Source organism: Cronobacter condimenti 1330 (assembly GCF_001277255.1).
In the GTDB taxonomy this organism is placed as follows: Bacteria; Pseudomonadota; Gammaproteobacteria; order Enterobacterales; family Enterobacteriaceae; genus Cronobacter; species Cronobacter condimenti.
Genome location: NZ_CP012264.1, coordinates 1,034,389 through 1,495,761, shown reverse-complemented (window position 1 = coordinate 1,495,761; position 461,373 = coordinate 1,034,389). Strand labels below are relative to the sequence as shown.

At 56.5% G+C, this 461,373-nt stretch carries 420 protein-coding genes, 13 tRNA genes, 1 other RNA gene, 6 pseudogenes, 1 riboswitch and 1 other annotated feature (2 of these 442 cut by a window edge); of the genes and pseudogenes, 214 read left to right on the top strand and 226 right to left on the bottom strand.

Features of this window, described 5'->3' with window-relative positions:
* From poxB to AFK62_RS06845, 3 genes are all read left to right on the top strand, one after another.
* A protein-coding gene (gene poxB / locus AFK62_RS06855; RefSeq protein ID WP_007664594.1) for a ubiquinone-dependent pyruvate dehydrogenase crosses the window boundary here: on the top strand, positions 1-1,615 show its 3' portion. The gene continues 104 nt to the left of window position 1, outside the view; the window shows 1,615 of its 1,719 coding nt (coding positions 105-1,719); its start codon lies beyond the left edge, outside the window; its stop codon occupies positions 1,613-1,615.
* A 34-nt stretch (positions 1,616-1,649) separates the two neighbouring features.
* Positions 1,650-2,657, top strand: coding sequence for a low-specificity L-threonine aldolase (gene ltaE, locus AFK62_RS06850; protein ID WP_007664593.1), 1,008 nt, complete (start codon positions 1,650-1,652; stop codon positions 2,655-2,657).
* Positions 2,658-2,786: 129 nt separating this feature from the next.
* Positions 2,787-3,803, top strand: a complete 1,017-nt coding sequence (locus tag AFK62_RS06845; RefSeq protein ID WP_007664592.1) for an NAD-dependent epimerase/dehydratase family protein — start codon at positions 2,787-2,789, stop codon at positions 3,801-3,803.
* 38 nt (positions 3,804-3,841) lie between these two features.
* Here the strand turns inward: AFK62_RS06845 and AFK62_RS06840 are convergent, their stop codons facing one another.
* From AFK62_RS06840 to AFK62_RS06830, 3 genes are read right to left on the bottom strand one after another with little or no spacing between them, the layout of a single operon-like run.
* The gene (locus AFK62_RS06840) at positions 3,842-4,174 is read right to left on the bottom strand and encodes a gamma-glutamylcyclotransferase family protein (RefSeq protein ID WP_032983910.1); all 333 of its coding nucleotides are present in this window, start codon (positions 4,172-4,174) and stop codon (positions 3,842-3,844) included.
* Positions 4,175-4,203: 29 nt separating this feature from the next.
* Complete coding sequence (locus tag AFK62_RS06835) at positions 4,204-5,034, bottom strand: N-acetylmuramoyl-L-alanine amidase (RefSeq protein ID WP_053531800.1); 831 nt, start codon at positions 5,032-5,034, stop codon at positions 4,204-4,206.
* Complete coding sequence (locus AFK62_RS06830; protein WP_007664589.1) at positions 5,031-5,354, bottom strand: heavy metal-binding domain-containing protein; 324 nt, start codon at positions 5,352-5,354, stop codon at positions 5,031-5,033. The genes AFK62_RS06835 and AFK62_RS06830 overlap by 4 nt, the downstream gene beginning before the upstream one ends.
* A 127-nt stretch (positions 5,355-5,481) precedes the next feature.
* Between AFK62_RS06830 and AFK62_RS06825 the strand changes: the two genes are divergently transcribed.
* The 6 genes from AFK62_RS06825 to artJ all read left to right on the top strand — a co-directional run bounded on the left by AFK62_RS06825 (position 5,482) and on the right by artJ (position 10,025).
* Positions 5,482-6,009: a lipoprotein gene (locus AFK62_RS06825; protein WP_007664588.1), complete on the top strand. Its 528-nt coding sequence runs from the start codon at positions 5,482-5,484 to the stop codon at positions 6,007-6,009.
* Positions 6,010-6,212: 203 nt separating this feature from the next.
* Entirely contained in the window at positions 6,213-6,941 is a 729-nt protein-coding gene (gene artP, locus AFK62_RS06820; protein WP_007664586.1) for an arginine ABC transporter ATP-binding protein ArtP, read from the top strand.
* A gap of 20 nt (positions 6,942-6,961) precedes the next feature.
* Positions 6,962-7,693 (top strand): arginine ABC transporter substrate-binding protein ArtI, encoded by a 732-nt coding sequence (gene artI, locus AFK62_RS06815; protein ID WP_007664584.1) that lies wholly within the window; start codon positions 6,962-6,964, stop codon positions 7,691-7,693.
* An 8-nt stretch (positions 7,694-7,701) separates the two neighbouring features.
* On the top strand, positions 7,702-8,418 hold the full coding sequence (gene artQ, locus AFK62_RS06810; protein WP_032983909.1) for an arginine ABC transporter permease ArtQ: 717 nt from the start codon (positions 7,702-7,704) through the stop codon (positions 8,416-8,418).
* Positions 8,418-9,086 (top strand): arginine ABC transporter permease ArtM, encoded by a 669-nt coding sequence (gene artM / locus AFK62_RS06805; RefSeq protein ID WP_007664582.1) that lies wholly within the window; start codon positions 8,418-8,420, stop codon positions 9,084-9,086. Before artQ ends, artM begins: the two co-directional genes overlap by 1 nt.
* Before the next feature lie 207 nt (positions 9,087-9,293).
* Positions 9,294-10,025, top strand: a complete 732-nt coding sequence (gene artJ, locus AFK62_RS06800) for an arginine ABC transporter substrate-binding protein ArtJ (protein ID WP_007664580.1) — start codon at positions 9,294-9,296, stop codon at positions 10,023-10,025.
* Positions 10,026-10,062: 37 nt separating this feature from the next.
* On the opposite strand, the gene AFK62_RS06795 is transcribed toward artJ, so the two are convergent.
* Complete coding sequence (locus AFK62_RS06795; protein WP_007664578.1) at positions 10,063-10,914, bottom strand: helix-turn-helix transcriptional regulator; 852 nt, start codon at positions 10,912-10,914, stop codon at positions 10,063-10,065.
* Between the two features lie 191 nt (positions 10,915-11,105).
* On the opposite strand from AFK62_RS06795, the gene AFK62_RS06790 reads away from it, so the two are divergent.
* The 3 genes from AFK62_RS06790 to AFK62_RS06780 are packed head-to-tail and all read left to right on the top strand — an operon-like array spanning position 11,106 to position 15,444.
* Positions 11,106-12,950 (top strand): DUF2264 domain-containing protein, encoded by a 1,845-nt coding sequence (locus AFK62_RS06790; RefSeq protein WP_053531799.1) that lies wholly within the window; start codon positions 11,106-11,108, stop codon positions 12,948-12,950.
* An 18-nt stretch (positions 12,951-12,968) separates the two neighbouring features.
* The gene (locus AFK62_RS06785) at positions 12,969-14,228 is read left to right on the top strand and encodes an oligosaccharide MFS transporter (RefSeq protein WP_007664575.1); all 1,260 of its coding nucleotides are present in this window, start codon (positions 12,969-12,971) and stop codon (positions 14,226-14,228) included.
* Positions 14,229-14,256: 28 nt separating this feature from the next.
* Entirely contained in the window at positions 14,257-15,444 is a 1,188-nt protein-coding gene (locus AFK62_RS06780) for a glycoside hydrolase family protein (RefSeq protein ID WP_007664574.1), read from the top strand.
* A 60-nt stretch (positions 15,445-15,504) separates the two neighbouring features.
* On the opposite strand, the gene rlmC is transcribed toward AFK62_RS06780, so the two are convergent.
* The 10 genes from rlmC to ybjM all read right to left on the bottom strand — a co-directional run bounded on the left by rlmC (position 15,505) and on the right by ybjM (position 24,551).
* A complete protein-coding gene (gene rlmC, locus AFK62_RS06775; protein ID WP_007664573.1) occupies positions 15,505-16,632 on the bottom strand; it encodes a 23S rRNA (uracil(747)-C(5))-methyltransferase RlmC in 1,128 nt (375 codons plus the stop codon).
* Between the two features lie 52 nt (positions 16,633-16,684).
* Positions 16,685-17,158: a YbjO family protein gene (locus tag AFK62_RS06770; RefSeq protein ID WP_007664572.1), complete on the bottom strand. Its 474-nt coding sequence runs from the start codon at positions 17,156-17,158 to the stop codon at positions 16,685-16,687.
* Between the two features lie 74 nt (positions 17,159-17,232).
* On the bottom strand, positions 17,233-18,078 hold the full coding sequence (potI, locus tag AFK62_RS06765) for a putrescine ABC transporter permease PotI (RefSeq protein WP_053531798.1): 846 nt from the start codon (positions 18,076-18,078) through the stop codon (positions 17,233-17,235).
* The gene (gene potH / locus AFK62_RS06760; protein WP_007664569.1) at positions 18,075-19,031 is read right to left on the bottom strand and encodes a putrescine ABC transporter permease PotH; all 957 of its coding nucleotides are present in this window, start codon (positions 19,029-19,031) and stop codon (positions 18,075-18,077) included. The genes potI and potH overlap by 4 nt, the downstream gene beginning before the upstream one ends.
* An 11-nt stretch (positions 19,032-19,042) precedes the next feature.
* Positions 19,043-20,176, bottom strand: coding sequence for a putrescine ABC transporter ATP-binding subunit PotG (gene potG / locus AFK62_RS06755; protein WP_007664567.1), 1,134 nt, complete (start codon positions 20,174-20,176; stop codon positions 19,043-19,045).
* Positions 20,177-20,315: 139 nt separating this feature from the next.
* Complete coding sequence (potF, locus tag AFK62_RS06750) at positions 20,316-21,428, bottom strand: spermidine/putrescine ABC transporter substrate-binding protein PotF (protein WP_007664566.1); 1,113 nt, start codon at positions 21,426-21,428, stop codon at positions 20,316-20,318.
* 358 nt (positions 21,429-21,786) lie between these two features.
* Positions 21,787-22,266 (bottom strand): type III secretion system chaperone family protein, encoded by a 480-nt coding sequence (locus AFK62_RS06745; RefSeq protein ID WP_007664564.1) that lies wholly within the window; start codon positions 22,264-22,266, stop codon positions 21,787-21,789.
* Between the two features lie 81 nt (positions 22,267-22,347).
* Complete coding sequence (gene rimK / locus AFK62_RS06740; RefSeq protein ID WP_053531797.1) at positions 22,348-23,250, bottom strand: 30S ribosomal protein S6--L-glutamate ligase; 903 nt, start codon at positions 23,248-23,250, stop codon at positions 22,348-22,350.
* A 79-nt stretch (positions 23,251-23,329) separates the two neighbouring features.
* Positions 23,330-24,052 (bottom strand): oxygen-insensitive NADPH nitroreductase, encoded by a 723-nt coding sequence (gene nfsA, locus AFK62_RS06735; protein ID WP_053531796.1) that lies wholly within the window; start codon positions 24,050-24,052, stop codon positions 23,330-23,332.
* Between the two features lie 133 nt (positions 24,053-24,185).
* Positions 24,186-24,551, bottom strand: coding sequence for an inner membrane protein YbjM (gene ybjM, locus AFK62_RS06730; protein WP_007664559.1), 366 nt, complete (start codon positions 24,549-24,551; stop codon positions 24,186-24,188).
* Between the two features lie 291 nt (positions 24,552-24,842).
* Here ybjM and AFK62_RS06725 point away from each other — a divergent pair, with 291 nt between their 5' ends.
* Positions 24,843-26,525, top strand: coding sequence for an aspartate:alanine antiporter (locus tag AFK62_RS06725; RefSeq protein ID WP_053531795.1), 1,683 nt, complete (start codon positions 24,843-24,845; stop codon positions 26,523-26,525).
* 252 nt (positions 26,526-26,777) lie between these two features.
* Here AFK62_RS06725 and AFK62_RS06720 read toward each other — a convergent pair whose 3' ends face one another.
* Together AFK62_RS06720 and AFK62_RS06715 are read right to left on the bottom strand one after the other, a co-directional pair.
* Positions 26,778-27,194: a hypothetical protein gene (locus tag AFK62_RS06720; RefSeq protein ID WP_032983907.1), complete on the bottom strand. Its 417-nt coding sequence runs from the start codon at positions 27,192-27,194 to the stop codon at positions 26,778-26,780.
* Positions 27,195-27,238: 44 nt separating this feature from the next.
* A complete protein-coding gene (locus AFK62_RS06715) occupies positions 27,239-27,826 on the bottom strand; it encodes a TetR/AcrR family transcriptional regulator (protein WP_007664551.1) in 588 nt (195 codons plus the stop codon).
* A 105-nt stretch (positions 27,827-27,931) separates the two neighbouring features.
* On the opposite strand from AFK62_RS06715, the gene AFK62_RS06710 reads away from it, so the two are divergent.
* Positions 27,932-29,158 carry an MFS transporter gene (locus AFK62_RS06710; RefSeq protein ID WP_007664549.1) on the top strand — a complete coding sequence of 409 codons (1,227 nt, stop codon included), beginning with the start codon at positions 27,932-27,934 and terminating at the stop codon, positions 29,156-29,158.
* Here AFK62_RS06710 and AFK62_RS06705 read toward each other — a convergent pair.
* Positions 29,151-30,602, bottom strand: coding sequence for a flagellin N-terminal helical domain-containing protein (locus AFK62_RS06705; RefSeq protein WP_007664547.1), 1,452 nt, complete (start codon positions 30,600-30,602; stop codon positions 29,151-29,153). The genes AFK62_RS06710 and AFK62_RS06705 overlap by 8 nt on opposite strands.
* 180 nt (positions 30,603-30,782) lie before the next feature.
* Here AFK62_RS06705 and AFK62_RS06700 point away from each other — a divergent pair, with 180 nt between their 5' ends.
* On the top strand, positions 30,783-31,595 hold the full coding sequence (locus AFK62_RS06700; RefSeq protein WP_007664546.1) for a Cof-type HAD-IIB family hydrolase: 813 nt from the start codon (positions 30,783-30,785) through the stop codon (positions 31,593-31,595).
* 33 nt (positions 31,596-31,628) lie between these two features.
* On the opposite strand, the gene AFK62_RS06695 is transcribed toward AFK62_RS06700, so the two are convergent.
* Positions 31,629-32,861, bottom strand: coding sequence for an MFS transporter (locus AFK62_RS06695; RefSeq protein WP_053531794.1), 1,233 nt, complete (start codon positions 32,859-32,861; stop codon positions 31,629-31,631).
* Positions 32,862-33,028: 167 nt separating this feature from the next.
* On the opposite strand from AFK62_RS06695, the gene AFK62_RS06690 reads away from it, so the two are divergent.
* The 3 genes from AFK62_RS06690 to deoR all read left to right on the top strand — a co-directional run bounded on the left by AFK62_RS06690 (position 33,029) and on the right by deoR (position 35,203).
* On the top strand, positions 33,029-33,769 hold the full coding sequence (locus AFK62_RS06690) for a phosphatase PAP2 family protein (RefSeq protein ID WP_007664542.1): 741 nt from the start codon (positions 33,029-33,031) through the stop codon (positions 33,767-33,769).
* Entirely contained in the window at positions 33,766-34,359 is a 594-nt protein-coding gene (gene ybjG / locus AFK62_RS06685; RefSeq protein ID WP_007664540.1) for an undecaprenyl-diphosphate phosphatase, read from the top strand. The genes AFK62_RS06690 and ybjG overlap by 4 nt, the downstream gene beginning before the upstream one ends.
* Positions 34,360-34,438: 79 nt before the next feature.
* Positions 34,439-35,203 carry a DNA-binding transcriptional repressor DeoR gene (deoR, locus tag AFK62_RS06680; protein WP_007664538.1) on the top strand — a complete coding sequence of 255 codons (765 nt, stop codon included), beginning with the start codon at positions 34,439-34,441 and terminating at the stop codon, positions 35,201-35,203.
* 27 nt (positions 35,204-35,230) lie between these two features.
* Here deoR and dacC read toward each other — a convergent pair whose 3' ends face one another.
* Complete coding sequence (dacC, locus tag AFK62_RS06675) at positions 35,231-36,442, bottom strand: serine-type D-Ala-D-Ala carboxypeptidase (protein ID WP_032983904.1); 1,212 nt, start codon at positions 36,440-36,442, stop codon at positions 35,231-35,233.
* A gap of 59 nt (positions 36,443-36,501) precedes the next feature.
* Here dacC and AFK62_RS22785 point away from each other — a divergent pair, with 59 nt between their 5' ends.
* The gene (locus tag AFK62_RS22785) at positions 36,502-36,705 is read left to right on the top strand and encodes a hypothetical protein (RefSeq protein ID WP_129232754.1); all 204 of its coding nucleotides are present in this window, start codon (positions 36,502-36,504) and stop codon (positions 36,703-36,705) included.
* The gene (locus tag AFK62_RS06670; RefSeq protein ID WP_007664532.1) at positions 36,702-37,328 is read left to right on the top strand and encodes a glutathione S-transferase family protein; all 627 of its coding nucleotides are present in this window, start codon (positions 36,702-36,704) and stop codon (positions 37,326-37,328) included. The genes AFK62_RS22785 and AFK62_RS06670 overlap by 4 nt, the downstream gene beginning before the upstream one ends.
* Here the strand turns inward: AFK62_RS06670 and AFK62_RS06665 are convergent, their stop codons facing one another.
* Entirely contained in the window at positions 37,329-38,441 is a 1,113-nt protein-coding gene (locus tag AFK62_RS06665) for a PQQ-dependent sugar dehydrogenase (RefSeq protein ID WP_007664530.1), read from the bottom strand.
* 171 nt (positions 38,442-38,612) lie between these two features.
* Here AFK62_RS06665 and rimO point away from each other — a divergent pair, with 171 nt between their 5' ends.
* Positions 38,613-39,938 carry a 30S ribosomal protein S12 methylthiotransferase RimO gene (rimO, locus tag AFK62_RS06660; protein WP_007664529.1) on the top strand — a complete coding sequence of 442 codons (1,326 nt, stop codon included), beginning with the start codon at positions 38,613-38,615 and terminating at the stop codon, positions 39,936-39,938.
* A gap of 90 nt (positions 39,939-40,028) precedes the next feature.
* Here the strand turns inward: rimO and gsiD are convergent, their stop codons facing one another.
* From gsiD to gsiA, 4 genes are all read right to left on the bottom strand, one after another.
* Positions 40,029-40,940: a glutathione ABC transporter permease GsiD gene (gene gsiD / locus AFK62_RS06655; protein ID WP_007664526.1), complete on the bottom strand. Its 912-nt coding sequence runs from the start codon at positions 40,938-40,940 to the stop codon at positions 40,029-40,031.
* A 2-nt stretch (positions 40,941-40,942) separates the two neighbouring features.
* A complete protein-coding gene (gsiC, locus tag AFK62_RS06650; protein WP_007664524.1) occupies positions 40,943-41,863 on the bottom strand; it encodes a glutathione ABC transporter permease GsiC in 921 nt (306 codons plus the stop codon).
* A 94-nt stretch (positions 41,864-41,957) separates the two neighbouring features.
* Positions 41,958-43,496, bottom strand: a complete 1,539-nt coding sequence (gene gsiB / locus AFK62_RS06645; protein WP_007664522.1) for a glutathione ABC transporter substrate-binding protein GsiB — start codon at positions 43,494-43,496, stop codon at positions 41,958-41,960.
* A gap of 29 nt (positions 43,497-43,525) precedes the next feature.
* Positions 43,526-45,367 carry a glutathione ABC transporter ATP-binding protein GsiA gene (gsiA, locus tag AFK62_RS06640; protein WP_369834745.1) on the bottom strand — a complete coding sequence of 614 codons (1,842 nt, stop codon included), beginning with the start codon at positions 45,365-45,367 and terminating at the stop codon, positions 43,526-43,528.
* 270 nt (positions 45,368-45,637) lie between these two features.
* Here gsiA and moeA point away from each other — a divergent pair, with 270 nt between their 5' ends.
* Together moeA and moeB are read left to right on the top strand one after the other, a co-directional pair.
* A complete protein-coding gene (moeA, locus tag AFK62_RS06635; RefSeq protein ID WP_053531793.1) occupies positions 45,638-46,867 on the top strand; it encodes a molybdopterin molybdotransferase MoeA in 1,230 nt (409 codons plus the stop codon).
* Position 46,868: 1 nt separating this feature from the next.
* Positions 46,869-47,627: a molybdopterin-synthase adenylyltransferase MoeB gene (gene moeB, locus AFK62_RS06630; protein WP_032983903.1), complete on the top strand. Its 759-nt coding sequence runs from the start codon at positions 46,869-46,871 to the stop codon at positions 47,625-47,627.
* Here moeB and AFK62_RS06625 read toward each other — a convergent pair.
* Positions 47,624-48,694 carry a LacI family DNA-binding transcriptional regulator gene (locus AFK62_RS06625; protein ID WP_007664515.1) on the bottom strand — a complete coding sequence of 357 codons (1,071 nt, stop codon included), beginning with the start codon at positions 48,692-48,694 and terminating at the stop codon, positions 47,624-47,626. The genes moeB and AFK62_RS06625 overlap by 4 nt on opposite strands.
* Before the next feature lie 317 nt (positions 48,695-49,011).
* Between AFK62_RS06625 and AFK62_RS06620 the strand changes: the two genes are divergently transcribed.
* The 3 genes from AFK62_RS06620 (at position 49,012) to AFK62_RS06610 (ending at position 55,577) form a co-directional block, all read left to right on the top strand.
* Positions 49,012-50,322: an MFS transporter gene (locus AFK62_RS06620; protein ID WP_007664513.1), complete on the top strand. Its 1,311-nt coding sequence runs from the start codon at positions 49,012-49,014 to the stop codon at positions 50,320-50,322.
* Between the two features lie 11 nt (positions 50,323-50,333).
* Positions 50,334-52,697 carry a glycoside hydrolase family 31 protein gene (locus tag AFK62_RS06615; protein ID WP_007664511.1) on the top strand — a complete coding sequence of 788 codons (2,364 nt, stop codon included), beginning with the start codon at positions 50,334-50,336 and terminating at the stop codon, positions 52,695-52,697.
* A gap of 735 nt (positions 52,698-53,432) precedes the next feature.
* On the top strand, positions 53,433-55,577 hold the full coding sequence (locus AFK62_RS06610) for a filamentous hemagglutinin N-terminal domain-containing protein (protein WP_053531792.1): 2,145 nt from the start codon (positions 53,433-53,435) through the stop codon (positions 55,575-55,577).
* Positions 55,578-55,659: 82 nt separating this feature from the next.
* On the opposite strand, the gene AFK62_RS06605 is transcribed toward AFK62_RS06610, so the two are convergent.
* Complete coding sequence (locus tag AFK62_RS06605; protein WP_007666857.1) at positions 55,660-57,252, bottom strand: ABC-F family ATPase; 1,593 nt, start codon at positions 57,250-57,252, stop codon at positions 55,660-55,662.
* A 220-nt stretch (positions 57,253-57,472) separates the two neighbouring features.
* Here AFK62_RS06605 and ldtB point away from each other — a divergent pair, with 220 nt between their 5' ends.
* A complete protein-coding gene (gene ldtB / locus AFK62_RS06600; RefSeq protein WP_007666855.1) occupies positions 57,473-58,393 on the top strand; it encodes a L,D-transpeptidase in 921 nt (306 codons plus the stop codon).
* Between the two features lie 134 nt (positions 58,394-58,527).
* Here the strand turns inward: ldtB and AFK62_RS06595 are convergent, their stop codons facing one another.
* The 6 genes from AFK62_RS06595 to mntR all read right to left on the bottom strand — a co-directional run bounded on the left by AFK62_RS06595 (position 58,528) and on the right by mntR (position 65,099).
* Positions 58,528-59,028, bottom strand: a complete 501-nt coding sequence (locus AFK62_RS06595; protein ID WP_007666853.1) for a hypothetical protein — start codon at positions 59,026-59,028, stop codon at positions 58,528-58,530.
* 119 nt (positions 59,029-59,147) lie between these two features.
* A complete protein-coding gene (locus tag AFK62_RS06590; RefSeq protein ID WP_053531791.1) occupies positions 59,148-60,689 on the bottom strand; it encodes an efflux transporter outer membrane subunit in 1,542 nt (513 codons plus the stop codon).
* A 1-nt stretch (position 60,690) separates the two neighbouring features.
* Entirely contained in the window at positions 60,691-62,262 is a 1,572-nt protein-coding gene (locus tag AFK62_RS06585; RefSeq protein ID WP_007666849.1) for a DHA2 family efflux MFS transporter permease subunit, read from the bottom strand.
* Entirely contained in the window at positions 62,259-63,410 is a 1,152-nt protein-coding gene (locus AFK62_RS06580) for an HlyD family secretion protein (protein ID WP_007666847.1), read from the bottom strand. Before AFK62_RS06580 ends, AFK62_RS06585 begins: the two co-directional genes overlap by 4 nt.
* Positions 63,411-63,510: 100 nt before the next feature.
* On the bottom strand, positions 63,511-64,629 hold the full coding sequence (locus AFK62_RS06575; RefSeq protein ID WP_007666843.1) for an anion transporter: 1,119 nt from the start codon (positions 64,627-64,629) through the stop codon (positions 63,511-63,513).
* A gap of 2 nt (positions 64,630-64,631) precedes the next feature.
* The gene (mntR, locus tag AFK62_RS06570) at positions 64,632-65,099 is read right to left on the bottom strand and encodes a manganese-binding transcriptional regulator MntR (protein WP_007666838.1); all 468 of its coding nucleotides are present in this window, start codon (positions 65,097-65,099) and stop codon (positions 64,632-64,634) included.
* A gap of 183 nt (positions 65,100-65,282) precedes the next feature.
* Here mntR and mntS point away from each other — a divergent pair, with 183 nt between their 5' ends.
* Both mntS and AFK62_RS06565 read left to right on the top strand, forming a co-directional pair.
* Positions 65,283-65,417: a manganase accumulation protein MntS gene (mntS, locus tag AFK62_RS22115; RefSeq protein ID WP_007666836.1), complete on the top strand. Its 135-nt coding sequence runs from the start codon at positions 65,283-65,285 to the stop codon at positions 65,415-65,417.
* A 294-nt stretch (positions 65,418-65,711) separates the two neighbouring features.
* The gene (locus AFK62_RS06565) at positions 65,712-67,295 is read left to right on the top strand and encodes a phosphoethanolamine transferase (protein WP_007666834.1); all 1,584 of its coding nucleotides are present in this window, start codon (positions 65,712-65,714) and stop codon (positions 67,293-67,295) included.
* Between the two features lie 57 nt (positions 67,296-67,352).
* On the opposite strand, the gene ompX is transcribed toward AFK62_RS06565, so the two are convergent.
* Positions 67,353-67,865 carry an outer membrane protein OmpX gene (gene ompX, locus AFK62_RS06560; protein ID WP_007666831.1) on the bottom strand — a complete coding sequence of 171 codons (513 nt, stop codon included), beginning with the start codon at positions 67,863-67,865 and terminating at the stop codon, positions 67,353-67,355.
* Between the two features lie 350 nt (positions 67,866-68,215).
* Between ompX and rhtA the strand changes: the two genes are divergently transcribed.
* Positions 68,216-69,103 (top strand): threonine/homoserine exporter RhtA, encoded by an 888-nt coding sequence (rhtA, locus tag AFK62_RS06555; protein ID WP_032984088.1) that lies wholly within the window; start codon positions 68,216-68,218, stop codon positions 69,101-69,103.
* A 315-nt stretch (positions 69,104-69,418) separates the two neighbouring features.
* Positions 69,419-69,922 carry a DNA starvation/stationary phase protection protein Dps gene (dps, locus tag AFK62_RS06550; protein WP_007666827.1) on the top strand — a complete coding sequence of 168 codons (504 nt, stop codon included), beginning with the start codon at positions 69,419-69,421 and terminating at the stop codon, positions 69,920-69,922.
* 134 nt (positions 69,923-70,056) lie between these two features.
* Here the strand turns inward: dps and AFK62_RS22435 are convergent, their stop codons facing one another.
* A complete protein-coding gene (locus tag AFK62_RS22435; RefSeq protein ID WP_158408825.1) occupies positions 70,057-70,233 on the bottom strand; it encodes a hypothetical protein in 177 nt (58 codons plus the stop codon).
* 64 nt (positions 70,234-70,297) lie between these two features.
* On the opposite strand from AFK62_RS22435, the gene glnH reads away from it, so the two are divergent.
* From glnH to ybiO, 4 genes are all read left to right on the top strand, one after another.
* Positions 70,298-71,041, top strand: a complete 744-nt coding sequence (glnH, locus tag AFK62_RS06545) for a glutamine ABC transporter substrate-binding protein GlnH (RefSeq protein WP_007681183.1) — start codon at positions 70,298-70,300, stop codon at positions 71,039-71,041.
* Between the two features lie 82 nt (positions 71,042-71,123).
* The gene (gene glnP, locus AFK62_RS06540) at positions 71,124-71,783 is read left to right on the top strand and encodes a glutamine ABC transporter permease GlnP (protein ID WP_007681180.1); all 660 of its coding nucleotides are present in this window, start codon (positions 71,124-71,126) and stop codon (positions 71,781-71,783) included.
* Positions 71,780-72,502: a glutamine ABC transporter ATP-binding protein GlnQ gene (gene glnQ, locus AFK62_RS06535; RefSeq protein ID WP_007681177.1), complete on the top strand. Its 723-nt coding sequence runs from the start codon at positions 71,780-71,782 to the stop codon at positions 72,500-72,502. The genes glnP and glnQ overlap by 4 nt, the downstream gene beginning before the upstream one ends.
* A 392-nt stretch (positions 72,503-72,894) precedes the next feature.
* Complete coding sequence (gene ybiO / locus AFK62_RS06530; protein WP_007681175.1) at positions 72,895-75,153, top strand: mechanosensitive channel protein; 2,259 nt, start codon at positions 72,895-72,897, stop codon at positions 75,151-75,153.
* Here the strand turns inward: ybiO and rlmF are convergent, their stop codons facing one another.
* A complete protein-coding gene (rlmF, locus tag AFK62_RS06525) occupies positions 75,154-76,083 on the bottom strand; it encodes a 23S rRNA (adenine(1618)-N(6))-methyltransferase RlmF (protein ID WP_007681174.1) in 930 nt (309 codons plus the stop codon).
* Between the two features lie 112 nt (positions 76,084-76,195).
* On the opposite strand from rlmF, the gene AFK62_RS06520 reads away from it, so the two are divergent.
* The 3 genes from AFK62_RS06520 (at position 76,196) to ybiJ (ending at position 77,694) form a co-directional block, all read left to right on the top strand.
* Positions 76,196-76,813: a flavin reductase family protein gene (locus AFK62_RS06520; protein ID WP_007681173.1), complete on the top strand. Its 618-nt coding sequence runs from the start codon at positions 76,196-76,198 to the stop codon at positions 76,811-76,813.
* Between the two features lie 93 nt (positions 76,814-76,906).
* Positions 76,907-77,173 carry a DksA/TraR family C4-type zinc finger protein gene (locus AFK62_RS06515; protein WP_007681172.1) on the top strand — a complete coding sequence of 89 codons (267 nt, stop codon included), beginning with the start codon at positions 76,907-76,909 and terminating at the stop codon, positions 77,171-77,173.
* Positions 77,174-77,433: 260 nt separating this feature from the next.
* Positions 77,434-77,694, top strand: coding sequence for a DUF1471 family protein YbiJ (ybiJ, locus tag AFK62_RS06510; protein ID WP_007681171.1), 261 nt, complete (start codon positions 77,434-77,436; stop codon positions 77,692-77,694).
* A 90-nt stretch (positions 77,695-77,784) separates the two neighbouring features.
* Here ybiJ and ybiB read toward each other — a convergent pair whose 3' ends face one another.
* Positions 77,785-78,753, bottom strand: coding sequence for a DNA-binding protein YbiB (gene ybiB, locus AFK62_RS06505; protein WP_007681170.1), 969 nt, complete (start codon positions 78,751-78,753; stop codon positions 77,785-77,787).
* Positions 78,754-79,067: 314 nt separating this feature from the next.
* Here ybiB and AFK62_RS06500 point away from each other — a divergent pair, with 314 nt between their 5' ends.
* From AFK62_RS06500 to AFK62_RS06480, 5 genes are all read left to right on the top strand, one after another.
* Entirely contained in the window at positions 79,068-79,604 is a 537-nt protein-coding gene (locus AFK62_RS06500) for a fimbrial protein (RefSeq protein ID WP_007681168.1), read from the top strand.
* A gap of 77 nt (positions 79,605-79,681) precedes the next feature.
* Complete coding sequence (locus tag AFK62_RS06495; RefSeq protein WP_007681166.1) at positions 79,682-80,347, top strand: fimbrial biogenesis chaperone; 666 nt, start codon at positions 79,682-79,684, stop codon at positions 80,345-80,347.
* Between the two features lie 48 nt (positions 80,348-80,395).
* On the top strand, positions 80,396-82,945 hold the full coding sequence (locus tag AFK62_RS06490) for a fimbria/pilus outer membrane usher protein (protein WP_053531790.1): 2,550 nt from the start codon (positions 80,396-80,398) through the stop codon (positions 82,943-82,945).
* A gap of 21 nt (positions 82,946-82,966) precedes the next feature.
* Entirely contained in the window at positions 82,967-83,956 is a 990-nt protein-coding gene (locus AFK62_RS06485) for a fimbrial protein (RefSeq protein ID WP_007681158.1), read from the top strand.
* A 10-nt stretch (positions 83,957-83,966) separates the two neighbouring features.
* Positions 83,967-84,476: a fimbrial protein gene (locus tag AFK62_RS06480; RefSeq protein WP_007681156.1), complete on the top strand. Its 510-nt coding sequence runs from the start codon at positions 83,967-83,969 to the stop codon at positions 84,474-84,476.
* Here AFK62_RS06480 and dinG read toward each other — a convergent pair.
* Positions 84,463-86,640 carry an ATP-dependent DNA helicase DinG gene (gene dinG / locus AFK62_RS06475; protein ID WP_053531789.1) on the bottom strand — a complete coding sequence of 726 codons (2,178 nt, stop codon included), beginning with the start codon at positions 86,638-86,640 and terminating at the stop codon, positions 84,463-84,465. The genes AFK62_RS06480 and dinG overlap by 14 nt on opposite strands.
* A gap of 291 nt (positions 86,641-86,931) precedes the next feature.
* Between dinG and licT the strand changes: the two genes are divergently transcribed.
* The 4 genes from licT to AFK62_RS06455 all read left to right on the top strand — a co-directional run bounded on the left by licT (position 86,932) and on the right by AFK62_RS06455 (position 92,636).
* On the top strand, positions 86,932-87,777 hold the full coding sequence (licT, locus tag AFK62_RS06470) for a BglG family transcription antiterminator LicT (protein ID WP_053531788.1): 846 nt from the start codon (positions 86,932-86,934) through the stop codon (positions 87,775-87,777).
* 108 nt (positions 87,778-87,885) lie between these two features.
* Positions 87,886-89,754 carry a beta-glucoside-specific PTS transporter subunit IIABC gene (locus AFK62_RS06465; protein WP_007681145.1) on the top strand — a complete coding sequence of 623 codons (1,869 nt, stop codon included), beginning with the start codon at positions 87,886-87,888 and terminating at the stop codon, positions 89,752-89,754.
* An 11-nt stretch (positions 89,755-89,765) separates the two neighbouring features.
* On the top strand, positions 89,766-91,235 hold the full coding sequence (locus AFK62_RS06460) for a glycoside hydrolase family 1 protein (protein WP_007681143.1): 1,470 nt from the start codon (positions 89,766-89,768) through the stop codon (positions 91,233-91,235).
* Positions 91,236-91,244: 9 nt separating this feature from the next.
* Positions 91,245-92,636, top strand: coding sequence for a glycoside hydrolase family 1 protein (locus tag AFK62_RS06455; RefSeq protein ID WP_007681141.1), 1,392 nt, complete (start codon positions 91,245-91,247; stop codon positions 92,634-92,636).
* A gap of 182 nt (positions 92,637-92,818) precedes the next feature.
* Here the strand turns inward: AFK62_RS06455 and rhlE are convergent, their stop codons facing one another.
* Positions 92,819-94,243: an ATP-dependent RNA helicase RhlE gene (gene rhlE / locus AFK62_RS06450; RefSeq protein WP_007681130.1), complete on the bottom strand. Its 1,425-nt coding sequence runs from the start codon at positions 94,241-94,243 to the stop codon at positions 92,819-92,821.
* 241 nt (positions 94,244-94,484) lie between these two features.
* Between rhlE and cecR the strand changes: the two genes are divergently transcribed.
* From cecR to AFK62_RS06425, 5 genes are read left to right on the top strand one after another with little or no spacing between them, the layout of a single operon-like run.
* A complete protein-coding gene (gene cecR / locus AFK62_RS06445) occupies positions 94,485-95,168 on the top strand; it encodes a transcriptional regulator CecR (protein ID WP_032984913.1) in 684 nt (227 codons plus the stop codon).
* Positions 95,161-96,159 carry a secretion protein HlyD gene (hlyD, locus tag AFK62_RS06440; RefSeq protein ID WP_007681125.1) on the top strand — a complete coding sequence of 333 codons (999 nt, stop codon included), beginning with the start codon at positions 95,161-95,163 and terminating at the stop codon, positions 96,157-96,159. The genes cecR and hlyD overlap by 8 nt, the downstream gene beginning before the upstream one ends.
* Positions 96,149-97,876: an ATP-binding cassette domain-containing protein gene (locus tag AFK62_RS06435; RefSeq protein ID WP_007681122.1), complete on the top strand. Its 1,728-nt coding sequence runs from the start codon at positions 96,149-96,151 to the stop codon at positions 97,874-97,876. Before hlyD ends, AFK62_RS06435 begins: the two co-directional genes overlap by 11 nt.
* Positions 97,873-98,994 carry an ABC transporter permease gene (locus AFK62_RS06430; protein WP_053531787.1) on the top strand — a complete coding sequence of 374 codons (1,122 nt, stop codon included), beginning with the start codon at positions 97,873-97,875 and terminating at the stop codon, positions 98,992-98,994. Before AFK62_RS06435 ends, AFK62_RS06430 begins: the two co-directional genes overlap by 4 nt.
* A gap of 9 nt (positions 98,995-99,003) precedes the next feature.
* Positions 99,004-100,110: an ABC transporter permease gene (locus AFK62_RS06425; RefSeq protein WP_007681118.1), complete on the top strand. Its 1,107-nt coding sequence runs from the start codon at positions 99,004-99,006 to the stop codon at positions 100,108-100,110.
* Here AFK62_RS06425 and AFK62_RS06420 read toward each other — a convergent pair.
* A complete protein-coding gene (locus AFK62_RS06420) occupies positions 100,072-100,488 on the bottom strand; it encodes a YbhQ family protein (RefSeq protein ID WP_007681116.1) in 417 nt (138 codons plus the stop codon). The two genes, AFK62_RS06425 and AFK62_RS06420, sit on opposite strands and share 39 nt — an antisense overlap.
* A 135-nt stretch (positions 100,489-100,623) precedes the next feature.
* Between AFK62_RS06420 and AFK62_RS06415 the strand changes: the two genes are divergently transcribed.
* From AFK62_RS06415 to AFK62_RS06405, 3 genes are read left to right on the top strand one after another with little or no spacing between them, the layout of a single operon-like run.
* Positions 100,624-101,385 (top strand): endonuclease/exonuclease/phosphatase family protein, encoded by a 762-nt coding sequence (locus AFK62_RS06415; RefSeq protein WP_007681113.1) that lies wholly within the window; start codon positions 100,624-100,626, stop codon positions 101,383-101,385.
* The gene (gene clsB / locus AFK62_RS06410) at positions 101,382-102,623 is read left to right on the top strand and encodes a cardiolipin synthase ClsB (protein WP_007681110.1); all 1,242 of its coding nucleotides are present in this window, start codon (positions 101,382-101,384) and stop codon (positions 102,621-102,623) included. The genes AFK62_RS06415 and clsB overlap by 4 nt, the downstream gene beginning before the upstream one ends.
* Positions 102,623-103,654: a lysylphosphatidylglycerol synthase transmembrane domain-containing protein gene (locus tag AFK62_RS06405; RefSeq protein WP_007681107.1), complete on the top strand. Its 1,032-nt coding sequence runs from the start codon at positions 102,623-102,625 to the stop codon at positions 103,652-103,654. The genes clsB and AFK62_RS06405 overlap by 1 nt, the downstream gene beginning before the upstream one ends.
* Before the next feature lie 177 nt (positions 103,655-103,831).
* Here the strand turns inward: AFK62_RS06405 and AFK62_RS06400 are convergent, their stop codons facing one another.
* From AFK62_RS06400 to moaA, 6 genes are all read right to left on the bottom strand, one after another.
* Positions 103,832-104,539: a Bax inhibitor-1/YccA family protein gene (locus AFK62_RS06400; protein ID WP_032984910.1), complete on the bottom strand. Its 708-nt coding sequence runs from the start codon at positions 104,537-104,539 to the stop codon at positions 103,832-103,834.
* Positions 104,540-104,631: 92 nt separating this feature from the next.
* Positions 104,632-105,084, bottom strand: a complete 453-nt coding sequence (gene moaE / locus AFK62_RS06395; RefSeq protein WP_007681099.1) for a molybdopterin synthase catalytic subunit MoaE — start codon at positions 105,082-105,084, stop codon at positions 104,632-104,634.
* A 1-nt stretch (position 105,085) separates the two neighbouring features.
* Positions 105,086-105,331, bottom strand: coding sequence for a molybdopterin synthase sulfur carrier subunit (gene moaD, locus AFK62_RS06390; protein WP_007681096.1), 246 nt, complete (start codon positions 105,329-105,331; stop codon positions 105,086-105,088).
* Positions 105,324-105,809: a cyclic pyranopterin monophosphate synthase MoaC gene (gene moaC, locus AFK62_RS06385; protein WP_007681095.1), complete on the bottom strand. Its 486-nt coding sequence runs from the start codon at positions 105,807-105,809 to the stop codon at positions 105,324-105,326. The genes moaD and moaC overlap by 8 nt, the downstream gene beginning before the upstream one ends.
* 3 nt (positions 105,810-105,812) lie before the next feature.
* Positions 105,813-106,325, bottom strand: coding sequence for a molybdenum cofactor biosynthesis protein B (gene moaB / locus AFK62_RS06380; RefSeq protein WP_007681091.1), 513 nt, complete (start codon positions 106,323-106,325; stop codon positions 105,813-105,815).
* A gap of 21 nt (positions 106,326-106,346) precedes the next feature.
* The gene (gene moaA / locus AFK62_RS06375; protein ID WP_007681089.1) at positions 106,347-107,336 is read right to left on the bottom strand and encodes a GTP 3',8-cyclase MoaA; all 990 of its coding nucleotides are present in this window, start codon (positions 107,334-107,336) and stop codon (positions 106,347-106,349) included.
* A riboswitch (molybdenum cofactor riboswitch) is annotated at positions 107,324-107,461 on the bottom strand. Its footprint overlaps the gene before it by 13 nt.
* Positions 107,462-107,682: 221 nt before the next feature.
* Here moaA and yvcK point away from each other — a divergent pair.
* Positions 107,683-108,591 (top strand): uridine diphosphate-N-acetylglucosamine-binding protein YvcK, encoded by a 909-nt coding sequence (gene yvcK, locus AFK62_RS06370; protein ID WP_007681082.1) that lies wholly within the window; start codon positions 107,683-107,685, stop codon positions 108,589-108,591.
* A 219-nt stretch (positions 108,592-108,810) separates the two neighbouring features.
* Here the strand turns inward: yvcK and uvrB are convergent, their stop codons facing one another.
* Positions 108,811-110,832 carry an excinuclease ABC subunit UvrB gene (uvrB, locus tag AFK62_RS06365; protein WP_007681079.1) on the bottom strand — a complete coding sequence of 674 codons (2,022 nt, stop codon included), beginning with the start codon at positions 110,830-110,832 and terminating at the stop codon, positions 108,811-108,813.
* 888 nt (positions 110,833-111,720) lie between these two features.
* Between uvrB and AFK62_RS06360 the strand changes: the two genes are divergently transcribed.
* Positions 111,721-112,431 carry an ABC transporter ATP-binding protein gene (locus AFK62_RS06360; RefSeq protein WP_007681077.1) on the top strand — a complete coding sequence of 237 codons (711 nt, stop codon included), beginning with the start codon at positions 111,721-111,723 and terminating at the stop codon, positions 112,429-112,431.
* Here AFK62_RS06360 and bioD read toward each other — a convergent pair.
* Genes bioD through bioB form a run of 4 tightly spaced genes read right to left on the bottom strand, consistent with a single transcriptional unit; the run spans position 112,428 to position 116,034 of the window.
* Positions 112,428-113,111: a dethiobiotin synthase gene (gene bioD / locus AFK62_RS06355; RefSeq protein ID WP_007681074.1), complete on the bottom strand. Its 684-nt coding sequence runs from the start codon at positions 113,109-113,111 to the stop codon at positions 112,428-112,430. The two genes, AFK62_RS06360 and bioD, sit on opposite strands and share 4 nt — an antisense overlap.
* Positions 113,104-113,862 carry a malonyl-ACP O-methyltransferase BioC gene (bioC, locus tag AFK62_RS06350; RefSeq protein ID WP_007681072.1) on the bottom strand — a complete coding sequence of 253 codons (759 nt, stop codon included), beginning with the start codon at positions 113,860-113,862 and terminating at the stop codon, positions 113,104-113,106. Before bioC ends, bioD begins: the two co-directional genes overlap by 8 nt.
* Positions 113,846-114,997, bottom strand: a complete 1,152-nt coding sequence (gene bioF / locus AFK62_RS06345) for an 8-amino-7-oxononanoate synthase (RefSeq protein WP_053531786.1) — start codon at positions 114,995-114,997, stop codon at positions 113,846-113,848. The genes bioC and bioF overlap by 17 nt, the downstream gene beginning before the upstream one ends.
* A complete protein-coding gene (bioB, locus tag AFK62_RS06340) occupies positions 114,994-116,034 on the bottom strand; it encodes a biotin synthase BioB (protein ID WP_007681062.1) in 1,041 nt (346 codons plus the stop codon). Before bioB ends, bioF begins: the two co-directional genes overlap by 4 nt.
* 81 nt (positions 116,035-116,115) lie before the next feature.
* On the opposite strand from bioB, the gene bioA reads away from it, so the two are divergent.
* From bioA to AFK62_RS06320, 4 genes are all read left to right on the top strand, one after another.
* Complete coding sequence (gene bioA, locus AFK62_RS06335; RefSeq protein WP_007681058.1) at positions 116,116-117,408, top strand: adenosylmethionine--8-amino-7-oxononanoate transaminase; 1,293 nt, start codon at positions 116,116-116,118, stop codon at positions 117,406-117,408.
* A gap of 67 nt (positions 117,409-117,475) precedes the next feature.
* Complete coding sequence (locus AFK62_RS06330; RefSeq protein WP_007681056.1) at positions 117,476-118,156, top strand: type 1 glutamine amidotransferase domain-containing protein; 681 nt, start codon at positions 117,476-117,478, stop codon at positions 118,154-118,156.
* 10 nt (positions 118,157-118,166) lie between these two features.
* Positions 118,167-118,643, top strand: coding sequence for a kinase inhibitor (locus AFK62_RS06325; RefSeq protein WP_007681053.1), 477 nt, complete (start codon positions 118,167-118,169; stop codon positions 118,641-118,643).
* Between the two features lie 110 nt (positions 118,644-118,753).
* A complete protein-coding gene (locus tag AFK62_RS06320; RefSeq protein WP_007681050.1) occupies positions 118,754-120,064 on the top strand; it encodes a putative acyl-CoA thioester hydrolase in 1,311 nt (436 codons plus the stop codon).
* Between the two features lie 126 nt (positions 120,065-120,190).
* Here AFK62_RS06320 and pgl read toward each other — a convergent pair whose 3' ends face one another.
* Positions 120,191-121,192: a 6-phosphogluconolactonase gene (pgl, locus tag AFK62_RS06315; RefSeq protein ID WP_053531785.1), complete on the bottom strand. Its 1,002-nt coding sequence runs from the start codon at positions 121,190-121,192 to the stop codon at positions 120,191-120,193.
* 151 nt (positions 121,193-121,343) lie between these two features.
* Between pgl and AFK62_RS06310 the strand changes: the two genes are divergently transcribed.
* Positions 121,344-122,162 carry a pyridoxal phosphatase gene (locus AFK62_RS06310; RefSeq protein ID WP_032984912.1) on the top strand — a complete coding sequence of 273 codons (819 nt, stop codon included), beginning with the start codon at positions 121,344-121,346 and terminating at the stop codon, positions 122,160-122,162.
* Here the strand turns inward: AFK62_RS06310 and modC are convergent.
* From modC to AFK62_RS20935, 4 genes are all read right to left on the bottom strand, one after another.
* Positions 122,159-123,217, bottom strand: coding sequence for a molybdenum ABC transporter ATP-binding protein ModC (gene modC / locus AFK62_RS06305; protein ID WP_007681042.1), 1,059 nt, complete (start codon positions 123,215-123,217; stop codon positions 122,159-122,161). The two genes, AFK62_RS06310 and modC, sit on opposite strands and share 4 nt — an antisense overlap.
* Entirely contained in the window at positions 123,217-123,909 is a 693-nt protein-coding gene (modB, locus tag AFK62_RS06300; RefSeq protein WP_007681038.1) for a molybdate ABC transporter permease subunit, read from the bottom strand. The genes modC and modB overlap by 1 nt, the downstream gene beginning before the upstream one ends.
* Complete coding sequence (gene modA / locus AFK62_RS06295) at positions 123,906-124,682, bottom strand: molybdate ABC transporter substrate-binding protein (protein WP_007681035.1); 777 nt, start codon at positions 124,680-124,682, stop codon at positions 123,906-123,908. Before modA ends, modB begins: the two co-directional genes overlap by 4 nt.
* Positions 124,683-124,823: 141 nt before the next feature.
* On the bottom strand, positions 124,824-124,973 hold the full coding sequence (locus AFK62_RS20935) for an AcrZ family multidrug efflux pump-associated protein (RefSeq protein ID WP_004386739.1): 150 nt from the start codon (positions 124,971-124,973) through the stop codon (positions 124,824-124,826).
* A gap of 129 nt (positions 124,974-125,102) precedes the next feature.
* Between AFK62_RS20935 and modE the strand changes: the two genes are divergently transcribed.
* The 7 genes from modE to gpmA all read left to right on the top strand — a co-directional run bounded on the left by modE (position 125,103) and on the right by gpmA (position 132,890).
* Positions 125,103-125,894 carry a molybdenum-dependent transcriptional regulator gene (gene modE, locus AFK62_RS06290; protein WP_007681029.1) on the top strand — a complete coding sequence of 264 codons (792 nt, stop codon included), beginning with the start codon at positions 125,103-125,105 and terminating at the stop codon, positions 125,892-125,894.
* Between the two features lie 71 nt (positions 125,895-125,965).
* Complete coding sequence (gene modF / locus AFK62_RS06285) at positions 125,966-127,438, top strand: molybdate ABC transporter ATP-binding protein ModF (protein ID WP_032984909.1); 1,473 nt, start codon at positions 125,966-125,968, stop codon at positions 127,436-127,438.
* A 229-nt stretch (positions 127,439-127,667) separates the two neighbouring features.
* Positions 127,668-128,684, top strand: a complete 1,017-nt coding sequence (gene galE / locus AFK62_RS06280; RefSeq protein ID WP_032984907.1) for a UDP-glucose 4-epimerase GalE — start codon at positions 127,668-127,670, stop codon at positions 128,682-128,684.
* A 10-nt stretch (positions 128,685-128,694) separates the two neighbouring features.
* Positions 128,695-129,741, top strand: coding sequence for a galactose-1-phosphate uridylyltransferase (galT, locus tag AFK62_RS06275; RefSeq protein ID WP_007681016.1), 1,047 nt, complete (start codon positions 128,695-128,697; stop codon positions 129,739-129,741).
* Positions 129,742-129,743: 2 nt separating this feature from the next.
* Positions 129,744-130,892: a galactokinase gene (galK, locus tag AFK62_RS06270; RefSeq protein WP_007681015.1), complete on the top strand. Its 1,149-nt coding sequence runs from the start codon at positions 129,744-129,746 to the stop codon at positions 130,890-130,892.
* A complete protein-coding gene (galM, locus tag AFK62_RS06265; RefSeq protein ID WP_007681014.1) occupies positions 130,886-131,926 on the top strand; it encodes a galactose-1-epimerase in 1,041 nt (346 codons plus the stop codon). Before galK ends, galM begins: the two co-directional genes overlap by 7 nt.
* A 211-nt stretch (positions 131,927-132,137) precedes the next feature.
* Positions 132,138-132,890, top strand: a complete 753-nt coding sequence (gpmA, locus tag AFK62_RS06260; RefSeq protein ID WP_007670913.1) for a 2,3-diphosphoglycerate-dependent phosphoglycerate mutase — start codon at positions 132,138-132,140, stop codon at positions 132,888-132,890.
* 170 nt (positions 132,891-133,060) lie between these two features.
* Here gpmA and aroG read toward each other — a convergent pair whose 3' ends face one another.
* Positions 133,061-134,113 carry a 3-deoxy-7-phosphoheptulonate synthase AroG gene (gene aroG / locus AFK62_RS06255; protein ID WP_007670917.1) on the bottom strand — a complete coding sequence of 351 codons (1,053 nt, stop codon included), beginning with the start codon at positions 134,111-134,113 and terminating at the stop codon, positions 133,061-133,063.
* 324 nt (positions 134,114-134,437) lie between these two features.
* Between aroG and AFK62_RS06250 the strand changes: the two genes are divergently transcribed.
* Entirely contained in the window at positions 134,438-134,830 is a 393-nt protein-coding gene (locus AFK62_RS06250; protein ID WP_007670921.1) for a protein YbgS, read from the top strand.
* 129 nt (positions 134,831-134,959) lie between these two features.
* A complete protein-coding gene (gene zitB, locus AFK62_RS06245; protein ID WP_032984334.1) occupies positions 134,960-135,913 on the top strand; it encodes a CDF family zinc transporter ZitB in 954 nt (317 codons plus the stop codon).
* Here zitB and pnuC read toward each other — a convergent pair.
* The 26 genes and pseudogenes from pnuC to sdhC form a co-directional block, all read right to left on the bottom strand.
* Entirely contained in the window at positions 135,910-136,629 is a 720-nt protein-coding gene (gene pnuC / locus AFK62_RS06240; RefSeq protein ID WP_007670924.1) for a nicotinamide riboside transporter PnuC, read from the bottom strand. The genes zitB and pnuC overlap by 4 nt on opposite strands.
* A 23-nt stretch (positions 136,630-136,652) precedes the next feature.
* A complete protein-coding gene (nadA, locus tag AFK62_RS06235; RefSeq protein WP_032984335.1) occupies positions 136,653-137,714 on the bottom strand; it encodes a quinolinate synthase NadA in 1,062 nt (353 codons plus the stop codon).
* A gap of 271 nt (positions 137,715-137,985) precedes the next feature.
* Positions 137,986-138,061: transfer RNA gene (locus AFK62_RS06230), tRNA-Lys, on the bottom strand.
* 85 nt (positions 138,062-138,146) lie between these two features.
* Positions 138,147-138,222, bottom strand: a tRNA-Lys gene (locus AFK62_RS06225).
* Positions 138,223-138,267: 45 nt separating this feature from the next.
* Positions 138,268-138,343: transfer RNA gene (locus AFK62_RS06220), tRNA-Lys, on the bottom strand.
* Between the two features lie 3 nt (positions 138,344-138,346).
* Positions 138,347-138,422, bottom strand: a tRNA-Val gene (locus tag AFK62_RS06215).
* Positions 138,423-138,455: 33 nt separating this feature from the next.
* Positions 138,456-138,531 (bottom strand) — tRNA-Lys (locus tag AFK62_RS06210).
* Between the two features lie 164 nt (positions 138,532-138,695).
* Positions 138,696-139,493 carry a cell division protein CpoB gene (gene cpoB / locus AFK62_RS06205; RefSeq protein ID WP_007669795.1) on the bottom strand — a complete coding sequence of 266 codons (798 nt, stop codon included), beginning with the start codon at positions 139,491-139,493 and terminating at the stop codon, positions 138,696-138,698.
* 9 nt (positions 139,494-139,502) lie between these two features.
* Positions 139,503-140,021, bottom strand: coding sequence for a peptidoglycan-associated lipoprotein Pal (pal, locus tag AFK62_RS06200; RefSeq protein WP_004386751.1), 519 nt, complete (start codon positions 140,019-140,021; stop codon positions 139,503-139,505).
* Between the two features lie 34 nt (positions 140,022-140,055).
* A complete protein-coding gene (tolB, locus tag AFK62_RS06195) occupies positions 140,056-141,348 on the bottom strand; it encodes a Tol-Pal system beta propeller repeat protein TolB (RefSeq protein ID WP_007669785.1) in 1,293 nt (430 codons plus the stop codon).
* A 123-nt stretch (positions 141,349-141,471) separates the two neighbouring features.
* Positions 141,472-142,740: a cell envelope integrity protein TolA gene (gene tolA, locus AFK62_RS06190; protein ID WP_007669781.1), complete on the bottom strand. Its 1,269-nt coding sequence runs from the start codon at positions 142,738-142,740 to the stop codon at positions 141,472-141,474.
* Between the two features lie 40 nt (positions 142,741-142,780).
* Positions 142,781-143,209 (bottom strand): colicin uptake protein TolR, encoded by a 429-nt coding sequence (gene tolR / locus AFK62_RS06185; protein ID WP_007669772.1) that lies wholly within the window; start codon positions 143,207-143,209, stop codon positions 142,781-142,783.
* Positions 143,210-143,212: 3 nt separating this feature from the next.
* Positions 143,213-143,911 carry a Tol-Pal system protein TolQ gene (gene tolQ / locus AFK62_RS06180; protein ID WP_007669768.1) on the bottom strand — a complete coding sequence of 233 codons (699 nt, stop codon included), beginning with the start codon at positions 143,909-143,911 and terminating at the stop codon, positions 143,213-143,215.
* Complete coding sequence (gene ybgC / locus AFK62_RS06175) at positions 143,908-144,312, bottom strand: tol-pal system-associated acyl-CoA thioesterase (RefSeq protein WP_007669766.1); 405 nt, start codon at positions 144,310-144,312, stop codon at positions 143,908-143,910. Before ybgC ends, tolQ begins: the two co-directional genes overlap by 4 nt.
* A 133-nt stretch (positions 144,313-144,445) precedes the next feature.
* Positions 144,446-144,739 (bottom strand): cyd operon protein YbgE, encoded by a 294-nt coding sequence (ybgE, locus tag AFK62_RS06170; protein ID WP_007669764.1) that lies wholly within the window; start codon positions 144,737-144,739, stop codon positions 144,446-144,448.
* Positions 144,739-144,852: a cytochrome bd-I oxidase subunit CydX gene (gene cydX, locus AFK62_RS20930; RefSeq protein ID WP_004387905.1), complete on the bottom strand. Its 114-nt coding sequence runs from the start codon at positions 144,850-144,852 to the stop codon at positions 144,739-144,741. Before cydX ends, ybgE begins: the two co-directional genes overlap by 1 nt.
* 13 nt (positions 144,853-144,865) lie before the next feature.
* On the bottom strand, positions 144,866-146,005 hold the full coding sequence (gene cydB, locus AFK62_RS06165; RefSeq protein WP_007669759.1) for a cytochrome d ubiquinol oxidase subunit II: 1,140 nt from the start codon (positions 146,003-146,005) through the stop codon (positions 144,866-144,868).
* A 15-nt stretch (positions 146,006-146,020) separates the two neighbouring features.
* Positions 146,021-147,589: a cytochrome ubiquinol oxidase subunit I gene (gene cydA / locus AFK62_RS06160; RefSeq protein WP_007669757.1), complete on the bottom strand. Its 1,569-nt coding sequence runs from the start codon at positions 147,587-147,589 to the stop codon at positions 146,021-146,023.
* 919 nt (positions 147,590-148,508) lie between these two features.
* On the bottom strand, positions 148,509-149,378 hold the full coding sequence (gene sucD / locus AFK62_RS06155) for a succinate--CoA ligase subunit alpha (protein WP_004385340.1): 870 nt from the start codon (positions 149,376-149,378) through the stop codon (positions 148,509-148,511).
* Positions 149,378-150,544 carry an ADP-forming succinate--CoA ligase subunit beta gene (gene sucC / locus AFK62_RS06150; protein ID WP_007669747.1) on the bottom strand — a complete coding sequence of 389 codons (1,167 nt, stop codon included), beginning with the start codon at positions 150,542-150,544 and terminating at the stop codon, positions 149,378-149,380. Before sucC ends, sucD begins: the two co-directional genes overlap by 1 nt.
* A gap of 110 nt (positions 150,545-150,654) precedes the next feature.
* Positions 150,655-151,878, bottom strand: a complete 1,224-nt coding sequence (odhB, locus tag AFK62_RS06145; protein ID WP_007669745.1) for a 2-oxoglutarate dehydrogenase complex dihydrolipoyllysine-residue succinyltransferase — start codon at positions 151,876-151,878, stop codon at positions 150,655-150,657.
* Positions 151,879-151,892: 14 nt separating this feature from the next.
* A complete protein-coding gene (gene sucA / locus AFK62_RS06140) occupies positions 151,893-154,700 on the bottom strand; it encodes a 2-oxoglutarate dehydrogenase E1 component (RefSeq protein ID WP_007669743.1) in 2,808 nt (935 codons plus the stop codon).
* 366 nt (positions 154,701-155,066) lie between these two features.
* Positions 155,067-155,783 carry a succinate dehydrogenase iron-sulfur subunit gene (locus tag AFK62_RS06135; RefSeq protein WP_007669742.1) on the bottom strand — a complete coding sequence of 239 codons (717 nt, stop codon included), beginning with the start codon at positions 155,781-155,783 and terminating at the stop codon, positions 155,067-155,069.
* 15 nt (positions 155,784-155,798) lie between these two features.
* Positions 155,799-157,565, bottom strand: coding sequence for a succinate dehydrogenase flavoprotein subunit (gene sdhA / locus AFK62_RS06130; protein ID WP_053531784.1), 1,767 nt, complete (start codon positions 157,563-157,565; stop codon positions 155,799-155,801).
* The gene (gene sdhD / locus AFK62_RS06125) at positions 157,566-157,913 is read right to left on the bottom strand and encodes a succinate dehydrogenase membrane anchor subunit (RefSeq protein ID WP_007669740.1); all 348 of its coding nucleotides are present in this window, start codon (positions 157,911-157,913) and stop codon (positions 157,566-157,568) included.
* Positions 157,907-158,310, bottom strand: a pseudogene (gene sdhC / locus AFK62_RS06120) (succinate dehydrogenase cytochrome b556 subunit). The gene sdhD and the pseudogene sdhC overlap by 7 nt, the downstream one beginning before the upstream one ends.
* A gap of 317 nt (positions 158,311-158,627) precedes the next feature.
* Between sdhC and AFK62_RS23130 the strand changes: the two are divergent.
* Positions 158,628-158,717 (top strand): hypothetical protein, encoded by a 90-nt coding sequence (locus AFK62_RS23130; RefSeq protein WP_420864733.1) that lies wholly within the window; start codon positions 158,628-158,630, stop codon positions 158,715-158,717.
* A 232-nt stretch (positions 158,718-158,949) separates the two neighbouring features.
* On the top strand, positions 158,950-160,236 hold the full coding sequence (locus AFK62_RS06115; RefSeq protein ID WP_007669736.1) for a citrate synthase: 1,287 nt from the start codon (positions 158,950-158,952) through the stop codon (positions 160,234-160,236).
* A 138-nt stretch (positions 160,237-160,374) separates the two neighbouring features.
* Here the strand turns inward: AFK62_RS06115 and nei are convergent, their stop codons facing one another.
* From nei to AFK62_RS06095, 4 genes are all read right to left on the bottom strand, one after another.
* The gene (gene nei, locus AFK62_RS06110; protein ID WP_007669735.1) at positions 160,375-161,166 is read right to left on the bottom strand and encodes an endonuclease VIII; all 792 of its coding nucleotides are present in this window, start codon (positions 161,164-161,166) and stop codon (positions 160,375-160,377) included.
* Positions 161,167-161,271: 105 nt separating this feature from the next.
* Positions 161,272-162,267 carry a DUF2891 domain-containing protein gene (locus AFK62_RS06105; protein WP_053531783.1) on the bottom strand — a complete coding sequence of 332 codons (996 nt, stop codon included), beginning with the start codon at positions 162,265-162,267 and terminating at the stop codon, positions 161,272-161,274.
* A 33-nt stretch (positions 162,268-162,300) separates the two neighbouring features.
* A complete protein-coding gene (locus AFK62_RS06100; RefSeq protein WP_053531782.1) occupies positions 162,301-163,287 on the bottom strand; it encodes a DUF979 domain-containing protein in 987 nt (328 codons plus the stop codon).
* Positions 163,284-164,006: a DUF969 domain-containing protein gene (locus tag AFK62_RS06095; protein ID WP_053531781.1), complete on the bottom strand. Its 723-nt coding sequence runs from the start codon at positions 164,004-164,006 to the stop codon at positions 163,284-163,286. Before AFK62_RS06095 ends, AFK62_RS06100 begins: the two co-directional genes overlap by 4 nt.
* 247 nt (positions 164,007-164,253) lie before the next feature.
* On the opposite strand from AFK62_RS06095, the gene AFK62_RS06090 reads away from it, so the two are divergent.
* On the top strand, positions 164,254-164,802 hold the full coding sequence (locus tag AFK62_RS06090; protein WP_007676824.1) for a winged helix DNA-binding protein: 549 nt from the start codon (positions 164,254-164,256) through the stop codon (positions 164,800-164,802).
* 1 nt (position 164,803) lies between these two features.
* On the opposite strand, the gene pxpA is transcribed toward AFK62_RS06090, so the two are convergent.
* From pxpA to AFK62_RS06055, 7 genes are all read right to left on the bottom strand, one after another.
* Positions 164,804-165,538 (bottom strand): 5-oxoprolinase subunit PxpA, encoded by a 735-nt coding sequence (gene pxpA / locus AFK62_RS06085; RefSeq protein WP_053531780.1) that lies wholly within the window; start codon positions 165,536-165,538, stop codon positions 164,804-164,806.
* Entirely contained in the window at positions 165,528-166,460 is a 933-nt protein-coding gene (gene pxpC / locus AFK62_RS06080) for a 5-oxoprolinase subunit PxpC (RefSeq protein ID WP_053531779.1), read from the bottom strand. The genes pxpA and pxpC overlap by 11 nt, the downstream gene beginning before the upstream one ends.
* On the bottom strand, positions 166,454-167,110 hold the full coding sequence (gene pxpB / locus AFK62_RS06075) for a 5-oxoprolinase subunit PxpB (protein ID WP_053531778.1): 657 nt from the start codon (positions 167,108-167,110) through the stop codon (positions 166,454-166,456). The genes pxpC and pxpB overlap by 7 nt, the downstream gene beginning before the upstream one ends.
* 20 nt (positions 167,111-167,130) lie before the next feature.
* Complete coding sequence (locus tag AFK62_RS06070) at positions 167,131-167,874, bottom strand: type 2 GTP cyclohydrolase I (RefSeq protein ID WP_007676809.1); 744 nt, start codon at positions 167,872-167,874, stop codon at positions 167,131-167,133.
* Positions 167,875-167,886: 12 nt separating this feature from the next.
* Positions 167,887-169,308, bottom strand: a complete 1,422-nt coding sequence (phrB, locus tag AFK62_RS06065) for a deoxyribodipyrimidine photo-lyase (protein WP_007676806.1) — start codon at positions 169,306-169,308, stop codon at positions 167,887-167,889.
* Positions 169,309-169,320: 12 nt separating this feature from the next.
* Entirely contained in the window at positions 169,321-170,277 is a 957-nt protein-coding gene (locus AFK62_RS06060) for a YbgA family protein (RefSeq protein WP_007676804.1), read from the bottom strand.
* Between the two features lie 149 nt (positions 170,278-170,426).
* Positions 170,427-170,633, bottom strand: a complete 207-nt coding sequence (locus AFK62_RS06055; protein ID WP_007676802.1) for a YbfA family protein — start codon at positions 170,631-170,633, stop codon at positions 170,427-170,429.
* A 312-nt stretch (positions 170,634-170,945) separates the two neighbouring features.
* Between AFK62_RS06055 and kdpF the strand changes: the two genes are divergently transcribed.
* From kdpF to potE, 9 genes are all read left to right on the top strand, one after another.
* Complete coding sequence (gene kdpF, locus AFK62_RS20925) at positions 170,946-171,035, top strand: K(+)-transporting ATPase subunit F (protein ID WP_071884291.1); 90 nt, start codon at positions 170,946-170,948, stop codon at positions 171,033-171,035.
* Positions 171,035-172,717 (top strand): potassium-transporting ATPase subunit KdpA, encoded by a 1,683-nt coding sequence (gene kdpA / locus AFK62_RS06050; protein WP_007676794.1) that lies wholly within the window; start codon positions 171,035-171,037, stop codon positions 172,715-172,717. The genes kdpF and kdpA overlap by 1 nt, the downstream gene beginning before the upstream one ends.
* Before the next feature lie 20 nt (positions 172,718-172,737).
* Positions 172,738-174,786, top strand: coding sequence for a potassium-transporting ATPase subunit KdpB (gene kdpB, locus AFK62_RS06045; protein ID WP_053531777.1), 2,049 nt, complete (start codon positions 172,738-172,740; stop codon positions 174,784-174,786).
* A gap of 11 nt (positions 174,787-174,797) precedes the next feature.
* On the top strand, positions 174,798-175,370 hold the full coding sequence (kdpC, locus tag AFK62_RS06040) for a potassium-transporting ATPase subunit KdpC (protein WP_007676790.1): 573 nt from the start codon (positions 174,798-174,800) through the stop codon (positions 175,368-175,370).
* 9 nt (positions 175,371-175,379) lie between these two features.
* Positions 175,380-178,064 carry a two-component system sensor histidine kinase KdpD gene (kdpD, locus tag AFK62_RS06035; protein WP_007676788.1) on the top strand — a complete coding sequence of 895 codons (2,685 nt, stop codon included), beginning with the start codon at positions 175,380-175,382 and terminating at the stop codon, positions 178,062-178,064.
* Complete coding sequence (gene kdpE, locus AFK62_RS06030; RefSeq protein ID WP_007676787.1) at positions 178,061-178,738, top strand: two-component system response regulator KdpE; 678 nt, start codon at positions 178,061-178,063, stop codon at positions 178,736-178,738. Before kdpD ends, kdpE begins: the two co-directional genes overlap by 4 nt.
* Before the next feature lie 331 nt (positions 178,739-179,069).
* Positions 179,070-179,174, top strand: a complete 105-nt coding sequence (gene speFL / locus AFK62_RS22110) for a leader peptide SpeFL (protein ID WP_129232750.1) — start codon at positions 179,070-179,072, stop codon at positions 179,172-179,174.
* A 262-nt stretch (positions 179,175-179,436) separates the two neighbouring features.
* Positions 179,437-181,638 (top strand): ornithine decarboxylase SpeF, encoded by a 2,202-nt coding sequence (gene speF, locus AFK62_RS06025; RefSeq protein ID WP_007676785.1) that lies wholly within the window; start codon positions 179,437-179,439, stop codon positions 181,636-181,638.
* Positions 181,632-182,951 (top strand): putrescine-ornithine antiporter, encoded by a 1,320-nt coding sequence (gene potE / locus AFK62_RS06020; protein ID WP_085960978.1) that lies wholly within the window; start codon positions 181,632-181,634, stop codon positions 182,949-182,951. Before speF ends, potE begins: the two co-directional genes overlap by 7 nt.
* 135 nt (positions 182,952-183,086) lie before the next feature.
* Here potE and pgm read toward each other — a convergent pair whose 3' ends face one another.
* Together pgm and seqA are read right to left on the bottom strand one after the other, a co-directional pair.
* Positions 183,087-184,727 carry a phosphoglucomutase (alpha-D-glucose-1,6-bisphosphate-dependent) gene (pgm, locus tag AFK62_RS06015; protein ID WP_053531776.1) on the bottom strand — a complete coding sequence of 547 codons (1,641 nt, stop codon included), beginning with the start codon at positions 184,725-184,727 and terminating at the stop codon, positions 183,087-183,089.
* Between the two features lie 24 nt (positions 184,728-184,751).
* Positions 184,752-185,297, bottom strand: a complete 546-nt coding sequence (gene seqA / locus AFK62_RS06010) for a replication initiation negative regulator SeqA (protein WP_032984650.1) — start codon at positions 185,295-185,297, stop codon at positions 184,752-184,754.
* 183 nt (positions 185,298-185,480) lie between these two features.
* Between seqA and ybfF the strand changes: the two genes are divergently transcribed.
* The 5 genes from ybfF (at position 185,481) to AFK62_RS05985 (ending at position 189,014) form a co-directional block, all read left to right on the top strand.
* Positions 185,481-186,248: an esterase gene (ybfF, locus tag AFK62_RS06005; RefSeq protein WP_007676780.1), complete on the top strand. Its 768-nt coding sequence runs from the start codon at positions 185,481-185,483 to the stop codon at positions 186,246-186,248.
* A gap of 128 nt (positions 186,249-186,376) precedes the next feature.
* Complete coding sequence (gene ybfE / locus AFK62_RS06000; RefSeq protein ID WP_004387174.1) at positions 186,377-186,658, top strand: LexA regulated protein; 282 nt, start codon at positions 186,377-186,379, stop codon at positions 186,656-186,658.
* Between the two features lie 161 nt (positions 186,659-186,819).
* The gene (gene fldA / locus AFK62_RS05995) at positions 186,820-187,350 is read left to right on the top strand and encodes a flavodoxin FldA (RefSeq protein ID WP_032984649.1); all 531 of its coding nucleotides are present in this window, start codon (positions 186,820-186,822) and stop codon (positions 187,348-187,350) included.
* A gap of 290 nt (positions 187,351-187,640) precedes the next feature.
* Positions 187,641-188,093: a ferric iron uptake transcriptional regulator gene (gene fur / locus AFK62_RS05990; RefSeq protein WP_032984647.1), complete on the top strand. Its 453-nt coding sequence runs from the start codon at positions 187,641-187,643 to the stop codon at positions 188,091-188,093.
* A gap of 309 nt (positions 188,094-188,402) precedes the next feature.
* Positions 188,403-189,014 (top strand): helix-turn-helix domain-containing protein, encoded by a 612-nt coding sequence (locus tag AFK62_RS05985; protein ID WP_007676776.1) that lies wholly within the window; start codon positions 188,403-188,405, stop codon positions 189,012-189,014.
* Positions 189,015-189,075: 61 nt separating this feature from the next.
* Here the strand turns inward: AFK62_RS05985 and AFK62_RS05980 are convergent, their stop codons facing one another.
* From AFK62_RS05980 to nagE, 5 genes are all read right to left on the bottom strand, one after another.
* A complete protein-coding gene (locus AFK62_RS05980; RefSeq protein WP_053531775.1) occupies positions 189,076-191,733 on the bottom strand; it encodes a beta-N-acetylhexosaminidase in 2,658 nt (885 codons plus the stop codon).
* A 58-nt stretch (positions 191,734-191,791) separates the two neighbouring features.
* Positions 191,792-193,189, bottom strand: a complete 1,398-nt coding sequence (chiP, locus tag AFK62_RS05975) for a chitoporin ChiP (protein WP_007676764.1) — start codon at positions 193,187-193,189, stop codon at positions 191,792-191,794.
* Positions 193,190-193,640: 451 nt separating this feature from the next.
* A complete protein-coding gene (gene glnS / locus AFK62_RS05970) occupies positions 193,641-195,308 on the bottom strand; it encodes a glutamine--tRNA ligase (RefSeq protein WP_053531774.1) in 1,668 nt (555 codons plus the stop codon).
* A 138-nt stretch (positions 195,309-195,446) separates the two neighbouring features.
* Positions 195,447-195,833: a hypothetical protein gene (locus AFK62_RS05965; protein WP_007670393.1), complete on the bottom strand. Its 387-nt coding sequence runs from the start codon at positions 195,831-195,833 to the stop codon at positions 195,447-195,449.
* A 129-nt stretch (positions 195,834-195,962) separates the two neighbouring features.
* The gene (gene nagE / locus AFK62_RS05960; RefSeq protein ID WP_007670388.1) at positions 195,963-197,915 is read right to left on the bottom strand and encodes a PTS N-acetyl glucosamine transporter subunit IIABC; all 1,953 of its coding nucleotides are present in this window, start codon (positions 197,913-197,915) and stop codon (positions 195,963-195,965) included.
* A gap of 339 nt (positions 197,916-198,254) precedes the next feature.
* Between nagE and nagB the strand changes: the two genes are divergently transcribed.
* From nagB to AFK62_RS05900, 12 genes are all read left to right on the top strand, one after another.
* Positions 198,255-199,055 (top strand): glucosamine-6-phosphate deaminase, encoded by an 801-nt coding sequence (nagB, locus tag AFK62_RS05955; protein ID WP_007670385.1) that lies wholly within the window; start codon positions 198,255-198,257, stop codon positions 199,053-199,055.
* Positions 199,056-199,076: 21 nt separating this feature from the next.
* Positions 199,077-200,225 (top strand): N-acetylglucosamine-6-phosphate deacetylase, encoded by a 1,149-nt coding sequence (gene nagA / locus AFK62_RS05950; RefSeq protein ID WP_007670383.1) that lies wholly within the window; start codon positions 199,077-199,079, stop codon positions 200,223-200,225.
* Between the two features lie 8 nt (positions 200,226-200,233).
* On the top strand, positions 200,234-201,454 hold the full coding sequence (nagC, locus tag AFK62_RS05945) for a DNA-binding transcriptional regulator NagC (protein ID WP_007670380.1): 1,221 nt from the start codon (positions 200,234-200,236) through the stop codon (positions 201,452-201,454).
* A gap of 61 nt (positions 201,455-201,515) precedes the next feature.
* Positions 201,516-202,268, top strand: coding sequence for an HAD-IIA family hydrolase (locus AFK62_RS05940; protein ID WP_004387185.1), 753 nt, complete (start codon positions 201,516-201,518; stop codon positions 202,266-202,268).
* 297 nt (positions 202,269-202,565) lie between these two features.
* A complete protein-coding gene (asnB, locus tag AFK62_RS05935; RefSeq protein ID WP_007670377.1) occupies positions 202,566-204,230 on the top strand; it encodes an asparagine synthase B in 1,665 nt (554 codons plus the stop codon).
* A gap of 249 nt (positions 204,231-204,479) precedes the next feature.
* Positions 204,480-204,556, top strand: a tRNA-Met gene (locus AFK62_RS05930).
* A gap of 8 nt (positions 204,557-204,564) precedes the next feature.
* Positions 204,565-204,649: transfer RNA gene (locus AFK62_RS05925), tRNA-Leu, on the top strand.
* A 22-nt stretch (positions 204,650-204,671) separates the two neighbouring features.
* Positions 204,672-204,746, top strand: a tRNA-Gln gene (locus AFK62_RS05920).
* A 36-nt stretch (positions 204,747-204,782) separates the two neighbouring features.
* Positions 204,783-204,857: transfer RNA gene (locus AFK62_RS05915), tRNA-Gln, on the top strand.
* Positions 204,858-204,887: 30 nt separating this feature from the next.
* Positions 204,888-204,964: transfer RNA gene (locus AFK62_RS05910), tRNA-Met, on the top strand.
* Between the two features lie 62 nt (positions 204,965-205,026).
* A tRNA-Gln gene (locus tag AFK62_RS05905) sits at positions 205,027-205,101 on the top strand.
* 91 nt (positions 205,102-205,192) lie between these two features.
* A tRNA-Gln gene (locus tag AFK62_RS05900) sits at positions 205,193-205,267 on the top strand.
* Between the two features lie 254 nt (positions 205,268-205,521).
* On the opposite strand, the gene ubiF is transcribed toward AFK62_RS05900, so the two are convergent.
* The gene (ubiF, locus tag AFK62_RS05895) at positions 205,522-206,697 is read right to left on the bottom strand and encodes a 3-demethoxyubiquinol 3-hydroxylase (RefSeq protein WP_007670376.1); all 1,176 of its coding nucleotides are present in this window, start codon (positions 206,695-206,697) and stop codon (positions 205,522-205,524) included.
* Between the two features lie 145 nt (positions 206,698-206,842).
* Between ubiF and miaB the strand changes: the two genes are divergently transcribed.
* The 9 genes from miaB to AFK62_RS05850 all read left to right on the top strand — a co-directional run bounded on the left by miaB (position 206,843) and on the right by AFK62_RS05850 (position 216,079).
* Positions 206,843-208,267, top strand: coding sequence for a tRNA (N6-isopentenyl adenosine(37)-C2)-methylthiotransferase MiaB (miaB, locus tag AFK62_RS05890; RefSeq protein ID WP_007670369.1), 1,425 nt, complete (start codon positions 206,843-206,845; stop codon positions 208,265-208,267).
* 202 nt (positions 208,268-208,469) lie between these two features.
* Entirely contained in the window at positions 208,470-209,531 is a 1,062-nt protein-coding gene (locus tag AFK62_RS05885) for a PhoH family protein (protein ID WP_007670368.1), read from the top strand.
* Positions 209,528-209,995, top strand: a complete 468-nt coding sequence (gene ybeY, locus AFK62_RS05880) for an rRNA maturation RNase YbeY (RefSeq protein WP_007670367.1) — start codon at positions 209,528-209,530, stop codon at positions 209,993-209,995. The genes AFK62_RS05885 and ybeY overlap by 4 nt, the downstream gene beginning before the upstream one ends.
* Before the next feature lie 102 nt (positions 209,996-210,097).
* Positions 210,098-210,973, top strand: a complete 876-nt coding sequence (gene corC / locus AFK62_RS05875; RefSeq protein ID WP_007670364.1) for a CNNM family magnesium/cobalt transport protein CorC — start codon at positions 210,098-210,100, stop codon at positions 210,971-210,973.
* Between the two features lie 4 nt (positions 210,974-210,977).
* A complete protein-coding gene (lnt, locus tag AFK62_RS05870) occupies positions 210,978-212,519 on the top strand; it encodes an apolipoprotein N-acyltransferase (RefSeq protein ID WP_053531773.1) in 1,542 nt (513 codons plus the stop codon).
* Between the two features lie 351 nt (positions 212,520-212,870).
* Entirely contained in the window at positions 212,871-213,776 is a 906-nt protein-coding gene (locus tag AFK62_RS05865; protein ID WP_007670359.1) for an amino acid ABC transporter substrate-binding protein, read from the top strand.
* A 163-nt stretch (positions 213,777-213,939) separates the two neighbouring features.
* On the top strand, positions 213,940-214,680 hold the full coding sequence (locus AFK62_RS05860) for an amino acid ABC transporter permease (RefSeq protein WP_007665468.1): 741 nt from the start codon (positions 213,940-213,942) through the stop codon (positions 214,678-214,680).
* Positions 214,680-215,354 (top strand): glutamate/aspartate ABC transporter permease GltK, encoded by a 675-nt coding sequence (gene gltK, locus AFK62_RS05855; protein ID WP_007665470.1) that lies wholly within the window; start codon positions 214,680-214,682, stop codon positions 215,352-215,354. Before AFK62_RS05860 ends, gltK begins: the two co-directional genes overlap by 1 nt.
* Positions 215,354-216,079 (top strand): amino acid ABC transporter ATP-binding protein, encoded by a 726-nt coding sequence (locus AFK62_RS05850; protein WP_007665471.1) that lies wholly within the window; start codon positions 215,354-215,356, stop codon positions 216,077-216,079. Before gltK ends, AFK62_RS05850 begins: the two co-directional genes overlap by 1 nt.
* 48 nt (positions 216,080-216,127) lie before the next feature.
* Here AFK62_RS05850 and AFK62_RS05845 read toward each other — a convergent pair whose 3' ends face one another.
* Together AFK62_RS05845 and AFK62_RS05840 are read right to left on the bottom strand one after the other, a co-directional pair.
* Positions 216,128-217,582 carry a hypothetical protein gene (locus AFK62_RS05845; RefSeq protein WP_032983977.1) on the bottom strand — a complete coding sequence of 485 codons (1,455 nt, stop codon included), beginning with the start codon at positions 217,580-217,582 and terminating at the stop codon, positions 216,128-216,130.
* 252 nt (positions 217,583-217,834) lie between these two features.
* Positions 217,835-218,317: a zinc ribbon-containing protein gene (locus AFK62_RS05840; RefSeq protein ID WP_007665473.1), complete on the bottom strand. Its 483-nt coding sequence runs from the start codon at positions 218,315-218,317 to the stop codon at positions 217,835-217,837.
* Between the two features lie 227 nt (positions 218,318-218,544).
* Between AFK62_RS05840 and leuS the strand changes: the two genes are divergently transcribed.
* The 15 genes from leuS to lipA all read left to right on the top strand — a co-directional run bounded on the left by leuS (position 218,545) and on the right by lipA (position 234,238).
* Positions 218,545-221,127 carry a leucine--tRNA ligase gene (leuS, locus tag AFK62_RS05835; protein ID WP_007665475.1) on the top strand — a complete coding sequence of 861 codons (2,583 nt, stop codon included), beginning with the start codon at positions 218,545-218,547 and terminating at the stop codon, positions 221,125-221,127.
* 14 nt (positions 221,128-221,141) lie between these two features.
* On the top strand, positions 221,142-221,738 hold the full coding sequence (lptE, locus tag AFK62_RS05830; RefSeq protein ID WP_007665477.1) for an LPS assembly lipoprotein LptE: 597 nt from the start codon (positions 221,142-221,144) through the stop codon (positions 221,736-221,738).
* Entirely contained in the window at positions 221,738-222,769 is a 1,032-nt protein-coding gene (gene holA / locus AFK62_RS05825; protein WP_007665479.1) for a DNA polymerase III subunit delta, read from the top strand. Before lptE ends, holA begins: the two co-directional genes overlap by 1 nt.
* Complete coding sequence (gene nadD / locus AFK62_RS05820) at positions 222,762-223,415, top strand: nicotinate-nucleotide adenylyltransferase (protein WP_007665481.1); 654 nt, start codon at positions 222,762-222,764, stop codon at positions 223,413-223,415. Before holA ends, nadD begins: the two co-directional genes overlap by 8 nt.
* Positions 223,416-223,442: 27 nt before the next feature.
* On the top strand, positions 223,443-224,063 hold the full coding sequence (locus AFK62_RS05815) for an adenosylcobalamin/alpha-ribazole phosphatase (RefSeq protein WP_007665483.1): 621 nt from the start codon (positions 223,443-223,445) through the stop codon (positions 224,061-224,063).
* A gap of 238 nt (positions 224,064-224,301) precedes the next feature.
* Positions 224,302-224,619, top strand: coding sequence for a ribosome silencing factor (gene rsfS / locus AFK62_RS05810; protein ID WP_007665485.1), 318 nt, complete (start codon positions 224,302-224,304; stop codon positions 224,617-224,619).
* 3 nt (positions 224,620-224,622) lie between these two features.
* Complete coding sequence (gene rlmH, locus AFK62_RS05805) at positions 224,623-225,090, top strand: 23S rRNA (pseudouridine(1915)-N(3))-methyltransferase RlmH (protein WP_053531772.1); 468 nt, start codon at positions 224,623-224,625, stop codon at positions 225,088-225,090.
* Between the two features lie 26 nt (positions 225,091-225,116).
* Positions 225,117-227,018: a peptidoglycan DD-transpeptidase MrdA gene (mrdA, locus tag AFK62_RS05800; RefSeq protein WP_053531771.1), complete on the top strand. Its 1,902-nt coding sequence runs from the start codon at positions 225,117-225,119 to the stop codon at positions 227,016-227,018.
* A gap of 1 nt (position 227,019) precedes the next feature.
* A complete protein-coding gene (mrdB, locus tag AFK62_RS05795) occupies positions 227,020-228,132 on the top strand; it encodes a peptidoglycan glycosyltransferase MrdB (protein WP_007665492.1) in 1,113 nt (370 codons plus the stop codon).
* A gap of 10 nt (positions 228,133-228,142) precedes the next feature.
* Positions 228,143-229,321 carry an endolytic peptidoglycan transglycosylase RlpA gene (gene rlpA, locus AFK62_RS05790; protein WP_007665494.1) on the top strand — a complete coding sequence of 393 codons (1,179 nt, stop codon included), beginning with the start codon at positions 228,143-228,145 and terminating at the stop codon, positions 229,319-229,321.
* Between the two features lie 143 nt (positions 229,322-229,464).
* On the top strand, positions 229,465-230,679 hold the full coding sequence (gene dacA / locus AFK62_RS05785) for a D-alanyl-D-alanine carboxypeptidase DacA (protein WP_053531770.1): 1,215 nt from the start codon (positions 229,465-229,467) through the stop codon (positions 230,677-230,679).
* A 104-nt stretch (positions 230,680-230,783) separates the two neighbouring features.
* Positions 230,784-231,047: a DUF493 family protein YbeD gene (gene ybeD, locus AFK62_RS05780; RefSeq protein WP_053531769.1), complete on the top strand. Its 264-nt coding sequence runs from the start codon at positions 230,784-230,786 to the stop codon at positions 231,045-231,047.
* Positions 231,048-231,125: 78 nt separating this feature from the next.
* Positions 231,126-231,767, top strand: a complete 642-nt coding sequence (gene lipB / locus AFK62_RS05775; RefSeq protein ID WP_053531768.1) for a lipoyl(octanoyl) transferase LipB — start codon at positions 231,126-231,128, stop codon at positions 231,765-231,767.
* Positions 231,768-232,087: 320 nt separating this feature from the next.
* The gene (locus tag AFK62_RS05770) at positions 232,088-233,083 is read left to right on the top strand and encodes a YbeF family transcriptional regulator (protein ID WP_007665501.1); all 996 of its coding nucleotides are present in this window, start codon (positions 232,088-232,090) and stop codon (positions 233,081-233,083) included.
* 189 nt (positions 233,084-233,272) lie between these two features.
* Positions 233,273-234,238, top strand: coding sequence for a lipoyl synthase (gene lipA / locus AFK62_RS05765; protein WP_007665503.1), 966 nt, complete (start codon positions 233,273-233,275; stop codon positions 234,236-234,238).
* Positions 234,239-234,325: 87 nt separating this feature from the next.
* Here lipA and tatE read toward each other — a convergent pair whose 3' ends face one another.
* Both tatE and AFK62_RS05755 read right to left on the bottom strand, forming a co-directional pair.
* On the bottom strand, positions 234,326-234,529 hold the full coding sequence (gene tatE, locus AFK62_RS05760; RefSeq protein ID WP_007665505.1) for a twin-arginine translocase subunit TatE: 204 nt from the start codon (positions 234,527-234,529) through the stop codon (positions 234,326-234,328).
* A gap of 126 nt (positions 234,530-234,655) precedes the next feature.
* Positions 234,656-235,444 (bottom strand): deaminated glutathione amidase, encoded by a 789-nt coding sequence (locus AFK62_RS05755; RefSeq protein WP_032983979.1) that lies wholly within the window; start codon positions 235,442-235,444, stop codon positions 234,656-234,658.
* An 87-nt stretch (positions 235,445-235,531) separates the two neighbouring features.
* On the opposite strand from AFK62_RS05755, the gene crcB reads away from it, so the two are divergent.
* Positions 235,532-235,915 (top strand): fluoride efflux transporter CrcB, encoded by a 384-nt coding sequence (gene crcB / locus AFK62_RS05750; RefSeq protein ID WP_007665508.1) that lies wholly within the window; start codon positions 235,532-235,534, stop codon positions 235,913-235,915.
* Positions 235,916-236,144: 229 nt separating this feature from the next.
* Here the strand turns inward: crcB and cspE are convergent, their stop codons facing one another.
* Positions 236,145-236,354, bottom strand: coding sequence for a transcription antiterminator/RNA stability regulator CspE (cspE, locus tag AFK62_RS05745; RefSeq protein WP_002439184.1), 210 nt, complete (start codon positions 236,352-236,354; stop codon positions 236,145-236,147).
* A gap of 190 nt (positions 236,355-236,544) precedes the next feature.
* A complete protein-coding gene (pagP, locus tag AFK62_RS05740) occupies positions 236,545-237,123 on the bottom strand; it encodes a lipid IV(A) palmitoyltransferase PagP (protein WP_007665527.1) in 579 nt (192 codons plus the stop codon).
* A gap of 472 nt (positions 237,124-237,595) precedes the next feature.
* On the opposite strand from pagP, the gene dcuC reads away from it, so the two are divergent.
* A complete protein-coding gene (gene dcuC / locus AFK62_RS05735) occupies positions 237,596-238,957 on the top strand; it encodes an anaerobic C4-dicarboxylate transporter DcuC (RefSeq protein ID WP_007665531.1) in 1,362 nt (453 codons plus the stop codon).
* 107 nt (positions 238,958-239,064) lie between these two features.
* Positions 239,065-239,877: a ribonuclease I gene (rna, locus tag AFK62_RS05730; protein ID WP_007665532.1), complete on the top strand. Its 813-nt coding sequence runs from the start codon at positions 239,065-239,067 to the stop codon at positions 239,875-239,877.
* Between the two features lie 18 nt (positions 239,878-239,895).
* Here rna and AFK62_RS05725 read toward each other — a convergent pair whose 3' ends face one another.
* From AFK62_RS05725 to AFK62_RS05695, 7 genes are all read right to left on the bottom strand, one after another.
* A complete protein-coding gene (locus AFK62_RS05725) occupies positions 239,896-240,180 on the bottom strand; it encodes a hypothetical protein (protein WP_007665533.1) in 285 nt (94 codons plus the stop codon).
* 86 nt (positions 240,181-240,266) lie between these two features.
* A complete protein-coding gene (locus AFK62_RS05720) occupies positions 240,267-241,943 on the bottom strand; it encodes a glycoside hydrolase family 13 protein (protein WP_007665535.1) in 1,677 nt (558 codons plus the stop codon).
* Complete coding sequence (locus AFK62_RS05715; RefSeq protein WP_007665537.1) at positions 241,943-243,598, bottom strand: glycoside hydrolase family 13 protein; 1,656 nt, start codon at positions 243,596-243,598, stop codon at positions 241,943-241,945. The genes AFK62_RS05720 and AFK62_RS05715 overlap by 1 nt, the downstream gene beginning before the upstream one ends.
* A 9-nt stretch (positions 243,599-243,607) precedes the next feature.
* Positions 243,608-244,723, bottom strand: a complete 1,116-nt coding sequence (locus AFK62_RS05710) for an ABC transporter ATP-binding protein (protein WP_007665539.1) — start codon at positions 244,721-244,723, stop codon at positions 243,608-243,610.
* 3 nt (positions 244,724-244,726) lie between these two features.
* Positions 244,727-245,572, bottom strand: coding sequence for a carbohydrate ABC transporter permease (locus AFK62_RS05705; protein ID WP_007665545.1), 846 nt, complete (start codon positions 245,570-245,572; stop codon positions 244,727-244,729).
* Positions 245,572-246,525 carry a carbohydrate ABC transporter permease gene (locus tag AFK62_RS05700; protein ID WP_007665548.1) on the bottom strand — a complete coding sequence of 318 codons (954 nt, stop codon included), beginning with the start codon at positions 246,523-246,525 and terminating at the stop codon, positions 245,572-245,574. Before AFK62_RS05700 ends, AFK62_RS05705 begins: the two co-directional genes overlap by 1 nt.
* Positions 246,526-246,660: 135 nt before the next feature.
* A complete protein-coding gene (locus tag AFK62_RS05695; RefSeq protein ID WP_053531767.1) occupies positions 246,661-247,926 on the bottom strand; it encodes an ABC transporter substrate-binding protein in 1,266 nt (421 codons plus the stop codon).
* A 399-nt stretch (positions 247,927-248,325) separates the two neighbouring features.
* Here AFK62_RS05695 and AFK62_RS05690 point away from each other — a divergent pair, with 399 nt between their 5' ends.
* Both AFK62_RS05690 and rnk read left to right on the top strand, forming a co-directional pair.
* Positions 248,326-249,702, top strand: a complete 1,377-nt coding sequence (locus AFK62_RS05690; protein WP_007682194.1) for a GntP family permease — start codon at positions 248,326-248,328, stop codon at positions 249,700-249,702.
* Between the two features lie 151 nt (positions 249,703-249,853).
* Positions 249,854-250,264 carry a nucleoside diphosphate kinase regulator gene (gene rnk, locus AFK62_RS05685; protein ID WP_007682196.1) on the top strand — a complete coding sequence of 137 codons (411 nt, stop codon included), beginning with the start codon at positions 249,854-249,856 and terminating at the stop codon, positions 250,262-250,264.
* Positions 250,265-250,326: 62 nt separating this feature from the next.
* Here rnk and AFK62_RS05680 read toward each other — a convergent pair whose 3' ends face one another.
* Positions 250,327-251,559: a zinc-dependent alcohol dehydrogenase gene (locus AFK62_RS05680; protein WP_007682198.1), complete on the bottom strand. Its 1,233-nt coding sequence runs from the start codon at positions 251,557-251,559 to the stop codon at positions 250,327-250,329.
* Positions 251,560-251,801: 242 nt separating this feature from the next.
* Between AFK62_RS05680 and uspG the strand changes: the two genes are divergently transcribed.
* On the top strand, positions 251,802-252,230 hold the full coding sequence (uspG, locus tag AFK62_RS05675; protein ID WP_007682200.1) for a universal stress protein UspG: 429 nt from the start codon (positions 251,802-251,804) through the stop codon (positions 252,228-252,230).
* A gap of 107 nt (positions 252,231-252,337) precedes the next feature.
* Here uspG and ahpF read toward each other — a convergent pair whose 3' ends face one another.
* Positions 252,338-253,903, bottom strand: a complete 1,566-nt coding sequence (gene ahpF, locus AFK62_RS05670) for an alkyl hydroperoxide reductase subunit F (RefSeq protein ID WP_007682202.1) — start codon at positions 253,901-253,903, stop codon at positions 252,338-252,340.
* 256 nt (positions 253,904-254,159) lie between these two features.
* Entirely contained in the window at positions 254,160-254,723 is a 564-nt protein-coding gene (gene ahpC, locus AFK62_RS05665; protein ID WP_007682206.1) for an alkyl hydroperoxide reductase subunit C, read from the bottom strand.
* A gap of 575 nt (positions 254,724-255,298) precedes the next feature.
* Here ahpC and citR point away from each other — a divergent pair.
* Positions 255,299-256,261 carry a DNA-binding transcriptional repressor CitR gene (gene citR / locus AFK62_RS05660; RefSeq protein WP_032984978.1) on the top strand — a complete coding sequence of 321 codons (963 nt, stop codon included), beginning with the start codon at positions 255,299-255,301 and terminating at the stop codon, positions 256,259-256,261.
* Here the strand turns inward: citR and AFK62_RS05655 are convergent.
* Complete coding sequence (locus AFK62_RS05655; protein WP_007682218.1) at positions 256,256-257,416, bottom strand: pyridoxal phosphate-dependent aminotransferase; 1,161 nt, start codon at positions 257,414-257,416, stop codon at positions 256,256-256,258. The two genes, citR and AFK62_RS05655, sit on opposite strands and share 6 nt — an antisense overlap.
* Before the next feature lie 136 nt (positions 257,417-257,552).
* Between AFK62_RS05655 and AFK62_RS05650 the strand changes: the two genes are divergently transcribed.
* The 3 genes from AFK62_RS05650 to AFK62_RS05640 are packed head-to-tail and all read left to right on the top strand — an operon-like array spanning position 257,553 to position 259,392.
* Positions 257,553-258,167: a methylthioribulose 1-phosphate dehydratase gene (locus tag AFK62_RS05650; RefSeq protein WP_007682220.1), complete on the top strand. Its 615-nt coding sequence runs from the start codon at positions 257,553-257,555 to the stop codon at positions 258,165-258,167.
* The gene (gene mtnC, locus AFK62_RS05645) at positions 258,164-258,853 is read left to right on the top strand and encodes an acireductone synthase (protein WP_007682222.1); all 690 of its coding nucleotides are present in this window, start codon (positions 258,164-258,166) and stop codon (positions 258,851-258,853) included. Before AFK62_RS05650 ends, mtnC begins: the two co-directional genes overlap by 4 nt.
* The gene (locus tag AFK62_RS05640) at positions 258,850-259,392 is read left to right on the top strand and encodes a 1,2-dihydroxy-3-keto-5-methylthiopentene dioxygenase (protein WP_053531766.1); all 543 of its coding nucleotides are present in this window, start codon (positions 258,850-258,852) and stop codon (positions 259,390-259,392) included. The genes mtnC and AFK62_RS05640 overlap by 4 nt, the downstream gene beginning before the upstream one ends.
* 61 nt (positions 259,393-259,453) lie before the next feature.
* Here the strand turns inward: AFK62_RS05640 and AFK62_RS05635 are convergent, their stop codons facing one another.
* From AFK62_RS05635 to fes, 3 genes are read right to left on the bottom strand one after another with little or no spacing between them, the layout of a single operon-like run.
* Positions 259,454-263,362, bottom strand: a complete 3,909-nt coding sequence (locus AFK62_RS05635; protein WP_032984971.1) for an enterobactin synthase subunit F — start codon at positions 263,360-263,362, stop codon at positions 259,454-259,456.
* A gap of 10 nt (positions 263,363-263,372) precedes the next feature.
* Positions 263,373-263,594 carry an MbtH family protein gene (locus tag AFK62_RS05630; RefSeq protein WP_007682226.1) on the bottom strand — a complete coding sequence of 74 codons (222 nt, stop codon included), beginning with the start codon at positions 263,592-263,594 and terminating at the stop codon, positions 263,373-263,375.
* A 15-nt stretch (positions 263,595-263,609) separates the two neighbouring features.
* On the bottom strand, positions 263,610-264,842 hold the full coding sequence (gene fes, locus AFK62_RS05625; RefSeq protein WP_053531765.1) for an enterochelin esterase: 1,233 nt from the start codon (positions 264,840-264,842) through the stop codon (positions 263,610-263,612).
* Between the two features lie 279 nt (positions 264,843-265,121).
* On the opposite strand from fes, the gene AFK62_RS05620 reads away from it, so the two are divergent.
* Together AFK62_RS05620 and entD are read left to right on the top strand one after the other, a co-directional pair.
* Positions 265,122-267,395 (top strand): TonB-dependent siderophore receptor, encoded by a 2,274-nt coding sequence (locus AFK62_RS05620; RefSeq protein ID WP_053531764.1) that lies wholly within the window; start codon positions 265,122-265,124, stop codon positions 267,393-267,395.
* Between the two features lie 35 nt (positions 267,396-267,430).
* On the top strand, positions 267,431-268,108 hold the full coding sequence (entD, locus tag AFK62_RS05615; RefSeq protein ID WP_007682237.1) for an enterobactin synthase subunit EntD: 678 nt from the start codon (positions 267,431-267,433) through the stop codon (positions 268,106-268,108).
* On the opposite strand, the gene AFK62_RS05610 is transcribed toward entD, so the two are convergent.
* Positions 268,086-268,790: a GNAT family N-acetyltransferase gene (locus AFK62_RS05610; protein WP_007682239.1), complete on the bottom strand. Its 705-nt coding sequence runs from the start codon at positions 268,788-268,790 to the stop codon at positions 268,086-268,088. The genes entD and AFK62_RS05610 overlap by 23 nt on opposite strands.
* Positions 268,791-268,995: 205 nt before the next feature.
* On the opposite strand from AFK62_RS05610, the gene AFK62_RS05605 reads away from it, so the two are divergent.
* Together AFK62_RS05605 and AFK62_RS05600 are read left to right on the top strand one after the other, a co-directional pair.
* Positions 268,996-270,111 (top strand): YbdK family carboxylate-amine ligase, encoded by a 1,116-nt coding sequence (locus AFK62_RS05605; protein ID WP_007682241.1) that lies wholly within the window; start codon positions 268,996-268,998, stop codon positions 270,109-270,111.
* A 263-nt stretch (positions 270,112-270,374) separates the two neighbouring features.
* A complete protein-coding gene (locus AFK62_RS05600) occupies positions 270,375-272,282 on the top strand; it encodes a methyl-accepting chemotaxis protein (protein WP_007682243.1) in 1,908 nt (635 codons plus the stop codon).
* A gap of 497 nt (positions 272,283-272,779) precedes the next feature.
* Here AFK62_RS05600 and AFK62_RS05595 read toward each other — a convergent pair whose 3' ends face one another.
* A complete protein-coding gene (locus AFK62_RS05595; protein ID WP_007682246.1) occupies positions 272,780-273,091 on the bottom strand; it encodes a type VI secretion system baseplate subunit TssE in 312 nt (103 codons plus the stop codon).
* Positions 273,092-273,614: 523 nt separating this feature from the next.
* On the opposite strand from AFK62_RS05595, the gene AFK62_RS05590 reads away from it, so the two are divergent.
* Positions 273,615-274,298, top strand: a complete 684-nt coding sequence (locus tag AFK62_RS05590) for a hypothetical protein (RefSeq protein ID WP_032984975.1) — start codon at positions 273,615-273,617, stop codon at positions 274,296-274,298.
* A gap of 309 nt (positions 274,299-274,607) precedes the next feature.
* Here AFK62_RS05590 and AFK62_RS05585 read toward each other — a convergent pair whose 3' ends face one another.
* The gene (locus AFK62_RS05585; protein WP_007682255.1) at positions 274,608-275,525 is read right to left on the bottom strand and encodes an AraC family transcriptional regulator; all 918 of its coding nucleotides are present in this window, start codon (positions 275,523-275,525) and stop codon (positions 274,608-274,610) included.
* A gap of 111 nt (positions 275,526-275,636) precedes the next feature.
* On the opposite strand from AFK62_RS05585, the gene AFK62_RS05580 reads away from it, so the two are divergent.
* A complete protein-coding gene (locus AFK62_RS05580) occupies positions 275,637-275,972 on the top strand; it encodes an EthD domain-containing protein (protein ID WP_032984976.1) in 336 nt (111 codons plus the stop codon).
* A 208-nt stretch (positions 275,973-276,180) separates the two neighbouring features.
* Here the strand turns inward: AFK62_RS05580 and AFK62_RS05575 are convergent, their stop codons facing one another.
* Positions 276,181-276,906, bottom strand: coding sequence for an SDR family oxidoreductase (locus AFK62_RS05575; RefSeq protein WP_032984977.1), 726 nt, complete (start codon positions 276,904-276,906; stop codon positions 276,181-276,183).
* A 102-nt stretch (positions 276,907-277,008) separates the two neighbouring features.
* Here AFK62_RS05575 and AFK62_RS05570 point away from each other — a divergent pair, with 102 nt between their 5' ends.
* A complete protein-coding gene (locus AFK62_RS05570; protein WP_226991964.1) occupies positions 277,009-277,938 on the top strand; it encodes a LysR family transcriptional regulator in 930 nt (309 codons plus the stop codon).
* Between the two features lie 40 nt (positions 277,939-277,978).
* Here the strand turns inward: AFK62_RS05570 and AFK62_RS20915 are convergent.
* From AFK62_RS20915 to AFK62_RS23060, 3 genes and pseudogenes are all read right to left on the bottom strand, one after another.
* Positions 277,979-278,286, bottom strand: a pseudogene (locus AFK62_RS20915) (hypothetical protein); the annotation flags it as partial.
* A gap of 38 nt (positions 278,287-278,324) precedes the next feature.
* On the bottom strand, positions 278,325-278,567 hold the full coding sequence (locus tag AFK62_RS05560) for a hypothetical protein (RefSeq protein ID WP_007673436.1): 243 nt from the start codon (positions 278,565-278,567) through the stop codon (positions 278,325-278,327).
* Positions 278,564-278,833: a T6SS effector amidase Tae4 family protein gene (locus tag AFK62_RS23060; protein WP_200908867.1), complete on the bottom strand. Its 270-nt coding sequence runs from the start codon at positions 278,831-278,833 to the stop codon at positions 278,564-278,566. Before AFK62_RS23060 ends, AFK62_RS05560 begins: the two co-directional genes overlap by 4 nt.
* A gap of 913 nt (positions 278,834-279,746) precedes the next feature.
* Between AFK62_RS23060 and AFK62_RS05550 the strand changes: the two genes are divergently transcribed.
* Positions 279,747-280,061 (top strand): hypothetical protein, encoded by a 315-nt coding sequence (locus AFK62_RS05550; RefSeq protein ID WP_032984047.1) that lies wholly within the window; start codon positions 279,747-279,749, stop codon positions 280,059-280,061.
* A 113-nt stretch (positions 280,062-280,174) separates the two neighbouring features.
* Here AFK62_RS05550 and AFK62_RS23055 read toward each other — a convergent pair whose 3' ends face one another.
* Positions 280,175-280,462 (bottom strand): DUF6404 family protein, encoded by a 288-nt coding sequence (locus tag AFK62_RS23055; protein WP_369834734.1) that lies wholly within the window; start codon positions 280,460-280,462, stop codon positions 280,175-280,177.
* A gap of 199 nt (positions 280,463-280,661) precedes the next feature.
* Here AFK62_RS23055 and AFK62_RS20895 point away from each other — a divergent pair.
* Positions 280,662-280,903, top strand: a pseudogene (locus AFK62_RS20895) (tyrosine-type recombinase/integrase); the annotation flags it as partial.
* Here the strand turns inward: AFK62_RS20895 and AFK62_RS22510 are convergent.
* Entirely contained in the window at positions 280,835-281,041 is a 207-nt protein-coding gene (locus tag AFK62_RS22510) for a hypothetical protein (RefSeq protein WP_162490460.1), read from the bottom strand. The pseudogene AFK62_RS20895 and the gene AFK62_RS22510 sit on opposite strands and share 69 nt — an antisense overlap.
* Positions 281,042-281,641: 600 nt before the next feature.
* Between AFK62_RS22510 and AFK62_RS05545 the strand changes: the two are divergent.
* Both AFK62_RS05545 and AFK62_RS05540 read left to right on the top strand, forming a co-directional pair.
* Positions 281,642-283,899: pseudogene (locus AFK62_RS05545) on the top strand (type VI secretion system Vgr family protein).
* 8 nt (positions 283,900-283,907) lie between these two features.
* On the top strand, positions 283,908-284,270 hold the full coding sequence (locus AFK62_RS05540) for a hypothetical protein (protein WP_032984920.1): 363 nt from the start codon (positions 283,908-283,910) through the stop codon (positions 284,268-284,270).
* 443 nt (positions 284,271-284,713) lie between these two features.
* Here the strand turns inward: AFK62_RS05540 and AFK62_RS20890 are convergent.
* Positions 284,714-285,004 (bottom strand): annotated as a pseudogene (locus AFK62_RS20890) (DUF4113 domain-containing protein); the annotation flags it as partial.
* A 202-nt stretch (positions 285,005-285,206) separates the two neighbouring features.
* Between AFK62_RS20890 and AFK62_RS05535 the strand changes: the two are divergent.
* Positions 285,207-285,521 carry a hypothetical protein gene (locus tag AFK62_RS05535; protein ID WP_032984047.1) on the top strand — a complete coding sequence of 105 codons (315 nt, stop codon included), beginning with the start codon at positions 285,207-285,209 and terminating at the stop codon, positions 285,519-285,521.
* Positions 285,522-285,634: 113 nt separating this feature from the next.
* Here the strand turns inward: AFK62_RS05535 and AFK62_RS23050 are convergent, their stop codons facing one another.
* Complete coding sequence (locus AFK62_RS23050) at positions 285,635-285,922, bottom strand: DUF6404 family protein (protein WP_407641369.1); 288 nt, start codon at positions 285,920-285,922, stop codon at positions 285,635-285,637.
* 199 nt (positions 285,923-286,121) lie between these two features.
* Between AFK62_RS23050 and AFK62_RS20880 the strand changes: the two are divergent.
* A pseudogene (locus AFK62_RS20880) lies at positions 286,122-286,364 on the top strand (tyrosine-type recombinase/integrase); the annotation flags it as partial.
* 15 nt (positions 286,365-286,379) lie between these two features.
* Here AFK62_RS20880 and AFK62_RS05530 read toward each other — a convergent pair.
* Positions 286,380-286,456: transfer RNA gene (locus AFK62_RS05530), tRNA-Arg, on the bottom strand.
* Between the two features lie 208 nt (positions 286,457-286,664).
* On the opposite strand from AFK62_RS05530, the gene folD reads away from it, so the two are divergent.
* The 4 genes from folD (at position 286,665) to malI (ending at position 290,611) form a co-directional block, all read left to right on the top strand.
* A complete protein-coding gene (gene folD / locus AFK62_RS05525; RefSeq protein ID WP_007678458.1) occupies positions 286,665-287,531 on the top strand; it encodes a bifunctional methylenetetrahydrofolate dehydrogenase/methenyltetrahydrofolate cyclohydrolase FolD in 867 nt (288 codons plus the stop codon).
* 1 nt (position 287,532) lies between these two features.
* Positions 287,533-287,745, top strand: coding sequence for a ribosome-associated protein YbcJ (ybcJ, locus tag AFK62_RS05520; protein ID WP_007678455.1), 213 nt, complete (start codon positions 287,533-287,535; stop codon positions 287,743-287,745).
* Between the two features lie 288 nt (positions 287,746-288,033).
* The gene (locus tag AFK62_RS05515; protein ID WP_053531763.1) at positions 288,034-289,533 is read left to right on the top strand and encodes a PTS transporter subunit EIIC; all 1,500 of its coding nucleotides are present in this window, start codon (positions 288,034-288,036) and stop codon (positions 289,531-289,533) included.
* Between the two features lie 61 nt (positions 289,534-289,594).
* Complete coding sequence (gene malI, locus AFK62_RS05510; RefSeq protein ID WP_007673557.1) at positions 289,595-290,611, top strand: Mal regulon transcriptional regulator MalI; 1,017 nt, start codon at positions 289,595-289,597, stop codon at positions 290,609-290,611.
* A 146-nt stretch (positions 290,612-290,757) separates the two neighbouring features.
* Here malI and cysS read toward each other — a convergent pair whose 3' ends face one another.
* A complete protein-coding gene (gene cysS, locus AFK62_RS05505; RefSeq protein ID WP_007673559.1) occupies positions 290,758-292,143 on the bottom strand; it encodes a cysteine--tRNA ligase in 1,386 nt (461 codons plus the stop codon).
* Positions 292,144-292,319: 176 nt separating this feature from the next.
* On the opposite strand from cysS, the gene ppiB reads away from it, so the two are divergent.
* From ppiB to purK, 4 genes are all read left to right on the top strand, one after another.
* The gene (gene ppiB / locus AFK62_RS05500) at positions 292,320-292,814 is read left to right on the top strand and encodes a peptidylprolyl isomerase B (protein WP_007673560.1); all 495 of its coding nucleotides are present in this window, start codon (positions 292,320-292,322) and stop codon (positions 292,812-292,814) included.
* A gap of 3 nt (positions 292,815-292,817) precedes the next feature.
* Positions 292,818-293,540 (top strand): UDP-2,3-diacylglucosamine diphosphatase, encoded by a 723-nt coding sequence (lpxH, locus tag AFK62_RS05495; RefSeq protein WP_053531762.1) that lies wholly within the window; start codon positions 292,818-292,820, stop codon positions 293,538-293,540.
* A 133-nt stretch (positions 293,541-293,673) separates the two neighbouring features.
* Positions 293,674-294,183: a 5-(carboxyamino)imidazole ribonucleotide mutase gene (gene purE, locus AFK62_RS05490; protein WP_053531761.1), complete on the top strand. Its 510-nt coding sequence runs from the start codon at positions 293,674-293,676 to the stop codon at positions 294,181-294,183.
* The gene (gene purK / locus AFK62_RS05485) at positions 294,180-295,247 is read left to right on the top strand and encodes a 5-(carboxyamino)imidazole ribonucleotide synthase (protein ID WP_007673563.1); all 1,068 of its coding nucleotides are present in this window, start codon (positions 294,180-294,182) and stop codon (positions 295,245-295,247) included. The genes purE and purK overlap by 4 nt, the downstream gene beginning before the upstream one ends.
* A 166-nt stretch (positions 295,248-295,413) precedes the next feature.
* On the opposite strand, the gene AFK62_RS05480 is transcribed toward purK, so the two are convergent.
* The 4 genes from AFK62_RS05480 to ybbA all read right to left on the bottom strand — a co-directional run bounded on the left by AFK62_RS05480 (position 295,414) and on the right by ybbA (position 301,347).
* A complete protein-coding gene (locus AFK62_RS05480; protein ID WP_053531760.1) occupies positions 295,414-296,559 on the bottom strand; it encodes a trans-sulfuration enzyme family protein in 1,146 nt (381 codons plus the stop codon).
* An 11-nt stretch (positions 296,560-296,570) separates the two neighbouring features.
* On the bottom strand, positions 296,571-297,941 hold the full coding sequence (locus tag AFK62_RS05475) for a pyridoxal-phosphate dependent enzyme (protein WP_007673565.1): 1,371 nt from the start codon (positions 297,939-297,941) through the stop codon (positions 296,571-296,573).
* A gap of 308 nt (positions 297,942-298,249) precedes the next feature.
* Positions 298,250-300,664: a putative ABC transporter permease subunit YbbP gene (gene ybbP / locus AFK62_RS05470; RefSeq protein WP_007673566.1), complete on the bottom strand. Its 2,415-nt coding sequence runs from the start codon at positions 300,662-300,664 to the stop codon at positions 298,250-298,252.
* Positions 300,661-301,347: a putative ABC transporter ATP-binding protein YbbA gene (gene ybbA, locus AFK62_RS05465; RefSeq protein ID WP_007673568.1), complete on the bottom strand. Its 687-nt coding sequence runs from the start codon at positions 301,345-301,347 to the stop codon at positions 300,661-300,663. Before ybbA ends, ybbP begins: the two co-directional genes overlap by 4 nt.
* On the opposite strand from ybbA, the gene tesA reads away from it, so the two are divergent.
* The 7 genes from tesA (at position 301,315) to AFK62_RS05430 (ending at position 308,058) form a co-directional block, all read left to right on the top strand.
* Positions 301,315-301,944, top strand: a complete 630-nt coding sequence (gene tesA, locus AFK62_RS05460; protein ID WP_007673569.1) for a multifunctional acyl-CoA thioesterase I/protease I/lysophospholipase L1 — start codon at positions 301,315-301,317, stop codon at positions 301,942-301,944. The two genes, ybbA and tesA, sit on opposite strands and share 33 nt — an antisense overlap.
* Positions 301,945-301,972: 28 nt before the next feature.
* A complete protein-coding gene (locus AFK62_RS05455; RefSeq protein WP_007673571.1) occupies positions 301,973-302,743 on the top strand; it encodes an SDR family oxidoreductase in 771 nt (256 codons plus the stop codon).
* A 58-nt stretch (positions 302,744-302,801) separates the two neighbouring features.
* Positions 302,802-303,656 carry a co-chaperone YbbN gene (locus AFK62_RS05450; protein WP_053531759.1) on the top strand — a complete coding sequence of 285 codons (855 nt, stop codon included), beginning with the start codon at positions 302,802-302,804 and terminating at the stop codon, positions 303,654-303,656.
* 108 nt (positions 303,657-303,764) lie between these two features.
* Positions 303,765-304,682 (top strand): SPFH domain-containing protein, encoded by a 918-nt coding sequence (locus AFK62_RS05445; RefSeq protein WP_007673578.1) that lies wholly within the window; start codon positions 303,765-303,767, stop codon positions 304,680-304,682.
* The gene (locus AFK62_RS05440) at positions 304,679-305,134 is read left to right on the top strand and encodes an NfeD family protein (protein WP_007673580.1); all 456 of its coding nucleotides are present in this window, start codon (positions 304,679-304,681) and stop codon (positions 305,132-305,134) included. The genes AFK62_RS05445 and AFK62_RS05440 overlap by 4 nt, the downstream gene beginning before the upstream one ends.
* 93 nt (positions 305,135-305,227) lie before the next feature.
* The gene (locus tag AFK62_RS05435; protein ID WP_007673584.1) at positions 305,228-307,369 is read left to right on the top strand and encodes a hypothetical protein; all 2,142 of its coding nucleotides are present in this window, start codon (positions 305,228-305,230) and stop codon (positions 307,367-307,369) included.
* Complete coding sequence (locus tag AFK62_RS05430; RefSeq protein ID WP_053531758.1) at positions 307,339-308,058, top strand: DUF3142 domain-containing protein; 720 nt, start codon at positions 307,339-307,341, stop codon at positions 308,056-308,058. The genes AFK62_RS05435 and AFK62_RS05430 overlap by 31 nt, the downstream gene beginning before the upstream one ends.
* Positions 308,059-308,061: 3 nt before the next feature.
* Here AFK62_RS05430 and cueR read toward each other — a convergent pair whose 3' ends face one another.
* Both cueR and AFK62_RS05420 read right to left on the bottom strand, forming a co-directional pair.
* Positions 308,062-308,472, bottom strand: coding sequence for a Cu(I)-responsive transcriptional regulator (cueR, locus tag AFK62_RS05425; protein ID WP_007673590.1), 411 nt, complete (start codon positions 308,470-308,472; stop codon positions 308,062-308,064).
* Positions 308,473-308,645: 173 nt separating this feature from the next.
* Positions 308,646-308,873, bottom strand: a complete 228-nt coding sequence (locus tag AFK62_RS05420) for a hypothetical protein (protein ID WP_007673592.1) — start codon at positions 308,871-308,873, stop codon at positions 308,646-308,648.
* 279 nt (positions 308,874-309,152) lie between these two features.
* On the opposite strand from AFK62_RS05420, the gene copA reads away from it, so the two are divergent.
* The 3 genes from copA (at position 309,153) to ybaK (ending at position 313,390) form a co-directional block, all read left to right on the top strand.
* Positions 309,153-311,660, top strand: a complete 2,508-nt coding sequence (gene copA / locus AFK62_RS05415) for a copper-exporting P-type ATPase CopA (protein ID WP_007673594.1) — start codon at positions 309,153-309,155, stop codon at positions 311,658-311,660.
* 248 nt (positions 311,661-311,908) lie between these two features.
* The gene (locus tag AFK62_RS05410; protein ID WP_007673596.1) at positions 311,909-312,709 is read left to right on the top strand and encodes a TraB/GumN family protein; all 801 of its coding nucleotides are present in this window, start codon (positions 311,909-311,911) and stop codon (positions 312,707-312,709) included.
* 201 nt (positions 312,710-312,910) lie between these two features.
* The gene (gene ybaK, locus AFK62_RS05405) at positions 312,911-313,390 is read left to right on the top strand and encodes a Cys-tRNA(Pro)/Cys-tRNA(Cys) deacylase YbaK (protein WP_007673598.1); all 480 of its coding nucleotides are present in this window, start codon (positions 312,911-312,913) and stop codon (positions 313,388-313,390) included.
* Position 313,391: 1 nt separating this feature from the next.
* On the opposite strand, the gene ushA is transcribed toward ybaK, so the two are convergent.
* Complete coding sequence (ushA, locus tag AFK62_RS05400) at positions 313,392-315,044, bottom strand: bifunctional UDP-sugar hydrolase/5'-nucleotidase UshA (RefSeq protein ID WP_007673606.1); 1,653 nt, start codon at positions 315,042-315,044, stop codon at positions 313,392-313,394.
* A 520-nt stretch (positions 315,045-315,564) separates the two neighbouring features.
* Between ushA and ybaL the strand changes: the two genes are divergently transcribed.
* On the top strand, positions 315,565-317,247 hold the full coding sequence (ybaL, locus tag AFK62_RS05395; protein ID WP_007673608.1) for a YbaL family putative K(+) efflux transporter: 1,683 nt from the start codon (positions 315,565-315,567) through the stop codon (positions 317,245-317,247).
* Positions 317,248-317,419: 172 nt separating this feature from the next.
* Here ybaL and AFK62_RS05390 read toward each other — a convergent pair whose 3' ends face one another.
* The 12 genes from AFK62_RS05390 to AFK62_RS05335 all read right to left on the bottom strand — a co-directional run bounded on the left by AFK62_RS05390 (position 317,420) and on the right by AFK62_RS05335 (position 331,036).
* A complete protein-coding gene (locus tag AFK62_RS05390) occupies positions 317,420-318,724 on the bottom strand; it encodes an inosine/guanosine kinase (protein WP_007673610.1) in 1,305 nt (434 codons plus the stop codon).
* Positions 318,725-318,787: 63 nt separating this feature from the next.
* On the bottom strand, positions 318,788-319,750 hold the full coding sequence (hemH, locus tag AFK62_RS05385) for a ferrochelatase (protein WP_007673612.1): 963 nt from the start codon (positions 319,748-319,750) through the stop codon (positions 318,788-318,790).
* A gap of 120 nt (positions 319,751-319,870) precedes the next feature.
* Complete coding sequence (locus tag AFK62_RS05380; RefSeq protein WP_007673614.1) at positions 319,871-321,025, bottom strand: glycerate kinase; 1,155 nt, start codon at positions 321,023-321,025, stop codon at positions 319,871-319,873.
* A gap of 10 nt (positions 321,026-321,035) precedes the next feature.
* Positions 321,036-322,301, bottom strand: a complete 1,266-nt coding sequence (locus AFK62_RS05375; protein ID WP_007673622.1) for a GntP family permease — start codon at positions 322,299-322,301, stop codon at positions 321,036-321,038.
* A gap of 120 nt (positions 322,302-322,421) precedes the next feature.
* Complete coding sequence (locus tag AFK62_RS05370) at positions 322,422-323,555, bottom strand: sugar diacid recognition domain-containing protein (protein ID WP_007673626.1); 1,134 nt, start codon at positions 323,553-323,555, stop codon at positions 322,422-322,424.
* A gap of 142 nt (positions 323,556-323,697) precedes the next feature.
* A complete protein-coding gene (gene adk / locus AFK62_RS05365; RefSeq protein ID WP_007673629.1) occupies positions 323,698-324,342 on the bottom strand; it encodes an adenylate kinase in 645 nt (214 codons plus the stop codon).
* Positions 324,343-324,655: 313 nt separating this feature from the next.
* A complete protein-coding gene (htpG, locus tag AFK62_RS05360) occupies positions 324,656-326,530 on the bottom strand; it encodes a molecular chaperone HtpG (RefSeq protein ID WP_007673632.1) in 1,875 nt (624 codons plus the stop codon).
* Positions 326,531-326,689: 159 nt separating this feature from the next.
* The gene (gene recR, locus AFK62_RS05355; RefSeq protein ID WP_007673635.1) at positions 326,690-327,295 is read right to left on the bottom strand and encodes a recombination mediator RecR; all 606 of its coding nucleotides are present in this window, start codon (positions 327,293-327,295) and stop codon (positions 326,690-326,692) included.
* 177 nt (positions 327,296-327,472) lie between these two features.
* On the bottom strand, positions 327,473-327,805 hold the full coding sequence (locus AFK62_RS05350; RefSeq protein ID WP_004386900.1) for a YbaB/EbfC family nucleoid-associated protein: 333 nt from the start codon (positions 327,803-327,805) through the stop codon (positions 327,473-327,475).
* Positions 327,806-327,886: 81 nt separating this feature from the next.
* Positions 327,887-329,866: a DNA polymerase III subunit gamma/tau gene (gene dnaX / locus AFK62_RS05345; protein WP_032984451.1), complete on the bottom strand. Its 1,980-nt coding sequence runs from the start codon at positions 329,864-329,866 to the stop codon at positions 327,887-327,889.
* Positions 328,490-328,554: a sequence feature (DnaX frameshifting element), on the bottom strand. (Overlaps the previous gene by 65 nt.)
* Positions 329,867-329,955: 89 nt before the next feature.
* Positions 329,956-330,507: an adenine phosphoribosyltransferase gene (gene apt, locus AFK62_RS05340; protein ID WP_007673642.1), complete on the bottom strand. Its 552-nt coding sequence runs from the start codon at positions 330,505-330,507 to the stop codon at positions 329,956-329,958.
* A 151-nt stretch (positions 330,508-330,658) separates the two neighbouring features.
* Positions 330,659-331,036, bottom strand: coding sequence for a DUF454 family protein (locus AFK62_RS05335; protein ID WP_032984462.1), 378 nt, complete (start codon positions 331,034-331,036; stop codon positions 330,659-330,661).
* A 66-nt stretch (positions 331,037-331,102) separates the two neighbouring features.
* Between AFK62_RS05335 and priC the strand changes: the two genes are divergently transcribed.
* Both priC and rsmS read left to right on the top strand, forming a co-directional pair.
* Entirely contained in the window at positions 331,103-331,618 is a 516-nt protein-coding gene (gene priC / locus AFK62_RS05330) for a primosomal replication protein PriC (RefSeq protein ID WP_032984452.1), read from the top strand.
* A gap of 27 nt (positions 331,619-331,645) precedes the next feature.
* Positions 331,646-331,798: a pleiotropic regulatory protein RsmS gene (rsmS, locus tag AFK62_RS20875; RefSeq protein WP_007673651.1), complete on the top strand. Its 153-nt coding sequence runs from the start codon at positions 331,646-331,648 to the stop codon at positions 331,796-331,798.
* 41 nt (positions 331,799-331,839) lie between these two features.
* Here rsmS and mscK read toward each other — a convergent pair whose 3' ends face one another.
* The gene (gene mscK, locus AFK62_RS05325; protein WP_007673663.1) at positions 331,840-335,208 is read right to left on the bottom strand and encodes a mechanosensitive channel MscK; all 3,369 of its coding nucleotides are present in this window, start codon (positions 335,206-335,208) and stop codon (positions 331,840-331,842) included.
* Positions 335,209-335,324: 116 nt separating this feature from the next.
* Entirely contained in the window at positions 335,325-335,990 is a 666-nt protein-coding gene (gene acrR, locus AFK62_RS05320) for a multidrug efflux transporter transcriptional repressor AcrR (protein ID WP_007673666.1), read from the bottom strand.
* A 144-nt stretch (positions 335,991-336,134) separates the two neighbouring features.
* On the opposite strand from acrR, the gene acrA reads away from it, so the two are divergent.
* The 6 genes from acrA to AFK62_RS05290 all read left to right on the top strand — a co-directional run bounded on the left by acrA (position 336,135) and on the right by AFK62_RS05290 (position 342,995).
* Positions 336,135-337,340 carry a multidrug efflux RND transporter periplasmic adaptor subunit AcrA gene (acrA, locus tag AFK62_RS05315; protein WP_032984453.1) on the top strand — a complete coding sequence of 402 codons (1,206 nt, stop codon included), beginning with the start codon at positions 336,135-336,137 and terminating at the stop codon, positions 337,338-337,340.
* A gap of 21 nt (positions 337,341-337,361) precedes the next feature.
* Positions 337,362-340,511 carry a multidrug efflux RND transporter permease subunit AcrB gene (gene acrB / locus AFK62_RS05310; RefSeq protein WP_007673672.1) on the top strand — a complete coding sequence of 1,050 codons (3,150 nt, stop codon included), beginning with the start codon at positions 337,362-337,364 and terminating at the stop codon, positions 340,509-340,511.
* Positions 340,512-340,975: 464 nt separating this feature from the next.
* On the top strand, positions 340,976-341,350 hold the full coding sequence (gene tomB, locus AFK62_RS05305; protein WP_007673676.1) for an Hha toxicity modulator TomB: 375 nt from the start codon (positions 340,976-340,978) through the stop codon (positions 341,348-341,350).
* A gap of 26 nt (positions 341,351-341,376) precedes the next feature.
* Positions 341,377-341,595, top strand: coding sequence for an HHA domain-containing protein (locus AFK62_RS05300; protein ID WP_007673679.1), 219 nt, complete (start codon positions 341,377-341,379; stop codon positions 341,593-341,595).
* 219 nt (positions 341,596-341,814) lie between these two features.
* Positions 341,815-342,366 (top strand): maltose O-acetyltransferase, encoded by a 552-nt coding sequence (gene maa, locus AFK62_RS05295; RefSeq protein ID WP_007673683.1) that lies wholly within the window; start codon positions 341,815-341,817, stop codon positions 342,364-342,366.
* Positions 342,367-342,485: 119 nt separating this feature from the next.
* Positions 342,486-342,995 carry a YlaC family protein gene (locus AFK62_RS05290; RefSeq protein ID WP_007673685.1) on the top strand — a complete coding sequence of 170 codons (510 nt, stop codon included), beginning with the start codon at positions 342,486-342,488 and terminating at the stop codon, positions 342,993-342,995.
* 32 nt (positions 342,996-343,027) lie between these two features.
* Here the strand turns inward: AFK62_RS05290 and ykgO are convergent, their stop codons facing one another.
* The 3 genes from ykgO to AFK62_RS05275 all read right to left on the bottom strand — a co-directional run bounded on the left by ykgO (position 343,028) and on the right by AFK62_RS05275 (position 345,476).
* A complete protein-coding gene (gene ykgO, locus AFK62_RS05285) occupies positions 343,028-343,168 on the bottom strand; it encodes a type B 50S ribosomal protein L36 (RefSeq protein ID WP_007673688.1) in 141 nt (46 codons plus the stop codon).
* Positions 343,169-343,171: 3 nt separating this feature from the next.
* The gene (locus AFK62_RS05280) at positions 343,172-343,432 is read right to left on the bottom strand and encodes a type B 50S ribosomal protein L31 (protein WP_007673691.1); all 261 of its coding nucleotides are present in this window, start codon (positions 343,430-343,432) and stop codon (positions 343,172-343,174) included.
* A gap of 142 nt (positions 343,433-343,574) precedes the next feature.
* Positions 343,575-345,476 carry a methyl-accepting chemotaxis protein gene (locus AFK62_RS05275; protein WP_007673694.1) on the bottom strand — a complete coding sequence of 634 codons (1,902 nt, stop codon included), beginning with the start codon at positions 345,474-345,476 and terminating at the stop codon, positions 343,575-343,577.
* 357 nt (positions 345,477-345,833) lie between these two features.
* Here AFK62_RS05275 and AFK62_RS05270 point away from each other — a divergent pair, with 357 nt between their 5' ends.
* From AFK62_RS05270 to AFK62_RS05250, 5 genes are all read left to right on the top strand, one after another.
* Positions 345,834-346,871, top strand: coding sequence for an isopenicillin N synthase family dioxygenase (locus AFK62_RS05270; RefSeq protein WP_053531757.1), 1,038 nt, complete (start codon positions 345,834-345,836; stop codon positions 346,869-346,871).
* Positions 346,872-346,894: 23 nt separating this feature from the next.
* Positions 346,895-347,707: a MetQ/NlpA family ABC transporter substrate-binding protein gene (locus AFK62_RS05265; RefSeq protein ID WP_007673703.1), complete on the top strand. Its 813-nt coding sequence runs from the start codon at positions 346,895-346,897 to the stop codon at positions 347,705-347,707.
* Complete coding sequence (locus tag AFK62_RS05260) at positions 347,704-348,495, top strand: methionine ABC transporter ATP-binding protein (protein WP_007673708.1); 792 nt, start codon at positions 347,704-347,706, stop codon at positions 348,493-348,495. Before AFK62_RS05265 ends, AFK62_RS05260 begins: the two co-directional genes overlap by 4 nt.
* Positions 348,492-349,151 carry a methionine ABC transporter permease gene (locus tag AFK62_RS05255; protein WP_032984465.1) on the top strand — a complete coding sequence of 220 codons (660 nt, stop codon included), beginning with the start codon at positions 348,492-348,494 and terminating at the stop codon, positions 349,149-349,151. Before AFK62_RS05260 ends, AFK62_RS05255 begins: the two co-directional genes overlap by 4 nt.
* Positions 349,152-349,312: 161 nt before the next feature.
* The gene (locus AFK62_RS05250) at positions 349,313-350,869 is read left to right on the top strand and encodes an EAL domain-containing protein (RefSeq protein WP_032984454.1); all 1,557 of its coding nucleotides are present in this window, start codon (positions 349,313-349,315) and stop codon (positions 350,867-350,869) included.
* A gap of 5 nt (positions 350,870-350,874) precedes the next feature.
* Here the strand turns inward: AFK62_RS05250 and AFK62_RS05245 are convergent, their stop codons facing one another.
* Positions 350,875-351,702 (bottom strand): GNAT family N-acetyltransferase, encoded by an 828-nt coding sequence (locus tag AFK62_RS05245; RefSeq protein WP_053531756.1) that lies wholly within the window; start codon positions 351,700-351,702, stop codon positions 350,875-350,877.
* Between the two features lie 57 nt (positions 351,703-351,759).
* The gene (yczE, locus tag AFK62_RS05240) at positions 351,760-352,377 is read right to left on the bottom strand and encodes a membrane protein YczE (protein ID WP_007673720.1); all 618 of its coding nucleotides are present in this window, start codon (positions 352,375-352,377) and stop codon (positions 351,760-351,762) included.
* Positions 352,378-352,463: 86 nt separating this feature from the next.
* On the opposite strand from yczE, the gene yczR reads away from it, so the two are divergent.
* Positions 352,464-353,888 (top strand): MocR-like transcription factor YczR, encoded by a 1,425-nt coding sequence (gene yczR / locus AFK62_RS05235; protein WP_007673722.1) that lies wholly within the window; start codon positions 352,464-352,466, stop codon positions 353,886-353,888.
* A 208-nt stretch (positions 353,889-354,096) separates the two neighbouring features.
* Here the strand turns inward: yczR and AFK62_RS05230 are convergent, their stop codons facing one another.
* The 3 genes from AFK62_RS05230 to ffs form a co-directional block, all read right to left on the bottom strand.
* The gene (locus AFK62_RS05230) at positions 354,097-354,318 is read right to left on the bottom strand and encodes a hypothetical protein (RefSeq protein ID WP_032984455.1); all 222 of its coding nucleotides are present in this window, start codon (positions 354,316-354,318) and stop codon (positions 354,097-354,099) included.
* Complete coding sequence (locus AFK62_RS05225; protein WP_007673724.1) at positions 354,315-354,566, bottom strand: hypothetical protein; 252 nt, start codon at positions 354,564-354,566, stop codon at positions 354,315-354,317. The genes AFK62_RS05230 and AFK62_RS05225 overlap by 4 nt, the downstream gene beginning before the upstream one ends.
* A gap of 302 nt (positions 354,567-354,868) precedes the next feature.
* An RNA gene (gene ffs / locus AFK62_RS20870) (signal recognition particle sRNA small type) lies at positions 354,869-354,965 on the bottom strand.
* A 285-nt stretch (positions 354,966-355,250) separates the two neighbouring features.
* Between ffs and AFK62_RS05220 the strand changes: the two genes are divergently transcribed.
* Positions 355,251-355,562, top strand: coding sequence for an MGMT family protein (locus AFK62_RS05220; RefSeq protein ID WP_007673725.1), 312 nt, complete (start codon positions 355,251-355,253; stop codon positions 355,560-355,562).
* Between the two features lie 31 nt (positions 355,563-355,593).
* On the opposite strand, the gene AFK62_RS05215 is transcribed toward AFK62_RS05220, so the two are convergent.
* The gene (locus AFK62_RS05215; RefSeq protein WP_007673726.1) at positions 355,594-356,166 is read right to left on the bottom strand and encodes a YbaY family lipoprotein; all 573 of its coding nucleotides are present in this window, start codon (positions 356,164-356,166) and stop codon (positions 355,594-355,596) included.
* 223 nt (positions 356,167-356,389) lie between these two features.
* Here AFK62_RS05215 and tesB point away from each other — a divergent pair, with 223 nt between their 5' ends.
* Positions 356,390-357,250, top strand: a complete 861-nt coding sequence (gene tesB, locus AFK62_RS05210) for an acyl-CoA thioesterase II (protein WP_007673728.1) — start codon at positions 356,390-356,392, stop codon at positions 357,248-357,250.
* Positions 357,251-357,316: 66 nt separating this feature from the next.
* Here the strand turns inward: tesB and amtB are convergent, their stop codons facing one another.
* From amtB to AFK62_RS05185, 5 genes are all read right to left on the bottom strand, one after another.
* Positions 357,317-358,603: an ammonium transporter AmtB gene (amtB, locus tag AFK62_RS05205; protein WP_007673731.1), complete on the bottom strand. Its 1,287-nt coding sequence runs from the start codon at positions 358,601-358,603 to the stop codon at positions 357,317-357,319.
* Between the two features lie 31 nt (positions 358,604-358,634).
* Positions 358,635-358,973: a P-II family nitrogen regulator gene (glnK, locus tag AFK62_RS05200; RefSeq protein WP_007673733.1), complete on the bottom strand. Its 339-nt coding sequence runs from the start codon at positions 358,971-358,973 to the stop codon at positions 358,635-358,637.
* A 231-nt stretch (positions 358,974-359,204) separates the two neighbouring features.
* Entirely contained in the window at positions 359,205-360,983 is a 1,779-nt protein-coding gene (locus tag AFK62_RS05195) for a SmdB family multidrug efflux ABC transporter permease/ATP-binding protein (RefSeq protein WP_053531755.1), read from the bottom strand.
* Positions 360,976-362,751, bottom strand: coding sequence for a SmdA family multidrug ABC transporter permease/ATP-binding protein (locus AFK62_RS05190; protein WP_053531754.1), 1,776 nt, complete (start codon positions 362,749-362,751; stop codon positions 360,976-360,978). The genes AFK62_RS05195 and AFK62_RS05190 overlap by 8 nt, the downstream gene beginning before the upstream one ends.
* Positions 362,752-362,809: 58 nt before the next feature.
* A complete protein-coding gene (locus tag AFK62_RS05185; protein ID WP_007673748.1) occupies positions 362,810-363,271 on the bottom strand; it encodes an Lrp/AsnC family transcriptional regulator in 462 nt (153 codons plus the stop codon).
* A gap of 115 nt (positions 363,272-363,386) precedes the next feature.
* Here AFK62_RS05185 and AFK62_RS05180 point away from each other — a divergent pair, with 115 nt between their 5' ends.
* The 4 genes from AFK62_RS05180 (at position 363,387) to queC (ending at position 368,776) form a co-directional block, all read left to right on the top strand.
* Positions 363,387-364,433, top strand: a complete 1,047-nt coding sequence (locus tag AFK62_RS05180) for a PLP-dependent cysteine synthase family protein (protein WP_007673761.1) — start codon at positions 363,387-363,389, stop codon at positions 364,431-364,433.
* A 382-nt stretch (positions 364,434-364,815) separates the two neighbouring features.
* A complete protein-coding gene (locus AFK62_RS05175; RefSeq protein WP_053531753.1) occupies positions 364,816-365,262 on the top strand; it encodes a hypothetical protein in 447 nt (148 codons plus the stop codon).
* Between the two features lie 11 nt (positions 365,263-365,273).
* Positions 365,274-367,661, top strand: coding sequence for a coiled-coil domain-containing protein (locus AFK62_RS22775; RefSeq protein ID WP_007673766.1), 2,388 nt, complete (start codon positions 365,274-365,276; stop codon positions 367,659-367,661).
* A 419-nt stretch (positions 367,662-368,080) separates the two neighbouring features.
* On the top strand, positions 368,081-368,776 hold the full coding sequence (gene queC / locus AFK62_RS05165) for a 7-cyano-7-deazaguanine synthase QueC (RefSeq protein WP_007673768.1): 696 nt from the start codon (positions 368,081-368,083) through the stop codon (positions 368,774-368,776).
* On the opposite strand, the gene AFK62_RS05160 is transcribed toward queC, so the two are convergent.
* From AFK62_RS05160 to bolA, 10 genes are all read right to left on the bottom strand, one after another.
* Positions 368,769-369,605, bottom strand: a complete 837-nt coding sequence (locus tag AFK62_RS05160; protein WP_032984456.1) for an MBL fold metallo-hydrolase — start codon at positions 369,603-369,605, stop codon at positions 368,769-368,771. The two genes, queC and AFK62_RS05160, sit on opposite strands and share 8 nt — an antisense overlap.
* A 412-nt stretch (positions 369,606-370,017) precedes the next feature.
* A complete protein-coding gene (locus AFK62_RS05155) occupies positions 370,018-370,416 on the bottom strand; it encodes a YbgC/FadM family acyl-CoA thioesterase (protein ID WP_007673794.1) in 399 nt (132 codons plus the stop codon).
* 123 nt (positions 370,417-370,539) lie between these two features.
* On the bottom strand, positions 370,540-370,905 hold the full coding sequence (locus tag AFK62_RS05150) for a helix-hairpin-helix domain-containing protein (RefSeq protein WP_007673797.1): 366 nt from the start codon (positions 370,903-370,905) through the stop codon (positions 370,540-370,542).
* A 146-nt stretch (positions 370,906-371,051) separates the two neighbouring features.
* Positions 371,052-372,929 carry a peptidylprolyl isomerase gene (gene ppiD, locus AFK62_RS05145; RefSeq protein ID WP_053531752.1) on the bottom strand — a complete coding sequence of 626 codons (1,878 nt, stop codon included), beginning with the start codon at positions 372,927-372,929 and terminating at the stop codon, positions 371,052-371,054.
* Between the two features lie 214 nt (positions 372,930-373,143).
* Entirely contained in the window at positions 373,144-373,416 is a 273-nt protein-coding gene (gene hupB / locus AFK62_RS05140) for a nucleoid-associated protein HU-beta (protein ID WP_007673808.1), read from the bottom strand.
* Positions 373,417-373,625: 209 nt separating this feature from the next.
* Positions 373,626-375,980 carry an endopeptidase La gene (gene lon, locus AFK62_RS05135; protein ID WP_007673810.1) on the bottom strand — a complete coding sequence of 785 codons (2,355 nt, stop codon included), beginning with the start codon at positions 375,978-375,980 and terminating at the stop codon, positions 373,626-373,628.
* A 185-nt stretch (positions 375,981-376,165) separates the two neighbouring features.
* On the bottom strand, positions 376,166-377,440 hold the full coding sequence (gene clpX, locus AFK62_RS05130; RefSeq protein ID WP_053531750.1) for an ATP-dependent protease ATP-binding subunit ClpX: 1,275 nt from the start codon (positions 377,438-377,440) through the stop codon (positions 376,166-376,168).
* A 120-nt stretch (positions 377,441-377,560) separates the two neighbouring features.
* On the bottom strand, positions 377,561-378,184 hold the full coding sequence (gene clpP, locus AFK62_RS05125) for an ATP-dependent Clp endopeptidase proteolytic subunit ClpP (protein WP_032984457.1): 624 nt from the start codon (positions 378,182-378,184) through the stop codon (positions 377,561-377,563).
* Positions 378,185-378,484: 300 nt separating this feature from the next.
* Positions 378,485-379,783, bottom strand: coding sequence for a trigger factor (gene tig / locus AFK62_RS05120; RefSeq protein WP_007673826.1), 1,299 nt, complete (start codon positions 379,781-379,783; stop codon positions 378,485-378,487).
* Positions 379,784-380,133: 350 nt separating this feature from the next.
* Entirely contained in the window at positions 380,134-380,451 is a 318-nt protein-coding gene (bolA, locus tag AFK62_RS05115) for a transcriptional regulator BolA (protein ID WP_007673840.1), read from the bottom strand.
* Positions 380,452-380,751: 300 nt separating this feature from the next.
* Between bolA and AFK62_RS05110 the strand changes: the two genes are divergently transcribed.
* Both AFK62_RS05110 and ampG read left to right on the top strand, forming a co-directional pair.
* Entirely contained in the window at positions 380,752-381,330 is a 579-nt protein-coding gene (locus AFK62_RS05110; RefSeq protein ID WP_007673843.1) for a lipoprotein, read from the top strand.
* A 53-nt stretch (positions 381,331-381,383) separates the two neighbouring features.
* Positions 381,384-382,856 (top strand): muropeptide MFS transporter AmpG, encoded by a 1,473-nt coding sequence (gene ampG, locus AFK62_RS05105; RefSeq protein WP_053531749.1) that lies wholly within the window; start codon positions 381,384-381,386, stop codon positions 382,854-382,856.
* On the opposite strand, the gene AFK62_RS05100 is transcribed toward ampG, so the two are convergent.
* Positions 382,853-384,193, bottom strand: coding sequence for a J domain-containing protein (locus tag AFK62_RS05100; protein WP_007673846.1), 1,341 nt, complete (start codon positions 384,191-384,193; stop codon positions 382,853-382,855). The genes ampG and AFK62_RS05100 overlap by 4 nt on opposite strands.
* The gene (locus tag AFK62_RS05095; protein ID WP_053531748.1) at positions 384,193-385,896 is read right to left on the bottom strand and encodes a molecular chaperone HscC; all 1,704 of its coding nucleotides are present in this window, start codon (positions 385,894-385,896) and stop codon (positions 384,193-384,195) included. Before AFK62_RS05095 ends, AFK62_RS05100 begins: the two co-directional genes overlap by 1 nt.
* Positions 385,897-386,417: 521 nt before the next feature.
* Between AFK62_RS05095 and cyoA the strand changes: the two genes are divergently transcribed.
* From cyoA to AFK62_RS05065, 6 genes are all read left to right on the top strand, one after another.
* Positions 386,418-387,365, top strand: a complete 948-nt coding sequence (gene cyoA / locus AFK62_RS05090; protein WP_032984458.1) for a cytochrome o ubiquinol oxidase subunit II — start codon at positions 386,418-386,420, stop codon at positions 387,363-387,365.
* 19 nt (positions 387,366-387,384) lie between these two features.
* On the top strand, positions 387,385-389,376 hold the full coding sequence (gene cyoB / locus AFK62_RS05085) for a cytochrome o ubiquinol oxidase subunit I (protein WP_007673855.1): 1,992 nt from the start codon (positions 387,385-387,387) through the stop codon (positions 389,374-389,376).
* On the top strand, positions 389,366-389,983 hold the full coding sequence (locus tag AFK62_RS05080; RefSeq protein WP_007673856.1) for a cytochrome o ubiquinol oxidase subunit III: 618 nt from the start codon (positions 389,366-389,368) through the stop codon (positions 389,981-389,983). The genes cyoB and AFK62_RS05080 overlap by 11 nt, the downstream gene beginning before the upstream one ends.
* Positions 389,983-390,312: a cytochrome o ubiquinol oxidase subunit IV gene (locus AFK62_RS05075; RefSeq protein ID WP_007673857.1), complete on the top strand. Its 330-nt coding sequence runs from the start codon at positions 389,983-389,985 to the stop codon at positions 390,310-390,312. Before AFK62_RS05080 ends, AFK62_RS05075 begins: the two co-directional genes overlap by 1 nt.
* A gap of 11 nt (positions 390,313-390,323) precedes the next feature.
* On the top strand, positions 390,324-391,211 hold the full coding sequence (gene cyoE / locus AFK62_RS05070) for a heme o synthase (RefSeq protein ID WP_007705361.1): 888 nt from the start codon (positions 390,324-390,326) through the stop codon (positions 391,209-391,211).
* Between the two features lie 171 nt (positions 391,212-391,382).
* Complete coding sequence (locus AFK62_RS05065) at positions 391,383-392,747, top strand: MFS transporter (RefSeq protein WP_007673859.1); 1,365 nt, start codon at positions 391,383-391,385, stop codon at positions 392,745-392,747.
* Positions 392,748-392,824: 77 nt separating this feature from the next.
* Here the strand turns inward: AFK62_RS05065 and AFK62_RS05060 are convergent, their stop codons facing one another.
* Positions 392,825-393,316: a YajQ family cyclic di-GMP-binding protein gene (locus AFK62_RS05060; RefSeq protein ID WP_053531747.1), complete on the bottom strand. Its 492-nt coding sequence runs from the start codon at positions 393,314-393,316 to the stop codon at positions 392,825-392,827.
* A gap of 152 nt (positions 393,317-393,468) precedes the next feature.
* Between AFK62_RS05060 and panE the strand changes: the two genes are divergently transcribed.
* The gene (panE, locus tag AFK62_RS05055) at positions 393,469-394,383 is read left to right on the top strand and encodes a 2-dehydropantoate 2-reductase (RefSeq protein ID WP_007673866.1); all 915 of its coding nucleotides are present in this window, start codon (positions 393,469-393,471) and stop codon (positions 394,381-394,383) included.
* Positions 394,343-394,936 carry a protein deglycase YajL gene (gene yajL, locus AFK62_RS05050; protein ID WP_007673869.1) on the top strand — a complete coding sequence of 198 codons (594 nt, stop codon included), beginning with the start codon at positions 394,343-394,345 and terminating at the stop codon, positions 394,934-394,936. The genes panE and yajL overlap by 41 nt, the downstream gene beginning before the upstream one ends.
* Positions 394,937-395,013: 77 nt before the next feature.
* On the opposite strand, the gene thiI is transcribed toward yajL, so the two are convergent.
* Positions 395,014-396,462, bottom strand: a complete 1,449-nt coding sequence (gene thiI / locus AFK62_RS05045; RefSeq protein ID WP_007673879.1) for a tRNA uracil 4-sulfurtransferase ThiI — start codon at positions 396,460-396,462, stop codon at positions 395,014-395,016.
* 213 nt (positions 396,463-396,675) lie between these two features.
* Between thiI and xseB the strand changes: the two genes are divergently transcribed.
* The 4 genes from xseB (at position 396,676) to AFK62_RS05025 (ending at position 400,753) form a co-directional block, all read left to right on the top strand.
* Positions 396,676-396,918, top strand: coding sequence for an exodeoxyribonuclease VII small subunit (xseB, locus tag AFK62_RS05040; RefSeq protein ID WP_007673882.1), 243 nt, complete (start codon positions 396,676-396,678; stop codon positions 396,916-396,918).
* A gap of 2 nt (positions 396,919-396,920) precedes the next feature.
* Positions 396,921-397,820, top strand: coding sequence for a (2E,6E)-farnesyl diphosphate synthase (gene ispA / locus AFK62_RS05035; protein WP_007673884.1), 900 nt, complete (start codon positions 396,921-396,923; stop codon positions 397,818-397,820).
* Between the two features lie 26 nt (positions 397,821-397,846).
* Complete coding sequence (gene dxs, locus AFK62_RS05030) at positions 397,847-399,709, top strand: 1-deoxy-D-xylulose-5-phosphate synthase (RefSeq protein ID WP_053531746.1); 1,863 nt, start codon at positions 397,847-397,849, stop codon at positions 399,707-399,709.
* 69 nt (positions 399,710-399,778) lie between these two features.
* A complete protein-coding gene (locus AFK62_RS05025; RefSeq protein ID WP_007673888.1) occupies positions 399,779-400,753 on the top strand; it encodes an aldo/keto reductase in 975 nt (324 codons plus the stop codon).
* A gap of 38 nt (positions 400,754-400,791) precedes the next feature.
* On the opposite strand, the gene pgpA is transcribed toward AFK62_RS05025, so the two are convergent.
* From pgpA to nrdR, 6 genes are all read right to left on the bottom strand, one after another.
* Positions 400,792-401,313 (bottom strand): phosphatidylglycerophosphatase A, encoded by a 522-nt coding sequence (pgpA, locus tag AFK62_RS05020; RefSeq protein WP_007673890.1) that lies wholly within the window; start codon positions 401,311-401,313, stop codon positions 400,792-400,794.
* Complete coding sequence (gene thiL, locus AFK62_RS05015) at positions 401,288-402,268, bottom strand: thiamine-phosphate kinase (RefSeq protein WP_032984461.1); 981 nt, start codon at positions 402,266-402,268, stop codon at positions 401,288-401,290. The genes pgpA and thiL overlap by 26 nt, the downstream gene beginning before the upstream one ends.
* A 189-nt stretch (positions 402,269-402,457) precedes the next feature.
* On the bottom strand, positions 402,458-402,877 hold the full coding sequence (gene nusB, locus AFK62_RS05010; RefSeq protein ID WP_007673894.1) for a transcription antitermination factor NusB: 420 nt from the start codon (positions 402,875-402,877) through the stop codon (positions 402,458-402,460).
* Positions 402,878-402,898: 21 nt separating this feature from the next.
* Positions 402,899-403,369: a 6,7-dimethyl-8-ribityllumazine synthase gene (gene ribH / locus AFK62_RS05005; protein WP_007673897.1), complete on the bottom strand. Its 471-nt coding sequence runs from the start codon at positions 403,367-403,369 to the stop codon at positions 402,899-402,901.
* Positions 403,370-403,456: 87 nt separating this feature from the next.
* Complete coding sequence (gene ribD, locus AFK62_RS05000; RefSeq protein ID WP_007673900.1) at positions 403,457-404,560, bottom strand: bifunctional diaminohydroxyphosphoribosylaminopyrimidine deaminase/5-amino-6-(5-phosphoribosylamino)uracil reductase RibD; 1,104 nt, start codon at positions 404,558-404,560, stop codon at positions 403,457-403,459.
* 3 nt (positions 404,561-404,563) lie between these two features.
* Entirely contained in the window at positions 404,564-405,013 is a 450-nt protein-coding gene (nrdR, locus tag AFK62_RS04995) for a transcriptional regulator NrdR (protein ID WP_007673903.1), read from the bottom strand.
* Between the two features lie 154 nt (positions 405,014-405,167).
* On the opposite strand from nrdR, the gene AFK62_RS04990 reads away from it, so the two are divergent.
* Together AFK62_RS04990 and AFK62_RS04985 are read left to right on the top strand one after the other, a co-directional pair.
* On the top strand, positions 405,168-405,728 hold the full coding sequence (locus AFK62_RS04990; RefSeq protein ID WP_007673905.1) for a SadB/YajI family lipoprotein: 561 nt from the start codon (positions 405,168-405,170) through the stop codon (positions 405,726-405,728).
* A 336-nt stretch (positions 405,729-406,064) separates the two neighbouring features.
* Positions 406,065-406,943 carry a nucleoside-specific channel-forming protein Tsx gene (locus tag AFK62_RS04985; RefSeq protein ID WP_007673906.1) on the top strand — a complete coding sequence of 293 codons (879 nt, stop codon included), beginning with the start codon at positions 406,065-406,067 and terminating at the stop codon, positions 406,941-406,943.
* A 193-nt stretch (positions 406,944-407,136) separates the two neighbouring features.
* On the opposite strand, the gene secF is transcribed toward AFK62_RS04985, so the two are convergent.
* From secF to queA, 5 genes are all read right to left on the bottom strand, one after another.
* On the bottom strand, positions 407,137-408,108 hold the full coding sequence (secF, locus tag AFK62_RS04980; RefSeq protein WP_007673912.1) for a protein translocase subunit SecF: 972 nt from the start codon (positions 408,106-408,108) through the stop codon (positions 407,137-407,139).
* A 10-nt stretch (positions 408,109-408,118) separates the two neighbouring features.
* Complete coding sequence (secD, locus tag AFK62_RS04975) at positions 408,119-409,966, bottom strand: protein translocase subunit SecD (RefSeq protein WP_071884285.1); 1,848 nt, start codon at positions 409,964-409,966, stop codon at positions 408,119-408,121.
* A 26-nt stretch (positions 409,967-409,992) separates the two neighbouring features.
* Positions 409,993-410,325 carry a preprotein translocase subunit YajC gene (yajC, locus tag AFK62_RS04970; protein WP_007673917.1) on the bottom strand — a complete coding sequence of 111 codons (333 nt, stop codon included), beginning with the start codon at positions 410,323-410,325 and terminating at the stop codon, positions 409,993-409,995.
* 21 nt (positions 410,326-410,346) lie between these two features.
* Positions 410,347-411,474 carry a tRNA guanosine(34) transglycosylase Tgt gene (tgt, locus tag AFK62_RS04965; RefSeq protein ID WP_053531745.1) on the bottom strand — a complete coding sequence of 376 codons (1,128 nt, stop codon included), beginning with the start codon at positions 411,472-411,474 and terminating at the stop codon, positions 410,347-410,349.
* Positions 411,475-411,601: 127 nt separating this feature from the next.
* Positions 411,602-412,672: a tRNA preQ1(34) S-adenosylmethionine ribosyltransferase-isomerase QueA gene (gene queA / locus AFK62_RS04960; protein WP_007679951.1), complete on the bottom strand. Its 1,071-nt coding sequence runs from the start codon at positions 412,670-412,672 to the stop codon at positions 411,602-411,604.
* 101 nt (positions 412,673-412,773) lie between these two features.
* Here queA and acpH point away from each other — a divergent pair, with 101 nt between their 5' ends.
* Positions 412,774-413,355: an ACP phosphodiesterase gene (gene acpH / locus AFK62_RS04955; protein WP_053531744.1), complete on the top strand. Its 582-nt coding sequence runs from the start codon at positions 412,774-412,776 to the stop codon at positions 413,353-413,355.
* Here acpH and AFK62_RS04950 read toward each other — a convergent pair whose 3' ends face one another.
* From AFK62_RS04950 to phoB, 7 genes are all read right to left on the bottom strand, one after another.
* Positions 413,356-414,729, bottom strand: coding sequence for a DUF3999 family protein (locus AFK62_RS04950; RefSeq protein ID WP_007679957.1), 1,374 nt, complete (start codon positions 414,727-414,729; stop codon positions 413,356-413,358).
* Complete coding sequence (locus tag AFK62_RS04945; RefSeq protein WP_007679960.1) at positions 414,726-417,434, bottom strand: DUF2339 domain-containing protein; 2,709 nt, start codon at positions 417,432-417,434, stop codon at positions 414,726-414,728. The genes AFK62_RS04950 and AFK62_RS04945 overlap by 4 nt, the downstream gene beginning before the upstream one ends.
* 84 nt (positions 417,435-417,518) lie before the next feature.
* Positions 417,519-419,336, bottom strand: a complete 1,818-nt coding sequence (gene malZ / locus AFK62_RS04940) for a maltodextrin glucosidase (RefSeq protein ID WP_007679963.1) — start codon at positions 419,334-419,336, stop codon at positions 417,519-417,521.
* A 168-nt stretch (positions 419,337-419,504) separates the two neighbouring features.
* Positions 419,505-420,872 (bottom strand): proline-specific permease ProY, encoded by a 1,368-nt coding sequence (gene proY, locus AFK62_RS04935; RefSeq protein WP_032984860.1) that lies wholly within the window; start codon positions 420,870-420,872, stop codon positions 419,505-419,507.
* A gap of 70 nt (positions 420,873-420,942) precedes the next feature.
* Positions 420,943-422,262, bottom strand: a complete 1,320-nt coding sequence (gene brnQ / locus AFK62_RS04930) for a branched-chain amino acid transporter carrier protein BrnQ (RefSeq protein WP_007679971.1) — start codon at positions 422,260-422,262, stop codon at positions 420,943-420,945.
* A 397-nt stretch (positions 422,263-422,659) separates the two neighbouring features.
* A complete protein-coding gene (gene phoR, locus AFK62_RS04925; RefSeq protein WP_007679972.1) occupies positions 422,660-423,973 on the bottom strand; it encodes a phosphate regulon sensor histidine kinase PhoR in 1,314 nt (437 codons plus the stop codon).
* A gap of 22 nt (positions 423,974-423,995) precedes the next feature.
* Entirely contained in the window at positions 423,996-424,685 is a 690-nt protein-coding gene (gene phoB, locus AFK62_RS04920; protein WP_007679973.1) for a phosphate response regulator transcription factor PhoB, read from the bottom strand.
* Between the two features lie 198 nt (positions 424,686-424,883).
* On the opposite strand from phoB, the gene sbcD reads away from it, so the two are divergent.
* Both sbcD and sbcC read left to right on the top strand, forming a co-directional pair.
* The gene (gene sbcD / locus AFK62_RS04915; RefSeq protein WP_007679974.1) at positions 424,884-426,098 is read left to right on the top strand and encodes an exonuclease subunit SbcD; all 1,215 of its coding nucleotides are present in this window, start codon (positions 424,884-424,886) and stop codon (positions 426,096-426,098) included.
* Positions 426,095-429,244, top strand: a complete 3,150-nt coding sequence (gene sbcC / locus AFK62_RS04910; protein ID WP_007679975.1) for an exonuclease subunit SbcC — start codon at positions 426,095-426,097, stop codon at positions 429,242-429,244. Before sbcD ends, sbcC begins: the two co-directional genes overlap by 4 nt.
* Before the next feature lie 27 nt (positions 429,245-429,271).
* Here sbcC and mak read toward each other — a convergent pair whose 3' ends face one another.
* Positions 429,272-430,183: a fructokinase gene (gene mak, locus AFK62_RS04905; protein WP_007679976.1), complete on the bottom strand. Its 912-nt coding sequence runs from the start codon at positions 430,181-430,183 to the stop codon at positions 429,272-429,274.
* A 126-nt stretch (positions 430,184-430,309) separates the two neighbouring features.
* Here mak and rdgC point away from each other — a divergent pair, with 126 nt between their 5' ends.
* Positions 430,310-431,221 carry a recombination-associated protein RdgC gene (gene rdgC, locus AFK62_RS04900; protein WP_032984869.1) on the top strand — a complete coding sequence of 304 codons (912 nt, stop codon included), beginning with the start codon at positions 430,310-430,312 and terminating at the stop codon, positions 431,219-431,221.
* A gap of 33 nt (positions 431,222-431,254) precedes the next feature.
* On the opposite strand, the gene ppnP is transcribed toward rdgC, so the two are convergent.
* The 4 genes from ppnP to aroL all read right to left on the bottom strand — a co-directional run bounded on the left by ppnP (position 431,255) and on the right by aroL (position 433,331).
* Positions 431,255-431,539, bottom strand: coding sequence for a pyrimidine/purine nucleoside phosphorylase (gene ppnP, locus AFK62_RS04895; RefSeq protein WP_007679978.1), 285 nt, complete (start codon positions 431,537-431,539; stop codon positions 431,255-431,257).
* An 83-nt stretch (positions 431,540-431,622) separates the two neighbouring features.
* Positions 431,623-432,300: an AroM family protein gene (locus tag AFK62_RS04890; RefSeq protein ID WP_007679979.1), complete on the bottom strand. Its 678-nt coding sequence runs from the start codon at positions 432,298-432,300 to the stop codon at positions 431,623-431,625.
* A gap of 262 nt (positions 432,301-432,562) precedes the next feature.
* The gene (gene yaiA, locus AFK62_RS04885) at positions 432,563-432,754 is read right to left on the bottom strand and encodes a protein YaiA (protein WP_007679980.1); all 192 of its coding nucleotides are present in this window, start codon (positions 432,752-432,754) and stop codon (positions 432,563-432,565) included.
* Between the two features lie 52 nt (positions 432,755-432,806).
* Positions 432,807-433,331, bottom strand: a complete 525-nt coding sequence (gene aroL / locus AFK62_RS04880) for a shikimate kinase AroL (RefSeq protein WP_007679981.1) — start codon at positions 433,329-433,331, stop codon at positions 432,807-432,809.
* Between the two features lie 367 nt (positions 433,332-433,698).
* Between aroL and AFK62_RS04875 the strand changes: the two genes are divergently transcribed.
* Positions 433,699-434,475 (top strand): DUF2076 domain-containing protein, encoded by a 777-nt coding sequence (locus AFK62_RS04875; protein WP_007679982.1) that lies wholly within the window; start codon positions 433,699-433,701, stop codon positions 434,473-434,475.
* On the opposite strand, the gene AFK62_RS04870 is transcribed toward AFK62_RS04875, so the two are convergent.
* Genes AFK62_RS04870 through AFK62_RS04860 form a run of 3 tightly spaced genes read right to left on the bottom strand, consistent with a single transcriptional unit; the run spans position 434,472 to position 435,907 of the window.
* Complete coding sequence (locus tag AFK62_RS04870; protein ID WP_007679986.1) at positions 434,472-434,927, bottom strand: YaiI/YqxD family protein; 456 nt, start codon at positions 434,925-434,927, stop codon at positions 434,472-434,474. The genes AFK62_RS04875 and AFK62_RS04870 overlap by 4 nt on opposite strands.
* Positions 434,927-435,382: a DUF421 domain-containing protein gene (locus AFK62_RS04865; protein ID WP_007679988.1), complete on the bottom strand. Its 456-nt coding sequence runs from the start codon at positions 435,380-435,382 to the stop codon at positions 434,927-434,929. The genes AFK62_RS04870 and AFK62_RS04865 overlap by 1 nt, the downstream gene beginning before the upstream one ends.
* Positions 435,383-435,391: 9 nt before the next feature.
* A complete protein-coding gene (locus tag AFK62_RS04860; RefSeq protein WP_007679992.1) occupies positions 435,392-435,907 on the bottom strand; it encodes a hypothetical protein in 516 nt (171 codons plus the stop codon).
* A gap of 111 nt (positions 435,908-436,018) precedes the next feature.
* Here AFK62_RS04860 and proC point away from each other — a divergent pair, with 111 nt between their 5' ends.
* Positions 436,019-436,828 (top strand): pyrroline-5-carboxylate reductase, encoded by an 810-nt coding sequence (gene proC, locus AFK62_RS04855; protein WP_032984861.1) that lies wholly within the window; start codon positions 436,019-436,021, stop codon positions 436,826-436,828.
* 46 nt (positions 436,829-436,874) lie between these two features.
* Here proC and AFK62_RS04850 read toward each other — a convergent pair whose 3' ends face one another.
* The 4 genes from AFK62_RS04850 to AFK62_RS04835 all read right to left on the bottom strand — a co-directional run bounded on the left by AFK62_RS04850 (position 436,875) and on the right by AFK62_RS04835 (position 441,538).
* The gene (locus AFK62_RS04850) at positions 436,875-438,293 is read right to left on the bottom strand and encodes a sugar porter family MFS transporter (RefSeq protein ID WP_053531743.1); all 1,419 of its coding nucleotides are present in this window, start codon (positions 438,291-438,293) and stop codon (positions 436,875-436,877) included.
* A gap of 700 nt (positions 438,294-438,993) precedes the next feature.
* Positions 438,994-439,254 carry an anti-adapter protein IraP gene (gene iraP, locus AFK62_RS04845; RefSeq protein WP_007680000.1) on the bottom strand — a complete coding sequence of 87 codons (261 nt, stop codon included), beginning with the start codon at positions 439,252-439,254 and terminating at the stop codon, positions 438,994-438,996.
* A gap of 218 nt (positions 439,255-439,472) precedes the next feature.
* Positions 439,473-440,675 (bottom strand): multidrug efflux MFS transporter, encoded by a 1,203-nt coding sequence (locus AFK62_RS04840; protein ID WP_007680002.1) that lies wholly within the window; start codon positions 440,673-440,675, stop codon positions 439,473-439,475.
* Between the two features lie 161 nt (positions 440,676-440,836).
* Positions 440,837-441,538: an extensin-like domain-containing protein gene (locus AFK62_RS04835; protein ID WP_007680004.1), complete on the bottom strand. Its 702-nt coding sequence runs from the start codon at positions 441,536-441,538 to the stop codon at positions 440,837-440,839.
* Positions 441,539-441,682: 144 nt separating this feature from the next.
* Here AFK62_RS04835 and ddlA point away from each other — a divergent pair, with 144 nt between their 5' ends.
* Entirely contained in the window at positions 441,683-442,783 is a 1,101-nt protein-coding gene (gene ddlA, locus AFK62_RS04830; protein WP_007680006.1) for a D-alanine--D-alanine ligase, read from the top strand.
* A gap of 5 nt (positions 442,784-442,788) precedes the next feature.
* Here the strand turns inward: ddlA and AFK62_RS04825 are convergent, their stop codons facing one another.
* Entirely contained in the window at positions 442,789-443,004 is a 216-nt protein-coding gene (locus tag AFK62_RS04825) for a DUF2754 family protein (protein ID WP_007680007.1), read from the bottom strand.
* A 358-nt stretch (positions 443,005-443,362) separates the two neighbouring features.
* On the opposite strand from AFK62_RS04825, the gene AFK62_RS04820 reads away from it, so the two are divergent.
* Positions 443,363-443,677, top strand: a complete 315-nt coding sequence (locus tag AFK62_RS04820; RefSeq protein WP_032984863.1) for a DUF2755 family protein — start codon at positions 443,363-443,365, stop codon at positions 443,675-443,677.
* Here the strand turns inward: AFK62_RS04820 and AFK62_RS04815 are convergent.
* The 3 genes from AFK62_RS04815 to AFK62_RS04805 form a co-directional block, all read right to left on the bottom strand.
* Positions 443,674-444,780 (bottom strand): DUF1615 domain-containing protein, encoded by a 1,107-nt coding sequence (locus AFK62_RS04815; protein WP_007680012.1) that lies wholly within the window; start codon positions 444,778-444,780, stop codon positions 443,674-443,676. The two genes, AFK62_RS04820 and AFK62_RS04815, sit on opposite strands and share 4 nt — an antisense overlap.
* Before the next feature lie 96 nt (positions 444,781-444,876).
* Positions 444,877-446,097, bottom strand: a complete 1,221-nt coding sequence (gene sbmA / locus AFK62_RS04810; RefSeq protein ID WP_007680014.1) for a peptide antibiotic transporter SbmA — start codon at positions 446,095-446,097, stop codon at positions 444,877-444,879.
* A gap of 175 nt (positions 446,098-446,272) precedes the next feature.
* Positions 446,273-446,806 (bottom strand): isochorismatase family protein, encoded by a 534-nt coding sequence (locus AFK62_RS04805; protein ID WP_007680016.1) that lies wholly within the window; start codon positions 446,804-446,806, stop codon positions 446,273-446,275.
* Positions 446,807-447,005: 199 nt separating this feature from the next.
* Here AFK62_RS04805 and ampH point away from each other — a divergent pair, with 199 nt between their 5' ends.
* The gene (gene ampH / locus AFK62_RS04800; protein ID WP_007680018.1) at positions 447,006-448,160 is read left to right on the top strand and encodes a D-alanyl-D-alanine-carboxypeptidase/endopeptidase AmpH; all 1,155 of its coding nucleotides are present in this window, start codon (positions 447,006-447,008) and stop codon (positions 448,158-448,160) included.
* Between the two features lie 35 nt (positions 448,161-448,195).
* On the opposite strand, the gene AFK62_RS04795 is transcribed toward ampH, so the two are convergent.
* Together AFK62_RS04795 and AFK62_RS04790 are read right to left on the bottom strand one after the other, a co-directional pair.
* The gene (locus AFK62_RS04795) at positions 448,196-448,822 is read right to left on the bottom strand and encodes a helix-turn-helix domain-containing protein (protein WP_007680020.1); all 627 of its coding nucleotides are present in this window, start codon (positions 448,820-448,822) and stop codon (positions 448,196-448,198) included.
* Positions 448,823-448,901: 79 nt separating this feature from the next.
* On the bottom strand, positions 448,902-451,679 hold the full coding sequence (locus AFK62_RS04790; RefSeq protein WP_053531742.1) for an autotransporter outer membrane beta-barrel domain-containing protein: 2,778 nt from the start codon (positions 451,677-451,679) through the stop codon (positions 448,902-448,904).
* A 403-nt stretch (positions 451,680-452,082) separates the two neighbouring features.
* Here AFK62_RS04790 and AFK62_RS04785 point away from each other — a divergent pair, with 403 nt between their 5' ends.
* The 3 genes from AFK62_RS04785 (at position 452,083) to AFK62_RS04775 (ending at position 455,569) form a co-directional block, all read left to right on the top strand.
* Positions 452,083-452,577 carry a CinA family protein gene (locus AFK62_RS04785; protein ID WP_007680025.1) on the top strand — a complete coding sequence of 165 codons (495 nt, stop codon included), beginning with the start codon at positions 452,083-452,085 and terminating at the stop codon, positions 452,575-452,577.
* Positions 452,578-452,728: 151 nt separating this feature from the next.
* Positions 452,729-453,706 carry a porphobilinogen synthase gene (hemB, locus tag AFK62_RS04780; protein ID WP_007680026.1) on the top strand — a complete coding sequence of 326 codons (978 nt, stop codon included), beginning with the start codon at positions 452,729-452,731 and terminating at the stop codon, positions 453,704-453,706.
* A gap of 132 nt (positions 453,707-453,838) precedes the next feature.
* A complete protein-coding gene (locus AFK62_RS04775) occupies positions 453,839-455,569 on the top strand; it encodes a lysophospholipid acyltransferase family protein (RefSeq protein WP_053531741.1) in 1,731 nt (576 codons plus the stop codon).
* A gap of 249 nt (positions 455,570-455,818) precedes the next feature.
* Here AFK62_RS04775 and asr read toward each other — a convergent pair whose 3' ends face one another.
* The 7 genes from asr to mmuP form a co-directional block, all read right to left on the bottom strand.
* Positions 455,819-456,199, bottom strand: coding sequence for an acid resistance repetitive basic protein Asr (gene asr, locus AFK62_RS04770; protein ID WP_007680030.1), 381 nt, complete (start codon positions 456,197-456,199; stop codon positions 455,819-455,821).
* Between the two features lie 155 nt (positions 456,200-456,354).
* Complete coding sequence (tauD, locus tag AFK62_RS04765; protein ID WP_007680033.1) at positions 456,355-457,206, bottom strand: taurine dioxygenase; 852 nt, start codon at positions 457,204-457,206, stop codon at positions 456,355-456,357.
* Positions 457,203-458,030 (bottom strand): taurine ABC transporter permease TauC, encoded by an 828-nt coding sequence (gene tauC, locus AFK62_RS04760; protein ID WP_007680035.1) that lies wholly within the window; start codon positions 458,028-458,030, stop codon positions 457,203-457,205. The genes tauD and tauC overlap by 4 nt, the downstream gene beginning before the upstream one ends.
* Positions 458,014-458,793 (bottom strand): taurine ABC transporter ATP-binding subunit, encoded by a 780-nt coding sequence (gene tauB / locus AFK62_RS04755; RefSeq protein WP_007680038.1) that lies wholly within the window; start codon positions 458,791-458,793, stop codon positions 458,014-458,016. Before tauB ends, tauC begins: the two co-directional genes overlap by 17 nt.
* 9 nt (positions 458,794-458,802) lie before the next feature.
* Complete coding sequence (gene tauA, locus AFK62_RS04750; protein WP_007680040.1) at positions 458,803-459,780, bottom strand: taurine ABC transporter substrate-binding protein; 978 nt, start codon at positions 459,778-459,780, stop codon at positions 458,803-458,805.
* Between the two features lie 242 nt (positions 459,781-460,022).
* A complete protein-coding gene (gene mmuM, locus AFK62_RS04745) occupies positions 460,023-460,955 on the bottom strand; it encodes a homocysteine S-methyltransferase (protein ID WP_007680050.1) in 933 nt (310 codons plus the stop codon).
* Positions 460,942-461,373: the 3' portion of an S-methylmethionine permease gene (gene mmuP, locus AFK62_RS04740; RefSeq protein WP_053531740.1), read on the bottom strand. It continues 969 nt past the right edge of the window; only the last 432 of its 1,401 coding nucleotides appear in the window; its start codon lies beyond the right edge, outside the window; the stop codon is at positions 460,942-460,944. Before mmuP ends, mmuM begins: the two co-directional genes overlap by 14 nt.

The window sequence follows — 461,373 nt, the reverse complement described above, 5'->3', positions numbered from 1 at the left end:
CTTAAACCGCATGGGCACGATTGACTGGATGTCGACACGCCATGAAGAGGTGGCAGCCTTCGCAGCGGGCGCAGAAGCGCAGCTCACTGGCGAACTGGCCGTGTGCGCGGGTTCCTGCGGGCCGGGCAACCTGCATCTCATCAATGGCCTGTTTGACTGCCATCGCAACAATGTGCCGGTGCTCGCGATCGCGGCTCATATTCCCTCAAGCGAAATCGGCAGCGGCTACTTTCAGGAGACGCACCCGCAGGAACTGTTCCGCGAATGCAGCCACTACTGTGAGCTTGTTTCAACGCCGGAGCAGATCCCGCAGGTGCTGGCCATTGCGCTACGCAAAGCCGTGCTGGAGCGTGGCGTCTCGGTGATTGTGCTGCCAGGCGATGTGGCGCTTAAGCCTGCCCCGGAAGACGTCAGCCCCGCCTGGTATCATGCGCCACAACCCGTTATCGTGCCGCCGCATGACGAGCTAAAAAAGCTCGCCCAACTGCTGCGCTATTCCGATAACATCGCGCTGATGTGCGGCAGCGGCTGCGCGGGCGCGCATCAGGAACTCACTGAATTCGCACGGACGCTCAAAGCACCGATTGTTCATGCGCTTCGCGGTAAAGAGCATGTCGAGTATGACAACCCATATGATGTGGGCATGACCGGGCTTATCGGCTTCTCGTCCGGCTACCACACCATGATGAACGCCGATACGCTGATCCTGCTCGGCACCCGCTTCCCCTATCGCGCGTTCTACCCAACCCACGCCAAAATCATTCAGATAGATATCAACCCGGGCAGCATCGGCGCGCACAGCAAAGTGGACATGGCGCTGGTCGGCGATGTGAAAGCCACACTCGCAGCCCTCCTGCCGCTGCTTGAGGAAAAAACCGACCGTAGCTTTCTTGATAAAGCGCTGGAAGATTACCGCGACGCGCGCAAAGGTCTTGATGATCTGGCGCAGCCCAGTGACAAAGCGCTGCATCCGCAATATCTGGCTCGTCAGATAAGCCACTTTGCCGCCCCGGACGCCATTTTTACCTGCGATGTCGGAACGCCAACCGTGTGGGCGGCGCGTTATCTGGAGATGAACGGCAAACGCCGCCTGATTGGCTCGTTTAACCACGGCTCTATGGCAAACGCCATGCCGCAGGCGATAGGCGCACAGGCGAGCGCGCCGGCGCGTCAGGTGGTAGCGATGTGCGGCGATGGCGGCTTTAGCATGTTAATGGGTGACCTGCTCTCCCTGGTGCAACTCAACCTGCCGGTAAAAGTCATCGTATTTAACAACAGCGTGCTGGGCTTTGTGGCGATGGAGATGAAAGCAGGCGGTTATCTGACCGATGGTACCGATCTGCACGCCACCAATTACGCCCGTATCGCCGAGGCCTGCGGTATTCCAGGGATCCGCGTAGAAAAAGCGAGCGAGCTGGACGATGCGCTTTCGCGCGCCTTCAGCACCGACGGCCCGGTGGTGGTGGATGTCACTGTCGCTAAAGAAGAGCTTGCGATGCCGCCGCAAATTAAAATGGAACAGGCCAAAGGATTTAGCCTGTATATGCTGCGCGCCATTATCAATGGCCGTGGCGATGAAGTGATCGATCTGGCGAAAACCAACTGGTTCCGGTAAAAGGGACGTTTGTGTTCACTGAAAAGGATAAACCGTGATCGATTTACGCAGTGATACCGTCACACGCCCCGGCAAGGCAATGCTGGAGCGTATGATGGCGGCCCCGACCGGGGATGATGTCTATGGCGATGACCCAACCGTCAACGCGCTTCAGGATTATGCCGCGCAGCTAAGCGGCAAAGAGGCGGCGCTGTTTCTGCCCACTGGCACGCAGGCGAATCTGGTGGCGCTGTTAAGCCATTGTGAGCGCGGCGAGGAGTATATCGTCGGCCAGCTCGCCCATAATTACCTGTATGAAGCGGGCGGCGCGGCGGTGCTCGGAAGCATTCAGCCACAACCTATCGACGCTGAAGGCGACGGCACCCTGGCGCTTGAGCAGGTGGCCGCGAAGATCAAAGCCGATGATGTGCACTTCGCTCGCACCCGTTTACTGAGCCTTGAAAACACCCACAATGGCAAAGTGTTGCCGCGCGACTATTTAGCGCAGGCGTGGGATTTTACGCGCGAGCGCGGCCTGGCGCTGCATGTCGACGGCGCGCGTATTTTTAACGCTGTGGTCGAGTATGGCTGTTCGCTTAAGGATATCGCGCAGTATTGCGATACCTTCACCATTTGCCTCTCCAAAGGGCTGGGTGCGCCGGTGGGTTCGCTCCTGCTCGGCAGTCGCGAGTATATTCAGCGCGCGACTCGCTGGCGGAAAATGACCGGCGGCGGAATGCGTCAGGCGGGGATCCTGGCGGCTGCGGGGCTGTACGCGCTTGAGCACAACGTCGCACGTCTCAAGGAAGATCACGACAACGCCGCCTGGCTTGCAACCGCGCTTCGCGATGCAGGCGTACAGGTGCGTCGCCATGACACCAATATGCTCTTTGTCAGCGTTCCGCAGGCGCAGGTCGCGGCGCTTGGCGCCTTTATGAAAGCGCACGACGTGCTGATTAACGCCGCTCCGGTAACGCGCCTGGTGATGCATCTTGACGTCAACCGCGCGCAGCTTGAACGCGTCGTGGCCCTCTGGCGCGACTTCACACAACAGGCGGCATAACCCGTTATCAGCGCTGCGGCAACAGGACGATTCAGCTGCGCTAACGCGCATTGTTACGTTGTTCCCATTGCATCAGCGCTGATTTCACGGAAGAATGCGCGGCTACACGTTACAGCACAGTGGATCGATATGAAGGTACTGGTCACGGGCGCCACCAGCGGTTTAGGCCGAAACGCGGTCGAATATTTACGTCATCAGGGCGTTGCGGTCAGAGCCACCGGGCGCAACGAAGCGATGGGCAAACTGCTGGAGAAAATGGGCGCGGAATTTATCCAGGCCGATTTGACCGAGCTGGTGTCTTCACAGGCAAAAGCGATGCTGGCCGGTATCGATACGCTCTGGCACTGTTCCAGCTTTACATCCCCCTGGGGCCCGCAGGAGGCCTTCGATCTCGCGAATGTCCGCGCTACCCGTCGCCTCGGTGAATGGGCCGTTGCGTGGGGCGTGCGCAATTTCGTGCATATTTCATCGCCCGCACTCTATTTCGATTATCACCACCACCGCGATATCCGCGAAGATTTCCGCCCGCACCGGCTGGCGAATGCTTTTGCGCGCAGCAAAGCCGCCAGCGAAGAGGTGATCCAGCTGCTGGCGCAGGCGAATCCGCAAACGCGTTTTACGATCCTGCGTCCGCAAAGCCTGTTCGGACCGCACGACAAAGTCTTCTTCCCGCGACTGGTACAGATGATGCGCCATTACGGCAGCGTGCTGCTGCCGCGCGGCGGCGACGCGCTGGTCGATATGACCTATCACGAAAACGCGGTACATGCGATGTGGCTTGCAAGCAGCAGCGCCTGCGACGCGCTGCCCTCAGGGCGCGCCTATAACATCACTAACGGCGAGGCACGTCCGCTGAAAAGCATTGTGCAAAAGCTCATTGATGAACTGGGGATTTCCTGTCGCATCCGCTCGGTGCCATATCCGATGCTTGATATGATGGCGAGAAGCCTTGAGCGGCTCAGCAAACACTCCCATAAGGAGCCGGCGTTAACCCATTACGGCGTTTCCAAGCTTAATTTTGATTTCACGCTGGATATCAGCCGCGCCGAAAGCGAGCTCGGCTATAAACCTGTGGTGTCGCTGGATGAAGGGATTGAGCGCACGGCCTGGTGGCTGCGCGACCACGGCACGCTGCACCGCGGTTAAAGGTCTTGCGGGCAGCGGTATTCTGCCCGCCTCTGGCGTTACGCTTCGTCTTTAAGTTGATACACCGACGCGCTAACGCACTTACCGTTTTTTGTCACGACGTTAACCGGTACGCGCTCATAGCCTTCGCCCTCAAACTCATCCAGTGCCGCCCAGTGTTCAGCAAGGTGTTCGGAAGCAAACACAAACCCCTCGACGCGGTTATCGCTGCCATCAAGCACAATGCCCGGAAAGCCCATCTGTGCGCCCCAGCCTTTATTCATCAGCGTGCCGTTGACAAAGCCAGCTTCCCAGTCGCCACCGATACGCTCAAGCACATGCGCGTTCGGACGACCAGGCCCTAAGGTGCCATAGACAAATAAACGTTCCACACCCTCTCCTTTTACTCTCATCACGCAGGTCAGCCCTGCCCATATTTTTCCAGCAGCGCCTCGGCTATCGCCTGGCTCTGTGCATCCGGCAGACCGTCATAACGGGCGGGCCGGAAATGCATCTGGAAAGCCTGAATCACGCGTTTGCGCTGCGCGTCGCTCATCTGCGGCGTAACCTCATACCCGTAGCGTGACAGCAGCAAGAGCAAATCGCGCTCGGCGACCGGCGCGTATGGATTGCGCCCGGCGAGATAAAACGCCACGCGGTGCTCGTCCGGCCAGGCGCCTATCCCCTGCGCCGCCAGCGCCTGCCACGGAAACAGCGGCCCCGGATCGTCTTTGCGCTGCGGGGCAATATCCGCATGCGCCACGACGTTCTGTGGCGCTATCTGGTAGCGATGAATGATGTCGCGCGCAAGCTTGCTCAGCACGTCGATTTGCGGCGGGTTGAACGGAAAGTAACGCTTCTGCCCGTTGATTTTCCGGTAGCCGTAGTTTTCAAGCTCAATGCCGACCGACGTGTCGTTTAAACGGGTAGCGCCACGCCAGAAACTGACGCCCGCATGCCATGCCAGTTCACGCTCCGGCACCAGCTGCCAGATAACGGGCTTGCCGCCTTTCTCCGGCGGGTTCGCCGGGATCAGGTAGTGCGAGCTGACGTGCCGGTCAGTCAGCGTGGCAAGCGAGGTGTCGAAATCGTCTGCTGTGTAGTGAATGACAAGCACTTTAATACGTGGATATGCCGCCTGCGCCGCGCGGCGCGTATCGACCTTATAGTCGCCGCGATCGACGATCCCTTTTTCGCCCGCGCACCCCGCGAGCAGCGCCGCCAGCAGCAGCAGCCAGAAACGCACCTTCATCGACGGGTTTTCACCGCCGTGCCGGAGACGCTTACCATCAACATGCTGCCGTCTTTGCCAACGGTTTCATAGTCGATGTCGATGCCCACAACCGCATCAGCGCCAAGCGCCGCCGCCTGGTCGCCCAGCTCGCGAAACGCAATTTCACGTGCTTTGCGCAGCTCTTTTTCATACGCGCCGGAGCGGCCGCCGACGATATCGCGGATACCTGCAAAAAAGTCGCGAAAGATATTCGCGCCGAGAATTGCCTCACCGGTGACGACGCCGCAATACTCAACGATAACTTGCCCTTCCAGGGTTGGCGTAGTGGAAAACTGCATGGTTCTCTCCTTTTGGCTATCAATGCGTTAGCAGACGATACCAGACGCAATTCGGTCGCGATACGCTATGCTAAAAAAGTCCTGTGACAAGAAACGTAGTCCTGCTTACCGGAATAAGGAAATAAAAATGCGCTATTCAGTTCTGACTCTGGTTCTTCCGTGCGCCCTGCTGCTGAGCGCCTGTACGACCGTCACGCCCGCCTTTAAGGATATCGGCTCGCGTAGCGGCCCGTGCGTGGAAGGCGGCCCTGATACCGTGGCGGAACAGTTTTATCAGCATCGCATCGAACAACGCAGCCAGGGGCTGAAGCGCCTTGCGGATTTGCGTCCATATTTAAGCGATTCGCTCTACCAGTTGCTGGATAAATCGAACCGTGAAAACCATGCTGAAAACGGCTTTTTACGCACAGACCCGTTCTCCAGCCGCACCGAGGCGCCTGAGAGCGTACGCGTCGCCAGCGCCTCACGCATTCCAAACACCGATGCGCGTAATATTCCGCTGCGCGTCGAGCAGCGCCGCGGCGACGTAAAATGGCTGGATGAAGTGCTGATGGTGCGCGAAGGCCAGTGCTGGACGGTGGATGATGTGCGCTACCTGGGCGGCACCGTTCATGCGCCAGCGGGTACGCTGCGCCAGTCGCTGGAGCGTCATTAAGCGCAACGGGTGGGCGCGTGCGATAAACCGTCTGGCTTAGCGCCATCTTGCCGACATTTATTCTTGCCCCACCCTCTCCCCGCTATATCGTGCTGGTTTTGCGCCGTTAATGTGGAGAATATTAAGTTTTAACGCACTAATATTGCATAACTATTCTGCCAACGGTACTATTCGCGGTCTCAATTGCTATTCAACTGCTACGCATGAGTATTCAACTAAACGGCATAAACTGCTTCTACGGCGCGCATCAGGCGCTGTTTGACATCACGCTCAGCTGTCCTGAGGGCGAAACGCTGGTGTTGCTTGGCCCAAGCGGCGCGGGGAAAAGCTCGCTTCTGCGGGTACTCAATTTGCTGGAGATGCCGCGTTCCGGGCAACTGAGCATTGCGGGCAACCAGTTCGACTTCTCGAAAGCGCCGGGCGACAAAGCCATCCGCGAACTGCGCCGCAACGTCGGCATGGTATTTCAGCAGTACAATCTGTGGCCGCACCTGACGGTGCTGGATAATCTTATCGAAGCGCCGTGCCGCGTGCTTGGGCTCAGCAAAGAGGCCGCGCGCAAGCGTGCCGATAAGTTGCTGGAGCGCCTGCGCCTGACGCCGTACGTCGATCGCTATCCGCTCCATCTTTCCGGCGGTCAGCAACAGCGCGTGGCGATTGCGCGCGCGCTGATGATGGAGCCGCAGGTCTTGCTGTTTGATGAACCGACCGCCGCGCTCGACCCGGAAATCACCGCCCAGATCGTGAGCATCATCCGCGAGCTATCCCAGACCGGGATCACGCAGGTTATCGTGACACACGAAGTGGAAGTGGCGCGTAAAACCGCCAGCCGGGTGGTCTATATGGAAAATGGACATATTATCGAACAGGGTGACGCGAGCTGCTTTAGCGCCCCTGCGACCGACGCGTTCAAAAACTACCTTTCCCACTGAAGATGACCGGAATAATGACAATGAAAAACGTATTGATTGCCGCGCTTCTCGCAAGCGTTAGCCTTTCCGCCGCCGCAGCACAAACTATCCGTTTCGCAACCGAAGCCTCTTACCCTCCGTTTGAGTCCATGGATGCGAGCAACAAAATCGTCGGTTTCGACGTCGATCTGGCGAATGCTCTGTGTAAAGAGATTGACGCGACCTGCACCTTTACGAACCAGGCGTTCGACAGCCTGATCCCGGCGCTGAAATTCAAACGCGTGGATGCTGTCATGGCCGGTATGGACATTACGCCTGAGCGTGAAAAACAGGTGCTATTCACCGCACCGTATTACGACAATTCCGCGCTGTTCGTCGGCCTGCAGGGTAAAAACAGCAGCATCGACCAGCTGAAAGGCAAACGCGTAGGCGTGCAGAACGGCACCACGCACCAGAAATTCATTACCGACAAACACCCGGAAATCACCACCGTGCCTTATGACAGCTACCAGACCGCGCGCCTGGATCTGCAAAACGGCCGCATCGACGCCGTGTTTGGTGATACCGCCGTTGTGACCGAATGGCTGAAGACCAACCCGAAACTGGCGGCCGTCGGCGATAAAGTGACTGATAAAGACTATTTCGGCACCGGCCTTGGTATTGCGGTCCGTCAGGGCAACACCGATCTCCAGCAGAAATTCAACACCGCGCTGGAGAAAGTGAAGAAAGACGGCACCTACAAGGCCATCTACGACAAATGGTTCCAGAAGTAATCGCCTGAATGAACGAAATGTTTCCTCTTGCAAGCGCCGCCGGGATGACCGTCGGCCTTGCCGTTTGCGCGCTTTGCCTGGGGCTGGTGCTGGCGATGCTGTTCGCCGTCCTGGAATCGGCGAAGTGGCGACCTGTCGCGTGGCTCGCCACGGCGCTGGTGACGCTGCTGCGCGGCCTGCCGGAAATTCTGGTGGTGCTGTTTATCTATTTCGGCTCGTCGCAGTTGCTGCTGACGCTCTCGGATGGATTTACGATCCCGCTCGGTTTCGCCACGATCCCCGTACAGATTCCTATCGAGAACTTCGATGTAAGTCCGTTCCTGTGCGGCGTTATCGCGCTCGCCCTGCTCTATTCCGCCTACGCCTCCCAGACGCTGCGCGGCGCGCTGAAAGCGGTGCCGCAGGGACAGTGGGAATCCGGCCAGGCACTGGGCTTGTCAACATCCGCGATTTTCTTTCGCCTCGTGATGCCGCAGATGTGGCGCCACGCGCTGCCAGGCCTTGGCAACCAGTGGCTGGTATTGCTGAAAGATACTGCGCTGGTCTCGTTGATTAGCGTGAACGATTTGATGCTGCAAACCAAAAGTATCGCCACCCGTACCCAGGAGCCGTTTACCTGGTACATTGTCGCGGCGGCGATTTATCTGGTCATCACGCTTGTGAGCCAGTACATCCTCAAGCGCATCGACCTGCGCGCCACCCGTTTTGAGCGGAGGCCGGGCTGATGTTGGATTATTTGCCGGAGCTTCTTAAAGGGCTTAATACCAGCCTGACGCTCACCGTAGCGTCAATTGCCGTGGCGCTGGTGCTGTCGCTGATCCTGACGATTATTCTGACGCTGAAAACGCCGGTGCTGGTCTGGCTGGTGCGGGGCTACATTACGCTCTTCACCGGCACGCCGTTACTGGTGCAGATCTTCCTGATTTACTACGGGCCCGGGCAGTTCCCGTCGTTGCAGAATTATCCGTGGTTGTGGCATGTGCTTTCTGAACCGTGGCTGTGCGCGCTGGTAGCGCTGTCGCTGAACTCAGCGGCATACACCACGCAGCTGTTTTACGGTGCTATCCGGGCTATCCCGGAGGGCCAGTGGCAGTCCTGCGGCGCGCTCGGCATGAGCCGGAAAGATACGCTCGCTATTCTGCTGCCGTATGCGTTTAAACGCGCGCTGTCGTCTTACTCTAATGAAGTGGTGCTGGTGTTTAAGAGCACATCACTCGCCTATACCATTACGCTGATGGAAGTGATGGGCCATGGGCAACTGCTGTATGGTCGCACTTATGATGTGATGGTGTTTGGCGCCGCCGGGGTGATTTACCTCATCGTAAATGGCCTGTTGACGCTGCTGATGCGCCTGATTGAGCGGCGTGCACTGGCGTTTGAGCGCCGCAGTTAGTTCTCTTCACCCTGCCCTCTTCCCGGTGGGAAGAGGGTTTTATGTTTGTTGGCGGGTAAACGCATCGCACCCGCCGCCCTCCATATCTGTCCCGCCAAATAAAATACTTATACGTTTTTATTGAATATAAATTCACACAATGGCATGGTGTTATCACGCCGGGTAAACGGTGACATAAAACAAGATTGACAGACGGGAGCTTCACGCATGAAAAAAATCATTCTGGCCGCTATGCTTGCCGGCGTCGCATTCCACGCCGCCGCTGCAGAGAAAATCAGCTTCGGATCGTCGGCCACTTACCCGCCGTTTGAATCGCTCGACGCGAACAATCAGATCGTCGGTTTCGATATCGATCTTGCGAAAGCGTTATGCAAACAAATGCAGGCGGAATGCACCTTCACCAACCATGCCTTTGACAGCCTCATCCCGGCGCTGAAGTTTAAAAAATATGACGCGGTCATCTCCGGCATGGACATCACACCTGAGCGCCAGAAACAGGTCGCTTTCACCACGCCTTACTACGCCAACTCTGCCGTCGTGATTGCCAAAAAAGGCGCGTTTAAATCCTTCGATGATCTGAAAGGCAAACGCATCGGCATGGAAAATGGCACCACACATCAGAAATACCTTCAGGATAAACACCCGGAAGTGAAAACCGTGGCGTATGACAGCTACCAGAACGCGATAATCGACCTGAAAAATGGCCGGCTTGACGGCGTGTTCGGTGACACCGCCGTGGTCAACGAGTGGCTGAAGAATAACCCGCAGCTGGGCACAGCGACCGAAAAAGTCACCGACCCGCAATACTTCGGTACCGGTCTTGGCATCGCGGTGCGCCCGGACAACGTTGCGCTGCTGAAAAAGCTTAACGACGCGCTCGCGGCCATCAAAGCTGACGGTACATACCAGAAAATCAGCGATCAGTGGTTCCCGCAGTAACCGTCACGTCTTCCTGTTAAGGCCCGCCATGCGGGCCTTAATTTTTTCGCGATTTCCGATACTGCAACGGCGTTTCGCCAAGCCGCTTGCGAAAGCTGCTGATGAAATACGTCGTGTCGGAAAACCCCGTCATCCGTGCTATCTCCGCGACGCTGTGCGCCTGGTGGCGTAACAGTTCGCAGGCTTTGCGCAGGCGAAACGTCGTCAGGTAGTCGTGAATATGCTCCCCCGTCTCCTGCTGGAAACGGCGCGAAAGATAACTGCGCGAGCGATTAAGCTGCCCGGCAAGCGCCTCCAGGCTGAATTTCTGCGCGTAGTTTTCCTCTACCCAGAACATCACCTGCGTCGAGAGTGCATTGCTGGCGCGCGGGGGCGGCGCAGGCGTTTGCGGCAGCAGGCTTAACAGGTGAATAAGAAAGCTCGCCACCTCTTCATGCTCACTGCGGCCCTTCGCAAGCCGCGGCGCGTAAAGCGTAAAAAGATGGTCGAGATGCGCGTGGATCTCGGCAAAATCCATCACCGTTGCGCGCGCGCCGCGCTGGCAGAGCGCCTCCAGCCGTGCCTGACGCTGCGCGAACGGCGCAAGCAGCCGCAGCGCCGCGTGATTATCGAGATGAATAACCGTGCGCCGGTAGCGCTCGCGCGCGCTCTCTTCCACCATCACCTTATGCAACGTCATCGGCGGGAAAATAAAGAGCCGTCCCGGCCGCATGGTGTACTGCTGGTTATCCACCATCACCACGCCATAACCTTCTTCCACATACAGCAGCTCCAGGCATTGATGCCAGTGATGATAGCGAATCGAATTGGCGTACAGGCGGCTGAACGACACGATGTCGTCATCAAGGGAGATAAGCTCCAGCAGCGATTTTTCGCAGGCGGTATCCACAGGGCAACGGATTTCAATTTTTGATGAGGTGACTGGAGTTATAAACCATAGTTTTAAATTTTCTCAAACAGTGTCTTAGCCAATGCGCCACCCTGTGACGCAGCTAACATTTAGCCTTCGCCCGGCTTACCTATGCTTGCACCCATCACGCAGGAGCGTAGTGCGATGCAAGCACATTAATGAGGTGAATAATGCCAGGCGAGAACAACACAAATAACCCGCTCTCTTCCCGAAGCGAAGTCGTGGCGCTGCTGATGCGGCTGTTGCGTGGGCTGGATAAGCCTTTTGTCGCAGGCGATACCGGCATTACGCTCGGCGCGACCTGCGCGCATTACGGGCCAGATATTGCTCGTATGGAAGGATTATCACGCGCGCTGTGGGGCCTGTTTCCACTGATGGCAGGCGGCGATGAGCCGCCGGAGCTTGAGAAGTACCTCACGGCAATTCGTCACGGCACTGACCCGCATCACCCGGGCTACTGGGGCGAAACCGGCCCTTACGATCAGCGGCTGGTCGAGATGGCGGCCTATGGCCTCGGGCTTGCGCTACTGCAGGATAAACTCACCGCCCGGTTTAGCGAGCAGGAACGCGACAACCTCTACCGCTGGCTGCTGCAAATCGGCGATGCCGAGATGCCAGACAGCAACTGGAACTACTTTGCGATTCTGGTGGAGCTGGGCTTTAAGCGCGCCGGTCTGCCGTGGCGTCGCGAGGTGCTGGAGGCGCGCTTCGCCCGTATGGAGGCGTATTACCTGGGCGACGGCTGGTACTCCGACGGCCCTGGCCGCCCGAAGGATTACTACATTTCGATGGCGTTTCACTTCTACGGGCTGGTCTACGCCACGCTAATGGCACAGGACGATCCTGAACGCGCTCACACGCTTCGCGAACGCGCGCGCCAGTTCGCCGCCGATTTTATCTGGTTTTCCGCCGCCGACGGCGCGTCGGTTCCCTTTGGCCGCAGTCTGACTTACCGCTTCGCGATGGTGGCGTTCTGGAGCGCCGTCGCGTTTTCCGGGCTTGAGGTCGCTTCGCCGGGCGTGGTGAAAGGCATTGTGCTGCGCCACCTGCGCTGGTGGATGGAACAGCCGATCCTCGATCGTGACGATATTCTTACACTTGGCTACGCCTGCCCGAATCTCGCGCTGTGCGAAGATTACAACTCGCCCGGCTCACCGTACTGGGCACTAAAAGTGTTTCTGGTACTGGCGTTGCCGCAGGAGCACCCTTTCTGGCAGGCCGAGGAGGCGCCGTTGCCGGTAAAAGAGGGCCACCATGCCGTACCTCACGCCTCGCAACTCCTCGCGCATTCGGAAGGCTCGCGCCACGCCTGGCTGCTCACCGCAGGCCAGCTGGAGTTGAATAACTATGTCAATACCGAGGCCAAATACACCAAATTCGCCTACTCCAGCCACTTCGGGTTCACCATTGAGCGGGGCCGCTATGGCATTAAACATGCCGCCTGCGATTCGATGCTGCTGCTTTGCGAGCACGACGGCTACTACCGCGGCCGCCGCGAGTGCGAGGACGTCGTAACGGCCGACGACCATATTTTTTCACGCTGGTCCCCGTGGCCCGACGTACACATTGCCACCTGGCTTATTCCTCATGGCGCCTGGCACATCCGCGTGCATCAGATCCGCAGTGCCCGCGAACTGCACAGCGTGGAAGGCGGGTTCGCCACGCGCTGGCAGCCGCAGACCACGCGAATAGCCGCCGCCGGTCCCGGCTGTGACATAGAGGCCTTATACGGCACAAGCATGATTGTCGATCTCATGCCCGACACTGCACGCGCGCCAGACCACGTCATTACGCCGCCCAACAGCAGCGTGATGTTTGCCGAATGCGCCGCCATCCCCTGCCTCACGGGCGCCATCGCCCCGGGCGACACCTGGCTGTGCTGCGCGGCTGCGGGCGTTATCGGCGCACCAGACGCGCTGCCGCCCGCGCCAACGCTTTCGATTGACGCCGATGGCCTGCGACTGCACGCGCCAGACGGCGAGGTTTACCTCTACCCGCTCTACAACAATAAATAACGCCCCTGAGAGGACTGTATGAAAAACATCACTGCTGCGAATAAAGCGGAATACGTGAAGATCAGTAGTTTTATCTTTCTCTATTTCTTTACCTGGTCTGCCAGCATCGGTCTGCTGGCTATCTGGCTCGGTCAGAAGACGCATCTGAGCGGTTCGGTCATCGGCACGGTCTTTGCCGTTAACGGGATCTTCTCGGTCGTGCTGAAACCCGTCTACGGCTACATCCTTGATAAAATCGGCATGAGCAAGCACCTGCTCTATTTTGTCGTCGGCATGTCCGCGCTGATGGCACCGTTTTTTATCTATGTTTATCAGCCGCTGCTGGTCTCCAGTACGCTGGTCGGCATTATCGTCGGTGCGATTTATTTAAGCTTCGCCTGGTATGCAGGGGTTGCCGCCTGCGAATCCTATACCGACCGCTACAGCCGCCTGAACGGCATGGAGTTTGGCCAAATCCGCATGTGGGGCTCGCTCGGCTGGGCCGTCGCGTCGTCATTTTCCGGCCTGCTGTTTAATCTGTCGCCCGCCTATAACTTCATTCTTGGCAGCGTCGCGTCGCTCATCATGCTGGGCGTGTTGCTGAGCCTGAAAGTGAACACCGCCACCGCGCACGCAAGCGAGGTGATAGCTAAACAAAAAATCGCCATGAGCGATGTCTATGAGCTGCTGCGCAGCCGTAAGTTCTGGGCATTCTGCCTGTATGTCGCAGGTGTCGCGTGGATGATGTTTATCGCTGAGCAGCAGTTTTCGCGCTATTTCGTTACGTTCTTTGATGATGTCCAGGAGGGCAACGCCGTCTTTGGCTATCTCGGCACCGTGCAGTCGGGCATGGAGTTCGTGATGTATATGGTGATCCCGGTGTTCGTCAATTACGTGGGAGCCAAAAAAGGCCTGCTGATTGTGGGCCTGGTGGTGGGCGCGCGGCTGATTATCTCCGGGATGTGTGATTCGCACTTGCTTATCTCGGTACTGAAACCGCTCTACGGTCTGGAGATCTGCCTGCTGCTGGTGTCCGTGTTTAAATATATCGCCGAGCATTTCGACAAACGCGTGAACGCCACGATGTATCTGCTGGGTTATCAGGCGATGCTCTACGTTGGCAACGTCGTCATTTCTTCGCCGGCAGGCTATCTCTATGACCGCATCGGTTTTGAACAGACCTACATCCTGATGGGCGCGACCGCCCTCACCTTTACGCTGATTTCCGCCTTTACCCTTTCCGCCTGTCAGAGCAAGCGCGCAGGCACTGCTCACGCCGCGGCGGCGGTGAAACACTAACTTTCAGGCGACTGTTTAAGGAGTTGTTATGTTGCAATCTATCGCCAGCGAACCGTTTAACTTACCGCCTGCGACGCCCGATCTGGCCGCGCTTCGCGAGATGCTGGGACAAACCCGTGAGGCCGTCCTGGCGCGCCTGCGCCAGAATCTGGCCACCTTTGGCGACCAATTCCCGGCGGAAACCTGCATGAAGGGATATTACCCGTTAACGGAGAATGTCGAGTGGACAACAAGTTTCTGGACCGGGCAGCTGTGGCTTGCCTGGGAGCTTTCCGGCGATGAGGCGTTTCGCGAGGCGGCGCAGCGTCAGGTTCGTTCGTTTGGCCTGCGCATCGCCGGGCGCCATGACACCAATACGCACGATCTCGGTTTTCTCTATACGCTTTCGTGCGTGGCCGACTGGCGGCTGAACGCCAGCCGCGAGGCGCGCGGTTTCGCGCTGCTTGCCGCCGAGGCGTTGCTTGAGCGCTACCACCCGAAGGCACAGATCATTCAGGCCTGGGGCAATCTGGATGACCCGGAGCAGGCCGGACGGATGATTATCGACTGTAATATGAACCTGCCGCTGCTGTGGTGGGCGAGCGAGCAGACCGGCGACGGGCGTTTCGCCGCGGCGGCGCAGGCGCATGTCAATCAGGCGGCGCGGTATCTGGTGCGCCCGGACGCCTCGTCGTGGCACACCTATTATATGAACCCGGTGACGGGCGAACCGCGCTACGGCAATACGCAACAGGGTTACGCCGATGATTCATGCTGGTCACGCGGGCAGGCCTGGGGAATTTACGGCTTTCTGCTTAGCTATCGCTATACGGGCGACACGCAAATGGTGGGACTGTCGAAGAAGCTCGCGAGTTATTTCTTAAACCGCCTGCCGGAAGACGGCGTGTGTCACTGGGATCTGGCGCTACAGGGTACCGACGCGCTGCGTGATTCCTCTGCCGCCGCGATAACCGTGTGTGGGCTGCTGGAACTGATTAAGCACCTGCCTGCGACCGACCCGGATCGCGCCGCGTGCGAGCAGTGGGCATTAACGATATTCGCCTCGCTGACACGCGATTATCTGGCAAAACCGACCGATGACACTAACGGCCTGCTGAAGCATTCGGTTTACCATCTGGCGAGCAACAAGGGCGTGGACGAATGTTGCAGCTGGGGCGACTATTTCTATATGGAAGCGCTGACGCGGTTGTCCCGGAGCTGGAAGCTGTACTGGTAAGGAACGGTGCGCGTGGCGCTGGCGTGGCGAGTGAACGTCGTTTACCCGCCACGCCGGGATTTACCGCCGCACCAGCAGCGTTAAGACTTCATAATGCGCGGTATGCGGGAACATATCGAACAACTGCACTCGGGCGATACAGTAACCCGGCAGACGCGCAATATCTTTTGCCATCGTCTGCGCGTTACAGCTGGAATAAATGATGTAGCCTGGCGCCATATGGCTCAGATAATCGCACAGCGCCTCCCCAATGCCGCGACGCGGTGGGTTGACGAGCACCAGATCCGGCACGGCCTGCTGACCGGTGGCAAAATCGGTCGAATCCAGCGCCTGAAAATGCACGTCGCGCAGGCCCAGTTGTGCTGCCGAGGCGCTGGCGCTGGCTATCGCTTCCGGCGCAATTTCTATACCGGTCAGCGTCATGTCGGGCGTCGCGCAGTGCAGCCCGAATCCTCCGACGCCGCAAAACAGATCCCACATATGGTTTACCGGCAATGCGCGCACCCAGTCACGGGCAGCAGCATAGAGCGCGCTCGCCACCGTCGGGTTAGTCTGGAAAAAACTCTGCGGGCGGATCCACAGCGGCACGCCGTTGAAGTTTTCGGCGAGCGCCCGTTGCTGTGTCAGCCAGATCTCTTCTTCACCTTCCATAATCGCCATATGCACCGGCTGAATATTGGCCGTGACGACGCTAAGCTGCGGCAGTTGCGCGAGCAGCGCTGGTAGTGCGGCACGTAACTGCTCAAGCTTCGTCGTCGAACGCAACACAAACCGCAGCATCAGTCCGCCGTCGAGCGTGCTTTCGGTCAGCAGCAGATATTTCAGCTCGCCGCGCTTGCGGGCGACGTTATACGGCGTCAGGCCCGCGCGGGCGATAAACGGCTTCAGCGCGGCGAAGACCGCGTAAAACGACGCCGGATAGAGCGGGCATCCCGTCAAATCCACCGGCGTGCCGTCGCGATGCAGCATGCCGAGTAGCGGTTTTTCTACACTCCCGCTCACGACCATTTTGGCTTTATTGCGAAACCCCTGCTCCGGCCCGCTGACCGGCTCGTCCCACTCGCCCACGGGGAACGCCTCTAACAGCTGGCGCAGTTCGGACATTTTGGCGGCAAGTTGAGTGTCGAGGGGCTGTTCAATCCACTGACAGGAGCGGCAACGCCCGGCGTCAAAGAGTGCGCAGTGCATAGCTAAAAACCTTAAGAAAAACGCGGACCGGCGATTCTATCACGCCGAAGGATTACTGTAGCTGGAAAAAACGTCGGCTACGGGCGGGAATAAACAGCAACCCGAGCACCAGCAGATCGGGCAGTTTTTGCATCACGAGCGAATGGAAAATCTCGCGGCGCGAGCCGCCAGCGATGCTAAAGAGCTCCGGGTAGCCCCAGCCGAGCGACGCCGCCCAGAGATAGCTCGTTGCAATAATTTGGGTGAGCAGAAAAACCCAGCGCCCCCAGGCGCGGCCTTTCAGGATGACGAATGCGCAGCGAAACTCGACACACAGCAGCACCAGGCTTGCGAAGAAAATCAGCGTCAGGCTCCAGGTCTGCACGCTGCGGTGGATAAAATCCATCACGCCGCGCACGCCCAGCAGGTTGAACAGCATCAGCAAATCCAGACAGCGCGTGGAAATAATGGCTATCGCCGCCACCTGTACCAGCGTAGGAGCGTTCATTCGGGCGTGTGATTGTCGCGCTTTGCTGAAAATGTCCAAATCTCGCCTTCCCTGTGAAGCAGCGCCGCGTCATACGCGGCGCTGGGAGCACATGATTGCAGATTTTAGGCGCTTCAGCTATGCCTTGCACGCTGGATATCGCGCAGTCGCTGCTTTTCTGCCCTGGCCATAAAAAACCAGGCGATAAGGCCGATGACGCCGACCACCGCAAGGATAATCGACGCCAGCGCGTTGATCTCAGGATTGACCCCCATACGCACGCTGGAGAAGACCAGCATCGGCAGCGTCGTCGCACCCGGCCCCGAGACAAAGCTTGCGATAACCAGGTCGTCAAGTGAGAGCGTAAAGGCGAGCAGCCAGCCCGAGACAACCGCAGGCATGATCATCGGCAGTGTAATGACGAAGAACACTTTCAGCGGCGCGGCACCGAGATCCATCGCGGCTTCTTCAATGGACCGGTCCAGTTCGCGCAGGCGTGAGCTGATGACCACCGACACATAGGCAGTACAGAAGGTCACGTGCGCAAGCCAGATGGTCAACATCCCGCGATCCGATGGCCAGCCTATCGCATGACCCAGCGCCACGAACAGCAGCAGCAGAGACAGCCCGGTGATGACATCCGGCATCACCAGCGGTGCCGTCAGCATAAACGCAAAGCCGTTCGAGCCGCGAAAACGCCCGAACCGCACCATCACGACTGCCGCAATCGTACCCAGCACGACCGCCATCGTCGCCGCGCAGGCGGCAATCGTCAGGCTCAGCACGACCGCATTTATCATTGCCGAATCGCGAAACAGCTCGCCGTACCAGCGCGTCGACCAGCCTGCCCACACCGTGACCAGTTTCGAGCTGTTAAACGAATACACCACCAGCATCAGCATTGGCGCATACAGAAACGCAAAGCCGATGACCAGAATCAGAATGCGCCACGGGGAGCGCACCACGGGCAGATTGTTCATGCATGGTCTCCCATCGTTTTGTTCTGGTATTTGTGGAACCACATAATCGGCACGATAAGCACCACCAGCATGGTGATTGCGACCGCAGAGGCCACCGGCCAGTCGCGGTTATTAAAGAATTCCTGCCAGAGCACGCGGCCAATCATGATGCTGTCCGGCCCGCCGAGCAGTTCCGGGATAACAAACTCCCCCACCGCCGGGATAAACACCAGCATCGAGCCCGCGATAATCCCGCCTTTGGTAAGCGGCACAATAATGCTGAAAAAGGTCTTCAGCGGACGTGCGCCGAGATCCAGCGACGCTTCCACCAGCGAATAGTCGATGCGGGTCAGCGCGGTATAAATGGGCAGCACCATAAACGGCAGGTAGGCGTACACAATCCCGATATAGACCGCGAGATTGGTGTGCAGAATGGCCAGCGGCTGATCGATAACGCCGAGCCACAGCAGCACGTTATTCAGCACGCCGTTCTCTTTGAGGATCCCCATCCAGGCGTAAACACGGATAAGAAACGATGTCCACGACGGCAGGATAACCAGCAACAGCAGGATATTGCGCGTCGATGATTTGCTGTGCGCCACCGCCCAGGCAAGCGGGTAGCCGAGCAGCAGGCAGAGCAGCGTTGAGATCGCAGCCACCTGCAACGACTGCAAATACGCTTCGAAATAGAGCGGATCGTCGGTTAGTTGCAGGAAGTTGGCGATGTTCAGCGTCACCGACAGCTGATCGTCTGCCCAGCTCACCAGATCGGTATACGGCGGAATGGCGCGCGCCATCTCAGCCAGACTGATTTTGAAGACGATCAGGAACGGCAGCATAAACAGCAGCATCAGCCACAGATACGGCAGTGCTATCACAAGCTTACGGCCATGCGCCATTTGCAGACGCGCAAGCCACAGCCGGAACCCGCCAGGGGCGGACGGCGGCTCGCTTTGACGTTCTATAGAACTCATCTGTCGCCTCCTTACACCGTCAGCACAACGCAGCTATCCGCGTCCCAGCACAGGCGCACTTCATCGCCCCAGGTCGGCGCGCCTTTACGGTAGCGATGCGCGTTCTGCAACTGGGCGCTTATCATCTGCCCGCTGTGCAGCCGCACGTGATAAATAGAGAGATCGCCGAGATAGGCAATATGCACCACTTCGCCTACGCCGAAATTAAAGCCATCCGCGGGCGGTTCGTCGCAGAGCATGACTTTTTCCGGGCGCAGCGCTACGTGAACCGGTACCCCGTCCACGACCGACGCGTCCGGGTCGACTTTCAGCGGATGCACCAGCCCCGGCGCGTCGATGATAAGCCCATCTTCGCGACGCTCGCGCAACAGGCCGTCAAACACGTTCACCGAGCCGATAAACTCAGCGCTGTAGCGCGTGGTCGGATGCTCGTAAATCTCTTCCGGCTCGCCAATCTGAACAAATTTGCCGCGGTTCATGATGGCGATACGGCCCGCCATTGTCATCGCCTCTTCCTGATCGTGCGTGACCATTACGCAGGTGGCGCCAACGCGCTCGAGAATATCCACCACTTCAAGCTGCATACGGTCGCGCAGCTTTTTATCAAGCGCCCCCATAGGCTCATCAAGCAACAGCAGTTTCGGGCGCTTGGCGAGGCTGCGTGCCAGCGCCACGCGCTGACGCTGGCCGCCGGAAAGCTGGTGCGGCTTACGTTTGGCGAACTCCTGCATATGCACAAGCCCCAGCATCTCTTCGACGCGGCTTGCGATTTCCGCTTTCGGCAATTTGTCCTGTTTCAGGCCAAAGGCGATATTCTGCTCGACCGTCATATGCGGGAAGAGCGCGTAGGACTGGAACATCATATTGATTGGGCGCTGATAAGGCGGCACGTGGGAGAGATCCACACCATCCAGGACAATTTGCCCGGTGGTCGGCTGTTCAAAGCCCGCCAGCATGCGCAGCAGCGTCGATTTTCCGCACCCGGAGGCACCGAGCAGCGCGAAAATTTCGCCTTTGTAGATAGTCAGACTGACATCGTCCACGGCGTGCTGGCCGTCGAAGGATTTAGTCAGGTTACGGATTTCCAGCAGCGGGGTCAGCGCCTTGCGGGGTTTCGCCTGTGGGCGGGGAATAGCGTCATTCACTACATTGCTCTCCGGCAAAAAGCAAAAGTACCTGTGCGGCCCGGTTGCCGCACAAAGGGCAGGACAGAGGCGCTTGACCTCTGTCCTGTTCTGGGGCAACTGCACCGCCCCGATGCAGACCGTTTACGGTGAAGCGGCCTTATTTACCGCTTTTCACTTTGGTCCAGGCGCGGGTACGGATGCGATCCAGCTTCGGCTCCTGCACCTTCAGGGTGAAGAGCTTGGCCATGACGTCTGCTGGCGGATAAATGCCTGGGTTATCGCGCACTTCCTGGCTCACCAGCGGCGTGGAGGCTTTGTTACCGCTCGCGTAATAGACGTGATCGCTGATATGCGCCATGACGTCCGGACGCATCAGGTAGTTGAGGAACTGATACGCTTCGTCTTTGTTTTTGGCGTCTGCCGGCATGGCGAAGACATCAAAGAATGCGAGCGCGCCCTCTTTGGGAATGGTGTAAGAGATGTTGACGCCATTTTTCGCTTCTTTCGCGCGATTCGCCGCCTGCCACACGTCGCCCGCCCAGCCAATCGCAACACAGATGTCGCCGTTCGCCAGATCGTTAATGTATTGCGAAGAGTGGAAGTAGCGAATGTTCGGGCGCAGCTTCAGCAGCAGATCGGTCGCCGCCACGCTGTAGTCGTCCGCTTTACTGCTGTTGGGATCTTTGCCGAGGTAGTTCAGCACCGTCGCGAAGATCTCTTCTGGCGCATCCAGGAACGAAACGCCGCAGCTTTTAAGTTTTTCGAGGTTTTCCGGCTTCAGCACCAGATCCCAGCTGTTGAGCGGGGCGTCTTTGCCGAGCGCGGCTTTAACTTTGTCCACGTTATAGCCGATGCCTGTCGTTGCCCACAGGTAAGGCATGGCGTATTGGTTATCCGGGTCGTGTTTTGCGACAAGCTTAAGGATTTCCGGATCGAGGTTTTTCCAGTTCGGTAGTTTGCTCTTGTCGAGCGGCTGGAAAACGCCTGCGGTGAGCTGACGCTCAAGGAAGCTTGCAGACGGCACGACAAGGTCAAACCCGGTGCTGCCCGCCATCAGTTTGCCTTCCAGCACCTCATTGGAATCAAACACGTCATAGACGACTTTAATGCCGGTCTCTTTGGTGAAATTCTCAATCGTGTCGGGGGCAATATAATCTGACCAGTTATACACATGCAGCGTTTTCTGTTCAGCCGCTAAGGTCGTCGCGGAAACGGCCATCAACGCACCGGCAACCACACCCGATAACCATTTTTTACTTTGGGTGGACATATCTGTTTTCCTTCTGAATAAAGGGTAAAAGTTCGCGTCGGCGCGAACTAAATTTACGCAATTAAACATATGCAAGATTCATGCATAGATGGTCATTCTGCACAGAAAAAAGAGAGCGCGTCTCCGGCAGATGTTGCACGCTGTATGCAGCCACGCAAGGATAACTGTAGCCTGACCCCGAGGCTATAGCCCGGAATAAAAAACGGCTTTTAACAATTTTTTAGTCAGTTTTGGTCTATGGGATAAGCCAAAACGGCACGGTGAGCGGTGATTTATGCTATCGCAACAGTTTCAATGCAGAATAAAAAAGCGAAATACGCAGTCGCCCTGGTAGCGACTGCGCTAAAAGCAGGCGGGATCAGTGAAGAAAATGGTTATTCACTTCGGGTTCCCCTTTTTCTTCCTCTTCCGGGGTGTAAAGCAACTGGTGCGCGCGAGCTTCCATAATCACCATGGAGGTTTGCTGTTCGCTCTGGCGGAAGAACGCCTCGAACTGCTCTACCGTCACGCCCACTTCCACCAGCAGCGTCTGGCAGACCACCAGCTTTGGCAGGTTATCATCCTGAATGTCGAGAAATGCTTTTAAGGTCAACGAGCCGGCGTTAATAGCGGAAAGATCGGAGGCGACCGTAAGCAACGCCGAGGGCTTGATTTCCGCCATCGCGGAAAAGAGCACCACGTTATCCACCAGATCAATCTTGGCGTCGAATACGCCTTCGAAATTCTGCATATGCGGAAGGTGGAGCGCCTGGCAGGTATCACACTCGAAAAAGCTCACGCCGAGGTTATCGAGCCAGCGGCGCAGGGTGTCCAGCGTCGGGACGACGAGTGAATCCATATAACCTGTAGCCTCTTTAGTAAACAAACATGACAATCGGATAGCTTACGCAAAAAACGCACGTTATACCATGACGCCGAATTAGCCGCCGGTTTTGAGGCAGTAGCCGGGGCGCGCGTGGCGCTCAATCCAGCCAATCATCTGCCCGGCAATGTCCAGCCCCGTGGTTTTTTCGATGCCTTCAAGGCCCGGCGACGCGTTAACTTCCATCACCAGCGGGCCACGGTCGGCGCGCAAAATATCAACGCCTGCAACATCCAGCCCCAGCGTCGCTGCGGCTTTAATCGCAATATCGCGCTCACGCTCCGTGATCTCCGCAATACGCGCCACGCCGCCGCGATGCAGGTTCGAGCGAAAATCGCCCTCCTTCGCCTGGCGTTCAATGGCCGCGACGACGCGATCGCCCACCACCAGGCAGCGAATGTCGCGTCCTTTGGCTTCTTTTATATATTCCTGCACCAGAATATGCGCGTTGAGCCCGCGAAAGGCATCAATCACGCTTTCGGCCGCCTGGCGGGTTTCCGCCAGCACGACACCGATGCCCTGGGTGCCTTCCACAAGCTTTACCACCAGCGGCGCGCCGCCCACCATGTCGATAAGATCGCTGGTGTCGTCCGGCGAATGCGCAATGCCAGTCACCGGCAGATCGATCCCCTGACGCGCCAGCAGTTGCAGCGAACGCAGTTTGTCACGCGCACGCGTGATGGCGACCGATTCATTAAGCGGGTAACTGCCAAGCATTTCAAACTGGCGCAGCGCGGCGGTGCCGTAGAAGGTAATCGCCGAGCCGATGCGGGGGATCACGGCGTCGAAATGGGGAAGCTGACGACCTTTGTAATGCACCGACGAGGCCGCCGGGTTAATGGTCATATAGCAGGAAAGCGGATCGAGAATTTCCACCTGATGGCCGCGCCGCGTGGCGGCTTCGCGCAGGCGTTTACAAGAATAGAGCGTACCGTCCCGGGACAAAATGGCGATTTTCACCCTGCACCTCTCTGAACACGTCTTGTGAAAACCGGCCTATCATACACTCCCCCGCGCGGCCGGGGGAGCGTTAAAAGGCTTAGCGCGTCGCCCAGCCTTGCTTATGCAGATACTCGAGAATAAACGGACGGTTCTCTTTAATGATGGTACGGCGAATCTGATCGCTCCAGGTATCGCGGCGGGCGTTGCTGTCGCGATGCACATAGTAATCAGCGATCTGTTCGTCATACTCTGCCAGCAGCTCGTGGTCGACCGGCTGGTAGCGGTTTTCATGTACCATCAGCCCCGCAGGCATACGCGGCTTCACCTGCGGGTCGTCTGCCGGCCAGCCAAGGCACAGGCCAAACAGCGGCAGCGTATGCTGCGGCAAACCGAGCAGTTCCGTCACCGCTTCAATGCTGTTACGAATACCGCCAATGTAAACCCCGCCAAGGCCGAGCGACTCGGCGGCCACCAGCGCATTTTGCCCAAGCATAGCGGTATCTACCACGCCGAGCAGCAGCTGTTCGGCAAGGCCCAGCTGGGCGTCCGGGCAGATTTGCAAGTGGCGATTGAAATCCGCGCAGAATACCCAGAACTCTGCCGCCTGTGCGACGTGCTGCTGCCCGCCGGTCAGCGTCACCAGTTGTTCGCGCATCGCGCGGTCGGTTACACGGATAATGGAACTGCACTGCAGGAAGCTGGAACTGGAGGCGGACTGCGCCGCGTGGATAATCGCTTCACGCTGCGCGTCGCTGATGGGTGCATCGGTATAGTGGCGAATGGAACGGTGCGAGCAAAGCAGCTCTATCGTTGGCGTCATCACGTTTTCCTTATTCCTGGTGTGGTTCAAAAGCCAGCGCGCGGGCTGGCTGCTAAAACACATCAGTATAATCGTAATGCGCCGGAGGGCGGTTACCGGAACGTTGCGTTTAGGAAGAAGATGAAACCGGCGGTTACAGCCGGCGTCGGCGCAGAAAGGTCATCAGGAACAGCCAGCAGAGCGAACCGATGGAGCACCAGAACAGCGCGCTGAAAACCCACGCCAGCTCCTGCCAGAACGATCGCTCCGTCCCGCCCCACACATGCAGAATAATCAAACAGAGCGGCGCGGCCAGTATCGCACCGAGTAGCGGCTTCAGCTCACGGCCACGGCGTGCGAAAACGCCTGCCAGTGCGCCCGGCAGAATAAAACATAAGATGCCAAAATCTCGCGCACCGGTGACAGGCGTAAAGGTGTGAAGCACCATTTTCTGCGCAATGAAAACCGCCAGAAACAGAATAAAACAGCAGACGGTCGCGGCCCGGCTATGACGTCGCATCAACAAATATCCCCCTGATAGTGCCTGTATCAAACCTGATCTCCTCTCCGCCGTTGCGGATGTTTAGTCAGATAAAGCATGGCGGCAATCCCTGCCTCATAATTAACTACGGGTATTAGAATATTCTTGCTGGCCGATACTATACATAACGATTAAACTACCGGCGGCGAAAAGCTTATGCAGACGAAATAACTGCGCCGGAAAGCGCACTTCCGGCAAAACATAAGCAAAATCCTAGCCCAGAAGCCTCTCCTTTTCAACAACTTACTGGTAAACAAGAAGTTAGCCTCCGTGAATATAAACGTCGCAGATTTGTTAAACGGGAATTACATCCTGTTATTATTTGTGGTGCTGGCGCTCGGCCTGTGTCTTGGTAAATTACGCCTGGGTTCTGTGCAACTGGGTAATTCCATTGGTGTTTTAGTCGTCTCATTATTATTAGGCCAGCAGCATTTTACGATTAACACCGACGCGCTTAACCTCGGCTTTATGCTGTTTATTTTTTGCGTCGGTGTCGAAGCTGGCCCCAACTTTTTTTCAATTTTCTTTCGCGACGGCAAAAATTACCTGATGCTCGCGCTGGTGATGGTGGCCAGCGCCCTGCTTATCGCGCTTGGTCTTGGCAAAGCGTTTGGCTGGGATATCGGCCTGACTGCCGGGATGCTCGCGGGTTCGATGACCTCAACGCCGGTGCTGGTGGGCGCAGGCGATACGCTACGCCACGCGGGCATGGAAGGCGCGCAGCTCGCCCAGGCGCTGGATCACCTGAGCCTCGGCTATGCGCTGACGTATCTCATCGGGCTGGTGAGCCTGATTTTCGGCGCGCGCTATCTGCCAAAACTTCAGCATCAGGACCTGCAAACCAGCGCCCAGCAGATTGCGCGCGAGCGCGGTCTCGACACCGACGCGAACCGCAAAGTGTATCTGCCGGTCATCCGCGCCTATCGCGTGGGGCCGGAGCTGGTCGCCTGGGCGGATGGTAAGAACCTGCGTGAGCTGGGCATCTATCGTCAGACCGGCTGTTACATCGAGCGCATCCGCCGTAACGGCATTCTCGCGAACCCGGATGGCGATGCGGTGTTACAGATGGGCGATGAAATTGCACTGGTGGGTTACCCGGACGCGCACGCCCGTCTCGACCCGAGCTTTCGCAACGGGAAAGAGGTGTTTGACCGCGACTTGCTGGACATGCGCATCGTCACCGAAGAGATCGTAGTGAAAAACCACAACGTGGTGGGCCGCCGTCTCGGCCAGCTTAAGCTTACCGATCATGGGTGCTTCTTAAACCGCGTGATCCGCAGCCAGATTGAGATGCCTATTGATGACAACATCGTGCTGAACAAAGGTGATGTGTTGCAGGTGAGCGGCGACGCAAGGCGCGTTAAAACCATCGCCGATCGCATCGGGTTTATCTCCATTCACAGCCAGGTGACGGATCTTCTCGCCTTCTGCGCCTTCTTTATTGTCGGCCTGATGATCGGGATGATCACGTTCCAGTTCAGCTCGTTTAGTTTCGGCATCGGTAACGCCGCCGGGCTGCTGTTCGCGGGCATCATGCTCGGCTTCCTGCGCGCCAACCACCCGACATTTGGTTACATCCCTCAGGGCGCGCTAATGATGGTGAAAGAGTTCGGCCTGATGGTGTTTATGGCAGGCGTGGGTCTGAGCGCAGGCAGCGGCATCGGTCACGGGCTCGGCGCTGTGGGTGGCCAGATGCTGTTCGCGGGACTCATCGTAAGCCTTATGCCGGTGGTGATCTGCTTCCTGTTCGGGGCATATGTGCTGCGCATGAACCGCGCGCTGCTGTTCGGCGCAATGATGGGCGCGCGTACCTGCGCGCCTGCAATGGAGATTATCAGCGATACCGCGCGCAGCAATATTCCGGCGCTCGGCTATGCAGGCACGTACGCGATTGCCAACGTTCTGCTGACCCTTGCCGGTACGCTTATCGTCATCATCTGGCCCGGCACATAAAAAAACGAGAAATTTTGCCTAAGGCGCGAACTTTTCGAAAAAGCGCCAGTCTCAATTAGTGCCACTGCTTTTCTTTGATGTCCCCATTTTTGTGGAGCCCATCAACCCCGCCATCTTGGTTCAAGGTTGATGGGTTTTTTGTTGTCTGGGGAGTGGTATTACCGCTCAGGTTAACCCTTATTCAAAACCGTATCTGTAACCAAAACCGGAACTTTGCGGGTTTTGTTCAGGCATAGAAAGCGGGTTTATTGCCTATGTAAAATCGGTAACTACTTGAACCATGACTATGTCTTCATCCTTGAAAGTTCCGACATAGAGCGTTTCTTGTGGATCACTACCACGCCAGCAAGCCGCCTCGATATCGCAGGTCACCTGTTTTTTATATCCTTTTGATATGAGGTACTCGCTCACCCGCCTGGTATCAGCTGTGCCATAGAATTTAATCACATGTACATGTGAGGCAGGCCCGCTAACATTAATGAAACTAAATTCGTATTTTTCAGAAATACGTGGCATTTCCTGTAAAATTTTGGGCGTGAAGAAGCGATACTCCCGCTCATCTTTCTCGGTATAGTAAGCGTTTCCTGCAAACTCCATTTTGATATACGGAATAGCACAGGCGAAAGCGCCTGCTAAAATGCCAACCACGCCAATAAGTACTTTCAGCATTTCTGAGCCCCGCCTCCTAAAGCGTATCGGGATGCCATTCTGAGTTATTCTGATATTTTATTTACCTTCCCGGATAGACTGAGGTTAAGCCCCTCCCCCACAATCCTCCCCACCATCGTTCGGATTGTCTCACGCCCAAGCGGCTCGCGGTCGATGACATAATGCAGCGTCATTCCTTCGACAAACGCGTCGAGCGCGCGGGCGGTCGCCGGGTCAAACCAGGTTTCGAGCGTCTGCTGGCTGCGGCGCATCCAGTCCTGCATGATGCTTTTGAGCGCGGGCTGGCGGCCCGCGTAGGCGTAAAGCTGATACATCAGTTCCATATTCTCAGGCGTTGTCACCTGTGCGCCGCAAATGAGCGCCGTCACCGCCTCGCAGGCCTCCTCGCGCGTCTGCGCCTGCGCCATCAGCGTCTGATATTGCCCCGACATACTCTCGGCGAAACGCGTAAACGCCTCCTCAAGCAGCGCCTCCAGCGTTTTAAAATAGTAGGTGACAGAGCCCAGCGGCACGTCCGCCTGCAGGGCGATTTTGCGGTGCGTAATATGATGAAAGCCATGGGTGGCGATGCAGGTAAGCGTGGCCTGCAGAATACGCTCGCGGCGTTGCGGGTCGTTTTGTCGTGTCGCCATAAGGGTCTCATTCCCAGCCGGTAAAAAGCATTTTTGGTATGTGTACAAATGTACACAACCTTGCTACGTTTTAAAGGTTTCTTTTTCACTCCAGGCGAATTGGCTATGTCATCCGACGCGAATCACTCTCCCGCGCTGCGTCACCGGACGTGGGCGCTGTTTCTGTTTTTCTTTCTGCCGGGCCTGTTGATGGCCTCCTGGGCGACACGTACGCCCTCCATTCGTGATGTGTTGGCGGTTTCCACTGCCGGAATGGGGATTGTGCTGTTCGGGCTCTCGGTCGGCTCCATGAGCGGCATTCTCTGCTCCGGCTGGCTGGTGAAGCGCCTGGGTACGCATGTGGTGATCCGTAACGGCATGGCGCTTGGGGTTATTGGCATGTTGCTGATGGCGCTTGCGCTATGGCTCGCCTCGCCGCTGCTGTTCGCCGGCGGGCTGGCGGTACTGGGTGCCGGCATGGGCTCCGCCGAAGTGGCGCTCAATGTGGAAGGTGCGACTGTCGAACAGCTACAGAACAAAACGATCCTGCCGATGATGCACGGCTTTTTCAGCCTCGGCACACTGATTGGCGCAGGCATAGGCCTGAGCCTGACGGCGCTCCATTTTCGGGCGGATTTACACCTCACTATCGCCACGCTTATCACCGTTATCCCGATTATTATCGGGCTGCGCGCCATTCCGCGCGGCGTTGGCAAAGAGGCGAAAGAAGCGCGCAAGACACGTCCCGCCGGGCATATTCCGTTCTGGAAGGACAGTCAGTTGCTGCTGATTGGGCTGATTGTCCTGGCGATGGCGTTTGCCGAAGGCTCCGCCAACGACTGGCTGCCGCTCCTCATGGTAGATGGTCACGGCTTCAGCCCCACTTCCGGCTCGCTGATTTACGCGGGCTTTACGCTCGGCATGACGCTTGGGCGCTTCTGCGGCGGCTGGTTTATCGACCGTTACAGCCGCGTAAACGTTGTGCGCGCCAGCGCCATTATGGGCGCGCTCGGTATCGGGTTGATTATCTTCGTTGATAACCCGCTTATCGCGAGCGTATCGGTGCTGTTGTGGGGGCTTGGCGCCTCGCTCGGCTTCCCGCTGACGATTTCAGCGGCGAGCGATACCGGGCCAGATGCGCCAGTGCGCGTAAGCGTCGTCGCCACGGCGGGCTATGTCGCCTTCCTGGTAGGCCCGCCGTTACTCGGCTTCCTGGGGGAACATTATGGTTTACGCAGCGCGATGCTGGTGGTGTTGTCGCTGGTGGTGGTTGCGGCACTGGTAGCGCGCGCGGTGGCAAAACCCGCCACGCCTGTTGACGCGGCGTCCGGGCAGACCCGTGACGTTACTTAAGCAGCGACAGTACGCTTTCCGCCTGCTGGTTGGCCTGGGCCAGCACCGCGTTCCCGGCCTGTTGCAGGATCTGCGTACGGCTGAGATTGCTGGCCTCCTGGGCATAATCCGCATCTTCAATGCGGCTGCGCGCGGCGGTCGTCGCCACGGTTTTCTGCGCAAGCCCCGCTTTCGCCGAATCAAAAGTATTAACGAGGCTTCCGTAGGTGCCGCGATAGGCGCTTACGGTATCCAGCGCGTGATCGATAGCCGTTATCGCCTGCGAGGCGCCTTGCTGGCTATCAAGGTGCGCGGTGTCAAGACCGAGCGTTTCCGTATCCGCAGGGGTAGCCGGGATCGTTTTGTACTGCACCGCCTCGCCGTAGTCGGCGCTCATGACAATATCCGTATCGGTGCTGACCGGGCCTTCATCCGGTTTATCCGTCGGCAATGGCAGCTTCGACCAGGTCATCTGGCCGAAAAAGGAGCCGTTGCCGACTACCATGATAATGACATCCTCGGTCACTTTATCGATGGAGAGCCGCTCCAGATAGTTGCCCGGCGAGACGGTGCCGTTGTTAGCCCAGCCGGTTGCGGGCGTCTCGTAACGGTCGCCATCGCCGCTGTAGGTGATGGTCATGCCGTTATACTGTTTTACCGCCCCGCTGCCCACGTTATAGGTTGCAGGCCCTTGCGTCAGGTTCGCGTCGCTGTAGCTCGCGCCCGGCAGAAAGCCGTTACCGGTGGAGATAACTTTGCTGTTAGCCGTCGCCGTACTGTTAACGCCGTTATTCGTCCAGGTGAAATCACGCGTCGGGCCATTGAGCGGCGTACCCACCAGATGACTGCCGTCGCGGCTGAACAGCTGGATATCGTCATCCATCCAGCCGGAGTTAATGGTCAGCGTAATGTCAGTCGCGCCCGCCGGAATATAGGCGAGCGGCACCAGCCCGGAACTGAACGTGTACTGTTGTCCGGGGACCGGAAAGCGCTGGTTAATCGACGGAATGTTGCCAAGCTGTGGCGCGGGCGGTGCCGGTGCAGCAGCGGGCGCCAGCGGATATTTGCCGAAGATCGTCGTCCCTTTGGCGATCGCGTCAATCTGCGCTTTGATCTGGCTAAACTCTGTCGAAATCGCCGCGCGGTCGCTCGAATCGAGCGTACCGGTCGCGGATTGTACGGCCAGCTCTTTAGCCCGTATCAGCAGGTCGCTCACTTCAGCGAGCGCGCCTTCAGCGGTCTGCGAGAGGCTAATGCCATCGTTCATGCTGCGCGACGCTACGTCATTGGCGGTGAGCGTCGCGGACATACGGTTGGCAATAGCCTGCCCGGCAGCGTCATCCTTCGCGCCGTTAATGCGCATGCCGGATGAGAGCCGCTCAACGGACTGGCTTAAGCTAGCGGCCGTTTTTTTCTGCTGTGTCAGGACATTACCTGCCATCAGATTATTAAAGATAGTCGCCATAGGGTTGCCGTTTCGCACGTCGGAGAGTCGTTAACAAGGCTACTATCGGCCCCGGGGCAATTTAGCTTTAGGTTTAAATTTGAATTAAGTGAAAAAACCTTTAATAACCATAGCTTATGTTAACCGGCCGGTATGCGCACTTTTTGGGTGTCTGGCCTGGAAAATCCTTAAGGAGCGTTTATGGCAGTGAAGTTAATCGCCGTGGATATGGACGGCACATTTTTAAGCGACGACAAGACCTACCCGCGCGAGCGCTTTCTCGCCCAATACGCAGAGCTTAAGGCACGCGGCATTCGCTTTGTGGTGGCAAGCGGCAACCAGTATTACCAGCTGGTGTCGTTCTTTCCGGAGATTGCCGACGAGATAGCCTTTGTGGCCGAAAACGGCGCATGGGTCGTGTGCGAGGGCGAGGATGTGTTTAATGGCGAGCTGACTGAGGAGCAGTACCGTCATGTCATCTCCCACCTGCTGACGATGGAGGATCTGGAGATTATCGCCTGCGGCAAAAACAGCGGTTATACGCTTAACCGTTACGATGAGCGCTTTAAGAAAATGGCGGCGCGCTACTACCATCGCCTGCAATATGTTGATGACCTGCGTTGTGTAAAAGACATTTTCTTTAAGTTCGCGCTGAACCTGCCGGACATGCATTTACTGAAAACCATGGATGCGCTGACCGAGGCGCTTGAGGGCATTATGGTGCCGGTTTCCAGCGGCCATGGCTCTATCGATCTCATTATTCCGGGGCTGCATAAAGCGAACGGCATCCGCCTGCTGCAACAGCGCTGGGGCATTGGGGATAATGACGTCGTGGCATTTGGCGATGGCGGCAATGATGTTGAAATGTTGCGCCACGCCGGATTTGGATTTGCGATGGAAAACGCGCCGGAGGCTATTCACAAGGTGGCGCAGTATCGCGCGCCTGCCAACAATCAGGCGGGAGTGCTGGCTATCATCGATAAAATCCTGAAAGGTGAAGCGCCTTTCGCCTGATACGGCGGCCCGTCTGGGCCGCCGCCTGACGCCTTACCCTCCCCGGCTGGCGCCAACGGTTTTATCTTTCAGGAAGATAACCATCAGACCCAGCCACAGCAGGCCACTGGCGAAGCTGAAAAGATTAAACAGCGCGTTGCCACCGATAATCCAGGCGTGTTTGCTCACCTCAATGCCCACGGTGAAAATGGTCATCTGCAACATGCCCATGGCAGCGGACACGGTGCCTTTGCTGATATCGCTCGCAAACAGCGTCAGGCGCACCAGCCCGGCGTTGGCGATGCCGATGCCGAAGGCGTAGATACTCAGCCCTGCGGTCATCCAGAGATAGGCATGGGATGAGAGCACCGTCGCGAGCGCTGCCAGCGCCAGCCCAATCATCATCGGCCAGCCGCCCATGATAATCAGCGAGCGCACGCTACGCCGCGCAGTCAGCTTCGCCAGCAGCAGATTGCCGACAATCAGCGCGCCGAAAATCGGCACCTGCAACAGACCATACTCATACGTGCTCATCTGCTCGCCGCTGATGATAATCACCGGCGACTGGGCAATCCAGGCCAGCAGCGGCAGGCTGATAAAACCAATCGCCAGCGCGCCGGAGACGAAACGCAGGTTTTTCAGCACGGCTTTATAGTCGCGACCCAGCTCACGCAGCGACAGTTTTTCGCCAAGCCGGGTGGCGGTTTCCGGCATCGCGCGCCACAGGCCGAAAAACGAGATGGCGGCAAGCGCAGCGAAGAGTACAAACATCATCTCCCAGGGCGCGGCATGCACCCAGGCGGCGCCCACCAGCGGCCCAAGTAGCGGCGCAATCAGCGCCACGTTCGCCATCAGTGCGGTTATCTTGATGCACACCGCCTCTTCAAACGACTCCTGAATAGCCGCATACCCCACCGCGCCGATAAAGCACAGGCTGATGCCCTGCAAGAAGCGCAGCACCGTAAATTGCTCAATAGTCTGGGCCAGCAGGGTCGCAAGGCAGGTCACGATAAACCACACCACGCCCGCCAGCATGACAGGCCGTCTGCCGATGCGGTCAGAGAGCGGGCCGAGCAGCCATTGTAAAAACATGCCGCCTGCGAGATACGCGGTCATGGAGGTTGGCACCCACTCCACGCCCGCCTGGTATTGTTCGACGACCGCGAGCATGCCCGGCTGGATCATGTCGTTGCCGATATAAGTTGAGAATTCGTACAGGACCAGGCAGAGCGGGAACAGCAGCGCCTGGCGTCCGAGACGTCCGGTTCGGTTTGCGTGAGTTTGCATGAGTCATCCATCCATAAAATCGCGCTGAGTGTAATGAATTGCTGCGCCACGCGATAGTGAATTATGTGCGACAAACGAGCGGCGGCGCGCCTGCCCTCCGCTTGTTTAAGGTTTTCTTAAGTTAGCCGCTTTATGCTGGCCGTTTTCAGCTCGCCGAGGGCGTCGCGATGCGCACCTTTATTCCGCTTTTCTGGCCCGCCAGACCCCGGATAAATAAGACAATCTCCCTTTACCGTCTGCCCGTACGCTTTTATGTTGGTCAGCTTGCGCTATTAACGGCGCTTGGTGTGCTCTTTACCTGGCTTTCTCGCAACGAAGCCCTGGACCGCTGGCTGACGGCAATGTGGTTTGACGCCACGGCGCAGCAGTTCCCCTGGCAGGACACCCCCTGGCTTGATCTGCTCAACCACCGGCTCGCCAAATATTGCGCTATCGCGATGGCGGTGGGGAGCCTGCTGTATGGCCTGATCCGCCGTCATCCGCGCTGGATAATGGTCGCGCTGCTGATGGGGCTTGGGACCGCCGTCGTCGGCGTACTTAAAGCCACCAGCCATCACAGCTGTCCGTGGGATCTGGTTGAGTATGGCGGAAAGGCGCTCTCTTATCCGCTCTTTAGCGCGGTGCCCGACGGCAGCGGCCCGGGACGTTGTTTCCCCGGCGGCCATGCCTCCAGCGGGTTTATGGTGATGGCGCTCTGGTTTGGCCTGCAGCGTGAACATCCCGGGCTCGCGCGGCTCGCGCTTGCGGCAGGCGTTATGCTGGGGCTCGCGATGGGCTTCGGCCAGGTGATGCGCGGCGCACATTTCTTCACCCATAACCTGTGGGCAGGCTGGTGGGTGTGGCTCACTCAGGTGGTGACGTGGGGCGTGACCACCACTTTGTTGAATAAGGAACCCGCAACCCTATGATGGAAGCGCTGAATCATTTTCTGTTTTTGCAAATCAACGCCACGCCAGCCTCGCCAGGCTGGCTTATTGCTTTCGCGATCTTTATCGCCCGCGATCTCATCTCCATCGTGCCGCTGCTGCCCGTCGTGCTTTGGTTGTGGCGCCCCACCGAGCGCAGGCTGGTGGTGAAATTCGCGCTGGCGTTGCTCATTAGTCTCGCCGTTTCCTGGATTGCCGGGCACCTGTTTCCGCACCCGCGCCCGTTTGTGGTCGGCCTTGGTCATCAGTTCCTGCCGCACGCGCCGGACGACTCCTACCCAAGTGACCACGGCACCGTCATTTTCACCTTCGCGCTGGCGTTTCTCTTCTGGCATCGCGTCTGGTCAGGGCTGGTACTTATGGCCGTCGCTTGCGCTATCGCGTGGTCTCGCGTGTATCTGGGCGTCCACTGGCCGCTTGATATGGCCGGCGGTCTGCTGGTGGCGATACTCGCCTGCCTGAGCGCGCAGATCCTCTGGACGCCGTTTGGCGAACCGCTCTATCGCGGGCTGCGCCAGCTCTATCGCCTGTGCTTCGCGCTGCCTATCCGCAAAGGCTGGGTGCGTGACTAACCGCAGGGCCGCAGGTAAGATTGCATGACTTTTCAGGCGCCGCGCGACGGGCGTGGCGCCTGGTTTTGCATGAGGCAATATGGAAACGCGGCGTGACGAGCGAATAGCGCAACTGCTACAGGCGCTAAAGCGACAGGATAAAATGCATCTGAAAGAGGCGGCCACGCTGCTTGGGGTCTCTGAGATGACGATTCGCCGCGATCTCCAGGGGCACGATGCGCCGGTTACGCTGCTTGGCGGCTACATTGTGCTGGAGCCGCGCGGGGTGACGGTGAGCCGCTACTTGCTAAGCGACGAACAGACCCGTCTGGTCGAGGAGAAGCGCCACGCCGCAAGGCTCGCGGCTTCGCTGGCGCGCCCGCACCAGACGCTCTTTTTTGACTGCGGCACCACCACACCGTGGATTATCGACGCGCTGGACGACGCTCTGCCCTTTACCGGCATCTGTTATTCACTCAATACGTTCCTCGCCCTGCAGGAGAAACCGCACTGCCGCGTTATCCTCTGCGGCGGCGAGTTCCACGCCAGCAACGCGATTTTCAAGCCGCTGAATTTCCAGGAAACGCTGCGTAATCTCTGCCCCGATATCGCTTTCTTTTCAGCCGCTGGTCTGCATCCGCAATATGGCGCGACCTGCTTTAACCTTGATGAATTGCCGGTGAAACACTGGGCACTGGAGATGGCACAGCGTCATGTGATTGTGGCCGATCACAGTAAATTCGGGCAGGTGCGGCCCGCCTGTATGGGGCCGCTTGAAGCCTTCGATACGCTGGTAACTGACCGGATGCCTGATGACGTGTTTATCGCCTGGGCGCAGTCAGTAAACGTTGAGGTGCTGTGGTAGACGCTCCCGGCTCGCGGGAGCGTGCGGTTATGAGAACCAGCCGCCGAACCACTCATGGAATTTCATCAGGACAAAATCCCACATCCGGCTGAAGAAGCCGCCTTCATTGACGGCTTCCATTACCACCAGCGGACGCTGTTCAATGTTCTTACCGTTGAGTTGAAAATCGATTGTGCCAACCACCTGGCCTGCTTTCAGCGGCGCCGTCAGCTGCGGCGAATTCAGCGTATAAGTGGCCTTGAGGTTTTTTAACTGGCCTTTGGGGATAGTCACCGATCCAGCTTCACCCGCCCCAAGCTTCACCTCACTGGTATCGCCAAACCAGACGCGCTGGCTTACAAAAGCGGTATCGGGCTTAATCGGGGTCACGGTTTCGAAGAAACGAAAACCCCAGGTCAGCAGTTTTTCGGATTCGCGAAAGCGGATGCCGTCGGTTTTCGCGCCCAGCACCACGGAAATCAGGCGCATATCGCCCTGTGTCGCCGAGGCCACCAGATTATAGCCAGCGCCCGCCGTGGTGCCGGTTTTCATGCCGTCCACATTCATGCTGGTGCTCCACAGAAGACGGTTGCGGTTCGGCTGACGAATATTGTTGAACGTGAACGCTTTCTCTTTATGTACCGCGTATTCGTCTGGCACATCGTGTATAAGCGCTTTGCCAAGCAGCGCCATATCGCGCGCGGTACTGAACTGCCCCGGCGCATCAAGGCCGTGCACCGTTTTGAAAGTCGTATTGGTAAGCCCAAGGCGTTTGGCATAACCGTTCATCAGGCCGACAAACGCATCCTGACTGCCCGCCACGTAATCGGCGATAGCGATGCTGGCGTCGTTGCCGGACTGAATGATCACCCCTTTATTGAGATCCTCAACCGATACCTGATCGCCCGGTTTTAAGAACATCAGCGAGGAGCCGCGCAGCGCCGGGTTGCCGGTCGCCCAGGCATCTTTGCCGACCGTCACTTTATCCGTGAGATGAATTTTCCCTGCTTTAATGGCCTGGCCTACGACATAGCTGGTCATCAGTTTGGTGAGGCTCGCCGGGTCAAGCTTTTCATCGGCATTGCCTTCCGCCAGTACTTTACCGCTGTGGTAGTCCATCAGGATCCATGCGCGGGCGTCGACCGGGGGCGCCGCAGGTGCGATAGGATCGGCCGCGTGCGCGGCGGGGAGAGCAACGAAGAGAAACGCGCCTGCGAGAGCAAACACGCGACAAGCGCCGGAGCGTGTGAGTGAGGTCATAAAAGCCACCTGAATATCCATTCCAGAAACTACTACAAATCAACCGTATCGGTGAAAAGGTGAGTAATAACGCACAAATGCTTTCAATGAAACAGCGTGCGGGTAAAGTTTTTAAAGTTTCATCTTTTCGGTCACAAACCGGCACAACGAGACGGCTTTTTCAGGCGGTTGCTAAAGCAACGGGATTATTCCACCATGAGAAGAACGGCGTGGCGCGTCATCGCGGTCACGGCATCAGCCATCTGCAAAGGAGCAAGTCATGATAACCGTCTGGGGTCGAGAAAATTCCACGAATGTGAAGAAGGTGCTGTGGTGTCTGGAGGAGTTAGAGTTGCCGTACAACCGCATCCCGGCGGGGGGAAAATATGGCATAAATCACGATCCGGATTATCTGGCGATGAACCCGAACGGGCTGGTGCCGTGCCTGCGCGACGACGAAACCGGGCTGGTACTGTGGGAATCTAACACCATTGTGCGCTATCTGGCGGCGCAGTATGGCCAGGGCCGCCTGTGGCAGGAATCGCCTGTTGCCCGCGCCCGTGGCGAAAAATGGATGGACTGGGCTATCAGCACGTTGCCAGGCCCCCACCGCGGCGTGGTATTTAGCCTGGTGCGGACGCCGCCCGAGCAGCGCGACCAGAAGCTGATTGATGAAAGCAAAAAGCAGTGCGACGCGCTGTTCGGTATTCTAGACGCCGAGCTTGCGAAAACGCCGTGGCTCTCCGGCGATGCGTTCGGTCTGGCTGATATGGCCCCCGCGCCGCACATCTATAATCTCTTTAATGTTGGCCTTGAGTGGACGCCACGCCCGCATCTTGAGCGCTGGTATCAGCAACTCACCGAGCGCCCGGCGTTTCGCCACATCGTTATGATCCCGGTGAGCTAATCACGAGGCCGGGCTGACTTTCAGCAGCTGACCGTCGGATTCGTCGGTCAGCACATAGAGATAACCGTCCGGCCCCACACGCACATCGCGAATGCGCTGATTCTCACGTGCCAGCAATCGCCCGTCTTCCGTTACCTTATTGCCGTTTACCGACAACTGAATAAGGTTCTGCTCTTTGAGCGCGCCAATAAACAATTTGTTTTTCCACTGCGGAAATTTATCGGCGTTGTAAAACGCCATCCCGCTCACTGCGGGCGACACTTTCCAGTAAAACAGCGGTTGCTCGGTGCCCGGCGCTTCACCGCCTTTGGCTTCCGGAATAGGCTCGCCGCTGTAGTTAATTCCCCAGGTCGCGAGCGGCCAGCCGTAGTTTTTTCCGGCCTGCGGAATATTGATTTCATCGCCGCCCTTCGGGCCGTGTTCGTTAAGCCATATCGTCTGGCTCCACGGGTTTAGCGCCAGTCCTTGCGGGTTACGGATGCCGTAGGACCAGATCTCCGGGCGCACGCCTGCCTTGCCAACGAACGGGTTATCTTTCGGTACTTCGCCGTCCTGCGTCAGGCGCACCACTTTGCCCTGTAGCTTGTCGAGATCCTGCGCCGTTGGGCGCTGGTTATTTTCACCCAGCGCGATGAAGAGATGCCCTTTGCCGTCAAACGCCATACGCCCGCCAAAGTGATTGCCGGTAGAGAGCTTCGGGGCCTGGCGGAACACCACTGTGAAATTCTCCAGCCGCTGCAGGTCATCGCTCAGACGGCCGTAGCCGACGGCAGTGCCCGCTTTACCATCGCTGCCCGCTTCGGCATAGCTCAGCCAGACGCGACGGCTTTCGTTAAAATCAGGGGCCAGCACAACATCAAACAACCCACCCTGCCCCTGATGCCAGACCGTCGGCACGCCCGCTATCGCGGCAGATAACCCTTTATCCGGCTGCCAGCGTTTCAGCTCGCCTTTTTTAAGCGTAATAAGTGCCCCCTGATCGCCGGGTAAAAACGAGAGAGACCATGGATGGTCGAGTTTATCAGCAAGCACGTCCACCTTTGCAGGTAGCGCAGAGGCAGCGCTACTCACCACGAGCAGTAGCGCGAGCAAACAGGGCGAGCGTAGCGGCATGGCGTTCTCCTTTTGGTCGTCCCGATTAAGGGTAGCCAGCGGCCCGTACGGCGGGCGGACTTTTACAAAAACTTTAACTCAGCGGCAGGCAGAAGATACCAGTACAAATTTCCCACCAACCTCTGTAAAATCCCCGCCCTGATAACTCCATAAATGATGAATTTTTGACCTATGAGCAATGTAATGCAGCAGCCGAAGATTGGCTTCGTTTCTCTTGGCTGTCCGAAAAACCTGGTGGACTCTGAGCGCATCCTGACCGAGCTTCGCACCGAGGGCTATGACGTGGTGCCACGCTATGACGACGCCGATATGGTTATCGTCAATACCTGCGGCTTTATCGACAGCGCGGTGCAGGAGTCGCTGGAGGCGATCGGCGAGGCGCTGAACGAAAACGGTAAGGTAATTGTGACCGGCTGTCTTGGCGCTAAAGAAGATCAGATCCGCGAAGTGCACCCGAAGGTGCTGGAGATCACCGGGCCGCACAGCTACGAGCAGGTGCTGCAACATGTTCATCATTATGTGCCGAAACCGAAGCATAACCCGTTCCTGAGTCTGGTGCCGGAACAGGGCGTGAAGCTGACGCCACGCCACTATGCGTACTTAAAAATTTCCGAAGGCTGCAACCATCGCTGCACCTTCTGCATTATTCCTTCGATGCGCGGCGATCTCGACAGCCGTCCGATTGGCGACGTGCTGGCCGAAGCGAAACGCCTTGTGGAAGCGGGCGTGAAAGAGCTGCTGGTGATTTCGCAGGATACGTCCGCCTATGGCGTTGACGTCAAACACCGCACCGGTTTCTGGAACGGTTCGCCGGTGAAAACCAGCATGGTGAGCCTGTGCGAACAGCTCGCGAAGCTCGGCGTCTGGGTGCGTCTGCACTATGTGTACCCATACCCGCACGTTGACGATGTGATCCCGCTGATGGCGGAAGGCAAAATCCTGCCGTATCTCGATATTCCGCTGCAACACGCCAGCCCGCGTATCCTCAAACTGATGAAGCGTCCGGGCTCGGTTGACCGCCAGCTGGCGCGCATCAAGCAGTGGCGCGAAATCTGCCCGGAACTGACCCTGCGTTCGACCTTTATTGTCGGCTTCCCTGGCGAAACTGAAGACGATTTCCAGATGCTGCTGGATTTCCTGAAAGAGGCGCGTCTGGATCGCGTGGGCTGCTTTAAGTACAGCCCGGTCGAAGGCGCAACCGCCAACGAGCTGGCGGATCAGGTACCGGAAGAAGTAAAAGAGGAGCGCTGGAACCGCTTTATGGCTTTGCAGCAGCAGATCTCCGCCGAGCGTTTGCAGGAAAAAGTCGGCCGCGAGATCCTGGTCATCATTGATGAAGTGGATGACGAGGGCGCGATTGGCCGCAGCATGGCCGATGCCCCGGAAATCGACGGCGCGGTGTACCTGAATGGTGAAACCACACTGAAGCCGGGCGACGTGGTGCGCGTGAAGGTGGAAAACGCCGACGAATACGATTTGTGGGGCAGCCTGGTTTAAGGTGCTCTGCATCAAAAAAGGCTGCCAATGGCAGCCTTTTTTATTGGGGCCTAAGCGCCAGTGGCGGGTAAGCGCAGCGCCGCCCCGCCGTTATCCTTTAATCTTCGGATCCAGCGCGTCGCGCAACCCGTCGCCCAGCAGGTTAAACGCCAGTACCGTCAGGAAAATCGCAAGGCTCGGGAAAATCGCCACATGCGGCGCCATCACCATATCTGCGCGGGCTTCATTTAACATTGCCCCCCACTCCGGCGTTGGCGGCTGTGCGCCGAGACCGAGAAATGACAGGCTCGCGGCGGAAATAATCGAGGTGCCGATACGCATCGTGAAATAGACCACAATCGACGACACCGTTCCTGGGAGGATATGACGAAACAGGATAGTGATATCCGATGCCCCGATGCTGCGCGCCGATTCGATAAATGTCTGATGCTTAAGCACCAGCGTATTGCCGCGCACCAGACGGGCAAACGCCGGAATACTGAAAATCGCCACCGCGATAATCACATTCGCCATCCCGCTGCCCATCACCGCGACCACCGCAATGGCGAGCAATATCCCCGGAAAGGCGAACAGTACGTCGCAGATACGCATGATCACCCGGTCCCACCAGCCTTCGTAAAACCCGGCGAGCAGCCCGAGCACGGTGCCAGTCAGCGCGCCGGTCAGAACCGCGAACACCCCGGCGGCGAGCGAAATCCGCGCGCCTACGATGACGCGGCTGAAGATATCACGTCCCAGCGAGTCGACGCCAAACCAGTGCACCATCGACGGCCCTTCGTTCAGACGGTCGTAATCGAAATAGTTTTCCGCGTCGAACGGCGCTATCCACGGGGCAAACAGCGCCAGAGCTATCAACAAGATTACGAAGCCGCCTGCGACCAGCGCCACCGGCTGGCGTTTCAGACGATGCCAGAATTCATGCCACGGCGTGCGCGTCTGCTGAGGGCGCACGGTCGGCATGCCGTTTAAAAGCGCCTGTCGGCGCCAGTTGAAAAGTCGCATCCTTACTTGTACCTGATAGCCGGGTTAATGGCGGCGTAGAGCACATCCACCACTAAGTTGATAAGAATAAACTCCAGCGAGAACAGCAATACTTCGGCCTGAATGACCGGGTAGTCGCGCATCTCCACCGAATCCACCAGCAGACGCCCCAGCCCCGGCCAGTTAAACACCTTCTCCACGACGATAGAACCGCCGAGCAGGAAGCCGAATTGCAGCCCCATCATGGTGACGACGGGGATCATGGCGTTGCGCAGGCCATGTTTCAGGATAACCCATTTTTCGCTCACGCCTTTGGCGCGCGCGGTCCGCATATAGTCTTCGCCCAGCACATCCACAAAGGACGCCCGGGTGAAGCGCGCCATTACAGCGGCCACGGCGGCGCCAAGCGTCAGCGACGGCAGAATGTAGTGCCGCCAGCTGTCGGCCCCTACGGTCGGCAGCCAGCCCAGTTGCACCGAAAAGATATGCATGAGAAGCATACCGAGCGCGAAGGCCGGAAAGGAGATGCCGGAAACCGCAAGCGTCATGCTCAGCCGGTCCGGCCAGCGGTTACGCCATACCGCCGCGATAATCCCGGCGGCGAGTCCAAACAGCATGGCCCAGCTCATGCTGGCGAGTGTTAACCAGAAGGTGGGCATAAAGCGGCTGGCTATCTCTTCCGAAACAGGGCGACGTGATACCAGCGACATGCCAAAATCGCCCCGCACCACGTTGCTGATGTAGTGCCAGAACTGCTGCCACAGCGGCTGGTCGAGCCCCAACTGGTGACGCACCAGGTCGATGACCTCTGCATCTGCCTCTGGCCCGGCCACCAGCCGTGCCGGGTCACCCGGCAGGAGATGGACAAACAAAAACACCAGCACCGCCACGATAAGCAGCGTCGGGATAAGCCCCAGCAGGCGTTTTATGATGTAGCTAAACATGCGAAACCCTATTTTCCTTCATGATTTTTTTCTTCTGTGGTTATGGGGCAAGCCCCTCACCCCTCCGGGGTGAGGGTTAGGGCGAGAGGCATACTTATTTCAGATCCGCATCCTCAAAACTAAACCCTGTGTCCGGCATCATGTAAAACCCGGTCAGCGATTTACTGTGCGCCGACACCAGCTTCTCCACCACCAGCGGGACCCAGGGCGACTCGGCCCATAGCGTGTCCTGCGCCGCTTTATACAGCGTAGCTTTACGGGCTTTGTCGGTCGTTTTCAGCGCATCGGCGAGCGCGCTGTCCACGGCCGGGTTGCTGTAGAATGCCGTGTTAAAGAGCGTAGGCGGCCAGTTTTGCGACGCGAACAGCGGTGACAGCGCCCAGTCGGCCTCACCGGTCGAGGCTGACCAGCCGGTATAGAACATCCGCACACCACTCTCTTTCTGCCCTTTGCCTTCGACTTCCGAGGCCCGCTGCCCGGCGTCCATGGCCGTGACTTTCGCTTTAATTCCGACCTGCGCCAGCTGCTGCTGCGTAAACTGCAACACCTTCTGGGCGGTACTGTGATTATGGGACGACCAGAGCGTTGTGCTAAAGCCATTCGGGTAACCCGCTTCCTTCAGCAGCTCTCGCGCCTTCGCAGGGTTGTACGCCCACGGCTGGTATTGCTCGGCGAATTCAATCGTCGGCGGCACGACACCGGTGGCAGGCGTCGCGTAACCGGCAAACGCCACTTTCACCAGCGCCTGGCGGTTAATGGCGTAATTAATCGCCTCGCGCACTTTAGGGTTGTCGAACGGCTTCTGGGTCACATTCATGCTGATGTAACGCTGCATAATCGACGGTGACGCGACCAGATCCAGCTTGCTGTTTTTCTCAAGCAGCGCGGCCTGTTCGTAAGGGATTGGGAAGGCGAACTGCGCCTCGCCGGTTTGCAGCATCGAGGCGCGGGTATTGTTATCCACGACCGGGCGCCAGGTGATACCGTCAAGTTTCGGCAACCCCGGCTGCCAGTAGCCGGTAAACTTTTTCACCTTCACAAAGTCGGTCGGGTTCCAGGTCACCAGCTCATACGGCCCGGTGCCGACCGGATGAAAGCCTATCTCAGTGCCATATTTTTTCAACGCCGCAGGCGAAATCATCGCCGTGGCCGGGTGTGCGAGAATATTAATAAACGCAGAAAAAGGCTGCTTGAGGGTGATTTTCACGGTCGTCGGGTCTACCACCTCAGTACTGGCGATGTTTTTATACAGGTTGTAGCGCTTAAGGTGGTTTTCAGGGTTGCTCGCGCGATCGAGGTTGACCTTTACCGCCTCTGCGTTGAAATCGGTGCCGTCCTGGAACTTCACCCCGCTGCGAAGCTTAACGGTATAGGTCAGCCCGTCATCCGACACGCTATAGCGCTCTGCCAGTACGTTCTGCACTTTCATTGACTTATCAAGGCCAAACAGCCCCTGATAAAACGATTTGGCGACCTGCTGCGAGAGCGTATCGTTCGCGTCATAAGGGTCCAGCGTGGTAAAGCTTGAGCCCACGGCCACGACAATGTCTTTATCCGCCCAGGCGGGTGCGACGGCAAGCGCAGAAGCCAGCCCTGCCGCGGTGAACCACCGACGTGCGATGCGTTGTGTCATAGTCTTCTCCTGAAAGCCTTGCCTGAAAATTAAAAATGGTGATCCGTCGCCCCGACGGGATGACGCGCCACGTAATGGCCCTGCCCCACCTGCACCAGCGGCGCGATAAACGGCTCATCGCCTAGCGGCCGCGTGGCGCTTGGGATCTCATCAAGCAGCAATACCGGCTGGCGTCGCGGATGGCCGGGGTCGGCCACAGGCACCGCCGCCATCAGCTTGCGGGTGTACGGATGCTGGGGGTTTTCAAATACCGCGCGCCGCGGGCCTATCTCGACAATCTGTCCGAGATACATCACCGCCACGCGATGGCTGATGCGCTCCACCACCGCCATATCGTGCGAAATAAACAGAAACGAAATGCCAAAATCACGCTGCAGATCGAGCAGCAAATTAATAATTTGCGCGCGGATGGAGACATCCAGCGCGGAGACCGACTCATCGGCAATGACGACTTTCGGGTTCAGGGCCAGCGCGCGCGCAATACAGATGCGCTGACGCTGACCGCCGGAAAACTCGTGCGGGTAGCGCCAGGCGTGCTCGGGCTTGAGCCCCACGCGCTCCAGCAGCCACGCCACACGCTTGCGCGCCGCATCCCCGTCGAGAAGGCGATGCACCAATAGCGGTTCCATAATCGAGTAGCCAACCGTCAGTCGCGGATCGAGCGAGGCGTACGGATCCTGGAAGATAAACTGCATATCGCGGCGCACGGCCTGCATCGCGCTGTCAGAGAGCGTGTCGATGCGTTTGCCGCAAAAGGTAATCGAGCCGCCCTGCGTCTCGACCAGGCGTAACAGTGACCGCCCGGTGGTCGATTTCCCGCAGCCCGATTCCCCCACCAGCGACAGCGTTTCGCCAGGCCAGAGATCAAAGCTCACTTTTTCCACCGCATGCACTTCCCGCTTCACGCGATTGAAGATACCGCTGCGCACCGGAAAGCGCGTCACGAGGTCACGCACCTGAAGAATAGGCTCGCTCTCTGGCACCACGGTGTCTTGTTCGGCTTCGGGCGGGTCCATCTCATGGCGTGGGGCCTGGTTGAGCGGGAATTTACGCGGCAGATCGGTGCCATTCATCGCGCCAAGACGCGGCACGGCAGCCAGCAGCGAGCGCGTGTAAGGGTGTTCCGGGCGGCGGAAAATCGCCTCGACGGTGCCGGTTTCCACCGCTTCGCCCTGATACATCACCAGCACCCGGTCAGCCATATTGGCGACCACGCCCATGTCATGCGTGATAAAAATCACGCCCATCGACATCTCCTGCTGCAAGACGCGGATAAGCTGGAGGATTTGCGCCTGAATGGTGACATCCAGCGCGGTCGTCGGTTCGTCGGCAATCAGCACCGCCGGGCGGCAGGAGAGCGCCATGGCTATCATTACGCGCTGGCGCATGCCGCCGGAAAGCTGGTGCGGAAAGCGCTCCAGCATCGCTTCCGATTCCGGAATACGTACCAGGTCGAGCATACGTTTGGCTTCGCGCATCGCTTTTTCACGGCTAAAACCCTGATGCAGGCGGATGGATTCGGCTATCTGCTCGCCCACCGGGAACACCGGATTGAGCGAGGTCATCGGCTCCTGAAAAATCATCGCCATGTCGGCGCCGCGCACGTCGCGCATCTGCTTCTGGCTGAGCGTGCGCAGGTCGATGACTTGCTGGTTGCGCCGGCGCAACAGCAGCGGGCCGCTCTCCATCTCGCCCCCCGCCTGTTCAATAAGACGCATGAGCGAGAGCGCTGTGACCGATTTCCCCGAGCCGGACTCGCCGACAATCGCCAGCGTTTCGCCACGCTTAAGGCTAAAGGAGAGCTGGCGCACGGCCTGGGTCGGCTCTCCTTCATCTTTAAAGCGCACGCTCAGGCCGGAAACCGACAACACCTGCTCTTCAGGCAATACGTCTTCTTTAGGCACTACGGTTCCTCACGGGTTTGGGGGTGATGCTCAGAATGCAAAGCAGCAATTGTGCTGGGGCGGCTGCGTTTTTTCTATAAATATCATTATCGTTGCCGCTGGTTCAGACGAATTTTGAATATAGAAAGAGGTAAATGTGATGTAAAGGCCGCCGGACGAGACGGGCGGCGAAACCTGCAACCCCTGCGCGCTTTCTGTCATAATAGGCGCTTTGTGACTGTCGCGCTGGAGTGAAAGATGGAACCGACCGCTGGACTGATGTCCCTGGAAACCGCCCTTGAGGAGATGCTCTCCCGCATCGTTCCCCTGACGGAGACGCAAACGCTGCCGCTATTAAAGAGCATGGGCCGTGTGACGGCGCGTGCGATAACCTCGCCGCTGGACGTCCCGGGCTTTGATAACGCCGCGATGGACGGTTACGCCGTACGCCTGGCCGATCTCGCAAGCGGCCAGTGGCTGCCGGTGGCGGGTAAAGCATTCGCGGGGCAGCCGTTCCACGGCGAGTGGCCAGAAGGCAGCGTGATTCGCATCATGACCGGCGCGCCAGTGCCGCCGGATTGCGAGGCCGTCATTATGCAGGAAGAGGCCGAAACCAGCGACGCGGATGTGCGCTTTAGCGCGCCGGTGCGCGCAGGGCAGCACATTCGTCGTCGCGGTGAAGATATTCGCGAGCACGCCGTCGTGATGCGCGCAGGCCAGAAGCTAAGCGCCGCTGAGCTGCCGCTGCTTGCCTCGCTTGGTATTGCCGAAGTGGACGTGGTGCGCAAACCGCGCGTCGCGATTTTCTCGACCGGCGATGAACTTCAGCTTCCCGGCCAGCCGCTCGCGGAAGGTCAAATCTATGACACTAACCGTCTCGCGGTGCATCTGATGCTTGAAGCGCTCGGCTGCGACGTTATCAATCTTGGTATTATTCGTGACGATCCGAACGCCCTGCGCGCCGCGTTTCTTGAAGCCGACCGCGAGGCCGATCTGGTCCTTAGCTCCGGCGGCGTCTCGGTCGGCGAAGCTGACTACACCAAAACCTTGCTGGAAGAACTGGGCGAAATCGGTTTCTGGAAGCTTGCCATCAAGCCGGGGAAACCGTTCGCTTTTGGCCGTCTCGCCAGTAGCTGGTTCTGCGGCCTGCCGGGCAACCCGGTTTCCGCTGCCGTGACGTTCTATCAGCTGGTGCAGCCGCTGCTCGCAAAACTGAGCGGCCGTGACATCGTGCAGGCGCCGCGTCTGCGTGTACGCGCCGCAGAACGGCTGAAAAAATCGCCCGGACGGCTCGACTTCCAGCGCGGCATCCTGCGCACCGGCGCGGACGGCCAGCCGGAGGTCGTCAGCACCGGCCATCAGGGCTCGCACATTTTCAGCTCGTTCACCCAGGGCAACTGCTTTATCGTGCTGGAGCGCGAACGCGGCCACGTTGAGCCTGGCGAATGGGTGGATGTCGAGTTGTTTAATCACCTGTTCGGAGGCTGACATGACCGAGGCGTTAAGCGATGCGGAAATGCTGCGCTATAACCGGCAAATCATCCTGCGCGATTTCGATTTCGACGGCCAGGAGCGGCTCAAAGCCGCCCGTGTGCTCATCGTCGGGCTCGGCGGGCTGGGTTGCGCCGCCGCGCCCTATCTCGCCGCGGCAGGCATTGGTGCGCTGACGCTGCTCGACTTTGACACAGTCACCCTCTCAAACCTGCAGCGTCAGGTGTTGCATCGCGATGCGGCTATCGGTCAGCCGAAAGTCGACTCCGCGCGCGCGACGCTAAGCGCCATCAACCCGCACTGTGTTATCGAAACGGTCAACGCGCAACTTGATGAGGCGGCGCTTGAGGCCCTTATCGCGCGTCACGATCTGGTGCTGGACTGCACCGATAACGTGGCGACGCGCAATCAGCTTAACGCGGGCTGTTTTCGCCATAAGGTGCCGCTGGTGTCCGGCGCGGCTATTCGCATGGAAGGCCAGATCAGCGTCTTTACCTGGAAGCCTGGCGAGCCGTGCTACCGTTGCCTGAGCCGTCTGTTTGGCGACAATGCGCTGACCTGTGTCGAAGCGGGCGTGATGGCGCCGCTCGTCGGCGTAATCGGTACACTCCAGGCGATGGAAGCCATCAAGGTGCTGGCGAACTACGGCGAGCCGTGTGCCGGGAAACTGGTGATGTATGACGCGCTGCGCACGCAGTTTCGTGAAATGAAACTGGCGCGCAACCCGCACTGTGAGGTCTGCGGCGACCCAGGTTAATCGTAAAGGCCGTCGCGCTGCACGCTGGTTCTGCCCCGCCCAGGCCGCACGCGGCGCACCGATTCGCGCGCATCCAGTGCCCCATTAAGCAACAGCGTGCCTACCGCCGCCTGCGGGCGAATAAGCCGCTGTTGCAGCATCAACACCGCCTCTTCACCCAGCGCGTCGCGCGGGACATGTACGGCGGTCAGCGGAACATCTTCTATTGCCGCCAGGTTAAAAGCGTCAATACTCATCACTGACATATCCTGCGGCACCCGCAACCCGGCATTTTGCAGCGCCTTCACCGCGCCCGCCGCCATGAAATCGCCGCCGGCGAGCAGCGCGCTCGGCAACGAAGCAGGCGGCGTTTCGGCAAGAAAGCGCGTCACCAGTGCCTCACTGCCGCGGGCGCTGAAATCTGCCGCCGCCAGCAGGTGACGCTTTTCATCAAACGCGAGATTTTCTGCCTCCCAGGCGTCATGGATCCCCGCAAGGCGCAACTCCATCGTGTAGCGCCGCAGGCACAGGAGATTCACAACCTCGCGGTGCCCCATTTCAAAAAGATAACGCGCCGCGTTCTCGCCAATTGCGCGGTGATCCGGCGCGACGGCGGGCAGGCGCATTTTGCGGTCGCGGCAATTGATAAGCACACACGGTTTACCGACATCGAACGCCAGATCGTGGATGTGCGGATCGTCAATGCCAAGCAGCAGCACCGCTTCGGTCTGCGGTTCATTCATCCGCGCGAGAAACAGGTTGGCGTCAGCGTCGTTCTCTTCCAGCGCGCAGTAGCGCAACCGCACTTCATGAGGCTCCAGCGCTTTGTTGATGCTCTGGATAACGCGGTAATAAAAGATGTCCGAGCGCTCATCAAAGGCGCGCCTTGGCGCAAACACCACGAGGCTGTTCAGTAGTAGTCGCCCTGCCGCCATATCCTCCAGCACACCCAGCGCGCGGGCACACGCTTTAACCTTGCGCCGCGCTTTTTCACTGGTATTGGCTTTGCCCGCCAGCACCCGGGAAACGGTGCTCAGCGACAGGCCAGTTTGTTCGGCAATACGGGCCACCTGGAGCTTTTTACTCATTTTGTGATCCATCTCCGGTTGTGAAATGAAAAAATTTTCACAGAGGATTTATACGATATATCCGTAGTACCACGCCCTCGTCTGACGCGAAAGACCGTTCTGGTGAAAATTATTGCATAAAAGAGACTACTACCATTCCAGACGCTGCTCTACCCTCAGGTTGTCGCACAGCTTTAACGACTTACTGAGCGACAATACCCTACAAATATTGTGTTAATTCAAATAAATAACGGTCTCTGCTGTGGTTTTCGGCGCTGCCGGAATGCAAGTTGTTATACCAGTCCGATGAATGTCAGGCGAACCGTGGAGAAGAATAAATGAGTGAGAGCATTAACCAGGACGCTGGCGCGGTAAAAACCCGTTCCCGCCGTGCTATCCGTCACCTGCGCTGGTGGGTGCTGGTGCTGTTTTTGATGGGCGTGACCGTCAACTATATCACCCGTAACTCGCTTGGGATCCTCGCCCCCGAGCTTAAAGAAAGCCTGGGCATCACCACCGAACAGTATTCTTACATCGTAGGCGCGTTCCAGCTCGCCTATACCCTGTTTCAACCGCTCTGCGGCTGGCTGATTGACGTGATTGGCCTCAAGCTCGGCTTTATGATTTGCGCCTCGCTCTGGGCGCTGATGTGTATTTTCCACGCTGGCGCAGGCAGCTGGCTGCATCTCGCTATCCTGCGCTTCTTTATGGGCGCGGCAGAGGCAGCGGCAACGCCTGCCAACGCCAAAACGCTGGGCGAATGGTTCCCGAAAAAAGAGCGTCCGGTTGCCGCAGGCTGGGCGGGCGTTGGTTTCTCCATTGGCGCGATGCTGGCCCCGCCTATTATCTACTTTGCGCATATCTCCTTCGGCTGGCAGGGCGCGTTTCTCTTTACCGGCGTGCTGGCGCTGTGCTGGGTCGTACTGTGGTGGCTCTTTTATCACAATCCCGAGCGTCATCCGCGCCTGAGCCAGGAAGAGCTGTCGTTTATCCGTCAGGATAATGAACCGGAGCCAGTGCGCCTGCCCTTCCTGACCGCGCTGAAAAACGTATCGAAAAACAAGCGCTTTTACGGCATTGCCATTCCGGCATTTATGGCCGAGCCCGCCTGGGCGGTGATGAGCTTCTGGGTGCCACTGTACCTTGCCAAAGAGCACAACATGGATCTGAAGCAGATAGCCATGTTCGCGTGGCTGCCGTTTCTTGCCGCCGATTTAGGCTCGGTCGCGAGCGGTTACCTCACCAAACTGTACGTGCGCCTCTTCGGCTGTACGCGGGTTAACTCCGTGGTGGCAAGCTCCGTCACCGGCGCGTTTCTGATGGTGTCGCTCGCGATTGTCACGCTGACGCGCGACCCGTACATCACCATCATCCTTATCTCCATCGGCGGCTTCGGGCATCAGATTATCTCCTGCATGTTGAGCGCACTGGTGGTGGAATCCTTCGATCGCGGCCAGATGGCCACCGTGAACGGTATGCGCGGCTCGTGCGCGTGGATCGCAAGCTTCCTGTTCTCACTGATTATCGGGGTCACCGCCGACAAAATCGGCTTTAACCCGCTGTTTGTGGCCATGGGCTTTTTCGACCTGATTGGTGCGATGTTCCTGGTTGCCTTTATTGCCGAGCGCCGTAACAAGCGCGTTTCATAGGGAAGATGCGAATGAAAACCCTCAAACACTGGAGATTTACCCACTCAGATGACCACCATGTTGAACTGACGGTGGATGACAGCCATACCCTGTGCCTGTGGGTGCTGGAGCAAGGCTTGTTCCGCGTGGCGGTGAAGCGTCGCGGCGCGTTCTCGCTAAACCGCACCTGGAGCATTGCCCCCGAGCGCGATACGCCCTGGGAAGGCCGTCCGCGCGACAGTCTCGCAGGCTTTAGCCTGCCGGGCTTTACGCTTGACGAGACGCCGGAGCGACTGACCATCACCAGCGAGCGGTTGCGGGTTACGGTGCACCAACCGTTGTGGCTGGAGTGGCACTACCGTGACGATGCGGGTGAATGGCAGTTCCTGACCTGTGACCGTCCCACCAGCGCCTATCTGCTCAACGCACACGGCGACGGCGTGGCGCACTATCAGCGCCGCCAGAAAGACGATCGCTATTATGGGCTTGGCGAAAAAGCCGGTGACCTGGAACGCACCGGGCGCCGCTTCGAGATGCGCAACCTCGATGCGATGGGCTATAACGCCGCCAGCACCGATCCGCTTTATAAGCATATTCCGTTCACCATCACCCGCCGCGACGCGGTGAGTTTTGGGCTCTTTTACGACAACCTCAGCAGCTGCTGGCTGGATCTGGGCAACGAGATAGATAACTATCACCAGCCTTACCGTCGCTGGCAGGCGCAGGCGGGCGACATCGACTACTACCTGTTTGTCGGCCCGCGTGTGCTGGATGTCACGAAAGCGTTTGTCCGGCTGACCGGCAAAACCCTCTTCGGCCCGAAATGGAGCCTCGGCTACAGCGGCTCAACGATGCATTACACCGACGCGCCGGATGCGCAGAACCAGTTGATGAACTTTATCCGCCTGTGCGAGGAGCACGCCATTCCGTGCGACTCCTTCCAGCTCTCGTCGGGCTATACGTCCATCAACAACAAGCGTTACGTCTTTAACTGGAACTACGACAAGGTGCCGCAGCCCACCGCGATGAGTCAGGCGTTCCACGAGGCGGGGCTGAAACTTGCCGCGAACATTAAACCCTGTCTGCTTCAGGATCACCCGCGCTATCAGGAAGTGGCGCAGCAGGGACTGTTCATCCGCGATTCTGAAAGCGATGCGCCGGAGCGCTCAAGCTTCTGGGATGACGAAGGCTCACACCTTGATTTCACCAACCCGGCGACCGTCGCCTGGTGGCAGAACGGCGTCACCACGCAGTTGCTGGAGATGGGCATCGATTCTACCTGGAATGACAACAACGAATATGAAGTCTGGGACGACGAGGCGCGCTGTCACGGCTTCGGCGAGCCGGTGGCGATTAAGCACATCCGCCCGGTGATGCCGCTCTTAATGATGCGCGCATCGATGGAGGCGCAGCAGGCCTTCGCACCGGAAAAACGCCCGTACCTGATTTCGCGTTCCGGCTGCGCCGGGATGCAGCGCTATGTGCAAACCTGGAGCGGCGATAACCGCACCAGCTGGCAGACGCTGCGCTACAACATTCGCATGGGACTCGGCATGAGTCTCTCGGGGCTTTATAACGTCGGTCATGATGTCGGCGGTTTCTCCGGCGATAAACCGGACGCTGAGCTGTTTGTCCGCTGGGTACAAAACGGCGTGATGCACCCGCGCTTTACCATTCACTCCTGGAATGACGATCACACCGTCAACGAGCCGTGGATGTATCCGGCGGTGACGCCTGCTGTCCGCCACGCCATTGAACTGCGCTACCGCCTGCTGCCGTATCTGTATACCCTGCTCTGGCAGGCGCATACCGACGATGAGCCGATGTTGCGCCCGACTTTCCTTGACCACGAGCACGACGCCCGGACCTTTAACGAGTGCGATGAATTTATGCTGGGCCGCGACCTGTTGGTAGCAAGCGTGGTGGAGCCCGGCGCGCGTACCCGCACGCTCTGGCTGCCGGCCAACGATCATGGCTGGTACGATTTCCACACCGGCCACTGGTTCGCAGGCGGTCAGACGGTCACGCTTGATGCGCCGCTTGAACGGCTGCCGCTGCTGGTGCGTGCAGGCGCGGGCCTGCCGCTAAGCGAGCGCCTGCGCCACGTCAGCCCGCAGGCAGATAATCGCCGCACGCTGATGCTCTTCCCCTTACAAGGCAACGGCGAGACCACGGGGCACCTCTTTGAGGATGACGGCGAATCCTGGGGGTATCAGCAGGGCAACGCGCTGTGGGTTAACTGGAAAATGACCTGCACCGCCGGGGCGGTACACCTCACTATCGACGCCAAAGGGGATTATCACCCGGCATGGGAGGCGCTTGAGGTGACGATGCCGCCAGGCGAGCACCGCACGCTCTGGGTCAACGGCGAGCAATGCGCACGCTGGATACGCTGAGTACTTACATCCTTACGCCGCGCCCTGGCGCGGCGTTTTTATGGTCTGCCCACGCCCGGGAATATTTCGATTCGTTATTCTAAGGCGTGCCATAAATCGATGACTCCTGCAAAACCATCCATAAAAACAATCCTTTCGAGTAAGTGTTTCGTTACGTCACATTTTATTTTTATTATTCATTCGAGTGATTATCCCTCGCCAGACATTATCCGCAGACGTGCTTCTATGGCGGCCTCTTCGCACTCCACTGTCTTATGATTTTTATAGATAAAACAACCAGATAATGCCTGGCGGCTTGTTTTAAACAATTGCTTATATAAATACTTTAGTCGTTCATATTGATTGATAAGTAAAAGCTCGCCGTTATAGCAAAACCCATCGATATTAACCATCTGACTTGATAAATCGCGTTTGTTAACGTCTGCCCCATTCACCACCCGCGTTATTCCCGGGCTTTATTTGCACCTTTATTTCAGCAGCAATTCCGTAATGCCGAAATAAACGCCTGCGCTTCCGGCCCCGGTATTATTTTACAAAACCAAAATGCGTAAAACGTTAAAGCTATTTTCTGGCAGTCAATATTCCTGTGACCAAAAGCCTTATTTAGCGGACGCAAGCAGCGCTTCACCGCTGCGATTTTCTGACAATTGAAGATTTCTCGGTATGAGAAAACCCGGCCTGCCCGCTGTCACCACGGCAGCGCTTTTTTATTTTCAGTCAAATGAGGGATTATTAATGACACTATTAGCTTCGTTGCCACCGTTTCGCCTGAGCGCGATTTGCCTGAGCACCTGGATTTCGCTTGGCGTTATTTCACCCGTTTATGCGGCGGTGGTAGTTGATCAACAAAAGTCGCCCAGCACCACCGTCAGCATTGCTGACAATGGGGCGACCGTCGTGGATGTCAGCGCGCCTTCTGCCGGTGGCGTGTCGCACAACTATTACACGCAGTTTGACGTTAACCGCGCGGGTGTGGTGCTGAATAACGCGGCAGGCAGCAGCAGTACGACGCTTGCAGGCAAGATTGACGGCAATAGCAATATGACGGGCGGCGGTGCCAGCGTGATTTTAAACGAGGTCGCGTCGGCAAGCCCGAGCCAGCTAAACGGTATGGTGGAAGTCGCCGGGCAAAAAGCCGCAGTGATTATTGCCAACCCGTCGGGCATTACCTGTGACGGCTGTGGCTTTATTAATACCAGCCGCTCCACGCTCGTTACCGGCAGCGTAGCGATGTCTGATGGCAAAATCAGCGGCTTTGACATCACCGATGGCAAAATCGTCATTACCGGCAAAGGGATGGACGATCATTCGACCGACTATACCGATATTCTTTCCCGTTCGGCAGTCGTTAATGCGCAACTAACCGCCCGCGATCTGCGGATTGTCACCGGCACGAACCATGTCGATTACAACACGCTGAATGCCACGGCGATTGGTGCCAAAAAATTCAGTGCCACACCGTCGCTGGCGCTGGACGTGTCGAGCCTTGGTGGCATGTACGCCAATAAAATCCAACTGGTGGGTACTGAACACGGTGTGGGCGTGCGTAATGACGGCGTGATTTCTACCGCCGCTGAACGTCTTTCACTGACCGTTGACGGGCAGCTTGAAAACGCGGGCATTATCTCGTCAAACACCGATTTGCTGATAGACACTCAACAGCATGCCGTCGATAACGATCACGGGCGGCTGCAGGCGGAAAAAACGCTATCCATTGCCAGCAGCAAACTCGATAACAACATCAATGGGCTCATCACCGCATCGGCTATCACTATCAACACTCACGGCAACACGCTGGATAATGACGGCAAAGGCATTATTGCTCGCGATGATCTGTCCATTGCGGCGGGCGATATCGACAACGGCAGTCGCCTCGCAAGCGGCGGTCAACTGACACTTGCGGCGGATACGCTCAATAACCGGGGCGATATAAGCGCGCGCGCCTTAACCCTGACGGCGGACCGAGTCATTAATCAGAACGTGATTCAGGCCAAAGAGGCGGTGACGATTGACAGCCATTCGCTGGATAACCAGAAAGAGGGGCTGATAACCAGCGCTGACACTCTGCAACTGAAAACGGCGGATATGACTAATCGCGGGCAGATTTACGCGCAGGATGCGCTTGATGTGTACGCCTCGCACAGCCTCGATAATCAACAAGGCACGCTGGCTGCGCTCCAGCGCGTCACGGTGGACACGAAAACGCTCAGCAACACACAGGGCACATTATTTAGCGCCGGGGAACTCGATATCGTCGCCGATAAGATTGATAACAGCGCGGGTAAATTTAGCGGCGGCGGTACGATTGCTGCTGCGGATATGAATATGGTCGTCGGTTATTTCAATAACGATCGCGGAATGCTGGCCGGCAATACGGTCAATATCCAGGGCTCAACCATTGATAACGGCAACGGCGATATTGCGGCGCTTGGCGATATCTCTGTTCATGCCGATAACGATTTTTACGTTAACAACCGCGGCGCGGTACAGTCACGCAATGGTGATATCACCATTAACGCGGCGGATAATCTCTCTAACGATGGCATAATAAAGGGCACACGTGCTATTAGGCTAAACAGCGCGACATTTTCTAATGAAGGCAGTATTTCAACCGATAACGCGATTACGATTTACGCGGCCAAATCGTTTGTTAATGAACAAGGCGGTTATATTAACGGACACAACGGGCTTTCGGTTGAGGCGGTGCGTGAGCTGGATAATTACGGCTCGCTCTATTCCTACGATACGATAAGCCTGAGATCGCACAACGTAACGAATCACAAATGTGCCAAAATCTCCAGCGACGATAATGAAATTTTCACCGACCATTTTGTGAATCATGGGCGTATCGAAGGATATTACAACCTGCATGACTATTAATTGCCATATACCGCGTTAACGCGACGCCATAAAAAAACGGGGAGTCTTTCGACTCCCCGTTTTATTTTTACTTCGCAAACGCTTATTCGATGCCTTTGCTGCGCAGATAATCTTCGTAGCCGCCGGAGAAATCCACCACGCGCTCTGGCGTGATCTCAATGACACGCGTCGCAAGTGAGCTTACGAATTCGCGGTCATGAGAGACGAAAATCAGCGTGCCCTGGTACATTTCCAGCGCCGCGTTCAGCGATTCGATCGATTCCATATCCAGGTGGTTGGTCGGTTCGTCCATGATAAGGATGTTGGGTTTTTCCATCATCAGCTTACCGAAAAGCATACGGCCCTTTTCACCACCGGAAAGCACTTTCGCAGGCTTTTTGATGTCATCCTGGCTGAACAACAGTCGACCCAGAATGCTGCGCACCGCCTGCTCGTCGTCGCCTTCCTGCTTCCACTGGCTCATCCAGTCAAAGACGGTGAGGTCGTTTTCGAACTCGTATTCGTGATCCTGCGCATAGTAACCAATCTGCGCGTTTTCGGACCACTTAACCGTGCCGTTATCTGGCTGCATTTCGCCGACGAGCGTTTTCAGCATGGTGGATTTACCCACGCCGTTCGCACCAATAATGGCGAGCTTCTCACCCACTTCCAGCAACAGACCAACGTTTTTAAACAGCGGGCCGTTATCGAAGCCTTTGGTCATGGCTTCCACTTCCAGCGCGTTACGGAACAGCTTTTTATCCTGCTCAAAGCGGATGAACGGGTTCTGACGGCTGGAGGCTTTGACTTCTTCCAGCTTAATTTTATCAATCTGGCGGGCGCGTGAAGTCGCCTGACGAGACTTGGAGGCGTTCGCGCTAAAGCGGCTCACGAACGATTGCAGGTCGGCAATCTGAGCTTTCTTCTTGGCGTTATCCGCCAGCAGACGCTCGCGTGCCTGAGTCGCGGCCGTCATATATTCATCGTAGTTGCCCGGATAGACGCGCAGCTCGCCGTAGTCGAGATCCGCCATGTGCGTGCAGACCATGTTCAGGAAGTGACGGTCATGCGAGATGATAATCATGGTGCTGTCGCGCTCGTTAAGTGTCTGCTCCAGCCAGCGGATGGTGTCGATATCCAGGTTGTTCGTCGGTTCGTCGAGCAGCAGGATGTCCGGGTTAGAGAACAGCGCCTGCGCCAGCAGAACACGCAGCTTCCAGCCGGGTGCCACTTCGCTCATCGGGCCGTAATGCTGCTCAAGCGGAATGCCAACGCCCAGCAGCAGCTCACCCGCGCGGGCTTCGGCGCTGTAGCCGTCCATCTCGCCGTACTGCGTTTCCAGATCGGCCACTTTATAGCCGTCTTCTTCGCTCATCTCCGCCAGCGCGTAAATGCGATCGCGCTCCTGCTTCACTTCCCACAGCTCGCCGTGACCCATGATCACAGTATCCAGCACGGTGTATTGTTCGAAAGCGAACTGATCCTGACGCAGCTTACCGATACGCTCGTTAGGATCGAGCGATACGTTGCCTGCGCTCGGCTGTAAATCGCCGCCGAGGATCTTCATGAAAGTGGATTTTCCGCTCCCGTTGGCGCCAATCAGACCGTAACGGTTGCCGCCGCCAAACTTGACGGAAATGTTTTCAAACAGCGGCTTACTGCCGAACTGCATGGTGACGTTGCTGGTTACTAACACGCGTAATTCCTGGGTAAGATGTGTGATAAACAACGCATTATGCCATAACTCCGAATTTATTTCCCCCGTCAATGGGCTGACTACACTCTCTGCTTAATGGGAAAAAAACGTGAATTAGTACACATCTCAATTCCCTGCCACGGAGAATGCACATATAATGCGCTCCCTGTATTGTTTCGTTTCACTCTAACGGCCGGTCCGGCAACGATATTTGCATAACATGAAGATGAAATTACGCACGCTTTTAGTGGCAGCCTTCGCAGTCGTCGGGTTTTGTAACACCGCCTCTGCTGTGACTTATCCTCTGCCGACCGACGGTAGCCGTCTGGTGGGTGAAAACCAGGTGGTGACTATCCCTGACGGCAATAACCTGCCGCTGGAAGATTTCGCCGCACAGTATCAGATGGGGCTATCCAACATGCTGGAAGCCAACCCGGGCGTTGACCCGTACCTGCCGAAAGGCGGCACCATTCTGAACATTCCTCATCAGCTGATCCTGCCGGATACGCCGCACGAAGGCATTGTGATTAACAGCGCCGAAATGCGTCTGTATTACTACCCGAAAGGTACCAACACGGTTATCGTGCTGCCTATCGGTATCGGCCAGCTGGGTAAAGACACCCCGATCAACTGGGTAACCAAAGTGGAACGCAAGAAAGCGGGCCCGACCTGGACGCCGACGGCTAAGATGCATGCCGAATACGCGGCCGCAGGCGAACCGCTGCCGCCAGTAGTACCGGCAGGCCCGGATAACCCGATGGGCCTGTACGCGCTCTATATTGGTCGTCTCTACGCGATTCACGGCACCAACGCCAACTTCGGTATCGGCCTGCGCGTAAGCCACGGCTGCGTACGTCTGCGTAACGAGGACATTAAGTTCCTGTTCCAGAACGTACCGGTAGGCACCCGCGTCCAGTTCGTCAGCGAGCCGGTGAAAGCGACCACCGAGCCGGATGGCAGCCGCTACATTGAGGTGCATAACCCGCTCTCCACCAGTGAAGATCAGATCAACAACAACGAAATCGTGCCGATCACGCTCAACAAAGCAGTGACCACCGTCACCAGCCAGAGCGATGTCGACCAGAACGTTGTTGAGCAGGCGGTGCAAAACCGCTCCGGTATGCCGGTGCGTCTGAACTAATCTCCTCCTGCGAGAAAACGAGCGCAATTGCCGTCTGGAAATATGATAAAGACAGACGGTCTTTCACTCTGAAAAGCCGGCAATCACACTATGATGCCGGCTTTTTTGTTTTTGTCCCTTACACGCCAGCTATCTCAGTTATCTTCATCACGCAGATTGACGATCAAGGCGGTAAGCATATAGCGGATATATTTGAGGTCGGAATCGCATTTACCGCTGCTGGCAAGAATGCGGGCGATATGAATGCGATAATAGGCGCGGTCGAGGAGGTCAATAGGGGTTTTGATGCTGCTGAGATACTTCAAATAACGGTCTTTTTCATCTTTAGTCGCGGCGGCAGGCCAGTGTTCCACATCGCCACTTATCAAAAGCGATACCGGAATAGCGCCGTCATTCAGATCATCGAATGCGCGGGTCCGCAGCGCCATGATGAGCGCATTTTTCTCTGCTACTGCGCCTTCTTTGTCGTAATAGTTTTTGATGATTTCATCAAGCACGGCGGCGTTAAGCTTAATTTCCCGAGTTATCCGCTGCCTGACCGCAATTTTCAGGTTAGCCAGCTCTTTTGATTTTTTAAAGCTGTCCATGCCAGCATTAATAAATAATTTTGCTGGCTCCAGTAATAACTCAAACATGCCCTTCTCCTCATGAATTGTCGTTATCCGCCGTTACTCAGGCAAAAGCCGGTCTTGATAACAATGCCCTTGCCCCCCTCTTGCAGGCATCGGAAGGCATAGTGGCGCCATAAAAAGGTTCAGCCGCGCGGCGCGGGCCCGAAGACCTCGTATTCCGGCAGCCGGACGTTCTGGTACGGCTCCCAGCCGCCGCCAAGCGCTTTGTAGAGCGCGACAAGATCAAGACTGCTTTGCACTCGCGCCTGCGCACGCTGCTGTTCGGCCTGTGCCAGTTGACGCTGGGCGTCCAGGACATCAATAAACGTGGCGATGCCTTTACGGTAGCTGTCGCTTGCCAGATCAAACGAGGTTTGCAGCGCCGTCAGGGTTTTCTCAAGCCCCGCCTCGCGCTGCTGATCAGTGCGATAGCTCACCAGCGCATTTTCAACATCATTTAACGCCGTCAGCACTGTCTGGCGGTACTGCAACGCCGCTGCGCCCTGCTCTGCCCTCGAAAGCCTGACGCTCGACACCAGCCGTCCCCCCTGGAAAATGGGGATCGACACCTGCGGGCCGAAGCTATAAAAGTGGCTGCTCCAGTCGGTGAGGTAGTCGGTTTCACTGTTACGCATCCCAAACTGGCCGGAGAGCGACAAGCTCGGGAAGAGCTGCGCGACCGCCACGCCTATCTGCGCCGTGGCGGCATGCAGCCGGGCTTCGGCCTCACGCACGTCCGGACGGCGGCGCGCAAGTGTCGAAGGAATGCCTACCGGTACGATTTCCGGCAGCGCAGGCAGCGGCTGCACGGCCTGTAGCTCGGCATCAAGCGCGCCCGGCGGCTTGCCAAGCAATACCGCCAGGCCGTTCATCGCCTGCCGCTCCTGCGCCTGATACTGCGGCAACTGGGCCTGTAAATTACCCAGTTGGGCGCGCGCATTTTCCACATCCAGTTGAGGCGACAGCCCGCTGCGCTGGCGGCTTTCGGTCAGCTCCAGCGTCTGTTGCGCCGAGGCTATCTGTTCATTCATGGTCGCGAGAATGCTTTGCGCGCCGCGCAGTTGCAGCCAGGCGCGCGCCACTTCGGCCTCCAGCGACACCAGCGCATCGTTGCGCTGCTCAATCGCCGCCTTCTGCTGCGCGTCCGCCGCCTCAACCTGACGACGGACTTTGCCCCACAGGTCAATTTCCCACTGCGCATCAAAACTGCCCTGGTAAAGGTTAATCGGCTGCCTCAACGGGCCGAGCGCGGAGCTGATTTGCGGGTCAACGGCGTCAAGCTGGCCGTAAACGTCATGCGATTTCAGCTCGCCTTCCAGCCCAAGCTGCTGGCGCGTGGCGCGCACATTGCCGTTCACCGCCGGGAAAAAAGCACCGCCCGCCTGGTTTATCTGCTCGCGGGCGCCTGCGATGCGCAGCACCGTTTGCTGAAGCGATAAGTTCCCGGCAATGGCGCGCTCAATCAGGCTGTCGAGCTGAGGCGAATGAAACGTGCGCCACCAGCGTGGGTCTGGCGCGGTGCTGCGCGCTTTTGAGGCGATATCCGGTGCGTTCTGGCGGGCGGTTTCGCCAAACGCGCCGGGCGTAACCGGCTCAGGCGATGTGTAATCCGGGCCGACCGCGCAGCCCGCCAGCAGAACCGCCAGCGCCGTCAGCGTCAATGGGAAGGTCACTCTCCCGTACATATCAGTGTGCTCCTGCGGAGCCTTCGCTCTTAACAGGCGAAAGCAATAAACAAAACGGAATCAGTAAAATCGCGATCACGCTCAGCATCGTAAAGACATCGACGTAGGCGAGAATACGCGACTGGGCAATCATCGTTTTATAAAGCTGCCCGGTGGCGATGCCGGTCGGGTCGCCAAGCTGGGTCGTAAAGTTGCGCACCGCCTCTGCGCCGCTGCGTATCGCCTGCTGGAACTGTTCGTCAAACGGCGTCATGTGCGTACTCAGATGGGCGCTCTGCACCTGCGCGCGCTCGGTAATGGCGGCCGTGGAGAGCGAAATACCAATCGAGCCCGCGACGTTTCGGAACATCGTAAAGAGCGCCGCCGCGTCGGCATTCAACCGCTGCGGGATCGTGATAAACGCAATGGTCGTCAGCGGTACAAACAGGAAGCCAAGCCCGATAGACTGCGCGCTGCGCATTAGCATCAGCGTTTCGAAATCGACATTCGGCACCAGATTACGCGACCAGAAGAACGAGACGCCGAGGCATAAAAACCCGAAGGCGATGATCCAGCGCGTCTGCACCAGCGGCATCAGTTTGAGTACTATCGGAATGGTAAAGACGATAAGTACCGCGCCGGGCGAGAGAATAAGCCCCGACCAGGTAGCGGTGTAGCCAAGATCTTGTTGTGCAAGCTGCGGAATAACCACGGAGCTGCCGTAGAGAATAAGCGCCATCCCTGCCATCAGCACGCTCGACACGGCGAAGTTTTTATCGCGCACGCAGTGCAAATCCACCACCGGGCGGCGTGTATAAAGCAGCCAGTAGATAGCCCCGATAATGCCGATAAACGTCAGCACTGCGAAGGTACGGATAAAATCGGAGGCGAACCAGTCGTCGTCTTCACCGCGATCGAGCATGACTTGCAGGCAGCCCAGCCCCAGCGCGATAAGCCCGATGCCCGTCCAGTCCACCGGGATTTTTTCTTCGGATTTTTTCTCCCATGGCGGATCTTCCAGCAATTGATAGACCGCCAGCACGCAAACAATGCCAACCGGAATATTGATGAAAAATACCCAGCGCCAGGAGTAGTTATCGGTTATCCAGCCGCCGAGCGTCGGGCCCAGCACCGGCGCCACGATAATCGCAATCGAAGAGAGGCCGAACGCCTTACCGCGATCCTCCGGTTTGAAATAATCCAGCAGTACCGACTGTTGTGTCGGTTGCAGGCCGCCGCCGAAGAACCCCTGCAAAATACGAAACAGAATGATTTGCCAGAGCTCGGTGGCGATGCCGCAGAGAAACGAGCAGACGGTAAACATCACGATGCAAATCAGGAAGAATTGCTTGCGCCCGAACAGTCGGCTAAAAAACGCCGACAGCGGCAACACAATGCCGTTCGCCACCAGATAAGAGGTTAAGACCCATGTGGATTCGGAGTAACTCGATGACAGCGACCCGGCGATGTGCGGCAGCGCCACGTTAACTATCGTGGTGTCGAGAATTTCCATAAACACCGCGATTGTCACGACTATCGCGACGGACCAGGGATTACTGGCAGGACGCCAGCCGCTGTGGGCCTGCTCGCTCATTCCACCGTCACCTCAGGCTCGACGGATAAGCCCAGCGGCAGCGGCTGGTTCCAGTTCTCAAGTCCTTTGTCGATAACGATTTTCACCGGCACGCGCTGCACGATTTTCACGAAGTTACCGGTGGCGTTTTCGGCCGGGAACGCAGAGAAGCGTGAGCCGCTGCCCTGCTGAATGCTCTCGACATGGCCTTCAAGCTCCAGATCAGGGAATGCGTCGACTGAGATAGCTACGTTATCCCCCGGACGCATGCGCTCAAGCTGCGACTCTTTAAAGTTGGCGACTACCCAAATATTGGGCGACACCAGTGAGAAAAGCGCGCTCCCGGCCTGTACCAGCGTACCGTCCTGAACATTACGCTTAGTGACATAGCCGTCAAACGGCGCGCGGACTTCGGTATAGGAGAGATTCAGCTCCGCCGTCTGCAACTGGGCGCGCGCCTGCGCGACCTGGCTTTCCCGGGCTTCGACATTCGTTTCCTGCTGGCGAATTTGTAGCTGCACCTGCTCTGCGACCTCAAGCTGGGCGCGCGCGTTTGCGAGGCCTGCTTCGGCGCTGCGCAACTGCGCGTTGGCAGCGTCGATATTTTGGCGGGAGGTGGCGCGAGGATCTACACCGCGCTGACGCTGATATTCCGCGCGCGCATTGGCAAGCTCCGCCTCAGCACGCAAGACCTGCGCTTTCGCCTGGTCGCGCTGCGCCGGATACTGCACTTTCGCGAGCGCCAGTTGCGCCTGCGCCTGATGGAGCTGCGATTCAGCCAGTGAGAGTTGCGCTTTCGCCTGATCGCGCTGGGCGGTGGCATCGCGTGGGTCGATAACCACCAGAAGATCGCCTTTTTTAACGCGCTGGTTATCTTTCACCCGTAAGTCGGTGACGTAACCCGCAACTTTGGGGGCGATGGTCACGGCATCGCCTTCAATGAAGGCGTCATCGGTGGTTTCAAGGTTGCGGGTCATAAACCACCAGATGATGGCCGCCACCACCATGATAATGACAACGATGCCGAGGATAATCAGCGGCTTCTTGCCGGGGCGCTTGCGGGTTTCTCCCTCGCCTTTGCCCTTACTCTCATCCTCGTTTTTGCTGTTATCGTCGCGCGGGTCCTGACGTTTCTCTTCGTCAGCGTTGTTATTGTGGTTTTCTGCCATAGTTCAGCAACAGTCCTGTAAGTTAACAACATCACAAATTACCGTTTACTAAACTTAGGAGCAGTCTATACATTTGCCAGGAAAAACTGACAAATTAGCATTATCTGAGAAAAAGCCCCCACAGCAGCACATAACCCACCAGCGCAGACCACAGTAAGAGCGGTAGCGAATAGAGGTGAAAGCGCCACCAGATGCGGCGGTCGGCCGCCATGCGCAGCGCTATCAGGTTGGCAAGAGAGCCCGGTAGCAGACCAAAACCACCGATGTTTACCGCCCATGCCAGCAGTGTCGTCGGCGGGACATAATTTAGCAGCAAAATGGTGGCGGGCACGTTACTGATGAACTGCGACAAGCCAATGCCGAGCGCGTACAGCCCCGCCGGCGGCAGCTGCGCCACATGATGCAAGCTGTCGGTCAGCGCGGGCAACCGGGTGAGTAAATGCACGTCGATGAACATCGCGACGAAGACCAGCAGCAGGCTCCAGTCGATGCTTACCAGCACCCGGCGCGCCGTCAGCAAAAAACCGGCAGCCACCAGCGCCAGCCCCCACAGAGCAAATTCCAGCTCCAGCGCCGTTAAAAACACCACATAAAGTGCCAGACAACACCAGACCAGGCGTGGCTGCCAGTCATGCTTTTTATCATGCGACTGGTAACGCAGCGCGCTTGCCGGAAAACAAAACCAGCAAACGACTAACAGGCTTGCCATTAGCGCCAGCGCGAGCGGCGCCATATGGAGAATGAACTCGCCAAACGCGAGCCCCGAGCGGCCCCACAACAGGATATTTTGCGGGTTGCCGATGGGCGTCAGCAGCGACCCGGCGTTCACGGCCAGCGCTTCAAAAATAATGAGCCGGTTGACCGGAATGGCACAGAGCTTTTTGAGCGTCAGGGTGAGGGGCACTACGATAAACAGCGCCACGTCATTGGTTAAAAAAGTAGAAAGCAGCGCGGCGGCGCAAACCAGAAAGAGCGCCAGGCCGCGCTCAGTGGTGAAACGCCGCACCAGACGACGGCCGAGTACGTCAAAGTAGCCGCTCAGCTCCACGCCTTTGGTGAGCATCATCAGCCCGGCGAGCGTAATAATGGTGCGCCAGTCTACGGCCTGCGGCCACTCGCGCGGCGCGAAAGGCACAAAAAAACTCAATACGACGCCGACGATAAGTAAAAGCTGGAAAAAACGATCGTGAAGAAAAGGACGCGCGAGGCGACGAAACATGATTATTCGAACCCGTTCTGCTGGCTGAAACGGCGAAAGATCTCCAGCGTCTCTTCGCTGACGTGATGCTCCATGCCTTCGGCGTCACGACGTGCGGTATCCGGCTTCACGCCGAGCGCCAGCAGGAAGTTTTCAACAATCTGATGACGCTCGCGGCTCGCTTGCGCCAGTTTTTCACCTTCAGCGGTTAAAAAGACGCCGCGCCACGGGATCTGCTCTATTAGCCCTACTGTGGCAAGCCGTTTAAGCATTTTGGCGACGGTCGGCTGCGACACGCCAAGACGCGCGGCCATGTCCACCTGGCGCGCCTCGCCCACTTCGCGGATGAGATCGGAAATCAACTCAACGTAATCGTCGATAAGCTCGCGCCGGTGGGCTTCACGCACTTGTCGAAAGCCTTCAACATGCTCCTCGACATTGACCAGTTGCGTCACTCTCATGCTGCTTTGCTTTCCTGCCCGACGGCTCATTGTGCTTCCTCATGACAAAAGCGCTATGCGGTTAACGCTGTTTTGCGGGCCATTGTAAACCACAGCTCACCGAGTACAAAAAATTAACGTGTTAGCCATAGCTATACAACATAGCCTGTGCTATATCTGTATGTAATGCGAACAGCTTTGATGTTTTCAGGCTGTAAGACGCGGAGGTGTGGTATGAACGAATTGATGAGGTGCTTAGACGTGTTTACTCACTCCCCCTTTCAGGTGCGGCTGCGGCTGCTGAATATGCTGTGCGATATGTTTAACCCGAAACCCCAGCCGGAGCAGGACGATAACGGGCAGAAATAACCCGCGCACGCCACGTTGTAGTTTGTCATTTTTTCTTCACTTTCCTGCGTTATTCTGAGCCCTGGCGCTCCTCACGTTGGTCTTTATTTCTTCTTTTGATGATTTTTGCAGCCTTTCTCGCAAACTAGTTGATTTCCCCCCGTTGCTATTCTTGCCGCGCGGCTCTATCTTCTTGCAGCCCTGCCCTCACGACGACACCGGATGTGGACTTCCCTTCCCTTCTTGTCCGGCGCTCTGGCGGGCGAATACCCTTGACGCCAGGGTTTACGCATGGCGTTTCGTTGAACCCGTACTATGAATCTAACGCTAAAAAATACTCTTGCTGCGCGCGGCATCGCTCTCGATCCGTGGATTGGCTTCTATTTTCTGCAATCGTTATTAATTAATTTCGCTCTGGGTTATGAATTCAGTCTGCTGTACGCCGTGGCTTTTTGCTGCGTATTGCTGCTGCTCTGGAAAAGCGCGCCGCGCGTTCAGAAAGGGCTACTCGGCGTGTGTTCGCTTATCGCTGGTCTCTACTTTCCTTTCGGGCAGACTTACGGCGCGCCGAACTTCAATACGCTGCTGGCGCTGCACGCCACCAATATGGAAGAGTCCACGGAACTGCTGACGATTTTTCCGTGGTACAGCTACCTGGTGTCGCTGTTTATTTTTACGCTCGGCATCATCGCGCTGCGCCGTGCGCCGTCGGCCTCGCGCCGCTGGCAGCCGTTCGATAGCCTGTGCCTTGCGGTAAGCGTCGTGAGTTTTTTTGTCACGCCGGTACAAAACCAGCTTTATGGCGGCGTGTTTGCGCTCAAAGACAGCGGCTATCCGGTTTTTCGCTTCGTTAAAGATGTGATTGTGAATAACAACGAGGTGCTGGACGAGCAGCAACGGATGGAGGCGCTTTCGAAAATGAAAGACTCCTGGAACGTGCTGGCGGTGGCGCCGAAATATCACACCTATGTGGTGGTGATAGGCGAAAGTGTGCGACGCGACGCCGTCGGCGCGTTTGGCGGTCAGTGGGATAACAGCCCGTTTGCAAGCCATGTAAATGGTTATCTGTTTACCGATTACATCTCTGCCAGCGGCTCGACGCAAAAATCCCTTGGGCTTACGCTTAACCGTGTGCTGGATAACAAGCCGCAGTATCAGGACAATTTCGTCACGCTTGCCAACCGCGCGGGTTTCCAGACCTGGTGGTTCTCAAACCAGGGGCAAATTGGGGAGTATGACACGGCCATTGCCAGCATCGCCCGTCGCGCGGATGAAGTGCAGTTTCTGAAAAGCGGCGATTTCGAAGCGGACAAAAATACCCGCGACGAGGCGCTGCTGAAAATGACCGCCCAGGTATTGTCGACTCAACGCCCGCAGCCGCAGCTTATTGTGTTGCATCTGATGGGTTCGCATCCGCAGGCCTGCGACCGTACTCAGGGCAAATATGAGGTGTTCGTGCAGTCAAAGGAAACCTCCTGTTATCTCTACAGCATCCGCCAGACTGACGATCTCTTAAGTCAGCTTTATCAGCAGTTACAGAACAGCGGGCAGAGTTTCTCGATGGTCTATTTTTCCGACCACGGACTGGCGTTTAAAGAACGTGGCAAAGCGGTGCAGTATCTGGCGCACGACGACAAGTTTCAGCAGAATTTTCAGGTGCCATTTATGGTGCTCTCAAGTGACGACAAAGCGCACCGCATCATTAAAGCGCGTCGTTCTGCTAATGATTTCCTGAGCTTTTTCGCGCAGTGGACGGGGATCAAAGTGAAAGAAATCGCGCCGAAATATAAATTTATTTCCGGGCAAAAAGCAGGGCCGGTATACGTCACGAACTTTAAACTCAACAAGGTGAGCTATGATCATCTGGGCAGCGATCTTTTTGACCCGCGAAGCCGTTGAGGCGAGATGCAGATAAAAAAAATCCGCCCGAGGGCGGATTTTTTATCACCGGAGTGATTAGAAGCGGTAACCTACGCCTGCGATCCAGGTGCCAACGTCGGTGTTACGGATGCGGCTCTGCTCGTAGGAGAAGTCCAGAGCAACGTCCTGAACCGGGTTGAACTGCAGGCCTGCGCCGTAGGAGAAGCCGTAATCGCTGGAGTCAGCTTTGTCGCCGTCAGCGGTAGCCTGAGCTTTACCGTAGCCAACACCTACTACGCCGTAGATGCTCGCCCAGTCGTTCAGACGGTAAGCCGGACCTGCAGTGATACCGTAGTACTGGCCTTTGTTATATACGCCATCTTCGGTGCGATCTTTTTCGGTGTACGTGAAGGAGCTGATCACGCCCAGCGGGTTGGTGTCGTCGAACTCATAACGGTATTTCAGGTTGAAACCGTTCATTTTGTTCATCACGCCCTGCGCGTCGCTCTGAGCGTAGCCACCGGTAACGGTAGCGGTGCCAGCAACAGCAGAACCTGCGGAAACGGCCAGAACACAAGCCAGTGCTGAAAGACATGCAATTTTTTTCATAACCACCTCAAATGTGCTTCAAGTAAGTCCTAAGATTTAAATATATCAAAACCCAGCAGGAAACTCTTTGTTGTTCGTGTTGTCTAATGCGCTCTTTCCTGTAACAGAACGTTTCCGCCCTTGTCTATCCTGCTAAAAATACAGGCATTTAACAGGCGGCAAAGAGTATGAACCTTGCCGACGCGCACCAGCATCCGGATAATTCCTAAATGCAACTGCGCGTTTTTTGCGCTGACAGCAGTATGATAACGGTTAACACCGGGGTAATTTTCAATGATTCCTCAACCAACCGCGGAATAAATACAGTAAGCTATCGCGTTTACTTATCTTTAACTTTTCAGGTGCGCAGGATGCCGACTCTCTCCCGTAAAACGCCGCTCTGGTTACCCGTCATCGTGCTTATTATCGCCATGGCGTCCATTCAAAGCGGCGCATCGCTTGCTAAGTCGCTCTTCCCGCTGGTGGGCGCGCCCGGTGTGACTGCACTGCGTCTGGCGCTCGGCACGCTCATTCTTGCGGCAGTGTTTAAGCCCTGGCGCCTGCGATTTAGCCGCAGCCAGCGTATGCCCCTGCTTATTTATGGCTTGTCGCTGGGCGCGATGAATTATCTCTTCTATCTGTCGATTCGTACTGTCCCACTCGGTATCGCCGTCGCGCTGGAGTTTACCGGCCCGCTCGCGGTTGCGCTGTTTGGCTCGCGCCGCCCGGTGGATTTTCTCTGGGTCGTCCTGGCGGTGCTCGGCTTATGGTTTCTGCTGCCGCTGGGCCAGGACGTAACGCATGTCGATCCGCTCGGTGCCGCCTGCGCCCTGGGCGCAGGGGCCTGCTGGGCGGTTTATATCCTCGCCGGGCAGAAAGCGGGGGCTGAACACGGCCCGGCCACCGTCGCGCTCGGCTCGCTGATTGCAGCGATTGTCTTTGTGCCCATCGGCGCTATCGCGGCGGGCGATGCGCTCTGGCACTGGTCTGTATTGCCGCTCGGCCTTGGTATTGCGGTGCTCTCAACCGCCCTTCCCTATTCGCTGGAGATGACCGCGCTCACGCGCCTGCCCACGCGAACATTTGGGACATTAATGAGTATGGAGCCCGCGCTTGCGGCGTTTTCCGGCATGCTGTTTCTCGGCGAGACCTTAAGCGCGGTGCAATGGCTGGCGCTGCTGTCAATCATCATTGCTTCTGTCGGCTCGACGCTCACACTCAAGCGCGAAACACAGTTAAAAAGCCTCGACATTGATTAAATAAAATAATTATTTTCTGGCACGGTTTATGCCATGTCAGAATAATCTCTGTTTGCGGGTTTCAGATATTTCTGCGTTGCGACTCATTCTCTTTTAAAATAATCGCGCGCACGCTTCCTTCTTCATGAATCGGTTATAGCGCGGTTATAAAAAAACTTACAAATTAAACAACCCTCTGTTCATAAAGGGATTTATTTCGCAACCACCCCTTCGCTATTTATCTGATAGGCACAGCCACGCCAGCAAACTTGAGACACGGTGCTATACTTAATTCCGTAATTTCCTGGGACACAATCATCAAGAGGATATGAAATTATGGGTACCGCTAAACTGGTTAAAACAAAGGCTTCCGACCTGCTCTACACCCGCAACGATGTAGCAGACAGCGACAAAAAGGCCACCATCGAGCTGCTGAACCGCCAGGTGGTTAATTTCATTGACTTGTCGCTGATTACTAAACAGGCGCACTGGAACATGCGCGGCGCGAACTTCATCGGCGTTCACGAGATGCTGGATGGTTTCCGTACGGCGCTGACTGATCACCTGGATACCATGGCCGAACGTGCCGTGCAGTTAGGCGGTGTGGCGCTGGGCACCACACAGGTAGTAAACAGCAAGACGCCGCTGCAAAGCTACCCGCTGGACATCCATAGCGTACAGGAACACTTAAAAGCGCTGGCCGATCGTTACGCGATTGTGGCAAACGATGTGCGTAAAGCCATCACTGAAGCGCAGGATGAAGATACCGCAGATATCTTTACTGCTGCGTCCCGCGATCTGGATAAATTCCTGTGGTTTATCGAGTCGAATATCGAATAACCCGATAGCGTTTTCAGACGCTTTGCTTATCCTGCCCTCTCCGTCCGGAGGGGGCACTGCACCAAAATAGCGCATCTCGCGCGGCAATTTCCCCTCAAACGTTATCTCTATGTAATATTCCCCTCACACAATCGTTAATGAAAGATTGTTTTTTCACCGGTTTTCAGGCTAAAAAGGCCATTCACCCGGCTGTTAACCTCTGCGCACCGTTTTGGTGCACCCAATTGGTGCAATTGTGCCAGAAAAGCGCGCTGATTGTGCACAGGGACTTTTATCTTGCCTTTCAAAACAGCGGGTTGTAAAACTGGCATGATTTTTTCATGCAGCGCTACGTTCTTATCGGGGATCGCCCCGCGGATAAATAAAGGAAATGCTATGAAGTCTGTTTTTAAAGTTTCCCTGGCAGCCCTGACACTGGCCTTTGCGGTCTCTTCTCAGGCGGCGGATAAGCTGGTTGTAGCAACCGACACCGCGTTTGTTCCCTTCGAATTTAAACAAGGCGATAAATATGTCGGTTTCGACGTCGACCTGTGGGCCGCTATCGCGAAAGAGCTGAAACTCGATTACACCTTAAAACCGATGGATTTCAGCGGCATCATCCCGGCGCTGCAAACCAAAAACGTTGATGTGGCTCTGGCAGGTATCACCATTACCGAGGAGCGTAAAAAAGCCATTGATTTCTCTGACGGCTATTACAACAGCGGCCTGCTGGTGATGGTAAAAGCCAACAACAACGATGTGAAAAGCGTGAAAGATCTCGACGGCAAAGTCGTTGCCGTGAAGAGCGGCACCGGTTCAGTGGATTACGCGAAAGCAAACATCAAAACCAAAGATCTGCGCCAGTTCCCGAACATCGACAACGCCTACATGGAGCTTGGCACCAACCGTGCTGACGCGGTGCTGCACGACACGCCGAACATCCTTTACTTCATTAAAACCGCAGGCAACGGCCAGTTCAAAGCGGTCGGTGACTCTCTGGCGGGCCAGCAGTATGGCATCGCGTTCCCGAAAGGCAGCGATGACCTGCGCACCAAAGTAAACGGCGCGCTGAAAACGCTCAAAGAGAACGGCACCTATAACGAAATCTACAAAAAATGGTTCGGCACTGAGCCAAAATAATTATTCTTATTAAGCAGTTAACTCAGTCAGGGGCGGCCTTCGCCCCTGCTATTTTTGAACCACGGTAACACAGGAAATCATCATGCAGTTTGACTGGAGCGCCATCTGGCCTGCCATTCCCCTCTTGCTTGAAGGCGCCAAAATGACCTTGTGGATTTCGGTCCTCGGTCTGGTGGGCGGCTTGATAATCGGTCTGGTGGCCGGTTTCGCCCGCTCATTCGGCGGCTGGATTGCCAATCACATCGCACTGGTCTTTATCGAAATCATCCGCGGCACCCCGATTGTAGTGCAGGTGATGTTTATCTATTTCGCCCTGCCAATGGCGTTTAACGATCTACGCATCGACCCGTTTACCGCAGCGGTAGTCACTATCATGATCAACTCCGGTGCCTACATCGCAGAAATCACCCGCGGCGCGGTGCTGTCTATTCATAAAGGCTTTCGTGAGGCGGGCCTCGCGCTGGGGCTGTCGACGCGCGAAACGATTCGCCATGTAATCCTGCCGCTGGCGCTGCGTCGTATGCTGCCGCCGCTCGGCAACCAGTGGATCATCAGTATTAAAGATACCTCGCTGTTTATCGTTATCGGCGTCGCCGAGCTGACCCGTCAGGGCCAGGAGATCATCGCGGGTAACTTCCGCGCGCTTGAGATCTGGAGCGCCGTTGCGGTGATTTATCTGATCATTACTCTCGTGCTGAGCTTTGTTCTGCGTCGTCTGGAAAAAAGGATGAAAATCCTGTGATTGAATTTAAAAACGTCTCCAAGCACTTCGGCCAAACCCAGGTGCTGCATAATATCGATTTAAACATTAACCAAGGCGAAGTCGTCGTGATCATCGGGCCGTCCGGCTCCGGCAAATCCACGCTGTTGCGCTGCATTAACAAACTGGAAGAGATAACCAGCGGCGATCTGATTGTCGATGGTCTGAAAGTCAATGATCCGAAAGTGGATGAGCGACTGATCCGCCAGGAAGCGGGCATGGTGTTCCAGCAATTTTACCTGTTCCCGCACCTGACGGCGCTGGAAAACGTGATGTTCGGCCCCATCCGCGTGCGCGGTGCAAGCAAAGCAGAAGCGGAAAAGCTGGCGAAGGAACTGCTGGCGAAAGTGGGTCTGGCCGAGCGTGGTCACCACTATCCCTCCGAGCTTTCCGGCGGCCAGCAGCAGCGTGTGGCGATTGCCCGCGCGCTCGCGGTAAAACCGAAAATGATGTTATTCGATGAGCCGACCTCCGCGCTCGACCCGGAACTGCGTCACGAAGTTTTGAAAGTGATGCAGGATTTGGCGGAAGAAGGCATGACGATGGTGATTGTGACCCACGAGATTGGCTTTGCCGAGAAAGTAGCGTCGCGTCTTATTTTTATCGATAAAGGCCGCATCGCCGAAGACGGCAATCCGCAGGCGCTTATCGAGAACCCACCAAGCCCGCGCTTGCAGGAGTTCCTCCAGCACGTGTCGTAAGGCCGCCAACCCTCTCCCCGGAGAGGGTTTTTTATTTGTGCCGTGGTGTGATGCCCCTCAACGGCGGGTGGCGCTCCGCTTGCCTGCTCTTCGACAACCCCCCTGTCTTTAGTGAAGAGGGTAAGCAAAGGGCATGCCTCACAGCGCACGTGCCGCATCGCTGTCATTTTTCATCGTTTGCCTTCTCCTTCACGCAGGCCTTCTCGCCAATGGGGAGAGGAAGAAAACCTGCGCTCGCGCCTTCTCTCTATTCCTTTCAGAGAGGGCCGGGGTGACGGTCTGTATTCATCCGTTACATTAAACCCACTCCGGAATACTCCCCTTTTTCGGGCTTCGCTTAGCCGGGCACTATACTTACCTCTTTGTGTCACTTTCTCATCCGGAGGATGACCGTGCCGTGGATTTTGCTGCTGCTCGTCAGCATGTTTAGCGTATCAACCGGCGCAGTGAGCTTACCTGCCGCGGCGGTCGCCGCCTCAACCACCCAGAAAAGCGAAACACCGCCCGCCGAACCCAACGCAGAAACTAAAAAAGCTGCCTATGCAGCACTGGCGGATGTTCTGGAAAATGACGCCTCGCGCAAAGCGCTTATCGGGCAGCTGCGCCAGGCGGCGGCGACACCGGCCGATCAGGCCACGCCGGTCATCAAGCCGCCTGTCGCGCAGGAAGAAGACAAAACGGTGCTGGAGAACGTCACCGAAATAACGCGCCACTACGGCGGCGAGCTGGCTTCGCGTTTCGCGCAATTGCATCGCAACATCACCAGCGCCCCGCATAAAGTCTTCAACCAGAAAACGTTCCTTAACGCGCTCACCCACTTCACTATGCTTGCGGTCTCGGTATTCCTGTTCTATTTCGCCGTGCGCGCCTGTGCGATACCGCTCTATCGCAAAATGGGCCAGTGGGGGCGGCGTAAAAATATCAACCGGGCGAGCTGGGTTCAGCTGCCGTTGATGATAATCCTCGCGTTTATCATCGACCTGGCATTACTGGCCCTGACGCTGTTCGTCGGACAGCTCGCTATCGATATGATGAACGCGGGTAGCCGTACCATCGCGCGCCAGCAAGGGCTGTTCCTCAATGCCTTTGCGCTTATCGAATTTTTTAAAGCCATCCTGCGCCTTATCTTTTGCCCGCGCTTTCCGTCGCTGCGCCCGTTTGTTATCAGCGACACGAGCGCGCGTTACTGGCACCTGCGCCTGAGCGGGCTCAGTAGTCTTATTGGTTACGGCCTGCTGGTCGCGGTACCGATAATCTCATCTCAGGTCAATGTGCAGGTCGGCGCGCTCGCCAACGTCATCATTATGCTGACCATGACCGGCTGGGCGCTGTACCTGATTTTCCACAATAAACGCGCCATCACCGCCGGGCTGACAAGACTTGCGGATCGTTCACTCGCCTTTTTTAGCCTTTTTATTCGCGCCTTCGCGCTGGTCTGGCACTGGCTTGCCAGCGCTTATTTCATCGTCCTGTTCTTCTTCTCGCTGTTTGATCCCGGCAATAGCCTGAAATTTATGATGGGCGCCTCGCTGAAAGCGCTCACGATAGTCAGCGTTGCGGCATTTATCTGCGGCGTTTTCACCCGCTGGCTCAGTAAAACCATCACGCTTTCGCCACCGGTGCAACGCAATTACCCTGAGCTGCAAAAGCGCCTGAACGGCTGGATTTCAGTGTCGTTGAAGCTCGCGCGTATTCTGACAGTCTGTATCACCGTTATGCTGCTGATGAACGCCTGGGGACTGTTTGATATGTGGCAATGGCTCACGGTGGGCGCAGGCGAGAAAACGGTAGATATTTTAATCCGCATCTCGCTCATCCTGTTCTTCTCAGCCGTTGGCTGGACCATCCTGGCAAGCCTGATTGAGAGTCGTCTCGCCTCAGATATTCACGGCCGCCCGATGCCGAGCGCCCGCACCCGCACCTTACTGACGCTCTTTCGCAACGCGCTGGCCGTTATCATCAGCACCATCACAGTGATGATTGTGCTCTCAGAAATTGGCGTAAACATCGCGCCGCTCCTGGCGGGCGCAGGCGCACTGGGCCTCGCGGTGTCATTTGGCTCACAAACGCTGGTAAAAGACATCATTACCGGCATCTTTATTCAGTTTGAAAATGGCATGAACACCGGCGATCTGGTGACGATAGGCCCGCTGACGGGGACTGTGGAGCGCATGTCAATTCGCTCGGTGGGCGTGCGCCAGGATACCGGTGCGTACCACATCATTCCGTGGTCTTCGATAACCACCTTCGCCAACTTCGTGCGCGGCATCGGCTCTTTTGTCGCGAACTATGATGTGGACCGGTTTGAAGATACGGATAAGGCTAACCGCGCGCTTCGTGCGGCTGTGGATGAGCTCATGGAGCAGGAGGATATGCGGATGCTGGTGATTGGCGAGCCGAACGTCGTCGGCATTGTGGGGCTTACCAATACCGCCTTTACTATCCGCGTGACCTTTACCACTCAGCCGCTGAAGCAGTGGACGGTACGTTTCGCACTCGACGGTATGGTGAAGAAACACTTTGATCGGGCAGGGATCCGCCCGCCGGTGCAGACGGTGCAGGTGATGCAGCCAATGCCCGACGCGGCCGCGGCCGCCGAAGCTCAGGCGGCGGCAGGCGGCGCGCTGCCGCCGGCCAACCCGACGGTGTAATTACCGCAGACGGTTCTGGGCCCAGCGTTCGCGCTGGGCCGTATCCATAAAGCTCCAGGCGATAAACCGGCTCTGTTTTTGCCCCTGCGCCATCTCTTTTTTCACGACTTTCACCGCGCCTGCCTGTTCCAGCGCACGATAAAGGAGCGGCAGGTTATCGCCTTTTGACACCAGCGTGGTAAACCACAGCACCTGGCGGGCAAACGCTTTACTCTCGGCAATCATCTGCGTGATAAACCCGACCTCGCCGCCCTCGCACCATAGCTCCTCCTGCTGGCCGCCAAAATTCAGCCCTGCATCAGGCGCGAGACCAAGGTTACGACGTTTACGCGCGTTACCGGCGCTCGCCGCCTCGGCGGAGTCATGAAACGGTGGGTTACAAAGCGTGGCATCGTAGCTTTCATTCTTATGCACAATACCGTTAAAAATCGCGCCCGGCGTTTTCTGGCGGCGCAGGCGAATGGCACGATTCAGACCTGGATTGGCCTCGATAATCGCGCTGGCGCTGCGGATAGCCTCTTCGCTGGTATCGCTGCCGGTAAAGCGCCAGCCATATTCATGCTGACCGATAATGGGATAGATACAGTTGGCACCGACGCCGATATCCAGCACGCTCGCCTGTGTGGGGATAGCTCCGCCGTTGCTTTCGGCCAGCAGATCGGCCAGATGATGCACATAATCTGCGCGTCCTGGTACTGGCGGGCAGAGGAAGCCGTCAGGGATAGTCCACTGCTGCACGCCGTAAAAGTGCGCCAGCAATGCCTGGTTCAGGGTTTTCACCGCGTTAGGGTCAGCGAAATCAATCGTCGGCTCGCCCGCAGGCGACTGGCGAACATACGCGCCAAGCGCCGGACAGCTCTGTGTCAGCGCCTCGAAATCATAGCGGCTGTGGTGACGGTTACGTGGGTGCAGGCCCGGTTTGCGGTTCATCGGCTTCCTCCTGTGTGGGCGCGTACAATACCCGCTGCCCCGCCCCTGGTAAATAAGCGCGGCAAAATTTACCGCGACGGCTATGATAGTTTTTTTGTCCAGGGAGTCCGTCATGAGCTACTACTACGAACCTGCCCGCGGCCACGGTTTGCCGCACGATCCGCTGAACGCAATCGTCGGCCCGCGGCCGATTGGCTGGATTGCCTCACAGGATGCCGAAGGCCATCGCAACCTCGCACCCTACAGCTTCTTTAACTGCTTTAACTATCGTCCGCCCATCATTGGGTTTTCCAGCACCGGCTGGAAAGATAGCGTCAAAAATATTGTCGAAACCCGCGAATTTGTCTGGAATCTTGCCACCCGCAGTCTGGCGGTAGCGATGAACGAAACGTCTGCCTCCTTGCCGCATGACGAAGACGAATTTACGCGTGCGGGCCTGACCGCTGCGCCATCGCGTCTGGTGAGCGTGCCGCGCGTGGGCGAAAGCCCGGTGAACTTTGAGTGCCGCCTGTCGCAGTATCTGCAACTGACCTCCGCAAGCGGCGAGCTTATCGATTCATGGCTGGTTTTGGGCGAAGTGGTGGCGGTACATATTGATGAGTCGCTGCTGGAAGATGGCATTTACCAGACCGCGAAAGCGCAGCCCATTCTGCGCGCCGGTGGGCCGAGCGCCTATTACGGCATCGATGAATCGCAACGTTTTGATCTGATTCGCCCGGACGCCCGTTAACGCCTTGCCATGCCCGCTACGGCGGGCTTTCCACGGCAGAACCGCCCTTCTTTTGCTATAATAAGCTGTATATTTAACCACTCAGGAGGTCCTATGGCTTCAGGTTGGGCAAATGACGGCGCGGTGCAGGATCAAATCGACAGCACCGTTGACGATGCCGTGGCGCGGGCGCGACGCAACCTGCCTACAGGCGAAAGTCTGGAATTCTGCGAGATGTGCGATGAGCCTATTCCCGAGGCGCGCCGCAAAGCTATCCCCGGCGTGCGGCTGTGCGTGAACTGCCAGCAGAAAGCAGATGAAGACCGTCAGCGTTTTTCTCCTTATAACCGCCGCGGCTCAAAAGACAGCCAGCTGCGCTGACCCCCTTTCACCGTCCCTATACACGCTTTTACCGTTTCGATGTGTCCATTTGTGCGCTTATAAAACGGGACGGTAAGGGCCTGTAAAGAAGCGTGGGCGGTAAGGGATATCTTAAGCTTATTCAGTCGCTTATATTACATTCAAATTTTTAGAATAAGGCTGTCAATTCTCTTCGGTTTTATATTCTGCCGCTGAATGTGACAATCATCACATCAACGGAACAAGCCGTTTTTAACAGAACAAACTGCGAGAGAATCACTATGAAAGCCATCAAATATGCTGTAGCCGCCCTTACCCTTTCCGCTTTTTCTTTTGCTGCCGGCGCGGCAGAACAGATAAGCCCCGCGCAGGCACAGGGCCTGAACAAAATCGGTGTGGTATCCGCCCAGGGCGCAAGCACCCTTGACGAACTCAACGACACGCTGGCGGCGAAAGCCGACGCAGCAGGCGCAAAAGCGTACAGCATCACGTCAGCGCGTACTAACGATCTGGCAAGCGGCACTGCGGTCATCTACAACTGACAGACCCGCGCCCTCTGACATACCTTCATTACCCTTGATTGACCCTTTGTTACCCTTTTTGCCCGCAGCGGATGCTGCGGGCTTTTTTTATTAAAACGTCTGCGCAATACGAGCCAGCGCCTGTGGGATATCTTCCGCTTCGCCGCTTGCCACCAGCACGCACGCCATTTGCGTTTTCAATGAATCCGGCACCGGCTCAAGGCCAGAAAGGCAGCGCTCCGTCCAGCGGGCGGTCACGTCAGGATCTTTCGCCTGCGGCAATACCACCGGCACCGCCGTCGCTTCCTCCTGGCGCTCCACCAGAATACGCATCGCCTGATCTTCAATCAGCGCGATTTGCGGACAGCGTTGTGGGTTCGCGTACACCTCGCCCTCTGTGCCGTGCATCAACAACCCGCGCCCGCCGATATCCATAAAGAACTGCCCCACCCGGGTGACATATTCCGGGTGCGAAACGCTGGAGAGCCGCAGCGCCTCGGTCTCGCCAAACGGTGTGGCGAGTTTGGCAAGCGTATGGGCACTGTTGCGCACCCCAAGCCGCCAGCGCATCGCCAGCTGGGTTTCGAGCGGCGCACAAAGCGCCCTGACCGGCATATACACCGGATCGCGTCCTTCAAGCTTCGCCTGTGCCTGTCCCGCGTGATGTGTCGGCTCAACGCCCATCAGCGTAAAAATGGTTTCGGTCAGCACGCGCGTCGGGTCATCGCTCACGCCATGCACCAGCACCGGAAACCCGAGGCGGCTTAAGAGCATCGCCAGTAACGGCGTCAGGTTGGCCTGCTTACGCGCGCCGTTGTAGCTGGGAATAACAATCGGCAGCGGTTTCGCGACGGGCGGCGTCAGGCGTATGGTGTGCTGCTGCATCGCGTCGTAAAAACCGCGCAGCTCCTCTTCGCCTTCGCCTTTGATTCGCAGCGCTATCAGAATCGCCCCCATCTCCAGCTCCGGCACGTTGCCGTCCAGCATCTGGTTATAGAGCGCCCTGGCCGTTTCGCGGTCCAGAGAGCGGGCGTGATTTTTGCCCCGACCAATCTCTTTGATAATGTTGCGGTAATCCATGCGTAATTCCTCTGTGAGCCTCTAATCACTATAGCCCTGATGAATATTCATCAGAAATGGTTTTTTGTGATGACGCAGCCCACGCGTCTCGCCTTTCCGGCTCGTTTGACTCGTGATGCCCTTAATTCCACAGACGTAACTTATTCAATGCCTGAACAAAACACGTTCTCTCAGGAAATACCTTTATTTGATTAAATAAAGCTTTAAGTGTTCATAAATGGATAGACGTATTCATCAAGCGCATATTTCACGTGAATTTATTAGCCCGTCGAATCATCACGGGCCTCACTTTCACTCTGTTATAAGGATCTATGATGAAAAATGTCCTGTTGAGCACGCTGCTCACCGGCATGGCGTGCTGCGCCGGCAGCGCGTTTGCCGCCAGCACTGGCGAGGGTCAGATTAACTTTACCGGCGAGATCCTCGATTCCGCCTGCGAAGTGGTGAATTCGGCCGCAAGCCCGCTTTCCGTCACGCTCGGTAAGGTATCGAAAAGCAGCTTCAGTACCGTCGGCGCCACCTCGGCCCCGACCACATTTGATATTGAGCTGAAAAACTGCCCGGAAAGCATCACCTCTACCTCGATTACGTTTGGCGGCACTGCGGACGCCAATAATAACGACGTGCTGGCGCTGAAAGCGGAAACGGGTGCCGCCACCGGTATCGGCGTTCAGCTGCTGGATGCCTCATCGCAGCCGCTGAGCCTTTACACCGCCTCAGCGGACTATACCCTGAGCTCTGGCGCGACCACCAATAAACTGACCTTTGGCGCGCGTTATATCGCCACCGCCCCGACGGTGACGGCGGGCCTCGCGAACGCGATCTCCACTTTTACCGTGGTTTATAACTAAATGCCCTGGCATGAAGATATTACTCATGCTGCATGGGTAATATCTTCGTCTTCCCTTAACTTTTGTGGAAAAAAACAATGCGTCATTATTTACTTATTAGCACATTATTACTTGCAGCCAGCGCTGCCCAGGCAGGTGTAGTTATTGGCGGCACTCGCCTTATTTATCCCGGCGATAAAAAAGAAGCGGCGCTGACAATTACTAATGGCGATGATAATAATTATTTAGTGCAATCATGGGTCGAAACAGAAAAAGGCAGTAAAGCACCTTTTATGATAACTCCCCCGCTGTTTCGTCTCGATGCAAAACAAACGAATACGCTACGGGTCGTTAAATTAAGCGGGACGCTGGCGCAGGATCGTGAATCACTGTTCTGGCTGAACGTGAAATCCATTCCGTCAACCTCTCGTCAGACGCAGGCCAATACGCTGCAAATCGCGGTAAAAACCCGTATCAAACTGCTCTACCGCCCGGCCACGCTTACCGGAACCCCGGAGGAGACCACCGACAAACTGGTCTGGCGCAAACAGGCCGACACGCTGAGTGTGATGAACCCGACGCCGTTTTATATGAATTTCCAGAGCATTACCGTCGGCGGGAAAAACATCGACCGCGCCGCTTATGTGGCTCCCGGCGAGACCGCCCGTTTTCACCTGCCTGCCGGTTCAGGCGCTTCATCAGTCGACTGGAAGCTGATTAACGACTACGGCGCGACAGGGGCGGCGCATCATCAGGATCTGTAATTTCATCATCTTTTTCAGATAAATTATTTTTATCCTCCTGGAACCACTATGTCTGCTAATAACATGGGGCGGCAGCCCCGGTTTCGCACGCGTTATCTCGCGTTAATTATTGCCCTGCATTGCACCATGCCGGGAATAATTTGCGGGCAGGCGTGGGCCGAGGATTATTTTAACCCTGCGTTGCTGGAGGTGGATAATCCCGGTATGGAAAAAGCGGATTTATCTTTTTATGAAAAAGGCCCGGGTTTGTCGCCTGGAAAATACTCGGTCGATATTTATATTAATAATGAAAAAAAAGAGACGCAGGAAATACGTTTTATCGCTGCGACCGACAAAGATGGCGCGCCTGCGCTTCGCCCATGCCTGAGCCTTGCGCGGTTAAAGAGCCTTGGCGTGAAGGTCGAGGCCTATCCGGCGCTTAACGACACCGGGGGCTGCGTCAATCTTGAGGCGATCCCCTCCGCTGCGGCCACGCTGGATCTTAATCATCAGGCGTTAATGCTGACACTGCCGCAAACGGCGCTCGTCCAGCGCCCGCGCGGGTATGTCGCGCCGGAAGAATTTGATGAGGGCATCACGGCGTTTTTACTCAACTACAGCCTGAGCGGCCAGCAGGATCGCGCCGTCTCCTCTGCCGGGCATGGCCGGCGCAGCGACTACCTGAGCCTGCGCCCGGGTCTCAACGTGGGTCCCTGGCGGCTGCGCCACTACGCCACGCTGAACCGTGAGCATGACGCAACGGGCGACTCGCAGGAGTTCAACACTGTCTACAGCTACCTTTCGCGCGATCTGGTCGCGCTTAAAAGCCAGCTGATGCTTGGTCAGAGCACATCGCCAGCAGGCGTTTTCGACAGCATCCCTTTTACCGGTGCGCAGCTTACGTCTGAAGAAGAAATGCTGCCGGACAGCCAGCAGGGTTACGCGCCCGTCGTGCGCGGTATCGCCCACAGTAATGCGCAGGTCGTGGTGCGCCAGCACGGCTATATCATCAGCCAGGTAAGCGTGGCGCCCGGTGCCTTTGCGCTGACCGATCTCTATGCGGCAGGCAATGGCAATGGCGATCTCGACGTCACGATAAAAGAGTCCGACGGCAGCGAGCAACACACTGTGGTGCCCTATACCTCAGTGCCATTACTACAACGCCAGGGACACCTTAAATACAGCCTGACCGGCGGCAGATACCGCTCCTATGACGACGCCGTCACACCGTCGCCGTTTGTACAGGGCAGCGCTATTTACGGCCTGGCGCACGAACTGACGCTTTACGGTGGCGTGCAATACAGCCCGGTCTACCGCGCGCTGACAGTGGGTGCCGGGAAAAACCTGGGTGAGGTCGGCGCGCTGTCGCTGGATGTCACATCAGCCGCGGCGCGCCTGCCTGATGGCACGTCTCGCGACGGCCGCGCCTTGCGCGTGCGCTACGGCAAAACGCTCACGGCGACCGGCACGTCGGTTTCTGTCGCTGGTTACCGTTATAACAGCGCCGGGTTTTATTCGATGCAGGACACATTTGATGCCTGGCGGCGTGACGACGTGCCACAGCCGGTCAGCCACCGCCGTAGCCGCGAGGAGGTAAGCGTAAATCAGAACATCGGCGATAACTTCGGGTCGCTGAACCTGAGCCTTGTACGCGAGCGCTACTGGGAGGGTCGTGCGCCAGGCCGTTCGCTGAATCTCGGTTACAACAACAACTGGCAGGGGATCACGTACAGCCTGAATTACAGCGTGGGTGACACTGACCACGGCTCTCAGGCGCGCACCACGCGTGAACGCAGCCTGGCGCTGACCGTTTCCATCCCGCTTGAGCGCTGGCTGCCTAACACCTGGGCGAGCTACAGCCTCAATCACAACCGCGACGGCGCGACCCAGACGCTGGCCCTGAACGGTTCGGCGTTGGCGCAAAACAACCTCAACTGGTCTGTTCAGCAAAGCAGAGACGCGAGCGGCGCAGACAGCCGCAGCCTGAACGTCAACTACCGTGGTGCAAAAGGTTCGCTTGGCGGCAGCTACTCGCGCGATCGCTGGCAGCAGACGACGAGCTACAGCCTTCAGGGCGGCGTCGTTATGCATGCGGATGGCGTGACATTCAGCCAGCCGCTTGGCGAAACCGTAGCGCTGGTGAAAGCCCCCGGTGCGAGCGGTACGCGTATCAATAACCAGACCGGCGTAAAAACCGACGGGCGCGGCTACACGGTTGTGCCTTACGTCAGCCCTTATCGCCACAACACGATTGGGCTTAATACCGAAACGCTGCCGGACAATGCCGATATCACCCAGGCGTCGCAGACCGTCACACCGACGCGCGGCGCGGTGGTGCGGGCGACGTTTGCAACCGAGGTGGGCGCACGGGCGCTCATCCGGCTACAACGCCCCGACGGCAAACCGGTGCCCTTTGGCGCGACCGTCGTAAAAGCGGGCGAAGACGAGGAATTTATCGTAGGCGACGACGGCGAGGTCTGGCTGACCGGCCTTTCGCCACAGGGCACGCTGAACGTCAGATGGGGGGCGCTCGCCACCACGCAGTGCACCGCGGCCTTCCACCTGCCAGCCACTGCGCCTGCGGACACTATTTTAACCCTTTCCGCCCGCTGTCAGTGACGGCGAGACTCAGGAGACCCTATGAAAATGCTACGTTTATTCTGCCTTCTCGCCGCCCTCGTGGGCGGGTGGAGCATTATTCCCGCGGCGCAGGCCAACTGCAGCACGCCGGATTTACCTCACACCAGTTACTCAAGCGGCGTCGCCGTAAGCGACAATCTGGAAACCGGTGCGGTGATCCCAGGCTCCGAACACCCCGTTGCGATCGATATCAACTGCTACGGGGAATACGACAACGCGATGGTTATCGCCTGTTACACCGGCGGAAAAACCGAAGTGCCTGGCATGCCGGGCGTTTATCAAACCAACATTCCCGGCGTTGGCCTGACGCTTATCAATAAACAGGGGCAGCGGGTGACAGGCACGGGCAGCGATTGCGATTCATCCGGCATGCCGCTTGCGACAATAAAAGCGGTGGGGAATGCCAATATCGCCCAGGCGATAGTGACGCAGGCGCTGGTTAAAATCGCACCCACCATGGGCAGCGGCACGCTGGATAACAACAGTACGCGCTACAGCGTGCTGGTTAAAAGCGCCGCTGAAGGCACAGAGCCGCTGGGTGGGCAGTATCTTTACTATCGCGGCAGTTTTAATAGCCGCTCCATCACCTGTTCTCTCAACACGACGACGCTGACGTTTAACATGGGCGATATCTCTACGTCTCTCTTTTCCGGCCAGTATTCGACCACACCGCCACAGCATCAAGACTTCACGCTGGTATGTGACGATTACGCCTACGTCAATGTGCTGGTGCAGGGCGCCAATGGCAACCTGCGTAATAACGCCGGCGTTATCAGGTTACTGGACGAAGACGGCGCCGCGCTGGGGGTGGGTGTGCAAATGAGGATCAATGACAATATCGCGCCGACCGATGATTACACCATGATGGGCAGCATTGCGCCGGGGGCGTCAGATACCTTTTCCGTCAGCGTGCAATACATGCAGACCGAAGAAATCGTTGTCCCTGGCAAGGCCAACGCGGCGGCAACCATCAGCATTTCCTATAACTGAGGTGGCGGCCATGAAACCCTTCATTTTGCTTTGTATGCTCTGCGCGATGGGCTCCGCTGGCGTGTGGGCAGACCAGGTAACGCTACAGGTCACCGGCACGATCCGCGGGGCGGGATGCGAAGTAGACAGTGCGTCGAAAAATCTCCAAATCGCGCTTGGCGACGCCCCCGCAGGCAGCTTCCAGCAGGCGGGTAAGACGGGCGACTGGATCAATTTCAGCCTCTCTGTTATCAACTGCCCGGCCACGACGACCGCGGTCACCGCTACATTCACCGGCGCGAGCGCGCCGACCGACACGCGTTATTACGCCAATACCGGCACCGGCGCAGGTCTGGCGCTGGAGCTCAGTACCGGCGATCACGGCACCACGCTCAGGCCCGGCGCGACTCTTATCAAGCCCGTTAATCCCGATGATCACAGCGCGCCGTTTCCGCTCGCCGCACGTTATGTGGCAACGGGTGAGAAACTCGTGGCCGGCACATTTCAAAGTGCCATTCAGGTGACGTTTACTTACCAGTAGCGCGGCGGCGCGCCGGGGATTTCCGGGGGGAGGCGGCTTTCTTCGCCGCGCGCGGCAGGCTTTTCACTTCGGGTGCGTCGGGCTGCTCAATGGCAAACACTGGCAGCGCATTCAGCAGCCGCTTGCCGTAGGATTTGGTCAGCAGTCGCCGGTCGTAAATCACCACTTCACCCCAGCAGCTATGGCTGCGGATAAGGCGCCCTACCTGTTGAATCAGGTTAAATGACGCAGCGGGCAGGCTCTGCACTTCAAACGGGTATCGATTGAGGCTTTTCAGCCACTCTCCTTCCGTCACCACGACAGGGCTGTCGACCGGGGGAAAGGCGATTTTATGAATATGCACCTGGCTTAACAGCTCGCCTTTGAGATCCAGCCCCTCAGCGAAGGATTGCAACCCCACCAGCACGCTCGCCTCGCCCTGCTCCACTTTTTTACGGTGCAGCTCCACCAGCCGGTAACGCGGCTGATCGCCCTGCACCAGCAGGCCTAAGCGCAGATCGGGCACAAAAGATAAAAAGGTCTGCATGGCGCGGTTGCTCGCAAACAGCACCAGCATCCCTTTATGCTCGCCTTTTTTATATTCTGCGCGGAAATAGGCGGCCATTTCAGCAAGATGCGCCTCTTCATGCTCCATCAACGGTTCATGCTGCAGGCGGGGGATCACGATTTTGCCCTGTTCAACATGGTTAAACGGCGAGTCGAGCGACACGAAACGGTCACCCGCTTTGTCCCGCAGGCCACTCATCTCCTGAAGCCGCGCAAAGCTGTTCAGCGAACGCAGCGTGGCGGAGGTAACCACCACGTGCGGCACCTGCCGCCAGATGAGTTTTTCGAGCTGGTCGCTTACGCGAATGCCGACACAGTGAAACCACAGGTGCGGCTGCCCTTCGCGGGTTTCGCGCGTTACCCATTTGGACACCGGCGCGCCAGAGGCGTGCGCCAGTGAGGCCAGCCGCCAGAGCTTGCTCTGCGCCTCAAAATGGCCAAGCGCGCGGTTCATCTGCAACAGCACGCGGTGCAGACGGACAATATCGTGGCTGCCGGTTTTTTCGCTCAGATCGTTTAAAAACAGCTCCGCCAGCCCGCGCAGGTTCTCGGTAAGTTTCGCCAGTCGCTCGCAGATCTCCATGACCTCCTGCGGCAGCTCGCCCATCGGAAAGCGGAACTCGCTCTCATCGCCCGGCGGCAGAAGCAGCCCCAGAATGCGATTCATGGAGGCGATAAGCTCATAGACCTCTTCACAGTGATTATTGAGCCGTTCAGGGGTGGCGAGGGGGGGGACGGTTTTCGGGCGGAACTGTTCAAGGCAGGTAGCCACGAGCTTACTGAAGAGATCGAGTTGCAGGCGCGTCCACGGAGCGGTGATGTCGGCGCTCATCTCCAGCGCATCGCGCGCGACGTCCGGCAGGTGATGGCCTTCATCGAGCACCAGCAGCAGGTGTTTGGGCTCCGGCAGCACCGATTCGCTCTCCAGCGCCGCCATGACCAGCGCATGGTTGGCGACCACCACTTCCGCCTCCTGAATTTCGCGGCGCGCGACAAAGAACGGGCATTCACGATAGTAATGGCAGTTACGGTTAAGGCAGCTCGCTTTATCGGTGCTCAGCCGCGCCCAGAGCTTATCGTCAATCGCCTGGTCGGTATGATCGCGCAGGCCGTCCCATTTATAGCTGTCCAGATCGGCTTTGAGCTTTGCGCAGCGCTGCTGCTCTTCTTTACTGTTGGGCGTCAGTTCATCATCAAGAAACGCCAGCAGATCGCCCTGCGAGGCGCTGTCGGTGGACAGCGCGGCCAGGTTGCGCGGGCACACATAGCGCCCGCGGCCAAAGGCGGCGGTGAAACGCAGTTCAGGAATAATTTTGCGTAAAAGCGGCAGATCTTTGCTGAAAATCTGGTCCTGCAACGCGACGTTGGCGGTGCTTACCACCAGCGTTTTCTGCTCTTCACGGGCGATGGCGATACCGGGGATCAGATACGACAGGGTTTTGCCAACGCCGGTCGGCGCCTCGATAGCCAGATGCCGCCCGTCATCGCCGCCGAGGGTTTTCGCCACTTCGGCAATCATCTGCCGCTGCGGCGCGCGGGGAATGAAGTCCGGTATTTGCTGCTGAAGCGCCTTATACCAGGCGGCGATCTGCGATTTCTGCGCGGCGGTTAATGCCATCGGAAGCCCTGAAACACTGTATAAACAGCCACTATTGTGGCACTTTTCGGCGGCGGGCTGAACCTTTTTTTGCCAGGGCCGCGCAGAGGAATTCGCAAGGCGGATCACAAATTGTCGTCAGGCTTATGATAAATAACGGACCATTCATTGACCGAATAACAGGTGGGTGTTAGGTTTTTTGATATTGCATTGCGCTTGTTACCGTTCGGCGGGCAAAACCTGAATGCAGCCCCGGGAAATTCCCGGTGCCTGTATTTATGTTTTGCCCGTTTTTGCTTTCAGGAGTCGGCGATGATCATTAAGCAAATCCTTAATAATAATGTCGTCAGCGCCGTCGACGAACGCGGCCAGGAAGTCATTATTACCGGCAGAGGGCTCGGTTTTAACGCAAGCGTCGGCGAAACGGTGGAAACAGACAAGGTCGAGAAAACATTTCGTCTGCATGACGATACGATCTCTGCGCGTTTTAAAGTATTGCTTGATGAAGTCCCGGTGGAAATAGTGCAACTCACCGACGATATTGTGGCGCTGGCGCGCCAGACGCCGGGCATGAAATTAAGTGAAGGCATCTATGTGACGCTTGCCGATCACCTTTTTTACGCCATTGAGCGTAGCCAGAAAGGCCTTGAGATCGCCAATCCGTTGCAATGGGAAGTGCGTCATTTTTATCAGGGCGAATATGCCATTGGGCGACAGGCACTCGCGCTGATTGCCGCACGCACCGGCGTGCTGATGCCAGACAGCGAGGCGTGCAGCATCGCGCTACATATCGTCAACGCCGGACTTAACGATCCCAAAGGCAAAATCAACGATATCACCCGGCTGATTTATCAGATCCAGAATATTGTGAAGTACTGGTTCGCCGTTGGCCCCGATGAACAGTCGCTCAATTACCAGCGTTTTATTACCCACGTGAAGTTTTTCGCCCAGCGGGTAATAGAGGGCCAGCGGCTTGAAAACGATGACAGTGAATTATTCGCGATGGTACAGAAACGGTATAAAAATACGGTCGCGTGCGTGGAAGCCCTTAGTGACTTCGTGGAAAAGAATTATCGCCACGCAATGACGCATTCTGAAAAACTCTATTTAACGGTGCATATCGATAACGTTATTCATCGTTTAGCGCATTCCCTTTAGGCTTGTTACTGTTTAATCAGGCAAACCCCAGAGGCAGCAACGTGACCGGTCTGTATGACGGCGACTGTTTAATGAAACCGCGAGGTTTCATTCTGGAGAGGAATAGCCATGCATTACCCGCAAACCGGCCGCCAGATCATTGAGCATCTCGGCGGCGAGGCGAATATTCTTTCGCTTTATCACTGTATAACCCGCCTGCGTTTCGCGCTGGTGGATCTTAATAAAGTCAACCGCACGGCCCTGGAGAACCTCGACGGCGTGATGGGCGTGAATCTCTCCGGCGATCAGTTTCAGGTGATCATCGGCAACGAGGTCGCCCCGCTCTGCCAGGCCATCCTTGCGCAGTTGCCCAACCTTGATGCGAAAAAAGCGACCTCACCGCCTAAACGGCGCAACCCGATTTCCGTGGTGCTGGAGGGGCTCGCCGGGATCTTCTCGCCCATTATTCCGGCCATCGCCGGGGCGGGTATTTTAAAGGGGGTGCTGTCGCTGTGCCTCGCGCTCGGCTGGGTGCAGGCTGACAACCAGACTTACCAGATTTTGATGTCGATAAGCGACGGCGTCTTTTTCTTTATGCCGCTGGTGCTCGCCTTTAGTGCCGGTAATAAATTCGGCGCTAACCCGTATGTGGCGGTGGCGCTTGCCGCCACGCTCTTTCACCCGACGCTCACGGCGCTGCTGAAATCCGGCGGGCCGGTGGCGTTTCTCGGCGTGCCGGTGGCAAGCGTCTCGTATGCTTCTTCCGTCATTCCCATTCTGCTGGCGGTGCTGCTGTTAAGTTACGTTGAGCGGTTTATCGACCGTTTTATGCCCGCCGCGCTGAAGACCATGTTTGTGCCGCTGCTTAGCCTCGTTATCGTTGCGCCCGTCACGCTTATCGCCATCGGGCCCGCCGGGATTTTCTTTGGCAATACGCTCTCCGGCGGCATTCTCTGGCTGGTGGCTAACATGGGCTGGCTTGCGGGCGTTATCGTGGGCGGTACGCTCTCGCTCATGATAATTACCGGGATGCACTACGTCCTGGTGCCGATTGTCATTAACAACATCAGCAAGCTCGGCTACGACCCGTTCAAGATCCTCTTTTACGTCGCCAACATGGGCCAGGCAGGCGCGGCCTTCGGCGTGTTCCTGCGCGCCCGCAATAAAAAACTCAAAACGCTGGCGCTCTCTACCAGCTTCAGCGCCGCGATGGGCATTACGGAGCCTGCGATGTACGGCGTGAACATCCGCTTTAAGCGCCCTTTCGCCGCGGCGCTGATTGGCGGCGCCTGTGGCGGCGCGTTCGCGATGGCGCTTGGTGTGAAAACCTACGCTTTCGCCTTAAGCGGTATTCCGGGCATCCCGGCGCTGGTAGGCCCGACATTCCTCTGGGCCATGGCGAGCCTTGCGATTGCCTTTTGTACCGCGGCGCTGATGACCGTGATCCTCGGCTTTGAGGAGCCTGCGCAAACCCCGGCGCAGCCCGCTGCGCCGCCGGAGGTCGTCGCGGGTGTAAGCCCCGTGGCGCTTGCCCGCGAAGAGCAACTCTTTGCGCCGGTAAGCGGCCGCCTGACGCCGCTTGCCTCGCTCAGCGACCCGGTCTTTGCCGATGAGATTTTTGGCAAAGGCATCGCTATCGTGCCGCAGAGCGGTGAGTTGCTCTCGCCCGTCAACGGGCGCATTGACTCGGTTTTCGACAGTAACCACGCCCTGACGCTTATCAGCGACAACGGCGCCGAGGTGCTGATTCATATCGGCATCGACACCGTGAAGCTCGGCGGCCAGCACTTTACCCGACACGTGGAGAGCGGAGCGTTCGTCGAAGCCGGACAGCCGCTGATTAGCTTTGATCTCGATGCGCTGAAGGCGCTCAACATTGACCCAAGCGTCATCGTTATCGTCACCAATACCGAACATTACGGCGACATCAGCCCGCTGAAACAGGGCGACGTGGCGCCGCGTGAAGCCTTTCTGAAACTGACCGCTGCGGCGGCTTAAGGGAGAACGCTATGGCCTTTTCAAAACCATTTCCTGAGGATTTCCTGTGGGGCGGCGCAACCGCCGCGAATCAACTCGAAGGCGCCTGGAACGTCGATGGCAAGGGACTGTCGGTCTCTGATGTCTATACCTTTGACGTCAACACGCCGAAGGAACGCTGGCTTGATCAGTGGCTCGGCATGACGCACCAGCAGGTGGCGGAGGCCCAGGATCCGGGCAGCGCGAAATACTACCCCAAGCGTAAAGGCAACGATTTTTATCACCGCTACGAAGAAGATATCGCGCTGTTTGCCGAGATGGGCTTCAAATGCTTTCGCCTGTCTATCGCCTGGACGCGCATCTTCCCCCGTGGCGACGAAACCGAACCCAATGAGGCAGGCCTCGCCTTCTATGACCGCGTCTTCGATACGCTTCGAAAACACAACATTGAGCCGATTGTGTCGCTCTCCCACTACGAGATGCCGCTCGCCCTGGTGACGGATTACGGCGGCTGGCCGAACCGTCAACTGGTGGATTTCTATGTACGCTTTGCGACCACCGTGTTTACGCGCTATCGCAAACAGGTCAAATACTGGATGACCTTCAATGAAATCAACTGTGTGAAGCACCATCCGTACGTTAGCGTCGGCGTGATTGAAGAAAACCATCCGCATCTGGAGCAGGCGAAATATCAGGGCGCGCATCATCAGTTTGTGGCGAGCGCGCTTGCGACCAAAGCGTGCCACGAGATTATCCCCGGCTCGCAGATGGGCTGCATGATTAGCTACCAGATGCTCTACCCGCACACCTGCCACCCGGATGATTTGCAGGCCTGTGAAGAGGCGCAGCGCGTTTCGCTGTTCTTTAGCGATGTACAGGCGCGCGGCTACTACCCGGCATGGACTGAGCGGATGTTCGCCGAGAAGAACGTCACGCTTGAAAAAGCCGTGGGCGATGACGAAATCCTTCGGCTTTATCCCGTGGATTACGTCTCTTTCAGTTATTACATGTCGAGCACCGTCAGCGCGCACCCGGAGCGGTTAGAAGGCGTGACCGGCAACCTGATTACCGGCGGCATCCGCAACCCGCATCTGCCGCAGAGCGACTGGGGCTGGCAGATTGACCCGCAGGGGCTGCGCCTGGCGCTGAACCAGCTTTACGACCGTTACCAGAAACTGCTGTTTATCGCCGAAAACGGTCTCGGCGCGGTAGATACCCCCGCGCCGGACGGCACGATTAACGATGATTACCGCATCGATTACCTGCGCCAGCACATCGGGCAGATGCAGGAGGCGCTCGCCGACGGCGTGAAGCTTTTCGGTTACACCTGGTGGGGGCCGATCGACGTGGTGAGCGCGGGCACTGCGCAGATCTCCAAGCGTTACGGCTTTATCTATGTCGATCAGGATGACATGGGCCACGGCAGTCAGGCGCGCTCGCGCAAGAAAAGTTTCCACTGGTACAAAAAAGTCATCGCCTCGAACGGCGCGGATCTCGATTAAGGAGCAGACATGGCAACGTTTCCGGAAAATTTTTTATGGGGCGGCGCGATTGCCGCCAACCAGGCGGAAGGCGCATGGAATGAGGACGGCAAAGGGCCGTCCATCGCGGACGTGGTACGCGGCGGTATCGCCTCCGGCCAGCATGACGCGACCATTGACCCGTTGCGCTACTACGCAAGCCACGAGGCTATCGATTTTTATCATCGCTACAAAGAGGACGTGGCGCTGTTTGCTGAGATGGGCTTTCAGTGTTTTCGCACTTCTATCGCGTGGTCGCGGATTTTCCCGCGCGGTGACGAGCAGGAACCTAACGAGGCGGGTCTTGCCTTTTACGACGCGCTGTTCGACGAACTGCTGAACTATGGCATCGAGCCGGTGATTACGCTCTCGCACTACGAAACGCCGCTTGCGCTGTATGAAGAGTATGGCGGCTGGAAAAACCGCGCGCTGATTGATTTTTTCACCCGCTACTGTGAGACGGTCTTTCGCCGCTATCAGCATAAGGTTAAATACTGGATGACTTTTAACGAGCTGAATAACATGAACCGGATGCCGTTTGCCACCGGCGCTGTGGAGGCGGGGGCATCGGCGCAGGACATTTACCAGGCGAACCATCACCAGTTTGTCGCGAACGCCCTCGCCAACAAGCTGTGCCACGAGATTATCCCGCAGGCGAAAATCGGTTGTATGTTGTCGCTCAGCACCGCCTATCCGGCAACCTGCAATCCGGATGATATTTTCGCTACCTACCAGTTGCGTCGCCGCTCGCTGTTTTACGCCGATGTGATGATGCGCGGTCACTACCCGGCCTACGCGCAGCGGCTTTTTCGCGAGAACCACATTCATCTTACGATGCACCCTGGCGACATCGAGCTGCTGGCGCAGTATCCGTCAGATTATCTGGGCTTTAGTTATTACCGCAGCGTGCTGCATAAAGCGGGGGCGCAGCTTCGCGTTGACACCGGCGGCGCGATGGGTGAGGACAACCCGTATCTGGAAAAAACGGCCTGGGGCTGGCCTGTCGACCCGGTGGGGCTACGGCTGGTGTGTAACGAGCTGAGCGATCGTTACGAGAAGCCGCTTTTTATTGTCGAGAACGGCTACGGCGGCGAGGATATCGCCGATGAACACGGCGAATTTAACGACGAGGCGCGTATCGCTTATGGACGTTCGCATATTCAGGAGATGGCCGAGGCGGTCGCGGATGGGTGCGACATCATGGGATATACCTGGTGGGGGCCGATTGACATCGTCAGCGCCGGCACCGGCGAGATGAAAAAGCGCTACGGGTTTATTTATGTCGATAAAGATAACGAGGGTAACGGCACGCTGGCGCGCCGCAAAAAGCGCAGTTTCGCGTGGTATCAGCAGGTGATCGCAAGCAACGGCGAAACGCTTTAGCAAATGGCCCTTATCCCCGCAAGAGAAAGGCCCCCGCGCCATCAAAAAATGGCGGCCCCCCGATAAACACAGGGTAAGCGAAGCTGCCACTCGTCAGCCCCGGCCATAAAAAAAGGTGGCGATGCTTTCGCATCCCCACCTTTTCAACCGGGCTTATCAGGGCTGTTTATGGCACCTGCCGATTATTCCCCACCCGCTTTACGCGGCGCGCGACGGGTGCGCGGTTTATTGCCTGCCGGACGGTTGCCTTCGCCCGCTGGACGACGCGGACGGTCGCCTGACGGACGGCTGCTTTCGCCATCCTGACGGCGCGCTCGCTCACCGGACGGACGGCTGCGCTCGCCAGAAGCGCGGTTACCCGCGCCATCCTGACGACGCGGCTGGCCCTGACTACGACCACCGCCGCCCTGACCACCACGTCCGCCACGGCCGCCCTGGCGACCATTAACGATAGGCTCTGCCGGGATAGACGGGTCCGGCTCGTAGCCCGGGATCGCCATGCGCGGAATTTCACGCTTCAGCACGCGTTCGATATCACGCAGCAGTTTGTGCTCGTCGACGCACACCAGCGAGAGCGCCTCGCCGGTCGCGGCCGCGCGCCCGGTACGGCCGATACGGTGAACGTAATCTTCCGGCACGTTCGGCAGCTCGTAGTTCACTACGTGCGGCAGTTCTTCGATATCAATACCGCGCGCAGCGATATCGGTCGCCACCAGCACGCGAATGCCGCCGGTTTTGAAGTCTGCCAGCGCGCGGGTACGGGCGCCCTGGCTCTTGTTGCCGTGGATAGCCGCGGCGGTGATGCCGTCTTTGTTCAGCTGCTCGGCCAGATGGTTAGCGCCATGCTTGGTGCGGGTAAACACCAGCACCTGCTGCCAGTTGCCATCGCCAATCAGGTAAGAAAGCAGTTCCCGTTTGCGTTTTTTATCCACGAAATGCACATGCTGCGTCACCTGCCCGGAGGCGGTGTTGCGGCGCGCCACGGCCACTTCTTCCGGGTTGCGCAGCAGTTTTTCGGCCAGCCCTTTGATGTCGTCGGAGAAGGTCGCGGAGAACAGCAGGTTCTGACGCTTCGGCGGCAGCTTCGCCAGCACGCGGCGAATGTCATGGATAAAGCCCATGTCCAGCATACGGTCAGCTTCGTCCAGTACCAGGACTTCCACCTGGTCGAGCTTGACGGCGTTCTGGTGTTCCAGATCCAGCAGGCGGCCAGGCGTTGCGATAAGCACATCCACGCCGCCGCGCAGTTTCATCATCTGCGGGTTGATGCTCACGCCGCCAAAGACGACCAGCGAGCGGATATCGAGGTATTTGCTGTATTCACGCACGTTCTCGCCCACCTGGGCTGCCAGTTCGCGCGTCGGGGTCAGGATCAGCGCACGCACCGGGCGACGGCCCTTCTGCGGCTCGTTCGCCGTCAGACGCTGCAGCAGTGGCAGCGTGAAGCCTGCGGTTTTGCCGGTGCCGGTCTGGGCACTGGCCATCAGATCTTTACCTGAAAGCACCACCGGAATAGCCTGGCGCTGGATCGGAGTCGGTTCGTTGTAACCCTGCTCGGCAATGGCGCGCAGGATCTCAGGGCTTAAGCCCAGTGAATCAAAAGACATAGTTATTCCTGACTCGTCCCGACCGCAAAGGGTGTAGTTTCAGGGAGTCTAATGGCCGTCTGGCCGGAGAGGGGACACAAACCACAATGTCGCAGAGGGGCGGAGTGTAGCAGCTTTTGTGACGCACCGCATAAATTCTCGCATTTCGACGCGAAACACAGTTTCTGTCACCCTCGACAAGCTCACTTTTTAGACATAAAGTTAATCAATCGATTGATTAACTTTCAGGGGTCGAATGAATATGTCGCTCTCCCCCACGCCGCCTACTTCCCGTGGCGAGCAGGCTAAAGAGAAGCTCATCAGTGCCGCCATCAATCAGTTTGGCGAGTATGGCCTGCACGCCACGACGCGGGATATCGCCGCCGCCGCCGGGCAAAACATTGCGGCGATCCCTTACTACTTCGGCTCCAAAGAAGATCTCTATATGGCCTCGGCGCAGTGGATAGCCGATTTCATCCGTGTGCATTTTCAGCCCCACGCCGATGCCGCCGAAGCGCTACTGAACCAGCCGCAGCCGGGCTACGCCGCGATGCGCACGCTCATTGATGACGCCTGCCGCCAGATGATCCAACTGATGACGGCCGATGAGACGCTAAGTCTTAGCAAATTTATCTCGCGTGAACAGCTCTCCCCTTCCCCGGCGTATCAGCTTATTCACGATCAGGTGATTGCGCCGCTGCATCACCATTTTACCCGGCTGATTGCCCGCGTGACGGGCGCAGACCCGGATGCCACCGACACGGTGCTGCATACCCACGCGCTTATCGGCGAAATCCTCGCGTTCCGTCTCGGGCGTGAAACTATTCTGCTGCGCGCCGGCTGGCGGCAGTTTGACGATAACAAGGCGGCGCAGATCCATCGGGTGGTGTCGCTGCATATCGACTGGATCCTCGCGGGTCTTTCTGGGAGCCAACGTGATGAATAAAAAACGAGGCGCGCTGCTGGTGCTGCTGGTGATCATTATCGTCGCGGGCGTGGCCGTATGGCGCTGGTATGAGGCGCGCCATACGCCGCTGACGCTCTACGGCAACGTAGATATTCGCACCGTGAATTTAAGCTTCCGCGTAGGCGGCCGTCTGGCGTCGCTTGCGGTAGACGAAGGCGATACCGTGCGCGCGGGGCAGCCGCTCGGCGAACTGGACCCGGCACCGCTGCAAAACGCGCTGCGCCAGGCGCAGGCGAATGTTGCCGCCGCACGGGCAAAATATGAACTGACCGTCGCGGGCTTTCGCGATGAGGAAATTGCACAGGCCGCCGCTGCGGTACGTCAGGCACAGGCGGCCTATGATTATGCGCAGAACTTCTATCAGCGCCAGCAGGGTTTGTGGCGCACGAAAGTTATCTCCGCCAACGATCTTGAAAACGCCCGGTCGTCGCGCGATCAGGCGCAGGCGCAGTTGAAATCCGCGCAGGACAAACTCAGCCAGTACCGCGCCGGTAACCGCCCGCAGGAAATTGCGCAGGCCCAGGCAAGCCTGGAGCAGGCGCAGGCGCAACTCGCTCAGGCGCAGCTTGATGCCGAAGACGCGCGCCTCATCTCCCCCTCTGATGGCACCGTGCTGACGCGTGCCGTCGAACCGGGTTCTCTGCTGAATGCAGGGAGCACCGTGTTTACCCTCTCTCTCACCCGCCCGGTCTGGGTGCGCGCCTATATTGATGAAGTGAATCTGGGGCGCGCAACGCCGGGAAGCGAAATGTTGATCTACACCGATGGCCGCCCGGATAAGCCATACCACGGCAAAATCGGGTTCGTCTCGCCGACGGCTGAGTTCACACCGAAAACCGTCGAAACCGAGGATTTGCGAACCGACCTGGTGTACCGGCTGCGCATTATCGTGAATGATGCGGACAACGCGCTGCGCCAGGGAATGCCGGTCACACTGCGTTTTAGCGATGAGGCGACGGATGCACGCTAACGACTGCATCGTACTCGACGGGCTGGTCAAACGCTTTCCAGGCCTGGATAAGCCTGCCGTGGCGCCGCTTAGCGTCACCATTCGCGCGGGCAGCGTCACCGGGCTGGTCGGGCCGGACGGCGCGGGCAAGACCACGCTGATGCGTATTCTCGCAGGCCTGATGCGCCCCGACGATGGTCAGGCGCGGGTCCTCGGGCTTGATCCGATAGCGGAGGAAAACGCGCTTCACGCCCTGCTCGGGTATATGCCGCAGAAGTTCGGCCTGTATGAAGATCTCACCGTGCAGGAAAACCTGAATCTGTATGCCGACCTGCGAAGCGTCACCGGCCATGCGCGCGCGCAGACCTTTGCGCGGCTGCTGGAGTTTACCGCGCTTGGCCCCTTCACCGGGCGGCTTGCAGGCAAACTTTCCGGTGGGATGAAGCAAAAACTGGGGCTTGCCTGCACGCTGGTGGGCCAGCCGAAGGTATTGCTGCTGGATGAGCCCGGCGTCGGGGTCGATCCTATCTCACGTCGCGAGCTGTGGCAGATGGTGCATGAGCTTGCAGGTGACGGCATGCTGATCCTCTGGAGCACCTCTTATCTCGATGAAGCTGAACAGTGCCGCGAGGTGCTGCTGATGAACGAAGGCGAATTGCTCTACCAGGGCGCGCCGCAGGCGCTCACCGATAAAATGGCGGGCCGCAGCTTTTTACTGCGTCGTGCCCACGGCGACAATCGCGCGCTCCTGCGCGAAGCGCTGAAGCTGCCGGGCGTGGGCGACGCCACTATCCAGGGTGCGGCGGTGCGGGTCATTATTAAAGATGGCGCTGACGCCGGGCCGCTGCGCGCGCTGCCGGATGTCACGCTTCGTGATACCGCGCCGCGCTTTGAGGACGCCTTTATCGATCTGGCTGGCGGCTCGCCGCTGCGCGAATCGCCGCTCGGCGCCATCCTGCATGACATTTCCGGCAGCCGTGACGATGTCGTCATCGAGGCGCGCGAACTGACCAAAACCTTTGGCGATTTCACCGCGACTGACCATGTCAATTTCTCGGTGCGGCGCGGTGAGGTTTTCGGCCTGCTCGGGCCGAACGGCGCGGGCAAATCCACCACCTTTAAGATGATGTGCGGCCTGCTGACGCCGAGCGCCGGCAAAGCGCTGGTGCTCGGGCTCGATTTAAAAACCGATTCCGGTAAAGCGCGTCAGCGGCTCGGCTATATGGCGCAGAAGTTTTCGCTTTACGGCAACCTGACCGTGGCGCAGAACTTGCGCTTTTTCTCCGGCGTCTACGGCCTGCGCGGGCGCGCGCAGGAGGAGAAAATAGCGCGCATGAGTGAGGCGTTCGGGCTGAAAAGTATCGCCAGTCAGCCGACCGAGGCGCTGCCGCTCGGCTTTAAGCAACGTCTGGCGCTGGCCTGCGCGCTGATGCACGAGCCGGATATTCTGTTCCTTGATGAGCCGACGTCCGGCGTCGACCCGCTTACGCGTCGTGAATTCTGGCGGCATATCAACAGTATGCCCGAGAAAGGCGTGACGGTGATGGTCACGACGCACTTTATGGATGAGGCGGAGTATTGCGACCGCATCGGGCTTGTGTACCACGGCAAGCTTATCGCGAGCGGCACGCCGGATGATTTAAAGCGTCAGGCCGCGCGCGGCGAGGACGACGACCCGACGATGGAGCAGGCATTTATCCGTTTGATCGAAGCGTGGGATAAGGAGCATAGCCAATGATGAACCTGCGGCGCGTGCGCGCCCTGTGCGTCAAAGAGACGCGCCAGATCCTGCGCGACCCGAGCAGCTGGCTTATCGCGGTCGCCATTCCACTGCTGCTGCTGTTTATCTTCGGCTACGGTATTAACCTCGATTCCAGCCGCCTGCATGTCGGCGTGCTGCTGGAAGAGCGCAGTGAAGAGGCGCTTGATTTTACTCATGCGATAACCGCCTCGCCGTTTATTGCACCGACCATCAGCGATAACCGCCAGCAGTTGATTGCCCTTATGCAGGCCGGGAAAATTCGCGGGCTGGTGGTGATACCGGTGGATTTCGCAGCACAGATGGCCCGCCCTGGCGAACGGGCGCCCGTTCAGGTCATTACCGACGGGAGCGAACCTAACACCGCGAACTTCGTACGCGGCTATATGGAGGGTATCTGGCAGCTCTGGCAAACCCAGCGCGCGGAAGACAATGGCGAGACATTCAAACCACTCATTGATGTGCAACTGCGCTACTGGTTTAACCCGGCGGCCATCAGTCAGCACTTTATTATTCCCGGCGCGGTGACGATTATTATGACCGTCATCGGCGCTATCCTGACATCGCTTGTGGTCGCACGCGAATGGGAACGCGGCACGATGGAGGCACTGCTTTCAACAGAAGTGACGCGCGGCGAGCTACTGCTTTGCAAACTCATTCCTTACTATTTTCTCGGCATGCTGGCGATGCTGCTTTGTATGCTGGTGTCGGTATTTATTCTTGGCGTGCCGTATCGCGGCTCGCTGCTGGCGCTCTTTTTTATCGCCAGCCTGTTTCTGCTCAGCACGCTCGGCATGGGGCTGCTTATCTCCACCCTGACCCGCAACCAGTTTAACGCCGCTCAGGTAGCGCTGAACGCCGCGTTTCTGCCCTCTGTCATGCTCTCCGGGTTTATTTTCCAGATAGACAGTATGCCTGCGGTCATCCGCGCGGTGACGTATATCATTCCGGCGCGCTATTTCGTGAGTACGCTGCAAAGCCTGTTCCTCGCGGGCACGCTGCCGGGCGTGTTGCTTATCAATGTACTGTTTTTGCTGGTATCCGCCGTGATGTTTATCGGGCTGACCTGGCTTAACACCAAACGCCGGCTCGATTAAGGAGACGCTATGTGGCACCGCTTATGGACGCTTATCCGCAAAGAATTGCAGTCGCTGCTGCGCGATCCGCAGACCCGCGCCATTCTGATCCTGCCGGTGGTGTTACAGGTTATCCTGTTCCCGTTCGCGGCGACGCTTGAGGTCACCAACGCCACCATCGCCATTTACAACCAGGATAACGGCGCGCATGCGGTGGAACTGACCCAGCGCTTCGCCCGCGCCAGCGCGTTCAGCAAGGTTACGGTATTGAATAACGAGCAGGCGATCCGCCCGACGCTTGAGGCGCAGCAAGCGCTGCTGGCGATCCATTTCCCGGCAGATTTCTCACGAAAACTCGCGCGCGGCGAACCCGCGACGCTGCAAATTCTGCTCGACGGGCGCAACTCCAACAGCGCCCAGATTGCAGCAAACTACCTGCAACAGATTGTGAAAGATTATCAGGAGGAGCTGCTGGCGGGCCGGGCGAAACCGAACAACAGCGAGCTGGTGGTGCGCAACTGGTATAACCCGAATCTGGATTACAAATGGTTTGTGGTGCCGTCGCTGATTGCGATGATAACCACCATCGGAGTGATGATTGTGACGTCGTTGTCGGTGGCGCGCGAGCGTGAACAAGGGACGCTCGATCAGCTGCTGGTCTCGCCGCTCACCACCTGGCAGATTTTTGTCGGCAAAGCGGTACCGGCGCTGATTGTCGCCACATTCCAGGCCACCATCGTGCTTGGCATCGGGATCTGGGGGTATCACATCCCGTTCGCCGGATCGCTTGCGCTCTTTTACTTTACGATGGTGATTTACGGGCTGTCGCTGGTGGGTTTTGGCCTGCTGATTTCGGCGCTGTGCGCGACGCAGCAGCAGGCATTTATCGGGGTGTTTGTCTTTATGATGCCGGCGATATTGCTCTCAGGCTATGTCTCGCCGGTGGAAAATATGCCCGTCTGGCTGCAAAACCTGACATGGATTAATCCCATCCGGCACTTTACTGATATTACCAAAGCGATTTATCTGAAGGATGCCAGCCTTGATATCATCTGGCGTAGCGTGTGGCCGCTTTTAGTCATTGCGGCCACGACAGGGTTAGCGGCGTATACCATGTTTCGACGTAAAGTGAGCTGACTCGCGCTTGCGCTCTTTAACCAGCAGCGAGAATAGCGCGGGGCCGGCCAGAATCACCACGCCCGCCAGCGCCAGCAAAAGATGGTTGTGTAATACGCGCGAGAGCAGCCAGAGCGCAATCAGTGCCGTACCAAAATACCAGGTGGTGGTCAGTTCTTCGAGAAAGTCGCCCACCTCGCGCCACAGGCCGTCGTGATGGCGCTGAAACGCCAGCATCAGCAGCACCGTTAGCACGTACAACACACATAATACGAGGCCTACTTTCACCAGCGCCCCACTCATCCAGCCCACCACCAGCAGCGCCACGACGGCCAGATGCAGCATTATCTGCCAGCAGCTTAAGCCGGTCGCCACGCGAATATATTGTTGCCACTTCATGGCCACACTCCTGTGGGATTTTTCACTCATTCTTGAGAGTACCGCAGTTTACGGAAAATTCTGTATCCCCGCCGCTTTTTGTGACTGGGACTACACTTTAATGACATCAGGAGAATAAGAAGTGGCTGGGGAAACATGGCAGATAATACACAGCGATTTTCATTTAAGGTTTTAACCATTAATACCCACAAGGGTTTTACCGCTTTTAACCGACGCTTTATTTTACCGGAACTGCGCGACGCGGTTCGTACGGTGTCGGCGGATATTGTCTGTCTCCAGGAAGTGATGGGCGCACACGAAGTCCATCCGCTGCATATCGAAAACTGGCCGGATACCACCCATTACGAATTTCTGGCCGACACGATGTGGAGCGATTATGCCTACGGACGCAACGCCGTTTACCCGGAAGGGGACCATGGCAACGCCGTGCTGTCGCGCTTCCCGATTGAACATTATGAAAACCGCGATGTTTCCGTGCCCGGCACGGAAAAGCGCGGCGTGCTGCACTGCCGTATTACCCCGCCCGGCTTCCCGAAAGCCATTCATGTGATTTGCGTTCATCTGGGGCTGAAAGAGGCGCACCGTCAGGCGCAGCTCACCATGCTGGCTGAGCTGGTCAACAGCCTGCCGGAAGGCGAGCCGGTCGTAGTGGCGGGTGATTTTAATGACTGGCGCCAGCAGGCGAACAGACTTTTGCGCAGTCAGGCGGGGCTTGATGAGGTTTTCACGCGCGCACACGGACGCCCGGCGCGAACCTTCCCGGTGAGTTTCCCGCTGCTGCGCCTTGACCGGATCTATGTGAAAAACGCCTCGGCGAGCGCACCGACCGCGTTGCCGCTGCGTAACTGGCGCCATCTTTCCGATCATGCCCCGCTGGCAGTGGAGATCCATCTATGAAAACAACCTGGCGTGACGGCAACCATATTGAGCTTTTAGAAAACGGCGACGCGTTTTATCCCGCCGTGTTTGATGCCATTGATAAGGCGCACAGCAAAGTCATTCTCGAAACTTTTATCTGGTTCGACGATAACGTGGGCCGCAAGCTGCATGAAGTGATTCTGCGCGCCGCACAGCGCGGTGTCAGCGTTGAAGTGCTGCTGGACGGCTACGGTTCGCCGGATTTAAGCGACGAGTTCGTAGGCTCACTGACGTCGGCGGGCGTCATGTTTCGCTATTACGATCCGCGCCCGCGCCTGATGGGTATGCGTACCAATGTATTCCGCCGTATGCACCGCAAAATTGTGGTGATCGACGGTGAAGTGGCGTTTGTCGGCGGGATTAACTATTCCGCTGAACATATGAGCGATTACGGCCCCGAGGCGAAACAGGATTACGCGGTGCGCGTTGAAGGGCCGGTGGTGCAGGACATTTATCAGTTTGTCCTGAGCAACCTCGGCGAAGAACAGGTGAGCCGCTGGTGGCAGCGCCGTTATCAGCAGGCGGTGGAAAACACCATGCCTGGCGAGGCGCAGGCGCTGTTTATCTGGCGCGACAATAACGATCATCGCGATGATATTGAACGGCATTATCTGAAGATGCTGGCGAACGCCAAAAAAGAGGTGATTATCGCCAACGCCTATTTCTTCCCCGGCTACCGGCTGTTGCACGCGATGCGTAACGCCGCGCGCCGCGGGGTGAAGGTGAAGCTCATCGTGCAGGGTGAGCCGGATATGCCTATCGTTAAGGTAGGCGCACGCCTGCTCTATAACTATCTGGTGAAGGGCGGCGTCGAAGTCTATGAATATTTGCGCCGCCCGCTGCACGGCAAAGTGGCGCTGATGGATGACCACTGGGCGACGGTGGGTTCCAGCAACCTTGACCCGTTAAGCCTGTCGCTCAACCTGGAGGCGAACCTTATCATTCACGATACGCAGTTTAACCAGACCCTGCGCGAGAACCTGACGCGGCTTATTCGCGAAGACTGTAAACGGGTGGATGAGAGCATGGTGCCGAAACGTACCTGGTGGAACCTCGGCAAGAGCGTCATCGTGTTCCACTTCCTGCGCCACTTCCCGGCGATGGTGGGCTGGCTGCCTGCCCATACGCCAAAGCTTGCGCAGGTGCCACCACCGGTACAACCTGAAATCGAAACCCAGGACCGGGTTGAGACTGATAATCCAGGAGTGAAACCCTGATGGCGAAATCGCATCCGAAGTGGCGTCTGACGAAGAAGATCCTGACGTGGCTGTTTTTTATCGCCGTCGTCGTACTGATTGTGATGTATGCGCAAAAGGTCGACTGGGAGGAAGTGTGGAAAGTCATTAAAGACTACAACCGCACCGCCCTGCTCATCTCGGTGGCGCTGGTTATCGTCAGTTATCTGCTGTATGGCTGTTATGATCTACTGGGCCGCGCCTACTGTGGTCATAAGCTCGCTAAACGGCAGGTGATGCTGGTCTCGTTTGTCTGTTATGCGTTTAACCTGACGCTCAGCACGTGGGTCGGCGGGGTAGGCATGCGCTACCGCCTTTATTCGCGACTCGGGCTGCCGGGCAGCACCATCACGCGGATTTTCTCGCTGAGTATTACGACCAACTGGCTTGGGTATATTCTCCTCGGCGGCGTGATTTTCACATTTGGCGTGGTAAAGCTGCCGGAGCACTGGTACATCGATGAGATGACGCTGCGTATCATCGGCATCGTACTGCTGGCGGCGATAGCGGTATACATGTGGTTTTGCGCCTTCGCAAAACGACGCCATGTGACGATTAAAGGTCAAAAGCTGGTGCTGCCGTCCTGGAAGTTCGCTATTGCGCAGATGGTAATTTCAAGCGCTAACTGGATGGCGATGGGCGCGATTATCTGGCTGCTGCTGGGGCAGGAGATTAACTATTTCTTCGTGCTGGGTGTACTGCTGGTGAGCAGTATTGCCGGGGTAATTATTCATATCCCGGCGGGTATCGGCGTGCTGGAGGCGGTGTTTATCGCGCTGCTCGGTGGCGAACATATCAGCCACGGCGCAATCATTGCAGCGCTTCTTGCCTACCGTATGCTCTATTTCTTCGCCCCGCTGCTGCTGGCTATTGTGATTTACCTGATGCTGGAAAGCCGCGCGAAGAAACTGCGCGCCAAAAACGAGAAAAAACTCGCGAAGGCGCAGGAGTCTCACGACGGCGTGCCGGAAGAGAGCGACGAGCCGTCACTGAACCTTGCCAAAGAGAAGTGATGCAGAGGGCGGGTAGCACAACGTGTACCCGCCCTACAATCCAGATATCACGTTCCAGATATCACGTTGTGTCGTTATACCGGGTGGATGCGCTACGCATCCCCTCCAGCCTCTCTCCTCCCCCTGCCCCCACAAAAAAACCCTCCGTAGAGGGTTTTGTTTGATACCGCGTGCTACTTAGCGACGGTTGCCGAAAATACGCAGCAACATCAGGAACAGGTTAATGAAATCGAGGTACAGCGTCAGTGCGCCGAGAATCGAATATTTACGCAGGTTCCCGCGGTCGTTTACGTCTATCTCCTGACCCAGGTTTTTCAGCTTCTGCGTGTCATACGCGGTCAGGCCGACAAACACAATCACACCGATATACGTCACCGCCCACATCAGGGCCGGGCTTTTCAGCCAGAAGTTGATCAGCGAGGCGATAATCAGCCCGATCAGCGCCATAAACAGCATGTTGCCCCAGCCGCTTAAATCGCGCTTGGTGGTGTAACCGTACAGGCTCATCACGCCAAACATCCCCGCGGTCACCACAAACGTGCTGGCGATAGAGGCGTAGGTATAAACCAGAAATATGGATGAAAGCGTAAGCCCGGTGAGCGCCGAATAGAGCATAAACAGCCCGGTTGCAACCGAAGGACTGAGCTTATGCACCAGACCCGAGAGAATAAACACCAGGCCAAGCTGAGCGATAATCAGCCCGAAGAAGACAAACCGGCTGGAGAAGATATACATCATCAGGTTTTCATTGTTAGCCGAATACCAGGCGACGAAGGCGGTCAGTAACAGGCCGCAGGTCATCCAGCCATATACCTGCGCCATAAACGTCTGCAGCCCGGCGCGCGGTTGCACAATACTTTCACTTGAGCGTGGGAATCGATCCATGACGCTGCCTCATTGATTTAGTTAACGAGCCTAAGTGCACAGCAATGCGCACTCCCCTGTGGTAAGCCTGGAACAAATTTACCGTGATGTCATTACCAGCGCTGTGCGGCGGCCTGATCGCTGTCGCGCGCCTCAACCCAACGGTCGCCGTCCGGCGTGGCTTCGCGCTTCCAGAATGGCGCGCGTGTTTTCAGATAATCCATAATAAACTGCGCGGCCTCAAAGGCCTGGCTGCGGTGCGCTCCGGTCACGCCCACAAACACAATTTCATCGCCCGGCCACAGCTCGCCGACACGATGGATGACAGACACGCGCTGAAGCGGCCAGCGTTCGCGCGCCTCAGAAACGATCTCCACCAGCGCTTTTTCGGTCATGCCTGGATAGTGTTCAAGCGTGAGCGCACGTACGCTGTCGCCAAGATTGTGGTTACGCACTTTGCCGGTAAAGGTGACGACCGCGCCGTCCTCATCGCACTGTGCGAGCCACTGATACTCATCGCCAACGCTGAAATTCTCATGACCGACGCGAATACGGGTGTCGCTCATTTTAGCCTCCGGTCACCGGTGGGAAAAACGCCACTTCGTCGCCGTCGGCGAGCGGGTGGTCAAAGGGCACCAGCGTCTGGTTAACGGCCGCCAGTAGCTTGCCGGACTCCAGCGCCAGCGCGAAGCGACCGCCACGCGCAGCGAGATAGTCGCGCAGCGCCTCAACGGTCGCAAATTCAGCGGTGACGCGCTCGGCATCTACGCCGACAAGCTCTCGTACCTGCGCAAAAAAAAGCACATTAATCATGGGCATCTACCTGAAAGTCGCCCGACTTGCCGCCGCTTTTCGCAAGCAACCGTACCGGGCCAATGACCATATCTTTCTGCACCGCTTTACACATGTCATAAATGGTGAGCGCGGCGACAGAGGCGGCAGTCAGCGCTTCCATTTCAACGCCCGTTTTACCGGTCAGGCGGCAGAGCGATTCAATACGCACGCGGCTTTGCGCTTCATCGGCGATAAGCTGCACTTCGACGTTACTCAGCAGCAGCGGGTGACAGAGCGGAATAAGCTCCCATGTGCGTTTCGCGGCCTGAATGCCCGCAATGCGCGCCGTGGCAAACACGTCGCCTTTGTGATGGCTGCCGTTAACAATCATGGAAAGCGTCTGCGGGTGCATGGAGACAAACGCTTCCGCGCGCGCCTCGCGCACCGTTTCCGCTTTAGCGGAGACGTCCACCATATGCGCTTCGCCAGCGGCGTTAATGTGGGTCAGTTGCGACATAACTTACTTCTTCAGATGAGGTTGGAAATTACAGGGACGCGTGCGGGCATCGAGCTGGGGCGCAATGATGTTTTCCCAGGCGGTACGGCAGGCGCGCGTTGAGCCTGGCATTGCGAAAATCAGCGTGTCGTTGGCGACGCCCGCTATTGCGCGGGACTGCATCATGGCAGTGCCAATTTCTTCAAACGACAGCATGCGGAACATTTCGCCAAAACCTGCGATTTCCCGATCGAACAGCGGCTGGAGCGCCTCTGGTACCTGATCGCCTGCGGTAAAGCCGGTGCCGCCGTTGATGAGTACGACCTGCACGTCATCGCTCGCTACCCAGTGCGACACCGCGGCGCGGATGGCGTAGCGGTTCTCTTTGACGATGGTTTTATCCACCACCTCGTGTCCGGCCTCGTGGGCGGCGTCACGCAAAAAATGCCCGGAGGTGTCGTCTTCTTCGCCGCGTCGGCTGGAAACCGTCAGGATGGCGATGCGCGTCGGCAGAAACTCTGCGCTGACCTGGCTCATAGTGACTCCTTGTACGCGGCATCAGCCGCCGATGTAGGACAGATTCTGGGTAATGCCGGTGTTGCCCTGATGCAGAAAATGGGTCTGCTTTTTGCCGAGCAACGCCGATTCAATACGCGCCATTAGCGCCGCCTGCTGCCCCTCTTCGGCCAGCAGATCGCGCAGACTCACCCCGCCATCGCCGAACAGACACAGGTGCAGTTTGCCAACGGAGGACACGCGCAGGCGGTTGCAACTGGCGCAGAAATCTTTCTCATACGGCATGATGAGGCCGATTTCGCCTTCATAATCCGGATGGCAGAAAACCTGCGCCGGGCCGTCAGCGCGGCTGCGGAGTTGATGGATCCAGCCGCGTTTGAGCAGTTCGTCACGAAGGAGCGCACCGGAGACGTGATGCTTGCGAAACAGCTCGCTGCCCTCGCCCGTTTCCATAAGCTCAATAAAGCGTAGCTGGATAGGACGGGATTTGATCCAGTTGAGGAAGGTATCAAGCTGATGATGGTTAACATCACGCATTAACACCGTGTTGACCTTCACTTTTTTGAAACCGGCATCAAAGGCGGCATCGATCCCCGCCATGACCTGGCGGAATTTATCCTGCCCGGTGATGGCGTGAAACTGACGGGCATCGAGGCTGTCGACGCTGACGTTCACGGCCGTAAGCCCGGCCTCGCGCCACTGGGCCACATCACGCGCCAGGCGGTAACCGTTGGTGGTCACGGCAATCTGGCGGATAGCGTCATTTTCACGAACGGCGGCGATGATGTCGCAAAAATCGCGGCGCAGCGACGGTTCGCCGCCAGTGAGACGCACTTTTTCTGTGCCAAGACTGGCGAAAGCGCGCGTCACGCGACGAATTTCGTCGAGCGAAAGGAAACCATTATTGGTGACGCCTGCGGGCTTGTAGCCATCCGGCAGACAATAGGTGCAACGAAAGTTGCAAACGTCAGTAACTGACAGGCGTAAGTAATAGAACTTACGCGCAAAAGCATCGGTAAGTTGAGAAGCCATGTACACCTTTCCAGATACGGGAGATGCAGTCATTTCTTCCTGCACCCTGGTGGCGTTTCGCCACGGCCAGAGCACCCTATTTTCTTCAAAACGTAGGCGCCAAGGCTTGAGTGTCATTTTCAGGTCATAAAACCTGCCAGCAGCGATAGTAGCGCGTTACGCGGCGTTTCGCCATGCACGTTTTCGTTATATAAAATGATACATAACGTGTAAATTCGCGTAACGGGGACCAGAATACGTAAAAAACACATTTTCACTTTGATGTGAGTCATTTTCAGCGCCAGCAGATCGTTTTTCTCGCGCTTTTCGGCTAACGTAGGCGGGTTTGAAATAATAAGGATTAGGTATGCGCAATCGCACGTTTGCGGATCTCGACCGGGTGGTGGCGCTCGGCGGCGGTCACGGTTTAGGACGCGTCATGTCCTCTCTCTCTTCTCTGGGTTCACGCCTGACCGGCATTGTTACGACGACCGATAACGGCGGTTCAACCGGCCGCATTCGTCGCTCAGAAGGCGGGATCGCCTGGGGCGATATGCGCAACTGTCTTAACCAGTTAATTACAGAGCAAAGCGTCGCTTCAGCGATGTTTGAATACCGTTTTGGGGGTAATGGGGAACTTTCGGGGCATAACCTCGGAAATCTCATGTTAAAGGCACTGGATCACCTGAGCGTGCGGCCACTCGAAGCGATCAATTTGATCCGCAATTTGCTTAAAGTGGATGCGTTTCTCATCCCGATGTCGGAGCAACCGGTCGATCTGATGGCTATCGATCGCGAGGACAACGAAGTATACGGCGAAGTGAATATCGATTTGCTAAGCCACCCGCCGAAAGAGCTGATGCTCTATCCCAACGTGCAGGCAACGCGTGAGGCGGTGGAAGCCATTGCGGAGGCGGACCTTATTCTGATTGGTCCCGGCAGTTTCTACACAAGCCTGGTACCGTTGCTGCTGCTGGACGACCTGGCGCAGGCGCTGCGCCGCACTCCCGCCCCGATGGTGTATATCGGCAATCTTGGCCGCGAGCTAAGCCCAGCCGCCGCCGCGCTGCGTCTGGAAGAGAAACTGGCGTTAATGGAAACCTACGTCGGTAAACGGGTGGTGGACGCGGTAGTGGTTGGCCCGAAGGTGGACGTCAGCGGCGCGCAGGACAGAATTATCATTCAGGAACCGCTGGAAGCGAGTGATATCCCTTACCGCCATGACCGCCATCTGTTGCGCATCGCCCTCGAAAAAGCGATTCAGGCGCTGGGGTAACCGGCGAGAGCTGGAACATCTGGAGCATAACGTCAACGGCGGGTTACGCAGCGCTGCGGTGGGGAATGACGTCGTTGTAGGGTGGGTAAGCAAAGCGCCCCCACCCCATCTAAACACCGACACCTTTAAAAAACCGTCCTGCCTGAAGCCCCATCGCCTCTTAAGCCACAAACCGCGACCGCGCGCCACGCCCCCTTTTCAGCAAAGGGTGGGAAGAGCCTACGACGCGGCGATAAACAGTTCGCGAAGCTGATGCAGTTTGTCACGCACCTGGGCTGCCTCTTCAAACTCGAGATTCTGGGCATGTTGCACCATTTGCGCTTCGAGCTGGTGAATCTTCTGTTGCAACGCTTTTGGCGTGAGCGCCAGTTCAGCAGCTTCAGCATCCACCACACTGCGGCCTTTGCCACGGCCTTTCGGCTTGGTTTTTGCGATATTCTCGCCAAGCGCCAGAATATCGACCACTTTCTTGTTCAGCCCCTGCGGCACGATACCGTGCTCTTCGTTGTAAATCTGCTGCTTCTCACGGCGGCGCTCGGTTTCGCCAATTGCCTTCGCCATCGATGGCGTAATTTTATCGCCATACAGAATGGCTTTGCCGTTCACGTTACGCGCCGCACGCCCGATAGTCTGAATGAGCGAGCGCTCGGAACGCAGGAACCCCTCTTTGTCGGCATCCAGAATCGCCACCAGCGAGACTTCCGGCATATCCAGTCCTTCTCGCAACAGGTTAATGCCCACCAGCACGTCAAACTCGCCAAGACGAAGGTCGCGGATAATTTCCATGCGCTCGACGGTATCAATATCAGAGTGCAGGTAGCGCACCTTCTCGCCATGCTCTTCGAGATATTCGGTTAAATCTTCCGCCATACGTTTGGTGAGGGTCGTTACCAGCACACGTTCGTTGATGGCGACACGCTTGCGGATTTCTGAAAGCAGATCGTCCACCTGCGTTGCTACCGGGCGTACTTCGATAATCGGGTCGAGCAGGCCCGTCGGACGCACCACCTGATCGATAATGTCACCGCCCGATTTCTCAAGCTCATAGTTGCCCGGCGTCGCCGACACATACACGGTCTGCGGCGCCAGCGCTTCGAATTCTTCAAATTTCAGCGGGCGGTTATCCAGCGCTGATGGCAAACGGAAGCCATATTCCACCAGCGTCTCTTTACGCGCGCGGTCGCCACGGAACATCCCGCCAATCTGCGGAATAGTAACGTGGGATTCGTCCACCACCAGCAGGCCATCCGCCGGCAGGTAGTCAAAGAGGGTTGGCGGCGCCTCGCCCGGCCCACGGCCCGAGAGATAGCGCGAGTAGTTTTCAATGCCCGAGCAATAACCCAGCTCGTTCATCATTTCGAGGTCAAACTGCGTACGCTGGGTCAGGCGTTGCTCTTCCAGCAGCTTATTGTTTTCAAGCAGCACCTTGCGGCGCTCCGCCAGCTCAACTTTGATCTCTTCCATCGCCTGCACAATACGCTCGCGCGGGGTGACGTAGTGCGTTTTCGGGTAGACCGTAAAGCGCTGGATAATAGAGTCGACGGTGCCAGTCAGTGGGTCAAACAACGATAACCGCTCCACCTCTTCATCAAACAGTTCGACGCGCAGCGCCAGATCGTCCGATTCCGCCGGGAAAATGTCGATGACCTCGCCGCGTACGCGGAAAGTGCCGCGCTGGAACGCCTGATCGTTGCGGGTATATTGCAGCTCCGTCAGCCGCCGCAGAATGGCGCGCTGATCGATGATCATCCCTTTGGTGAGATGCAGCATCATCTTCAGGTAGAGATCCGGGTCGCCCAGACCGTAGATAGCAGAAACCGACGCCACCACGACCACATCGCGCCGCTCCAGCAGCGCTTTGGTTGCCGACAGACGCATCTGTTCGATGTGCTCGTTTACCGACGCGTCCTTCTCGATAAACGTGTCAGAGCTCGGCACATAGGCTTCCGGCTGGTAGTAATCGTAGTAAGAGACGAAATACTCGACGGCGTTTTCAGGAAAGAACTCTTTCATTTCGCCGTAGAGCTGCGCCGCCAGCGTTTTATTGGGCGCCAGCACCATTGTCGGGCGCTGCAAATCGGCGATAACGTTCGCCATGGTGAAGGTTTTCCCTGAGCCCGTCACCCCCAGCAGCGTCTGGTGCGCCAGTCCGTCCTCCAGCCCTTCCTTGATGCGACGAATCGCCTCAGGCTGATCGCCAGAAGGTTTGAAAGCGGAATTGAGTTTGAACGGTTTGCTCATGAAGAAACACCTGATGAAGATTTGCGCGGAACAGAGCGTTAATTGTACTCACCGCAGCGATTTTTGCCAGCGCTAAATACTGGATATAAAATCAGTGGCAGGTTAGCAGATTTTGTCCCTACAGCATTTTTACCATTCGGTATGAAGGAAATTTGCCCCTTCGCCGGATAAAACACTATCGGGGGGCGGTTATCCCCAAAATTTTTTGTCCTTTAACATTTGTCAAGCGAAGCTGTGATACTTTTGTTGCAGCAGATGACACTTTTCCTTCACCGCTTGCTTTTAATTAACCTTCTAATTTAAAACAGCTTTCTATAAAAGATGGCTTTCGCGCCAGATCGGGTGCAAGCCGCATCCGCTCTCGCTTACGGCGCGTTTTCTAACTCTAATACACAAGGTTATCCACAGGAATAGTGGATAACTGCTCCCAGCCCTGAAAGCGCGCCGCGTGGCGAAATCACCCGGACTGCCCGCGTTTGGCTCAGAAAAAATTTTTCCCGCCTGGTTTGCGGCATTTTACGCCTGGCCTCGCGCGGATCCTGGCGCGATCCCTTTCACAAATTTTGCATTGCTTTTGCATAGCGCTGCACCAAAACCACGCCATGCTCAGCACTCAAAATGTGCACCCCGCACGGCTTTCTCCAGGATAACGCACTGGCCCTGCGTGTTTCCTTTAGGTTTAGTCTCAATTCCTGACGGGATCAAAGGCGTTTTCACTGGCTGGCAAGAGAATTGCAGTACCCCTGTTACCGGAACTACACCCTCTTCCCGTCTTTGCCGGGAAGCGACGCAGGAGGCGCGGGCAGGCCGGGACGTTACAGCGCGCAGCCGCGCCACCCACGGCGCGCCGACGCCGTTTTCCGTTTACCTGTCTGAAGGAGAAGCGCCATGTTAAGTCTGCACGCGGTTAACCACTTTTACGGCACGCAGCATAGTCTGTGGGACGTGAACCTCGATTTACTGCCCGGAGAGTGCACCTGCGTTATTGGCGCGCCAGGCATGGGAAAAACCACGCTGCTGAACTGTGTCGCCGGGTTTCTGCCTGTCAGGAGTGGCAGCATTCTCTGGCGTGAAAGCGGGCGGGCGCCGCAGGAGTTGATTAACGTCGGTGCCGGCGCGCGCGCCGCGCTCGGTATCAGCTACGTACCGCAGGAGCGACGCTATTTTTCGCAACTGACAGTGGAAGAAAACCTGCATATTGCCCTGCGCGCACAACCCCAAGCCGTCGCCACGCTGCCGGAACCCGTCTTTGAACTCTTCCCGGCGCTGTATGACCGCCGTCACGCGCAGGCGTCGCTGCTGGAGCCTGAGGTCGCGCACCAGCTCACCCTCGCGCAGGCGCTGGTGACGCGCCCGCGGCTGCTGATTCTCGATGAGCCGACGCGCGGCCTCGGGCAGCGGTTTATTCCGCGCCTGGGGGACATTCTGGTGCGGCTTAACCGTGAATGGGGGATGAGCCTGTTGCTGGTGGAACGGCATCTGTCGTTCATACGTCGGGTGGCGGATCGCTTCTGCCTGTTGCATCGCGGGCGGACGGTAGCCCGCGGGAGCGTCGCGCAGTTAACCGATGCGCGCCTGACGCACTGGGTAACGCCTTAACCCCTGAGCTTACTGAGATCGATCCACTGCGCGGCGTCCGTCACGTCCGGTTCAGTCCCGAGCCACGGAATTTCACCAAGCATCGGGGCCGGCAGCAGACGTGAGAGCGTCGCGAGATACTCCGCGTGACGACGGCCCGGCGGTTGTACATCGTTGGCGACCCAGCCTGCAAGACGTAGTCCGGCGGCCTGCACGGCCTGGGCGGTCAGGAGGGCGTGGTTAATACAACCCAGCTTGACGCCCACCACCAGAATCACCGGCAGTTGCTCCTGCTGCGCCCAGTCGGCAAACGTGGCATGGTCAGTGAGCGGTGTAAACCAGCCGCCCGCGCCTTCGACCAGCACCCAGTCGGCCTGCTGTTCAAGCTTGCGCAGGCCCGCCGACATCACGGCAAACTCAATGGGGCGTCCCTCTTCACGGCTTGCGATATGCGGTGAGGTCGGCTCTTCAAACGTCAGCGGATTAACCTCGTCGTAACGCAGCCCCACACTGCTGTGGCGCAAAAGCGAGAGCGCGTCGCTGTTACGCAGCCCCTCAGGCGTTATCTCACTGCCAGAGGCCACTGGTTTATAGCCTGCCGTGCGCCAGCCTGCGGCTTTTGCCGCCGTAAGCAGTGCGCAGCTCGCGATCGTTTTGCCCACCTCAGTATCGGTTCCGGTAATAAACCAGCGTTCAGTCACGTTCAATCACTCCAGAAATCAGTTGGTAAGTCAGCGGGAAGCGCTCGCCCTGTCGCGGCCAGGCGTCATGAAGCGCGCGCAGTTCACGCCGCGTCAATGTGCGGCTCGCTCGCCCTGCGTGCAGATGCGTCGCGCCGATCCCCTTGAGCGACTGCATCGCGCTAAGCGCGTCGCCAAAGAGCAGCGTCACCGGGTGCTGGCGCAGCGTCAGGCGTGCGGCGGGCGCGGCGGCATGAATATCTTCAGGGCGCGAGAAGCCATTCGCGTGTGCACGATGATCGACGGCCGCCCATGCCTGATGCAGTTCGCAAAGCGAGCCGTGTGCAAGGGTTGTAAATGCGACACGCCCACCGGGGCGTGTCACGCGCAGCATGTGCTCCAGCGCCCCGGAAAGGCTCTGACACCACTGCACCGCCAGATTGCTCCACACCAGATCAAAGCTTCCCTCCGTAAACGGCAGCGCCTCGATATCGCCCTGCACATAACGGTGCGCGGCGCTCCGTTCGCGCGCCTGCGAAAGCATGGCGGGGCTTAAATCAAACGCCGTCACGTCACAGCCGCGTGCACGCCAGTCGAGGCTGCCTGCGCCGGTGCCACATCCGGCATCCAGCACCGTCGCCACCCCCTGCGCGCCACAGTGTTCAGTCAGCAACTGCGCACTCTGGCGCTGAAGATCCGCGAAATCGTCATAGCGCGGTGCCGCACGCCCAAACGCGGCTGCTACGGCGCGTTTATTAACGGCAACCGTCATACAGCGCCTCCAGCAACGCGTCGATATCGTCATCCTGATGCGCGGCGCTTATCGTCAGACGCAGGCGCGCGGTGCCTGGCGGGACGGTGGGTGGACGAATCGCCGTGACCCACAGGCCACGCTCGCGCAATGTCTGTGCCAGCGCCAGCGCGGCGGCGTTTTCCCCGACGATTAAGGGCTGAATAGCGGTTTGCGAATCGGCAAGCGCCAGCGGCAATCGCGCCGCCCCTGCGCGAAAACGCGCAATGTTACGTTCAAGACGCGCGCGCAACTCATCGCCTTCACGAATCACCGTTAAGGCGGCCTTCAGCGCCTGCGCCTGCGCGGCCGGCATCGCGGTGCTGTAGATAAGATGGCGCGCGGTCTGGAGTAAATACTTCGCCATCGGTTCGCTGCACAACAGCGCCGCACCGCTCAGGCCAAAGGCTTTACCAAATGTCACCAGCAAAAGGTCTGGCTTTATGCCTGCGACATCGCAACTGCCCCGCCCTTCGCGCCCCAGCACGCCGATGCCGTGGGCGTCGTCCACCATCAGCAGCGTGTTGTCGTTTCGCGTCAGCGGCGCGAGCGCGGCAAGCGGCGCGCAATCGCCATCCATGCTAAAAACACCTTCGGTAAAGGCGAGTGTCAAACCATCGCACGGTTTATCGAGAAGGGCCGCGAGTGCGGCGGGCGAGTTATGCGCGAAGCGACGCAGGGTCGCGGGGCTGTGGCTTGCCGCCTCCAGCAGCGAGGCATGGCTTAACCGGTCGGCAAGAATGCGATCGGGCGCCTGCATCAGCGCCGCGACCACCGCCTGGTTGGCGGCAAAACCGGAGATAAACAGCAGCGCGCGGTCAAACCCCAGCCAGCGGGCCAGGTCTTCTTCCAGCGTCTGGTGTGCCCTGCTGTAGCCACTGACGTGACCGGACGCCCCGCTCCCCACGCCCCAGGTTCGCGCGCCCTGCTGCCAGGCCTCGATTAACTGTGGATGCTGGCTTAAGCCCAGATAGTCGTTGCCGGAGAAGTTCCGGTAGCGCACGCCCTCATTCACCAGCGCGCCGCCGCGCGCCGGATCGCAGACGGCACGACGACGCAGGCTATGGCTTGCTTCGCGCGCCGCCAGTGCCGCATCGATTCTTGCCTGCCAGGTCATACCGCCGCCGCGTTGTAATACTGTTGGTTATCCGCATCGCGCAGCGCATGTTCCAGACGCTGCTGTTGTTCATTGTCGCCCGCCAGCACCGCGGTCTGCTGCGGGTTGATGCCAAGCTTGCGAAAGAGTTGCAGATCTTTGTCTTCTTCCGGGTTCGGCGTCGTCAGCAGTTTGCAGCCGTAGAAAATGGAGTTGGCGCCCGCCATAAAACACATCGCCTGCGTCTGCTCGCTCATCTGCTCACGGCCTGCCGAGAGGCGCACATATGAGGTTGGCATCATGATGCGCGCGACCGCGATGGTGCGAATAAAATCAAACGCGTCAACATCGTCGTTATCGGCAAGCGGCGTGCCTTTGACCTTCACCAGCATATTGATTGGCACGCTTTCCGGTGGCGTCGGCAGGTTGGCGAGCTGTAACAGCAGCCCCGCGCGGTCGGTCACGGTTTCGCCAAGCCCCACGATGCCGCCGGAGCAGACCTTGATACCCGCGTCGCGAACTTTCTCAATGGTATCCAGACGCTCCTGATAGGTGCGCGTGGTGATGATGTTGCCGTAAAACTCCGGCGAGGTGTCGAGGTTGTGGTTGTAATAATCCAGGCCCGCTTCACCGAGACGCTGTGCCTGCGCATCGCTTAGCGTGCCGAGCGTCATGCAGGTTTCAAGCCCCATCGCTTTCACCCCCTGCACCATCTGCTCCAGGTACGGCATATCGCGGTCGTTGGGGTTTTTCCAGGCCGCGCCCATGCAGAAACGCGTCGAGCCCGCCGCTTTGGCTTTGCGGGCGGAATCAAGCACCTGTTCGACTTCCATCAGGCGCTCGGCCTCCAGGCCAGTTTTGTAGCGCGCGCTTTGCGGGCAATATTTGCAGTCTTCCGGGCACGCGCCGGTTTTGATAGACAGCAGCGTACTGACCTGCACGTGGCGCGGATCAAAATGCTGCCGATGCACCTGCTGGGCCTCAAACAGCAGATCCAGCAGCGGTTTTTCAAAGAGTTCAGTGACTTGCGACAAAGTCCAGCGTGAAAGGTGAGCCATCGGGCGTCTCCAAAGGGTTTTATTTATCTGGGTTATGGATATACTCGTAAACCTAAATCTTTTTAATTTGGTTTACAAGTCATGATAACACCCGCCGATCTCGCCTTCGATCGTGACCATATCTGGCACCCTTACACCTCCATGAGCGCGCCGCTGCCGGTTTACCCGGTGACGCACGCCGCTGGCTGCGAACTGCAACTGGCGAGCGGCGAGCGGCTGGTGGACGGCATGTCGTCATGGTGGGCCGCCATTCACGGTTATAACCATCCGCGCCTGAACGCAGCGATGAAGCGCCAGATTGATGAGATGTCGCATGTGATGTTTGGCGGCATTACGCACCCTGCCGCCATTGCGCTGTGTCGCAGGCTGGTGGCGATGACGCCAGAAAATCTGCAGTGCGTTTTTCTCGCGGATTCCGGGTCTGTTGCCGTCGAAGTGGCGATGAAAATGGCGCTCCAGTACTGGCACGCCCGCGGCGAGCCGCGTCAGCGGTTTCTCACCTTCCGCCACGGCTATCACGGTGACACTTTCGGCGCGATGTCGGTGTGCGATCCGGATAACTCAATGCACAGCCTCTGGAAGGGATACCTGCCGGAAAACCTCTTTGCGCCTGCACCGCGTAGCCGCTTTGACGGTGAATGGGACGAGCGCGACATCGCGCCCTTTGCCCGCCTGCTGGCCGCGCACCGCCATGAGATAGCCGCCGTTGTCCTGGAGCCGATCGTACAGGGCGCGGGCGGGATGCGGATGTATCACCCGGAGTGGCTCAGACGCATTCGCCGCATGTGCGATCGCGAAGGCATTTTGCTGATTGCCGATGAAATCGCGACCGGCTTTGGCCGCACCGGCAAACTCTTCGCGTGCGAACATGCGGGGATCACGCCGGACATTCTCTGCCTCGGCAAGGCGCTAACCGGCGGCACCATGACGCTCTCCGCGACGCTGACGACCCGCGCTGTTGCGGAGACTATCAGCAACGGCGAGGCGGGCTGCTTCATGCACGGCCCGACGTTTATGGGCAACCCGCTCGCCTGCGCGGTGGCCGCCGAAAGCCTCGCGCTGCTGGAGACGGGCGACTGGCAGGTGCAGGTGGCGGCGATTGCACGCCAGCTGATAACCGAGCTTGCACCCTGTCGCGACGAGCCGCTGGTTGCCGATGTCCGTGTGCTCGGCGCCATCGGCGTAGTGGAGACGCACGCGCCGGTGGAAATGGCCGCGCTGCAACGCTTCTTCGTCGAAAAGGGCGTCTGGGTACGGCCGTTTGGTCGCCTGATTTATCTGATGCCGCCGTACATCATCACGCCCGAACAGCTCACGCGCCTTACCCAGTCCGTCTGCGAGGCGGTGAAAAACCCGCTGTTTTTCAGACGCTGAGCCACCCGCAAGCGTCGTGGGATGCACTACACTTTCAGGATTTGCGATAAACAACCAGGAGGACGCGATGAAGATTCTGATGGTACTGACATCCCACGACAAACTGGGCGACACCGGGAAGAACACCGGTTTCTGGCTCGAAGAATTTGCCGCGCCTTACTATGTGTTTCACGACGCGGGTATTGATGTCACGCTCGCCACGCCACAGGGCGGTCAGCCGCCGCTCGATCCGAAAAGCGACGAGCCGGACGCGCAAACTGCGGACACCCGCCGCTTTCGCGAAGATCCCAAAGCCCAGGAGGCGCTTGCCAACACGGTGCGCCTTGATGAGATCAACGCCGACGAATATGACGCGCTGTTTTATCCCGGCGGCCACGGCCCGCTATGGGATCTCGCCGAGCACCCCATTTCTATTGCCCTGCTCGAACATTACTGGGGCGGCGGCAAGCCGGTCGCCGCCGTGTGTCATGCGCCGGGCGTACTGCGCCATGTGAAAAAACCTGACGGCACGCCGCTGGTGGAAGGCAAACGCGTGACCGGTTTTACCAACAGCGAAGAGGAAGCGGTCGGCCTGACGCAGGTGGTGCCGTTCCTGGTGGAAGACGCGCTGAAACAGGCAGGCGGCCACTTTGAGCGCACCGACGACTGGGGTGTGCATGTCGTCGTTGACGGGCATCTGATCACCGGCCAGAACCCGGCCTCCTCGGCCGCAACCGCCGAAGCCTTGCTGAAACTGCTGCACCTGTAAGGGAGACAGCATGAAATTAATCAGCGTCAACTTTAACGACGGGGATAAGCTCCCCGCCCGTCATGTTTTTAACGGCATGGGTTATGAGGGCGATAATATTTCGCCCCATCTCACCTGGGATGAGGTGCCGCCTGGCACCAAAAGCTTTGTCGTCACCTGCTTTGATCCGGATGCGCCGACTGGCTCTGGCTGGTGGCACTGGGTGGTCGCGAATCTGCCTGCGGATACCCGCGTACTGCCGCAGGGCGCAGGCTCCGGCCAGGCGGATTTGCCGGATGGCGCTATCCAGACGCGCACCGATTTCGGCACGGCCGGCTACGGCGGCGCGGCGCCGCCCAAAGGCGAAACGCACCGGTATATTTTTACGGTGCACGCGCTGGATGTTGAGCGCATCGAGGTAGATGAAAACGCGAGTGGCGCGCAGGTTGGGTTTAATGTTCACTTCCACCGCCTTGCCAGCGCCTCGCTGACGGCGCATTACATCTGAAGCATTTTGAAGCCGGTTGTCACAATCGGCTTCCCGTTTCGCTCAACTTAGTATAAAAAAGCAGGCTCTTGTGCGTTCCCCCATTTAACAGGCTTAGCAAGGAGCAACCCTTGAACAAATTTTCGGTATCCCGTCTGGCGCTGGCGTTCGCTTTTGGCGTGACACTGACTGCATGCAGCTCAACGCCACCGGACCAGCGTCCTTCTGAACAACGCGCGCCAGGCACGTCGGCACGCCCGGTGCTGTCTGCGGATGAAGCGAAGCATTTCGTCCCGGCCCACTATTTCTCTAATATTGACCCGAATGCCGCGCCGTGGTCGCCGTCCTCGATTCGTCTGCCTGAAAAAGCGGATTTCGTGGTAGGCCAGGCTGGTGAACAGGGCGTGACCCACACCAGCATTCAGGCCGCGGTAGACGCGGCAATTGCCCGTCACGCCAGCGATCGTCAGTACATCGCAGTACTGCCAGGCACCTATGAAGGCACCGTGTTTGTACCGGCCGCGCCGGGCAGCGTCACGATTTACGGCACCGGTGAAAAACCGATTGATGTGAAAATCAGCGCGGCGCTGGACAGTGAAATGGATGCCAATACCTGGCGTCGTACCGTGAACCCATCAGGCAAATATATGCCCGGCAAACCGGCCTGGTATATGTTCGACAACTGCCAGAACCATCGCACCGGCACCGTCGGCATGATGTGTTCTGCCGTGTTCTGGTCACAGAATAACGGTCTGCAATTGCAGAACCTGACTATCGAAAACAGCCTCGGCGACGCCGCAGGCGAAGGCCAGCATCAGGGTGTCGCGCTGCGTACCGATGGCGATCGCGTACAGATCAACAAAGTGAATGTGCTGGGCCGCCAGAATCCGTTCCTTGTGACCAACAGCGATATCCGCAACCGCTTCATGCCGGATCGTCTGACCCGCACGCAGGTGACCAACAGCTATGTTGAAGGCGACGTTGACCTGGTTGCAGGCCGTGGTGCAGTGGTGTTCGATAACACTGAATTCCATGTCGTTAACACCCGTACGCAGAAAGAAGGTTATGTCTTCGCCCCGGCGACCATGCCGAACCTGTATTACGGCTTCCTCGCCGTGAACAGCCGTTTCGTGGCGGCAGGTGATGGCGTTGCGCAGCTGGGCCGCGCGTGGGATATGGGCGCGAGCGAAAACGGCTATACCGCTGGTCAGACGCCGAACGGTCAGGTTGTTATCCGCGACAGCGTGATTGACGCGGGTTTCAACACCGCGCAGCCGTGGGGCGCGGCGCTGGACTCACAGCGTCCGTTTACCGGCAATACCGGCGCGCAGGACGATAAAGGCAATATCCAGCGCGACCTGAACGACGCGAACGTTAACCGCATGTGGGAATACAACAACCGCGGTCTGGGCAGTAAAGTCGTCGCTGAACCGAAAAAATAATCGCACCGGTAATTAACGGGCATTAAAAAAGGGGGAATTATCCCCCTTTTTCTTTACGCAACAATGCTCGCCACCGCGGGCTGCGCTAAAAAACCTCGCCACGGCGAGGTTTTTCTTTTGTGCGCTTTACGCGTCGAAGGCGTTAATCACGACCCACATCGGGCCCTGGCCTACCGCGTAACGCGCTTTCTCGGCAAGCAGCCCCTGCACACCTTCAATGCCATACACCGCGATGTGATGCGATTTCTGACCTGCGGCAATCAGGTACTGTCCGGTGTTGTCGATGTTAAAGCCGCGCGGCTGGGTTTCAGTGGGCTGATGCCCCTGCACTGCCAGTACGCTGCCATCTTCCGAGACGGTAAAGACCGTAATGACGCTCGCGGTACGGTCGCAGGTGTAGAGATGGCGGCCATCCGGCGTGATATGAATATCCGCCGCCCAGCGGGTATCGGCGAAACCCGCAGGCATCATGTCCAGCGTCTGCACACATTCAATTTTGCCGTTCGGAGAACTCAGCGCCCAGACGTCGACCGAGCTGTTCAGCTCATTGATGCAGTAGGCGAATGGCTTGCTCGGGTGGAACGCCATATGGCGCGGCCCGGCACCCGCGACGGTGGTCACTTCCGCCGGGGTTTGCGGCTCAAGGCGGCCGTCGTCGGTTAAGGTGAACAGGCAAATGCGGTCTTGTTTGAGCGCAGGCACAAACAGCGTGCGGTTGTCCGGCGAGATATTCGCGGAGTGACAGCCCTCGAGCCCTTCCACCACGGCAACGGTTTCACCCGGCAGGCCGTCGTTCAGGCGCACCACGCTCACGCTCCCCGCGTTGTAAGAACCGCTGAACAGGAAACGGCCCGTATGATCGGTCGAAATATGCGTGGGGCTACCTGGAAGCGGCGCTTCGCCTGCCTCGCTGAGCGTGCCGTCATGCGCCGCGATGCGATAGGCAATCACGCGGAATTCCGGGCGCACGCCCACATACAGAAAACGTTTGTCGGGGCTGACGACCATCGGCTGAACCTGTCCTGGCGCATCCACCACCTGTAACAACGTCAGTTCGCCCTCAGGATTCAGACGCCAGACGTGGATCTGCTGGCTCTCCGGGCTTGCGGTATAAACGGTTTGTTTCATGAATACTCCTTTCCTCACTGCAACTTGAAAGACTGTCTCAAGGGTAGCGTGTTTTATCTTCCTGTGCCGACGTGGACGCCGCGGGTTTCACCCGATGCCGCAGGCGGTGTACCATCAACCGGATATTTTGACTGACGACCTGGAAACCCGCATGACCTTTCGCGTAATCGCACTCGACTTAGACGGCACCCTGTTAACCGCGCAAAAATCCATTCTCCCGGAATCGCTCGACGCGCTTGCGCTTGCGAAAGAAGCCGGACTGAAACCGGTTATTGTGACCGGGCGCCACCATAATGCCATTCACCCTTTTTATCAGGCACTGGCGCTTGATACACCTGCAATTTGTTGTAACGGCACTTATTTGTATGATTATCAAGCGAAAAAGGTACTGACGTCCGACCCGATGACCCCGCAGCAGGCTGAGGCACTTATCGAACTGCTCAATGATTACGGCATACATTCCTTAATGTATGTGGATGATGTGATGCTTTATGAGCGTGCCTGCGGCCATATTCAGCGTACCGAAAACTGGGCGCAGCGCCTGCCTGAAGCTCAGCGCCCGGTGTTTCGCCAGGTCGCCTCGCTACAGGATGCGGTGCGTTCGGTTGAGAGAATCTGGAAATTCGCCCTGACGGGGGAAGATATTCCGCGCCTGCAAAGCGTTGCGCTGACGATTGAGCGCGAGCTCAACCTCGCCTGCGAGTGGTCGTGGCACGATCAGGTTGATGTGGCCGCACCGGGTAACAGTAAAGGCAACCGGCTGGCACAGTGGGTAGAATCGCAGGGCCTGACGATGGATCAGGTCGTGGCATTCGGGGATAACCACAACGACATCTCAATGCTTGAGCGCGCCGGGCTTGGCATCGCGATGGGCAACGCCGACGACATTGTGAAATCGCACGCCGACAAAGTGATTGGCCCAAATACCGAGCCCAGCATTGCCGACGCGCTGCGTCAGTGGGTGCTTTAAGTTGTGATCGACACGCTTTTTATCTGTGCGTAGAGCCACAGGCCAGGCTTAATAGCCAGTTCATCACGCGCCCAGGGACTGATGCGCGCCCAGAGGGTGCGTGAGCCTACCTCCAGTTGCACCTCCACTTGCCCGTGGTCGTCATAACATTGCGCCACGCGGGCACGCAGGATATTGCGGATACTGCTTTGCAGCGGCGGTTGCAGCACCAGCGAAACATCAGAGGCCTGAATACGAATGCGCAGCGGCGTTTGCAGGGGCTTTTCGATGCGGTTCACCCACAAATGCTGATCGCCCAGCGCCAGGGCGGTCATCGCGTAGTGCGGATGATGCTCAAGCACAGTGACTTTCAGCACGCTGCTTTGCTGCTCTGCCGGAAGCCACGGGTGCATCACACTGCTGCCCCAGATATCTTCCAGACTGCCAAATGCTTTGACCTCGCCGTGCTCCAGCACCAGCACTTTATCGGCGAGATGCAGGATCTCCTCCAGCGAGTGGCTGACATAGAGCATCGGGATGTTGATTTCGCGCGCCAGCCGTTGCAGATACGGTAACAGCTCACGCTTGCGCGGCACATCGAGCGAAGCGAGCGGCTCGTCAAGCAGCAGCAGCTCTGGCGCGGTCAGCAGCGCGCGACCAATCGCCACGCGTTGTTTCTCACCGCCCGACAGCGTGCCCGGAAAGCGCTCCAGCAAAGGTTCGATGCCAAGCAGCTTGACCAGTTTGTCAAACTGCGGCGCCATCTCTTTTGCCATGCCATATTTCAGATTGCCGCGCACTTTGTAATGCGGGAAGAGGCGCGCATCCTGAAACACATAGCCGATGCGGCGTTTTTCCGGCGGCAGGAAGGTTTCAGTTTCGGTATCACTCAGCACGCGATCGTTTAAGACGATCCGCCCGTGCTGCGGGCGCGTGAGACCACTGATTGCATTAATCAGCGACGTTTTGCCTGCTCCCGAAACGCCGAACACGGCGGTGATGCCGCTGCCCGGCAGCGTTTCATTCACCGTCAGACGATGCTTGCCGAGAACCTGCGTGAAATTAAGCTCAAGCATTACAACGCCCCCAGACGGCGGCGGCTCTGACGCGCCAGCCATTCAGAGAACATCAGCGAACAGAGCGCCAGCACAATCGCGATAACGCACAGGCGTGCAGCCGCGCTTTCACCACCCGGGGTCTGAATCAGCGTATACATGGCTGAAGGCAGCGTGCGGGTTTCGCCCGGAATATTGGAGACAAACGTAATGGTCGCCCCGAACTCGCCAAGCGAGCGGGCGAAGGCAAGGACAGTGCCGACGATAATACCCGGCAGCGTCAGCGGCAGCGTAATGGTGAAAAAAACCCGCCAGCGGCCAGCACCGAGCGTGCGCGCTGCGGCTTCAAGACGGATATCTACCGCCTCAAGCGCAAGCCGAATGGCGCGCACCATCAGCGGGAAGGCCATAACCGACGAGGCGAGCACCGCCCCACGCCAGCTAAAGGCGAAGGTAATGCCGAAGAGATCGTAAAGCCATTCGCCTATCAGGCCGCGGCGGCCAAAGACCACCAGCAGCAGATAGCCCACCACCACCGGTGGCAGCACCAGCGGCAAATGGATGATGCCGTCCAGCAGCGTTTTGCCCGGGAACGTGCAGCGCACCAGCACCCAGGCAAGAAGCACCCCGAAGGGCAAACTGATAAGTACCGCAAGTGTAGAGACTTTGAGGCTAAGCAGTACCGCTTGCCATTCGGGTTCCGTCAACATCATTGGCTGGTCGTAAATCCATATCGTTTAAACACTGCGGCAGCTTCCGGGCCCTGCAGATAGTGATAAAACGCGCTGACCTGCGGGTTGTTATGCCCGTCAGTAATCGCCAGCGGATATTCCACTTTCTGATGGGAATCCTCCGGGAAGGTGCCAACCACTTTGACACCCTGGCTCGCCACGGCGTCAGAACCATATACGATGCCCAGCGGGGCTTCGTTGCGCTCCACCAGCGCCAGCGCGCCGCGAACATCTTCCGCCGGAGCGAGCTGTGTGGAGAGCGTCTCCCAGGCACCCAGTTTTTGCAATGCCTCTTTCGCGTAAATCCCGGCCGGTACGTGCGCCGGATCGCCCACCGCCAGGCGTCCGCCTTTCAGCAGATTTTTCCAGTCGGTGTTGCGATTGATAACGATATCGCCCTGCGTGCCTTTGACCGGGGCCACGACAACCAGACTGTTGCCAAGCAACGTCTTGCGGGTGCCGGCATCAATCGCTTTTTTATTCGCCGCGTAGTCCATCCACTTTTGATCCGCCGAGATAAAAATATCCGCTGGCGCGCCGGCCTCTATCTGCCGTGCAAGTGTAGATGACGAGGCGAACGACGAGACGACTTTCACCTCATGCCCTTTGGCGTAGTCTTTGGCGATATCCTGCATTGCGTTCGTGAGCGACGCGGCGGCGAACACCGTGACCGTATTGTCCTGTGCCAGCGACTGGCCGACCACGCCTGCGCTTAAGGTGACGCCAAGCGCCAGTCGTACCCATAATTTTGCCATGACTCACTCCTTACCGTTTCGTTATATACTTGGTAATATAACGCTCCGTGCAAGGTTTTCCCAGCAATTATCGGCAGTGCGCGTGGCGGCTTGAGGGATTTTAAAAGGAAAACGCCCGGCAAAGCCGGGCGCGGGGGGAAATCAGCGGTGCTGTTTTGACTGGTCTTTGTGGCCGATGCCAGAGAAGATATTGAACACTTCACCCAGGCCCCAGATTAAACCCAGGATCACAGCCATCACCACCGGCACCATAATCACGGCAAACGCCAGACTTTTCAACAACTCAAACATGGTTGCCTCCTGAATATAAGTAAACCGTCATTCTAGCGGCATCCGTGCGAAACATCCTGCCCTTTTGTGCCATTTGCGCCGACGCGCCGCTTTCCTTCACAATAGCGTTTTGCCCCGCTGGAGGCCACCATGCAGGCCGATATTCTTCTGACACTTAAGCTTCACGATAAAATTTTTGCCGACCCGCGGCGCATCGCCCTGCTCAAACAGGTAGCGCAGACGGGGTCGATTAGCCAGGGCGCGAAGCTCGCAGGCATTAGTTATAAAAGCGCGTGGGACGCCATCAACGAGATGAACCAGCTCGGCGATAAGCTGCTGGTGGAGCGTGCAACAGGCGGGAAAGGCGGCGGCGGCGCACAGATAACGGCTTACGGCGCGCGGCTTATCGCGCTCTACGACCTTCTGGGGCAGATCCAGCAGAAAGCCTTCGACGCGCTGAGCGATGACGCGCTGCCGCTGGATAGCCTGCTGGCCGCCATCGCCCGGTTTTCACTGCAAACCAGTGCCCGCAACCAGTGGTTTGGTCATGTGGTGCAACGCGACGCCGAGCCGGTACAGGAGATGATTGAAATTGCGCTTGCCGGTAGCGGCACGCGTATCAAAGCAGCCGTGACGAGCCAGAGCGCCGAACGCCTTTCACTTATGCCGGGTAAAGAGGTGCTGGTGCTGGTTAAAGCGCCATGGGTGTCAGTCACGCGCGCGCCACAGGAAAACGCCTGCGCTGATAATCAGCTTGAGGGCGTCATAAGCCATATTTCCCGCACGGCGCAGCATTGCGAAATTCTGGTCACGCTGCCGGACGGCCAGACGCTGTGCGCCACCCTCACGCCGGAAGCGACGCTTGCGCTGGCCCCTGAAGAAGGCCTCGCGGTGACGGCGGGGTTTAATGCCGGGAGCGTTATCGTCGCCACACTCTGCTAGTTCACGGCGTTGACATCGCGCCCTGAAAGACGTATCCCTGTGGTTTGGTGCTGCATAAAATGGGATACGAGATGACGACGTTGCAAATTCTGCAAGGCACGTTTCGCATTAGCGAACGGCGCGCGCTGCATATTGAGAGCCTGTCGATTCACGCGGGCGAAAGCTGGGCGTTTGTCGGTGCCAATGGCAGCGGCAAATCGTCGCTGGCAAGAGCGCTTGCGGGGGAGTTAACGCCAGAAAAAGGCGAGCGCGTCAGCCAGTTTTCCCGCATCGCCCTGCTCTCCTTTGAACAGCTGCAAAAGCTGGTAACCGCCGAGTGGCAGCGCAATAACACCGATATGCTCAGCCCCGATGAAGATGACACGGGGCGCACGACCGCGCAGATTATTCAGGACGAGGTGCAGGATCCCGCGCGCTGCGCATCGCTTGCCGCTCTGTTCGGCATCGAGGCGCTGCTTGAGCGACGCTTTAAGTACCTCTCCACGGGGGAAACCCGCAAAACGCTTCTCTGCCAGGCGCTGATGGCGCAACCGGATTTACTGATCCTCGACGAGCCGTTCGATGGCCTGGACGTCGCCTCCCGCGAACAATTAGCGCGACTGCTTGGCGAACTGAGTGCGCAGGGTTATACACTTGCGCTGATCCTCAACCGCTTTGACGACATTCCCGATTTTATCCAGCATGCAGGCGTGGTCGCAGATTGTACGCTTATTGACACTGGCGATAAGACCACACTGCTGAATCAGGCGCTGGTGGCACAGCTTGCGCACAGTGAAAAGCTCGCAGGCGTTCAGCTCCCGGAGGCAGACGAGCCTGCGGCGCGCCATACGCTTAACGCCACCGAACCACGTATTGTACTGCGCAACGGCGTGGTTTCTTACAACGACAGGCCTATCCTCAACAACCTGAGCTGGACGGTTAACCCCGGCGAGCACTGGCAGATTGTCGGGCCCAACGGCGCCGGAAAATCCACGCTGCTGAGCCTCGTCACGGGCGATCACCCGCAGGGCTACAGCAACGACCTGACGCTTTTTGGCCGCCGTCGCGGCAGTGGCGAAACGATCTGGGATATCAAAAAGCACATCGGCTACGTCAGCAGCAGCCTGCATCTGGATTACCGCGTCAGCGCCTCGGTGCGCAGCGTGATTTTGTCAGGCTATTTTGATTCGATCGGGGTTTATCAGGCGGTGTCAGATCGCCAGCAACACCTCACACGGGAATGGCTTGCCATCCTTGGTATGAACGATGCCACCGCCGACGCGCCGTTTCACAGTCTCTCATGGGGACAACAGCGGCTAGCGCTGATTGTGCGGGCGCTGGTAAAACACCCTACGTTACTCATCCTGGACGAACCGCTGCAAGGGCTGGACCCGCTTAACCGCCAGCTGGTGCGTCGTTTTGTGGATGTGTTGATGAGCGAAGGCGAGACGCAGTTGCTGTTTGTCTCGCACCACGCCGAGGACGCGCCACAATGCATGACCCACCGCTTAACCTTTGTGCCGGACGGCGACAGCTACCGTTATCAGTTCGATGTACTGCGTTAATATGCCGTATGCCTTTGCACGGGCCGGGGAATTCCCCGCCCGCTTTGCCGCTTCACTTTCAGATTAGCTGCAAATCCTCACGTCGCTTTTTGTTTTACAATGACTTAGCAATGGCCACCCGGTGAGTGAAAACCAGTGTAAACGATTCCACTAATTTATCCCATGTCACACTTTTTGGCTCTCTGTTATGCTATGGTTAATACATACCATAAGCGTAATGGAGCCAAATATGCGAGTTCTGGTAACGGGTGGTAGCGGTTACATTGGTAGTCATACCTGCGTGCAGCTGCTGCAAAATAACCACGATGTCATCATTCTTGATAATCTCTGCAACAGTAAGCGCAGCGTGCTGCCCGTCATCGAGCGTCTTGGCGGTAAAACCGCGACGTTTATTGATGGCGATATCCGTGATGAAGCGCTGCTGCGCGAGATTTTCCATGACTATTCCATCGACACGGTGATCCACTTCGCCGGTCTGAAAGCCGTCGGCGAATCCGTCGCGAAACCGCTTGAGTACTACGACAACAATGTGAACGGGACGCTGCGACTTATCTCTGCGATGCGCGCGGCAGGCGTCACCAACTTTATCTTCAGTTCTTCCGCCACCGTGTATGGCGACCAGCCAAAAATTCCTTATATGGAAAGCTTCCCGACCGGTACCCCGCAAAGCCCGTACGGCAAAAGCAAGCTGATGGTTGAGCAGATCCTGACAGACATGCAAAAGGCCTGCCCGGAGTGGAGCATTGCGTTGCTGCGTTATTTCAACCCGGTGGGCGCGCATCCGTCAGGCGATATGGGCGAAGATCCTCAGGGCATCCCGAACAACCTGATGCCGTATATCGCGCAGGTAGCGGTAGGCCGTCGCGAATCGCTGGCGGTATTTGGCAACGATTACCCGACCAAAGATGGCACTGGTGTGCGTGATTACATCCACGTTATGGATCTCGCTGATGGTCATGTCGCCGCAATGCAGCAGCTCGCCGATAAGCCGGGCGTGCACATTTACAACCTCGGCGCGGGCGTAGGCAGTAGCGTGCTGGACGTGGTAAACGCCTTCAGCAAGGCGTGCGGCAAACCGGTTAATTACCACTTTGCCCCACGTCGCGATGGCGACCTACCCGCCTACTGGGCGGATGCGACTAAAGCCGACCAGGAGCTGAACTGGCGTGTGACGCGCTCATTACAGGAGATGGCGGATGACACCTGGCGCTGGCAGTCCCGTCATCCTCAAGGTTATCCCGATTAAAGGAAGTCAGATGGAAAAGTTTAACCCCGTGGATCATCCGCATCGCCGTTATAACCCGCTGACCGGTCAATGGATCCTGGTTTCACCGCATCGCGCCAAGCGCCCCTGGCAAGGGGCGCAGGAAACGCCTGCGAAACAGATGCTGCCGCAGCACGATCCCGATTGTTTTCTCTGCCCAGGCAATACGCGCGTGACCGGGGATAAAAACCCGCAGTATACCGGCACGTATGTGTTCACTAACGATTTCGCCGCGCTGATGACCGACACGCCGGACGCGCCGGAAAGCGCCGATCCGCTGATGCGTCTTGAGAGCGCGCGTGGCACCAGCCGCGTTATCTGTTTTTCGCCAGATCACAGCAAAACGTTGCCGGAGCTGACGGTGCCTGCGCTGGAAGAAGTCGTGCAAACCTGGCAGACGCAAACCGCTGAACTCGGAGAGACATACCCGTGGGTGCAGGTGTTTGAAAACAAAGGCGCGGCGATGGGCTGCTCCAACCCGCACCCGCATGGTCAGATTTGGGCCAACAGTTTTCTGCCTAATGAAGCCGAGCGTGAAGATCGTCTGCAGCGCGAGTATTTCGAGCAGCACGGCGCGCCGATGCTGGTTGACTACGCGCAGCGCGAACTGGCCGACGGCAGCCGCACTGTAGTGGAAACAGAGCACTGGCTGGCAGTGGTGCCGTACTGGGCTGCATGGCCGTTTGAGACACTGCTGCTGCCGAAGACACACATTCTGCGCATGACCGATCTTACCGACGCACAGCGCAGCTGCCTTGCGCTCGCGCTGAAAAAACTGACCAGCCGCTACGATAACCTGTTCCAGACCTCTTTCCCCTATTCGATGGGCTGGCACGGTGCGCCGTTTAACGGCGAAGAAAACTCGCACTGGCAGTTACACGCCCACTTCTACCCGCCGCTGCTGCGCAGCGCCACGGTACGTAAGTTTATGGTGGGATATGAAATGCTGGCGGAAACCCAGCGTGATTTAACTGCCGAGCAGGCGGCTGAGCGTCTGCGCGCCGTCAGCGACGTCCATTTTCGCGAATCCGGAGAATAATAATGAGCCTGAAAGAGAAGACACAATCCCTGTTTGCCGACGCGTTCGGCTACCCTGCCACCACCCATATTCAGGCGCCGGGCCGCGTTAACCTTATCGGCGAGCATACCGATTACAATGACGGCTTCGTGCTGCCCTGCGCGATTGATTATCAGACGGTCATTAGCTGCGCGAAACGCGACGACCGCCGCGTGCGCGTGATTGCCGCCGATTACGATAACGAAACCGACGAGTTCTCTCTTGATGAGCCGATCCTGACGCACAACAGCCAGCAGTGGTCTAACTATGTGCGCGGCGTGGTGAAACACCTGCAGCAGCGCGATAGTAGCTTTGGCGGTGCCGACCTGGTAATCAGCGGCAACGTGCCGCAGGGCGCGGGGTTAAGCTCTTCAGCATCGCTGGAAGTGGCTGTTGGCACCGTATTCCGCCATCTCTATCATCTTTCGCTCGACGGCGCACAGATTGCGCTAAATGGTCAGGAAGCGGAAAACCAGTTTGTCGGCTGTAACTGCGGCATCATGGATCAGCTGATTTCCGCACTGGGCAAAAAAGATCATGCGTTGCTGATCGACTGTCGCAGCCTCGGCACCAAAGCCGTCCCGATGCCGCAGGGCGTCGCGGTGGTGATTATCAATAGTAACTTCAAACGCACCCTGGTCGGCAGCGAGTACAACACCCGCCGCGAGCAGTGCGAAACCGGCGCGCGTTTCTTTACGCAAAAAGCGCTGCGCGATGTGAGTCTGGATCAGTTTAATGCCGTGGCCTATGAGCTTGATCCGGTGGTTGCTAAACGTGTACGCCACGTGCTGACCGAAAACGCCCGCACGGTAGAAGCGGCGGATGCGCTGGCTAAAGGCGATCTCACTCGTATGGGGCAACTGATGGCCGCCTCTCATGCCTCTATGCGTGACGACTTTGAAATTACCGTTCCGCAGATCGATACTCTGGTAGAGATTGTGAAATCGGTCATCGGTGAAAAAGGCGGCGTGCGTATGACGGGCGGCGGCTTCGGCGGTTGCGTCGTGGCGCTGGTGCCGGAAGCTATCGTCCCGGAAGTAAAAGCCGCCGTCGAAGCGCAGTACGAAGCGCGCACCGGTATTAAAGAAACGTTCTACGTGTGCAAACCTTCAGAAGGAGCAGGGCTGTGCTAAAAGAGACCCCGCAACTGGCCCCGGATGGGCTGCCGTATCGTATCTCCACCTTGCGCAACGCCGCAGGGATGGTGGTCACCGTCATGGACTGGGGCGCGACGCTGCTGTCGGCCCGCGTCCCGATGAAAGACGCAAGCGTTCGTGAAACGCTGCTGGGCTGTCCAAGCCCGGAAATCTGGCTTGAGCAAACCGCGTTTCTCGGCGCGTCAGTAGGCCGTTACGCCAACCGCATCGCGCAGTCGCGCTTCACGCTGGACGGCGAAACGTATTCACTGACGCCAAGCCAGGGCGAGAATCAGCTGCATGGCGGGCCGGAGGGCTTTGATAAACGCCGCTGGCGCATTGTGCGCCAGAACGAACAGGAAGTGCTTTATACGCTGGATTCGCAGGATGGTGATCAGGGTTATCCGGGTGAACTGCGCGCCACCGCGCACTTCCGTCTGACGGAAGATAATCGCATCAGTATTGAATACCGCGCCCGCGTGGATAAGCCCTGCCCGGTTAACCTGACGAACCACGCCTATTTCAACCTCGACGGCGAGCAGAACGACGTGCGCGATCATCGCCTGCAACTGTTCGCCGACCAATATTTACCGGTTGATGAGCAAGGCATTCCACGCGAAGGACTGGCGGGCGTCGCGGGTACCGGGTTTGATTTCCGCGAACCGAAGAAAATCGCTCAGGATTTCTTAAAAGACGACGGTCAGAAACGGGTGAAGGGTTACGATCACGCCTGGCTGCTGGAGGCGAAAGGCGACCTGAACCAACCCGCAGCGCACGTCTGGTCGAGCGATGAAAAGCTCAAAATGACGGTCTATACGACTGCGCCTGCGCTGCAATTCTATTCCGGTAACTATCTGGAAGGTACGCCCGCCCGCGAACAGGGCACCTACAGCGCCTGGCAAGGGCTGGCGCTGGAGAGCGAATTCCTGCCGGACAGCCCGAATCACCCGGAATGGCCGCAACCGGATTGCATTTTGCGTCCGGACCAGGAATACCAGAGCATCACGCAGTATCACTTTATTCCTCAGTGACATTTCAGCCCTCTTCACAAAGAGGGCTTTTTTTTCGCCATTTTGCTGTAATTCCCGCCAGTTACTGACAAAAAAATCACGACCGATTCACAACCGCCTTACACTGAGCCGCTATTTTCGCTATGTTAAAGGTTTAGCGTTGCCGCTGGCTTCATCACGGCAATATAATGATAACTGTTATCATTCATCAGGCTTATGAAGGAGTAATACTATGGCTGTTACTAAGCTGGTTCTGGTTCGTCACGGTGAAAGCCAGTGGAACAACGAAAACCGCTTTACCGGTTGGTACGATGTTGATCTGTCCGAGAAAGGCGTGAGCGAAGCTAAAGCGGCTGGCAAACTGCTGAAAGATGAAGGCTACAGCTTCGATTTTGCTTATACCTCCGTGCTGAAACGTGCCATCCATACGCTGTGGAACATCCTGGATGGGCTGGATCAGGCCTGGCTGCCGGTTGAAAAATCCTGGAAACTGAACGAGCGTCATTACGGTGCGCTGCAGGGCCTGAACAAAGCGGAAACCGCTGAGAAATATGGCGATGATCAGGTGAAACAGTGGCGTCGTGGTTTTGCGGTGACTCCGCCTGCGCTGACCAAAGACGATGAGCGTTTCCCGGGCCATGATCCGCGTTATGCGAAACTGACCGAGCAGGAACTGCCGCTGACCGAAAGCCTGGCGCTGACCATCGATCGCGTTATTCCTTACTGGAATGAAACCATTCTGCCGCGCCTGAAAAGCGGCGAGCGCGTAATTATTGCCGCTCACGGTAACTCACTGCGTGCGCTGGTGAAATATCTGGACAACATGAGCGAAGAAGAGATCCTCGAACTGAACATCCCGACCGGCGTACCGCTGGTCTATGAGTTTGACGAGAACTTCAAACCGATTAAGCACTACTATCTGGGTAACGCTGACGAGATCGCAGCCAAAGCGGCAGCGGTAGCGAACCAGGGTAAAGCGAAGTAATTCGCAACCTTAAACGTGCGAAAGGCGTGGTGAGAACCACGCCTTTTTTATTGGCATTGCGTTGAGACAGGCGGACGGCAGATAACGCTGCGCCGACCTGCTCTAAAAAGACGGCTTTACGAAAGCGAGGAGGCTTTCTTTATGCCGGAGGGCTATTGCGCTGCGCAAACTCAACCGCGACGCGCTTTTACCGCGTCGGCAAGCTGGCGCAATATCGCGTCGGTATCTTCCCAGCCGATGCAAGCGTCGGTCACGCTCTTGCCATACACCAGCGGTTCGCCGCTCTCAAGGCTCTGATTACCTTCCACCAGATGGCTTTCAATCATTACACCCATAATGGCGCGTTCGCCGCCGGCGATTTGCCCGCAGACATCGGCACCCACCTCCATCTGCTTTTTAAACTGCTTGCTGGAGTTGGCATGACTGAAATCGATCATTACCTGCGGCTTAAGGCCAGCTTTCTCAAGCCCGGTTTTAACCTCGGCCACATGCGCTGCGCTGTAATTCGGTTCTTTACCGCCGCGCAGGATGATATGGCAGTCGCCATTGCCGCTGGTATTGACGATAGCTGAGTGGCCCCACTTGGTGACTGACAAGAAGCAATGCGGCGCGCTGGCGGCGTTGATGGCGTCGATAGCGACTTTGATTGTACCGTCAGTGCCATTTTTGAAACCGACCGGGCAAGACAGCCCGGAAGCCAGCTCGCGGTGCACCTGAGATTCTGTTGTGCGTGCGCCGATGGCACCCCAGCTCATTAAATCAGCCATATATTGCGGGGTTATCATATCGAGGAATTCGCCTGCGGCCGGCAGACCGGTGTCGTTAATTTCCAGCAGCAGCTTACGCGCGATACGCAGGCCATCGTTGATCTGGAAACTGTTATCCATGTGAGGATCGTTAATCAGCCCCTTCCAGCCCACCGTCGTGCGCGGCTTTTCAAAATAAACGCGCATAACAATTTCCAGCTCGTTCTTCAGCGCTTTACGCAGCGGCAGCAGACGAGACGCATACTCTTTCGCCGCAACAGGATCGTGAATGGAGCATGGACCAATCACCACCAGCAGACGATCGTCATCACCCTGCAGGATCTGATGAATGGCCTGACGCGCCGCAGAAACGGTCTCAGCAGCTTGTTCGGTAGCGGGGAATTTTTCCAGGAGTGCGACAGGCGGGAGTAATTCGTTGATACCTTCGATACGTAAATCGTCGTTCTGATAAGTCATGATAGTTCCAGGAGGCCCTACAGTTTTGTTGTAATGCAATCCCTTCAATCTATCTTGTCATGCTATGAGTGTAAACACGCATTTACACTTCGCACGGAAAATTCCTGGAAGTTAACTTAAAAACGCCAGAAAGTAGCGTAAAGCGAGATCCAGACTACACTTTTTAACTGTTAGCACTCTGTTTTATACATTTTACCGAATCACGTACTGCCTTTTGGCGATGATGTGGTTTTTTCGACCGCAACACACACGCTGATCAACTTTTTCGCAGTGCACTGTTGGAAGAAGTTATCCAGCAATAACGACCAGAACAGGAGCATGATTATGACACTGAACAAACTGACCTCACTCTTTCTGACCGCCACTCTGACTCTGGCCAGCGGCGCGGCGCTTGCCGCCGATTCAGGCTCTTCTACCAGCGGCGGCGATACTGGTTCTGCTAACGCCGCAGCCAGCGCAGGCCAGGTAGCGCCTGACGCAAAAGAAAACATCGCACCGAATGGCGTTGATAACAGCAATATCAATACCTCTGGCACCAATTCCGCCAATAGCGGCGTGAATACCGGCACGGGCACCTCTGCAGGCACCACGTCTGGTACGGCTCACAGCACCAGCGGTGAAATGGGGGCGACCGGGAGCAGCACTTCCGGCAACACCAACGGCGTTCAGTGTACTGGCGACGCCTGCCCGAGCACTTCTGGCAGCACCTCCCAGTAATCGCATTTAATGCGTGAACACCAAAGGAGAGCTTCGGCTCTCCTTTATTTTTGTTATTGTGTAAGGGCGCGGTTGCCGCGCATTTGAATGAACCGATAATCACAACAAATATTCTGAGCGACGTACGCCATGGCCCATTCCCATTCCCATACACACGACTCCCACGCTCCTTCGCCTGACTCCAACAGTAAACGCCTGCTGACCGCCTTTTTGATAACCGCCGCGTTTATGGTGCTGGAAATCGTCGGCGGGTTGCTTTCAGGCTCGCTCGCGTTGCTCGCTGACGCAGGCCATATGTTTACTGACGCCGCCGCGCTGATGGTCGCACTGATGGCGGTACGCTTCGCGCGTCGCGCACCGAGTGCGCGCCATACGTTTGGGCTGCTGCGCCTGACTACCCTTGCCGCGTTTGTAAATGCACTGGCGCTACTGGTCATCACCGTGATTATCGTCTGGGAGGCTATCGCGCGTTTTATTACGCCTGAGCCTGTCGCGGGCGGTGCTATGCTCGGGGTAGCCGTTGCCGGGTTAGTCGCCAATCTGTTGTCATTCTGGATTTTGCACCGCGGGAGTGATGAGAAAAATATGAACGTGCGCGCCGCGGCGCTGCATGTGCTTGGCGATTTGCTGGGGTCGGTCGGGGCGATCCTCGCCGCCGTGGTGATCCTCTGGACTGGCTGGACGCCGATTGACCCGATTCTCTCCATCCTGGTGTCGTGTCTGGTGCTGCGAAGCGCCTGGCGCCTGCTTCAGGAAAGTATGAATGAACTACTGGAAGGTGCGCCCCGCGCGGTGGATGTGGACCAGCTTCGTCGCAGACTTTTGCGTGAAATTCCGGAGGCGCGTGACGTGCATCATGTCCATGCCTGGCTGGTCGGTGAAAAACCGGTGATGACCTTGCATGTTCAGGTCATCCCGCCACGCGATCACGATGCCCTACTGGCGAGCATTCACGACTATCTGAAACAGCACTATGACATCGCGCATGCAACGGTACAGCTTGAGTATCAACCCTGTCGCGGTAAAGACTGCGATTTAAATGCCGCAGGCGCGTCTGTGCACGCCCACGGCCATACGCATTAATATGCCAGCGCGTGCGAGCCACGCTCGCGCGCTGCTTTGATCCACATCCGACTGCCGTTCAGTGCGATAAAGGTCAGGATGAGATATTCGAGCGACATGGCATACACGCCCTGACGAGCAAAAATCACGACGCTAATCACGTTAATGATGACCCACAGCAGCCAGTTTTCGACATACTTACGCGTCATCAGGATCATCGCCACGACAGACAGTACGGTCATGCAGGAATCCCAGAACGGGAAAGCGTCCGGTTGCAGTTGAGGGGCTGTAACGTTAAGCCCGACGGCCTGCATCACCTGCACCGCAATACGCGTCAGGAAGGCGAATACCGGGTCAATCCAGAGCGTCATCAACCCAATCGCCACAACGCAGACCGCGAGCCAGCCCAACGCTTTAGCACGCGGTAGCCAGCGGATCTGTAGCGCCGCCTGGTTGTCGTTGCTCTGACGCGACCAGGCGTACCAGCCGTAAATATTCGCGGCGAAGAAAAAAACCTGTAACAACAAACTCGCATAAAGCTGGATCTGGAAGAAAATAATCGCAAACAGCGTGACGTTTATCAGGCCAAACGCGTAATTCGTTATCTTTTCAAGGCTCGCAAGCCAGATGCACAAGAGCCCTGCGAGCGTGCCCACAGCTTCAATCCAGGAAAGTGAATACCCGCCTTCACCAAGCGGAATGTGTACCAGAATGTTTTGTACGCTGAAAAAATCCATATTATCCCCGAAGCGTAATGTCCTTACGCGTTGCCCTTAACAGAAAGACGAAGTGTAGCCGCAAAATCAAGCATGCGGTTAAGCGGCGTTAACGCGCGCTCCCGGAGGCTTGTGTCGACATGAATCTCATGTGCCGCTCCGCCATATTCCAGCGCCTCTGCGATGGCCTGAAGGCCATTCATCGCCATCCACGGGCAATGCGCGCAACTGCGACACGTAGCGCCCTCCCCTGCGGTCGGGGCTTCAATAAGTGTCTTTTCCGGGCACGCCTGCTGCATTTTGTAAAAGATGCCGCGATCGGTCGCCACGATGAGCGTCTGCTGCGGCAGGGTTTTAGCCGCGTTAATCAACTGGCTGGTAGACCCGACCGCATCCGCCATATCTACAATTGCCTGCGGTGACTCCGGATGGACCAGCACGGCGGCGTCAGGATAGAGTGCTTTCATGCGATCCAGGGCCTGCGTTTTGAACTCATCATGCACAATACAGGCGCCCTGCCAGCAAAGGACATCCGCGCCCGTTTGTTTTTGCACATAACGCCCCAGATGCCGGTCTGGTGCCCAGATAATTTTTTCACCAAGGCTGTCCAGGTGTTCAATAAGCTCAACGGCGATGCTTGAGGTCACAACCCAGTCAGCCCGCGCTTTTACCGCGGCTGACGTGTTGGCATAAACCACAACGGTGCGATCCGGATGGCTGTCACAAAACGCGGCAAAGGCCTCTTCAGGGCAGCCGAGATCGAGCGAGCACTCCGCCTGAAGGGTGGGCATCAGGATAGTTTTTTCAGGGCTCAGGATTTTGGCCGTTTCCCCCATAAAGCGCACCCCCGCGACCAGCAGCGTAGTGGCGGAATGATTCGCACCAAAGCGTGCCATCTCTAAGGAGTCAGAAATACAGCCACCGGTTTCTTCTGCCAGGGCCTGGATTTCAGGGTCGGTATAATAGTGGGCGACCATTACCGCGTTGCGTTCTTTGAGAAGACGTTTGATTTTTTCGCGGTAGAAAGCTTTCTCCTCTAAGGCCAATGGAGCAGGCTTCGGTGGGAAAGGGTAAATTGCGGCTTCAGGATCGAACATTACACTCATTTGCGCCATCTCGTTTTTTACACTGAACCAAAGCCGCGTTACTTAGCCTATGATAGCCACCTGGCAGCTTTATTTGTTTTATATGCTAAACAAGATAGCGGATTGTCTGAGAAAAGTCACAGGAAATACGCGAGGTGAAAGTCGGGACAATGCGTCTTAGGAATTGACAGGAAAAGCAGTAACAACCATGCGCGTGCGGCGTTGAGATTTGACGCGAGTTGAGTGTATCAGGCTAAAAGCAAAAAGGCGCCTTTAGGGCGCCTTTTTACACTGGTGGGTCGTGCAGGATTCGAACCTGCGACCAATTGATTAAAAGTCAACTGCTCTACCAACTGAGCTAACGACCCCTTGCGGGTTACTGCTTTCTTTCTGAACAGACGTTGCTTCACAACGTTATCTTTGATGATTTACCAGGATATCCGCGTAATACGGTGGTGGGTCGTGCAGGATTCGAACCTGCGACCAATTGATTAAAAGTCAACTGCTCTACCAACTGAGCTAACGACCCGCTCTGGTGTATCTTAAAGATTAATTCTCGGCACCAACGAAACGTTGGTGGGTCGTGCAGGATTCGAACCTGCGACCAATTGATTAAAAGTCAACTGCTCTACCAACTGAGCTAACGACCCGAGTGGTGGGTGATGACGGGATCGAACCGCCGACCCCCTCCTTGTAAGGGAGGTGCTCTCCCAGCTGAGCTAATCACCCAATACTGCGCTGGATTACTGCTGTATTTCGTCGTGGTGGGTCGTGCAGGATTCGAACCTGCGACCAATTGATTAAAAGTCAACTGCTCTACCAACTGAGCTAACGACCCACATTTTTGGCACCGCGGGTTTGTTTCGTATCCCGTGGCAACGGCGGCATATATTACTGATTTAAGATTCTGACGCAACAAAAATTTCGAAGCAGATCACTTAACTGCTTACGTTTCATGCGGCAAGACCAGAAATAATACGTCTTCTGGTCAAGCCGCAAGCATTACATCGCATTCAGGCGTTTTTGTGCCTGCTTTGCACCCTCGGTGCCGGGGTATTTGGTAATAACCTGCTGATAAACGGCCTTCGCTTTTGCGGTGTCGCCTTTATCCTGCATGATGACGCCAACCTTATACATCGCATCCGCCGCTTTCGGTGATTTAGGATAGTTCTTCACCACCGAAGCAAAGTAATACGCCGCGTCATCTTTCTTACCTTTGTTGTAATTCAGTTGGCCAAGCCAGTAATTGGCATTCGGCTGGTAAGTAGAATCAGGGTATTGCTTGATGAAATTAGAAAACGCAGTGATGGCCTCATCCTGACGGGATTTATCCTGCACCAGCGCGATCGCTGCGTTGTAATCGGTATTAGCATCACCGCTTTGCGCGGGTGCGCTGGCAGCGGGTGCGGAGGCACCTGCGTCAGGCGTGGCTTGCGCCGCACCATTTTGCGCCTGATCGCCCCCTTGCGCCGCAGCAGCTCCGCCGTTGCCATTACTCAGACTGTCTATCTGCAGCAAAATTTGCTTTTGACGTTCGACGATCTGATTGAGCTGATATTGATTTTCCTGAATTTGACCGCGCAGGGTATCAATATCGGCCTGGTTATCGGAGAGCTGTTGCTGAAGCTGGGTTAATAGCTGACTGTGAGCGTTAGAAATACGCTCGAGTTGAACGACACGGTCTTCGACCGAGCCTGAGCCGACATCACTGATTGGCGCCTGGGCATTAGCGGCCCAGGGGGCCGCTACGCCAACCAGTAACGACAGACTCAACAGGTGATGTCTGAAGTTACTGATCATGCAATTCTCTTAGTAAACCAGTACGGCGCGACGGTTTTTGGCATATGCCGCTTCGTCGTGACCCAGTACTGCAGGTTTTTCTTTACCGTAAGAAACGATGGAGATCTGGTCAGCAGAAACGCCTTTACCCTGCAGGTACATTTTCACTGCGTTAGCACGACGCTCACCGAGGGAGATGTTGTACTCCGGGGTACCGCGCTCATCCGCATGACCTTCAACGGTCACTTTGTAAGACGGGTTGCTACGCAGGAAGTTAGCGTGAGCATCCAGCATCGCAGCGAAATCAGAACGGATGTCGTACTTGTCCAGATCGAAGTAAACGATGTTGTTCTGCTGCAGCTGCTGCATCTGCAGACGCGCTTGCTCTTCAGAAGACATGTTGCCGCCGTTGCCGTTCATACCAGTGCCGGCACCCAGCATGCCTTCGCCGCTCTGGTCATTGCTGGCGTTCTTGTTAGAAGAACACGCCGCGATTGCCATTACAGGCAGAGCGATCATCAGCCCTTTCAGCACTTTGTTCAGTTGCATTTCTTTGATTCCTTTAGTAATCAATTAATTATTATTACAGATACGGCGACCAGGCAGGCGATTTCACCTGACCATCAGTTGCCGGAAGACGCGCTTTGAAACGCCCATCTGTAGAAACCAGGTTCAGCACGGATCCCATCCCCTGAGAAGAGCTGTAGATAACCATAGTGCCGTTAGGTGCCAGACTTGGCGTTTCATCCAGGAACGTTGACGACAGCGTCTGTACGCCACCCGTTACCAGATCCAGTTTAGCGATGTTCTGAGCGCCGCTGTTGGAGCTCACCATCACCATAAATTTACCGTCGGAGCTGATATCAGCATCCTGATTCTGAGAACCTTCCCAGGTCACACGCTGCGGTGCGCCACCGTTAATGTTCACTTTATAAACCTGCGGACGACCCGCCTGGTCAGAGGTATAAGCCAGCGTCTGGCTGTCCGGATACCAGGTCGGTTCAGTGTTGTTGCTGCGACCATCAGTCACCTGGCGGATCTGGCCGGAGCCGATATCCATCACGTACAGGTTCAGGCTACCGGTTTTAGAGAGTGCGAAGGCAAGCTTGCTGCCATCCGGCGAAAACGCCGGTGCGCCGTTGTGACGCGGGAAGGATGCAACCTGACGCACAGCGCCATTAGCCAGCGTCTGAATCACCAGCGCAGAGCGACCGCTCTCGAAGGTCACGTACGCGAGTTTGCTGCCATCAGGCGACCAGGCCGGAGACATCAGCGGCTGTGGTGAGCGATGAACCACAAACTGGTTGTAACCATCATAATCAGACACGCGCAATTCATACGGGAACTGGCCGCCATTTGTCTGGACCACATAAGCGATGCGGGTACGGAAGGCGCCTTTAATACCAGTCAGCTTCTCGAATACTTCATCACTCGCGGTATGACCGGCATAACGCAGCCATTGTTTGTTCACTTTATAGGAGTTTTGCGCAAGTACGGTACCCGGCGCCCCCCCGGTATCCACCAGCTGATACGCAACGGTGTAGCTGCCATCGCCATTCGGTGTGACCTGCCCTACCACCACGGCGTCAATGCCGAGCGCAGACCAGGCCGCAGGCTGAACTTCCTGTGCGGAAGCGGGCTGTTGCGGCAGACGGGAGCGATCGAGCGGGTTAAATTTACCGCTGTTGCGCAGATCCGCCGCCACGATGCCGCCGATATCTTCAGGCGCAGCACCCGGGCCCGCCCACTGGAACGGCACCACACCAATCGGACGCGCAGAATCAACCCCCTGGGTTATCTCAATGCGTACTTCTGCGTGCAGCACAGCGGCCCACAGCATAAGAAAACTAAATGCTAAACGTAATGCCTGCTTCATCATATCTCCCTTATCTGGACTCAGAGCCCACGATAATTTAGCAGAATGTTAACAAACTCAAAGATAGACAACCACATTGCACGCCGGCTTAAACCGGACAGTGAAGCCCGGTTTTACCGGAAATCACTGAGGTTTGAAAAGCAACGGCGCGTTTTTAAAGACCTCATAAACAGCCTGGCTTGGCGGTTTAGGAATCTTAGCCTGTCGTGCAGCGGAAATCGCTGCCTGACAAAGCGCAGGATCACCGCCTTCCGACTGGATATCCAGCAGTAAACCGTCCGGCCCAAGTTTAATACGCAGCGTACAGGTTTTACCCGAATACGATGACGCATCGTAGAACTTACTTTCAATAGCTGCCTTTATCTGCGAAGCATAGCCGTTGATTTCAGCGCCGCTGGCACCGTTGTTCTTACTATTACCACTCCCCGCCGGCGCTGCATTACTCCCCTTCGCCCCGCCGCCGGTTTTCGGCGCATTCTTACCTGAGCTGAGATCGCCAAGCAGATCGTCGACGCCTTCAGCCGTAGCCGCTTTTTCCGCAGCGGCTTTTGCGGCAGCGGCTTTCTTCGCGGCAGCTTTTTCAGCAGCGGCTTTCTTGTCAGCAGCCGCTTTCTCCGCCGCAGCTTTGTCTGCTGCTGCTTTTTTCTCAGCAGCTGCTTTTTCTGCGGCGGCTGCTTTTTCTGCCGCTGCTTTTTCTGCCGCCGCTTTTTCAGCAGCGGCTTTCTTCGCAGCTTCAGCGGCCGCTTTTTTCTCCGCGTCCTGCTGCGCTTTCTTCGCAGCGTCAGCGGCGGCTTTTTTCTCGGCCTCTTCTTGCGCTTTCTTCGCAGCAGCTGCAGCTTTAGCCGCTTCCTCCTGCGCTTTTTTCTGCGCGTCAGCGGCAGCTTTCTTCGCGGCTTCTTCAGCGGCTTTTGCCTGAGCATCAGCTTTCGCTTTGGCGTCTGCCGCCGCTTTTGCTGCCGCTTCTTCTGCCTGTTTTTGTTGCTCTTGCGCGCGTTTCGCGGCCTCTTCAGCCTGTTTCTGCTGCTCCGCCTGCTGCTGCGCTTTTTCCTGCGCCTCAAGACGTTCCTGCTCAAGCTTTTTCAGGCGTTCCTGTTCAGCGGCCTGCTTTTCGCGCAGTTCTTCCGCTTGCTGCAGCGCTTGTTTTTCGCGCTGCTCAGCGGCTTGTTTCGCACTGGCTTGTTGCTGTTGCTGGCGGTTGTATTGCTGTACCACCGCACCCGGATCGACCATGACGGCGTCAATAGCCGATCCGCCACCGCCGCCTGCCGCATCTTCATTGATATGCTCGTCGAACGAGCTCCAGATCAGCAGCGCAATCAGCACCAGGTGCAGCACCACTGAAATGATGATCGCGCGCTTCAGCTTATCGTTTTGTTCGGTTGCCTTTGCCACTCTCGGTTTCCAAAACTTGTAGCCCTGTCAGGCGGGTGGATCAGATAGGCTGCGTCATTAAGCCGACAGATTTCACGCCTGCCTGATGCAACAGGTTCAGCGCTTTGATTATCTCGTCGTAAGGAACATCTTTGGCGCCACCGATTAAAAAGACCGTTTTCGGGTTTTCCTGCAGGCGACGTTGCGCTTCGGCCACGATTTGCTCTGCAGGCAATTGATCCATACGGTCTTTCTCTACCACCACGCTGTACTGACCCACACCGGAGACTTCGATAATCACCGGCGGGTTGTCATTGCTGCTGACGGTCTGGGAATCCGTGGCGTCCGGTAAATCCACTTCCACGCTCTGCGTGATGATGGGTGCCGTCGCCATAAAAATCAGCAGCAGCACCAGCAACACGTCAAGCAGCGGAACGATGTTGATTTCAGATTTCAGATCACGACGACCACGTCCACGTGTTCTGGCCATGACTTACCCCTTGTTGCTTTCGCTGGTGCTGGTGCTGAAAGCCTGACGATGCAGGATAGCCGTGAACTCTTCCATAAAGTTGTCATAATTCAGCTCCAGCTTGTTCACGCGCTGGTTCAGACGGTTGTACGCCATAACCGCAGGGATCGCGGCGAACAGACCAATCGCGGTCGCGATAAGCGCTTCGGCAATACCCGGCGCAACCATCTGCAATGTCGCCTGTTTCACCGCGCCAAGCGCGATGAAGGCATGCATGATCCCCCAAACCGTACCGAAAAGCCCGATATATGGACTGATGGAACCCACCGTGCCGAGGAAAGGAATATGCGTTTCCAGGCTTTCAAGCTCGCGATTCATCGAAATGCGCATGGCGCGTGACGCCCCTTCGACAACCGCTTCCGGCGCATGGCTGTTAGCGCGATGCAGACGGGCAAACTCTTTAAAACCGGCGTAAAAGATCTGCTCGGATCCGGAGAGGTTTTCACGACGGCCCTGGCTTTCCTGATACAGGCGAGACAACTCAATACCCGACCAGAATTTATCTTCAAAGGCTTCCGCTTCACGAGACGCCGCATTAAGGATGCGCGTTCGTTGAATGATGATGGCCCAGGACGCGATTGAAAAACCAATCAAAATCAACATGATAAGTTTGACCAGAAGACTTGCCTTCAGGAACAAATCAAGGATATTCATGTCAGTCACTGCTTGAACTCCGCGACAATAGACTTGGGAAGCGCACGAGGCTTCATTAAGAGTGGATCAACGCAAACAATCAGCACCTCAGCTTCATTAAGGAGCTGGTTATCTGCGTTAACAATCCGTTGCCTGAACACCATGGAGGTGCCACGCAGCGTGGTAATTTCGGTCTGGACTTCGAGCATATCGTCGAGTCGGGCAGGCGCAAGATATTCAAGCGACATCCTGCGAACCACAAAGGCTACTCGCTCCGCCAGTAAATCCTGCTGGTTAAAGTGGTGGTGGCGCAGCATCTCTGTGCGTGCTCTTTCATAAAAGGCGACGTAACTGGCGTGATAAACCACACCACCGGCGTCGGTGTCTTCGTAATAGACACGAACCGGCCATCGAAACAGCGTTGTGCTCACTCTACATCCCGGTAATGCAAATAAACGCTGCTACTATACGCAAGTGAATGTGGGTTTGGAATGGGGAGAAGTAAACGGAGAGTAAATATTTATGGGCCCCGAAAAGCCCATAGAAAGTCAGGCGAAACCTTGTTCAGGCAAAGAAAAAAAGCAGTCCGGCGAGCATCACCAGATCCGCAATCAGCGGACAGAAAATACCCTGCCAGTGCACCGCGCGAGGACGGAACCCCACACCGTGAATCACCCCAGCGCAAACCGCCCACATCAGGAACAATCCCTGCCAGACTTCAAGGCCGCTGGTCTTCGCCGCGAAGCGCGACGGGTCCCAGAACATGCAGCCCGCCAGCACCAGCGCCATGATCAAGGAAAGAGCCCTTAACGGGCTCTTATCCATTAGCGCATAAAGCGCGGTGATGAGGCGTTTCATCACGACTCGACTTTACCGGCTTTGGTCGCTTCGACATGCTCAAGCGCCAGCGCGGTGATAATCCCGAAAGCACAGGCAAGAAGCGTTCCGAGAATCCAGGCGAAATACCACATAGTCAGCTCCTTATCAGTACAGAGAATGCGTGTTGCTTTCGATATGCTCTTTGGTGATGCGACCGTACATTTTCCAGTAACACCAGGTGGTGTAGAGCAGAATAAGCGGTACAAACACCGCAGCGACATAGGTCATTACGGTCAGCGTGAGCTGGCTTGAGGTCGCGTCCCACATCGTCAGGCTGGCGTTCAGCATTGTGCTGGACGGCATGATGAATGGGAACATCGCGATACCCGCAGTCAGAATCACGCACGCGAGCGTCAGTGAAGAGAACACGAACGCCCAGGCGCCTTTCTCCAGACGCGACGCCAGCACCGTCAGCAGCGGCAGTACTACGCCCAGGGCCGGGATAGCCCACAGCGCAGGCATATTATTAAAGTTAGTCAACCAGGCCCCTGCCTGACGAATCACTTCTTTATTCATCGGGTTAGACGCTGCACGCGGGTCGATAGCGGATGTCACCACATAACCGTCGATGCCATACATCACCCAGACGCCTGCCAGTATGAAGCAGACCATCATTACCAGCGCGGAGATCTGCGCGGTAGCGCGAGAGCGCAGGTGCAGCTCACCTGTGGTACGCATCTGCAGGTAGGTTGCCCCCTGGGTCAGGATCATCGATACGCTTACTACGCCTGCCAGCAGACCAAACGGGTTCAGCAGCTGGAAGAAGTTGCCGGTGTAGAACATGGCCTGGTATTTATCGAAGTGGAACGGTACGCCTTGCAACAGGTTGCCGAACGCCACGCCAATCACCAGCGGCGGCACAAAGCTGCCTGCAAAAACACCCCAGTCCCACATGTTGCGCCAGCGCATATCTTCAATCTTAGAGCGGTAATCAAAGCCCACAGGACGGAAGAACAGCGATGCCAGTACCAGAATCATTGCTACATAAAAACCAGAGAACGCCATGGCGTATACCAGCGGCCAGGCAGCGAAGAGCGCGCCGCCTGCGGTGATTAGCCATACCTGGTTGCCGTCCCAGTGCGGCGCGATGGCGTTGATCATCACGCGGCGCTCGGTATCGGTGCGTCCCAGAATGCGGGTCAGCATGCCGACCCCCATATCAAAGCCATCCGTGACCGCAAAACCGATCAGCAGAATGCCAACCAGCAGCCACCAGACCAAACGTAATACTTCATAATCAAACATTTTACGTCTCCTCGCTTAGCGTGCCGGCTGAGAAGTCACAGTGGACTGCTCAAAGTGATAGCGACCCGTTTTCAGGCTGCTCGGCCCCAGGCGGGCGAATTTGAACATCAGGAACATTTCCGCCACCAGGAAGAGCGTGTACAGGCCACAGATCAGCACCATCGAGAAGATGATCTCGCTCACCGGCAGGTTAGAGTGCGCAACGGCGGTCGGTAGTACCTCACCGATAGCCCACGGCTGACGGCCATATTCCGCAACGAACCAGCCTGCTTCCACAGCAATCCAAGGCAGCGGGATACCGTAAAACGCCGCGCGCAGGAGCCATTTCTTGTCGCCGATACGGTTACGAATCACCGACCAGAAAGACGCACCGATAATCAGCAGCATCAGCACGCCACACAGCACCATGATGCGGAAAGAGAAGTACAGCGGCGCCACGCTCGGAATAGAATCCTGCGTTGCTTTCTGGATCTGCGCTTCGGTCGCACCCGCAACGTTATCGGTATAACGTTTCAGTAGCAGGCCATAGCCAAGGTCTTTTTTCACGCTGTTAAATTCATCGCGTACGGCCTGATCGGTCGTGCCGGAACGGAGCTGCTCCAGGAGGGCATACGCTTTCATCCCGTTACGGATGCGCGCTTCATGCTGTACCAGCAGATCTTTAAGACCAATTACCGGCGTATCCACAGAGCGGGTCGCGATAATGCCGAGGGCGTAAGGGATCTGAATCGCGAAGCGGTTTTCCTGGCCTTTCTGATCAGGAATACCGAACAGCGTAAACGCGGCGGGTGCCGGTTGGGTTTCCCACTCGGCTTCGATAGCTGCCAGTTTCGTTTTCTGTACGTCGCCCATTTCGTAACCGGATTCATCACCCAGCACGATGACAGAGAGCACCGCCGCCATGCCGAAGCTCGCCGCGATAGCAAAAGAGCGTTTAGCGAAGGCGAAATCACGGCCTTTAAGCATGTACCACGCGCTGATGCCCAGAATGAACATCGCGCCGGTGCAGTAACCTGCTGCCACAGTGTGAACGAATTTCACCTGAGCTACCGGGTTCAGCACCAGCTCGGAGAAGCTCACCATCTCCATGCGCATGGTTTCGAAATTGAAATCAGAAGCGATTGGGTTCTGCATCCAGCCGTTCGCGACCAGGATCCACAGTGCGGAGAGGTTGGAGCCGAGTGCGACAAGCCAGGTAACGGTCATGTGCTGCACTTTGCTCAGACGATCCCAGCCGAAGAAGAACAGGCCGACAAAGGTCGATTCAAGGAAGAACGCCATCAGGCCTTCGATAGCCAGCGGGGCACCGAAGATATCGCCTACATAGTGTGAATAGTATGACCAGTTAGTCCCGAACTGGAACTCCATGGTCAAGCCGGTCGCCACGCCCAGTGCGAAGTTGATACCAAACAACTTGCCCCAGAACTTGGTCATGTCTTTATAGATTTGTTTACCAGAGAGGACGTAGACCGTTTCCATAATGGCCAGCAAAAACGCCATACCGAGCGTCAGTGGCACAAAAAGGAAATGGTACATCGCGGTCAAGGCAAACTGTAAGCGCGACAGTTCGACTATATCTAACATCTTGACTCCTTGCTCCTCGCATGAAGACTTCGAGCGTGGCCCTTATAAAAGGCGCCACAACGCATGCCCCAATACTAATGACATTTGCTCCCGATAGCCGTCGCTTAAATCACTGCGTGTATTTGTGAAAAAGTAATGGCGAAAGGTTACAAATAAGTTAAAAGAAATCCAAATTGATTCGGCAAATATTTTACGCTGCAATCCCGGGATAATAAACAGATTTGCAGATACTCATATTTGCGTTTTTCGACGGCGATCAATTTATACCTAAATCGCCGCTTCGACACCAGATTGATCGACCGCAATTTAGCGCTTTCTCACGCTTTTTTTCAACTGAAAAAGTTTGATTAAAATCAGTTTCTGTACCCATTGTTAATTATGTTTCACCCCGAACGGGTTAAGTAAAAATAATGTTAACGATAAGTATTTTTTTAACGTATCGCGGGTTATAAAAGAGAAACAACTAATAAACCGACGTTATTTTAGTAAATTCTCACACGAGATATTAATCACACTTTCTTGTTAATATCGGCAGCAAAAAGAAATTCATTAGATCAGAAAATATCTTTTTATTTCACAATTCATTTACTAATTAACGGTAGTTTTTTAAAAGTTTATTTTTAAATGAAAAATGTCTATCTCCGCTCCACCCTTTATCAACTCCGCAAGGGCAATGCGCACCGCATCAGGCGGGCTGACAGCACCGATGGCAGCACACCCGGCTTGCAGTGTGTGTATGCTCAGACCATGCCTTCAGCGCGCCATAACGCGCGCTGAAGGCGTTATGCGACACCCTCTGCACCACGCGCCGGTACGCCCTGCCCTTTCGCAGGCAAAAAAAAGGCTACCCTCGCGGGTAGCCAACCATGTCGAATCTTATTATCAGGTGGTTTTACCTCGCACCCACGAGGAGAGACGTTTACTTCAGAATCGTTTTCAGCGCGTCGCCGATGTCAGCCAGGCTGCGTACGGTCTTCACACCTGCGGCTTCCAGCGCGGCGAACTTCTCGTCTGCCGTGCCTTTACCACCTGCGATAATGGCGCCTGCGTGGCCCATACGTTTGCCTTTCGGCGCGGTAACGCCCGCGATGTAGCCCACTACCGGCTTGGTGACGTGATCTTTAATGTACGCTGCCGCTTCCTCTTCCGCGCTACCGCCGATTTCGCCGATCATGACAATCGCCTCGGTCTGCGGATCTTCCTGGAACAGCTTCAGGATATCGATGAAGTTAGAGCCCGGGATTGGGTCACCACCAATGCCAACGCAGGTAGACTGACCAAAACCGTAGTCGGTGGTCTGCTTAACCGCTTCATACGTCAGGGTGCCGGAGCGGGAAACAATACCCACGCGGCCCGGCTGATGAATGTGGCCCGGCATGATGCCAATTTTGCACTCGCCGGGGGTGATAACACCCGGGCAGTTCGGGCCAATCATACGCACGCCGGCTTCATCCAGCTTCACTTTTACGGTCAGCATATCCAGTGTCGGGATACCTTCCGTAATGGTGATGATGAGCTTAATGCCTGCGTCGATCGCTTCCAGAATAGAGTCTTTGCAGAACGGTGCCGGTACATAGATAACGGACGCGGTCGCGCCAGTCGCTTCGACGGCTTCACGCACGGTATTAAACACCGGCAGGCCGAGATGCGTGGTGCCACCTTTGCCAGGCGTCACGCCGCCGACCATCTGGGTGCCGTAAGCAATCGCCTGTTCGGAGTGGAATGTCCCCTGGCTGCCGGTAAAGCCCTGGCAGATAACTTTGGTGTTTTTATCAATCAGAATGGACATTATTTCCCCTCCACAGCAGCAACAACCTGCTGAGCTGCATCCGTCAGACTTTTCGCTGCAATAATATTCAGGCCGCTGTCGGCCAGCTTCTTCGCGCCCAGTTCAGCATTGTTGCCTTCCAGACGCACAACGACCGGCACATTCACGCCGACTTCCGCGACCGCGCCGATGATGCCATCGGCAATCAGGTCGCAGCGCACGATGCCGCCGAAAATGTTAACCAGCACAGCTTTCACTTTGTCGTCAGACAGAATGATTTTAAACGCTTCGGTTACGCGCTCTTTGGTCGCGCCACCGCCTACGTCCAGGAAGTTCGCCGGCTCGCCACCGTGAAGTTTCACGATGTCCATGGTGCCCATTGCAAGGCCTGCGCCGTTCACCATGCAACCGATGTTGCCATCCAGCGCCACGTAGTTCAGTTCCCACTGTGCCGCCTGCGCTTCACGCGGGTCTTCCTGAGACTGATCGCGCATTTCGCGCAGATCCGGCTGGCGGAACAAGGCGTTGCCGTCCGCGCCCAGTTTGCCGTCGAGGCAGATAAGATCGCCCTGAGAGGTGATAACCAGCGGGTTAATTTCGATAAGCGCCAGATCGCGCTCCAGGAAAATGGTCGCCAGGCCCATAAAGACTTTAGTGAACTGCTGGATAAGCTTCCCTTCCAGGCCCAGTTTAAAGGCCAGCTCGCGTCCCTGATACGGCATCGGGCCGGTCAGCGGATCGATAGAGACTTTGTGGATCAGGTGCGGGGTTTCTTCCGCCACTTTTTCAATTTCCACACCGCCTTCGGTAGAGGCCATAAACACCACACGACGCGTGCCACGGTCAACCACCGCGCCGAGGTAAAGTTCTTTAGCGATATCGGTTGCCGCTTCCACCAGAATCTGGTTGACCGGCTGGCCGTTCGCGTCGGTTTGATAGGTCACGAGGCGTTTGCCGAGCCAGTGTTCGGCAAAGGCGCGAATCTCTTCTTTGCTCTTAACGACTTTTACACCGCCCGCTTTACCGCGGCCGCCAGCGTGAACCTGGCATTTCACCACCCAGGGGCCGGAGCCAATTTTAGAGGCGGCTTCTTCTGCTTCACGCGGAGTTGAGCAGGCATAACCCACCGGCGTCGGCAGGCCTGATCTGGCAAACAGCTGTTTCGCCTGATATTCGTGTAAGTTCATCTCTTCAGTCCATCAAGAAAAAGCGTATTCACGCTCGGAGTTCGAAATTGCCGCGCCTCGCGGCGCGACCATAAACACTACCTGAGGGCGGCCGGACCGCCCTTCTGAAACTACACGTCCAGCAGCAGACGAGTCGGATCTTCCAGCAACTCTTTAATGGTCACCAGGAAACCTACCGATTCACGGCCATCGATCAGACGGTGATCGTAGGAAAGCGCCAGGTACATCATCGGCAGGATTTCAACCTTGCCGTCCACCGCCATCGGGCGATCTTTAATGGCATGCATGCCAAGGATCGCGCTCTGCGGCGGGTTGATGATTGGCGTGGACATCAGCGAGCCGAAAACGCCGCCGTTGGTAATGGTGAAGTTACCGCCAGTCAGGTCTTCCACGGTCAGTTTGCCGTCACGGCCTTTCACGGCCAGCTCTTTGATTTTCTTCTCAATGTCAGCCATGCCCAGCACGTCAACATCGCGCAGAACCGGGGTCACCAGGCCACGCGGCGTTGAAACCGCCATGCTGACGTCGAAATAGTTGTGATACACCACGTCGTCGCCGTCGATAGACGCGTTCACTTCCGGGAAGCGTTTCAGTGCTTCCACGACCGCTTTAACGTAGAAAGACATGAAGCCCAGACGGATACCGTGACGTTTTTCGAAGGCATCGCCGTACTGCTTACGCAGATCCATGATCGGCTTCATGTTCACTTCGTTAAACGTGGTCAGCATCGCGGTGGAGTTTTTCGCTTCCAGCAGACGCTCAGCAACGCGCTTACGCAGGCGGGTCATCGGCACGCGTTTTTCACTGCGACCGCCAAGCTGCGGCTGCGGCGCAGCGGCAGCTTGTTCCGGCGCTTTCGGGGCGTCGCTGCTGTTCGCTTTCGCCAGATGTTTTTCTACATCTTCGCGCGTCAAACGTCCGCCCACACCGGTGCCTTTAATGGCACTGGCTTCCAGATTGTGCTCGGCGAGCAAGCGGCGGATAGCCGGGCTCAGCGCGTCGTTATTTTGTTCTTCCAGAGAAGCCTGCTGGCGCTGCGCCGGGGTAGACTCTTTCGCTTCCGATTTGGCGCTGCTTTCTTTGCCCGCGCTATTGCCTTCGCGCAGACGGCCCAGGATCTGGCGAGACGTAACGGTGCTGCCTTCGTCTTCCAGTACTGCATCCAGAACGCCGTCAGCCGACGCCGGTACTTCCAGTACCACTTTGTCAGTTTCGATTTCTACCAGCACTTCATCGCGTTTTACCGCATCGCCCGGCTTTTTGTGCCAGGTAGCCACGGTTGCGTCAGCAACGGATTCAGGCAGGTCGGGAACAAGAATATCTACGCTACTCATTATTTATCCTTTAATTAATTGACGTTCAGCGCGTCATTAACCAGATCTTGCTGCTGTTTCTGGTGAACGGACATATACCCTACCGCAGGCGAGGCGGAGGCCGGGCGGCCTGCATAACGTAATGCAGAACCAAACGGAATCACTTCACGAAGGTGATGCTGGCTGCAATACCAGGCGCCCTGGTTCAGCGGCTCTTCCTGGCACCAGACGAAATCATGCACGTGTCCGAACGGTTTCAGCGCTTCCTGCACCGCGTGATGCGGGAACGGATAGAGCTGTTCGATACGGACAATCGCCACATCCTTCTGATCATTCTTACGACGCTGTTCCAGCAAATCGTAGTACACCTTGCCGGAGCACAGCACGACGCGTTTCACGCCTTGCGGATCCAGTTCGTCGACTTCACCGATAGCAGGCAGGAACGCGCCATTCGCCAGTTCATCAAGCGTAGACACTGCCAGCGGATGGCGCAGCAACGACTTCGGTGACATGACCACCAGCGGGCGACGCATACCACGCAGCGCCTGACGACGCAGCATGTGGTACACCTGCGCCGGCGTTGACGGCACGCACACCTGCATATTCTGCTCAGCGCACAGTTGCAGATAACGCTCCAGACGCGCGGAGGAGTGCTCCGGACCCTGGCCTTCGTAGCCGTGCGGCAGCAGCATCACCAGACCGCACATACGGCCCCATTTCTGCTCGCCAGAGCTGATGAACTGGTCGATAACGACCTGCGCGCCGTTGGCGAAGTCGCCGAATTGCGCTTCCCAGATGGTCAGCGTGCGCGGTTCCGCGGTGGCATAGCCATATTCAAACGCCAGGACGGCTTCTTCAGAAAGTACGGAGTCCCAGACTTTGAACGGACCCTGGCCGTTATGCACATGCTGCAGCGGTACCCACGTCGACCCATTGGCCTGGTTATGAACCACAGCGTGACGGTGGAAGAAGGTGCCGCGTCCGGTATCTTCACCGGACAGACGCACCGGAATACCTTCATCGACTAGCGTCGCGTAGGCCAGCGTTTCCGCGCCGCCCCAGTCGAACGGTTTCTCGCCGTTCGCCATCAACTGACGGTCGCCGTAGATTTTCGCTACGCGCGACTGCATTTCGATACCTTCCGGCACGGTGCTGATACGCTTCGCCAGTTCCTGCAGACGCTTCATCTCAACTTTGTTCGGGTAGCTTTCATCCCACTCGTGGTTGAGATACGGCGACCAGGTAAAGGAGTGCATGTTCATCGGACGCCACTCTTTCACCACGCATTCGCCGGCATCCAGCGCGTCGCGGTAAAGGTTGACCATTTCGGTCGCGTCTTCGAGTTTCGCGACACCGTCCTGCTCCAGCTTGTCAGCATAGAGTTTACGCGGCGTCGGGTGCTTTTTGATTTTCTGGTACATCAGCGGCTGGGTTGCGCTCGGCTCGTCGGCTTCGTTATGGCCGTGACGGCGGTAGCACACCAGGTCGATAAAGACGTCGCGTTTAAACGTGTTGCGGAAATCGAGCGCCAGACGCGTGACAAACGCCACCGCCTCCGGGTCATCGGCATTCACGTGGAAAATCGGCGCCATCACCATCTTGCCGATGTCGGTGCAATACGGGGTAGAACGGGCGTCCAGCGGGTTCGAGGTCGTAAAGCCGACCTGGTTGTTAATCACGATACGTACCGTACCGCCGACTTCGTAGCCGCGCGCTTTGGACATGTTCAGGGTTTCCTGAACCACGCCTTGCCCGGCAACCGCCGCATCGCCGTGAATGGTGATCGGCAGGACTTTGTTGCTGCTCGGCTCGTCCAGACGATCCAGACGCGCGCGCACAGACCCCATGACCACAGGGCTGACGATTTCCAGGTGCGACGGGTTAAACGCCAGCGCCAGGTGCACCAGGCCGCCTTCGGTTTCGATATCCGAAGAGAAGCCCATGTGATATTTCACGTCGCCCGTGCCGAGATGTTCTTTATGCTTGCCCGCAAACTCATCGAAGAGATCCTGCGGCTTTTTACCGAGGACGTTGATCAGAACATTAAGACGACCGCGGTGCGCCATACCCAGCACCACTTCGCGCGTGCCGCTCTTACCGGCATGGCGAATCATCTCTTTGAGCATCGGGATCAACGCATCGCCGCCTTCCAGCGAGAAGCGTTTTGCGCCAGGGAATTTCGCGCCCAGATAGCGCTCCAGCCCTTCCGCTGCGGTCAGCTCACTTAAGAAGCGTTTTTTCTCATCCACGCTAAAACCGGCGTGGCCCGTGACCGATTCGATACGCTGCTGGATCCAGCGCTTCTCTTCCGTCGAGGTGATGTGCATGTATTCCGCACCGATAGAGCCGCAGTACGTCTGCTTAAGCGCCTCGATGAGATCGCCGAGCTTCATGGTGTCTTTGCCGAGCGCGAAAGAGCCTACGTTAAAGGTTTCCTGGAGATCGGCTTCGGTCAGATCGTGGAACGCAGGGTCCAGATCCGCGACATACTCCTGCTGCCACAGCCCGAGCGGATCAAGATTCGCGTGCTGGTGGCCACGGAAGCGATAGGCGTTGATAAGCTGCAGGACTTTAACCTGCTTCGCATTCGTGTCAGGGTCGGAAATCGAGGAAGAGTAACGTGAGGCATCCTTCGCCAGACGACGGAAATAATCACGCGTTTTTGAATGGAATTGATCCGGTTTCGCGCCGGTGCCAGGCAGTTGCTGGAACATAGAGCGCCAGTGGGCGTCCACTGAATCAGGATCGGTTAAGAAGTCTTCATAGAGCTGTTCTATCCAGCTCTGGTTAGAGCCAGAGAGGTAAGAAGAGTCCAGCCAGGCTTTCATTGCGCCGTTCTGCATCGTGATCCCTTAAGCATGTCTGCTTATTTCGCCGTAGAAACTACCACGTACAGCGTTGTACGTGCCGGGGTTCACCTGCGAGCTCTTATCGTATCCGGGCCCGCGAAGGAACCTTTAAAAACAGCCTGTAACTCTCGCTTTTCTGGCTGCGACGGCGTTGCGTCTTTCTCTCACCCCAGTCACATAGTTCACTATGCTCCTGGGGACTCGTTCAGCCGCGCCTTGTCTCGCTCAGAAAATCTCGGTTACCTATTCTCTGTGGCAGTTTTTAAAGGTTTCCTGCTTTTCCCTCTCCCCTCCAGGAGAGGGCTATTTTGGTGTAGGGCGGGTAAGCGTATGCGCACCCGCCACTACCACAACGCTTGCTTACGCGCTGCGCTGCAACAACATCGACTTAATATGGCCGATGGCGCGCGTCGGGTTTAACCCTTTCGGACAAACGCTCACGCAGTTCATGATGCTATGGCAGCGGAATACGCTGAACGCATCACTCAGGCCGTCGAGACGCTCATTGGTTTCGGTATCGCGGCTGTCTATCAAGAAACGATACGCGGCCAGCAGACCTGCCGGGCCAATGAACTTGTCGGGGTTCCACCAGAATGATGGGCACGACGTAGAGCAGCAGGCGCACAGAATGCACTCATACAGCCCGTCGAGCTTCTCGCGCTGCTCCGGCATTTGTAAATGTTCGCGTGCCGGCGGATTATGCCCATTATTCAACAGGTAAGGCTTAATCTTCTCATATTGGGCGTAGAACTGCCCCATGTCCACTACGAGGTCGCGGATAACTGGCAGGCCTGGCAGCGGGCGAATCACAATCTTCTGCTTACCCGCGCCTAAATTCGACACAGGCGTAATACAGGCCAGACCGTTCTTCCCGTTCATGTTCAGACCATCAGAGCCGCAAACGCCTTCGCGGCAGGAGCGGCGGAAAGAGAGGCTCGGGTCCTTCTCTTTCAGCAACATCAGCGCGTCGAGCAGCATCATGTCGCGCCCTTCTTCCTGCTCCAGGGTGTAATCCTGCATACGCGGCGCGTCGTCGACATCCGGGTTATAGCGATAAATGGAAAACTCGAGTTTCATCACATTGCTCCGCTCTTAATAAGTACGCACTTTCGGCGGGAAAGCTGGGCGCAGCTTAGGCTGCATATTCACTTCGCGACGCGTCATGCTCTCTGTTTGCGGCAAGTAAAGGCTGTGGCACAGCCAGTTTTCGTCGTCACGATCCGGATAGTCGAAGCGGCTGTGCGCGCCGCGGCTCTCGGTACGGAAGTTCGCCGATACGGCCGTGGCGTAAGCGGTCTCCATCAGGTTATCCAGCTCCAGGCACTCAACGCGCTGGGTGTTGAACTCGCTGGAGGTATCATCCAGACGCGCGTTTTTCAGACGCTCGCGGATGCCTTTCAGTTGCTCAAGCCCTTTCGCCATCGCGTCGCCTTCGCGGAACACCGAGAAGTTATGCTGCATACATTCCTGCAGTGCCTTGCGGATAGCCACCGGATCTTCACCATCACGGTTATTGTTCCAGCGGTTGAGGCGCTCAAGCGAGAACTCCACATCAGAATCGCTGGCGTCGCGCAGCGCGCCCTGTTCCGCAATGGATTCCTGTAAATGCAGCCCTGCCGCACGGCCAAACACTACCAGGTCAAGCAGCGAGTTGCCGCCCAGACGGTTGGCGCCGTGGACCGACACACAGGCGATTTCGCCAACGGCGAACAGCCCCGGGATCACCACATCTTCGCCCTGCGCATTCACGGTCAGCGCCTGGCCGGTCACTTTGGTCGGAATACCGCCCATCATGTAGTGACAGGTTGGGATAACCGGGATCGGCTCTTTGACCGGATCGACGTGCGCGAAGGTCCGGGAGAGTTCAAGAATGCCCGGCAGGCGGGATTCCAGCACCTCTTTACCCAGATGGTCGAGTTTAAGCTTAGCGTGCGGACCCCACGGGCCGTCACAGCCGCGGCCTTCACGAATTTCGATCATGATAGAGCGTGCCACAACGTCGCGGCCCGCCAGATCTTTCGCGTTCGGCGCGTAGCGTTCCATGAAACGCTCGCCATGTTTGTTCAGCAGGTAACCGCCTTCACCGCGGCACCCTTCAGTGACCAGCACGCCCGCGCCGGCGATGCCGGTTGGGTGGAACTGCCACATTTCCATATCCTGCACCGGCACACCGGCGCGCAGCGCCATGCCGACACCGTCGCCGGTGTTAATGTGGGCGTTGGTGGTGGACTGATAAATACGGCCTGCGCCGCCGGTTGCCAGCACGGTTGCGCGGGCTTTGAAGTAGACCACTTCACCGGTTTCGATGCACAGCGCCGTACACCCGACAACCGCGCCGTCCTGGTTTTTCACCAGATCCAGCGCATACCACTCGGAGAAAATGGTGGTGTGGTTCTTCAGGTTCTGCTGATAAAGCGTATGCAGCAGCGCATGACCGGTACGGTCTGCCGCCGCCGCGGTGCGCGCCGCCTGCTCGCCGCCGAAGTTTTTCGACTGGCCGCCGAACGGGCGCTGGTAAATACGGCCGTCGTCAAGACGGGAGAACGGCAACCCCATATGTTCCAGCTCAAGAATCGCTTCCGGGCCGGTTTTACACATATATTCAATCGCGTCCTGGTCGCCGATGTAGTCGGAACCTTTTACCGTGTCATACATATGCCATTCCCAGTTATCTTCATGGGAATTGCCAAGCGCAACGGTAATACCACCCTGGGCGGATACGGTGTGAGAACGGGTCGGGAACACTTTAGAGAGCAGCGCGCAGGTCTGCCCGCTCTGGGAAATTTGCAGCGCCGCGCGCATACCTGCGCCGCCTGCGCCAATAACAACGGCATCAAATTCTCTGACTGGCAAATTCATTTACACACCCCACACCACAACAAATCCATAAATCACGTAAACCACCAGGGCGACGACAATCGCCAGCTGCAAAAAGAGGCGCAGCGCCAGATGTTTTACGTAGTCGGTCAGTACCTGCCACATGCCGATCCAGGTATGCACCAGAATCGAAACCAGGGTCAGCAGGGTGAACACTTTCGTGAAGGTGGAGGCGAAGAAACCTGTCCAGACTTCAAAGGTCAGGTCGCCGTTCATCGCAAAGAAGCCGATCATATAGATGATATACAGCGTCATTACGATGGAGGTGGCGCGCACCAGGATGAAGTCATGTACGCCGTTGCGTCCTAATGCGGAGGCGTTGCTTACCATACGAGGACTCCTGCGAGAATTGAAAGCACGACAGTGAGAATAAAAGCGAACTTAGCGGAGCGTTGGCCTGCTGCGAAGGTTTCTTCAAGATAGCCGAAATCCATCAACATGTGGCGAACGCCGCCAACAACGTGGTAAGCCAGCGCTGTCAGAATGCCCCACATAATGAATTTAGCGAAGAAGCTGTCCATAACGGAGGACGCGGTCAGAAAGCCTTCTTGAGACGAGAGAGACAGCCCTAACAACCAAAGCAGAATGCCGACAGCGACAAAGGTAATCACGCCGGAAACGCGGTGGAGGATAGAAGCGATCGCGGTGACAGGAAACCGGATCGTTGTCAGATCCAGGTTGACAGGTCGTTGTTTATTCACCTTTTTTATCATGAATGCGCCCACATGCTGTTCTTATTGTGTCCTTCCTCCGGTCTGCAGGCGGGTCAAGCAGCGTCATCTTTCTATAACTCCGCGTCATGCAAAATCACCGCTTCCAAAGGCTGCATAACGCGTTACTACGCTGGGTGGCTCGCGGTTGCAAGGTGTTCCGGAGACCTGGCGGCAGTATAGGATGTTCACAATATCATTACAATTAACCTACAAATTCTTTGGCCGCTTTTGGTCGGAACAGTGACCAGGATCACGATAACAACATTATTTTAATTTTTAATCATCTGATTTGACAAATGTTAAACAAATTAGTTACAAACATCACCAGGAAATGCTTATAATTCGCAAAAGTTATGGGGTCATACTTTCACCTGAGAATAAGTTATGTAACAGTGTGCCGGTATTGACCGCAGTAATTTAGCCAGGTATTAGTGATAATCAGGTTTGACAAATACTGACGGCTAACACCCTGATTTACTGTTGTTTCACCCAGGTTTGAATGGTTGCCTGCAAGCCGCCCATCGCTCTGTACCCTGGTTTCCCCTCTGAAACAGAGCTGCGCGCCACACAACAAACTGGCAACGTTCCCCCTGCTGGCTGGAGGTAAATCGGCGGTTAACCGTCGCAAGCAACAGGCGCTAAGGAGACCGTAAATGGCTGATAAAAAAGCAAACCTAACCTACAACGGTGATGGTGCTATCGAACTGGATGTGCTTAAAGGCACGCTCGGTCAGGATGTAATCGATATCCGTAGTCTTGGTTCTAAAGGTGTATTCACGTTTGACCCCGGCTTTACTTCCACCGCATCCTGCGAGTCCAAAATCACCTTTATTGATGGTGACGAAGGTATCCTGCTGCACCGCGGTTTCCCTATCGATCAGTTAGCCACCGAGTCCAACTATCTCGAAGTGTGCTACATCCTGCTCTACGGCGAAAAGCCGACCCAGGAGCAGTACGACGAATTCAGAACCACCGTCACTCGCCATACGATGATCCATGAGCAGATCACGCGTCTGTTCCACGGTTTTCGTCGCGACTCCCACCCGATGGCGGTGCTGTGCGGCGTGACCGGCGCGCTGGCGGCGTTCTACCATGATTCGCTGGACGTGAATAACCCACGTCACCGTGAGATTGCAGCTTTCCGCCTGCTCTCCAAAATGCCGACTGTGGCGGCGATGTGTTACAAATATTCGATCGGCCAGCCGTTTGTTTATCCGCGTAACGATCTCTCTTACTCCGGCAACTTCCTGAATATGATGTTCTCCACCCCGTGCGAGCCTTATGAGGTGAACCCGGTTCTGGAGCGCGCGATGGATCGCATTCTGATCCTGCACGCCGATCATGAGCAGAACGCTTCCACTTCTACCGTGCGTACCGCAGGCTCCTCTGGTGCGAACCCGTTTGCATGCATCGCGGCCGGTATCGCCTCCCTGTGGGGACCGGCACACGGCGGCGCGAACGAAGCTGCACTGAAAATGCTGGAAGAGATCAGCTCCGTTGAGCACATTCCGGAATTCGTACGTCGCGCGAAAGACAAAAATGACTCTTTCCGTCTGATGGGCTTTGGTCACCGTGTTTACAAAAACTATGACCCGCGCGCCACCGTAATGCGTGAAACCTGCCACGAAGTACTGAAAGAGCTGGGCACCAAAGACGATCTGCTGGAAGTCGCTATGGAGCTGGAAAACATCGCGCTCAACGACCCGTACTTCATTGAGAAGAAACTCTACCCGAACGTGGATTTCTACTCCGGTATCATTCTGAAAGCGATGGGCATTCCGTCTTCAATGTTCACCGTAATCTTCGCCATGGCGCGTACCGTGGGCTGGATTGCGCACTGGAACGAAATGCACAGCGAAGGTATGAAAATCGCGCGTCCGCGTCAGCTCTACACCGGCTACGAGCAGCGTGATTTCAAATCAGATGTCTCGTCGCGCTAATTCACGCTGCGGATAATCTGAAAAACGCGCCTGCGGGCGCGTTTTTTTATGGGTTTTCGCCGCGGGCGCGTTTCGCGTATCCGCCCGACAATCACGCTTAACGTATGCCGGCTTGTAAAGGGGAAACGGCGCGCCTCCCTATTCCTGACACCCCGGACACCAGTAAAACGGCCGCGACGAGAGCGTGGTCTTCTCAATAATGTCGCCACAGCGTCGGCATTTTTTCCCGGCGCGGTGAAACACCTCGAAGCGAAACAGCGCGCCGTGGTGTTTATTCTCATCCACTCTGCCGCGCGTCTGGTAAGAAAGCCGTGGAATATCAAGGCAGGCGCGGGCCAGCGCGTCGAGCTGTGTCTCATTGAGTTCAGCGGCTTTATGGCGCGGCGCAAGCTTTGCCTGCCAGAGGATCTCCACCCGCAGGTAATTCCCAAGCCCGGCGAGAAACGCCTGATCCAGCAGCAAGCCGCTAAATTGTCGGCGATGAAACCGCGGGCTTAACAAGCGTTCTTTCACCTGATCCACGGTCAGCGACATATCCAGCACGTCAGGCCCGACGCGCTGTAAAAAGGGGTGCGCCGCCACGCCGCTTTCGTCCAGCATTTCTATCTCCGAGGCGCTGTAGAGCAGCACGGCGGCCTCTTCCGTTTCCAGCCGCACACGCAGGCTTCGCGTGGTCTGCGGCGTTTCGCCCGCCTTCACCACACGCCAGACGCCATACAACTGGTTATGGCTGTAGAGCGTAAGTCCCCCGGTAAAATGCGTCAGCAGCGCTTTGCCCCGGGTTTCGAAGCGCTCGACCCGCTCGCCCAGCAATACCGCCTCAAAGGGTTTTAATTCAGGAAAAGCAAACCAGACGTGGGTCAGCGGTTTGCCCGCTACCGCCTCTTCAAGCGTGTCCGCCGCGCGGCGGATCTCCGGTCCTTCCGGCATCGTTCATCCTTTTGGTCACTAAAGGGTTATGACTAAAAGATAAACTGTAGCAGCCTGCCGGGGGAGAAAAAGACAACCGCCGCAAAAAAGCGGCGGCTAAAGCGTTTATTCCAGTGCCAGCAACGCAAAGCTCGCAAGCCAGTGTCCGCCACTGTAATGGCTGCCGACAACGTGCTCTACGCTTGCCGCGAGATGGCGCTTAACCGCCTCGCGAAGCGCGGTCTGCGCAGGGTGCGCCTCCGGGAGCGCGGCGGCAATATGCTTCATACACCAGGCGCGGCTTAAATTAAGCCCATCGAGGTGCGCGATTTTCGGGTCGGCGCGATCGCTTACCACCGCCGGGTTCATCAGCGGGGCAATGTGGCCGATATCCGGTAAAAACGCGTCAAACCACGCCGGGAAATCCTGCGCCGTTTTACTTACCAACAGCGCTTCGGTCAGCGCGCCGGAGAGATACTCATCGCCGCCCGGCTCATAATGCGCCGGGTAGGCCGTATCCGCCTGGTAAAAGCGTGTGGTCGCCTCAACGATCGCGGTTTCAAGCGTCGCGTCACCGAGCGCGCGCGCGTAATTCAGTCCGAGCGCCAGTGCAAACGCGGTGTTGTAATGTGTGCCGACGCGGATCGGATAGGTCAGTTTGCTAAGGTAATCGACCAGGCGCGCACGGATATCCTGGGTCAGCGGTGCCAGCGTGTCATGCCAGCGCGCCGCCTGCGGCAGTGAAGATTCTTTTAACTCCTGGGCGAGCGCCAGCAGCCAGCCATAACCATACGGACGCTCGAACGAGGCGCGAAACGGCGCGGTAAAATAGGCCAGTTCGCGCGCCACGTTGCCTTCGGTCATATGCTCGTCGAACAGCGCGATAATCTCGTCACGGCACGACAGTGTCGGATAAAGGCGCAGGCAGCGCAGCAGCAGCCAGTAACCGTGTACCGCAGAATGCCAGTCGAAGCAGCCGTAAAAAATCGGGTGCAGTTCGCGTGGCGGTAGCGCATCGGCACCCTCATTCATCAGATGCATAATGTGATTCGGGTACTCCTGGCGCAGATAGGTTAAGGGCATCCGGGCAAAGGCGTCAGCCTGGGTTTGCGTCAGTGTCATAACAGCTCCTTGTGGGGGCGACAGGCGCCGCGCTTAGCGAAACACGATGAAATACATCAGGAAAACGTTGACCACCAGCAGCGTCAGCGCCGTTGGGATCTGGATCTTTATCACCTGATACTTGTCTTTAAGTTCCAGCAGCGCGGCGGGAACAATATTGAAGTTGGCGGCCATGGGCGTCATCAGCGTGCCGCAATACCCGGCATACATGCCAATCGCCAGAAGCGGCGCCGGGTCGCCGTGGTGATGATTAATCAACAGCGGCAGCGCTATCCCGGCACTCAGCACCGGAAACGCCGCAAAGGCGTTACCCATGATCATGGTAAAGAGCGCCATGCCGACGCAGTAAATCACTACCAGCAGGAAGCGGTTTTCCGGGTCGACGAACAGGCTCACCACTTGCTGCACCGCGTGGCCAGTATTGGCGACAACAAACACGCCGCCCAGCATCGCCAGCATTTGCGGCAAAATTACCGCCCAGCCGATGGTATCCACCAGACGGCGCGACTGACGAATCGCGTGTAGCGGCGTTCCGCGTGTGAGCCACCAGCCCACCAGCAGCGCCGCGATACATGCCACGCACAGCGCGGCAAGGGTCAGCTGTTTTTGATCCAGCAGAAAAACGCCGCCCACCGACACGCCTTTTAAAAACAGCGTGCCGATGACCGTCACGACCGGAATAAGCAGCGCGGGCAGGAACAGCCAGTTGCGCAGGCGCTGTGATGAAGCTTCGCGTTCGGCTTCCGTGGACATCTTATAGTGCCCTTTGCCCACCAGCCCAAAGCCTGCCAGCAAAGCAATGACAATCACCGCGCCGCCAATAATGCGGTAGGCGAGCGAGCGGCCCAGTTCCTGCACCAGCAGATCGCCGAAAAGAAAAATGCCGCCAAACAAAAACCAGAACAGCGCGGTCGTGAAACGCTTCGGGTTGCCGCGATCGCGCAGCGTCATCACCACCAGCAGCATGACGACAAAGCCAATCAGGTAATAGACGCGGTTAATGGTCAATAACGTACTCATGGCGCGACCTCCTGCTTGCTTTGCTCTGCGCGCCAGGCCATGACCTCGCGACGAATACTGGCGTCAAGGCGCAGCAGACGCGCCATATGAATAATCAACGCCGCAAGGGCTGTCGGGATAGCCCACAGGCCGATATGCAGCGGCTCAATGCCCGCAATGCCGTTCTCTTTCAGGAAGGCGTCAATCAGCAGTACCGCGCCGAAGGCGATAAAAATATCTTCGCCGAAGAACACCGCGATGTTGTCGCAGGCGGCGGCGTGAGCTTTGATTTTGTCGCGAATGTGTTGCGGCAGTTCGCCATATTCATTAAGCGCCGCCCCTTCTGCCATCGGCGCCAGCAGCGGACGCACGGTCTGCGCGTGACCGCCAAGGGACATCAGCCCCAGCGCGGCGGTGCCTTCACGCACCACAAAATAGAGCATCAGAATACGCGCCGACGTCGCGCTGGCGATTTTCGCCACCCATGCCTGGGCGCGCTCTTTCAGGCCGTAATATTCCAGCAGACCGATAACCGGCAGGATCAGAATGAAGGTGGCGAGCGAGCGGCTGTTAACAAATTTTTCGCCAAAGGTTTCCAGCAGCATACCGAAATCCATGCCAACCGTAAGGCCGGTCGTTAACCCGGCGACCACGACGACCAGCAGCGGGTTGAAGCGCAGCGCAAAACCGATGACCACCACCGGGATCCCGATGAGCGGCAACAGGGAGGAACCGTCCATACATTGTTACCCTTTCCAAAGTGAGCGTTGCACGCCGAAGGCTGTTCTACTCCTTCGCTAAGGTTGCGAAGCGTGGGCATTGCGGCGAACGTTGTTGTGTTGGCAGGCGCGGTGAACGTGCAGAACCTGACCAAAAAGCTATATCTGAACGGTCACAACATGTAAACAATTTATCAATAAAATGTTTTTATTTTGTCGGTTAGGTTTTATAGTTTTTGCCAATACCCACAGGAGGGAAAGGGACGCGATGAGCCACAAAAAACCTGCTTTATCAAACGCTAATGACGATATCACTGACGGGCGCATCGTCTCGTCCCGACATCTGGTTTCCGAGCGCTGCGCCGAATTATCGGAGCTGGAATACGCGCTTATCATGACCAGCAACGCGTTTAACAAATGGATGGTGCGCTGCATGACGGCGGCAGGCGAGCCGGATATGGGCGCGTTTGACGTGTCGTTATTGCATCACGTCAACCACCGCAACCGTAAGAAAAAGCTCGCGGATATCTGCTTTGTACTCAACGTCGAAGACACGCACGTAGTGACCTATGCGCTAAAAAAGCTGGTGAAAGCGGGCTATGTGAGTAGTGAAAAGGTGGGTAAAGAGCTCTATTTCTTTACTACCGAGGAAGGAAAAGCGCTGTGTATGAAGTATCGCGACGTGCGCGAGACGTGCCTTATCGCGATTCAGGTCGAGAGCGGTATTCCGGGGGCGGCGATTGGAGAAACCGCGCAGTTACTGCGCACCATTGCCTCGCTCTACGACACCGCCGCGCGGGCGGCGGCATCGCTGTAACTCACGCGCAAACCTGAATCTGACGCGCGTCGAACGCCTCACGCAGGCGGCGCGCGAACGCCAGTGCATGGGCGCCGTCGCCGTGCAGGCAAACCGTCTGGGCATTGACGGTCGCCCACGCCCCGTCACGGCTGCGTACCCGCCCTTCCAGCACCATTGAGAGCGTGCGCGAGACTGCCTCGTCATCATCCTCAATCATCGCGCCCGGTTGGCTGCGCGGCACCAGCGACCCGTCTGCCAGGTAACCGCGATCGGCGAACACCTCTTCACGGGTAGACAACCCCAGACGCTCGCCGGCGGCAATCAACGCGCTGCCCGCGAGCCCCACCAGCAGCAGCGTTGGATCGAGATCTTTCACCGCGCGGGCGATAGCATCGGCCAGGGCTGCGTCTTTCGCTGCCTGGTTATAGAGCATGCCGTGCGGCTTTACGTGGGCGAGCCTTGCCCCTTCCGCGTGCGCGATGGCGGCCAGCGCGCCGATTTGATACAGCGTCTGGGCGTAAATGGTCTCTGGCGGCAAGTGCATCGCGGTGCGCCCGAAGTTCTCACGATCGGCAAATCCCGGATGCGCGCCGATAGCTACCCCGTGCGCCAGCGCGAGCCGCACACTTTCGCGCATGGTCACCGCATCGCCCGCATGAAAGCCGCAGGCGATATTGGCTGAGCTAATCAGCGGCATCAGCAGCGCGTCATTGCTGCAGCCTTCACCGAGATCGGCGTTCAGATCAATCTTCATCGTTAAGCCGCCATGCCAGTTGTTCAAGGTAACGCGCCCGCTCGGCGCGCGCCTGAAGCGCCTCTTCGATGGAGCACTGCACGAAGTGGATCGGTTCGCCGAGGCGCAGCTGCGCCAGGTTGTAACGGTCGGCGTCAATCACGCACGCGATGCGCGGATAGCCGCCGGTCGTCTGGGCGTCATTCATCAGCACAATCGGCTGACCGCCAGGCGGCACCTGCACCACACCGGGCAGCAAACCGTGCGAGAGCAAGTCACGCTCGGTGGTACGCTCCAGCACATGACCATGCAGACGGTAACCCATGCGGTTACTCTGGGGGCTGAGCTGCCACGGCGTGCGCCAGAACGCCTCTTTCGCCGCATGGCTGAATTCGTGATACTCCGGCCCCGGCAGCGCGCGAATGCGGTTGCCCCACAGCAGTTGTTTCACGCCGCGTGCCTCGCGAAAATGGCGGGGAGACGGATTAACCGGCAGCACGTCGCCGTCGCACAGCAGTCGCCCTTCGAACCCGCCGACACCCACTTTCACATCGGTGCTGCGCGAGCCCATTACCTCCGGCACGTCAAAGCCGCCCGCCAGCGCCAGATAGCTGCGCATACCGCGACGGGGCAGTTTAAGCGTGAGGCACTGCCCCGCGCGAGCCAGCAGCCGCCAGCCGGTCCAGACGGCGCGTCCGTCAAGCGTCGCGTCACAGCCCGCGCCGGTGAGCGCAAACCAGTGATCTTCAGTGAACTCCACGGTGCACTGGCCAAGGGTAATTTCCAGCGCCGCCGCATTCGGGTCGTTGCCCACGAGCAGATTCGCAATCTGCAATGACGGGCCATCCAGCGCACCGCACTGGCTCACCCCATACTGACGCAGCCCGAAACGGCCGCCGTCCTGAAGGGTGGCGTGCATGCCTGCACGAACGATCTTCAGCATACGCCCTCCTGTTGCGGCACAAAGCGCACGGTATCGCCGGGCGCGAGCAGGCCTGGCGGGCTTTTTTTCGGGTCGAACAGCGCGCGCGACGTGTGGCCGATAATCTGCCAGCCGCCCGGCGTCGGGAGTGGATAAATCCCCGTCTGGCTGCCGCCAATACCGACGGAGCCTGCGGGCACCAGAAGGCGCGGTTCGGCGCGCCGCGGGGTTGCCAGTTCCGGCGCAAGCCCGCCGAGATAAGGAAAACCTGGCTGAAAGCCGATGAAATAGACCACGTAATCGACCTGCGCGTGTTTCTCTACCACCTGCTTTTCACTAAGACCGGCGTGGCGCGCGACTTCCGCCAGATCGGGGCCGCCCTCTCCGCCATACACCACCGGAATTTCAATGCGCCGCGCCGCAGGAATTATCGCCTCGCTCTCTTCCCACCAGCGCTGTAGCCGCTCTATGGCGTCCAGCGCCATCGTGCCAGGCTCGCGCAGCATCACGGTAATGTTATTCATGCCGGGAATCACTTCCACTACGGCGGGCACCGCCTCCAGGCGCTGCACCAGCCCCCAGATACGCTGCTGGCTTTCAAGCGTCACGGGCGGTTCCAGCTCCAGCACCACGGCGCTTTCACCTAACAGATAACAACGGGCTCGCTGCACGTTTTCCTCTCTTGTGTTGATTAAGCCGGATTCGGAATATCGATAAAGGTCACATCCAGATCGGTGGTTTCGTTCAGCCATTCGCTAAGTGCGCGAATGCCGCCGCGCTCGGTGGCGTGGTGGCCTGCCGCGTAAAAATGCAGTGCCTGTTCGCGGGCAGAATGGATGGTCTGCTCGGACACTTCGCCTGTGATAAACGCATCGACGCCGAAACGCGCCGCGCTGTCGATAAAGCCCTGCCCTCCGCCGGTACACCAGGCGATGCGTTTCACAAGTTCGGGGCCGGTATCGCCGCACCACAGCGGACGACGTCCCAGACGCGCTTCCAGCCACGACGCGAACTCAGGGCCGGAGACCGCCATCGACAATTCGCCCCACGGCACCAGCGGTTCAATCTCGCCTTTTACCTCAATGCCCAGCAGTTGCGCCAGTTGAACGTTATTGCCAAGCTGCGGATGCGCATCAAGCGGCAGGTGCCAGCCGTAAAGGTTGATGTCGTGGGTGAGCAAAGTTTTCAGGCGGTTGCGCTTCATGCCGCGCACGACAGGCGATTCGCCTTTCCAGAAATAGCCGTGATGCACGATAACCGCATCCGCCTGCTGGCGCACCGCCTCATCCAGCAGCGCCTGGCTTGCGGTCACGCCGGTGATAATTTTGCGCACCTCATCGCGGCCTTCAACCTGCAGGCCATTCGGCGCGTAATCGCTGAACGTCGCGCTGTTGAGCTTGTCGTTAATCAGCTGTTCCAGTTCGGTATTTTTCATGCTTCGTCTCTCTTATTCCTTGCGCGCCGCTTCATACGCCGCGAGCGTCGCAACGCGGGCCTGTTTGTGGTCGACTATCGGCTTAGGGTAACGCAGCGCCGCGCCCTGCTTTTTCGCCCAGTCATGCGGCTCATGCACCGCCTTGCCGGGAATATGGCTCAGCTCCGGCACCCAGCGGCGAATAAAATCGCCGTCGGCGTCAAACCGCTGCCCCTGGGTGGTGGGGTTGAAGATGCGGAAATAGGGCGCAGCGTCGGTGCCCGTTGAGGCCGCCCATTGCCAGCCGCCGTTGTTCGCCGCAAAGTCGCCGTCAATCAGTTGCGACATAAAATAGCGTTCGCCGCGCCGCCAGTCGACCAGTAAGTCTTTGACCAGAAAGCTCGCGGTGATCATTCGCAGCCGGTTGTGCATCCATCCTGTCACCTTCATCTGGCGCATAGCGGCATCTACAATCGGATAGCCCGTGTTGCCCTCGCACCAAGCCTGAAAATGCGCGTCGTTTCGCTGCCATGCCACTCGCGCCGTCCAGTCGATAAACGGCTGATGGCGGCACAGGTGCGGCCAGGCGACGATAAGATGGCGGTAAAACTCACGCCAGATAAGCTCATTTAGCCACACCGCCCCGCTGCCGCCCTCAGCCGCGCGCGGGTGTTCGGTTAACAGACGGTGCAGACACTGACGCGGCGAAAGCACGCCGATGGCGAGATAAGGCGAAAGCAAACTGGTGCCGCGAATCGCCGGGAAATCGCGCTTTTCCGGGTAGTCGCCCGCCGCCGTCTGGCAAAAATCGCGCAGCCGTTTAAGCGCGGCCTCCTCGCCCGCCGGGAAGAGCATGGCGTCCGGCGTTTCACTTGGATAATCAAAGGGAGGAAGTGCTGCCACCTCGCTTAGCGCGCCGCCTGCGCGCGGTTTTGGCGCGCTGACACAGGGCGGCAGCCCCTCACCGAGGCGGCGTAAAAAGGCCCGGCTGTAAGGCGTAAAAACTTTATACATCTCGCCATTGCCGGTCACGACGCTACCGGGCGGCAGCATTACGCTGTCGTCAAACCCCTGGCAGGCGACGCGGCCTTCAAGCTGACGTTCAGCGAGCGCGTCACGCCGGGCTTCGTTCAGCTCGTACTGATAGTTGTAGAAAAGCGACGTGACCTGTTGCTCTGTGCAAAACGCGTCCAGCGTCCCGACGGCCGCCGTGAAATCAGTCGCCTCTCGCATAAAAAGCGGAATGCCGCGTTTCGCCAGCGCCTGCTGCAGCGCCTGCAGGTTTTGCCAGATAAACGCGGCCTGGCGGGGCGCCACGGAATGGTCGCGCCACTGCTGCGGGGTGGAAATAAAAAGGCCGATGACCCGCGCGTCGGGGTCCCGGCAGGCGGCGGCAAGCGCCAGATTATCGTTGACGCGCAAATCCGCGCGAAACCAGACCAGATGCGTGGTCATAACACTCCAGTATTAACGGCCATAGCGCAGGCGCAGTGCTTCCGGGTAAGGCTCGAAATAACGTTGTTGATCAAGATAAGGGTCAGGGAATTCCGCCATATAGTGTTTTAAGAGCGTGACCGGCGCCAGCAGCGGCTGCGTGCCCTGCCGGTAGCGGTCGATAAGCGTCGAGAGTTCCTGACGCTGCCGCACGTTGAGTTGATTGCGGAAATAGCCCTGTACATGCATCAGGACGTTGGTGTGGTTGCGGCGGGTCGCCTGAACAGAAAGCAATGCCATCAGGCGCAGACGGTACTCGTCAAAGTAAGCGTCCAGCGACGTCCACTTATCGATAGCCGCGACAAAACGGCCAAGCTCACGGTAGAGCGGCTGCGAGTGCGCCAGCAACAGCAGTTTATAGCGGCTATGGAACGCAATGAGATTACCGCGCGTAAGCCCTTCTTCACGCAGCGTATGCAGTTCATGCAGGGTATAAATGCGCTCAACGAAATTTTCGCGAATGGCCGGATCGTGCAGACGCCCGTCCTCTTCCACCGGCAACCAGGGCAGCGCGTTCATCAGCACATCCGTGTAAATGCCGCGACCGGCTTTGCGGTTGTTTTTACCGTCCTGATCATAGACGCGCACGCGCTCCATGCCGCAGCTTGGCGATTTAGCGCACACGATATACCCGCACAGATGCCCGAGGCGACTCACGCGCTCGTGCGAAAAGGTTTCCATGTCGCCGGTTAAATCCCCGTCGCGTTTATCGCTAAAGCGCAGTGCGATACGGCCTTCATCTGTTTTTACCAGACGCAGGGCCGGGCGCGGTACCGGCAGACCGACTGCCATTTCCGGGCAGACCGGCTCATATTTCACCCAGGGCGCAAGCTCTTCCACCGCAAAGGCCAGCCGTTTATGGCCGCCGTCGAAACGCACATTTTCCCCTAAAAGACAGGCGCTAATGCCAACAGGGATTTTTACACTCATTCGGCCATCCTCATTTTTACACACTCTCAGTGTAGCCAGAGGCGGCCTGTTAACACCAGCCTGTTTAGCGCGAAAAACGCAGCGGTGCGGGCGGTTTCGCCCATAAAAAAACCGCTCAATGTGAGCGGTTTTTTAGCGTGTCGCGTAAATCAGTAGAAATAGCTGGCTGTTTGCTCAGCCTGCGCCATCCAGACCGGCTGATCGCTCGTTTTCGACCAGACGCGATGCAGGTAGCTATAAAAGCGTGCGCGATCTTTCCAGAACAGCATCACGGGCAGCGCAACAATGCCTGCCACCAGGACCAGCGCGCGACGCAGGAAGACCTGATGCGCAGGATATTTTTTATATAAAGACATAGGTAACCCCCCTTTATAACATGACCCGGCAATCAAGGCCGGAAACCGAATTCTGTGAGCTGGTTAAAATTGTATCGCTTTGCCTGTAATTTTACTACTCATCCGACCACCTTTTAATGCCAATTCTTAGCATCTTTACAATTGATACCGTAAATAAGTTACAAAACGGTTAAAGAAATACTAACCCATAGTTAAATGAGGGCTTTTGGCTCTTTATATTTTTTTTACACCCTGCCTGAGGATTTTTGCGAAATCTTTGCGCCTGAATCCCTACCCTCTGCCCATATTCCAAAAACTCTCTGGAGGTGGATTGTGAGTGCAGGCCTGATAACTGGCGTGGTGCTGGTTTTCCTGTTACTGGGCTATCTGGTATACGCCCTGATTAATGCGGAGGCGTTCTGATGGCCGCGTCGGCATTTTTACTTATCGCCAGTTTTCTGCTGGTACTGATGGCGCTCGCCAGACCCCTGGGCAGTCTGCTGGCCCGGCTGATTGACGGCGAGCCTTTACCCGGCGTTGGCGGCGTGGAGCGCGTGCTCTGGACCGTGCTCGGTATTCAACACGAGGAGATGGACTGGAAGCGCTATCTGCTGGCAATCCTGCTGTTTAACGCGCTCGGGCTGGTGGTGCTGTTTACCCTTCTTATGTGCCAGGGCTTTCTGCCGCTGAACCCGCAGCAGATGCCGGGGCTTTCCTGGGATCTGGCGCTCAATACGGCGGTGAGCTTCGTCACCAATACCAACTGGCAAGCCTATGCGGGCGAAAGCACTTTAAGTTATTTCAGCCAGATGGCGGGCCTTGCCGTGCAGAATTTCCTTTCTGCTGCGACCGGTATCGCCGTGGTGTTTGCACTTATCCGCGCTTTTGCGCGCCAGTCAGCGAGCACGCTTGGCAACGCCTGGAAAGATCTGACCCGCGTGACGCTGTGGGTGCTGGTGCCCATTTCGCTGATTATCGCTCTGTTTTTTATCCAACAAGGTGCGATTCAAAACTTCTCAGCCTACCAGCCGTTTACCACGCTTGAAGGCGCACAGCAGATGTTGCCGATGGGCCCGGTTGCCTCGCAGGAAGCGATAAAAATGCTCGGCACCAATGGCGGCGGTTTCTTTAACGTTAACTCCTCACACCCGTTTGAAAACCCCACCGCGCTGACCAATTTTGTACAGATGCTGGCGATCTTCCTGATCCCGGCGGCGCTCTGTTTCGCCTTTGGCGAGGCGGTCGGCGACGCGCGTCAGGGCCGCGCCATTCTCTGGACCATGTCGGTAATTTTCGTGGTCTGCGTGGCGCTGGTGATGTGGGCTGAAACAACAGGCAATCCGCACTTCCTGACGCTCGGTGCTGACAGCGCCATCAATATGGAAGGCAAAGAGAGCCGCTTTGGCATTCTCGCGAGCAGCCTGTTTGCGGTCGTTACCACATCGGCCTCGTGCGGCGCGGTCAATGCAATGCATGACTCCTTCACCGCGCTTGGCGGGATGCTGCCGATGTGGCTGATGCAAATTGGCGAAGTCGTGTTTGGCGGCGTCGGCTCCGGCCTTTACGGCATGCTGCTGTTCGTGCTGCTGGGCGTATTTATTGCGGGCCTGATGATTGGCCGCACGCCGGAATACCTCGGCAAGAAAATCGACGTGCGCGAGATGAAAATGACCGCGCTGGCGATTCTGGTAACGCCTGCGCTGGTGCTGCTCGGCACGGCGCTGGCGCTGATGACTGACACCGGCCGCGCGGGGATTTTCAACCCCGGCATTCACGGCTTCAGTGAAGTGCTGTACGCGGTCTCCTCCGCCGCCAATAACAACGGCAGCGCCTTTGCGGGCCTTAGCGCCAACACGCCGTTCTGGAACCTGCTGCTGGCGTTCTGCATGTGGACGGGCCGCTTTCTGGTGATTATTCCGGTGATGGCGATTGCCGGATCGCTTGCCGCCAAAAAAGCACAGCCCGCAAGCCCCGGCACGCTGCCTACTCACGGCGCGCTGTTTATTGGCCTGCTGACAGGCACCGTACTGCTGGTCGGCGCCCTGACGTTTATTCCCGCCCTCGCCTTAGGCCCGGTCGCGGAACATCTTTCTTTTGTGAAATGACCATTGCGGAGTCGCTATCCATGAGTCGCAAGCAACTGGCCCTGTTTGAATCCTCGCTGGTTCGTCAGGCGCTGATCGATGCTTTTAAAAAACTGAGTCCGCGCGCCCAGTGGCGCAACCCGGTCATGTTTATCGTCTGGGTCGGCAGCCTGCTGACCACCCTGCTGGCTGTGGCTATCGCAGCGGGCCAGCAGCCGGGCAATGCGCTCTTTACCGGCGCCATTAGCCTGTGGCTGTGGTTTACCGTGCTGTTCGCGAATGTCGCGGAGGCGCTGGCGGAAGGCCGCAGTAAAGCCCAGGCAAACAGCCTGAAAGGCGTTAAAAAGACTGCGTTTGCGCGCAAACTGCGCGCGCCGCACCACGACGCCCAGGTCGACCACATTCCGGCCACCGACCTGCGTAAAGGCGATATCGTGCTGGTAGAAGCGGGCGATATCATCCCCTGCGACGGCGAGGTGATAGAAGGCGGCGCGTCGGTCGATGAGAGCGCGATAACCGGCGAATCCGCGCCGGTTATCCGCGAATCGGGCGGCGATTTCGCCTCCGTAACCGGCGGTACGCGCATTCTCTCCGACTGGCTGGTTATCCAGTGCAGCGTTAACCCAGGCGAAACGTTCCTTGACCGCATGATTGCGATGGTCGAGAGCGCGGAGCGGCGTAAAACGCCGAACGAAATCGCGCTGACTATTTTGCTGGTGGCGCTGACCATCGTCTTTCTGCTGGCGACCGCCACGTTGTATCCCTTCTCGCAATATGGCGGTACGGCGGTCAGCGTGACGGTTCTGGTAGCGCTCCTCGTATGCCTCATTCCCACGACCATCGGCGGGCTGCTCTCCGCCATCGGCGTGGCGGGCATGAGCCGGATGCTCGGCGCGAATGTTATCGCCACCAGCGGGCGTGCGGTGGAGGCGGCGGGCGACGTCGACGTCCTGCTGCTGGATAAAACCGGCACCATTACGCTCGGTAACCGCCAGGCCTCCGCATTCCTGCCAGCGCCAGGCGTGGACGAAAAAGCGCTCGCCGATGCCGCTCAGCTGGCGTCGCTTGCCGACGAAACCCCGGAAGGCCGCAGCATTGTGGTGCTGGCGAAGCAGCGCTTTAACCTGCGCGAACGTGACGTACAAAGCCTTCAGGCCACCTTTGTGCCCTTTACCGCCCAGACGCGCATGAGCGGCATTAATGTGCAGGATCGCATGATCCGCAAAGGCTCGGTAGACGCCATTCGTCGCCACGTGGAAGCCAACGGCGGGCAGTTCCCCGCGCAGGTTGATACTCTCGTGGAAGGCGTCGCGCGCACCGGCGGCACGCCGCTGGTGGTAGCCGAAGGCGCGCAGGTGCTTGGCGTCATCGCACTTAAGGATATCGTTAAAGGCGGTATTAAAGAGCGCTTCGCACAGCTGCGTAAAATGGGCATCAAGACAGTCATGATCACAGGCGACAACCGCCTGACCGCCGCCGCCATCGCCGCCGAAGCGGGGGTTGATGATTTTCTTTCCGAGGCAACGCCCGAGGCCAAACTGGCGCTCATTCGCCAGTATCAGGCCGAAGGACGGCTGGTGGCGATGACGGGGGATGGCACCAATGACGCCCCGGCGCTGGCCCAGGCAGATGTGGCGGTGGCGATGAACTCCGGTACCCAGGCCGCGAAAGAGGCCGGCAATATGGTGGATCTTGACTCCAACCCCACCAAGCTCATCGAGGTGGTGCATATCGGCAAGCAGATGCTGATGACGCGCGGCTCATTAACCACGTTCAGTATCGCCAATGACGTGGCGAAATATTTCGCCATTATTCCGGCAGCGTTCGCCGCAACCTACCCGCAACTGAATGCGCTGAACGTGATGCATCTGCATTCACCCGCCTCGGCCATCCTGAGCGCGGTAATTTTTAACGCGCTGATCATCGTCTTTCTGATCCCGCTTGCGCTCAAAGGCGTGAGTTACAAGCCACTTGCGGCAGCGGCAATGCTGCGCCGCAACCTGTGGATTTATGGTCTGGGTGGTCTGGTGGTGCCATTCATCGGCATCAAGCTCATCGATCTGCTGTTAACGCTGTTTGGTCTGGTTTAAAAGGAGTCGTTATGGCTACGTTACGCCCTGCACTCGCAGTACTGATTTTCCTGACGCTTATCACCGGCGGCATCTACCCGCTCGCGACTACTGTGCTTGGCCAGTGGTGGTTTAAGGATCAAGCGCAAGGCTCGCTGATCCGCGAACAAAACGAGGTGCGCGGCTCGCGCCTCATCGGCCAGGCCTTCACCGACGCGAAATATTTCCAGGGCCGCCCTTCCGCCACGGCGCCGACGCCTTATAATCCAATGGCTTCCGGCGCCAGCAACCTGGCTGACAGCAACCCTGAGCTGGATAAACAGATTGCCGGACGCGTGGAGGCATTGCGCGCCGCCAACCCGGATGCCCCCCAGACCGTGCCCGTGGAACTGGTTACCGCGTCTGCGAGCGGGCTTGATTATGGGATCTCCCCGGAAGCTGCGTTCTGGCAGGCACCGCGAGTAGCGCAGGCGCGCGGCATCTCCGAGGCGCAGGTCGGACAGCTTATCCGTGAAGCGACCCGGACGCCGCTTGCCGGTTTTCTCGGCCAACCTGTTGTTAATGTTCTGCAACTGAATCTGGCGCTGGACGCCCTGCAACCCTAAGGAACCCTCATGACCGAAGAGCCGATGCGCCCCGACCCGGACCGCCTGCTGGTACAGACGCAGGGCCGGACGCGCGGAAAACTCAAAATTTTCTTCGGCGCCTGCGCAGGCGTAGGGAAAACCTACGCCATGTTGCAGGAGGCCCAGCGTCTGCGGGCGCAGGGGCTCGATATTCTGGTGGGCGTGGTAGAAACCCATGGTCGCCAGGAAACCGCGGCATTACTCCAGGGGCTGGCTATCCAGCCCCTTAAGCGTATTCATCACCGGGGCCGGGTGGTGCAGGAGTTCGATCTGGACGCGGCGCTGGCCCGCAATCCGGCGCTGATCCTCATGGATGAACTGGCGCACAGCAACGCGCCTGGCTCGCGCCACCCGAAACGCTGGCAGGATGTCGACGAATTGCTGGACGCAGGCATTGACGTCTTTACTACCGTCAACGTACAGCATCTTGAGAGTCTGAACGATGTGGTGGGCGGCGTCACCGGCATACAGGTGCGCGAAACCGTGCCGGACCCGATTTTCGATGCGGCCGATGAAATTGTGCTGGTGGATCTGCCGCCGGACGATCTGCGCCAGCGCCTGCACGAAGGTAAAGTCTATATCGGCGGCCAGGCGGAACGCGCGATTGAGCACTTTTTCCGCAAGGGCAATCTGATTGCGCTGCGCGAACTGGCGCTGCGCCGCACCGCCGACCGCGTGGACGATCAAATGCGCGCCTGGCGTGACCGACAGGGGCAGGAAAAGGTCTGGCACACCCGTGACGCCATTCTGCTGTGCATCGGCCAGGGCTCTGGCAACGAAAAACTGGTGCGCACCGCCGCACGCCTCGCGGCGCGGCTCGGCAGCGTCTGGCACGCCGTGTATGTCGAAACGCCGCGTTTACACCGGCTTTCGGAAACCGCCCGGCGCGCTATCCTGAGCGCCCTGCAACTGGCTCAGGAGCTGGGCGCGGAGACCGCGACCCTGGCCGACCCGGTCGAAGAGAAAGCCGTGCTGCGTTACGCCCGCGAGCATAACCTCGGCAAAATTGTTATCGGGCGGCGTAATAAACGCCGCTGGTGGAGCCAGGACACGTTTGCCGAGCGGCTCGCGCGCCAGGCGCCAGATCTCGATTTACTGATTGTGGCGCTGGATGATAAACCTGCGCCCGCCGCCGCCAAACCCGCCGATAACCGCACCTTTATGGAAAAGTGGCGGGTGCAGCTGCGCGGCTGCGCGGTGGCGCTGCTGCTTTGCGCGCTGATTACACTGGTTGCGCGACAGTGGCTTATCGCCTTCGATGCCGCCAACCTGGTGATGATCTATCTGCTGGGCGTGGTGGTGGTGGCGCTCTTTTATGGCCGCTGGCCATCGGTACTTGCGACCGTCATTAATGTGGTGAGTTTCGATCTCTTTTTTATCGCACCTCGCGGGACGCTTGCGGTTTCCGATGTGCAATACCTGCTGACGTTCGCGGTGATGCTGACCGTCGGGCTGATTATCGGCAACCTCACCGCGGGCGTGCGCTACCAGGCTCGTATCGCCCGGTATCGCGAGCAGCGCACAAGACACCTGTACGAAATGTCGAAAGCCCTGGCGGTCGGCCGCACAGCGCGGGACATCGCCGCCACCAGCCAGCAGTTTATTACCTCAACTTTTCACGCCCGGGGCCTGTTGCTGCTACCGGACGAAGACGGCACGCTGCAACCGCCTCAACCGCTCGCGGAGATGGCACCCTGGGATGAAGCTATCGCTCGCTGGAGCTTCGACAAGGGCCTGCCCGCTGGTGCCGGTACCGATACGCTACCCGGTGTGCCCTATCAAATCCTTCCGCTGCGCACTGCCGGAAAGACGCTCGGACTGGTGATTGTCGAGCCAAGCAACCTGCGCCAGTTGATGATCCCTGAACAGCAGCGGCTTCTGGAAACCTTTACGCTTCTGGTCGCAAGCGCGCTGGAACGGCTGTTTCTGACCGAAAGCGAAGAACAGGCGCGGCTGGTGAGCGAGCGTGAACAGCTTCGCAACTCGCTGCTGGCTGCTCTCTCCCACGACCTGCGTACCCCGCTGACGGTACTGTTCGGCCAGGCGGAGATCCTCACGCTCGACCTCGCCTCGGAAGGCTCAAAGCACGCGCCGCAGGCAAGCGAAATTCGCCAGCATGTGCTTAACACCGCGCGGCTGGTGAATAACCTGCTGGATATGGCGCGCATCCAGTCTGGTGGCTTTAACCTGCGTAAAGAGTGGCTGACGCTTGAGGAAGTGGTCGGCAGCGCGCTCAAGATGCTGGAGCCTGGGCCTGGCGGGCGGCATATCGAACTACAACTTCACGATCCGCTCACGCTCATTCATGTCGACGGCCCGCTGTTTGAACGGGTGTTGATTAACCTTCTGGAAAACGCCGCTAAATATGCGGGCGCGCGGGCGAAGATAGGCGTGCAGACAGGCTGGCGCGACGACCGGCTGGATCTGGAGGTGTGGGACAATGGCCCGGGCATTCCGGCTGGTCAGGAACAGGCTATCTTTGCTAAATTCGCTCGCGGTAATAAAGAATCCGCCATTCCTGGCGTTGGACTGGGGCTCGCCATATGCCAGGCGATTGTTGAAGTACATGGCGGCGAGATATATGCCCGCAACCGCCCGGAAGGCGGCGCAAGTTTCCATGTGCTGCTGCCCAAAGAAACGCCCCCGGAACTGGATATCCACGAGGTCATGTGATTAGCGTTTTGATAGTCGAAGATGAAAAAGAGATCCGCCGGTTTCTGCGCACTGCGCTGGAAAGCGAAGGCCTGCGCGTCTATGACGCCGACACCCTGCAACGCGGGCTGATAGAAGCCGCAACGCGCAAGCCCGATCTGGTTATTCTCGATCTCGGTCTGCCGGATGGCGACGGCATCGATTTTATCCGTGATTATCGCCAGTGGAGCCAGACGCCGGTGATTGTGCTGTCAGCACGCAGCGATGAGCAGGACAAAATTGCCGCCCTGGATGCGGGCGCCGATGACTTTCTTGGCAAGCCGTTTGGTATTGGCGAGCTACAGGCGCGGCTACGTGTCGCGCTTCGGCGGCACGGTGCAGCAAGCCAGAGCGAGCCGGTGGTGAGCTTCTCGGATATCACCGTCGATCTGGCCGCCCGACGGATAACGCGCGGCACCGAAGAAATTCACCTGACGCCGATTGAGTTCCGGCTACTGGCGGTGCTGCTGAATAATGCTGGTAAGGTGCTGACCCAGCGCCAGTTGCTAAGCCAGGTCTGGGGGCCGAACGCTGTAGAGCACAGCCACTATCTGCGAATCTACATGGGGCATCTGCGCCAGAAGCTTGAAGCCGACCCGGCGCGCCCGCGCCATCTGCTGACTGAAACCGGCATCGGTTATCGTTTCATGCTTTAGCCCCTGTGCCGCGTCATATCTGGCGCGGCGGCAAATATTACGCGTGGTGGGTCTGCATAGCGCTAATAATTATCTGCTTAGTTATTCACTCTCCTTTTTTATTTACCTCTGCGAACAACGCCATTTAATTTCCCTCCTGTTTTAAAACAATGAAAACCAGTTTATTAACCAGCGTTATACATTTATGCAACCAACAGCGATCTGCACTGCATTATGCATAAATGGCGACTAATTATTTCTGGTTAGGCACGTTTTTATTGATCCCTTTCACAGATTAACCCGACAGGCTGGATAAAATGACCACGCTTTCAATGAATGAAAGGAAACCATAATGGAAAATAACAATCGGTTGATGCCGCACATTCGGCGCACCACGCATATTATGATGTTTACCCACCGCAACTGCTTTGACTTCCATATTTTCAACGCCCGCTAGCGTTTTGCCTCACCGCGCCCGTCGTTTCTCAGAAAGAACTTAGCGTTATCTATTAACGGGTTACCATCTGGGACTGCGCGCGTCTACGCCATTAAAGCCTTTATAACCCGCCATCTGGCTGGCAGGCTTCCTCTGGCTAACAATTAGAGCATATATATTTCCCTGCGTATTATGCAGCGGAAAGATATTACCTAAAAAAACATCGAACTATTTTCCGCGAGGAAAACGGGCGGAATTACCACGCCCAAAATAAGGACTCATTATGCAAGCGTTAAAAATTGGCGTTAGCCGTTTATGCCCGGACTGCTTCTCAACAGAACGCGACATTATTAATATTCACGAAACCGACTATATTGATATCGCCGCTGCTGTGATTGCGGTCAGTGATATTTTCCAGGGAATTATGGATGAAATAGAGTCGACCGGTTTCGGCATTCCCGTTTTTGTGGTCTGCCAGCCGGAAGAGCGCGTCCCGGCCGAGTACCTGGCACGCGTGTCTGGCGTATTTGAATATAATGAATCACACCGCGATTACTATGGCCGCCAGCTTGAAGCAGCCGCACTGAAGTATGAAACCGCGCTGCGTCCGCCCTTCTTTCGCGCGCTGATGGATTACGTGAATCAGGGCAATAGCGCATTTGACTGCCCCGGTCATCAGGGCGGCGAATTTTTCCGCCGTCACCCTGCCGGAAACCAGTTCGTCAATTTCTTTGGCGAGGCGCTGTTTCGTGCCGATCTCTGCAATGCGGATGTGGCGATGGGTGATTTGTTGATCCACGAAGGCGCGCCCTGCCTCGCCCAGCAGCATGCCGCACAGGTGTTCAACGCCGATAAAACCTATTTTGTGCTAAACGGGACATCATCGGCCAATAAAGTCGTACTGAACGCCCTGCTTGCGCCCGGCGATCTGGTGCTTTTTGACCGCAATAATCATAAATCGAACCACCACGGCGCATTGCTCCAGGCTGGCGCGACGCCGGTTTATCTAGAAACAGCGCGCAACCCGTACGGATTTATCGGCGGGATCGACGCGCACTGTTTCGATGAGCGCTATCTGCGGGATCTGGTGCGTGAGGTCGCCCCGGCGCGCGCCGCTAGCTCGCGGCCATTCCGCCTTGCGGTCATCCAGCTTGGCACGTATGACGGCACCATTTATAACGCCCGCCAGGTGGTCGATACGCTGGGGCCGCTGTGCGACTACATCCTGTTTGACTCCGCGTGGGTCGGTTATGAGCAATTTATTCCGATGATGGCGCCCTGCTCGCCGCTGTTACTGACGCTCAATGAAAACGACCCCGGTATTCTGGTTACGCAGTCAGTGCATAAACAACAGGCCGGATTTTCACAAACCTCACAAATTCATAAAAAAGACAGCCATATCAAAGGTCAGCCGCGTTACGTGCCGCACAAACGCATGAATAACGCCTTTATGATGCACGCCTCCACCAGCCCCTTTTACCCGCTCTTCGCGGCCCTGGACGTTAATGCACGGATGCATGAAGGCGAAGGGGGACGCCGGATGTGGATGCGCTGCGTCGAATATGGCATTGATGCCCGCAAGCTGATTTTTGAGAACTGCAAGCTGATCCGCCCGTTTGTGCCGGAAAGCGTCGATGGTCTGCCATGGCAACGCTATGAAACCGCGCAGATCGCCGCCGATTTACGGTTTTTCCACTTCGTGCCGGGCGCGCGCTGGCACGCTTTCGACGGTTATGCGCCACACCAGTATTTCGTCGACCCCTGCAAACTTTTGCTGACCACGCCAGGCATCAACACCGAAACCGGCGAATATGAAGCGTTTGGCTTTCCCGCCGCCGTACTCGCCAGTTACCTGCGCGAAAACCATATTGTCCCGGAGAAGTGCGATCTCAACTCGATTCTGTTTCTGCTCACCCCAGCCGAAGAGATGAGCAAACTGCAACAGCTGGTTGCCCAGCTTGCGCGCTTTGAAAAACTGCTGGAGAACAATGCGCCGTTACGCGATGTGCTGCCTTCGCTCTGGAAACAACATCAGGCGCGTTATGACGGGTATACGCTGCGCCAGCTTTGTCAGGAGATGCACGACTTCTACGCCAGCCGTAACGTGAAGCAGTTGCAAAAAGAGATGTTCCGCAAAACCGGCTTCCCCCGCGTCGCCCTGTCTCCCCAGGAGGCAAATTACGCCTACATCCGTGGTGAGGTGGAACTCGTGCGTCTTGACCAGGCGGAAGGCCGTATCGCGGCTGAAGGCGCGCTCCCCTACCCGCCCGGCGTGCTGTGCGTTGTACCTGGCGAACAATGGGGCGGCGCGGCGCTGCACTATTTTCAGGCGCTGGAGGAAGGGATCAATCTGCTGCCGGGCTTCGCGCCTGAATTGCAGGGGGTTTATGTCGCAGAGAACGACGGACGCCGCCAGGTCTGGTGTTACGTGGTGAAGAAACAGCCTGCGCTGCAACCGCAGCGCCGCGCAGAAGGAGCATTATGATGAGCAAATCCAATAAAATGGGCGTCGTGCAGCTGACCATTTTGACGATGGTAAATATGATGGGCTCCGGCATTATCATGCTGCCGACCAAGCTCGCCGAAGTAGGAACGCTGTCCATTATCTCCTGGCTGGTTACCGCAGTCGGTTCAATGGCGCTGGCGTGGGCGTTCGCCAAATGCGGGATGTTTAGCCGTAAAACGGGCGGCATGGGCGGTTATGCAGAATACGCCTTCGGTAAGTCAGGCAATTTTATGGCTAACTACACCTACGGCGTATCGCTGCTCATCGCCAATGTGGCGATCGCAATCTCGGCGGTTGGCTACGGCAGCGAGCTGTTCGGCGTCGCGTTAACGCCTGTGCAAACCGGTATCGCCACGATGGGGGTGCTGTGGATTTGCACCGTCGCCAATTTTGGCGGCGCGCGTATTACCGGCAAACTCAGCAGTATTACCGTCTGGGGGGTGATTATTCCGGTGGTCGGATTGTCGGTGATTGGCTGGTTCTGGTTTAGCCCGTCACTTTATGCAGCCTCCTGGAATCCTCACCATATCCCGTTTTTCGAGGGCGTAGGCGCTTCTATCGCGATGACACTGTGGGCCTTTCTGGGGCTGGAATCGGCCTGTGCCAACACGGAGGTTGTAGAAAACCCTGAGCGTAATGTTCCGATTGCCGTCCTGGGCGGCACGCTGGGCGCGGCGGTGATTTATATTGTCTCGACCAACGTCATAGCCGGGATCGTACCGAATATCGAGCTGGCGCACTCTACCGCGCCATTCGGGCTGGCCTTCGCACAAATGTTTACGCCGGGCGTCGGGAAAATCATTATGGCGCTGATGGTGATGTCCTGCTGCGGCTCGCTGCTTGGCTGGCAATTCACTATCGCTCAGGTGTTTCGCTCTTCTGCCGACGAAGGCTATTTCCCGAAAATTTTTTCGCGCCTGAGCAAAGCCGAAGCACCAGTTAAAGGCATGCTGACGATTGTGATTATTCAGAGCGGCCTGTCGCTGATGACTATCAGCCCCTCGCTGAATAAGCAATTCAACGTGCTGGTGAACCTGGCTGTGGTGACCAATATCATCCCGTATATTCTGTCGATGGCGGCACTGGTGATTATTCAGCAGGTTGCGAAGGTGCCACCGCGCAAGGCGAAGCAGGCCAATCTGGTGGCGTTAGTCGGCGCGATTTACAGCTTTTATGCGCTCTATTCCTCAGGCCAGGAGGCGATGCTGTATGGCGCTATCGTCACCTTTATGGGCTGGACGTTATATGGACTGGTGTCACCGCGTTTTGAATTAACGAATAAACACAGCTAACGCCAGAGCTAAAATAGCTACGCTACGAGTGATTAACAGGCTTTATAAAACAAAACGGCAACCGTGAAGGTTGCCGTTTTTTATGGTGCCAACCTGCGTCGCATGAACACAGGACGGATGCGTTCAGAACATGACTCAGGCGTTCTTCAGCACTTCGCTTACAATCTCGACCGCTTCTTTCTCGATCTGTTTGCGATGGTCTTCACCAAGGAAGCTTTCGCAATAGATCTTGTAGGCGTCTTCGGTGCCGGAAGGACGGGCCGCGAACCAGCCGTTCTCGGTCATCACTTTCAGGCCGCCGATGGCTGCGCCGTTACCGGGAGCGGCAGTCAGGCGCGCCGTGATCGGGTCGCCTGCAAGTGTGCTGGCGCTGACCATTTCCGGAGACAGTTTAGACAGCGCGGCTTTCTGCGCGGAAGACGCCGACGCCTGCAGACGGTTGTAGCTCGGCGCGCCAAAACGCGCGGCCAGTTCGTCATAGTGCTGCTGCGGGTTTTTCCCGGTCACCGCGGTGATTTCTGCGGCCAGCAGGCACATGATGATGCCGTCTTTATCGGTGGACCACGGCGTGCCGTCAAAACGCAGGAAAGACGCGCCTGCGCTCTCTTCGCCGCCAAAGCCGAAGCTGCCGTCGTAGAGACCATCTACAAACCATTTGAAGCCTACCGGCACTTCCACCAGCTTGCGGCCCAGCGCATCCACGACACGGTCAATCATCGCAGACGACACCAGCGTTTTACCGACGGCCACGTCCTGACCCCACTGCGGGCGATGCTGGAACAGGTAGTTGATGGCTACTGCCAGATAATGGTTCGGGTTCATCAGACCCGCCGGGGTCACGATACCGTGGCGGTCGTAATCCGGGTCGTTGGCGAAGGCCAGATCGAATTTATCGCGCAGCGCCAGCAGGCCCGCCATCGCGGATTCCGAGGAGCAGTCCATACGGATAGCACCGTCTTTATCAAGGTGCATAAAGCGGAAGGTTTGGTCCACCTGGTCGTTAACCAGCGTAAGGTCGAGCTTGTAATGCTCTGCGATGCGCTTCCAGTATTCGATACCGGAGCCGCCCAGCGGATCAACGCCAAGTTTCAGGCCCGCTTTCTGGATAGCAGCCATGTCGACGATTTCCGCCAGCCCTTCGATAAACGGCTGCACCAGATCTTTTTCCTGAATGCGACCGCTTGCCCAGGCCTCGTCCAGAGAAAGACGTTTCACGTCTTTCAGGCCGTCGGACAGCAGCGCGTTGGCGCGGTTTTCGACTACTTTGGTGACGTTGGTATCAGCCGGGCCGCCGTTAGGTGGGTTGTATTTGATGCCGCCGTCGTCTGGCGGGTTGTGAGACGGCGTGATAACAATGCCGTCTGCCTGTGCGCCGCCACGTTTGTTGTGCTCAAGGATGGCATGAGAAACCGCAGGGGTCGGCGTGTAACCGTTGTTATCCTGCACGATGATATCGACGCCATTCGCCGCCAGCACTTCCAGGACGGAGATAAACGCAGGCTCAGAAAGCGCATGCGTGTCTTTACCGACATAGCACGGCCCGGTGATGCCGTTTTTCGCACGATCTTCGGCGATCGCCTGCGCGATAGCCAGGATGTGCGGCTCGTTAAAGCTGTGGCGCGCGGCGCTCCCGCGATGGCCGGAAGTCCCGAACTTCACCGCGTGTTCCGCATTGCCCACTTCCGGCTTCAGCACGTAGTACTGCGCGGTCAGCTGGGCGACGTTGATTAAATCACTCTGTTGTGCAGGCTGTCCCGCACGGTTATTGACTGCCATGGCCTGGTCCTTCTGACGCAAGAGTTAAATGGTGCCGCAAACCTTCTCAATCAATTCCGCCGGGAACTGCATGGTCTGCATGATGTGTTCGATCATGCTGCATTTGCGGCCTGTATTCGTGTTCGTGATAACCCAGTACGGGGTACCCGGCACGTGGCGGGGTTTCGTCTGGTTGCCACTTTGCAAAAGCGTTTGCTCGTCGCCCGCAAAATAAACGCGGGTGCGACCGTGTAAGGATTCGGTCGCGTCGGCAAACGCGTCTGCATCCAGTGAGTAAAGTGTAGACAGCACGAGCATAAAACGATTGACCGCGCGTTTTTGTTCGGCGTATTCATCCGAAAGCAGCAGCTCGCGCATGGCGCGAACGCGGTCTCGCGCCGGGTTGGCTGGCGTTTCAGCCGCGGGCGCGACGGTTGCGGGAAGCTCTGCTTTGGCGGGTGTAGCGGCAACGTGCGAGGAGGCGGAAAATTTCAACATGCGCCGTAAAATGTCGGACGCGCTTTCGCCAATATGCAGGGTATGGCTCGCAATGTAGCGATACAGCTCGTCATCAACTTCAATCGTTTTCATCTTAATCCAGTGCGATATCTTTTCTGAATACAAGTCGTTGGGATTATAGAGTTAAAACCCAACAGCGGATAGCGTCAAACCAGGAAGGCCGCAAAAGTCGGAATTAACTGGAACCTTGCAGCCGGGCGGCAGAATGGTCAACATGATAACCTAACCTGTCAGTCGCCAAAAAAGAACTTTGCCATGAAATTAAATACCCGCACGCAATCTGCGCAACAACCGACTCAAAATACACCGATTGTGCTTATTCACGGCCTGTTCGGGAGCCTCGATAACCTTGGCGTGCTCGCTCGCGATCTGGTGCAGGATAACGATATTGTGCAAGTCGATTTGCGTAATCACGGGCTGTCTGAACGCAGTGAGACGATGGATTATCCGGCGATGGCGCAGGATATTCTCGATACGTTGGATGCACTCGGACTCAATAAGGTGATTCTTATTGGTCATTCGATGGGTGGCAAAGCAGCCATGGCAGTGACTGCCCTTGCGCCGACACGCATTGAAAAACTGGTGGCGATTGATATTGCGCCAGTGGATTACCAGGTGCGACGTCATGATGAGATTTTCGCGGCGGTGAATGCCGTCATTGATGCCGGCGCGACCTCACGCCAGCAGGCGGCGGAGATGATGCGCCAGCATATTGCCGAAGAAGGGGTAATTCAGTTTCTGCTGAAATCCTTTGCTGATGGCGAGTGGCGCTTTAACGTGCCGGTGCTGTGGGATCAATATTCGCAGATTGTCGGCTGGCAGACCGTCCCGGCCTGGCATGGTCCTGCGTTGTTTATTCGTGGCGGAGCATCGCCTTATGTTGAAGAGCAGCACCGCGAGGCGCTGCTGGCGCAATTCCCGCAGGCCCGCGCGCACGTTATCGCGGGGGCCGGTCACTGGGTTCATGCCGAAAAACCGCAGGCGGTGGTACGCGCTATCCGTCGTTTTCTGGAAACTGATTAAAAACAGACCGACCGGTGCCGTTGCGCGCCGGATGCGTTGGCGCGCTTCGCTGCCTGATGTATGATGGCGCGCTGAAATACCGCCGGGCCCCGCCACGGCAGCCTGTTTCCCCTGTCTATACTCATACCATGGCAAAAGAACAAACGGACCGCACAACGCTCGATCTCTTCGCGGATGAACGCCGTCCGGGCAGACCGAAAACCAACCCGCTGTCGCGCGACGAACAGCTGCGCATCAATAAGCGCAACCAGCTTAAGCGCGACAAAGTTCGCGGGCTTAAGCGCGTGGAGCTAAAGCTGAACGCTGACGCCGTGGATGCGCTGAACCATCTGGCGCAGGCGCGCAATATCAGCCGCAGCGAGCTGATAGAAGCCATGCTCCTCGCTCAGCTGAAAGCCTTGCAGGAGTAAGGTCTGGTCTGAAAATGCCCCCAACGAACGGGGCAATGTAGCAGAGTGTGCACCCGGCGCCTGATACCGTTTCCGCACCTTCTTCTGTTCTGCTATGATTGCCCTATCTGTGGGCGTTATGCCAGCACCATCACATTTAGATTCAAGAGGTTATTCTTCTTATGGCAATCGTAGGCATCTTTTTCGGCAGCGACACCGGCAATACCGAAAATATCGCAAAAATTATCCAGAAACAGCTCGGGAAAGACGTTGCTGAAGTGCATGACATTGCTAAAAGCAGCAAAGAGGATCTGGAAGCGTTCGATATTCTTCTGCTTGGCATCCCGACCTGGTACTACGGCGAAGCGCAGTGCGACTGGGATGATTTTTTCCCGACGCTCGAAGAAATTGATTTCAACGGTAAGCTGGTCGCCCTTTTCGGCTGCGGCGATCAGGAAGATTACGCAGAATACTTCTGCGACGCACTGGGCACCATTCGCGATATTATCGAACCGCGCGGCGCAACCATTGTGGGCCACTGGCCGACTGCAGGGTATCACTTCGAAGCGTCTAAAGGCCTCGCGGATGATGACCATTTCGTCGGCCTCGCCATTGACGAAGATCGTCAGCCGGAAATGACCACCGAACGCGTGGAAAAATGGGTGAAGCAAGTTTCCGAAGAGCTGCATCTGCAGGAAATCATCAACGCCTGATGGTAAACGGCGCGGGCGGTGGCTCGCGCCGGTTGATAGATAAGAACAATGAAAATAATTGCTACAAATTTTTAACTTTCCCTCACTAAGCTGTACAATGTCTTCCTTAATTATCAGTCCTTCCATGCCAAAAACGCTGGCGGGTCCACGATTTTTAAGCTCTTTTTTGCCGGACGCTTGCGGTTTTCATTTAGGCATGTCAGTTCTATAATGAGACGCATTCATCTACGGCGTATCCGATGTATCGCTCCCTGCTGGAGCGAGTCGTTAAGCAACAGGACAGATTCCGCATGACTGACAACAATACCGCATTAAAGAAGGCCGGCCTGAAAGTCACGCTTCCTCGATTAAAAATCCTCGAAGTGCTGCAGGAACCGGTCAATCATCATGTCAGTGCGGAAGACCTCTATAAGCGTCTGATTGACATGGGTGAAGAGATTGGCCTTGCCACGGTCTATCGCGTACTTAACCAGTTCGACGATGCCGGCATCGTCACCCGTCACAATTTCGAAGGTGGTAAATCCGTTTTCGAGCTGACGCAACAGCATCATCACGATCACCTGATTTGCCTCGATTGTGGCAAAGTGATCGAATTTAGCGATGACTCTATTGAAGCCCGTCAGCGTGAAATCGCGACGCGTCATGGCATCCGTCTGACTAACCACAGCCTCTATCTGTATGGTCACTGTGCGGATGGCGACTGCCGTGAGAACGAACACGCCCACGAGGTCGGCGGGAAATAATTCTCGTCACACCGCATGAATCCAAGCCGACACCTGTCGGCTTTTTTATTGCCCGAAAAGACAAATGTCTTATTTTGGATAAACATCCTCAGCGCCAGTATTTTAATACAGAGTACAATGCACAATTAAACCACATATATTTTATTAAATAGAAATTCAGAAAAGATAAATATCTTTACTGGTCAATCAGTTAGCTATCGGATTATCCTGCAAATTCCTTTTATCCATCCAGCCCCTTATTGCAGCAATAAAAAAGCATCCATTAAGATACAGCAACGACATAATTTTATTTTAACTAAGGTAACCAATATGGTCTTACCCTCTAAACCTCTTGCTGAGATTTATCGCATTGCTGATATTTTTAATAGCTACGGAAACTGGTCTCGGGCGGAGAAAAATACGCTTATCCCCTTGCGGGACGGGGAAATCTGTATCATTCGCGGTGGTCAGTTCTCTCTGATGCGCCAAAGTGACAGGCTGCTACTGGAAAAAAGTAGCGCCCCTTCAGTTCTGGGGCTGGCGCGGAATTTAGGTAAATCGCAATTCGCGAAATTACAAGCTGATTCAGAATGTCATTATCAGTTAATCCCATTTGATTATTTCCTACAGGAAATTGAAAAACATCACTGCCAGTTACATCTGTTAATTTTGTCCTCATGGATAATCAATATGCTTTGCTACCGCGAAGAAATTATGCTCGGCAGAAACAGCTACAGCATGATTAAAGCCAATATTGATTGTCTGGCGGCGATGGACGATTTCATGCGTAACCGCATTAACGTGGCCGACTATATTGTGAAAAAAACCAATCTTTCCCGCAGCATGGTGATGAAAACCCTGTCGCAACTGCGCGGTGCGAAAAATATCGAGATAAGCAAAGGCAAACTGGTTGCCGTTCACCATTTGCCTGATGTGTTGTAACGCCTGGTGTCGTTAAAACGAAAAAGCCAGCCCGAGGGCTGGCGTTGTCATTATAGTGCCGTTAAGGCTGTACGTGTTCTGTCCGGCTATAGCGCTTACCATCAACGCTGACGCTACGTATGAGCACCGGCCCTGCCACGTGTGGCGGTCGTGCGGCGTCATAACGCTGCCAGCGCGCGCCACTGTCTGTTGAATATTCAACGCTCACGCCTGGCAGACTTGTATTCATTTCAAGCACGCCCGTGTTGATACGCGCGCCTGGCACTGGTAAACGAAACTGCACGCCAGCTTTTTCAAGCTTAGCCAGTTCACGGCGGCCCACCACGTTCGCAAAGCGCGTCCAGTCGTCATGTAACGCGCGGGTATTAACATGATGGGTTTCACCGCCTTTGTATTCACGGCCAGCCTGATAATCCTGCTCCCAGGCGGCCCGATGCCAGGCGCGCTCCGCCACGGCCAGCAAGCGTGGGTACATCATGTATTCCATCTGTTTATCCGTGCGTACAACCTCACTCCAGAGTTGCGCAGAAAGTCCGTAAGCGCCCGGCCAGGGCTTATCTGACTTCGCGCTAAACGCACTGCCATCGCGATCGACCGACGTTTCCGCGTTTTGCGGCAGGTTATCTGGCGCAAAACTGAAAATTTTGCGCTCATCGCTAAACCGTGTGCCCCAGTAATACCCACTTTCCGCCGGATTAACCTCATTTGGAAAATCGAGGTAAACATAATCCGGATTCGAGACCACGACGCGAAAGCCTTTATTCGCCCAGTCGTTAACCGTATCAAAGCCGCCCCAGTAGAGCGTATCCCAGAAGTTAACGTTGACCTGTGAGGTGGCGAAGGCGCTGGCGCCTCTCGCATCCTTGAGGCCATCCTGCCATGCCTGCATGGTGTCGATGCCGTGCGCTTTCACAAGCTTACTGACCTCAATGGCAAAATAGCTGGAGAGATGTTCCACGTCGGCAACCACACCGTCCTGCACGCGTTTTTGGCAGACCGGGGAGCGCGCCCACGGCTTGTCCTGACGGCTTTGGTCGATAACGCCCTTCCCGGCCTCCGGTTTCGTCTTGTCGGTATACCCCGCACCCAGATAGATGTTTTTCGCTTCATCACCGCCGAAATGCCATGTCATGAGCGGCTGCCCGGCCTCTTTGTGCATTTGCTGGATCTCCCCTATCACTTTATCCACAAAATGGCGCGACGAATCGAGACACGGATTGAGATAACCGGTGCGGTTGTAATACTGCACGCCAGTGGTGACTGACGTATCCTGGGGGTCGAGGAGACGGTATGCGTTCGCCTCCTGCAGCTTTCCGGCTTTCGACAGACGGTCGTAGCGCGCTTCCATCGCCATCACCGCCGCGCGGGCATGCGCGGGCATATCCATTTCCGGTATCACCTCAATCTGGCGTGCCGCGGCATATTTCACTATCTCAATGTAATCGGCGCGGGTGAAATAGCCGCTGCCGTTGTTGCTTGTATCCGGCCCCGAGCCAAGCTGCGGCAGCAGACAGGTTTTCTCACTGAGATCGTGGCAGCGCTTCGCGCCAATCTCTGTCAGCTCCGGCAGCCCAGGAATTTCCAGACGCCAGCCTTCGTCATCACTTAAATGGAAGTGAAATTTGTTGAGCTTATAGGCTGCCATCTGATCGAGCAGGCGCAGCACAGCGGCTTTAGTGTGGAAATTGCGTCCGACATCAAGATGGATCCCGCGGTAGGCGAAACGCGGCGCATCGTGTGCATCAAGCGTTGCGATGTGACGCTCCCCTTCTGCCGGAATAAGCGAAAGCAGCGACTGCATGCCATAAAATACGCCTGTGCGATCGTAGCCGGTGATCACCGTTTCTTTCGACCCAATGCGAAGCTGATACGCGCCGGACACAGCGTTCTTTCCTGTAAAAGCGTTCGTCGCGATTTCAGTCCGCACCGGGTAACCTGCGCCGGTTTTTACGCCGAGCAGTGCAAAACGTCTGTTAATTGCATCCTGCGTGCCTTTATCCAGTACCGCGAGATCAAGCATAACGCCGCCATCGAGCGAGACGTTTTGCCCGTGCAGCGTGACCTGCTGCGGTGTTGGAATGATTTGCCCACGCAGACTCTCCACATTCAGCGTTTTAACATCACGGTTTTTATCGAACCGTGCCTCGGCAGTCATCAGGATATTTTTATCGTCAGGCGTGCGTTTCCACTGATCTTTCAAGGGACTGACGAACGTCGTTAGGTCTTCTGTATCAGTGCTGGCAATCACCTTCGGCGCACTGTCGCCCGCGGTGACATACCAGCGAGGCAGAACATCAGTGATAAACAGTTGCCAGTACTCGTTGATGATGGGGATGTCCACCGAGGCGTTAGCCGGGAAGCCAGTGAATTTTTCAGTGGGTTCAAGTTTATGAAGATCACCCATCACATGGGTCACTTTAAACTGATCGTTATCGACCTTCAGGATCTGGCGAATGCTATGGAACCAGATCGTCCAGTTTTTCTCGGTAACGGCTTCACCCGGGTTGGTCAGCGTTATAACGGCGTTGTTACAGGATGCCCAGTCGGCGCCGAGCGCCGCACAGTTGATACTGTGCTGCGCTGCATGGTTATCCGTAATCGCGTAGTTAAGTGTAAAACGGCTGATCTGGTCTGCTGTTGATGTCTGCGCCAGTGCGCCGGTCGTGGTAAACAGCCCCATCATGGCGCCCGCGAGTGTGCTTATCGGTAACTTTTTCATTCTCTCGTCCTTTTCACTGCCCTGTTCATGGAAAGGCGCGCCTGGCGCCCCTGCGAAATCAGAAAATCGTGAACGGCGCCGTGACAATAAATTTCACGTCGCGCTCATCCTGGAAAATGTTGCCGTAGCCACCGCCGTAGCTCGGAATATCGGCGTGGTTGTCATACTGCGTAAAATGCAGCTTCAACATCGTGCCTTTGGCGCGACCGGTTTGCAGGGTGTAAACCGCATCCAGGCTGTAAGCAGACTCTTTCAGACGGCGGCTGGCGTCGTAGTAGCCATCCGTCGTCGGGCGCGTTGAAGGTTTGGCATCCCACGCGTAGACGTAGGATGCGCCGAGCGCGAAACCAGGCATCGCCCAGTTTTTCAGGTCATACATGGCGCCGAAGAACACGGCTTTTTCGCCATCGGCGTTGAAGTCAGAGCGGTTATCCCACCAGATATCAAGCCGCCCGTTAGAGGAGGCGTAGGTCGGCGTCATTCGCTGCAGAAAATACCCTTGCTGACCACCGGCGCTAACCCAGGTGCCTTCAAGGCGGAGATCGACCGGCCCGACTTGATAGCAAAACGTCAGCGCCTGCAGCCAGGCTGTACCGTCGTAAAGATCATTGATGCTGCCGTTGCTGGCTTTGTCCCGTGCGCCGTAGAACTGATAGCTGGTGGAAAGCGGCTGCCCGGCAAGTGAGAAGTTGTAGCTCACTTTGGCAAAATACTGATCGAGATACCCTTGCGCCTGACCAAACGCCGCTTCCAGTACCAGCGAATTTTTAAACGCGTATTTGGCGCCGACCGAATGCAGATAATCCACGCGTGTGGTTCTGTCGTTCTGGTAGAACTTGTCCATCTCCAGATGCCACGGCGATTTATATTCATTGGCCCACATATAGGACATGCTCAGCGCGCCCGCATCGCCATTGTCGATATTGACGCCAGCCTCCGCGCCCTGATAGGTGCCTGGCATAAAACTCCAGTGCGGAGCCAGCAGCGTCTGGCCGGTCGGTTGCAGCCAGCCCGCACGCGCCCAGATCGGGCCGTATTTAAGCTTCGCCGCCGCTTTATAAAGACTGATACCGCTCTTATCACCGGACCAGTCTTCGTCATAGGCTTTATTACTGGAGGAAAATGCAATTTCGTTCGGGTGGCCGCTGTCGCCATTTTCTGCCATTTCGATAGCGGTAAACGCGGCGATATCAAGGCCAAGCAAATCGCCGGCATACCCTGACTGAAAATCAAGATTCGCATTCCAGGTTGAGTGCGAGAGATTGGTTTTATAACGGTCTTCAGTGACATCTTTACGGTCACGTTCACGCTGCCAGTAATAGATGCCGCCGGTTAACGCAGAATCATCAATAAAGCCGGCAGCCTCTGCCCCAGGCGAGGCGCACAAGCCGCCTGTCGCGGTGATACTGGCGACAGCCAGCACGAAGCCGCTACGTTTGTATTGCAACGAACGCATGTGAAATTCCTCTTTGACGTAAAAAATTCGCACAGGGCAAAACGCCTCAGGCGAATGAAAAAAATGTAAAAAAGTAAAAAGCGGTGATGAAATATGTCCATGCAAACCGTCTCTAAAGACTATTTTTCGCGGCGCGAATTATCAATCTAAAAACCCTGAATCTTGGTGGCTTTATGACGCAGTGCACAAAATAATATTCATTTTGTTACGCTTTCATTGGATTGATCTTAATACCAAAAAAAAGGAAATAATTAGCATAAAATAAATAATGAAAGCGATTTCATTATTTTAAACAGTTAAATATGCTAATGCTCAGGTGGCGGGAAAAAACAGAAGGCGCGCAGAAAAGACCATTAATTCGCAACGCGAATATTTTGTCGATGATAATGCGTTGATTTAAAGCATAAAAAAAAACGCCGCACAATGGCGGCGTCTTGTTAACGGCAATGCATTACTCGCCGATTTTAGCCCACGTATCACGCAGACCAACGGTGCGGTTGAACACCAGTTTGTCACCGTTTGCATGGCGGCTGTCGAGGCAGAAATAACCTTCACGCTCAAACTGCCAGGCTTTACCCGCCTCAGCATTTTTAAGGCCAGGCTCAGCGTAACCCTGCTTAATAACGAGTGATTCTTTATTGATAGTCGTCAGGAAGTCGTCTGCCGCACCCGGGTTCGGTACGCTGAAAAGACGATCATAGAGACGAATCTCAACCGACAGCGCATGGGCTGCACTCACCCAATGGATCACGCCTTTAACCTTACGGCCATCTGCCGGATCTTTACTCAATGTTTCGGCGTCGTAAGAGCAGTAAATCGTGGTGATTTCGCCCGCGTCGTCTTTCTCCACGCGTTCCGCTTTGATGACATAAGCATTACGCAGGCGCACTTCTTTACCGAGCACCAGACGTTTGTACTGCTTGTTCGCCTCTTCACGGAAGTCCGCGCGATCGATCCAGATTTCGCCGCTAAACGGTACATCGCGGGTGCCCATCTCCGGTTTGTTTGGATGATTAGGCATTGAGACCATTTCGCTGTGGCCCTGCGGGTAGTTTTCGATAACCAGTTTCACTGGATCGATAACGGCCATCGCACGCGGTGCGTTCTCGTTGAGATCTTCGCGAATGCAGGATTCCAGCGACGCCATTTCAATCGTGTTGTCCTGCTTGGTGACGCCAATGCGTTTGCAGAATTCACGAATGGAGGCAGCAGTGTAACCACGGCGGCGCAGGCCAGAGATGGTTGGCATACGCGGATCGTCCCAACCTTCAACATGCTTGTCGGTCACCAGCAGGTTCAGCTTACGCTTGGACATCACGGTGTATTCCAGATTCAGACGAGAGAACTCGTACTGACGCGGATGTGCCGGGATGGTGATGTTATCCAGCACCCAGTCATACAAACGGCGGTTATCCTGGAACTCCAGCGTACACAGTGAGTGCGTAATGCCTTCCAGCGCATCGGAGATGCAATGGGTGAAGTCGTACATCGGATAGATGCACCATTTGTTGCCGGTCTGATGATGCTCCGCAAACTTAATGCGATAGATAACCGGATCGCGCATCACGATAAATGGCGACGCCATGTCGATTTTCGCGCGCAGGCACGCTTTGCCTTCTTCAAAACCACCCGCACGCATCTTCTCAAACAGCGCCAGGTTTTCTTCTACGCTGCGATTGCGGAACGGGCTGTTTTTACCAGGCTGCGTCAGCGTACCGCGATATTCACGGATCTGCTCTGGCGAGAGTTCATCAACGTAAGCAAGACCTTTGTTGATAAGCTCAACGGCGTAGTTATAAAGCTTATCGAAATAGTCAGAGGAGTAGCGAACGTCGCCAGACCAGTGGAAACCCAGCCATTGCACGTCGTTTTTAATCGACTCAACAAATTCCAGATCTTCTTTCACCGGGTTGGTATCGTCAAAGCGAAGGTTGCACTGGCCCTGGTAATCCTGCGCGATGCCGAAATTCAGGCAGATGGATTTCGCGTGGCCGATATGCAAATAACCGTTCGGCTCCGGCGGGAAACGGGTGCAAATCGTGGTGTGTTTTCCAGACGCCAGATCTTCATCGATAATCTGGCGAATAAAGTTAGTCGGGCGGGCTTCTGCCTCACTCATCGCATATTCCTCAAAGCGTCAACATCGTTTAACGGCGTATGATCTTATAAGCAGGCTTTGGAAACAACCTTTAGTTACAGAAAATCCCGCCGTGGAGCACCGGCAGCCCTTGCGCTGCGCGCACGTGAATAGTGTGGTTCAGCAACCTGCGGGCGCGCGGGTCTTGAACAATTTCACCGGCTCGTCTAATACCTCAGCATTGCCTTTGCGGGGCATATAGCCTGGTGCCTCAATACACCACTGCCAGGAATAGATCATCGTACCGTGAAGAAAGAAAATCATATTCTCCCACTCCGAGACGCGCGAAACGGAAATATGTCCGTTGTCATCTGCCGTAAATTTCTCAGGCGGCGGGTAATAGCCTGGCGGTGAGCGATGCGTATAGAGCCAAAGCGTGGCGTGTGGAACAGGCTTGCCCTGCTCGTTTTGTACATCGACCTCCAGCGCAGGCCGATGCGTGGCGTAACGAGGCACGCAGCCACTTAACAACAGACAGGCGATAATAGTGATAATTACATGACGCATCAGATTCTCCTTTATCTTTTGTCCGCCACCCTACACGGCTTTCAGGCAGGCGCGCCAGCCCCGAAAAAAAGCAAAAAAAAACGGCGGGAGCACTCTCCCGCCGTTTAAGGCATCACAACTCAGAAGCGATTATTTGCCTTTAATCTCATACAGTGGCGTCTGGCCCGCAACGACCTGCCCCTGCGCTTTAATCACCAGGCCGCTGAAATCGTCGATGTTGCTGCAGACAACCGGGCTTACCATGGAACGCGCATTGGCATTCAAATAGTCCAGATCCATTTCCAGAACTGGCTGCCCGGCGCTCACTTGCGCGCCCTCTTCCACCAGGCGTTTAAAGCCCTGGCCCTTCAGCGCGACGGTATCAATGCCCATATGGACCACGATTTCCGCACCGTTTTCAGTTTCCAGACAGAACGCGTGATTCGTGTTGAAGATTTTGACAATTGTCCCTGCCGCTGGCGACACCACCAGTTTGTCGGTCGGCTTAATAGCCACCCCGTCACCAACAGCTTTGCTGGCAAACGCTTCATCCGGTACGGCATCAAGCGCCACAACCTCGCCCGTCACCGGAGACACCAGCGCAGCGATGGTTTGCGCGCCTGTGACTGCCTGCGGTTTTGCGGCGGGTGTAACAGCGTTTAACGGCGTTACGTTCGCTGCCACTGCCGCCACCGGACCACGGGCCACGACTTTTTTCATTTCATCGCCAATGGATTCCGCTTTCGCGCCCACGATAACCTGGATGGTTTGTTTGTTTAATTTCACAACGCCAGACGCGCCCAGGCGTTTGCAGGCGGCATCGCTCACCAGCGCGGAATCACCTACGGTCAGACGCAGACGGGTAATGCAGGCATCGATCGCTTTCAGGTTGTCGGTGCCTCCTACCGCTGCTACGTAGCTGGTTGCCAGTTGCGCCAGTCCTTCTTCCGTATTGCTGTTTGCTTCGTCAGCCACTATCTCATTTTCTTTATCTTCGCGGCCCGGTGTTTTCAGGTTAAACATACGGATAACTGCACTGAACAGGACGAAATAGATGACGAAGAATACCAGTCCCATTACCAGCAGCATCCACACGTTTTTGCTGGCAGCAGGCAGGCTGTACATTAATGCATAGTCGATGGCGCCTGCCGAGAACGAGAAGCCAGCATGAATGCCAAGCAGCGTCGCGACAAATAAACTGATACCGGTCAACAAGGCATGCAGCAGATACAGCACCGGCGCCAGGAACATAAACAGGAATTCCAGCGGCTCGGTGACACCGGTCAGGAACGCAGTGATCGCAACGGACAACAGCATACCGCCGACCATAGGACGACGTGCTTTAGGTGCGGCAAAGTACATCGCCAGCGCTGCCCCTGGCAGACCAAACATCATGATCGGGAAGAACCCGGACATGAACATCCCTGCGGTACCATCGCCTGCATAGAAGCGGTTAATATCGCCGTGGAATACAGTGCCAGCTGCGTTCGTGAATTCGCCGATCTGGAACCAGGCGATTGTGTTCAGTACCTGATGCAGACCCGTTGGGATAAGCAGACGGTTGATAAAACCAAAGATCCCCGAACCCAGCGCCCCAGCCGAAACAATCCATTCACCACCTGCATGGATAGCGTGCTGCACCGGCGGCCAGACATAGCCAAAAACGGCGGCCAGCACGAGACAGAAAAAGCCCGTTGCGATAGGTACGAAGCGTTTCCCACCGAAAAAGCTCAGGAAGTCCGGAAGCTTAATAGCAGACCAGCGGTTATAAACCGCGCCGCCTACCAGACCGGTAATGATGCCTGCAAGCACACCCATGTTAATTTCTGGGTTGATGGTCACCATCGCTTTGGTCAGGACAAAATAACCGACAGCACCGGCCAGGGCCGCTGCGCCTGCGCTGTCTTTAGACCAGCTGGATGCAACCCCAATTGCGAAGATTAATGCGAGGTTATCAAAGATAGCGCCGCCCGCTTGCGCGATGAAGGCGACGTTAAGCAAATCCGGCTGACCGAATCGCAGCAGTAGCGCCGCCACTGGTAGCACGGCGATTGGGAGCTGTAACGCTCTGCCCAGCCGCTGGAAAAACCCTAAAATATTCATCCTATTCCCCCTACGAGACCCCGAACTGGCTTCTTTAAAGCCGTTTTTTATTGTGCAACTTACCTATATAAGGCGCCGTTGTGAAACAACGCCATCAACTATTCATCTGCGTTCAGTAGTGTGTGGAACTTTAATTCGCCTCGCAAATTAAACGCGTCTTTTCTGTGATTTTTATCACCAAATATCGTAGTAAGAAGTCCTGTCCTATGGCTTACCACGAAAACTTATTTTATCATTCAAAAAATCGAGACGGATTGCCCCGGCTTTCGGCGAACGGGTATACCCTTACACTGTGCTGCTGTTCAATCCGCTCCTGTTTTCTAACTTCCGAGGTGAACAATGAGACTGATTCCGCTGGCTACACCGCAGCAGGTTGGCAAATGGGCCGCCCGCCATATTGTTAAACGTATTAACGATTTTAATCCGACCGCTGATCGCCCTTTCGTACTTGGCCTGCCGACTGGCGGCACGCCGCTTGAAGCTTATAAAGCGCTGATTGAGATGCACAAAGCGGGCCAGGTCAGCTTTAAGCATGTCGTTACGTTTAACATGGACGAATATGTCGGCCTGCCGAAGGATCATCCGGAAAGCTATCACAGCTTTATGTACCGCAATTTCTTCGACCACGTTGATATTCCCGAAGAAAATATCAACCTGCTGGATGGCAACGCGCCGGATATTGACGCAGAATGCCGCCGCTATGAAGAAAAAATTCGCGCTTACGGCAAAATTCATCTGTTTATGGGCGGCGTGGGTAACGACGGTCATATCGCATTTAACGAACCTGCTTCTTCACTCGCCTCCCGTACCCGTATCAAAACGCTGACGCATGACACACGTGTGGCGAACTCGCGTTTCTTTGGCGGCGATGTGAATCAGGTGCCAAAATACGCGCTCACGGTAGGTGTCGGAACGCTGCTGGACGCGCAGGAAGTGATGATTCTGGTGCTGGGCCACGTTAAGGCGCAAGCGTTGCAGGCGGCTGTCGAAGGTAACGTGAACCACATGTGGACAATCAGCTGTCTGCAACTGCATCCGAAAGCGGTTATCGTTTGCGACGAGCCTTCCACCATGGAACTGAAAGTGAAGACGCTGAAGTACTTCACTGAGCTTGAAGCTGAAAATATTAAAGATCTTTAAAGACTGGTTACCGGGGGCATTATGTACGCTTTAACCCACGGCCGGATTTACACCGGCCACGACATTCTGGATGACCACGCGATTGTTATCGCCGATGGCCTGATTGAGCGCCTCTGTCCGCTGGCCGATCTGCCGGCGGGCGTTGAGCAGCGCGACATGGGCGGCGCCATCATCGCCCCCGGTTTTATTGATGTACAGCTGAACGGCTGCGGCGGCGTGCAGTTTAACGATACCGCTGAGGCGGTCTCGGTAGAAACGCTGGAAATGATGCAAAAGGCCAACGAGAAATCGGGCTGCACCAGCTATCTGCCGACGCTCATCACCTGTAGTGACGCGCTGATGAAACAGGGCGTGCACGTAATGCGAGACTATCTTTCCCGCCACAAAAACCAGGCGCTGGGTCTGCATCTTGAAGGGCCATGGCTGAATATTGTTAAGAAAGGCACACACAATCCGGATTTTGTGCGTCAGCCGGAGGCACAACTGGTCGACTTTCTGTGCGAAAACGCGGATGTCATCACCAAAATCACGCTTGCGCCGGAAATGGTGGCGCCTGAGGTGATTGCACAGCTGACCGCGGCAGGGATTGTCGTTTCTGCCGGGCATTCTAACGCGACACTGAAAGAAGCGAAAAAAGGCTTCCGGGCGGGTATTCGCTTTGCCACCCATCTTTTCAATGCCATGCCTTACATCACAGGCCGCGAACCAGGTCTCACCGGGGCTATCTTTGACGAACCAGATGTCTGGTGCGGCATTATCGCCGATGGCCTGCACGTCGATTTCGCCAATGTGCGACTCGCGAAAAAAGTGAAAGGCGACAAACTGTGTCTGGTGACAGATGCTACGGCGCCAGCAGGTGCCAATATTGATGAGTTCATTTTTGCTGGTAAAACAATATACTACCGTAATGGTCTGTGCGTGGACGAGAACGGTACGCTAAGCGGCTCGGCATTGACCATGATTGAAGGCGTGCGCAACCTGGTGGAGCATGTCAATATCGCCCTGGACGAAGCGCTGCGTATGGCAACGCTGTACCCAGCCCGCGCCATGGGCGTTGCGCACCGGCTTGGCAGCATCGAAGCGGGCAAAGTGGCGAACCTTACCGCCTTTACCCGTGATTATAAAATCATCAAGACCATCGTTAATGGTAACGAGGTCGTTACTGAGTAAATAAAGGCATGACGACTGGCGGACAGGCTCAAATTGGCAATGTTGATCTCGTAAAACAGCTTAACAGCGCGGCAGTTTATCGACTTATCGACCAGCATGGACCGATATCCCGTATACAAATAGCCGAACAGAGCCAGCTTGCGCCCGCCAGCGTCACCAAAATTACACGTCAGCTTATCGAGCGCGGCCTGATAAAAGAAGTGGATCAACAGGCCTCTACCGGCGGCCGCCGCGCTATCTCCATTGTCACCGAAACGCGCCATTTTCAGGCTGTTGGTGTCCGCCTCGGCCGACACGATGCCACGCTGACCCTCTTCGACCTGAGCAGCAAAGTCCTGGCGGAAGAACACTTCCCTTTACCGGAACGCACCCAGGAAACCCTTGAACATGCGCTGCTAAACACCATCGCGCAGTTTATCGAGACCTGGCAGCGGAAAATTCGCGAACTTATCGCGGTCTCGGTGATTTTGCCAGGCCTGGTGGACCCAGAGAGCGGCGTGATCCGCTATATGCCGCACATTAATGTCGAGAACTGGCCGCTGGTCGATGCGCTACAAGCGCGCTTTAACGTCGCCTGCTTTGTGGGTCACGATATCCGAAGCCTGGCGCTTGCGGAGCACTACTTCGGTGCAACACGCGACTGCGAAGACTCCATTCTGGTGCGCGTACACCGCGGTACTGGCGCGGGCATTATCTCAAACGGACGTATTTTCATCGGCCGTAACGGCAACGTTGGCGAAATAGGCCATATTCAGGTCGATCCATTAGGCGAACGTTGCCACTGCGGCAACTTCGGCTGCCTTGAAACCGTCGCGGCTAACGCTGCGATTGAGCACCGTGTGCGCCAGTTGCTTGAACAGGGTTACCAGAGCCGTCTCACGCTGGAGGATTGCAACATCAAAGCGATTTGCAAAGCCGCCAATCGGGGCGATGCGCTGGCAAGTGAAGTCGTGGAGCGCGTAGGCCGTCAGCTCGGCAAAACCATCGCCATCGCGATTAACCTTTTTAACCCGCAAAAGGTCGTTATCGCAGGGGAGATTGTTGAAGCACAGAAAGTGCTGCTACCCGCTATCGAAAGCTGTATCAATACGCAATCCCTGAAAGCATTTCGTAAAAATCTGCCGGTTGTCCCTTCGCAGCTCGATCACCGCTCGGCGATTGGCGCCTTCGCACTGGTGAAACGCGCCATGCTTAACGGATTGTTATTACAGCGTTTACTGGAAAGTTAACGAGTCATTTTGGCGTATGCGCTATAGTTACGCCTTTCTGTTCCCTGAGCCAGAGTAGTCCATGACCATTCAGAACGTAATTTGCGATATTGATGGCGTGCTGATGCACGATAACGTTGCCGTGCCCGGCGCGAGCGAGTTTCTGACCCGCATCCTTGAAAAAGGATTTCCGCTGGTCTTGTTAACTAATTACCCTTCCCAGACCGGTCAGGATCTGGCGAACCGTTTCGCATCCGCTGGCATCGATGTACCAGACAGCGTGTTTTATACCTCTGCCATGGCGACAGCGGATTTCCTGCGTCGTCAGGAAGGTAAAAAGGCGTACGTAGTTGGCGAGGGAGCGTTAATTCACGAACTATATAAGGCTGGTTTTACTATTACCGACATCAATCCTGATTTTGTGATCGTCGGTGAAACGCGTTCCTATAACTGGGAAATGATGCATAAAGCCGCTTTCTTTGTGGCTAATGGCGCACGCTTTATCGCTACCAATCCGGATACACATGGCCGCGGTTTCTACCCGGCCTGCGGCGCACTCTGTGCGGGCATTGAAAAAATCTCAGGTCGTAAGCCGTTTTATGTCGGCAAGCCGAGCCCGTGGATAATCCGCGCGGCACTCAACAAAATGCAGGCGCATTCAGAACATACCGTGATTGTCGGCGATAACCTCCGTACAGATATTCTGGCGGGCTTCCAGGCCGGACTGGAAACCATTCTGGTCCTGTCAGGCGTGTCGACGATTAACGACATCGACGCGATGCCGTTCCGGCCAAGCTGGATTTATCCCTCTGTCGCCGAAATCGACGTAATCTGAACCTGACGGCCATTGATGATGGCCGTTTTTTTTAGCTTCTACACAAAAGGCCCATTCAATAAAATATCGTTTTTTTTAGCGAACCGCTAAAAACCGCCTCTCTTTACTAACCATTTTTAAATTTTCGCTAACGCCTGTTGAATTATTTATTATCTCCTCGCTAAAACGCTTGCATAGCCAGCACCCTTTACGGCATTTTCTTAATCAACGACAGGGGCTGACGCGAAAAACTTGCATAACCCGCAACGCCCGCAGACAGACAACACAACATCACCGCCAGGGTTAACGGAGTTTTCTATGTGTTCTATTTTTGGTGTGCTGGATATCAAAACCGACGCGGTCGAACTGCGTAAGAAAGCACTTGAGCTGTCACGCCTGATGCGCCACCGCGGCCCGGACTGGTCCGGCGTTTTCGCAGGCGACAGAGCGATCCTTGCGCATGAACGTCTCTCTATTGTGGACGTCAACGCAGGTGCGCAGCCGCTCTATAACACCGAGAAAACCCACGTGCTGGCGGTGAACGGTGAAATCTACAACCACCAGGCGCTGCGTGCCGAATATGGCGATCGTTTTGAGTTTCAGACGGGTTCTGACTGTGAAGTCATCCTGGCGCTCTATCAGGAAAAAGGTCCGGACTTTCTGGACGAACTGCAGGGAATGTTTGCTTTCATCCTGTATGACCGTGAAAAAGACGCCTACCTGATTGGCCGCGACCATATCGGTATTATTCCGCTCTATATGGGCCATGACGAACACGGCAACTTTTATGTGGCTTCAGAGATGAAATCACTGGTGCCGGTATGTCGCACTATCAAAGAATTCCCGGCAGGCAGCTATCTGTGGAGCCAGGATGGCGAAATTCGCCAATATTATCAGCGCGACTGGTTTGAGTATGACGCGGTAAAAGACAACGTGACCGATAAAGCCGAATTGCGTCAGGCGCTGGAAGATGCGGTGAAAAGCCATCTGATGTCTGACGTGCCTTACGGCGTGCTGCTCTCTGGCGGCCTGGATTCATCCGTTATTTCCGCGATTACCAAAAAATTCGCAGCGCGTCGTGTGGAAGATCAGGAACGTTCTGAAGCCTGGTGGCCACAGCTGCACTCTTTCGCCGTCGGTCTTGAGGGCTCGCCGGATCTGAAAGCGGCGCAGGAAGTGGCAAATCACCTTGGCACCGTGCATCACGAAATTCATTTTACGGTGCAGGAAGGGCTGGATGCGATCCGCGATGTTATCTATCACATTGAAACCTACGATGTGACCACCATTCGCGCCTCAACGCCCATGTATTTAATGTCTCGTAAAATCAAGGCGATGGGCATCAAAATGGTGCTTTCTGGCGAAGGCTCTGACGAAGTATTTGGCGGTTATCTCTACTTCCATAAAGCGCCGAACGCGAAAGAGCTGCATGAAGAGACCGTGCGTAAATTGCAGGCGCTGCATATGTTTGACTGTGCACGCGCCAACAAAGCGATGTCTGCCTGGGGCGTTGAAGCACGCGTGCCGTTCCTCGATAAGAAATTCCTTGATGTGGCGATGCGTATCAATCCTCAGGATAAAATGTGCGGCAACGGCAAGATGGAAAAACATATCCTGCGTGAATGTTTTGAATCTTATCTGCCAGCAAGCGTAGCGTGGCGTCAGAAAGAGCAATTTTCTGACGGTGTAGGCTACAGCTGGATTGATACGCTGAAAGAAGTGGCAGCAGAACAAGTTTCCGACCAGCAATTGGAAACCGCGCGCTTCCGCTTCCCTTACAACACACCGGCATCAAAAGAAGCGTATCTCTACCGCGAGATCTTCGAAGAGCTGTTCCCGGTACCGAGCGCGGCGGAGTGTGTGCCTGGCGGTCCGTCCGTTGCCTGCTCTTCTGCAAAAGCTATCGAATGGGATGAAGCGTTCAAAACCATGAACGATCCTTCAGGTCGCGCGGTGGGCGTGCACCAGTCCGCTTATAAATAAGCGAACACAAAACACGCAACGGGCCTGCGCGGCCCGTTTTTTTATTGGCGTAAAGAGGTTCGGACGTTTCCTCTTTTCGATTGAGTTAATGGATAATTCGCCCGGAATCGCCGAATATTGCATCAAGCTGTTCGCAAGCTAGTCAAACAGTCACAATACGTCGATTTTCGCCAAAAAAGGTGTTGACGCTTCCAGGCCCAATACGCATAATGCGCCCCGCAACGCCGATAAGGTAACGCGAAAAAAGATGGCTACGTAGCTCAGCTGGTTAGAGCACATCACTCATAATGATGGGGTCACAGGTTCGATTCCCGTCGTAGCCACCATCTTTTTTGCGGGAGTGGCGAAATTGGTAGACGCACCAGATTTAGGTTCTGGCGCCGCAAGGTGTGCGAGTTCAAGTCTCGCCTCCCGCACCACTTCGTAATTGCGTTGCACGGATGGGGTATCGCCAAGCGGTAAGGCACCGGTTTTTGATACCGGCATTCCCTGGTTCGAATCCAGGTACCCCAGCCATATTTCTTCGACTTTTGCGTTTCCCGCAGCAGTCGTTGGGGTATCGCCAAGCGGTAAGGCACCGGTTTTTGATACCGGCATTCCCTGGTTCGAATCCAGGTACCCCAGCCAGTTGTTATGGCTGGCGGAGAAGTAAAATTTGGCTACGTAGCTCAGCTGGTTAGAGCACAGCACTCATAATGCTGGGGTCACAGGTTCGATTCCCGTCGTAGCCACCATATTTGAAGCGTCTTGCTTATGTTAAGCGAGATAGCGCGAAGTAAAATTCGCAAGAGTTTCTTGGGGTATCGCCAAGCGGTAAGGCAGTGGATTCTGATTCCACCATTCCGAGGTTCGAATCCTCGTACCCCAGCCACTTTGAAGAAGCGGTTGGCAAGAAGCTAAACGCACAGGTTAAAGGTTCTTGGTTTCTTCCTTTAACTGACAATTCAATACCAACATTTTGTTGGGGTATCGCCAAGCGGTAAGGCAGTGGATTCTGATTCCACCATTCCGAGGTTCGAATCCTCGTACCCCAGCCACTCTTTAAAAGCCTGCGAAAGCAGGCTTTTTTCTTTTCGGCTACACGTTACTGCTCTGCTAAAAGCTGCCTCGCCTCATTATTTATTACTCCACCTCGTAAAGCCGTATCATTTCAGCGTGAATACTCATAAAAAAGCCCGCTTTCGCAGGCCTTTTTCAATCAGCGCAGCCGCTTTATGTCAGACAATGCAGGAAATAAGGCGGTGAGGCTGCATAATAAAGAAATAACAAAAAGCATGTTGTAACTAAGGCACTACAACCCCAGCGCATATTTGAGTGCCTGACGCTTCAGCACGCCGGAACGTTGCGCCGCGATAAGCCCCAGGTTACGCAGCACACGTAGCGGTTTAAGTTTCGCGGTAAAGCCCGCGTGGAAAAGATCCATACCGCTTTGCATCAACAGGTTATCGGGCATACGGCGGCGCTGGTAGCGCTTCAGCACGTTAAGAGAAGCCCAGTCCTCCCCGGCATTGCGCGCCGCGATAACGACCTCCAGCAGCGCATCCACATCCCGGTAACCAAGGTTTACCCCCTGCCCCGCCAGCGGGTGAATCGTGTGTGCGGCATCACCCACTAGCGCGACGCCCGACAACACGTAGCGTACCGCATGCCGGCGCGCCAGCGGGAATGCCCCGCATGCGACAGGCGTAATGCAGCCAAGACGTGCCGGGAATACGCTTGCTACTTCACGACCAAGCTGCGTCAGAGGCATCGCCTGCAACTGGCGAATGCGCGCCGGGCGGTCATACCAGACCAGAGACGCCCAGTTATCAAACAGCGGCAAAAAGGCATGCGGCCCGTTTGGCGTAAAGTGTTGCCATGTACTGTCGCCAGGCGGCTGCTGGCACTGCACGCTAATAAGCAGACACGATTGCTGATATTGCCAGGCATTAACCCCAATACCCGCCCATTTGCGCACCTGCGAGCTTGCCCCGTCAGCACCAATAATAAGTCTCGCCTGCAGCGTTCCGCCATTATCGAACGTCAGCTGATAGCCGTTTTGCACCGCCGCCATCTGGGTGAGGGTCGCCGGGCAGCACAGTTTTACCGCCGGATGTGCCTCCAGCGATTCCCACAAGGCTCGTTGCAGCACGCTGTTTTCTACCATATAACCCAGCTCAGGCAATTGCAGTTCGTCTGCGCTGAATTCAACCCGCGCTTCGTTCCACTCCCAGGTTTCGAGACGACGGTAAGGATGCGCGCGCATCTCCAGCACCCGTTGCCAGACCCCCAGCCCGCGCAGCACGTTCACAGAAGCGCAACTGATTGAGGAGATCCGCACATCCGGCGGATTTTGCGGTGAAAATTCAGGTGGTGCGGCATGCTCTACTACCGCCACCTGGAAACCATTTTGCGCCAGCCCCAGAGCTGCGGCGGCGCCCACCATGCCACCGCCGACGACGGCGACTTCAATGGGTTGATTTGTCATGGTCATTTTATCCTTAAGCAATCTATTCTCAGTTTACCGGATTTTTCGCCGCCTGACGTCTTTGCCTCGCCACTGGTCACGAACACGCCAAAGCATTACAATACGCGGCCAAAATGAGTGGCTGTAACTGAGCAATGGCAAGTCAATGACGAAAAAACTCCATATCAAAACCTGGGGCTGTCAGATGAACGAATACGATTCATCGAAGATGGCCGATCTGCTGGAAACCACGCACGGCTTTACGCTGACCGACGTGGCGGAAGAAGCAGATATTCTTCTGCTGAATACCTGCTCAATTCGTGAGAAGGCACAGGAGAAGGTTTTCCATCAGTTAGGTCGCTGGAAAACGTTAAAGGAAAAGAACCCGGATGTGATTATCGGCGTGGGCGGCTGTGTCGCGTCTCAGGAAGGTGACCATATTCGCGATCGCGCCCGTTACGTCGACATCATTTTCGGGCCACAGACCCTGCATCGCCTGCCGGAAATGATTAACCAGGTAAAAGGCACCCGCAGCCCTGTCGTGGATATCAGCTTCCCGGAAATCGAAAAATTCGACCGGTTGCCTGAGCCGCGTGCGGAAGGCCCGACCGCGTTCGTTTCCATCATGGAAGGCTGTAATAAATACTGCACCTACTGTGTGGTGCCCTACACGCGCGGTGAAGAAGTCAGCCGTCCGAGCGATGATATCGTGCTGGAAATCGCCCAGCTTGCAGCCCAGGGTGTCCGTGAAGTGAATCTGCTCGGTCAGAACGTTAACGCCTGGCGTGGCGAGAACTACGACGGCACCCCCGGCACCTTTGCCGATCTGCTGCGTCTGGTTGCGGCCATCGACGGCATCGATCGCATTCGTTTCACCACCAGCCACCCTATCGAATTCACTGACGACATTATCGAAGTCTATCGCGATACACCTGAACTGGTGAGTTTCCTGCATTTGCCGGTTCAGAGCGGCTCTGACCGCGTGCTGAACATGATGGGGCGCACCCATACTGCGCTGGAATATAAAGCGATTATTCGTAAGCTGCGCGCAGCCCGTCCGGATATTCAAATCAGCTCGGACTTTATCGTCGGTTTCCCTGGCGAAACCCAGCAGGATTTCGAACAGACGATGAAGTTGATTGCCGAGGTCAATTTCGACATGAGCTACAGCTTTATTTTCTCAGCTCGCCCAGGCACCCCTGCCGCCGATATGGTGGACGACGTGCCGGAAGATGAGAAAAAACAGCGTCTGTATATCCTTCAGGAGCGCATCAACCAGCAGGCAATGGCCTGGAGCCGCCGTATGCTTGGTACGACCCAGCGTATTCTGGTTGAAGGCACATCGCGTAAGAGCATCATGGAGCTTTCTGGCCGTACCGAAAACAACCGCGTGGTGAACTTCGAAGGCTCACCGGATATGGTCGGTAAGTTTGTCGATGTCGAAATCACTGAGGTGTTCCCGAACTCGCTGCGCGGTAAAGTCATTCGCACTGAGGAAGAGATGGGCCTGCGTGTGGTCGAATCTCCGGAATCGATCATCGCCCGCACCCGTAAAGAGAACGAACTCGGCGTCGGGATTTTCCAGCCGTAAGCCGCAGACCTACGTATGCCGCTCCGTGCGGCATACGCTTATTTTTCACCCATCCGCTCTTGTATTCTGAAAGCCGCACCCAAATATCCCGGTTGTCGCTTGCGCCTTTTTCCCTCGCCGTGAATAATTTCTCTAAGGCCCTGAGAAAATCAGCAGGCATTTTATTCACCTTAACTGGCCCTTTGTGACCAAGAGGACAAGTTTGAATATCGAAACACGTGAATTTACGCTGGAACCCGCAGACAACGCTCGTCTGCTTAGCCTCTGTGGCCCCTTTGATGACAACATCAAACAGCTGGAGCGCCGCCTCGGCATCGAAATCGCTCGTCGCGATAATCACTTTAAACTGACCGGCCGCACGATTTGCGTCAGCGCTGCCGCAGATATTCTGCGCAGTCTTTACGTCGATACTGCGCCCATGCGCGGTGAAATCAAAGAGATCGAGCCGGAACAGATTCATCTTGCTATCAAAGAGTTCCGCGTGCTTGAGCAGAGCGCTGAAAGCGTCCCGGAATATGGCAAAGCGGTCAATATCAAGACTAAACGCGGCGTGATTAAACCGCGTACGCCAAACCAGGCGCAGTACATCGCGAATATCCTTGATCACGACATTACCTTCGGCATCGGTCCTGCGGGTACGGGTAAAACCTATCTTGCGGTCGCAGCGGCAGTGGATGCGCTGGAGCGTCAGGAAATCCGCCGCATCCTGTTGACCCGTCCTGCGGTAGAAGCGGGCGAAAAACTCGGCTTCCTGCCAGGCGATCTCAGCCAGAAGGTCGACCCGTATTTGCGTCCGCTCTATGACGCCTTGTTCGAAATGCTCGGTTTTGAACGCGTGGAAAAGCTGATGGAGCGCAACGTCATTGAAGTCGCGCCGCTGGCCTACATGCGCGGCCGTACGCTTAACGACGCGTTTATCATTCTGGATGAAAGCCAGAACACCACCATCGAACAGATGAAAATGTTCCTGACCCGTATTGGCTTTAACTCCAAAGCGGTGATTACCGGGGACGTCACGCAAATCGACTTGCCGAGAAATCTCAAATCAGGTCTTCGTCACGCCATCGAAGTGCTCTCTGACGTTGAAGAAATCAGTTTTAATTTCTTCCATAGTGAAGACGTCGTCCGCCACCCGGTCGTTGCACGCATCGTCACCGCCTATGAAGCCTGGGAAGAGGCTGACCAGAAGCGTAAAGCCGAACAGGCCGCAGAACGTAAACGTGAAGCCCAGGCGCTGGCCGCAGGCACGCAGGAGAGTAAATGAGTCAGGTGATTCTCGATTTGCAGGTCGCCTGCGAAGAGACCTCCGGTTTGCCGGATGAAGCACAGTTTCAGACATGGCTGAATGCTGTCATCCCCCAGTTTCAGGAAGAATCAGAAGTCACGGTACGTCTGGTCGATGAAGCGGAAAGTCATGACCTTAACCTTACCTACCGCGGTAAGGATAAACCCACCAATGTCTTGTCATTTCCGTTTGAAGCGCCGCCCGGTATCGAAATGCCGTTACTGGGCGACCTGATTATCTGTCGCCAGGTGGTTGAGCGCGAAGCGCAGGAACAGGAAAAGCCGCTCGAAGCCCACTGGGCGCATATGGTGGTGCATGGCAGCCTGCACCTGCTGGGTTATGATCATATCGAGGATGACGAAGCCGAAGAAATGGAAGGCATCGAAACCGAGATAATGCTTGCCCTGGGCTTTGACGATCCGTACATTGCCGAGAAAGAGTAATCTGTGCGGCAGTCCGCTGCCGCCAGTGATTTATGCCTTTGCGGCGCGCCTTCCCCGCCGCGGGCGACACATCCACTAACATGAGAACCCTGAATTAACGCCATGAGCGACGACAATTCACACAGTAGCGACTCACTTAACAAAAAGGGATTTTTCTCCCTCCTCTTAAGCCAGCTTTTCCACGGTGAACCCAAAAACCGTGACGAACTGCTTGAGCTCATCCGTGATTCCGAGCAAAACGAGCTTATCGACCAGGATACGCGCGACATGCTTGAAGGGGTAATGGATATCGCCGACCAGCGCGTTCGCGACATCATGATCCCCCGCTCCCAGATGGTCACCCTGAAACGCAACCAGAGCCTCGATGAATGTCTCGACGTCATCATCGAATCAGCGCACTCGCGTTTTCCGGTGATTAGCGAGGACAAAGATCACATAGAAGGGATCCTGATGGCTAAAGATCTGCTGCCGTTTATGCGCAGCGACGCGGAAGCCTTCAGTATGGATAAAGTGCTGCGCCCGGCGGTTGTTGTACCGGAAAGCAAACGGGTTGACCGGATGCTCAAGGAGTTTCGCTCCCAGCGCTATCACATGGCTATCGTGATTGACGAATTCGGCGGCGTGTCCGGGCTTGTGACTATCGAAGATATTCTGGAACTCATCGTCGGCGAAATCGAAGACGAATATGACGATGAAGAAGATATCGATTTCCGTCAGCTCAGCCGCCATACCTGGACTGTGCGTGCGCTGGCGTCGATAGAAGATTTCAATGACACCTTCGGCAGCCAGTTCAGCGATGAAGAAGTGGATACCATCGGCGGTCTGGTCATGCAGGCGTTCGGCCACCTGCCTGCGCGCGGAGAGACCATCGACATTGATGGTTACCAGTTTAAAGTTGCTATGGCGGATAGCCGTCGTATTATCCAGGTCCACGTCAGAATGCCGGAAAACTCGCCGCAGCCTAAACTGGAAGACTAATGGAATGGCTCTTGCCTCAATGATTGAACGCCAGCGCGTGCGTCTGCTGCTGGCGCTGCTTTTCGGTGCCAGCGGAACGCTGGCCTTTTCCCCTTACGATTTCTGGCCTGCCGCCCTGCTCTCACTGATGGGCCTGCAGGGTCTTACCCTTAACCGTCGTCCGATGCAAAGCGCCTGGATTGGTTTTGCCTGGGGGCTTGGCCTGTTCGGCACTGGCGTGAATTGGGTCTATGTCAGCATTGCCCAGTTTGGCGGTATGCCGGGGCCTGTCAACGTGGCGCTGGTCATACTGCTTGCAGCCTATCTCTCGCTGTACACCGGCCTTTTTGCGGGCGTTCTGGCGCGTCTGTGGCCGAAAGCGGACTGGTTGCGTGTCGGTATCGCCGCCCCGGTTGTCTGGCATCTGACAGAGTTCCTGCGTGGCTGGGTGCTAACAGGCTTCCCATGGCTACAGTTTGGCTACAGCCAGATAGATGGCCCGCTGAAAGGGCTTGCGCCAGTCGCAGGCGTCGAGGCGATTAACTTCTTACTGATGGCAGTCAGCGGTCTGCTGGTGCTGTCGCTTGTGCGTCGCACCTGGAAACCCGCCGTATGCGCGCTGGTGCTGTTCGCACTGCCCTTCCCGCTTCGTTATATCCAGTGGTATCAGCCGCACGCCGAGCGCGCAATAAACGTGGCGCTGGTGCAGGGTAACATTCCGCAATCGATGAAATGGGATGAAGGCGAACTGCTGAACACGCTGCGCATTTATTTCAGCGCCACCCGCGCGCAGCTTGGCAAAGCCGGCCTGATTATCTGGCCAGAATCCGCGATTCCCGATTTAGAGAGTAACCAGCAGCAGTTCCTGCACGATATGGACACGGTGCTGCGCGCTAACGACGCGACGCTGATTACCGGTGTGGTGGATGCACGTCTTAACGCGAAAAACCGTTACGACACCTACAACACCATTATCACGCTCGGCGCCGGCACGCCTTACAGCTACAACTCCGCGAACCGCTACCATAAAAACCACCTGGTGCCGTTTGGCGAGTTTGTGCCGCTGGAATCGATACTGCGTCCACTCGCGCCCTTCTTTGACTTGCCGATGTCGTCGTTCAGCCGTGGCCCGTATCTGCAACCGCAGCTACAGGCGCATGGCATGAAGCTTACAGCCGCTATCTGCTATGAGATAATCCTCGGTGAACAGGTGCGCGATAACTTCCGTCCCGATACTGATTTCCTGCTGACTATCTCAAACGACGCCTGGTTCGGTCACTCCATTGGGCCGTGGCAGCATTTCCAGATGGCGCGTATGCGCGCGCTGGAACTGGCGCGCCCCCTGCTGCGCAGCACCAATAACGGCGTTACGGCAGTGATTGACGCTAACGGTGGCGTACAGTCGATCATTCCACAGTTCACCCGCGAGGTATTAAACGCCTCCGTGACTCCCACCAGCGGTCTTACGCCATATGCTCGTTTTGGCGATGCGACTATCTGGATTATCGTCGCGTTGGGTGGCTTTGCCTCGGTGCTGATAAGCCTTGGCAGGCGCAGACGTTCGTAAATTCCCGCTAAAAAGGTCAGCTATGCTGGCCTTTTTCTTTTCTGGCACACCCTTTGCTTTAGTTAATCCAATGATTTAGCTGAAACGCCTTACCCGGCGTTGCCATGGGGCAGGTTGCACCAGCGCGGTACTTTTGCGGCACCACTTTAGTGCAACACCGCATTTTTGCCTCTAATTGGTGCGGCGCGCTTCGCAAAAATAAACAAATTCACAGCAAATTATTTACATCCAGCCAGGCTAAATGGTACCAACACGGTACTAACGCTGCTGGCGGGACGGCAGGAATATAACAACACACATTCACAATTGGGTATCAATGGCGTTTCTGGCGCCGCGATAAAGGAGTTGGATATGCAGTTACGTAAACTGACCGCAGCAATGCTGGTAATGGGTCTGAGCGCAGGTCTGGCCCATGCAGAAGACGCAAGCAGCGGTCAAAGCACGCTGGATAAAATCAAAGCGAACGGCGTTATTGTCGTTGGCCACCGCGAATCCTCGGTTCCTTTCTCCTATTACGACAACCAGCAAAAAGTAGTGGGCTATTCGCAGGATTACTCCAACGCTATCGTTGAGGCTGTGAAAAAACAGCTCAACAAGCCGGATCTGCAGGTCAAAATGATCCCAATTACGTCGCAGAACCGTATCCCGCTGCTGCAAAACGGCACCTTCGATTTTGAATGCGGCTCCACCACCAACAACCTGGAGCGCCAGAAACAGGCCGCGTTTTCTGACACTATTTTCGTCGTGGGCACCCGCCTGCTGGTGAAAAAAGGCGGCCCGATTAAAGATTTCGCCGATCTCAAAGGCAAAGCGGTCGTCGTCACCTCGGGCACCACGTCTGAAGTACTGCTGCACAAGCTCAACGACGAGAAGAAAATGGATATGCGCATCATTAGCGCGAAAGATCACGGCGACTCCTTCCGCACGCTGGAAAGCGGTCGCGCGGTGGCGTTCATGATGGATGACGCGCTGCTGGCAGGCGAGCGCGCTAAAGCGAAAAAACCGGATAACTGGGAAATCGTTGGTACGCCGCAATCCAAAGAAGCGTATGGCTGCATGATGCGTAAAGGCGACGAGTCATTTAAAAAACTGGTAGACGACACCATCGCTCAGGCGCAGACCTCTGGCGAAGCAGCGAAGTGGTTTGAAAAATGGTTTAAAAACCCGATTCCGCCTAAGAACCTTAACCTGAACTTCGAACTTTCCGACGACATGAAAACGTTGTTCAAAGAACCTAACGATAAAGCGCTTAACTAATTACAACCATTAAGGGGCGGGTCACCCTGCCCTCACGATTGACGACACGAAGCCCGGACAGACTATACGTCGGTTGGCCGTTCCCCAACCGGCGCGAATACAAGAGGCTTCTCATCAATCTTAGGGGGTAGCGCTGCTACCCCCCTTTTTTTCGGAGTACGTTATGTCTATAGACTGGAACTGGGGCATCTTTTTACAGGATGCGCCGTTCGGCAACACCACCTATTTAGGCTGGCTATGGAGTGGCTTCCAGGTGACCGTCGCGCTGTCGATAACCGCCTGGATAATCGCATTTCTGGTCGGTTCCCTTTTTGGCATCCTGCGCACGGTGCCTAACCGTTTCCTCTCCGCGCTTGGCACCTGCTACGTCGAACTCTTCCGCAACGTTCCACTTATCGTTCAGTTCTTTACCTGGTATCTGGTCGTGCCGGAATTACTGCCGGAAGATCTGGGCATGTGGTTCAAAGCAGAGCTTGATCCTAACGTGCAGTTTTTCGTCTCCTCAATGGTTTGCCTGGGGTTGTTTACCGCCGCACGCGTTTGCGAACAGGTACGCGCCGCTATTCAGTCGCTGCCGCGCGGTCAGAAGAACGCCGGCCTCGCGATGGGCCTGACGCTGCCGCAAACCTATCGCTACGTGCTGCTGCCAAATGCGTATCGTGTGATTGTGCCGCCCATGACCTCTGAGATGATGAACCTGGTTAAAAACTCAGCCATCGCCTCAACCATCGGTCTGGTGGATATGGCGGCGCAGGCAGGCAAACTTCTCGACTACTCCGCCCATGCCTGGGAGTCGTTTACAGCTATTACCCTCGCCTATGTATTTATCAACACAGTAATCATGCTGGTGATGAATCTGGTGGAACGTAAGGTTCGCCTGCCGGGTAATATGGGGAGCAAATAATGTACGAATTTGACTGGGGATCGATTGTTCCCTCCATGCCTTACCTGCTGGCAGGGCTGGTGATCACCTTAAAAATCACTGTCACTGCCGTTATCGTCGGTATCGTCTGGGGCACGCTGCTTGCGGTGATGCGCCTCTCAAGCTTTAAGCCCGTCGCCTGGTTTGCCACGGCCTACGTCAACGTGTTTCGCTCGATCCCACTGGTAATGGTGCTGCTGTGGTTCTACCTGATTGTGCCCGGGATTTTGCAGGATGTACTGGGGATTTCGCCCAAGACCGATATCCGTTTGATCTCGGCGATGGTGGCGTTCTCGATGTTTGAGGCAGCGTACTATTCAGAAATTATCCGCGCCGGTATTCAGAGCATCTCCCGTGGCCAGTCCAGCGCCGCGCTGGCATTGGGGATGACGCACTGGCAATCGATGAAGCTGATTATTCTGCCGCAGGCGTTTCGCGCCATGGTACCGCTGCTGCTGACGCAGGGCATCGTACTGTTCCAGGATACCTCACTGGTTTACGTGCTGAGCCTTGCGGACTTTTTCCGCACCGCGTCTACCATCGGCGAGCGCGACGGCACGCAAGTCGAAATGATCCTGTTTGCAGGCGCCGTTTACTTTGTCATTAGTTTAAGTGCATCGCTGTTGGTCAGCTGGCTGAAGAAAAGGACTGTGTAATGATTACCCTGAAAAACGTCTCAAAATGGTATGGTCACTTTCAGGTGCTTACCGACTGCTCCACGGCCGTAAAAAAAGGCGAAGTTGTGGTGGTGTGCGGCCCCTCCGGCTCCGGCAAATCGACGCTCATAAAAACCGTCAACGGCCTCGAACCTGTTCAGCAGGGCGACATTGTCGTAAACGGCACGCGCGTCAATGATAAAAAAACCAATCTGGCGCAACTGCGCTCCCATGTCGGCATGGTGTTCCAGCATTTCGAACTGTTCCCGCATTTATCCATTATTGAAAACCTGACGCTCGCACAGGTCAAAGTGCTCAAACGCGATAAAGCGGCGGCCCGAGAAAAAGGGCTGAAACTGCTGGAGCGCGTCGGGCTTTCCGCCCATGCGAATAAATTTCCGTCACAACTCTCCGGCGGTCAGCAACAGCGTGTCGCTATCGCGCGTGCGCTCTGCATGGATCCGGTGGCGATGCTGTTTGACGAACCCACCTCCGCGCTTGACCCGGAAATGATCAATGAAGTGCTGGATGTCATGGTAGAGCTGGCGCAGGAAGGCATGACCATGATGGTCGTTACGCACGAGATGGGCTTTGCACGAAAAGTGGCGCACCGCGTGATCTTTATGGACGAAGGGAAGATTGTGGAAGACTCCCCGAAAGAGGAGTTTTTCGCTAACCCCAAATCAGAACGTGCGAAAGATTTTCTCGCCAAAATCCTGCATTAATCTCCTTCTTGCCGGCATACCACGCGGTATGCCGGCCCTCTGCTATCGTTAATCTGTCACCACAAGCATCGCGTGTTTTGCCGCAGGCAGCGTATGAATAGCCGTGGCGTCCAGTGTCCTTAATACGGACAAATACAGCATGCGTTCCGCCTGCGAATAGTCGTTGTTATCCACATAAAACTCATACACCAACCCGCCCTTTTCAAGGAAAAAGCTATACGCGCCATCAGAGATAGCGTTTTGCCGATAGATATAAGTTTCCTGATGCCACTGGCCGCCTGGATATTCCGCCTCGGTTTTCGCCGCCACATCGCGCAGCGTGCCATGGTGGATAACCATTTTTGCAAAATCCGCGGTTCTGCCCTCTGCAAGCTGTGCGGGGACACGGTGTACCTGACGCGCGGCTTTCTCACCCCGGGCTGCATCTGCCAGCAGGGTATTTATTGTGTCGAGAATAAGCTGATGAGACTGCGCAAGGTCAAAGAGATCGCTGGCCTTCTCACCGAGTCGCGCTTCCAGAGCCGTCTGCGATAACGCAAGGTCATCCATCCTGATGACGTTTTGGGTACGGAATTCGGGGTCCATCGTGCGCAGCATTGAATACGCAGTAATAATCTCGGAAAACGAATCGCTGTTAGCGATGCCGATAACATAGCGTTTTGCCGCTTCGTCGTAGCGGTAATAAAGCGTCTCCGCTTGCCCCTGCGAATTATAATAAATCGCGCCGCGCGGCGAGGTGTAAATCACCCGCTCCTGCAACGATAGCCAGCTTTGAAACTCAATATCTCCTTGTTCGCCTGGCGCGATAATAAACTCTCCAGTCAGCGTTTGGGTTGGGGTAGAAAAGGAATAAATTTCATCCTGCGCGTTTTGCCAGTTGATGTTGAGCTTGCCGATACGACGGGTATAAATCCCGGACTGCCAGCGTTGCAGACTTTGAATAAGGGAGTCGGGCAGCACAACCTGGTTTTCATTATTGAGGTTAATCAGAAAACCCGCTGGCGGGTGCTGCAACGCGTCCTTAACCTGCTCATGCTGGCGCTGAGCCAGTGCCGTGCGCTGTTGCTCCGTGTCCTTAAACTGTGCCTTCATGCGCGCCAGTCGTTCAGGATCGGTGCGGGCAGGCACCAGTTCCATCGTGACAGTACAGTAATAAAAGCCGCACATGCCGCTCTTATCTGAAACGACCCGAACCTTATCCCCCATCGCATCACGCCTCAGCGTCTGCCAGACGCCGTTGATTTTTACCCGGCGCTGAGTAATTTTTTCCACGTTTGGCCGGGTATCCTGATACCACGTCAGCGTGTCATCACTCAGATGCACATAGCGCTTCTCTTTCAGCGTTTTTATTTCTTCGGTAATGGCTGCCTGAAAAACCGGACGGACATCTTCTTTTGTCGGATCTTCCTGAGGAGGATTGTCATAATCGACGGTGATGGTTTTGATGAGATAGTCGCTGTTTTCCCACGCGCCCTGATCGTTGCAGGCGGTTAATATCAACATTGCTCCCGCCAGCCAGCCTGCTTTATTCACTGTTCCCTCAATTATTTCCCAATAAAATCAGAGGGAAAGTATAACTGGACGGTAAATCAACACAATCGGCCCGACAAAGGACAGCAGAGTGAACGCCACAAGCGGGCGCAACGCTGGTCGCGTGCTAAAAATCGCGCTTAAGGAAACGTAATCGGCGGGATACAAACAAGAGAAGCCAGGGCAGAGCGCGTGAAAACGCGCCCTGCAAAAGGGCGGCCTTAATCAGGGCTCAAAGGGCCGACGCTGGAACTGGTTATGACCACATTTCGGGCAGACCGGCAGCACCTCCGGGGTATAAAACGCGAGGTGATGGTGACAGTTTTCACAGACCAGATTGCCAAGCCCCACCACTTCACCGCTGTGGTACACGCCGTGGTGGTTGAGATCCTGGAAAACTTCACGCCACTCCAGCTGGGTTTTATCGGTAATGTCCGCAAGCTCCTGCCAGACGCTTTCTTTAATGACGCGCAAAAACACACTGTCGGTCAGATAGTCCTGGCTTTCGCCGTAGCTGCGGGCGAACTCTTCAAGATCGCGCCGCACCGCGCGGGTCACTTCTTCCTCTTCCGTGCGCGTCAGTTCGCCAGTACGGGCGATTTGCAACCGGGCGCTTTCCACCAGCGCGTCGATATCGCGCTCGCCGTTGCGTAAGCGTTCGGTGAGCGAGGCCACCAGTTCACGGTAGTATTGCGCAACCTTGTTCATCGCCTTTCTCCTCCTGGATGAGTAACCTCTTCTTATTGTAGACGTTAATCCCGCAGCGCTTTGTCTGACCGCGCACAGCCGCAACAAAATCCCGCTTTTCCTTATTCTCGCCGCCTCCGCTGAAAGGCTGTTGTGCAGCGGACGAATCGGCTATGCTATGCGGATCTGAAATAACACACGTTAAAGCTACATTTGTAGCTGTATTGAAAACAGGACTACTGGCTGCCATGCAAGAGCAATATCGCCCGGAAGAGATAGAATCCAAAGTACAGCTTCACTGGGAAGAGAAGCGCACATTTGAAGTGACCGAAGACGAGAGCAAAGAGAAGTATTACTGCCTGTCGATGCTTCCCTATCCTTCTGGCCGACTACACATGGGCCATGTTCGTAACTACACCATCGGCGACGTGATCGCGCGCTATCAGCGTATGCTTGGCAAGAACGTCCTGCAGCCTATCGGCTGGGATGCATTCGGCCTGCCAGCCGAAGGGGCGGCGGTAAAAAACAATACCGCACCGGCGCCGTGGACGTACGACAACATTAACTACATGAAGAACCAGCTCAAAATGCTGGGCTTCGGCTACGACTGGAGCCGCGAGCTGGCGACCTGTACGCCGGAATATTACCGCTGGGAGCAGCAGTTCTTCACTGAGCTCTATAAAAAAGGCCTGGTGTATAAGAAAACCTCCGCGGTGAACTGGTGTCCGAACGACCAGACGGTTCTTGCAAACGAGCAGGTCATTGATGGCTGCTGCTGGCGCTGCGATACCAAAGTCGAGCGTAAAGAGATCCCGCAGTGGTTTATCAAAATCACCGCTTATGCCGACGAGCTGTTAAACGATCTGGATAAGCTCGACCACTGGCCTGACACCGTTAAAACCATGCAGCGCAACTGGATTGGCCGCTCCGAAGGCGTAGAAATCACCTTTGACGTCCAGAACAGTGATGAGAAACTGACGGTTTATACCACGCGTCCTGACACCTTCATGGGTGTAACGTATCTGGCCGTTGCCGCAGGTCATCCGCTGGCGCAGGCTGCCGCGGCCGCGAACCCGGCGCTGGGCGACTTCATCGCAGAATGCCGTAACACCAAAGTTGCGGAAGCCGATATGGCGACGATGGAGAAAAAAGGCATCGACACCGGTATTAAAGCCATTCACCCGCTCACCGGCGAAGCCATCCCGGTGTGGGCCGCGAACTTTGTGCTGATGGAATACGGCACTGGCGCGGTCATGGCGGTGCCGGGTCACGACCAGCGCGACTATGAGTTCGCCACAAAATATAGCCTGCCAATTAAACCCGTTATCCTGACCGCTGAAGGCACCGCGCCGGATCTGAGCGAGCAGGCGCTTACTGAAAAAGGCGTGCTGTTTAACTCCGGTGAGTTCGACGGTCTCGACTTTGAAGCAGGCTTTAACGCGATTGCTGATAAACTCGCCGCGAAAGGCGTGGGCGAGCGTAAAGTTAACTACCGTCTGCGCGACTGGGGCGTATCCCGTCAGCGTTACTGGGGTGCACCTATCCCGATGGTGACGCTGGAAGACGGCACCGTGATGCCAACACCGGCCGATCAACTGCCGGTTATCCTGCCGGAAGATGTGGTTATGGACGGCATCACCAGCCCGATCAAAGCCGACCCGGAGTGGGCGAAAACCACCGTTAACGGCCAGCCGGCACTGCGAGAAACCGACACCTTCGACACCTTTATGGAGTCCTCCTGGTACTACGCGCGCTACACCTGCCCGCAGTACAAAGAAGGCATGCTGGACGAAAAGGCCGCCAACTACTGGCTGCCGGTCGATATTTATATCGGCGGTATCGAACACGCCATTATGCACCTGCTCTACTTCCGCTTCTTCCACAAGCTGATGCGCGATGCGGGCATGGTGAATTCCGATGAGCCGGCGAAACAGCTGCTGTGTCAGGGAATGGTGCTGGCTGACGCTTTCTATTATGTGGGCGTGAACGGCGAGCGTAACTGGGTTTCCCCGAAAGACGCGATTATCGAGCGCGACGAAAAAGGCCGTATCGTGAAAGCGAACGATGCCGCGGGCCACGAGCTGGTGTACACCGGCATGAGCAAGATGTCGAAGTCTAAAAACAACGGCATCGACCCGCAGGAGATGGTGGAGCGTTACGGCGCCGACACCGTGCGTCTGTTCATGATGTTCGCCTCGCCTGCGGATATGACGCTCGAATGGCAGGAATCCGGCGTGGAAGGCGCAAACCGCTTCCTGAAACGCGTCTGGCGTCTGGTGTATGAGCACACTTCGCTCGGCGACGCGCCGGCGCTGAATGTGGATGCGCTGAATGAAGACCAGAAAGCGCTGCGTCGCGACGTTCATAAAACCATCGCGAAAGTATCCGATGATATCGGCCGCCGTCAGACTTTTAACACCGCCATCGCCGCTATCATGGAGCTCATGAATAAACTGGCGAAAGCGCCGCAGGATGGCGAGCAGGATCGCGCATTGATGCGTGAAGCACTGCTGGCGGTTGTGCGTATGCTGAACCCGTTTACGCCGCACGTAAGCTTTACGCTGTGGCAGGAGCTGAAAGGCGAAGGCGATATCGACAACGCGCCGTGGCCGCAGGCTGACGACAGCGCGATGGTGGAAGACACCACGCTCGTTGTTGTTCAGGTCAACGGTAAAGTGCGCGGTAAAATCACCGTAGCGGCTGACGCGACCGAAGATCAGGTGCGCGAGCGCGCCGCTCAGGAACATCTGGTGGCGAAATACCTCGCCGGCGTGACCGTGCGTAAAGTGATTTACGTACCGGGTAAACTGCTTAACCTGGTTGTGGGCTAAGCGCAGGAGGAAGCGTGCGACATCTGATTACTCTGTTTGTAGGCCTGGCGGTGATGCTCACCGCCGGTTGCGGCTGGCATCTGCGCAATACCACGCAGGTGCCGGAGCAAATGCATACGTTAATCCTTAACTCCGGCGATCCGAACGGCCCGCTGACGCGTGCGGTGCGTAACCAGCTGCGTCTGAACGGCGTAGAGATTGTCGAGGCAAGTTCGGTTCGCCAGGACATCCCGTCGCTGCGCATCGGTTCGGCGTCTGTCTCGCAGGATACTGCGTCGGTCTTCCAGAATGGTCGTACCGCGGAGTATCAGATGGTAATGACGGTCAACGCCTCGGTGTTGATCCCAGGTCATGACATCTACCCGATCAGCGCCCGCGTCTACCGTTCGTTCTTTGACAACCCGCTGACGGCGCTCGCGAAATCCGCTGAACGTAACATCATCATTCAGGAGATGTATGACAAAGCGGCCGAGCAACTGATCCGCAAACTGGTGGCGGTTCACGCGCAGGATGTCTCGAAAGCCCGTGAAACATCGCAGGCTGAAACAGCGCCTGCCGACACCACCACCCCGAACAGCGGTCGCGTCTCCACGACCCTCCCCGTTCAGTAATGCTACGGCTTTACCCTGAACAACTCCGCGCGCAGCTCAATGAAGGGCTGCGCGCGGCTTATTTAGTCTTCGGCAACGACCCGCTACTGCTCCAGGAAAGCCAGGACGCCATTCATCAACAGGCGCAGGCGCAGGGTTTTGATGAACATCACCGCTTTATCATTGATGTCAGTACAGACTGGCAGGCCATTTTCTCGCTGTGCCAGGCAATGAGCCTGTTCGCAAGCCGCCAGACGCTGTTACTGGCGTTACCGGAAAACGGCCCGAATGCCGCCATTAATGAACAACTCGCCACGCTGGTTAGTCTGTTGCATGACGATTTGCTGTTAGTTGTGCGCGGTAATAAGCTGACCAAAGCGCAGGAAAACGCCGCCTGGTGCACCGCGCTTGCCAATCGTGCCGTTCAGGTTACATGCCAGACGCCAGAACAGGCGCAACTGCCGCGCTGGGTCGCCAACCGCGCGAAACAGATGAATCTCTCCCTCGATGATGCAGCCAATCAGCTGCTTTGTTACTGCTACGAAGGCAATCTGCTGGCGCTCTCACAGGCACTGGAGCGGCTGTCGCTTATCTGGCCGGACGGCAAACTGACGCTGCCACGGGTGGAACAGGCGGTGAACGACGCCGCACACTTCACACCGTTCCACTGGGTAGATGCGCTGTTAGCCGGTAAAAGCAAACGCGCGCTGCATATTCTGCAACAGTTGCGGCTGGAGGGGGCTGAGCCGGTGATCCTGCTGCGTACGTTGCAGCGTGAACTGCTGACGCTGGTAACGTTAAAACGCCAGTCGGCGACTACGCCGCTGCGCGCGCTGTTTGACCAACACCGCGTCTGGCAAAATCGCCGGCCGCTGATCAGTGAAGCGCTGTCGCGCCTTAATGACGACAGGCTTTGGCAGGCTGTGCGGTTGCTCACGCAGTGTGAAATAACGCTCAAGCAGGATTATGGTCAGACCGTCTGGCCGGAGCTCGAAAGCCTTTCTCTGGTACTGTGCCATAAGGCGCTGGCAGAGGTATTTATTGATGACTGACCGCGCGCCATCGCTGCAAGCCTGGTACGGCGGTACCTTTGATCCTATTCACTACGGTCATCTGCGGGCCGTCGAGGCGCTCGCGAAAGAAGCGAACCTGACACAGGTTACGATGCTGCCGAATAATGTACCGCCGCATCGCCCGCAGCCAGGCGCCAGCAGCGTACAGCGTAAGGCGATGGTTGAGCTGGCCATCGCCGGTAACCCGCTTTTTCGCCTGGACGATCGCGAGTTACAGCGCCCAACGCCGTCATGGACCAGCGAAACCATGGCCCAGTTGCGCCGTGAATCAGGCCCGGACGCGCCGCTCGCGTTTATCATAGGCCAGGACTCTTTACTGACGCTGCGTACCTGGCACCGCTATGAATCACTGCTGAACTGCTGTCATCTGCTGGTTTGCCGCCGTCCGGGTTATCCGGTTGAGATGAAAACGGCTGAAGACCGCCAGTGGTTAGCCGCCCGTCTCGCCAGTGACGCCCGCGAGCTTCATCGCCAGCCCGCCGGGAAAATTTATCTGGCTGATACCCCGCTCTACCCGATTTCCGCCACCGATATTCGCACGCGCCTCGCCAGACAACAGCCGTGCGACGATCTCTTGCCGCAGGCGGTGCTCGACTACATCCACCATCACGCGCTATATCGCTAACGTCGCACGCAGCAGAAGGAGACGTCGATGAAACTCTGGCTGGTACGTCATGGACAAACCGAGGCGAACGTCGCCGGCGTTTACAGTGGTCATGCGGAAACCGTGCTGACGCCGCTTGGCATCACGCAGGCCCGCGCTGTTGGCGATATGCTACGCGAGGTCGCGTTTGACAAAGTCATCTGCAGTGGGCTCGGTCGGGCGCAACATACCGCACGCCTCATTCTGGAAGGCCGCCGCGAGCACATCGACACCGATCTACGTCTGAACGAAATGTTTTTCGGTGACTGGGAGATGCGCCATCACCGCGACTTACTGAAAGAAGATCCACACGCCTACGCCGCCTGGTGCGCCGACTGGCAAAACGCTGTGCCGACCAACGGAGAGAGCTTTACGGCGTTTGCCGAACGAGTGGATAGTTTTCTTGAAACATTGAATACGGTGCAGGAAGCAGAAAACCTTCTTATTGTGAGCCATCAGGGTGTGCTGAGCTTACTGATTGCTCGCCTGCTTGGTATGCCGGGGCGCTCGCTGTGGCATTTCCTGCTGGAACAGGGCGCATGGAGCCGCGTTGCGCGTTATGAGGGCTTCACGCAGTTGCAGGCGCTGAACAACCGCGCCCCCTGGCAACCAACGCCAGACGCGCGCTGAGCCGATTGTGGCTCAGGCATTGACACAACGGGCGATACTGTTATCCTCCGCTGCCAGATATTTCCCGCCGCAAGCCGCCTTTCTGAAATTGTTTTACAAAAATGGCGATGCAAACTCTTGCCTGCGGTGGGATGATAGCCCACTTCTGAGCGCTGCCTGCCTGTCAGGCGTGCACTCGTATCGGTCATTCGATGGCGCATCCGGCGTCATCCGAGGTTCACATTCCCAGGGGGAAAACTTGCAGGGTAAAGCACTCCAGGATTTTGTCATTGATAAAATTGACGATCTTAAAGGCCAGGATATTGTTGCCATTGATGTTAAAGGCAAATCCAGCATCACCGACTGTATGATTATCTGCACCGGCACCTCCAGCCGTCACGTGATGTCTATCGCCGATCATGTCGTCCAGGAATCCCGCGCGGCGGGTATGCTGCCGCTTGGCGTGGAAGGCGAGAACGCCGCCGACTGGATCGTCGTCGATCTTGGCGATGTCATGGTTCACGTCATGCAGGAAGAGAGCCGTCGCCTGTATGAGCTGGAAAAGCTCTGGGGTTAAGGCGTGAAGCTCCAGCTGGTAGCCGTAGGCACAAAAATGCCCGACTGGGTGCAGACCGGTTTTACCGAATATCTGCGCCGCTTCCCGAAAGATATGCCGTTTGAGCTCATTGAGATCCCGGCAGGAAAACGCGGCAAAAATGCCGACATCAAACGCATTCTTGATAAAGAAGGCGAAATGATGCTGGCGGCGGCCGGTAAAAATCGCATCGTGACGCTCGATATTCCAGGGCGCCCGTGGGATACGCCGCAACTGGCTCGTGAGCTTGAGCGCTGGAAACAGGATGGCCGCGACGTCAGCCTGCTCATTGGCGGACCAGAAGGCCTTTCGGACGCGTGCAAAGCGGCGGCGGAACAGAGCTGGTCGCTTTCCACGCTGACCCTGCCCCACCCGCTGGTGCGGGTCATTGTCGCGGAAAGTCTCTACCGCGCCTGGAGTATTACCACCAATCACCCGTATCATCGTGAATAATCACCTTCAGGTAAGTTAAGCAGCGGATGAAACTTAAGGATTCCTTTCGTGACTATACGGCTGAGTCCGCGCTCTTTGTGCGTCGGGCGCTGGTCGCTTTTGTCGGCATCCTGGTATTGACCGGGGTTCTGATAGTCAATCTCTACCATTTACAGATCCTGCGTTTTAACGACTACCAGACCCGCTCCAACGAAAACCGCATCAAACTCGTGCCCATTCCGCCAAGCCGCGGGATTATCTACGATCGCAACGGCACACCGCTCGCCCTGAACCGCACTATCTATCAGATTGAAATGATGCCTGAGAAGGTGGACAGCGTGCAGGATACGCTGGAGGCGCTACGCTCGGTGGTCGATCTTACCGATGATGACATCGCAAATTTCAAGAAAGAGCGCGCCCGCTCGCACCGTTTCACCTCTATTCCCGTAAAAACCAACCTGACTGAAGTGCAGGTCGCGCGTTTCGCGGTGAACCAGTACCGCTTTCCCGGCGTGGAAGTCAAAGGGTATAAGCGTCGATACTATCCATATGGCGCGGCGCTAACCCATGTCATCGGCTATGTGTCGAAAATTAACGATAAAGACGTCGAGCGTCTTGATAAAGACGGCAAGCTGGCTAACTACGCCGCCACGCATGATATCGGCAAGCTTGGCATCGAGCGCTACTACGAAGATGTCCTGCATGGTCAGACTGGCTATGAAGAAGTAGAGGTTAACAACCGCGGGCGTGTGATTCGCCAGTTGAAAGAGGTGCCGCCGCAGGCAGGCCACGACATCTACCTGACGCTCGACCTGAAGCTACAAACCTACATAGAAACGCTCCTCCAGGGCAGCCGCGCAGCGGTGGTGGTCACCGATCCCCGTAGCGGCGGCATTCTCGCCATGGTATCGATGCCAAGCTATAACCCGAACTTGTTTGTAGATGGCATCTCCAGTAAAGACTATTCCGGCCTGTTGAAAGACCCGAACACGCCGTTGATTAACCGTGCGACACAGGGCGTGTATCCGCCAGCGTCGACCGTGAAACCTTACGTCGCCGTGTCTGCGCTCAGCGCCGGTGTGATTAACCGTAATACCTCTCTCTTCGACCCAGGCTGGTGGCAACTGCCGGGTTCGGAGAAACGCTACCGCGACTGGAAAAAGTGGGGCCACGGACGCCTTAACGTCACCAAATCACTGGAAGAGTCGGCGGACACCTTCTTCTACCAGGTCGCTTACGACATGGGCATTGACCGGCTGTCCGAATGGATGCGCAAATTTGGCTACGGGAGCCTCACGGGCATCGATCTTTCTGAAGAGCGCTCCGGCAACATGCCGACCCGCGAATGGAAGATGAAGCGCTTTAAAAAACCGTGGTATCAGGGCGACACCATTCCGGTCGGGATCGGTCAGGGTTACTGGACCGCCACGCCGGTCCAGATGAACAAAGCCATGATGATCCTGATTAACGACGGCGTGGTAAAAGTGCCGCACCTGCTGATGACGACAGTCGTTAACGGCCAGAAAGTGCCATGGAAACAGCCGGAACAGCCGCCGGTCGGCGATATTCATTCCGGTTTCTGGGAAATTGCTAAAGACGGTATGTACGGTGTGGCTAACCGCGCCAACGGGACGGGGCATAAATATTTCGCAGGCGCGCCTTATAAAATCGCGGCGAAATCCGGTACGGCGCAGGTGTTCGGGCTTAAAGCTAACGAAACCTATAACGCGCACCGCATTGCCGAGCGTCTTCGCGACCACAAGCTTATGACGGCGTTCGCGCCTTATGATAACCCACAGGTCGCGGTGGCGATGATCCTCGAAAACGGCGGCGCGGGCCCGGCGGTGGGCACCATCATGCGTCAAATCCTCGATCACATCATGCTTGGGGACAACAACACCGAACTGCCGACGGAAAACCCCGCCACGGCGGCGGCGGAGGATCGATAAGATGACCGACAATCCGAATAAAAAGTCGCTGTGGGACAAAATCCACCTCGACCCTACCTTAATGCTGATTATTCTGGCGCTCTGTTTTTACAGCGCGATGGTTATCTGGAGCGCCAGTGGCCAGGATATGGGCATGATGGAGCGTAAAATCGGCCAGATCATGATGGGGTTTGTAATTATGATCGTGCTCGCGCAAATTCCGCCGCGCGTGTATGAAGGCTGGGCGCCCTATCTCTATATTGTCTGTATTATTTTGCTGGTGGCGGTGGATGCCTTCGGCGCCATCTCTAAAGGCGCGCAGCGCTGGCTCGATCTCGGCGTGGTGCGTTTTCAGCCGTCGGAAATCGCAAAAATCGCTGTGCCACTTATGGTGGCGCGTTTTATCAACCGTGATGTCTGCCCGCCTTCGCTGAAAAATACCGGCATCGCGCTGGTGCTGATTTTCATGCCGACGCTGCTGGTGGCTGCGCAGCCTGACCTTGGCACTTCTATTCTTATCGCTGCCTCCGGTCTGTTTGTGCTGTTTCTCTCCGGCCTCAGCTGGCGTGTTATCGGCATCGCGGTAGTGCTTGTCGCGGCATTTATCCCGATCCTCTGGTTCTTCCTGATGCATGATTACCAGCGGCAGCGCGTCATGATGCTACTGGATCCCGAGAGCGATCCGCTCGGTGCGGGCTATCATATTATTCAGTCGAAAATCGCTATCGGTTCTGGTGGATTACGTGGCAAAGGCTGGCTGCATGGTACGCAGTCGCAGCTGGAATTTCTGCCGGAGCGTCACACGGACTTTATCTTCGCTGTTCTCGCCGAAGAGCTGGGGCTCGTGGGCGTGCTGGTACTGCTGGCGCTGTATGTGCTGCTGATTATGCGCGGGCTGTGGATTGCCGCACGCGCCCAGACGACGTTCGGGCGGGTGATGGCGGGCGGTCTGATGCTCATTCTGTTCGTTTATGTGTTTGTGAATATTGGTATGGTGAGTGGTATCTTACCGGTGGTAGGCGTTCCGCTGCCGCTGGTCAGCTACGGGGGGTCTGCCCTGATTGTACTCATGGCAGGGTTTGGCATCGTTATGTCGATCCATACCCACAGGAAAATGTTGTCGAAGAGCGTATAAGAGGTAGGCAATGCGTAAGCAGTGGATTGGCGTCTGCATCGCCGCAGGGTTATTAACCGCATGCGGCGTGAATAACGATGGGCAACAACAGGCGAGCGTGGCACCACAGCAGCCAGTCTGCAACGGTCCGAGCGTTGAGATTAGCGGCGCAGAGCCTCGTTACGAGCAACTGAACCCCTCTGTGAATAGCGATTACGAGCGTGACGGCAAGCGCTATACCATCGTTCAGGATCTCTCGCGCTTCAGTCAGGCGGGTCTGGCTGCGATTTATGACGCCGAGCCTGACAGCAATCTGACTGCCTCCGGCGAGCCGTTTGATCCGATGCAGCTTACCGCCGCGCATCCGACCCTGCCGGTGCCGAGCTATGCTCGCATAACAAACCTCGCCAATGGCCGTATGATTGTGGTGCGGATTAACGACCGTGGCCCCTACGGTAACGACCGCGTAATTTCGCTTTCACGTGCGGCGGCCGATCGTCTGAACACGTCAAACAATACCAAAGTGCGTATCGACCCGATTATCGTCGCGCCGGATGGCTCGCTGTCAGGTCCGGGGATGGCCTGTACGACGGTTGCAAAACAGACCTACGCGCTTCCGGCCCGTCCTGATTTAAGCGGCGGTCTTGGCAGCGTCTCCTCCGCCCCACAGCCTGTCTCTCCGCAGGGTGATATTCGCCCCGTGAGTAATGACACCTTGCAGAGCGAGGATTCCACCGGTGCGCCGGTGAAAAGCGGCGGCTTTTTAGGCGCGCCGACGACGCTTGCCTCAGGCGTGCTGGAAACCTCAACGCCGGAACCCGCACCTGTCGCTACTTCTGCGCAACCGACCACGGCTGCACCACAGCCGGCCGCAGAGCCGGCGCAACTCGCTGCGCCAGCGACCCGTAATGCGCCAGTAACCGCTCCGGGCTCCGTACAAGGCAGCGTGACACCTGCCGCCAGCGCACCGGCCGCCGCAGCCGCAGGTAACTACGTGGTGCAGGTGGGTGCGGTGAGTGATGCCACTCGCGCCGGTCAGTGGCAGCAAAAGCTGAGCCAGCAATTTTCTGTGCCGGGCCGCGTAAGCCAGAACGGTGCGGTTTATCGTGTTCAGTTAGGCCCATTTGCCAGCAAATCGCAGGCCGCCTCGCTCCAGCAGCGTTTGCAGAGCGAAGCACAAGTGCAATCTTTCATCACCGCCGCCCAGTAAAAGCAGGCCGGGCTGGTCTGCCGCTTTGTCAGTTACGGTAAACGCCGTTAACAAAGTCATGCGCAAAGTCGGGTGCCAGCCCATAAGGCATTTGCTATAGTAAGGCACTTTTTTCACTCATCACGGATGTCGTTGTTCAGACCATGAAGACCACTTTCTCCGTTCGTTTTATGCAGCGTCTTGCCATTAGCACGGCGTTTTCTGTCGCAGCTCTCTCAACCACCGCTCATGCCGACGATCTTAATATCAAAACGATGATCCCAGGCGTGCCGCAGATCGACGCGGAAGCTTATATCCTCATCGATTACAATTCAGGGAAAGTGCTGGCGGAACAGAACGCTGACGCGCGCCGCGATCCGGCAAGCCTGACCAAAATGATGACGAGCTATGTCATCGGGCAGGCGATGAAAGCAGGCAAATTTAAAGAGTCTGATCTGGTCACTATCGGCAACGATGCATGGGCGACCGGCAACCCGGTCTTCAAAGGCTCGTCCCTGATGTTCCTGAAGCCAGGCATGCAAGTGCCGGTATCCCAGCTGATCCGCGGTATTAACCTGCAATCCGGCAACGACGCGTGCGTAGCGATGGCCGATTATGTTGCAGGCAGTCAGGACGCGTTTGTAGGTTTGATGAACAGCTATGTTACCGCGCTGGGCCTGAAAAACACTCACTTCCAGACCGTACACGGCCTGGATGCAGAGGGTCAGTTTAGCTCCGCGCGCGATATGGCGCTGATTGGCCAGGCGCTGATCCGCGATGTCCCGAACGAATACTCCATCTATAAAGAAAAAGAGTTCACTTTCAACGGGATCCGCCAGACCAACCGTAACGGTTTGCTGTGGGACAACAGCCTGAACGTGGACGGCATTAAAACCGGTCACACGGACAAAGCGGGCTATAACCTCGTTGCTTCCGCGACCGAAGGCCAGATGCGCCTGATTTCCGCCGTAATGGGCGGGCGCACCTTTAAAGGCCGTGAAGCCGAGAGCAAAAAATTGCTGACCTGGGGCTTCCGTTTCTTTGAAACCGTCAACCCGCTGAAAGCGGGTAAAGAGTTCGCCTCTGAACCAGCCTGGTTTGGCGACAACGACCGCGCGTCGCTCGGCGTCGATAAAGACATTTATCTGACCATTCCGCGTGGCCGCATGAAAGATCTGAAAGCAAGCTATGTCCTGAACACTGCCGAACTGCACGCGCCGCTCGCGAAAAACCAGGTTGTAGGCACCATTAACTTCCAGCTGGATGGCAAAACCATCGAACAGCGCCCGCTGGTCGTGCTGGAAGAGATTCAGGAAGGCAACTTCTTTGGTCGCATCATTGACTACATCAAACTGATGTTCCACCACTGGTTTGGTTAATGACTGACCACTTGAAAGCCTGACTTTCGCCCCCATATACTAAGCATCAATCCAACTCCCGCTTCTGCGGGAGTTATTATTTTTTACGTAACGCTGGAGCTGACATGAAAACCAAACTTAACGAGCTGCTTGAGTTCCCGACCCCTTTTACTTACAAAGTGATGGGCCTGGCGAAACCTGAGTTGGTTGATCTGGTCATCGAGGTCGTGCAGCGCCATGCTCCTGGCGACTATACACCGCAGGTCAAACCAAGCAGCAAAGGTAACTACCATTCCGTGTCGATTACCATCAACGCGACGCATATTGAGCAGGTTGAGACGCTCTATGAAGAGCTCGGCAATATCGAAATCGTGCGCATGGTGCTGTGATCCCCGTTACCCGGCGGCGTCCGGGTAACTTTTCTTCGTGATATACTCCCCGCACCTTCTCTCTTCGGAGACGCAGTTTTGCTTCAGGAAAAAATTATCATTCGCCAGCTTGGGCTTCAGCCTTATGAACCCGTTTCGCAGGCGATGCACCAGTTTACCGATGAACGCGAAGACACCACCCCGGATGAGATCTGGCTGGTCGAACATACTCCCGTATTTACGCAGGGACAGGCCGGTAAAGCGGAACATGTCCTGATGCCCGGCGATATTCCGGTTATCCAGAGCGATCGCGGCGGCCAGGTGACTTACCACGGCCCCGGACAACAAGTCATGTACGTAATGCTGAATCTTCGTCGCCGCAAACTTGGCGTGCGCGAACTGGTGACGTTACTGGAACAGACGGTCGTCAACACGCTAGCCGAATGGGATATCAACGCCTATCCTCGCCCCGACGCGCCTGGCGTCTATGTTGATGGCAAAAAAATCTGTTCTCTGGGCCTGCGTATTCGCAAAGGGTGCTCTTTTCATGGTCTGGCACTCAATATTAATATGGATCTACGTCCGTTTTTGCGTATAAACCCTTGCGGGTACGCGGGAATGGAAATGACCCAGGTCAGCGCCCTTTCTGCTGGCGCAAACCCTGAAGCGGTGCAACCGCGACTGGTGCATCACTTTTTAGCGCTACTTAATAATCCCCCCGCGGAATATATCAGCGCTTAAGACTTTCCTTGCTGGTCGCCCTTCTTGCGGCGACCTTTAATCGATATGCAATTTGCCGCTTTACATTCCATAACGGATTATTTATTTTCTCTGCGCCTGAATGAATTTTTCTTAATTTCATCAATGGATTAACGGCAAGAGAAGATAAGCGGGATTTATCTGAAAACACCTCCCGCCCCTTTGCCGTCCATGTAAAGTCCTGTTCACTTTATGCGGGTAAGATCCCCGGAGCGTTTTATTGTCGGCTAAGGGACCTGTTCACAGTTATTATAAATAGAACCTCTCTATTATTTGATTTATCTATACAGTTGGAGCGTAGCGTGGAATTGAACCATCCCCCTGAAAAACCTTCAGCCAAACAGGAAGATGACAGTAGACCGCAAATATTCCAGACTCTGCGAAATATCGATCTTAACCTCCTGACGATTTTCGAAGCCGTATACGTGCACAAAGGCATCGTTAACGCGGCCAGAGTACTGAACCTGACGCCATCGGCTATCAGCCAGTCTATTCAGAAACTGCGGCTGATATTTCCCGATCCGTTGTTTATTCGTAAAGGGCAAGGCGTCACGCCGACCGCGTACGCGACCCACATGCACGAATATATCAGTCAGGGACTGGAATCCATTCTCGGCGCGCTGGATTTACAGGGCGAGCATGAAAAACAGCGCACCATTACTATCGCCACGTCTGCCTCGCTGGGCGCGCTGGTGATCCCTCAAATCTATCAACAGATCCGCACGGTCAATCCGCATTTGCAAATCCGCAATGTCCCGTTGCAGGACACAGAAACTCAGCTTAGCCAGTTCCAGACCGACCTTGTGATTGACAGCGGTTCATGGTCATCGCGCACGCTTAGCACGCATCTGCTCTTTAAAGATCGTGTCGCCGTGGTCTGCCGTCGCGGTCACCCCTGCAGCCGAACCGGTGAGCCGGTCACCTCGGAAGACCTGCAGATGTGGGAGCACACGTTCATTATGCTGCCAGGCGGGATGGTCAATGGCGTGCGCAAACAGATCAATACGTTACTGCCGGATCGAAACGTTTCGTTTAGCAGTTACAATATGGTAACCATCGCCTCTATCATCGGTAGCAGCGATCTCATCGGCTTTATGCCCGCGCGTATTTTCGCGTTATTCAAAGACAGTTTTGGGCTTATTGAAGTGGAAAGCGATGTGGTTATTAAGGAAACCATCGATATTTCATTACATTACAATAAGTTCAGCCTGCGCGATCCGGTCGTTCAGAATGTGATTGAGGCGATTGTGGAAGGCTTTGAAAAGCGTGTGGTTTCTAAAGGCGCATCGCCTTCATAATGGGCGGGTGATAAGGCACAAAATAACAACTATTTTACAAATTCTTCGCCAATTCGGGCGGCCTCAGGCTGATTCTGCCTGACAGTAATGTTATACTGCGTGCCGTTAATTCAAAAATAGTTGATAAATACAACATTAGCTTGAATTTAAACGCTTTCCTTCGTTATCCGCAACTGGAACACGCACGCTATGAGTAAACCCATTGTGATGGAACGCGGTGTGAAATACCGCGATGCCGATAAAATGGCCCTTATCCCGGTTAAGAATGTGGCGACAGAGCGGGAGGCTTTGTTAAGAAAGCCGGAGTGGATGAAAATCAAACTCCCTGCCGACTCGACCCGCATCCAGGGTATCAAAGCGGCGATGCGCAAAAATGGCCTTCATTCTGTTTGTGAAGAAGCCTCCTGCCCGAACCTTGCGGAGTGTTTCAACCACGGCACCGCGACCTTTATGATCCTCGGCGCTATTTGTACCCGCCGTTGCCCGTTCTGCGACGTGGCGCATGGCCGCCCGGTAGCCCCGGATGCCAACGAACCGCAGAAACTGGCGCAAACTATCGCTGATATGGCGCTGCGCTACGTGGTTATCACTTCTGTGGACCGCGACGACCTGCGCGACGGCGGTGCTCAGCACTTTGCGGACTGCATCAGCGCCATCCGTGAAAAAAGCCCGACCATCAAAATCGAAACGCTGGTACCTGATTTCCGTGGTCGTATGGATAAGGCGCTGGACATCCTTACCGCCACGCCGCCGGACGTGTTTAACCACAACCTGGAAAACGTGCCGCGCCTCTATCGTCAGGTACGTCCTGGTGCCGATTACGCCTGGTCTCTGAAGCTGCTGGAGCGTTTTAAAGAAGTGCACCCGGAGATCCCGACCAAATCGGGTCTGATGGTTGGCCTTGGCGAAACCAATGCAGAGATCATCGAAGTGATGCGCGATCTGCGCGCCCACGGCGTCACAATGCTGACACTCGGCCAGTACCTGCAACCAAGCCGTCACCACCTGCCGGTACAACGCTACGTGAGCCCGGACGAGTTTGAAGAGATGAAAGCGGAAGCGCTGGCAATGGGCTTCACCCACGCCGCCTGTGGTCCGTTTGTCCGCTCTTCTTACCATGCCGATCTGCAGGCGAAAGGTGAAGAAGTCAAATAAGCCGTTATAGCTTGTTACGACAGGGCGACAGCCCACAAAAAAACCGGCCTCTGATGAGCCGGTTTTTTTATGCCACTGGGGCGGAAATTACTCTTTGTGAGAAAGACGTTCCGCCGGGGCTTCCGTCGCAGCAGGCGTTTTAGCGCTGGAGTCGTCGTCGTTCATTGCTTTCTTAAAGCCTTTGATTGCCGCGCCCAGGTCTCCCCCAAGCGTGCGCAGTTTTTTGGTACCAAACAGCAGAACAACCAGTGCGGCGATCACGAGCAGTTTGGTAATACTAATTTCACCCATACTTACCTTCTTAGAAAATCTGGCGCCAGTCGGCCATGTTAAAGACCGCACTTATTAACGGTCATTTAAGCCCGACACACAATAGCAATCTGTAACGAGATGAATCAAGCGCTGGATAAAAAAACATCAAAATAATTGTGGTGCAGCGAAACGGCGGTTTTTCAGGACCGGTAATTGTTCCCGTACCTGCGCCACGCGCTGCGGTGAAAGCTCAGCGAAAATCAGCGCCGGGTCTTCCGCTGCGGCCGCGATCGTTATGCCAAGCGGGTCCACTACGCGGCTCTGCCCAATATTGCGATTACCGCACTCGCCGCTCGCAACAAGATAACAGGTTGTGTCCAGCGCTCGTGCAGCGAGCAACGTGGCCCAGTGATGCGTTTTATGCGGTCCACGCACCCAGGCCGCTGGCAATGCCAGTACATCCGCGCCTGCCAGCGCCAGGCTCAAGGCCATATCGGGAAAGCGCAGGTCATAGCACGTCATCAGCCCCACCTTCATCCCCGCCACATCAATCAGGGGCGGCAGCGTATCGCCTGCGTCGACGAGACGCGACTCCTGCATCGCAAAAGCATCGTAGAGATGAATTTTCTGGTACTGGGCGATTATCTCACCGCCGCGTAGCGCAAGAAGCGTGTTGGCCGCCCTTCCCTCTGTGGTACGGATGTGGAGCGTCAGGAGCGTTGTGAGGCTGTTTCCGGCGCTCTGCTCGCAAAGCTGTCGCACATAGGCGCCATCCAGCCTCTGCGCCGATTTGACCGACAAATCCGGGTCGTTATCGCTGCGTGCCAGCAGCGCCTCCGGCAGCACCAGCAAATCGGCCTGTTGATTCGCCGCGGTTGACATAAGCTCAACGCACGTCGCTGCGTTTCTCTGCCAGTCAGGCGTTACCGCGAATTGTCCCACTGCGACTTTCATTTACGCATGTTCTCCCCTTACGGTAGCCAGCTTACTGCTGCTGACGGTAAACTATTCGCCTCATAAATAGCACTAACGTAAACGCCCATGTTAAAAATTATGCTCGCGGTATTTCTCGGCGGTGGCACCGGCAGCGTGCTGCGCTGGTGGCTTGGCCTGCGTCTTAATCCTGTTCACCATGCAATCCCTGTCGGCACGCTGACGGCCAACCTGGCAGGTGCGTTTATCATCGGCGCCGGGCTTGCCTGGTTTAACCGCATGACACACCTTGACCCCATGTGGAAGCTACTTATCACCACCGGCCTGTGCGGCGGCCTGACAACGTTCTCGACCTTCTCGGCGGAAGTCGTTTTTCTGCTGCAGGAGGGGCGAATCGGCTGGGCCGGGCTTAACATCGCGCTGAACCTGCTCGGGTCATTTATGATGACGGCGATCGCATTCTGGCTTTTTTCTGCCATCAGCGTGCGCTGAGCGTCGTCTCGTTAATGTTAGCTTAATTTTTCTCTGCCACTATCGCCCCATCGTCCATGTCTGGAGGGGCTTATGAAAGCGCAAATGATGAGCTGGCTGGCGGTGTTATTCAGTGTGCTGGTGGTAGGGTTTTTCCTGAAAAGCTTTCTGTTTTATTGAGTAACTGTTAAACGACAGGCATAAAAAAACCCGCTTCATCAGCGGGTTTTGAAAATCTGGCTGTATGTAATTACAGAGCGATTACGTTAGCAGCAGAAGGGCCTTTGGCACCGTTAGTGATTTCGAACTCTACACGCTGACCTTCAGCCAGAGTTTTGAAACCATTGCTCTGGATCGCAGAGAAGTGTACGAACACGTCTTTGCTGCCATCTTCCGGAGTAATGAAACCGAATCCTTTGGATTCATTAAACCACTTAACGTTACCTTTAATCTTAGACATCAAAATTACCTTTACATGAAAAATCGACACAAATGCTGTGTCGGATATCAGTACATCAATTGTGGTGGCTTTTGTCCAGTCGAACTTTTAGAAAAAGTGATAAAAGTCGCGAACTTTTTTTGCCGTTGGGCTTGTGAGCCCTGTTCTGTCTGGCTTAGCGCATTTTCTTATGACTGAAAATATTTTGCGCTTAAAACTGCAGCCGTACCCAGGCGAAGTAAACGTTTCCGTTGTTATAAGTTCCAGGGATGTAGGTCATCTGGAATGTAGCCGGTCCATAACCGACCGACGCCAGCGGCAGCACCAGCGGAATAGGGATGTAATCCCAGTTATTGCGCGCGGTCACGCCGAGGGTATACCCAAGCCCGACATGGAACGCGTCATCAGGCAGCGGACGCCATGTCGCCTCCCAGCCGTAACCGGCGATAGGTTCCCATTTGTTGTAGGAATCTTTAAACGCCATCACATACAGGCCGTGCCAGTTCCCTTTTTCATCCCAGCGCGACTTACCGATACCGCCGCCCCAGGGGCGTTCGTTATAGCGATCGGTTTTTTCTTTGTCGTAGGCGAAACGGGCATGCCAGGTAATCGCTGGCACATAGAGATCGATATGCTGTGGTTCGTTCCACGTCTCGGCGATGTTATCGCCAAGTACAGAAGCCCAGTCCTTAACGGTGCGTGGCGCTTCGAGCGCGGAAGCATTCAGGGGAAACACAATCTGGCAGAAAAATACAAGGAATGTCAGAAAAGCTTTATTAACTACGGTCACGTCTATATTACCACTGTAAGTATCAAATAATATCCTATGCGATCCTGCCTCAATGAAGTCTTAACCGGCTGCCGGTTAATTCCGAAAGCGAGACGGCAGCCGCGCTACATCGGCTTTTTTCAGATGCTTGCAGCCGCGCGGTTCAGCGCTAAAAAACCCTCCTGTCTTTATTACTATCCGCGGTCAAATAACGGCTGCCATTAATAACTCGCCGCTTTGCGCCCTAACGCAAATTCTGCTTTAATCGCGCCTCTGTGCATTTCGCGGCGGGAATACGCTCAGGCAGCATTGTGTAACACGTTAATTTATATGGATTTTATTTAGACGTTTTTCACAGATGTTGTTAGCAGAGGGTTTTTTGATATGTATCAGATAACACTTAGAGTAATTCAGGCACATTCCCCCGCAACTCGCCTGCGCCACAAGCTGTCCGTCGCCAGGTTATTTCTCCCGTCGTTTAACAGAGGCAATTATGGGAACACTTCTGGAACTCCTCACTGGCGCCGTGGTTATTGTGGGAGTCGCGCGTTATATCATTAAAGGCTATTCCGCAACCGGCGTCCTTTTTGTTGGTGGCCTGTTGCTGTTAATAATTAGCGCGCTAATGGGTCACCCGATATTACCCGCAAAAGAAGCCAGCACCGGTTATGCCGTCAGCGATATTTTTGAATATATTAAAATTCTGCTGATGAGCCGCGGTGGCGATCTGGGCATGATGATTATGATGCTCTGCGGTTTCGCTGCGTATATGACGCATACCGGCGCTAACGATATGGTGGTGAAACTGGCCTCCCGCCCGCTGCGTTATATCAACTCTCCGTATTTGCTGATGATTGCGGCCTATTTCGTCGCCTGCCTGATGTCTCTCGCCGTCTCATCCGCAACCGGGCTTGGCGTGCTGTTGATGGCGACGCTCTTTCCGGTAATGGTCAATGTGGGCATCAGTCGCGGCGCAGCGGCAGCCATTTGTGCCTCTCCGGCGGCGATTATTCTCTCCCCTACCTCCGGGGATGTCGTGCTGGCCGCGCAGGCCTCGGAAATGCCGCTTATCGATTTCGCCTTTAAAACCACCCTGCCGGTCTCTATTGCCGCCATTATCAGCATGGCGATCGCGCACTTTTTCTGGCAGCGCTGGCTCGATAAAAAAGAGCACATCAGCCATGAAATGCTCGACGTGAACGACATAAAAACAAACGCCCCCGCGTTTTATGCCATCCTGCCGTTCAGCCCGATCATCGGCGTGCTCATTTTTGACGGTAAATGGGGGCCGCAACTGCACATCATCACAATTCTGGTTATCTGCATTGTGCTGACGGCGCTGATTGAATTTATCCGAAGCTTTGACAGTAAAAAGGTCTTCGCCGGGCTGGAAGTCGTCTATCGCGGCATGGCTGATGCTTTCGCAGGCGTCGTAATTCTGCTGGTGGCCGCTGGCGTCTTCGCGCAGGGCCTTAGCACCATTGGCTTTATTCAGAGTCTGATTTCCATCGCCACCTCGTTTGGCTCCGCAAGCATTATTCTGATGCTGGTGCTGGTCACGCTCACCATGCTTGCAGCGATGACTACCGGCTCCGGTAATGCGCCGTTTTACGCCTTTGTGGAGATGATCCCAAAACTCGCCCACAGCGCAGGCATCAATCCGGCATATCTGACCATTCCGATGCTACAGGCCTCGAACCTGGGCCGTACGATTTCCCCGGTCTCCGGCGTCGTTGTAGCCGTCGCGGGCATGGCACAAATCTCCCCGTTCGAAGTGGTCAAACGCACCTCTGTGCCGGTGCTGGTCGGATTAATCGTCGTTATCATCGCCACCCAGTTGCTGGTGACGGCATAATCCTCTGTCCCTAAGTGGAATCTGTCCGAAAAGCGCCCTCGTGGCGCTTTTTTTATGGTTAAATGACACATCCTTGTGATTTAGCCCGTCGATTTCGGACCCATACCATGGTTAACAGGAAAGTTTTACTCGCCGCAGGCGCGCTGCTGGCGATGACGGCGGCATCCGCCAGTGCCCAGGCGCAGCCGCTGGAAGCGAAACAGTATGGCGACTTCGATCGCTATGTGCTGGCGCTCTCATGGCAGACCGGTTTTTGTCAGAGTATGCACGAGCGGCGGCGCGATGAGCCCACCGAGTGCGCGCTGCAAAAAGAAGAAGACGATAAACGCAACTACCTGACGGTCCACGGCTTATGGCCGGGCTTACCTAAATCCATCGCTGCGCGCGGCGTGGATGACAAACGCTGGATGCGTTATGGCTGCGCCACGCGCCCGGTGCCGAATATGCCGTTTGCCCGCGCCGACAGAAAATGTCAGGCAGCGGAAACCGGTCTGTCGCTGGAAACTGCAGAAAAATTGAGTGAAACGATGCCAGGCGCGGGCGGCGACTCCTGTCTGGAGCGTTATGAATACGCGAAACACGGCGTCTGTTTCGGCTTCGATCCGGACGCCTATTTCGGCACCATGGTGCGCATGAATAATGAAGTGAAGCAGAGCCCGCTTGGCGCGTTCCTGGCCGCCAATTACGGCAAAGCGGTGAGTCGGCAGGCGTTTGATACTGCTGTCGCCAAAGCATTTGGCCGCCAGAGCGTACGCGCCGTAAAGCTTACCTGTAACGGTAACCCGGCCTATCTCACCGAAATACAAATTTCGCTAAACGCCTCGCAAATCAACGCGCCGCTCAGCGCCGACGCGTTTGCCCCGCAACCCCACCCTGGCAATTGCGGTAAAAACTTTATTCTCGATACCGTCGGTTATTAATCGCCTGCGCGGGCGCAATTATTCGTTGCGCTCGCGCCATTCGCGAACCATCTGCGCCGTCACCTCGCGCTTATAGCAAATGGGCGCATAGCCCCCGGCCCGGCTCCAGGCGCTGCGACCGCCGCAGGCGCGTCCGTTACGCATCGCGTTATAAGGGCAAGGGCAATTGCCGGGATAGACGTCTATCGACTCCTGGATAATCTGTTCTCTGACTTCGTCATCGCTTAATGCCGCGTGAGCTGCAGGTACGACGCCGGTTATCGCCAGCAGCATTAGTGCGGCCAGTACAGTTTTACGTATCATCGTTTGCATCCTTGTCAAAAAAAATCGCGCCATTGTGGCGCGATCTTCCTCGCAAAAAACGCTGTTACGTCACAGCCTGAGTGCTCTCATAACGCGTGTTTATAAACGCGCGTCTCCCAGGCTTTCAGCCGGTTGCCCTCCTGCCCCTCGCTGAGGTTCGCGAGCACGCAGGTTGCGCCGTCAAGCGAGAGCGCGCGTGCATCCCATTCTGCGGCTTTCCCCGAAAGATTACACAGCACCACCAGCCGTTCATCTCCCAGTACGCGGCCATAAGCGTAAATCTGCTCATGATCGTCCAGCAATGATTCGTAACGTCCATAAATCAGCGCCGGTTCGCGCTTACGTAAATGGATCATCTGGCGATAAAAGTTGAGTACCGAATGTGGATCGTGCTGCTGGCTCTCTACATTGATCATCTCGTAGTTCGGGTTCACCTTCAGCCAGGGCTCGTGCGTGCTAAACCCGGCATAGGGGGAGGCGTCCCACTGCATCGGCGTGCGGGAGTTATCGCGCCCGGTGCGCGTCAGAAAAGCGACAATCTCCGCTTCACTCATGCCCTGCTCGCGCAGGTCCCGCGCTTTGTTATGGGCCGACACATCGTCAAAATCTTCAAGGCTCGCAAAGCGCGTGTTCGTCATGCCGATTTCCTGGCCCTGATAGATAAAAGGCGTGCCCTGCATCAGAAAATACATCGCGGCGATGCAGGTCGCGCTTTCACGCCAGTGGCGTTCAGTATCGCCCCAGCGCGAGACGATCCGCGTCACATCGTGGTTTTCCACATAGAGCGCGTTCCAGCCCTTTCCTTCCAGCGCCTGCTGCCAGGCCGTGAAAATCTTTCGCAGCACGGCGGGCGTTGGGCGCAGCCCCGCCTGCGGCTCCCACAGCCGGACGTGTTCGAACTGAAACACCATATTGAGCCGCCCGCGGTTTTCGCCGACCCACTCTTCAGCGTGGTCGGCGTCAAGCCCGTTCATTTCGCCCACCGTCACGATGTCGTAATGATCAAAAACGTTACGACAGATATCATCGACATAATCGAGCAGCCCATCATAATTAAGGTGCGCCACCATGGATGGCGCGTAAGGGAGTTTATCGGGGTTGGGTACATCGCTGAGCGTCGGCTCTTTTTTCATGTGCGCGATGGCGTCGATACGAAACCCGTCGATGCCCTTATCAAGCCACCAGCGCATCATGTCGTACACCGCCGCGCGCATTTCATGGTTTTCCCAGTTGAGATCCGGCTGGCGGCTGCTGAACAGGTGCATAAAATATTGGCCCGTCGCGGCGTCGTGCTTCCAGGCCGAGCCGCTAAAAATCGACTCCCAGTTATTTGGCTCGGCGCCGTTTTTCCCGTCGCGCCAGATATACCAGTCACGTTTTGGGTTATCACGCGAGGCACGGGATTCCAGAAACCACGGATGTTCGTCAGAGGTGTGGTTCACGACAAGATCAAGAATGAGCCGCATGCCGCGCTGATGCACACCTTCCAACAGCCGGTCGAAATCGGCCATCGTGCCAAATTCCGCCATGATCCCCTGATAGTCGCTAATGTCGTACCCGTTATCGTCGTTAGGTGACGGATACATCGGGCAGATCCAGATAAGATCGATGCCCAAATCCTTAAGATAATCGAGCTTGTCGATTATCCCGTTCAGATCGCCAATCCCGTCGCCGTTGCTGTCTTTAAAGCTGCGCGGATAAATCTGGTAGGCCGTCGCCTCTTTCCACCAGCGGCCTTTTACCTGCGTCGATGCCTCACCCATTACCCCTCCTGATGAATTAACAGCGCGAAAGATTCATACGGTTGCAGCTCCAGGCTCACGGCGAGCTGGTCGCGTGGCGCGTAGTTGCTGATAAGACATTCACCATGCCACGCCTGCATCGCTTCCGGGACAGGCAACGTAATGTGGTTGCCAAAGAAGTTGTTCACTACCAGCAGCGTGTCGCCCTCGTAGCGGCGCACCCAGGCGAAGATTTCCGGATGCTCGGCGAACAGCATTTGATAATCGCCATACACCAGAATCGGATGCTGTTTACGCAGCGCCACCAGCTTCTGGTAATGCCAGAGGATAGAGTCCGGTTCGGCCAGCGCCTGCGCCACGTTGATATCGCGGTAGTTGGGGTTCACACCAAGCCACGGCATTCCCGTGGTAAAGCCGCTGTTTGGGCTGTCGTCCCACTGCATCGGGGTGCGGGCGTTATCGCGCCCGTTGGCGTAGATGCCGGTCATCATCTCGTCATGCGTCAGGCCGCCTGCGATAAGTTCCCGGTAAAAATTGAGGCTTTCAATGTCGCGATACTCTTCAATGGTGGAGTAACGCACATTCGTCATGCCGATCTCCTCGCCCTGATAGATATACGGCGTGCCGCGCAGACAATGGAGCGCGGTGGCGAGCATTTTGGCCGATACCTCACGGAATTCGCCGTCGTTGCCGAACTTCGATACGGCGCGCGGCAGGTCGTGGTTACTCCAGAAGAGCGAGTTCCAGCCGCGGTCGGCAAGCGCCGTCTGCCATTTGTCGATAACCGCTTTAAAACGCGGCAGGTCAAACGGTCTGCTGCGCCACTTACCGGCTTTTTCATCCCAGGTTTGCTTGATGTGTTCAAACTGGAACACCATTGATAACTCCTGGCGTTCCGGGTCGCTGTAGAGCAGCGCGTCTTCTGGTGTAGCGCTCCACGCCTCGCCTACGGTCAGCGAGTCGCGCGGGCCGAAGGTGGCGGCGTTCATCTGGCGCAGCAGCACATGCAGATGCTTGCCGTTCGCCATGATCTGCCGGTCTACCTCTTTGCCGATGAGATCAATCACGTCCATACGGAAACCGCCGATGCCCTTATCGAGCCAGCGATTCATCATCGCGTGGATCTCCTCCTGCACACGCGGATTTTCCCAGTTCAGATCGGGCTGACGGACTGAAAACTGGTGCAGATAATATTCGCCGCTCGCCTCGTCATAGGCCCAGCCGCTGCCGCCGAAGTGCGAGCGGTAGTCGTTCGGCGGGCCGCCGTCCGGGGCCGGTTTACGCCAGATATAAAACTCGCGGTACGGGTTATCTTTGCCCTTTTTCGCTTCAAGGAACCACGGATGTTCATCCGACGTGTGGTTCACCACCAGATCCATCAGGATGTAAATATTACGCGCCTTCGCCTCGGTGATAAGCTGCTCCATCTCCGCCATCGTGCCGAATTCCGCGGCGATGTCGTCGTAATCGGAGATATCGTAGCCGTTATCATCCATCGGGGACTTGTAGACCGGCGAGAGCCAGATAAGGTTGATGCCAAGCTGTTGCAGATAGTCGAGCTTGCTGATGATACCGGCCAGATCGCCCACGCCGTCGCCGTTGGCGTCCATAAAGCTGCGCGGATAGATCTGGTAGACCACCGCGTTGTGCCACCACTTCTTGTCGATTGCTTTCATCACGCTCCCTTAGTGCTGGTTTTTCGGGCCGCTGAGCCGTACAAACGCCCTGCCCGCGCTGTCGAAAAGGTAACAGTGTTCCGGTGGGAGTTTCAGGCCCAAATGATGCTCCGGCCGGACCTCCAGCCTCTCAGTATGGCGCATGACCAGCGGTTCTGCGCCATAACCGCCATTAACATAAACTAGCGTTTCATTTCCCATATGTTCGACAAACAGCACCTCGCCTTCCACATCCGCTTTGGCAAGCGTCATCACCTCCACATGCTCCGGGCGAATGCCAAGCTGTATGTCGTCGCCCTCCTGACCCGCCGCGGCCTGTACCGGCAGCGTCAGGCGCAGCCCGTTCTCCAGCTCCACCTCGCAGGCGTGCTCCATGACGCGCAGCAGCTTGCCGGGGATGAGATTCATCTTCGGCGAACCGATAAACTGCGCCACGAAAACATTAGCGGGCGCATCGTAAAGCTCCAGCGGCGAGCCAACCTGTTCTATCTGGCCCTGGTTGAGCACCACAATGCGATCGGCAAGCGTCATGGCCTCTACCTGATCGTGCGTGACGTACAAAATGGTGGCGTTAATGCGCTTATGCAGCGCGGCAATCTCCATGCGCATCTGCACGCGCAGCGAGGCATCAAGGTTTGAGAGCGGTTCATCAAAAAGAAAGAGGCTGGGTTCACGCACAATCGCGCGCCCTATCGCCACGCGCTGACGCTGCCCGCCTGAGAGATCTTTTGGGCGTCGCTCAAGCAGATGTTCAAGCTGTAAAATCCGCGCGCTTTCGCGAACGCGCTCGTCGATGGTCTTTACGGGTACCTTCGCCATCTCCAGCGCGAACGCCATATTCTGGTACACGGTCATATGCGGATAGAGCGCATAAGACTGAAAAACCATGCCAATGCCGCGCTCCGAGGGTGAATCATCGTTGACCCGCAGATCGTCGATATACATATCACCCACGGTTATTTCCTCAAGGCCCGCCACCAGCCGTAACAGCGTCGATTTCCCGCAGCCGGACGGCCCCACCACCACCACGAACTCACCGCTGTTAATCTGTAAATCGAGCGGCTTAATCACTTCGGCATGGGAGCCGTAGCGTTTCTGCACTTTTTCTAAACGAAGTTGCGCCATGATTTACCCCTTAATCGCCCCGCTGGTGAGCCCGCTGACGATGCGTTTCTGGAAAATCAGTACCAGAACGATGATAGGCAGCGTCACCACCACCGACGCGGCCATAATGCTGCCCCACGGCAGTTCGTAGCTCGACGCGCCGCTGAACAAACTAATGGCGACGGGCACGGTGCGTTTGTCGCCGGAAATAATAAACGTCAGCGCGAACATAAATTCATTCCAGGCGCCGATAAACGCCAGCAGCCCAGTCGTGACCATTGCGGGCGCCAGCACCGGTGCAAAAATACGGCGGATAATGGTGCCGGTTTTGGCGCCATCGACAATCGCCGCCTCTTCAAGCTCCACGGGAATCGACTTCATAAACGTGGTCAGCACCCAGACGGTGAATGGCAGCGAGAACGTGGTATAGGAGATAACCAGCGCGCCGAGCGAATCATAAAGCCCGAGGAAGCGCACCAGTTCAAACATGCCGGTGAGCACCGCTACCTGGGGAAACATGGAGACGCAAAGGATGGTGAACAAGAGCACGCGACGCCCACGAAACGGCACGCGCGCCAGCGCGAACGCCGCGGTGACGGAGACAAACAGGCACAACCCTACCGTGACGGCCGCCACCAGTACGGAGTTCAGCAGACTGCGGGCGATGCCGTTATCCACCAGCGCGACCACATAGTTATCCCAGTGCCAGCCAGTCGGGAAATAGGCCGGGGTAAACAGCTCCTGCCCTTCGCGCAGCGAGCTGATAATGGCGTAATAGAAAGGAAATACGCAGAACAGACAGGCCATCAGCGCACCGATAAAAATCACCGCTTTATGTCCTGCCCTGCGCTGCCAGCGCGTGATTTTCATCAGGTTTTCTCCTTGTCGTTTAAGCGTGCGACGCGGATAAAGCAGGCAGCGATACCCGCTACCATCATAAAGACCAGTACCGATGCCGCAGAGCCCATGCCCATATCCTGATATGAGACGATCTGCTCGCGGGCGTAGCCGGAAATAGACATCGTCGCTTCGCTGTTGGAGGTAAGCACGTAGATGAGATCGAAGATGCGCATGGAGTCCATCACGCGGAAAATGAGCGCGACCACCAGCGCAGGCATTATCAGCGGCAGCGTGATGCGCTTAAAGCGCTGCCATGGGCTTGCACCATCCACTTTCGCCGCCTCGTAGAGATCGCCTGGAATAAGTTGCAGTGCGGCCAGCAACATCAGTGCCATAAACGGCGTGGTTTTCCAGACATCCGCGATGACCACCGCCCACATGGAGAGTGATGGCTCGGCAATCCAGGCAAGGTGCGACGGCAGCCCTATTTTACCGAGAAGGTCGTTTACCACGCCGTATTGATCGTGGAACATCCAGCCCCACATTTTGGCGCTGACGATGGTCGGAATCGCCCAGGGAATGAGGATCGCGGTACGCACCAGCCCCTGACCACGGAATTTCTCATTCATCAATAGCGCCAGCAACATGCCAAGCAGCAGCTCAAGCGCCACCGACGTGAAGGTGAACCAGAGCGTGTTACCCACGGCCTGCCACCAGAGCGGGTCACTGAGCACGCCGATGCTGACGCCATCCTGGCGCGCAAAATAGTTTGCCACGCCCACCATCTCGTACTCCTGCGGCGCGTCGAGCATGGCGTTAGTGAAACTAAACCAGATGGTGCGTGCGAGCGGCCAGCCCGCCGCCAGCGCCAGCAGAAGCAGTGAGGGCAGCACTAATCCCCACGCCACGCGACGACGGCGCTGATGCCAGGAAACCTTATGCCGCCGGGCTGGCGGCGGCTGCGTTAGGCTATCGGATTTCATAAGCGCTCCGTTGAATAGGTTGACGGACACCACTATGTGGCCCCTCACCCCGGCCCTCTTCCCAATCAGACTCGCCGGGGCGTCCCCTCTCCCCTGTGGGGAGAGGGCCAGAGTGAGGGGCAACAGCACAAAACCTTACCGCCAGCCGGTTCCCTTCGCGCGCGTCAACCGCTTTTGCAGATCCGCAGTGGCTTTCTTACCGTCTTCTTTGCCGTTCAGCACGCTAAACGTCACGTTGAAAATCGCGTTCGACACCCGCGGATACTGCGCTTTTGTCACGGTTGCCGGGCGTGGCACCGCCTGGGCGAAAATATCGCGGAACTGCGTCAGCTCGGGCGCAATCGCCAGCACCTCTTTGTTCTCATACAACCCGACGCGGGTCGGCGCGTGGCCCAGGATTTTCAGGCGTGTCGTCTGCGAATCGTCATCACTTAAGATTTTCAGCAGCGCGATGGCCGCTTCAGGATTTCGGGTATTGGCGTTAATCGACCACTGCCAGCCACCAAGCGTCGTGGCCTGACGCCCGTCCGGCCCTGCGGGCAGTTGCATTACGCCGACTTTGCCTTTGAGCGGGCTATCATCGGCCTGCGACAATTGCCAGACGTAAGGCCAGTTGCGCATAAAAAGCGCATCGCCGTTCTGGAACACCGTGCGCGACTCTTCCTCTTTGTAGCCAAGCACGCCCTTCGGCGTGATCTTGCCCATCCAGCCGCGCGCCATATCCAGCGCCTGCGCCGCTTTCGGGTTATTCACCGTCACGTCCCCTTTATCATCGACAAACGTGCCGCCCCCGTAGGAATCAATCCACTCCAGCGCATTACAGGTCAGCCCTTCATACGATTTGCCCTGGAAGATATACCCCCAGAAGTTGTTGTGCCCCGCCTTGCGTTCTTCAGCCTGAATTTTGGTCGCGATGCGCGTCATCTCTTCCCAGGTTTTGGGCGGCTGCTCGTGATATTTCTCCAGCAGATCTTTGCGATAGAACAGCACGCCGGTGTCGATATACGACGGCACCGCTTTCAGGCGTCCGTTCACGGTGTTGTTTTTCCACGGGCCAGGGAAAAACTCTTTTTCCATGCCGCCCATGGCGTCGGTGAGATCGAGCGTTTGTTTATCAAGCAGCCCTATCCAGATGGTGTCGGACTGAAATACGTCCACCGCTTTTTCATCTTTGGCCGCGAACAGCTGTTGCAGCAGCGCCAGCTTTTCATCCGAGGCTGCCGGAAACTCAATAAATTCGAGCTGGTTGCCGGTCTGCTTCTCAAAGCGTTCTTTGATGTACTGGCAATATTGTTTACCACCAGGGGAGACGGGACATTCCATGCGCAGGGTATCGGCAAAAGCGAATTGGCTTGTACCCGCCAGCGCCGCGGTCAGAACAGTGAAAGTGAGCTTTTTCATGATTTCCTCTTGTGCACTGAACAGGGATCGGAGGCGTTGCGCCGCCGTATACAGCGCGATGTACGGCAAATCATCACGATCCTAAGCTAGTTAACGATATTGCATTGCGGCAACTTCGCGGCCTGTTCACGACAGAAAAGCTGGATATAGCCAACAAATCTGGCGATGTAGTGAAAAAAACGCACCGGAAAATTTGACAGACGCGTCAGGCTTGACATGCCCCCTTAAAGACGCGGGCGCAGTGAGGGCGGGAGTTTGACGGTGATCTCAAAATGTTAATAAATATGACAGCCCCTGTTTACAAGCCTCCGCATGTTACCAGTATCATGTTACCGGTATCAGTGAGAAAACCGCCGACCAGGCTACGGTTTCACTGTACCCATGTTGAGGACAATAACGATGACTGAAACGACTTTTGCTTATGGCGCCGGTACGCTGCTGGGCATTGCCGCCGTGGCCGTAGTACTGCTGCTGGTACTTATCATGCGCTTTAAAGTGCATGCTTTTCTTGCTCTTACCCTGGTCAGTATTGTTGTGGCGCTATTGACCAAAGTGCCGTTCGATAAAGTTGTGCCTACGCTTCTGACCGGTTTCGGCAGTACGCTTGCAGGCGTCGCGCTGCTGGTGGGGATTGGCGCGATGATAGGTCGCCTGCTGGAAGTGTCAGGCGGCGCAAAAGTACTTGCTGACACGCTGATTAATAAATTTGGCGAACACCGCGCGCCATTCGCGCTGGGTGTCGCCTCGCTGCTGTTCGGTTTCCCGATATTCTTCGACGCGGGTCTGGTGGTCATGCTGCCTATTATTTTCAGCGTAGCGAAACGTTTTGGCGGCTCGACGCTGAAATATGCCTTCCCGGCGGCGGGCGCGTTTGCGGCCATGCATGCGCTGGTGCCACCGCATCCAGGCCCGGTCGCGGCGAGCGAACTGCTGGGCGCAAATATCGGCCTGCTGGTGATAGTCGGGCTGATTATCGTGATCCCGACCTGGTATTTCGGCGGCTACCTGTATGGCCAGTACGCCGGTAAAAAATTTGATATCAAACTCCCTTCTTCTTTCCTTGGCGAAGTGGAAGTCGATCCGGGCCATCGCCCGCCGTCCTTCGGCATGGTCTTAACTATTCTGCTGCTGCCGCTGGTGCTGATTTTCCTGGATACCGGGCTTAACACCGCCAAAGTGCTGGGCTGGGTCAGCGCTGACAACAGCGTCGTGAATTTCCTTCGCATGCTCGGTAAAACCCCGGTGGCGCTGCTCATTACGGTGTTCTTCGCGCTGATGGTGTTCAGCCGCGATCACAGCCGTAAACATCTCGAAAAAATCTGCGACGGCGCGCTCGGGCCTATCTGCGGGATTATCCTGGTGACCGGCGCGGGCGGCATGTTCGGCGGCGTGCTGCGCGCAAGCGGCATCGGCGATGCGCTGGCGGGCGTGCTTTCCGACACCGGTATGCCGGTCATTCTGGCGGCGTTTGTTATCTCGACGGCGCTGCGTGTGGCGCAGGGTTCGGCGACGGTCGCGCTGACCACTACCGCGGCGCTGGTCGCCCCAATGGTGCAGGCAACGCCGGGGTTAAGCCAGTTTGACCTGTGCTTTATCGTTATCGCGATCGCAGGCGGCGCCACGGTACTCTCGCACGTCAACGACTCCGGTTTCTGGCTGGTGGGTCGCTTCCTGGAGATGGATGAGAAAACCACGCTAAAAACCTGGACCGTGATGGAAACGCTGCTGGGTACCATCGCCTTCCTGCTGGCTGCGGTAGGCAGCATCCTGCTTTAAGCCCCGTTTCGTGACTCAGGTCACTTCAAACGGCGAGCAAGGCTGAGTATCATCCCCTGACGCGGACCCTCATCGTTTTGACGGTGAGGGTTTTTCTTTGGACGCTTGTTAGCGGCAAAATGCCGCCTGATTCAACGACATGGAGTGAGAAATGTCCCGACCTGCCCTTATCATCAACGAACTCGATGCCGAACGTCTCGATAGTCTGCTGGAACAGCCTGCGTTTGCGCGCCTGCCAGTGGCGGATGCGCTGAACGATGAACTGGATCGCGCGCAGATGGTCAGTCCGCAGGCGATGCCGCAGGATGTGGTGACGATGAACAGCCGGGTAAAATTCCGCGATCTGGCAAACGGTGAAACCTATGAACGCCAGTTGGTCTACCCGCAACTCGCAGGCAGCAACCAGGAGGCGCTGTCGGTTATGGCGCCGGTAGGCGCTGCGTTGCTCGGCCTGCGCGTGGGTGACGCTATCCGCTGGCCACTGCCGGATGGCAGTGAAACCCACCTTGAGGTGTTAGAACTGCTCTACCAGCCGGAAGCGGCTGGCGACTACCGCAGCTAAAGCCGCACGCTGGTAAAAAAAAGAGGATGCCCTGGCATCCTCTTTCTGTTTATGCGCTGCGATTACGGCTGCAACGGCGCGTTCATCAGCGCCGTCACTTTGTCGCGTGCGGCCTCCGGCGTGGCGGCGCCCGGCACCAGAATCACCTTGCGGCACTCCTCTTCACGCTTCTCGAAGATCTTGTAGCCGCGTGCGGCATCTTCAAGCGGCAGGTAGTGCGTCACAATCTCTTCTGGCGTCAGCAGCCCCTGCTCGATCAGCGGCAGCAGTTCCGGCAGGAAGGCATGCACGTGCGTCTGGCCCATTTTAAAGCTGATGCCCTTATCAAACGCATCGCCAAAGAGGAAGCCGTGGATAAAGCCCGCATAGACGCCAGGCACGCTTACCACGCCGCCGCGACGCACCGCTGCGATGCACTGACGTAAAGCCTTGCCGCTGCTGCCCTCAATTTTCAGATTCGACAGTACGGTCTCCGTCAGGCTGCCTTTAGCCTCAAAGCCCACCGCATCGATAACGGCATCCACGCCGCGGTTGCCCGGCGTGTTTTCGATAATAAACGCCGCCGGATCGTCGTTTTCATCAAAGTTAATCGGAATAACGCCGTAACGTTCTTTGGCGAACGCCAGGCGGTAGTCGTTATGGTCGACCATGAAAATCTGCTCTGCGCCCATCAGCCGGGCACAGGCGGCACTCAGAAGCCCTACCGGGCCTGCGCCGTAAATCGCTACCTGCGAGCCTTTCTGTACCTGGCCGTTTTTCACCGCCTGCCAGGCGGTCGGCAGGATATCAGAGAGGAACAGCGCTTTATCATCGGAGAGTACCGGCGGCACTTTGAAGGGGCCAACATTGCCTTTCGGTACGCGGACATATTCCGCCTGCCCACCGGGAATACCGCCGTAAAGGTGGCTGTAGCCAAACAGCGCCGCGGGCGCCGGGATCTGTTTTTTATTGAGCGCCGCGCCGGTGCCTTTGTTAGTGGTTTCACAGGCGGAATATTGCTGAAGTTTGCAGAAAAAACACTCTCCGCAGGCAATAACGAATGGAATGACCACGCGGTCGCCTTTGCGAATATCCTTCACCTCGCTGCCGGTTTCCACCACTTCACCCATAAACTCGTGGCCAAAAATATCCCCGTGATGCACCTGCGGGATTTTGCCGCGGTACAGGTGTAAATCGGAGCCGCAAATCGCGGTGGCCGTGACGCGCAGAATAATGTCATCCTGCGCTTCGATAATCGGATCCGGGACATTCTCAACCTTAACGTTATGCGGACCGTGGTAGGTTAACGCCTTCATTGCGACCTCCTGGCAGAGAGTAAAAAGAGACAGGTTCCAGTACGAAAGTGCATCTGGTCTAAACCAAGGGTAGACCGGATGGGCCATCAGCCGCGCGATAAGCCCTAAGCCGGGCGGCTTTGAGAGTTTTCCTGGCTAACTATGCTGCGTAAAAAAAGACAAATTTGTCGGGCAGATACCAGTAGGCACTCATACCTTGTGGTTATATTGCCGTGTCGATAACCGCTAAAGGAGGAGTGACGATGTACAACACCATTCTGATGCCTGTAGATGTGTTTGAAATGGAACTGAGCGACAAAGCGATTCGCCACGCGGAGTTTCTGGCGCAGCAGGACGGCATTATTCATTTGCTGCATGTTTTGCCCGGCTCCGCCAACCTGAGCCTGCACCGTTTCGCCGCCGATATCCGGCGTTTTGAAGAGCATCTGGAGGCTGAGGCGAATCAGCGTCTGCAAACGCTAAAGAGCCATTTTACCGTGCCAGAAGAACGGCTGCGCAGCCATATCCGCTTTGGCAGCGTGCGCGATGAAGTGAATGCGATGGCAAAAACCTTAAACGCGGATGTGGTCGTGATTGGTTCACGCGATCCGTCTATAACCACACACCTCCTGGGCTCAAACGCCTCAAGCGTGATTCGCCATGCGCATGTCCCGGTATTTGTGATCCGCTAAGTTTGCTCTCTGTCGGGTGCCCACCGCAGAGGGGTTGAGGGATGCCATTAAGGCAATAAAAAAGCCGCCCCGAAGGGCGGCTTTTACGCAGGTGTCTTACTTTCTTCTTATGCGGTTTTGGTGCGAATCAGGTAATCAAAGGCACTCAGCGACGCTTTCGCGCCTTCGCCGGTGGCGATGATAATCTGTTTGTACGGCACGGTGGTGCAGTCACCCGCCGCGAACACGCCTTTCACGCTGGTTTCGCACTTGGCATCGATGATGATTTCGCCCATGCGGTTACGCTCAATTGCGCCATCAAGCCAGGTGGTGTTCGGCAGCAGACCAATCTGTACGAAGATCCCCGCCACTTCCAGGTGCTTCACAGAGCCGGTCTCACGGTCCTGGTAATCAAGCCCGGTCAGCTTCGTGCCATCGCCTTTCACTTCGGTGGTCATCGCGTTCAGGATGATGTCGACGTTTTTCAGGCTGCGCAGTTTGTCCTGCAGAACCTGGTCTGCTTTCATTTCCGGTGCGAATTCCAGCAGCGTCACATGCTCAACGATCCCTGCAAGGTCGATAGCCGCTTCCACGCCGGAGTTACCGCCGCCGATGACCGCCACACGCTTGCCTTTAAACAGCGGGCCGTCGCAGTGCGGGCAGTAGGTCACGCCTTTCGTGCGATACTGATCTTCGCCAGGCACGCCCATGTTGCGCCATTTTGCGCCGGTCGCCACGATAACGCTGCGCGCTTTCAGCACCGCGCCAGAGGCCGTTTCAATCTGATGCAGGCCGCCTTCGCTCGCCGCCGGAATCAGCTTCGTCGCGCTCTGGGTGTCGATAACATCAACGTCGTAGTCATCCACGTGCGCTTTCAGAGCGCCCGCCAGTTTCTGACCTTCGGTTTTCGGCACAGAGATGTAGTTTTCGATGTCTACGGTGTCCAGCACCTGACCGCCGAAACGCTCACCCATCAGACCGGTACGGATGCCTTTACGGGCAGAGTACACTGCCGCCGCCGCACCCGCCGGGCCGGAGCCGACGATCAGTACGTCATACGCGTCACGCTGGTTCAGCTCTTCTGCGGCGCGTTTTTCAGCACCGGTGTCGACTTTCGCCACGATTTCCGCAAGCGTCATACGGCCGGAGCCGAACTCAACGCCATTCATAAAGACCGCCGGCACGCCCATGACGTTGCGCTCGGTAATTTCATTCTGGAATACCGCACCGTCAATTGCAGTGTGCTTGATGCGCGGGTTCAGTACCGCCATCAGGTTCAGTGCCTGCACCACGTCCGGGCAGTTATGGCAAGAGAGCGAGTAGTACGTTTCGAATTCGAAATCGCCGTCGAGATCGCGGATCTGCTCAAGCAAAGATTGCGCTTCTTTCGACGGATGACCGCCGGTCCACAGCAGTGCCAGCACCAGCGAGGTAAACTCGTGACCCAGCGGGGAGCCAGCAAAGCTTGGCCCCTGGGTGGAACCCGGGTTCGTAATCAAAAATGAAGGTTTACGTGCCGCCAGGCTGTTGTCTTCTCTGAAAGAGACTTTATCAGACAGCTCAGCGATTTCGGTCAGCAGCGCTTTGATTTCTACTGATTTTGCGCTGTCATCCAGCGTGGCTACTAACTCAACAGGCTTTGTCAGACGCTCAAGATAAGCCTTGAGCTGGGTTTTCATATTTGTGTCGAGCATCATTTTCTCCTGAGCTTACGCTTCCTCATTTAAGCCGCCTCGTACAGGCCGCGCCGCGTTGCAACTTAAATGAGAGCGCGTAAAAGCGTTTTCAAAAAAACGGGTGCAGAACTGCACCCGTGATAGCGTTTTTTCCGAGTATTTCGCGTTACGGGAAGGCGGCAAGCTTAAGAATCCCCGGGAGCTTACTGAAGTAAGTGACCGGGGTGATTAAGCGCAGCCAACGCACCTGTGGCGTGAAAGACGACAGAAAAAATTAGATTTTGCCAACCAGGTCCAGAGACGGAGCCAGAGTCGCTTCGCCTTCTTTCCATTTAGCCGGGCATACTTCGCCTGGGTGAGAAGCTACGTACTGAGCCGCTTTGATTTTACGCAGCAGGTCAGACGCGTCACGGCCGATGCCTTCAGCAGTAATTTCGATCGCCTGGATAACGCCCTGCGGGTCAACGATGAAAGTACCGCGGTCAGCCAGACCTTCGTCTTCACGCATGATTTCGAAGTTACGGGTCAGGGCGCCAGTCGGGTCGCCGATCATCGCGTATTTGATTTTCGCGATAGTCTCGGAGCTGCTGTGCCACGCTTTGTGGGTGAAGTGGGTGTCGGTAGAAACGGAGTAAACGTCTACGCCCAGTTTCTGCAGCTCTTCGTGATGGTCAGCCACGTCGCCCAGTTCGGTCGGGCATACGAAAGTAAAGTCTGCCGGATAGAAGAAGAATACGCTCCAGCGGCCTTCCGTGTTTTTCTCGGTAACTTCGATGAACTCACCGTTTTTGAACGCCATGTTTTTGAAAGGTTTGATTTTGGTATTAATCAAGGACATCTATACTTCCTCCGTGTTTTCGATGGGACGTAAGGTATCGAATTTTAACAACCCGAGCCAATGCGTTTGCGTTATCAAATCAATAAGCAATAGCTAACAACATGTTCGGGACAGCCTTATGAACTTTCCTCGCCGGAGCGAAAAAAATAAAAAAGCCACCTGAACGGGCGGCCTGAGTCGCTGAGATACCCGCAGGTAACGTCAGAGCCAGCGAGCTGGCAAAGTGCTGCGCCGCTATTTTACAACGCAAGCATTCCTGCGATTAGACCACTCCCCTGTCTAAAGGGCAACGCGCCCGAAGATTATTCCTGTCTATGGCTGTGATAGGAATCACTTAACAAGGTGTGCCGTTTTTTGCACACGCACCCTGTGCATTTTGCACCGTGTATGTTGTCTTGTTTCAGCGCCGCATTCCGCCTGCGTAAAGCCCGCCGCGACAGCGCGCACGCTTTTGTGAAGACGCTTCGGTTTTTCAGATTACGCCTCGCTTCTGGCGTACAAAAACCGATTCCTTATCTATGCTTTATCAGGAACAGAAAAAGCATAAAACCCCTTCGTCTCATTGCGAGGCTGCCATGGCAAATTTGCAGGATCTGAAAAAATTCGACCTCAATCTTCTGGTTATCTTTGAATGCATTTATCTGCATCGCAGCGTCAGCAAAGCGGCGGAAGCGCTGTTTCTGACACCCTCAGCCATCAGTCAGTCGTTGCAGCGCCTGCGCAACCAGCTTAATGATCCTCTCTTTGTGCGTTCAGGCAAAGGCATCACGCCCACCACCGTCGGCACCAATTTGCACCATTATCTTGAGGACAACCTGAATCAGCTTGAGCAGACCATCAACCTGATGCAGGGCGCGCCGCTGCGTAAAAACTTCGTGCTCTACTGCCCGCCGTCGCTTGCGGCGGATCATTTGCCAGAGTTAGTCAGCGCCTTTCGCGAGCATTACGATTTTGAGCTGGAGCATTACGACACCACCCTGGCGAGCGAAACCGCCGAAGATCTGCTGGCCTATCGCAAAGCGGATTTGATTATCGGCATGACGCCTGTCGTCAGCCATTCGGTTATCTGCAAGCACTGCTTTAGCGAGGATACGGTGCTGGTGTGCGGTGAAAATCACCCGCGCCTGGGCGCGCATGTGGATGAGGCGGCGCTCTTAAAGGAAAAATTCACCCTCTTTAACGGGACGGAAGAAGGCCAGAAACATTTCCATGTGAAATCGGCCGAACTCCTCGGCGAGCGACAGGTCGCGTTTACCAGTAATTCCCCCGCCTCCATTATGTCGGTTATCGGCAAAACCGATTTTGTCGGCATCCTGCCTGCCTCAACGCTGCGCCGCTACCGTTCGGTCTTCCGGCTGCGCTCCGTGGCGCTGGATATCGCCCTGCCGCAGATAGATTATTACCTTATCTATAACCGCTCATCGTTAACCAACGCGTCGTTCATAAGCTTCGTCTCGCAAATCGAGCAGCATTTTCTGCACGATGTGCCCGCCGCGCTGCAACAGCAGGCGGCGTCGCCCGATCAGCCGACGTTATAACCGCGCGAGACGTTCTGCGGCGGCAAGCAGCGTCGCCTCCTGCTTGGCGAAACACAGGCGAATAAGCTTATGCGGGAAGGGCGCATCACAGAATACCGACAGCGGAATGGCGGCGACGCCTGCCTCGGTGGTGAGCCACTCGCAGAAGCTGACATCATCCAGTGATGAAATGGCGCTGTAATCCGCGAGCAGAAAATACGTGCCTTCGCAGGGCAGCAACGTAAAGCGGCTACCGGCCAGCGCCTTAATAAAGGTATCGCGCCGCGCCCGATAAAAATCCGGCAGTTCAAGGTAGTGCGACGGTTCGGCGCGCAGCATATCCGCCAGCGCAAGCTGCGCCGGGGTGTTGACGGAAAACGTCAGATACTGGTGCACTTTGCGAAGCTCGGCGCTGAGTGCGGCGGGCGCCACGCAATACCCCACTTTCCAGCCCGTCATGTGATAAGTCTTCCCGAAAGAGGAAACCGCAATCGCCCGCTCGCGCAGTGCCGGATGCGCGAGTACGCTCGCATGCCCTTCTTCAGCAAAGCAGATATGCTCGTACACTTCATCGCTCAGCACATAGATTTCACGCTCCGCAATCGCGCGCCAGAGCGCCTCGAAATCCGCCTTGCGCCAGACCGTCGCGGACGGGTTATGGGGCGTGTTAAGGATAACCAGACGGGTCCGGTCACTGACGACGTCTGCGAATGCCTGCCAGTCGACGCGAAACGCGGGCGGCGTGAGCGCGATGCGTTTTAGCACACCGCCGGAGAGCGCCACCGCGGGCGCGTAGCTGTCATAACTCGGATCAAAACAGATAACTTCATCGCCAGGACGCACCAGCGCGGTAATGGCGGCGTAGAGCGCCTCGGTAGCGCCCGCCGTAATCGTCACCTCATCGCTGGCGTCCGGCTGATAGCCGTAAAGGGCACCGGTTTTATCGGCAATCGCCTCGCGCAGCGTCTGAACGCCTGTCATCGGCGCGTACTGGTTCGCGCCTGCGGCAACGTGATGGGCGAGCCGCGCCTGAAGATACGCGGGACCGTCGAAATCCGGAAAGCCTTGCGACAGGTTAATCGCCTGATGCTGCTGCGCCAGCGCGCTCATGCGGGTGAAAATGGTCGTGCCCAGCGCGGGCAGTTTGCTTTCTGGCGTTAAAGGGGAGTGGCTCATGGCGGCTGATCCTTTCGCTCGGTGTCGTGTTGTCTTGATGTTGTCTTTGTGTTGCCGACACTATAACACGATGCTACTCTCTGGCAATCAAGACGCTTAGACGTCTAAACGCTAACGATATGCCTGCGGGGATATGATGAGTAAAGAGAGCCAACTGGATAGCCTCGTGGCAGCCTGCCACTGGATCGGCGCAAAGGGCTGGGCCCCCGCGACGGGCGGCAATATGTCGCTGCGTGAAGATGTGCGCTGGTGCTGGCTGAGCGAATCAGGCAAGGATAAAGGCAGCCTGACGCCGGAGGATTTTTTGCAGGTAGAGATAGCCACCAGCGAGGCGCCGTCGGGGCGTAAACCCTCCGCCGAAACGGGCCTGCATACCCTCATCTACCGCCTGTTTCCTGATGCCCACTGCGTGCTGCATGTGCATACCGTGAACGCGACGGTGCTCTCGCGCGTGGAGAAAAGCGACACCCTGCACCTTACCGGATACGAGATGCAGAAATCGCTGGAAGGACAAACCACCCATCTTGATAACGTGCCTGTTGCCATTTTCGATAACGATCAGGATATTGGTGCTCTGGCGGAGCGCATTGCGCGCTTCCATCGCCAGTTTCCGCTGCGCTACGGGTTTTTGTTGCGTGGCCATGGGCTGACCTGCTGGGGGAAAGATGTCGCTACGGCGCGTCGTCATCTGGAGGGGCTCGAATTCCTGTTTGAATGTGAAATGCAGCGACGCCTGCTGGAGAGAGCATGATCCGCGCCATTGTTACCGATATTGAAGGCACCACGACCGATATCCGCTTCGTTCATAATGTCCTGTTCCCCTACGCCCGGGAGCGTCTGGCGCACTATCTGCGCGCAGGCGAGCACCGCGAGCCGGTGAATGTCTTGCTTAACGAACTGCGCGGCGAGATCCACGCGCCGGCGGCCTCCGTCGATGAGCTGATTGAAACGCTCTATAAATTTATGGACGAAGATCGCAAATCCACCACGCTTAAGGCTATTCAGGGCCACATCTGGCGTGAAGGCTATGTGAACGGCGACTTTACCGGTCATCTCTACCCGGACGTCGTCCCGGCGATGCGCCGCTGGAGCGACGCGGATATCGATATCTACATTTACTCTTCCGGCTCCGTCTCCTCGCAAAAAATGCTGTTCAGCCACAGCACAGAAGGCGATGTTTCAGGGCTGCTGAGCGGCTTTTTCGACACGCACGTTGGCGCGAAACGCCAGGTGTCGTCTTATCGCAATATCTCCATGAAAACCGGTGTGCCGGTGCATCAGATGCTGTTCCTCTCGGATATTCGCGAGGAGCTGGACGCCGCACGTGAATCGGGCTGGAAAACCGTTCAGCTTATTCGCGGCGAACCGGACACGCAGAGCACCCATCGCCAGGCGACCAGTTTCGATGACATTCACCCGGAGCAGATCCCCACATGAGCGCACTGACTATTTTTGCCGATAACGACACACAGAAACCGCTGTGGCAGAGCACTGATGCCGACGCCATTCGCGAGAAACTTAACGCGCAGGGCGTGCGTTTCGAACGCTGGCAGGCCGACCGCGAACTGGGTGATAACCCGACGCCTGAGGCCGTACTGACCGCCTATCAGCACGCCATTGCGCGTCTGGTGGCCGAAAACGGCTACCAGAGCTGGGATGTCATCAGCATGCGTGCCGATCATCCGCAAAAAGAGGCGATGCGCGGCAAGTTTCTTAACGAACACACTCACGGCGAAGATGAAGTCCGTTTTTTTGTAGAAGGCGCCGGGCTGTTTTGCCTGCATATCAACGATAAGGTGTATCAGGTGTTGTGCGAGAAGAATGATTTGATCTCTGTGCCCGCCGGTACGCCGCACTGGTTTGATATGGGTTCACAGCCGCATTTCACGGCGATCCGTATTTTTGATAACCCGGAAGGCTGGATTGCAAATTTTACCGGCAGTCCGATCGCCGAGGGGTATCCGCGCCTCGCGTAATGGTAAGCAGGGCGGTCTACCCGCCCTGCCCGTTAAAAACACCCGCCGTTTACCGCAAAATTTACCCCAGCCTGTCACGCAATACCGGGCCAATCACCTCGAACGCGGAGGGAGAGATGATGTCCACGTGCGCGCAATCAACAGAATGCACGCTAAGCGATCGCGTCCAGGGCGCCCAGGCGTCATGCGGATTAAGCCCCGGCGTGACGGTACGCTCGGCGACAAACAGCGTCGCCTCGCCGTCGAAACACGTGCTGCGCGCGGTCGAGAGCAGCCGCACCGCATCTGCGTAATTCCCCTCGATGGTTTCAAACAGCCGCGTTGAGCCCTGCCCCTGCTGTGCACTCACAAACGCCGCGCGTTCGCGGTCAATCTCCGCCAGCACAAGTGGATCAAGTTCCTGCTCACCTTTCGCCTGCCAGTTCTGGGTTTCCGGCGGCCAGGTGTCGAGCAGGCCGAGGAACGCGACCTCTTCGCCTGCCGCCCTTAAGCGCGCGGCAACGCCATGCGCGATAGTGCCGCCCAGCGAATAACCAAACAGCCAGTACGGCCCGTGCGGCTGTTGCTCGCGAAGCGTCGCCAGATGACGGTCGCATAAAGCATCAACCGAGTCGCACTGCTGCATCGGCCCGTCCGGACGCGGCGACTGGATGCCTGTAATTGCCCAGCGCGGCGAAAGCCAGCGCTGCAACACGCTAAACTGCCAGGCGAAACCCGAGGCAGGATGGAAACAAAAGAGCGTCGGCCCAGTGCCTTCACGCAGCGGGAGAATAGCGTCAAAACCCGCCTGTTCGGCCTGCGCGTCGCTTTGCGCCGTTTCCACCAGGGCGGCGAGCTTTTCCACTGTCGGCGCAATCATCACCTGCCCGACCGTCACCGGCCGGTTTAGCTCACGCTTAAGCCGCGCCGCCAGCCGCATCGCCAGCAACGAATGTCCGCCGAGCGCGAAAAAATCGGCCTGCGCATCCGTCACCGCCACGCCCAGCAGCTGCGAAAACGCCTGTGCGATAACCGCTTCCACGCCCGGCGCCACCGGCCGCCCCGGTTCACGCGCGGTCAACTGCGGCAGCGGCAGCGCTTTGCGATCCAGCTTGCCGTTCGCACTGAGCGGCAACGCGGGCAGTTGCACCAGCGTCACCGGCACCATATGCGCGGGAAGTTGCTCACTCAGGCGCGCACGTAACGCCGTCATATCGAGCGCCTCGCCGGAGGTGGACACCAGATACCCGACGAGCTGGCGCGCGTCACCGTCCGCCTGCGCGTTCTCATTCAGCACACAGGCATGCGTCACCGCCTGCGCTACGTCCGGCAGAGTTTGCATGACGCGGTCAATCTCACCAGGCTCAATACGCTGACCGCGAATTTTTAACTGATCGTCGCTGCGCCCGAGGTATTCCACCGCGCCATCCGCCAGCCAGCGCGCCACGTCACCGGTACGATACATCCGCGCGCCTGGCGCGAACGGATCGGCGATAAAACGGCTGGCGGTCAGATCCGGGCGGCCCAGATATCCCTGCGCCAGCTGAATGCCGGTGAGATAGAGATCGCCCGCCATGCCAGGCGGTACCGGCCGCATCGCGCTGTCCAGAATGCGCAGGCCGGTATTCCAGACCGGAAAACCGATGGGCACGCTTGGGCCAGTCACCTTCGCGAGCGTCTCGCCGAAGGCCGGATACCAGCTTACATCCACTGCCGCCTCTGTCGGGCCGTACAGGTTATGCAGCGGCGCGCCGGTAAGCCGCTCCCACTCGCGGCACAGGTCCGCAGGGAGCGCTTCGCCGCTGCAAAAGACCCGACGCAGCGACGCGCAGGCATCGATGGCCTGTGGTGTGGTGAGCGCACCGACAAACGCCGCCAGCATTGAGGGCACAAAGTGGGTCGTCGTGACACGCCAGCGGGCGAACAGCGCCTGGAGCGCCTGCGGGTCGCGGTGCGCCTCCGGCGGAGCCATCACCAGCCGCGCGCCGACGATAAGCGGCCAGAAAAACTCCCACACCGAGACGTCAAAACTGCAGGGCGTTTTCTGCAAGACCACATCCTCTGCGCCCAGCGGATAGTGGCTTTGCATCCACAGCAGGCGGTTGACGATGGCCGTCTGGCCGACCATCACGCCCTTCGGACGCCCGGTCGAGCCGGAGGTAAAAATGACATACGCCGTATGCGACGGGCACGAGCGCGCGAGTGGTTGCGGCGCGCTTACCGGCAGCGGCGTTTCATAGCAAAAAATCGGCAGGTCGTTCAGAGCCGCAAAACGCCCCTGCTCCTGCGCGGCGGTGATGAGCAGCGCGGGGCGTGCGTCCTCCAGCATCATGTGCAGACGGTCGTCCGGGTAACCGGTGTCAAGCGGCAGCCAGGCGGCCCCCGCCTCGACGATAGCCTGCAACGCCAGCGACAAAAAGACCGAACGCGGCAGTGCGACCGCCACCACATCGCCCGGTTTCACGCCGCGCTGTACCAGCTCTGCGGCGAGGGTGAGCACCTGCTCACGCATTTCACCATAGGTAAACTGATAGCGTTCATCTGCCAGCGCCGCCGCGTGCGGCGTCGCCTGCGCCTGTTTCTCCAGCAGGCTGCTGAGGGTATCCCGCGGCAGTGGCATGGCGGTCTGATTGACGCGTTCAATCAGCGCATAGTCATTCTCATCCAGCAGTTCGGCCTGCGCGCAGGGCAAGGCCGGGTCCGCTGCAAACTGCGCCAGCAGACGCGGCAAACGGGCAAGCTGACGTTCGAGTTGTGATTCGTCATAGCGCTGCTGATTGGCGAGCAGTTCCAGCGTCACGCCCCCCAGTTCATCAAGATAGAGCGCGATTTCGAGGTCTTTCACCGGGCCGGAAGCCAGCTGGTGCGTGATGCCTTCAACCCCATCCAAATCAAGACGGTAGTCAAACATTTTCAGGTTCAGCACCGGCCCAAAAAGCGGGGTCTGTTGGGCGACTTTTCCGGCATCACGCAGCACCTGTTCGGCGTCGTAGCGCTGATGACGGCGCAGCGTTTTCAGCGTCCTGGCAAAGCCTGCGGCGAACTGCGCCAGCGTCTGTGACGGCGCGATCCGCACCGGACATGGCAGCACATTAAGCACCGGGCCGGTGGCGGTGAGCGCGGCCGATCCGATGCGGCGCATAAAGATAAAGCCCGCGCTGTACTCATTGCGTCCGCTAAGACGACCGAGCCACAGGGCCACCAGCGCAAGCGCCACATCCGGGGCGGCAAGCCCGCCTGCGCTCGCCATCAGCGCGTCGAAATGCACCTCATTAAAGCGCAGCGAACGGCGGATAAGCGCGGTCGTCGAGGATTGCCCGTTAAGCGGCGTATCCGAAAGCGTGGCTGGCGGCGGCAGTTCTTGCACCTGTTGTGCCCAGAAGGCGGCATCACGCGCGCAGGCATCAGACGCCTGGTAGCGCGCATATTCGTCCACCACCTCGCTGAAAGCGACAAACGGTGAAGGCTCCGGCTGCTCGCCCCGATGCAGACTGCGATAAATATCGGCGATCCGGCGGGTAATAGCAGTAAAACTGAAGCCATCAACCACCAGGTGATGATAACGCTGATACCAGAACCAGCGGGTATCCCCAAGGCGCAAGAGCTGGTGATGCGCCAGCGGTTTGCCGCTCGCCACGCGTAAATCCTGCTCGAGATCAGCGCGCATCAGCGCCAGCGCCGCAGAAACTGGTTCCGCTTCGTGGCGCAAATCAGTCACGGTGGGCGCTTCAAACGTCAGAGAGGGATCCAGACGCTGGGTGACAATCCCGTCACGCTCCTCAAAGCGCATACGTAGCGTATCCGCCTCCATCATGCCCGCAACGATAGCGCGCGCCAGCAGCGGCGCGTCCAGCGGGCCATTCAGCTCAACATAGTGCGCCACGCTCCAGGCGTTAACCTGATCGGAGAGTTTTTCGGCCATCCAGATACCAGGCTGCGCTGCGACCAGCGGCAGCGAGACGGCGGTGTGTTGTACAGGGCTCAGGGTCATCTCCGTCACGTTAACCTCGCTTGTCGGTGGAGCGGGCGAAATGGGTGGGCTTGAGGGTATTCCAGTGTTCTTTGAGCCACGCCTCGCACATTTGCGGGCTTTGCGGCTGCGCCACCACGCGCCAGCCCGGCGGCAGCGCGCAGGGTTCCGGCCAGAGACTTACCTGCTGCTGGTCATTTTCGAGCAGCCAGAAGCGGCCCTGCGGGTTATCGAAGGGGTTGCTGAATTCCATACGTCACTCCTGTCTTTAAGAACGCGCCGGGGCGTGAGGCGTGCCCCACAGCGCGGCCAGCCCTTCGGTGAGCCCGCCGCGCCAGCAAAGCGCATCGTGTCCGCCGTCAACCTGACGCCAGAAAAGCGGCTGCTGTGTCTGTTGCAATAAAGAAACCAGGCGCTGATTGGCCTGCAAAATAAGCGGCTCATGAATGCCCGCTTCAAGAAAAATACGCAGCGGCCGCGGGTCGAGGCGGCCTGCGGCCAGTGCTTCTACCAGCCAGCCGCCCTCGCCGTTCGCCTCGCGCTTCGGCCACCAGAATGAGCCGGACTGGCTCAGTACGCAGCCAAAACGCGTCGGCCAGTGCAGGCCTGCATAAAGCGCGGAAAGCCCACCGAAACTCTGCCCGGCCACTACCGTCGTCTCCGGCGCTGCACGCCAGACGGCTTTTGTGCGCGCCAGCGGCAGCAGTTCGTCCCACAGCGCCTCCCAGAACGCGGCGTTGCAGGGCAGCTCCTGGCTGCGATGCGTGGTATCGATGACATCCACCAGCAGATAAACCGCAGGCGGCAGAACGCCGCGGCGTGTCAGCGCCTGCAGGGCGGGCCAGACGGGCTGGCTGTGCGCCCAGAACTGCCCGTCCAGCAGGATAGCCAGCGGGCGATCCTCGGGCGCGTCATCGCCGCCGGTGGTAAAGAGCCAGACGCGGCGCTGGTTGCCAAGCCGCGCGCTGTGCCAGGTGAAGACCTGCGCGGGGGTATACGTGATGTCGGTTTCATCCCAGCCAGGCTGTGCAGGCGCGCCGGGCAGATGCAGCGCGCTGACCGGATGACCGCGCCCGCCACGCCAGTGATGCGGGTTGAGTGGGTCAGGGATGGCGTGCGGGAGCAATTTGCGCCAGCCTTCGCGCAGCGCCTCCCGCGCGGGCGCCTCGGCGAACGCCGCCGGGGCGAAATCATCGCAACGCGTTGAGGGGATAAAACAGTAGCTGCCGCGCCAGCGGTTAGTGAGCGTCACTCGCCAGTACCAGGCATCGGTGCCCGGCAGGCGCGTGAGCGTTTGGGGGGCGGAGGGCTTGTGGTGATCGGTAATGCCGGTGACGTAAATCCAGACCCGCTGTACGTCGGACGTCGTCTCATCGCCCGCCGGGTCGCGCCACCAGAAAGTCACGCGACATTGTCCTGGCGTTTCTTCGGCAATTTCCGGTACGCCCTGCGCCTGCTTCGCCTGCCACCAGGCTTCACTTCCCTCTGCGTGCACCGCCACCGTTCAACCCCTTGTTAAATTTGATAAATATCATGAATTTAAGGAACTCGCGATAATTTGTCGATAATATTATTGATAATTATTTGCATTTGCAATAGCGTATTGGCGCGCTGTGGGAAGCGCGTCTTTCGTAAAAACATTAACCCGACCAGGCACCTGCGCATGGCCACTCCGGGACGAGCGGTGTCGAGCGTAAGGCAGACCTGGCATTGGCCATGCTGCGCCCTGCCCCGCTGGGGAAGGATTTCCGGGCCGCAGCGGAAAACCGCAGGATACAAGATGAATAAAAAGCTCCCTCTCTCGCTGGCGATGCTGATAATCCCTGGGATTTATGGCGTTGCGCTGCCCGCCTGGGCACAGGACAGCACGGCTATTGTGGATGGCAAGGCCACAGAAGGTGATGACACCATTGTCGTCACTGCCGCACAGCAAAACCTTCAGGCGCCAGGCGTCTCTACCATCACTGCCGATGAAATTCGTAAAAACCCGCCGGCGCGCGATGTGTCTGAAATCATCCGTACCATGCCAGGCGTTAACCTGACCGGTAACTCCACCAGCGGCCAGCGCGGTAATAACCGCCAGATTGATATTCGCGGTATGGGCCCGGAAAACACGCTTATTCTTATCGACGGCAAACCGGTAAGCAGCCGTAACTCCGTGCGTCAGGGCTGGCGCGGTGAACGTGACAGCCGCGGCGATACCTCCTGGGTGCCGCCGGAAATGATTGAGCGTATCGAAGTGTTGCGCGGCCCTGCCGCCGCACGCTACGGCAACGGGGCAGCAGGCGGCGTGGTGAATATCATCACCAAACGCAGCAGCAACGAGTGGCATGGTACGTGGAACAGCTATTTCGACGTCCCGGAACACAAAGCGGAAGGCGCTTCCAAACGCACGAACTTCAGCCTGACCGGCCCGCTTGGCGACAGCGTGAGCTTCCGCCTGTACGGCAACCTGGCGAAAACCCAGGCGGACGCGCAGGACATCAACGCCGGTCATGAATCTCTGCGCACCGGCACTTACGCCGATACCCTGCCCGCCGGGCGCGAAGGGGTCGTGAATAAAGACATTAACGGCCAGGTACGCTTTGAATTTGCACCGATGCAGGCGCTGGAGTTTGAAGCAGGCTACAGCCGTCAGGGCAACCTCTACGCGGGCGATACCCAGAACACCAACAACGACAACAACTCCAGCGGGCTGGTGAAAAAGTATTACGGCAAAGAAACCAACCGTCTGTACCGCCAGAATTACGCGGTCACCTGGACTGGTGGCTGGGATAATGGCGTGACAACCAACACCTACGCCCAGTATGAACACACCCGCAACTCGCGCATTGGCGAAGGGCTGGCAGGCGGTCTGGAAGGGCTGTTCAACAGCGAAAAATTCTCGGACATCAACCTGAGTGATGTACTGCTGCACAGTGAAGTCAGCATTCCGTTTGACTGGCTGGTGAACCAGAACCTGACGCTCGGCACCGAGTGGAACCAGCAGCGCATGAAAGATGGCACTTCTACCGCGCAGGCGTTAACCGGTAAAAACACCGGTGGCGCTATCCCGGGCGTCGATGCGACCAGCCGCGATCCGTATGCCAAAGCGGAGATCTTCTCGCTGTTTGCCGAAGACAACATGCAGCTGACCGACAGCACCACGCTGACCCCAACGCTGCGCTTCGATCACCATACGATTGTCGGTAATAACTGGAGCCCGGCGCTGAACCTCACGCAGGCGCTGACCGATACGCTGACGCTGAAAATGGGCATCGCCCGCGCCTATAAAGCGCCGAGCCTGTATCAGACCAACCCTAACTACATTCTCTACAGTAAAGGTCAGGGCTGTTACGCCAGCGGCAACGGCGTCGGCTGTTACCTGATGGGCAGTGAAGATCTGAAAGCGGAAACCAGTGTCAACAAAGAGATTGGCCTGGAATTCAAGCAGGATGGTTATCAGGCAGGCCTGACCTGGTTCCGCAACGACTATCACGACAAGATTGAAGCCGGGTATTCCCGCGTTTCTGCGATCAGCAGCAAAACGGATCTCTATCAGTGGGAGAACGTACCGAAGGCGGTCGTGGAAGGGCTGGAAGGAACGCTGAATGTGCCGGTCACCGACACCGTACAGTGGACCAATAACCTGACCTGGATGCTGCAAAGCAAAAACAAAACCACCGGCGATCGCCTGTCGATTATTCCGGAGTTTACGCTCAACTCAACGCTGAGCTGGCAGGTTCGCGACGATGTGTCGCTGCAAAGCACCCTCACCTGGTATGGTCGTCAGAAACCGAAGATGTACAACTACAAGGGCGAGCGCGTGACGGACAGCAGCACCAACGAAGTGAGTCCTTACAGCATCGTCGGTTTAAGCGGCACCTGGGACGTGACCAAAAATGTCAGCCTGACGGCAGGCGTGGATAATGTCCTCGACAAGCGCCACTGGCGCGCAGGCAACGCCCAGACCACCGGTAACGCCACCACCAACGCCTGGATGTATGGCGCCGGGGCGGAAACCTATAACGAATCGGGGCGCACCTGGTTCATGGGCATTAACACCCACTTCTGATGACAGTGGCGGGAGATCTCTCCCGCCTTTTTTCTATGCACACCACCCTCACCTCATTTGACCTCGTCGGGCAACGCGTCTGGCGCGTTGATTTCTCGCGAGCGACATTTCAGCCTGCCGATTTGCTGTGGCTGCCGCACGCTGCGCAGCTCGCGAACGCCGTGCCGCGGCGTCAGGCCGAACATCTGGCTGGCCGGATGGCGGCAGTGGCCGCACTGCGTGCTGCGGGTGCCGGGACGCAAATTCCGGGCATCGGGGCGCACCGCGAGCCGTGCTGGCCTGATGGTTTTATCGGTAGCATCACCCATACCGGGCATCGCGCCTGGGCCGCGGCAATCACCACGCCTGGCATTATCGGCATTGATGCTGAAACACTCATGGATGCGCAGACGGCGCAGGAGCTGGCGCCAGGTATTATCGACGCGCAGGAACAGGCACGGCTTGCCCGCGCATCGCTGCCCTTTCCGAGCGCGCTGACGCTGGTGTTTTCCGCCAAAGAGAGTTTGTTTAAAGCGTTGTTCCCGCAGGTGGGCGACTGGTTTGGCTTCGAATGCGCGCACGTCGTCGGGCTTGAGGCAAACACGCTGACGCTGCGCCTGACCACCCCGCTCGGGCCCTTCCCGACGGGGCGCTGTTTTACGCTGCACTGGCAGCAGGAGGACGCGATTATCTTCACCCTCCTGACCCTTCCTAACCCTCGCGAAATGCTCTGAGCGCCCGCTTCTGTCTGCCGTCTTGCGTAAAATTCTCCGGTGCAAGCCAGCCACGCAGCGCGGCATCGGCCTGCGGCCATTCGTGATCGAGCAGGGAAAACCATTCGGAATCACGGTTGCGGCCTTTACGCACCATCATTTGACGCAACCGCCCTTCATAGGTGAAACCGAGCCGTTCGGCGGCGCGCCGCGAGGCGGTGTTCATCGAATCACATTTCCATTCCACACGGCGAAAACCGCGCGCGAAGGCTTCCCGCATCAGCAGCCACAGCGCCTCGGTGCCGGTAACGCGGTTTTTCATACGTGGCGACCAGGTGACATGGCCGATTTCCAGCACGCCATTAGCGTTATCAATGCGCATAAAGCACACCAGCCCCACCGCCTCGCCGCAGGCGTTGTCCAGCACGGCAAACGGCACCAGTGACGGATCCATCACCTTTTGCGTAACCCAGGCATGACATTGCGCGACCGTATCCGGGCGATCGCTGGCAAGCCAGGTCCAGTCGCGGTCATCCGGCGCATCCTGATACGCTGCAAAAAGCTCGGCGGCGTGGGCATCCGCGTTAAGCGGTGCCAGCGTACAATAGCGGCCTGCAAGCGTGATACGCTCTGGCGTTTGCGCCCCCTGCCAGTCCGCCACCGGCGCGCCGACCTGCTGATCATAATGATTGTAATAAGCCACGTGCTCTCCTCCCGCTGATTGTTAATAAAAAGTTATACCAGCCGCGACGTGATGAAGATAGCCATTGATTTCAGTGGGAAAAAGCGCACAGGAACTCGGTTTTATCCGAGCCGTTTGCCCCAAAAAGCGGCGGTTTCCATGACTATACTTGGAGCAAACACATCGCAGCCGCGCCCGCGGGGCTGCCCTGACCAGAGAGCTTATTATGCCGCTCAAACCTTTTACCGCCTCCGACCCTTATACGCTCGGCGTTGAACTTGAGCTTCAGGTGACCAGCCCGCCGGGCTATAACCTAAGCCAGGATTCCTCAACGCTTATCAGCGCGCTCGAAAGCCGCGTGACCGCAGGCGAAGTGAAACACGATATTACCGAAAGCATGCTGGAGATAGCGACGGGCGTCTGCCGCGATATCAACCAGGTCGCGGCAGAATTTGCGGTGTTACAGCGCGAAATTCTCGCCTGCGCGCAGCAGCATCATCTCATCATCAGCGGTGGCGGCACGCACCCGTTCCAGAAATGGCAGCGCCAGGAGGTATGCGCCAGCGAACGTTACGCCCGCACGCTGGAGCTTTTCGGGTATCTCATTAAACAGGCGACCGTGTTTGGCCAGCATGTGCATGTGGGGTGTCGCAACGGTGAAGAGGCCATGTATTTGCTGCATGGGCTGTCGCGCTTCGTGCCGCATTTCGTTGCGCTGTCGGCGTCCTCGCCCTATATGCAGGGGTCGGACACAGGTTTTGCCTCATCACGGCTCAATATTTTCTCGGCGTTTCCGGATAACGGCCCCGCGCCGTTTGCCGCTGACTGGACGCAGTTTGAGAAAATGTACGCCCGCCTTGAAGGTACCCATGTCGTGCAGTCGATTAAAGATTTGCACTGGGATATTCGCCCAAGCCCCGATTTCGGCACGGTGGAAGTCCGTGTGATGGATACACCATTAACGCTTGAGCGCGCTGTTAATATCGCAGGTTTCATTCAGGCGCTTTCACACTGGTTATTAGAAGAACGCCCGTATAAACACAAAGCTGAGGATTACCTTATTTACCGGTTTAACCGTTTTCAGGCGTGTCGTTATGGTCTGGACGGTACGCTGACGGATGTCTGCACCGGTGAACAGCGCAGTATCGGTGAAGATATTTTGTCTCTGCTCGACAAACTTGAGCGCTACGCCCGTCCACTTAATGCTGGCAGCGCGCTGGAAGGCATTCACCGCTACGTGAAAAATAACGACAGCGACGCACACCGCATACGTGCCTTTACCGCCGATGGCGGCTCGCTTTCCGAGCTGGTGCGTCGTCACGGTGAGATCTGGGCCGCCTGAAGGCCTGCCGCACACGAACTGGCTCTGTCTGTTTAACGGTATTTACCTTAATCAGGGTGCCGCTCGCTTCTCAAAGCCAGCTATACATTGCTGGCTTTTATCTTTTCTGAAAAAAATAACGCGATCTTTTTTATTCTGGATCATGAGAATAACTCTTTTTAGTTATTTTATTGCCTTTTGTGCCGCCTCAGCCGTTAAAGCTCCTTATTTATGTTACCGATAAAAAATATATCCAGTTTACTCGCAACACAGGAATGACGCTTATGTCATGGATATATCGTATCTCAATGAAAACAAAATTAGCCATTGCGCTTTTGCCTTTATTAATCGCGCTGCTGTGGCTTGCCGGTGCTGGCATGCTGTCGCGCATTGATACTGAACGACAAATGCGTAACGTCGAAGAAGTGACGCGTCTTGCCAAAAGCGCAGGCGATGTGGTGCATGAACTGCAAAAAGAGCGTGGCCTGAGCGCGGGTTATCTCGGCAGTAAAGGGGCGCAGTTCAGCAGCGAGCTGAACACCCAGCGCAACACTACCGACAGCGCGCTGAATGCGTTTAATACCGCCATGAAAAACACCGACGAAGAGAGCCTGAAAGGCAGCGTCGGCGAGGCCATCCGCGCCTTCCAGCAGCGGGTATCCATGCTCGGCGAGACGCGCCAGCAGATTACCGCCCTTTCACTTCCGGCCTCACAGGGTGTTGCGTTTTATACCGATACCATCAGCACCGTACTGGAGCTGGTTGGCCGCAGCACGCACTTAAGCCATGCGGGCGTGATTGTGAATCAGATGGTGGTGTATTACAGCCTGATTAGCATGAAAGAACAGGCGGGCGTCGAGCGCGCGCTGCTCTCCGGCATTTTCTTTGCGGACCATTTTGCCGACGGCCAGGTGGCGCGCCTGAGCGAAGTGGTGGGCAAACAACAGGCATTGCTTGCCGCCTCACGGCAGCTTACTGATGCCGACGGCGTGAAACGCATTGATGCGACGCTGGCGCTCCCGTCTGCGACCCGCGCGCTGGAACTGCGCCAGACCGCACTTGCTAAAGCCGCAAGCGGTAATTTTGGCGTATCGCCTGGTACCTGGTTTGAAGCACAAACCCAGCGCATTGATACGCTGCGTATCCTGGAGAACGCCGCCTCCGCACAACTGCTGTCGACCGCAGGCGAACTCGCCAGTGAAGCTCGCGCCGGGTGGCAGCGTTTCCTCGTTATCACGCTGCTGGCGCTTATCGTCGCGATGAGCTTCGCAGTGGTCGTCGCACGCAGCATTCATCGTCAGTTGCACGCCACCTTAACCGCTATTGATGGTATGCAGGGCGATTTGACCCGCCGCCTTGACGTGCCGGGCAGCGATGAGCTCTCTGCGCTCAACCGCGCGTATAACCGCGCTATAGAAGATATTCAGCAGATCGTCGCGCAGATCAAATCCGGTGCCGTTATCCTGCGCCACGCCAGTGCCGGTATTGCGGCAGGCAACCAGGATCTGGCGCAGCGCACAGACGAACAGGCGGCCTCGCTGGTGGAAACTGCCGCCAGCATGGAGCAGATAACCACGGTCATCACCCAGACCGCTGACAACGCCCATGAGGCAGAGCGCCTGACACGGATGATGGAAGAAGAGATGCAGAGCGCAAGCGCGGTGGCGCACTCTGCCCGCCAAAGCATGGCGGATATCCAGTCCTCCAGCGAGCAGATCTCACGTATCGTCGGCTCAATTGACGAGATCTCTTTCCAGACCAACCTGCTGGCCCTTAACGCCGCCGTAGAGGCTGCACGCGCCGGTGAACTGGGCCGTGGTTTTGCCGTGGTGGCCTCTGAAGTACGCACGCTGTCGCAGCGCTGCGCCCGCGAGGCAGGACTTATTCGCGAACTGGTGGCGAATAACATGGCGAAAATCGGTGAAGGTGTGGAACACGTGGATGCCTCCGGCCACGCGCTTGACGCCGCAGTGGCGAACACTGCCCGTATGCGCACCTTTATCAGTGACATTGCCCGCGCCGCTGCGGAGCAGTCGCTCGGCGTATCGCAGGTGCATGAGGCGCTAAACCAGCTTGAACAAGTGACCCAGCAGAACGCCTCGCTGGTTTCTGAGGCCGCCACTGCCAGCCAGACGCTGGATAACCAGTCTGAAACCATGTCACAACTGGTTAACCGGTTCGTCGTGGCGTAATCAAATGGGCTGCATTGAGGTAGGCATGACTACAAAATATAGGGGGGCGCCAGGCGAAATTAACGCCATTCACTTGCTTCACGCCAGGCAATCCCCTATTATGCGCGCCACCTGAAAGCAGGTTTAAAAGCCGCCACGTCAAAGGCGGCTTTTTTTTATTATTTGAATCACAGACATACCAGACGGGACATAACGCCATCACGGCCACAGTAATTATAACGTCCCGCAATTAATACCAGTGATAGCACAGCCTCTAGGCACTCCGGGAGAGTGAAAATGCAATATAGTTTTGGCGCGAAAGTTTTTCTCATTTCGCTGGTCGTGGTTTTTGTAGCTTGCGCACTGATTTTATTCAAGGTTGCGATTTAATAAATACTACGCCACGCACTATAGGTTAATACCCCGCCAAAAGGATTTGGCACCTTTTCTTTCCTTTCGCTTTCACGCTGTATTTAAACGACGCCTAAATAAAAATAAAAAAATTGGTTTTTTTATTTTTATAGGGCCGTCAGTGTCGTTTGTTCGGTTTGCGTATCGTAACTGCCGTTAATCATCAGTTCGACGGGATCGGGCTGCCAGTAAAGGAGCGCGGCTATCTCAAACCTTAGCGTCGTGCCTGATGTAAGCTCGCGCTTTGGGCGTACCACAAGCGATTCCGGCAGAATGCGTGGCTCAAAACGCAGCAGCGCGTCGCGAATAGCCTGCTCCATCACTACCCAACTCTGTGGCGTGGCATATTTTCCTGACAACGGCGCAAGCCCATGGTTAATCACTGACGCGGCAATCGCCGGGTTACTCCTTTTCACCATCTGGTTACTTTAGCCTTGTGCCACTTTTTGTCTTCCTGGCATAATTTTTGGTAGCCACACATAACAAGATTTAGCGCCTTCTTGGTTTACAGGGAATGCTGCGTTCGCTCCAAATGCACTGATGAGCTTCTTCTGGGCCAGTGTGGTGCGAGCACATGGTGGACGGGCTACGCGGCTCCGGCTACATCAACACTGTACAGAACGTCATGATGTTGATGCCGGGCACAGTTGTGGCATGAAGCCCGGCTCTGGCCGGAAGTATCGTCGCGCACGCGCCATCATTCATTTTTCTATTTTTTTGCCGAAGGTTTATGCGGAACACGAAAGCCGGTTGCAGAGACTTTAACCTGAGGGCCGATCTTGCATGAGAAAGCCGAATGCTGACCACCAGTAAGGCGGGAATAAGATCCTCTAAGTATGTTCGCATTATCCCTGAAAAATTAACCGAATAGCCTACAATATGGGATAGCAATATGTTGAATAATCAACAAACTGCGTTCACAGGAACTTGGTAAGGTCTGTTATGAAATCACTAAGTCTGCAAAACATGTATCGTTCTGCAAACGAGAACACCATCGCGATGTGGGCGAAACATGCAGGAATAGGGGAAATCAGAGAGGAAAATTACTACGATCCGCTAAAACTCGCTCTTGCAACGGGCATTCAGCCACCTGTGTCCTTCCATGTGTCACGTCTTATTCGCGAATTGAAACAGCTTACAAAGGATGATCCCCTTGCGGATATTCTGCCGGTGCACGGTTTCCATTTCACCTTCTTACCGCTGACTCTGCCGCTGTATGACGTAAACGAGTTATTGCCAGCGAAAGTGGATCACTTGAAAACGATCTGGGCTGAATTTGATGCGAAAGGAATTATCATCAGGCATCTTCGGTTAGTTGCATTGCCCAGCCAGTTGCTGCTTGCGGGCATCCCTGAAAGGCCTGCGATAGCCATGCGCGAGTCATTTTGCGAAAAGGTTCTGGATTCTGACTGGAAAAATGAATTACTGATGCGTCATACCGGCAGTCCATTACCCGCCCCCTTCTGGCACAGTACTATTTTACGCTACAGCGCCGCTTTTTTACCCGCAACGGTACGTCAATTCTTTCTGGAACGTCAGGCCATTAATTTCGGAGATGTTGCCGGAGAATTAATATTAGCGAAGGTTAACTACAATTGGACAAAAACTTATCCATTAAAGAATTAACTGAGGTGAGGTAATTATATATTAAATAATTCTTCATCTATTTCGCTTCGCGGTGCGGCTTCGTCAAAAAGGTGCAAATGCACCATGCCCTGCCGAAAAAAATTACCCAACATCACACCGGCTTTCTGTACCGGTGGCCGTCGCGCCAGACCGCACCCAGACATTGCCTCCTCTCTGACTGTGCGAAAATCAGAGACACTTATAGGGTGTTAATTACCTCTGCCCTGTGTCAGGAGCGTACGTAGGTTTTGCCAGGACGTGTAGATTGACCACTTTATGAGGGTGAAAAAGAGGCATTAGTGATTTCGATTAGCTTTTTTTATTCAAAGAATAACGCCGTGGCGAACATCCAATGTGTCTTCGAAACGCGGTACTGAACGCGGCTTCTGATTCATAGCCTAATGAAAATGCTATTCTGGAGACAGATTCAGTGCCATTGGTAAGCCGGTCACATGCCAGCATCATCCGCCATCGTGTCAGATATTCAATGGGCGACGCTCCGGATATACTTTTGAACCTCAGTGCGAACTTGGATCGAGACATCCCGGCCTTCTGCGCGAGCTCCGGCAAGGTCCATCGGGTGCCAGGGCTCGTATGAATTGCGTTAACAGCCGCCGCGATCCTTTCATCACTAAGCGCGAACAGCCAGCCAACCCCCTTTCCTACACCGTGAGCGAGATAAAGACGTAGCGCCTGGACTAGCATCAAATGCGCGAGATGCTGTACCACAAGCCTGCCGCCAGGCTGAGCGCCGAAAAGCTCTTGTCGCATACGGTTGAGGGCCCATCGCAGCCCCTCCTTATCATCCTCATCACGGAGCCGGATGATGGCTGGCATAGACCCGAGCAGCATGTTGATATGTTCGCCGGCGAAACCGAAATGACCGCCGAGCATAGTCGTTTCTCCTCCGCCATTCACTGTCGCGATGCCGCCGTTCCAGTCTTCTTCAGGTATGGTGTCAATGCCGACTGGCTCGAAAGCAAGGTCCCGAGCAATCAGGAACCGACGCCCATTTGGTAACAGGACGCAATCACCCGCCTCAAGTCTTATCGGTTTTGGCTCGCTATCGGCAGTGAGCCAGGCACTACCCGATACGAGCGCAAAATATTTAAGGCCAGAATGTTTCTCGAACTGAAGCGCCCATTTCCCTCCGAAGTCGAATCCACCCGCTATGTATGTTTCGGGGGTTAGTAGAGAAAGAACATCAGATAAAGGATCGGTAACCATGGGGACGATCTCGAAAGTAATAGGGATATTCGAGCATAGTTAGTTTCTACTTTCGTGGCTATCCTCTGTCGAAGTAACTGCACTGACTAATAAACATCAGAGGATATTTTCATGATAAAAGTCGTTATCGGTTTTAAGCGCAGGCAAGGTATGAGTATTCAGGAGTTCAGGGACTATCGTCGCGACGTTCATGCCCCACTGCTGCTTGCCATTCCCGAAGCGAAACATATTCGCCGCTTCGTGATTTCTTACCCCGTAGATCATCTGCCCTCAGAGGAACCCCGGTTCGATGCTGTTGTTGAGGCATGGTTCGACAGCAGGGAGGACATGAACAAACTCTTTCAGTCAGACAATTTTGCAACCAGGGTGGATCCTGACCATGTAAACTTCATCGACTTAACTTCCGTAGTTCGGCTTGTGACCGAAGAACTCATCGTAATTGAATAACGATCCCGCCGGGGCCGCAGGACAAAAATTATTATCTGGACCGCGATTACCTCGGCTTTCTTACGAAGAAATATCGCAAGCCAAACTACTCATCCTTCATCGTTTATATGTTGTAGCAACGTGATGGTTAGATCAGATTTAAAAAGAAGAACCGCCCTCTTTTATCTAATAGTTCAGGCGTGCGACGCAAGTAGCCATACATTTACAGTCACCACGGGGCTCTATTCTGGTCAAAATAGAAACCGGAGGTTATATTCGAGTTTGCGTCATCTGCCAGCCAGACAATTCCTTGGGCAGCTTCAGAAACTGTTCTGAAGCCTGTATGCCCGTTAAAATCCGTGGCAGTATAACCCGGATCGACTGAATTCACGCTAATACCATAATCCATCAACTCTTTAGCGAAAGCGACAGTGAGTGCATTAACCGCTGTTTTAGAAGTGGTATAACCCATTGCTTGCACCTGCGAATAAGGATGATTTAAATCAGAGACCCATTCCAGAGAGCCCAGCCCGCTACTGACCATGATTATTTTTGCATTGCGCGCGCATTTAAGCAGGGGGATAAAAGCTTGTGTCACTCTGATGATACCAAATACATTCGTATCGTAGACTGCCATAATATCACTGATGCTTTGCATGCTTGGGGCTACCGCCTGGGCACCTGAAATACCAGCATTGTTGATAAGAACATCCAGTTTTCCATCTTCTTTTTCTATCTTCTGAGCGGCCTGCGCAATACTGAGCGGATGCGTCACATCGATGATAATTAAGCGTGTCTCTATGCCCACTTCAGCTAACCTGGCTGCGGCAGATTGCCCACGATTGCTGTCACGGCTACCCAGCCAAACTTTGTAACCGCGTAAGCCCAACATTCTGGCAGTTTCAAAACCAATACTTTTGTTTGCGCCGGTAATGAATACGTTTTTATTATTCATGCTCGCTTCCCAATGATTAGTTAAGTGTGATCTTTTGGTAAAAAAGATAATTTGTGTTTTGAATTTATAACTTGCCTGATAGCTTTGATAAACAGGCGTAATGTGAACAGGCTGATCGGCATGGTGAACAATAGTAGTACGACGAATATGGAGAACCTGTCGGTTTTTATGGCGGTATTCAAGGAAAGGAGCTTTCGCACAGCAGCGAAGCAACTTGGTTTATCGCCATCGACTGTCAGTGAGAGAATATCGACGCTGGAACTCAGTCTTGGAGTGCCGCTTTTTACAAGAAGTACGCGCAGCGTAACGGCTACAGAAGCTGGTCAGGCGCTGGCCGGGCGAATTGCTCCTCTGCTCATGGAAATGAGAGCCGCCCTCAATGACGTAGCAAGTTCCCAACAAAGTTTGCGCGGCGAACTTAAACTGAACGTGACGGGGGCAGTCATGGTAGACATATTGCCCCCGTTACTCGACCGTTTCCTCTCCCGACATTCCCACATTCGGGTAGAAATTATGGTAGATGACCGTCTGGTAGACGCGACAGCAGCAGGTTGCGATGCGGGCATACGCTACGGTGAACATTTGGCGAAAGACGTTATTGCGGTGCCGATTGGGCCGAGAATCCAAAGATTAGCGTTGGCAGCAACCCCCGCTTATCTCGCATCAAGAGGAGCAATCAATCATCCTGCCGATCTACTTGAGCATGACTGTATACGCATGAAATTTTCGAGTGGGGCGCTTGTCCCGTGGCACTTTGAGCGAAATGGTGAAACCATCAAAGTTGATCCGCCGGGCCGTATAACCATCGGTGTGGATGGAGCCTCTGCGGCCATCGATATGGCGCGATGCAATAAGGGGGTAATAGCCACATTTGAAAATTGGTTACAGCCCCATTTCAACACCAACGATCTTACACCTGTCTTACCGCAATGGTGGCAGACGTTTGAAGGACCCTGGCTCTATTTTTCCAGCAGATTTATGTCTGCGCCGCTACGCGCATTCATTGATTTTCTCAGAGCAGAGCATGAATAGCTTTTGGCAGGGTAATCTCCGATTTACGCTCTGTAGGACCTTATTTTGCATAAATGCCTGCGCCGCGTTTAACCTGCTCAAGCAACCGGCACATCAGTAGCCGTATCGTATAGGAGGGCAGCAGCATCTCCCGCCTCAGCATTCGATCCACTGTCCCCTGCCGCGCAAAAAAGAGTGTTCCCCGGCTTTGCTGGTCGAGCCTGTCCATCAGTAATATCAGCGCCTTGCTGTTAGCGCACGGCGCGTTCTCGTCAAACAGGTTTAGTTGAGCCACGCCCTGGCTGAAAAGTCACCCAGCATTACACCTGCATTCTGATACCGGTGGGCATCGCGCCAGGAAACATTTATTCAATTGGTCTCTGACCCGAATTTTACTTACCGCAATACTATTTAGATTTTGCTTTCGCCTTAAGACGTATTGCCCACCACATACCCGCCGCGATGGCAAACACAAGCGCGGTTGCAGGTAAGCCGATGAATAAGAGTGAGGCGTTCGCAGACATTTGATCTTCACCATATACCGGCCCAATAAAAAAGCGTGCCAGAGATGGGAATACCACCATAAAGAGCCCCCCACCAACGACCAGGCCAGCAAATGACGCCAGGCAGATTTGCATCGAACGCTTCATATGATCTTCCAGAACCAGATTTCACGGGAATTAAAGAAATCACTTAGGTAACCTTCCCAGTGCAATCCCCATTGAATACGAAGATAACTTGACCGCGATGTTACACGCTCTCCATTCCACAAGTCGATATGGTCTCCTGACCGATTATTAAAGCTCTCGCTACCTCTGCGGAAATAATCTTTAAAGAAAATTATCCCGGTCTCTCCCCGGAGCGTCTTTTCGAAATTTTCAGTGCTGACTTTAACCGCACTAAAAACCCCGGGGATTGCCGTGCTTTTTAGTGCTTATGCCAGTTCCTCAGCCCTTAACACATGACCGTCTGTTTTGGGGTGATACCAGCACTGCGCTAATTTTAGGCGGCTAACATCGTATCCGCAGCGGGTTAAGGCAACACCGAGACGGATAGCGCACTGGTCCTCAAAAGCCTTATGTCCGTCAGGCTTTCGACATGGGTCAGCATCGCCATTTACTTCAGGATGAGCCTCCCAGAGCAGGGAAAATTTAATGGTCACTTGAAAGTCACTTATCAGTCTAAAAAAGAAATTTTCCTGTGAAGTTGCAAATGCTACTACTCATACAACCATGACCTGCTTACACTTAATTTAACCATCACGATGTAATTAATATTTCGCATTCTTTGACTATTCGTTCAGAGCGGACCTCGTTGCGCAGCTACCTGAATAGGTCACTTTTAACCTGCGCGCGCAACAGGCACATCAGTAGCCGTATCGTATAGGAGGGCAGCAGCATCTCCCGCCTCAGCATTCGATCCACTGTCCCCTGCCGCGCAAAATAGAGTGTTCCCCGGCTTTGCTGGTCGAGCCTGTCCATCAGTAATATCAGCGCCTTGCTGTTAGCGCACGGCGCGTTCTCGTCAAACAGGTTTAGTTGAGCCACGCCCTGGCTGAAAAGTCACCCAGCATTACACCTGCGTTCTGATACCGGTGGGCATCGCGCCATACGGCTTCCGGACATTGCTTTGTCCCTGACAGTGCGAAAATCAGAAACGCTTGTATGATGTTAATAACATATGCTCTGTGCCGGGAGCGGACATTAATTGAATAGAAATGTGTTAATTTATGGGGAGTAGGTCTATAAAATAACTCCTTATTTCCGAGTCATTGTTATATTCGCTATTAACTCGATTACGCCAAAATAGTAACAATTAAGGAGAGTGAAGTGATATTCGAGATTAGAAAAGAAGGCATAACCATTGGTGTATCTGAATTAGAATTTGGTGATCCACCAATGGGGATCGTTCATGGGGCTTTTATACCAACCATGTTTTATTTACCGAATATCGATACAACGGGATGTGGCTTATTCATTAGCGAAACCAATGAAAAAATAAACTGTAATTTCATCGCTATCGAAGATTTTTCACAAGAGCTGGATGAACCTGCTATAGCAGTAACCATTTTAGTGAGTGCCGCCGAAGATTATGAAAAATTCTTTAAACATCATTTAGAGATGTACGAAAAACAGTTTAACTGAGAGATGTAGTGGCATACGTTTTCTTAAAAGATCCGTCATTCACTTTATTGATGGTAAGCCAAACTCAGGCAGATACGGTGTCCCCGTTTACTGACCCTGCCGGCTCCTGTGTGCTAAAAGTGAAATTTAAGCCATGCTGATTCGTTTGCACGGCATTTACAGGCCTTACCAGGCAGATTATTAGCCTTTTTACGCCACCTGTGCAAGGCTGCCATCATTATGCCAAATAGAATCCCATCTGAAAGCGCCTTAATATCGCCAGGAAGGTTGAAGGCCCATCCCCTGCCATATGGTAAACCACATAAAGCGCCCCCTGTAAAACCAAATGGGCATCCCATAATGAATGTTGCCTGCCAGAATGAAACGAAAGGTAATGGCGGGATTTTAGTCCTGGCTTCCATAATCCTCGCAACACAGAGGGGCTTCGTTTAAAGCATTTCCTCCGCGTACTGTCCAATCTGACCAACTGGCGCCTTTACCCTTAAACACAAGAGTATTACCCACGCATTTTACTGGCTAATCTTTCCTGGCAAATTCAATCATGCGCCCATTATTGAGGCGCAGAGAAGCCGCACCTTGCGGGTTGCAGACAATATTTGGATAGAAGATTTTCGCTTTCATGACCTGAGGCACGCATGGGCCAGTTGGCTTATTCAGGCCGGAGTGCCTTTATCCGTTCTTCAGGAAACAAGCAGATGAGGGGCATAGAAATGGTAAGGCGATATGCGCATCTTGCACCAGGTCATCTGATCGAGCATGCCAGGCAAATCGACTCAATTTTTGACGTTAATGTCCCAAATCTGTCCCACATGGAAAAACAGGAGGCAAATAGCAAACGGTAAATCATTGAATAATAATGGCGCCCCTGCAGGACTCGAACCTGCGACCCACGGCTTAGAAGAACGTAGGTCTATTTTTAACGCACTGTAAATACACTGTTTTTCCGCGTTCGCATCGCTCACTGTGTCGTTATTTGTCATTCTGGAACTTCTCCTGTCGGCCAGTCACGACACATTTACGACACAAAAGCGACACAGCCTTTTCCGGAATTAGCTTGTACAACCGGCACATCAGCAAGTCGCGCCGTGTAACACGGCGACAGCATCTAGTGCTTCATCTGCCGCACCTGTTGGATCCCTTGCCCGCAAAATATAGTCTTCCATGGCACTGCTAGTTGATTTTGCACAGCAGTAACATCAGCGCCTCGCTGTTAGTGCTTTGCGTATTCTCATCTAACAGGCTCAGTTGCGCCACGCCGTGGCTGAAAAAGTTACACAGCATAACGCCCGTCTTTTGGTACGGTGGTCATCACGCCAAGCAGCTAGTCATTCCTGACTATGCGCAGATCACAAAGACTTGTATTGAATTGTTACTTTCCGCTATGTGCCAAGAACAGACGTTGCTGACAACATTTTGTGTTGATTAACGGGGAGCTGGTCACCAGGATTAATCCGATTCTGTAAAGCCCCGGTAAAATTTTTACAATGTGTGTAGTCAAGCAGCTTCCTGTTGCAGTTTAATAAGCGCCATTATGCTATCAGGAGATACCAGGAAGGGCCCTCCCATCCAGTAGTTCTTTCATGCCAAACCGTATAACAATTCAAACGCCCATAGATGGGCTTCTTTTCTGGAAAATGTCTGGTCATGAGGCCATTTCGCAACCATTCTCACTCAATGTCGTGCTGCTAGGTACAGATGCACGGATCGATCGCAGCGCGTTACTAGGGCAACCACTAACTGTAACAATCCCAACGCAAAACGCCTTAAGCCCAAGATACTTTAATGGAAAAGTTACCGGCGTTGCGGTAAGCGCGGTTGAATTATCCGGAAGCCGTTATGCAGCCTATACGCTCACCGTTGAGTCGGATCTATGGCCGATGCAACGCGATCGTAATATGCGTATTTTCCAGGAACAAACAGTACCGCAAATTGTTAAAACCCTGCTTGCTGAATATCAGGTCAATGTTGAAGATGCATTGATTGAAAACCATCGGGTCTGGGATTACAGCGTCCAGTATCAGGAAAGTAGCTTTGACTTCATCAGTCGCTTAATGGAACTGGAGGGGATTGCATACTACTTCCAGCATGAGAAGGACAAGCATACACTTGTGCTGGTTGATTCCGCTGAACGATATAAGCCTGCGAAAGGTTATGAAATAATCCCTTACCAACATACTCCGTCCGGTGGTAGCACGACGACCGAAGGCATCGCTCAGTGGGCAATCGCAGACTTCGTGACGCCGGGCCTTTACAGCCTGGACGACTATGACTTCCGTAAACCTAATGCATGGCTGCATCAGGCTCGCCAGAATCCCTCCTCTCCGCAACCCGGAAAAATAGATGTTTATGACTGGCCGGGGAGATTTGTTGATCATGGACACGGCGAAACGTATGCGCGGATCCGCCAGCAGAGATGGCAAGTAGAACATCATCGTATTAATGGAACTGCGACGGCGCTCGGCATTGCGCCAGGCACGACATTTCTATTAAGCAATGCCCCCTTCTTTAGTGATAACGGTGAATATCTCACAATTGAAGCCCATTATCAGTTTGAGGAAAACCGCTATGCCAGCGGCGCGGACAATAATACGCATCACCAAATCGATTTCTCTGTCATTCCATCAACGGTAGTATTCCGACCTGCTCAAGCCACATCCTGGCCGAGAACATATGGGCCGCAAACAGCGAAAGTTGTTGGCCCTCAAGGTGAAAGTATTTGGACTGACAGGTATGGCCGGGTAAAAGTTAAATTCCATTGGGATCGTCAAGGTAAAGGTGATGACACCTGCTCTTGCTGGGTACGCGTTTCAAGTGCCTGGGCTGGGCAAGGGTTTGGTGGGGTACAAATTCCTCGTGTTAATGATGAAGTGGTCATCGATTTTATTAACGGAGACCCGGATCGTCCCATCGTAACAGGCCGTGTTTACAATGAAGCCAATATGCCGCCGTGGGAGTTACCAGGCGATGCCACCCGTATGGGCTTTATGACACGTAGCAAAGATGGGAATAAAGACAATGCCAGTTATCTGTTCTTTGAAGATCGGATTGGGGGGAGACGGTAGACCTGCATTCAGAACGAAATATGAATATTTCCGTTGAAAATGATAAGGCGGTAAATATCGATGGTCATCGTACAACTAAAATAGGCAAAACCCAAAATGACGAGGTCGTCGGAGATGCCTCTTTCTATTACCAGGCGAAACGGACGACGACTGTTGATAAGGAAGAAACGGCGACGTTTAATCAGGGCACAACAACAACCATCTCGAAGGGGCGTAAACTGACCATCACTGATAGTGGTGATGTTTCTGATATTAAAGGAAATGTTACAACAACAATTGATGGCTCGGTTCATACGAAAATAAAGAACGGTTGGCAATATCTCACCCTCGAAGATGGCAGTATGTGGGTCAAGATCTCCACGGGTGGGCGCAGTGTTGAAATACAAAATGGTGATGAGCTACTTGTTCATAGTGGTGGACAAAAAAATATAATTACCGGTGGTGTAAATACAACGATCACAGGAAACTGGGAACAGAAAATAACTAACGGTGACATTAACATTTCAACACCGGGTACCATAACAATTAAAGGTGGGACCAAGGTTGATATACAATCCCCTGACTGGTATGAATTTAAAGCAGCAGCGGTAGCTTTGAAACTTTTTGAAATCTCTTTCGGAGTAACAGAAGTCGCATCAAGGGGCTTAAAGTATGAAACCAACCCAATTCAGTTTAAATTCAGAGGTAATAGTGGGGCACATTTTGAAATAAATGGTTACGAAATTAAAAGAGATATAGTATCTATAAAAACTGCCGCATTAAAAATAATTACTTGAGGTGAAGTATGTCTAAATATTCCGGGATAATAGCCATAATCGCGCCTGTATTATTAATAGGTTATTTTATTATATATATGCTACAAGGTTATTATGTGTATTTGAAAATAAAAAAAGACCCTGTCTATGTCAAAGCCAAAATTGATAGCTACGTTCCCGGACGGCCTGATGACATGGGAAAGGTAGATATTACAATAACTTATAGCTTTATAGTCGATAAAAAAGTCTACACAAAGGAGAAGCAGTCCTTAAATATCAATACGCTGGATCTAATTAAAGATCAAGTTGCTAAAGAAGTCCCCATCGTCTATTACCGCAAAGATCCTAATTACAGCAAAATCGATGTATATGATGAAAGCTTGCGCAATTAATAATACCTACTATTAACATATAGGGGCGGTTACCGCCCCTATTTACTTGACTATGGTTGCTCTATCTGAAAGTCTAACATATCCAGTTCGGTTCGCATATACCCATCCTGAAAAGCAGAAAATGAAGCCATCCGTTAGAAAGATATATATCACCCTTGGTTAACGCGTAAATCCTGATAAACATCTCTGCCTGACACGCATTATTACGAATATATACCGAACGTGCAATGCACAACTATAATTGCAGACAGAAGTTGCACGTCAAAAAGAGTTATGATTGCCCCGAACTAAAGTTCCTTAATAAAAAACCAAAAAAATCACTAAGTTCGCTTTTCACTACATACTCTGACCTGCTCCCCGTGAATTAACATACCACAATCTCAGGTCCGCTCCTCGCTCAAAGCGGACCTTCACTTTTCTTTAATGCCTTAACAATATCCCATTTACCATGCTCGCACGATCGGTACATCTGCAAGACGTGTCGTGTAACACGGCGACAGCATCTCCCGCGTCATCTGCCACGCCTGCTGGATGCCCTGCCGCACAAAATAGAGTTTTCCCCCGGCTTTGCTGGTCGAGCCTGTCCATCAGTAATATCAGCGCCTTGCTGTTAGCGCACGGCGCGTTCTCGTCAAACAGGTTTAGTTGAGCCACGCCCTGGCTGAAAAGTCACCCAGCATCACACCTGCGTTCTGATACCGGTGGCCGTCGCGCCATACGGCTTCCAGACATTGCTTTGTCCCTGACTGTGCGAAAATCAGAAACGCTTGTATGATGTTAATAACATATGCTCTGTGCCGGGAGCGGACATTAATTGAATAGAAATGTGTTAATTTATGGGGAGTAGGTCTATAAAATAACTCCTTATTTCCGAGTCATTGTTATATTCGCTATTAACTCGATTACGCCAAAATAGTAACAATTAAGGAGAGTGAAGTGATATTCGAGATTAGAAAAGAAGGCATAACCATTGGTGTATCTGAATTAGAATTTGGTGATCCCCCAATGGGAATCGTTCATGGGGCTTTTATACCAACTATGTTTTATTTACCGAATATCGATACAACGGGATGTGGCTTATTCATTAGCGAAACCAATGAAAAAATAAACTGTAATTTCATCGCTATCGAAGATTTTTCACAAGAGCTGGATGAACCTGCCATAGCAGTAACCATTTTAGTGAGTGCCGCCGAAGATTATGAAAAATTCTTTAAACATCATTTAGAGATGTACGAAAAGCAGTTTAACTGAGAGATGTAGTGGCATACGTTTTCTTAAAGTATCCGTCATTCACTTTATTGATGGTAAGCCAAACTCAGGCAGATACGGTGTCCCCGTTTACTGACCCTGCCGGCTCCTGTGTGCTAAAAGTGAAATTTAAGCCATGCTGATTCGTTTGCACGGCATTTACAGGCCTTACCAGGCAGATTATTAGCCTTTTTACGCCACCTGTGCAAGGCTGCCATCATTATGCCAAATAGAATCCCATCTGAAAGCGCCTTAATATCGCCAGGAAGGTTGAAGGCCCATCCCCTGCCATATGGTAAACCACATAAAGCGCCCCCTGTAAAACCAAATGGGCATCCCATAATTAATATTGCCTGCCAGAATGAAACGAAAGGTAACGGCGGGATTTTAGTCCTGGCTCCCATAATCCTCGTAACCCAGAGGGGCTTCATTTAAAGCATTTCCTCCGCGTACTGCCCAATCTGACCAACTGGTGCCTTTACCCTTAAACACAAGAGTATTACCCACACATTTTACTGGCTAATCTTTCCTGGCAAATTCAATCATGCGCCCATTATTGAGGCGCAGAGAAGCCGCACCTTGCGGGTTGCAGACAATATTTAGATAGAAGATTTTTGCTTTCATGACCTGAGGCACGCATGGGCGAGCTGGCTTATTCAGGCCGAAGTGCCTTTGTCTGTTCTGCAGGAAATGGGGGGCTGGGAGTCAATTGAAATGGTTCGCAGGTATGCACATCTCGCACCTAATCACCTGACTGAGCATGCGCGCCAAATTGACTCGATTTTAGGGTTTTGTGTCCCAAATATGTCCCACACAGTAAATCAGGAGGATTTGAAAGAGGCGTAACTTATTGAAATTTGATGGCGCGCCCTGCAGGACTCGAACCTGCGACCCACGGCTTAGAAGGCCGTTGCTCTATCCAGCTGAGCTAAGGGCGCCTCGTGGAGAGGCGTTTCACGTTTTATCTGCGGCTGGCAGTATGAAACGCCTGGAATTATACGGTGAGTGCCTGGTGAGTCAATGGCTTTCGAACCGCCTGCTGGACAATTGAGCGAAAGGCACAAACGAAAACTGACAGCACGTCACGCTTCTGACAGAATATCCGCATCCCCTCTTCTTTTGATTACAGACGGAATCTTCTCTCTGATGGCAGCAAAGATTATTGACGGTAAAACGATTGCGCAGCAGGTGCGGCTTGAAGTTGCCGAAAAAGTAAAAGCGCGCGTGGCGGCCGGAAAACGCGCCCCCGGGCTCGCCGTTGTGCTGGTCGGCGCGAACCCGGCATCGCAGATCTATGTCGGCAGCAAACGCAAGGCGTGCGAGGAAGTGGGATTCCTTTCCCGCTCGTACGATCTCCCGGAAACCACCAGCGAAGCCGAACTGCTGGCGCTGATTGACGAACTGAACGCGGATGCCGCTATCGACGGCATTCTGGTCCAGCTGCCGCTGCCAGCGGGTATTGATAACGTCAAAGTGCTGGAGCGCATCGCGCCGGATAAAGACGTGGATGGCTTCCATCCGTACAACGTAGGGCGTTTATGCCAGCGCGCGCCGCGCCTGCGTCCATGTACGCCGCGCGGTATCGTTACGCTGCTGGAGCGCTACAACATCGACACTTACGGGCTGAACGCCGTGGTGATCGGCGCATCGAATATTGTTGGCCGTCCGATGAGCATGGAGCTGCTGCTGGCGGGCTGCACCACTACCGTTACGCACCGTTTTACCAAAAACCTGCGTCAGCACGTAGAAAACGCCGATCTGCTGATCGTCGCGGTCGGCAAACCGGGCTTTATTCCGGGCGAATGGATTAAAGAAGGTGCCATTGTGATTGATGTTGGCATCAACCGTCTGGAAAATGGCAAGGTGGTGGGCGATGTGGTGTTCGAAGACGCCGCAGAACGCGCCGGGTACATTACCCCGGTGCCAGGTGGCGTCGGCCCGATGACGGTCGCCACGCTTATCCAGAACACGCTTCAGGCGTGCGTTGAATACCATGACGGCGAGGAGGCATAACATGGCAACATTTTCTTTAGGTAAACACCCTCACGTCGAACTGTGCGATTTGCTGAAGCTGGAAGGCTGGAGCGAAAGCGGCGCGCAGGCAAAGATCGTGATTTCTGAAGGTCAGGTCACCGTCGACGGCGCGGTGGAAACCCGCAAGCGCTGCAAAATCGTCGCCGGACAAACCGTCAGCTTCAACGGTCAGAGCGTGACCGTTACCGCGTAATACGCCACGCCCTCTCGTCGCAGAGGGCGTTTTATTTCCCCGTCCAGAATCTTCTCTTATCGCCCTTCCCCGCAGGTGTTGCACGGTCCTTATCGCGGATGCTGGGCTGGCGTGCCCGCGCAGTTTTCCAACCGACTTCAAAGAATCAGCAAATCTTCTGACAGAACGTTAAATAGATGTTGCGCGCTATCACCCCGATCACAGAGCATAGGTAGAACGTTCTACTAGAACGTTCTACCTACTATAAAACAGGGCGTACAGCCCGGCTGTTTCAATCGGGGGATCGGCATGAGTCTGATAACGGGTTTCGTCAAATCACTTTCAAAATTGTCCATGATAGGCCGCGCGCTAATGCTGCCTATTTCGCTATTGCCTGCCGCGGGTCTGCTACTGGCGTTCGGCGATAAATTCCATCTGCCGCTGATGATGAACGCGGGCGGGGTTATTTTCGATAACCTGCCGTTGCTGTTTGCCATCGGCTCCGCCGTTGGTCTGGCGTCGGAATCAGGCATCGCGGCGCTGTCCGCGGCGGTTTCCGTCTTCATTATTAACATCACGATCAGCACGCAGCTTGGCATCACGCCGGAGATGGCGGCAAGCGGCGGCAAATATGCCATGGTGGTCGGCATCCCGACGCTCCAGATGGGCGTGTTCGGCGGGCTTATCTCCGGCATTCTCGCAGCGTGGTGTTACAACCGTTTCCATACGCTGCAACTGCCGGAGTTCCTGGGATTCTTCTCCGGTAAACGGTTTGTGGCGATCGCCGCAGCGTTTCTCTCGTTCCTGCTCGGACTGGCGCTGCCGTATGTCTGGCAGCACATCCAGTCAGGCATCGACGCGCTGTCTGTGATTGTGAATGGCGATAATCAGGCCGCCTCGACCTTTATCTTCGGGCTGGTAGAACGCGCGCTGATCCCGCTCGGCCTGCACCACATCTGGTATCCGTCCTTCTGGTATTCCTTCGGCGATTACACGACGCAGACCGGGCAGGTTATCCACGGCGATCAGACTATCTGGTTCAAAATGCTGGAAGAAGGCGTGAAAAGCTTTAGCAGCGACACCTACCAGAATGCCGGTAAATTCATGCAGGGGGAATTCCCGTTGATGCTGTTTGCGCTGCCTGCGGCGTGCCTGGCCATGTACCACGAAGCCACCACAAAGAATAAAAAAATTGCCTCCGGCATTCTTTTCTCCGCCGCGCTGACCTGTTTTCTGACAGGGATCACGGAGCCGGTAGAATTTACCTTTATTTTTGTCGCGCCGGTCCTGTATGTATTTAACGCCATCATGGCGGGGCTTGCGTATATGTCCATGTATTTACTGGATGCGCATATCGCTAAATCGTTTTCCGCCGGGCTTATCGACTACATTTCGTTTGGGATCCTGCCGTCTTTTAACGGCTATCAGACCCACTACCTGAACGCGGTGATAGTCGGTGTGCCGATGGCGATTATTTATTACTTTACCTTCCGTTTCGTGATCCGCCGTTTTGACGTCAAAACGCCAGGCCGCGTGGAAATTACCGCCAGCGCGGATGATAAAACGGACGCAGAGCTCGCGGGCAATATTGTCGGGCTGCTCGGCGGCAAAGAAAATATCACCAGCGTCGGCGCCTGTATCACGCGTTTGCGTCTTGAAGTCTCACGTCCGGAACTGGTAGACAGAGATGGGCTGAACGGCCTTGGTGCTCGCGGCGTCGTGTTCGTTGGCGATAACGGCATTCAGGTGATTTTCGGCGCGCGCGCGCAGTTTATCGCACAAAGTATGTCAGGCATGACCGGGAAATAACGCCCGCGCGGGCCTGGCGCCAGGCCCGCGAACGCAGGTGATAAAAGGAAATTCAGGGCAGATGAAAAAGGTCAGCATTATCGATGTGGCGCGTCATGCGGGCGTCTCGGTGTCAACGGTATCGCTGGTGTTGCGCCAGAAAGGAAAAATTTCTACCGCGACCATCGAAAAAGTGCATGCCGCTATTGAGGCGCTGGGCTATGTGCATAACGTCGCCGCGGCTAATCTGCGCGGTAAAACCTCTAACCTGATTGGCCTGGTCGTAGAAGATCTCAACGACCCGTTCTCCACACGCGTCACGGCAAGCCTGGTGCAGGCACTGGAGACACAGGGCTACATGGTGTTTCTGACCCAGCCAGGCCGCGAGACAAGCCGTCTTGAGGCCTGCTTTGTCTCGTTTACCCGCCAGGGCGTGGCGGGCGTGGTGTATCTGACTGCTGATTCCACCCACCAGACGTTACCCGCGCCGGTTGTGCAGAGCACGTTGCCGGTAGTGGTGGTTTCGCAATCGCCGGTTGAGAACACACTTAACAGCGTGGTGCGTGACAACCGTCAGGCGGGCGGTCTCGCCACACGCTATCTGATTGAGCGTGGGCACCGCAACATCGCCTATATCGGCGGTACGGCCTCATGTTTGATTCGCCAGGAGCGGTTGTTTGGCTATCGCGCCGCGCTTTCGCAATACGGACTTGCCTGGCGCGACGAGTTCGCGCCCGCCTGCGCTGAAGAGACGCTCGCGGTGAATATCGCCGTACGTCAGTTGCTGGAGGCGAACAATAAAATCACCGCCCTGCTGTGCCATTCGCCGCATGCGATTATCGGCTGCCTTGAGGCTATCCATCAGGTAGGCCGTACGGTGGGGAAGGATGTGTTTCTGACGCAACAGGTCTCGATGATTGGCTTTGAAGACATGATGCACGTGAATCTTACCTCGCCGTCGTTTACCTATGTGTCGTCCGCCAGTGAGGAGACCGGGCGCCAGGCGGCGGGGCTGATTGTGCGGCTCATTCATGAGCCAGGCCTGCCGGCACAACGTGTGACGCTCTCGGGCGAGTTAGTGATTCGCGGCTCAGCCTGAGAAACACGGCGGGCGGCGGCGTTTCCTCACCCCCCCTTTATCTGCTGCAACCTCATGCGCAAGGCCAGTAAGCGCCGCGCCACCTGCCTTGCCTCTGACCATCGACATAAAAAAAGCGGCTTTCGCCGCTTTTTCTTATCTGTCTCTTACTTCCGTCGCCAGGTGGTGCCTTGCGGGCCATCTTCCAGAATAATGCCCATCTCGGTTAAGCGATCGCGCGCGGCGTCTGCTGCCGCCCAGTCTTTTGCTTTACGCGCTTCCAGACGTTTTACGATAAGCGCTTCGATTTCTGCCACTTCATCGTCATTGGCCTGTGCGCCGGATTGCAGGAACTGCTCCGGTTCCTGCTCCAGCAGCCCCAACACCGCCGCGAGCTTGCGCAAATGCGCCGCCAGTTGATTCGCCGCGCTGCTGTCTTCCGCTTTCAGACGGTTAACCTCACGCGCCATATCAAACAGCACCGAATAGGCTTCCGGCGTATTGAAATCGTCATTCATCGCCTCGACAAAACGCGTTTCAAACGCCTCGCCGCCCGCAGGTGCTGCCTCGCTGTCGGTGCCACGCAGCGCGGTGTAGAGACGCTCAAGCGACGCGCGCGCCTGCTTTAAGTTCTCTTCGCTGTAGTTCAGCTGGCTGCGATAGTGACCGGACATCAGGAAGTAACGCACGGTTTCGGCATCGTAGTGTTGCAACACGTCGCGCACGGTAAAGAAGTTGCCAAGCGATTTGGACATCTTCTCGCGATCGACCATCACCATCCCGGAGTGCATCCAGTAATTCACATATTCGCCGTCATGCGCGCAGGTTGACTGTGCGATTTCGTTTTCATGGTGCGGGAACATCAGGTCAGAACCGCCGCCGTGAATATCGAAATGGCTGCCCAGTTGTTTGCAGTTCATGGCAGAACACTCAATATGCCAGCCCGGACGCCCATCGCCCCACGGCGACGGCCAGCTCGGCTCACCCGGTTTAGACATTTTCCACAGCACGAAATCCATCGGGTTGCGCTTACTGTCGGCCACTTCCACGCGCGCGCCCGCCTGAAGTTGTTCCAGATCCTGACGGGACAGTTTGCCGTAATCGGCATCGCTTTCGACCGCGAACATGACATCGCCGTTGCCTGCGACATACGCATGACCGCGAGCAATCAGTTGTTCAACGATTTCGATGATTTCCGGAATGTGCTGCGTCGCGCGCGGCTCGCTTTCCGGGCGCAAAATATTCAGCGCATCAAAATCTTTATGCATCTCTGCGACCATGCGGTCCACCAGGGCCACAAAATCTTCGCCGTTCTCGTTAGCGCGCTTGATGATTTTGTCGTCAATATCGGTAATATTGCGGACATATTTCAGCTTATAGCCGAGAAAACGCAGGTAACGCGCAACGACATCAAAGGCGATAAAGGTGCGGCCATGGCCAATGTGACAGAGGTCATAAACGGTAATACCACACACGTACATGCCGACTTCCCCGGCATGAATAGGCTTAAATTCTTCTTTCTGGCGACTCATGGTATTGAAGATTTTTAACATCAGAAGTTTCCGTGTCAGTGTGTGGTAAGCAGATAAAACCCCTATATTACCCATAATTGAAACCGCAAGCACCCCACTTTGCAAGGTGAAGCAAGCGGTGAGTTATGCTATAACACCCTCCTACTGTGGCTTCTTTCAGAAGCCGAAGCACCACTGAAACAAAACAGGATGCAGACATGGTTACTTTTCACACCAATCACGGCGACATCGTAATCAAAACTTTTGATGACAAAGCGCCGGAAACGGTAAAAAACTTTCTGGACTATTGCCGCGAAGGTTTCTACGACAACACCATTTTCCATCGTGTTATCAACGGCTTTATGATTCAGGGCGGCGGCTTTGAGCCGGGCATGAAACAAAAAAGCACCAAAGATCCTATCAAAAACGAAGCCAACAACGGCCTGAAGAACACCCGCGGTACGCTGGCCATGGCGCGCACGCAGGCACCGCACTCTGCGACTGCCCAGTTCTTCATCAACGTGGCGGATAACGACTTCCTGAACTTCAGCGGCGAAAGCATGCAAGGTTGGGGCTACTGCGTGTTCGCAGAAGTGGTCGAAGGCATGGACGTGGTTGATAAAATCAAAGGCGTTTCTACCGGCCGCAGCGGCATGCATCAGGATGTGCCTAAAGAAGACGTGATTATTGAGCGCGTAACCGTCAGCGAGTAATTCGTGGCGACGCTCTTTATTGCAGATCTTCATCTGTCCTCAGAAGAACCGGCGATTACCGCCGGTTTTCTGCGTTTTTTAGCCGGCACAGCGCGTGAGGCGGATGCGCTTTACATTCTTGGCGATCTCTTCGAAGCCTGGATTGGCGATGACGACCCCGAGCCGCTGCACCGCGATATCGCGGCCGCCCTGCGTGCGTTAAGCGATGCCGGCGTTCCTTGCTATTTCATTCACGGCAACCGCGATTTTCTGCTGGGCCGCCGCTTCGCACATGAAAGCGGAATGCAGCTTTTGCCAGAAGAAAAGGTGCTCGACCTCTACGGCAGACGCGTGCTGATTATGCACGGCGACACACTCTGCACCGACGACGCTGGTTATCAGGCATTTCGCGCGAAAGTGCATAAGCCGTGGATACAAAAAGCCTTCCTCGCCCTGCCCCTGCGACTGCGCCGCCGTATCGCCGCCAAAATGCGCGCCGGTAGTAAAGCCTCCAACAGCCAGAAAGATCTCGCGATCATGGACGTGAACCCGCAAGCGGTGGTCGAGGCGATGACGCGTCATCACGTGCAGTGGCTTATCCACGGTCATACTCACAGGCCTGCTGTCCATCCGCTTGAGGCTAACGGCCAGCCCGCGCATCGCGTAGTATTAGGCGCCTGGCACACCGAAGGCTCAATGATAAAAGTCACCCCTGACGACGTAGAACTGCTCGCCTTTCCTTTCTGAATCGCGTGCTGCTTTTTTGCCTTTCGCACGCGTACGCAACCGTTTTCCTTGCCTGTTATCCGTGCTATTCTCGAACCCCTCATAACGGCGACCCCGTTCATTTTGCCGCCTGACCACAGGAGTTTTGAGACGTATGTCCTCCAGCCATACCCCGGCGCGTATCGCCATCGTCATGGGTTCCAGAAGCGACTGGGCCACCATGCAGTTTGCCGCAGAAATTCTTGATGCTCTCGATGTGCCTCATCATGTCGAAGTCGTCTCCGCCCACCGCACCCCCGACAAACTGTTCAGCTTCGCCGAAAGCGCACAGGATAAGGGGTTTCAGGTGATTATCGCGGGCGCAGGCGGGGCTGCGCATCTGCCGGGCATGATCGCGGCTAAAACGCTGGTCCCGGTGCTGGGCGTGCCGGTGCAGAGCGCGGCGTTAAGCGGGCTGGACAGCCTCTACTCTATTGTACAAATGCCGCGCGGTATTCCGGTCGGCACGCTGGCTATCGGCAAAGCGGGCGCGGCCAATGCCGCACTGCTCGCCGCACAAATTCTGGCGCAGCACGACAGCGCCCTGCTGGCGCGCCTTGAGACCTGGCGCCAAAAGCAGACCGACGAGGTGCTGGAGAACCCGGACCCACGGGGGGATGCATGAAACAGGTCTGTGTGTTGGGTAACGGCCAGCTCGGCAGAATGCTCCGCCAGGCGGGCGAGCCGCTCGGCATTCGCGTCTGGCCAGTCGGGCTGGATGCCGATCCGCAGGCGGTGCCGTTCGCCCAGAGCGTTATCACCGCCGAGATCGAACGCTGGCCGGAAACCGCCCTGACCCGCGAGCTGGCGCGTCATCAGGCTTTCGTAAACCGCGACGTTTTCCCGCTTATCGCCGACCGTCTCACGCAGAAACAGCTTCTGGACAAACTTTCTCTGCCGACCGCGCCCTGGCAGTTACTGGCCGATCGCAGCGAATGGCCGCAGGTGTTCAGCCGCCTCGGCGAGCTGGCCATCGTGAAGCGCCGCACCGGTGGGTATGACGGCCGCGGACAGTGGCGTCTGCGTGAGCATGACGCCGACACGCTGCCTGCCGAGTGTTATGGCGAATGTATCGTTGAGCAGGGCATCCATTTTTCTGGCGAGGTGTCGCTGGTCGGCGCGCGCGCCCATGATGGTCGCGCCGTGTTCTATCCGCTGACGCATAACCTGCATCAGGACGGCATTCTGCGCACGAGTGTCGCTTTCCCGAAAGCGAATGCCACGCAGCAGGATCAGGCGGAAACTATGCTGCGCGCCATTATGGATGAGCTGAATTACGTGGGCGTGATGGCGATGGAATGCTTCGTGACGCCGCAGGGCCTGTTGATTAACGAGCTGGCGCCGCGCGTGCATAACAGCGGTCACTGGACACAGAACGGCGCGTCCATCAGCCAGTTCGAGCTGCACCTGCGCGCCATCACCGGCCTGCCGTTGCCGCAACCGGTAGTCAGCAGCCCGTCGGTGATGGTGAATCTGATTGGCAGCGATCTCAATTACGACTGGCTCAAGCTGCCGCTGGTGCATCTGCACTGGTACGACAAAGAGGTGCGTGAAGGTCGCAAGGTCGGCCACCTTAACCTCAGCGACAACGAGCCGGCGCTGATTGACGCCACGCTGGAGGCGCTCGCGCCGCTGCTGCCGCCCGAGTACGCCAGCGGCATCGCCTGGGCGCAGGCGCTGTTACGGTAAAAGTAAAGGCACCCTGAGAGGTGCCTTTTTTATGCCTGCCGTTGGGATGGCGAATATTCCATTTTCTCCCTTTTCTCTCTTTTAGGGAGGGCTGGCGCGAGGGGATCTACACGCACCGTTAAAACAAGCCGGTGAGCACCCTCCCCTCGTCGCCGCCCTGCAGACCTTATTCCTCCAGCGCCTGTTCGAGATCGGCAATCAGGTCGTCTGCCTCTTCAATGCCCACGGATAACCGAATTAACTGCGGCGTAATCCCCTTCGCCAGCCGTTGTTCCAGCGGGATAGAGGCGTGCGTCATGCTAAATGGCTGGCTGACCAGGCTCTCCACGCCGCCTAAGCTTTCCGCAAGCGTAAACAACCGTAGCTTCTGGATAATCCGCGCCGCGCGCGCCTCATCGCCGCGCACCACGACAGAAATCATGCCGCCAGCAAGCGCCATCTGACGGCGCGCCAGTGCGTGTTGCGGATGGCTTTCAAGCCACGGGAAGAAAACCTGTTCAATCTGCGGATGCTGCTCCAGCCACTGGGCGATTTTCAGCGCGTTGACGCTGTGGCGCTCCATCCGCAGCGCCAGCGTGCGAATGCCGCGCAGCGTCAGGAAGCTGCTGAACGGGTCGAGCACCCCGCCGACGGCGTTTTGCAGATACCCGAGCTGCTGTGCAAGCGCCGCGTTATCACCAACGACCGCCAGCCCCGCCACCACATCGGAATGGCCATTCAGGTATTTGGTAGCGGAATGCACCACGATATCGAAGCCGAGGGCGAGCGGGCGGTGGATTGCCGGTGACGCAAAGGTATTATCCGCCACGCTGATTATACCGTGGCGTCGCGCCAGCCCGGCGATGGCTTCCAGATCGGCAAGCTTCAGCAGCGGGTTCGTCGGCGTTTCCACCCAGAGCATACGGGTTTCCGGGCGGATCGCCGCCTCCAGCGCGGCGGGATCGTCGGGTTTTACCCAGGAGACGGTCAGCCCGGCGGTACGCTTACGCACGTTTTCCAGTAACCGGTATGTGCCGCCATACACATCATCCACCGCCACGATATGGCTCTCTTTATCGAGCAGTTCCAGCACGGTCGAAATTGCCGCAAGCCCCGAGGCGAAGGCGAACCCCTGACGCCCGGCCTCCAGCTCGGCGATGGCGCGCTCAAGCACGTGGCGCGTCGGGTTGCCGCTGCGTGAATACTCATAACCCGTATGCTCGCCGGGCGCGGGCTGCGCGTAGGTGGAGGTGGCATAGATAGGCGGCATCACCGCGCCATGTTGGTCATGGTGCGCGCCGCTATGCACGCTGAGGGTCGCGAATTTATCCATGATAACGCTCCTTAATATTCAAGCTGGTTGCGCCAGCGGTTCAGCACATCGGTGCGGGTGATAAGACCAAGAAAGCGCGTGTCGTCGGTAACAACCGCCACCAGCCCGCGTGTGAAAACATCAAATACGTCGCGCTCGCTGGCGTGCTTATCGAGCGTGACGACCTCGCGGTTCATGGCGCGCGCAACGGGGGTGTGAAAACGCTGGCTGTCACCCTGAATAAACGTCAGCAAGTCCCACTCATCGACGATGCCCACCACCTGGCCCTGCGACAGCACCGGTAACTGCGAGATATCGTAAAGCCGCATCCGGGCAAGCACAGTTGCGAGCGTATCGTCAGGGGCGGCGGTCACCGCCGCGCCCTCGTCGTGGCGAAAGGCGATAAGATCGCGCAGATCCCCGGTGGCGGGTCGCGCCTGCAGCCCCTGCTGGCGCAGCCAGTCGTCATTGAACATCTTCGAGAGGTATTTATTGCCGCTGTCGCAGGCAAACGTCACGACGCGCTTCGGCGTGGTTTGCGCGCGGCAGTAGCGCAGCGCGGCGGCAAGCAGCGTGCCGGTGGAAGATCCTGCCAGCACACCTTCGATTTTCAGCAGATCACGTGCGGTGGTAAACGCTTCGCTATCGGTCACACGCAGAGCCTGTCCCACGCCCTCAAGGTGCGCGAGCGGCGGAATAAAATCTTCCCCAATGCCTTCCACCAGCCACGATCCCGCCTCGTGATAGCGCCCCGTTTCTACCTGGTCGGCAAGAATGGAGCCTGCCGGATCGGCCAGCACAAATTCGGTATGAGGCGCGTGTTTGCGAAACCACGCCTGGAGGCCACCAAGCGTGCCGCCCGAACCGACGCCCACCACAATGGCGTCGATGTGCCCACCCGCCTGGTCAAAGAGTTCCGGCGCGGTCGTGGTTTCATGGGCGAGCGGGTTCGCCGGGTTATTAAACTGATCGATGTAAAACGCCCCGGGCGTTTCATCGGCGAGGCGCTTTGCGTAATCCTGGTAATACGCCGGATGGCCCTTGTTAACATCCGAGCGGGTGAGTCGCACGTCCACGCCGAGCGCGCGCAGGTGATAAATCTTCTCGCGGCTCATTTTATCGGGCACCACCAGAATAAGCCGGTAGCCCTTTTGCGCGGCAATCAGCGCAAGCCCAAGCCCGGTGTTACCTGCGGTGGCTTCGATAATCGTGCCGCCGGGAACAAGACGCCCCTGCCGTTCCGCCTCGTTAATCATCGAGAGCGCGACGCGGTCTTTGATGGAGCCTCCGGGGTTCTGGTTTTCAAGTTTCAGCAGCAGTTCGCACGGGCCGGTATCAAGCTTTGCCAGGCGCAGCAGCGGCGTGTGCCCAATAAGCGAGGTGACAGAATCGACGATCGACATAGTCTGTTTATCCGTTATTCAGAGAACGGGCAAATGATAGGACTGCGTTTTTCGTCGGTTAAAGAATGATTCGCGGGGAATTAGAACCAGATGGAATATGACTGGCTGTTTCAGCAGTACAGCCATTCGGCAGTAAAAACACCTGGAAATATCGATGGCTAAATCGCGGCATTTTGCGGCCTTTTTCGCCGTTTATGCGCGCGCTTGCGTGACGTTATGCCATTTTGCGCATGTGCTTTTGCATAATTTTTCGAAGGGAGAATGTCTGATGTTGCCCACAGGCGCTGACAACATCAGACATCGTAAAATTACACGCTAAACTGGCGGAACAGCGCTTTACCGCGCAGCAGACGGACGCCGAGCCAGCCGCCGCACAGCGACAGCAACAGCGCACCGCAGAGCGGCAGCGCTATCCACAACCGCCAGTCAGGCTCCCACGGGAAATCAAACACGCGGGTCTGCAATACCCCAAGCGCCACCTCCGCCCCGATGGCGGCAACGATACCGGCCACAAGGCCGAGCAGCGCAAACTCGCTCCAGAGCGTGGCGCGCAGCAGTTTTTTCTCTGCCCCAAGCGTGCGGTAAACCACCAGCTCCTGGCGGCGCTGGTGCATCCCAACCTGTACCTGCGCCAGCAGCAACAGGACGCCACAGGCGGTAACCAGCACAACCATCACTTCCAGCGCGCGGCTTACCTGCTCCAGCACCTGGCCTATCTGCTTCAGAATGGCCCCGATATCGAGCACGCTCACCGTCGGGAATTCCCGGTTAAGCTGCGTCAGCATCGTGTCGGCGCGCTCTGCCCGGAAACTCGTCAGGAAGCTTTGCGGCTGCCCGTCAAGTGCGCCCGGCGGGAAAATAAAGAAGAAGTTGGGCCGCAGGCTCTCCCAGTCCACTTTGCGAAGACTGGTCACTTTAGCGGTAAAGGCCTGGGTGTCGCCGGTAAAGGTCACGCTGTCGCCCAGGGCTATCTTCAGACGCTGCGCCAGTCCTTCCTCCATCGACACCTCACCAGGCCCGGGAGGCCAGTTGCCCGCTGTGATGGGGTTGTGGTCCGGACGCGCCGCCTGCCAGGTGAGGTTAAGCTCGCGATTAAGCGCCTCGTCTTCGTTGCCCGCCGTGGCCTTGCCGTTTATCTGCGTCAGACGCGCGCGCACAATGGGATAAAACGTCTGCGGGATAATCTGATGCTCCGCCAGGAACGCTTTCACCGGGTCGCGCTGTTCCGGGGCGATGTTAATCAGAAAATAGTTAGGGCTTTCCGGCGGCAGTTGCTGCTGCCAGCGGTCGAGGAGATCGCCGCGCAGCACCAGCAGCAACGCCAGCAGCATGAAAGAGAGCGAAAACGCGGCAAGCTGACTCAGGGTTTGCCACGGCTGGCGCAAGAGTCGGTTGACGGCAAGCCGCAGCGCCAGGGAGCGCAGCCGCAGGCGACGCATTCCCCACAGCAATACCCAGCCCGCGACGCCGCACAGCGCGGCCAGCGCCACCGCACCTGCCAGCACCGCCCAGAGCAGCATGCGCCCGCCCATCAGCGCGGCAAGCAGCGCCACCACAATTATCGCCATTACCGGCAGATAGACTCTGAGCGGCCAGAGCGTTGCCACCGCATCGCGGCGCAACACGCGCAGCGGCTGTGTTGCCAGTAAGAGCCGGTACGGCCGCAACCCGACCAGCAGGGAAATCACGCCCATTGAGCCCACTGCCCAGACCCACGGCCAGAAGCTCGCCTCCGGCAGCGCGGCGGGTAAGACCGGCTTAAGAAGTTGCATCAGCAACGCCTCAAACAGCAGCCCCGCAACGCCGCCGGTCACGGCAGCGAGCGCGAGCACCATCAGCCACTGGCCGACAATCAACTTACGCAGCGCCGCGCGTCCTGCGCCGAGCGTTTTCAGGATAGCCACCAGGTCATAGCGACTCCGGCAGTAATGGCTCATCGCCACCGCCACGGCAGCCACCGCCAGCAGCAGCGTCAGGAGCGCGGAGAGCAGCAAAAATTGCTGCGAGCGCTGGAGCGATTTGCCAAGCGCGCTCTCGTCCTGTTCAAGGCCAGTCCAGCGGTGCTCAGGCTGAAGCTGTGGTAACAGCCAGCGTTCATAGCGCGCCAGTTGCGCCGGTGAGCCTGCGAATTTATAGCGCCAGGTGAGACGGCTGCCGGGCTGGATAGCGCCAGTACGCTCGGCATCGGCCAGGTTCATCAAAAGTCGCGGCGCCATCTGAAACGGGTTAAAACCGCTGTCCGGCTCCTGAATGACTTCGCCCGCGACGGTCAGCGTCGCATCGCCCACCTCTACCGTTTCGCCAGGTTTCAGGCCGAGCAGCGCCATCAGCCGCGGCGCCAGCAGCGCCGTGCCTGGCTCGGGCAACTGCCCTTCAGGGCGCGTCTGTAAGGTGCCATAAAGCGGATAGAGGTTATCAACCGCTTTCACGCTCGCAAGCTGCGGGCGATCGGCGGCGAAAGTCATGGTGGAAAAACTCAGCTGGCTGGAGACTTTCAGCCCCTCCCTGCGCGCGTTATCAAGCCATGCCTGCGGCACCGCGCGGCTGCTGCGAAGCGTACGGTCGCCTGCCATAAATTCACGGGTTTGCTGGCTTAAGCCCTTTTCCATGCGGTCGCTTATTTTGCCGAGCGCCAGCACGCAGGCCACCGCCAGGCTTAACGCGAGCCAGACGATTAACAGCGACGGGGAGCGCCATTCGCGCCAGAACCAGCGGGCCGTCATGCTTCCTCCCACAGCTTGCCGTCACGCAGGCGCAGCGTACGATCGCAGCGGGCTGCCAGTTCCGGGTCGTGCGTGACAAGGATAAGCGTAGTGCCGCTGTCGCGGTTGAGTGAAAAGAGCAGGTCAGCGATGCGCTCGCCGGTCTGGCGGTCGAGGTTGCCCGTGGGTTCGTCAGCAAAGAGCACCGCCGGGCGGCCGTTAAACGCGCGCGCCAGCGCCACGCGCTGCTGTTCGCCGGCGGAGAGTTGGGCAGGAAGATGATCGAGACGTTTACCCAGTCCCAGTTGTTCGAGCAACGCCCGCGCCTGCTGGCGGCTCGCCTTGCCGCTCTCGCCGCGCAGCATGGCGGGCAGTTCGACATTCTCCAGCGCGTTGAGCGTCGGGATCAGCATGAAAGACTGAAATACGAAGCCGACATCCCGCGCGCGTAACCGTGCGCGCGCCTCTTCATCCATCTCGTGCAGCGGTTCGCCCAGCAGTCGCACTTCGCCCCCGGTGCCATCGTCCAGCCCCGCGAGAATGGCCAGCAATGTCGACTTGCCGGAACCCGATTCGCCCACCAGCGCAATGCTCTGGCCCGGTTTGACAACCAGTTCAACTCCGGTAAGGATGGAAAGAGCCTGTTCCCCCTGACCGACGGATTTATTAAGATGATGAACTTCAAGAATGTTTTCCGCTGGCATTTACCTTTCCTGTTGCTGGCGTTATTAAGCTTGCGCGCCGCCGCGGCGGACACGTTACTGGTGCTGGGCGACAGCCTGAGCGCCGGTTATCGAATGGCAGCAGACGCCGCCTGGCCTGCGCTGCTTAACGATAAATGGCAGCAGCGCGACGTGCGTGTGGTGAACGCCAGTATCAGCGGCGACACCGCGCAGCAGGGGCTCTCGCGCCTGCCTGCGCTGCTCAAACAGCATCAGCCGCGCTGGGTGCTGATTGAGCTTGGCGGTAACGACGGTCTGCGCGGATTTCCGCCCGACACGCTCTCCGCCACGCTTAAGCAAATCATAGAACAGGTGAAAACGGCGGGCGCGGAACCGCTGCTGATGCAGATTCGTCTGCCCGCGAACTACGGGCGCCGTTACAATCAGGCGTTCGAGGCGATTTACCCTGAACTTGCGCAGTCATTCTCCATCCCCCTGCTGCCCTTTTTTATGGAAAAGGTTTATCTCAAACCGCAGTGGATGCAGGACGATGGCATTCATCCCAATCGCGACGCCCAGCCGTTTATTGCCGACTGGATGGCGCAGCGACTGGCCCCTTTAGTTAAACACGACTCATAACCCTGCGGGGCACTGAGCGGGTAAAGTTATGCAAAAATCACTCTTAATTACAGGATGTTCCAGCGGTATTGGCCTTGCCTGCGCGCACGAGCTACGCCGCCTTGGCTTTCAGATCCTCGCCGCCTGCCGCAAGCCGGAAGATGTCGCGCGCATGAACACGCTGGGCTTTATTGGCGTGTCGCTTGATCTCGATTCGCCAGAGAGCGTGGAAGACGCCGCGCGGGAAGTGATTCGCCTGACGAACAATCGCCTGTACGGCATTTTCAATAATGGCGGCTATGGCGTGTACGGGCCGCTTTCCACCATCAGCCGTGAGCAGATGGAACAGCAGTTTTCAACGAACTTTTTCGGCGCGCATCAGCTCACTATGCTGCTTTTGCCTGCCATGGTGCCACACGGCGAAGGACGCATTGTGAACACCAGTTCGGTGATGGGGCTTATCTCCACGCCTGGCCGCGGGGCCTATGCCGCCAGCAAATACGCCCTGGAGGCATGGTCTGACGCGCTGCGTATGGAGCTTCGCTACAGCGGCGTGAAGGTCAGCCTGATTGAGCCTGGGCCCATACGCACACGCTTTAGCGAAAACGTCAACCAGACGCAGTCTGACAAACCGGTAGAAAACCCCGGCATCGCCGCACGCTTTACGCTTGGCCCGGAGGCGGTTGTGGCAAAAGTGCGCCATGCTTTTGAAAGCCCGAATCCGCGCATTCGCTACCCGGTCACGCTGGTGACGCATGCGGTCGCCTGGCTGAAACGTCTGCTGCCAACGCGAATTATGGACAAAATTTTACAAGGGTAAGTTGAAGGCGTGCGCCCTGCCCCCATGTAAAAAGGAAATCGACAACAGAGAGTGACTCATGTCCGAACAGAATATTATTAACCTCAGCGAAGCGAACCTGCACCAGCTTCTGGAACAATCCATGACCGTGCCGGTGCTGTTCTATTTCTGGTCCGATCGCAGCCAGCACTGTCTGGAGCTGACGCCGGTGCTTGAGAAGCTGGCGAACCAGTATCAGGGACAGTTTATCCTCGCCAAAGTGGACTGCGACAACGAGCAGGCCATCGCCGCGCAGTTTGGTCTGCGCGCCATTCCGACGGTTTATTTATTCAGCCAGGGCCAGCCGGTAGATGGCTTCCAGGGCCCGCAACCAGAGGAAGCTATCCGCGCGCTGCTGGAAAAAGTGCTGCCGCGAGAAGAGGAGCTGAAAGCGCAGGAAGCGATGGCGCTGATGCAGGAAGGCAACTACGCGCAAGCATTGCCGCTCTTAAAAGACGCCTGGCAGATGTCGAATCAGGCAAGCGAAATCGGCCTGCTGCTGGCGCAAACGCAGATTGCCCTGAACCGCTCCGAGGACGCCGAAGCGGTGCTGAAAACGATCCCGATGCAGGATCAGGACACCCGCTATCAGGGTCTGGTCGCGCAGATTGACCTGCTGAAGCAGGCGGCAGACACCCCGGAAATCCAGCAGCTGCAACAGCAGGTGGAGCAAAACCCGGATGACGCGCAGCTCGCAAGCCAGCTCGCGCTGCAACTGCACCAGGTTGGACGTAACGAAGAGGCGCTGGAGTTGCTTTTCACTCACCTGAAGAAAGATCTGGGCGCCGCCGACGGCCAGGCGCGTAAAATGATGCAGGAAATTCTGGCCGCGCTGGGCACCGGTGATGCGCTGGCGTCAAAATACCGCCGTCAGCTCTATTCCCTGCTTTACTGATCCCCACCGGCAAGGATGCCGTGACTTCCCCTGCCAGATTCAGGCGCTGCGCCTGACGCTGGCAGGCGGTACAATGGTCGCTATTACTAACAACAGGAGGTTGGTTTGATGCTGTTTATTATCCCCGTTCTTATTTTTGTCGCGCTGGTTGTCGTGCTGGCTGGCGTTAAAATCGTGCCGCAGGGCTACCAGTGGACCGTGGAGCGCTTTGGCCGTTATACCAATACGCTACAGCCAGGTCTGAATCTCGTCGTGCCGTTTATGGACCGTATTGGCCGTAAAATCAATATGATGGAGCAGGTACTCGATATCCCGTCGCAGGAAGTTATCTCCAAAGATAACGCCAACGTGACCATCGACGCCGTTTGCTTTATTCAGGTGATCGACGCCCCGCGTGCGGCGTATGAGGTGAGTAATCTGGAACTCGCCATCATTAACCTCACCATGACCAACATCCGTACCGTGCTCGGCTCAATGGAGCTGGATGAAATGTTGTCGCAGCGCGACAGCATCAATACCCGTCTGCTGCACATCGTCGATGAAGCCACGAACCCGTGGGGCATTAAAGTCACGCGTATCGAGATCCGCGACGTGCGCCCGCCTGCCGAGCTTATTGCGTCAATGAACGCCCAGATGAAAGCCGAACGTACCAAACGTGCCTATATCCTTGAGGCCGAAGGTGTACGTCAGGCGGAAATTCTGAAAGCCGAAGGGGAAAAACAGTCGCAGATCCTCAAAGCAGAAGGCGAACGTCAGTCAGCGTTTTTACAGGCGGAAGCCCGTGAGCGTTCGGCGGAAGCCGAAGCGCGCGCCACGAAGATGGTATCGGAAGCGATTGCCGCTGGCGATATTCAGGCGGTGAATTACTTTGTAGCGCAGAAATACACCGACGCGCTCCAGCAGATTGGCTCTTCCAGCAACAGCAAAGTTGTCATGATGCCGCTTGAGGCTTCAAGCCTGATGGGCTCAATCGCCGGTATCGCTGAGCTTATCAAAGACAGCGGCAGCGAGCGTAAACGCCCATGATGATGCTTATCCTCTCTCATCCTCACGTTTTCTGGCTCTGCTTAGGCGGCCTGCTGCTGGCGGCAGAAATGCTCGGCGGCAACGGCTTTCTGCTCTGGAGCGGCGTGGCGGCGGTGGCAACTGGGCTGCTCGCCTGGCTTGTGCCGATGGGCTGGGAGTGGCAGGGCGTGAGTTTCGCGCTGTTAATGTTAATCGCCGTCTGGCTATGGTGGCGTTGGCTGTCCCGCCGGGCGCAGCCGCGTCCTGATAACGCGCTTAATCAGCGCGGGCAGCAACTACTGGGCCTGCGCTTTACGCTTGAGCAGGCGCTGGTAAATGGTCGCGGTCAGATCCATGTGGGCGACAGCGTCTGGCCGGTTTTTGCCGACCGTGATTTACCGGCAGGCACGATCGTTGAGGTTGTGGCTATCGACGGCATTCGTCTGCGGGTACAGGCAAGCGAAACGCATTAACGCATTACTATAAGACAGCACTGTTCAATAAAAGCCTGTTCGGGCATGATCCGGGCAGGCTTTTTTACAAAATTTTCACAAGGAAACGACGTTATGACGCCAAGACTGACAGGGATCGCTTTTGCCCTTCTCGCGCTGCCGGTGTTAAGCCAGGCCTCATCCGATATTGAAACCTGCACCTGGGGTTCGTCTGATTGCGTGCTGGAAAGCGCGCCCTGGCTTGATGTGAATAATGATACCCGCGACAACCTGATGCGCCTGATTAGCGAGCAGAAACATTTCGCGCTGCCGGTCTACCCGCTACCCGCTGACCCGCGCCTCACCCGCGCCTATCACTTTGGTTACCACGAGGATGATGGCAGCGAACCGGCCGCCGCCGGCGATGCGACAGCCGCCGAGCCAGATCCGCTCGCGACGCTTTTAACCGCTATGCATCTTGACCCGGCAGCCGCGACTGCCAGCGATACCGATCGCGAGAACCGTTTTGTCTCCAATAATTCGCAGAGCGTCATTGCGTTTCTGACGGCGCTGAAGGATGAAAAATCACTCACCGAGGCGCAGCGTCAGGCGCTGGCGCAGGCACGTCTGAACATTTATCAATCCTCTGACAGCACGCCCGACAGCGTGAACGCACCGCAGGGCTCCGCTGCCGCCGCGTTCGACGACTACCTTGCCGCCGCAACGGCCTTCTATCAGGGTGACTACCCCGCCGCCGCAGAACGCTTTAGCGCGTTGAAAGCAAGCACTCAGCCGTGGGTGGCGCAAACCGCCGCGTATATGCTGATGCGCGTTGCGCTTAATGAAAGTAGCGCCAGCGCCGTGGATGACGATTACGGTCTCTTTGATACCACGAAGATTGATAAAAACGCTGCCCGTCAGGCGCTGGCCTACTCTGAGGATTACCTCAAAACCTGGCCGACAGGCGCTTACGCCGACTCCGCGCGCGACATGCAGCGCCGTATTTACTGGTATTTACAGGACTGGGATGCGCTGGCCCCGCGCTATGAACAGGCGCTGAAAGACGCGCCGGATGCCGACGCCCTGCGCGAACTCCTGCTGGAAAACGACAGCAAGCTGCAAAGCAAAGACGCAAACGGCGACACCTGGTTTGTCAGCAGCCCCGATGCGCCGCTCCTCACCTTCACCCAGACGCTGCGCTGGCTACGCGAGCAGGAACGTAAAGGCGAAAAAAATCCGCATGTGACGCGCCAGATGCTTGATGAGTACAAGCCCTTCTACGAAAAAGCGGGCCTGATGCCGCTGTGGAACTACCTGCAAAACGCCTGGCTGTTCTGGCAGCAGGCAGATTATGCCGCCGTCGTCGCCGCCATTACGCCTGCGGACAGCCTGCCGCAAAACGATATTCTCGCCTTTAGCGAGCAGGTGCTTTACGGCGATGCGTTAGGCGCGCAAAAGCAGTGGGCAGCGGCGCGCGACCACTGGCAGCGTCTGCTGAAATCCGCGAAGCCGGGCGCAGAACAGCAACTGCTGCAGATGAAACTGGCCGCCGCGCTGGTCGAAAACAACGAAGCGGCGGCGATTTTCGCGCCTGACAGCCTGGTGACTGGCTTGCGCTACCGCTCGCTGGTGCTGAAAACCAAAGCGCCGCTCGATCTTATCAAAACGCAGGCGCAACACGGCATGAACAACGAGGAGCGCACCATTGCGCTGCACACGTTGCTGATGCGCCATCTGATCGAAGGCCGCTATCAGGATTATCTGCAGGACAAAGCGCTGGCGAAGGATCTCAAGCCGCTCGATGAAAAAACGTTCGGCGATGTGAATATGCAGGTCTTCAACTGGGCGGGCGACGACGTGGCGGAAGGCTACGCCTGCGCGCCGCTCGACGATACCGCGAAGACACTGGTAAACCGCCCGAATGACAGCCATGCGCTCAACTGTCTGGGCGAGTTTTTCCGCCTGACGGGCGCGCGGGTTAACCCGTGGGGCGACACCGGCGGCAACAGCACGCTGGATATCGTCACCCGTAGCGACCATCCGGTGGGGCAGCCGGATCGCCAGCATTATTATCAGCAGGTGATAGCAAGCCCGAAAGCCGAACCGGAAGATAAGAGTTACGCACTCTACCGCGCCGTGATGTGCTATGCGCCGTCAGGTTATAACGACTGCGGCGGTGAAGAGGTCGATAAAGCGACGCGTAAAGCCTGGTTCGGGCAGCTTAAGAAAAACTGGCCGGGAAGCCCATGGGCGCAGCAGCTCAAGTATTACTGGTAAGCCTGCTGCTGGTAGCCTCCAGCGCCTTTGCGCAGGTCACGCGCGCCAGTGACGCCGACTATCGGGCTTTCTGGCTCTGGTCTGGCGTCAGGCCGCCCGCGGCGCTGCGCGACGCGGAGGTTATCTATCTGCATCAGGGCGACGTGGTGACGCGTCGGGGCCAGGCGACGTTCGTGCGTCTCGGCCAGCCCGTCGCCAGGCTGCGCGCGCCCGCGCTCTGGGTCACGGTACGCCTGGAGCGGCTTGATCTCACGGATGAGATGCTCGATACACTTGCCCGTCTGCCCGCGCGCTGGGCGCAGGCCGGGAATCGGGTGACCGGGTTGCAGATTGATTTTGACGCGGCCACGCACCGTATCGACGACTACGGCCGGTTTTTAACGCGGCTACGGGCGCGGCTGGATGCGCGCTTCGCGCTCGGCGTCACGGGTCTGCTCGACTGGGCGCAGACCGGCAGCGTCGCCAGGCTCAATGCCCTGCCCGTGGATGAACTGGTGGTGCAAACCTACCAGGGCCGCCATACGGTACCGGGCTATGCGCGCTATCTGCCTGCCCTGCTGGAGCTGCGCATTCCTTTTAAAATCGGTATCGCGCAGAACGGTGAATGGGATAAAACCGAAGAAAAAACACTCGCGACGTCGCCCTGGTATCGCGGCGCGGTGATTTTTGTACTGAATCCCGCGCGCTGAGCGTTACGCGTCCGTGCGGCGGTGGCAGCAGCCCGAGAGATTATCGATAATCGGGCAATCCGCGCCGTCATCGCCCGGACACGCCGCCGCAAGGTCGAGCAATTGCTGGCGCATCGCGCGCAGGGTCTCAATATGGTTTTCGATCTCCGCCACCTTTTGCAGCGTACGCGCTTTCACGTCCGCGCTGTGCCGCGCCGGATCGTTAAACAGATGCACCAGCTCGCGGCACTCTTCCAGGTTAAACCCCACCAGACGCGCCTGACGCAGCAGCGTCAGTTCGTCGATATGCCGCTGCGAATAGGTGCGGTAGCCGTTATCCCCACGCAGCGGCGGCGTCACCAGCCCTTTTTCTTCATAAAAACGAATCGCTTTGCTGGTCAGCCCCGTTTTTTTCGCCACATCGCTGATATTCATGTTTCCCCCTTGATGGAAGGTTTAAATGACGCCGTGCCGTAACGCTCATGGCTAATCGACCGGGTTACGCGCTTCATCGCTCCGAACGCTGTTCACCCCGGATCCCGGCATTCATTAAAGGATGATAACGTACGACGCCCCATACAGGCTTTCAGAAAGTATCACGCGCTACTTCAATGCGCCCCGATCGCCTTTTTTCCCAGAAACCAGCCAGCTAACGCGCCGAGCAGGGCCAGTAACGGGGTGCCCACCAGAAAGATAAGAAAGTTTTGCGACATTTGATCTTCCCCATACACGGGGCCAACCACTAACCGACACACCACAGGCAAAATCAGCAGCATTAGCGCTGCGCCGCATACTGCCCTGATCACAGCAAAAAGCGATAATTTCAGACATTTCATAACATTTTCCAGAACCAGATTTCGCGCGCGTGTGAAAAGGAACGCCAGAGTCCTTCAATACTCATGCCCCAATGAATTCGAAGATAACTAACTTCATGGCGCTCTGGACACGTTGCCTAAACATTAACGCCAACTGAACACTAATTCTTACGCACACCTTTTCATCCGCGATTTAAATCCTTGACCTTCCCCTTGATGGAAGGTTTACGCTAAATAACAGTAGAACGGATACCATTTTCTGGTCAACCTGAGGCTGACCGCTTACCGAGGAGACAACGTATGTCGAACACCATCGAACTGGCCCTGGACGGGCTTTCCTGCGGGCACTGCGTGAAACGGGTGAAAGAGAGCCTGGAGCAACGCCCGGATGTCGAACAGGCTGAGGTCACCATTGAACATGCCAGTGTCACCACCAGCGCATCAGCGGATGCGCTTATTGAAACGGTGAAACAGGCCGGCTACGACGCGACGCTCGCACACCCAAAGGCTAACCCGCTGACAGAGTCATCAACCCCGTCGGAAGCACTGACAGCGGCGCAACCTGAGCTTCCGGCAGCACAGCCCGTCGATGAAGATGACAGCCGACAGCTGCTCATCAATGGAATGAGCTGCGCCAGTTGCGTGAGCCGTGTTCAGAACGCCCTTCAGGGCGTCGAGGGCGTCACGCAGGCACGGGTCAATCTGGCGGAGCGTACGGCCCTGGTCATGGGCCACGCCTCCGCCGCTGAATTAATTGCAGCGGTCGAAAAAGCGGGTTACGGCGCAGAGGCTATCGACGATGAAGCCGAGCGCCGCGAGCGCCAGCAGCAAACCGCGCAGGCGGCCATGAAGCGCTTTCGCTGGCAGGCGGCGCTCGCACTCGCGCTCGGCGTCCCGGTCATGCTGTGGGGCATGTTCGGCGACAATATGATGGTCACCGACGCCAACCGTTCGCTCTGGCTGGTCATCGGTCTTATCACGCTGGGCGTGATGATTGTCGCAGGCGGCCACTTCTACCGCAGCGCGTGGAAAAGCCTGATGAACCGCAGCGCGACTATGGATACGCTGGTGGCGCTCGGGACCGGTACGGCGTGGCTCTACTCTATGAGCGTTAACCTCTGGCCGCAGTGGTTCCCGATGGAGGCGCGCCATCTTTATTACGAAGCCAGCGCCATGATTATCGGTCTGATTAATCTCGGCCATATGCTGGAGGCGCGCGCTCGTCAGCGTTCTTCTAAAGCGCTGGAACGCCTGCTGGATCTGACGCCGCCGGTTGCGCGCGTCGTAACGCCGGACGGCGAAAAAAACGTGCCGCTGGCAGACGTTACGCCAGGCATGACGCTGCGCCTTACGACAGGCGATCGCGTGCCGGTGGATGGCGACATCACCGAAGGCGAAGGCTGGTTCGATGAAGCGATGCTCACCGGCGAACCCGTACCGCAGCAAAAAGCAGCGGGCGATACTATTCACGCAGGTACCGTCGTTCAGGATGGCAGCGTGCTGTTCCGTGCCGCCGCGGTCGGCAACCACACCACACTATCGCGCATTATCCGTATGGTGCGCCAGGCCCAGAGCAGCAAGCCGGAAATCGGCAAACTGGCAGACCGCATCTCCGCGGTATTTGTGCCGGTCGTGGTGCTGATTGCGCTCGTTAGTGGGGCCATCTGGTTTTTCGCAGGCCCTGCGCCGCAAATTGTCTATACCCTGGTCATTGTGACCACGGTGCTTATCATCGCCTGCCCGTGTGCGCTCGGCCTTGCCACACCGATGTCGATTATCTCAGGCGTCGGGCGCGCCGCCGAGTTTGGCGTGCTGGTTCGCGATGCTGACGCCCTCCAACGGGCAAGCGGCGTAGACACGCTGGTCTTCGACAAAACCGGCACGCTGACCGAAGGTAAACCGCAGGTGGCGGCGATAGCGACCGTCGGCGTCCTGACCGACGCTGACGCGCTGCGTTTTGCCGCCGCGCTGGAACAAGGATCCAGCCACCCGCTGGCACGCGCGATTGTTGACCGGGCGCAGGGGGCTGTGCTTCCTGCCGTTAGCGGTTTTCGTACGCTGCGCGGTCTGGGCGTCAGCGGCGAGATACAGGGCAAAACGTTGCTGCTGGGCAATGCGGCATTACTGGAAGAAAACGGCATCGCCACCGACGCGCTGCATGAAGAAGCACAACGTCAGGCGGGCCTTGGTGCCACGCCGGTGCTGCTTGCGATAGACGGTACGCTTGCCGCCCTCTTCGCCATTCGCGATCCGCTGCGCGAGGACAGCACGGCAGCGCTGGCGCGTCTGCATCGCGAAGGCTACCGGCTGGTGATGTTGACCGGCGATAACGCCGTCACCGCCAACGCTATCGCCCGCGAGGCGGGGATTGATGAGGTGATTGCAGGCGTGCTGCCAGACGGGAAGGCGCAGGCGATTCAGACGCTCCAGCAGGCAGGCCGCAAAGTAGCAATGATTGGTGATGGCATCAACGACGCCCCGGCGCTGGCGCAGGCCGACGTAGGTATCGCGATGGGCGGTGGCAGCGACGTGGCGATTGAAACAGCGGCGATAACGTTAATGCGTCACAGCCTGACGGGCGTCGCCGATGCGATGGCCATCGCGAAAGCCACGCTTGGCAATATGAAACAGAACCTGCTCGGCGCGTTTATTTATAACGCGCTCGGCATCCCTGTCGCGGCGGGCATCCTCTGGCCCTTTACCGGTACGTTGCTAAACCCGGTCGTCGCCGGCGCCGCGATGGCGCTCTCCTCGATTACGGTGGTGAGCAACGCCAACCGGCTGCTGCGCTTCACCCCGAAAAAATAAGCTCAGGCCCGCTTCGGCGGGCTTTTTTATGCCCATCAACGCCGCGAAAATCGACGCGGGGGGTTGTATAACGCCACGTGTGAAATGTACGAACCGAAAATGACGCCACACCGGATGCGGCCATTAGCGCGCTCGCCGTACTGCCACGGCCGTTTAGCTCCGGTGAATTCAGCGCCGGAACCGCCCGCCCCTCGTTTGCACCCGTCCCGTCGGCGCGTTAGCATGGTTTTTTTATTCAGGGAGTGGTTATGGGCCTGTTACGTCGTCTGCGCACCTGGTTTGAGAGCCTGCGTCCCGGTTATCCGTGGCCGGCAGTGGATATTACGCTGCCCGGCGGGCGCTATCTGCACCTGGTCGGCAGCATCCACATGGGCACGCCAGATATGGCGCCGCTCCCGGCGCGTCTGGTGGAGAAGCTAAAGCGCGCCGATGCGCTGATTGTCGAAGCCGATATTCGCGGCGATGCGTCGCCCTTCGGCGCCCCGCCTCCCTGCCCGCCGCTCGCCGCACGTCTTGACGAAGCGCTATATAGCCAGCTTGAAAAACTGATTGATGATCTGGCATTGCCGCTCTCGCGGCTGGACGAGCTGCCGCTCTGGCAGGTCGCGCTGATTTTGCAGGCTCATCAGGCGCAGCGCCTCGGCCTGCGTCCCGATTTCGGCATCGACTATCAGTTACTGAACGCTGCGCAAACGCATCAGATCGCGGTAAAAGAACTGGAAGGCGCGCAAAGCCAGGTCGCACTGCTGCGCCGCCTGCCCCAGGAGGGTCTGGCGCTGCTGGAAGATACCCTTATCCACTGGCACACCAACGCGCGTCTGTTGCAGATAATGATTGGCTGGTGGATGGCCCGCCCGCCGCAGGCCGATAACGTCGCGTTGCCGAACACGTTTAGCGCCGAACTCGGCGATATGCTGATGCAGCAGCGTAACCGCCAGTGGCATCGTTACTTGCAGACGCTGCCGCCAGGGCGTTATGTGGTCGCGGTCGGCGCACTGCATCTTTACGGCGAAGATAACCTGCCGGCGATGTTCCGCACGCCAGAATAAAAAAAAGGCCAGTATCGCTACTGGCCCGTCAAAGAGGAACTTTCGTTATTATCGTTATGCCGACCGCCAGGCGGCCGGTTGCGGCGATTGTCGCGCAAACCATCCACGCTGCCAATATAATCCAGCAAGCTGATACAATTTTTTCACGGCCCATCGGCGCTATGCTGTGCCGACAGGCCATTCTGAGGGGGAAAAGGGAAAATGACGCCCGCCGTGAATTTACTCGAGAAAAATAAAATACCGTTTACGCTGCACGCCTACGATCACGACCCGAATGAAACCAACTTCGGCGATGAAGTGGTGCGTAAGCTCGGGCTTAATGCAGAGCAGGTGTATAAAACGTTGCTGGTGGCTATCAATGGCGATATGAAACAGCTCGCCGTTGCCGTCACGCCCGTCGCTACACAACTTGATCTGAAAAAAGTTGCGAAGGCGCTGGGCGCGAAGAAAGTGGAGATGGCAGACCCGATGATTGCGCAGCGCACCACCGGGTATCTGGTAGGCGGCATCAGCCCGCTTGGTCAGAAAAAGCGCCTGCCGACGCTAATAGACGCGCCAGCCCGCGACTTCCCGGCCATTTATATTTCTGGCGGCAAGCGCGGGCTGGATATTGAACTCGCAGCGGTGGATTTAGCGAAACTGCTGAGCGCGCAGTTCGCCGATATCGCCCGCCGCGATTAAGTTACTGCCAGTTTACCTCGCCTTTCGGCTCAAAAGCGTTTACATCCAGCGGCGAGCTCTGCTGGATGTACTGTTTCAGCACTTCCGCATCCACAAAACCGGTGTTGACGTAACCGGGTTTTTTATCAATCGGCGGATAACCATCGCCGCCGGTGGCGTTAAAGCTGAGCGTCGCCATACGGTAGGTTTTCGCCGGGTCAACCGGCTCGCCTTTGATTTTCACGTCATTCAGCGTACCGCCGGTTGCGGTGAAGCTGACATTCGCGAACTGCGGATAAGCGCCGGAATCGGGCTTTTTCTGCGCGACCGCGCTCAGGTACTCCAGCACTTCTTTACCCGTCATATCGACATACACCAGCGTGTTGCCGAACGGCTGTACCTTAAGCACATCTTTATACGTAATATCGCCGCCTTCGATGGAGTCGCGAATGCCGCCGCCGCTCATCACCGCGAAGTCTGCGCTGGTACGGGCTATCTGGGCGTTAAGAATCAAATGCCCCATGCTGGTTTGCACAAAACGTACTTTGCTGCGATCGCCCTCCAGACGCCCGTTGACGCTGCCCACTTTCACCATCAGCTGCGCCTGGCCTTTTTTCTGGAACGGCGTCAGCAGTGAGAGCATCTGTGGGTTTTCCGGGATTTGTGGCGTATAGAGCACGCGCTCGGTCTGGCCGTTATCCCAGGTCACTTTCTTCTTAAGGTTGATAGGGATGAGCTGATAGTGCACCAGCTTCATTTCGCCGTTGCGGAACTGGAAATCCGCGCGACCAACATATTTGCCCCATTCATGCGCCTGCACAATCCAGGTGCCGTTCTGCTGATCCGGCGCGCATGGCGTGCCCGGCACGTAATCCACCTGTTTTTTGTTCTCGGACGCCATGCAGACCGGGTCTTGTGAGTGCCCACCCACAATCATGGTTAACGCCCCTGCCGGCAGCGCGCGCGCCAGTTCGACATCGCCCGGTGCATTAGATCCGTGATTGCCGTTGTCGTAATGGCCCATGTGGGTGGCGGCAATAATGACATCCGGTTTTTCGTTCTGTTGAAGCTCCTGAATCACCAGTTTCGCTTCGTCGGCAGGCTTGCGAAATTCAATATCGGTAAAGAATTCCGGGTTGCCGATTTTCGCCGTGTCGTCGGTCGTAAGCCCAATCACGGCGATTTTGATACCCTGCGGTTTGAAAATCGCCCAGGGTTTAAAAAGACGCTCGTTGGTGCTTTTCTGGTAGATATTGGCGGAGAGCAGCGGGAATTTCGCCCACTTCTCCTGCTGGCGCAGCACGCTCAGCGGGTTGTCGAATTCATGGTTGCCGACGGCCATCGCATCATAGCCAATCATGTTCATGCCGCGAAAATCGGGCTCGGCGTCCTGCAGGTCAGATTCTGGTACGCCCGTGTTGATATCGCCGCCGGAGAGCAACAGTACGCTGCCGCCCTGCGCCGTCACTTCACGCCGCACGCTGTCCACCAGCGTTTTTTGCGCCGACAGGCCATATTCGCCATATTCGTTACGCCAGAAATGACCGTGATGATCGTTGGTGTGCAAAATGGTGATGTTATACGTTTTATCCTGCTCCCAGGCGGATGCACCGCCGCTCAGCAGGCTCAGACCCGCCAGTAATGCGACAGCCAACCCTTTTCTGGCAAACCCCATGACAACTCTCCCTATCCTTAACGTGAATGCTGAAATTACAGCGCCTGCCGAACATACTCAACTTTGTTTTCAGATTTGCGACTTTCCTCAAAACCGCGTGATAACAAGAAGCAACGTTTACGCCTTATTCAGAAAGCCGCTGTTTAGCGACTTCGCGGCAAAAAAGCGAAGCCGCTGCGTAAATCCTTATGATTGCTCTCCTCTTGCGGTCATGATTTCTGCAAAAAACCGCCCCTTACCCATCAATGCGAGCTGTTGAGGCGCTGTTTACCTTTTACTTTAAAAAAAGGGGCTATTTTCTTTATATAACTCGTTATCCGCTTGGCTCTTCTACCGCATAAAATCTCGCTTTTCAGCCGATAACATCGATTTATAAACCCGGCTGGCATTTTTTTCGTTTAATGGCCGTTTTCAGAAAGTTTTCACTCACATTCCGCCCCGCGCTGCCGAGATTTGTCATAAACTGTTACGAGTTGCACGCAAACCATCCGGTGTATCACATTCAACGAAAGGAGACGGAATGCATCACGCCACACCGCTTATCACCACACTTGTCGGTGGCCTTGTTCTGGCCTTTATTCTCGGTATGCTCGCCAACCGGCTGCGCATCTCACCTCTTGTGGGCTACCTGCTGGCGGGCGTGATGGCCGGGCCGTTTACGCCCGGTTTTGTCGCGGATACGAAGCTTGCGCCGGAGCTGGCGGAGCTTGGCGTGATCCTGCTGATGTTCGGCGTGGGTTTGCATTTTTCACTCAAAGATCTGATGGCGGTAAAGTCGATAGCTATCCCTGGCGCTATTCTGCAAATCGCCGTCGCGACGCTGCTGGGTGTGGGTTTATCCTCGCTCCTTGACTGGTCGCTGATGACCGGCATCGTGTTCGGTCTGTGTCTTTCCACTGCCAGTACCGTCGTGCTGCTGCGCGCGCTTGAGGAGCGGCAGCTTATCGACAGCCAGCGCGGGCAGATTGCCATCGGCTGGCTTATTGTCGAAGACCTGGTAATGGTGCTGACGCTGGTGCTGCTGCCCGCCATTGCCGGGATGCTGGAGAAAGGCAATATCGGTCTTGCGACGCTGAGCGTGGATATGGGCATTACGCTTGGCAAAGTGGCGGCGTTTATCGCGCTGATGATGCTGGTGGGACGCCGTGTCGTGCCGTGGATCCTGGCGCGCAGCGCAGCGACCGGTTCACGCGAGCTGTTTACGCTTGCGGTGCTGGCGCTGGCACTCGGCATCGCGTTCGGCGCGGTAGAGCTGTTTGATGTTTCCTTCGCGCTGGGCGCGTTTTTCGCAGGGGTCGTGCTGAACGAATCCGAGCTTAGCCACCGCGCCGCACACGACACACTGCCGCTGCGTGACGCGTTTGCCGTGCTGTTTTTCGTCTCGGTCGGGATGCTGTTCGACCCCATGATCCTGGTGCAGCAGCCGCTGGCGGTACTCGGCACGCTGCTGATTATCCTGTTTGGTAAATCACTGGCGGCGTTTGCCCTGGTGAAGCTGTTCGGCCACTCGCGCCGTACGGCGCTGACGATTGCGGTGAGTCTGGCGCAGATTGGCGAATTCGCGTTTATTCTGGCGGGGCTTGGCATGTCACTCGATTTGCTCCCGCAGGACGGGCAGAACCTGGTACTGGCCGGCGCTATCCTTTCCATCATGTTAAATCCGGTGATGTTTACGCTGCTGGAGCGCTTTCTCTCCCACCATGACGAGCTGGAAGAACAGACGCTTGAAGAGGCGATGGAAGAGGAGCAGCAAAACCCGGTGGACATCTGCAACCACGCGCTGCTGGTCGGTTACGGGCGAGTGGGTAGCCTGCTTGGCGAGAAGCTTATCGCCGAAGGCATTCCGCTGGTGGTGGTGGAAACCTCACGCTCCCGCGTTGAGGCGCTACGCGAGCGCGGCATACGCGCAGTGCTTGGCAACGCGGCCAATGAACAGATCATGGCGCTGGCCCATCTGGACTGCGCGCGCTGGCTGCTGCTGACCATTCCGAATGGCTACGAGGCAGGTGAAATCGTCGCCACCGCGCGTGAGAAACGCCCGGATATTGAAATCATCGCCCGCGCCCATTACGACGACGAGGTGGATTACATCACCGAGCGCGGCGCGAATGAGGTGGTGATGGGCGAGCGCGAAATCGCGAGCACTATCCTGCGTATGCTGGATAAACCAGAACAGGCGCAGGAGATTTTAGATCGCAGCTGAGGCGATAAGGTGGGTGGCATTAACGCTTACCCACCTTTTAACCGTTAACTCACCCGCCATCGAAAACAAAAAGGGTGGATGCGCTTACGCTTATCCACCCTACAAACTACGAAAAGCAGAGCCGTCATGGCAGGGCGAGTCGGCACAGCGCCACCCGCCACCACCGCTAAACTCAACGCTCCCAGTACGCCTCTTCCAGGCTATCTTCACGCTCCGGCAGGCCACGCGTCAGGCGCGGTGAATGCTGGTTCAACACCTGATAACTCACGCGGTTCGCGTATTTACATACCTGCGCCAGTGACGAGTACGTTAGCCACGTGTATTTATGCTTGCTCGAATTCGGCACGTTGGTGCGATGGTAATTATTGGCGGTAATGTCGTGCAACAGCGCAGCGAGTGCGCCGTCGCCGGCGCCGTTGGTGTTCATTATCTTCTCCGGCCCGCCCATGTATGGCGCGATATGAGAGAAAATACGCAGCGGCTGTTCGCAATCTTTAAACCGCATGGCGCGGCTGAACTCATACTGGTTGAATTCCGCAATCGCGCCTGGCAGCAGCGGATGCTGCGTTTTGCGTTTGCTTTCATCCTCGGTAAAGCCCGCCATAAACAGACCCACCGGCCCGGCGGTGCAGAGCACCAGATCGACCCAGTCGAGCGCCTTGTCAGACGCCAGCAGCGGGTCGCTCTCGCCCGTCAGCGCTTCGCCCTCTTCTTCGTTCATCGCAAGAATAGACACGTGCTCTTTGAGGAAATCGCGCCACCACTGCGGGTTATCGGCAATCACATATTTGGTGCCGAGCGTCAGCACCACCGGCACGTTATGCTTTTTGGCGTAACGAATGGCGGTCATGGTCGCCTCCGGCATCGGCTCGCCGGGCTTGCAGCGCACCAGATAAGAGGTGAGCACCAGCGCCGACGCGCCTGCGATCACCGCTTCCGGAATGCTTTCCGGGCGAAGCTGGTTCATCTGCCCGGGGCTGATGGCGAAGGTGCGCTCGCCCTGCTCGCTGATGAGCGTAAAGCAGCGGCCAATCGCGCCGTCGACGCCCTGCAGATAGTTCAGGTCGGTACGGCTGGAGGTGTTGCAGAGATAGCGATAGGCATAGCCGCCTATCTGCACGTTATTACACATGACGCCCAGCAGCACCGAGCGGTCATCTGCCAGCACCGAATAGTTGTGCATCGTGTTGCCAATGGTGCCCCCGGCGAACTGATGGGTGATCAGATTTTCGCGCACCAGCTCCTGATACAGTGCTTCGGCGACGTCATCTTCGATAACCAGCGAATGGCCGAGGCTCAGGCCGTAGCGTTTAATAAACGCATCATCCACGCGGGCTTCGATATCCACCAGCGTCTGGTCGATACCCACCACCCAGGAGGTGCTATTTTCGGTTTCAGGTTGAATTTGTTGCAGGAGCGGATCGCGATCGCTGACGGGGAAATAATGTTTGGACTTACGTTTGCCGGGAAATTTCATGGTCTTGCGTGCAGGTGGCTATTGAGGCGATGAATGGTAGCACACTCACCGCCCCGCACGCGATCAGCGGTAACGGTCCACCAGTTGCTTCATCATGGCGATATGCGCCGGCTCGTCATTAAGCGCCGGAATATACTCATACTTTTCGCCACCCGCCTCGATGAAAATTTCACGGTTCTGTTCGGCTATCTCTTCCAGTGTCTCCAGACAATCTGACGAAAAGCCCGGACACATCACCTGAATATGCTTCACGCCTTTCTCACCGAGCATTTTCATGGTTTCGTCGGTGTACGGCGTCAGCCACGGCTCGCGGCCAAAGCGCGACTGGAAGGTCATCATCACTTTTTCTGGCGCGATGCCGAGCGCGGAGACCAGCTCACGCGTGGTGTCGCGACAGCGCTGCGGGTAGTCGTCGCCTTCATCGGCGTAACGCTGCGGAATACCGTGATACGAGAGCAGCAGGAGATCCGGTTCGCCATGTTTCTCAAACGAGCGGTGCACCGTTTCCGCGAGCGCGCTGATGTACGCCGGTTCACAGGCGTAATCACGAATAAGCGTCATCGACGGCAGCTTACGGTAGCGGGCGGTAATGCGTGACAGCTCGTCCCAGACCGCCGCGACGGTGGAACAGGAGTATTGCGGATAAAGGGCAAGCACAATGATATGGTCGACGTTCTGGTCGAGCAGCTTTTGCACTGCACTGTCAAGCGACGGCTGGCCATAGCTCATGCCAAGCGCCACCGGCACATCGCCGAGCGCCGCGCTCAGGGCCTTTTCCTGACGGCGGCTGTACACCATCAGCGGCGAGCCCTCTTCCATCCAGATGGACTGGTAGAGCTTCGCCACGCGCGGCGATCGCAGCGGCAGGATAACGCCGCGCAGCAGTGGCCACCAGATAACGCGCGGCACGTCGACCACGCGACGGTCGCTTAAAAACTGTTTTAAATAGCGTTTTACGGCGGAAGAGGTTGGCGCCTGTGGGGTGCCGAGATTAACTAACAAAACGCCGCTTTTTACTGACTGCATCACGGTTCCTCATCGAGTTTCGGCGCGGACGGCGCGCCTGAAACACTCAGCCGCACCGCTGCGAATGAAAATCATTGTAACGTAAAAGTTATTCACCGGAACCGATAACAGCAAAAGGCGCTAGCGCCGGTTTTCCGCAAGGCGCCAGAGCGCCGCCACGTTACGCGCCGTGACGCGCAGGTTATGGCTGGCGTCCGCCAACGCCTCTTCCAGTGTGACCACGCGATCAATCACGGAAAACGCGGCGTCTATTCCGTGCTGATGGACCACCTGATAATCACGCGTCAGGCTGCCCGCAATCGCCACCACCGGGCGCTGGAATTGCTTCGCGACTCGTGCCACGCCGATCGGCGTTTTGCCATGAATACTCTGGCTGTCGAGCCGACCTTCGCCGGTTATCACCAGATCGGCGTCGTGAACCACCTGCGCCAGCCCGAGCGACTCAATCACAATATCAATGCCCGGACGCAACTGCGCATTCAGCATGCCGAGTAGCGCCGCGCCCATGCCGCCCGCCGCGCCCGCGCCCGGCGCGCGGATAATGGTTTTGCCGGTCGCGGCTTCGAGCGTTTCGCCAAAGCGTCGCAGCGCCGCATCCAGCATCGGCACCATTTCTGGCGTCGCACCTTTCTGCGGCCCAAACACCGCCGATGCACCGTGCTCACCGCACAGCGGATTATCGACATCACAGGCGACGGTAAACGTAATATTCGCAAGGCGCGGGTCGAGGCCTGAGAGATCAAGACGCGCAAGGTTCGCCAGCGCCGCGCCGCCCGGCAGCAGCCCACGGTGCTGATCGTCTAAAAAGCGCGCGCCCAGCGCCTGCATCATGCCTGCGCCTCCGTCGTTAGTGGCGCTGCCGCCGATGCCGATAATAATCGCGCTGGCACCGCTATCCAGCGCCGCGAGGATAAGTTCGCCGGTGCCAAAACTGGTCGTGATGCGCGGGTCGCGATCGGCAGGCGGTACCAGATGCAACCCGGAAGCCGCCGCCATTTCAATCACCGCCGTTTCACCATCGCCAAGCACGCCATAAAACCCTTCAACACGCCTGCCGAGCGGCGAGGTGACCGGCACATGAACAATATGCCCGCCCGTCGCGGCGACCATCGCCTCGACGGTGCCTTCGCCGCCATCCGCCATCGGCAGACACACGTAGTTCGCCTGCGGGTAGATGTCGCGAAAACCCGCTTCGATAGCCTTCGCGACATCCATGGCGCTCAGGCTCTCTTTAAATGAATCCGGTGCGATAACGATTTTTTTCAGGGTTGTCATGGTTTATTCCTTAAGCAGCAAAACCCAGTACGCCAAACATCAGCGCCGATACGGTGGCAATAGTGAAGCCCACCAGCGTTTCATACGGTAAAAGTTTAAGCCTTTCATGAACGGTCATCCCGACGCTGCCGCCGGTCGCGTGGAAGAAACTGCCGTGCGGCAGGTGATCAAGCACTGTCGCCCCCGCGTGGATCATGGCCGCACCTGCAAGCCCGCTCACGCCAAGCTCAAGCAGCGTATGGCTGAACACCGCGGACGCCACGGCGGTACCTGCGGTGGTGGACGCCGTCGCCATTGACATTAACGTGCCGGAGAGCGGCGCTAACAGCCACGCGGGCAGCCCGGTATGGGTCAGCGTGTCGATAAGCACATCTTTAAGCCCGGAGTGAGCAATGATGCCCGCGAGCGCCCCGGTACCAAGCAGCATAATCGCCACCGGTGCCATGCGGCTTAAGCCGGAAATCATGAAACTGTTGCACTGGCGCAGTCGGCCCATCAGCAGCGCGCCCGCAAGACCGCCAGCCGGAAGCGCAATAAGCGGGTCAACAGCGATGCCCGCGACAGGCCGCAGCGACAGTAAAATGATCGCCACCAGCGGCGCGCTGATAGCAGCCGCGAAACCGGGGCGCGGGCCGGTGTCTTTAACCGGCAACTCTTGCGCTGTCACCCGGCTGCCTTTCTGGCTGAGGCGATTTGCGAGAAAACAGGCCATTGCCAGACCAAACAGGCCCGGAATGACGCCTGCCAGCATGACGGACGTCAGCGGCACGTGGAAGTTATCCGCCGCGGCAATAGTATTAGGGTTTGGCGACATCACGTTGCCCGCTTTGCCACCGCCTATCATGGCAAGAAGGATCGCGATGCGCGAAATGCCCGCACGCTGGGCGATGGAAAGCGCAATCGGTGCGACAGTAATCACCGCCACGTCGATAAAAACGCCGACTGCCGTCAGGATAAGCGTCGCGATAGCAAGCGCCATCAGGCTGCGCTTCTCGCCCACTTTACGGACAATCGTTTCGGCGATGGTATGTGCCGCGCCAGATTCAATCAGCACGCCTGCCAGCACACCCGCCGCAAGGATACGCAGCACCGCGTTGGTAATGCCCTGGGCGCCTTCAATCATCAGGCTCACTGTGTGCACCAGATCGGCACCGCCGACCAGGCCGCCTGCCAGCGCGCCTGCCAGCATGCCGTAAGCAGGGGGCACTTTACGCAGAATCAAAATAATCGCGACGACTAACGCCGTCAGCGCGCCGAGCGTGGATACCGTTGTCATTATTGTTTTCTCTGTGAGGTAAGGGTCAGGACAACATAACGTCGCGAAGGGAGGAATGCCTGAGTGAAACCCACAAACAAACGCGCAGGGGGACGCGCTTTCTTTGTGGGTTTCTACAAATTATGCCTGTGTCAGCATGCCGACGTAGAGCTGAAGACAGTCTGATAACTGATTGATTTTAAGGCCAGTAATGGCCTCGACACGCTGCAGCCGGTAGCGCAGCGTATTGACGTGAATATGTAACGCGCAGGCCGTCTGCGTCTGCTCACAATTTCGGGAAAAATAGTGGCGCAAGGTGTGGCGCAGTACGCCTTTTTCATCGTGTTCCGCAAGCTTACGCCAGGGGGCACCAAGCTCTTCGGCGCGCCAGTCGTCGCCGAGATCGCACAAGATTGCCGCCAGCGGATTTTCATCATAGACCAGCGTCTTATGGCGAAGCTTAAGGCGCCGCGCCATCGATTGTGTGGCGCGCGCGGCGCGCAGCGAATGAGAGGGCCCCGCGTCGCCTGCGTAAAACCCGCCAATAATCAGTCGCACGTTAAACCGGCCCTGCCAGAGCGCATGCAGCCGTTGCGCCAGGCGCCGATCCTGATGCTGGTTCCACTGGCCGTTTTCCACGCTCGCCGGGCACAGCATGACCATTTCGCTAAAACCGGTCATCGCGAAAAGCGCCTCACGCGCCTCACGCTCAAGCTCCGCCAGCAGTTCACGCATCTGCTGCGGGTTGCCATCCCGTAGTTCGATAATCCAGGCGATACGCGGTACCTCCAGCGCGACGCCAAGCCAGGCGGCCATCGATTCGCGCGCGTCAGGATCGCCGCCGCCCGACAACAGCTGTAGCGTAAGCTCTTCGCGATAGCGCTTCTCCCACTGGTTTTGCTCAAGCAGCGCCGCCTGCTCGACCATCAGCTCGGCGGCCATTTTCACCAGTTCGCCGCTGGCGCGCACCTGCGACGGTTCACCAGAAATACCGATAACGCCAATCTGACGCTGGCGAAAACAGAACGGCAGATTGATGCCGGGCCGCACCCCCTTCAGATGGCGCGCGGTGGCGGCATCTATTTCCACCACACGACTTTCAGCAAGCGCCAGCAGCGCCCCTTCGTGGCGCTCCATCAGTCGTGCAGGATCGCCTGAGGCGATGATGACGCCATGGCTGTCCATCACGTTGACCGGATAATCGATGATGCTCATGGCGCGCCGGACAATCAGCCGGGCGGTGGCCTCATCCAGCAGCGGCGTCTCTCTGAACATGCGGTATTCCTGTGTGTTGACCCGCAGACGTTATACGCCGTCAGGCAAGAAATTTTAAGGTGGGAGCGGAAAAAGCGCGCAGGTTACGGAAGGCAGAAAGCAAAACGCCGGGCTGAGCCCGGCGTCTGTCGCACGAAATGGCTTAGCCGAGGATTTTTTCCAGCTCAGCGCGCACGTCGCTAACGGCTTTGGTGCCGTCGACTTTCGCGTAACGGGTGTTGCCCGCTTCCGCTTCTTTGCGGTAGTAGCCGATCAGCGGCTCGGTCATCTCATGGTATTCCACCAGACGCTTGCGCACGGTTTCTTCCTGATCGTCTTTACGGGTGGTCAGCGCTTCGCCAGTCACGTCGTCCTGGCCTTCTACTTTCGGCGGATTAAATTTGATGTGGTAAACGCGGCCAGAGGCAGCGTGTACGCGGCGGCCAACGATACGATCGACAATCAGTTCATCCGGTACGTCGAATTCCAGCACGTAGTCAACGTTAATACCTGCTTCCTTCATGGCGTCAGCCTGAGGAATGGTGCGCGGGAAACCGTCCAGCAGGAAGCCGTTGCGGCAATCTTCCTGGGCGATACGCTCTTTTACCAGCGCAATCACCAGCTCGTCGGTAACCAGCTTGCCGGCGTCCATGATGTCTTTAGCCTGTTTACCCAGCTCAGAGCCGGATTTCACTGCGGCGCGAAGCATATCACCGGTGGAGATTTGCGGAATGCCGTATTTCTCCATGATGAATTGTGCCTGAGTCCCCTTACCTGCGCCCGGAGCGCCGAGCAGAATAATACGCATTGCGTAATTCTCCATACGTTTGCATTTTCACTACGTGATTGAAGCGAAAACCATACCATTAAAGGCACTATCCCGACAACAAACGTGGCGGATGGTGAATGGTTTCACCGGCGCGTCAGGCGCAGAAAAAAGGGCGACAGAGTGAAAAAACCGAGAGGTTGAGATGCCCGCCAGGTTAGCTGGCGATGACCATCGATAGCGGGGAAAACGTTGAAAAAATGAAAATGGCGGGTGCGCTACGCTTACCCGCCCTACAAGGGATAATCGCGTCTCTAAGGTGGGTAAGCGACGCGCCACCCACCCCGAGGCTAGATCACGACACCAGCAGCTGGTTCATACGGCGGATAAACTGGTTCGGATCTTCCAGCGTACCGCGCTCGGCAAACAGCGCCTGGTCGAGCAGCAGCTCCACCCACTCTTTGAACTGCGCCTCATCCTGCGTATCGGCGGTGCGTTTCACCAGCTGATGATCCGGATTGAGTTCAAAGATATATTTCACTTCCGGCACGGCCTGGCCCGCAGCGGCAAAGAGTTTCGCCATCTGGGTGCTCATTTCGTCGTTGTCAGTGGTGACAATCGCCGGCGTGTCGGTCAGACGATGAGTGAAGCGCACCTCTTTCACACGGTCGCCCAGGAGCGTTTTCACGCGCTCAACGAACGGCTCCAGCGCTTTTTCCGCTTCTTTCGCGCTTTCATCCACCTCGTCCGCCAGTTTCTCCAGCGACTCGTCGGCTTTCGCCACCGACTGGAACGCTTTGCCGTCGAACTCGGTCAGGTAGCTCATCATCCACTCATCAATGCGATCGGAAAGCAGCAGTACTTCGATGCCTTTCTTACGCAGCAGTTCCAGATGCGGGCTGCTTTTCGCGGCCGCGTAGCTGTCAGCCGTGATGTAGTAAATTTTCTCCTGCCCTTCTTTCATGCGGGAGACGTAGTCTTCCAGCGATACGGTCTGCTCGGAGGAATCGGTATGCGTAGAGGCAAAACGCAGCAGTTTGGCGATAGCCTCCTGATTGCCATTGTCCTCCGCCGGGCCTTCTTTCAGCACCAGGCCGAACTGTTTCCAGAACGTCTGGTATTTCTCAGCATCGTCTTTCGCCAGTTTATCGAGCATCTGCAGTACGCGTTTCGTCAGCGCGCTGCGCAGGTTACGGGTAATGGTGCTGTCCTGGAGGATTTCACGCGAGACGTTAAGCGGCAGATCGTTGGAATCAATCAGACCACGCACGAAGCGCAGATAGTTCGGCATGAACTGCTCGGCGTCATCCATGATAAACACGCGCTGCACGTAAAGTTTCAGACCGTGTTTATGATCGCGATTCCACATATCCCATGGGGCCTGAGCCGGGATATAAAGCAGGCTGGTGTACTCCTGCTTGCCTTCGACACGGTTATGGCTCCAGGTCAGCGGGTCGGTGAAATCATGGGCGATGTGTTTATAAAATTCCTTGTACTCATCGTCTTTGATTTCGCCTTTGCTGCGGGTCCACAGTGCCTGCGCTTTGTTGATTTTTTCCCAGGAGACGATCGTTTCACCGTCTTTCTCTTCACGGGTTTCAATCTCAACCGGCAGCGCGATATGGTCAGAGTATTTGCTGATGATGGAGCGCACGCGCCAGTCATTTAAGAATTCATCTTCGCCTTCACGCAGGTGCAGCGTGATTTCGGTACCGCGATCCGTTTTGGTGATATCGGCAACGGTGTATTCCCCTTCGCCTTCCGATTCCCAGAACACGGCTTCGTCGGCGCTCACGCCAGCCGCGCGGGTGCGCACGGTCACTTTGTCCGCCACGATGAAGGCGGAGTAGAAGCCGACGCCGAACTGGCCGATAAGCTGGCTGTCTTTCGCCTGGTCAGAGCCCATCGATTCGAGGAAGGCTTTGGTGCCCGATTTCGCGATGGTCCCGAGATGGTCAATCACCTCATCACGCGTCATACCGATGCCGTTATCGGCAATGGTCAGCGTACGTTTGTCTTTATCAAACGAGACGCGCACACGCAGATCGCCGTCGCCTTCATAGAGATCGGGGCTGGAAAGCGCGCGAAAGCGCAGTTTGTCCGCCGCATCCGAGGCGTTGGAGATAAGCTCACGCAGGAAAATCTCTTTATTTGAATAGAGAGAATGGATCATCAAGTGCAGAAGCTGTTTCACTTCTGACTGAAAACCACGGGTCTCTTGTCCTTTCATAATGGTGATACCTCAACAAAACAGGCCACAGTGAACAAAAACGGTTGAGGCAGAGATGGGGATAGCGGGGAAACTTTTCAAGCGGCGGAAAAAACGGCATGTGTTAACTGGTTAAAAGCCGCGCAATGCGGCTTTCGGCAAAACCGAGGTATCTGGCGCTTAAAACGTCATCTTATGACGCCCGGCGAGCGAGTGCGACAGCGTCGTGCCATCGACCATTTCCAGCTCGCCGCCGACCGGCACGCCATGCGCGATGCGGCTGGCGTCAACACCATACTGGGCGCAAAGCTCAGCGATATAATTGGCGGTCGCCTCTCCTTCCACCGTCGGGTTGGTGGCGAGGATTATCTCTTTTAACGGTTCGGCTTCAAGACGCTGCTCCAGCCTGTCCAGGCCGATATCGTCCGGGCCAATGCCGTCAAGCGGCGAAAGATGCCCCATCAGCACAAAATAACGGCCCGAGAACTGGCCGGTCTGCTCAATAGCATGAATATCGGCCGGGCTTTCTACCACGCAAATCTGTCCATTTTCCTGACGGCGCGGATTGGTGCAGATATTACATTTTTCCTGCTCAGTGAAGGTGCGGCAGTCGGCGCAATGGCCAATTTCCGACATCGCGCGCGTCAGCGCCTGAGCCAGACGCATACCGCCGCTGCGATCGCGTTGCAGCAGCGTAAATGCCATACGCTGCGCGGATTTCGGGCCGACGCCCGGCAGGCAGCGCAGTGCTTCCATCAGTTGAGTCAGCAGAGGACTGGTCTGCATGAATGAAATTCCTTAACGACGAACAAAGCGTATAGATTACCATCTGCGCCTTTATGCACGCACCCTAAACCTCTTTGTTAAAAGATAGTTCAGAGGAGATGGCTTGCGAAGAAACGAGAGCGAGGAGAACAGCGCGGAAAAGCGGGACGACAGGTGAAACCTGCCGTCCGGAGAACATCAGAAAGGCATCTTAAAGCCCGGCGGCAGTTGCATGCCGGAGGACACGGAAGCCATTTTCTCTTTCTGGGTCTCTTCGATGCGGCGAGCGGCGTCGTTAAACGCGGCGGCGACCAGATCTTCCAGCATTTCTTTGTCGTCTTCGAGCAGGCTCGGATCGATCTCCACGCGACGGCAGTTATGTGCGCCGTTGATGGTGACTTTAACGAGGCCCGCGCCAGATTCGCCCGTCACTTCCAGCTGAGCGATTTCTTCCTGCATCTTCTGCATTTTTTCTTGCATCTGCTGGGCCTGTTTCATCAGGTTGCCCAGACCGCCTTTACCACCAAACATAAGCTTCTCTCTTTGCTTCAGGTCGCTATCGGCAGGGCCGACAGCGAGGCCAGGGGTTACAACAGGCAGCGACACTGCCTGTCAAAGGGGGCGAATACTCTCTTCATCCAGATCCGCGTCGAAGAAACGACGCAACGTCTGGATATTGGCATCCGCGATAATCGATTCTCTCGCCTGTGCGAGTTTCTCTTCGTAGATCGCCTGCCGCCATTCCAGCGGCGTCCGGTGCGCAAGATTATCATCTTCAATGATAGTCAGTTCAACCGGCGCGCCGTACAAAACGCCCAGCGCGTCGGCGAGCGTTTTCTGCGCCGACGCCGAATTCAAATGGCGCTGCGACGGGCGCAGGTGCAGACAAATTTTATGCCCGTCCTGCTCTTTCCAGGCGTTCAGCGCAACCTGCTCGACAAGCTTTGGCACCTGAAGGCGGTGAACATCGGTGGCCCATGCGTCGCGCGTAAGCGATTCTTCGGCAAGTTTTGCGGAAAGCTCTGGCGTTTTTTCATGCTCCAGCGCTTTCTTTAATGCCCGCGGTGTGGCGACGGGCGCTTGTTGTGCCTCGGGCACAATATTTTTCGCCTTCCAGCGATACGCTTCTTTTTTAGCCGGGGCGTCGTCTTTCGCGACGGCAGGCCGGGACTGCACACGCTCGGTCACGGAAGCCAGCCGCTCCAGCGCGCTGTTATTCACCGGCCGCGCGGAGGCTGGCGCTGCCGGTTCATTCTTTTTTGTTTTGGCCGCTCCCTGAGCGCGTTGCAGCTGACTGCGCGCCTGTAGAAGCTGGCTTGTGGTGTCGGGTAGCGGTGTCTGCGCCTCGGGTTGCGGTGGCGGTGGCGACGGCGGCTGATACTGAGGTTGCGCCTGCGGTTGCGCCTGCGGTTGCGCCGCCTGTGCTACCGGCTGCGCAGCCTGCGCACTAACGACCGGCAGCACTGCAGCGGGCTGCGCGTCGCGTGTGGGTTCCGGCAACGGCGCGCGCGGGTGGAATGCCAGCGCGCGAAGCATCGTCATCTCAACACCCATCCGCCGCTCCGGCGCCCAGGGCAGCTCTTTACGTCCGATAAGCAGCGTCTGGTAATAGAGCTGCACATCGCCCGGCGGCACCGCGCGCGCCAGTTCACGCAGGCGAGGCTCCAGCAGGGCCATATCGGCGCCAAGCGCAGAAGGCGACAGCTGAACCATCGCCACGCGATGCAGCAAGCCGAGCATTTCGACCAGCAGCGCCTCCCACTCGACGCCGCGGGCGGCGGCATCGTTAATCTGCTGCATCACGCGCTCGCCGTCGGCGGCGACCAACGCTTCAATCAGGCTCAGCGCCTGATCGTCATCCAGCGTGCCGAGCATCGCGCCCACCGCCTGGGTGGTCACTTGTCCGTCGCCGCTGGCGATAGCCTGATCGGTCAGGCTCAGCGCGTCGCGCAGACTGCCATCAGCTGCACGGGCCAGCAGTTGCAGCGCACGCGGCTCGTGGTTGATCCCCTCCTGCGTCAGGATATGTTCAAGCTGCTGGCGGATTTGGTCAAGATCCAGCGCCCGCAGATGAAATTGCAGACAGCGAGAAAGGATAGTGACCGGCAGCTTTTGCGGATCGGTAGTGGCAAGCAAGAATTTCACATGCGCCGGCGGCTCTTCCAGCGTTTTTAACAATGCGTTAAAGCTATGGCGCGACAGCATGTGCACTTCATCGATGAGGTAGACTTTAAAGCGGCCACGCGCGGGCGCGTACTGGACGTTATCCAGCAGATCGCGGGTATCTTCCACTTTGGTACGTGAGGCGGCATCGATTTCAATCAGATCGACAAAACGGCCCTGCTCGATTTCACGGCAGTTGTCGCACACACCGCACGGGGTGGCGGTGATGCCGGTTTCACAGTTCAGCCCCTTCGCCAGAAGACGGGCGATAGAAGTCTTGCCGACGCCGCGCGTACCGGAAAACAGGTAGGCGTGGTGAATTCGGCCCAGCGATAAACCGTTCGCCAGGGCGGTGAGCACATGCTCCTGGCCGACGACGTCAGCAAAGGTTTGTGGGCGCCATTTTCGGGCTAAGACCTGATAACTCATGGGCAGGCTCTGAAACGCTTGAGTGGTGGATTCTGAAGGGGTCATGCTAACACAGCCCCACCCGATGGGCGAGGCTGCCGGGAAGAAGATCAGTGGCCCGGGAACGGCACGAGGCTGTAGCAGGTGATGCCCTGCTTGTTGAGGCGCTCTTCGCCGCCGATATCAAACAGATTAATGATAAACGCCGCGTCGGTGACGTCGCCGCCCAGACGGCGAATAAGCTTCACGGTCGCTTCAATCGTGCCGCCGGTCGCCAGCAGATCGTCAACGACCAGCACTTTATCGCCAGGTTTAATCGCATCGACATGGATTTCTAACTGATCGGTGCCGTATTCCAGCTCGTAGCTCTCTGCGATTGTTTCACGCGGCAACTTACGCGGTTTGCGCACCGGGACAAAACCCACGCCCAGCGCCAGCGCGACCGGCGCGCCGAACAGGAAACCGCGCGCTTCGGTACCGACGACTTTAGTGATGCCGGCGTTTTTATAGCGCTCCACTAACAGTTCGATGCTCAGGGCATAGGCTTTGGGGTCTTCCAGCAGGCTGGTGACGTCACGAAAGAGAATGCCCGGCTTCGGGTAATCCTGAATGCTTTTAATGCTGTTTTTAAGAAATTCAAGCTGCTGCGCAGTTGCGGTCATGGATGTATGCCTGATAAAAACGGTATTACTCACAGGTTGCCGGAGACGGTTAAACGGGAAAGTTGTTTACCCTTTAACCAACGGCGCCTGTACTCGAAAACGCTCGAATTTACTGGCTGCGCGCGACAAAAGCAACCACTGCGGGTGCGCTTTACAGGTTTTGTTGTTTTTCATCAACGACCGGGATGCGCCACATGAAAATCAGCAACCCGCAAAGGATAACCAGCAGCAGTATTCGCACCCAAAAAATCTTCACCATCCACAGAGAGATAGCAAACGTCGCAAGGATAACAAGAATAGCGCGCGGCTTCGCACCAGGCGGCATGGCCCGATGCTCCTGCCAGTGGCGCAGATAACTGCCAAACCATGACCGGTACAGCAGCCAGTGATGAAAACGCGGCGACGATCGCGCAAAGCACCAGGCGGCCAGCAACAGAAACGGCGTCGTCGGCAGAAGCGGCAGCACCACGCCCAGCGTCGCCAGCACTACCGCCAGCCACCCCAGGATGAGTAATATAGTCCTTTGCATAATCATACTCGCGAAACCAGGTGAGTTACTGTAGCACAGCCCACGTGGCGTAACGCCCGGAGTAAAATGAGAACCCCCCTATTATTGCAATCGCTTAAGGCCCGTGTCGAAAGCCTTCACCAGCAGCTCGGCCCGCTGGCTGGGCAGCGTCACTTTTCGCCGCGCTTCGACCGCCAGCTGTTTTCACACGGCGGCGCGCGGCTTGGTGATTATCTGACGGAAGCAAGCGAAAGCCTTGCCCATCTGGAGGCCGCGGTGGCGCAAGGCGATGCGGCGCGCGTCGCGTGGCTTGCGGAGCGGCTCGTGCTTCAAATCGAGGCGCTGCAGCGCGAAGCCGCAACCGCCGACCTGCGCCGTCATGAAAACGCGCATCGGCCTGGCGGGCGGCTGCACGCACGTCTTGCGCAGTATCAGGAGTACGAGCGCCGTCTGCTCGCCATGAAAACCGAGCGCGAGCAGCGACGTGCCACCCATGCCGACCCGCAGCTTCAGCGTGAAATTGAAGCCCTCGGCGAGCGTCTCGCACGCTGTCGTACCGCCATTACCCGTACGGAGCGGGCGCTTGAGCGTATTACACGCTAAACCTGTATCACTGAGAGGAGAGAGACGATGTCGCTTGAACAAGCCCCTGATGAAGTAAAGCTCGCCGTGGATTTAATTATGCTGCTGGAAAATCATGATATCGCGCCGCAGACGGTGCTGGCGGCGCTGGAGATTGTACGTGATGACTATCTGCGCAAGCTGCGCGAACAGGAAAAGTAAGCGCCCTCCTCCTTTTTTCAGGGAGAAGGGCGCGTTGCACGTCAGGCTTTAACCGCGCTCGCCTCGCCGTCGTCATGACGCAGATCGCGTTTGACCTCGGTGTGGCTCTCGCCGTTGTTGTTATGCAGATGCACTTCAAGCTGGTTGAACGCAATGTTGATGTCGTTTTCACGGCATAGCCTGTCAATCGTGCGGTTCAGCTCATCCACGGTGTAGCTGCGATCGCGCAGTTCACGCACGTAAAGGCGCAGTTCATGATCCAGCGAGCTTGCGCCAAAGGTGGTAAAGAACACCGCTGGCTCCGGATCGTGCATTACTTTCGGGTGATCCATCGCCGCTTTCAGCAGGATCTCACGCACTTTATCCAGATCCGATCCATACGCCACACCAACGCGGATCACCACGCGAGTGATGGTATCGGTCAGTGACCAGTTGATAAGCCGCTCCGTCACAAACGCCTTGTTCGGGATGATTACCTCTTTGCGGTCGAAATCGGTAATGGTCGTCGCGCGGATGCGGATTTTACTGACCGTGCCGGAAAATGTCCCGATCGTGACCGTATCACCGATACGCACCGGACGCTCAAACAGAATAATCAGGCCGGAGACGAAGTTACCGAAAATCTCCTGCAGGCCGAAACCGAGACCGACCGATAACGCCGCCGCCAGCCATTGCAGTTTATCCCACGACACGCCGAGCGAGCCGAATACCGTCATGGCGCCCGCCGCGATAATCACGTAATTGAGGATAGTCGTAATGGCATACGACGCGCCCTGACGCATCTTCAGGCGCGAAAGCACCAGCACTTCCAGCAAGCCCGGTAAGTTGCGGATAAGCGCCCAGGCGACCATAAACGCCACGCCCGCAAACAAAATGCTGCCGAGAGTGACGTTTTTTGTCACTGCCGCGCCCGCTTCGGTGCCGTTGTAATGCCACAGCACAATGCTGTCGAGATACGCGAAGACGGTGATCAAATCTGACCAAATCGCCCAGAACACCACGCCGAACAGCGCGAACATCACCAGCATGGTAATACGCAACGTCTGCTGGTTAACCTGATCGAGCGCGAGCGAAGTCTCTTCCACCGGCTCTGCGCCTTCCGCGCCTTCTTTCACCATATTCTGACGACGCGCCACAGCGCGGCGATACGCGATACGGCGCGCCGCGACGCTTAACCCACGCAGCACCGTCTGATAGAGCAGGTTCCAGATGATCACCAGGTAGACGGTATCAATCCAGCGCCCGGCGAGGCGCAGTGTGGTGTAGAAATAGCCCGTCGCGGTCAGTACCAGCAGCGCGATGGGCACAAAAGAGAGTACCGTTACCGTAACCAGTCGCATGGTGTGCGACTCTTTATCACGCCAGCTGTCACGGCCCATCGGCCAGACCAGCGCGGTAATGAGCAGCAGGTTCAGGAAAATCATGCTCTGGCCGAGCACGTCATCCATCAGGTGCAGCGGCGACAGCTCCGCCAGCACCGACCAGAACAGCAGCGGCAACAGCGCCAGGCTCACCCGCACAATCTGGCGTCGCCAGTGGCTGGTCAGCGTGGCAGGCATATTAAAATGGCTCACCGCCATGCCGTCTTTTTCCAGCACGCGCCAGCACAGCCCAAACACCAGCCAGAACATGGCCAGCTCTTTGCTGAATGCCCAGAGCAGATCGCTGATATTCAGCTGCATGACATAAAGAATCAGCCCCACCGCCAGAATGATCAGACAAACCGGCAGCGCGCGGATGAGGTTTATCAGGATTGCTTTCGGCGTATGCAGCTGGCTGTCGTTACGCAACTGGCCGACTTCGCCTGCCAGTTTATTCAGGTACTGGCGCATCCAGCGAAAACGCCAGCGGATCAGCCCCGCGATCAACAGCAATGGCAGCCCGGCGAGCAGCGCTTTTAACATCGCAGGCCAGGCTTTTTCCCAGTTAAAGGTAATTTTCATGGCCTTCAACTGGCCGTGTAGCGCCTGCGGGAACGCTTTTACCCACTCCCAGTCCATCGGCTTATTGCTGTTTACCCAGAAGATCTGCTGCGTGAGCATCTCCTGCAAATTGGTGCTGACGCTCATTAACTGCTGCTGGTTGATTTGCAGGTTAATCGCCATCATCAGCTGATTGCCGAGCTGTTTGTTGAGCTGATCGAGCAGCTCGCGGCGCATATCGACGACCTGCAACAGCGCGTCGTGCACATCGTCGTTGATGTCGCTCTTGTGGCCTTCTTCCAGTTTGGCGACAAACGCATCGCTCTGGAACAGCGCGTCGCGCTGCTGGTTGACCTCAAACTGCTCAAGACGCAGATCCGCGATGCGGTTCGTCATGTCTTCAAGTTCATCGGCGGAAGGCAGCGTCTGTTGCTGCTGATACAGAATACGAGAAAGCAACAGACTGCCTTTTAGCACAGAGATCTGCTCTTTCAGGTTGCGCTCCGACTGCAATGCGCGGTCGAGCCAGTTTTTCACCCGGATATTCTGCTGAACCAGATTGTTGCCGCTTTGGGTCGAGTCGATAAGCCGCTGGCTGAGCTGATGGTTGATTTCCAGTTCCTGACGCACCAGCGGGTTGGTCTGAATGCTGGAGGCATCCTCCGGCGCAATCGCCTCCTGGGCGGTTTTCTCCGTCAGCGTCAGGCGCTTGTTGTTGACCGCCTCCTGCAATAACTGCAACTGGTGTTCGAGGCGGTTGATATGCGTGTTGGTGTAATCGCGCTGTTTCTGAAGCGCGTCCTGCAGCACCGTGTTGCCTTCAAGGCTTTTACGCTGCTGCTCTATCTGCGCGTTCAGCAACGCCTGCTGCGCCAGCATCAATCCTTGCTGCGAAGGACGCAACGCTTCTTCACCTGGCGCGGTGCCGTTGAGGCGATTACGGATCTGCTGAAGCTGCTGCGAGGCGTTGTACATCGCGTTCTGCACGCGCTCTGGCTGTGTCTGTAGTGACACTAACTGACTGTTAAACGTCGCCAGGTCGTTCTGCGCGGTTTGCAGATCGTCAAGCACTGACGCGACGCGCGATTCGAGCTGGCGCAGCGACAAGCTTTTTAACGTCTGGCGCACCACCTCGTCGCTGTCCTGATTCTGCAACGCGTTGAGGTTGTCGGTCGCCTGGCGCATTTTTTCTGGCGCCTGCAATACCTGCTGGCGCAACTGTGTGGTTTCCTGCTTGATACGCTCAATTTTATCCAGCGTTTCAAGCGTGGCCGTCAGATCTTCCGTGGTCAGTTTATCCTGCGCGGAGTGCATTTTTTGCTTGCCGAGCGCGTCGAGTTGCGACTGGACATCCGCCCGCGAAGGAACATCACTGCTGGAGGACGCCGCCTGCGCCATCAGAGGCGACAGCGTGCCGAGTACCAACAGAACGGCAAAGAGAACAGCGGACGCCAGGCGCCGCGAAAGGGTTGTGTGCTGCATAATCATTTGAATGACGTCATGGCCGGACCGCACGCGGAATGCCTGCGGGGATACTGGAACGGCGCAGAGAATACCACGGCTGGGGCGCCTGGAATAGCGGCCCACCGGGCTTTAAGATAAATTCAGCGTGGGTCTGAAACAGGAGCGGCGTCAGGGCCACGGCGCAGGGTCGGGCAGTATTGATACATCTCCAGCAAAATCGTCACCAGTTCGCGCGCTTCCTTTTTAAGATCAAACGTCTGCGGAGCGAAAAGCCAGTTTTCCACCAGCCCGGAAATGTAGCTGCGCATCAGGATCGCGGCGCGCCGGGTTTGCAGATTTTCCGGCAACATTCCCGACTGAATACACTGCATCAGCGCCTGTTCAATACGGTCATAACTCTGGAAACACAAACTGCGATGCGCCTGCTGGACAACGGCCATTTCCCCAACAAACTCACATTTGTGATAAATTATTTCCATCATCAAGCGACGGCGCTCTTCTGTCACCGTAGCTTCAAGTATATAAACGAGAATCTCCCGTAAAACAGAGAGTGGATCGTCTGGGAATTTTGCCCGATACTCATTTTCAAGATCGCCGATGCCGGCCTCTGATGATTCCCAGATTTCACTAAACAAATCCGACTTGTTCCTGAAATGCCAGTAAATGGCGCCTCGCGTTACGCCCGCCGCCTGGGCAATGTCCGCCAGCGACGTGGCTGACACCCCCTGTTGCGAGAACAAGCGAATCGCCACATCGAGAATGTGTTGACGCGTCTCCAGGGCTTGCTGTTTGGTTTTTCGTGCCATATGTCGGTGAATTTACAGGAGTCAGATTTACATACATTTCTGTATGTATGTACCATAGCATGACGACACTATAAACGCAGCAATGGGTTTGCGGACTTTTGATCCATTGGTCATTTTTTGGAATCGGACACTCGAGGTTTAGATATGAACAAAAACAGAGGGTTCACGCCTCTGGCGGTCGTTCTGATGCTTTCAGGCAGCTTAGCGCTTACAGGATGTGACGGTGAACAGGCTCAGCAACAAGCGCCCCAGGCGCCCGAAGTGGGTGTGGTGACGCTGAAAAGCGAACCTCTGCAAATCACAACTGAACTTCCGGGTCGCACCAGCGCGTATCGTGTGGCGGAAGTTCGTCCCCAGGTAAGCGGCATTATCCTCAAGCGTAATTTCGAGGAAGGCAGCGATATCAAGGCAGGCGTGTCGCTTTATCAAATCGACCCGGCAACCTACCAGGCCTCTTATGAAAGCGCTAAAGGCGATCTCGCCAAAGCACAGGCCAGCGCCAACATCGCTCAGGTGACGCTCAAGCGTTATCAGAAACTGCTCGGCACGCAGTACATCAGCCAGCAGGATTATGACAACGCCCAGGCCGAGGCCCAGCAGGCTAACGCCGCGGTCGTCGCAGCGAAAGCAGCCGTCGAAACCGCGCGTATTAACCTCGCCTATACCAAAGTGACCTCCCCTATCAGCGGCCGCATCGGCAAATCCGCCGTGACGGAAGGCGCGCTGGTGCAGAACGGCCAGACCACGGCACTGGCGACCGTCCAGCAGCTTGATCCTATTTATGTTGACGTCACGCAGTCCAGCAACGATTTCCTGCGGCTCAAACAGGAGCTGGCGAGCGGTCAACTGAAGCAGGAAAACGGCAAAGCGAAAGTGACGCTCTCCACCGCTGATGGCCTGAAATACGATCAGGATGGCACGCTGGAGTTTTCCGATGTGACCGTGGATCAAACCACTGGCTCCATTACGCTGCGCGCGATTTTCCCAAACCCTGACCACACGCTGCTGCCGGGCATGTTTGTCCGCGCACGTCTTGAAGAAGGCGTTAACCCGAACGCGATTCTGGTGCCGCAGCAAGGCGTCACCCGTACTCCGCGCGGCGATGCGACGGTCATGGTGGTCGGTGAAGGCGACAAAGTCGAAGTGCGTCCGGTGCAGGTCGGCCAGGCGATGGGCGACAAATGGGTCGTCACAGACGGTCTGAAAACCGGCGATCGTGTGATTGTCACCGGGTTGCAGAAGGTTCGCCCGGGCGCGCAGGTAAAAGCGCAGGAAGTGACTGAAAACCAGCAGCAACAGCAACAATCCGGCGCCGCTGGTCAGAAGCAGTCACAGCAACCGCAGTCTTGAGTTAACAGGAGCCGTTAAAACATGGCTAAGTTTTTTATCGATCGCCCCATCTTCGCGTGGGTGATCGCCATCATCATCATGCTGGCAGGTGGCTTGTCCATTATGAAACTGCCCGTTGCGCAATATCCTTCAATTGCGCCGCCAGCGGTGACGATTAACGCGAACTACCCGGGCGCGGATGCGAAAACGGTGCAGGATACCGTGACGCAGGTTATCGAACAGAACATGAACGGTATCGATGGCCTGATGTACATGTCCTCCACCAGTGACTCGTCGGGCACCGTGCAGATCACGCTGACGTTCGAATCCGGTACCGACGCGGACATCGCGCAGGTTCAGGTGCAGAACAAGCTGCAACTCGCGATGCCATTGCTGCCGCAGGAAGTGCAACAGCAAGGCGTGAGCGTCGAGAAATCCTCCAGCTCGTTCCTGATGGTGTTAGGTCTTATCAGCACCGATGGCTCGATGACGCAGGAAGATATCGCCGACTACGCGGGCGCGAACATTAAAGATCCGATCAGCCGTACCACAGGTGTGGGCGACGTTCAGCTCTTTGGTTCGCAGTACGCAATGCGTATCTGGCTCGACCCGAATAAGCTGAACAACTTCCAGTTAACGCCGGTTGACGTAATAAGCGCCATTAAAGCGCAGAACGCCCAGGTGGCTGCCGGTCAGCTTGGTGGTACTCCGCCGGTGAAAGGCCAGCAGCTTAACGCCTCTATCATCGCCCAGACCCGTCTGACATCCGCTGAAGAGTTCAGCAAAATTCTGCTGAAAGTGAACCAGGACGGTTCACAGGTGCGTCTGAAAGACGTCGCGAAGGTGGAACTGGGCGGCGAGAACTATGACATTATCGCGCGCTATAACGGCCAGCCGGCCGCAGGCCTTGGTATCAAACTCGCAACGGGCGCGAACGCGCTGGATACCGCGAAAGCGGTGCGCCAGACCATCGATGGCCTGCAGTCGTTCTTCCCGCACGGCCTGAAAGTGGTTTATCCGTACGACACCACACCGTTCGTCAAAATCTCCATTTTCGAAGTGGTGAAAACGCTGGTTGAAGCGATCGTACTGGTGTTCCTGGTGATGTACCTGTTCCTCCAGAACTTCCGCGCGACGCTTATCCCGACCATCGCGGTGCCGGTCGTCCTGCTCGGCACGTTTGCGATACTGGCAGCCTTTGGGTTCTCGATAAACACGCTCACCATGTTCGGGATGGTGCTTGCCATCGGCCTGCTTGTGGATGACGCCATCGTTGTGGTGGAGAACGTCGAGCGTGTGATGGTGGAAGAAGGCCTGCCGCCTAAAGAAGCGACTCGCAAGTCGATGGGGCAGATTCAGGGCGCGCTGGTCGGTATCGCGCTGGTGCTCTCTGCGGTATTTATCCCGATGGCGTTCTTCGGTGGTTCGACCGGCGCTATCTACCGTCAGTTCTCCATTACTATCGTGTCCGCGATGGTACTGTCGGTGATTGTGGCGTTGATCCTGACGCCGGCGCTGTGCGCCACCATGCTTAAACCGGTCGCGAAAGGCGATCACGGCGAAGGCAAAAAAGGCTTCTTCGGCTGGTTTAACCGCATGTTCGACAAGAGCACGCATCATTACACCGATAGCGTAGGCAACATCCTGCGCAGCACCGGTCGTTACCTGCTGCTCTACCTGCTGATTGTTATCGCGATGGCGTTCCTGTTTATCCGTCTGCCAAGCTCCTTCCTGCCGGAAGAGGATCAGGGCGTGTTCCTGACCATGGCGCAGCTGCCAGCCGGTGCGACGCAGGAGCGTACCCAGAAAGTGCTCGATGAGGTGACGAATTACTACCTCACCCAGGAGAAAGACAACGTTAACTCCGTCTTTACCGTTAACGGCTTTGGCTTCTCGGGTCGTGGTCAGAATACCGGTCTGGCGTTCGTTTCGCTGAAAAACTGGGATGAGCGTCCGGGGGCGGAGAATAAAGTCCCTGCCATTACCGGCCGCGCGATGGGACGCTTCTCGCAGATTAAAGATGCGATGGTGTTCGCCTTCAACCTTCCAGCGATTGTGGAACTGGGTACGGCAACCGGCTTCGACTTCGAACTGATTGACCAGGGTAACCTTGGCCACGACGCACTGACGCAGGCGCGTAACCAGCTGCTGGGCGAAGCGGCGCAACATCCGGATCTGCTCTCGCAGGTACGCCCGAACGGCCTGGAAGATACGCCGCAGTTCAAAATCGATATCGATCAGGAAAAAGCGCAGGCGCTTGGCGTCTCGCTCAGCGATATCAATACCACGCTGGCATCGGCATGGGGCGGCAGCTACGTTAACGACTTCATCGACCGTGGTCGTGTGAAGAAAGTGTATGTGATGTCTCAGGCGCAGTACCGTATGCTGCCGAGCGATATCAACAACTGGTATGTGCGTGGCTCCAACGGCCAGATGGTGCCGTTCTCCGCCTTCTCGACCTCCCACTGGGAGTACGGTTCGCCGCGTCTTGAGCGCTATAACGGTCTGCCATCCATGCAGATCCAGGGCCAGGCGGTAGAAGGTAAGAGTACGGGTGAGGCGATGGAGATGATGGAACAGCTCGCCAGCAAACTGCCGACAGGTATTGGCTACGACTGGACCGGCATGTCCTATCAGGAACGTCTGTCCGGTAACCAGGCACCAGCGCTGTATGCCATCTCGCTTATCGTGGTGTTCCTGTGTCTGGCGGCGCTCTATGAGAGCTGGTCGATTCCGTTCTCAGTCATGCTGGTGGTTCCGCTTGGGGTTATCGGCGCGCTGCTGGCGGCATCGCTGCGCGGGCTTAACAATGACGTTTACTTCCAGGTGGGCCTGTTGACCACTATCGGTCTGTCAGCGAAGAACGCCATATTGATTGTGGAATTCGCCAAAGATCTGATGGAGAAAGAAGGCAAGGGCCTGATTGAAGCGACGCTTGAAGCAGTACGTATGCGTCTGCGCCCAATCCTGATGACCTCGCTTGCGTTCATCCTCGGCGTTATGCCGCTGGTCATCAGCTCTGGCGCAGGTTCCGGCGCGCAGAACGCAGTCGGTACCGGCGTGATGGGCGGCATGGTCACCGCGACCGTTCTGGCTATCTTCTTCGTTCCGGTGTTCTTTGTGGTGGTACGCCGCCGCTTCACCCGTAAGAATGAAGATATCGAGCACAACCATCCGGTTGAGCATCATTAATAAAAAAGGCCGCGCAAGCGGCCTTTTTTTACCCCCGCCCTGCCCCACTTCTTTTTAGAATTTCGCATAAAAAACCCTCATCCCGCCGCACCGCTCACCTTTTTTTCATCAGAACTATTTTATTGGGATTAATCTGATGCAGAAAAAGACCTTATTACAGAATATTCTTCAGGCGCGAATAAATGAAAGTTTTAAACTAAGGTAAAATTCAGACAGAAAGGTTAAGTTTTCTTTCTCAATCCGTTAGCGTACCTTGTCTTTATTGCTTCTCGTAAAAACGTCTGTCGTCGATGCGCGATTAAATGTGTAAATGTAATTTTTCGTAATCGTGCCAGGAAAAAATCCCCAGGGTGTTTTATAGTAAAAGTAGATTAAAAATGGAGCGCGACGCCTCCGGATACTCGTTGTGTATCTACCCCTGCGGTGCTGTTGACTAAAAATTTTCGCTAAAAAGGGGATACGTTATGGACGAATACTCACCAAAACGGCATGATATAGCGCAGCTTAAATTTCTTTGCGAAAGCCTGTATCATGATTGCCTCGCCACGCTCGGCGAAAACCAGCATGGCTGGGTTAACGACCCCACATCTGCCGTTAACCTGCAGCTGAACGATCTGATTGAGCATATAGCCAGCTTCGCGCTTAATTATAAAATTAAGCATGAAGAAGATGCTGCTCTCATTGAACAATTGGATGAATATCTGGACGATACCTTTATGCTTTTCAGCAATTACGGGATCAATGCGCAAGATTTGCAAAAATGGCGCAAGTCCGGAAACAGGCTTTTTCGGTGTTTCGACAACGCCAGCAAAGAAAATCCTGTGAGCTTGTCTTTTTAAAAATAGAACAACCACTTAGGTGTATTATGACGACCAAACCATTAACCAAAATTGATTATTTAATGCGACTGAGACGCTGTCAGACAATTGATACGCTCGAGCGCGTTATTGAAAAAAATAAATATGAATTATCTGACAATGAACTGGCGGTATTTTATTCAGCAGCAGATCATCGCCTGGCTGAACTCACGATGAATAAGCTCTACGATAAAATCCCAACGTCTGTGTGGAAATTCATCCGTTAATCTCCCTTTATTTTAAATGTGTTTATCCTCATTGAGGATGTCGGCGCCATGTTAGTGTCGAGCGATTCGCGTTGTGCGTGCCACACCGAATAAGTCCTCCGTTAGCATGGCTCCTCCCCTACGCTTCTGTGCAGTCTCCCCCTCTTAAATGCGGTGAATGGTCAGTCAGTCATTTAATGGCTACTATCAAACCTTCCTGTTTTTTGAGCGATAAGAGCCATGAACGACGAGAAACGTAAAATGATTGCGGGCGAGTTCTACCGCCCGGGCGACCCGGAGCTGCGTGACGATCGTCTGCGCGCACGACATTTGTTGCACGACTACAATCACAGCGCGCCGGATGACAAAGCGCAGCGCCAGACGATTCTGGCGACGCTGCTGGGCCAGGCGGGAAATGCTTATATCGAGCCGACGTTTCGTTGCGATTACGGCTACAACATCTTCCTTGGCGAAAATTTTTACGCCAATTTCGATTGCGTGATCCTGGATGTCTGCCCGGTGCGCATTGGCGATAACTGCATGCTGGCGCCTGGCGTACATATTTATACTGCCACGCACCCGCTGGATCCGACGGAGCGCAACAGCGGGCTGGAATTCGCAAAACCGGTCACTATTGGCAATAATGTCTGGATTGGCGGGCGCGCTATCATTAACCCCGGCGTTACGCTTGGCGATAATGTCGTGGTAGGGTCAGGTTCCGTCGTGACGCATTCGGTAGAAGATAACTGTGTGGTGGTGGGAAATCCGGCGCGCGTTATCCGGCGTCTCTGAATGCCGCTTCGGTTAACTGTTATGGTTTTTTGTTGGCCGTCTGTTACTTTTTTCGCACTAAACGGTTTTTTAAAATGTCCTTTCCCGCGCACGCGCGATACAGATTCTGAAGGTTTTGCATGACTGAAATCCAGCGACTGCTGACGGCCACGATTGACCGACTTAACCAGGAAGAGAAGCGCGACAACCGTCCGCGCTTTAGCATCAGTTTTATTCGTAAGCATCCGGGCTTATTTGTAGGCATGTACCTGGGCTGGCTTGCCACGCTGGCGGTGATGCTCCAGTCCGACACCCTGGCGGACTCAGTCTGGCTGCTGGTGGTGCTGTTCGTGCTTTTAAATGGCTTTTTCTTTTTCGACGTCAACCCGCGCTATCACTACGAGGATATCGACGTACTGGATCTGCGCGTCTGCTATAACGGCGAGTGGTATAACACCCGCGACGTGCCGGAGAGCCTGATCCAGGAAATCCAGACATCACCGCGCGTGAGCGCCAGCCATAAAGCGCAGCTTGAGAAAATGCTGACGCGTAAAAAGACGCTGTCGTTCTACGACATCTATTCGCTGGATAAACAGACTGGCGACGCGAACCCGTCGGTTAACACCGCCCCCGCCTCCCAGGCACAATAAAAAAAACGCCCTCTTACGAGGGCGATGTTCATTTATCGTCTTTTCTTCCTGCCCTGCACCGCTTTAAAGCGCGGGTTCGATTTGCAAATCACATATAACCGGCCTTTGCGTTTGACTATCTGACAGTCAGGATGGCGCGCTTTCGCGCTGCGTAACGAATTCAGCACCTGCATGGTTTACGCCTTCTTATCATTAAAGAAACGACCAAAGCGCTGCTGGAATCGCGCCGCGCTGCCTTCAGTGGTGAGCGTTTTCTGCCGCCCGGTGTAATACGGGTGTGACGCCGATGACACATCAATCGTCACATACGGGAACGTCTCACCGTCGAGCTCAATCTCGCGCTCGGTTTTAATGGTTGAGCCAACTTTAAAATATTCATTGGCGCTGGTGTCGTGGAAAACCACGGTACGGTAATGGGGATGGATAGCTGGTTTCATCATTCGCCCTAATTAATATGTTATAACGTAACAATATCGTAAAGCGACGACGGTGAAATTGCAAGCGGGTGCGTAAAGGACGTTGCAGGAGAAAACAAAAAGCCGGCAGAAAACGCTGCCGGCTTTTGAGGGTGAGACAAGATTACAGACGGAAGCCCGCGACTACACGGTCAAGCTGCTGCGTCTGATCGGTCATCGAGTGAGACGCGGCAGAAACTTCCTGCACCAGCGCCGCGTTCTGCTGCGTTGCGCTGTCGAGCTGGTTAATCGCAAGGTTCACCTGCGAAATGCCCGCGCTCTGCTCACGGCTGGAGGACATGATTTCGCCCATCAGAGTCGTTACGTTGCGCACGCCGTTCAGCAGTTCGTCCATCGTGGCACCCGCTTCATTCACAAGCTTTGTTCCGACATCGATATTGCTGGCGGAGTTTTCGATAAGCTGTTTAATTTCACGCGCCGACTGCGCGGAACGCTGCGCCAGGCTGCGTACTTCAGAGGCAACGACGGCGAAACCGCGTCCCTGCTCGCCCGCACGAGCGGCTTCCACCGCCGCGTTCAGCGCCAGAATATTGGTCTGGAAAGCGATACTGTCGATAACCGCGATAATATCTACTACTTTGCCGGACGAGCTCTGGATTGCGCTCATAGTAGTCACCACTTCACGCACCACTTCGCCGCCCCGCTCTGCCACCTGTGACGCCTGATGCGCCAGTTCGTTCGCATGCGCGGCGTTGTCGGCGTTCTGGCGCACCGTGCTGGTGAGCTGTTCCATGGAGGCTGCCGTCTCCTCAATGGAGCTTGCCTGATCTTCAGTTCGCGCCGAGAGATCCTGGTTGCCGGTCGAAATCTGCTGCGATGCCGATGACAGGGCGCGGGCACTGTCGCTCACCTGGCGCAGCATTTTTTGCAGATAGTCGATAACGCCATTAAAGCTGTCGATAATCGCGTTGAATTCCGGGCTGCTGGTCGGCTCCAGACGCTGCGTCAGGTCGGCCCCGCCAGCAGAAAGTTTGCTGATATTACGGTTCAGGTCGGCAAGTTTGCCCATAAGCGAGCGGATAAACAGCACCAGCACGCCTAACAACAGCAGCATCATTGGGATCTGCACCATACTCAGGCGCGCCAGAATCGTGTTGGTTTGTGCAGTTAAAAGCGCAGTCGGCAGATCGACTGCGATGATCCACGGACTGCCTTTAATGGACTGCAACATGACGGTGTGTGAATCGCCATCGAGCTCATACTCCTGCTCCGTTTTTTCACCCGGACGGAAGCCTGACAGCGCTTTTTGTACCGTCTGCGCCATCGGGTCGTCACCTAAGTCGGTAAGTTTTTTCAGGCTGGCAGTTTTGCCGACCTGATTTGCGTCGCCGACGATTTTGCCGTCCGCTTCAAGGATAAGCACGCGACCAGAAATCGCGTCGTTCATCTGCTTCGCCAGCTGGTTGAAAAAGCCAAGCGTTACATCAATGGTCGCCACTCCCCACGGTTGACCGTCTTTGGTTATCACCATGGCACAGTTGGTACGCGGTTGCGGGCTCGCATCATCCTGATACGCATTCGCCCAGGCGCACTGGCTGGCAGGCGCGTTTAGCCCGGCTTTATACCAGACCTGATCGTAATAATTTGGCGCCGCCTCAGAGTTCCAGTAGGTGTTCACTTCAAGCTGATTGCTGGCGTTGCGGGCAAAGAAGGTGCTGAATTTATTACGCCCCGCCTCACGTTTTTCCGGCAGCGGCCAGATGCCTCCGCCAAAAACGTTCACGTCCTGATATTGATCCACAAGCGCGGGCAGCAGACGGTCGATTTCATCGCTCTGCATACTCGCGACGCTCTGCGTCACGCTGCGCATCTGCGCCTGCACGCGGTTCATCTGCTCGACGATACTGAACGCCACGTTGTCCACTTCATAACGGATGAGGCGCGTTTCGGTACGTTTAATTTCCGGCGTCACGAAAAAATGGATCACCAGCGCCGTAATCAGGCTGAGTGCGGCAAAAAAGAGACAGAGTAAAAAGATAAACCTGGCTTGCGTTGTTTTTAGCATTGTTATTCACCTGGAAAGGGTCAAAGAGGGCTTCTTTGAGGTCAACGGCAGCGCAGCGGCAAACTTGAAGTCAGAATGCATGTTAAAAAATTAACAAAAATTTAACTCATTGACGGATAAAACAAATCCTCTTCTGCTGGAAACATTTTGAAATAATTGCTTTTGCGCCAGGCGAAAATCCTTTTTACCCCGCGACGTTATAAATCAGAAAAGAACGGTATTGGGCGTACGTACTTCTTTCAGGCAGGGTGTTGTTGTGAAATTACTGTAAGGAGAAAGCCATGCGTCTGCGCTGTTGTTGTGCCTGTCTGTTTGCTGATAACCGATTGTTATTTTCTTTTGCTAACGGAGCGCCCCATGAGCACAGCTTTACCCCATACCCTGCCCATTCTGGATCTCGCAAGGCTTAACCAGAACCCGGCCTACCGCGCCGCGTTTCTCGATAATCTGCGTTATGCCGCCCGCGATATTGGTTTTTTCTACATCATCAATCATGGTATCGCCCCCCATCTGCTGGAAGACGTGCAGCATGAAGCGCGCCGTTTTTTTGCGCTGCCGGATGATGAAAAAGCGCAGGTTGCCATGATCCACTCGCCGCATTTTCGCGGCTACAACCGCGCCGCGGCCGAGCTGACGCGCGGCAAACCGGACTGGCGCGAGCAATTTGATATCGGAGCCGAACGCCCGGCGCTGACGCCTGCGGCGAATGCGCCCGTCTGGCGCCGCCTGCAGGGGCCGAACTTGTGGCCTGCCGCCCTGCCGACGCTTAAGCCTGCGCTGCTGCGCTTTCAGCGTGACATGGCGCAGATGGCACTGAGGCTGCTTCGCGCCTTCGCCGAGGCGCTGCATCTGGCTCCCGACGCGTTCGATACCCTCTACGGCGAACAGCCTAACGAACACATTAAACTCATCCGCTACCCCGGTCAGCAGGAGACGCAGAGCAATCAGGGCGTCGGCGCGCATAAGGATTCCGGCTTCTTAAGTTTCCTGTTGCAGGACACGGAAAAAGGTTTGCAGGTAGAGATCGCGCCCGATGTGTGGATAGACGCCGCCCCGCTCCCCGGCAGCTTTGTGGTGAATATCGGCGAACTGCTGGAGCTTGCCACTAACGGCTATCTGCGCGCCACGGTGCATCGCGTCGTCTCCCCGCCCGCCGGTAAAGAACGCCTTTCCATCGCCTTTTTCCTGGGCGCGCGTCTTGATGGCGTGGTGCCGGTTTATCCGCTGCCCTCAGCGCTTGCCGGGGAGGCACATGGCCCTCAGAGCGATCCGCAAAACCCGCTGCTGCGCGACGTGGGCTGGAACTATCTCAAAGGCCGCCTGCGTTCACACCCGGATGTCGCCGAGCGCTACTACCGTGACGTGCTGCGCGGCAGCCACGAACTGATCGCCTGACCTCAACGGACAAGGAAAACCTCATGAACAAAGCCACAATGACGCTGGCAGGGCTGGCGCTGCTTTTCTCAACCATAACTGGCGCACAGGCCGCCGCGGGGCCGCTGCGCATCGCGGCAGACCCAGTGCCGCATGCCGAAATCCTCAATTACATTAAAACGCTCGACCCGCAACTCGATCTGAACGTTGTGGAGCTCACCAGCGGGGTAAACGCCAACGAACTGCTGGCGAACGGTGATGTCGATGCCAATTATTTCCAGCATCTGCCCTATCTGAAAGATCAGGAGAAAGCGCTTGGCAAAACGTTCGCCGTCGCCGCGACCGTTCATGTTGAGCCGCTCGGTATCTACTCGCGCAAATATCACGATCTCAAATCCGTACCGCAGGGCGCCACGGTGGCGGTGCCGAATAATGTGACTAACCTCAGCCGCGCGCTGTTTTTGCTGCAAAATCAGGGGCTCATTACGCTCAAGGCCGGGTTTAACGATCCGGCGAACAGCCTCGCCACGCCGAAGGATATTCAGGAAAACCCGAAGAAGCTGAAGATCCTGGAAATCGAATCGCCGCAGATCCCGCGCTCGCTGGACGATGTGGATCTGGCCGTTATCAACGGCAACTACGCGCTCGAGGCCGGGCTGACGCCGTCGAAAGACGCGCTGGGGCTGGAGCGTGCCGATCATAACCCGTACGCCAACATTCTGGTGACGACGCCGGCGCTCGCAAACGACCCGCGCATTAAGGAACTGGCGAAGGATTTGCAGTCGCCGCAGGTCGCGGAATTTATTCGCCAGCATTACAACGGCTCCGTTATTCCGGTCGCGGGCCCGCAATCATGATAACGCTTGACGGGCTGAGCAAAACTTACGCCGGGGAAGGCCGACCGGCACTGGATGACCTCTCGCTCACCATCCCACAAGGCGCGATTTACGGCATTCTGGGGCGCAGCGGAGCAGGGAAAAGCACGCTTCTGCGCTGCCTTAATCTTCTGGAGCGGCCTGGTACGGGGCGCATCCTGATGAATGGCGTGGACATCACGCGCCTCGATAACCGCGCGCTGCGGGCACATCGCCAGCGCACCGCGATGGTATTCCAGCACTTTAACCTGCTCCATGCGCGCACGGTGGCCGACAACGTGGCGGTGCCGCTGGAGATTGCGGGCGTTCCCCGCGCTGAACGCCATGAGCGGGTGGCAGCGCTGCTTGAACTGGTGGGGCTTGCAGATAAAGCAGACGCGTTTCCCTCACGCCTTTCCGGCGGGCAGAAACAGCGCGTCGGCATTGCGCGGGCGCTGGCTCCGCGCCCCGAGGTGCTGCTGTGCGATGAAGCCACCAGCGCCCTGGACCCGGAGACCACCGCGTCTGTTCTTGCGCTGCTTGCCGACATCAATCGCCAGTTGGGGCTGACGATTGTGCTTATCACGCATGAGCTGGAGGTCGTTAAAGCTATCTGCGATCACGCGGCGCTGCTGGAAGACGGGCAACTGGTGGAGAGCGGCAGACTCGCGGATCTCTTAAGCGCGCCCTGGTCGGTACTGCGCCAGACGCTTTTACGCGATAACGCCGCCTGGCAGGCCTTTTTACGTCGTCACGGCGTGGAGGAGAGAATATGGTGCGAAGTGGCATGAGCCTTGAGGAGCTCTGGCCGCTGCTGATGCAGGGCACGCTGGAGACGCTCTATATGGTGGGGCTTGCGGCACTACTGACGGTGCTGATTGGGTTGCCGGTCGGCGTGGTGCTGTTCATCACCCGGCGCGACGGCGTTCTCCCGCAGCCCCGGCTTAACGCTCTGCTGGGCGGCATTATCAATATTGGCCGTTCGCTGCCGTTTATCGTGTTGCTGATTGCGCTTATTCCGCTCACCCGGCTTATCATCGGCACCACGCTTGGCAGCACCGCCGCCGTGGTGCCCATTACGATAGGCGTGTTTCCTTTCTTTGCGCGCGTCGTTGAAAACGCGCTGGATGATGTGGACCATGGACGCGCCGAGGCGGTCATCGCGATGGGCGGCAACGCCTGGCATGTGATCAGTAAAGCGCTGTTGCCAGAGGCGCTGCCCGCGCTGCTGGCGGGTGTCACGCTGACCGTCGTCATGCTAATCGGTTTTTCTTCCATGGCGGGCGTTATCGGCGGCGGCGGGCTTGGCGATCTCGCCATCCGCTACGGTTACCAGCGTTTTAATAATGAAGTGATGTTTGCCACCGTCTTGATTCTGGTGGCTCTGGTGCAGGGCGTGCAGACGCTCGGCGACCAGGTGGTCAGGCGTCTCGCGCACCGCCGCTGAGTGTTAAGGGTTCGGCGCGGTCTGCGCGACACGCCGAATTTCTCGCTTTTTTGCCACAACCCTAAGCGAAATCAATGCGACCGGCCGTCGCAAAAGCCATTATCCCCCACTACGCTAAATGTACTCCGCACTTTTTTCTTCATGACGGGCAGGCTGCAATCGTGACCATCGCAAGACTGATAAGGATAGTAACAGGTGTGCTGTTACTCAGTGTTTTGCTGCCTGTCATCTTCAGTTTTTGGCTCGCCCGTCATCAGGCCGAAGAGCATTTCATGCTGGAGCTGGATGCTTACACGGAACGCACCCTGATCCGCACCAACGACATCATGCGGCAGGCGAAAGCCGCGCTGACGCAAATCAATCGCTTTCAGGGCGAGCCATGCAGCGAGGCGCACCTGCTGGCCATGCGGCGCACATCGTTTATCTTTCGCCACGTGCAGGAGGTGGTGTATCAGAAGGATATGACGCCGCTCTGTTCGTCGCTGGCCGGGCGCAGTATCTCAAAACCGCTGCCGCCACCCACCTGGATTAACAAATCCCACTACGCCATCTGGTTTAGTAACCAGAACGATCTTGCCATGCCGACGCCGATGATCATGGTGGGCCAGGCGCCGCATCTGGTGCTTATCGATCCCACTTCGTTTATCGATCTTATCCCGTTTAGCGCCTGGCCGATTAATACGGCGATCATCGGCTTACCGCGTAACCGAATCCTTACCAGCAGCAGCCCTTTCGATCTGGAGGTCTGGAAACTGGCGCGCGAGAGCAACGCGGAAAAAATCGAATACAAAGGCAATATTTATTTGATCCACCGCGAACCGGCTTCCGGCATCGCCGTCGTGGCGTGGGCTTCGCAGGCACCGCAGACGGCGGAGATCCGCAAACTCCAGCTCATCTGGCTGCCGGCCGGTATTTTCATCAGCCTCGCGGCCGCATTCTGGCTGCTGCGCCTGTTACGCCGCCTGCAATCGCCGCGCTATCGCCTGCAGGATGGCATCAATAACAATGAACTGGTTATGCACTACCAGCCGATTATTCGTCTGGCGGATGAGAATCCCATGGGCGCAGAAGCGCTGATCCGCTGGCCGCAACCGGATGGGAGTATGCTGACGCCGGATATCTTCATCCCGCTTGCCGAGCAGACCGGGCTGATTGGCCCGCTGACCCGCCAGATTGTGCACAATGTCCTGCATGATTTGGGCGACTGGCTACGCGCGCACCCGCAGCAACACATCTCCATTAACATCTCGGCGTTTGATCTGCATGAACCGCAGTTTGTCGATATGTTCAGCGATGCGCTGGCGCAGCATGGCGTCGCGTCGCACCAGCTGGCGCTGGAAATCACCGAGCGCGGTTTTGCAGACCCTGGCTTAAGCGGGCCGGTTATTGAGCGCCTGCGCGCGGCGGGCCATAAAATTTACATCGACGACTTCGGCACGGGCTATTCGAGCCTGAGTTATCTTGAAGACCTGGATGTTGATATCCTGAAAATCGACAAGTCCTTCGTCGATGCGCTGGAATACAAAACCGTGACGCCACACATCATCGAAATGGCGAAAACGCTGAAGCTTGAAATGGTGGCCGAAGGCGTGGAAAACGAAAGCCAGGCGCAGTGGCTGCGCGAACACGGCGTACAGTACGCACAGGGCTGGCTCTACAGTAAAGCACTGCCTGCCGCGGCATTCATCGACTGGTGTAAACACCACGGCGTCGCCTGAGGTCGTCAGGCCAGCGAATGGCGCATCTCATACTGACGCACCGGTTGAATGCGATAGCCGCTCTGTTCGAAAAGCGGCGCAAGGCGCTGCTCAATGGCGACCGGTGTCATTAGCCCCGGAAACCGCTCATGCAGTAACGATAACAACTGCCGGGCGCGTCCTTCACGCCGGGCTTGCGGCGCAACCCACAGCGCGCGCAGTTGCGGCTGGGCATACACGGTGGCGACAATCGCGTATGCTTGGTCCTCCAGCGAAAACCCACTTCCCGGCAGGGCCTGCGCGGTTTCAGGGGCCATCAGCCATGGCAGGTCATCCGCCTGCGACGCCATTCTTTGCGCTACCTCATGCGGATCGCAGGGCACAAGCGCCTGAGTCTCCACAAACGCCGCCGGGCTGTGCGCCTGAAAGCCAACCAGCGTCCTTTGGCACACAAACCCCACGCGTTCGTACAGCCCCTGCCCCGCATCGTTGCCGACGATCACCTCAAGCGTCATGCTTTTATCGCCGCGCTCGTGCGCCTCATCCAGTAACTGCATCATCAGCGTCTTGCCCACGCCTTTACCGCGCCAGTCCGGGTGAATGGCAAATGCGGCAAGGCGGCTACGCCAGCCGCGCCGGGCGATTAATGCCAGCGCAACGACGTTATCGGCTTCAAGCCAGATGCGGCTTGCGTTCAGGCAGACATTCTCTGCGCCAAAGCGGTGGGCAAAAGCCGCGCCATCAAGCTGGAATGGCACCAGATAGCCGTCAAAACAGCGACACAGCATGGCGGCCAGCGCCTCGCTGCTCCAGTGCCACGCAGGCAGCGCGCGCAGAGTTCCGTGGTTCAACATCGCAGTTCCTCGCCAGCAGAAACTAACAGCATAACGCAGCGCGGGGAAAAGGCGATCCTACCCTTTTTCAACCACCGCCATGCCAGGCGTCAACGGCGCTGCGCGCCGTGGCTGAAACCAGGGCAGGCAAAGCTGGATAAGCGGCCCAATCGCGAGCGCATAGACCACGGTGCCGACGCCAGGCGTACCACCCATCGCCCAACCCGCCAGCAGCACTGAGACTTCGATAGCGGTGCGGATGCTGCGCACCGACCAGCCGGTGCGGGCATGAATGCCTGTCATCAGGCCATCACGCGGGCCTGCGCCAAAGCCTGCGCCGATATACATGCCGGTCGCGAGCGCATTTACCACCACCGCCGCGATAAGCAATGCGCTGCGCAACACCAGCGACGATGGCGCGGGCAGCAGGGCCAGCGCCGCATCCGCTGCAAGGCCAATCATAATAACGTTGCTGATCGTTCCAAGACCTGGCCGCTGGCGCAGCGGTACCCACAGCAGCAGCACCAGCACGCCGACGCCGATAATTACCAGGCCGATATTCAGCGACAACAGCCGCGCTGCGCCCAGGTGAAAGACGTTCCACGGATCGGTACCGAGATTGGCCCTGACAAACATCGCCGTTGAGACGCCATACAGCGCAAGCCCGACATACAGCTGAAGTAAACGACGCCACATACTTTTTCCCTCGCCAGTTAATTGGCTACTACTTTAAAGCCAGCACGCCTAAGATTAAGGTCCAGTTTTGATAAAGTGGACTGCTTATGAATACTCGTCGCACTGGCGCGGCCTCGCTGCTGCGCTTGCTTGGCCGCTGGCAGCAGGAACAGGCTCGCCTGCCGGTTTATCGCCAGCTCGCTCAGGCGCTGCGTCTGGTGATCCTGGATGGCCGTCTGCCGCTTGCCAGCCGTTTGCCGGGCGAACGGGAACTGGCGAGCGCACTTGGCGTCAGCCGAACGACGGTTGCGAACGCGCTGGGGCTGCTGCGCGATGAAGGATTCCTGGTAAGCCGTCATGGCGCGGGCTCCGCTATCGCCCTTCCCGCCGGCAGCGCGTCGGTGCCGACGCTGACGGGCAGCGGCGGCGCGCTCGATCTCTCCACCGCCGCGCTGAGCGCGGGCCCGGAGGTATTACAGGCCTGCCAGCGCGCGGTCGCGCAACTGCCGGACTACCTTGGCCATACCGGTTACGATCCGCACGGCCTGCTACGCCTGCGCGAAATTATCGCCGCCCGCTACGGCGCACGCGGTCTGCCTACCCGCGCCGATCAGGTGATGCTGGTTAACGGCGCGGTGAGCGGGTTCGCGCTCATTTTACGGCTGCTGACCGGCCCTGGTGACCGCGTAGTGGTGGATAACCCGACGTATCCGCTCGCTATCGCTGCGATTCGCGGTGCGTCGTGCCGCCCGGTGCCGGTGTCTCTGCCGCAATACGGATGGGACCCGGACGGCCTGGCCGCGACCTTTGCCCAGACATCACCGCGCCTTGCGTATCTCATTCCTGATTACCACAATCCAACCGGCCATTGTATGGACGCCGCTACCCGCGAACGGGTGGTCGCTGCCGCCTCTGCCAGCCGCACAACGCTGGTCGTCGATGAAACCATGGTTGATCTCTGGTACGAAGAGGCGCCACCGGCGCCGCTCGCCGCTTTCGACACCCAGGATGAAGTCATTACCCTGGGGTCGGCGGGCAAAAGCTTCTGGGGCGGGCTGCGTCTCGGCTGGATACGCGCAAGCACGCGTACCATCGCCTCGCTGGTACAAATGCGCGACACGCTCGATCTCGGTTCGCCGCTGCTGGAACAGCTTGCTGTTGCCACGCTGATTGAAGAGTCTGCCCATTTTCTGCCGCCACGTCGGGCGGCGCTTAAGGTGCGTCGCGACGCCTGCTTCGAGGCTATGCAGCGCTATTTTCCGCAGTGGCGCAGTACGTTACCGCAAGGGGGATTGTCATTCTGGGTGGAGCTGCCGCGCCCGCTGGCAACGCTTTTCGCCGCAAGTGCAGAAGGGCTCGGCATTCATCTTGGCGCCGGTAACCGTTTTGGCGTTGATGGCGCGTTTGAGCGCTACCTGCGCATGCCATTTACGCTTGAAACCGCGCAGCTGGAGGAGGCATTTAGCCGCTTACAGCCGCTCTGGCAACAGCTGATGGAGACGCGCGCGCCAGCGGCACGAGGCGTGGTCTAAAAGCAATGAGGGATTAAGATTAATCTTAGATGAAATAAAAACAGATGGCGAGCCTTCTGGCTCGCCATCCAATTACTGTCATCCGTGACTGCACATGATATGAGATGGTGAGGCGTATCATTTTATTATGCGACGGATTCTGACGGCGCTTTGTAACAGCGCCGTGTCACGCCGGTGATATATTAATGAAGATATCAACAAGCGGAGATTAATGCTGACGGGGGACCGGGAAACCTTTCAGGGAAATGACAAATTCATTACCGTCTTTTTGTATTTTGGCACCGGCATCGCACCAGTCAGACGCAATGCGAAAAAACTCATCGCTGCCGACATCCCAGCCAAGACGGACATGTTTTACGTAGCCTGAACGCAACAGCTCGCAGGCTTCCCGATAGGTTGAAGCCGTAGTAGACAGAGGGGCGTTTTTCATTTTCTCTTCTTCAGAAGTTTACGTAGTGCTTTGATTTCTTTTACAGAAAGTGGGGAGATATCTTCTTCGGTATGCTGGCTGTCAACGTCTTCGCCGCTCACGGCGTCATCTTCATCAGCGAGCATCAGCGCTTTGAGCAGCAGCTTTTCTGTGGCGGCACTGAGCGTCTCACTATTTTGCTCAGCATGCTGACGAAGTTTTTCTTTGAGGTCGGTATTTATTTTTACATTAAGCACCGCAGCAGTCATAGAAAATTCCTTTCTTTTCAGATGAGAGCTATTTAATACCTCAATTGATTATTAAGATCCAGCGCTAAGCTCTTACTTATAAAAAGACGTTTCAAATATTTTATATGCGTCGCCTGATTATGACAAAAAGATGACAGATAAATGACAATTAAATGAAATTTAAAATACAGAATAAAATAAAGCGGAATGCTTTTCGGCAATGAATGATGTCGGTTATAAGCGATAAATCGCAGAGTGGTCTGCTCAGCAGATAAATAATGAGAGAATTTTATGGCGGCGCAGGTGCCTGAAATGGGTGGGGGCCCTGCCAGCTACATCCCGGCACACACGTCATCTGCCTTGGCTGCTTCCTTCCGGACCTGACCTGGTAAACAGAGTAGCGTTGCGGGAGAACCAACAGGGCCCCCATTGAGAGCGTCGTTAAACGCGCAGGGCGCATTATGTCTGTTGCCCCTGGCGATTGCAACCCAACGCGCGCCGTATGTTGGTTTATTGCGCAATAGGGGTGAGCGGCCGTGCGATGTGAGTGAATGTTATCCACTTTTTGTGGGGAAATGCTTATTGTCAGCCAGAACAGTAATGACGCCTGTTGCATTCACCGGTCTCTCGCCGGGAACAACACTTGTTGGTTGCTCTTCTGCCCTGCCCTTTCATATGCTTACCACATCACTGAAAGGAGCCCCAATGGACAACCACGATACCTTCCCCCAGCGCGTTTATCAGATAGTCGCGGCTATCCCGCAAGGGTGCGTGACGACGTATGGCGAAGTGGCGCGACTGGCCGGGTCGCCGCGGGCGGCACGCCAGGTGGGTGGCGTGCTAAAACGCTTGCCGGAAGGCAGTCTCTTGCCGTGGCATCGCGTGGTGAACCGTCGTGGGGAAATATCGCTGACCGGGCCGGATTTACAGCGCCAGCGCCAGGCATTGCTCGCTGAAGGCATTCAGGTGTCAGGGAAAGGGGAAATCGATTTAGCGCGCTATGGGTGGCGCTATTGAAAAGCGCCTCCGAAGAGGCGCTGTCGCAGGCTTAGTAGGTCGTCGGAGCCGGAACGGCGGAAGACGGTGTCACCTGAGTCGGCGAAGTCGAGGGGACGGTCGTTACCGCGCCGCCGCCCGCCTGTACTGGAACTGCGGTCTGCTGCACCGGTACCAGCGTCAGGTCGATTTTCTTGCCACCGTCATTCACCGCAGGCTGCACGCGGTCGGTGATAAACACGAGTTTATCGTCAACCGTGATAGCCGCGCTCAGCAGAATGCGGGCATTCGGCTGGATGTCTGACGGTTTAAACGGCAGTACAAAGCTGTACGGCGGCTGTTTGCCTTCGGTACGCACCACTTTTTGCGAAATCACTTTTGATGGTGCGTTCGCCTGAGTGGCGTCCGACAGCGTCACGGTCAGCACAGCATCCGGCGGCAGAGTCACTTTCTGGCGGATCCATACAGTACCGGACACATTCGGCTGTTTAATCACCGGCTTCGTCGCGACGCCGGAGGTATTCGGGTTCGGGGCTGGAACAGCAATATCGGCACTTTTATCCTGCGCGCAACCGGCCAGAGCAACGGCAACGGCTAAACCACTTAACATGTGCACGAGTTTCATGGCGTTCTCCTTATTTTCAATGCACCAGTAAGCGCTTACGACTCACCAGCGTGAGCTCTCACAACATGCTTGTCGTGCTAAGTGTGGCACACATCACTTATTTTCGCCTGGAAACGCGGCGCTATTAAGATTATTGAACCCCTCTGACCAGTTGTTTTTCTGCGTTATAATCGGGCTATATCATTCGCACGGCTGTGCATTTATCGGTAGTAGAGGACCCTTTATGAGTCAGGCGCTAAGCAACTTACTGGCGTTATTAAATCTGGAAAAAATTGAAGAGGGGCTCTTTCGCGGCCAAAGCGAAGATCTCGGTTTACGGCAGGTGTTTGGCGGCCAGGTGGTCGGCCAGGCGCTGTACGCCGCCAAGGCATCAGTGCCGGAAGAACGTCTCGTTCACTCTTTCCACAGCTATTTTCTGCGCCCTGGCGACAGTCAGAAACCCATCGTCTATGACGTGGAAGTGCTGCGCGACGGTAACAGCTTCAGCGCCCGGCGCGTCGCGGCTATCCAGAACGGCAAACCGATTTTCTATATGACCGCCTCGTTCCAGGCGCCGGAAAGCGGCTTTGAGCATCAGAAAACGATGCCGCAGGCCCCTTCCCCGGACGGCCTGAAATCGGAAACGGAAATCGCCCGCTCGCTGGCGCATTTGCTGCCGCCGCAGGTAAAAGAGAAGTTTATCTGCGATAAACCGCTGGAGATCCGCCCGGTGGAATTTCATAACCCGCTGAAAGGCCACGTGGCGGAGCCTGCGCGTCAGGTCTGGATACGCGCCAGTGGCGCGATGCCGGATGATTTTCGTCTGCACCAGTCGCTGCTCGGCTATGCCTCGGATTTCAATTTTCTGGTTGTCGCGTTGCAACCGCACGGCGTCGGTTTCCTGGAGCCGGGCATGCAGGTGGCGACTATCGATCACTCTATGTGGTTCCACCGCCCGTTTAATCTGAACGAGTGGTTGCTGTATAGCGTGGAGAGTACCTCGGCCTCCAGCGCACGCGGGTTTGTGCGCGGCGAGTTTTATACCCAGGACGGCGTCTTAGTGGCCTCGACGGTACAGGAAGGTGTGATGAGGCAGCGCGGGTAAGTAATGAGTAGCCCATAAAAAAACCTCCCGCAAGCGGGAGGTTTTGGCTACGGAGATAACCCTTTATCAGGCGTTATACGCATTCTCGCCGTGGCTGTTGACGTCCAGCCCTTCGCGCTCCTGCTCTTCAGAAACACGCAGCCCGACCGTCATATCCGCCAGTTTGTAAGCGATAAACGCCACCACGCCCGACCACACCACGGTAATGGCAATGCTTTCAAGCTGCACCAGTACCTGATGCCCCATCGTCACGCCTTCGGCGTAACCCACGCCGCCAAGGGACGTTGAGGCGAAAATCCCGGTCAGGATGCAGCCCACGATACCGCAAACGCCATGCACGCCGAACACATCACACGGGTCGTCGACACGTAGCCAGCGTTTGAGCATGGTGACGCCCCACAAGCCCGCAAGACCGGCCGCGATACCCACAATCAGCGAACCGCCCACACCGATGTAACCACACGCTGGCGTCACGCCGACCAGCCCCGCGATAGCGCCGGAACAGGCGCCCAGTAAGGAAGGCTTGCCGCGCATCGCCCATTCACCGAAGACCCAGGCGAGGATTGCCGCAGCCGTAGCGACCACGGTGTTTACAAAGGCAAGACCCGCAATTTCGTTGGCGGCGCTTGCGGAACCCGCGTTAAAGCCGAACCAGCCGAAATAAAGGATAGCGGTGCCAGTAAACACCATCGGCAGGTTGTGCGGTTTGAACGCTTCTTTGCCAAAGCCCACGCGTTTGCCAATCAGATACGCCCCCACGAGCCCCGCGACGGCGGCGTTAATATGCACCACGGTGCCGCCGGCGAAATCCAGCGCGCCGTGAGACGCCAGCAAACCGCCGCCCCAGACCATATGCGCAATCGGCACGTAGGAGAACGTCATCCACACCAGGACGAAAATCACTACCGCCGAGAAACGGATACGTTCTGCCAGCGCGCCGACGATAAGTCCCACGGTGATGCAGGCGAAAGAGCCCTGGAACGCAACATGAATGTACTGATAGAAGCTGCCCATCAGGTCAGTAATTTTGATGCCCTTCAGCAGCAGCCAGTCGACGTTGCCAAAGAAACTGCCACCGCTGCCAAACGCCAGCGAGTAACCATAAACCACCCACAGTACGCAGACCAGGGCAAACGCCACCGATATCTGCGTCAGCATAGAGAGCACGTTTTTCGCGCGGATCAGGCCGCCGTAAAAGAGCGCCAGGCCGGGAACTGTCATAAACAGCACCAGCGCGGTGCAGATCATCATAAAAGCGTTATCGGCTTTATCTGCCACCGCTGGCGCCGCCAGGGCAAAACCCGGCAGAAGAGCAAGCAGGCCGAAACCAGATTTAAGGGCTGTGTGTTTCATCTTTTGCATTCCTGTAACGGTTGGCCAGAAATCAGAGTGCCGCTTCGTCGGCTTCGCCGGTACGAATACGAATCACGCGTTGCAGTTCGGCGACAAAAATTTTGCCGTCGCCAATTTTACCGGTCCACGCAGCCTTGCTGACCACGTCAATCACTTCATCAAGCTGATCGTCGGCGATCGCCACGTCGATTTTTACTTTAGGCAGGAAATTCACGCTGTACTCGGCGCCGCGGTAAAGCTCGGCATGGCCCTTCTGACGCCCGAATCCTTTCACCTCGGTGACGGTAAGGCCCTGAATGCCAATGGTGGAGAGTGCTTCACGCACGTCTTCCAGTTTGAACGGTTTGATTACCACGGTAACCAGCTTCATAGATCCCCTCCAGTCAGAATTGGGTAATGCAGCAGCGATGATAAAGGGGTAAAGCAAGGGACGTGCCAGGAATGAAAAAGCGTGCAGTGACGGCGGAAATACCGGCGAAAAAGCGCAGGGATAAGAAGCGAGACGGCGTAAGAAAATAAAAACGCACCATGCCAGTGCAGGGTGCGTTACATTTTTGCACCACAAACGGTGCGTGTTAGTAGATCGCCTAATTTTGGTGCATCAGGCGCTGAGCGGCTCCTCCTGAGCAGCGGCCTGGAGCTCTTCGCCCGCGAGCTGCAACTGGTACATCTGCCAGTAGCGTCCGCGCGCCTCCAGCAGCGCCTGATGACTGCCCCGCTCCACCGCCTGGCCGCGATGCAGCACCAGAATGGTGTCGGCCTCAACGATGGTCGAAAGCCGGTGCGCAATCACCACCAGCGTCGTGTGCTGGCGAATTGCCGCAAGCGCCTGCTGAATGGCCTGCTCGGTGCCGGAATCGATATTCGCGGTCGCCTCGTCAAGGATCAGGATTTGCGGTGCCTCAACCAGCACACGCGCCAGCGCCAGCAGTTGCTTCTGGCCCACCGAGAGGTTATTGCCCTGCTCGCCAAGACGCGTATAGATGCCTTCGCTCATTCCGCGCGCCAGCTCTGCCAGTTGTACTGTCTCCAGTACCGTCCAGACCCTTGCTTCGTCGATATCACGCCCAAGCGTTACGTTTGCAAAGAACGAATCGGCGAGCACGACCGGGTCCTGTTGCACCATCGCCACGCCTTTGCGCAGCACACCGTGGCTGAGCGAAGCGAGCGGGCGACCGTCCAGGCGAATTTCACCGGTGTTGAGCGGGTAATACCCCATCAGCAGGCTCGCAAGTGTACTTTTACCGCTGCCGGTATGCCCTACCAGCGCCACAAAGTGGCGGGACGGTACGGAAAGCGATATCTCCTTCAGCACCAGTTGGTCATCACGATAGGCGAACGAGACGTTATCCACCTCAATTGCTCCGCTTTCCAGCGGGCGCTCGTCGTGACCATAGTTCTGGCGCGGGCGATCCATCAGCTCAAACACACGCTCGCCTGCCACCATTGCCTGCTGGAGAATCGACTGTTGCGTCGTGAGTTCAATCAACGGTTCGTTGAGGCGGCCCAGATAGCTGATAAACGCATACAGCACGCCTACCTCAATCGTCCCGACCGAGGTAAACCCGAACAGCATCAGCAGCCCACACAGCACCAGCGCGGAAAAGAGACTCAGCAAAGGACGCAGCAAAAAACCATCCAGACGGAGCGTCTGCATTCGCGCCAGGTAGTGCGAATGGCTGGCTGCGTTCATCCGCTCGCCAAAACGCCCCTGCTGGCGAAACTGCTGGATGACGTTCATGCCGCCGATCACTTCGTTGAAGCCGTCGTTGATATCCGCAAGATACGTCCGCACCCGGCGCACGATAGGCGTGCTGTAGCGCTGGTAAATCATCATTACGATAAACACGGCCGGGAAAATGGTGATCGCCACCAGCGCCATACGCCAGTCGAGGCTGAACATTGCCACCAGCATCGCGCCGATAAGCGCGGCACTGCGCAGGACCGTCGCCACGACCGTGACGTAAAGATCGCGGATCACTTCGGTGTCGTTAGTGACGCGGGAGATAAGTTGCCCCACCGGCTGGGTATCGAATGCGCTAAGCGGCTGGCGCAGGGCAGCGTCCATCACATCGGTACGTAACTGTTGCACCACGCCAACCGCCGCCTGGTTAAACAGTAGCGCCTGCCAGTAGTGCAGGCCTGCCGCGAGAATTTGCAGCAGGACATAAGCGAACGCGAGCCCACCCACCAGGCCGAGCGGCAACTGGTTTTTCGCCACAAGGTTGTCGATGAAATAACTGATGAGCGCAGGCCCGGTCACTTCCGCCGCCGCCGCGACCCAGAGCATCAGCACCGCGCCGCTGAGCGGTTTACGCCACGGCGAGCCATAGGCCAGCAGACGTTTAAGCGTCGGCCAGCTCTGTCCCAGATTACGCATTCAGCGCCTCCTCTTCTTCCTCGCCTGGCGTGTCATCCAGCGCCGCTTCGAGTTGCTGATAGCGATACATATCCCGGTACCAGCCCGGCTGCGCCGCCAGCGCCTCGTGGCGTCCGCGCTGCGTAACCTGCCCGTGCTGTAACACCAGGATCTCACTGGCTTCGGTAAGCGCCGAAAGCCGGTGCGCGCTGATAATGACCGTGCGGTTTTCGCCCCACTGGCGCAGGTTATGCAGGATTTGGTGCTCAGTGCGGCCGTCCACGGCCGACAGCGCGTCGTCCAGCACCAGAATTTCCGCCTCCAGCAGCAGCGCACGCGCAATCGAGAGGCGCTGTTTCTGACCGCCAGAAAGCATCACCCCACGCTCGCCGACCTGCGTGTCATACCCCTGCGGCAGACGCAGAATATCGTCATGCACGCAGGCAAGTTTCGCGGCCTGTTCGATTTCCGCCTGCGTCGCGCCCGGTTTGCCAAGCGCAATATTGCTGGCGACGGTATCGGAAAATAAAAAAGGCGTCTGGTTGACGACTGCAAGCCGCGCGCGCCAGTCATCCAGATGTAGCCGCTGCAGCGGCACGTCATGGAAGGTCATTTCGCCCTCGTCCAGGTCGAAATGGCGCTGAATGAGCGACAGCACGCTGGTTTTCCCGGCGCCTGTCGGGCCGCACAACCCCAGCATCTGGCCGGGTTTGAGCGTAAATTGCACGTTCTGGAGCGTTGATCGTGCAGCGTGCGGATAGCGGAATTCCCGGATAGCAACTTTCAACACGCCGCGGCCCTCAGGCAGCGGTGCCTGACCATCCTCTACCACCGGCGCCTCCGCCAGCAGCGCACGGATACGGCTGTACGCCGCACTGCCGCGTTCGACGATATTGAACATCCACGCCAGCGCCAGCATCGGCCAGATCATCAGGCCAAGGTACATGGTAAAGCTGGTGAGCTGTCCGAGTGTTAGCGTACCTTGCATTACCATCCAGCTACCGCCGCCGATAGCGAGCAGATTCGCCATCCCGATGGCAATGTAAATCGTCGGGTCGAACCGGGCATCCACGCGCGCGACGCGCAGATTTTTTACGCCCGTGTCGCGCGCATCTTCTGCAAAAAGCGCAGACTGTCTGTCTTCCAGACCGAAGGCTTTAATCATTCGAATGCTGGTCAGGCTCTCCTGAGTGCGGTCATTGAGCGAGGAGAACGCCGCCTGTGCAGCTTTAAAACGGTGATGCAGCTGATCGCCATAGCGCTTGATTACTATCGCCATGACGGGCATCGGCAGCAGCGCCAGCAAGGTAAGCTGCCAGCTTATCTGCGTACTCATCACAATTAATACTGCACACCCCATCACCAGAGAATCCACGAGCGTCAGCACGCCTTCACCGGCGGCGAACACAACACGATCCACATCATTGGTGGCACGCGCCATAAGATCGCCGGTGCGATGACGCAAATAAAACTCCGGATGCTGGCGGCTGAGCTGTTGATAGAAATCACGCCGCAGTTCAACAGCAAGCTGATAGGACGCGCCGAACAGCAGCACGCGCCAGACATAGCGCAGCAGATAAACAACAATGGCTATCGCCACCAGCAGGCCAATCCACATCAGCACCTGTTGGGTGGTGTAATGACGTTGGGTGACGCCATCAACAACGTAGCCCACCACTTTCGGCGGCACCAGCTGCAGAATGGCGATAAGGATAAGCAGGGCAACGGCGCCGAGGTAGCGACGCCACTCCCGGCTAAAATACCAGCTTAACTGAGCAAATAATCGCACGCGAAGTTCCTGATTGGTCTGATGAAAAAGCGCGGGCGTCGTGGACTTGCCAGACGGTTCAGCGCTTAAGCGGCAGGGCTGTGGTGTATTTTATCTGCTCCATGGCGAAGCTCGAAGTGACATCTGACAGCCCCGGCACCCGGTTAACCAGACGTTTATAAAAGTCGTCATAGCTTTTCATATCGGCTACCTGTACACGCATAAGGTAGTCGTATTCACCCGCCATGCGCCAGAAACCGAGCACTTCCGGCATCTCTTCCACTACCGCGACGAACCGGCTGTACCACTCGCTACTGTGATGCTGCGTTTTAATCAGCATAAAGGCCGTCAGGCCGAGGCCCAGTTTTTCCGGGTCAAGGAGGGCAACGCGCTTCACAATAAAGCCGTCATCCTCCAGACGCCGGAGCCGTTTCCAGCAAGGCGTGGTTGTCAGATTAACGGCATCGGCGAGCGCCTGCAAAGAAAGCGTCGCGTCTTCCTGAAGCAGTGAAAGCAACCTGCAATCAATTTTATCTAACATTCGCGTAACCTGTAGAAAAATTTTCTCCTATAGCAGCAATCCGCAGGCTAAAAGGCAACTTATTTTCCTGAGAGATGCTTTACGCTGGGCACAAATTGATAAACCGGAACGTATCATGTCCAGCACCTGGGTTCACCACGCCATAAATGAGATCCACGCCGATGCCCGGCGCACTGCGGATACCCACTTGATCCGCTTTACCCTGCCCGCTTTCCCGGGCATCTGGTTCTATCTGAAAGACGAAAGTACGCATCCCACCGGCAGCCTGAAGCATCGTCTGGCACGTTCGCTGTTTTTATATGGTCTTTGCAACGGCTGGATCCGCGAGGGCACCCCCATTATTGAGGCCTCGTCAGGTTCGACTGCCGTCTCGGAAGCCTGGTTCGCCCGGATGCTGGGCCTGCCATTTATCGCCGTGATGCCCGCCTGTACCGCAAGGCGCAAAGTCGAACAGATTGAATTTTACGGCGGGCGTTGCCACTTCGTGCAGAGCGCCTGCGAAATTTACGAGGCGTCCGAAGTGCTCGCGCGTGAACTGCAGGGACGTTATATGGATCAGTTTACGTTCGCTGAACGTGCCACCGACTGGCGCGGCAATAACAATATCGCCGACAGTATTTTTCGCCAGATGACCGACGAACCGCACCCCATCCCCGATTACATCGTGATGAGTGCGGGCACCGGAGGTACCTCCGCGACGATTGGCCGCTACCTGCGCTATCAGGGCCACGCCACGCGCCTGATGGTCGTCGATCCGCAAAACTCCGTCTTTTATGACTACTGGCAGCAGCGCGATAGCGGACTAAAAAGCACCGTCGGGAGCCGCATTGAAGGGATTGGTCGTCCGCGCGTCGAACCTTCTTTTATTCCAGATGTGATCGATGAAATGTTGCAAGTGCCGGATGCGGCAAGCGTTGCGGCGATGCAGTGGCTGAGCGAATTGTTGGGTCGTAAAGTGGGCGCCTCTACCGGCACAAATATGTGGGGAGCATTGCAACTGGCGGCGCGGATGCGCGACGAGGGGCGCAGCGGCGCTATCGTCACGCTGTTGTGCGACAGCGGCGAGCGGTATCTGGAGACCTACCACAATCCCGCATGGGTGGCCGCATCGATTGGCGATGTGTCGCCGTGGCGCGCCACCATTACAGATCTGCTGCGTTAAGCGCGGCGCAAGCCATTACAGAGCGGCGTCAATTCGCCGCTTTTTTTACCGCCTGCTTTACTCATCTGCATTATATTTATCTGCCCAAAAAAATTTTACTTCCAATGTTCTTTATCTATAGCTTCCCTTCATAAAAATAACTCAGCCAAATAAATCACACCCAATCATTTCCTTAAATAATAAAACAATCACTTTTAAGAATTTATTAAAATCTATCTTCATCAAGTCTGTATAAAATCAGCGTTCTTTCTCCCGGTATGCTGGCGTTATTCCGCGCACCCCTCGCGGTTGGTCAGTCTATTACTGGACAAATTTCGGGTAATCCCGGCCATGTGGCGCCAGGGATGGCTGGCATCCTGTAATCAGACAGATAAGAGATAATATGTTAGATAAAAAAATCATTTATATTGCTGCGATGATGATGTCTTTAAGCGCCTGTACCACCGGAAAAAAAACCGTACCGGTGAAAAGCAGCGCGCCACAGACCGCAAGCGCGATGTCTGCCCCTGCACAACCTGCGCCCACGCCGGTTGAATCGATGAACCAGCTGGCGCCCGTTAGTGAAAATACTAAACTGCGCCTGGAACGCTGTCTCGCCGAAACCAAACACCTTGCCGATATTAATCGTGATAAATACCGGGAACAGATAGACACGCTCTACCGCAGTATAAAAGCTACGCAATATTACGCCTCTATCAGCGGGGATCTGTCCAATATTATGGTCGATACCATCACGCCGCTTTATCAGTTCCGTGTAAACGATGCCTGCAATACGATTTCGCAATCCTTACTGGCCGAACTGAAAAAAGGCGCAGGAATTGCTAAATGAGAGGTGACGGGATGAAGGGAAGAATACAAAGCCATAAGCGTACGCTCTGCATCTTAATAATGCTGGCGCTGAGCGGGCCATCGTCCTGGGCTGCGCAAAACAGCCAGGGAAATGATTTTCTGTCTTCTATTCAGCAAATAGAAGTGAAGCAAATGGACTTCCCGGCCCCCACCCGACGCGCGCAAACGCCGTCGGCGTCACGCGCGCAAATCAACGATCTTCAGCAAGAAATTGCACGCCTGAAAAAACAAATTAAGGCGGCTGAGCAGGAGAAGAAAAGCCTCGGCACGTCGTCAGATCTTAACGCTCAAAATATGCAGTTGTTGAAAGACAACAGCGCGCTGGCAAAAGAAAACGACCGGCTTACCGAGAGCCTGCAAAACGCGCGGCGTGAGCAAGGCGCGACCGCTACGCAGCAGGCGGCACGGATTGAAGTACTGGAGAAAAAAACAGCGCAGCTTCAGGCTGCGCTGACCAGTAAAACCGCAGAACTGGCACAGTTGAACAAAGCCAGCGAGAGTCGCTCCGTCAGTGAAAGCGCCCTCCAAAAACAGATTACTCGTCTTGAACAGGAAAAAGCCGCGCTCGCGGAAAAGAACACACAAAGCACCGCGCGTTTTAACAGCGATATGCAGGCGCTGCGCAATGAACTCAACAAACGTGCCGACGAACTGTTAGCGCTCAAAACAGCGGGCGACAAACGCGCGCAACACGAAAGCGCGCTGCAAAAACAGCTCGCGGAGCTTGCGCAGGAAAAGGCGACGCTTGCGGAACAGAACGCCCGGAATGTGGACGCCCTGAACCAGAAAGCGCAGGCGCTCCAGGCTGAGCTTGATAAACGCGCCACCGAACTCGCTGCGCTCAAACAGGCAGGTGCTGAACATTCACAAAACCAAAGCGCGCTGGAAAAGCAGCTCAAGGAGCTTGCGCAGGAAAAAGCGACGCTTGCGGAACAAAACGCCCGGAAAGTGGACGCCCTGAACCAGAAAGCGCAGGCGCTCCAGGCTGAGCTTGATAAACGCGCCACCGAACTCGCTGTGCTCAAACAGGCAGGTGCTGAGCATTCACAAAACCAAAGCGCGCTGCAAAAGCAGCTCGCGGAGCTTGCGCAGGAAAAGGCGACGCTTGCCCAGGAAAATCGTCTTCTTCAGCAACAAACCAGTACGCTTAGCAAAAAAGATCAGGAAAAACTGCAGAAAACACAGGCAGAACAGACCGCCTTACTGCAGAAGAATCAGGCGGCGCAGGAAGCGCTGAAGGCGCAGATTGTCGCCCTGACTGAAAAACTCAACGCCTCGTCAACGCTTGCCGCAACCACACAGGAGAAAGCCGCCGCGCTTGAGACCGAGCTTGCGCGCGTTAAGGCTAGCCAGAGTGAACAAACGCAGCAGTTGCAAACCCAGCAACAACAGGCCGCACAATTGTCTACGGCGAGGACTGCGCTGAATAAACAGCTCACCGATGCCCAGGCTGAAATCACCACGCTGAAGCAGTCGCTGTCTGACAAAGAAACCCGGTTGCAGCAGTCCGATAAAACGTTGCAGGCCCTTAAAGAAGAAGCGCAGTCTGCTAAAGCGTTAAATACGATCCCGACGACTGACCAGCAAAAAGCGCTCGCTGAGCTAAAACGTGCTAATGAAGAACTCAACACTAAACTGACAAACCTGAGCACCGAAAGCGCCGCGCAAAAAGCCCAGGCAGAAAAAGAGAAAGCGGAACTGCTGGCGCAAACCGAGAAGCTGAAAGCCGACGCGCTGGCGCAGTCTCAAACCCCGGCCGCCATGGAAGTTAGTGCCGCATCGCTTAAAGATAAAGCGAGCAAGCAGTCTTACGCCAACGGTGTCATGTTCTCAAGGCTTGTACAAAAGAGCATGGATCAGATGGCCGATCTCGGCATCAAAACCAATCTCCCGGTGCTAATGACCGGTATTAAAGACGGTCTGGCGCAAAAGGTTGTTATTGAGCCGAAAGCGCTGCTTTCTCTGCATGATGCGCTCTTGAAAGAGCTTTCTGGCCGCGAAGAGAAAAAGTATGAAGCAGGTATTAACCAGCTTGAGAAAATCACCGCACAGAAGAAGCTGCTTAAACGTAATAAATCGCTGTTTTTTATTCAGACCAAAGCGGGCAAAAAAGCTATCTCGCCAGGCGATACGGTGAACGTATCATTCAAAGAAGAGACGCTGGAAGGACGCGTATTAAACAACAATGCGAATGTGCCGGTAACCTATGACGAAAACCTCCCGTATATCTTCCAGCAGGCGCTGGAACTGGGTAAACGGGGTGGCGTGATGGAGGTTTACTGCTTTGCAGGCGATCTCTATAACCCGGACACCATGCCGCCACAGCTCTTTAATTACTCGCTGATGAAGCTGACGGTCACGATAAGCGCCGGGAAATAAAAACGCCGGGGTTACTCCCCGGTTTACTGAAATGCCCCATCACCGACAAATGCCCTGTCACCAACAAGTGAGGCGACGCCGCAATAAACTGCGGCATCGCGTTTCCTACAAGCTACAAGCAGCCCTTTTTCGACCAACAATCACATTTACCAGCCGTTCGTTGCATCTCCAAACGCCATACCATTCGCCATTTCGCCCCCAGCGTGCGACGCCGTTACCGCGCTGTGCGAGAGTTGTTGGAATCGTTACGCTGCGCCAGCCGTTTGCGCGTGTCAAAACCATGACCGTTGAGCATACGCATTGAACGCAAATGGCTGCTTTGATTTCAGCCAAGCGTCGCTGCTGCCAGCGCAAGAAGCTGGTGGACGCGGCGACGCGACGTTACCATAACGGTTTAGCAATTCATTGACAGAGGCTTTATGAAACGTGCCGTTGTGGTCTTCAGCGGGGGCCAGGATTCCACTACCTGCCTGATTCAGGCATTACATCAATACGATGAAGTGCATTGCGTGACGTTTGATTACGGCCAGCGCCATCGTGCGGAGATTGATGTCGCGAGCGCGCTTGCCGCATCACTGGGCGCACGCGCCCACAAAGTGCTGGATGTTACGCTGCTTAACGAACTCGCGGTCAGCAGCCTGACACGCGACAGTATTCCGGTGCCGGATTACGATCCCGATGCCGAAGGGCTACCGAGCACATTCGTACCAGGCCGCAACATTCTCTTTCTGACGCTGGCTTCAATTTATGCGTATCAGGTGCAGGCAGAAGCTGTCATTACCGGCGTATGCGAGACCGATTTCTCAGGCTATCCCGATTGTCGCGACGAGTTTGTCAAAGCGCTGAACCATGCCGTTATGCTCGGCATGGCGCGCGATGTGCGCTTTGAGACGCCCTTAATGTGGCTGAATAAAGCAGAAACCTGGGCGCTGGCAGATTACTGGGACAAGCTGGAGGTGATTCGCCACCAGACGTTGACCTGTTATAACGGCATTCAGGGCGATGGCTGCGGTGAGTGTGCCGCTTGCCATCTGCGGGCAAACGGCCTGAGCCAGTATCAGGCGGACAGACCTGCTATTATGGCTGCGATGAAGCAAAAAACCGGGCTTAAATAGCCAAATTTTTCCCGCTGACGCGTTCGAACTCGCGGGCGTCATGGCTGCAAAAGAGCGTCACGCCCGCGTGAGTATCAGCGGAGAGAATTCGCAGGCGTTTTTGGTTCGCAAGCCGTGCGGCTTTGTCTTTTTGCATCATCCACTGATAAAAACGCAGGCCCGGCGTACAGTGTGGGTCGCTCGCCATTTCATCCCGATAAAACCAGGCATCGCCCCCGTGCAGCATCCAGCTGTGCGGCGTATCGATCGCTACCCCCGCATGGCCTTCGGTATGTCCCGGCAGCGGTATCAACAGAATTTCCGGCGGCAGTCCATCAAGCGAGCGCACCGCGCTAAAGCCAAACCACGGCTCACCATGCGCCTGGTAACCGTGCCAGCCAGACTGATTACCCCACTGCCCCGGACGATAGCGCGCGCCATCAAGCCAAGTACGCCGCGCGTCAGCTGCCGTCATCTCCTGCTGCATCAGATGTACCTGCGCATGAGGAAAATCGCTGATCCCGCCCGCATGGTCGAAATCAAGATGTGTTAAAACGATATGCCGCACATCCTCTGCCTTAAAGCCGAGCGCCTTAATTTGATGCAATGCCGTTAATGATTCCCGGTACTGAATATTATTCAGTGCCCTAAAGAAGAGAGGTAATCGTCGCCCCGGATGACGCATATCGTCGCAGCCAAAGCCGGTATCCACCAACACCAGGCCATGGTTTTGCGTTTCAATCAGCAGGCAATGGCAAATAAGATGCGCGTGTAGCCCTTTGCTGAAGCCATCGTACAGCGCGCCGCCCAAAGGACACATACAACCGCAATTCAGATGGTGTACTCGCATAGCCTCTCCTTTGTTGCGCAGTGTTGTGAAAATTAACGATCGGTTTGAAGTATAAACCCCACTGCAGGATCTGAGCTGATGGGAGAGCACCGGAAAAACAAACAAAATGAAGTCGATTATTTCTGCGGGCAGAGGGAATATGATTGCCGCTCTTACTGCAAATATTGTTGGCCCCTTTATCCCCGCTGGTGCGGGGAACGCGCTAATTACAACCTATTGTTTTTATTCAGCTTCTATAAGGACCATATTCTACCAACGTTTTGATAACACTCCAATTTGTTAAAGAACGCCTGGGCTCTTGATTTTAAACATGTTTTTTGTACCGCAGGTAAAGCGGTAACATTTACCAGATTGTTTGCTATAGAGCGTAAAAATTCCATGCGCAGAAATACTATTGTAGCCAGTGCGGAATTTACCCTGTGATATTTTCCAGTTTTTCACGCAATTCGCCTTCAATCGGTAGCGCTTTCTGCGTTTTAAGGTCAATACAAACAAAAGTAATAAGCGCATCGGCGACAACCTCACCTTCAGGCTCAAGCGTAATAACCTGACTCAGGACACCGCTTTTACCGTTTAACTGTTTTACCTGACTTGTGACAGTCAGCAGGTCACCAAGCACAGCGGGTCGTCGATAGTTAATGTTGATATTGGCCACGATGAAAGCGATGTTATGCGCCATCATCCATTTAAAACTTTCGTCGTTTTCCAGCCCGTCCCAGCGAGCTTCTTCCAGAAATTCCAGATAACGCGCGTTGTTCACATGCTGATAAACATCCATGTGGTAACCGCGCACTTTTATTTGAGTCTGCATAGCGCTTAAACCTTTTCTTTTTGTAATGGATACAGTGTGGTTATAAAAAAGAGGTCACACCACTGGTATGACCTCTTTAGCATGGCAAAGTTTTTCAACTCTGCAAGCGGTAATGTTTAAGGATTAGAGGCGGATCCGGGAAAGATTACGCTCCACCAGTGAATTCCCCATCCCTGGCACCTGCTTTAAATCCTCAATAGATTTAAACGGGCCATATTCTTCACGGTAGCTGACAATAGACTGCGCTTTCTTTTTACCGACACCATTCATTGCCTGCGCGAGCTCGTCTGCCGTCGCCGTGTTAATGCTTACGGTTTCCTCGACGTTTTCTGTCACGCTTTCCGGTTTCGCCTGCGCTGCAGCGGCGGCTGGTTTTTCCTTCTGTTCCGCCTGAATTTTTCCTGCTGATGGTGTCGCAGAAGCCGTTGTGCCAAAAGCGCCGCCAGCCAGCGCGACGGCAAGACAAAAGATTTTGATTCCACGTTTCATGCTGTGATCTCCTTATTTGTTAACAGCGTGGCCAGCTTAAAGGGAGAGAATTTTTGGCTCAAACACCGGTTTTTAAAAATGGAAAAGGCCGCGAAAGCGGCCTTTGGAGATTGCAGTAAATTGCAAAAAATGTGCGAGGTGTCTCGTTACTGCTGCTGCGAAGTACTCGCATCACCCAGTTTGATTTTGGCTTCTTTACGCAGACCGGCCAGCAGGGCTTCGAAAGCCACTTCCGCGTTATTTTCGGTAAGACGCTCCGTCATTACTTTTTTCTGTGCTTCAGGCATTGAACCGCTACGCACTTCGTCGAGCGCCAGCAGGGCAACGTTGCCCTGCATGTCATTCCCAATGCCATAGCTCGGCTTATCTTTCGCCGGCAGTGGCAGTGCGAAGACAGGTTGAGTCAGCGTATCCTGCGTGATGCGCTCGAATGTTTTCGGCGGGCTAAAAGAAATACCTGCCGTTTTCAGCGCTTCATCACCTTTGCCCGCTTTCAGCGCGCTCAGCAATTTTTGCGCCTCTTCATTGGCCTGTTTAAGCGCCTTCTCATGTTTTACCAGTGCCGAAACTTGATCTTTCACTTCGGCGAGCGGTTTTTCCGCCTGCGGTTTGTGATCGGTAATACGCACCACGAACGCACGATCGCCTTCAACGCTGATAATGTCGGAGTTGCTGCCCGGCGTACCATCCTGACCCAGCAAATTACCGCCGAACAGCGCGTCGGTGACCGGTTTGAAGTTAAGCTCTTGTGGCACAGCGTCCCGGCTGAACCAGCCCGTCTCAACGGCTTTAACACCCGATGCTTTTTCTGCGCTCGCCAGTGACTCGTTATCATTGTTCGCCGCATCACTCACTTTGCGCTGCAGGGCGAAGAAGGCGTCCAGCGCTTTTTCCTGCTTCACTTTGGCGCTGATGTCGTTGTGCACTTCAGAGAGCGGCTTCACTTTCGCCGGCTCAATGTCATCAAGACGCACAATCAGGAAGCCCACCGAAGATTTGATGACGCCAGAAAGCTGGCCTTTTTCTTTCAGACCGGCATTTTTGAACTCTTCCGGCGTGGTGCCTGGCTCCAGCCAGCCCATGTCGCCGCCGTTGCGGGCAGTGATGACATCAACCGATTTCTCTTTCGCAAGAGTCGCGAAATCAGCGCCCTGCTTGAGTTGCGCCAGTACGGCATTCGCATCGGCTTCGGTTTTGGTCTGGATCAGACTGTAGCGGTTGCGCTGCGGCTGACCGAATTCATCCTGATGTTTGTCGTAGTACGCCTGAATCTCTTCTTCGCTCGCGTTCTCATCAAGCGTTGCGGCATCAAGCTTGATGTAGCTTACGCGGAACTGCTCAGGTGACATGAAGTTGTTGGTATGCTGCTGATAATAATTTTGGATTTCCTGCTCGGAAACCTGCTGCTTCTGGGCCAGCGCATCGACCGAAATTGTGGCGGTACGCACCTGGCGCTCTTGCGAGAGCAGCGCTGCGAACTGATCGCTTTCGCCCGGCAGAATGAAATCGCTGCCCATGACCGCCTTGACCAGTTGATCAGTCGTGAGCTGATTACGTAAGGCCTGCACATATTGATCGGCATTCATCCCCATGCTGGTGATGATGGCGTTATAGCGTGCGTTATCGAATTTGCCGTCGTTCTGGAATGCCGGGTTTTTGAAAATCGCCTGACGAACCTGCTCATCGCTGATCTCCAGGTGCAGCGAACGCGCGTACTGGTTGATGAGCGCTTCGTCAATCAGCCCCTGCAACGCGCGCTGGCGCAGCTCAGCCATGTATTGCTCATTAGACGCAAGTTCAGAGAAACGATCGCCTAATCGTCTCTCAAGGTTGCTGCGCTCGTTGTTGAACGCATTTTCAAGCTGGGTCCGACTGATTTCCTGGTCGTTAACTTTCGCGGCATAGTTGCTGTTACCGCCAATCAGGTAGTTACTCACGCCAGTCAAAATGAATGACAGGATAATCAAACCCAGAATGATCTTGAGCACGACGTGATTCGCCGCCGCGCGTAAATTGTCCATCATGGTGTAACAACACTCCGCTGTAGAATGACAGGTGGAACTCACACAGAAACATGACGGCTTCCGCCGAGCCGCTGCGCGCAAAGGCGTATTGTGACAAGAAACCGGGGCGGTTGTCAGCCCATATCCGCAGATAAGGCTTCCAGAAATAAAAAAGGCACATCTGACGATGCGCCTTATTTTTTATCCCACGGCTGCGATAACGCCAGCCACAGGATCAGTTAACCGCGTCTTTCAGCGCTTTACCAGCACGGAAACCCGGAACTTTCGCAGCCGCGATGGTGATTTCCTTGCCAGTCTGTGGGTTGCGGCCGGTGCGGGCAGCGCGATCACGAACAGCAAAAGTACCAAAGCCAACCAGAGCTACTTCTTCCCCAGACTGCAGAGATTCGGTAACAGAATCAATCAAAGCATCTAACGCACGTCCAGCCGCTGCTTTAGAAATATCGGCACCTGCGGCAATTTTGTCTATCAGTTGAGATTTATTCACTCTTCTCTTCCTCTCTTTATATTTTATATCGCACCGGAGTCCTTCGCGACGCGACCGCGCAGCAGTTATAACAGTCCTCTCATGCCCTTACAACAAGAGTTGTTGATGGCACCCCGGACCGGCAATCTAAATTAGCTATACAAAAAAAGGCTGGCAAGTGCGAAAGCACTCGCCAGCCCTGTTTTTCTCAGCGCGCTTGCGTCAGGTCACTATTTTGCAGTCGCAACCTGCATACCGTACGGCGCATTCTGCAGTGCCAGGTTCAGCACTTCTTCAATACGCTTAACCGGATGGATATCCAGATCGGCAATAACGTTCTCCGGGATTTCTTCAAGATCGCGCTTATTTTCATCCGGGATCAGCACAGTTTTAATGCCGCCGCGATGCGCCGCCAGCAGTTTCTCTTTAAGACCACCGATCGGCAAAACCTGACCGCGCAGCGTAATTTCGCCGGTCATGGCAACATCTGCGCGAACCGGGTTGCCGGTCAGGCAAGAAACCAGTGCGGTACACATTGCGATACCTGCGCTCGGACCATCTTTCGGCGTCGCACCTTCCGGAACGTGAACGTGAATATCACGTTTTTCGTAGAAGTCGCCGTTGATGCCCAGTTTTTCGGCACGGGCGCGAACCACGGTTAACGCCGCCTGGATAGATTCCTGCATGACTTCACCAAGAGAACCGGTATAAGTCAATTTGCCTTTACCCGGCACGCAGGCGGTTTCGATGGTCAGCAAGTCGCCGCCCACTTCTGTCCATGCAAGCCCTGTTACCTGCCCTACACGGTTTTCGCTGTCGGCACGACCATAGTCAAAGCGCTGAACGCCCAGGAAATCTTTCAGATTTTCACCGGTGATTTCGATGCGCTTGAGCGATTTATCCAGCAGCAGCTGTTTAACCGCTTTACGGCACAGTTTAGAGATTTCACGTTCAAGGCTACGTACGCCCGCTTCCCGGGTGTAGTAACGGATGATGCCGATGATGGCGCTATCATCCACGTTGATCTCGTTTTCTTTCAGCGCATTACGCTCGATTTGCTTCGGCAGCAGGTGGCGTTTCGCAATATTAAGTTTTTCATCTTCCGTATAACCGGACAGACGAATGACTTCCATACGATCCAGCAGCGGTGCCGGGATATTCATGGAGTTGGACGTAGCGACAAACATGACGTCGCTTAAGTCATAATCCACTTCCAGATAGTGGTCGTTGAACGCCACGTTCTGTTCCGGGTCGAGGACTTCCAGCAGCGCAGAAGCTGGATCGCCACGCATGTCAGAAGACATTTTGTCGATCTCATCGAGCAGGAACAGCGGGTTTTTCACGCCCACTTTCGCCATTTTCTGAATAAGCTTACCTGGCATAGAGCCAATGTAAGTCCGGCGATGACCGCGAATTTCCGCTTCGTCACGTACGCCGCCCAGCGCCATACGGACATATTTACGGCCGGTCGCTTTCGCGATGGACTGTCCGAGCGAGGTTTTACCTACCCCCGGCGGCCCGACCAGGCAGAGGATCGGCCCTTTGATTTTGTTTACACGGCTCTGGACAGCAAGATATTCCAGAATGCGGTCTTTGACACGCTCAAGGCCATAGTGGTCGGTATCCAGAATCTCCTGGGCCTGGCGCAGATCTTTTTTCACTTTGCTGCGCGCGTTCCACGGCACCTGAACCATCCAGTCGATGTAGCCGCGCACCACAGTAGCCTCGGCAGACATCGGGGACATCATTTTCAGCTTCTGAAGCTCGGCCTCGGCTTTTTCTTTCGCCTCTTTCGGCATTTTCGCCGCGTCAATTTTGCGCTTCAGGGCTTCGTTTTCGTCCGGCGCGTCGTCCATCTCGCCGAGCTCTTTCTGAATAGCTTTCATTTGCTCGTTCAGATAGTACTCGCGCTGGCTTTTTTCCATCTGTTTTTTGACGCGGTTACGGATCCGTTTTTCAACCTGCAACAGGTCGATTTCCGATTCCATCATCGCCATCAGGTATTCCAGACGCTCGTTGATGTCGGACATTTCGAGCACAGACTGTTTGTCACTGAGTTTCAGCGGCATGTGCGCGGCAATGGTATCCGCAAGACGCGCAGGATCGTCGATGCTGTTAAGCGACGTCAGCACTTCTGGCGGGATTTTCTTATTAAGCTTTATGTAACCTTCAAACTGGCTGATGGCGGTGCGGACCAGCACTTCCTGCTCGCGCTCATCAATGGCCGGCGATTCCAGGTATTCAGCTTTCGCGGCGAAGTGGTCGCCATTGTCAGAAAGCGTGGTGATACGTGCGCGCTGTAAACCTTCGACCAGTACTTTTACGGTACCGTCCGGCAGCTTCAGCATCTGCAAAATAGAGGCCACGGTCCCGACAGTAAACAGATCGTTGACGCCCGGCTCATCCGTTGAGGCTTCTTTCTGCGCTACCAGCATGACTTTCTTGTCATTATCCATGGCGGCTTCAAGGCAACGAATAGACTTTTCCCGTCCCACAAACAAGGGGATAACCATGTGCGGATAAACCACCACATCGCGCAATGGCAATACGGGGATTTCAATGCGTTCAGAACGCTCAGGATTCATAGAGCTCTCTCTTAGTTTAGTTTCCGCCTGGTGATGGGGCGCATGTGAACGCACTTCACGGCATCACCAATAAGTAAATCAGTATATGGGGATGTTTCCCGCACATTCAACGGCACGGATGCAGGAAAAATAAATGGGGGAAATAATCCCCCATTTATTGTTAACTGATTGTCGAAACTGGCGAATTATTCGCCGGATGCCTGCTGGGCTTCCGGCTTGCCGTAAATCAGCAGCGGTTCACTCTGACCGGCAATGACCGACTCATCGATGACCACTTTTTCAACGTCTTCCATGGACGGCAGATCGTACATGGTTTCAAGTAGCGCGGCCTCGACGATAGAGCGCAGACCACGCGCGCCGGTTTTACGGGACATCGCTTTTTTCGCGATAGCTTCCAGAGCTTCGTCGCGGAACTCCAGTTCCACGCCTTCCAGGTTGAACAGTGCCTGATACTGCTTGGTCAGCGCATTTTTCGGTTCTTTAAGGATCTGGATCAGCGCGTCTTCGCTCAGTTCATTCAGCGTCGCGACAACAGGCAGACGACCGATGAATTCCGGAATCAGACCAAACTTGATCAAATCTTCCGGCTCAACCTGAGAAAGCAGTTCGCCTTCGGTCGCTTTCTGAGATTTACCTTTTACTGTCGCACCAAAACCAATGCCGGAGCCGGTTTCAACACGGTTAGCGATAACTTTGTCCAGACCAGCGAACGCGCCACCACAGATAAAGAGAATCTTGGAAGTATCAACCTGCAAGAACTCCTGTTGCGGATGCTTACGGCCACCCTGCGGCGGAACGGCTGCCACGGTGCCTTCGATCAGTTTCAGCAGAGCTTGCTGAACACCTTCGCCGGACACATCACGGGTGATAGACGGGTTATCGGATTTACGTGAAATTTTATCAATTTCATCGATATAAACGATACCGCGCTGCGCTTTCTGAACGTCGTAATCACATTTCTGCAGCAGCTTCTGGATAATGTTTTCCACGTCTTCGCCCACGTAACCAGCTTCGGTCAGCGTTGTGGCGTCCGCCATGGTAAACGGTACATCCAGCAGGCGCGCCAGCGTTTCCGCCAGCAACGTTTTACCACTACCGGTTGGGCCAATCAGCAGAATGTTACTTTTGCCAAGCTCAACGCCATTAGAAGTATCGCCATTGCGCAGACGTTTGTAGTGGTTATAAACCGCGACTGCCAGCACCTTCTTCGCCTTTTCCTGACCGATTACGTAATCGTCAAGATGGTGGCGAATTTCATGTGGCGTCGGCAGAGCGCTGCGTTCACGGTGCGGAGCCACTTCTTTTATCTCTTCGCGAATAATGTCGTTACACAAATCGACACACTCGTCGCAGATATACACGGACGGCCCGGCAATCAGCTTGCGCACTTCATGCTGGCTTTTGCCGCAAAAAGAGCAGTACAACAGTTTGCCTGAGCTGTCTTTGCGCTTATCTGTCATGAGTCAAAACCTCTTTTCTGTTCTTAGTGCCGCACGCGACAACGCCATACCCGTACCAGCGCCTGCCGCCAGGATGCAGAGAGCCGCCTCTTTATTATAGCGGCCCTTGCGTGGCGGGCATCAGTTACGATGGGTCATGATGGAGTCAACCAGACCATACTCTACTGCTTCACTTGCAGAGAGGAAACGGTCGCGCTCTGTGTCTCTCTCGATTTGTTCAAGAGGCTGGCCCGTATGTTGTGCCATCAATTCGTTCATGCGTGCTTTCACTTTCAGGATTTCGCGGGCGTGGATTTCGATGTCCGTCGCCTGCCCCTGGTAGCCGCCCAGCGGCTGATGGATCATTACGCGCGAGTTGGGCAGGCAAAAACGCTTACCTTTCGTACCCGCGGTCAGCAGGAAGGCGCCCATTGACGCGGCCTGGCCCATACAAATGGTGCTGACGTCAGGCTGAATAAACTGCATGGTGTCGTAGATAGACATCCCGGCGGTGATAACCCCACCCGGCGAGTTGATATAAAGATAGATGTCTTTTTCTGGGTTTTCCGCTTCCAGAAACAACATCTGCGCAACAATCAGGTTGGCCATCTGGTCTTCGACCTGGCCGGTCAGAAAAATGATACGTTCCTTGAGCAGACGGGAGAAAATATCGTAAGAACGCTCGCCGCGCGAGGTCTGTTCAACAACCATCGGCACCAAAGCCATATGGGGTGCAAATTGATCACGTTCGTCACTGTATGACATATCCGTCTCCTGGATAAATATTCTGAGTAACCTGCTGCACTGATTCTACTTGAGACCGTTCAGGATGACTACGCTCCTGCCGGTAAACACCTTACGGACGGATTATCAGTCAGTCGTTCACTTTTTTACTGTTTCATTAATGGGGATAATGATGCCCTGTTTCAAGCATAACAATCTTTTGCTGTTACGCTAACACCGAAACACCCCTTACCCGCCATTTCTGGGTAGGAAAAGTGACAAAAAAGCCCGTCACCCTGCGGTGACGGGCCCATGTGCCTCGTCGTGAAACGATGAAAGGGCTTACGCCTGCTGGTTCATCAGTTCGTTGAAAGAGGTCGGTTTCTCGGTTACTTTCGCTTTCGCGAGTACCGCTTCAACCGCTTGCTCTTCCAGCGCCACGTTTCGCATGTTGTCCATCAGCTCGTTGTTCTTGCTGTAGAACTCGATAACTTCTGACGGATCTTCGTAAGCGGAAGCCATCTCTTCGATAAGCGCTTTCACACGGTCTTCGTCAGCTTTCAGTTCGTGGGTACGAATTACTTCGCCCAGCAGCAGACCGACAACCACGCGACGTTTAGCCTGTTCTTCGAACAGTTCGCGCGGCAGTTCCAGAGCCTGTTTTTCGTTACCGCCGAAACGCTGTGCAGCCTGGCGGCGCAGAACGTCGATTTCGCCGTCAATCAGTGCTGCCGGAACGTCGATGTTATTCGCGTTCACCAGACCTTCGATAGCCTGAGACTTGATGCGGTTACGCACAGCGCCTTTCAGTTCGCGCTCCATGTTTTTACGCACTTCAGTACGCAGACCTGCAACAGAACCATCTTCAACGCCGAAACGCTTGATGAATTCTTCGGTCAGTTCCGGCAGTTCGCGCTCTTCAACTTTTTTCAGGTTGATGACGAATTTCGCTGCTTTACCTTTCAGGTTTTCAGCGTGGTACTCTTCCGGGAAGGTCACGTCGATGGTGAATTCTTCACCCGCTTTGTGGCCTTTAACGCCTTCTTCAAAGCCCGGGATCATGCGGCCCTGGCCCATCGCCAGTACGAAGTCGGTCGCTTTGCCGCCTTCAAACTCTTCGCCGTCTACAGAACCGGTGAAGTCGATGGTGACACGGTCTTCCGCGTCAGCGGCGCCGTCTTTGTCTTTCCAGGTCGCCTGCTGCTTACGCAGGGTGTCCAGCATGGTATCTACGTCAGCGTCGGTCACTTGAACAACCGGCTTTTCCACTTCGATAGAATCCAGGCCTTGCAGCTCAACTTCCGGGTACACTTCGAACTCTACTGCGTAGGTGAAGTCTTCGCCCAGTTTGTACTCGCCCGGAACATAGTTCGGCGCGCCAGCCGGATTGATTTTTTCTTTGATGATGGCGTCAACAAAGTGACGGCTCATCAGATCGCCCAGCACATCCTGACGCACAGATGCGCCATAACGCTGAGCAACAACATTCATCGGTACTTTGCCTTTGCGAAAGCCGTCGATACGCACTTTCTTTGCCACGTTGACCAGCTCGCTTTTTACAGCGTTCTCGATGCTGTCAGCAGCGATAGTAATCGTTACACGGCGCCCAAGGCCCTGAGTGGTTTCAACTGAAACTTGCATCTTGTTACCTCAAAAAATCACAGTGCTCGGTCAACTCTGGAAGCCCTATGGTATTCGCTTCGCAGAACCGGGACGTCTTCTTTAGAAGAAACACTATCCCTGTCGCCAGAATCGTCCCGAAGACATTCCGAAAAATAAGACGCAGCATTATAGCGGCATCCCCTTGGGGAGTCGAGAAAAGCCAGCCGAGGCATTGCGGCACTTTTCACACTTCCCGGCAAATTTACGACTGAAAAGTGCACATCGCGCACAAAATCCAGGCAAAACAAAAACGGCCACGCAGGCCGTTTCGTTTTATTACCGCTGGCGCAACATACTGGAAAAGCTTCCGCCGTTGCAACTGTGATTCATCAGGCCAGCGTGCCAGCACCCCGACAGGCTGGAGAAGGCAGGACCGTATCCTGAAGCCCTTCCCACTCTTTCAGCGTATAGGTATGCAGCGCCAGCGCATGGACGGTCGAGGCCAGTTCTTCGCTAAGGATGCCGTAAATCAGGCGATGGCGATTTAAAAAACGCTCGCCGACGAAGCGATCGCTGACCAGCACAACTTTGAAATGGCTTTCAGAGCCGGCAGGCACGTTATGACGATAGCTTTCATCTATCACATCCAGAAAGACAGGCTCAAAGGCCGCCTTCAGTTTTTCTTCGATCTGCTCGCGTATCATCATAAGACTCTCCTCGACAACGCTGCGATGGGCAGCCATCACTTTAAAGGTTAGCCGCTTTTACCGTTTCCATTGTCAAAAAACAACACAATTTTAACTTTTGCAACCGTTACGTTTTATGCCTCGCCCAGCAACGAAGAGCGCCTTAATAACGGCAATTTCTGACGACGCGAAGCCAGACGGTGGTCATAAAAAAGACATTGCGTTATTTTCAGTCGACTGGCCTCTTCCCCTCGCGCATGGCGATGCTATGATGGCGAGAATTTTCTTCTTTATTGCCCATGGACCGTTGAGAGCCTGAACATGTTAAAAAAAGTACTCTTCCCGCTCGTTGCCCTTTTTATGCTGGCAGGTTGCGCGACCCCGCCGACAACAATTGAAGTCTCCCCGAAAATCACCCTGCCGCAGCAGGATCCGAGCCTGATGGGTGTTACCGTCAGCATCAATGGCGCTGACCAGCGTCAGGATCAGGCGCTGGCGAAAGTCACCCGCGACAACCAGCTGGTGACTCTGACCGCCTCACGCGATCTGCGTTTCCTGTTACAAGAAGTGTTGGAAAAACAGATGACCTCCCGCGGTTATATGATTGGCCCAAGCGGCGCGGTGGATCTGCAGATTATCGTCAATCAGCTTTATGCTGACGTCTCGCAGGGTAACGTGCGCTACAACATTGCCACCAAAGCGGACATCTCTATCATTGCTACCGCGAAAACCGGCAACAAGATGACTAAAAACTACCGTGCGAGCTACTCCGTGGAAGGCGCTTTCCAGGCAAGCAACCAAAATATTGCTAACGCGGTTAACTCCGTCCTGAGCGACACTATCGCCGACATGGCGCAAGACACCAGCATCCACGAGTTCATCAAGCAGAACGCGCGTTAATTTTCCTTCGTTATCCAGGCCCGGTTCGCCGGGCCGCTTTTTTACGGCCGCCCATGCACAGTCATTATTTACGCCTTTTCCAGCAGCCGAAATCCGCCATTTTACTGATCCTCGGCTTCGCGTCCGGCCTGCCGCTGGCGCTCACGTCCGGCACGCTTCAGGCCTGGATGACGGTCGAAAATATCGATCTGAAAACCATCGGGTTCTTCTCGCTGGTCGGCCAGGCTTACGTTTTTAAATTTCTCTGGTCGCCGGTGATGGATCGCTACACGCCGCCTTTCCTTGGCAGGCGTCGTGGCTGGCTGTTTATCACGCAACTGCTGTTGCTTGCCGCCATCGTTGGTATGGGCTTTTTAGAACCATCCACACATCTGCGCTGGATGGCGGCACTGGCGGTACTTATCGCCTTCTGTTCGGCCTCTCAGGACATCGTATTCGATGCCTGGAAAACAGACGTTCTGCCCGCAGAAGAGCGCGGCGCAGGGGCTGCCATCAGCGTGCTGGGGTATCGGCTGGCGATGCTGGTTTCAGGCGGGCTGGCGCTGTGGCTCGCGGATCGCTGGCTTGGCTGGCAGGCGACGTACTGGCTGATGGCCGCACTTTTAATTCCCTGCCTTATCGCCACCTGGCTTGCGCCAGAGCCTGACGACGCCATTCCCGCACCGCGCACGCTGGAGCAGGCCGTTGCCGCGCCGCTGCGCGATTTCTTTGGGCGCAATAACGCCTGGCTCATCCTTTTGTTGATCGTGCTTTATAAACTTGGCGATGCATTTGCCATGGCCCTCACCACCACCTTTCTTATCCGCGGCGTCGGCTTTGATGCAGCCCAGGTGGGTATGGTCAATAAATCGCTCGGGCTATTTGCGACAATTATCGGCGCGCTATACGGCGGCGTGTTGATGCAGCGGCTCTCGCTGTTTCGCGCCCTGATGACTTTCGGCATTTTGCAGGCAGCCTCGAACGCCGGTTACTGGCTACTGTCGGTCACCGATAAAGACATCATGAGCATGGCGGCCGCCGTTTTCTTTGAAAACCTCTGCGGCGGCATGGGTACCTCCGCGTTTGTGGCGCTACTGATGACGCTGTGCAATAAGTCGTTTTCTGCCACGCAGTTCGCGCTGCTTTCGGCCCTTTCAGCCGTGGGGCGCGTTTATGTCGGCCCGGTTGCGGGCTGGTTTGTGGAGGCTTACGGCTGGCCGACATTTTATCTCTTCTCGGTCGTTGCCGCCGTGCCTGGTATCTTGCTGCTGCAACTGTGTCGGGAAACGCTGGACTATACCCGTGAAACCGGCGAGTTCCTGCGCCGTCAGGCCTATCCCGGCGGTTATCGTTTCGCGCTGCGTCTGTTGATGGCTGGTTGCGCGCTGCTCGGCGTCTGGCTTCTGGTGATTATCAGCAACGCGCTCAACCTGAGCGCGCTGAGTTTTGGCGTTACGCTGCTCGAAGCTGGCGCGCTGCTGGCGCTTTCCGGTATAGCCCTCGGCTGTCTGCTCGATTACCTGGCGCTGCGGCGTGCCGCGTCCTAGCTTATCGCCTGAATTAAAAAGTTGATAAAAACGCTGTACAACTTAGCGCCGAACGGAAGCAAAAACAGGTTAATGATCCACGGCAGCTGACAAAGTAACTGTACAGGGAATCCGACCGGCCCGGAGATGATATCAATGGGCCAGCGCCACCACTGCCGCGCCCGCGGTCTCAGACATACCACCAGCACCGCCACGATAATGACTACCACATAGAGCAGCGGCGTGATTTCGTGACTTTTCTGATAGAACGCCACGGCATAGTGCGCAAAAAGCCCCACCGGGACTGCCAGCAGCGCGAGTGATAACAGCACATATCCCACGCGGATGCCGAGTCGCTGGCGGCTCCCTTCAGGATAACGGTTCCAGAGCGCCGGGATACCGCCCAGGTAAGCCACTACAATCGCACCGACAATGGCGACATCCCCCGCCGTCACCGTCGGTTCGACGGCCAGAAAACCCAGCACACCGCCCCAGAAGAGCAGGCTCATAAAGAGATGCATCGACAGCGCCCAGCCGGGTGTAGATAAAAGCGGCCTCATTACGGGGTTAATACGCTGCCATAAGCCGGGCTCTTCGGTACACATAATATGTACCTGTTGCCTTGCCTGATCGAGAAATCCCGGCCACAGGCGTCCCCACCAGGGCAGCGGTGCCTGTGGTTCGCTAATCAATCGCCAGCGCGCTTTCGACAGCCAGCTCGTCTGATGATGCCCACGCTCCACAACCATCCGGTAATCCTCTGCGGTGGTGGTCACGCGGGTATCGAGCGCTCCTACCTGCCAGGCCGGCAGTACCGTGCTGCGATAGTTATCCAGCTCCCAACCCATTATCCTGCCGACATGTTCCAGCTGGCCTCGCGTGAGCCACTGTTCATTCGCCAGCGCGTCGGCCAGCCTTTCGCTGAAATAGCCTCGGGCCGCAAGCGCATCGGGTAGCCCGGTTGAAAGAAAAGTTTCCAGTTGCCGACAGCCGGCCATCTCATCAGCCACAATCGTCATGGAGAGCGTCTGCGCTGTCTGACTGAGCGTATGCGGATCCCAGTCAGGTAAAACGACGGCATCAGCCTGTTGCAAAGGCGCAGCTTCCGGTGCCGTCAGTGGTAAATCAGAAACGTAGCGATAGGTCACCTCCACCTGCGCCTCGTCGCTCTCCTCTTCTGTGTCTTCCTCGTCGGCATATTCCTGATAGCGCTGTGCTGCCTCATAGGCTTCACGCAGCTGTTGATACTTTTTCGGATCTTGATCCGGGCGGTGTTGTTTCACCACTTTCGCCCAGGCGCGGCGCAGAGCGGCTTTATCTTTGGTCGGCTCAAGGCCGAGGAGCGTCCAGGCGTCCATTAACGTAACCCGTCATCAAATTGTGCGAGGATCTGTTCCAGCGCCTGTCGCGCGCTGGCGATAATTCGCAGATCCTGGCTCTCGAGCGCTTGCTCAAACTGCCCGCTGTAGTGATCGATAAGATGGCGCCGCTCCCCCAGCGTCTGCTCGTAGCGCAGGCTCGCCTGTGCCAGCAACTGTCGGTTTTCCGGGCGATCGCGAGGGTGAATTTTCAGGGCGTTAAGTTGCGCCAGCCGCTGCTGAATCTCCTCAGGGCTAAGGCTTCCTGGCGCGCGCTCAATCACGAGCGAAGCGACCTGCTCCTGCCCGTCCACTTTGCATTCCACCTCCAGAATGCCGTCAAGGGTGTAGGTAAAGCGTACATCAACGGTGACCTCACCTGCCGGCCGGGGTGGAATGTTGAGCGTGAATTTATCAAGCAGAATGTTTTCGCTCACGCGGCGCGCTTCCCCCTGATAGACCACGATATCCAGCTGGCGCTGGTTGTCGTAGACCGTCGAAATGGACTGGAACATGCTCACCGGCACAAAGCTGTTGCGCTCGATAATGGGCAGGAAGTAGCCGGTGTCATAGCGCTCGCCGTTGCGTCGCGACGTTTCAATGCCGAGAGAGAATGGCATTACGTCGGTCAGCACGATATCGTCCAGCGCGGCGTCAAGGCTTGCGAGCCCGGCCTGAATACCGGCACCGAGCGCGACGACTTCATCCGGGTTGAGTTCAGCACGCGGAAAGCGGCCAAACATGCGCGCGGCCAGTTGACGTACGACCGGCATACGGGTTGCACCGCCGACCAGAATGACATCATCAAGATCGCCAATATCGAACCGGGCGTCGCGCAGCGCCTGAATGACGGGCTGTTTAAGTCGCGCCAGTAGTGGCTGGCAGATGTCGGTAAATGTGTCGTTATCAAGCTGCCAGGTCATATCATGCCCACCCGCGTTGAACGTGGCGGTTGCCAGCGCCTGATGCGTAAGCTGGTATTTAAGGCTTTCGGCGTGAGCAACAAGTTGCGCCTCGTCATGATGCATCCCGTCCGGCTGATAATCGGGATAACGCGATAACATCCACTGGCGAATGATATCGGTGAAATCATCACCGCCAAGCCGCGCATCCCCGCTGCTGGCGCGCACTTCAATCACGCCTTCGAACATATCGACGATAGAAACGTCAAACGTCCCGCCGCCGAGATCGAAAACCAGGAACTTCTGCTCGCGGTTATCGGCGAGCCCGTAAGCAAGCGACGCCGCCGTCGGCTCATTCACCAGTCGCTCGACCGTAAGCCCGGCCAGATGGCCTGCCGTTTTCACCGCCTTACGCTGGATATCGTTAAACCAGGCCGGCACCGTGATGACCGCGCGCGTAAGGGCGCAGCCGAGCGACACCTCGGCATCGGCTTTCAGTTTGCGCAGTACCAGCGCAGAGAGTTCTTCCGCGCGAAAGCGATGCTCGCCAAGCGTGAACACTTTGTCGGTGCCCATATAGCGCTTAAAGCTCGCGTGTGTGAGCGTCGGGTGACTCACAAGCCTCGCCTTCGCCGCTTCGCCCACAATAAGATGCCCGTCGTCGTCCAGTCCGACGACGGAGGGCGTGAGCACTTTTTTTTGACCATCGGCAATCAGCGTTGCGCGGCCATCCGTAAACCAGGCCACCGCGCTGTTCGAGGTGCCCAGATCAATGCCTATCAAAGGCGTAGTTGTTTCCATGCTTATCAACCCTTTACCCTGAGTATTTGTTGTTTTTTTGTTGCTTTAATCACCAGAAAAAAAGCACAACGAAGAAAGTGTTCCATTTTATTGGTCAATAAAATAGCATTTGATTTGCTTAGATATATTTATCGATATTTGGTAGCAGAGACTTTAAATAATTTCGTTTATCATTCTGTGCGACATTATTTTTCACGATTCAGCACCGTGAAAAAATTATTTTCCCGCCGTTATTGTTTCTCATTTGAAACCGTATTGTTAATTTCTTGTATGTTATTTTCAACCCTATATACTCAATTCCCGCCTTGACCTTACTTTACATAGGATTTTGTTATAACCCTTGCCATGTGGCTGTCATGGCTTACATTTTACATTTTGTTGCATTGGCTGTGACGGTTGCGACAGAACCCGGTTACACCCCACAGACACTGCGCCATTCGTGTTTACAGTAATGTAACCTTCCCGTAAAATGCCCGGCACACTTTAACCGCCACCAGATCCCCCTGAATTGAGGTCGTTAAATGAGACTCAGGAAATACAATAAAAGTTTGGGACTGCTGTCATTATTCGCAGGCACTGTTTTACTCAGTGGCTGCGATGCTGCGCTTCTCAACCCCAAAGGACAGATTGGACTGGAGCAACGTTCACTGATACTGACCGCCCTCGGGCTGATGTTGATTGTCGTGATTCCAGCCATCGTGATGGCTATTGGCTTCGCCTGGAAATATCGGGCAACCAATAAGGACGCAAAATACAGCCCCAACTGGTCACACTCTAACAAAGTTGAAGCTGTTGTCTGGACCATCCCTATCCTTATCATCATTTTCCTTGCAGTACTGACATGGAAAACCACGCACTCGCTCGAACCCAGCCGTCCGCTGGCGCACGATACGAAGCCGGTGACCATCGAAGTTATCGCAATGGACTGGAAGTGGTTCTTCATTTACCCGGAGCAGGGCATCGCTACGGTCAATGAAATCGCATTCCCGGCGAACACGCCTGTGGAATTCAAAATCACCTCCAACTCGGTGATGAACTCCTTCTTTATTCCGCGCCTGGGTAGCCAGATCTACGCAATGGCAGGCATGCAGACCAAACTGCACCTGATTGCGAACGAAGCCGGCACCTACGACGGTATTTCTGCTAACTACAGTGGTGCAGGTTTCTCCGGCATGAAGTTCAAGGCAATCGCCACGCCGGATAACGAAACCTTCAACCAGTGGGTGGCCAAAGCGAAGCAGTCTGGCAAAACCATTAACGATATGGCGACCTACGACAAGCTGGCGGCCCCGAGCGAATACAACAAAGTCGAATACTTCTCCAGCGTAAAACCGGATTTGTTTAAAGATGTTATTAACAAATTCATGGGACCTGGGAAGAGCATGGACGTGACTCAGTCTGAAGGGGAGCACAACGCCCACGAAGGCATGGAAGGCATGGACATGAATCACGCGGAAACCTCTCACTAAGGGGCCGAGGAATAATACGATGTTCGGAAAACTTACACTGGATGCAATCCCGTACCATGAGCCGATTATCATGGTTACGGTGGCTGCCATTATCGTCGGGGGTCTGGCGTTAGTTGCAGCTATCACTTACTTCGGTAAGTGGTCTTATCTGTGGAACGAGTGGCTCACGTCTGTGGACCACAAACGTCTGGGGGTTATGTATATCCTCGTGGCTATCGTGATGCTGGTTCGCGGCTTCGCGGACGCCATCATGATGCGTACCCAGCAATTGCTGGCGGCCTCCGGCGAAGCCGGGTTCTTGCCGCCACATCACTACGACCAGATCTTTACCGCCCACGGCGTTATCATGATCTTCTTCGTGGCGATGCCGTTCGTTATCGGTCTGATGAACCTGGTGGTTCCGCTGCAGATCGGCGCGCGTGACGTGGCATATCCGTTCCTGAACAACCTGAGCTTCTGGTTCACGATTGTCGGGGTTATCCTGGTGAACGTCTCTCTGGGCGTGGGCGAGTTTGCTCAGACCGGTTGGGTGGCTTATCCGCCGCTCTCGGGTATTGAGTACAGTCCGGGCGTTGGGGTGGACTACTGGATCTGGAGTCTCCAGCTCTCCGGTATTGGTACGACACTGACCGGTATCAACTTCTTCGTTACCATTCTGAAGATGCGTGCACCGGGCATGACCATGTTCAAAATGCCGGTCTTCACCTGGGCGTCGCTGTGTACTAACGTCCTGATTATCGTCTCCTTCCCGATCCTGACCGTCACCATTGCGTTGCTAACCCTGGACCGCTATCTGGGCACCCATTTCTTTACCAATGATATGGGTGGCAACATGATGATGTACGTGAACCTGATCTGGGCCTGGGGCCATCCGGAAGTTTATATTCTGGTCCTGCCGGTGTTTGGTGTGTTCTCTGAAATCACCTCCACCTTCTCGAAGAAACGTCTGTTTGGTTATACCTCCCTCGTTTGGGCGACTATCGCGATTACCGTGCTGTCGTTCATCGTGTGGCTGCACCACTTCTTCACCATGGGTAGTGGCGCGAACGTGAACGCCTTCTTTGGTATCACCACGATGATTATCGCCATCCCGACCGGGGTGAAGATCTTCAACTGGCTGTTCACCATGTATCAGGGCCGTATTCAGTTCCACTCCTCTATGCTGTGGACTATCGGCTTCATCATCACCTTCTCTATCGGTGGTATGACCGGCGTTCTGCTGGCGGTGCCGGGCGCAGACTTCGTATTGCACAACAGTCTGTTCCTGATTGCGCACTTCCATAACGTTATTATCGGCGGTGTGGTGTTTGGCTGCTTCGCAGGTATGTCGTACTGGTGGCCGAAAGCCTTTGGCTACAAGATGAATGAAACCTGGGGCATCCGCGCCTTCTGGTTCTGGATCATCGGCTTCTTCGTGACCTTTATGCCGCTGTACGCCATGGGCTTCATGGGTATGACGCGTCGCGTTAGCCAGAACATCGACCCGATGTTCCAGCCCCTGATGATTGTTGCTGAAATCGGTGCGCTGCTGATTGCGTGCGGTATCCTCTGCATCGTTCTGCAGATTTACGTGAGCGTCCGTGACCGTCACCTGAACCGCGACCTGACTGGCGACCCGTGGGGCGGCCGTACCCTTGAGTGGGCGACCTCTTCTCCGCCGCCGTTCTATAACTTCGCGGTTGTACCGGAAATCCACGAGCGCGACGCGTTCTGGGAAATGAAAGACAAAGGTGAAGCTTACAAGCAGCCTGCGCACTATGAAGAAATTCATATGCCGCGTAACAGCGCAGCGGGTATTTTCATCGGCGCGTTCAGCACCATCTTTGGTTTCGCCATGATCTGGCATATCTGGTGGCTGGCTATCGTGGGCTTCGCAGGTATCGTTATCACCTGGATTGCGAAAAGCTTCGATGAAGACGTGGATTACTACGTACCGGTTGCCACTGTTGAAAAACTGGAAAACCAGCACTTCGAAGAAATCACCAAAGCAGGGCTGAAAAATGTCAACTGAGAGCATTAATCACGAACTTGCTCATGGCAGCCATGAGCATGGGCACCACGATGCAGGAGCCAACAAAGTCTTTGGCTTCTGGATCTACCTGATGAGCGACTGCATTCTCTTTGCATGTCTGTTTGCCACCTATGCCGTTCTTGTGAACGGCACGGCGGGGGGCCCGACCGGGAAAGACATTTTCGAACTGCCGTTTGTGCTGGTTGAAACTTTCCTGCTGCTGTTCTCCTCCATCACGTACGGCATGGCGATGATCGCCATGAACAAAAATAATCAGAGCCAGGTTATGTCCTGGCTCGCCCTGACCTTCCTGTTTGGCGCAGGGTTCGTGGCGATGGAAATCTATGAATTCCATCATCTGATCGCCGAAGGTTTCGGCCCGGATAAGAGCGGCTTCCTGTCTGCGTTCTTTACCCTGGTCGGCACCCACGGTGTCCACGTTACCTCTGGCCTTATCTGGATGGTCGTGATGATGATTCACGTCTCACGTCGCGGTCTGACCCATACTAACCGCGCTCGCCTGATGTGCCTGAGTATGTTCTGGCACTTCCTGGACGTGGTGTGGATCTGCGTGTTCTCTGTAGTCTATCTGATGGGGGCGATGTAATGAGTCATTCAACCGATCACAACGGCGCCCACCACGGTGGCGTCAAGACGTACCTGATCGGGTTTATCCTGTCGGTCATTCTGACAGTAATCCCGTTCTGGATGGTCATGAACGGCTCCGCGTCTCACGGCACCCTTTTGGGTGTGGTCGTGGCAACCGCAGTCGTACAGATTCTGGTTCACCTGGTGTGCTTCCTGCACATGAACGCCTCCTCTGAGGAGCGTTGGAACCTGGTAGCCTTTATCTTTACGTTGCTGATTATCGCGATTGTAGTGGTAGGCTCTATCTGGATTATGTGGAACCTGAATCACAACATGATGGTTCACTAAGAGCGGCGAGTATGATTAAGCAATACCTGCAAGTAACGAAACCAGGCATCATTTTCGGCAACCTGATATCGGTTATCGGGGGATTCCTGCTGGCTTCTAAAGGCAGCATCGACTATCCCCTGTTCCTTTTCACCCTCGTGGGGGTGTCGCTGGTCGTGGCGTCCGGTTGTGTGTTTAACAACTACATCGATCGTGATATTGACCGCAAAATGGAGCGCACCAAAAACCGTGTGCTGGTGAAAGGACTGATTTCGCCGAAAATGTCGCTGGTGTACGCCACCTTGCTGGGTATTGCTGGCTTTATGCTGCTCTGGTTCGGCGCGAACCCGCTGGCGATGTGGCTCGCGGTCATGGGCTTTGTGGTGTATGTCGGAGTGTATAGCCTCTACATGAAACGTCACTCGGTCTACGGCACGCTGATTGGCTCGCTGTCGGGCGCAGCGCCGCCGGTTATCGGCTACTGCGCAGTGACTAACGAGTTCGATACGGGCGCGTTGATCCTGCTTGCGATTTTCAGTCTGTGGCAGATGCCGCACTCCTATGCGATTGCTATCTTCCGCTTCAAGGATTATCAGGCCGCCAATATTCCGGTACTGCCGGTGGTAAAAGGGATCTCTGTGGCGAAAAACCACATCACCCTTTATATCATTGCGTTTGCCGTGGCGACCCTGATGCTCTCGCTGGGGGGATATGCCGGGTATAAATACCTGGTAGTGGCGGCAGCGGTCAGCGTCTGGTGGCTTGGCATGGCCCTGCGAGGCTACAAAGCTGAAAATGATAAAGTCTGGGCGCGCAAACTGTTTGTGTTTTCCATTGTCGCCATCACCTCGCTGAGCGTGATGATGTCAGTCGACTTTATGGTGCCGGATTCACATAATCTGCTGACTTACGTCTGGTAAGTCATCGAGACAAAAAAGGGTGCTCCGGCACCCTTTTTTATTACCTCGTTTCAGGCTGCGATTCATTGGCAGCATAAATAGTTAACCCTTGAAATATTTTCTAAATAACCCGGCATTTACCCTCCCCTGCCCTCGCACTACACTAAGGCCTGCTTTTTATCTGAGGTGGTAATGAACGATAACAAAATGACGCCAGTCGAGTTGCGCGCGACATGGGGTTTAGGGACGGTATTTTCTTTGCGCATGCTCGGTATGTTTATGGTACTGCCGGTCATTACTACTTACGGAATGGCGCTACAGGGTGCCAGTGAAGCGCTGATTGGTTTTGCCATCGGTATTTACGGCCTCGCGCAGGCCATTTTTCAGGTGCCGTTTGGCCTGCTTTCTGACCGCATCGGCCGCAAGCCGCTGATTATCGGCGGTCTCGCAATTTTTGTTATTGGCAGCCTGGTCGCTGCGCTGACCGACTCTATCTGGGGCATTATTCTCGGGCGCGCGCTGCAGGGCTCCGGCGCTATCGCTGCCGCCGTCATGGCGCTGCTCTCCGATTTAACACGCGAACAAAACCGCACCAAGGCGATGGCCTTTATCGGCGTCAGCTTTGGCGTTACGTTCGCTATTGCGATGGTGCTTGGCCCGATTATTACTCACGCGCTTGGCCTGCATGCGCTCTTCTGGATGATCGCCGTTCTTGCCACCGCGGGGATTATTATTACGCTCTGGGTTGTGCCTGACAGCGGAAGCCACGTGCTGAACCGCGATTCGGGGATGGTGAAAGGCTGTTTTCGCAAGGTGCTGGCTGAGCCGACGCTGCTGAAGCTCAATTTCGGCATCATGTGTCTGCATATTCTGCTGATGTCGACGTTCGTCGCCCTTCCCGGTCAGCTGGAAGCGGCAGGTTACCCGGCAGCAGCGCACTGGAAGGTCTATCTCTGCACCATGCTGATTTCCTTCGTTTCGGTGGTGCCGTTTATCATTTATGCCGAAGCAAAGCGCAAAATGAAGCGTGTTTTTCTCTTCTGCGTGGCGCTGCTGCTGATTGCTGAAATCGTGCTGTGGGGCGCAGGTCCGCACTTCTGGGAACTGATTGTCGGCGTACAGCTGTTCTTCGTGGCGTTTAACCTGATGGAGGCGCTGCTGCCGTCGCTTATCAGTAAAGAATCACCAGCAGGCTATAAAGGCACGGCAATGGGCGTCTACTCCACCAGCCAGTTTCTTGGCGTGGCGATCGGCGGGTCGCTTGGCGGATGGGTCGATGGCCTGTTTGACTCGCAGACGGTATTCCTGGTGGGCGCGCTGCTGGCGACGGTCTGGCTGCTCGTAAGCACCACCATGAAAGAGCCGCCGTATGTCAGCAGTATCCGCGTTGAAATTCCGCCTGATGTGACGGCAGATGAGACGCTTGCGCAGCGCCTGCGGGAGACGTCTGGCGTCAGCGAGGCGATTGTGGTTACCGACGAACGTAGCGCCTATCTGAAAATCGACACCAAAGTAACGAATCGCGTAGAGATAGAACAGCGTATTCAGAACGCGTAACGCATCGGGCAACAACGTGGCGCAGAAAAAAGGGCGGAAAATCCGCCCTTTTTCGTATCTGCCGTTTCGATGACCGCTTAGTCGCGGAAGTTATTGAACTGGAACGGCTGCCCCAGGTTACCGCCGCGCACCAGTGCGATGGCCTGCTGGAGATCGTCACGCGCTTTGCCGGTTACACGAACCTGCTCGCCCTGGATCTGCGCCTGGACTTTAATCTTGCTGTCTTTGATAAGCTTAACGATTTTCTTCGCCATGGCGGAGTCAATGCCCTGCTTCAGCTTCGCCTCGACGATCCAGGTTTTTCCGCTATGCTCGAACTCGTCCGGCACCTCGATAGAGCTGCCTTCGATACCACGTTTCAGCAGTTTCGCACGCAGAATATCCAGCAACTGATTTACCTGGAAATCAGATTCGCTCACCACTTTAATGGACTGATTTTTTTCATTGAGCTCGAAGCTCGCGGTCACGTTGCGAAAATCAAAACGGGTTTCGAGCTCGCGCGTGGCGTTCTCAACCGCGTTCTGCACTTCGCGCATATCGACCTCAGAGACAATGTCAAAGGATGGCATGTTTTCTATCTCCCTCTCAGTATGTGCGTTGCATAATACCCGCAAAGGCGCATAACACAACCCGGAAACCGGCAGCAGGCGAAAGCCTAAGCGCTCACGTTATACTAGATGTACGACACAACGCCCGGCGCCGTTGCGGGCGAGGAGGAACAATGAAAATTACCGTGCTTGGATGCGGCGCTTTAGGCCAGCTCTGGATGAGCGCGCTGCATAAACAAGGTCACGAGGTGCAAGGGTGGCTACGTGTGCCGCATTCATCCTGCCACGTTAGTCTGGTGGAAACCGATGGCAGTACGTTTACCCATACTTTTATGGCCAACAGCGCTGAGTTTCTCACCGACAGCGAGCTATTGCTGGTGACGCTGAAAGCCTGGCAGGTTTCCGAAGCGGTAAGAGCGCTCGCCGCCCGGCTGCCCGCCGCAAGCCCGGTTTTGCTGTTACACAACGGTATGGGCACGCTGGATGAACTACGTTCCGTTGAACAGCCGATGCTGGCCGGCGTCACGACGCATGCGGCGCGGCGCGATGGCAACAACGTCATTCATGTCGCCTGTGGCACTACGCATATCGGCCCGGTAACACCGGATGCGCAAGATTACTCCCGGCTGGCCGCGCTGCTTCAGCAGGCCCTGCCGGATGTCGCGTGGCACGATAACGTTAACGCCTCGCGCTGGATCAAACTCGCGGCGAATTGCGTGATTAACCCGCTGACGGCGCTCTACAACTGCCCGAACGGCGCGTTGCGCGAACGGCCTGAAGAGGTGCGCGAGATCTGCTGCGAAGTGGCGCTGGTCATGGAACGCGAGGGGTATCATACGTCTCCTGACAGCCTGCTTTATTATATTGAGCAGGTGATTGAGAGCACCGCCGCCAACATCTCCTCGATGCTCCAGGATGTACGCCAGCAGCGTCACACCGAAATTGATTACATTACCGGTTATCTGCTGCGCCGCGCCCGGGCGCATGGCCTGTCGCTGCCGGTCAACAGCCGTCTTTATGAACAGATTAAACGCAAGGAGAATGAGTATGAGCGCATCGGCACTGGTATGCCTCGCACCTGGCACTGAAGAGACCGAAGCGGTCACGACAATAGACGTGCTGGTGCGCGCGGGGATCAGCGTCACCACGGCGAGCGTCGCAAGCGACGGTGATTTAACGATAGTCTGTTCACGCGGTGTCCGGCTGCTGGCGGACGCGCCGCTGGTTGAAGTGGCGGACGGCGAGTTTGACGTGATTGTCCTGCCAGGCGGTCTGCAAGGCGCCGAAGCGTTTCGCGACAGCCCGCTGCTGGTCGAAACCGTTCGCCAGTTTCATCTCTCGGGGCGGATTGTCGCGGCGATTTGCGCAGCGGCAGGCACCGTACTGGTGCCGCATGATCTTTTTCCTGTTGGCAATATGACCGGTTTCCCCGCGCTGAAAGCAACGATCCCAGACGATCAGTGGCAGGACAAACGCGTGGTATGGGATCCGCGCGTTAATCTGCTCACCAGTCAGGGACCGGGCACGGCGATGGATTTCGCGCTTAAGATTATTGATCTGCTGGTCGGCCGTGAAAAAGCGCATGAAGTTGCCGGACAACTGGTGCTGGCCGCGGGCATCTACAGCTATCGCGACTACTAAGCATTATCCCGCTAAGCCGCGCCCATAAAAAAATCCCCTCATGTGAGGGGATTTTTGTCGCTGCGGAACGCTTTACGTTACGGGCGATAAACTTTTACGTTTTTAAAGCCCTGCTCCAGCAGGTACAGCGCCTGCAGGCGGCTCATCACACCACGCTCGCACCACAACAGGTACGTTTTGCTCTGGTCAAGATCGCCAAACTTCGTGCTGAGCTTGTAGAACGGCAGCGACACCACGTCGACGCCCTCGATAACCAGCGGTTTATCATCCTGCTCATCGATAGATCGAATATCGAGGATCGCGTCGTTCGGGCCAAAACCGTTCACGGTTTCCACCTCAACGACTTGCTGCTCGGTCTGCTCGGCGATTTCACGGATATCCACGTTAGTGGCTTCCTCCACCACGCGATCGAGAATAGCGAAATCGAAATGGGCCTCTTCAGCCTCGATTTTCGCCTTCACCGCCTTCACGGTCGGGCTTTTGGAAATCACACCGCAATATTCCGGCATCGTGCGGGCAAAATCTTCGGTACCGATTTTACGGGCGATATCGATGATGTGCTCTTTGTCATAAGAGATAAGCGGGCGCAACACCAGCGTATCGGAGACATTATCGATAAGACGCAGGTTGGTCAGCGTCTGGCTGGACACCTGGCCCAGCGCTTCACCGGTAACCAGCGCCTGCACACCGTAGCGTTCCGCGACTTTAGAGGCCGCGCGAACCATCATACGCTTGAGCACAACCCCCATCTGACCGTCGTCGACTTTCTCAAGAATTTCGCCCACTACCGGCTCGAAATTGATGGCCACAAAGCGCACGCGGTGCGAGCTGCCAAAACGGCTCCAGAGATAGTGCGCGACCTGGCGTACGCCAATTTCATGCGCCGCGCCGCCGAGGTTAAAGAAGCAGTAATGTACGCGACAGCCGCGGCGCATCAGCATATAGCTGGACACGCCGGAGTCGAAGCCGCCAGAGATAAGCGACAGCACATCTTCCTGCGTGCCGATAGGGAAACCGCCGATGCCTTCATAGCGGCCTTTCACCAGCAGCAGGCGATCGTCTTCGATTTCCAGATTGACCGTGACGTCAGGCTGCTTAAGTTTTACGCGAGCAGACGCAATATGCTGATTTAACCCGCCGCCGACGTAGCGCTCCACTTCAATAGAGCTAAACTCATGTTGACCGCGTCGCTTAACGCGTACGCAGAACGTTTTCCCTTCGAGCTGCTCGCGCCAGTTAGCCAGCGCTTTTTCGAAAATGTCGTGCATATCCGTAAACGGCACGTCTTCCACCTCAAGGACATGGTGGATGCCGGGAATGCGGGTCAGTGCATCAAGCACGGTATCGTGCTGAGTTTCATCTTTAATACGCACCACGATGTGGTCCCAGTGGCGAACCACGGCAAGATTTTCATCGTAGTGTTTCAGTACGTTACGAATATTCCCGGTCAGTATTTTTATAAAGCGCAACCGCACGGACTGGCTTTTAATGGTGATTTCCGGGAATAATTTAATGATAAACTTCATGGTGGCTATGATTCGTTGGCAAGCCCACCGGGGCTTAGAAAATGGTACTGCAGGCAGCATCGCGTCTGCATCGTGAGCCCGGCAGTATATCACCATCGCGGTGTGACTGCGCCAATTACCAACCTACAAGGCGTTATTTGCTAATCTTTGCGTCTCCGCTACCATGCTGTGTCGCTGAAAATGACAGTTAACCCATAGAGTCAGACTTTTACTATGCCGAAGAAAAATGAACAGCCGGCCAGTTTCGAAACTGCCCTGTCGGAGCTTGAGCAAATCGTCAACCGTCTGGAAAGTGGCGACCTGCCGCTGGAAGAGGCGCTTAATGAATTTGAACGCGGCGTGCAGCTTGCGCGCCAGGGACAGGTAAAACTGCAACAGGCGGAACAGCGTGTTCAGATCCTGCTTTCGCAGAATGAAGATGCGCCTCTTACCCCCTTCACGCCGGACGCCGAGTAAACATGGATTTTAGTCAACAGCTTCAGTCGCAGGCTGAGCGGGCCAATGGCGCGTTACAGCATTTTATCGGCGGCCTGCCGTTTCAGAAGAGTCCACTGGTTGAGGCGATGCTCTACGGCACATTATTAGGCGGTAAACGCCTGCGGCCGTTTCTGGTGTACGCTACCGGCGAGATGTTTGGGGTCCATCCGACGGCGCTTGACGCCCCGGCGGCGGCCATTGAATGCATTCATGCTTATTCGCTCATGCATGACGATCTGCCTGCGATGGACGATGACGATCTGCGCCGCGGCCAGCCGACTTGTCATATCCGTTTTGGCGAAGCGAGTGCCATTCTTGCTGGCGATGCGCTGCAAACGCTGGCCTTTTCGATTCTGAGTGACGCGCCGATGGAAAACGTCGCGCTGCGCGACCGGCTCGCGATGGTTTCTGAGCTTGCCAAAGCCAGCGGTGTGGCGGGCATGTGTGGCGGTCAGGCGCTCGATCTTGAAGCCGAAGGCCAGCAGGTTAATCTCGAGGCGTTAGAGCGCATTCACCGTCACAAAACAGGCGCGCTAATCCGCGCTGCGGTGCGTATGGGTGCGCTGTGTGCGGGCGATAGAGGCCGCGAGGCGTTGCCTTACCTTGATAGCTATGCAGAAAGCATCGGTCTCGCCTTCCAGGTACAGGATGACATTCTGGATGTGGTGGGGGATACTGCAACCCTTGGTAAACGCCAGGGGGCCGATCAGCAACTTGGCAAAAGCACCTACCCCGCCCTGCTGGGTCTTGAACAAGCCCAGGCGAAAGCGCGCAGTTTGTGCGATGACGCTCTGGCGGCGCTGGCGCCGCTGAAAGCACAAGCGCTGGATACCGCGACACTGGAAGCGTTAGCGAATTTCATAATCCAACGTGATAAATAAACGTATAACACCACGATGAGTCTCTGATGAGTTTTGATACTGCCAAATACCCGACCCTGGCGCTGGTGGACTCCACAGCGGAGCTGCGCCTGTTGCCAAAAGAGAGTTTGCCGAAGCTGTGCGACGAACTGCGTCGTTACCTGCTCGACAGCGTGAGCCGCTCAAGCGGACACTTCGCCTCCGGGCTTGGCACGGTAGAGCTTACCGTGGCGTTGCATTACGTCTACAACACGCCGTTCGACCAGCTTATCTGGGACGTCGGTCATCAGGCATACCCGCATAAGATCCTGACCGGACGCCGTGACCGCATCGGCACGATTCGCCAGAAAGGCGGCCTGCACCCGTTCCCGTGGCGTGGCGAGAGCGAATATGACGTCCTGAGCGTCGGTCACTCGTCCACCTCCATCAGCGCAGGCATCGGCATCGCTGTCGCAGCGGCACGTGAGGAAAAAAACCGCCGCACCGTCTGCGTAATTGGCGACGGCGCGATTACTGCGGGCATGGCGTTTGAGGCGATGAACCACGCGGGCGATATTCGCCCGGATATGCTGGTCATCCTCAATGACAACGAAATGTCGATTTCTGAAAACGTCGGCGCGCTGAATAATCATCTGGCCCAACTGCTTTCCGGTAAGCTTTATTCAACGCTTCGCGAAGGCGGTAAACGCGTGTTCTCTAACGTGCCGCCTATCAAAGAGCTGCTCAAACGCACGGAAGAGCATATCAAAGGCATGGTTGTGCCGGGCACGTTGTTCGAAGAGCTGGGCTTTAACTATATCGGCCCGGTGGACGGCCACGACGTGCTGGGGCTTGTACATACGCTCAAGAATATGCGTGACCTGAAAGGCCCGCAGTTCCTGCACATCATGACCAAAAAAGGCCGTGGTTATGAGCCCGCCGAAAAAGATCCGATCACCTTCCACGCGGTGCCGAAATTCGACCCGGAAAGCGGCACGCTGCCGAAAAGCAGCGGCGGTCAGCCGAGCTACTCGAAAATTTTCGGCGACTGGCTGTGCGAAACCGCGGCCAAAGACGACAAGCTGATGGCTATCACGCCTGCCATGCGCGAAGGCTCTGGCATGGTGGAGTTCTCCCGCGAATATCCTGGGCAATATTTCGATGTCGCTATCGCCGAACAACACGCGGTCACCTTTGCGGCAGGCCTTGCGATTGGCGGCTATAAGCCGGTTGTGGCGATTTACTCTACGTTCCTACAGCGCGCCTACGACCAGGTGATTCATGACGTCGCCATTCAGAAACTGCCGGTACTGTTTGCTATCGACCGCGCAGGCATTGTCGGCGCAGACGGCCAGACGCACCAGGGCGCGTTCGATCTCTCTTATCTGCGCTGCATTCCGGATATGGTCATCATGACCCCGAGCGATGAAAACGAGTGCCGCCAGATGTTATTCACCGGTTATCACTACAACGACGGCCCGAGCGCCGTTCGTTATCCACGTGGTAACGCGCTCGGCGTGACGCTGGAGCCTCTGCAAAAACTGCCTGTCGGCAAAGGCGTGGTCAAGCGCCACGGCGAAAAAGTGGCGCTGCTCAACTTCGGTACGTTACTGCCGGAGGCGACACAGGCGGCAGAAGCGCTCAACGCCACGCTTGTGGATATGCGCTTTGTGAAACCGCTTGATGAAGCGCTAATCATGGAACTTGCCGAGCGCCATGAATCGCTGGTCACTATCGAAGAAAATGCCGTCATGGGCGGCGCGGGCAGCGGTGTGAATGAAGTGCTGATGGCGAAGCGTAAACCGGTGCCGGTGCTGAACCTGGGCCTGCCGGATCACTTTATCCCGCAGGGCACGCAGGACGAAGCCCGCGCTGAGATTGGCCTCACTGCCGCCGGGATCGAACAGCGCGTTCGCGACTGGCTCGCCTGATCCCTGCTTCGTTTCCGCTCCTGCTATGCTTAGAGGTAACCTTTGTGACCCTAAAGCAGGAGCGGAACCATGCAATACAAGCAATTAGGAAAAACCGACCTTCAGGTTTCCCGTCTGTGCCTGGGCTGTATGACGTTTGGCGAGCCGGACCACGGTAACCACGCCTGGACACTCCCCGAAGAAAGCAGCCGCCTTATCATCAAACACGCTCTCGACGGCGGCATTAACTTTTTCGACACCGCCAACAGCTACTCCGACGGCAGCAGCGAAGAGATTGTGGGCCGTGCGCTACGCGATTTCGCACGCCGTGAAGATGTGGTGGTTGCCACTAAGGTGTATCACCAGGTCGGCGATTTGCCGCAGGGGCTTTCCCGTCCGCAGATCCTGCGTTCCATTGACGACAGCCTGCGCCGTCTTGGCATGGACTATGTCGATTTGCTGCAAATCCACCGCTGGGATTACGACACGCCGATTGAAGAGACGCTGGAGGCGTTAAACGACGTGGTGAAAGCGGGCAAAGCGCGCTATATCGGCGCGTCGTCCATGCATCCGCATCAGTTTGAACAGGCACTGACGCTGCAAAAAGAGCACGGCTGGGCACCATTTGTCACCATGCAAAACCACTACAACCTGATTTATCGCGAAGAAGAGCAAGAGATGTTGCCGCTATGCTACCGCGAAGGCGTGGCGGTGATCCCCTGGAGCCCGCTGGCGCGTGGTCGCCTGACACGTCCGTGGGGCGAAACCACGGCCCGTCTGGTCTCTGATGAGTTTGGCAAAACGCTCTATAGCGAAACCGAAGAAAATGACGCGAAAATCGCGGAACGCCTGGCCTATATCGCCAAAGACAAAGGCGTGAGCCGCGCGCAAGTCGCGCTCGCCTGGCTCCTGAGCAAACCTGGCGTTGTGGCCCCCATTATCGGCGCGTCGCGCGAGGAGCAGTTGCAGGAGTTGATTGAAGCGGTTGAGGTCACGCTCACCAGCGAAGAGATGGCTGAGCTGGAGACGCCTTACAAACCCCATCCGGTGGTTGGGTTTAAATAAACATTCACAAAAAAGCCCTCTTGCAGAGGGCTTTTTTATTAAATCAGGCCAACAGGCCAGTGATGACCAATCCAGTAGAGGATACCCGCTGAGATAATCCCCGCCACGATATCATCCACCATAATTCCCATGCCGCCATGGACGTTACGGTCAAACCAGCGAATAGGCCAAGGCTTCCACATATCGAAGATACGAAAGATAACAAACCCGGCCGCTACCCATTGCCAGTCGTGCGTGGGCAACGCCATCAGCGTTATCCACATGCCGATAAACTCATCCCAGACAATGCTGCCGTGATCGTGCACGCCCATATCTTTCGCAGTCTGGTGACAGAGGTAGACGCCAAGGCTGATGCCGAACATCACCACCAGCGAGTAAAGCTGCCAGGGCAGAAACGTCATCAGATACCAGAACGGGATCGCGGCAAGCGAGCCCATGGTGCCCGGCACCCACGGGCTTAAACCGCTACCAAACCCTGTGGCGAGCAAATGCCACGGATTGCGTAAATTCAGTCGACTTTTGGCGACATCCTTATTAAACGTGCGTTTCGAAGTGGTCATATCCTTTCCAGTCGAGCGTTACCGGCTCGCCATCGCGTAAAAATACCATCCCTTCTGCGGCGGTGGTCAACTGGCCAATGCAGGTCACAGGTACGCCGAGATGGTTTACCGCCACTTCCAGCGCGCCACGGTTCAATTCAGACACCGTAAAGCAGAGTTCGTAATCCTCGCCGCCCGATAGCGCCCAGCGCAGCATCTGCTCCGGCGTTGCGTTACGGATAAGCGCAGCGGAGTATGGCAGATCGCTAAGCTCAATCCGCGCGCCGCAGTCGCTCGCCTTCAGGATGTGCCCGAGATCGGAAATCAACCCATCGGAGAGATCGATAGCGGCGCTTGCCAGCCCGCGCAGCGCCTGGCCATGCAGCACACGCGGCGTGGGGCGCAGATGGCGCTTCACCAGGTATTCGGCGTCGCTGTCATTTTCAACGGTAAACTGCTTTTGCAAAATCGCGAGACCTGCGGCGCTGTCGCCCGGCGTGCCGGTGATATAGACCCAGTCGCCAGGACGCGCGCCCGAGCGTTTCAGCGCTCGCCCTGTCGGAACGAACCCGTGAATGCCGAGCGTCATAGAAAGCGGGCCACGCGTGGTATCGCCGCCGATAAGCTGCATATCGTAGTAGTTGAGTTGTTCAAACAGGCTGTCGCTAAAAGCTTCGAGCCACGGCTCGTTGACATCCGGCAGGGTCAGCGCCAGCGTCAGCCACGCCGGATCGGCGCCCATGGCCGCCAGATCGCTCACATTCACCGCCAGCGCTTTGTAGCCGAGATCGCGTGGATCGATATCCGGTAAAAAGTGGATGCCTGACACCAGTGTATCGGTGCTGATCGCCAGGGTTTGCTTCTCCGGCACGGTCAACAGCGCGCAGTCGTCGCCGATGCCAGTCTCGACATCAAGACGAGAGCTTCTGACCCGATCGAAATAACGTGCAATCAGGGAAAACTCGCCGCATGACATAGGGTTACGCCTCAACAGAAGAGAAGAAGAAAAGGCCGGAAATCCGGCCTCAGACAGCAGACGAAGAAAAGCAGGTTTCTTCGTGTTGATGACCATAGTAGACAATCGCCAGCTTTTCACCCGCCTGAAGCACAGAACGGTAAAAGAAAACGAGCGCCAGGTCTCCGGCCTGCCGATGGCAGGCGGATTTTACTTTTTGTGGGGACGGATATGCGGCGCAGCTTTATCAAGCACGCCATTGACGAACTTGTGGCTGTCTTCAGCGCCAAAAACTTTCGCCAGCTCAATCGCTTCATTGATAGCCACTTTGTACGGCACATCGTCGCGTTTTGAGAGTTCGAACAACGCGATGCGCAGCACCGCTTTCTCGACCTGGCCCAGCTCTTCGAGCTGACGGGACAGGTACGGCTTCATCAGGCCGTCGAGGTAGCCGCTGTTGGTCGCCACCCCGGAGAGCAGTTCGCGGAAATACATCACGTCCACATCTTTGACATCCTGTTCCGCCAGGAACTGGTATTCAACATCGGCGATGTCGTTATGGGACAATTGCCAGGAGTAAAGCGCCTGAACGGCACACTCACGGGCGCGGCGACGAGCAGCAGGTTTCACGGAATTCCCCTTACAAAAAAATCAGGCCTGGATAGCCTTCAGGACATTAATCATTTCAAGCGCGGTCAGCGCTGCTTCAGCGCCCTTGTTACCGGCTTTGGTGCCAGCGCGTTCGATGGCTTGTTCAATACTTTCAGTGGTGAGTACGCCAAAAGCTACCGGGATTTCGCTGTTCTGGGCCACGTGGGCCAGACCGTTGCTGGCGCCGCCGGCAACATATTCGAAATGCGCGGTGCCACCGCGAATCACCGTACCGAGCGCGATCACCGTGTCATATTTTGCGGTTTTCGCCAGCGCCTGAGCCGCCAGCGGCAGCTCGTAAGCGCCTGGCACCCATACGACGGTGATGTTTTCATCTTTTACCTGACCAATACGTTTCAGGGCGTCGATCGCGCCTTCCAGCAGGCTGTCATTGATGAAGTTGTTGAAACGCGCAATGGCGATGGCGACGCGAGCGTCCGGGGCAGCAACGGTAGCTTCAATAATGTTCATACTCTTACCTTAGGGTTATGTAGCCCCCGCAGGGGGGCGGATTTTATCATACTCTTTCGCGCACTGCTTACGTTTTACGTCCCACTCTCAGGCGAGCGTCAGGCGCAGGCGCAAATCGGGGCCGACCTGAACGACGTCGCGAAATTCCAGGCGCGGCGCGTCGGCCAGATGGGCTAGTTCAGGCAGCGCGAAAAGCCCGCGGGCTTCACTGCCGAGCAGTTTCGGGGCCATATACACAATCAGTTCATCCACCAGCCCTGCCTGAAGCAACGCGCCGGCAAGATGCGGGCCTGCTTCAACCCAAATGCTGTTCACCTGGCGTTTGCCCAGTTGCATCATTAGCAGAACCAGATCGAGCTTGCCGTTATGCACAGGCGTCGGCAGTTGTTCCACGCCTTGTGGCCAGACGGTGTCATCAGGGCAAGCGCGGGCAAGCCACGTCTCGCCGGGCTGATTAGTTATCTTGTGCGCGGGCGTCACCTGGTTCTGACGATCAAGTACGATACGCAGCGGCTGGCGCAGATTTTCATGCGGATACTGCGCCTGCGTGGTCTCATCAAGTTCGTCCCATCGCACGGTCATTGACGGGTCGTCGGCCAGCACCGTGGCACTGGTAGTGAGGATAGCATGGCTTTCAGCACGCAGACGCTGCACGTCCTGGCGGGCCTGCGGAGAAGTTATCCACTGGCTTTCGCCGTTCGCCATCGCGGTGCGCCCGTCAAGCGATGCGCCAAGTTTCAGCTGGATAAACGGAAAACCGGTGCGCATACGTTTGAGAAAGCCTTTGTTCAGCGCTTCGGCCTCACTCATCATCAGGCCGTGGCTGACCTCAATCCCCGCTTGCTGTAAACGGTATAAGCCGCGCCCCGCCACCTGCGGGTTCGGGTCCTGCATCGCCGCGACCACACGTGTGACACCAGCGTTAATTAGCGCGTCGCAGCACGGCGGTGTCCGCCCGTGGTGGCTACACGGTTCAAGCGTGACATACGCTGTTGCGCCCCGCGCCTTGTCGCCCGCCATGCGTAGCGCATGGACTTCGGCATGCGGTTCGCCTGCACGGTAGTGAAACCCTTCGCCGACAATCGTGCCGTCTTTGACAATAACGCAGCCCACACGCGGGTTCGGATGCGTGGTAAAGCGCCCCTGGCTCGCGAGCGTGAGCGCGCGGGCCATGTAAAATTCATCGGACATCAGTTAATCCTGTAAGCGGGCGATCTCTTCGCCGAATTCGCGGATATCTTCGAAGCTGCGATACACCGAGGCGAAACGGATATAGGCGACTTTATCGAGCTTTTTAAGCTGTTCCATCACCAGATTGCCGATAAGTTTACTCGGCACTTCGCGCTCACCGGTGGCGCGCAGGTGGGATTTGATGTGATTAATGGCCATTTCTACATCGTCAGAACTGACCGGGCGTTTTTCAAGGGCTTTCTGCATGCCGCTGCGCAGTTTGTCTTCGTTGAAAGGTTCGCGCACGTCGTTGCTTTTCACCACGCGCGGCATGACCAGCTCCGCAACTTCAAATGTAGTGAAACGCTCATGGCACACCAGGCACTGGCGGCGACGGCGCACCGAGGATCCTTCGCCCACCAGGCGGGAATCGATCACTTTCGTGTCAACGGCGAAACAGAACGGGCAATGCATAGCGCTTCCTGACTGAAAAAGTTAACTGAACAATAGTTTACCCTGAACTGGCGGGACTACAAAGACGCAACCTTTTTGAGACAAAGGCGCTATACCAAACGGGGCGGCGACAACTACCATTACCACACCTTCACGTTTTCAGGAAAAGCGAATCATGACAATACGTTATCTGAAATGGGCGATCGCGGGCAGCGCGCTGGCTTTAAGCGCCTGCGCCCCGCAAAGCGAAGTGCGTCAGATGCACCAGAACGTCAGCACGCTAAATCATGAGATGACGAAGCTTAAACAGGAGACGGTTAAAATCACGCAGCAAAATGCGCTGAATGTGAAATCGAAAAGCGGCGTTTATCTGCTGCCGGGTTCAAATACCCCTGCCCGTCTAAACAGTCAGCTCGGAATGCTGAAGATGTCGCTACGCAACGTGAGTGCTGACGCTAACGGCACGCAAGCGACACTGTTTATCCAGAGTGAATCAAACGAGCCGTTACCTGCATTTACCGGCACTGTCGAATGGGGCCAGTTGCAGGGGACGACGGAAAATTATCAGGAAGTCAACGTACAGAATCAGCCTTTCAGCGCTCCTGCCAGTACGCTGGCCCCGAGCGACGTTTCTGTACCGCTGACGCTCACTGGTATTACGCCCGATCAACTGGGTTTTATCCGCATACATGATATCCAGCCGCTGATTGCAGACGACGCCATCGTAGCGCCGTAACTTGCCCCCTGGCGGCGCATGGTTTGTTACATTCGCGCCGCTGCATTTTCTTGCTTTTTCACTCTGCCAGATTCTGCCTTTTCCCACCTTATAAACGCAAAAATGGCCTCGTGATGGTTGGCTTAGTTCCCTTATGCCGCTAGAATCCGCTTTCCGATGTACGCAAACGTGAACGCAATCGATTACGTACGTGACAAGAATGTGAAACGCCACATATTTTTGTGAGGCCGGATACTTATAATAGGCAACACAAATTGTGCAGTGGCGGTTAGCCGTCGCAGGCGAAAGCTTTACTCCACCCAGAAATGGGGATTTCCTTAAAACAGTGGCTCTATTATGAAAAAAATTGTTTTAGCTGCCGGTGCAGCCCTGGCGCTCTCCACCTCTTTCACTGCCAGCGCGGCAGAAACCAGCAATAGTGAGTTTGTTTCCGACTGGTGGCACCAGAGCGTCAACGTGGTGGGTAGTTACCACACTCGCTTCGGACCGACCATCCGTAACGATACCTATCTGGAATATGAAGCTTTCGCGAAAAAAGACTGGTTTGATTTCTATGGCTACCTGGATGCGCCGGTCTTCTTTGGCGGCAACACCGATGCTAAAGGGATCTGGAACCACGGTTCCCCGCTGTTTATGGAGATCGAACCGCGCTTCTCTATTGATAAGCTGACCGGCACCAGCCTGGCGTTCGGCCCGTTCAAAGAGTGGTATTTCGCCAACAACTATATCTACGATATGGGGCGCAACGCTTCTGGCCGCCAGAGCACCTGGTATATGGGCCTCGGTACCGATATCGACACCGGTCTGCCGATGAGCCTCTCCCTGAACGTCTACGCTAAATACCAGTGGCAGAACTACAATGCCGAGAACCAGAACGAGTGGGATGGCTACCGCTTTAAGGTGAAATACTTCGTGCCGATTACCCAGCTGTGGGGCGGTAACCTGAGCTATATCGGCTTTACCAACTTTGACTGGGGTTCAGATCTCGGCGATAAAGGCGGTTACGCGCTCAATGGCGTTAAAACACGCACCAACGATTCTATCGCGTCCAGCCATATTCTTGCGCTGAATTACGATCACTGGCACTACTCTGTGGTTGCGCGTTACTGGCACAACGGCGGCCAGTGGAATGACGATGCGCAACTGGCCTTCACCAACTACAACACCCGCTCTACCGGTTGGGGTGGTTATCTGGTAGTTGGTTACAACTTCTAAGCCTGACGCCTCAATGAAAAAGCCAGCCTCTGCTGGCTTTTTTTATGGGCGCGATTTGCAGCAAGGCACGTGCCCATACTTACCGCCGTGACGGCCTTCGGCATCACCGCATCGTGATTAATAACCCCTTTCGACAGCGAAAAAAAACCGCAGGCCAGGCCTGCGGTTTTTAAAGGTCATTCGCGCTTTACCATTACGGCAGAAGTGACGGCTGATCCGCCCCCTCTTTTTCCACCTTCTGTTGCAGAAGATGTTCACGCTTCATACCAAGCTTCAGAGCCAGCGCGGAGGCGACGTAAATCGACGACACCGTACCAATAGCCACACCGATAAGCATGGTGAGTGAGAAGCCCTGCAGCATCGCGCCACCGAACAGATAAAGCATCAGAATCACGATCAGCGTGGTGCCAGAGGTGATTAACGTCCTCTTCAGCGTCTGGGTCAGCGACACGTTAAAGATTTCGTAAGGCGTTCCGCGACGGATCTTGCGGAAGTTTTCACGAATACGGTCAGATACCACAATGCTGTCGTTCAGCGAGTAACCAATGACCGACATCAGCGAGGCGATGATGGTCAGGTCAACCTCTATCTGGAATAGCGACAGTACGCCCATAGTAATAATAACGTCGTGCGCCAACGCGATAACCACACCGGCCGCCAGACGCCACTCAAAGCGAAATCCGACGTAAATCAGAATGGAGATCAGCGCCACCAGCAGCGCCATCGCGCCCGCCTGAGCGAGATCCGCGCCGACGCTCGGACCAACAAATTCAATGCGTTTTACCGCCGCGTTCTGGCTGGTAGCCTCGTTAATGACGCTCAGCACTTTATTACCAAGAGTCTGTCCGCCGGTTTCGCCCTGCGCAGGCGGCATGCGTACCATGATGTCGCGGCTGCTGCCAAAGTTTTGCAGCAGCGGCTCTTCAAAGCCCGCCTTTTCCAGCGATTCGCGCATTAAATCCAGGTCAGCTGGTTTTTCCAGGGCAATTTCGATAACCGTACCGCCGGTAAAATCGAGACCCCAGTTAAAGCCACGCACGCCCATCACCACGATAGAAACCACCAGCAGCAGGCCAGAAATGGCGAATGCCCAGTAGTCCCAGCGCATAAAGTCATGAACTTTACGGCCGTGGTTTAATTGTTCAACAGTATATTCCTGTGCCACAACGCACTCCTCAGATAGACAGCTTGTTGATGCGTTTGCCGCCGTACAACAGGTTTACAATGGCACGGGTACCGACAATAGCGGTGAACATGGAGGTCGCCACGCCGATACCGGTCGTGATAGCAAACCCTTTAATCGCGCCGGTCCCCACTGCGTACAGGATGATGACCTTAATCAGCGTCGTAATGTTGGCATCGAAAATGGAGCTGAACGCCCCGCGATAGCCTTCATCAATTGCCTGCTGCACGGAACGGCCATTGCTGAGCTCTTCTTTAATACGTTCATTAATCAGCACGTTCGCATCCACCGCGACCGCAAGGGTTAATACAATCCCCGCAATCCCCGGCATGGTCAACGTAGCGCCCGGCAGTAACGACATAATGCCGACAATCAGCACCAGGTTTGCCAGCAGGGCGGTCGTGGCGATAAGACCGAACTTTTTATAGAACAGGATCATGAAGAGAATGGAGACCGCAAGGCCCGCCAGACACGCTTCCAGACCCTGGGTGATGTTCTGCATCCCAAGCGTTGGGCCGATCGTGCGTTCTTCAACAATCTGAATCGGCGCAATCAGCGCACCTGCGCGCAGCAGCAGCGAGAGCTGGCGTGCTTCGTTCGCGTTGTCGATACCCGTGATAACGAAGTTCTGACCAAGTCGCGCCTGGATTGTCGCGACGTTAATGACTTCTTCTTCTTTCACCAGAATGCTGCGACCGTTCGCATCTTTCTTACCGCTGTCTTTATATTCAACAAAGAGCGTCGCCATAGGCTTATGGAGATTATCTTTGGTGAAATTGGACATGATGCTACCGCCCGAGCTGTCGAGCGAAATATTCACCTGCGGCATGTTGTACTGGTCAACACCGGACGTGGAATCGGTAATGTGATCGCCCGTCAGAATCACGCGTTTGTACAGCACAACCGGCTGACCTTCACGCGTCATCTTCACTTCAGAGTCGCCAGGAATACGTCCGGCAGCCGCAGCGGCGCGATCGACATTGCTATTGACCAGACGGAATTCCAGCGTCGCCGTCGCACCCAGAATTTCTTTCGCACGCGCGGTATCCTGAATACCGGGCAGCTCAACCACGATGCGGTCAGCCCCCTGACGTTGTACCAACGGCTCAGCTACACCCAGCTGATTTACGCGGTTACGCAGGATATTGATGTTCTGCTGAACGGCATATTCGCGCGCTTCGCGCAGACGTTCATCAGACATTACCGCACGCAGGCTATTGTCGCCCTGTGCAGAGATAACCATATCGCGGTGACGGGAAGTCAGGTAAGCAACCGCCGCATCACGGGTGTCGCTGTCGCGGAACTGAATCGTCAGACCGTAATTATCGGCCTTACGTACGCTCGTCCAGTTCAGGCCTTTTTCGCGCAAATCGCTGCGCAGGCCGTCCATATTTTGTTCCTGGAGTTTGCCAAGCGCGGTGTCCATATCGACTTCCATCAGGAAGTGAACACCACCGCGCAGGTCAAGACCCAGTTTCATGGGTTCGGCAGAAATAGTAGTAAGCCAGCGTGGGGTGGCAGGCGCGAGGTTAAGCGCGACGACGAACTGATCGCCCATCGTGCTCATCAGCGCTTCGCGAGCGCGCAGCTGAGTATCGGTGGAGTCAAAGCGCGCGAGAATAGCGCCCTCTTCCAGAGCCACAGATTTCGCGGAAATTTTTTCTTTTTGTAACGTATTCTGGACCTGGATCAGCGTCTGCTCACTGGCGGCGACGCCGCGCGCGCCAGTGATTTGAACAGCCGGATCCTCACCATACAGGTTGGGAAGTGCATAAAGCAGGCCGACGATAAGCACGGCGACCAGCATGAGGTACTTCCACAAAGGATAACGGTTTAACACGGCAGTTCCCTTTGGGAAAAAATGGATTACAGCGCCTTCATGGTGCCTTTCGGCAGGACGGCTGCGACGAAGTCACGCTTGATAACCACTTCAGTGGTGTCGTTCAGGGCGATAGCAATGTAGCCGTTTTCCGCTACTTTGGTCACGCGGCCAACCAGACCACCATTAGTCAGCACTTCATCGCCTTTCGCGATGGAGCTCATCAGGTTTTTATGCTCTTTGGTGCGCTTCTGCTGCGGACGCAGGATCATGAAGTAGAAGATCAGACCAAAAACTACCAGCATCAGAACCAGTGACAACGGGCTGCTTTGCCCCGGAGCACCTGCCGCCGCTACCGCATCAGAAATAAAAAAGCTCATTCAAAGTCCCTCATTATTAAATTAATCAACGTTCAACGGTGGCACCGGCCGCCCCTGACGTTGGTAGAAATCCGCGACGAAGTGCTCTAATTTACCCTCTTCGATAGCCTTGCGTAAACCAGCCATTAAGCGCTGATAGTGACGAAGGTTATGAATGGTATTGAGCCGCGCGCCCAGTATTTCGTTGCAACGATCAAGATGATGCAAGTAGGCGCGTGAATAATTGCGACAGGTATAGCAATCACACTCAGAATCCAGCGGCGCCGTATCGCTTTTGTACTTCGCGTTGCGGATTTTCACCACGCCTTCGGTGACGAAAAGATGGCCGTTGCGGGCGTTACGTGTCGGCATAACGCAGTCGAACATATCGATGCCGCGACGCACACCTTCGACCAGATCTTCCGGCTTGCCCACGCCCATCAGGTATCGCGGTTTGTCTGCCGGGATCTGCGGGCAGACATGTTCCAGAATGCGGTGCATATCTTCCTTCGGCTCGCCGACAGCCAGGCCGCCGACAGCGTAGCCATCAAAGCCTATCTCTACCAGACCTTTAACCGAGATATCGCGTAAATCTTCGTAAACACTGCCCTGAATAATCCCGAACAGCGCGTTTTTATTACCGAGGCTATCAAAGCGGTCGCGGCTACGCTTCGCCCAGCGCAGAGACATTTCCATTGAGCGCTTTGCATAATCCCAGTCTGCCGGGTACGGCGTGCATTCGTCGAAGATCATGACAATGTCAGAACCGAGATCGAACTGGATCTCCATCGATTTTTCCGGATCGAGGAAAATCGGATCGCCGTTGATCGGATTGCGGAAATGCACGCCCTGCTCGGTGATTTTACGAATATCACCGAGGCTGAAGACCTGGAAGCCGCCGGAATCGGTCAGGATCGGGCCTTTCCACTGCATAAAATCGTGCAGGTCGCCGTGCAGCTTCATGATTTCCTGGCCAGGACGCAGCCAGAGATGGAAGGTATTGCCGAGGATAATCTGCGCGCCGGTGGCTTCCACTTCTTCCGGCGTCATGCCTTTTACGGTGCCATAGGTGCCAACAGGCATAAACGCGGGGGTTTCCACCACGCCACGATCAAATACCAGGCGGCCGCGACGCGCGCGGCCATCGGTCGTATCAAGTTCAAATTTCACGTTTTTCTCCACATCAGAGAGACAGTCTGATGATTAATGTTACAGAGTGAAGGACGCCCCTCACTCCGGCCCTCTCCACTCATGGAGAGAGAAAATATCGGTGTTGCGCTCGGGCCTAAAGCGCAAATTACGCGCCCGGACGCTCATGAATGGCCTGCGGATTGTACGTGATATACATCGCATCGCCGTAACTAAAAAAACGATACTCCGCTTTCACCGCTTCGCGGTAGGCGTTCATGGTGTGCTTGTAACCTGCGAACGCGGATACCAGCATAATGAGCGTCGATTCCGGCAGGTGGAAGTTCGTCACCAGCGCGTCGATCACTTTGTACTGATAGCCCGGATAGATAAAAATCTGGGTGTCACCGAAAAACGGCGCAATCAGCGCATCTTTCGCCGCCTGAGCTGCGCTTTCCAGCGAGCGCACCGACGTAGTGCCAACAGCCACCACTTTATTGCCGCGCGCTTTTGCTGCGCTCACCGCGTCGACCACTTCCTGCGGCACTTCCGCGTATTCGGAGTGCATCACATGATCTTCAATGCTCTCGGCGCGCACCGGCTGGAACGTGCCTGCGCCGACGTGCAGCGTAACAAACGCCATCTCAATACCTTTCGCGCGCAGGCGCTCAAGCAGCGGCTCGTCAAAGTGCAGGCCCGCAGTCGGTGCGGCGACGGCACCAGGTTTCTGGCTGTAAACGGTCTGATAAAGCTCGCGGTCAGATTCTTCATCCGGACGTTCAATATACGGCGGCAGCGGCATATGGCCGATGCTGTTGAGAATATCCAGCACCGGACGCTCATCATTGAACTGCACTTCAAACAGCGCGTCGTGGCGCGCAGTCATCGTCGCGTTTACGCTTTCATCATCGCCTAACAGCAGTTCCGCCCCCGGTTTCGGGGCCTTAGAAGCACGGATATGGGCCAACACGCGATGGTCGTCTAACATACGCTCTACCAGTACTTCTATCTTGCCGCCGCTCGCCTTGCGGCCAAACAGGCGCGCCGGGATCACGCGGGTATTGTTAAAGACCAGCAGGTCGCCGGGGTTGAGCTTATCGAGCAAATCGGTGAAAGTGCCGTGCGTGAGATTTCCCGTCGGCCCGTCGAGCGACAGCAGGCGACACGCGCTGCGCTGGGCTTGCGGATAATGAGCTATCAAGGATTCGGGTAGTTCAAAGGAGAAATCGGTCAAACGCATGGCTGGAACTCTGACATAAAAAACAGGCGGCTAGTCTAGTGCCGGGGCGCGCTCCCTGCAACTGATTAGCCGCTTTATCTCTCTTACTGGAAAGGATCGTTATGAATTTTCTCGCCCATCTTCATCTCGCGCATCTTGCGCGCAGTTCGCTGCCTGGCAACCTGATGGCGGACTTTGTGCGTGGCAAACCGGACGAGGTCTATCCGGCAGATGTCGTGGCGGGAATTTACATGCACCGGCGTGTGGATGTGCTCACCGATAACCTGCCTGAAGTGCGCGAGGCGCGCGAGTGGTTTCGCCCGGAAACCCGCCGCGTGGCGCCGGTCACGCTGGATGTCATGTGGGATCACTTTCTCTCGCGCCACTGGGCGCAAATTTCGCCCGACCTGCCGCTGGCGCAGTTTTTGGCGCACGCGCACGCGTTGATCCTGCCCACGCTGCCTGACGCGCCGGAGCGCTTTGTAAATCTCAACGAGGTTCTCTGGCGCGAACGCTGGATGGAGCGCTACCGCGAGATGACGTTTATCGCCCGCGTGCTTAACGGCATGGCGACCCGCCGTCCGAAACTTGCGGCCCTGCGCGACTCCTGGGAGGATCTGGATACCCATTACGCCGCGCTGGAGCGCCAGTTCTGGCGCTTTTATCCACAGATGATGGAGCGCGCGCGTCAGCAGACGCTCTGATTATTGTGCCTTTTCGCTGCGAATCTCGCGCCACAGTCGCCAGGCGAGCAACATCAGCCCGGCAGCGCCCGCCACCAACACGGCCCAGATAAGCCAGGTATAAAACTGATTACGCTGCACGCCAGCATCCTTCGCAGTGAGCCGCGCCTCGCCGCCCAGCGCTACCATTTTCACCGCTTGTGCGTAAGGCAACGTCTCCAGATTGCGTTGCCCCGGCACCAGCGTATTTATCGCCAGCGCCTGCGGTGCCGCTGCGCCGTTGCCCCAGGCGAGCAGGAACGGCCCGCTTCCCTGGGCGTTAAACACCAGCGTTTTTTCGTCACGTTCGCCCGTCACTTCCGGAAACACTTCGCCGATACGCTGATTGATGGCCCGCACCCGCAGCGCAGAGATCAGTTCTCCTTGCAGCGCCAGCGTCACCGCCGGGCGGTCCGGCAGGCGATAAAGCACCGTACGGACGAGGGGTTTCCACGCCATGTTTTCACCGCTGCGGTACTCAATTTCCACCGGCACAACGGCGTTTTCCTTCGAGGGGCGCAGCGTCAGCGCATCGAAGGGCTGTGGGCGTGGCCAGTGATATACCGCCGAGTTATCTGATTCTCTTTCCGCCAGTGCCGTTAGCGACATACGCAGCGGCTGCGGGTGTGGCGCCTGCCACTGTCCGGTCGCTGCCGTAAAATCAAGCGGCGCACTGGCGTTTTTCACCACTATCAGCAGATATTTCGCGCCAGAGAGCATCAAACCGTCGCGGAAATCGACCTTATCCTGCAGGAGCCGCTGGTCGCCGGACGTTAAATCCATCAGCGGCGCGTCGGTTATCTCTGTCTGCCAGTCGCGCATCGTCTCGCTGCTGAATACATCAATACGCGCCTGCCAGCCGTGAGCCTGCGCGGGCCATGCCAGACGCAACTGCGTCAGCGCTCGCGCCTCGTTACCCTCGCCGAGCGGAATAAGCCAACTGTCGCTGAGCGTCGCCTCAGGCGGGTTTTCCATGCGGATCTGCACGCCGGACGGCGAGGTCAACAGCACCGCAGGTTGGCTGTTGGCGCTGTCAGGCTTGAGCGGCTGCGCGTTAAGCTTATATACCGTTAACGGCGCACGTTGCGGCGCAGGCGCAGGCGGCGTGGTGGTTTCCAGCGCGAAAGGCAGGCTTGCGCCCTGCGAGTTAAACACGCGAAGGTCGCGCAGATCCGGCCAGGCGCTCTCCTCATACACCATTGCTGGCAGCGGCAGTCGATACCAGGGCGACGCCCCTTCGACGGCCAGCTCCGCGCCGCGTGCATAGTCCTGCGGGCTTTCGGCTCGCGAAGAGCCTTCCGTTGCCGTGCATGTGGCGGCCAGCGCCCAGATGGCGGCAACCCAGATTCGTTTCATCCTGCCTCTCCCTGACGAACATTGCCCGGCTGCGCCGCTTTCGGCGGCAGCGGAGAAAAATAACCCACAATCAACACCAGCACTGCAACGCCGATAAACGCGACCGCGCGTGCAAGCCCGCCGCCGCCCGCGCTGTCTACCAACATGAGCTTCACGATCACCACGCCCAGCAGACCCGCGCCACAGAACCAGGCCTGACGCGCGCCTTTACGGGTCGCACTCACCATCACCAGCAATGCCAGCAGCATCCAGAGCAGCGCAAAGGTCGTCTGCACCAGGCGGGACGTCCACAGCGCATCAGTCTGCCAGGGAATATCGCCCGCCCAGGCCAGCGTACGCAGCACCAGCCCGTTGCCCCACCAGAAAAGCAGCGCAAACCAGGCAAGCGGCGCCCACGGCTGCACCTGTTGCAAACGCGATGCCCAGAAACGTATGAGCAGTCGCCACCAGACCAGCAGCGCCATCAGGCCGAAGCCCGCGCCAAGTTCCAGCGGGTTAATAAGCGGAAGGTATGGCCAGTGAATCGCGACACCGTCCATCAGGTTGTCCACAAGCAACAACAGCCCCAGCACTGGTGCAACTGGTGCCAGACCCGGCCCGCCGTAAAGCGCAGGCCACTGCGCACAAGGCCACCATCCGCGCCGGATGGCCTGATTCACCACCAGCACAATAATCGCGCTGACGGCGAGGATAATCCCTGCCTGCCACGCTTCGCTGCCCCATGGCAGGCTGTCGGTAAACCACCAGGTTTCCATACCCGTGGCCAACAGCAGCATCCAGAATAGCGTCAAATGCAGCCCTTGCTGCAGACGCGCCGGCAGCGTTGCGCCATCGCGGTGCAGCAGCCACAGCGCGCAAGGCAGCGCGAGGCACCAGACGAGGCTGTGCCAGCCCGCCAGCACCAGCGCGCCGTCAATCACAAGGTGATAAAGCAGCATCAGCGCCATGCCCGGCCACAGCAGCCAGACCGTAAAACCGAGATCCGGCCATGCCGTTTTGCGCGCGAGGCTGCGCCAGAGCATGACGGAGAGCGTCAGCAGAGCGAGCACACAGGCGAATCCCACAGAAATATCAAATGTTATCCAGCGCGCCGCCTGCATCAACGCGATAAGCCAGAACGCGACGCCGCCACCAAGGTGTATCCGGCTCAACAACGGCTGCGGCCCACGCCACAGGAAACCACCCGCCAGCCAGCAGAGCGCCAGCACCGCACTGATAAACGCCGCATTCAGCAATGCGATGCCGTCAAGCCAGGCGTAAACGGCGCTGACCGCCGCCAGCACCAACAATGCGCTGCCGCTGTAGCTCATACGCCGCTGGGCCTGCTGCATGCCAAACCACAACAATCCCAGCCCTTCGAGCGCCCAGGCGAGCGCCGTCCAGCGAGCGGACAACGCCAGCGGAATGGCAAGCGTAACAAACGCGCCGCCAAGCGCCAGCCCGCCCATCGCCAGTATCCGCCCTTGATGCGGGTAGCGGCGCAACGCAACGCGGGCCAGCAGCAGATAAACCAGCCCGAAACCCAGCGCCGAAAACGCCGGGCCATAGGTCCAGTGGCGGGTTATCACATACTGCATTGCGAACCCAACCAGCGGCGGAACAAACAGCAGCACGCCATCGACGATTTTTTTCTGCTGCTGCGAGCGCAGCGACAGCGCCACGCAGACGACGCCAAAAAGCACAATATTGGCTATCAAAAATAGCTGGCAGCTCAGCCACTCGTCCGGATGATAGCCGCTCATACCCCACAGCCCCGCCACGCCGAAGGTAAAGAGCAGCCCCAGCAGGTTCAGTTCGCGCCAGTGCTGCCAGACGCTCACCGCAGCGATGCCCACCGACAGCAACAGGTAGAACGAAAAGAGGGCAATGTGGTTGCCGCTACCGGTGGAAAGCAGCAGCGGCGCGAGATAACCGCCGAGGCTCGCGAGCATCGCGAGGCTCAGCGCGCGTTGCAGTACGGCCAGGGCGACGCTTGCGGCGCACACGGTAAGCATCAACACAAACGCGAGCGGCATCGGTAACATCTGCCAGAGCCGGAACGCGCCGAAAATAGTGATATAGAGCGCGCCCACCGCGCCGCCCTGCAAAATGAGCGCATACAGCGGCGCTTTGCGGCGCAGCCGCCAGCCGACCGCCAGCAGCACAAGCCCTGCCACGCCTGCACCTGCAACGCGCAACTCAAGCGGCAGCATGTCGCGCTCGACGCTGTAGCGCAAAAGGAAGGAGAGCCCTAAAAAGAGCAGGATCACGCCGATCTTGGCGAGCGGATTGCCCTGCATAAACCAGCGCACGAGGCTTGTCAGCATTCCGCCTGCCGCGGCATCGCCACGTTCAGGTTTCTGACGGCGCGGCGCTGAAGCGCGATGGGTCTCACCGGGCGTGTTGCGCACCGCCTGAGACCAGACCCGTGGCGTGTCGATCGCGGCTTTCGGCGCTGCCTCAGGCACAGCTTCTGGCGTTACTGCGGCGGCAGAACGCGCTATCGGTGCAGGCGCTTCAACAGATGCAGGCGATTCGACGAAAGCCGCGACAGGCATGGCGGGCGCGTCCGCCAGCCGCGTTTCAAGCATCGCAATCCGCTCGCGCAGGCGCTGCAGTTCGGTTTCGTTACGCGCGCTACGCCTGAACGCCATGATAGCCAGCACCGGCACCACGACCACGCAAAAGAGGGCAATCAGAGCAGCAAAAACAAAAATCTCATCCATTGATTTCAGACCCTGCGGCAGAAGTGCGGCTACTTTCCCATATCTGGATGAAAAGCGGTATTCCTTTACCGCGTTTCGCCGCGCTTATCTTGCGCGCCAGATTGCCGCCGCACCGGCCGGGAGGCGCAGCGTCTGTGCCTCAAACTCGCCGCTGCCCTCTTCACGTCCCCAGGTTTTTCCGGCAAACAGCGGTGAGAACGGCAGCGTCACGTCGCAGGTCGCGCCGCGGTTCAGCGCCACGAGCACCCGTTCCTGCTGGTAAACACGCATAAATACAATGACGTCACTCTGCGCGTAGATAACCTCGCAACCGCCGGACCGTAGCGCCCGGCTGCGGTGGCGCAGGCGAGCGAGACGCTGATAGAGCGCCAGCAGTTCGCTATCCTGATGCGCCTTGTCCCACGGGAACGGCTGTCGGCAGAACGGATCGTTACCGCCTTCTACGCCCACTTCATCGCCATAAAAAATGCACGGCACACCGGGCCAGCAGAAAAGCCACACTGCCGCGGCCCGCAGGCGCGCCGGGTCTCCTTTCACCAGCGTTTTAAAGCGCGCGGTATCGTGACTGTCGAGCTGATTAAACATCCGCAACTGCTGCTGATGTGAGAGCGCGGCGCGGTACTCTTCCATCCACGCGGCGCACTCGGCCGCGTCGAGCTGCTGCGGCTCAAGCCCCTGATCTACGCCTGCGAGAAAACTCCACAGCGGCGTGGTAAAGCCGCGATAGTTCATCGCCGCGTCTTCCGCATCATTTTGCAGCCACTGGCGGGCGTCTCCGAAATGCTCGCCAAACACAAAGGCTTGCGGATTGACCGCTTTGGCCGCGCGCGTGATCCCTTCAACGTGGCGCAGGTTCGCTTTCGCCCCGCCGCGCTCGCCCAGCATATGCACCACATCAAGCCGCCAGCCGTCGATACTCCACGGCGCTTTCAGCCAGTGCTTCACGACGCTCTCTTCGCCCGCGTATATTTCCTCCACCACGCCGGGCTCGGCGAAATCCAGCTTCGGCAGGCTCTCATAACCGAGCCAGCAGAACGCGTGACCGTCCCCGGTGAAGCTGTACCAGCGGCGTGTGGGAGAATCCGGGTGATGGCAGGCGCCGCTCTGCGTGTTTTGCTGACGATCGAACCACGGATGCGTGTCGCCGGTATGGTTAAAAACGCCATCCAGGACCAGGCGCATATTGCGCGCGCGTGTTTTTTCACGCAGGCGCAGCAGCGCATCATCACCGCCAAATTGCGGGTCGACGTGGCGGTAATCGGCGGTGTCATATTTGTGCACGCTCGGTGCACAAAAGATGGGGTTAAGGTAAAGCGCCGTCACGCCCAGTTTTTCCAGATAAGGCAGCTTCTCGCAGATGCCGTCGAGATCGCCGCCGTAAAACGTCGACGACCCTGCTTCCTGGCTCACTGGCTCGTGCCAGTCGCGCAAAATGATATCGCGCCCCTGATCGTGATGATAATAAACGGTGTCCTGCGCTGCGCCCCTGGGCTCGCTACGGGCAAACCGGTCAGGGAAAATCTGGTAGAAAATCTGCTCCTGCACCCAGTCCGGACCATCATCTGGCGTATCCACCGCAAAGAGCGCGAGGCGAGCGGGCGGAAAGGCGCTCAGGCCCAGCGGGCTGAACCACTGCTGGCTCTCTTTCCAGAGCAATTTGAAACAGTAGCGGCGGCGCGGCTGGCCGTCGCCGAGTGGAATGCTCGCCTGCCACGCGCTGACCTCCGGATGCGGCGCGGTTGACAGGCGCTTCATGGTAAACGGCGTTTCTTCGTTGTCGCGCTCATAGCGCAGCACAACGTTTTCCGGCAGCGCGTCGCCTTTCAGCCAGAGCGTAATGAGTAGCGATTCCCCCTGCTGGCGGATAAAGGGCGCGACGGGGAGATGCCAGGCATTCAACATACACTTTGATCCTTAATTGACAGAAAACAGGGCGATCTTTTCACACGGGCAACCGCGCGCCTTCCTCATTCTGGATTTTATTGGGGGAGGAGACGGGAGGCGGAGAATCTTTGGTGAGCGTAGAGCGAAAACAACATCCCCGCCAGGCGGCGGGGATGAGAAGAAGAGTTACGCGGAAAGGTGCGCGTCGCGACGGCGTTTAAACACCCAGCCTATGAGCAGCAACGCAATCCAGGCGAAACCGACATAAAGCGAAATGCGGGTGTCCGGATGATAACCAATCAGCGCGATGATAAACGCCAGGAAAATCAGGCCCACGATGGTGGTCGTCACACCGCCTGGCACCTTGAATTGCAGCGCTTTGACTTCATCCGCGCTCAGGCGACGGCGGAACGCCACCTGCGAGAGCAGGATCATTATCCAGACCCAGACGGTCGCGAAGGTCGCGAGCGACGCAATCACCAGGAAGACGTTTTCCGGCATGATGTAGTTAAGATAGACCGCAAGCAGCATTGCAAAACACATCACCACCACCGTCACCCACGGAATGCCGCGGCGTGAGGTTTTCGCGAACACTTTCGGCGCGCTACCCTGCTCTGCCATGCCGTGTAGCATACGGCCCACGCCGAACACGTCGCTGTTGATCGCCGATAAAGACGCCGTCAGCACAACGAAGTTCAGAATGCCCGCCGCGACGGTAATTCCCATGTGCTGGAAGGTCAGCACGAACGGGCTGCCGTTGGTGCCCACTTCATTCCACGGATAGATGGACATGATCACAAACAGCGTGCCGACATAAAACACCAGGATACGCAGCGGTACGGAGTTTATCGCACGCGGAATGGATTTAGCCGGGTCTTTGGCTTCACCGGCGGTGATGCCGATAATCTCAATGCCACCATAGGCGAACATCACCATCTGCAGCGCCATCACGGTGCCAATCCAGCCGTTAGCGAAGAAGCCGCCGTTGCTCCAGAGGTTATGGATGCCGGTCGGCTGGCCACCATTGCCGATGCCCCAGATAATGATGCCGATACCGGCGGCGATCATGATGATAATCGTGGCGACTTTAAAGAACGAGAACCAGAACTCCAGCTCGCCGAAGACTTTCACGCTCATCAGGTTGATGGCGCAGATAATGAGCACCACGCTTAGCACCCAGACCCAGTGCGGCACCGTCGGGAACCAGACGCCCATATAGATGCCGAAGGCAGTGACGTCGGCAATGGCGACAATCAGAATTTCAAAGCAGTAAGTCCAGCCGGTGATATAGCCTGCGAGCGGGCCGAGGTTGTCCTGCGCATAGCGAGAGAAAGAGCTCGCCGCCGGGTTGTGCACGGACATTTCGCCGAGCGCGCGCATAATGATATACGCCGCCACGCCGCCGATAATGTAGGCCAGCAGTACGCTCGGACCCGCCATTTTGATGGCGTCCGCCGAGCCGTAAAACAGGCCGGTGCCAATCGCTGAACCCAGCGCCATAAAGCGGATGTGCCTTGTACTTAATCCGCGCTTGAGCTTGTTCTCGTTTTCCATCTTTTCAGTACCACGTCATACAATAAAAAACCACGGAGCAAGGCCCCGTGGTTCAACAATCAACCGACGATCAGTGAGCGGTGGAAGTCACGCTCCGTCCGGCCGTACGATCCCAGACGGCCGCCGCCAGCGCAATCACAACGGTAGGCAGCAGCCATGCCAGCCCCTGATCCGCCATCGGCAGCTTCTGAGTCCAGGCCGGAAGGATACCGCTTATCGCTGAGGCTTTCACCCCATCAATCAAACCGAACAGCAGACTGACCGCCATCGCCGGGGCGATAACACGGCTCGCATTATGCCACCAGCCGCGCGTAAAGCTCAGAACAACGAGTGCGATACACGGCGGATAGATGGCCGTCAGCACCGGAATGGAGAACTGAATCAGCTGGCTCAGGCCCAGGTTGGACACCACCATTGAGAACAGGCCCAGGACGAACACCAGCGAACGGTAAGAGAGCGGCAAATACTGCGCGAAAAACTCAGCGCAGGCGCAGGTCAGGCCTACCGCCGTGACCATACACGCCAGGAAAATCAGCGCCGCCAGCAGGAAACTACCCGCACCGCCGAAAGTATGCTGAACGTAGGCGTGAAGAATGGCCGCGCCGTTTACGGATTGATCCACAAGCGTCGCGCTGTCAGAACCCAGACGGAACAGCGCCAGGTACAGCAGCGTCAGGCCAACGCCCGCCATCAGGCCTGCGAAAATGGTATAGCGGGTCAGCAGACGGGAGTCAGAAACGCCACGCGAGCGCGCCGCGTTGACGATAACAATCCCGAACACCATCGCGCCCAGCGTATCCATCGTCAGATAACCGTTAACGAACCCGTTGGAAAACGCTGCTTTCTGGTAGGCTTCGGTCGCAACGCTGATACCGCCCGCCGGCCATACGATAGCGGCGACGGAGAGCACCACCAGCGCGACGATTTTCAGCGGCGCCAGGAAATTGCCCACCGTATCCAGCAGTTTACCCGGATAGAGCGACACGAGAATGACCAGCGCGAAATACACCAGGCTATAAATGAGCAGCGGCAGCGCGCCGTCACCAGTAAGCGGCGCAATACCGACTTCGAATGACACGGTGGCGGTACGCGGTGTGGCAAACAGCGGGCCAACGGCCAGATAGCAGACGGTCGCCAGCAGAATACCTGCCACGCGGCCAATTGGGTGGCTCAGGCTATCTACGCCGCCGCCGACTTTCGCCAGCGCCACCACGGTAAGCACAGGCAGACCAACGGCGGTTATCAGAAAGCCGATCGCCGCCGTCCAGACATGTGGACCGGCCTGCAAACCAACCATGGGTGGGAAAATGATATTGCCCGCGCCAACGAATAACGCAAAGGTCATAAACCCCAGTGCGATAATGTCGCGCGATTTTAACTGATGGGTCATAAGATTTACTGCCTGTGGATGTGGTGTTGAAATTGAATAATTTTTTACCGCCAGTCACCTGACGAAAACACGGCCATTTCAGAGCCTGACAGCGGGATATGCTTCCCGATTACGCTGGCGAAGAATTGTTTTTCGGTTTACCGCGCAAAAACAGTCGGTCTGGCAATAGCAGGGGCGCAATTTAAACGCTTATAACGTTTAAAGGCAAGACGGGATCCTGAAACCAGACCTTTATGCCAGATCTAAGTTTAAAGGCAGTGATTAAATCTAATTTCTTAAAAAACCTCCGGCGATTCGCGCGAGCAAAAAAGCACCAATTGAGGAAAAAGCGCTGAATACCCTATTAAAAACAAATAAGGCCAGCTTATGGCTGGCCCTGGAAAGTTGACGTTACAGCTTAAACCACAGAAAGCGCTCTGGCGGTCGTGGGCGCGATTAACCGTTCCGGCAGAACAAACGAAAAGGTCGTGCCCCGGCCCGGTTCGCTTTCTATCTCCAGACGCGCATCGTGATGCGTCAGCGCATGCTTCACAATCGCCAGACCAAGCCCGCTGCCGCCGGTCTGTCGCGAACGCGCTTTATCCACCCGGTAGAAGCGCTCAGTCAGACGCGGAATATGCTCCGCGGCGATGCCCGGCCCGGTATCCGCCACGCTAAAACGCGCGCCGCCCGGCACATGTTCCCAGCGCACCGTGATGTGCGTACCCGCAGGCGTATGGTTCACGGCGTTATACACGAGGTTTGAAATCGCGCTGCGCAACTGCTCTTCATTGCCGAGCACTTTTAGCGCCGGATCGACGTCAAAGGTGAAAGTCTGTTTTTGCTGGCTCAGCGTCTGCGCTTCACGCTCCACCACCCGCAGCATCATCGGCACGTCGATGGTTTCATTAAGCTGCATCGCGGGCGCCGCCTCGATTTTCGAGAGCGTCAGTAACTGTTTTACCAGCCCTTCCATCCGGTAGGTTTGCTCGCGCATGGTATGCAGCGCTTTTTCACGCAGCGCCCCTTCGAGCGTCTGCTCATGCATCATCTCCAGATAGCCCTGTAACACCGTCAATGGCGTGCGCAATTCATGGCTGACGTTTGCGAAAAAGTTGCGCCGCGCCCCTTCGAGCTGGTGCATCTGCGTGATGTCACGCGCGACCATCAGCAATTGTTCTTCGCTGTAAGGCATGACGCGAAATTCCAGATGACGCCCATTATTAAGCACCAGGTGCAGAGGGCGGTTAAATTCCTGACCGCGCAAATAACGGGTGAATTCCGGGTAACGCAGGAGGTTTAAGATATTCTGACCGTTGTCATCAGGCCAGCGCAGGCCGAGCAACTGTTGCGCAAGGCCGTTACACCAGAAGATGGCGCCCTCTTCCGTGGTCAGCACCACGGCATCCGGCAGCGATTCCGCGCCGCTGCGAAAGCGTTTAATTAAATTACCAAGTTCCCGACGGCGCTTTTTATTGCGCAACTGCATCTGGTGAAGACCGTAGAGCAGTGGCTCCCAGCTTCCGCTACCTGGCGGCGGCGTCATACTGCGATCCACCCAAAGCCACCAGGAAAGCCGCAGCAGATTCCAGAAATGCCAGATAAGCAATCCGGTCACCGCCGCCAGTAAAAACCATGCCAGATAGCCGAATATCGCCCCGAGTACCAGCGCCGGAATACAACAAAGCAACAGCTCCAGCACCAGTCTTTTCCATGACAGCCTTTCCAGCACGCGTCACACTCCTGTTTTGGGTTTAAAAACGGGTTGAGAACCGATAACCCGTACCGCGCACCGTTTGAACCATTCTGTCATGACCACTCAGCTCCAGCGCCTTACGCAGGCGGCGGATATGCACATCCACGGTGCGATCTTCCACATACACATTGGTGCCCCAGACGTGATTGAGCAGCTGTTCACGGCTATACACGCGCTCCGGGTGCGTCATAAAGAAGTGTAACAGTTTGAATTCGGTGGGGCCCATATCGAGAGGATTTTCGCCGGTCATCACGCGGTGCGATGACGGGTCAAGGCTTAGGCCCTGCATTTCAATGACTTCATCTACAGCCATCGGCGAGATACGACGCATGACAGCTTTAATACGCGCCACCAGCTCTTTTGGGGAAAACGGTTTAGTAATGTAATCATCAGCGCCCGTTTCAAGGCCACGCACACGATCTTCTTCCTCACCCCGTGCGGTCAACATGACAACCGGGATTTCGCGGGTCAGCGCTTCGCGTTTGATATGTTTAATAAACTGGATCCCCGATCCGCCGGGCAGCATCCAGTCCAGCAAAATCAGATCGGGCCAGGGCTCATTGAGTTGATTCACCGCACTGTCATAATCTTCCGCTTCCACCGGCTGGAAGCCATTTTGTTCCAGCACAAAACACACCATCTCGCGGATAGGTGCTTCATCTTCAACGACCAGAATACGTCTCGCCATGATTAGCCCTGTTAAATAAAGTAAACAGAATGTAATGCGGCGCCATTATGCGTCAGATTTATGACAGATTTATGAAAAAGATGACCGTAAGATGACCTGTCAGCGTACGCAGAAAACGTGCGCGACGCGACGAAACAGGACACCCGCCGTACCGGATGTTTATAATCCCCTTCTCGCTTTTACGCCACAGGGCATCACATGCGTATTCTGCATACCTCAGACTGGCATCTTGGTCAAAATTTTTATGCCAAAAGCCGCGCCGCCGAGCATGAAGCTTTTCTCGACTGGCTCCTGGAAACGGCCATTGCGCATCAGGTCGACGCGATTATCGTTGCGGGCGACATCTTTGATACCGGCGCGCCGCCAAGCTACGCGCGCGAGCTCTATAATCGCTTTGTGGTGCGTCTTCAGGGCGCGGAATGCCCGCTGATTGTGCTGGGCGGCAACCACGATTCCGTCGCGACACTCAACGAATCTCGCGAGCTGCTCGCCTGCCTTAACACCCAGGTGATAGCCAGCGCGCAGCTTACGCCCGAAACCCAGGCCACCTTGTTATACCGCCGGGACGGCGAGCCGGGCGCGGTGCTTTGCCCTATTCCCTTTCTGCGCCCGCGCGACGTACTGCGAAGCCTGGGCGGTCAGTCGGGACGCGAAAAACAGCAGCAGTTGCTGGAGGCCATCAGCCAGCATTACCAGGCCTGCTATGACGCGGCCTGCGCGCTTCGCGGCGACCGCCGCCTGCCGATTATCGCGACCGGGCATCTTACCACGGTAGGCGTGACCAAAAGTGACGCGGTGCGCGACATCTATATAGGCACGCTCGACGCCTTCCCGGCGGACTGCTTTCCGCCCGCCGATTACATCGCGCTGGGACACATCCACCGAGCCCAGAAAGTCGCGGGCTGCGAGCATATCCGTTACAGCGGCTCGCCCATCGCGCTGAGTTTTGATGAAACCGGTAAAGAGAAAAGCGTCTACCTGGTAGACTTCGCTGACGGCAAACTGCGCGAGGTGACAACCTTACAGGTGCCGGTCAGCCAGCCGCTGGCGGTCTTAAAAGGCAGCCTTGCGTCCATCACCGCGCAGCTTGAACAGTGGCGTGACGCGCCCGATGCCCCCAAAGTCTGGCTCGATATCGAAATCGACACCGGCGAGTTCCTTCACGATATGCACCGCGAGATAAGCCAGCTCACCGAAAGCCTGCCGGTGGAAGTGGTACTGCTGCGCCGCAGCCGTGAAATGCGCGAGCGCGCGCTCGGCACGCTCAGCACAGAGACGCTCAGCGAGCTTGGTGTGGAAGAGGTATTTGAACGCCGGCTTGAGCTCGAAACGCTGGAGGAGCCTGAAAAAGCGCAGCTGCGCACGCTCTTCGCCCGCACGCTGGAGAGCCTGCACGAGGAGGACGAGGCATGAAAATCTTAACCTTGCGCCTGAAAAACCTGAACTCCCTCAAGGGCGAATGGAAAATCGACTTTACCGCCGAGCCGTTCGCCAGCAATGGCCTGTTTGCGATAACCGGCCCTACGGGTGCGGGCAAAACGACGCTCCTGGACGCTATCTGCCTTGCGCTCTACCACCGCACGCCGCGTCTGAACGCGCTGTCGCAAAGCCAGAACGATCTCATGACCCGCGACACCGCCGAATGCCTTGCGGAAGTGGAATTTGAAGTCAAAGGCGTCGCCTGGCGCGCCTTCTGGAGCCAGAGTCGCGCACGCGGCCAGCCGGACGGCAATTTACAGGCGCCGCGCGTGGAGCTGGCGCGCTGCGAAGATGGCAAAATCGTCGCCGATAAAATCAAAGACAAACTCGACAGAATTGCCGCGCTCACCGGGCTTGATTACGACCGCTTCACCCGTTCAATGATGCTCTCACAGGGCCAGTTCGCCGCCTTTCTGAACGCCGAAGCCAAAGCGCGCGCCGAGCTGCTGGAAGAACTGACCGGCACGGAAATCTACGGTCAGGTTTCCGCGCGGATTTTCGAGCAACATAAAGAGGCCCGCAGCGCGCTTGAGAAACTCGAATCCCAGGCGCAGGGCGTTACGCTACTGGATGAGACGCAGCGCGAAAGCCTCGCGACAGGTTTGCAGGCACTCACTGACGAAGAGAAAACCCTGCTGGCGCAGCAGCGTCAGTTACATCAGCAGCATTTGTGGCTGACCCAGCGCAGCGCACTGAGCGCCGCGCTTGAGACGGCGCGCCTGGGCGCGGCGGCGGCGGAACAGGCGTTAGAGGCTGCGGCCCCGCAGCTGGCACGGCTGGCGGCGGGGCTGCCTGCTGAAAAACTGCGCCCGGCCTGGCTGCACGTTCAGGAGCTGGAAACGTCGCTTGCCGCCACTCAACACCAGCATGAGGAAGTAAGCGTTCGCTTACAGGAAAGCGTCGCGCGCCGGAAGGCCATCCGTCAGGCGGCAGCGCAACAGGCGCAAGCCCAGCGTGAAGAGCTGGCGCAGACCGACCACTGGCTCGTGGAGCACGATCGCTTTCGCTACTGGAGCAGCGAACTTGCGGGCTGGCGCGCGGTGCTGGCCCAGCAAAAGCGCGATCGCGAGCAGCTTCACGCCCTCAACATGACGCTCGACGCCACCCGGCGCAAACGCGACGCGCTGCCGCAGGCCGAACTTGCGCTTTCGCCCGAGGATACCGCTCATGCGCTCGCCGTCCTTAACGAACAGCGCCCGCTGCGCCAGCAGCTTGCCACTCTGCACGCTGCCTTTTCGCCGCTGACGCGCCGTAAAGCGCGCCAGCAGGAGATGTCTGCCGGATTGCACGCACAGATCCAGCAGTTCGAACAGCAGCTTGCGCAAAAACGGCAGGATTACAAAACCAAACAGGAAGAGCTCGCGCGTGCGAAAACCGTGTGCGAGCTGGAGCAGCGCATCGCAAGCCTCGTCGAAGAGCGCGCGCGCCTGCAACCTGGCAGCCCCTGCCCGCTTTGCGGCGCAACGGAACATCCGGCGGTCGAGGCGTATCAGGCCCTGAAACCCGACGCCAGCCGCCTGCGTCTTGCGCAACTTGAGCAAGAGAAAGACCAGCTCGGCGCCGAGGGTGCTGCCCTGCGCGGGCAGCTCGAGGCGCTAATCAAACAGCGCCAGCAGCAGGAAAGCGAAGCGACAAGCCTGCTGGAAGAGGAGCAAGCACTCACCTCACAGTGGCAGACGCTGTGCGCCGCCGCCGGGCTCACCCAGGCCCCGGGCGAGGATATCACCCCGTGGCTTGAGGCGCAGACCCGCCGCGAACAACAGTTGCACCTGTTGCGCGAGCGCCAGATGCTCGATGCCGCGCTGGATAACGCGCAGCGCCAGTTCACCCAGCTCGATACGGCATACCAGGCCCAGCAGGAGACACTGCGCGACCAGCTGGCGACCTTCTCATTACCCGCACCGGATGACGATAACCCCGTGCCGTGGTTCGCCGCGCGCGAAGAAGAAGCCCGTCGCTGGCAGCAACATGAGCAGCAACAGCAACGCCTGCGCGACAGACTCGCCGCCTGCGAGAATTTACTGGCGCTGTTGCCGCAGGAGGGCGAGGCGCAGGCGGCGTCTCTCCCGGCCGATGAACTGGCGCACGCGGGTCAACAGATTCACACGCTCTGCCTGTCGCTTGAGGCGCAGTGGCAGACGCTCGGCGCGCAGCTTGCGCAGGAACGAGCGCGTTATGAGAGCGCGCAACGTGCGTTCGACGAGGCGCTGGCCGTCAGCCATTTTGCCGATAAAGCGGCGTTTCTGGCCGCGCTGCTGGACGACGCCACGCTGCGTCAGCTGGAGGCGCAAAAGCAGGCGCTGGAGCGCGAGCTTCATCAGCAACAGACGCTGCACGCCCAGGCACAGCAAGCGCTGGAGCGCCACCTGAGCGCTCGTCCGGACGCGCTTGACGACACAACATCCGCAGCCGGGAGTGAAGCAGCGCTTGCCGTTATCGCGACGCATCTGCGCGACAACACCACGCGCCAGGGCGAACTGCGCCAGCAACTTCGCCAGGATGAAGAAAACCGCGCGCGCCTGACATCGCTGCTGGCTCATATCGACGCGGCACGCCGCGAGGCCGATGAATGGGGTCAGCTCAATCATCTGGTCGGCTCCCAGAAAGGCGATAAATTCCGTAAGTTCGCCCAGGGGCTGACGCTGGATAATCTTGTGTGGCTTGCCAATAACCAGCTGACGCGCCTGCATGGCCGTTATCTGCTAAAACGCAAACTGAGCGAAGATCTGGAGCTGGAAGTGGTGGATACCTGGCAGGCGGACGCGGTTCGCGACACCCGCACGTTGTCAGGCGGCGAAAGTTTTCTGGTGAGCCTTGCGCTGGCGCTGGCGCTGTCGGATCTGGTGAGCCATAAAACCCGTATCGACTCGCTCTTCCTGGACGAGGGCTTTGGCACGCTGGACGCGCAGACGCTCGACACGGCGCTGGATGCGCTGGATGCGCTGAACGCGAGCGGTAAAACTATCGGCGTCATCAGCCATGTCGAGGCGATGAAAGAGCGTATTCCGGTGCAAATAAAGGTCAAGAAGATCAACGGGCTTGGCGTCAGCCGGCTCGCACGTGAGTATCAGGTCGAATAAAAAAAGGGGCGCGCAGCCCCTTTTCTTTTAGCGTATGGCGGGCCAGAGCCAGGCGGCGCCACGAACGCCGCTCGAATCGCCATGCACCGCTTTGCGCACCGGCGTTTCGCATTCGCCCCCGAATACCCAGTGTTTCATGAGCGGCGGTACGGTTTTATACAGCCGGTCAACGTTGCTCATGCCGCCGCCCAGCACAATCACGTCGGGGTCGAGAACATTGACGATATGCGCCAGCGATTTCGCAAGCCGCAGCTCGTAACGGCTCAGTGCCAGCTCCGCCAGCGCGTCTTGCTCATCCACCAGCCGGATGATTTCGCTGCCTTTCAGCGGCTGGCCGCTCAGGCGGTGATAGTCGGTCGCAAACCCGGTTCCGGAGATATAGGTTTCGATGCAGCCCTGTTTGCCGCAATAGCACGGGACTTCTTCACGATAGCGAAGTTCGTCGTCGTCCATCCAGGGCAGCGGGTTATGGCCCCACTCGCCCGCGTTGCCGTTAGCCCCGATATGGCTGCGCCCGCCAAGCGCAATGCCGGACCCACAACCAGTGCCAATTATCACAGCAAACACGGTCTGCGCACCCGCCGCCGCGCCATCAACGGCCTCGGAGACGGCGAAACAGTTAGCATCATTGGCCAGACGCACCTCACGCGCGAGCCGCGCGCTCAGGTCTTTATCCAGCGCCTGGCCATTAAGCCATGTGGAGTTGGCGTTTTTCACTACGCCCGTATAGGGCGAAAGCGTGCCCGGTATCCCGACGCCCACCGTACCGCGCTCGCCCGTTTCGCGCTCCGCCAGTTCCACGAGCCCGGCGATGGTCTCGACCGTTTGTGGATAATCGTTGCGGGGCGTGGGCACACGGTGGCGAAAGCGCTGCTCTCCGTCGTCGCTGAGCGCAATCACTTCGGTTTTGGTGCCGCCTAAATCGATCCCAATACGCACGTCTGCTTCCTCATATTCAATGACTTACCAGGAGAGTAGATAACCTGCCCGTGAAAGGCAATGAAACACCGCGGCTGATTCGTTATCATGCCCGCTGCGTTTAACTACCAGGCCGTGGAAATTAACATGCTGTGGTTCAAAAATTTAATGGTTTACCGTTTAAACCGCGACGCCCCGCTGCGTGCGGATGAAATGGAAAAACAGTTAGCTGCGTTTACCTTCACCCCGTGCGGCAGCCAGGATATGGCAAAAACCGGTTGGGTTGCGCCTATGGGCGGCGGCAGCGACGCGCTGACCCACGCCGTCAACGGCCAGATTGTGATTTGCGCGCGTAAAGAAGAGAAGATCCTGCCTGCGCCGGTTATCAAGCAGGCGCTGGAAGCGAAAATCGCCCGTCTTGAAGCCGATCAGGGCCGTAAGCTTAAGAAAACGGAAAAAGATTCGCTCAAAGACGAAGTGCTTCATTCACTCCTGCCGCGCGCATTCAGCCGCTTCAGCCAGACCATGATGTGGATTGATACCGCAAGCGGACTGATTGTGGTGGACTGCGCAAGCGCGAAAAAAGCAGAAGATACGCTGGCGCTACTGCGTAAAAGCCTCGGTTCGCTGCCGGTAGTGCCGCTGACATTTGAAAACCCGATAGAACTGACACTCACCGAGTGGGTGCGCGCCAATAACGTGCCGCAGGGTTTTCAGCTGCTCGACGAAGCCGAGCTTAAGGCGATTCTGGAAGATGGCGGCGTGATCCGCTGCAAGAAGCAGGAGCTGGTAAGCGACGAAATCGCGGTGCATATCGAAGCCGGTAAAGTGGTGACCAAACTGGCGCTCGACTGGCAGCAGCGTGTGCAGTTCATGCTGTGCGACGATGGCTCGATCAAGCGCCTGAAATTCTCAGATGAACTGCGCGACCAGAACGACGACATTGCGCGTGAAGATGTGGCGCAACGCTTTGACGCCGATTTTACGCTGATGACCGGCGAGCTTGCGGCGCTGATCCAAAACTTAGTGGAAGCGCTGGGCGGCGAAGCCCAGCGTTAATACGCCCGCGTCGCCCCGCCCGGGGCGGCGCGTTTACAGATAACGGCAGAGATAAGACGTTGGCTCCGCCACCTGCAGATGAAACTCGCTGTGCCCCGGCACGTGAAAGACCTGCCCCGCCTCGTACGTTTTCCATTCGGTTTCGCCCGGCAGTAACACATTCAGCGCGCCGCTGATGACGGTCATCTCTTCTGGCTGCGCGGTGCTGAACGTATATTCACCTTCCGCCATCACGCCGACGCTGGCGCGGCCCGTGCTGCTGCTGGTGAAACCGATAGACTTCACTTTACCGGAAAAGTATTCATTACTCTGAAGCATAAGCAGGCCCTTATTAAAAAAATGGTTGGAAAAACAATATAGAGGGCCAGCCTGAGAGCTGTCACGCAAATTGTGACAGCCGCTCAGATAAGCAGTTCGGACGCAAGACGCGCCACCAGGACATTACTGAGCAGTACCGGCACATCAAGCGCCTTTTGCAAAAGATCCCGGTGTTTTTGATGAAAACCGAGGCAGTCGAGCAGCAGCACATCCGCGCCACGTGATAACAGTTCGCGCCCCGCGCCGACCAACTCTTCCGCGGTGCCGAAAAACGGATTTGCCAGCGCGTAATGCGGCGCGCTTTCCAGCACCTGCCATTTTTGTACCTGCGCGTCCATCAGTTCAGGAATAGGCAGAATCACGCCCACCTGATGCCCGTCGACAATCGACGCCACCAGCGGCGGAATGATGCGATCTGGCTCAAGCAGGATCGCGTTGCGCGCACGCAACCCCCGAAAGCGCAACGTGCTCATCAACAAAATAACGTCAAAGCCCTGGTTATCGAGTACTTCGATAATGCTTTGCAGTGCCTGCTGTGTTTTGGCCTTTGAGACCACAGCGGTCTCGTTATCCTTAAGCAGCGTAATCAGCGTCTCTTCCTCGCCTGTCGGGCCGTAATCTTCCATCACTTCTTCGCGCGACAATTTGCCCATCAGACTGATATGGGTAATGTGCTGTTCATCAATATGTTCGGTTAACAGCGGCAGCACCTCGCTGACAGGCACCACGCCGATGGTGAGTATCGCCAGAGTCGCACTCATTATTTATCGCCTTTTTTTACTGCCTCTCAGAGTAATAACGACACCTTTCGCCTGTTTCTTGAGCACAAGTGAAGGAGGAATCAAAAAGCGTAGCAGCTTTGCGGCACTGCACGGTGAAAAAAACCGCAACAGCGCCCGCCGCTAAAAAATAATCATAACGTATCGTTAACATTAGCTTTGGATTAAAGGTGTGATGCAAAACGGCAGGCGCTGTTTTTCAGACTGGCGGTAAGCGCAGCGTGACGCTTGCCGCCGACTGCGGTCAGGATTTATCGGGGTCTTCGTAGCGGCGCTTGGCGTCCAGCGCTTCTTGCTCGGTGGGATGTTCGCTGATAAGCGAATCGGGATCCGGGTGATCGGCACGCAGCTGATAGCTGGTGACGGTCTTACCCGGCACGCCTTTTTCAACGGGCACCACGCGCGCCTCGCGCGGATAGGGAGGTCTGGTCGGCATAGCTCTTCCTTTATTAACGGGGACGAGCTGTAAGTATAGACAATCCCGCCACTTAGCTGGCGCGTGCCAGTTGTAGCGCGGCGATAATACGCGTAACGATGTTTGCCGGGGTGTCAGCGGCGTCAATGACATGGTGCGCACATTCACGATAGAGCGCGTCGCGCACGGCCAGCACTTCCGCTATCTCTTCTGTCATCGGCTTACCGGTAAGCGTTGGGCGCTGTCCTTCTTCCGGGAACGCCTCAAGGCGCTGCGCCAGGACATCCACGGGCACGTTGAGATAAATCACCACGCCGTGCTGGCGCATAAATTCACGGTTTTCTTCCCGCAACACCATGCCGCCACCTGTCGCCACTACCGTCGCCGGTGCGCTCACCGCATGAAGCGCCTGGCTTTCACGGGCACGAAAGCCCGCCCAGCCTTCCTGTTCCACCACCTGCGCGACCGTCATTTGCGTCTGCTCCAGCAGCCAACGGTCAGTATCGGCAAAGCCGTACGCCAGCGCGCGGGCCAGCGCCTCGCCGGTAGTGGTTTTTCCGCAACCGCGTGCGCCGACTAAATAAATGGGTTGATTCATGGATGGATTACCTCACCTTTCACATACCGCGAAAGGGTCAAAACGCAGGCCATAAGCTGTGAGTTTAACAATAAACTAGTACACAAGACAGGCGTAAATTTAAACTTACAAAAATGTTGGCGTGACAGGAAAGCCCGCGCCGGATAACCTTTCTTTCCTCGGCGAAGTGTAAAGCCACGCTACCACTTGCCGGAATGCACAAAACGCGCCCACCTTACTTGAAAGCACCCGGTTAACACAACCCCACCGCTCGCCGCACCCGGTTACATATTTCTTATTTCCTTTACGTGCCGGATATTTACAAGTAACGATTTTTCTCCAGACTTAATACGTAATATTGACGCGTTCAATGACAGAGGGATGAATCATGCAATCTGAAGAGCAACGTCTGATTGACGGGCTTTTTGACCGGCTCAAAGCCGCCAGCGAAAACAGCGCGCCACGCGACGCGGACGCCGAACGCTGGATTGAGCAACATATGCGCACTCAGCCGGGTGCCGCCTATTACATGGCGCAAACTATTCTTATCCAGGAAGCGGCCATGAAACAGCTTAACGGTCGTATCCAGGCGCTGGAAGCCGAACGGGAACAGCAGAAGCAGGCGGCGAGTCGTCAGCAAAGCAGCGGCGGGTTCCTGGCAGGGCTCTTCGGCGGCGGTAAAAGCGAACCGGAAGCGCCGCGTGCGCAGGCAACGCCGCGCGGCTCCGACCCCATCCCCGGCGCGCAAAACTACCAGAGCGCACCGCCTGTGGGCTACGCTCAACAGGCGGCAGCGGGCCAGTATGCCAGCAACGCCCCACGCGGCGGCGGCTTTATGGCGGGTGCTCTGCAAACCGCCGCCGGTGTCGCCGGGGGCGTGGTGCTCGGCAATATGCTGACCAGCATGTTTAGCCATCATCAACCGGAAGAGATCGTCAACATCATCAACGAACCCGCGCAACCGGCGGATACTAGCCCGGTGAATGCCGTTGAAGATTACAACCAGGCCGACGACAGCCAGTTCCTGAATCAGGACGCCGGGTTACAGCAGGACAATGCCAACGACTACGTACCGGCCAGCAGCGAAGACGACTGGAATAACGACCTTGCAGGCGATGACTTTGGCGGCGACGATTTCGGCGGCGATGATGACAGCTGGGTTTAAGTTTTTCGCTTCTGGCTGCTAAGCCATTTATCAAGCTCAGCGGCGAACTGCTGGCGGTCGCGCTGGCTCAGGGCATCCGGGCCCCCGGTCTGGATGCCGCTGGCGCGCAGCGTATCCATAAAATCGCGCATCGTCAGACGTTCGCGAATGGTGGCCTCGCTGTAGCGTTCGCCGCGCGGGTTGAGCGCCACCGCCCCTTTTGCGATGACTTCCGCCGCCAGCGGTATATCCGCAGTCACCACTAAATCGCCAGGCTCACAGCAGCGGACAATTTCATTATCGGCCACGTCAAAGCCGGCAGGCACCTGGCGGGCGCGGATAAACCGTGACGGCGGTACGCGCAGCAACTGGTTAGCGATGAGGATAACCGGCGTTTCGGTACGCTCGGCGGCGCGGAATAACACTTCTTTAATCACTTTCGGACACGCGTCGGCATCCACCCAGACTGGCATTACGACTCCTGTTTGTCGGCGGGAATGATGGAGATTTTGCCATTTTTCTCAAGGATGGCGAATTTTATCTCCTCCAGGCGCTCAATCCCCTGGCTTGTGCGCGCCGAACTTAAAATATCCTCCCGCGAAATCCCCGATTTTTTCATCCGCATGGTCAGCAGATGCCCGTTCTCCACCAGAATCAGCGGTGAACCATCCAGCAGCAGATCGAGACGCGGAAAGGCGTTTTTCAGATAGTTCAGCAGGATATCAAGCACGATAAGCGTAATGATGGTAAGGGCCGCGCCGGTAAACGAAAAATCGTTGCCGAGCAGCGCCTGTTGGGTCGCCTCGCTAATAATCAGCAGTAGCACGAAATCAAACGAGTTCATCTCCATTAACGTGCGGCGACCGGCGATTTTCAGCACCACCAGCAGCAGAAAATACATGCCTGCGGCGCGTAAGACGCTGTCCATGATGTTCTCCTACGGATAGACCCACTGGGTCAGGCGCACCGGCGACGCGCCTTCGAGGGTGACGGTAGAGGCTAAGCGCCCCGCCGACTGCGGCTGCGTCACTATCCAGACTGCATGCGCGCCGTCTGGCGTCGGGGGAAACGTCAGCGTCAGCGTGTGGCGCCCGGTATGGGCAATAACGGGCTGTGGCTGCAGCGTTTGCAGCACGACGTGGTCAGGGAAATCACCGCCGAAATCGAGCGTCACCGGCTGGTTTTTCGGCCCCTGGATGCGTAGCGCAAAAGGCTCGTCGCTCTCGGCGCGAAGAAACCGCTGATACTCCACAGTCAGGCTTTTTTCAGGGTTCGTGGCCGACGTTTTACTCAGCCACCCGTCGGAAAACCCGCCCAGCAGCGCTATCACCACAATGGCATACAACAGCCAGTTGCCGCCCTGCTGGATGCGCCACTCAATACGCTGGGCGTGCATATGTTCCCGCACTGGCGTTTCACGGCTGGCGTATTCGTCAGAAACAGATTTCGCCATCACACACCTCTCTGGATTCAGGATAAGCGTAGCCGAAGCCTTAACGGATTGCCTGAAAGCGCGTTAAGCTATACCTCTTGTGAATCTGGACGCGATAAACGGAGCGATGCTGTGGAGAAGAAAATAGGCTTTATCGGTTGCGGCAATATGGGCAAGGCTATCCTGGGCGGTCTGCTGGCAAGCGGTCAGGCGCAGGCGGAAAGCGTGTTTGTGTATACGCCATCTGAAGAGAGCCGGGCTGCGCTGAAAGAAGAATATGGCGTGAACACAGTCGCCAGCGCGCAGGAAGTGGCGCAGGCGGCCGATATCGTGTTTGGGGCAGTGAAGCCCAATATCATGCTGAAAGTCATGAGCGATATCGCCTCCAGCCTGAACAAAGACTCGCTGGTCGTCTCCATCGCTGCCGGTATAACGCTCGATCAGCTCGCCACCGTGCTGGGACACGATCGCAAAATCGTGCGCACCATGCCAAACACGCCGTCGCTGGTCGGGGCGGGCATGACCTCTGTCACCCCGAACGTGCTCGCAAGCGATGAAGATACCCGGAACGTGCTCGCGATTTTCCGAAGCTTCGGCGAGGCGGAAGTGGTGGCGGAATATCTTATCCATCCGGTGGTCGGCGTCAGCGGCTCGGCGCCCGCCTATGTCTTTATGTTTATCGAAGCGATGGCCGATGCGGCCGTACTCGGCGGCATGCCGCGCGCGCAGGCGTATAAATTCGCCGCTCAGGCCGTGATGGGCTCAGCCAAAATGGTGCTGGAGACGGGCAAACATCCCGGCGAGCTTAAAGATATGGTGTGTTCACCAGGCGGTACGACTATCGAAGCGGTACGCGTTTTGGAAGAGCGCGGCATGCGTGCGGCGGTAATTGAAGCCATGGCCCAGTGCATGAGCAAATCGGAAAAGCTCAGTAAAGGCTAAAAATAAAGGGCTACCGCAGGTAGCCCTTGTTGTTGGCGCGGGGGCCTTACTGCCCGATATCGCGCAGTTTTTTGCCCGCCATCAGGTTCTTTTCGATATGTTCCAGCGTGATGTTTTTGGTTTCCGGAATAAGCCAGAACGTGACGCCGACAAAGGCCAGGTTCAGCGCGGTATAGAGCCAGAACGTCCCCGCCGCGCCGATATTATCAATAAGCGTCAGGAATGTGGCGCCGATTATCATGTTCGACACCCAGTTGGTGGTGGTCGAACAGGTCACGCCGAAGTCGCGGCATTTCAGCGGCTGAATTTCCGAGCAGAGGATCCACACCACTGGCGCGGCGCTCATCGCATAACCTGCGATACACATCATGGTCATGCCGACAGAGAGCCAGGAAATGCCCGTGGAGATTTCGCCGTGATCGACCTTCATCAGGCAGTAACCAAGCACCAGCGTGCCGAGCGCCATCACGCTAAAACCGATTTTCAGCGCCGGTTTACGGCCCGCTTTATCCACGGTAAAGACCGCGATAAACGTGGCGAGCATAAAGGTCAGCCCGACCACAACCGTTGCTATCATCTGCTGTTCGGTGCTGGCAAATCCGGCCATCTGAAAGATTTTCGGCGCGTAGTACATGATGATATTCATGCCGGTAAACTGCTGCATCGCCTGTAGCAGCATGCCGAGAAATACGGCGCGGCGCACATTGCGGTTAGCGGTAAACAGCGCCCAGCCGCCCTGCTTCACCTTCAGGCTTTCGCGGATCTCGTTGAGTTCATCGCGCGCTTTTTCTGAGGTATCGCGCAGCATTCGCAGTACTTTTTCCGCCTCGATATGCATTCCTTTAGCCGCCAGCCAGCGCGGGCTGTTTGGCAAAAACACGACCATCACTAAGAGCATCACTGCCGGGAGCGCCAGCACGCCGAGCATGGCCCGCCAGTTGCCGCTGTAGCTCAGCGCAGTATCAGACAGAAACGCCAGCAAAATGCCGAGCGTTACCATCAGCTGATAGAGGCTTATCATCTTGCCGCGCACTTTTTCTGATGCCATCTCTGAAAGATAAAGCGGCGCGGTATACGAGGCGATCCCGACCGCCACGCCCAGAATCACGCGGGCGCCGAGAAGCACCTCCAGCGAGTGGGCAAACGCTGAACCGAGCGAGCCGAGAATAAAGAGCACCGCCCCCGCCATCAGGCTGTATTTACGCCCGAGCCGTGAGGAGAGCCACCCGTTAAACAGCGCGCCAAGCGCTGCGCCGAGCATCATGCTGCTCACTACCCACTCCTGGGCGCGGCTACTTAAGCTGAAATGATCGGTGATAAAGGGCAACGCCCCGGAGATAACGCCGATATCCAGGCCAAACAACAGACCCGCGACGGCGGCGGAAACAGAAACAAACAGGTTCATGCGGCGCGCTTTACGTTCCTGAACGCTTGCAGCAGGCGTGACTTCACTTACCGAGGACATCTTTTTTCTCCCGTTAAAGGCAATCGGCCATTCTCATAACGGTAGTGGCAACGCCGTTAAGTCGTCAGGCGGGAAACGGCGAAGATATGGATAAAAATGCTATGACACCGTGTTTTGTGATGCAGGTTATAAAACAGAAAAATCGCTTCACCTCGCGATATAACGCAGCATGGCGGGGAATAATGTGACACAACGCGGTAAATTCGAGAATAAAAACATGCAATCCGGCGTTTGTCTCATGGACAATCAGAGAGCGCTCTGTCTTCCTTATCGCCTGTTGCCGCTTTTTTAAGCGGTGCATGAAGCCCCGCTTGCTACGCACGCGCCTCAGAACAACGCCTTTTAAAAGTCATGCGCCAGACTGGGCATGGTGTTATTTCCGGGCGGGTGAGTGGTTGTCAGACATTAGGCTGATGACACGCAGAGAATATATCGCATCGCCGTGGCGCAACACAGGCGTAAATAACGTACCGCGTCTGTGTGAAAACTATTATCTTACCGGCGCGATTAATCCAAAAGTATTAAAAAAGGCAAGAAATAAAAACGAGGGGAAAGAAATAAGGCGCGTATTCGCAGATTATTCTTTTATACACCGCAGTGGAATTATCCGGCGTAAAAGAAACCGTCTGCGAATAATGCAGCGCGTTAGCATAGCGCAATAAGATGACAGAAAAATAATGCGGCTGGCCCCGTTAAATGCTCAGGTTCTGGGGTGCCGCAGCAGCTTTTTTACATATTGCTGCAACAGCTCGGTATCGCGCTGTGGAATGTTACTTTCAGGCTGTACGCCCTCTAGCGCGCCTTCAACGCTGTTAATCAGCGTCTGTTGCGTTTCCAGATCCAGATGGCGCAATAATGCAGTGACCACAATCTCCAGGGCCTCGACTTGCGCCACCAGCTCTTTGGATTCTTCTTCCTTTTCTGCAAGCTTAACCAGCAGTTCAGCTATAAGATTTTTCATAACTGTCTTCCTGTGGAATTGTTGCCAAGAAGTTATCATTACGCATCGGGGTTGCCTAGTGATCGCCGTGGCTTTTTTGAATGTCTCATCGGTTTTGTGCGACGCCACAAAAAATTGCCGCCAGCGAAACGTTTTACTGGCGAGAATAAACACGCGATGACAATAAAAAACCGGTGGCAGACAATGTTCACCGAATGAATTATTGGCGTAAAGATGGATTAATTATTGACGGCCTTAGCGTGACGTCTTAACGCTACGGCGAATTGCCAGACATTCAGCAGCAAGACGACGGCCGTGGCGATAAACACCCAACGATAGCCCGCCGCCGCGGAGATGCCCGCGCCCATCAGCGGCCCCAGCACATTGCCAAGGTACATAAATGACTGGTTGTACCCGAAGATACGGCCCGTGACGTTATCGGAGGAGTATTTGACCAGCAACGTCTGCACCGCCGGGAACATTGCTCCGTCAGCGAAGCCGAGCAGAAAACGCAGCACCGCCAGTTGCAGGGGTGAGGTCACAAATGACATCGCGAAAAACAGCCCGATGGCTACCACCAGCGTTGCCATTAGCACGCGCGCCGTGCCGATGCGATCGCCCAGTCGGCCGAGCCGCGGCGCGCTGAGCAGCGCTGATACGCCCGGGATCGCCGCAATCATCCCGCTTAAAAAGGCGATATTGTTGCTGTCCGGCGTCAGGGATTTGATAAACAGCGCCAGAATGGGGCTCACCGAGCCGTTAGAGAGCTGAATCACCATCGTGGTAATAAAGAGGCTTAACACCAGCCACGGCGCTGGCAGGCTTGCGAACACCGCTTTACCGCTCAGCTGTTCGCTTTTAGAAAGCCGCGTGCGGGCGCCCTCTTTAATCAGAAACAGCGTAACCGTAAAACTTATCACGAGCAGTAGCGCGGTAATCAAAAACACCGGGCGCAGCCCCACATGATCAGCGAGAAACCCGCCCATCAACGGGCCTAAAATCACACCGCTTATCTGTGCGGTAGAGAGCGTGCTAAGCGCCCAGCCGCTGCGGTCGCGAGGAACCTGCGAGGCCACCAGCGCCATCGCGTTGGGAATATAGCCGGAGGTCAGCCCCATCAGCGCGCGCAGCGCAAACAGCTGCCAGACGTTCGTCGCAAAAGCCTGAAGCAGGATAGCCACCGCCATCCCGAGCGAAGCGCGCAACAGCATCAGCTTACGGCCCTTGCGGTCGGCAAGGCTGCCCCAGAGCGGCGACACAATCGCGGAAACCAGAAACGTGACGCTGAATGTCAGCCCCGACCAGAGCGACAATGCCTCGCGGGATTGCACGCCGAGTTCGGCAACGTACAGCGGCAGGAAAGGCAGGATTTGGCTTATCGCAAGGCCGGTGAAAAAACAGCCAAACCAGACGGAGATGAGATTAACCTTCCAGGATTCCATACGCGCGCTATCTGTAAGTCGATGATGTCTCAGGGTATCAGGATACGCATCAGGATAAATGCGCATGTGTGCGCCCTGAAATACTTTGGACGCTTATCATTAATATAAAATCATTTGTGATATTTATCACACTAAAGCGTCACACGCGCCGATGATTATCCTTATCGGCAAATGCCAAAACCGCGCATCCCCAAATGAAAATGGTTGGCGTGGGCCGCGTTGTAATCCGGCCCGAGCGCGTTACCAAAATAGAGGCAGCTCTGGCCGAACAGCGCGCGCAGCGTATCACCGCGCGGGCCAGTTTCCTTCCAGCCTTTCAGCACGCTTATTTGCTGCCCGTTCGCGAAACGAAACGCGCTCACATCCAGCGCGTCTGCCGTCGCATGTTCGCTTAAGCGCGCGTTAGCGCGATGATAAATATTGCGACAGGCGTAGCTGCCGTAGTGGTCGATGCGTACCAGTGGGCTGCCCATCATCGCGGCGCTGATGGGTTTCGCCTGCTGCTGCACATACATGGCGCTGCTGAGCGCAAGCGGACAGCTGGCGAGAAACGAGCTGCTGAGTTTCACTTCGCCGAAGCGCAGCACCCGTACCGGCGCGGCCAGCGGGCACTTGCCCTGGGTCGGTGTCTGGATGCGGTACTGGATCATGTCACGCTGGCGGGCTTCGTCCAGCAGCGCCAGGCACGCCTGCGGATCGTTCGCCATCTGTCGCAGCTTGTAGCGAGTCACCATCGTTGGCGGGTCGAGCGGCGACAGTGGCGCGAACGGGTTATACCAGGCTGGCAGATAATCGTACAGCCAGACGCCTGCAAGCGCCGTTAACGCCAGGGTTGTTACCATTGCTATCCCTTTTTTCGCCATGCCACCGCCAGAAAACCAGACACAAAATCAAAGTATAACCGCTTCATGGCGCAGGAAGGCCGCGCGCGCCACGAACCACATGAATCCGCCTGTCGGGCGTGCTATGTTGTGGACTTTCGTCTGCTTTGAGGATGGGTTGTAGAAATGGCAAAACTGCGCGTGGGCATTGTGTTTGGCGGAAAATCAGCAGAGCACGAGGTATCGCTTCAGTCAGCAAAAAATATCGTTGACGCGATTGATAAAGAAAAATTCGAGGTCGTGCTGCTGGGTATTGATAAAACGGGCCAGTGGCACGTGAATGACGCATCCCGCTATCTGCTGAACGCTGATAACCCGGCGCGGATCGCTCTGCACCGATCGGAGAAAAACGTTGCGCTGATCCCGGGCCTGAGCCAGCAACAGCTTATTGAATCAGACAACCGTCAGGCGCTGCCGCAGCTGGATGTGATCTTCCCGATAGTCCACGGCACGCTCGGTGAAGACGGATCGCTGCAAGGCATGCTGCGGATGGCGAATATTCCATTTGTGGGATCCGGCGTACTCGGCTCGGCGGTCAGCATGGATAAAGATATCGCCAAGCGACTGCTGCGCGACGCCGGCCTCGCGGTCGCGCCGTTTATTACGCTCACCCGCGCCAACCGCACGCGTTATACGTTTGAAGATGTTAAACAGCAGCTCGGTCTGCCGCTTTTTGTGAAGCCTGCCAACCAGGGATCGTCGGTCGGCGTAAGCAAAGTCAATGACGAGGCACAGTATCACGCCGCCGTGGCGCTGGCCTTTGAATTCGACCATAAAGTTGTGGTGGAAACTGGCATTAAAGGCCGCGAGATTGAGTGCGCGGTGCTCGGTAACGACGCCCCGCAGGCCAGCACCTGCGGCGAGATCGTGGTCAGCAGCGAGTTTTACTCCTACGACACCAAATATATCGACGATCAGGCCGCCCGCGTCGTGGTGCCTGCCGATATTGCGCCGGAAGTGAACGAGAAGATCCGCGCTATCGCCATCCGCGCGTTTCAGGCGCTGGAGTGTGCAGGCCTTGCGCGCGTGGATGTGTTTTTAACGCCGGATAATGAGGTGATCATTAACGAAATCAACACGCTGCCGGGCTTTACCAACATCAGCATGTATCCGAAGCTGTGGCAGGCGAGCGGTATCGGTTATCAGGACCTGATCACTCGCCTTATTGAACTGGCGCTCGAACGTCATCAGGCCGATGTCGCGCTGAAAAGCTCGATCACCGGCTAAGCGCGTTACTCTTCCGCCGCGTCCGGCTCTTGCGGGCGACGGCGGATAACCAGCCCTGCAATCCAGAAGCAAATCACCCACGTCACCAGCCCTACTGCATAAGTTTGCCAGCCCTTTGCTTCAAACCCCAACAGGCCAATCACGCCGTTCATAATGAAAATCAGACCCAGTGCGACCGCATAATAGTGCCAGTCACGGCGAATTTTGGCAGAGAGTTGCATGGTTACTCCGAAAGCGTCAAAAAAAGCATCTTCGCATATCCCTGAATGCCTGTCTGTGGCCCGTGTCGCGCGGTGTGAAGCGCGTTACGGTTACGCTTAAAACGCGTCTGAAAGCGTCAGTAAAAACACGATGACCACGCCTCTAACGACTATCGGCACGTTCAGGAAAAGTCTGAATGTTAATCAATAATTAATTTAGTTACAGAAATGTGAGTGTCGACATAATTTTGACATTCAGGAGTAATCTGCCCGCCAAATTACCACGAATCCGATATTGACAAATAAGATCTCCTGCCAGACTTCCCCTTGTAGCACCTGGCGTAACGCCAGTACGAAGGTCGAATACCCGGAGGTCTGTATGGCTGAGATATCGTTACCCAAACCCATAATCGCCGGGAAACCAGGAAGATCGTCAAGATCGTCGACGTTAGGCAATCTCGCCTACGCGCTGTTTGTGTTGTTCTCTTTCTGGGTTGGCGCGCAACTCCTGAATGTCGTGGTACATGCGCCCGGCGTTCTGGATAATTTGATGCAAATGCAGGAGAGTGGCCGTCCGCAAATTCGGATGGGACTCGCAGTCGGTACGGTGTTCGCGCTGGTGCCATTTCTTGCAGGGTGCGTCTTTGCGATGGTCATGGCGTTCTTTTTCCGCCTGCGACGTCGTCGCTTTTAATCTTTACTCATACAGCGTGCCCGACGATCGTCCACGCGCTTTGCAAACCACGCCGTGGTGAGCTTACGCGTGATCTTCGGGCTTTCCAGTTCAATACCCGGCAGTAACTCACGCGGCAATGCGCGCCCGGCGCGTTTATCCGCGATCGCAAACACCTTTTTATAAATCGTACTGTCGCTGAAATCTTCGCGATCCCCGTTCGCCAGCGCGCGATGGATCTCGCTTTCGCTCATATCAAGCTTATCGGCAAGTTTGCGCACGGCATTTTCGGTTGCGCCCGGCTCGTTGCTGTCGTAGCGGATAAGGTCGCCATCCAGCGCCAGCTTCACGCCGCTCGCTTTGCTGACGGCGTTCTGAAAGGCCGCGTTACGGCTCGCATACCAGCCCGCGTTGAAATCGGCGAAGCGATAAAGCGGACGTGAATAATCCACCGGATAATTCAGCAGATGATAAATCCCAAACCAGAGACCACCGCGACGGGTAAAGACTTCCTGGCGAAGCGTGCCGTCGACATCATACGGATAACCGCGTGCGTGCGCCTCGGCAAACGCGATGCTGACCTGCATCGGCCCGCCGGTATGCACCGGGTTTAAGTTGCCAAACAGCGTCTGGCCGAGCGGCACCATACCGATGAAATCATCAAAAATCGCGCTCAGCTCGCGTTCCGATTTTACGTGGTCGAGCCGTTCGCTGTAGCTTTTGCCGTTGGGGGATTTGATCAGCAGCGCGGTGTGCACCACAAACGCCGGAATATGCAGTTTGCCGGCGCGGCGCTCAATCTCCTTCCAGGCAATCTTGCCAAGCCCCGGCACTTGCGGATCGGACTGATAATTCGATTCCTGCTCCGCCACGGCCAGCACCGAGCAGATGTTCTCTTCCGTGGCCGCGATTTTTTGCGTTTCAAACGCACGGGCGATATCCCGCGCCCAGCCGTCACGGTCTTTCACACTGGCAGGCATTTTCTGCTTAACCACGGCGCGCACATCAAGCGGCTTTACGCCCTTTTCGGGCGTGGAAGTCTGGCTGGTACAGCCCGCCAGTGCCAGCAGCGCGGCGAGCGTAAGAGGACGAAAGCAGGTGGGCAAGGCAAACGTGGCGGCCATGGTAATCCTGTCAGGCTGAGTTCAGGCCGTTTACCCTGCCACGTTTTGGCCGCCGCGAAAAGCAGATCGCTCCGAAGACGCAGCGGCAAACGGCGCTTATATCGCTTCCTGCGGCTCGTGCACCGGGTCTGGACTATCGTTCAGCGTGCGCTCAAAGCTTCGCAGACGTTTATAGATAGACATCAGCTCCACAAGCGTGGTCCAGGAGCTGATCAAATACTGGAACGCGCCGCGCACCTCGCCAAACACGTTACCAATTTGCGACATCAGCCCAAGCGTAATCGTCCCCGCGACGATAGAAGGAAACATCAGGAACAGACCGAAAATCGCATCGACCTGCAAATAAAGAATGCGGGCGATGTTGAAATAGGTGTAGTGGAAATAAAGCCGGAAATAGTTGTGCCGCACGTTACTAAAGAGCGCCTGCACCGTGGGCGGATCGGCGCGGGTTGGATCGTCCTCGCCATACACCAGTTCTTTACGGTACGCCGCCTCCACACGCTGGTTGCGAAACTCAAGCCCCGGCAGTTTGATCCCAACGAGCGCCAGCAGGCCGGTCCCCATCAACGCCCAGATGATCGCGGCAAACACCAGGCCGTATGGCACTGCGCCCACCACGGGCAATTCTTTCACGTGCGGGGAAAGCGCGACCAGCACCGGCATAAACGCAATCAAAGTCATCACGGCTTTCAGCAGCGACACGCCCATATCTTCAAGTGTCGAGGCGAAACGCATGGTGTCTTCCTGCACACGCTGCGCGGCGCCTTCGATATGGCGCAGGCGCTGCCAGTGCTCCATGTAGTATTCGTTCATGGCGGTGCGCCAGCGGAAAATGTAATGGCTGATAAAGAAGTTATTCATCACGCCCACGGTAACGTAAATCAGCGCAATACCGAGGAAAACCAGCAGCCCGCTGTAGAGCTGGCCGATTTTGACTTTATTCGGTGCGCCAAGCGCAGTCTGGATAAGATCGAAGAACGGCGCGTACCAGGCGTTGATGGCAACGGACAGCTCCACCATAAACCAGGTGACGAAAATCAGCAGCGCCGAGCCCAGCACCGACCAGCGCTGCCAGCGGTGCGGGCAGTAAACACGCCAGAAGGCGGCAAACAGCCCTACGCACACCGCGTAGTAGGCATAGAAGAGAAGAAAATTGCCTGACCAGAACCGGGTCGCGTTGACGGGCAACGCGCCCGCCACGCCGAGCCGTTCGGCAAGCCAGCCGCCGCCCAGTTGCCAGGCAACGACGGCAATCATCGCCCAAATCAGCGCCGACAAGAAAAACGCGCCGGGGCGCGGGAAAAAGGATTTAAACATCAATCGCTCCTGCAAATATTTTTGTTTTTGCTGTTGCTGTATGACCTGTGCCCTGCTCACACGGCAGGGGCGTTGAGTGTAACCCGACGGGCGAGGGCTGCACCGCCCGGATTGTTTCCGAAAATGTAACGGCGCAACGTTTTCGCGCGCCGTGGTGAGACAGACCGGCGCGCGTTTAGTTCGCCTGCCAGGCGCTGAGGATATCGGCGGTCGGCAGCACGCCTGGCGCGTTGTCCGGCACCGTCAGGTTGGCCCATACCTCGTTGTAGTGCGTAATCAGTATGGGCGCAGCGGCGGCCGTGCGGTCAGCCGTGGTATGCGCGTCGCTTGCGATGGTCAGGCGAAAACCGCGGCTCGCCGCCTGCTTGATGGTGGTATCCACACAGTAATCGCTGGCGCAGCCGCAAACCACGAATTCAGTGATGCCGTGCTCGCGCAGCAGCGCCTCAAGCGGCGTGCGGTAGAACGCATCGCAGGCGGTCTTGGTCACGCGCAGCGCGTTTTCCGGCACGTTGAGATCTGGCAATACCGCGAATCCGGTAGAGCCCTCCTCCAGCCCGCCCGCTTCGGCGTGCTGCACGATAATGACCTGCCGGGCCTGCGCCATCAGCTGATTGATGCGGGCGACGCGCCCTTCGCGATCAAAACGCGGCGTCGCGAAAACGCCGTTTTGCATATCGATAACCATCACAACCCGTGGTACAGACATCGCGCACTCCTTCTGAGGGAAAAAAGGAGATTACCACAGCCACAGCGAGGCGGAGACCCGGAAAAAGTGTGCGCAAAAAAAGCGTGCTGTTACGCGTCGTTACGTTTTTTCAGGTCTTGTGGCGCTTTTCGGGCCTTTGCAGATTCCGCTGCAGTAGTATAAATACCCTCTATTCTTGTTCACTGAATGGATGGCTTCGTTGAAACGTTGTCTGCTCTCCTGCGCCCTGCTGTTAAGCGCGGCCTTTTCCGCGGCCCACGCCGCGCAAACTTCGCCTGATCCGGTTTTTGCGTCTGATATTGTCGACCGTTACGCCAATCATATTTTCTACGGCAGCGGCGCGACCGGAATGGCCATCGTCGTCATCGACGGCAACCAGCGTGTCTTTCGAAGCTTCGGCGAGACGCGTCCTGGCAATAACGTCCGCCCCCAGCTCGACTCGGTTATCCGCATCGCGTCGCTCACCAAACTGATGACCAGCGAAATGCTGGTGAAAATGTTCGATCAGGGTGTCGTGAAACTCGACGATCCGCTAAGCCGCTATGCGCCGCCCGGCGCGCGCGTGCCGACATATCAGGGCGAGCCGATTCGCCTGGTGAACCTCGCCACCCACACCAGCGCCCTGCCCCGCGAACAGCCAGGCGGTGCGGCGATACGTCCGGTGTTCGTCTGGCCGACGCGCCAGCAGCGCTGGGAATGGCTCTCCACCGCGACGCTAAAAGCAGCCCCCGGCGCCACGGCATCCTATTCCAACCTCGCGTTTGATCTGCTGGCCGACGCACTGGCGAACGCCGCAGGCAAGCCTTATACCCAGCTGTTTGAAGAGCAGATAACCCGCCCGCTCGGCATGAAAGACACCACGTTTACGCCCTCGCCCGATCAGTGCAAGCGTCTGATGATCGCCGAAAAAGGCGCAAGCCCGTGTAATAACACGCTGGCGGCCATCGGCAGCGGCGGCGTCTACTCCACGCCGGACGATATGATGCGCTGGATGCAGCAGTTCCTGGCATCCGATTTCCATCGTCGTAGCCCCCAGGCCGACCGCATGCAGACGCTGATTTACCAGCGTGCGCAGCTCACCAAAGTGGTCGGGATGGACGTCCCCGGCAAGGCAGACGCGCTGGGGCTTGGCTGGGTTTATATGGCACCGAAAGAGGGCCGACCCGGCATCATTCAGAAAACCGGCGGCGGCGGCGGGTTTATTACCTATATGGCGATGGTGCCGCAGAGCAATATCGGCGCGTTCGTGGTCGTCACCCGCTCACCGCTCACGCGTTTTACCAACATGAGCGACGGGATAAACGATCTGGTAACCGAACTGAGCGGCAACAAGCCCCTCACGCCGGAATCGTAATGCAGCCAACGGCGCCTGCGCGGCGCCGTTTCCTTTCAGTAATGCAGCGGCAGCTTATTGACCGCCACCAGCTTTCCTTTGTGCATTTCGATGTATTTGCCTTTTCTTAACTCCGCGAGCACTTCAGCTATCACCGAGCGGGAAATATGAGTGTGGTTCTGGATATGATGAATAACGCCAATCTGCGCGCGCAACTCCGGGCTCCAGCCTGCCATCGTCAGTAGCGTCGAGCGGATCTGTGAATAGGTCGTGGTGCCGATAAAGTGCGCGTCGCGCCACTCAAACCAGCGCATCAGCCACGTCTGCCAGTGGCAAAAAGATTTCCACAGCTGGCGATGCTCAATGATGTCGATAGCCCGCCGCACCGGCATACGAAAGCCGCGGCATGGCGTTTCGGTCATCAGGGTGTAGCGCAGCGGCTGCGGGATCACGGCATCAGAAAAGCTCAGATACAGCGGAGACGTCAGTAAATCCACGTGGATGCGGTTCTGCTCGCGCCACACGTTGAGACTTCCTTCTTTAAAAAACCAGCACTGCGGCTCGCCCTGTTCGTTAAAAAAAGATAATTCACAATGGGCGTCAATATCAAAAGGCGTTCCTGCCGGGCCGAGATGACGCAAAAGAGAATCGAGATGATCTAAGGGTTTTACCAGATCTAACACGCGAGATATCCATTTCAGGTGTGTTGGGGGAACTGCCTGTCCGCGCAGGACAGGCAGCTTTTGACGCGGATAAACAATGTCACCAGGTGTATTTCACGCCCACATTAGCGGCCCAGTCCTGGTCCACATCGCCGCCGCCCAGATAGTTGGCGTCGGCATAGGCGCTGAAGTTTTTGGTGAAGCTGAACCGCCCGCCGAGGCCCGCGCGCACGGCGGAGCCTTCCACGCCGTTATCGATGCTGTCGCCGTTGACGTCGGCGTCGTTATCGTTGGCGTCATCATAGACGTAAGCGAGTTTCGCATACGGGGTGAACGCCTGGTCATTGCCGTAGTTGAACGTGTAACCGAGATCGGCCCCCAGTTCATAGCGCAGGCTGTCATAAGACTGGCTGTTGACGCGCATATCGTTACTTAACTGATAACCGTCGCCATCCTGGAACAGCCCGGAGACGCTGGCATACGGCGTCAGGTAGCCCTGCGGGTTAAACTGCCAGTCGTAACCCAGTTTTAGCCCGAAACCCCATGCATCGGAGGAGATATCGCCGGAGACCGACTGGCCATCGCTCATCACCGCGCTCAGATCGTTACTGTAATGGCTGTAGCTCAGGCTGGAATCCAGGAACACATCGTTGGCAAAGCGCGCCGAGGCGTACAGACGCGCCGACTGGCTATCCTGATCGACGCTGCCAGTGCGATCGTCCATATCGCCTTTCGCAAAGCCCGCCGCAACGCCAAGGGTCCATTTCGCGCTATCGCCTTCCACCAGCTTATCAAGCCCGACCATCAGGCCACTCACATCCTGGTCATAGCTCAGCTCGCCGGTATCGCCGTTGAAGTTACCGCCGAAATAGGTCACCCACGCGCCGCCGGTATCCGACGGGCTGTGACGGCCCTGCGCAAGACGCGTGCTCAGCACGTCCTGCTCCTGGTTCCAGATGTTGGTATTCGCAGACGGAATGCTCAGCGCCATATTCGCGTAGTCCGTTAGTGCGCGCTGTTTCAGCACCACGGTATCGCCCTGCTGGTGCGCCTCGTAGGTATAGGCGCCGAGATCGGCTTTATTGGCCGCGGTAAAGCGTGCGGAGGTTGCGTCGTTGTCATCGTAAACGCGCAGCACTTCGCTGCCTTTGTAATCGGCCACTGCGCCTGCGCCAGTCGCGTTATCGATGCGCACCCGATAGTTGCCCGCCACGTCACCGTTGACCGCCAGATGGCCGTCTGCATTTAGCGCAATCACGCCGTGGTCGTACTCCTTCTGATGCGGATCGTTGGTGATATCGCGCGCGTTATTGAGCGAGGCATCCAGCACATAATCCCGACTGCCGACGTTCAGCACACCGCCATCGGTCAGCACCACGCTGTCAGCATCCACCTGGCCGGTGCCGAGATTCAGTTGCGCCCCGTTATCGATGGTCAGCGTGTTGGCGTACAGCGCCGCGGTCTCTTCCGTGAGCGTCGCTTGACTGCCGCTATCAAGCGTCAGTGCATTGGTCGCGACCGCGCCGCCATCGCCGATGTTAAGCGTCGCGTTATGGGTAAGCGTGATAGCGTCCGCCAGCAGCGATGAGCTTTCCACATTGACCTGCGACTGGTTATCCACGGTGAGTACGTCAATGTTTGATGCTTTACGGGTATCCCACTCGGAGCCGTTTTTCAGCGTCACGTTGAAAATCCCGCTCTGGTAAACCTGGTTGCCCGCCACGTGGCCTGCTTCGTTAAACGCGGTATCGTCATTTTCGATGCCAAAGGTGGAACCTGGCCACAGGCTGTTCGGCTGCACGTCATACAGCTCGGAGGTCGCCTCAACACGGGAAATAGCCGCGCCCACCCATTTGCTGCCATTATTCAGCGTGACGTCCAGCCGGTCGGTGTCATCCCAGCCGTTGGAATCCAGCGTGCCGTCGCCGTTCACGTCATAGGCATTGATATGGGTCGTTACCGGATTGCCGTTGTCATCGAGCGTCGTACGATCATAGCCGCCGAAATTCTCATCGAAAGTACTTTCGAAATAGATATCGCCATTAATGGTTGAGCGATCAAAAGTGGCCGTCGTCTGCATGGCGTTATCTGCCGTGGGGTTCGCCACGACGGCCAGCGCGATATCGTCGGCGGTAATGGCGTTGTCATAATCGCTGGCCTTGCCGGTGTGGCCATAAAAACCGTTCGAGCCTTCATCGCTCCATGAGCCGGAACTCAGCACGGAGTCTTTCACCACCACGCTATTATTAAAAATCTCGCTGCTGTTTGCGCCCGTCGGTGAGGTGACGTCCTGATTATCTTCCCACTCATATCCCTGCGTCAGCGTCATTCCCGCCACGTGGGAATTATTCTGGATAACCAGATCGGTTTCCTGATCAAGCGTAATCGCAGTCCCGAGATTATAAATATCTTTTGCCGCTGTCGTTTTATCGTCAGCATTATAATAAGTGTAGTGTTCGAAGTCGTCGTCAATAGTGGAGTTATCCACCGTTAACGCGAGGCGGTTATAGCGATAATCCCCGGTGCGGTTATCGCAATTATCCGTCATGCACTGCGACGTTATCATGCCGTGAATGGTACTGTCTTTAATCGTTAACGCGTTTCGGTTGTTATTATTGCTGGCGCCATTATCAAGATACCAGGTGGAAATAACGCCGTCGACTTTCGCGCCGGAAATTTGCGGATAAATATTCCCATTATAATAGTCTGAGCCATAGTCATAACCGACATAGCCCTGATACATAATGCCGCCATCATAATAAAACGTGTCGTAGCTTTTGCCTGAAATATCCGTGGCAGCAGAGGCCTGAGAAGCGATAGCCATTGTGCAGGCCACGGCTAATTGTGAGACTACAAGTTTCTTTTTCCAGGAGTGCATTTATCATCCCTCCTCAGGGACGTCACAAAGACAAAGTTGGTCCATCAAATGGTTTGCCGTAATACAAGCGTGATGTATTAACAGTAAAATTATGCACGTCGGGAATTTAAAGGTTCAATTCTTCTTTACGGATTGTACGAATTCAAACTCGCGCAATAACCAGGTGTTTGCATATTATTTGCGCAACACCCCCAGTCTGTCTCGTCGGATAATAAAATAGCTTCTCGCCACGCGCGCTAAACAATTCCTCATTTATATACTCGTGCGGTGGTGCATTGGGGAAAATAATAACATTGGTATCATTTATAAAATGGTGCCTCGCTGCGCTCGCGCACTTTTCGCCGTCTCTGCGGATACTCATCTATAATGTGAATATCTTAATGGCATGGAGAAAGTGAATCGAATGAACGAAAAACTTCAGCACGCCGCAAAACAAGCCGGTATTTATCTGAGCCGGCGCGGGCTTCGCCTGGCGACCGCAGAATCCTGCACCGGTGGGCTTATCACCTATATGCTGTGCGCCACCGAAGATACTACCGCCTTTTATTCGAGCGGTTTTATCACTTACACCAATGAAGCCAAGCAGCGCATGCTGGGTGTGAGCGCCGAGACGCTGCGCCTCTACACCGCCGTAAGCGAGCAAACGGTACATGAAATGGCGGCAGGCGCCCGCGAGCGTTCAGGCGAAGATGTCAGCCTGTCGGTAAGCGGTTACGCCGGGCCGGATGGCGGTGAAGACGGTACGCCACCGGGCACCGTGTGGTTTGGCTGGGGCATGCCGGGTGATGAAACCGTCGCGGAAAAACACCACTTCAACGGCGATCCGAAAACCGTGGTTGAGCAGGCCGCCATTTTCGCGCTGGAGCGCCTGGTCGAGTTGTTAAAAGCGCGAGAATAAGGCCCGCGCCTAAAGGTCTGCCTGCGCCGTTTCGCCCCGGCAGGCCTTGTATTCTGTGGCTTTGTGCGTTTTAGCGCCCACAATCGTCAAACATCCGCACCCGTTTCGGGTTAAAATAAAGCCTGTCTCATTTCTCTGATAAGAAGCAATTATGGCCGATTTTTCATTGAGTTCCCGCCCGCGCCGCCTGCGCCAGAACGCCTCGCTGCGCGCCATGTTCGAAGAAACCTCGTTAAGCCGCAACGATCTGGTGCTGCCGATTTTCGTTGAGGAAGAGCTGGACGATTACAAACCCATCGCCGCGATGCCGGGCGTTATGCGCATCCCGGAAAAATACTTTGCCCGTGAGGTCGAACGTATTGCGAAGGCAGGCATTCGCTCCATCATGACCTTCGGCATCTCGCACCACACCGACGAGTGCGGCAGCGATACCTGGAATGAAAACGGCCTGGTGGCCCGTATGTCGCGTATCGCCAAAGACGCGGTGCCAGAGATGGTCGTCATGTCAGATACCTGCTTTTGTGAATACACCACCCACGGCCACTGCGGCGTGTTGTGCGAGCATGGCGTTGATAACGACACGACGCTGGTCAACCTGGGCCGTCAGGCCGTGGTCGCGGCTGCGGCAGGCGCCGACTTCATCGCGCCGTCGGCGGCAATGGATGGTCAGGTGAAAGCCATTCGCCAGGCGCTGGACGCGGCGGGCTTCACAGACACCGCGATTTTCTCCTACTCCACGAAATTCGCGTCGTCGTTCTACGGCCCGTTCCGCGAAGCCGCAGGAACCGCGCTGAAAGGCGACCGTAAAACCTATCAGATGAGCCCGATGAACCGTCGCGAAGCGATCCGTGAATCGCTGCTGGACGAAGCCGAAGGCGCAGACGCGCTGATGGTGAAACCGGCGGGCGCGTATCTCGATATCCTGCGCGATGTGCGTGAGCGCACCAGCCTGCCGCTCGGCGCGTATCAGGTGAGCGGGGAATACGCGATGATTAAATTCGCCGCCCAGGCGGGCGCGATTGACGAAGAGAAAGTGATCCTGGAAAGCCTCGGCGCCATCAAGCGCGCGGGCGCGGATCTTATCTTCAGCTACTTCGCCCTCGATCTGGCAGAGAAAAATATTCTCTGATCTGCCGCGGCGGGCCGCTGTCCGCCGCGTTTTCTTTTCCCTTGCTGTGACCTTTCCTTCACGCCCCTGACATGCTGGCGTCATCTTCCGGGACTATCACTGTTCGCAGACGGTTCCCGAGGAGACACAACCGTGTTTAGCATCGACAACGTTCTGGACGATCTTTACCCGCAGAAAACCCCCGCCCCCTGGCTTAAAAAAACGCTCAAACGCCTGCTTTACGAACAAGAGTTTCAGGACTTCGCTGCCGGTCATCGCCATCTGAAAGGACTGGATATGGTCGAGCAGGTGCTGGAACATTTAGATATTCGCTGCGATCTTCCGGCGCGCGCGCTGGAGCAGATCCCCGACCACGGCCCGTTGGTTATCGTCGCCAACCACCCAACCGGCACCGTGGACGGCCTGGCGCTGCTATACGCCATTTCGCGCGTACGCCGCGACGTGCGCGTGGTGGCGAACCGCATGCTGAGCCATCTGGAGCCGCTCTCATCGCTTTTTATCGCTGTCGATAATATCGGCAACCGCACCCGCAAAACCGCCATCAAAGAGATGGAAGCGCATCTTGAGCGCGGTGGCGCGCTGATTTTCTTCCCGGCGGGCGAGGTATCGCGCCCTGGCAGACACGGCATACAGGACGGCGTCTGGAACGCCGGTTTTGTGAAACTCGCAAGCCGTTACCGCGCGCCAGTACTGCCGGTGCACATCGCCGGGCGAAACAGCGTTGCGTTCTACAGCGCTGCCCTGGTCGCCCCACCGCTTGCGATGCTGATGCTCATCCGCGAAATGTTTCGCAAGCGCGGAACGACGCTGCCCGTCAATATCGGCGAGCGCATCCCGTGGAGCGCCTGGCACGACGCGAATACGCACCCGCGCGACAAGGCGGCGCGCTTTCGCCAACATGTCACGCGCCTTGGTAAAGGGCAAAAGGGCTGCTTTAAAACCGAATGCGCCATCGCACGCCCGGAAGACAGAGCCGCGCTGCGCCGGGCGCTGGCCCAGGCGGAAACTCTCGGCGAGACGCCGGATGGCAAAACCATCTATCTGTGGCGGCGCAACGGCATGGAAGAAGCGCCGGTACTGCGCGAGCTGGGCCGCCTGCGTGAAATCGCCTTTCGCGCCGTGGGCGAAGGCAGCGGCAAGCGCCGCGACACCGACACCTATGACGATGATTACTGGCATCTGGTGTTATGGGATGACGCGGCGCTGGAGATTGTCGGCGCGTACCGTTTTATCCCGACCGCGCAGCAGGTGACACAGCGCGGGCTGGCAGGCCTCTACAGCAACAGCCTGTTTCATTACGACGAACGCATGGACGAGGTGTTAAGCCAGGGCATTGAGCTTGGCCGCAGCTTTATCCAGCCGCAGTACTGGGGGCGACGCGGGCTGGATTATCTCTGGTCGGGCATCGGCGCGTATCTGGCGCGCTACCCGCAATACCGTTATCTGTTCGGCCCAGTGTCTATTTCCGGCGGTCTGCCGCCTGCCGCGCGCGATCTGCTGGTCGCGTTTTACCGGCTCTGGTTCCCGGCGCAGCATCCGCTTGCCGCCTCGCGTCGTCCATACCCGGTGTCATTGCCGGAGGCGCTGGCGCAGTTTGGCGGCGAGAATTATCAGGAGGATTTAACACGCCTTAAATCCCTGCTCGGCAATCTCGGCTGCGGTATCCCGCCGCTCTATAAGCAGTATTCGGAGCTTTGTGAGCCTGGCGGCGTACAGTTTATCGATTTCGGCAGCGATCCGGCGTTCAGTGATTGTGTCGACGGCCTGGTGCTGGTGGATTTAACGCGCCTTAAAACGTCTCGCCGCGAGCGGTATATCGGCGCGATATCGCCCCGGCCCGCCACTGGCGATAAGAAAGGTTAAGCGATGGTTTTACTCCGGCTAAAAAAACGTCCCATCATGGCCGGTTTCCTGCCGGGAGCCTGGACTACAAAGGGGGCGACGGCGAGCGCCCTTTGTATGTGCGCATAAAAATAACGCCCATAGGAAGGCGATATTTTGACGATCAGAACCTCTTCGCCGCCCCGGTCTCCCTTCCCTTACCCGGCTCTCCTTCCAATAAAAAAACACCCGGCAAGCCGGGTGTTTTAGTTACTGGGGGAATCGTATGACTTATGCAGCAGGCTGGGCAGCCGGTTTCGCCGCGTCGTGTTTAACGGCTTTTTTGTGGTGTTTTTTTGCAGCCTGAGCTTTCTGCTCTACAGCGGCTTTTTTGTGATGCTTTTTCGCAGCCTGAGCTTTCTGCTCAGCAGCCGGTTTCTGCTCAGCGGCTTTTTTGTGGTGTTTTTTCGCAGCCTGAGCTTTCTGCTCTACCGCTTTTTTATGTGCTTTTTTATGGTGAGTTTTTGCCGCAGGCGCTTTTGCCGGCGCAGCAGTAGTGGTGGTGGTGGTCGCAGCAGCAGCCGGAGCCGGCGCAGCAGCGTTATCCGCAGCGAACGCTGCAGCAGACAGACCCATAGTGGCGGCAACAACCAGCGCTAATACTTTTTTCATCTCTATACCCTCGAATTGGCTTTCAGTTACCCCGCGTCGGGGCTCTGGAAATCACTATAGAGAAGCCGCCCCGCCCCTTCAGTGAGTGATTGGTATCGGCGTGTAACCGAATGTACAAACGAGGGAAAAAAGAAAAGGCGCCGCAGCGCCTCTGGTTAACCGGCCCGGAAAAAGGGCTTATCGCCGAGGATCGTTGCGCGGTGCATGACGCGCCGCTCGGGGAGATAGTCTGCATTGGCATAATGCTGCGTCACCCGGTTATCCCACAGTGCCACGTCGTTTTCCCGCCAGCGCCAGCGCACCTGAAATTCCGGTTTCGTAATATGCGCGAATAAAAAGCCCAGCAGCGCCTCGCTCTCCTTGGCCGGGATATCCACAATGCGCGTGGTAAATCCTTCATTCACAAACAACGCCTGTTTGCCGCTCACCGGATGCGTGCGCACCACCGGGTGTAACCGCGGCGGATTTTTCTCGGCAGCCGTGCGCCAGCGCTGATGCTCTTCGGCGGTTCTGGTGTGTTTCCACGCCGGGAACGATTTACGGAAATCGTGCTCGGCATGCAGCCCGCTTAATAAGTGCTGAAGCGGCGCGGAGAGCGCCTCGAAGGCCGCGATGCCGCTCGTCCAGAGCGTATCGCCGCCAGTGGCGGGCAAGTGCTTCGCCGTAAGGATAGCGCCTGCGGGCGGCGTGTCGATAAAGGTGACGTCAGTGTGCCAGGTGTCGTTATCGGGCGGGTTATCGTTATGCGTATCCAGCACGATAATCTCCTCCACGCCTTCGGCGTGCGGATACACCGGATGAATATGCAGATCGCCAAAGCGCATCGCCAGCGCCCGCTGTTGCTGGGGCGTCAGCGGCTGATCGCGCACAAACAGCACCTGATGGCGGATCAGCGCATGGTAAAGCTGCTCAAACTGGCTGTCGCTCAGCGGCCTTGTCAGATTAATATCGGTCACCCGTGCGCCAATAAACGGCCCCAGCGGGGTAAGGGTGATACGTTCGCTCATTGTGTTTCTCCATGCCAGGGCGTCATACGCCGTGTTAACTCACGCAACCCCAGTTCTAAAATAAATGCCACCAGGGCGATGACCGCGATCCCCGCCAGGACCACATCTGTTGCCAGAAATTCCCCGGCGGACTGCACCATAAAGCCGAGCCCGCGCGTCGCGGCGATAAGCTCAGCGGCGACCAGCGTCGACCACCCCACGCCAAGGCCGATGCGCAGACCCGTTAAAATTTCCGGTAGCGCCCCGGGCAAAATGACATACCAGAGCAGCTGCCAGCGGTTTGCCCCCAGCGACTGTGCCGCACGGATCCGCACCTGTTGTGCGCTTTTCACGCCTGCCAGCGCCGACATCGCCACGGGCGCGAAAATTGCCAGGTAGATCAGCAACACTTTGGCGGTTTCGCCGATGCCAAACCAAATCACCATCAGCGGCAGATAAGCGAGCGGCGGAATGGGCCGGTACAGCTCAATAAGCGGGTCGAGAATGGCGCGTAGCGTCGGGTTCAACCCCATCGCGATGCCGACCGGGATGCCGATAAGCGCCGCCGCCACAAGCGCGGTGAGCATCCTCGCAAGGCTTGCCCCGAGGTGCGCCCAGAGCGTAGCATCCATAAAACCCTGCGGCCCGGCGATGGTAATCAACTGGCGTAATACCTGCTGTGGGGCAGGCAGAAACAGCGGGCTGACGAGCTGCAACGCCGTTGCCGCCCACCAGAGCGCCAGCAATGTGCCAAGGGTGGCAACGCTTATCGTCAGCGGGCGGGACGCCGCGCGGCGACGGCGCGCAGGACTGCGCGTCGCGTTATCGTTAATCAGTACGCTCATTGGCCTTCTCCCGGAGTTCAAAAACACGGCTCAGCACATATTCGCGGCGGGCGATAAACGCCGGATCGGATTTGATCTGCCGCGCCGGCTCGCCTGCGACAAAGCGGCGGGCGAAATCAAGCCGCAACCGTTCTTGTATCTGGCCCGGCCCTGGCGAAAGCAGCACTAAATCGCTCGCCATAAAGACGGCCTCTTCAATATCGTGGGTGATTAGCAGCACTTTTTTGCCACTCCCGGCCCACAGGCGCAGCAGCAGCGTCTGCATCTGTTCGCGGGTAAACGCGTCGAGCGCGCCGAACGGCTCATCGAGCAGCAGCAGTTGCGGGTCCGCCGCCAGCGCACGGGCGATACCGACGCGCTGACGCTGACCTCCTGAAAGCTGCCAGATGAACCGGCTCGCCGCGCCGTCAAGCCCGACTTTCGCAAGCATGTGACGGGCACGAATGCGCCGCTCCTCGCGCCCGATGCCCTGAAGCTGCAACCCGAATGCGACGTTATCCAGTACGCTGCGCCACGGCAGTAATCCTTCATGCTGAAACACCACGCCGCGATCGGCGCCAGGGCCTGTCACCGGGTTGCCATCCAGCGTGATGTTACCTGCCGTCAGCGGTATAAAACCGGCAATGAGATTCAGCAGCGTGGTTTTTCCGCAGCCCGACGGGCCGAGCACTACCAGCAGCTCGCCGTCATCCAGCGTGAGGTTGATATCGGCAAGCGCGGGCTTGCCGTCGAAACTGGCATGGAGATGAGAAACCCGTAACATCGCGCCCCCTTACGGCTGAGCCAGCGGCTTCACAAAGCGGTCTGTCACGAACGCGCGATAATCCTGCCCCGCCTGCGCCACTTTGCCCTGTGCTTTGAGAAACGCGGCGGTATCGACAATGGCCTGATTCACCGGCCCGTTCAGTTGCTCCACCTGTTGCTGCGCCGTGAGATAGGTGTTGCCTTCGACAAGGCCAGGTACTTCTGCCTGCGGCACGCCGCTTAAGCGCGCCAGTTTTTCCAGATGCGCGGGCTGCTTCAGCCACTCCTGCGGCGCGTCAATGTAACCGCGCTGGGCCGCGAGCGCGCTGCGGGCAAAGGCGGTTACCACGTCCGGGTGTTTCTCGGCGAAATCCTTGCGCACCACCCAGACATCAAGCGTCGGCGAGCCCCATTTTCCAACTTCAGCGGAGTGGGTCAGGACGGTGCCCTCTTTTTCCAGCGCGTTGACGGCAGGCGCCCAGACATAAGCGCCGTCGATATCACCCCGCTGCCAGGCCGCGATAATCGCGGGCGGCTGGAGGTTCACAATCTGGAGCTGGTCGGGTTTGATGCCCCAGTGTTTGAGGGCCGCAAGCAGGCTGTAATGGGTCGTTGAGATAAATGGCACCGCGATACGTTTGCCGATGAGATCCTGTGGCGTGCGAATCGACTTTTTCACTACCAGCGCCTCGAAATTACCGAGCTGCGAGGCGAGTAAAAACACCTCGATGGGAAGATTCTGGCTTGCGGCGACAGCGAGCGGGCTGGAGCCGATATTGCCTATCTGGACATCGCCGGAGGCGAGCGCCCGCACCACGCTTGCGCCACTGTCGAATTTTCGCCAGTCCACGTTTGCGCCACTTTCTTTGGCAAAAGTATTATCCGCCTGCGCGACTTTGGCAGGCTCAGCGGACGTTTGATATGCAACGGTAACGTCAACCGCCTGCGCCTGAAAAGCCCACAGCGCGAGCGCGCCAGGAAGTATGAATCGCGATGAAATACCCATAATGTCTGCTCCCCTGTCTCGTTATGGGGGCAGTATTTCCGGCAGGCGGTATTTGATAAAGGAATTAAAAGGCATCGTTAATGCCAAATCGTTTTTAGAAAAAAAACGGCAAAGGTTTGCGAATTTTATGCAGTGATAGCGGCGCGTCAGGTGGCTGAAATCGCAAGCTGACGCGGCCTGCTATCGCTGATGGAAGCCCTTTTCATGTAAGCCGGGTAAGCGAAGCGCCACCCGGCGTGAACTCAACGCTTCGCCTTAAGGGCTGCGATATCCGCAGGCGTCGTGCGACAACATCCGCCGATGAGCGCCGCACCCGCCGCACGCCAGTCGTCCAGATAATGCGCCAGCGTATGGCACGCGTGCCCGTCGTGGCGCCAGGTTTTGCTCACCGCGTCATACTGCTCGCCGGAATTGGGATAAACCACCAGCGGCAGCGGCGTTAAGGCATGAAGGTGCGACAGCGCGGCGGTCGTGTTCTCAAGCGCCACGCAGTTGATGCCGAGCGCCACAATCTGCGTGGATGACGCAAGGGCCGCCACCACGTCCGCGAGCGGCGAACCATCGCTGATGTGCTCGCTGTCGCGAAGCGTAAAGGAAAACCAGGCGCGCGCCTGCGGGTACTCCGCCAGCAGCGCGACGAGCGCCCGGGCTTCAGCGAGCGACGGCAGCGTTTCACAGGCCAGCACATCGGCCCCCGCCTCAAGCAGCGCCTCCATGCGCGGGCGGTGGAAATCGGCGAACTCCGCCTGCGTGCGCTGGTAATCGCCGCGATATTCCGAGCCATCCGCCAGATACGCGCCATAAGGTCCGACGGAGCCTGCCACCAGCAGCGGGCCGGCATCCGGCTGCGTTGCGAGGAAATCCTCCCGGGCCTGACGCGCCAGCGCAACGCTTCGCGCAATCAGCGCGCGCGACTGCGCCTCATCAAGACCACGCGCGGCGAAACCAGCCGGCGTCGCCTGATAGCTCGCGGTGATCGCGCACTGCGCCCCGGCGTGGAAATAATCCAGATGCACCGCGTGAATCAGCTCCGGCTGCTCCATCAGCACTTTCGCCGACCATAAACTGTCAGCGAGGTTACAGCCGCGCGCTTCAAGCTCGGTCGCGAGCGCGCCGTCCAGCACCACAAACGGCTGCTCGCTTAAGAGAGGGGTTAACGGATTATTCAGCGACATGGCAAGGCTCCTCCTGGCGGCGCGTGCGGAAAAAGAGAGTCAGATAATAGGCGCCGTAACAGAACGCCACAAACGGCAGGCCGCACCAGAGCGCAATGCGCTGGCTCGGATCAAAGGCCAGTCCCACACAGGCGACAAGACACAGCACGAACCCCAGAACCGGCGTCAGCGGATACCACGGCGCGCGATAGTGCAGCTCACTCAGTGCGCGGCCTTCGCTCAGGTGGCGGCGGCGGAACATAAAATGCGCAGCGCAGATACTCAGCCACACCGCCACGACCGCAAAACCGGAAATCGCTGACAGCGCCACAAAGACGGTATCGGGCGCGATAACACTTGAGAAAAGCGCCAGCACGCCGCCAAGCATACTGACCGACAGCGCCGTCAGCGGCACGCCGCGGCGCGTCAGGCGAGCGAA

Excerpts from the sequence above, each read along its gene's own strand:
- rdgC (WP_032984869.1), top strand. The coding sequence starts at position 430,310 with ATGCTGTGGTTCAAAAATTTAATGGTTTACCGTTTAAACCGCGACGCC.
- AFK62_RS05865 (WP_007670359.1), top strand. The coding sequence starts at position 212,871 with ATGCAGTTACGTAAACTGACCGCAGCAATGCTGGTAATGGGTCTGAGC.
- ahpF (WP_007682202.1), bottom strand. The coding sequence starts at position 253,903 with ATGCTCGACACAAATATGAAAACCCAGCTCAAGGCTTATCTTGAGCGT.
- AFK62_RS22775 (WP_007673766.1), top strand. The coding sequence starts at position 365,274 with ATGAAGGGAAGAATACAAAGCCATAAGCGTACGCTCTGCATCTTAATA.
- AFK62_RS06485 (WP_007681158.1), top strand. The coding sequence starts at position 82,967 with ATGAAAATGCTACGTTTATTCTGCCTTCTCGCCGCCCTCGTGGGCGGG.
- AFK62_RS06595 (WP_007666853.1), bottom strand. The coding sequence starts at position 59,028 with ATGTTTGAGTTATTACTGGAGCCAGCAAAATTATTTATTAATGCTGGC.
- moaB (WP_007681091.1), bottom strand. The coding sequence starts at position 106,325 with ATGAGCCAGGTCAGCGCAGAGTTTCTGCCGACGCGCATCGCCATCCTG.
- htpG (WP_007673632.1), bottom strand. The coding sequence starts at position 326,530 with ATGAAAGGACAAGAGACCCGTGGTTTTCAGTCAGAAGTGAAACAGCTT.
- yvcK (WP_007681082.1), top strand. The coding sequence starts at position 107,683 with ATGCGCAATCGCACGTTTGCGGATCTCGACCGGGTGGTGGCGCTCGGC.
- pal (WP_004386751.1), bottom strand. The coding sequence starts at position 140,021 with ATGCAACTGAACAAAGTGCTGAAAGGGCTGATGATCGCTCTGCCTGTA.
- tauD (WP_007680033.1), bottom strand. The coding sequence starts at position 457,206 with ATGAGCGAACGTATCACCCTTACCCCGCTGGGGCCGTTTATTGGCGCA.
- kdpA (WP_007676794.1), top strand. The coding sequence starts at position 171,035 with ATGGCCGCGTCGGCATTTTTACTTATCGCCAGTTTTCTGCTGGTACTG.
- AFK62_RS05590 (WP_032984975.1), top strand. The coding sequence starts at position 273,615 with ATGAAATCACTAAGTCTGCAAAACATGTATCGTTCTGCAAACGAGAAC.
- uvrB (WP_007681079.1), bottom strand. The coding sequence starts at position 110,832 with ATGAGCAAACCGTTCAAACTCAATTCCGCTTTCAAACCTTCTGGCGAT.
- AFK62_RS06310 (WP_032984912.1), top strand. The coding sequence starts at position 121,344 with ATGACCTTTCGCGTAATCGCACTCGACTTAGACGGCACCCTGTTAACC.
- sdhD (WP_007669740.1), bottom strand. The coding sequence starts at position 157,913 with ATGGTAAGCAACGCCTCCGCATTAGGACGCAACGGCGTACATGACTTC.
- bioA (WP_007681058.1), top strand. The coding sequence starts at position 116,116 with ATGATAACACCCGCCGATCTCGCCTTCGATCGTGACCATATCTGGCAC.
- tolB (WP_007669785.1), bottom strand. The coding sequence starts at position 141,348 with ATGAAGCAGGCATTACGTTTAGCATTTAGTTTTCTTATGCTGTGGGCC.
- queA (WP_007679951.1), bottom strand. The coding sequence starts at position 412,672 with ATGCGTTTGACCGATTTCTCCTTTGAACTACCCGAATCCTTGATAGCT.
- odhB (WP_007669745.1), bottom strand. The coding sequence starts at position 151,878 with ATGAGTAGCGTAGATATTCTTGTTCCCGACCTGCCTGAATCCGTTGCT.
- AFK62_RS05280 (WP_007673691.1), bottom strand. The coding sequence starts at position 343,432 with ATGAAACCAGCTATCCATCCCCATTACCGTACCGTGGTTTTCCACGAC.
- hemH (WP_007673612.1), bottom strand. The coding sequence starts at position 319,750 with ATGCAGTCAGTAAAAAGCGGCGTTTTGTTAGTTAATCTCGGCACCCCA.
- AFK62_RS06490 (WP_053531790.1), top strand. The coding sequence starts at position 80,396 with ATGTCTGCTAATAACATGGGGCGGCAGCCCCGGTTTCGCACGCGTTAT.
- mntS (WP_007666836.1), top strand. The coding sequence starts at position 65,283 with ATGAACGAATTGATGAGGTGCTTAGACGTGTTTACTCACTCCCCCTTT.
- AFK62_RS05725 (WP_007665533.1), bottom strand. The coding sequence starts at position 240,180 with ATGATACGTAAAACTGTACTGGCCGCACTAATGCTGCTGGCGATAACC.
- speF (WP_007676785.1), top strand. The coding sequence starts at position 179,437 with ATGCAAGCGTTAAAAATTGGCGTTAGCCGTTTATGCCCGGACTGCTTC.
- AFK62_RS06780 (WP_007664574.1), top strand. The coding sequence starts at position 14,257 with ATGTTGCAATCTATCGCCAGCGAACCGTTTAACTTACCGCCTGCGACG.
- sucA (WP_007669743.1), bottom strand. The coding sequence starts at position 154,700 with ATGCAGAACGGCGCAATGAAAGCCTGGCTGGACTCTTCTTACCTCTCT.
- AFK62_RS05580 (WP_032984976.1), top strand. The coding sequence starts at position 275,637 with ATGATAAAAGTCGTTATCGGTTTTAAGCGCAGGCAAGGTATGAGTATT.
- galE (WP_032984907.1), top strand. The coding sequence starts at position 127,668 with ATGCGAGTTCTGGTAACGGGTGGTAGCGGTTACATTGGTAGTCATACC.
- phrB (WP_007676806.1), bottom strand. The coding sequence starts at position 169,308 with ATGACCACGCATCTGGTCTGGTTTCGCGCGGATTTGCGCGTCAACGAT.
- maa (WP_007673683.1), top strand. The coding sequence starts at position 341,815 with ATGAACGACGAGAAACGTAAAATGATTGCGGGCGAGTTCTACCGCCCG.
- AFK62_RS05215 (WP_007673726.1), bottom strand. The coding sequence starts at position 356,166 with ATGAAACTCGTGCACATGTTAAGTGGTTTAGCCGTTGCCGTTGCTCTG.
- AFK62_RS06480 (WP_007681156.1), top strand. The coding sequence starts at position 83,967 with ATGAAACCCTTCATTTTGCTTTGTATGCTCTGCGCGATGGGCTCCGCT.
- fur (WP_032984647.1), top strand. The coding sequence starts at position 187,641 with ATGACTGACAACAATACCGCATTAAAGAAGGCCGGCCTGAAAGTCACG.
- AFK62_RS06610 (WP_053531792.1), top strand. The coding sequence starts at position 53,433 with ATGACACTATTAGCTTCGTTGCCACCGTTTCGCCTGAGCGCGATTTGC.
- AFK62_RS04990 (WP_007673905.1), top strand. The coding sequence starts at position 405,168 with ATGACAATACGTTATCTGAAATGGGCGATCGCGGGCAGCGCGCTGGCT.
- entD (WP_007682237.1), top strand. The coding sequence starts at position 267,431 with ATGCACACCACCCTCACCTCATTTGACCTCGTCGGGCAACGCGTCTGG.
- AFK62_RS05185 (WP_007673748.1), bottom strand. The coding sequence starts at position 363,271 with ATGTTAGATAAAATTGATTGCAGGTTGCTTTCACTGCTTCAGGAAGAC.
- ybfF (WP_007676780.1), top strand. The coding sequence starts at position 185,481 with ATGAAATTAAATACCCGCACGCAATCTGCGCAACAACCGACTCAAAAT.
- folD (WP_007678458.1), top strand. The coding sequence starts at position 286,665 with ATGGCAGCAAAGATTATTGACGGTAAAACGATTGCGCAGCAGGTGCGG.
- AFK62_RS06720 (WP_032983907.1), bottom strand. The coding sequence starts at position 27,194 with ATGCTGAAAGTACTTATTGGCGTGGTTGGCATTTTAGCAGGCGCTTTC.
- ampG (WP_053531749.1), top strand. The coding sequence starts at position 381,384 with ATGCACAGTCATTATTTACGCCTTTTCCAGCAGCCGAAATCCGCCATT.
- gsiD (WP_007664526.1), bottom strand. The coding sequence starts at position 40,940 with ATGCGACTTTTCAACTGGCGCCGACAGGCGCTTTTAAACGGCATGCCG.
- seqA (WP_032984650.1), bottom strand. The coding sequence starts at position 185,297 with ATGAAAACGATTGAAGTTGATGACGAGCTGTATCGCTACATTGCGAGC.
- thiI (WP_007673879.1), bottom strand. The coding sequence starts at position 396,462 with ATGAAGTTTATCATTAAATTATTCCCGGAAATCACCATTAAAAGCCAG.
- bioC (WP_007681072.1), bottom strand. The coding sequence starts at position 113,862 with ATGACGGTTGCCGTTAATAAACGCGCCGTAGCAGCCGCGTTTGGGCGT.
- AFK62_RS05620 (WP_053531764.1), top strand. The coding sequence starts at position 265,122 with ATGAATAAAAAGCTCCCTCTCTCGCTGGCGATGCTGATAATCCCTGGG.
- purE (WP_053531761.1), top strand. The coding sequence starts at position 293,674 with ATGTCCTCCAGCCATACCCCGGCGCGTATCGCCATCGTCATGGGTTCC.
- AFK62_RS05410 (WP_007673596.1), top strand. The coding sequence starts at position 311,909 with ATGGGCCTGTTACGTCGTCTGCGCACCTGGTTTGAGAGCCTGCGTCCC.
- AFK62_RS05110 (WP_007673843.1), top strand. The coding sequence starts at position 380,752 with ATGTTAAAAAAAGTACTCTTCCCGCTCGTTGCCCTTTTTATGCTGGCA.
- AFK62_RS04985 (WP_007673906.1), top strand. The coding sequence starts at position 406,065 with ATGAAAAAAATTGTTTTAGCTGCCGGTGCAGCCCTGGCGCTCTCCACC.
- ykgO (WP_007673688.1), bottom strand. The coding sequence starts at position 343,168 with ATGCAGGTGCTGAATTCGTTACGCAGCGCGAAAGCGCGCCATCCTGAC.
- AFK62_RS04890 (WP_007679979.1), bottom strand. The coding sequence starts at position 432,300 with ATGAGTGCGACTCTGGCGATACTCACCATCGGCGTGGTGCCTGTCAGC.
- phoB (WP_007679973.1), bottom strand. The coding sequence starts at position 424,685 with ATGGCGAGACGTATTCTGGTCGTTGAAGATGAAGCACCTATCCGCGAG.
- cyoB (WP_007673855.1), top strand. The coding sequence starts at position 387,385 with ATGTTCGGAAAACTTACACTGGATGCAATCCCGTACCATGAGCCGATT.
- moaA (WP_007681089.1), bottom strand. The coding sequence starts at position 107,336 with ATGGCTTCTCAACTTACCGATGCTTTTGCGCGTAAGTTCTATTACTTA.
- AFK62_RS06690 (WP_007664542.1), top strand. The coding sequence starts at position 33,029 with ATGCGCACCTTTATTCCGCTTTTCTGGCCCGCCAGACCCCGGATAAAT.
- yajL (WP_007673869.1), top strand. The coding sequence starts at position 394,343 with ATGAGCGCATCGGCACTGGTATGCCTCGCACCTGGCACTGAAGAGACC.
- modF (WP_032984909.1), top strand. The coding sequence starts at position 125,966 with ATGACGACGTTGCAAATTCTGCAAGGCACGTTTCGCATTAGCGAACGG.
- nagC (WP_007670380.1), top strand. The coding sequence starts at position 200,234 with ATGACGACTGGCGGACAGGCTCAAATTGGCAATGTTGATCTCGTAAAA.
- acpH (WP_053531744.1), top strand. The coding sequence starts at position 412,774 with ATGAATTTTCTCGCCCATCTTCATCTCGCGCATCTTGCGCGCAGTTCG.
- hlyD (WP_007681125.1), top strand. The coding sequence starts at position 95,161 with ATGAATAAAAAACGAGGCGCGCTGCTGGTGCTGCTGGTGATCATTATC.
- tauA (WP_007680040.1), bottom strand. The coding sequence starts at position 459,780 with ATGGGTATTTCATCGCGATTCATACTTCCTGGCGCGCTCGCGCTGTGG.
- moaC (WP_007681095.1), bottom strand. The coding sequence starts at position 105,809 with ATGTCGCAACTGACCCACATTAACGCCGCTGGCGAAGCGCATATGGTG.
- ybfE (WP_004387174.1), top strand. The coding sequence starts at position 186,377 with ATGGCAAAAGAACAAACGGACCGCACAACGCTCGATCTCTTCGCGGAT.
- AFK62_RS06710 (WP_007664549.1), top strand. The coding sequence starts at position 27,932 with ATGTCATCCGACGCGAATCACTCTCCCGCGCTGCGTCACCGGACGTGG.
- AFK62_RS06430 (WP_053531787.1), top strand. The coding sequence starts at position 97,873 with ATGATGAACCTGCGGCGCGTGCGCGCCCTGTGCGTCAAAGAGACGCGC.
- AFK62_RS06325 (WP_007681053.1), top strand. The coding sequence starts at position 118,167 with ATGAAATTAATCAGCGTCAACTTTAACGACGGGGATAAGCTCCCCGCC.
- AFK62_RS06575 (WP_007666843.1), bottom strand. The coding sequence starts at position 64,629 with ATGTTTCGTCGCCTCGCGCGTCCTTTTCTTCACGATCGTTTTTTCCAG.
- AFK62_RS06435 (WP_007681122.1), top strand. The coding sequence starts at position 96,149 with ATGCACGCTAACGACTGCATCGTACTCGACGGGCTGGTCAAACGCTTT.
- nagE (WP_007670388.1), bottom strand. The coding sequence starts at position 197,915 with ATGAATATTTTAGGGTTTTTCCAGCGGCTGGGCAGAGCGTTACAGCTC.
- AFK62_RS06425 (WP_007681118.1), top strand. The coding sequence starts at position 99,004 with ATGTGGCACCGCTTATGGACGCTTATCCGCAAAGAATTGCAGTCGCTG.
- tesB (WP_007673728.1), top strand. The coding sequence starts at position 356,390 with ATGAGTCAGGCGCTAAGCAACTTACTGGCGTTATTAAATCTGGAAAAA.
- AFK62_RS04805 (WP_007680016.1), bottom strand. The coding sequence starts at position 446,806 with ATGTCTGTACCACGGGTTGTGATGGTTATCGATATGCAAAACGGCGTT.
- gpmA (WP_007670913.1), top strand. The coding sequence starts at position 132,138 with ATGGCTGTTACTAAGCTGGTTCTGGTTCGTCACGGTGAAAGCCAGTGG.
- bolA (WP_007673840.1), bottom strand. The coding sequence starts at position 380,451 with ATGATGATACGCGAGCAGATCGAAGAAAAACTGAAGGCGGCCTTTGAG.
- dinG (WP_053531789.1), bottom strand. The coding sequence starts at position 86,640 with ATGGCATTAACCGCCGCGCAGAAATCGCAGATCGCCGCCTGGTATAAG.
- glnH (WP_007681183.1), top strand. The coding sequence starts at position 70,298 with ATGAAGTCTGTTTTTAAAGTTTCCCTGGCAGCCCTGACACTGGCCTTT.
- AFK62_RS06415 (WP_007681113.1), top strand. The coding sequence starts at position 100,624 with ATGGCAGATAATACACAGCGATTTTCATTTAAGGTTTTAACCATTAAT.
- AFK62_RS06135 (WP_007669742.1), bottom strand. The coding sequence starts at position 155,783 with ATGAAACTCGAGTTTTCCATTTATCGCTATAACCCGGATGTCGACGAC.
- AFK62_RS05195 (WP_053531755.1), bottom strand. The coding sequence starts at position 360,983 with ATGCGTAATCTGGGACAGAGCTGGCCGACGCTTAAACGTCTGCTGGCC.
- ompX (WP_007666831.1), bottom strand. The coding sequence starts at position 67,865 with ATGAAAAAAATTGCATGTCTTTCAGCACTGGCTTGTGTTCTGGCCGTT.
- tolR (WP_007669772.1), bottom strand. The coding sequence starts at position 143,209 with ATGGCCAGAACACGTGGACGTGGTCGTCGTGATCTGAAATCTGAAATC.
- rlmC (WP_007664573.1), bottom strand. The coding sequence starts at position 16,632 with ATGCACTGCGCACTCTTTGACGCCGGGCGTTGCCGCTCCTGTCAGTGG.
- AFK62_RS06090 (WP_007676824.1), top strand. The coding sequence starts at position 164,254 with ATGAGCCACAAAAAACCTGCTTTATCAAACGCTAATGACGATATCACT.
- AFK62_RS05450 (WP_053531759.1), top strand. The coding sequence starts at position 302,802 with ATGTCCGAACAGAATATTATTAACCTCAGCGAAGCGAACCTGCACCAG.
- AFK62_RS05220 (WP_007673725.1), top strand. The coding sequence starts at position 355,251 with ATGGACAACCACGATACCTTCCCCCAGCGCGTTTATCAGATAGTCGCG.
- rhlE (WP_007681130.1), bottom strand. The coding sequence starts at position 94,243 with ATGTCTTTTGATTCACTGGGCTTAAGCCCTGAGATCCTGCGCGCCATT.
- AFK62_RS05480 (WP_053531760.1), bottom strand. The coding sequence starts at position 296,559 with ATGGATAAATTCGCGACCCTCAGCGTGCATAGCGGCGCGCACCATGAC.
- ybgE (WP_007669764.1), bottom strand. The coding sequence starts at position 144,739 with ATGAAACGCCTCATCACCGCGCTTTATGCGCTAATGGATAAGAGCCCG.
- bioB (WP_007681062.1), bottom strand. The coding sequence starts at position 116,034 with ATGGCTCACCTTTCACGCTGGACTTTGTCGCAAGTCACTGAACTCTTT.
- AFK62_RS05690 (WP_007682194.1), top strand. The coding sequence starts at position 248,326 with ATGACTGAAACGACTTTTGCTTATGGCGCCGGTACGCTGCTGGGCATT.
- AFK62_RS05255 (WP_032984465.1), top strand. The coding sequence starts at position 348,492 with ATGAGCCTTGAGGAGCTCTGGCCGCTGCTGATGCAGGGCACGCTGGAG.
- AFK62_RS06495 (WP_007681166.1), top strand. The coding sequence starts at position 79,682 with ATGCGTCATTATTTACTTATTAGCACATTATTACTTGCAGCCAGCGCT.
- rimO (WP_007664529.1), top strand. The coding sequence starts at position 38,613 with ATGAGCAATGTAATGCAGCAGCCGAAGATTGGCTTCGTTTCTCTTGGC.
- gsiC (WP_007664524.1), bottom strand. The coding sequence starts at position 41,863 with ATGTTTAGCTACATCATAAAACGCCTGCTGGGGCTTATCCCGACGCTG.
- mscK (WP_007673663.1), bottom strand. The coding sequence starts at position 335,208 with ATGATTATGCAGCACACAACCCTTTCGCGGCGCCTGGCGTCCGCTGTT.
- rlpA (WP_007665494.1), top strand. The coding sequence starts at position 228,143 with ATGCGTAAGCAGTGGATTGGCGTCTGCATCGCCGCAGGGTTATTAACC.
- AFK62_RS05720 (WP_007665535.1), bottom strand. The coding sequence starts at position 241,943 with ATGGGTGAGGCATCGACGCAGGTAAAAGGCCGCTGGTGGAAAGAGGCG.
- AFK62_RS06565 (WP_007666834.1), top strand. The coding sequence starts at position 65,712 with ATGAATCTAACGCTAAAAAATACTCTTGCTGCGCGCGGCATCGCTCTC.
- malI (WP_007673557.1), top strand. The coding sequence starts at position 289,595 with ATGAAAAAGGTCAGCATTATCGATGTGGCGCGTCATGCGGGCGTCTCG.
- artP (WP_007664586.1), top strand. The coding sequence starts at position 6,213 with ATGAGTATTCAACTAAACGGCATAAACTGCTTCTACGGCGCGCATCAG.
- crcB (WP_007665508.1), top strand. The coding sequence starts at position 235,532 with ATGTTAAAAATTATGCTCGCGGTATTTCTCGGCGGTGGCACCGGCAGC.
- acrA (WP_032984453.1), top strand. The coding sequence starts at position 336,135 with ATGAACAAAAACAGAGGGTTCACGCCTCTGGCGGTCGTTCTGATGCTT.
- panE (WP_007673866.1), top strand. The coding sequence starts at position 393,469 with ATGAAAATTACCGTGCTTGGATGCGGCGCTTTAGGCCAGCTCTGGATG.
- AFK62_RS05430 (WP_053531758.1), top strand. The coding sequence starts at position 307,339 with ATGGGCGCAGCAGCTCAAGTATTACTGGTAAGCCTGCTGCTGGTAGCC.
- AFK62_RS05680 (WP_007682198.1), bottom strand. The coding sequence starts at position 251,559 with ATGAAGGCGTTAACCTACCACGGTCCGCATAACGTTAAGGTTGAGAAT.
- bioF (WP_053531786.1), bottom strand. The coding sequence starts at position 114,997 with ATGACCTGGCAGGCAAGAATCGATGCGGCACTGGCGGCGCGCGAAGCA.
- AFK62_RS06825 (WP_007664588.1), top strand. The coding sequence starts at position 5,482 with ATGCGCTATTCAGTTCTGACTCTGGTTCTTCCGTGCGCCCTGCTGCTG.
- apt (WP_007673642.1), bottom strand. The coding sequence starts at position 330,507 with ATGACCGCAACTGCGCAGCAGCTTGAATTTCTTAAAAACAGCATTAAA.
- AFK62_RS05585 (WP_007682255.1), bottom strand. The coding sequence starts at position 275,525 with ATGGTTACCGATCCTTTATCTGATGTTCTTTCTCTACTAACCCCCGAA.
- gltK (WP_007665470.1), top strand. The coding sequence starts at position 214,680 with ATGTACGAATTTGACTGGGGATCGATTGTTCCCTCCATGCCTTACCTG.
- yajC (WP_007673917.1), bottom strand. The coding sequence starts at position 410,325 with ATGAGCTTTTTTATTTCTGATGCGGTAGCGGCGGCAGGTGCTCCGGGG.
- modB (WP_007681038.1), bottom strand. The coding sequence starts at position 123,909 with ATGATGTTGACGGAACCCGAATGGCAAGCGGTACTGCTTAGCCTCAAA.
- AFK62_RS05440 (WP_007673580.1), top strand. The coding sequence starts at position 304,679 with ATGATGATGCTTATCCTCTCTCATCCTCACGTTTTCTGGCTCTGCTTA.
- ppiB (WP_007673560.1), top strand. The coding sequence starts at position 292,320 with ATGGTTACTTTTCACACCAATCACGGCGACATCGTAATCAAAACTTTT.
- AFK62_RS05160 (WP_032984456.1), bottom strand. The coding sequence starts at position 369,605 with ATGCGAGTACACCATCTGAATTGCGGTTGTATGTGTCCTTTGGGCGGC.
- xseB (WP_007673882.1), top strand. The coding sequence starts at position 396,676 with ATGCCGAAGAAAAATGAACAGCCGGCCAGTTTCGAAACTGCCCTGTCG.
- nagA (WP_007670383.1), top strand. The coding sequence starts at position 199,077 with ATGTACGCTTTAACCCACGGCCGGATTTACACCGGCCACGACATTCTG.
- asr (WP_007680030.1), bottom strand. The coding sequence starts at position 456,199 with ATGAAAAAAGTATTAGCGCTGGTTGTTGCCGCCACTATGGGTCTGTCT.
- malZ (WP_007679963.1), bottom strand. The coding sequence starts at position 419,336 with ATGTTGAATGCCTGGCATCTCCCCGTCGCGCCCTTTATCCGCCAGCAG.
- nadD (WP_007665481.1), top strand. The coding sequence starts at position 222,762 with ATGACTGACCGCGCGCCATCGCTGCAAGCCTGGTACGGCGGTACCTTT.
- cydX (WP_004387905.1), bottom strand. The coding sequence starts at position 144,852 with ATGTGGTATTTCGCCTGGATTCTCGGAACGCTTCTTGCCTGTGCTTTC.
- AFK62_RS05595 (WP_007682246.1), bottom strand. The coding sequence starts at position 273,091 with ATGGTGAAAAGGAGTAACCCGGCGATTGCCGCGTCAGTGATTAACCAT.
- purK (WP_007673563.1), top strand. The coding sequence starts at position 294,180 with ATGAAACAGGTCTGTGTGTTGGGTAACGGCCAGCTCGGCAGAATGCTC.
- sucD (WP_004385340.1), bottom strand. The coding sequence starts at position 149,378 with ATGTCCATTCTGATTGATAAAAACACCAAAGTTATCTGCCAGGGCTTT.
- ahpC (WP_007682206.1), bottom strand. The coding sequence starts at position 254,723 with ATGTCCTTGATTAATACCAAAATCAAACCTTTCAAAAACATGGCGTTC.
- modC (WP_007681042.1), bottom strand. The coding sequence starts at position 123,217 with ATGCTTGAGCTTAATTTCACGCAGGTTCTCGGCAAGCATCGTCTGACG.
- nagB (WP_007670385.1), top strand. The coding sequence starts at position 198,255 with ATGAGACTGATTCCGCTGGCTACACCGCAGCAGGTTGGCAAATGGGCC.
- cydB (WP_007669759.1), bottom strand. The coding sequence starts at position 146,005 with ATGTTTGATTATGAAGTATTACGTTTGGTCTGGTGGCTGCTGGTTGGC.
- rlmF (WP_007681174.1), bottom strand. The coding sequence starts at position 76,083 with ATGAACCGCAAACCGGGCCTGCACCCACGTAACCGTCACCACAGCCGC.
- AFK62_RS05180 (WP_007673761.1), top strand. The coding sequence starts at position 363,387 with ATGTCCAGCACCTGGGTTCACCACGCCATAAATGAGATCCACGCCGAT.
- AFK62_RS06100 (WP_053531782.1), bottom strand. The coding sequence starts at position 163,287 with ATGAGTACGTTATTGACCATTAACCGCGTCTATTACCTGATTGGCTTT.
- yaiA (WP_007679980.1), bottom strand. The coding sequence starts at position 432,754 with ATGCCGACCAGACCTCCCTATCCGCGCGAGGCGCGCGTGGTGCCCGTT.
- corC (WP_007670364.1), top strand. The coding sequence starts at position 210,098 with ATGAGCGACGACAATTCACACAGTAGCGACTCACTTAACAAAAAGGGA.
- pxpC (WP_053531779.1), bottom strand. The coding sequence starts at position 166,460 with ATGCTGAAGATCGTTCGTGCAGGCATGCACGCCACCCTTCAGGACGGC.
- miaB (WP_007670369.1), top strand. The coding sequence starts at position 206,843 with ATGACGAAAAAACTCCATATCAAAACCTGGGGCTGTCAGATGAACGAA.
- AFK62_RS06790 (WP_053531799.1), top strand. The coding sequence starts at position 11,106 with ATGCCAGGCGAGAACAACACAAATAACCCGCTCTCTTCCCGAAGCGAA.
- ybeD (WP_053531769.1), top strand. The coding sequence starts at position 230,784 with ATGAAAACCAAACTTAACGAGCTGCTTGAGTTCCCGACCCCTTTTACT.
- kdpC (WP_007676790.1), top strand. The coding sequence starts at position 174,798 with ATGGCTACGTTACGCCCTGCACTCGCAGTACTGATTTTCCTGACGCTT.
- clpP (WP_032984457.1), bottom strand. The coding sequence starts at position 378,184 with ATGTCATACAGTGACGAACGTGATCAATTTGCACCCCATATGGCTTTG.
- zitB (WP_032984334.1), top strand. The coding sequence starts at position 134,960 with ATGGCCCATTCCCATTCCCATACACACGACTCCCACGCTCCTTCGCCT.
- cyoA (WP_032984458.1), top strand. The coding sequence starts at position 386,418 with ATGAGACTCAGGAAATACAATAAAAGTTTGGGACTGCTGTCATTATTC.
- AFK62_RS06420 (WP_007681116.1), bottom strand. The coding sequence starts at position 100,488 with ATGAAGTGGCAACAATATATTCGCGTGGCGACCGGCTTAAGCTGCTGG.
- pgm (WP_053531776.1), bottom strand. The coding sequence starts at position 184,727 with ATGGCAGTCAATAACCGTGCGGGACAGCCTGCACAACAGAGTGATTTA.
- AFK62_RS05100 (WP_007673846.1), bottom strand. The coding sequence starts at position 384,193 with ATGGACGCCTGGACGCTCCTCGGCCTTGAGCCGACCAAAGATAAAGCC.
- nrdR (WP_007673903.1), bottom strand. The coding sequence starts at position 405,013 with ATGCATTGCCCGTTCTGTTTCGCCGTTGACACGAAAGTGATCGATTCC.
- AFK62_RS06580 (WP_007666847.1), bottom strand. The coding sequence starts at position 63,410 with ATGGCAGAAAACCACAATAACAACGCTGACGAAGAGAAACGTCAGGAC.
- AFK62_RS04825 (WP_007680007.1), bottom strand. The coding sequence starts at position 443,004 with ATGCAACTCTCTGCCAAAATTCGCCGTGACTGGCACTATTATGCGGTC.
- rna (WP_007665532.1), top strand. The coding sequence starts at position 239,065 with ATGGTTAACAGGAAAGTTTTACTCGCCGCAGGCGCGCTGCTGGCGATG.
- ldtB (WP_007666855.1), top strand. The coding sequence starts at position 57,473 with ATGAAGATGAAATTACGCACGCTTTTAGTGGCAGCCTTCGCAGTCGTC.
- AFK62_RS05350 (WP_004386900.1), bottom strand. The coding sequence starts at position 327,805 with ATGTTTGGTGGTAAAGGCGGTCTGGGCAACCTGATGAAACAGGCCCAG.
- AFK62_RS05065 (WP_007673859.1), top strand. The coding sequence starts at position 391,383 with ATGAACGATAACAAAATGACGCCAGTCGAGTTGCGCGCGACATGGGGT.
- AFK62_RS04945 (WP_007679960.1), bottom strand. The coding sequence starts at position 417,434 with ATGGATGAGATTTTTGTTTTTGCTGCTCTGATTGCCCTCTTTTGCGTG.
- AFK62_RS04870 (WP_007679986.1), bottom strand. The coding sequence starts at position 434,927 with ATGCCAGTCTGGGTGGATGCCGACGCGTGTCCGAAAGTGATTAAAGAA.
- ybaK (WP_007673598.1), top strand. The coding sequence starts at position 312,911 with ATGACGCCCGCCGTGAATTTACTCGAGAAAAATAAAATACCGTTTACG.
- AFK62_RS05985 (WP_007676776.1), top strand. The coding sequence starts at position 188,403 with ATGGTCTTACCCTCTAAACCTCTTGCTGAGATTTATCGCATTGCTGAT.
- proY (WP_032984860.1), bottom strand. The coding sequence starts at position 420,872 with ATGGAAAACGAGAACAAGCTCAAGCGCGGATTAAGTACAAGGCACATC.
- dcuC (WP_007665531.1), top strand. The coding sequence starts at position 237,596 with ATGGGAACACTTCTGGAACTCCTCACTGGCGCCGTGGTTATTGTGGGA.
- AFK62_RS22510 (WP_162490460.1), bottom strand. The coding sequence starts at position 281,041 with ATGACAAATAACGACACAGTGAGCGATGCGAACGCGGAAAAACAGTGT.
- tomB (WP_007673676.1), top strand. The coding sequence starts at position 340,976 with ATGGACGAATACTCACCAAAACGGCATGATATAGCGCAGCTTAAATTT.
- AFK62_RS05715 (WP_007665537.1), bottom strand. The coding sequence starts at position 243,598 with ATGAAAGCAATCGACAAGAAGTGGTGGCACAACGCGGTGGTCTACCAG.
- ybbA (WP_007673568.1), bottom strand. The coding sequence starts at position 301,347 with ATGCCAGCGGAAAACATTCTTGAAGTTCATCATCTTAATAAATCCGTC.
- ushA (WP_007673606.1), bottom strand. The coding sequence starts at position 315,044 with ATGGGGTTTGCCAGAAAAGGGTTGGCTGTCGCATTACTGGCGGGTCTG.
- thiL (WP_032984461.1), bottom strand. The coding sequence starts at position 402,268 with ATGTCATGCGGCGAGTTTTCCCTGATTGCACGTTATTTCGATCGGGTC.
- AFK62_RS05420 (WP_007673592.1), bottom strand. The coding sequence starts at position 308,873 with ATGAAATGTCTGAAATTATCGCTTTTTGCTGTGATCAGGGCAGTATGC.
- glnS (WP_053531774.1), bottom strand. The coding sequence starts at position 195,308 with ATGAGTGAGGCAGAAGCCCGCCCGACTAACTTTATTCGCCAGATTATC.
- moeB (WP_032983903.1), top strand. The coding sequence starts at position 46,869 with ATGACCGAGGCGTTAAGCGATGCGGAAATGCTGCGCTATAACCGGCAA.
- AFK62_RS06585 (WP_007666849.1), bottom strand. The coding sequence starts at position 62,262 with ATGAGCGAGCAGGCCCACAGCGGCTGGCGTCCTGCCAGTAATCCCTGG.
- AFK62_RS05370 (WP_007673626.1), bottom strand. The coding sequence starts at position 323,555 with ATGTTCAGAGAGACGCCGCTGCTGGATGAGGCCACCGCCCGGCTGATT.
- yczR (WP_007673722.1), top strand. The coding sequence starts at position 352,464 with ATGAATACTCGTCGCACTGGCGCGGCCTCGCTGCTGCGCTTGCTTGGC.
- copA (WP_007673594.1), top strand. The coding sequence starts at position 309,153 with ATGTCGAACACCATCGAACTGGCCCTGGACGGGCTTTCCTGCGGGCAC.
- AFK62_RS06455 (WP_007681141.1), top strand. The coding sequence starts at position 91,245 with ATGGCAACGTTTCCGGAAAATTTTTTATGGGGCGGCGCGATTGCCGCC.
- chiP (WP_007676764.1), bottom strand. The coding sequence starts at position 193,189 with ATGCGTTCGTTGCAATACAAACGTAGCGGCTTCGTGCTGGCTGTCGCC.
- galT (WP_007681016.1), top strand. The coding sequence starts at position 128,695 with ATGGAAAAGTTTAACCCCGTGGATCATCCGCATCGCCGTTATAACCCG.
- AFK62_RS05390 (WP_007673610.1), bottom strand. The coding sequence starts at position 318,724 with ATGAAATTTCCCGGCAAACGTAAGTCCAAACATTATTTCCCCGTCAGC.
- cyoE (WP_007705361.1), top strand. The coding sequence starts at position 390,324 with ATGATTAAGCAATACCTGCAAGTAACGAAACCAGGCATCATTTTCGGC.
- AFK62_RS06060 (WP_007676804.1), bottom strand. The coding sequence starts at position 170,277 with ATGAGTGTAAAAATCCCTGTTGGCATTAGCGCCTGTCTTTTAGGGGAA.
- lon (WP_007673810.1), bottom strand. The coding sequence starts at position 375,980 with ATGAATCCTGAGCGTTCTGAACGCATTGAAATCCCCGTATTGCCATTG.
- nfsA (WP_053531796.1), bottom strand. The coding sequence starts at position 24,052 with ATGACGCCAACGATAGAGCTGCTTTGCTCGCACCGTTCCATTCGCCAC.
- AFK62_RS05630 (WP_007682226.1), bottom strand. The coding sequence starts at position 263,594 with ATGGAATTCAGCAACCCCTTCGATAACCCGCAGGGCCGCTTCTGGCTG.
- brnQ (WP_007679971.1), bottom strand. The coding sequence starts at position 422,262 with ATGACCCATCAGTTAAAATCGCGCGACATTATCGCACTGGGGTTTATG.
- AFK62_RS06590 (WP_053531791.1), bottom strand. The coding sequence starts at position 60,689 with ATGTACGGGAGAGTGACCTTCCCATTGACGCTGACGGCGCTGGCGGTT.
- AFK62_RS05475 (WP_007673565.1), bottom strand. The coding sequence starts at position 297,941 with ATGTCGATCGTCGATTCTGTCACCTCGCTTATTGGGCACACGCCGCTG.
- tatE (WP_007665505.1), bottom strand. The coding sequence starts at position 234,529 with ATGGGTGAAATTAGTATTACCAAACTGCTCGTGATCGCCGCACTGGTT.
- recR (WP_007673635.1), bottom strand. The coding sequence starts at position 327,295 with ATGCAGACCAGTCCTCTGCTGACTCAACTGATGGAAGCACTGCGCTGC.
- tauC (WP_007680035.1), bottom strand. The coding sequence starts at position 458,030 with ATGAGCGTACTGATTAACGATAACGCGACGCGCAGTCCTGCGCGCCGT.
- kdpB (WP_053531777.1), top strand. The coding sequence starts at position 172,738 with ATGAGTCGCAAGCAACTGGCCCTGTTTGAATCCTCGCTGGTTCGTCAG.
- AFK62_RS05965 (WP_007670393.1), bottom strand. The coding sequence starts at position 195,833 with ATGCGTCATGTAATTATCACTATTATCGCCTGTCTGTTGTTAAGTGGC.
- mntR (WP_007666838.1), bottom strand. The coding sequence starts at position 65,099 with ATGAGCCGTCGGGCAGGAAAGCAAAGCAGCATGAGAGTGACGCAACTG.
- pxpA (WP_053531780.1), bottom strand. The coding sequence starts at position 165,538 with ATGAAGATTGATCTGAACGCCGATCTCGGTGAAGGCTGCAGCAATGAC.
- glnK (WP_007673733.1), bottom strand. The coding sequence starts at position 358,973 with ATGAAGCTGGTTACCGTGGTAATCAAACCGTTCAAACTGGAAGACGTG.
- AFK62_RS06105 (WP_053531783.1), bottom strand. The coding sequence starts at position 162,267 with ATGACACTGACGCAAACCCAGGCTGACGCCTTTGCCCGGATGCCCTTA.
- AFK62_RS06465 (WP_007681145.1), top strand. The coding sequence starts at position 87,886 with ATGCATTACCCGCAAACCGGCCGCCAGATCATTGAGCATCTCGGCGGC.
- AFK62_RS05265 (WP_007673703.1), top strand. The coding sequence starts at position 346,895 with ATGAACAAAGCCACAATGACGCTGGCAGGGCTGGCGCTGCTTTTCTCA.
- ybiJ (WP_007681171.1), top strand. The coding sequence starts at position 77,434 with ATGAAAGCCATCAAATATGCTGTAGCCGCCCTTACCCTTTCCGCTTTT.
- AFK62_RS06400 (WP_032984910.1), bottom strand. The coding sequence starts at position 104,539 with ATGGATCGATTCCCACGCTCAAGTGAAAGTATTGTGCAACCGCGCGCC.
- rnk (WP_007682196.1), top strand. The coding sequence starts at position 249,854 with ATGTCCCGACCTGCCCTTATCATCAACGAACTCGATGCCGAACGTCTC.
- pnuC (WP_007670924.1), bottom strand. The coding sequence starts at position 136,629 with ATGGATTTTTTCAGCGTACAAAACATTCTGGTACACATTCCGCTTGGT.
- potI (WP_053531798.1), bottom strand. The coding sequence starts at position 18,078 with ATGAACAATCTGCCCGTGGTGCGCTCCCCGTGGCGCATTCTGATTCTG.
- ppiD (WP_053531752.1), bottom strand. The coding sequence starts at position 372,929 with ATGATGGACAATTTACGCGCGGCGGCGAATCACGTCGTGCTCAAGATC.
- pgl (WP_053531785.1), bottom strand. The coding sequence starts at position 121,192 with ATGAAACAAACCGTTTATACCGCAAGCCCGGAGAGCCAGCAGATCCAC.
- ybeY (WP_007670367.1), top strand. The coding sequence starts at position 209,528 with ATGAGTCAGGTGATTCTCGATTTGCAGGTCGCCTGCGAAGAGACCTCC.
- mrdB (WP_007665492.1), top strand. The coding sequence starts at position 227,020 with ATGACCGACAATCCGAATAAAAAGTCGCTGTGGGACAAAATCCACCTC.
- AFK62_RS06700 (WP_007664546.1), top strand. The coding sequence starts at position 30,783 with ATGGCAGTGAAGTTAATCGCCGTGGATATGGACGGCACATTTTTAAGC.
- AFK62_RS05655 (WP_007682218.1), bottom strand. The coding sequence starts at position 257,416 with ATGAGCCACTCCCCTTTAACGCCAGAAAGCAAACTGCCCGCGCTGGGC.
- AFK62_RS05375 (WP_007673622.1), bottom strand. The coding sequence starts at position 322,301 with ATGACAACGGTATCCACGCTCGGCGCGCTGACGGCGTTAGTCGTCGCG.
- AFK62_RS06115 (WP_007669736.1), top strand. The coding sequence starts at position 158,950 with ATGGCTGATAAAAAAGCAAACCTAACCTACAACGGTGATGGTGCTATC.
- yczE (WP_007673720.1), bottom strand. The coding sequence starts at position 352,377 with ATGTGGCGTCGTTTACTTCAGCTGTATGTCGGGCTTGCGCTGTATGGC.
- AFK62_RS06705 (WP_007664547.1), bottom strand. The coding sequence starts at position 30,602 with ATGGCGACTATCTTTAATAATCTGATGGCAGGTAATGTCCTGACACAG.
- AFK62_RS06070 (WP_007676809.1), bottom strand. The coding sequence starts at position 167,874 with ATGAAAAATACCGAACTGGAACAGCTGATTAACGACAAGCTCAACAGC.
- dxs (WP_053531746.1), top strand. The coding sequence starts at position 397,847 with ATGAGTTTTGATACTGCCAAATACCCGACCCTGGCGCTGGTGGACTCC.
- AFK62_RS06620 (WP_007664513.1), top strand. The coding sequence starts at position 49,012 with ATGAGTGAGAGCATTAACCAGGACGCTGGCGCGGTAAAAACCCGTTCC.
- AFK62_RS23055 (WP_369834734.1), bottom strand. The coding sequence starts at position 280,462 with ATGGAAGCCAGGACTAAAATCCCGCCATTACCTTTCGTTTCATTCTGG.
- kdpD (WP_007676788.1), top strand. The coding sequence starts at position 175,380 with ATGACCGAAGAGCCGATGCGCCCCGACCCGGACCGCCTGCTGGTACAG.
- sucC (WP_007669747.1), bottom strand. The coding sequence starts at position 150,544 with ATGAACTTACACGAATATCAGGCGAAACAGCTGTTTGCCAGATCAGGC.
- potH (WP_007664569.1), bottom strand. The coding sequence starts at position 19,031 with ATGAGTTCTATAGAACGTCAAAGCGAGCCGCCGTCCGCCCCTGGCGGG.
- gsiB (WP_007664522.1), bottom strand. The coding sequence starts at position 43,496 with ATGACACAACGCATCGCACGTCGGTGGTTCACCGCGGCAGGGCTGGCT.
- AFK62_RS06845 (WP_007664592.1), top strand. The coding sequence starts at position 2,787 with ATGAAGGTACTGGTCACGGGCGCCACCAGCGGTTTAGGCCGAAACGCG.
- AFK62_RS05335 (WP_032984462.1), bottom strand. The coding sequence starts at position 331,036 with ATGCAAAGGACTATATTACTCATCCTGGGGTGGCTGGCGGTAGTGCTG.
- AFK62_RS05860 (WP_007665468.1), top strand. The coding sequence starts at position 213,940 with ATGTCTATAGACTGGAACTGGGGCATCTTTTTACAGGATGCGCCGTTC.
- cydA (WP_007669757.1), bottom strand. The coding sequence starts at position 147,589 with ATGTTAGATATAGTCGAACTGTCGCGCTTACAGTTTGCCTTGACCGCG.
- AFK62_RS05850 (WP_007665471.1), top strand. The coding sequence starts at position 215,354 with ATGATTACCCTGAAAAACGTCTCAAAATGGTATGGTCACTTTCAGGTG.
- artI (WP_007664584.1), top strand. The coding sequence starts at position 6,962 with ATGAAAAACGTATTGATTGCCGCGCTTCTCGCAAGCGTTAGCCTTTCC.
- AFK62_RS06520 (WP_007681173.1), top strand. The coding sequence starts at position 76,196 with ATGAGCTACTACTACGAACCTGCCCGCGGCCACGGTTTGCCGCACGAT.
- sdhA (WP_053531784.1), bottom strand. The coding sequence starts at position 157,565 with ATGAATTTGCCAGTCAGAGAATTTGATGCCGTTGTTATTGGCGCAGGC.
- lipA (WP_007665503.1), top strand. The coding sequence starts at position 233,273 with ATGAGTAAACCCATTGTGATGGAACGCGGTGTGAAATACCGCGATGCC.
- AFK62_RS06250 (WP_007670921.1), top strand. The coding sequence starts at position 134,438 with ATGACACTGAACAAACTGACCTCACTCTTTCTGACCGCCACTCTGACT.
- mrdA (WP_053531771.1), top strand. The coding sequence starts at position 225,117 with ATGAAACTTAAGGATTCCTTTCGTGACTATACGGCTGAGTCCGCGCTC.
- cspE (WP_002439184.1), bottom strand. The coding sequence starts at position 236,354 with ATGTCTAAGATTAAAGGTAACGTTAAGTGGTTTAATGAATCCAAAGGA.
- sbmA (WP_007680014.1), bottom strand. The coding sequence starts at position 446,097 with ATGTTTAAATCCTTTTTCCCGCGCCCCGGCGCGTTTTTCTTGTCGGCG.
- AFK62_RS06095 (WP_053531781.1), bottom strand. The coding sequence starts at position 164,006 with ATGGACGGTTCCTCCCTGTTGCCGCTCATCGGGATCCCGGTGGTGGTC.
- AFK62_RS05290 (WP_007673685.1), top strand. The coding sequence starts at position 342,486 with ATGACTGAAATCCAGCGACTGCTGACGGCCACGATTGACCGACTTAAC.
- AFK62_RS05445 (WP_007673578.1), top strand. The coding sequence starts at position 303,765 with ATGCTGTTTATTATCCCCGTTCTTATTTTTGTCGCGCTGGTTGTCGTG.
- priC (WP_032984452.1), top strand. The coding sequence starts at position 331,103 with ATGAGAACCCCCCTATTATTGCAATCGCTTAAGGCCCGTGTCGAAAGC.
- AFK62_RS05155 (WP_007673794.1), bottom strand. The coding sequence starts at position 370,416 with ATGCAGACTCAAATAAAAGTGCGCGGTTACCACATGGATGTTTATCAG.
- clpX (WP_053531750.1), bottom strand. The coding sequence starts at position 377,440 with ATGACAGATAAGCGCAAAGACAGCTCAGGCAAACTGTTGTACTGCTCT.
- AFK62_RS06695 (WP_053531794.1), bottom strand. The coding sequence starts at position 32,861 with ATGCAAACTCACGCAAACCGAACCGGACGTCTCGGACGCCAGGCGCTG.
- iraP (WP_007680000.1), bottom strand. The coding sequence starts at position 439,254 with ATGAAAAATCTTATAGCTGAACTGCTGGTTAAGCTTGCAGAAAAGGAA.
- tauB (WP_007680038.1), bottom strand. The coding sequence starts at position 458,793 with ATGTTACGGGTTTCTCATCTCCATGCCAGTTTCGACGGCAAGCCCGCG.
- ybjM (WP_007664559.1), bottom strand. The coding sequence starts at position 24,551 with ATGCGACGTCATAGCCGGGCCGCGACCGTCTGCTGTTTTATTCTGTTT.
- AFK62_RS05710 (WP_007665539.1), bottom strand. The coding sequence starts at position 244,723 with ATGGCGCAACTTCGTTTAGAAAAAGTGCAGAAACGCTACGGCTCCCAT.
- ybbP (WP_007673566.1), bottom strand. The coding sequence starts at position 300,664 with ATGACGGCCCGCTGGTTCTGGCGCGAATGGCGCTCCCCGTCGCTGTTA.
- dacA (WP_053531770.1), top strand. The coding sequence starts at position 229,465 with ATGAAGACCACTTTCTCCGTTCGTTTTATGCAGCGTCTTGCCATTAGC.
- licT (WP_053531788.1), top strand. The coding sequence starts at position 86,932 with ATGATCATTAAGCAAATCCTTAATAATAATGTCGTCAGCGCCGTCGAC.
- AFK62_RS04875 (WP_007679982.1), top strand. The coding sequence starts at position 433,699 with ATGCAATCTGAAGAGCAACGTCTGATTGACGGGCTTTTTGACCGGCTC.
- AFK62_RS06745 (WP_007664564.1), bottom strand. The coding sequence starts at position 22,266 with ATGGATTCACTCGTCGTCCCGACGCTGGACACCCTGCGCCGCTGGCTC.
- AFK62_RS05075 (WP_007673857.1), top strand. The coding sequence starts at position 389,983 with ATGAGTCATTCAACCGATCACAACGGCGCCCACCACGGTGGCGTCAAG.
- AFK62_RS05815 (WP_007665483.1), top strand. The coding sequence starts at position 223,443 with ATGAAACTCTGGCTGGTACGTCATGGACAAACCGAGGCGAACGTCGCC.
- AFK62_RS04860 (WP_007679992.1), bottom strand. The coding sequence starts at position 435,907 with ATGGCGAAATCTGTTTCTGACGAATACGCCAGCCGTGAAACGCCAGTG.
- AFK62_RS04865 (WP_007679988.1), bottom strand. The coding sequence starts at position 435,382 with ATGGACAGCGTCTTACGCGCCGCAGGCATGTATTTTCTGCTGCTGGTG.
- AFK62_RS05695 (WP_053531767.1), bottom strand. The coding sequence starts at position 247,926 with ATGAAAAAGCTCACTTTCACTGTTCTGACCGCGGCGCTGGCGGGTACA.
- ribH (WP_007673897.1), bottom strand. The coding sequence starts at position 403,369 with ATGAACATTATTGAAGCTACCGTTGCTGCCCCGGACGCTCGCGTCGCC.
- clsB (WP_007681110.1), top strand. The coding sequence starts at position 101,382 with ATGAAAACAACCTGGCGTGACGGCAACCATATTGAGCTTTTAGAAAAC.
- sbcC (WP_007679975.1), top strand. The coding sequence starts at position 426,095 with ATGAAAATCTTAACCTTGCGCCTGAAAAACCTGAACTCCCTCAAGGGC.
- leuS (WP_007665475.1), top strand. The coding sequence starts at position 218,545 with ATGCAAGAGCAATATCGCCCGGAAGAGATAGAATCCAAAGTACAGCTT.
- amtB (WP_007673731.1), bottom strand. The coding sequence starts at position 358,603 with ATGAAACACACAGCCCTTAAATCTGGTTTCGGCCTGCTTGCTCTTCTG.
- AFK62_RS05705 (WP_007665545.1), bottom strand. The coding sequence starts at position 245,572 with ATGAAAATCACGCGCTGGCAGCGCAGGGCAGGACATAAAGCGGTGATT.
- citR (WP_032984978.1), top strand. The coding sequence starts at position 255,299 with ATGGCAAATTTGCAGGATCTGAAAAAATTCGACCTCAATCTTCTGGTT.
- AFK62_RS20935 (WP_004386739.1), bottom strand. The coding sequence starts at position 124,973 with ATGTTTGAGTTGTTGAAAAGTCTGGCGTTTGCCGTGATTATGGTGCCG.
- AFK62_RS06500 (WP_007681168.1), top strand. The coding sequence starts at position 79,068 with ATGAAAAATGTCCTGTTGAGCACGCTGCTCACCGGCATGGCGTGCTGC.
- galK (WP_007681015.1), top strand. The coding sequence starts at position 129,744 with ATGAGCCTGAAAGAGAAGACACAATCCCTGTTTGCCGACGCGTTCGGC.
- potF (WP_007664566.1), bottom strand. The coding sequence starts at position 21,428 with ATGTCCACCCAAAGTAAAAAATGGTTATCGGGTGTGGTTGCCGGTGCG.
- AFK62_RS05600 (WP_007682243.1), top strand. The coding sequence starts at position 270,375 with ATGTCATGGATATATCGTATCTCAATGAAAACAAAATTAGCCATTGCG.
- AFK62_RS04950 (WP_007679957.1), bottom strand. The coding sequence starts at position 414,729 with ATGAAACGAATCTGGGTTGCCGCCATCTGGGCGCTGGCCGCCACATGC.
- AFK62_RS05840 (WP_007665473.1), bottom strand. The coding sequence starts at position 218,317 with ATGAACAAGGTTGCGCAATACTACCGTGAACTGGTGGCCTCGCTCACC.
- cpoB (WP_007669795.1), bottom strand. The coding sequence starts at position 139,493 with ATGATCAGTAACTTCAGACATCACCTGTTGAGTCTGTCGTTACTGGTT.
- lnt (WP_053531773.1), top strand. The coding sequence starts at position 210,978 with ATGGCTCTTGCCTCAATGATTGAACGCCAGCGCGTGCGTCTGCTGCTG.
- AFK62_RS05060 (WP_053531747.1), bottom strand. The coding sequence starts at position 393,316 with ATGCCATCCTTTGACATTGTCTCTGAGGTCGATATGCGCGAAGTGCAG.
- holA (WP_007665479.1), top strand. The coding sequence starts at position 221,738 with ATGCTACGGCTTTACCCTGAACAACTCCGCGCGCAGCTCAATGAAGGG.
- AFK62_RS05605 (WP_007682241.1), top strand. The coding sequence starts at position 268,996 with ATGCCGCTCAAACCTTTTACCGCCTCCGACCCTTATACGCTCGGCGTT.
- rsmS (WP_007673651.1), top strand. The coding sequence starts at position 331,646 with ATGTCGCTTGAACAAGCCCCTGATGAAGTAAAGCTCGCCGTGGATTTA.
- uspG (WP_007682200.1), top strand. The coding sequence starts at position 251,802 with ATGTACAACACCATTCTGATGCCTGTAGATGTGTTTGAAATGGAACTG.
- AFK62_RS04785 (WP_007680025.1), top strand. The coding sequence starts at position 452,083 with ATGAACGAAAAACTTCAGCACGCCGCAAAACAAGCCGGTATTTATCTG.
- moaE (WP_007681099.1), bottom strand. The coding sequence starts at position 105,084 with ATGAGCGACACCCGTATTCGCGTCGGTCATGAGAATTTCAGCGTTGGC.
- ybiB (WP_007681170.1), bottom strand. The coding sequence starts at position 78,753 with ATGGATTACCGCAACATTATCAAAGAGATTGGTCGGGGCAAAAATCAC.
- ddlA (WP_007680006.1), top strand. The coding sequence starts at position 441,683 with ATGGCAAAACTGCGCGTGGGCATTGTGTTTGGCGGAAAATCAGCAGAG.
- AFK62_RS06460 (WP_007681143.1), top strand. The coding sequence starts at position 89,766 with ATGGCCTTTTCAAAACCATTTCCTGAGGATTTCCTGTGGGGCGGCGCA.
- mtnC (WP_007682222.1), top strand. The coding sequence starts at position 258,164 with ATGATCCGCGCCATTGTTACCGATATTGAAGGCACCACGACCGATATC.
- AFK62_RS05540 (WP_032984920.1), top strand. The coding sequence starts at position 283,908 with ATGTCTAAATATTCCGGGATAATAGCCATAATCGCGCCTGTATTATTA.
- aroL (WP_007679981.1), bottom strand. The coding sequence starts at position 433,331 with ATGAATCAACCCATTTATTTAGTCGGCGCACGCGGTTGCGGAAAAACC.
- hemB (WP_007680026.1), top strand. The coding sequence starts at position 452,729 with ATGGCCGATTTTTCATTGAGTTCCCGCCCGCGCCGCCTGCGCCAGAAC.
- dacC (WP_032983904.1), bottom strand. The coding sequence starts at position 36,442 with ATGACCTCACTCACACGCTCCGGCGCTTGTCGCGTGTTTGCTCTCGCA.
- AFK62_RS05270 (WP_053531757.1), top strand. The coding sequence starts at position 345,834 with ATGAGCACAGCTTTACCCCATACCCTGCCCATTCTGGATCTCGCAAGG.
- dnaX (WP_032984451.1), bottom strand. The coding sequence starts at position 329,866 with ATGAGTTATCAGGTCTTAGCCCGAAAATGGCGCCCACAAACCTTTGCT.
- glnP (WP_007681180.1), top strand. The coding sequence starts at position 71,124 with ATGCAGTTTGACTGGAGCGCCATCTGGCCTGCCATTCCCCTCTTGCTT.
- AFK62_RS04850 (WP_053531743.1), bottom strand. The coding sequence starts at position 438,293 with ATGTCCTCGGTAAGTGAAGTCACGCCTGCTGCAAGCGTTCAGGAACGT.
- AFK62_RS06405 (WP_007681107.1), top strand. The coding sequence starts at position 102,623 with ATGGCGAAATCGCATCCGAAGTGGCGTCTGACGAAGAAGATCCTGACG.
- AFK62_RS05275 (WP_007673694.1), bottom strand. The coding sequence starts at position 345,476 with ATGCTAAAAACAACGCAAGCCAGGTTTATCTTTTTACTCTGTCTCTTT.
- AFK62_RS05150 (WP_007673797.1), bottom strand. The coding sequence starts at position 370,905 with ATGAAACGTGGAATCAAAATCTTTTGTCTTGCCGTCGCGCTGGCTGGC.
- AFK62_RS22435 (WP_158408825.1), bottom strand. The coding sequence starts at position 70,233 with ATGCCAGTTTTACAACCCGCTGTTTTGAAAGGCAAGATAAAAGTCCCT.
- nei (WP_007669735.1), bottom strand. The coding sequence starts at position 161,166 with ATGCCGGAAGGACCGGAGATCCGCCGCGCGGCGGACACGCTTGAAGAG.
- modA (WP_007681035.1), bottom strand. The coding sequence starts at position 124,682 with ATGGCAAAATTATGGGTACGACTGGCGCTTGGCGTCACCTTAAGCGCA.
- aroG (WP_007670917.1), bottom strand. The coding sequence starts at position 134,113 with ATGACTTATCAGAACGACGATTTACGTATCGAAGGTATCAACGAATTA.
- AFK62_RS04815 (WP_007680012.1), bottom strand. The coding sequence starts at position 444,780 with ATGGCCGCCACGTTTGCCTTGCCCACCTGCTTTCGTCCTCTTACGCTC.
- artM (WP_007664582.1), top strand. The coding sequence starts at position 8,418 with ATGTTGGATTATTTGCCGGAGCTTCTTAAAGGGCTTAATACCAGCCTG.
- AFK62_RS05095 (WP_053531748.1), bottom strand. The coding sequence starts at position 385,896 with ATGGAAACAACTACGCCTTTGATAGGCATTGATCTGGGCACCTCGAAC.
- AFK62_RS05755 (WP_032983979.1), bottom strand. The coding sequence starts at position 235,444 with ATGAAAGTCGCAGTGGGACAATTCGCGGTAACGCCTGACTGGCAGAGA.
- artQ (WP_032983909.1), top strand. The coding sequence starts at position 7,702 with ATGAACGAAATGTTTCCTCTTGCAAGCGCCGCCGGGATGACCGTCGGC.
- AFK62_RS04835 (WP_007680004.1), bottom strand. The coding sequence starts at position 441,538 with ATGGCGAAAAAAGGGATAGCAATGGTAACAACCCTGGCGTTAACGGCG.
- AFK62_RS06615 (WP_007664511.1), top strand. The coding sequence starts at position 50,334 with ATGAAAACCCTCAAACACTGGAGATTTACCCACTCAGATGACCACCAT.
- fldA (WP_032984649.1), top strand. The coding sequence starts at position 186,820 with ATGGCAATCGTAGGCATCTTTTTCGGCAGCGACACCGGCAATACCGAA.
- AFK62_RS05175 (WP_053531753.1), top strand. The coding sequence starts at position 364,816 with ATGTTAGATAAAAAAATCATTTATATTGCTGCGATGATGATGTCTTTA.
- AFK62_RS05080 (WP_007673856.1), top strand. The coding sequence starts at position 389,366 with ATGTCAACTGAGAGCATTAATCACGAACTTGCTCATGGCAGCCATGAG.
- speFL (WP_129232750.1), top strand. The coding sequence starts at position 179,070 with ATGGAAAATAACAATCGGTTGATGCCGCACATTCGGCGCACCACGCAT.
- AFK62_RS06625 (WP_007664515.1), bottom strand. The coding sequence starts at position 48,694 with ATGAGTAAAAAGCTCCAGGTGGCCCGTATTGCCGAACAAACTGGCCTG.
- rhtA (WP_032984088.1), top strand. The coding sequence starts at position 68,216 with ATGCCGACTCTCTCCCGTAAAACGCCGCTCTGGTTACCCGTCATCGTG.
- AFK62_RS06665 (WP_007664530.1), bottom strand. The coding sequence starts at position 38,441 with ATGCCGCTACGCTCGCCCTGTTTGCTCGCGCTACTGCTCGTGGTGAGT.
- artJ (WP_007664580.1), top strand. The coding sequence starts at position 9,294 with ATGAAAAAAATCATTCTGGCCGCTATGCTTGCCGGCGTCGCATTCCAC.
- pgpA (WP_007673890.1), bottom strand. The coding sequence starts at position 401,313 with ATGACCACTTCGAAACGCACGTTTAATAAGGATGTCGCCAAAAGTCGA.
- cueR (WP_007673590.1), bottom strand. The coding sequence starts at position 308,472 with ATGAATATCAGCGATGTGGCGAAAAAAACGGGGCTGACCAGCAAAGCG.
- AFK62_RS05635 (WP_032984971.1), bottom strand. The coding sequence starts at position 263,362 with ATGACCCTGAGCCCTGTACAACACACCGCCGTCTCGCTGCCGCTGGTC.
- AFK62_RS06830 (WP_007664589.1), bottom strand. The coding sequence starts at position 5,354 with ATGCAGTTTTCCACTACGCCAACCCTGGAAGGGCAAGTTATCGTTGAG.
- AFK62_RS06670 (WP_007664532.1), top strand. The coding sequence starts at position 36,702 with ATGATAACCGTCTGGGGTCGAGAAAATTCCACGAATGTGAAGAAGGTG.
- tesA (WP_007673569.1), top strand. The coding sequence starts at position 301,315 with ATGATGAACTTCAAGAATGTTTTCCGCTGGCATTTACCTTTCCTGTTG.
- AFK62_RS23130 (WP_420864733.1), top strand. The coding sequence starts at position 158,628 with ATGCTTATAATTCGCAAAAGTTATGGGGTCATACTTTCACCTGAGAAT.
- cysS (WP_007673559.1), bottom strand. The coding sequence starts at position 292,143 with ATGTTAAAAATCTTCAATACCATGAGTCGCCAGAAAGAAGAATTTAAG.
- AFK62_RS06515 (WP_007681172.1), top strand. The coding sequence starts at position 76,907 with ATGGCTTCAGGTTGGGCAAATGACGGCGCGGTGCAGGATCAAATCGAC.
- AFK62_RS05650 (WP_007682220.1), top strand. The coding sequence starts at position 257,553 with ATGAGTAAAGAGAGCCAACTGGATAGCCTCGTGGCAGCCTGCCACTGG.
- AFK62_RS05640 (WP_053531766.1), top strand. The coding sequence starts at position 258,850 with ATGAGCGCACTGACTATTTTTGCCGATAACGACACACAGAAACCGCTG.
- modE (WP_007681029.1), top strand. The coding sequence starts at position 125,103 with ATGCAGGCCGATATTCTTCTGACACTTAAGCTTCACGATAAAATTTTT.
- AFK62_RS06360 (WP_007681077.1), top strand. The coding sequence starts at position 111,721 with ATGTTAAGTCTGCACGCGGTTAACCACTTTTACGGCACGCAGCATAGT.
- tig (WP_007673826.1), bottom strand. The coding sequence starts at position 379,783 with ATGCAAGTTTCAGTTGAAACCACTCAGGGCCTTGGGCGCCGTGTAACG.
- AFK62_RS06785 (WP_007664575.1), top strand. The coding sequence starts at position 12,969 with ATGAAAAACATCACTGCTGCGAATAAAGCGGAATACGTGAAGATCAGT.
- ribD (WP_007673900.1), bottom strand. The coding sequence starts at position 404,560 with ATGTCCGATGAATTTTACATGGCCCGCGCGCTCACGCTCGCGAGCCAG.
- AFK62_RS04790 (WP_053531742.1), bottom strand. The coding sequence starts at position 451,679 with ATGCACTCCTGGAAAAAGAAACTTGTAGTCTCACAATTAGCCGTGGCC.
- sbcD (WP_007679974.1), top strand. The coding sequence starts at position 424,884 with ATGCGTATTCTGCATACCTCAGACTGGCATCTTGGTCAAAATTTTTAT.
- ispA (WP_007673884.1), top strand. The coding sequence starts at position 396,921 with ATGGATTTTAGTCAACAGCTTCAGTCGCAGGCTGAGCGGGCCAATGGC.
- AFK62_RS05560 (WP_007673436.1), bottom strand. The coding sequence starts at position 278,567 with ATGAAGCGTTCGATGCAAATCTGCCTGGCGTCATTTGCTGGCCTGGTC.
- AFK62_RS06055 (WP_007676802.1), bottom strand. The coding sequence starts at position 170,633 with ATGTCTTTATATAAAAAATATCCTGCGCATCAGGTCTTCCTGCGTCGC.
- acrB (WP_007673672.1), top strand. The coding sequence starts at position 337,362 with ATGGCTAAGTTTTTTATCGATCGCCCCATCTTCGCGTGGGTGATCGCC.
- AFK62_RS05380 (WP_007673614.1), bottom strand. The coding sequence starts at position 321,025 with ATGACAACCCTGAAAAAAATCGTTATCGCACCGGATTCATTTAAAGAG.
- AFK62_RS05575 (WP_032984977.1), bottom strand. The coding sequence starts at position 276,906 with ATGAATAATAAAAACGTATTCATTACCGGCGCAAACAAAAGTATTGGT.
- AFK62_RS05225 (WP_007673724.1), bottom strand. The coding sequence starts at position 354,566 with ATGACTGCTGCGGTGCTTAATGTAAAAATAAATACCGACCTCAAAGAA.
- AFK62_RS04840 (WP_007680002.1), bottom strand. The coding sequence starts at position 440,675 with ATGGAATCCTGGAAGGTTAATCTCATCTCCGTCTGGTTTGGCTGTTTT.
- AFK62_RS05940 (WP_004387185.1), top strand. The coding sequence starts at position 201,516 with ATGACCATTCAGAACGTAATTTGCGATATTGATGGCGTGCTGATGCAC.
- acrR (WP_007673666.1), bottom strand. The coding sequence starts at position 335,990 with ATGGCACGAAAAACCAAACAGCAAGCCCTGGAGACGCGTCAACACATT.
- AFK62_RS05435 (WP_007673584.1), top strand. The coding sequence starts at position 305,228 with ATGACGCCAAGACTGACAGGGATCGCTTTTGCCCTTCTCGCGCTGCCG.
- ybaL (WP_007673608.1), top strand. The coding sequence starts at position 315,565 with ATGCATCACGCCACACCGCTTATCACCACACTTGTCGGTGGCCTTGTT.
- ybjG (WP_007664540.1), top strand. The coding sequence starts at position 33,766 with ATGATGGAAGCGCTGAATCATTTTCTGTTTTTGCAAATCAACGCCACG.
- AFK62_RS06835 (WP_053531800.1), bottom strand. The coding sequence starts at position 5,034 with ATGAAGGTGCGTTTCTGGCTGCTGCTGCTGGCGGCGCTGCTCGCGGGG.
- ppnP (WP_007679978.1), bottom strand. The coding sequence starts at position 431,539 with ATGCTTCAGAGTAATGAATACTTTTCCGGTAAAGTGAAGTCTATCGGT.
- adk (WP_007673629.1), bottom strand. The coding sequence starts at position 324,342 with ATGCGTATTATTCTGCTCGGCGCTCCGGGCGCAGGTAAGGGGACTCAG.
- deoR (WP_007664538.1), top strand. The coding sequence starts at position 34,439 with ATGGAAACGCGGCGTGACGAGCGAATAGCGCAACTGCTACAGGCGCTA.
- AFK62_RS05025 (WP_007673888.1), top strand. The coding sequence starts at position 399,779 with ATGCAATACAAGCAATTAGGAAAAACCGACCTTCAGGTTTCCCGTCTG.
- ubiF (WP_007670376.1), bottom strand. The coding sequence starts at position 206,697 with ATGACAAATCAACCCATTGAAGTCGCCGTCGTCGGCGGTGGCATGGTG.
- AFK62_RS05260 (WP_007673708.1), top strand. The coding sequence starts at position 347,704 with ATGATAACGCTTGACGGGCTGAGCAAAACTTACGCCGGGGAAGGCCGA.
- cecR (WP_032984913.1), top strand. The coding sequence starts at position 94,485 with ATGTCGCTCTCCCCCACGCCGCCTACTTCCCGTGGCGAGCAGGCTAAA.
- AFK62_RS06330 (WP_007681056.1), top strand. The coding sequence starts at position 117,476 with ATGAAGATTCTGATGGTACTGACATCCCACGACAAACTGGGCGACACC.
- AFK62_RS05980 (WP_053531775.1), bottom strand. The coding sequence starts at position 191,733 with ATGAAAAAGTTACCGATAAGCACACTCGCGGGCGCCATGATGGGGCTG.
- moeA (WP_053531793.1), top strand. The coding sequence starts at position 45,638 with ATGGAACCGACCGCTGGACTGATGTCCCTGGAAACCGCCCTTGAGGAG.
- asnB (WP_007670377.1), top strand. The coding sequence starts at position 202,566 with ATGTGTTCTATTTTTGGTGTGCTGGATATCAAAACCGACGCGGTCGAA.
- queC (WP_007673768.1), top strand. The coding sequence starts at position 368,081 with ATGAAACGTGCCGTTGTGGTCTTCAGCGGGGGCCAGGATTCCACTACC.
- nadA (WP_032984335.1), bottom strand. The coding sequence starts at position 137,714 with ATGAGTGTAATGTTCGATCCTGAAGCCGCAATTTACCCTTTCCCACCG.
- AFK62_RS05300 (WP_007673679.1), top strand. The coding sequence starts at position 341,377 with ATGACGACCAAACCATTAACCAAAATTGATTATTTAATGCGACTGAGA.
- AFK62_RS06715 (WP_007664551.1), bottom strand. The coding sequence starts at position 27,826 with ATGGCGACACGACAAAACGACCCGCAACGCCGCGAGCGTATTCTGCAG.
- AFK62_RS05245 (WP_053531756.1), bottom strand. The coding sequence starts at position 351,702 with ATGTTGAACCACGGAACTCTGCGCGCGCTGCCTGCGTGGCACTGGAGC.
- AFK62_RS05455 (WP_007673571.1), top strand. The coding sequence starts at position 301,973 with ATGCAAAAATCACTCTTAATTACAGGATGTTCCAGCGGTATTGGCCTT.
- ybcJ (WP_007678455.1), top strand. The coding sequence starts at position 287,533 with ATGGCAACATTTTCTTTAGGTAAACACCCTCACGTCGAACTGTGCGAT.
- AFK62_RS05230 (WP_032984455.1), bottom strand. The coding sequence starts at position 354,318 with ATGAAAAACGCCCCTCTGTCTACTACGGCTTCAACCTATCGGGAAGCC.
- AFK62_RS04820 (WP_032984863.1), top strand. The coding sequence starts at position 443,363 with ATGGCTGAGATATCGTTACCCAAACCCATAATCGCCGGGAAACCAGGA.
- mmuM (WP_007680050.1), bottom strand. The coding sequence starts at position 460,955 with ATGTCGCTGAATAATCCGTTAACCCCTCTCTTAAGCGAGCAGCCGTTT.
- AFK62_RS05845 (WP_032983977.1), bottom strand. The coding sequence starts at position 217,582 with ATGTTGATATTAACCGCCTGCAACGATCAGGGCGCGTGGGAAAACAGC.
- dps (WP_007666827.1), top strand. The coding sequence starts at position 69,419 with ATGGGTACCGCTAAACTGGTTAAAACAAAGGCTTCCGACCTGCTCTAC.
- AFK62_RS05700 (WP_007665548.1), bottom strand. The coding sequence starts at position 246,525 with ATGAAATCCGATAGCCTAACGCAGCCGCCGCCAGCCCGGCGGCATAAG.
- moaD (WP_007681096.1), bottom strand. The coding sequence starts at position 105,331 with ATGATTAATGTGCTTTTTTTTGCGCAGGTACGAGAGCTTGTCGGCGTA.
- AFK62_RS23050 (WP_407641369.1), bottom strand. The coding sequence starts at position 285,922 with ATGGGAGCCAGGACTAAAATCCCGCCGTTACCTTTCGTTTCATTCTGG.
- AFK62_RS05515 (WP_053531763.1), top strand. The coding sequence starts at position 288,034 with ATGAGTCTGATAACGGGTTTCGTCAAATCACTTTCAAAATTGTCCATG.